Annotated in this window: 289 protein-coding genes and 3 pseudogenes; 129 read left to right on the plus strand and 163 right to left on the minus strand. The window is 41.4% G+C overall.

Going from position 1 to position 326,265, the window contains the following annotated elements; genetic code table 11:
* The 9 genes from AB0756_RS28800 to AB0756_RS28840 form a co-directional block, all read right to left on the minus strand.
* Positions 1-913: hypothetical protein (locus tag AB0756_RS28800; RefSeq protein ID WP_408104029.1), on the minus strand; the 913-nt coding region annotated here is incomplete at its 3' end.
* 137 nt (positions 914-1,050) lie between these two features.
* Positions 1,051-1,578 (minus strand): phage tail protein, encoded by a 528-nt coding sequence (locus AB0756_RS28805; RefSeq protein WP_167844774.1) that lies wholly within the window; start codon positions 1,576-1,578, stop codon positions 1,051-1,053.
* A complete protein-coding gene (locus tag AB0756_RS28810) occupies positions 1,578-1,754 on the minus strand; it encodes a hypothetical protein (RefSeq protein ID WP_162002209.1) in 177 nt (58 codons plus the stop codon). Before AB0756_RS28810 ends, AB0756_RS28805 begins: the two co-directional genes overlap by 1 nt.
* Before the next feature lie 41 nt (positions 1,755-1,795).
* Positions 1,796-2,569: an FHA domain-containing protein gene (locus tag AB0756_RS28815; RefSeq protein ID WP_063779569.1), complete on the minus strand. Its 774-nt coding sequence runs from the start codon at positions 2,567-2,569 to the stop codon at positions 1,796-1,798.
* On the minus strand, positions 2,556-4,685 hold the full coding sequence (locus tag AB0756_RS28820; RefSeq protein ID WP_038074149.1) for a substrate-binding domain-containing protein: 2,130 nt from the start codon (positions 4,683-4,685) through the stop codon (positions 2,556-2,558). Before AB0756_RS28820 ends, AB0756_RS28815 begins: the two co-directional genes overlap by 14 nt.
* A gap of 103 nt (positions 4,686-4,788) precedes the next feature.
* Positions 4,789-5,466 carry a response regulator gene (locus AB0756_RS28825; protein ID WP_038074150.1) on the minus strand — a complete coding sequence of 226 codons (678 nt, stop codon included), beginning with the start codon at positions 5,464-5,466 and terminating at the stop codon, positions 4,789-4,791.
* Positions 5,467-5,478: 12 nt separating this feature from the next.
* Positions 5,479-6,624: a sensor histidine kinase gene (locus AB0756_RS28830; RefSeq protein ID WP_038074154.1), complete on the minus strand. Its 1,146-nt coding sequence runs from the start codon at positions 6,622-6,624 to the stop codon at positions 5,479-5,481.
* Between the two features lie 295 nt (positions 6,625-6,919).
* Complete coding sequence (locus AB0756_RS28835; protein ID WP_050046724.1) at positions 6,920-7,348, minus strand: hypothetical protein; 429 nt, start codon at positions 7,346-7,348, stop codon at positions 6,920-6,922.
* Between the two features lie 21 nt (positions 7,349-7,369).
* Positions 7,370-7,936: a hypothetical protein gene (locus AB0756_RS28840; RefSeq protein ID WP_050046725.1), complete on the minus strand. Its 567-nt coding sequence runs from the start codon at positions 7,934-7,936 to the stop codon at positions 7,370-7,372.
* Positions 7,937-8,409: 473 nt separating this feature from the next.
* Here AB0756_RS28840 and AB0756_RS28845 point away from each other — a divergent pair, with 473 nt between their 5' ends.
* Together AB0756_RS28845 and AB0756_RS28850 are read left to right on the plus strand one after the other, a co-directional pair.
* The gene (locus AB0756_RS28845) at positions 8,410-9,087 is read left to right on the plus strand and encodes a response regulator transcription factor (RefSeq protein WP_038074157.1); all 678 of its coding nucleotides are present in this window, start codon (positions 8,410-8,412) and stop codon (positions 9,085-9,087) included.
* Between the two features lie 470 nt (positions 9,088-9,557).
* Complete coding sequence (locus AB0756_RS28850; protein ID WP_050046726.1) at positions 9,558-9,824, plus strand: peptidoglycan-binding domain-containing protein; 267 nt, start codon at positions 9,558-9,560, stop codon at positions 9,822-9,824.
* Between the two features lie 169 nt (positions 9,825-9,993).
* On the opposite strand, the gene AB0756_RS28855 is transcribed toward AB0756_RS28850, so the two are convergent.
* Together AB0756_RS28855 and AB0756_RS28860 are read right to left on the minus strand one after the other, a co-directional pair.
* Positions 9,994-10,401, minus strand: a complete 408-nt coding sequence (locus AB0756_RS28855; RefSeq protein ID WP_038074160.1) for a nuclear transport factor 2 family protein — start codon at positions 10,399-10,401, stop codon at positions 9,994-9,996.
* Between the two features lie 306 nt (positions 10,402-10,707).
* Entirely contained in the window at positions 10,708-11,682 is a 975-nt protein-coding gene (locus AB0756_RS28860; RefSeq protein WP_038074163.1) for a sigma-70 family RNA polymerase sigma factor, read from the minus strand.
* A gap of 240 nt (positions 11,683-11,922) precedes the next feature.
* Between AB0756_RS28860 and AB0756_RS28865 the strand changes: the two genes are divergently transcribed.
* The gene (locus AB0756_RS28865) at positions 11,923-12,243 is read left to right on the plus strand and encodes a hypothetical protein (protein WP_038074165.1); all 321 of its coding nucleotides are present in this window, start codon (positions 11,923-11,925) and stop codon (positions 12,241-12,243) included.
* A gap of 32 nt (positions 12,244-12,275) precedes the next feature.
* Here AB0756_RS28865 and trmFO read toward each other — a convergent pair whose 3' ends face one another.
* The 5 genes from trmFO to AB0756_RS28890 all read right to left on the minus strand — a co-directional run bounded on the left by trmFO (position 12,276) and on the right by AB0756_RS28890 (position 17,008).
* Positions 12,276-13,589 carry an FADH(2)-oxidizing methylenetetrahydrofolate--tRNA-(uracil(54)-C(5))-methyltransferase TrmFO gene (gene trmFO, locus AB0756_RS28870; RefSeq protein WP_038074167.1) on the minus strand — a complete coding sequence of 438 codons (1,314 nt, stop codon included), beginning with the start codon at positions 13,587-13,589 and terminating at the stop codon, positions 12,276-12,278.
* Positions 13,590-13,652: 63 nt separating this feature from the next.
* Complete coding sequence (locus tag AB0756_RS28875; protein ID WP_038074170.1) at positions 13,653-14,333, minus strand: glutathione S-transferase family protein; 681 nt, start codon at positions 14,331-14,333, stop codon at positions 13,653-13,655.
* Positions 14,334-14,444: 111 nt separating this feature from the next.
* A complete protein-coding gene (panB, locus tag AB0756_RS28880) occupies positions 14,445-15,248 on the minus strand; it encodes a 3-methyl-2-oxobutanoate hydroxymethyltransferase (RefSeq protein WP_038074172.1) in 804 nt (267 codons plus the stop codon).
* A gap of 73 nt (positions 15,249-15,321) precedes the next feature.
* Positions 15,322-15,915, minus strand: a complete 594-nt coding sequence (locus tag AB0756_RS28885; protein WP_038074174.1) for a TetR/AcrR family transcriptional regulator — start codon at positions 15,913-15,915, stop codon at positions 15,322-15,324.
* 184 nt (positions 15,916-16,099) lie between these two features.
* The gene (locus tag AB0756_RS28890) at positions 16,100-17,008 is read right to left on the minus strand and encodes a LysR family transcriptional regulator (RefSeq protein WP_038074177.1); all 909 of its coding nucleotides are present in this window, start codon (positions 17,006-17,008) and stop codon (positions 16,100-16,102) included.
* A gap of 123 nt (positions 17,009-17,131) precedes the next feature.
* Here AB0756_RS28890 and AB0756_RS28895 point away from each other — a divergent pair, with 123 nt between their 5' ends.
* Complete coding sequence (locus AB0756_RS28895; protein ID WP_272899927.1) at positions 17,132-18,049, plus strand: NAD(P)-dependent oxidoreductase; 918 nt, start codon at positions 17,132-17,134, stop codon at positions 18,047-18,049.
* 130 nt (positions 18,050-18,179) lie between these two features.
* On the opposite strand, the pseudogene AB0756_RS28900 reads toward AB0756_RS28895, so the two are convergent.
* The 3 genes and pseudogenes from AB0756_RS28900 to AB0756_RS28910 all read right to left on the minus strand — a co-directional run.
* Positions 18,180-18,290, minus strand: a pseudogene (locus AB0756_RS28900) (Uma2 family endonuclease); the annotation flags it as partial.
* A 57-nt stretch (positions 18,291-18,347) separates the two neighbouring features.
* On the minus strand, positions 18,348-19,469 hold the full coding sequence (locus AB0756_RS28905) for an iron-containing alcohol dehydrogenase (RefSeq protein ID WP_038074192.1): 1,122 nt from the start codon (positions 19,467-19,469) through the stop codon (positions 18,348-18,350).
* 133 nt (positions 19,470-19,602) lie between these two features.
* On the minus strand, positions 19,603-21,063 hold the full coding sequence (locus tag AB0756_RS28910; protein ID WP_202048672.1) for an RNA-guided endonuclease InsQ/TnpB family protein: 1,461 nt from the start codon (positions 21,061-21,063) through the stop codon (positions 19,603-19,605).
* Between the two features lie 127 nt (positions 21,064-21,190).
* On the opposite strand from AB0756_RS28910, the gene tnpA reads away from it, so the two are divergent.
* From tnpA to AB0756_RS28935, 5 genes are all read left to right on the plus strand, one after another.
* Positions 21,191-21,592 (plus strand): IS200/IS605 family transposase, encoded by a 402-nt coding sequence (gene tnpA / locus AB0756_RS28915; protein WP_408019898.1) that lies wholly within the window; start codon positions 21,191-21,193, stop codon positions 21,590-21,592.
* Between the two features lie 334 nt (positions 21,593-21,926).
* Positions 21,927-22,532, plus strand: coding sequence for a GNAT family N-acetyltransferase (locus AB0756_RS28920; RefSeq protein WP_038077037.1), 606 nt, complete (start codon positions 21,927-21,929; stop codon positions 22,530-22,532).
* Between the two features lie 16 nt (positions 22,533-22,548).
* Complete coding sequence (locus AB0756_RS28925) at positions 22,549-22,689, plus strand: hypothetical protein (protein ID WP_153021439.1); 141 nt, start codon at positions 22,549-22,551, stop codon at positions 22,687-22,689.
* A 48-nt stretch (positions 22,690-22,737) separates the two neighbouring features.
* Positions 22,738-23,772: a heme-dependent oxidative N-demethylase family protein gene (locus AB0756_RS28930; protein WP_082051895.1), complete on the plus strand. Its 1,035-nt coding sequence runs from the start codon at positions 22,738-22,740 to the stop codon at positions 23,770-23,772.
* Positions 23,773-23,849: 77 nt separating this feature from the next.
* Complete coding sequence (locus AB0756_RS28935) at positions 23,850-24,752, plus strand: alpha/beta fold hydrolase (RefSeq protein WP_038077034.1); 903 nt, start codon at positions 23,850-23,852, stop codon at positions 24,750-24,752.
* A 117-nt stretch (positions 24,753-24,869) separates the two neighbouring features.
* Here the strand turns inward: AB0756_RS28935 and AB0756_RS28940 are convergent, their stop codons facing one another.
* Entirely contained in the window at positions 24,870-25,598 is a 729-nt protein-coding gene (locus AB0756_RS28940; protein WP_038077030.1) for a Uma2 family endonuclease, read from the minus strand.
* A gap of 339 nt (positions 25,599-25,937) precedes the next feature.
* Between AB0756_RS28940 and AB0756_RS28945 the strand changes: the two genes are divergently transcribed.
* Together AB0756_RS28945 and uvrA are read left to right on the plus strand one after the other, a co-directional pair.
* Complete coding sequence (locus AB0756_RS28945; protein WP_038077028.1) at positions 25,938-26,972, plus strand: RRXRR domain-containing protein; 1,035 nt, start codon at positions 25,938-25,940, stop codon at positions 26,970-26,972.
* A gap of 100 nt (positions 26,973-27,072) precedes the next feature.
* Positions 27,073-29,967 (plus strand): excinuclease ABC subunit UvrA, encoded by a 2,895-nt coding sequence (gene uvrA / locus AB0756_RS28950; protein ID WP_050046728.1) that lies wholly within the window; start codon positions 27,073-27,075, stop codon positions 29,965-29,967.
* A 138-nt stretch (positions 29,968-30,105) separates the two neighbouring features.
* Here uvrA and AB0756_RS28955 read toward each other — a convergent pair whose 3' ends face one another.
* Together AB0756_RS28955 and AB0756_RS28960 are read right to left on the minus strand one after the other, a co-directional pair.
* Positions 30,106-30,396, minus strand: coding sequence for a hypothetical protein (locus AB0756_RS28955; RefSeq protein WP_038077025.1), 291 nt, complete (start codon positions 30,394-30,396; stop codon positions 30,106-30,108).
* The gene (locus AB0756_RS28960; protein ID WP_038077020.1) at positions 30,397-30,693 is read right to left on the minus strand and encodes a hypothetical protein; all 297 of its coding nucleotides are present in this window, start codon (positions 30,691-30,693) and stop codon (positions 30,397-30,399) included.
* Between the two features lie 41 nt (positions 30,694-30,734).
* On the opposite strand from AB0756_RS28960, the gene AB0756_RS28965 reads away from it, so the two are divergent.
* The gene (locus tag AB0756_RS28965; RefSeq protein WP_162002210.1) at positions 30,735-30,884 is read left to right on the plus strand and encodes a hypothetical protein; all 150 of its coding nucleotides are present in this window, start codon (positions 30,735-30,737) and stop codon (positions 30,882-30,884) included.
* Positions 30,885-31,012: 128 nt separating this feature from the next.
* Here the strand turns inward: AB0756_RS28965 and ruvA are convergent, their stop codons facing one another.
* Both ruvA and AB0756_RS28975 read right to left on the minus strand, forming a co-directional pair.
* Positions 31,013-31,648, minus strand: a complete 636-nt coding sequence (ruvA, locus tag AB0756_RS28970; protein ID WP_038077016.1) for a Holliday junction branch migration protein RuvA — start codon at positions 31,646-31,648, stop codon at positions 31,013-31,015.
* Positions 31,645-32,391, minus strand: coding sequence for a sucrose-phosphate phosphatase (locus tag AB0756_RS28975; protein ID WP_202048671.1), 747 nt, complete (start codon positions 32,389-32,391; stop codon positions 31,645-31,647). The genes ruvA and AB0756_RS28975 overlap by 4 nt, the downstream gene beginning before the upstream one ends.
* A gap of 176 nt (positions 32,392-32,567) precedes the next feature.
* Here AB0756_RS28975 and AB0756_RS28980 point away from each other — a divergent pair, with 176 nt between their 5' ends.
* The gene (locus tag AB0756_RS28980) at positions 32,568-34,889 is read left to right on the plus strand and encodes a sensor histidine kinase (protein WP_167844773.1); all 2,322 of its coding nucleotides are present in this window, start codon (positions 32,568-32,570) and stop codon (positions 34,887-34,889) included.
* A 58-nt stretch (positions 34,890-34,947) separates the two neighbouring features.
* Here the strand turns inward: AB0756_RS28980 and xseB are convergent, their stop codons facing one another.
* Together xseB and xseA are read right to left on the minus strand one after the other, a co-directional pair.
* Complete coding sequence (xseB, locus tag AB0756_RS28985) at positions 34,948-35,160, minus strand: exodeoxyribonuclease VII small subunit (RefSeq protein ID WP_038077009.1); 213 nt, start codon at positions 35,158-35,160, stop codon at positions 34,948-34,950.
* Between the two features lie 37 nt (positions 35,161-35,197).
* Positions 35,198-36,433, minus strand: coding sequence for an exodeoxyribonuclease VII large subunit (gene xseA / locus AB0756_RS28990; RefSeq protein ID WP_038077006.1), 1,236 nt, complete (start codon positions 36,431-36,433; stop codon positions 35,198-35,200).
* A 287-nt stretch (positions 36,434-36,720) separates the two neighbouring features.
* Between xseA and recA the strand changes: the two genes are divergently transcribed.
* Entirely contained in the window at positions 36,721-37,803 is a 1,083-nt protein-coding gene (recA, locus tag AB0756_RS28995) for a recombinase RecA (protein ID WP_038077003.1), read from the plus strand.
* A gap of 139 nt (positions 37,804-37,942) precedes the next feature.
* Here recA and AB0756_RS29000 read toward each other — a convergent pair whose 3' ends face one another.
* The 4 genes from AB0756_RS29000 to hemL form a co-directional block, all read right to left on the minus strand.
* Positions 37,943-38,125 (minus strand): DUF6887 family protein, encoded by a 183-nt coding sequence (locus tag AB0756_RS29000; RefSeq protein WP_050046729.1) that lies wholly within the window; start codon positions 38,123-38,125, stop codon positions 37,943-37,945.
* 4 nt (positions 38,126-38,129) lie between these two features.
* Positions 38,130-38,603, minus strand: coding sequence for a hypothetical protein (locus AB0756_RS29005; protein ID WP_408104030.1), 474 nt, complete (start codon positions 38,601-38,603; stop codon positions 38,130-38,132).
* A gap of 142 nt (positions 38,604-38,745) precedes the next feature.
* Entirely contained in the window at positions 38,746-40,359 is a 1,614-nt protein-coding gene (locus tag AB0756_RS29010; protein ID WP_038076996.1) for a serine/threonine-protein kinase, read from the minus strand.
* Positions 40,360-41,030: 671 nt separating this feature from the next.
* On the minus strand, positions 41,031-42,329 hold the full coding sequence (gene hemL / locus AB0756_RS29015; RefSeq protein ID WP_038076994.1) for a glutamate-1-semialdehyde 2,1-aminomutase: 1,299 nt from the start codon (positions 42,327-42,329) through the stop codon (positions 41,031-41,033).
* Between the two features lie 102 nt (positions 42,330-42,431).
* On the opposite strand from hemL, the gene AB0756_RS29020 reads away from it, so the two are divergent.
* Both AB0756_RS29020 and hisIE read left to right on the plus strand, forming a co-directional pair.
* Positions 42,432-42,617: a ChaB family protein gene (locus AB0756_RS29020; protein WP_038076990.1), complete on the plus strand. Its 186-nt coding sequence runs from the start codon at positions 42,432-42,434 to the stop codon at positions 42,615-42,617.
* 100 nt (positions 42,618-42,717) lie between these two features.
* A complete protein-coding gene (gene hisIE / locus AB0756_RS29025; protein ID WP_038076987.1) occupies positions 42,718-43,368 on the plus strand; it encodes a bifunctional phosphoribosyl-AMP cyclohydrolase/phosphoribosyl-ATP diphosphatase HisIE in 651 nt (216 codons plus the stop codon).
* Positions 43,369-43,374: 6 nt separating this feature from the next.
* On the opposite strand, the gene AB0756_RS29030 is transcribed toward hisIE, so the two are convergent.
* Positions 43,375-44,706: an MDR family MFS transporter gene (locus AB0756_RS29030; RefSeq protein ID WP_038076985.1), complete on the minus strand. Its 1,332-nt coding sequence runs from the start codon at positions 44,704-44,706 to the stop codon at positions 43,375-43,377.
* Positions 44,707-45,451: 745 nt separating this feature from the next.
* Between AB0756_RS29030 and AB0756_RS29035 the strand changes: the two genes are divergently transcribed.
* The gene (locus AB0756_RS29035; protein ID WP_038076983.1) at positions 45,452-45,649 is read left to right on the plus strand and encodes a DUF2811 domain-containing protein; all 198 of its coding nucleotides are present in this window, start codon (positions 45,452-45,454) and stop codon (positions 45,647-45,649) included.
* Between the two features lie 639 nt (positions 45,650-46,288).
* On the opposite strand, the gene AB0756_RS29040 is transcribed toward AB0756_RS29035, so the two are convergent.
* A complete protein-coding gene (locus AB0756_RS29040; RefSeq protein WP_038076980.1) occupies positions 46,289-46,990 on the minus strand; it encodes a response regulator transcription factor in 702 nt (233 codons plus the stop codon).
* 691 nt (positions 46,991-47,681) lie between these two features.
* On the opposite strand from AB0756_RS29040, the gene AB0756_RS29045 reads away from it, so the two are divergent.
* Entirely contained in the window at positions 47,682-48,311 is a 630-nt protein-coding gene (locus AB0756_RS29045) for a CPP1-like family protein (RefSeq protein WP_038076977.1), read from the plus strand.
* 67 nt (positions 48,312-48,378) lie between these two features.
* Here AB0756_RS29045 and AB0756_RS29050 read toward each other — a convergent pair whose 3' ends face one another.
* The 4 genes from AB0756_RS29050 to AB0756_RS29065 form a co-directional block, all read right to left on the minus strand.
* Positions 48,379-49,077, minus strand: coding sequence for an HAD family hydrolase (locus AB0756_RS29050; protein ID WP_038076972.1), 699 nt, complete (start codon positions 49,075-49,077; stop codon positions 48,379-48,381).
* Between the two features lie 117 nt (positions 49,078-49,194).
* Complete coding sequence (locus AB0756_RS29055; RefSeq protein WP_038076969.1) at positions 49,195-49,899, minus strand: SDR family oxidoreductase; 705 nt, start codon at positions 49,897-49,899, stop codon at positions 49,195-49,197.
* An 852-nt stretch (positions 49,900-50,751) separates the two neighbouring features.
* Positions 50,752-52,554 (minus strand): putative bifunctional diguanylate cyclase/phosphodiesterase, encoded by a 1,803-nt coding sequence (locus AB0756_RS29060; RefSeq protein WP_038076966.1) that lies wholly within the window; start codon positions 52,552-52,554, stop codon positions 50,752-50,754.
* Positions 52,555-52,621: 67 nt separating this feature from the next.
* Entirely contained in the window at positions 52,622-53,353 is a 732-nt protein-coding gene (locus AB0756_RS29065) for a response regulator (protein WP_038076963.1), read from the minus strand.
* Positions 53,354-53,633: 280 nt separating this feature from the next.
* On the opposite strand from AB0756_RS29065, the gene AB0756_RS29070 reads away from it, so the two are divergent.
* Both AB0756_RS29070 and AB0756_RS29075 read left to right on the plus strand, forming a co-directional pair.
* Entirely contained in the window at positions 53,634-53,921 is a 288-nt protein-coding gene (locus AB0756_RS29070; RefSeq protein ID WP_038076960.1) for a circadian clock KaiB family protein, read from the plus strand.
* A gap of 130 nt (positions 53,922-54,051) precedes the next feature.
* Entirely contained in the window at positions 54,052-56,025 is a 1,974-nt protein-coding gene (locus tag AB0756_RS29075) for an ATP-binding protein (protein ID WP_038076957.1), read from the plus strand.
* Between the two features lie 161 nt (positions 56,026-56,186).
* Here AB0756_RS29075 and AB0756_RS29080 read toward each other — a convergent pair whose 3' ends face one another.
* Both AB0756_RS29080 and AB0756_RS29085 read right to left on the minus strand, forming a co-directional pair.
* Entirely contained in the window at positions 56,187-56,435 is a 249-nt protein-coding gene (locus tag AB0756_RS29080) for a hypothetical protein (RefSeq protein WP_038076954.1), read from the minus strand.
* Positions 56,436-56,453: 18 nt separating this feature from the next.
* Positions 56,454-57,125, minus strand: a complete 672-nt coding sequence (locus AB0756_RS29085; protein WP_038076951.1) for a DUF416 family protein — start codon at positions 57,123-57,125, stop codon at positions 56,454-56,456.
* A 135-nt stretch (positions 57,126-57,260) separates the two neighbouring features.
* Here AB0756_RS29085 and AB0756_RS29090 point away from each other — a divergent pair, with 135 nt between their 5' ends.
* Positions 57,261-57,434, plus strand: a complete 174-nt coding sequence (locus AB0756_RS29090) for a hypothetical protein (protein WP_153021441.1) — start codon at positions 57,261-57,263, stop codon at positions 57,432-57,434.
* Between the two features lie 15 nt (positions 57,435-57,449).
* Here the strand turns inward: AB0756_RS29090 and AB0756_RS29095 are convergent, their stop codons facing one another.
* Positions 57,450-57,797 (minus strand): hypothetical protein, encoded by a 348-nt coding sequence (locus tag AB0756_RS29095; RefSeq protein WP_038076947.1) that lies wholly within the window; start codon positions 57,795-57,797, stop codon positions 57,450-57,452.
* A 279-nt stretch (positions 57,798-58,076) separates the two neighbouring features.
* Here AB0756_RS29095 and AB0756_RS29100 point away from each other — a divergent pair, with 279 nt between their 5' ends.
* Entirely contained in the window at positions 58,077-59,057 is a 981-nt protein-coding gene (locus AB0756_RS29100; protein WP_082051897.1) for a DMT family transporter, read from the plus strand.
* A gap of 3 nt (positions 59,058-59,060) precedes the next feature.
* On the opposite strand, the gene AB0756_RS29105 is transcribed toward AB0756_RS29100, so the two are convergent.
* Positions 59,061-59,948, minus strand: a complete 888-nt coding sequence (locus AB0756_RS29105) for a phytanoyl-CoA dioxygenase family protein (protein WP_038076944.1) — start codon at positions 59,946-59,948, stop codon at positions 59,061-59,063.
* Positions 59,949-60,566: 618 nt separating this feature from the next.
* Between AB0756_RS29105 and AB0756_RS29110 the strand changes: the two genes are divergently transcribed.
* The 3 genes from AB0756_RS29110 (at position 60,567) to AB0756_RS29120 (ending at position 63,453) form a co-directional block, all read left to right on the plus strand.
* Entirely contained in the window at positions 60,567-60,962 is a 396-nt protein-coding gene (locus AB0756_RS29110) for a hypothetical protein (RefSeq protein ID WP_038076941.1), read from the plus strand.
* 166 nt (positions 60,963-61,128) lie between these two features.
* Positions 61,129-61,902 carry a hypothetical protein gene (locus tag AB0756_RS29115; protein WP_038076937.1) on the plus strand — a complete coding sequence of 258 codons (774 nt, stop codon included), beginning with the start codon at positions 61,129-61,131 and terminating at the stop codon, positions 61,900-61,902.
* A gap of 195 nt (positions 61,903-62,097) precedes the next feature.
* Positions 62,098-63,453, plus strand: a complete 1,356-nt coding sequence (locus AB0756_RS29120; protein WP_050046731.1) for a cytochrome P450 — start codon at positions 62,098-62,100, stop codon at positions 63,451-63,453.
* Positions 63,454-63,529: 76 nt separating this feature from the next.
* Here the strand turns inward: AB0756_RS29120 and AB0756_RS29125 are convergent, their stop codons facing one another.
* Entirely contained in the window at positions 63,530-63,727 is a 198-nt protein-coding gene (locus AB0756_RS29125; protein ID WP_038076931.1) for a type II toxin-antitoxin system HicB family antitoxin, read from the minus strand.
* A 152-nt stretch (positions 63,728-63,879) separates the two neighbouring features.
* Here AB0756_RS29125 and AB0756_RS29130 point away from each other — a divergent pair, with 152 nt between their 5' ends.
* Together AB0756_RS29130 and AB0756_RS29135 are read left to right on the plus strand one after the other, a co-directional pair.
* Positions 63,880-64,131 (plus strand): type II toxin-antitoxin system Phd/YefM family antitoxin, encoded by a 252-nt coding sequence (locus AB0756_RS29130; RefSeq protein WP_038076927.1) that lies wholly within the window; start codon positions 63,880-63,882, stop codon positions 64,129-64,131.
* Complete coding sequence (locus AB0756_RS29135) at positions 64,128-64,553, plus strand: type II toxin-antitoxin system VapC family toxin (protein WP_038076924.1); 426 nt, start codon at positions 64,128-64,130, stop codon at positions 64,551-64,553. The genes AB0756_RS29130 and AB0756_RS29135 overlap by 4 nt, the downstream gene beginning before the upstream one ends.
* A gap of 11 nt (positions 64,554-64,564) precedes the next feature.
* Here AB0756_RS29135 and AB0756_RS29140 read toward each other — a convergent pair whose 3' ends face one another.
* The 6 genes from AB0756_RS29140 to tftA form a co-directional block, all read right to left on the minus strand.
* Complete coding sequence (locus AB0756_RS29140; RefSeq protein WP_038080764.1) at positions 64,565-65,776, minus strand: RNA-guided endonuclease InsQ/TnpB family protein; 1,212 nt, start codon at positions 65,774-65,776, stop codon at positions 64,565-64,567.
* 367 nt (positions 65,777-66,143) lie between these two features.
* The gene (locus AB0756_RS29145; protein ID WP_272899916.1) at positions 66,144-66,272 is read right to left on the minus strand and encodes a hypothetical protein; all 129 of its coding nucleotides are present in this window, start codon (positions 66,270-66,272) and stop codon (positions 66,144-66,146) included.
* A 59-nt stretch (positions 66,273-66,331) separates the two neighbouring features.
* Entirely contained in the window at positions 66,332-66,826 is a 495-nt protein-coding gene (locus AB0756_RS29150) for a hypothetical protein (protein WP_038081976.1), read from the minus strand.
* Between the two features lie 89 nt (positions 66,827-66,915).
* Positions 66,916-67,248, minus strand: a complete 333-nt coding sequence (locus AB0756_RS29155; protein ID WP_237265961.1) for a type II toxin-antitoxin system VapC family toxin — start codon at positions 67,246-67,248, stop codon at positions 66,916-66,918.
* Positions 67,236-67,454 carry a hypothetical protein gene (locus AB0756_RS29160; RefSeq protein WP_038081977.1) on the minus strand — a complete coding sequence of 73 codons (219 nt, stop codon included), beginning with the start codon at positions 67,452-67,454 and terminating at the stop codon, positions 67,236-67,238. The genes AB0756_RS29155 and AB0756_RS29160 overlap by 13 nt, the downstream gene beginning before the upstream one ends.
* Before the next feature lie 358 nt (positions 67,455-67,812).
* Positions 67,813-69,168 carry a hormogonium tapered terminus morphoprotein TftA gene (tftA, locus tag AB0756_RS29165; RefSeq protein ID WP_038081999.1) on the minus strand — a complete coding sequence of 452 codons (1,356 nt, stop codon included), beginning with the start codon at positions 69,166-69,168 and terminating at the stop codon, positions 67,813-67,815.
* A gap of 263 nt (positions 69,169-69,431) precedes the next feature.
* On the opposite strand from tftA, the gene dnaG reads away from it, so the two are divergent.
* Positions 69,432-71,390: a DNA primase gene (dnaG, locus tag AB0756_RS29170; protein ID WP_038081979.1), complete on the plus strand. Its 1,959-nt coding sequence runs from the start codon at positions 69,432-69,434 to the stop codon at positions 71,388-71,390.
* 61 nt (positions 71,391-71,451) lie between these two features.
* Here dnaG and AB0756_RS29175 read toward each other — a convergent pair whose 3' ends face one another.
* Both AB0756_RS29175 and AB0756_RS29180 read right to left on the minus strand, forming a co-directional pair.
* Positions 71,452-72,972, minus strand: coding sequence for a hybrid sensor histidine kinase/response regulator (locus AB0756_RS29175; RefSeq protein ID WP_038081981.1), 1,521 nt, complete (start codon positions 72,970-72,972; stop codon positions 71,452-71,454).
* On the minus strand, positions 72,969-74,336 hold the full coding sequence (locus AB0756_RS29180) for a sensor histidine kinase (protein ID WP_167844772.1): 1,368 nt from the start codon (positions 74,334-74,336) through the stop codon (positions 72,969-72,971). The genes AB0756_RS29175 and AB0756_RS29180 overlap by 4 nt, the downstream gene beginning before the upstream one ends.
* A gap of 247 nt (positions 74,337-74,583) precedes the next feature.
* Between AB0756_RS29180 and AB0756_RS29185 the strand changes: the two genes are divergently transcribed.
* Positions 74,584-75,414 (plus strand): hypothetical protein, encoded by an 831-nt coding sequence (locus AB0756_RS29185; protein ID WP_038081984.1) that lies wholly within the window; start codon positions 74,584-74,586, stop codon positions 75,412-75,414.
* A gap of 64 nt (positions 75,415-75,478) precedes the next feature.
* Here the strand turns inward: AB0756_RS29185 and AB0756_RS29190 are convergent, their stop codons facing one another.
* Positions 75,479-76,957: a multicopper oxidase family protein gene (locus AB0756_RS29190; protein ID WP_050046732.1), complete on the minus strand. Its 1,479-nt coding sequence runs from the start codon at positions 76,955-76,957 to the stop codon at positions 75,479-75,481.
* A 452-nt stretch (positions 76,958-77,409) separates the two neighbouring features.
* Here AB0756_RS29190 and AB0756_RS29195 point away from each other — a divergent pair, with 452 nt between their 5' ends.
* Positions 77,410-77,649: a hypothetical protein gene (locus AB0756_RS29195; RefSeq protein ID WP_408104031.1), complete on the plus strand. Its 240-nt coding sequence runs from the start codon at positions 77,410-77,412 to the stop codon at positions 77,647-77,649.
* A 343-nt stretch (positions 77,650-77,992) separates the two neighbouring features.
* Here the strand turns inward: AB0756_RS29195 and AB0756_RS29200 are convergent, their stop codons facing one another.
* On the minus strand, positions 77,993-78,766 hold the full coding sequence (locus AB0756_RS29200; protein ID WP_038081986.1) for a glucosamine-6-phosphate deaminase: 774 nt from the start codon (positions 78,764-78,766) through the stop codon (positions 77,993-77,995).
* Between the two features lie 215 nt (positions 78,767-78,981).
* Between AB0756_RS29200 and AB0756_RS29205 the strand changes: the two genes are divergently transcribed.
* Positions 78,982-79,668 (plus strand): HAD family hydrolase, encoded by a 687-nt coding sequence (locus AB0756_RS29205; RefSeq protein ID WP_038081987.1) that lies wholly within the window; start codon positions 78,982-78,984, stop codon positions 79,666-79,668.
* A 257-nt stretch (positions 79,669-79,925) separates the two neighbouring features.
* On the opposite strand, the gene AB0756_RS29210 is transcribed toward AB0756_RS29205, so the two are convergent.
* Both AB0756_RS29210 and AB0756_RS29215 read right to left on the minus strand, forming a co-directional pair.
* Positions 79,926-81,407, minus strand: coding sequence for an ABC transporter substrate-binding protein (locus AB0756_RS29210; protein ID WP_050046733.1), 1,482 nt, complete (start codon positions 81,405-81,407; stop codon positions 79,926-79,928).
* A gap of 82 nt (positions 81,408-81,489) precedes the next feature.
* Positions 81,490-82,863, minus strand: a complete 1,374-nt coding sequence (locus tag AB0756_RS29215) for a serine/threonine-protein kinase (RefSeq protein ID WP_050046734.1) — start codon at positions 82,861-82,863, stop codon at positions 81,490-81,492.
* Between the two features lie 179 nt (positions 82,864-83,042).
* Here AB0756_RS29215 and AB0756_RS29220 point away from each other — a divergent pair, with 179 nt between their 5' ends.
* Together AB0756_RS29220 and AB0756_RS29225 are read left to right on the plus strand one after the other, a co-directional pair.
* Entirely contained in the window at positions 83,043-84,056 is a 1,014-nt protein-coding gene (locus tag AB0756_RS29220; protein ID WP_038076894.1) for a glutathione S-transferase family protein, read from the plus strand.
* A gap of 424 nt (positions 84,057-84,480) precedes the next feature.
* Complete coding sequence (locus AB0756_RS29225; RefSeq protein ID WP_038076889.1) at positions 84,481-84,867, plus strand: response regulator; 387 nt, start codon at positions 84,481-84,483, stop codon at positions 84,865-84,867.
* 185 nt (positions 84,868-85,052) lie between these two features.
* On the opposite strand, the gene AB0756_RS29230 is transcribed toward AB0756_RS29225, so the two are convergent.
* The 3 genes from AB0756_RS29230 to AB0756_RS29240 form a co-directional block, all read right to left on the minus strand.
* On the minus strand, positions 85,053-85,679 hold the full coding sequence (locus tag AB0756_RS29230; RefSeq protein ID WP_038076886.1) for a hypothetical protein: 627 nt from the start codon (positions 85,677-85,679) through the stop codon (positions 85,053-85,055).
* A 53-nt stretch (positions 85,680-85,732) separates the two neighbouring features.
* Positions 85,733-86,695, minus strand: coding sequence for an ROK family protein (locus tag AB0756_RS29235; protein ID WP_038076883.1), 963 nt, complete (start codon positions 86,693-86,695; stop codon positions 85,733-85,735).
* Between the two features lie 128 nt (positions 86,696-86,823).
* Positions 86,824-87,567: a Mut7-C RNAse domain-containing protein gene (locus AB0756_RS29240; protein WP_038076881.1), complete on the minus strand. Its 744-nt coding sequence runs from the start codon at positions 87,565-87,567 to the stop codon at positions 86,824-86,826.
* Between the two features lie 975 nt (positions 87,568-88,542).
* Here AB0756_RS29240 and AB0756_RS29245 point away from each other — a divergent pair.
* Entirely contained in the window at positions 88,543-89,517 is a 975-nt protein-coding gene (locus AB0756_RS29245) for a sucrase ferredoxin (RefSeq protein WP_038076876.1), read from the plus strand.
* Here AB0756_RS29245 and AB0756_RS29250 read toward each other — a convergent pair whose 3' ends face one another.
* The 3 genes from AB0756_RS29250 to AB0756_RS29260 all read right to left on the minus strand — a co-directional run bounded on the left by AB0756_RS29250 (position 89,518) and on the right by AB0756_RS29260 (position 97,133).
* Positions 89,518-92,733, minus strand: a complete 3,216-nt coding sequence (locus tag AB0756_RS29250; RefSeq protein WP_038076873.1) for a hybrid sensor histidine kinase/response regulator — start codon at positions 92,731-92,733, stop codon at positions 89,518-89,520.
* Between the two features lie 231 nt (positions 92,734-92,964).
* On the minus strand, positions 92,965-95,124 hold the full coding sequence (locus AB0756_RS29255; RefSeq protein ID WP_038076871.1) for a tetratricopeptide repeat protein: 2,160 nt from the start codon (positions 95,122-95,124) through the stop codon (positions 92,965-92,967).
* Between the two features lie 134 nt (positions 95,125-95,258).
* Entirely contained in the window at positions 95,259-97,133 is a 1,875-nt protein-coding gene (locus tag AB0756_RS29260; protein ID WP_038076869.1) for an ABC transporter ATP-binding protein, read from the minus strand.
* Between the two features lie 79 nt (positions 97,134-97,212).
* Here AB0756_RS29260 and AB0756_RS29265 point away from each other — a divergent pair, with 79 nt between their 5' ends.
* Complete coding sequence (locus tag AB0756_RS29265) at positions 97,213-97,731, plus strand: GNAT family N-acetyltransferase (RefSeq protein WP_038076868.1); 519 nt, start codon at positions 97,213-97,215, stop codon at positions 97,729-97,731.
* A gap of 45 nt (positions 97,732-97,776) precedes the next feature.
* Here the strand turns inward: AB0756_RS29265 and AB0756_RS29270 are convergent, their stop codons facing one another.
* The 4 genes from AB0756_RS29270 to hisG all read right to left on the minus strand — a co-directional run bounded on the left by AB0756_RS29270 (position 97,777) and on the right by hisG (position 104,499).
* Positions 97,777-100,020 (minus strand): hybrid sensor histidine kinase/response regulator, encoded by a 2,244-nt coding sequence (locus AB0756_RS29270; RefSeq protein WP_202048670.1) that lies wholly within the window; start codon positions 100,018-100,020, stop codon positions 97,777-97,779.
* Positions 100,021-100,175: 155 nt separating this feature from the next.
* Complete coding sequence (locus AB0756_RS29275; protein WP_038076858.1) at positions 100,176-100,601, minus strand: response regulator; 426 nt, start codon at positions 100,599-100,601, stop codon at positions 100,176-100,178.
* Between the two features lie 14 nt (positions 100,602-100,615).
* Entirely contained in the window at positions 100,616-103,564 is a 2,949-nt protein-coding gene (locus tag AB0756_RS29280; RefSeq protein WP_038076852.1) for a PAS domain S-box protein, read from the minus strand.
* A 284-nt stretch (positions 103,565-103,848) separates the two neighbouring features.
* Entirely contained in the window at positions 103,849-104,499 is a 651-nt protein-coding gene (gene hisG / locus AB0756_RS29285) for an ATP phosphoribosyltransferase (protein WP_038076850.1), read from the minus strand.
* A 122-nt stretch (positions 104,500-104,621) separates the two neighbouring features.
* Between hisG and rppA the strand changes: the two genes are divergently transcribed.
* The gene (rppA, locus tag AB0756_RS29290; protein WP_038076846.1) at positions 104,622-105,323 is read left to right on the plus strand and encodes a two-component system response regulator RppA; all 702 of its coding nucleotides are present in this window, start codon (positions 104,622-104,624) and stop codon (positions 105,321-105,323) included.
* Between the two features lie 55 nt (positions 105,324-105,378).
* Here the strand turns inward: rppA and AB0756_RS29295 are convergent, their stop codons facing one another.
* Together AB0756_RS29295 and AB0756_RS29300 are read right to left on the minus strand one after the other, a co-directional pair.
* Positions 105,379-106,125, minus strand: coding sequence for an SDR family oxidoreductase (locus AB0756_RS29295; RefSeq protein WP_038076843.1), 747 nt, complete (start codon positions 106,123-106,125; stop codon positions 105,379-105,381).
* Between the two features lie 268 nt (positions 106,126-106,393).
* Positions 106,394-107,425 (minus strand): 1-acyl-sn-glycerol-3-phosphate acyltransferase, encoded by a 1,032-nt coding sequence (locus AB0756_RS29300; RefSeq protein ID WP_038076841.1) that lies wholly within the window; start codon positions 107,423-107,425, stop codon positions 106,394-106,396.
* Positions 107,426-107,586: 161 nt separating this feature from the next.
* On the opposite strand from AB0756_RS29300, the gene AB0756_RS29305 reads away from it, so the two are divergent.
* A complete protein-coding gene (locus AB0756_RS29305; protein ID WP_153021442.1) occupies positions 107,587-108,516 on the plus strand; it encodes a hypothetical protein in 930 nt (309 codons plus the stop codon).
* Between the two features lie 125 nt (positions 108,517-108,641).
* On the opposite strand, the gene AB0756_RS29310 is transcribed toward AB0756_RS29305, so the two are convergent.
* The 5 genes from AB0756_RS29310 to AB0756_RS29330 all read right to left on the minus strand — a co-directional run bounded on the left by AB0756_RS29310 (position 108,642) and on the right by AB0756_RS29330 (position 114,737).
* Positions 108,642-109,832 (minus strand): aspartate aminotransferase, encoded by a 1,191-nt coding sequence (locus AB0756_RS29310; protein WP_038076837.1) that lies wholly within the window; start codon positions 109,830-109,832, stop codon positions 108,642-108,644.
* Positions 109,833-109,937: 105 nt separating this feature from the next.
* The gene (locus tag AB0756_RS29315) at positions 109,938-111,143 is read right to left on the minus strand and encodes an iron-containing alcohol dehydrogenase family protein (protein ID WP_038076835.1); all 1,206 of its coding nucleotides are present in this window, start codon (positions 111,141-111,143) and stop codon (positions 109,938-109,940) included.
* A 429-nt stretch (positions 111,144-111,572) separates the two neighbouring features.
* Positions 111,573-112,097: a Ycf51 family protein gene (locus tag AB0756_RS29320; protein WP_038076833.1), complete on the minus strand. Its 525-nt coding sequence runs from the start codon at positions 112,095-112,097 to the stop codon at positions 111,573-111,575.
* A 445-nt stretch (positions 112,098-112,542) separates the two neighbouring features.
* Complete coding sequence (locus AB0756_RS29325) at positions 112,543-113,913, minus strand: O-antigen ligase family protein (RefSeq protein ID WP_038076831.1); 1,371 nt, start codon at positions 113,911-113,913, stop codon at positions 112,543-112,545.
* A complete protein-coding gene (locus AB0756_RS29330) occupies positions 113,895-114,737 on the minus strand; it encodes a YaaW family protein (protein WP_038076829.1) in 843 nt (280 codons plus the stop codon). Before AB0756_RS29330 ends, AB0756_RS29325 begins: the two co-directional genes overlap by 19 nt.
* A gap of 129 nt (positions 114,738-114,866) precedes the next feature.
* Here AB0756_RS29330 and AB0756_RS29335 point away from each other — a divergent pair, with 129 nt between their 5' ends.
* Both AB0756_RS29335 and AB0756_RS29340 read left to right on the plus strand, forming a co-directional pair.
* Positions 114,867-115,946: an NAD(P)/FAD-dependent oxidoreductase gene (locus tag AB0756_RS29335; RefSeq protein ID WP_038076827.1), complete on the plus strand. Its 1,080-nt coding sequence runs from the start codon at positions 114,867-114,869 to the stop codon at positions 115,944-115,946.
* Positions 115,947-116,629: 683 nt separating this feature from the next.
* Positions 116,630-116,983: a late competence development ComFB family protein gene (locus tag AB0756_RS29340; RefSeq protein ID WP_038076825.1), complete on the plus strand. Its 354-nt coding sequence runs from the start codon at positions 116,630-116,632 to the stop codon at positions 116,981-116,983.
* Between the two features lie 68 nt (positions 116,984-117,051).
* Here AB0756_RS29340 and AB0756_RS29345 read toward each other — a convergent pair whose 3' ends face one another.
* Both AB0756_RS29345 and AB0756_RS29350 read right to left on the minus strand, forming a co-directional pair.
* Complete coding sequence (locus tag AB0756_RS29345) at positions 117,052-117,381, minus strand: DUF3140 domain-containing protein (RefSeq protein ID WP_038076823.1); 330 nt, start codon at positions 117,379-117,381, stop codon at positions 117,052-117,054.
* A 9-nt stretch (positions 117,382-117,390) separates the two neighbouring features.
* Entirely contained in the window at positions 117,391-117,606 is a 216-nt protein-coding gene (locus AB0756_RS29350) for a hypervirulence associated TUDOR domain-containing protein (RefSeq protein WP_038076815.1), read from the minus strand.
* A gap of 429 nt (positions 117,607-118,035) precedes the next feature.
* Here AB0756_RS29350 and AB0756_RS29355 point away from each other — a divergent pair, with 429 nt between their 5' ends.
* A complete protein-coding gene (locus AB0756_RS29355) occupies positions 118,036-118,848 on the plus strand; it encodes a lecithin retinol acyltransferase family protein (protein WP_050046736.1) in 813 nt (270 codons plus the stop codon).
* 122 nt (positions 118,849-118,970) lie between these two features.
* Here the strand turns inward: AB0756_RS29355 and AB0756_RS29360 are convergent, their stop codons facing one another.
* Both AB0756_RS29360 and AB0756_RS29365 read right to left on the minus strand, forming a co-directional pair.
* Positions 118,971-119,270, minus strand: coding sequence for a hypothetical protein (locus tag AB0756_RS29360; RefSeq protein ID WP_336604388.1), 300 nt, complete (start codon positions 119,268-119,270; stop codon positions 118,971-118,973).
* A complete protein-coding gene (locus tag AB0756_RS29365) occupies positions 119,267-119,584 on the minus strand; it encodes a hypothetical protein (protein WP_038076813.1) in 318 nt (105 codons plus the stop codon). The genes AB0756_RS29360 and AB0756_RS29365 overlap by 4 nt, the downstream gene beginning before the upstream one ends.
* A 340-nt stretch (positions 119,585-119,924) precedes the next feature.
* Here AB0756_RS29365 and AB0756_RS29370 point away from each other — a divergent pair, with 340 nt between their 5' ends.
* A complete protein-coding gene (locus AB0756_RS29370; protein ID WP_082051898.1) occupies positions 119,925-120,929 on the plus strand; it encodes a bestrophin family protein in 1,005 nt (334 codons plus the stop codon).
* Positions 120,930-120,951: 22 nt separating this feature from the next.
* Here the strand turns inward: AB0756_RS29370 and AB0756_RS29375 are convergent, their stop codons facing one another.
* Complete coding sequence (locus AB0756_RS29375) at positions 120,952-121,797, minus strand: M28 family peptidase (RefSeq protein ID WP_038076902.1); 846 nt, start codon at positions 121,795-121,797, stop codon at positions 120,952-120,954.
* A gap of 265 nt (positions 121,798-122,062) precedes the next feature.
* Here AB0756_RS29375 and dnaK point away from each other — a divergent pair, with 265 nt between their 5' ends.
* The 4 genes from dnaK to AB0756_RS29395 all read left to right on the plus strand — a co-directional run bounded on the left by dnaK (position 122,063) and on the right by AB0756_RS29395 (position 126,436).
* Complete coding sequence (gene dnaK / locus AB0756_RS29380; RefSeq protein ID WP_038076808.1) at positions 122,063-124,237, plus strand: molecular chaperone DnaK; 2,175 nt, start codon at positions 122,063-122,065, stop codon at positions 124,235-124,237.
* Between the two features lie 195 nt (positions 124,238-124,432).
* Positions 124,433-125,419, plus strand: a complete 987-nt coding sequence (locus tag AB0756_RS29385) for a DnaJ C-terminal domain-containing protein (RefSeq protein WP_038076804.1) — start codon at positions 124,433-124,435, stop codon at positions 125,417-125,419.
* A gap of 143 nt (positions 125,420-125,562) precedes the next feature.
* Positions 125,563-126,000 carry a J domain-containing protein gene (locus tag AB0756_RS29390; RefSeq protein ID WP_038076898.1) on the plus strand — a complete coding sequence of 146 codons (438 nt, stop codon included), beginning with the start codon at positions 125,563-125,565 and terminating at the stop codon, positions 125,998-126,000.
* 163 nt (positions 126,001-126,163) lie between these two features.
* Entirely contained in the window at positions 126,164-126,436 is a 273-nt protein-coding gene (locus AB0756_RS29395) for a DUF3143 domain-containing protein (RefSeq protein WP_038076799.1), read from the plus strand.
* Between the two features lie 95 nt (positions 126,437-126,531).
* Here AB0756_RS29395 and uppS read toward each other — a convergent pair whose 3' ends face one another.
* The 3 genes from uppS to lysA form a co-directional block, all read right to left on the minus strand.
* On the minus strand, positions 126,532-127,281 hold the full coding sequence (gene uppS, locus AB0756_RS29400; RefSeq protein ID WP_038074933.1) for a polyprenyl diphosphate synthase: 750 nt from the start codon (positions 127,279-127,281) through the stop codon (positions 126,532-126,534).
* Positions 127,278-128,210 (minus strand): diadenylate cyclase CdaA, encoded by a 933-nt coding sequence (cdaA, locus tag AB0756_RS29405; RefSeq protein ID WP_038074931.1) that lies wholly within the window; start codon positions 128,208-128,210, stop codon positions 127,278-127,280. The genes uppS and cdaA overlap by 4 nt, the downstream gene beginning before the upstream one ends.
* A gap of 198 nt (positions 128,211-128,408) precedes the next feature.
* A complete protein-coding gene (gene lysA, locus AB0756_RS29410; protein ID WP_038074929.1) occupies positions 128,409-129,839 on the minus strand; it encodes a diaminopimelate decarboxylase in 1,431 nt (476 codons plus the stop codon).
* A 99-nt stretch (positions 129,840-129,938) separates the two neighbouring features.
* Between lysA and rimI the strand changes: the two genes are divergently transcribed.
* Both rimI and AB0756_RS29420 read left to right on the plus strand, forming a co-directional pair.
* Entirely contained in the window at positions 129,939-130,523 is a 585-nt protein-coding gene (gene rimI, locus AB0756_RS29415; RefSeq protein WP_050046737.1) for a ribosomal protein S18-alanine N-acetyltransferase, read from the plus strand.
* Between the two features lie 471 nt (positions 130,524-130,994).
* Complete coding sequence (locus AB0756_RS29420; protein ID WP_038074924.1) at positions 130,995-133,466, plus strand: ATP-dependent Clp protease ATP-binding subunit; 2,472 nt, start codon at positions 130,995-130,997, stop codon at positions 133,464-133,466.
* Between the two features lie 161 nt (positions 133,467-133,627).
* Here the strand turns inward: AB0756_RS29420 and AB0756_RS29425 are convergent, their stop codons facing one another.
* From AB0756_RS29425 to AB0756_RS29435, 3 genes are all read right to left on the minus strand, one after another.
* The gene (locus AB0756_RS29425) at positions 133,628-133,804 is read right to left on the minus strand and encodes a PIN domain-containing protein (protein WP_202048669.1); all 177 of its coding nucleotides are present in this window, start codon (positions 133,802-133,804) and stop codon (positions 133,628-133,630) included.
* A 152-nt stretch (positions 133,805-133,956) separates the two neighbouring features.
* Entirely contained in the window at positions 133,957-134,127 is a 171-nt protein-coding gene (locus AB0756_RS29430; RefSeq protein ID WP_137986581.1) for a type II toxin-antitoxin system VapC family toxin, read from the minus strand.
* The gene (locus AB0756_RS29435; protein ID WP_038074921.1) at positions 134,120-134,368 is read right to left on the minus strand and encodes an AbrB/MazE/SpoVT family DNA-binding domain-containing protein; all 249 of its coding nucleotides are present in this window, start codon (positions 134,366-134,368) and stop codon (positions 134,120-134,122) included. Before AB0756_RS29435 ends, AB0756_RS29430 begins: the two co-directional genes overlap by 8 nt.
* A gap of 468 nt (positions 134,369-134,836) precedes the next feature.
* On the opposite strand from AB0756_RS29435, the gene AB0756_RS29440 reads away from it, so the two are divergent.
* Complete coding sequence (locus AB0756_RS29440) at positions 134,837-135,493, plus strand: LabA-like NYN domain-containing protein (protein ID WP_038074915.1); 657 nt, start codon at positions 134,837-134,839, stop codon at positions 135,491-135,493.
* A 23-nt stretch (positions 135,494-135,516) separates the two neighbouring features.
* On the opposite strand, the gene AB0756_RS29445 is transcribed toward AB0756_RS29440, so the two are convergent.
* The 4 genes from AB0756_RS29445 to AB0756_RS29460 form a co-directional block, all read right to left on the minus strand.
* Positions 135,517-137,250: a hybrid sensor histidine kinase/response regulator gene (locus AB0756_RS29445; RefSeq protein WP_038074913.1), complete on the minus strand. Its 1,734-nt coding sequence runs from the start codon at positions 137,248-137,250 to the stop codon at positions 135,517-135,519.
* Between the two features lie 190 nt (positions 137,251-137,440).
* Positions 137,441-137,887, minus strand: a complete 447-nt coding sequence (locus AB0756_RS29450; protein WP_038074910.1) for a response regulator — start codon at positions 137,885-137,887, stop codon at positions 137,441-137,443.
* A 52-nt stretch (positions 137,888-137,939) separates the two neighbouring features.
* Positions 137,940-140,225, minus strand: coding sequence for an ATP-binding protein (locus tag AB0756_RS29455; protein WP_038074897.1), 2,286 nt, complete (start codon positions 140,223-140,225; stop codon positions 137,940-137,942).
* Positions 140,222-141,763, minus strand: coding sequence for a serine/threonine protein kinase (locus AB0756_RS29460; RefSeq protein ID WP_038074892.1), 1,542 nt, complete (start codon positions 141,761-141,763; stop codon positions 140,222-140,224). The genes AB0756_RS29455 and AB0756_RS29460 overlap by 4 nt, the downstream gene beginning before the upstream one ends.
* 104 nt (positions 141,764-141,867) lie before the next feature.
* On the opposite strand from AB0756_RS29460, the gene cbiT reads away from it, so the two are divergent.
* Positions 141,868-142,470: a precorrin-6Y C5,15-methyltransferase subunit CbiT gene (gene cbiT, locus AB0756_RS29465; protein WP_038074889.1), complete on the plus strand. Its 603-nt coding sequence runs from the start codon at positions 141,868-141,870 to the stop codon at positions 142,468-142,470.
* Positions 142,471-142,550: 80 nt separating this feature from the next.
* Entirely contained in the window at positions 142,551-143,447 is an 897-nt protein-coding gene (locus AB0756_RS29470) for a phosphatidate cytidylyltransferase (RefSeq protein WP_038074885.1), read from the plus strand.
* A 183-nt stretch (positions 143,448-143,630) separates the two neighbouring features.
* On the opposite strand, the gene AB0756_RS29475 is transcribed toward AB0756_RS29470, so the two are convergent.
* Positions 143,631-144,344: an LmeA family phospholipid-binding protein gene (locus tag AB0756_RS29475; protein ID WP_038074880.1), complete on the minus strand. Its 714-nt coding sequence runs from the start codon at positions 144,342-144,344 to the stop codon at positions 143,631-143,633.
* Positions 144,345-144,486: 142 nt separating this feature from the next.
* On the opposite strand from AB0756_RS29475, the gene AB0756_RS29480 reads away from it, so the two are divergent.
* The gene (locus AB0756_RS29480) at positions 144,487-145,275 is read left to right on the plus strand and encodes a pseudouridine synthase (protein WP_038074876.1); all 789 of its coding nucleotides are present in this window, start codon (positions 144,487-144,489) and stop codon (positions 145,273-145,275) included.
* Positions 145,276-145,322: 47 nt separating this feature from the next.
* The gene (locus AB0756_RS29485; RefSeq protein WP_038074875.1) at positions 145,323-146,120 is read left to right on the plus strand and encodes a helix-turn-helix domain-containing protein; all 798 of its coding nucleotides are present in this window, start codon (positions 145,323-145,325) and stop codon (positions 146,118-146,120) included.
* Positions 146,121-146,191: 71 nt separating this feature from the next.
* Here AB0756_RS29485 and malQ read toward each other — a convergent pair whose 3' ends face one another.
* Entirely contained in the window at positions 146,192-147,703 is a 1,512-nt protein-coding gene (gene malQ, locus AB0756_RS29490; protein ID WP_038074873.1) for a 4-alpha-glucanotransferase, read from the minus strand.
* Positions 147,704-147,842: 139 nt separating this feature from the next.
* Between malQ and AB0756_RS29495 the strand changes: the two genes are divergently transcribed.
* The gene (locus AB0756_RS29495; RefSeq protein WP_038074871.1) at positions 147,843-148,274 is read left to right on the plus strand and encodes an NUDIX domain-containing protein; all 432 of its coding nucleotides are present in this window, start codon (positions 147,843-147,845) and stop codon (positions 148,272-148,274) included.
* Between the two features lie 97 nt (positions 148,275-148,371).
* Complete coding sequence (locus AB0756_RS29500; protein WP_063779570.1) at positions 148,372-148,857, plus strand: GFA family protein; 486 nt, start codon at positions 148,372-148,374, stop codon at positions 148,855-148,857.
* A 26-nt stretch (positions 148,858-148,883) separates the two neighbouring features.
* On the opposite strand, the gene AB0756_RS29505 is transcribed toward AB0756_RS29500, so the two are convergent.
* Together AB0756_RS29505 and AB0756_RS29510 are read right to left on the minus strand one after the other, a co-directional pair.
* Positions 148,884-148,961: a type II toxin-antitoxin system RelE family toxin gene (locus AB0756_RS29505; protein ID WP_237266089.1), complete on the minus strand. Its 78-nt coding sequence runs from the start codon at positions 148,959-148,961 to the stop codon at positions 148,884-148,886.
* Entirely contained in the window at positions 148,958-149,092 is a 135-nt protein-coding gene (locus AB0756_RS29510) for a type II toxin-antitoxin system RelE family toxin (protein ID WP_272899903.1), read from the minus strand. Before AB0756_RS29510 ends, AB0756_RS29505 begins: the two co-directional genes overlap by 4 nt.
* A gap of 278 nt (positions 149,093-149,370) precedes the next feature.
* On the opposite strand from AB0756_RS29510, the pseudogene AB0756_RS29515 reads away from it, so the two are divergent.
* The 4 genes and pseudogenes from AB0756_RS29515 to phnE form a co-directional block, all read left to right on the plus strand.
* Positions 149,371-149,828: pseudogene (locus AB0756_RS29515) on the plus strand (RidA family protein); the annotation flags it as partial.
* Positions 149,829-150,089: 261 nt separating this feature from the next.
* Positions 150,090-151,064 (plus strand): phosphate/phosphite/phosphonate ABC transporter substrate-binding protein, encoded by a 975-nt coding sequence (locus AB0756_RS29520; protein WP_038074863.1) that lies wholly within the window; start codon positions 150,090-150,092, stop codon positions 151,062-151,064.
* 192 nt (positions 151,065-151,256) lie between these two features.
* The gene (locus AB0756_RS29525; protein WP_038078913.1) at positions 151,257-152,000 is read left to right on the plus strand and encodes a phosphonate ABC transporter ATP-binding protein; all 744 of its coding nucleotides are present in this window, start codon (positions 151,257-151,259) and stop codon (positions 151,998-152,000) included.
* Positions 152,001-152,068: 68 nt separating this feature from the next.
* Entirely contained in the window at positions 152,069-152,863 is a 795-nt protein-coding gene (phnE, locus tag AB0756_RS29530; RefSeq protein ID WP_038078925.1) for a phosphonate ABC transporter, permease protein PhnE, read from the plus strand.
* A 50-nt stretch (positions 152,864-152,913) separates the two neighbouring features.
* Here phnE and AB0756_RS29535 read toward each other — a convergent pair whose 3' ends face one another.
* A complete protein-coding gene (locus AB0756_RS29535; protein ID WP_038078911.1) occupies positions 152,914-153,195 on the minus strand; it encodes an HNH endonuclease in 282 nt (93 codons plus the stop codon).
* 28 nt (positions 153,196-153,223) lie between these two features.
* On the opposite strand from AB0756_RS29535, the pseudogene AB0756_RS29540 reads away from it, so the two are divergent.
* Together AB0756_RS29540 and AB0756_RS29545 are read left to right on the plus strand one after the other, a co-directional pair.
* A pseudogene (locus AB0756_RS29540) lies at positions 153,224-153,418 on the plus strand (Uma2 family endonuclease); the annotation flags it as partial.
* A 216-nt stretch (positions 153,419-153,634) separates the two neighbouring features.
* Entirely contained in the window at positions 153,635-156,007 is a 2,373-nt protein-coding gene (locus tag AB0756_RS29545) for a GAF domain-containing protein (protein ID WP_038078908.1), read from the plus strand.
* A 39-nt stretch (positions 156,008-156,046) separates the two neighbouring features.
* On the opposite strand, the gene AB0756_RS29550 is transcribed toward AB0756_RS29545, so the two are convergent.
* Positions 156,047-156,544 (minus strand): DUF427 domain-containing protein, encoded by a 498-nt coding sequence (locus AB0756_RS29550; protein WP_038078906.1) that lies wholly within the window; start codon positions 156,542-156,544, stop codon positions 156,047-156,049.
* A 239-nt stretch (positions 156,545-156,783) separates the two neighbouring features.
* Between AB0756_RS29550 and AB0756_RS29555 the strand changes: the two genes are divergently transcribed.
* Complete coding sequence (locus AB0756_RS29555) at positions 156,784-157,491, plus strand: pentapeptide repeat-containing protein (protein WP_038078904.1); 708 nt, start codon at positions 156,784-156,786, stop codon at positions 157,489-157,491.
* Between the two features lie 282 nt (positions 157,492-157,773).
* Positions 157,774-158,493 (plus strand): class I SAM-dependent methyltransferase, encoded by a 720-nt coding sequence (locus tag AB0756_RS29560; RefSeq protein WP_038078902.1) that lies wholly within the window; start codon positions 157,774-157,776, stop codon positions 158,491-158,493.
* A gap of 121 nt (positions 158,494-158,614) precedes the next feature.
* Here AB0756_RS29560 and AB0756_RS29565 read toward each other — a convergent pair whose 3' ends face one another.
* The 9 genes from AB0756_RS29565 to AB0756_RS29605 form a co-directional block, all read right to left on the minus strand.
* Positions 158,615-159,640 (minus strand): DUF6745 domain-containing protein, encoded by a 1,026-nt coding sequence (locus AB0756_RS29565; RefSeq protein WP_038078899.1) that lies wholly within the window; start codon positions 159,638-159,640, stop codon positions 158,615-158,617.
* Between the two features lie 79 nt (positions 159,641-159,719).
* A complete protein-coding gene (locus tag AB0756_RS29570; RefSeq protein WP_038078898.1) occupies positions 159,720-160,286 on the minus strand; it encodes a Uma2 family endonuclease in 567 nt (188 codons plus the stop codon).
* 787 nt (positions 160,287-161,073) lie between these two features.
* Entirely contained in the window at positions 161,074-162,666 is a 1,593-nt protein-coding gene (locus AB0756_RS29575) for an HlyD family efflux transporter periplasmic adaptor subunit (protein ID WP_038078896.1), read from the minus strand.
* An 85-nt stretch (positions 162,667-162,751) separates the two neighbouring features.
* Complete coding sequence (locus AB0756_RS29580) at positions 162,752-165,763, minus strand: peptidase domain-containing ABC transporter (protein ID WP_038078894.1); 3,012 nt, start codon at positions 165,761-165,763, stop codon at positions 162,752-162,754.
* A gap of 1,119 nt (positions 165,764-166,882) precedes the next feature.
* The gene (locus AB0756_RS29585; RefSeq protein WP_050046741.1) at positions 166,883-170,203 is read right to left on the minus strand and encodes a DUF4347 domain-containing protein; all 3,321 of its coding nucleotides are present in this window, start codon (positions 170,201-170,203) and stop codon (positions 166,883-166,885) included.
* Between the two features lie 748 nt (positions 170,204-170,951).
* On the minus strand, positions 170,952-171,140 hold the full coding sequence (locus AB0756_RS29590) for a helix-turn-helix domain-containing protein (protein ID WP_050046743.1): 189 nt from the start codon (positions 171,138-171,140) through the stop codon (positions 170,952-170,954).
* A 367-nt stretch (positions 171,141-171,507) separates the two neighbouring features.
* Positions 171,508-175,047: a phytase gene (locus AB0756_RS29595; RefSeq protein WP_050046744.1), complete on the minus strand. Its 3,540-nt coding sequence runs from the start codon at positions 175,045-175,047 to the stop codon at positions 171,508-171,510.
* A gap of 207 nt (positions 175,048-175,254) precedes the next feature.
* Positions 175,255-177,204: an endonuclease/exonuclease/phosphatase family protein gene (locus tag AB0756_RS29600; RefSeq protein ID WP_202048668.1), complete on the minus strand. Its 1,950-nt coding sequence runs from the start codon at positions 177,202-177,204 to the stop codon at positions 175,255-175,257.
* 319 nt (positions 177,205-177,523) lie between these two features.
* Entirely contained in the window at positions 177,524-178,066 is a 543-nt protein-coding gene (locus AB0756_RS29605) for a hypothetical protein (RefSeq protein ID WP_038078892.1), read from the minus strand.
* A gap of 634 nt (positions 178,067-178,700) precedes the next feature.
* Between AB0756_RS29605 and AB0756_RS29610 the strand changes: the two genes are divergently transcribed.
* The 6 genes from AB0756_RS29610 to AB0756_RS29635 all read left to right on the plus strand — a co-directional run bounded on the left by AB0756_RS29610 (position 178,701) and on the right by AB0756_RS29635 (position 182,365).
* A complete protein-coding gene (locus AB0756_RS29610; RefSeq protein WP_038078890.1) occupies positions 178,701-179,120 on the plus strand; it encodes a hypothetical protein in 420 nt (139 codons plus the stop codon).
* Positions 179,121-179,164: 44 nt separating this feature from the next.
* On the plus strand, positions 179,165-180,475 hold the full coding sequence (locus tag AB0756_RS29615; RefSeq protein WP_063779571.1) for an SAVED domain-containing protein: 1,311 nt from the start codon (positions 179,165-179,167) through the stop codon (positions 180,473-180,475).
* A 319-nt stretch (positions 180,476-180,794) separates the two neighbouring features.
* Complete coding sequence (locus AB0756_RS29620; protein WP_038078915.1) at positions 180,795-181,616, plus strand: hypothetical protein; 822 nt, start codon at positions 180,795-180,797, stop codon at positions 181,614-181,616.
* A 45-nt stretch (positions 181,617-181,661) separates the two neighbouring features.
* Complete coding sequence (locus AB0756_RS29625; protein WP_082051899.1) at positions 181,662-181,826, plus strand: DUF1016 N-terminal domain-containing protein; 165 nt, start codon at positions 181,662-181,664, stop codon at positions 181,824-181,826.
* A 202-nt stretch (positions 181,827-182,028) separates the two neighbouring features.
* Complete coding sequence (locus AB0756_RS29630; RefSeq protein WP_237265960.1) at positions 182,029-182,166, plus strand: hypothetical protein; 138 nt, start codon at positions 182,029-182,031, stop codon at positions 182,164-182,166.
* Between the two features lie 40 nt (positions 182,167-182,206).
* Positions 182,207-182,365, plus strand: coding sequence for a PIN domain-containing protein (locus AB0756_RS29635; RefSeq protein ID WP_408104032.1), 159 nt, complete (start codon positions 182,207-182,209; stop codon positions 182,363-182,365).
* 719 nt (positions 182,366-183,084) lie between these two features.
* On the opposite strand, the gene AB0756_RS29640 is transcribed toward AB0756_RS29635, so the two are convergent.
* The 9 genes from AB0756_RS29640 to cas10 form a co-directional block, all read right to left on the minus strand.
* Positions 183,085-183,783 (minus strand): hypothetical protein, encoded by a 699-nt coding sequence (locus tag AB0756_RS29640; protein ID WP_408104033.1) that lies wholly within the window; start codon positions 183,781-183,783, stop codon positions 183,085-183,087.
* Positions 183,784-183,951: 168 nt separating this feature from the next.
* Positions 183,952-185,019: an RAMP superfamily CRISPR-associated protein gene (locus tag AB0756_RS29645; protein ID WP_038076081.1), complete on the minus strand. Its 1,068-nt coding sequence runs from the start codon at positions 185,017-185,019 to the stop codon at positions 183,952-183,954.
* Between the two features lies 1 nt (position 185,020).
* Positions 185,021-185,548, minus strand: coding sequence for a hypothetical protein (locus tag AB0756_RS29650; protein WP_038076078.1), 528 nt, complete (start codon positions 185,546-185,548; stop codon positions 185,021-185,023).
* On the minus strand, positions 185,536-186,543 hold the full coding sequence (locus AB0756_RS29655) for an RAMP superfamily CRISPR-associated protein (protein WP_038076075.1): 1,008 nt from the start codon (positions 186,541-186,543) through the stop codon (positions 185,536-185,538). The genes AB0756_RS29650 and AB0756_RS29655 overlap by 13 nt, the downstream gene beginning before the upstream one ends.
* Before the next feature lie 9 nt (positions 186,544-186,552).
* Positions 186,553-187,455: a type III CRISPR-associated RAMP protein Csx7 gene (csx7, locus tag AB0756_RS29660; RefSeq protein ID WP_038076152.1), complete on the minus strand. Its 903-nt coding sequence runs from the start codon at positions 187,453-187,455 to the stop codon at positions 186,553-186,555.
* A 76-nt stretch (positions 187,456-187,531) separates the two neighbouring features.
* The gene (locus AB0756_RS29665) at positions 187,532-187,987 is read right to left on the minus strand and encodes a hypothetical protein (protein WP_038076073.1); all 456 of its coding nucleotides are present in this window, start codon (positions 187,985-187,987) and stop codon (positions 187,532-187,534) included.
* On the minus strand, positions 187,984-189,309 hold the full coding sequence (csx10, locus tag AB0756_RS29670; protein ID WP_050046749.1) for a type III-D CRISPR-associated RAMP protein Csx10: 1,326 nt from the start codon (positions 189,307-189,309) through the stop codon (positions 187,984-187,986). Before csx10 ends, AB0756_RS29665 begins: the two co-directional genes overlap by 4 nt.
* A complete protein-coding gene (locus tag AB0756_RS29675; RefSeq protein ID WP_063779572.1) occupies positions 189,306-190,169 on the minus strand; it encodes an RAMP superfamily CRISPR-associated protein in 864 nt (287 codons plus the stop codon). The genes csx10 and AB0756_RS29675 overlap by 4 nt, the downstream gene beginning before the upstream one ends.
* Positions 190,166-192,544: a type III-B CRISPR-associated protein Cas10/Cmr2 gene (cas10, locus tag AB0756_RS29680; protein WP_038076070.1), complete on the minus strand. Its 2,379-nt coding sequence runs from the start codon at positions 192,542-192,544 to the stop codon at positions 190,166-190,168. Before cas10 ends, AB0756_RS29675 begins: the two co-directional genes overlap by 4 nt.
* A gap of 825 nt (positions 192,545-193,369) precedes the next feature.
* Between cas10 and AB0756_RS29685 the strand changes: the two genes are divergently transcribed.
* Positions 193,370-193,681 (plus strand): DUF4278 domain-containing protein, encoded by a 312-nt coding sequence (locus AB0756_RS29685; RefSeq protein ID WP_038076067.1) that lies wholly within the window; start codon positions 193,370-193,372, stop codon positions 193,679-193,681.
* 118 nt (positions 193,682-193,799) lie between these two features.
* On the opposite strand, the gene AB0756_RS29690 is transcribed toward AB0756_RS29685, so the two are convergent.
* A complete protein-coding gene (locus AB0756_RS29690) occupies positions 193,800-194,321 on the minus strand; it encodes a MarR family winged helix-turn-helix transcriptional regulator (protein ID WP_038076064.1) in 522 nt (173 codons plus the stop codon).
* Between the two features lie 317 nt (positions 194,322-194,638).
* Here AB0756_RS29690 and AB0756_RS29695 point away from each other — a divergent pair, with 317 nt between their 5' ends.
* Complete coding sequence (locus AB0756_RS29695; RefSeq protein WP_038076060.1) at positions 194,639-195,094, plus strand: Spy/CpxP family protein refolding chaperone; 456 nt, start codon at positions 194,639-194,641, stop codon at positions 195,092-195,094.
* Between the two features lie 246 nt (positions 195,095-195,340).
* Here the strand turns inward: AB0756_RS29695 and AB0756_RS29700 are convergent, their stop codons facing one another.
* The 5 genes from AB0756_RS29700 to AB0756_RS29720 all read right to left on the minus strand — a co-directional run bounded on the left by AB0756_RS29700 (position 195,341) and on the right by AB0756_RS29720 (position 201,069).
* Positions 195,341-196,111: a COP23 domain-containing protein gene (locus AB0756_RS29700; RefSeq protein ID WP_038076057.1), complete on the minus strand. Its 771-nt coding sequence runs from the start codon at positions 196,109-196,111 to the stop codon at positions 195,341-195,343.
* A 52-nt stretch (positions 196,112-196,163) separates the two neighbouring features.
* On the minus strand, positions 196,164-197,909 hold the full coding sequence (locus AB0756_RS29705) for a M48 family metalloprotease (RefSeq protein WP_038076054.1): 1,746 nt from the start codon (positions 197,907-197,909) through the stop codon (positions 196,164-196,166).
* A 259-nt stretch (positions 197,910-198,168) separates the two neighbouring features.
* Complete coding sequence (locus AB0756_RS29710) at positions 198,169-198,987, minus strand: Rpn family recombination-promoting nuclease/putative transposase (protein ID WP_038076052.1); 819 nt, start codon at positions 198,985-198,987, stop codon at positions 198,169-198,171.
* Positions 198,988-198,989: 2 nt separating this feature from the next.
* On the minus strand, positions 198,990-200,033 hold the full coding sequence (locus AB0756_RS29715) for a DUF1611 domain-containing protein (protein ID WP_038076049.1): 1,044 nt from the start codon (positions 200,031-200,033) through the stop codon (positions 198,990-198,992).
* Positions 200,017-201,069, minus strand: a complete 1,053-nt coding sequence (locus tag AB0756_RS29720; RefSeq protein WP_038076046.1) for a dipeptide epimerase — start codon at positions 201,067-201,069, stop codon at positions 200,017-200,019. Before AB0756_RS29720 ends, AB0756_RS29715 begins: the two co-directional genes overlap by 17 nt.
* A 160-nt stretch (positions 201,070-201,229) precedes the next feature.
* Between AB0756_RS29720 and AB0756_RS29725 the strand changes: the two genes are divergently transcribed.
* On the plus strand, positions 201,230-201,781 hold the full coding sequence (locus AB0756_RS29725; RefSeq protein ID WP_038076043.1) for an NUDIX hydrolase: 552 nt from the start codon (positions 201,230-201,232) through the stop codon (positions 201,779-201,781).
* A gap of 271 nt (positions 201,782-202,052) precedes the next feature.
* On the opposite strand, the gene AB0756_RS29730 is transcribed toward AB0756_RS29725, so the two are convergent.
* From AB0756_RS29730 to AB0756_RS29745, 4 genes are all read right to left on the minus strand, one after another.
* The gene (locus AB0756_RS29730) at positions 202,053-202,976 is read right to left on the minus strand and encodes a nucleoside hydrolase (protein ID WP_038076041.1); all 924 of its coding nucleotides are present in this window, start codon (positions 202,974-202,976) and stop codon (positions 202,053-202,055) included.
* A 202-nt stretch (positions 202,977-203,178) separates the two neighbouring features.
* A complete protein-coding gene (rbsK, locus tag AB0756_RS29735; RefSeq protein WP_038076038.1) occupies positions 203,179-204,099 on the minus strand; it encodes a ribokinase in 921 nt (306 codons plus the stop codon).
* A gap of 211 nt (positions 204,100-204,310) precedes the next feature.
* Positions 204,311-209,830, minus strand: coding sequence for a trifunctional serine/threonine-protein kinase/ATP-binding protein/sensor histidine kinase (locus AB0756_RS29740; RefSeq protein ID WP_038076035.1), 5,520 nt, complete (start codon positions 209,828-209,830; stop codon positions 204,311-204,313).
* 589 nt (positions 209,831-210,419) lie between these two features.
* On the minus strand, positions 210,420-210,977 hold the full coding sequence (locus AB0756_RS29745; protein ID WP_038076032.1) for a sugar O-acetyltransferase: 558 nt from the start codon (positions 210,975-210,977) through the stop codon (positions 210,420-210,422).
* A gap of 369 nt (positions 210,978-211,346) precedes the next feature.
* On the opposite strand from AB0756_RS29745, the gene AB0756_RS29750 reads away from it, so the two are divergent.
* Positions 211,347-212,528, plus strand: a complete 1,182-nt coding sequence (locus AB0756_RS29750) for a patatin-like phospholipase family protein (RefSeq protein ID WP_038076029.1) — start codon at positions 211,347-211,349, stop codon at positions 212,526-212,528.
* Here the strand turns inward: AB0756_RS29750 and AB0756_RS29755 are convergent.
* Together AB0756_RS29755 and folB are read right to left on the minus strand one after the other, a co-directional pair.
* Positions 212,518-213,828: a diguanylate cyclase domain-containing protein gene (locus AB0756_RS29755; RefSeq protein WP_038076026.1), complete on the minus strand. Its 1,311-nt coding sequence runs from the start codon at positions 213,826-213,828 to the stop codon at positions 212,518-212,520. The two genes, AB0756_RS29750 and AB0756_RS29755, sit on opposite strands and share 11 nt — an antisense overlap.
* Before the next feature lie 340 nt (positions 213,829-214,168).
* Positions 214,169-214,528 (minus strand): dihydroneopterin aldolase, encoded by a 360-nt coding sequence (gene folB, locus AB0756_RS29760; RefSeq protein ID WP_038076023.1) that lies wholly within the window; start codon positions 214,526-214,528, stop codon positions 214,169-214,171.
* Between the two features lie 80 nt (positions 214,529-214,608).
* On the opposite strand from folB, the gene menD reads away from it, so the two are divergent.
* Complete coding sequence (menD, locus tag AB0756_RS29765) at positions 214,609-216,393, plus strand: 2-succinyl-5-enolpyruvyl-6-hydroxy-3-cyclohexene-1-carboxylic-acid synthase (RefSeq protein ID WP_050046751.1); 1,785 nt, start codon at positions 214,609-214,611, stop codon at positions 216,391-216,393.
* Between the two features lie 124 nt (positions 216,394-216,517).
* Positions 216,518-216,814: a DUF4058 family protein gene (locus AB0756_RS29770; RefSeq protein WP_038076020.1), complete on the plus strand. Its 297-nt coding sequence runs from the start codon at positions 216,518-216,520 to the stop codon at positions 216,812-216,814.
* 384 nt (positions 216,815-217,198) lie between these two features.
* Here AB0756_RS29770 and AB0756_RS29775 read toward each other — a convergent pair whose 3' ends face one another.
* Positions 217,199-218,965, minus strand: a complete 1,767-nt coding sequence (locus AB0756_RS29775; RefSeq protein ID WP_050046752.1) for a KAP family NTPase — start codon at positions 218,963-218,965, stop codon at positions 217,199-217,201.
* 98 nt (positions 218,966-219,063) lie between these two features.
* Between AB0756_RS29775 and menB the strand changes: the two genes are divergently transcribed.
* The gene (gene menB / locus AB0756_RS29780; RefSeq protein ID WP_038076017.1) at positions 219,064-219,897 is read left to right on the plus strand and encodes a 1,4-dihydroxy-2-naphthoyl-CoA synthase; all 834 of its coding nucleotides are present in this window, start codon (positions 219,064-219,066) and stop codon (positions 219,895-219,897) included.
* Between the two features lie 56 nt (positions 219,898-219,953).
* Here the strand turns inward: menB and AB0756_RS29785 are convergent, their stop codons facing one another.
* Together AB0756_RS29785 and AB0756_RS29790 are read right to left on the minus strand one after the other, a co-directional pair.
* A complete protein-coding gene (locus AB0756_RS29785; protein ID WP_038076014.1) occupies positions 219,954-220,259 on the minus strand; it encodes a hypothetical protein in 306 nt (101 codons plus the stop codon).
* 676 nt (positions 220,260-220,935) lie between these two features.
* Positions 220,936-221,478, minus strand: a complete 543-nt coding sequence (locus AB0756_RS29790; protein WP_038076012.1) for a DUF721 domain-containing protein — start codon at positions 221,476-221,478, stop codon at positions 220,936-220,938.
* 176 nt (positions 221,479-221,654) lie between these two features.
* Between AB0756_RS29790 and AB0756_RS29795 the strand changes: the two genes are divergently transcribed.
* The 8 genes from AB0756_RS29795 to AB0756_RS29830 all read left to right on the plus strand — a co-directional run bounded on the left by AB0756_RS29795 (position 221,655) and on the right by AB0756_RS29830 (position 229,698).
* A complete protein-coding gene (locus AB0756_RS29795) occupies positions 221,655-223,049 on the plus strand; it encodes a hypothetical protein (RefSeq protein ID WP_038076010.1) in 1,395 nt (464 codons plus the stop codon).
* Positions 223,050-223,199: 150 nt separating this feature from the next.
* The gene (locus tag AB0756_RS29800) at positions 223,200-223,871 is read left to right on the plus strand and encodes a PspA/IM30 family protein (protein ID WP_038076008.1); all 672 of its coding nucleotides are present in this window, start codon (positions 223,200-223,202) and stop codon (positions 223,869-223,871) included.
* Positions 223,872-224,202: 331 nt separating this feature from the next.
* Positions 224,203-224,988 (plus strand): PspA/IM30 family protein, encoded by a 786-nt coding sequence (locus AB0756_RS29805; RefSeq protein WP_038076006.1) that lies wholly within the window; start codon positions 224,203-224,205, stop codon positions 224,986-224,988.
* 184 nt (positions 224,989-225,172) lie between these two features.
* Entirely contained in the window at positions 225,173-225,508 is a 336-nt protein-coding gene (locus tag AB0756_RS29810) for a thioredoxin family protein (RefSeq protein ID WP_038076144.1), read from the plus strand.
* A gap of 99 nt (positions 225,509-225,607) precedes the next feature.
* On the plus strand, positions 225,608-226,837 hold the full coding sequence (locus AB0756_RS29815) for an LL-diaminopimelate aminotransferase (RefSeq protein ID WP_038076004.1): 1,230 nt from the start codon (positions 225,608-225,610) through the stop codon (positions 226,835-226,837).
* Between the two features lie 207 nt (positions 226,838-227,044).
* Positions 227,045-227,332, plus strand: a complete 288-nt coding sequence (locus AB0756_RS29820; RefSeq protein ID WP_162002212.1) for a PEP-CTERM sorting domain-containing protein — start codon at positions 227,045-227,047, stop codon at positions 227,330-227,332.
* 521 nt (positions 227,333-227,853) lie between these two features.
* A complete protein-coding gene (locus AB0756_RS29825) occupies positions 227,854-228,855 on the plus strand; it encodes an NF038130 family PEP-CTERM protein (RefSeq protein ID WP_038076000.1) in 1,002 nt (333 codons plus the stop codon).
* Positions 228,856-229,275: 420 nt separating this feature from the next.
* Positions 229,276-229,698: a response regulator gene (locus AB0756_RS29830; protein WP_038075998.1), complete on the plus strand. Its 423-nt coding sequence runs from the start codon at positions 229,276-229,278 to the stop codon at positions 229,696-229,698.
* A 21-nt stretch (positions 229,699-229,719) separates the two neighbouring features.
* Here the strand turns inward: AB0756_RS29830 and AB0756_RS29835 are convergent, their stop codons facing one another.
* Positions 229,720-229,899: a hypothetical protein gene (locus tag AB0756_RS29835; RefSeq protein WP_038075996.1), complete on the minus strand. Its 180-nt coding sequence runs from the start codon at positions 229,897-229,899 to the stop codon at positions 229,720-229,722.
* A gap of 572 nt (positions 229,900-230,471) precedes the next feature.
* Between AB0756_RS29835 and uvrC the strand changes: the two genes are divergently transcribed.
* Both uvrC and AB0756_RS29845 read left to right on the plus strand, forming a co-directional pair.
* On the plus strand, positions 230,472-232,421 hold the full coding sequence (gene uvrC, locus AB0756_RS29840; protein WP_038075994.1) for an excinuclease ABC subunit UvrC: 1,950 nt from the start codon (positions 230,472-230,474) through the stop codon (positions 232,419-232,421).
* 864 nt (positions 232,422-233,285) lie between these two features.
* Entirely contained in the window at positions 233,286-233,489 is a 204-nt protein-coding gene (locus AB0756_RS29845; protein ID WP_072040831.1) for a replication restart DNA helicase PriA, read from the plus strand.
* A gap of 32 nt (positions 233,490-233,521) precedes the next feature.
* Here the strand turns inward: AB0756_RS29845 and rlmN are convergent, their stop codons facing one another.
* The gene (gene rlmN / locus AB0756_RS29850; protein ID WP_038075991.1) at positions 233,522-234,673 is read right to left on the minus strand and encodes a 23S rRNA (adenine(2503)-C(2))-methyltransferase RlmN; all 1,152 of its coding nucleotides are present in this window, start codon (positions 234,671-234,673) and stop codon (positions 233,522-233,524) included.
* Between the two features lie 136 nt (positions 234,674-234,809).
* On the opposite strand from rlmN, the gene AB0756_RS29855 reads away from it, so the two are divergent.
* A complete protein-coding gene (locus AB0756_RS29855; protein WP_038075988.1) occupies positions 234,810-235,793 on the plus strand; it encodes a Uma2 family endonuclease in 984 nt (327 codons plus the stop codon).
* 55 nt (positions 235,794-235,848) lie between these two features.
* On the opposite strand, the gene AB0756_RS29860 is transcribed toward AB0756_RS29855, so the two are convergent.
* The 4 genes from AB0756_RS29860 to AB0756_RS29875 form a co-directional block, all read right to left on the minus strand.
* On the minus strand, positions 235,849-239,355 hold the full coding sequence (locus tag AB0756_RS29860) for a carboxypeptidase regulatory-like domain-containing protein (RefSeq protein ID WP_038075985.1): 3,507 nt from the start codon (positions 239,353-239,355) through the stop codon (positions 235,849-235,851).
* 149 nt (positions 239,356-239,504) lie between these two features.
* Positions 239,505-240,368, minus strand: coding sequence for a fimbrial biogenesis chaperone (locus AB0756_RS29865; RefSeq protein WP_038075981.1), 864 nt, complete (start codon positions 240,366-240,368; stop codon positions 239,505-239,507).
* 182 nt (positions 240,369-240,550) lie between these two features.
* Positions 240,551-241,060 carry a hypothetical protein gene (locus AB0756_RS29870; RefSeq protein ID WP_137986583.1) on the minus strand — a complete coding sequence of 170 codons (510 nt, stop codon included), beginning with the start codon at positions 241,058-241,060 and terminating at the stop codon, positions 240,551-240,553.
* 285 nt (positions 241,061-241,345) lie between these two features.
* Entirely contained in the window at positions 241,346-241,921 is a 576-nt protein-coding gene (locus tag AB0756_RS29875) for a hypothetical protein (protein WP_038075972.1), read from the minus strand.
* A 1,232-nt stretch (positions 241,922-243,153) separates the two neighbouring features.
* Between AB0756_RS29875 and AB0756_RS29880 the strand changes: the two genes are divergently transcribed.
* From AB0756_RS29880 to AB0756_RS29890, 3 genes are all read left to right on the plus strand, one after another.
* Complete coding sequence (locus tag AB0756_RS29880) at positions 243,154-244,611, plus strand: sensor histidine kinase (RefSeq protein ID WP_038075965.1); 1,458 nt, start codon at positions 243,154-243,156, stop codon at positions 244,609-244,611.
* Between the two features lie 690 nt (positions 244,612-245,301).
* A complete protein-coding gene (locus AB0756_RS29885) occupies positions 245,302-245,754 on the plus strand; it encodes a DUF2267 domain-containing protein (RefSeq protein ID WP_336604408.1) in 453 nt (150 codons plus the stop codon).
* Between the two features lie 632 nt (positions 245,755-246,386).
* On the plus strand, positions 246,387-247,112 hold the full coding sequence (locus tag AB0756_RS29890; RefSeq protein ID WP_038075962.1) for a hypothetical protein: 726 nt from the start codon (positions 246,387-246,389) through the stop codon (positions 247,110-247,112).
* A 56-nt stretch (positions 247,113-247,168) separates the two neighbouring features.
* Here AB0756_RS29890 and AB0756_RS29895 read toward each other — a convergent pair whose 3' ends face one another.
* Positions 247,169-248,224 (minus strand): tetratricopeptide repeat protein, encoded by a 1,056-nt coding sequence (locus AB0756_RS29895; RefSeq protein WP_038075959.1) that lies wholly within the window; start codon positions 248,222-248,224, stop codon positions 247,169-247,171.
* Between the two features lie 89 nt (positions 248,225-248,313).
* The gene (locus AB0756_RS29900; protein WP_038076141.1) at positions 248,314-248,952 is read right to left on the minus strand and encodes an RNA polymerase sigma factor; all 639 of its coding nucleotides are present in this window, start codon (positions 248,950-248,952) and stop codon (positions 248,314-248,316) included.
* 201 nt (positions 248,953-249,153) lie between these two features.
* On the opposite strand from AB0756_RS29900, the gene AB0756_RS29905 reads away from it, so the two are divergent.
* Complete coding sequence (locus tag AB0756_RS29905) at positions 249,154-249,750, plus strand: glyoxalase-like domain protein (protein ID WP_038075956.1); 597 nt, start codon at positions 249,154-249,156, stop codon at positions 249,748-249,750.
* 303 nt (positions 249,751-250,053) lie between these two features.
* Here the strand turns inward: AB0756_RS29905 and AB0756_RS29910 are convergent, their stop codons facing one another.
* The 5 genes from AB0756_RS29910 to lysS all read right to left on the minus strand — a co-directional run bounded on the left by AB0756_RS29910 (position 250,054) and on the right by lysS (position 255,350).
* Positions 250,054-250,554 carry a hypothetical protein gene (locus AB0756_RS29910; RefSeq protein ID WP_038075953.1) on the minus strand — a complete coding sequence of 167 codons (501 nt, stop codon included), beginning with the start codon at positions 250,552-250,554 and terminating at the stop codon, positions 250,054-250,056.
* Between the two features lie 62 nt (positions 250,555-250,616).
* Positions 250,617-251,312 carry a hypothetical protein gene (locus tag AB0756_RS29915; protein WP_038075949.1) on the minus strand — a complete coding sequence of 232 codons (696 nt, stop codon included), beginning with the start codon at positions 251,310-251,312 and terminating at the stop codon, positions 250,617-250,619.
* Between the two features lie 524 nt (positions 251,313-251,836).
* Positions 251,837-253,210: an RNA-guided endonuclease IscB gene (iscB, locus tag AB0756_RS29920; RefSeq protein ID WP_050046755.1), complete on the minus strand. Its 1,374-nt coding sequence runs from the start codon at positions 253,208-253,210 to the stop codon at positions 251,837-251,839.
* A gap of 235 nt (positions 253,211-253,445) precedes the next feature.
* Positions 253,446-253,652 carry a type II toxin-antitoxin system RelE/ParE family toxin gene (locus AB0756_RS29925; protein WP_038075943.1) on the minus strand — a complete coding sequence of 69 codons (207 nt, stop codon included), beginning with the start codon at positions 253,650-253,652 and terminating at the stop codon, positions 253,446-253,448.
* Between the two features lie 15 nt (positions 253,653-253,667).
* Positions 253,668-255,350, minus strand: coding sequence for a lysine--tRNA ligase (gene lysS / locus AB0756_RS29930; protein ID WP_038075940.1), 1,683 nt, complete (start codon positions 255,348-255,350; stop codon positions 253,668-253,670).
* A 248-nt stretch (positions 255,351-255,598) separates the two neighbouring features.
* Here lysS and AB0756_RS29935 point away from each other — a divergent pair, with 248 nt between their 5' ends.
* On the plus strand, positions 255,599-255,838 hold the full coding sequence (locus tag AB0756_RS29935) for a DUF2283 domain-containing protein (protein WP_038075938.1): 240 nt from the start codon (positions 255,599-255,601) through the stop codon (positions 255,836-255,838).
* A 117-nt stretch (positions 255,839-255,955) separates the two neighbouring features.
* Here the strand turns inward: AB0756_RS29935 and AB0756_RS29940 are convergent, their stop codons facing one another.
* Positions 255,956-256,933 (minus strand): M48 family metallopeptidase, encoded by a 978-nt coding sequence (locus AB0756_RS29940; RefSeq protein WP_038075935.1) that lies wholly within the window; start codon positions 256,931-256,933, stop codon positions 255,956-255,958.
* Positions 256,934-257,270: 337 nt separating this feature from the next.
* Here AB0756_RS29940 and AB0756_RS29945 point away from each other — a divergent pair, with 337 nt between their 5' ends.
* The 7 genes from AB0756_RS29945 (at position 257,271) to AB0756_RS29975 (ending at position 264,789) form a co-directional block, all read left to right on the plus strand.
* Positions 257,271-258,851, plus strand: coding sequence for an ATP-dependent DNA helicase (locus AB0756_RS29945; RefSeq protein WP_038075933.1), 1,581 nt, complete (start codon positions 257,271-257,273; stop codon positions 258,849-258,851).
* 185 nt (positions 258,852-259,036) lie between these two features.
* Positions 259,037-260,998, plus strand: coding sequence for a serine/threonine-protein kinase (locus AB0756_RS29950; protein ID WP_038075931.1), 1,962 nt, complete (start codon positions 259,037-259,039; stop codon positions 260,996-260,998).
* A gap of 22 nt (positions 260,999-261,020) precedes the next feature.
* Positions 261,021-262,085, plus strand: a complete 1,065-nt coding sequence (locus AB0756_RS29955; protein ID WP_050046757.1) for a WD40 repeat domain-containing protein — start codon at positions 261,021-261,023, stop codon at positions 262,083-262,085.
* Positions 262,086-262,173: 88 nt separating this feature from the next.
* Positions 262,174-262,389, plus strand: coding sequence for a DUF2839 domain-containing protein (locus AB0756_RS29960; protein WP_038075928.1), 216 nt, complete (start codon positions 262,174-262,176; stop codon positions 262,387-262,389).
* A gap of 248 nt (positions 262,390-262,637) precedes the next feature.
* Complete coding sequence (locus AB0756_RS29965; protein ID WP_153021444.1) at positions 262,638-262,793, plus strand: hypothetical protein; 156 nt, start codon at positions 262,638-262,640, stop codon at positions 262,791-262,793.
* Between the two features lie 519 nt (positions 262,794-263,312).
* Positions 263,313-263,657 (plus strand): DUF1815 family protein, encoded by a 345-nt coding sequence (locus tag AB0756_RS29970; RefSeq protein WP_038075925.1) that lies wholly within the window; start codon positions 263,313-263,315, stop codon positions 263,655-263,657.
* A gap of 634 nt (positions 263,658-264,291) precedes the next feature.
* Entirely contained in the window at positions 264,292-264,789 is a 498-nt protein-coding gene (locus tag AB0756_RS29975; RefSeq protein WP_038075922.1) for an acyl-CoA thioesterase, read from the plus strand.
* A 211-nt stretch (positions 264,790-265,000) separates the two neighbouring features.
* On the opposite strand, the gene AB0756_RS29980 is transcribed toward AB0756_RS29975, so the two are convergent.
* Positions 265,001-265,192 carry a hypothetical protein gene (locus AB0756_RS29980; RefSeq protein ID WP_038075919.1) on the minus strand — a complete coding sequence of 64 codons (192 nt, stop codon included), beginning with the start codon at positions 265,190-265,192 and terminating at the stop codon, positions 265,001-265,003.
* A 748-nt stretch (positions 265,193-265,940) separates the two neighbouring features.
* Positions 265,941-267,134 carry a 1-deoxy-D-xylulose-5-phosphate reductoisomerase gene (locus AB0756_RS29985; RefSeq protein ID WP_050046909.1) on the minus strand — a complete coding sequence of 398 codons (1,194 nt, stop codon included), beginning with the start codon at positions 267,132-267,134 and terminating at the stop codon, positions 265,941-265,943.
* A gap of 218 nt (positions 267,135-267,352) precedes the next feature.
* On the opposite strand from AB0756_RS29985, the gene AB0756_RS29990 reads away from it, so the two are divergent.
* From AB0756_RS29990 to vapC, 7 genes are all read left to right on the plus strand, one after another.
* The gene (locus AB0756_RS29990; protein ID WP_038075916.1) at positions 267,353-268,093 is read left to right on the plus strand and encodes a class I SAM-dependent methyltransferase; all 741 of its coding nucleotides are present in this window, start codon (positions 267,353-267,355) and stop codon (positions 268,091-268,093) included.
* A gap of 150 nt (positions 268,094-268,243) precedes the next feature.
* Positions 268,244-269,224, plus strand: coding sequence for a glycosyltransferase family 2 protein (locus AB0756_RS29995; RefSeq protein WP_038076131.1), 981 nt, complete (start codon positions 268,244-268,246; stop codon positions 269,222-269,224).
* Between the two features lie 15 nt (positions 269,225-269,239).
* On the plus strand, positions 269,240-270,634 hold the full coding sequence (locus tag AB0756_RS30000; protein WP_038075913.1) for a DUF2079 domain-containing protein: 1,395 nt from the start codon (positions 269,240-269,242) through the stop codon (positions 270,632-270,634).
* Entirely contained in the window at positions 270,631-271,890 is a 1,260-nt protein-coding gene (locus AB0756_RS30005; protein ID WP_202048667.1) for a hypothetical protein, read from the plus strand. Before AB0756_RS30000 ends, AB0756_RS30005 begins: the two co-directional genes overlap by 4 nt.
* Before the next feature lie 949 nt (positions 271,891-272,839).
* A complete protein-coding gene (locus tag AB0756_RS30010; RefSeq protein WP_038075910.1) occupies positions 272,840-273,799 on the plus strand; it encodes a polysaccharide deacetylase family protein in 960 nt (319 codons plus the stop codon).
* 815 nt (positions 273,800-274,614) lie between these two features.
* The gene (locus tag AB0756_RS30015) at positions 274,615-274,959 is read left to right on the plus strand and encodes a hypothetical protein (protein ID WP_063779573.1); all 345 of its coding nucleotides are present in this window, start codon (positions 274,615-274,617) and stop codon (positions 274,957-274,959) included.
* Complete coding sequence (gene vapC / locus AB0756_RS30020; RefSeq protein ID WP_038075907.1) at positions 274,956-275,363, plus strand: type II toxin-antitoxin system tRNA(fMet)-specific endonuclease VapC; 408 nt, start codon at positions 274,956-274,958, stop codon at positions 275,361-275,363. Before AB0756_RS30015 ends, vapC begins: the two co-directional genes overlap by 4 nt.
* Here the strand turns inward: vapC and AB0756_RS30025 are convergent.
* Positions 275,283-275,570 (minus strand): GNAT family N-acetyltransferase, encoded by a 288-nt coding sequence (locus AB0756_RS30025; RefSeq protein ID WP_408019899.1) that lies wholly within the window; start codon positions 275,568-275,570, stop codon positions 275,283-275,285. The two genes, vapC and AB0756_RS30025, sit on opposite strands and share 81 nt — an antisense overlap.
* Before the next feature lie 139 nt (positions 275,571-275,709).
* Here AB0756_RS30025 and AB0756_RS30030 point away from each other — a divergent pair, with 139 nt between their 5' ends.
* Together AB0756_RS30030 and AB0756_RS30035 are read left to right on the plus strand one after the other, a co-directional pair.
* Entirely contained in the window at positions 275,710-276,795 is a 1,086-nt protein-coding gene (locus AB0756_RS30030; protein ID WP_038075904.1) for an acyltransferase family protein, read from the plus strand.
* A 197-nt stretch (positions 276,796-276,992) separates the two neighbouring features.
* Positions 276,993-277,238 (plus strand): FitA-like ribbon-helix-helix domain-containing protein, encoded by a 246-nt coding sequence (locus AB0756_RS30035; RefSeq protein ID WP_038075900.1) that lies wholly within the window; start codon positions 276,993-276,995, stop codon positions 277,236-277,238.
* 140 nt (positions 277,239-277,378) lie between these two features.
* On the opposite strand, the gene gltB is transcribed toward AB0756_RS30035, so the two are convergent.
* Positions 277,379-282,055 carry a glutamate synthase large subunit gene (gltB, locus tag AB0756_RS30040; RefSeq protein WP_038075895.1) on the minus strand — a complete coding sequence of 1,559 codons (4,677 nt, stop codon included), beginning with the start codon at positions 282,053-282,055 and terminating at the stop codon, positions 277,379-277,381.
* An 841-nt stretch (positions 282,056-282,896) separates the two neighbouring features.
* On the opposite strand from gltB, the gene AB0756_RS30045 reads away from it, so the two are divergent.
* From AB0756_RS30045 to AB0756_RS30085, 9 genes are all read left to right on the plus strand, one after another.
* A complete protein-coding gene (locus tag AB0756_RS30045; protein ID WP_038075891.1) occupies positions 282,897-284,891 on the plus strand; it encodes a phosphodiester glycosidase family protein in 1,995 nt (664 codons plus the stop codon).
* Positions 284,892-285,152: 261 nt separating this feature from the next.
* Positions 285,153-285,584 (plus strand): phosphomannose isomerase type II C-terminal cupin domain, encoded by a 432-nt coding sequence (locus tag AB0756_RS30050; RefSeq protein WP_038075886.1) that lies wholly within the window; start codon positions 285,153-285,155, stop codon positions 285,582-285,584.
* 287 nt (positions 285,585-285,871) lie between these two features.
* Positions 285,872-286,204 (plus strand): HesB/IscA family protein, encoded by a 333-nt coding sequence (locus tag AB0756_RS30055; RefSeq protein ID WP_038075883.1) that lies wholly within the window; start codon positions 285,872-285,874, stop codon positions 286,202-286,204.
* Between the two features lie 188 nt (positions 286,205-286,392).
* The gene (gene rpsL / locus AB0756_RS30060) at positions 286,393-286,770 is read left to right on the plus strand and encodes a 30S ribosomal protein S12 (protein WP_017746068.1); all 378 of its coding nucleotides are present in this window, start codon (positions 286,393-286,395) and stop codon (positions 286,768-286,770) included.
* A 219-nt stretch (positions 286,771-286,989) separates the two neighbouring features.
* Positions 286,990-287,460 (plus strand): 30S ribosomal protein S7, encoded by a 471-nt coding sequence (gene rpsG / locus AB0756_RS30065; RefSeq protein ID WP_038075881.1) that lies wholly within the window; start codon positions 286,990-286,992, stop codon positions 287,458-287,460.
* Between the two features lie 169 nt (positions 287,461-287,629).
* Complete coding sequence (gene fusA / locus AB0756_RS30070) at positions 287,630-289,708, plus strand: elongation factor G (RefSeq protein ID WP_038075878.1); 2,079 nt, start codon at positions 287,630-287,632, stop codon at positions 289,706-289,708.
* Positions 289,709-289,730: 22 nt separating this feature from the next.
* Positions 289,731-290,960 carry an elongation factor Tu gene (gene tuf / locus AB0756_RS30075; protein WP_038075873.1) on the plus strand — a complete coding sequence of 410 codons (1,230 nt, stop codon included), beginning with the start codon at positions 289,731-289,733 and terminating at the stop codon, positions 290,958-290,960.
* 159 nt (positions 290,961-291,119) lie between these two features.
* Positions 291,120-291,437: a 30S ribosomal protein S10 gene (rpsJ, locus tag AB0756_RS30080; protein ID WP_008232935.1), complete on the plus strand. Its 318-nt coding sequence runs from the start codon at positions 291,120-291,122 to the stop codon at positions 291,435-291,437.
* A 226-nt stretch (positions 291,438-291,663) separates the two neighbouring features.
* Complete coding sequence (locus AB0756_RS30085) at positions 291,664-292,305, plus strand: LON peptidase substrate-binding domain-containing protein (protein WP_038075868.1); 642 nt, start codon at positions 291,664-291,666, stop codon at positions 292,303-292,305.
* Between the two features lie 51 nt (positions 292,306-292,356).
* Here AB0756_RS30085 and pheA read toward each other — a convergent pair whose 3' ends face one another.
* On the minus strand, positions 292,357-293,241 hold the full coding sequence (gene pheA / locus AB0756_RS30090; protein ID WP_038075865.1) for a prephenate dehydratase: 885 nt from the start codon (positions 293,239-293,241) through the stop codon (positions 292,357-292,359).
* Between the two features lie 257 nt (positions 293,242-293,498).
* Here pheA and AB0756_RS30095 point away from each other — a divergent pair, with 257 nt between their 5' ends.
* Positions 293,499-294,083 (plus strand): DUF1997 domain-containing protein, encoded by a 585-nt coding sequence (locus AB0756_RS30095; RefSeq protein WP_038075862.1) that lies wholly within the window; start codon positions 293,499-293,501, stop codon positions 294,081-294,083.
* A 7-nt stretch (positions 294,084-294,090) separates the two neighbouring features.
* On the opposite strand, the gene AB0756_RS30100 is transcribed toward AB0756_RS30095, so the two are convergent.
* The 4 genes from AB0756_RS30100 to AB0756_RS30115 form a co-directional block, all read right to left on the minus strand.
* Positions 294,091-294,759: a ribonuclease HII gene (locus AB0756_RS30100; protein WP_038075858.1), complete on the minus strand. Its 669-nt coding sequence runs from the start codon at positions 294,757-294,759 to the stop codon at positions 294,091-294,093.
* Between the two features lie 29 nt (positions 294,760-294,788).
* On the minus strand, positions 294,789-296,873 hold the full coding sequence (locus AB0756_RS30105) for an Rne/Rng family ribonuclease (RefSeq protein WP_038075856.1): 2,085 nt from the start codon (positions 296,871-296,873) through the stop codon (positions 294,789-294,791).
* A gap of 641 nt (positions 296,874-297,514) precedes the next feature.
* The gene (locus AB0756_RS30110; protein WP_038075853.1) at positions 297,515-300,286 is read right to left on the minus strand and encodes a TIGR03936 family radical SAM-associated protein; all 2,772 of its coding nucleotides are present in this window, start codon (positions 300,284-300,286) and stop codon (positions 297,515-297,517) included.
* Between the two features lie 99 nt (positions 300,287-300,385).
* Positions 300,386-300,784 (minus strand): STAS domain-containing protein, encoded by a 399-nt coding sequence (locus AB0756_RS30115; RefSeq protein WP_050046760.1) that lies wholly within the window; start codon positions 300,782-300,784, stop codon positions 300,386-300,388.
* Between the two features lie 468 nt (positions 300,785-301,252).
* On the opposite strand from AB0756_RS30115, the gene AB0756_RS30120 reads away from it, so the two are divergent.
* Positions 301,253-301,450, plus strand: a complete 198-nt coding sequence (locus AB0756_RS30120; protein ID WP_038076116.1) for a hypothetical protein — start codon at positions 301,253-301,255, stop codon at positions 301,448-301,450.
* A 316-nt stretch (positions 301,451-301,766) separates the two neighbouring features.
* Positions 301,767-302,942, plus strand: a complete 1,176-nt coding sequence (locus tag AB0756_RS30125; protein ID WP_038075852.1) for an LL-diaminopimelate aminotransferase — start codon at positions 301,767-301,769, stop codon at positions 302,940-302,942.
* A 46-nt stretch (positions 302,943-302,988) separates the two neighbouring features.
* On the opposite strand, the gene AB0756_RS30130 is transcribed toward AB0756_RS30125, so the two are convergent.
* Positions 302,989-303,345, minus strand: coding sequence for a hypothetical protein (locus tag AB0756_RS30130; protein ID WP_038075848.1), 357 nt, complete (start codon positions 303,343-303,345; stop codon positions 302,989-302,991).
* Between the two features lie 181 nt (positions 303,346-303,526).
* Here AB0756_RS30130 and clpS point away from each other — a divergent pair, with 181 nt between their 5' ends.
* Both clpS and AB0756_RS30140 read left to right on the plus strand, forming a co-directional pair.
* Positions 303,527-303,808 (plus strand): ATP-dependent Clp protease adapter ClpS, encoded by a 282-nt coding sequence (gene clpS, locus AB0756_RS30135; RefSeq protein ID WP_038075846.1) that lies wholly within the window; start codon positions 303,527-303,529, stop codon positions 303,806-303,808.
* A 10-nt stretch (positions 303,809-303,818) separates the two neighbouring features.
* Complete coding sequence (locus AB0756_RS30140; RefSeq protein ID WP_408019901.1) at positions 303,819-304,691, plus strand: CPBP family intramembrane glutamic endopeptidase; 873 nt, start codon at positions 303,819-303,821, stop codon at positions 304,689-304,691.
* A gap of 36 nt (positions 304,692-304,727) precedes the next feature.
* Here the strand turns inward: AB0756_RS30140 and AB0756_RS30145 are convergent, their stop codons facing one another.
* The 7 genes from AB0756_RS30145 to AB0756_RS30175 all read right to left on the minus strand — a co-directional run bounded on the left by AB0756_RS30145 (position 304,728) and on the right by AB0756_RS30175 (position 314,829).
* The gene (locus tag AB0756_RS30145) at positions 304,728-306,476 is read right to left on the minus strand and encodes an ATP-binding protein (RefSeq protein WP_237265959.1); all 1,749 of its coding nucleotides are present in this window, start codon (positions 306,474-306,476) and stop codon (positions 304,728-304,730) included.
* A 90-nt stretch (positions 306,477-306,566) separates the two neighbouring features.
* Positions 306,567-308,210 carry a sensor histidine kinase gene (locus AB0756_RS30150; RefSeq protein WP_202048666.1) on the minus strand — a complete coding sequence of 548 codons (1,644 nt, stop codon included), beginning with the start codon at positions 308,208-308,210 and terminating at the stop codon, positions 306,567-306,569.
* A 151-nt stretch (positions 308,211-308,361) separates the two neighbouring features.
* A complete protein-coding gene (locus AB0756_RS30155; protein ID WP_038075843.1) occupies positions 308,362-308,994 on the minus strand; it encodes a pentapeptide repeat-containing protein in 633 nt (210 codons plus the stop codon).
* Positions 308,995-309,094: 100 nt separating this feature from the next.
* Positions 309,095-310,429 carry a DUF2330 domain-containing protein gene (locus AB0756_RS30160; RefSeq protein ID WP_038076102.1) on the minus strand — a complete coding sequence of 445 codons (1,335 nt, stop codon included), beginning with the start codon at positions 310,427-310,429 and terminating at the stop codon, positions 309,095-309,097.
* A 298-nt stretch (positions 310,430-310,727) separates the two neighbouring features.
* Positions 310,728-311,552, minus strand: a complete 825-nt coding sequence (locus AB0756_RS30165; protein WP_038079272.1) for an RnfABCDGE type electron transport complex subunit D — start codon at positions 311,550-311,552, stop codon at positions 310,728-310,730.
* 174 nt (positions 311,553-311,726) lie between these two features.
* Entirely contained in the window at positions 311,727-313,139 is a 1,413-nt protein-coding gene (locus AB0756_RS30170; RefSeq protein ID WP_038079278.1) for a DICT sensory domain-containing protein, read from the minus strand.
* 97 nt (positions 313,140-313,236) lie between these two features.
* Positions 313,237-314,829 carry a photosystem II high light acclimation radical SAM protein gene (locus AB0756_RS30175; RefSeq protein WP_038079366.1) on the minus strand — a complete coding sequence of 531 codons (1,593 nt, stop codon included), beginning with the start codon at positions 314,827-314,829 and terminating at the stop codon, positions 313,237-313,239.
* Here AB0756_RS30175 and AB0756_RS30180 point away from each other — a divergent pair.
* From AB0756_RS30180 to AB0756_RS30200, 5 genes are all read left to right on the plus strand, one after another.
* Entirely contained in the window at positions 314,819-315,079 is a 261-nt protein-coding gene (locus tag AB0756_RS30180; RefSeq protein WP_167844770.1) for a hypothetical protein, read from the plus strand. The two genes, AB0756_RS30175 and AB0756_RS30180, sit on opposite strands and share 11 nt — an antisense overlap.
* Positions 315,080-315,849: 770 nt before the next feature.
* Positions 315,850-316,245, plus strand: coding sequence for a DUF1830 domain-containing protein (locus AB0756_RS30185; protein ID WP_038079280.1), 396 nt, complete (start codon positions 315,850-315,852; stop codon positions 316,243-316,245).
* A 127-nt stretch (positions 316,246-316,372) separates the two neighbouring features.
* Positions 316,373-316,834: a DUF4079 domain-containing protein gene (locus tag AB0756_RS30190; RefSeq protein WP_050046912.1), complete on the plus strand. Its 462-nt coding sequence runs from the start codon at positions 316,373-316,375 to the stop codon at positions 316,832-316,834.
* 103 nt (positions 316,835-316,937) lie between these two features.
* Positions 316,938-317,480: a hypothetical protein gene (locus AB0756_RS30195; RefSeq protein ID WP_050046764.1), complete on the plus strand. Its 543-nt coding sequence runs from the start codon at positions 316,938-316,940 to the stop codon at positions 317,478-317,480.
* A 187-nt stretch (positions 317,481-317,667) separates the two neighbouring features.
* Complete coding sequence (locus tag AB0756_RS30200; RefSeq protein ID WP_038079367.1) at positions 317,668-318,447, plus strand: ABC transporter ATP-binding protein; 780 nt, start codon at positions 317,668-317,670, stop codon at positions 318,445-318,447.
* Positions 318,448-318,487: 40 nt separating this feature from the next.
* On the opposite strand, the gene AB0756_RS30205 is transcribed toward AB0756_RS30200, so the two are convergent.
* On the minus strand, positions 318,488-319,249 hold the full coding sequence (locus AB0756_RS30205) for a response regulator transcription factor (RefSeq protein WP_038079368.1): 762 nt from the start codon (positions 319,247-319,249) through the stop codon (positions 318,488-318,490).
* A 139-nt stretch (positions 319,250-319,388) separates the two neighbouring features.
* Between AB0756_RS30205 and AB0756_RS30210 the strand changes: the two genes are divergently transcribed.
* Together AB0756_RS30210 and AB0756_RS30215 are read left to right on the plus strand one after the other, a co-directional pair.
* Entirely contained in the window at positions 319,389-319,547 is a 159-nt protein-coding gene (locus tag AB0756_RS30210; protein ID WP_167844769.1) for a hypothetical protein, read from the plus strand.
* Between the two features lie 219 nt (positions 319,548-319,766).
* Positions 319,767-320,015: a DUF6761 family protein gene (locus AB0756_RS30215; protein ID WP_038079370.1), complete on the plus strand. Its 249-nt coding sequence runs from the start codon at positions 319,767-319,769 to the stop codon at positions 320,013-320,015.
* A 169-nt stretch (positions 320,016-320,184) separates the two neighbouring features.
* Here AB0756_RS30215 and grxD read toward each other — a convergent pair whose 3' ends face one another.
* From grxD to grxC, 7 genes are all read right to left on the minus strand, one after another.
* Positions 320,185-320,508, minus strand: coding sequence for a Grx4 family monothiol glutaredoxin (grxD, locus tag AB0756_RS30220; protein WP_038079293.1), 324 nt, complete (start codon positions 320,506-320,508; stop codon positions 320,185-320,187).
* A gap of 247 nt (positions 320,509-320,755) precedes the next feature.
* A complete protein-coding gene (locus tag AB0756_RS30225; RefSeq protein ID WP_038079372.1) occupies positions 320,756-321,010 on the minus strand; it encodes a BolA family protein in 255 nt (84 codons plus the stop codon).
* 530 nt (positions 321,011-321,540) lie between these two features.
* Complete coding sequence (locus AB0756_RS30230; RefSeq protein ID WP_038079295.1) at positions 321,541-322,149, minus strand: hypothetical protein; 609 nt, start codon at positions 322,147-322,149, stop codon at positions 321,541-321,543.
* A gap of 185 nt (positions 322,150-322,334) precedes the next feature.
* Positions 322,335-323,168 (minus strand): lysophospholipid acyltransferase family protein, encoded by an 834-nt coding sequence (locus AB0756_RS30235; protein WP_038079299.1) that lies wholly within the window; start codon positions 323,166-323,168, stop codon positions 322,335-322,337.
* A gap of 112 nt (positions 323,169-323,280) precedes the next feature.
* Entirely contained in the window at positions 323,281-323,766 is a 486-nt protein-coding gene (tadA, locus tag AB0756_RS30240) for a tRNA adenosine(34) deaminase TadA (RefSeq protein ID WP_050046765.1), read from the minus strand.
* Between the two features lie 59 nt (positions 323,767-323,825).
* Positions 323,826-324,350, minus strand: coding sequence for a hypothetical protein (locus tag AB0756_RS30245; RefSeq protein WP_038079303.1), 525 nt, complete (start codon positions 324,348-324,350; stop codon positions 323,826-323,828).
* Between the two features lie 75 nt (positions 324,351-324,425).
* Positions 324,426-324,743, minus strand: coding sequence for a glutaredoxin 3 (gene grxC / locus AB0756_RS30250; RefSeq protein WP_038079307.1), 318 nt, complete (start codon positions 324,741-324,743; stop codon positions 324,426-324,428).
* A gap of 385 nt (positions 324,744-325,128) precedes the next feature.
* Between grxC and glpX the strand changes: the two genes are divergently transcribed.
* Complete coding sequence (gene glpX, locus AB0756_RS30255; protein ID WP_038079312.1) at positions 325,129-326,166, plus strand: class II fructose-bisphosphatase; 1,038 nt, start codon at positions 325,129-325,131, stop codon at positions 326,164-326,166.
* Positions 326,167-326,265 lie beyond the last annotated feature (99 nt).

Genomic DNA, 326,265 nt, shown 5'->3' on the forward strand with positions numbered 1-326,265 from the left:
GTTGTGCGATCGCTGTTTGTACAATTGGAGTATCGACAGTTCTATCGATTCTATCCACGTCAACTGTGGGATTGACTGAGTTGTTAGGAGTACTTTGAGAAGGTTGAATGCCCTGGTTATTGAAACTGGTATCTTGTGGAAATGAAGTTTGAGGAGAATCGAGAGTTGGTTGCCGAACAGATGTTACTGCCACAGGTGATGCTTGTTCGTTCTCAACGACTGTGTCAGCTGTGGAAACTGGATTTGGTGTCGTAAGTTGTGCGATCGCTGTTTGTACAATTGGAGTATCGACAGTTCTATCGATTCTATCCACGTCAACTTTGGGATTGACTGTGTGTACTGAAGTATCGACAGTTCTATCCGTTGGATTTGGTGTTGTTGATTTTGTTAGTGCTGCTTGCACAATTGGAGTATCATAAGTTCTCTCAACTTTTTGTTTAACAGTAGTCTTTTGGCCAGATTTTTTAGATATAAATTCTTTTTCACTAGTTTTAGACTTTACTTTTTTTTGATTATCTTGAGATACTTTTGTTGCCTTTGGCGATATTTTTTTAACAGATCGATTAATTTTTTTTGTATCAATTTTGTCTGCGGAATCAGTTTGTCGAACATCCGGGTTGTTTTTTATTTCATTTACTATATGCTCTGTTTCAGAGTTATTAAATGGAATTGCACTAGCCTCTTCCATCATTAAATTATTTACATCCAAATTAGGGAAATCTTCCCAAGACGTATTCAATTGCTTGGAGTCATATAAACTGATTTGTTGAATAAAAGACGGTGATTGCAATGTGCTGGATATTAAAGGTGGAAAATTAAATTTTCTCTGCAATAAAAAGTTAGGGGGAGATAAAGATTCTCCTATTGTAAGAAAAGGATTTGTCATTCCAAGTGAATGTTGAATAATTTTCATAGCAGCATTTGAGGATAATATTACTTATAGCGTTTTCTAGTCTGTTGAGGTACAAATTTATCTGCGTACACTGGCGTTCATGGGCAGTTAATTATTTCTTTCCGTACCTCACGCAAGTAGGAATTGCTATAGATAAGTCATGAACTAGAAAAATAACCTGTTGCCATACGTTGTGTTTTATTGCCTCCACCTCCTTGTTTACTAACTTTCAAGCCCTCAAATGCTAGAGTTAATTCCTCAATCACAACACCACTGCCATCGGCTTGCAAATCTGATGACTTCCAAGCTATGGGAATAGCACCAATCAGCGTCCAGCTTTTCATTATCTCACCCGCTTGATTGAACGTAATAATGTTAGCATTACGCCGACTAACTGGCTTATTTTCAAATAATTCATACAGCCATTTCCAAAAATTTAGATCATCTGTAGTCCCACGTTTGAGAGTTATGTCTGAAAAGGTTGAATGACCTAAAAAAACTCTTTGTTGTTCGTTCACTCCTCCCTCAAAATAAACTTCTTTCTCAATTTGAACGCTTAACCCAGAACATTCTGTAAATGATGCTGCTATGGAACCTCCTATTTCTACATAAAAACGATGAGTTGTAACATAATTCAGTTCATTTTTAATATTGCCGTTGACATCATTAGAAGAGTTAGCAACCATTACAACCACCTTTCCTTACCATAGTTTCTCATTCGATCTCGCTGACAGCGCATATCTTCTAGAAAAATTGCATACACGCGATCGCCCATCTGATTTAAAAGCAACGGATTGTCAAGACACTTTTTTGCTAGTGCAAGCATTGCAATGTATTCTGCTTCGTTAGCTAAATTACTCATACTCATACAGTGAACAGTAACCAGTAAATAGTGACCAATTATTAATTATTAGTTAATAAAACTGTGAAACAGACCAGTTTTTCTTGACCAAGTTGTAACACATCTTTGTCTTTCAGGGGATAGTGAATGCCGGGAGAAAGAAATTTTTCATTTAAATAAGTTCCATTTCGACTATTGTTGTCAACTAACATATATACATTTTGAGATTTATCCCAGTACACTCGTGCATGAGAACGAGAAACTATACCTTCATTAGAAATGCCAGATAAGTCTATTTCTGGTAAAACTGGATTGACTGGGCTTTGCCGACCAATGTAACCCTCTTCTCCGCGCAGGCGAAATTCTTTTCCAGAGGTATGAATTAGCTTTAGGGTGGGTTGAGCATTTGAATGCGGGGATGGAGTATGAATATGTGAGGAGCCTGTTGGTACTGGCTCGGCTGGTAAACTGACAACAGGCTGTGGTGGTGCTGGTGCTCGCTCGACTGGTGGGTTAAGGACAGGCTGTGGTGGTGCTGGTGCTCGCTCGACTGGTGGGTTGAGGACAGGCTGTGGTGGTGCTGGTGCTCGCTCGACTGGTGGATTGAGGACAGGCTGTGGTGCTGGTGCTGGTATTCGCTCGGCTGGTGAAGTAGCAGAAGATTTTGCATCAGGAGTTGCCTTAGCTAATTGCTTCTCTGATGCAAGAACCCGGTCGTCAGAAGGAGTTACTACATTGCCCAAAGGTGTACCGCACATGGGGCAGATTTTTGCATTATTCGGCAAAACACGGTTAAATAATTCGCAACTGGGGTTTGGACATCTATTTGCAGTCATATGAGTTTAGATATTTATCGGGTATGGGTTGTAAAGGAACAAGTCCTACTTTGGTGATGAGACATTGACCCTGACGAGTGGTTAACATCTCAGCAAATTTTTCTCCTGCTGGTGGAAGGCTGTTGTTATGGGGATATACAATTGCAAGGGGATAGCTTAATGGATAACTCCCACTCGTAAAAGTTTTAACGTCTAGGCGATTATCTTTATCACATATATTATCTGATGGAGTAATTGGCTGGTTGTTAAGTCGGAAAAGGGCTTGACTGGGAGACTTGTCGCCATCAACTATAGCTAAAGGATAACCCGCACACTGATTCCAAGTTTTACTCAGAATGCCATAACTAATAATGCCTGCTTTCCCTGTATCGAAGGCCGTAATAATTTGTTGCTGTGTCACTTCGGTTGGTTGTATTGTAACTATTGCTTTGTATTGAGCAATCTTTTGTGGGTCGTCTTGCAGCACAATTCTTTCAAATTCTCGCAATGCTTCAGGCTCAGTTGGAGCAAATGGTTTTATAGGAAGATTCGGTCCACCAAGTTGTTGCCAATTGGTAATTTGACCTGTATAAATTTGACGCAAGCGATCGAGAGTAATTTGTCCGTTAAGAACTCTAGGAAGATTTGCATCTTTCTTACTAAAAGCAACAAATACAAGTAATCCATCATATGCAATTTGTTTGTCAGCTAAATCATTTGGTAAATTATAAATTAAACTGGTCATTGCAAACTGTACCTGACCCTTTTGTACTTCTTCTATCGGTGTGCTACTAGTTTGTATATCAGCAGAAGATACGGGTTGATAGTTAAACTGTGCGTTTGCATCTGGTTTGGGTGTATTTAAGATTTGGGCGAAGGTTACTTCACTAGTCGGACGTACTTTTAAAACTGTACTCCATGTCCCGTCTGTTTCTCCGGTGTAAGTAAATACTCCTGAAGGCACTCCATTGACATCAGTAAAAGTCGGTACAAGTTGATTAAAGTCTGCAAAATAATCTTCTTTAACTCCTCCACGTCCTAAGAAATACCAAATGCTCCCGACAAATGATAATAGAGTGATGATACCTAGCAAGATAAGTAGGATGAGTGGTGTCCGAAAAGGTTTTTCTTTCTCTTCTTCAGGTACAACTTGAGTGAAACTGGTGATTTGATTTTCTAAAGGAAATTGGAGTAAAGCGAGACGAGCAGCTTCAGCACTCTCAAATGGGGTTTCTATACCCATTAAGCGATAGATAAACTGCTTTAAATTGGAACTAGATTTGAGCCATAACAGGTCATCTCTAGGATTGAGAGGTTGATTAGAGGTAGGATCGACTGATTTTCCTGCCAATAAATAAAAAGCAACTCTTCCCAATTCTTCTAAATCTTGTTGATAGTCAGGAGTTGAAGGTTGAGAGAAATTTGGTGGTTCAAATAAACGTTCCCAAATAGCTAAGTCACAAAAATATATAACAAAATATTGTTGATTATCTTGTACGATTAACAAACTATTTAAATTAATATTACCATGAACAATACCTTGTTGCACTTGACCTGAAGGAAAACGAAGTTTTTGCGTATGTAAGAATTGCAGAGTTTGTAAAGCTTGATTGAGGACTTCACGCACTTGAGAAGCACTCATTGCTCCTTTTTCTATCAGATATTGGCTTAAAGTTGGTGAAGTTTCTATGTTCCCCTGACTGATTGTGTAACAGCGTTTTTGTTGGGGATCGACAATGGCTTCCCAAAGACTAATGGAACGGAAATCTTGATTTCTGCCATCTGCTGGACTTACCCCCGCTACACGTAAAAATGTATCTTGACGTTGACGAGCTTCATCTGCATTAAAAGAACGAGAGGGTAATAAATATTCTTTGAGTACAATAGGTTGACTGTCAGTTATCTGTTTTCCTAAATACAAGCGCCCCATACCCCGAGAACCTAAGAAACGAGTGACTTGATAAATACCTCGACTCCCTTTAATTTCAGTTTTTTCTGGTAATAAGGCAGGAAAACCACATTCTAAACAAAACTTAGCCTGTGGGAATTCTTGCATTGTCATTTGAAGGCGATCGCAATTTAAGGGTGAATTGCGCGAACAAAAATATTCTTTATAATCAGGTTTGATTGATACCATTGTCTGTTTTGGATTTTCATGAGAAATTAGTACAGTAATTGTTTAAAATTATTTTTTGATTAAAAATATAATATCTATTACCTCCCTATATATAACCTTAATATCAAGCTTGAATTATGCCTAATTTTAAAGCAGCAAGAACGGCCTGAGTACGACTGGTAACTTGCATTTTTTCAAAAATATTTGTCAAATGAGCTTTTACAGTAGCTACTGTCACGTATAAACGTTTAGCCATTTCTTCATTAGAATATCCTTTTACTAAAAATTGTAAAACTTCTTGCTCTCGCTCTGATAAATTTAGGTTTTGACAAGTTAGCAAAAAAGCTTCTGAATAAGTATGAAATCGACGAAAAAAACCACTAGCAACTTCTGCTGGTAAGTAAATTTCAGAATTAAGTACAGTTGTTATTGCTTCATATAATTGAGTTGTAACATGGTTTTTAAAGACATAGCCTACAGCACCTGCTTGCATAGCACGAAAGATAAAATCATCTTCTTGATGGGCTGATAAAACTAAAACTTTCCCAACAAAAGATTTTTCTCGTAAGCGAATAAGAGTTGTAATTCCATCGCCTGTAGCTAATTCCAAATCAAGAAGGATAAGATCTGGTTGTTTTTGAACAGCAAGGCTTATAGCTTGCTCTGTAGATTCAGCTTCAGCGACGACTTCTAATGGCAATTGTCCGCTACTGCTATGAAAATCAAGGAAAGTATGCAAACCCTGACGAAACCGTGGATCGTCATCTACAAGAAGAACTGAAAGTTTGCGATCGCGAACCATATTAAAACCCTCCTAAAAAGAAGTAGATCGAGGTAAGCTTATAAAAAACTGTGCGCCACCTTCAGACGAATTTTGCGCCCAAAGACTTCCATAATGGTCAAGAACAATTTTTTTAGCAATAGTTAAACCAAGTCCAGTCCCTCCAGGACGACGAGAATAAAAAGGAGTAAATATTTTTTTGATATCTTCTGGAGATAAACCCTTTCCTCGATCGGAAATCCAAATCAGTACTTCATTTTGAAAAATTTGCCAATGACAGTTAATAACTCCAGACACGGGACTAAAGTACACGGCATTACTCAGCAGGTTGTCAAATACCTGCTTCATTTGCAAGCGATCGATTGCCAGAACAGCAGACGTTTCAGAATACTGAACTTTCAAGTTTTTCTGTTCGAGTAAAGGTTGTAAACCTTGAATACTTTCAGATATCAAACTTTTTAAGTCCTGAAGAGTTACTTTGATTTTTTCCTTTTGACCGCAATAAATCAATTCTGTGAGATTGGCATCTAAATCCTTTATACTTTCTCGAATAATTGCTGCTTGTTCTTGAGTAGAACCTTCAGGCAATTTTAGGTAAAGATTTTCTGCATAAAGACCAATCATTGCTAAGGGATGGCGTAATTGATGGCCAGCACGCTGAAGTATTTGTTCCAAAAGTTTGATTTCAGTTTTTTGTTGATAGCACTCAGAACAAATATCTAAATGCTTGCTCAGTATCGTGGCCGTTTGCTTAACATCTTGTTGCAAACTTAAAGAAAGTGGTTCGCGAGTAAATATCAAAATGTATTCAGGTTTTTGGTTTCTATATCCTATAGGGCAGATGTAACACTTTGATGATGTGTAATGAGAGAAATCTATCTCATGTAGAGTAAAACTATGATAAAAGTCTACTAACCATTCCTCTGAATTAATATAAGATAGAAAATTCCGTGTAAACTCTTGTTCTTGAGAACACTGAGTAATTGTTTGATGGATTAACGAAAATGGATCGTAATAAACAATTCTAGCCCAATCAATAGAAGCTCTTGATAACAAAAGTTCTATTTGGAGCTGACAAAAAATTTGTAGACTGGAAATTTGTGAAGATTGGAAATCAGTCCTGGAGTTTGAAAGAGAATGACCTAGAAATTGGGTTAAAGCTTCTGTTGTAACTTGCATAATGACGCCAACCAAAAAAATGCATAAACAGTTTGATTTTAAGCAATCTTTGCTTAACTTCTGTAAACTTATTCATATTGCAGTCAATATATTTATTTTGTATGTAATTGTCGGTTATAACCAGGCAAGATAAACCTTTTAAGTGCAAAATTATAAGAAATTAGGGAAGTGCGCTCGCTATGTTTAAAAAATTTTAAGGGTACAATCATTTGTACCCCCAGAATCTATACTAAATTGTTGTAAGGGCGCAATTCCTTGCACTCCTACCTATGTACAGCCTATTTATAAGGCTCTCTTAATAGATATAGATGGCTCCTGCTTTGTTAACATTAAAACTGCGCTCTCCAACTCCAACACGCTTTTGCCCAATTTGCACTGTTGCAATATTGTCCTTCACAAAGACCTTGTACTTTAATTGTGCCTCAGAAGGGTTAGCGGGATAGACTGTAAAGTTTGCAGGAAAAGAGAAATTGCTGATTTCAGTAATACCTGCAGGTGGCAATACTCTATCTTCAGATTGACCTAACACTCCGTAGTCCAAAGGTAATCCAGTCTCATTTTCAAGCTTTATTGCTATGGGAAGTTGAGGGTTAACCCTTGCTACAGGTTGGAAAAACCCAGAGTGATAAGTACGTGCAGATGTAATTTGTGCTGCAAAAGCTTGGCTGGGAATTAGAGTCATAACCCCAAGGATAGCAGTAGTTGCAAAGGCTTTAAGATTCATAATCGTTACCTATTTTGTAAGTTAAAAGTTGTAACCAACACCTACTTGAAAGCCCACGGCCTCCGCAGAACTATTGCGGTAAGCATCAAAAGCTAGATCCGTAGCAGCATAAGCATTCACACTTTTGCTGATTTTCGTTTCCACACCACCAGTAATAATAGGAGCATTTTTATTTCCGAGTGGAGTATCTTTACCTCTATCAGTTACAAAAGAATAGCCACCACCACCAAATAGGTTAGTATTTTTAGCGATAGGCAGATCGTAAGTAACCGTTGGCACAAGATCGGCACTGTGACGGCTGATGATTGCAGAAGGACGTACTGATAGTTGTGTCTTGGGAATGGCGATACGTGCAGTCACGTCGCCTCCTAAATCGGCTTTTTCATCACTGCGTCCACCACTAGTCACGCCAGGGTTAATACCAACCCCAATGTAATCACCTGTTAACCCCAGCTTTTTAGCAGTAGGAGTTTGTTGCACTGGTTGATATTGAGCAACTGTAAGCGCAGGTGCAGAAGCCACTGGCATTTGTGTACGTACTTCAGCTGCTGTTACTGTTGTTTGTGCAGGTACATAAGAAAAATACATAATTCTGACTCCTTCGGTATGAATGTAAATCTCATTAATTTTTCATTAAAGAACTCAATTAGCTCTTTAACATCGATGAGCAAGGTAATATATAAGAGCATTTAACCTTGCAAATCTTTGCTGTTGATTTCACTGTAAATAGGAAATGTCAAGAACTCGGGAAGAAATCCTCATTTATATTTACAGCCATTGTTAGATGCCCAAACACATAGATGTAGGGGTGCGGCGACCTTACACCCTGACTAACAGTGTGATTCTTTATCATCCTAAGCCCATATCTTAGATACATAATATCTTATTATGTTGTCAATTTAACATCCTTATAGGAAATGTTTATAACTCATATCTTAACTGGATTATCTTGACTGTTCAAAATTCTCATATAGTGAAAAACTAGTTATAAATTAGATGAACAAACAAGAATATCTCATAAAAATATTAACTTAATATCTGTATGACTCTCGGACGGCGATATGAAAATTTTGATAGTAGAAAGTGATAAATATACAGCCAAATTCCTAGCAGAAAATTTCAAACACGAACATTACATCGTAGACATAGCCTATGATGCTCTTAAGGGTTGGGAATATACACAAACAAGCCAATACGATCTCATTTTATTAGATAATATTCTTCCACAAGTAGATGGTATTAGCTTCTGTAAACGTTTGCGAAATGCTAAATATAATGCTCTTATATTAATGCTATCAGCAAGAAATAAAACTGTGGATAAAGTCATGGGATTAGATGCAGGGGCTGATGATTATTTAGTGAAACCGTTTGAATTAGAAGAATTAACAGCAAGAATTAGAGCTTTATCTCGTAGAAGCTCTGAAATTCGCCAACCAATCTTAGTTTACGGTGACTTACGGCTCGATCCTAGTAGCTATTGTGCTATGTATAGAGAGCGATCGCTTTCCCTAACACCTAAAGAATATATGTTATTAGAATGCTTATTAAGAAATCAAAACCAAGTTTTAACTCGCTCAACCTTAGCAGACAAATTGTGGAATTATGACAAATTAGCTGGTAAAGAAACAATCAAAACACATATTACCAATTTACGAAAAAAATTGAAAGCAGCAGGAACCTCTGACAGATTAATTGAAACAGTGTATGGAATTGGTTATCGCTTGAGTAGTTCAATGTAGAACATTTGTTGGGTTTCCCCACGGTCAGCCCAACCTACTACCGCATCCACCTAAAAATGTTGGGTTGAGGCTGCAGGGGCAGGGGGGAAAGAATCACAGACTCATTAACCGATTAATTTCTACCCAACAAATTAACCTAGACGCTCTACTACAAAAATTCTTATCCAAGCATTGAGAAAAATTTAAGCATTAGCACCCCGGTATTATCCAAATATCGGGTTTATTTTTATGATTCATATTTAATAATTATTGAAATACTAATGAATTTCTGAGAACCTCTATTTTGTCTTAAAAAAGATTTCCTCTTAAATCATAGCTTAACTGGATTATATTGGCTGGTACAAATCATAAAACTATTACACAATTAATTTATTCCTGAGTTAAGCAATTGCTGAGCGATTATTCCTCAACATAAGTTCTCAGGTAATTGTCTTTCTTTCAAATAAACTCAACATTTTTAGGAGAAAACTATGTCCGTTAATGTTCAAATATCCCAATCACTACCTACTTTAGAAAATGGCAGTCAAGGTGAAGACGTTAGATATTTGCAACGAATTTTAAACTGTCTGGAATACGGTTCTGTTGCTACTGATGGCAAATTCGGTCCACAAACCGAAAATGCAGTGAAACAGTTTCAAGGCAATTATCCACCATTAGCCGTAGATGGAATCGTAGGACAACAAACCTGGTGGCAAATTATACGAGCTTTCGCAGATTCTTCTTTATGTAACAAATAAAAATAGCTAAAAAAGGCTCATTCCCAGACTGCCTCTAGATCCCTTGGCTCCGCTTAGAAATACATACCTTGAAGCGGAGCCTTAATTTTAACTATACTTTTGAGTGTGTCACACCATTCTAAGTAAGCTAGAGATGCACTATCAAATTCAAGCAGCATTATGAACGAACTTAAAAAGGTTCATAACAGTCATATGTTCTTTGGTGAACTATTTTGTTACCTTCAAATTCAAGAAATTGAGCAATGTAAGCTTTCATCTGTCCCCCCAGTGGAGTTTGTCCAATAGAAACTGCTATTTTAGCTGTCCATATTATTTCTAAAATGACTGTGTTTCCCACAACATAAGAGTTTTTAATATCATAATTCTGGCTAATTATCACCTGCTTGCCTCTTAATGAAGCTTCTTTTAAGTCATCTAAGTTTCTTGTAGAGCCATTAGGTATGAGTCGATTGGGATATTCCACTTGTTCTACAGATTCAGAATAATAAATAGCAAGCTCTTCTGCTGTTTTACCTTCTTCTATAGCCTTCAAATATTTTTTTGCGATTGCTAAAATATCTTGTTGCTCTTTTGTCATAATATCAATATTAATTGTTACAAATTGATTTTGCGATTGTCACTACACCCAAAAGATTTTAGGATCTGGAAACATAACCGAGTCTTTCAATGTCTGAACCCCTTATTGTTGCGTTTTTGAATGATCGGTAAGTCCTAACATTGGAAGTATAACTTGTCCTTTGACTCAAAATGGAAGCATAAAGCTATGGGCGAGTTCCAAAATTTTGCATCCTTTAAACCCAATAAAAACCTTGGACAAACATTGAGTATAGTTTATACATCTTTAATCGGCTAAAGTGTGGGGCTTATAACCAATGTAAAAAAATCAACTAGCTACCCAAAATCCTTGAATATCTGCCTTATGTTTGCGGAGATTCCTGATAGCTATTTCTTCCAAGCGAGATACGCGATCGCGGCTGATATGCAAGCGTTCGCTCACTGCTTTTGGACTGAGCGATTGTCCATCCTGTAACCCATAGCGCAAAGTCAAAACCATTTGTTGTTCTTGAGTTAAGTTAGCAATTAACTGTCTTAGAGTATCATGTACAGAAGACTGGACAAGTTGTTCTTCTGGCAAATCGCTAGGATCTGGTAAAATATCAGATAGTTCTGTGTCTCGATCCTCGCCGATTTGCTGATTGAGAGAGAGGATCTGGCGTTCCCAGAGCAAATACTCTCTTAACTGTTGAGGGGTTAACTTTAAGGCGTATGCCAGTTCTTTTGCAGTTGCAGAGCGTCCTAACTTCTGAGACAATTCGCGCTGAAGAGCTTTAAATTTATTGAGCTTCTTGTTAATTTGGAGGGGTAAGCGAATACTGCGACTTTGCTCTGTAATAGCACGGGTAATTGCTTGACGAATCCACAGGTAAGCGTAAGTTGAGAACCGATAGCCCTTCGTCGGATCGAATTTTTCGATAGCTCTTTGCAGCCCAATAGTCCCTTCTTGAATGAGATCTAACAGTTCAACATTACGTTTTACATACTTCTTGGCAATAGAAACAACTAACCGCAAGTTAGCCTCCATCATTTTACGCTTGGCAGTTTCACCTGCGGCGATCGCCTGTTGTAGTTTTGCTACAGTTTTGGGATAGTCCTTCCCAAGAGAAGCAACTTGCTCAGCCCACTCTTGATAAGTTGGAGAACGACCCAAGCGATCGCATAAGCTAGATCCGACTTCATATAATGCGATCGCTAACTGCACTTGTTTGCCATATTCAATTTCAGATTCGCGAGTCAGCAAAGGAATCCGGCTAATTTGTTGCAAATATGCAGTTATGGTATTTGTGGAAGTCTGAGTCATAGTACTATAGTTCAATGAATGATTGTTTTTAGGTCTTGATGTTCTTAGTTTCCATCTACAGCACTACTTCTATGGGCGAAGAAGGATAAGTTAGAGTAAAGTTAAGAGGATTTTTTAAAAGTAATAGCTGAGGTATCTACTGATACTTTTAACCCATCATTTCCAATTTGTTCGCCAGATACTATCACAAAATGCCACTCATGTCAGCATTGAGTCAGAAATGTCGCCTGATGAGGTTTTATGAGCTTAGGCAGAGCAATTCTCTTAATTACTCTGGTGATTCCAGGTGTGTTGGTATCAGGTTCATCGCTTTACTCCTTCAACCTTGATTATCTAGCCATGCAAAGAACTGAAAGGTATGTAGAAAGGTTGGTTAGGGAAGGCAGAAACAATGAAAGACAATTGGATCTTGCCTATCATCGCAATCTCGTTCACCGCATAAATGCACTCTCCAATGGAACTTGGGGATTTATTGGCGCAGCGATCGCAGCGATAGGCATTCATGGAATTGCCACCACTAAAGACGAGACAATCCAAGACCAAAAGAAAGCATCAAAGTAGTTTGCAATTCGTAATTCCTAATTATTGAGTTACTAGTTATGAATTGCGAAGTTTTGGATGTCAGCAAGAGAGCGATCGCGATAACGCCCGTAACGCTCCTGTTTATTTTTTATTTTCTCTCCCAGGTCTGGCAGTATACCAAAGTTAGGTGGCATTGGCTGGAAATGCTTGGGTGAAGCCGAACTAATAAATTCAAACAGCGACCCCATCATTGTTGTATTGGGTAAAGTCAAAGGTTCTTTACCCAAAGCAACACGAGCTGCATTGGTTCCCGCCAACCAGCCGCCTGCTGCTGCTGCTGTGTAGCCTTCAGTTCCAATCAACTGTCCTGCAGCAAACAACGTCGGGCGCTGTTTAAACTGCAAATTGGGGAGCATCAACTCGGGAGCATTAATAAAAGTATTGCGGTGCATCACTCCCAATCTTACAAACTCTGCATTTTCCAAACTGGGAATTAATCGAAAAATGCGCTTTTGCTCGCCCCACCGCAAATTAGTTTGGAAACCCACCATATTCCAAAGCTGTCCGGCTTTGTCTTCTTGCCGCAACTGTACCACAGCATAAGGACGTTCTCCAGTACGACTATCTGACAATCCCACGGGTTTTAAGGGACCGTAGCGCATGGTATCTTCTCCCCGCCTTGCGAGTTCTTCGATTGGCAAACAACCTTCAAAAAATTTTGCTGTTTCCCTCTCAAAATCTTTTAATTCCACTTGTTCGGCTGCACAAAGTTCTTGCCAAAAGCGCAGGTACTGCTCTTTATTCATCGGACAGTTGAGATATGCTGCTTCACCTTTATCGTAACGAGAGGCAAGAAATGCAATATCGCGGTTAATCGATTCTCCCACAATAATCGGGCTAGCAGCATCAAAAAAGCTGAGGTATTCCATCCCAGTGAAGCGGCGCAAATCTTCTGCTAAGTCCGGGCTGGTTAAAGGACCCGTTGCTAAAACAACAATCCCTTCAGGAATAGCACGCAACTCTTCCCGACGCAGTTCAATTAAGGGATGGCGAGCAAGGGTTTCTGTTAAATCGGAGCTAAATTGTCCCCTATCGACAGCAAGTGCTCCACCTGCTGGGACTGAGTGTTCGTCCGCTTTTGAGATCACGATAGAACCAAGCCGACGCAACTCTTCATGCAACAAACCTGCAGCGCGATCGCTTGCCATTGCCCCAAATGAATTGCTACATACTAATTCTGCCAAATGTTCCGTGTGATGAGCACCACTCAATTGTTTTGGACGCATTTCCCACAGAATGACAGGTATCCCAGCTTGGGCTATTTGCCATGCTGCTTCTGTCCCGGCTAGTCCACCTCCAATAACTTGAATCGGTTGTTTTTCCATACTCATCTGAACGACAACAATTGGCGGAAGTTTATCACACATATACCCAGTATACTTGGCAAATTAGGTAACAGCTGTCGCAGGTTGAGAGCGAGTTTGGCTCAACTTACGTTTGCGTATTATGTTGAGAACCCGCTTAAATTGTTCAAACTCTTCCTGACTCAATTCTGTTTTGCTCCACGCTTCTCGTTGCATCAAGCGTTCATACCAATCATTTAATTTGGGGTAATTGTTAAGACTTATACCTACCTTTACCAGTAAAGATATGGTTCCTCCGACAACAATATCTCCAAAGGTTAAGCGATCGCTTCCAAAATAAGAATTTTCTCCTAAAATATCTGTTAAAAAGCTAAAAACTTTATTTACGTGTTCTGTAGCTTGCACAAATTGGGGAGAACTTGCATCTTTGTACATGAGTGTAATTATTTGGGGCAAAAGCTCGTTATTCGTTACCATTTGTACTGTTCTTACTGTCGCCAATGCTTGGGCTTCTTTAGGCAACATTTCTGGTGTGGGATACTTAGCTTCTAAATAATCCATAATGGCTAAAGATTCTATAACCCTAAACCCATTATCAATGATGACAGGAATGTGGTGAAAAGGGTTAATTCCTAAAAATTCTGGTTCCATTTGGTCACCATTTAAATTTAGCAAAATCGGCTCAAAAGAAATTTCTTTTTCTAATAAGGTTACCCATACACGACGTGCCATTGGTGACCGAGGATTGTAGTAAAACTTGAGCATGGAACATTCTTCCTATTAAGATTGTGTTGGTAAAAAGACCGATTGGTCTGTTTGTTGATATGCCAATACGTTTCGTTGTATCAATCACTTATAGAGATTGTAGGTGTGAAATTAGCGGAGATGTTTTAACTCTTCCTCTGCCATGTGCCAAACATTTTCTTCTGTAGGAAATAGATTTTGTTCAACATCTTCCTTATACTTTTGTATTGCTTGGGCAGTCAAAGTTTGATAGTCTTGATATGTTTTTGCAAGTTTTAGCTTGCGGGGTGTTATTCCTAATATGTCGTTTACGATAAGAACCTGTCCATCAGTAAACCGCCCCGAACCAATTCCAATGGTAGGAATGCTGAGTTTTTCAGTCACGATTTGACCGAGTTCTTCAGGAATCAGTTCCAAAACGAGCATTGATATACCAAGTTTTTCCAATGCGATCGCATCTTCAATAATTGTCTTCGCTTGTTCAAAAGTTTTTCCTTGTACCCTCTTCTGCTGCTGCGTTTGTGGTAGCAAACCAAGATGACCGCATACTTTTATATCATGGTCGATCAGATGCTTGATGACTTTTTCTCGTACACCTTCTAATTTAACAATATCTGCTCCATGTGCTAAAAGTTTTTTGGCATTATCGAGTGCTTGTTCGGGAGTTTCATAGGAATTATAAGGCAAATCGCCAAGAATATACGCTTGGGATACTCCTCGTCGAACAGCTTTCAGATGATGGGCAATATCATCTACCGTAACTTCTTGTTCGCTATCATATCCAAGTATATTTGTTCCTACACTGTCACCAACGAAAATGATATCAACTCCAGTCTTATCTTCCAACAGCGCTGTAGGATAATCATATGCTGTCAGGGCTACAATTTTTTGATGATTCTGCTTTTTTGCTAGCAAGTACGATAAGTCTTTTTTCATGGGGAACCTTGAGCATTTTCCGACCAATTGGTCTGATTTGAGATAAGAGTAATCTTAATACAGTTTAATTGCTCTAGATTTGCAAGTGGCTCCTTATATACTCGTTTAAATGCTGAGTGACTATATCTATGTGAATCAGATCTCCGTAGAGCTTGCTTAGCATAACAGCACCCTCAAGTGAAGAAATCATGATGGTAGCTGTTTCATCAATGTTAACCGTCGGGCGAATTTCGCCCCTTTCGATCCCCTTTTGGATAATTTGAGATACTATTTCCCGCCAAGAGTCCATTGCTTGTTTGGCTCGTTCTCGCAAAGCAGGGTGCGTGTCGTCACTCTCAATAGCTGTGTTCAGTATGGGACAACCTCCCTTGATAATTGGGTTATCTATGTTGCTGCGAAAGATATCTACAATCGCTTGCAACCTATCCACCGCACAATGCTTGCTACGCAATATAGTTCTGTAACGCTCTTTCATTTGAGCGATCGCAAAATCAAATGCTTGTAATGCGAGATCGTCTTTACTTTGAAAATGATTATATATGCCTCCTTTCTGCAATCCCGTGACACGCATAATATCTGCAATTGATGCACCAGCATAACCCTGTTGATTAAACAGTTCGGCTGCTTGTTGGAGAATTTTCTCTTTGGTTTCTTCGCCTTTAGACATTTTGATATTTCCGACCAATTGGTCTTATCCTATTTAAACCGATGAGTTATCCTCAGTCAAGTAGTCAATCGAGGAATATAGTTGCAGGAATGGAAGAAAACATGACTGGTTTGCCAGAGATGGTAATCGCGAAAGAGCTAAAATAAAAGTAAATTTTTATGCGTCTTTACTTACATCCCAACCTTTAGTCTATTGCTAACCCTAAAACAGATTTCTTGAAAAATTCTATGAATACATGAACTTTTAGTGGAATATAAGTACGAGTTGGATAGACAAACCAAGCGGCGGTGTTGAAATTCGTTGCTGTTACATCGTAATCTGGAAACAAGTTGACGAGGGAACCAACCCGTAAATCTTCGTCAATCAACCAGTTTGGGAGCAATGCTAAACCCATACCTGCGATTGCACACTGCTGAAGGGCAATCGCATTTGAAATTACAATGTGTCCACAGACAGAAACATCACTCAGTTCACCCTGGCGATCTTTGAAAATCCATCGTGAGCGAAACCCTGATAGCGGAAAAAGTAGACACTTATGTTGCTCCACATCGCTCGGTTTTTCCAACGGTGGCGAACACTTGAGATAACCTGGACTAGCACAAACCGAATAGTGAGTTCGCATTAATTGTTGGGCAATCAGAGTGGAGTCAGCCAGGAGTCCGAGACGCACTGCTAGGTCAATTTGTTCAGCCAACAAATCAACAACGGCATCAGTTAGTAACAGATCGACTGTAAGCGCGGGATATAACGAATTAAATTTAGGCAATAACGGCACAATGCACTTGAGCCCGAAAGAGACAGAAGCTGTGACGCGGAGAGTTCCCTTGGGCTGACCGGAAATGTCTGTGGCTATATCAATTGCTTGCTGTATCTCCTCAACCAATGGTTCAATGCGCTCAAAGTAGATCATCCCAGCCTCAGTTGCTGACAATTTGCGAGTCGTCCTCTGGAATAATCTGATTCCCAACTCTTCTTCTAATGAAGCGATCGCCCGTGAGACTGAAGAAGGATCTAGATTGCGCTCACGGGCAACAGATGCAAAACTACCCCGCCTCATGACTTCCACAAAAAGTTTTAGTACTGATAAGTCCATTACCGAATTACAAGAATTAATCTGCAGCAAACATGATTTTTATAGATATTATTTTGCACTAATAGACAGCAATTAATGTAAAAAATGCACGAGAGCCATTCATAAATTGATATTTATCACTGTTTGGACAGCAAATATAGTTTTGTCAATCAACAAATTATTGGAGGGGCGGGAATGAAACGGATTGCAGTTTTGGGAGCCGGAGCAATGGGATCTCGCATCGTGCAGAACTTGCTTAATGCAAAATATCAAGTTGTTGTATATAATCGTACAGCTTCTAAGGTAAAGCCCTTACTGGATCGTGGGGCTGTTTATGCCACAACACCCAAAGAAGCTGCCGAGCAAGCTGATATTGTGATTAGTATGGTCACTGATAATGACGTGTCACGAAGCATCTGGCTTGACCCGAAAATAGGTGCGGCACTGGGACTGAGCAAAGATGCAATCACGATTGAATCCAGCACTTTAACCGTAGATTGGACACGAGAATTGGCAGATGAAATCTTAAATCGTGGAGCTGCCTTTCTCGATGCTCCAGTGGTCGGGTCGCGGCAGCAGGCAGAAGCAAAGAAACTCATTTATCTGGTTGGGGGAAAAGCACAAACCTTGGCACAAGTTCAACCTGTTCTGTTGTCCGCAGGTGCTTCAAGCATCCATCATATCGGTTCAGTAGGTCAGGGAATGACGATGAAACTGGCTGTTAATGCACTATTTGGCATTCAGGTTGCGGCATTAGCAGAAATTATCGGAATGCTGGACAAGAACGGAATAACCAGTGTAAAAGCAATGCAGTATCTGGGTGATTTACCTGTAATCAGTCCAGCTGCATTGGGCGCAGGAAGTCTAATGGCCATAAATAATCATGCACCGATGTTTCCAATTGAATTAGTAGAGAAAGATTTCCGTTATTTCATCCAAACCGCACAAGCCTTTGGTGCTTTAATTCCCGCATCTACTGCCATTCATAACATTTATCAAGAAGCTATGGCATTTGGTTATGGCAATGACAACATTACAGGTGTTGTTCAAATTTTTATCTAATTGAATGAGCTTGACATCTCTCCTCTCTAGAAGCAAGGGGATTCTAAACTGATGTTGCTATGGCGGCTTCTAGCCGCACTTCGCAACGTTTACAATATGATTTATTAACCCTTGTTTCATGTCCCCCTCAAGGTTGCGCCATTTCAACAACGTTCCCATTATGTAGTTCGTAACGTCCGTTTTTTGGACGCCAAGCAGCAAATTCTTCAAAGGTGACTCGTTTACTTTGAGTCTGGGTCATAAGTTCTCATGTTTTCGATCGCAACTCTTAGGGCTCGTAAATCTTTCAGAAAAAATTTTAACCACAAAGTTGAAGAATCTCTTCAACGACTTGAGGATTGACATCCTGTTGTTCGCCCAATGCAACCTGTCTCCGTTTCTCCAAACGCTCAACAATGATTGGAATGGTTTCGCGCCCAATACCATAGTCTGAGAGACGAGTACGTACACCAACAGATTCAAAAAAGTTGCGAGTTGAAGCGATCGCCTCATTAACCCGTTCTTCCTCAGTACCATCCACAATACCCCAAACTCGTTCGGCATATTGTAAAAGTTTCTGCCATTTGCTACTGCGCCTAACTGACATAGTGCTAGGGAGTACAATAGCCAAAGTTTGAGCGTGATCCAATCCGTGTAACGCAGTCAGTTCGTGACCTATATCATGAGTAGACCAATCCTGAGGGACTCCTACACCAATCAGCCCATTGAGAGCCATAGTAGCGCACCACATGAAAATAGCACGTGCATCATAGTCCTTGGGATCGGCCAGAGTTTTTGGTCCTATTTCAATCAGCGTTTTTAAGATAGACTCTGCCATTCGATCTTGTAAAGGTGCATGAGCAGGATAAGTCAAATACTGTTCCATCACATGAGTAAAAGCATCAACGATCCCATTAGCAATTTGCTTTTGAGGTAGAGAGAAAGTTGTTTCTGGATCGAGAACCGAGAAACGGGGATATACCAAAGGGCTGCTGAAAGCTAATTTATCCTTAGTTTCCCACTTGGTTACCACTGAAAATGTATTCATTTCCGAACCAGTGGCAGGTATTGTCAGTACAACACCCAAGGGTAAAGCATCTTTCACAGGTGCTGTTTTTGCCAGAATGTCCCAAGGGTCGCCCGTAAAGGGAACAGCAGCTGCGATAAATTTTGTACCATCAATCACAGAGCCGCCACCAACAGCCAGTAAAAAGTCAATCCCTTCATTTCGCACTAGTTCCACCGCTTTCATCAGTGTTTCCAAACGGGGATTGGGTTCAATACCTCCAAACTCCATCACCTGACGTCCAGCCACCGCAGACATAACTTGGTCATAAACACCATTCGTCTTGATACTACCTCCACCATATGTGACAAGAATTTTGGCGCTTGCAGGAATTTCAGCTGTAATACTGGCGATTTGACCTTTGCCAAATAGGATTTTTACGGGATTTTGACACTCGCCCTGCTAAAGCAAGGGCGATTCTTAAGACATTGCTGCCTTAATATCCTGTTTGCACAGGTTCCCAGGCTCAACACGTTTGCCCATAGGGCGTGCTGATACGCCAGGTGCTTCAACCGGGGGAAAGAGAGGCAACGCACTGGCTCGTCTCCTTGCGTTGTTTCGGGCGTTTAGACGAACATTCACCAGACTTGCTGATATCGGCGTCAGGTTTCGCGGAGTCCCCACGTACCATACTTTGAATTACTTGTTTTGCTCTATCTCGAACTGTTTTTGCGGCTCCTAGATCGGCGTGTTCCATGTGTCCGCAACTCGTACAAATGAATCTTTCTTTATCACGATTCAATTTGTCTATATGTCCGCAATTCCTGCATTCACATGAAGAATTTCGAGGATTAACTTTAATCACAACCTTTCCTTGCTTCTCAGCGAGATACTCAATTTTTGAAGTTAACTCCGACCAACTAGCATCCGAGATAGACCTGTTTAAACCTTTTTTACGGCTTTGTCCGTTCTTTAAAAACCGTCCTGTTTTCTCATCCACTTTTACCTTACAACGACGTAACATACCAGATACATTTAAGTCTTCCAAACCAATACCGTCTACATTACGAGAGACGATTTTGTTAGCCACATACCATTGGTACGCTAAACGCTTGTCACTGACACGTTTGTGTAATCTTCCAACTTTTTTAGCTGCTTTTTTCCTGTTTTTACTGCCTTTAACTTTGCGGCTAACCCGTCTCTGTCTGACTTTTAGTAGGTGTTTAGTCTTTCGGTTAGTACTAAACTTAGGATTATCAATTTGATAACCGTCTGATAAATGCACGAGTTTAGTAATCCCTAAATCGCAACCAAGCACTTTTTCAACTTCTGTTAAAGGTTTTGAAATGTATTCAGGTACACTTTTGTCTTCCATTCGGACAGAAATATACCAACCATCTTGACGCTTACGGACAGTTACAGCTTTGATGGTAAAACCATCAGGTATTAAGCGAGAGTTGTGGAATCTCATCCAACCTACTTTAGGTAGGTAGATTTTATTCCCTTGTACTTTTATTCCTACTGTATAGGTAAAAGAAGTGAAGTTACTACGGTTTTTAAATTGTGGAAACCCTCTACCTTCAAAGAAGTTTTTGTATGCTACATCAAGACGTTTAACGTTTTGTTGCAATACTGTAGAATCAATCTCAGCGTACCAGGGTCTAGCTTTTTTAAGTATTGGCAAACTGGTTATCTGAATATCTCCGGCACTTCTTCTAGGATTTTTTAAGTTCCCGGAAAGCTCGCCGGACAGAAACTTCTGTCCGGCAGACTTTCCCTCTTTATCTAATTTATTGTCTTTCCAAGGTTCTCCTGTAGCTCCATTCTTGCTAACAAAACAAGTTATTGGGCAAGCCTCTGCCCTTGTTCTAATGTCGCAATAGTCGCCTTGAATGAATTGTTGATTGTATTGGGCAATTCTATCATTTAAACACCAGTTGTAATGACTCCTAAGCATATCAACCCAGGTGTCCATCTTTTCTGATTGAGAAACGTTAGGGCGTAGCTTGTATACATAGTTTGTTAGCAAGTTGTATCACCTCCTTAATTGTTGATATATTATCTATGTCTACAATAATATATCGTGAGCCAGCCCTGCTTTGAAGGTTTCCTTCTGTAGGGGACTGGCGAACCCTTTAGGGTAAGTTCCCGGAATTATGCAACAGTATCGAAGAAAAAATCATTCCGTTTTCTTGGTTAACTATCATCTAGTCTGGATACCAAAAAGACGGAAGAAGATTTTGATTGGAGATGTCGAAAACCGACTAAGAACAATTGTTTGGGAAGTTTGTCAAGAGAAAGAGTGGAAGATTATAGCACTAGAAATTATGCCAGACCACGTTCACCTATTTGTTAACGTTCCACCTGAAATAGCTCCACATCAAGTGGCTAACGCTATTAAAGGAAGAAGTTCTAGATTACTCAGACAAGAATTTCCACGTTTGCTAAAACTGCCTAGTTTGTGGACAAGTTCGTATTTTGTCTCTACTGCTGGCAATGTAAGTAGCGACACAGTTCGTAGGTATATTGAAGAGCAAAGACATCACGATACAACATGATGTCACTGTCCCTAAAGGGACTTGCCGCTCGCCTACATCCACCGCCTGAAGTATATATGAGACACGAAGTGTGACGTAGTGTCTCATATTCGGTGGTTTTGGCTCGCTTAATTTTTTATAAAAGCTAAAGTTGTCCATAAAGCACCTCTAGTAGAAAGTCATGAGACTGGGAAATTGACTATTGATACCAATATAGTAATGAAATTCAATGTCTGTTTCTCCTTCCCTGCTACAGAGGCAAGATTTTAATCAATCGTTAAATTTGCCATAATTCTGGAAATAAGCTCTCTAAAATCGTAGCTAGTTTAGCTGTATCCTCGTGCTTGGGATAGTCATGAAAGTCTTTTTAGAAACAGAACGATTGATTTTGCGCTTCTTCACAGCAGAAGATGCTGAAAACCTTTTTAAACTCGATAGCGACCCCAAAGTTATGCGTTTTATTAACGGGGGTCAGCCAACAGAATACAACACTATTAAAGAACAAGTACTGCCTAAATGGTTGGGATACTATCAGAAATACGATCGCTTTGGCTTTTGGGCAGCTGTAGAAAAATCAAGCAATGAATTTATCGGGTGGTGTCACTTCTACCCTGCTGTTGAACATCAATTTGCCGTTGAATTACAAATAGCTAGCAGCAATGAAATTGCTCTAGGTTACCGATTGTGCCAATCCACTTGGGGAAAAGGATATGCAACTGAAGCTTCCATGGCATTGATATGCAAGGGGTTTATGGAATGGAACGTTCAACGAGTTGTGGCATGGGCATTGACAGTCAACAAAGCATCGACTCGGGTTATGGAAAAAGTAGGATTGCAGTTGGAAAAAGAGTTTGTTTTCACGGAAAGTCAGCTACCAAACCTACAACCATCAGAGCGAAAAATAGCTTTTTATGCTTTAAATAAATTAAGAGTAGAGCAGGGCAAACAAACTATTTGTTAAAGTATAAGCCAAAATCGTGAGTGCAGCGCAACTAAAGACAATCGCTGAAGAGGTTTGTGTTGATGGGGGCGAGATGGTATCGTTAATGCGATCGCACGCTCGATCCCAAACACCCCTTGGTTCTATGGAGCATTGGTCAGTTGACCCTGCTTTATAATGGTGCATGGCGATCTATTCTGGACAACAAGCACTCACAAGCGTTTAAATGATGTACTCGCCTTCACCCGCTTTATTTCTAGAAGCCAAAACCGTGGAAGCATCAGAAAACAGTGCTTGCTACTTTCCCCTAGAAAACGGACGCTATGAGGTTAAACCTGGCTTTATTCCTCTGGGCAAATCTTTAGGTAACGGTGAGGCTGACAAATGCGTCTTTCAATTTGATAGCAACTTTCCTCATTACCGACAGGTTAAGCTTTTATCTCGTGCCGAACAATTGAGAAAATATTATCAAACCTACCATTATTCTGATGCGGTAGCAGGTGCGATCGCTTGTCTGATTATTGACCGTCTCTCTCAAGAATATCCCCAATACTTTTGCTGTCAACCAACAAGTCATGGTTTATCTTTTCACAACCGACTGACTGGAGAAACTCTTTATGTAGATGAAAACTGGCGGTTGCGACAAGTTGAAACTCAAAGTCAACCAGTTTTTCCTCCCTATGCTTCCACCCTGGATGCTTTAGCAAGCCAAATGCAGGAAGACATAACTGTGATGAGCTACAGTCCTGATGGTTGTAACTGGTTGAGCGCAGTTCATTTGTGCTATCCCAACCATTGGTCGGGTAAGGAAAAGATTGGTCAGGATTTCGCTACAATTCATGCACCCGTAGCAGGAATCGAGAAAATTAACCGACGGGCTAGTGCGATCGTTAACACAATGGTTCTTCGCGAACCAATGGTACGCTTTGCTTGGGGTTTGAGTACCGACACTCGCCTCAATCACCATCCCGAACCACCTCCAAGTGTGTCCCTTGATGAATGGCATGGTAGAAGTTTTAACCGGGACAACCCCAAATTATTCTTAAGAATAGAACGACAAGTCATTTGGGGTTTACCAGAACATAACGCAGTGCTGTTTACTATCCGCACTTATTTTAGAGATTGTATTGCTATCAAAAAAGATACAAATTTGCGATTAAAATTATTGGCTGCTCTTCAATCGATGACACCAGAGTCATTAATTTATAAAGGTTTAGCAGAAAGCCGGGACAGCATTTTAGCTTGGTTGGAAGATGTATAGCGATCCGGGAAAAGGCAGAGCGCAGAAGGCGGCTAAATAATATTAAGATATAAGAAAATACTCTACAAATCTTAATAATGACAGTTACTTCGCAGCAGGTAGTACAAAGTACCTTTGAAAAACACTTTTGGACATGGCAGGGTCATAAAATCCAGTATACTGTCATGGGAACGGGAAAACCCCTCGTACTCGTTCATGGCTTTGGCGCATCTATTGGACATTGGCGAAAAAATATTCCAGTTTTAGCAGCCGCAGGTTACCGAGTCTTTGCCCTCGACTTGTTAGGGTTTGGCGGTTCCGATAAACCACCGTTAAAATACACTGTAGAAATTTGGGTGGAACTCTTAAAAGATTTTTGGACAGTACACATACAACAACCAGCAGTCTTTATCGGCAATTCCATTGGCGCACTCATCGGTTTGATAACTGTAACAAAACATCCAGAAATATCCGCAGGTGGCATTTTGATTAACAGTGCGGGTGGTTTAAGTCACCGTCCCCACGAACTCAATCCACCATTACGCATTGTCATGGCAGCTTTCAACAAATTTGTGAGTTCCCCAATGACAGGAGCGTTCGTTTTCAATCGCATTCGCCAGAAAGCCCAAATTCGCCGCACGCTCTATCAGGTTTACCGCAATCGAGAAGCCGTCACTGATGAATTGGTAGACTTACTTTATACACCTTCATGCGCTCCCGGAGCACAACAAGTTTTTGCAGCCATCCTCACAGCACCTCCCGGTCCCTCGCCAGCGGAATTATTACCCAATGTTGAATGCCCGTTATTAGTTATTTGGGGAGCTGAAGACCCTTGGACCCCAATTACAGGAGCAAAACTTTACGAACAAGCACGGGATAATGGTAAAGATATCAAAATTGTTCCTATCCCTGGTGCCGGTCATTGTCCTCATGATGAAGTTCCAGATGTGGTCAATCAACAAATTATAAATTGGCTATCATCAGCGATCGCTGAACGGTGAGCGATCTTCTCGTTTCCCAGCTGAGCCTGAGATGTGTGTTCTGAGGCTCCGCCTCCTGAGTCAGACATTCCACAGCCAGAGGCGGGAAACGAGATCAATTGCCAATTGCTCTGTTGTTTACGCTTCCGGTTCTATCCCCAACGCACGCAATTGCGCTGCCAAGCGTTCTGCACGTTGTCGTTCTTGTTCTGCACGTTGTCGTTCTTGTTCTGCAAACTCAAAACCCCACAGCAACAGTTCTCTTTGTTCGTTCCACCAACGCAACCAGTAACTAGAACGGTTTTCTCTAGTCCCCAGCCACGTCCCTAAAAACAGGTTCATTTCTTTAATCCAGTAAAGGTTATTTTCATCTGGCGATTGCAACTGATAACGACCCGAATCATCTAATTGATAAACTTCCAGCAATCCTGTATCTGGTTCAAAAATGGCATAATTAGGAACTTTTAAAACTCGCTCGTAATAGTACCATTTACCAGGGGGATACGTAGGTTTGCTGGAGTACTCACTCCCTTCAGTATCTGAAAGGAATTCCATAACGATAACTGGAAAATCACCTTGAAGTTTTGGCGTATAACTGCGCTTAACTTCTTCTCGTGACACCTTAATAGAAGGAACAAATCCCCAATCGGGTGCTTTAACCACAATGCGATTGTTCAAAGTGGCACAAATAGCATAATTTGTTATGGTCAAAGAGTTGGCTGGCAATCTTCCAGCAACTTCTAAACTTTCTGTTAAAGCAGCTGCTAACAGTGGCTGATTAATGTTATCCACAGGCTCGTCATCTAAAACAAAATCATCCGGTAATTTTTCCCAAGTGATTTCATAAGTGGTTGCACTAGTTAGCATGGTAAGAGTGCCTCCTTAACGCTATCGATACACCTAGCTTAACTTCAGCAACCAGTAACCATGCTTATGAGCGGTCATTGGTCATTGGTCACTGTCAATGCAGTACTATTGTTCTATCATGATAGCGGAGACAGTCACTGACCTCCGGCTAAAGCGCGGAGGCTTGGAAGAGGAAGACTCACCACCTTCTGAATTCAGGACGAAACCAGTGTCTAGCCAATTGCTGAACTATCTGGGAGTGGTATCCCAAAAGACGTTAAGAATGCCTCCCTAGTTTTTCACCTCTGTGGTAGTCAGTGGCGAAGGGAAATATATACCTAGCAATAGGACTTATCGTAAATGTTTGTACCGGTTGTCAACAGTGAAAATAGACCTCGAATGCCGACGACTCCAAGCCGAGCCAAGCGTTGGATTAAGTCAGGTAAGGCAACACCATTTTGGAAAAAAGGAGTGTTTTGTGTCCGACTGAACGTAGAACCCTCAAACACAAATAGCCAACCGATAGCAGTAGGGATCGATCCTGGTTCCAAAAGGGAGGCGTTTACACTCAAGTCGCAAGCTCACACTTACCTAAATGTGCAAACCCATGCTGTTGATTGGGTGAAAGACCATATTGAGGTAAGACGCAATATGCGACGCTCGAGGCGCTTTCGCAACACTCCGTGTCGTCAAAATCGAACTAACAGGTTGGTCAACAAAAACCGTATTCCTCCATCGACTAAAGCGCGGTGGCAGTGGAAGTTGAGGATAGCTAACTGGCTAACCAAAATGTTTCCGGTATCAACTTTTGTGGTGGAGGATATCAAAGCCCGCACCTGGAAAAACGGATGTCAGTGGAATGCTTCGTTTAGTCCCCTAGAGGTAGGAAAACAATGGTTTTATTCCGAACTCAGAAAAATTGCTCATGTTGAGACTAAATCAGGCAACGAGACTTACCAACTGCGACAAAGTTTAGGGCTTCATAAGTCTCAACAAAAATTGTCAAACAAGTTTGAAGCTCATTGTGTTGATTCATGGGTGTTAGCTAATTGGTCTGTCCAAGGACACTCCCGCCCAGATAACACACAGTTGATTGAGGCTGTCCCACTTGAGTTTCACCGCAGACAGCTTCATCGATTGCAATATGCACGCCAACACATACGTTCTCGATATGGTGGCACCATGAGTGCTGGTTTTAAGCGTGGTTCAATCGTTAAACATCCGAAATACGGATTCTGTTTTGTTGGCGGTTGGCAAGAGTCACCAACAAAGAAAAACCCCGATAGAAAAACAATTAGCCTGCACAGTTTGAATACTGGTCAGCGATTGTGTCAAAACGCTGTGCCTACAGATTGTAAGTTTTTGTCTTACAACTCGTGGCGCGTAGTTAATTAATTTGTCAAGCCGTCCTAGAAGGACCGGGTTTCTAACCCATTTTTTTGATGATAATATTAAGAACTGTTTCGCACCTGCCTGTTTCTCTCACCCCGTTCATATGTTAAACACTCAGCGATCGCAATCCTTAAATGGGCACCTTCCTCAGACAAACCCAAACAGCCAAAACACTATCCGCATTCGGGGTGCCAGACAGCACAACCTGAAAAATATCGATCTGGAATTGCCTCGCGATCGCTTGATTGTCTTTACTGGCGTTTCTGGTTCTGGCAAATCTTCCTTGGCATTCGACACCATCTTTGCAGAAGGACAGCGCCGCTATGTGGAATCCCTTAGCGCTTATGCACGGCAATTCTTGGGACAAGTCGATAAACCTGATGTTGAGGCGATTGAGGGATTAAGCCCAGCGATTTCCATTGACCAAAAGTCAACATCTCATAACCCCCGTTCTACTGTAGGGACGGTGACAGAAATTTACGACTATCTGCGACTCCTGTTTGGACGCGCTGGCGAACCTCACTGTCCCATATGCGATCGCTGTATCGCCCCCCAAACCATAGATGAGATGTGCGATCGCATCATGGAACTACCAGATCGCACGCGCTTTCAAATTCTTGCGCCTGTTGTTCGGGGCAAAAAGGGGACGCATAGCAAACTGCTATCAAGTTTGGCATCCCAAGGTTTTGTCCGCGTTCGTGTAGATGGGGAAGTACGCGAACTTTCCGATGCCATTGAATTAGATAAAAATGTTATTCACACCATAGAAGTTGTTATTGACCGATTGGTAAAAAAACCGGATTTGCAAGAGCGATTGTTTGATTCCCTTTCTACCTGTTTGCGTCAATCTAATGGAATTGCAGTTATTCTCATTAGTTCTTCGTCATCGGGCGATAGTGATAAGAAACAACCAAAAGAGCAAGAACAAGAATTAGTCTTTTCAGAAAACTTTGCCTGTCCGGAACACGGGGCGGTGATGGAAGAATTATCCCCGCGCTTGTTTTCTTTTAACTCTCCTTATGGTGCGTGTCCGCACTGTCACGGAATTGGTAGTTTGAGAAGATTTTCGGCTGAGTTGGTTGTTCCCGATCCTGAAGCACCAGTATATTCTGCTATTGCGCCTTGGTCGGAAAAGGAAAATACGTATTATTTGGAGTTGTTGTATAAGTTAGGTCAAGAACATAGTTTTGAGTTGCAAACCTGTTGGAATGTGTTAACTGAGGAACAAAGGGAAATAATTCTCCATGGAGAGGAAAAAAACACGGACTCGCAGAGAAAACAGAAAGAGGGATTCAAAGGAGTTTTGCCAATTTTACAAAGGCAATATGACGGTGGTTCGGAGTTAATTAAGCAAAAATTAGAACAGTATTTAGTCGATCAACCGTGTCCCGTCTGTGAGGGAAAACGGTTGAAACCGGAGGCGTTAGCAGTACGGTTGGGACAGTACCGAATTATAGATTTAACGGGGGTTTCCATTCGGGAGTCTCGGAACAAAATTGACCAATTACAATTGAGTCAGCGTCAGTTACAAATTGCCGATCTGGTATTGAGAGAAATCAAAGCGAGATTGCAATTTTTGCTGGATGTAGGTTTAGATTACCTCACTCTCGACCGTCCGGCAATGACACTTTCCGGTGGAGAAGCACAACGAATTCGTCTGGCGACTCAAATTGGTTCTGGGTTGACTGGGGTTTTGTATGTTTTGGATGAACCCAGTATTGGTTTGCATCAACGAGATAATGGAAGATTGTTGCGAACTTTAATTAGGTTACGGGATTTAGGCAATACCCTAATTGTTGTGGAGCACGATGAAGAAACTATTCGTGCGGCTGACCATGTTGTTGATATTGGTCCTGCTGCTGGGGTTAATGGGGGTAGAATCGTTGCTCAAGGCGATTTACAAGCATTGCTCAATTCAGAAGAATCGCTGACAGGAGCTTATTTATCAGGACGTAGAGCGATCGCAACTCCCGCAACACGTAGGGAAGGAAACGGGCGAAGTTTGGTTATTCAAAATGCCCATCGCAATAATTTGAGAAACATTAATGTAGAAATACCATTAGGAAAACTTGTTTCTGTCACTGGTGTTTCAGGTTCTGGAAAATCTACCCTAATTAACGAATTACTCTACCCAGCGCTGCAACATCAACTGACGCGGAAAGTTCCTTTTCCTAAAGAGATAGATGGTATTCAAGGCTTAGATACCATTGATAAAGCCATAGTTATTGACCAATCTCCTATTGGAAGAACACCTCGTTCTAACCCTGCAACATATACGGGCGTTTTTGATATTATTCGAGAAGTTTTTTCAGAAACAATTGAAGCAAAAACTAGGGGATATAAACCAGGGCAATTTTCTTTCAACGTTAAAGGGGGACGTTGTGAAGCTTGTAGCGGACAAGGTGTAAATGTCATTGAAATGAACTTTTTACCTGATGTTTACGTCCAGTGTGAAGTTTGTAAAGGGGCAAGATATAACCGTGAAACTTTGCAAGTGAAGTACAAAGAGAAATCTATTTCTGATGTTCTTAGTATGACAGTAGAGGAAGCTTTAGAATTTTTCAAAAACATTCCCAAAGCTGTAAATAAGTTGCAAACTTTAGTGGATGTTGGATTGGGATATATTCAACTGGGACAACCTGCGACAACCTTATCTGGCGGTGAAGCACAGAGGGTGAAATTAGCAACAGAACTATCACGTCGCGCTACTGGTAAAACACTTTATTTGATAGATGAACCAACGACAGGCTTATCTTTTTATGATGTTCATAAATTATTAGATGTCCTGCAACGTTTAGTTGATAAAGGCAATTCCGTTTTGGTCATCGAACACAATTTAGATGTAATACGTTGTGCGGATTGGCTGATAGATCTAGGACCGGAAGGCGGTGACAAAGGAGGAGAAGTTATTGCAGTGGGAACACCAGAAGAAATCGCAGAAAATCCAAAATCATATACCGGACAGTATTTGAAGCAAGTATTAATATCTAACCAGTAACCAGTAAATCCGTGACCAGTAAACTGGTCAAGACCTCCCACCTCGATCCGGTGGCTCCGCTTGGGAATGCCTTACCGTGAGGCTCTGCCTCCTGTAAGCTTTACCTTAAATGTACTATGCTAGGTTTACTTCATAGGATTAAGGATGAGGAGTAATTGCCAATATTGTTATCACTCCCTGACCTAGACCGTAGTACCAAAACACTCGAAACGCGGCTGATGTTTTATTTTCCACATATGCTTCAAATACTTCTTCACCGTTAGGTCCAGATAAACCATCAAATTTGTGAGTTTGCAAACCAGGATGACGGAGATTAGTTTCCAGGAGCGCCAGTGTTTTTAAGACTTTTCGATATTTTTTGGAGTCGGTTTTCTCCAAATTAGCTAAAGTATCCCTGGCTTCAGTTGAGTATTGCAGCCTGAATTGCATTTAATCATCAATCTCCAAGTCTGCATACTGGGCAAAAGAACCTAAGTCATGAACTTCTCCAGAAGCTACTTGTTGCAAACCCCGTTGTACCATAGCCATCGCTTCTGAATTTTGCCACAGCCATCGTTGATTATCGGGAATACTTTCTAAATCTATGGGATCTAGCAAAATTTGTCCTGCATCATTAATTAAAACTCGATATACTTTTCCTTTAATAACTTCTCCTATCACTAATTCTCCTACTTCATTCGATGAAACTGCATTTTTAATCACTTGAAAATTTTGACCAGTAATCATAGATACAAATATAGTATGTTTTTATCGTTTAATACTGAGTGATGCTGGGGACAAGCATCGCCACGAATCCAGATCCTAACGTGCATTACACCATTATTGCAGGCGATCCCTCAATTCGTCCTGAAGCATTACAAATGGATTCCGAAGAAAAATCGAGTCCATTGGTAAAAGCACTCTGTGAAGAGGTTTAAGCTGTTGTGCTCTTATTTACATAGTCGTGCATCAATCTGATTCTTGTAGAATGGGCGTCCTCGCCCGTCCAAATTATGCAACCTATCAGCAGAACAGCTTAATATAAAGTACACGATCGGTTTGGAACTTACTGACTGTACTCGCTACTTAAGTGGGCGATCGCTTGTTTGATCCAATCTTCCACAAAAGCGTCTTTTGGCAACCCAATATTTTCGCTTACCACGTGTAAGGCATGGCTGACTTCACTAGCAGTGTAACCCAAAGCCAATAGAGTCATTTGCACTTCGTCCAAAATTCCAGGCGCAGGACCGCCTGTGGCGACAAAAAAGCCGGCGGACTTGCGCCACTCTATCAACTTGTTTTTGAGTTCCAAACACAATCGTTCGGCAGTTTTCTTACCAACTCCAGGAGCTTGGATCAAAATTTGAACATTCGCTGTGATAATTGCTTGAACGAGATCGGGTAATTCCAGGGTGTCGAGAAGTGCGATCGCTAAAGCCGCCCCCACACCACTTACACCCAATAAATGCCGAAACACGTCTCGTTCTCCTGGCGAACCAAAGCCATAGAGCATAGGAACTTCTTCCCGAATTTGGTAGTGGGTAAAAATTTGCACTTCACCACCAATTTCTGGCAATTGCTTTGCCAGTCTCGATGGAACTTGCAAATCATACCCCATACCATTGACTTCAAGAGTCAGGATATGACGATGAGCTCCTGTGTTTTGGATAGCAGCAACAATTCCTTTGAGGTAACTAATCATAAGAATCCAAAGTATTTCAATCCTTCTAGAATGCCACCCGCACAAAAGCTTTGTGCTAGGTAATGATAGTCAACGGGATTCTCATTGTGCCATTGAAGTAGCTCTCGACGAGCATTGCCAACAATAATTCCCCGTTCTTTGCCAGCCGCGAATAAAGCAATATCATTTCCCGAATCACCACAAACAACAGAGCGCTCCGGTACAAAGTTCCACTTTTGGCGGAGAAATTGTACTGCCTGACCTTTATCGCTGTGAGGAGGGACAATGTCCAAGTCTATACCACTGCTGTAAATTAATTTGATTATTAAACCACATTTTTTAAACTCTGACTCAAGTTGTGGTATAATTTTTCTTGCTTCTTCATCTTGAAGGAAAAAACTGACCTTAAAAGGGCGTTGTTCTGAGTCTGGTTGGGGAACTAAAGCCGGAAAATTGTCAGTCACAGATACTATAAGGTCGCGGTTCCATCCGGAAGATAAATGCTTCGACCACTCCGGATCGGGTGTATCATCACCATTAAGGTAGATTTCTGTTCCGACAGCTAACACTAAACCATCTGGTTCCAAAAGATTCTTTTCTTCTTTGAGTTCCTTATACAGAACTGGCGATCGCCCTGTGGCATAGACTATCTTTGTACCGTATTGCTTGCGGTGGTTTTGTAAAAGCTCCTTCAACTCAGCCAAAGCATTATCATCCCCTACAAAGGTATTGTCTAGATCGGTTACGAATAGAAATTTAGCCACAGCAACCTCTTTTGTCAGCTTTACCACAAAAAAGTTTATGCCTTTTTGGCATCAGTTTTATCTTTTTCACTCTAGACAAATTAGGCACTTGTACTTAAAAAAAGAGTAGATAAACTAAGAAGATACATGACTTGCTGAAATTTTGAATTGGTCTGTGGAGGTAGAAGCGTTGTATAGTGGTGAGTATTATTAGTTTGTCCCATCGCTTAAGTGCTAAGTTAAATCCCCACTGCAGCCTGAAAACCCGCTTGGGATTGACAATTAGCAGCATTGCTTTTGTACTGACAATTTTAGCCAGTCTCATTGTCGGACATTACGCTAGCGAACAGGTAAGATTCGACGTTGGTAGATCGCTAGCAGAATTAGCCTACCAAATGACAGACAAGTTAGACCGAGGAATGTTTGAGCGATACAAAGACATTCAGGTAATGAGTACTCTGGACACTATCCGCAGTCCACACTCTCCCGCGCTACAGCAACGTATCCTGTTAGAAAAACTTCAAAGTACTTACACTGATTATGCTTGGATAGGTTTGACTGACAACAAGGGTATAGTTCAAGCGAGTACGGGAAAATTATTGGAAGGTCAAGATGTCTCTCAAAGACCTTGGTACGTGTACGGGCAAAAAGTTCCTTACGTAGGTGATGTACATGAAGCAGTGAAATTAGCAAAATTACTTCCCAAACCAACAAGTGAACCATTGCGCTTTGTAGATATTGCAGTCCCTGTTATGGATGAACAAGGAAAAGTAAGGGGTGTATTGGGTGCTCATCTTAGCTGGACATGGTCTAAAGAGTTAGAAAAATCTCTGTTGGACTCTTTAGAAAATCGTCAAATACAAATGTTGGTTCTTCGTAGCAATGGAGATTTATTATTAACACCAACTGAGGTAAAAAATGCTAATTTACTAGCTCTTAAAAGTGTGAAAGCAGCGCAAAGCGGTAAAAATGGTTATTTGATTGAAACTTGGTCTGATGGTCATACTTACCTCACTGGCTTTGCTCGCAGTCTTGGTTATCGAAATTATTCGGGGTTGGGATGGCTGGTGTTGGTACGACAAAAAACTGATGAAGCTTTTATCCCAGTTTGGCATTTACAGCAGCAAATATTTATTTTGAACATGATATTGGGTACTGTTTTTACAGTTTTGGGTTGGTTGATAGCAACGGCAATTACCCACCCGATGTTAGCGATCGCAAAAGCTGCTAACTACATCCGCCGAGGTAACAGACAAATCAAAATTCCTGCTATTGAAGGCAAAGATGAAATTGCAAATTTATCACAATCTCTCAGTCAACTTGTGACTGCTTTAACTCAGCAAGAACAAAACTTAAAAGCCAGCAATACTCAGTTGCAGCTAGAACTGACATCCAAGCTTATGGCGCAGGAAATGTTGCGGCAAAGTGAGGAAAAATTCCGTCAATTAGCAGAAAACATTCAAGAAGTTTTTTGGATTAGAGATTTTCGCAGTTATGAAATTCTTTATATTAGCCCTGCTTACGAACAGGTATGGAAAAGGAGTTGCGAAAGTTTGTACGGCAATCCCGATTCTTGGTTAGATGCTATTCATCCAGAAGATAGAGAACACGTGACTGCCCTCATGAAGGAAAATACTCATAGTGCTTATCAAAATGAATATCGAATTGTACGACCAGATGGAACAATTCGTTGGATTTGGGATAGCAGTTTCCCGGTAAAAAACAATCACGGACAAGTCTATCGAAGAGTCGGGATAGCCCAGGATATCACCGAACGCAAGCAAGCAGAAGAAACTCGATTAGCTTTAGCAAAAGAAAGAGAAATCAGTCAACTCAAATCACACTTTATTGCGATCGCATCCCATGAATTTCGCACTCCATTAACCACTATTTTACTATCTTGCGAATTTCTGCAAAAGTACGGCGAACAATTAACTGAAGAAAAGAAACAGCGACACTTTGATAAAATTAAATCTAGTGTCAAACATCTCAATCAAATATTAGAAGATATTTTAGTATTTGGAAAAACAGAAGCAGGTAAACTAAAATTCGAGCCAGCGCCTATAGATTTAATTAGTTTTTGTCTGGATTTAGTAGAACAGTTACAACTGAGCGCTGGTGAACAATATCAGATTAATTTTGTAGAACAATGCGCTTATGGTTGTACAAGGGAAGAACTTCCCATTATGGATGAAAAACTCTTACGGCATATCTTTACAAATTTACTATCAAATGCTATCAAATACTCCCCACAAGGCGGTCATATAAATTTTGAATTAATATGCGATTGTACAAGTGCCATTTTCCGAGTTCAAGATGAAGGAATTGGCATTCCAGAAGAAGATATAGACAAACTCTTTACATCTTTTTTTAGGTGCAGCAACACGGGTCATCTTCCAGGAACAGGTCTGGGGTTAGCAATCGTTAAAAATGCAGTTGAATTACACAAAGGTCAAATTACTGTAGAAAGTCAACTGGGTGTGGGAACCACTTTTACCGTAATATTGCCAAGGGTTTAAGGAGAAGGAGCAGACAAGGGAGAAAGCTCTACTGTATCTTCCTTGTCCCCCTTTTCCGCTAATCGTGCAAAGTCTCAATCAACAACTCAACCTGCTGCTGTCGTTCTTGTAAAAACCCCTCACACTGACGCAAATACTCAACAGCAGACGTAAATTGCTCGAAAACCTCCTGCAACTCCAAATCACCCGACTCAATGCGAGCAATAATTCTTTCTACCTCAGCAACCTTAGCTTCGTAATTCCAACCTTCTTTATCAGTCACGTTAACCATTTCTATTTAACCTTCGTGTTCTTTGCGTCTTAGCGGTTCAAAAATCATTGACATCAACAACCTTTACTTTAACTTCACCCTGACCCAACTGAACCGACAAATCTTGTCCTACAGTTAGCTCAATCGCAGAACGAGCGATCGCACCATTTTCCAATCGCACCACTGCATAACCGCGCTGAAGGACCGCTTTTGGATCGAGAGTTGTCAACTTTTGCCGCAACATTTCTATATGCTGTACCGATCGCTGCAACCGCACGGTTGTCGCTCTTATTAACTGCTGGCGCTTCCAACTTAAAGCTTGAAAGTCCTGCTGAACTTGTCGATCTAACCGCAAGCGCCACAAACGGTTTTGCATTTGTTGTAATTTATTTTCCGCCCTTTGAAAAGAATAACGCACGCTTTCTTGTAAAGCGATAGCTCGTTGCTGATGTTCGGCGTACAATTGGGCTAGCGATGGTACAACCAATTCCGCCGCTGCAGTAGGAGTATGCACCGCAGCATCTGCAACCAAATCTACCAATGATTCATCTCTTTGATGCCCGATCCCCGTAATAACTGGTATCGAACAATTTGCCACTGCTCGTACTACCCGTTCGTCATTAAAGCATGCTAATTCCTCCACAGCACCCCCACCCCGTGATACAATCAGCACTTCTGCACGTCCATCTTTTTCCACCCTTCTAATGGCGTTGATAATAGATTGAGGTGCTTGGTCACCCTGTACGATTGCAGGAGAAAACAAAACTTGCAATCCCGGATATCGTTGTTTTAGGGTCTTTTGAATATCACCCCAAGCGGCAGCTGTCCCAGATGTGACCACACCAATAGTTTGGGGATGCGTAGGAAGCGATCGCTTTCTTTGTGGGTCAAATAATCCTTCTGCCTCCAAGCGTTGTCGTATTTGTTGGTAACGCAAGGCTTGCAAACCAACACCAGCAGGAAAAGCCTGCCAAACACTCAGTTGGTACTCTCCCCGTTCTCGGTAAAGTTTAAGACTTCCCAAAACAATTAACTGCTCCCCTGAGACAGGAAGTTGTGCCAATTTTGGCAATTGACCGTTCCAGACCACACACTTAATAGCTGCCGTAGCCTCTGGGTCTTGTAGCGTAAAAAATAAGCCACTGCGGTGCTTGTTAGTGCTAGAAACTTCTCCAGTCACCCAAACCCGGCGCAATTCCTCATCTTGCTCCAACAGGAAGCGAATGTAATCTGTTAATCCTGCTACTGTCAGTGCTGTTTCAGGAATGAGAGAGTCAGGGAGGTTAAAAGTCATTTTTAATTTTCGATTTTTGGATTCGTAACTGGTTGCTAGTTAGTGGTTAGTGGTCACTGCTTACTGATACTGATATTATACAATTTATTACTGAGTCATTTGTCTGTGTCAAACAAGGCAACGAGTGCGCTAGAATCTTGTCACCTGTTTCCACAAGGAGGCTCTTGCTGTAGTTTACGCTTCTTTACAGAGAAGTACTAAATTAGCAATTTGTGTTTAAAATAGTATATCTGTTCTATTTCGACTCCAAATCTACACTCCCTAGATCCATAATATAGAGGCTCCGAATGGCTGTTAACACGACTGATGCTGCTGGCAAGCAAAAAGCGCTCAACATGGTACTCAATCAGATTGAGCGTACCTTTGGCAAAGGAACTATCATGCGCCTGGGTGATGCTACCCGTATGCGGGTAGAAACTATTTCTAGTGGGGCGCTTACCCTGGATCTGGCATTAGGTGGCGGTATTCCCAAGGGAAGGGTCATTGAGATTTACGGTCCTGAAAGTTCTGGTAAAACGACGTTAGCACTACACGCAGTTGCTGAAGTACAAAGAAATGGCGGTATCGCTGCTTACGTTGATGCAGAACATGCCCTCGATCCTACCTACGCCGCTGCATTGGGTGTTGATATTGAAAATTTGTTAGTATCTCAACCCGATACAGGGGAAGCGGCTTTGGAGATTGTTGACCAATTGGTTCGTTCTGCTGCAGTTGATATTGTAGTCATCGACTCAGTAGCAGCATTGGTTCCTCGTGCTGAAATTGAAGGCGAAATGGGTGATGCACACGTCGGTCTTCAAGCGAGATTGATGAGCCAAGCGTTACGCAAAATCACTGGTAATATTGGAAAATCTGGTTGTACAGTTATTTTCCTCAACCAGTTGCGGCAAAAAATCGGTGTTACCTATGGAAACCCAGAAACAACAACTGGTGGTAATGCTCTCAAATACTACGCTTCAGTACGCCTAGATATTCGCCGGATTCAAACCTTGAAAAAAGGGACTGAAGAATTTGGTAACCGTGTCAAAGTCAAAGTTGCTAAAAATAAGGTCGCACCACCTTTTAGAGTGGCAGAATTTGACATTATCTTTGGCAAAGGTATTTCTACTATAGGTTGTCTGGTAGACTTGGCTGAAGAAACAGGAGTTCTTATCCGTAAGGGTGCTTGGTACAGTTATAGTGGTGAAAATATCTCCCAAGGTCGGGATAACGCTATTAAATACATGGAAGAGAAGCCTGAATTTACCGACAAGATTAAACAGTTAGTACGAGAAAAATTAGAAATGGGTGCTGTTGTTTCTGCTAATTCAGTCGGTAAGCCAAGTGACGATGATGAAGAAGATGCAGACGAGGACTTTGAAGAGGAGTAAGTGATTGTGGGACGGGCGAAATGCCCATCCTACAAGCTGCTCGAGCGATTTACAGACGCAGGCGTAGGGTGGTTATTGTCACCCTAGTTTGCCTTTTTCATGCTTGGCTGCGAGATTTTTTCATCGGTGCTGCTTCGATTTATTGTTGATTTTGTGTCAGTTTGTGTTTAACGTGTTCAATAAATTCGTCAACTGTTCCAGTCTTACCGTTTCTACGAATACGGAGTACCATCTCATGAACTGCATCGTCATCATTCCGATGCTCTAAAATATACTCTCGCAGTTCTTGAAGTGACATTGCTTCAAAATTAGGTTTTGTCATATTATTAAATCGCGCTAAAACGAAGTAAATCAGGGTCAATCGGAGTAAAACTGTATTCATAACCATCAGAGCGATGAATAAGCTTTAAGTGTTTTTGATTGACTCCGATGCGATGACCGTTAATGAGCACTTCTACTCCTTTGGGAGTTGGAGTTTTAACTCTAGCACGATAAATTCCCGCTAAAGTATGTTTACGGTTTTCTGATAAATGGCAAATCACGTAGTCACCTGCTGTGGCATGAGTATATTTCTGATTTTTACTCACTAACTTGACTTCTTTTTTACCTGTAATCGGATTCTTGTTTATGCTGGCTATGGCGGGAAAGCCTTTAGCATTAACTCTTTGTACCTGTTTGGTCCCGTGTCCCTTACAGCTAACACGTAATGGTTGACAGATACGCAATTTAACTATTTCTGATGTTCCTACACAAGCACTATCAATCCAATGAAGTTTTGGTAATCCACTTTTAATTGGCAAATTCTGTACATTTGTTTTAATTGTGCTGGTGTCGGCTCCATTTTGCGTTTTTATATCTAACCTTTTGACAGTGCAAAACCCAGTTTTTGAAAAACTGGGTGTTTGCCTGTGAAATATCGATCGAGAAATATAAAATTTAAAATCACAACAAGCCTCGCCGACCATTGGGACGCACTGTCATCCAGTTTGTTTTCGCTAATGCCAATTGCTCGTCAGAAATTTTAGCACCAGTTAAATTAGCTCCACACAAATTTGCTCCTCGAAGATTTGCACCGTTGAGGTATGCGAAGCTGAGATCTGCTCCTCGAAGATCGGCTCCTTCTAAATCAGCATTATTCAGATACGCTTTGGTTAAGTTGGAATCTTTAAGATTTGCGCGATTGAGGCTAGCGCGTCCAAAATCACTACTGTTAAGATTAGCTCCTTGAAAATTAACATTTTGTAATTGAGAGCTATGGAAATTAGTCCCAGATAAGTCAGCACCTTGCAAATTCAGCAGATTTAAATTGTATAGGGCAAAATCTCTTCTCCCTTTCATATACGCTGTGAGCAAACCCTGAGTATCCAATTTACGCTGTACTTGAGACTTATTATCCCCAGAAGAACCGCTATGACTGCCAGCGAGTGTGGTAGATTTCATTGTCATTACTCTTTGTGTTGCTACTCCACTCAGACCTGTACCTTCGGGCATTTTGGCTCTTCTAGCTCGAATAGCAGCTGCCATCTGTGCCACTCCTTGTCCGCTCGAAGTATGAGCAGAACGAACGTTAGAAAAAACTTTTTCGTCCTCTAAATGGTTTGAGGACCGCTCTTTTACACCACTTTGCCGCACCATCATACTTTGCGCCAAACTATCTAAGTAAGGTTCGAGTGCTAAGGCTCTCAGTACTTCCTCTGCTGTTTGGTATCTATTGCGAACTGATACTTCCAGCATCTTCCGTAGCACTTCCGTTAAGTGGTCGCTAATGCAGACAAGCCGTTCCCACTGCATTTCGCCTGTTGTGGGATTGTAATCTATATCTTTAGGAGATTTGCCAGTCAGCAAGTAAATACAGGTTACGCCTAGGGCGTAAATATCGCTAGCAAAGACGGGACGCATTGCCATTTGTTCTGGAGGAGCAAAACCAGGGGTGCCAATTGCATATGCCGTTAACGCAGTTTGCTCGGATTGGTTTGCCAATGTTTGTACTTGGTTTTTAACCGCACCAAAGTCGATCAGCACTAACCTGCAATCTTGAGAACGACGAATGATATTTGCCGGTTTAATATCGCGGTGAATCACTTTTCGTTCGTGGATGTATTGCAGTAACGGCAAAAGCTCGCTTAAAAACTGCTTAACTCCTGCTTCGCTATAAACTCCATTGCGTTTGATCTCCTGCTGTAAAGTCGGACCGTTGATATATTCTTGAACTAGATAGAATTGTTCGCGGTCTTCAAAATAGTCCAGCAAGCGGGGTACTTGGGGATGGTTACCAATCCGACCCAAAGTAACAGCTTCTCGCTCGAAAAGTTCCCGTGCCATTTGCAAGATATGGGGCGCTGTCCCTGAAGGACGCAGTTGCTTGATAACGCAACTTGGTTCTCCCGGTAAGGCTTCATCTTCAGCTAAAAAGGTTGCACCGAAACCACCCTGACCTAAGGCTTTAATGATGCGATAGCGATCGCGCATTAGCAGTCGCGAGCCGCAAGACTGACACCTGTCGCTATATGCTAAATTTTCAGGGTTGGGACACGTAGGATTTATGCAGTAGCTCATGTACAGTCAACTCGCTACACGAATAATAATGATGAGTGTTGAACTCTTATCTCATTATTAGGTTTAAAATTCATTTTTGCCAGGTCATTTTCTCTGGATTTCTATTGAAGAGTTGCTAAAGTTCGGCTTGTGTTGCATGAAGCAATCGTAAACTCACGAATATCTACTAGTTCTGACTAACAAGCTATATACAATCTGTCGTTAAAGAATATTTCTTCTAACTCTAAATGTCAAAATTCAGGACTGTTAAAACTGAATTATTCTTCTTCAAGAAAAGTTTTTGTTGCGATTGTAAAATCTCTTTTTGCTGTCTTTAAGACAGACCAGCTATTTCCTGATGTCTGGAAATTTTTCTACGAATTTGACTTCTTGTGGCAGTCCAACTTGTGAATTTGTTTTTTGAAACCACAGAAGGCGCAGAGGAAATAAAAGGAAGTTTTTTTACTCCATGCATTATGAGTATAATCTTTTACTATTTTTTTGGCAAGTCAACCGGATACGGATATCTGTTTTTATTAAAAAAACTATTCCTTTAGATAGTTGAAAATTAGCCATTTTGCGGTTGATTCTCTACGATGGTTAGATATTGGTAGGCATTGCCCACCAATATCTAAATGTAAAAAATTATGAATTACGAACGATAAAAAAGTTTACAATTCATAATTCAGAATTTACAGACCAGACATGACTTCACGGGCTGCTTGCAGTGTTCTCTCAATATCCTCTTCTGTGTGAGCGATGGAGGTAAACCCAGCCTCAAACTGAGATGGTGCTAAATAAACACCGCGCTCTAACATACCGCGATGGAAGCGTCCGAACTTGGCTGTGTCGGACTTTTTCGCGTCTTCGTAGCTGTGAACTGGTCCTGAAGTAAAGAACAAACCAAACATACCGCTGATTTGACCGCCGCAAGCTGCATGACCTGTTTCTCGGGCAACCTGAAGCAAACCATTTGCTAATTTTTGAGTAATTTGGTCAAGATACTCGTAAGTTCCTGGTTTTTGCAACAATTCCAGTGTTTTAATTCCTGCTGTCATTGCCAAAGGATTACCAGAGAGAGTTCCTGCTTGGTACATTGGACCAGCTGGAGCAACCATTGACATGATATCTCGACGACCGCCATAAGCTCCCACAGGCAATCCACCGCCGATAATTTTACCGAGTGTTGTCAAATCGGGGGTAATGCCAAACTTCTCTTGAGCACCGCCGTAAGCGATGCGGAAGCCTGTCATCACTTCGTCAAATACTAACAATGCCCCATGGTCGTGGGTAAGTTCCCGCAATCCTTCTAGAAAGCCAGCATCAGGGGTAATGAAACCAGCATTTCCAACAACTGGCTCCAATATCACACCAGCAATTTCGTCACGATTTTCCTCAAAGAGGGCTTTGACTGCTTCTAAATCGTTAAAAGGTGCTGTGAGGGTGTTACTTGTGACTGATTTGGGAACGCCTGGGGAGTCAGGTAAACCCAATGTTGCTACACCAGAGCCCGCTTTTACCAAAAACATATCGGCATGACCGTGGTAGCAACCTTCAAACTTGATAATTTTGTCACGTTTGGTAAAAGCTCGCATCAACCGCAGAACAGCCATACAAGCTTCTGTACCGGAGTTAACAAATCTTACCATTTCAATGCTCGGAACAGCGTCGATAACCATTTCAGCCAAGACGTTTTCCAATACGCTTGGCGCACCGAAGCTTGTACCCTTGTCTAATGCTTCATGAAGTGCTGCAATCACCTCAGGGTGAGCGTGTCCGCAAATGGCAGGTCCCCAGGTTCCTACGTAATCAATGTACTGATTGCCATCTACGTCCCAAATGTATGCGCCTTTAACACGGTCAAAAACGATAGGCTGTCCGCCCACGGATTTAAAAGCTCGGACGGGCGAACTTACCCCTCCTGGCATTAAATTTTGGGCAGATGCAAAGATTTCTTGTGATTTTGTAGTTTTAATTGTTGTATTTACCAAGGTTCTCACCTACATTAGGAAACAGACTCTATCTTACGATAGGGGTAAACACTGTCTAAAACTACTATTCTAGTAAATTAGCAGAACCAGGAAAATAACAATATGTTATACAAGTCCAATCAAGACTTGCCTTTAGAAATTCGCACTCGCTTTTCTGAGGCATACCAGGATCTGTACCGAGCTGCTTTTAACTCGGCAATCCATTGGTACGGTGAAGCACCAAAAGCTCACCAGGTCGCTTTAAGTGCAGTGAAAATGCAATCCGCAATGTACAGGAGCATCGTTTAAGATCGGGAAAAAAAGTAGTTGAGAAAAAACATACCAACTGCGCTGTTGAATGGTATGGTGAAGCCAGGAACTCTATTTACCGAAGAAAAAAGCAGTTGGTATGTTGTCTTCTGATGTCAAGTCATTACACAATGCCATTCCTTTAGAAAATATTCGCTACGATGAAAAAGGGCTAGTACCCGCTATTGTTCAGGACTATTTGGACGGGACTGTTCTGATGATGGCATGGATGAATCAGGGATCGCTACAGAAGACTTTGGAAAGTGGAGAAACTTGGTTTTGGAGCCGTTCCCGACAGGAGTTTTGGCATAAAGGGGAAACTTCTGGGTACATACAGAAGGTGAAAAGTATTCGATACGATTGTGATAGTGATGCATTACTAGTTGGTGTAGAGCAAATAGGAGATATTGCCTGTCACACTGGGGAACGCAGTTGCTTTCATCAAGTTCATGGGGAAATTGTCCAACCTCCAGGCAGTACACTGTCACAAATTTTTTCCGTAATTTGCGATCGCCGCGACAATCCACAGGAGGATTCTTATACCTGTAAGTTGCTGGCTGGTGGTGATAACAAGATTTTGAAAAAGATAGGTGAAGAAAGCGCTGAGGTGGTGATGGCTTTTAAGGATGACGAACCAGATGCGATCGCAGGTGAGGTTGCAGATCTGTTGTACCACACTCTTGTCGCGTTGGCTCATCATAATGTTGATATCAAAGCCGTTTATCGCAAGTTGCAAGAACGGCGGAAGTAAAGGATTTTAGATTTTGGATTTTGGGAAAATAGGTCTTTCTCCCTTATCCTCAGTCTCTATTTGGTTCCGAATTAGTTTATTGAGGCGCAGCAAAATCGCGATCGCAATACCAGTCGTTAGTGCTAATCCCAGCCAATAATACGTCACGATTATTTCAGCTTGGTCTAATACCCAACCTCCAAAAGAGGGACCAATAGCATATCCAATAGCCCAACACAGAGCCCCGATGGCAAAGTAAACACCGCGCTGGGATTCAGGAGCTAACTCCGTGATTAGAGAGGAAGAGGAAGGGGTATAAGAAACAATCGCAAGAGCAAAGATTCCTAACGCCAAAGCTGCCCAAACTAAATGATAAGACGTGACCGTGCAGGTCATCCAAATGAGAAGAAAACCAGTAGCCCACAATACCGCAGAAACAACAAGTGCTAGAGGATCGCTAAATCGTTTTAAGACACGGGCGATGGGTAACTGTCCCAAAATAACAATGCTTAAATGCCAAGCGAAAAGTGTACTGATAGTTGTTTCAGAAAATCCTTTTCCCGATGCTCCAGTGGATACAAAATTTTTAAAGTAAATGGGAAGGGTGCTATGTAATTGTGAAAAATATATTGTAAAAATTATGTTAACAATTATAAACACGCGGAAGTGGTTATCTTGTAATGAGGTTAACCAAGATACTAGCTGTTGATTCCTTGTGATATGTGACTTGGGTACTCGATTGTTTTCTTGAATGGCAAAATAAACAACTACAAAAAAGACTGCAAACGAAATGGCATCAATAATGAAAAGTAAGCGGTAGTTTCCTGTTGTTGCGACTAAAAATCCTCCCAATACAATTCCCATACCCAAACCCAGATTGTCTGAAAGTCGAGTTATGGCATAAGCTTCATGACGAGTTTCCGGTAGTGTAACATCAGCAACAATAGCCTCGTTAGCAGGCCAGTATAAACCCAAGCCCATCCCCGCGATCGTATTCCCGATTAACAGGGTAACAAGATCGTCAGTTGCAGCCAAGACCATAGAGCCAATTGCTGAAACGGCTGCAGCCAGCAACAAAGTGCGGCGTCGTCCAATATCGGGGGAGTCTGAAAAAGAACCGCTTAAAATTCGTCCGAGAATCCCAGATAATGAAGCGCTACCCAAAGCTATACCGACAGACGTTGCTGACAAACCAACTTTGTTCACGAAAAAGATTGGGGCGTAAAACAAAGTGAAGCCAGTGCCAAATTCTAAGAGAAATCTCCCAATAGCTAGAATCCAGATTTGGTAATTTAGCTTTGGTAGAAGCCGTAGTTTTTGTTTCTTCACGGGGAGCGGGATTCGAGTAAGAAATATCATTAGTTATACCGCCTCGATTGCTGTAGCAACTTCTACCTTACGGTCAAAGTGGGTTCGATGAAGTTAAAACAGAGCTTACCTTTGTTTAGATATCGGGTAGGAAACCTCTCCCAAATGCAACGATATTGGGAGCAACGAAATTGGGAAGGGTCCAATCCCCTTCCAATTAGTCCCTTCTGCCCTTCCGCAATTGCTCTACTTGGGCAAAGCCCAAGACCGCATTGCTCTCTGCCCTCAGCAAAGCTGCCTTCTTAAAAATTTGACAACCAACTATCAAATGTCACCGATGACTGGTCATCGGTCAATGTTTGTAATTCTTATCATTCGTCCAAATTTTCCTCAATCATTCCACAAGGTTTCCACAGGTATTGTGTTGTTTTCCACAGAGGCTTGATGATGTTACAAGCTTTAGCTACTCTATTGGGGATTTTTTACTGCTACCGTTATCTAGCTCGAAAGACTGAGTTAATATTACGAAGTATTACAAAAACATACCGAAAACCTTTGTACTTGCGTAAACGTTAATTTTTTATAAACGAATTCTTAACATTTCGCAGCATTGACAACCCTACCCCCTTTTAGAGCAAAATAGTGCGGCTTGCTCTTTTAGTCCTTTGAGTTGCTGTGTAAATTTACCTAAGCATCCATTGTTTGCTTTCAGAAGGCTCTTAAGTTTGTTTTCCCTCTGGTGGCTCTACTACAAGCAAGGTTATCCCATCGATGAACTTCAAAGGAGAAACATCTCATGAATACGACAGTTGGTATCTTTAGCGAAATTCCCGAAGCACTTCACGAATCCCTCAAAATTTATCTAGACACACATCCAGATTGGGATCAAAACCGCGTCCTGACAGCAGCTCTGTCCCTGTTTTTACTTCAAAATGGAGAAAGCGATCGCCGTGCGGCTCGTGTTTACTTAGAAACTTTATTTCACCATTGTTAAATAAAAATACCTTGCTCGGTTGGTTAGAAAGAGTGTAGAGATATCTTGGAGATAGTCTTACACGGAGTCCGTACTTGTCCAAAATGCGAACCCACAGACGACAAATGAGGTGGTAATAAAAGGTTGTTATGCCCGAACTGTAAATATACAGCACCAAGGGATTGGAACAACGCTCTCAATCTCATGGTTAGGTCGATACCGTGCAACCGCCTTCGTCTTTTGGGACGATGCTGTCGTTATCGAATCGGGCAGAAATAGTTGATTTGATTGGCTTAAACGTTGAAGGAATTCTCGCTCGTGCTTTAAATTTAGGGACATCGAAGAAATATAAAAACTTCGAGCGGTATAGTGTACCACTCGAAGTTTTTTCAAGCTATGTATTTTGGAGAAGTCAAAGAATGAATATCAAAAGCTCAGACACTTAGTCACAAGAAACACAGCTTTTTGTAAAAGATTGGCGAGTGGGGATTGGGAAACTTCCCCACTCGCCAGTCCCAAGTTTTTCTAGAGAGTGATAATTGTAGTTAGGAGAGATGAGCCCGTAGAGCTTTGTTATGTTTCCCAAGAAAGTAGTTTTCATTCACTTTGTTTTGCTGCAGCTAATAATGGACATGAATGAATGCTATTGTTTTTTTCACCCTACTGGGGTTGAGTGGGGCATTCAAACTTATACCCAACACCTCGTACCGTTTGAATTAAAGCGGGTTGACTGGCATCAGCTTCAATTTTTTTGCGAATTTGACCTATATGCACGTCTACAACCCGTTGGTCGCCGACGTATTCATAATCCCAAACCTCCTGAATAAGTTCCGCCCGCCGCCAAACTCGACCTGGATGGCTAGCTAAGAAATGTAATAAATCAAACTCTAGAGCAGTTAAGGGGACTGGTAGGCTGTTAAGTGTAACTTCTCGCCGCACGGGGTCGATCATTAACTTTTCAAACACCAGGCGTTTTTGTTCTGCAGTAGTTACGACACGCTGTCGCCTTAAAATGGCTGCAACCCTGACTTCTAGCTCTCCCAAGCCAAATGGTTTGGTAAGGTAGTCATCTGCGCCTTTTGAGAAACCACGAATTTTATCAGCTTCATCGGCGCGACTAGTGAGCATTAGCACAAAAACGCCATTTCGGCTTTGCATCTCTTGGCAGAGGTTAAACCCAATTACGTCTGGTAAATTGACATCCAATATTACCAAATCGGGGTTAAACTGCTCAAAGAGGGCCAGGGCGGTTTTACCATCTTCGGCAGCTTCTACCTGATAGCTCTGTTTGATCAGGAAGCGTTGGATTAAATTCCGAACCGCAGGATCGTCGTCAACAACAAGAATCTTGGCAGGAGCCATGACCATCACTTTGCACAAAAAAAAATTTATAGGATTAACAGACGGATTCCGTAGATGTTACGGTTTCCATTTTGAGAGTCATATGAATTTACAAGGCTAAGGCACTTATGCCCTGATTATTCAAATACTAGTGTAGTAATCAGGATTTTCAACAAAATAAAGCGCGAAGACTTTGGTAATGCCACCCTTGAACTGAAATTTAGGTTTTTGCGATCAACCTTGTGTCCTGCAAGCAGATGCTTTTCACCTTAGCCATGACAAGTGGGTAGTCCCGGACACTGTGCTACCCTGATGCAAGAAATTTAAAACAGTCTTAATTTTAAATCGATATGCGGCTTTATGGCACAAGGAATTAGGAGGTTAATTATTTAAAACAGTATTATGGTACAGCTAAGTTGCCAAATCTAAAAAAGAAAAGATAGTTTTTCATCAAAAATGCCTTGAATGTACTTTTTGCTCAAATTCTAGAGTAAAGCCACAGTGAAGGAACGGCATGAGGGGATACACGGAGTTCTTTTCATGTGTTAAAGTGTCTATAGTTAAAACTACTAGGTCAATGGAAGTTGCCCATGCTAATATCCAGGTAGGTTATACGAATTAATCAAAGCATTCGTTTCAACCAACTTCAACTTAAAGTAGTTTTTCTTTAACAAAAGATTGCCGCCGATTGAGGCTAAAGTTACAAACTTCCATGAGCGAGCAAAATCCTTACGAAAAACTTGGGGTATCTGAGGATGCTAGCTTCGATGAAATTCAGGATGTCCGCAGTCGTCTGCTGGAACAGTACAGTGGCGATGCTAAGCGTCTAGAAGTCATAGAGGCGGCATATGATGCAATTTTAATGGAACGCTTGAAAATGCGCCAGGAAGGCAAAATCAAAGTTCCAGAACGCATCAGGTTTCCAGAAAGGCTTGTACAAGCACCTCCCAAAGAAACTCAGAGCCCACGCGAGCAGTCGCCTTTGTGGCTGCAAACAGTATTAGATAAGCCAGCGCCTCAGGATATTTTACTACCAGGGGTTTGGTATCTCGGTTTAAGTACGATCGGCGTGTTTTATCAAGCTGGAGGCGATCCAGTGTTGCAAATGACACTGCTGTTAGGTATTGGTGTCTGTATTTATTTTCTCAGTCGCAAGGAAGGTAAATTTGGTCGTTCTGTTCTATTGACACTTCTCGGTTTAATTCTGGGTCTAATAGCAGGAGGACTTCTTGCAGCCTGGATAGTACCGCAAATACAGCAATTTATTAATCTAAATCAGAATCAGTTCTCTACAGTTGTAGCTTTCTTGTTGCTATGGCTTATTAGTAGTTTTTTAAAGTAGCTCATGGCTAATAGCTAATGGCTGACTACCATTAGCCATTAGCTATTAGCCGTTAGCAATCTCGCAATTAACCAACTGGCTGTAATGCTTGTTCTAGGACTAAATTCACGGCAGAACTGAAATCCTTAACAATTAAATCTGGTTGGTAAAGTTCTTGTTGGGAGCGATCGCGAATACCGCATTCCACTGCGATCGCCTTAATACCTTGCTTTTTGGCAGAAATGATATCGGCTTCTGTATCTCCCACCATCCAAGTGTCAAATGCAGGGGGAAGTTCTCTTATAGCCCTTGCCATTAACAAGGGTTTGTCGTCAGTATCGCGAGTTTTGATGTAGTCGTTGCTCAGACAGTAACAACGGTTTTCTGGAAAAAATCTCCCTAAATCGTATTTTTTGAAAGCATAATCTAGTTCCCGTTCCCGACGCATTGTCATGACAACCAAATCAATGCCAGCCTTTTGGACTTTTAACAGAGCCTCAACAGCACCAGGGGCTAAGGTATCGTACTCGAAATAAGGTTGGGTATGAACGGTTTGCTTTCGCAATTGCGAAAATTCCTGCGCTTGCGCTTCTTCCAAACCGGATATAACAGCAATTTGCTTTTCCGGAACACGCGATCGCTTCATTTGCCAAAATTCTGCTTTAGATAGTTCTCGTACCTCTTGTCCGGGGCGTTGGATTTTCTGCAAACAATATTGATAAACTTTGTAGTAACGTTCGGAAACATCAATGATGGGACCGTCAAAATCAGTAATAAGTCTTAACATTTCTTTTTAAAACTGAAAATTTACTTACAGACTATCCCAATTGATGCATAAGTGTGGTTTTAAATATCTAATGAATGTGTTTTGAATTACTTATCACTCTAGCCGGAGAGTCATCTTTTAAAAAAATAAATGACTATCGGGTTGGATATTAATTTCTAAAGGAACTGCTTGAGGTTCAGCGCATAGAGCAAAGAAAATGGCATTGGCTGCAGTTTCTGGGCTGAGCATTTTTTTCCGGTCTACCTTTAAGCTCACATTGTCCCAGAAAGGAGAATCCACTCCACCAAAATAGAATAACGTAAACTTGATGCCAAAGCGTTTCAGTTCCTCTGCCATACACTTGCTAAAGCCAACAACACCAAATTTAGAAGCAGAGTAAGCTGCAGCCATTGCCATTGAATGTTTGCCCAAAATGCCCACAACATTACAAATATGACCGGATTTGCGCTTTTGCATTTCTTGGGCTGCTTTTTGACAGGTGTAAAAACTGCCTTTAAGGTTGACTTCCAGCATCTTGTCCAAATCGTCAGGCTCCAAAGTGTTGTACGACTTGAGTATCCCAACACCAGCTGCATTGACCAAAACGTCAATTTGACCAAAACTGGCAAGCGTCTTGGACATCAGTGTATCTACTTGTTGAAGGTTAGTAATATCTGTAGGAACACTCAAAACTTGTCCTGGTAATTCAGCCGCCAGTGCCGTCAGGCGATCGGCATTCCTTGCTGCCAGTACCAATTTTGCGCCTGTAGGGGCTAGTTGTCGAGTCAGGGCTGAACCAATACCACCAGTGGCACCAACAATAACGATGACTTTATCCTGCATAGATTTTTTTACAATTATTTATAATTATTAACATAATACTTGATAAACTGCTTTGTTACAAAAGTCTTCGCTTTATTGAAAATAATTCTTTTTCTTGTGTTTTTTTTGCTTCTTGTGGTAAGGGCGTCGCGCTCGCCAGTTTGTTCACCCTAGGATACTCTTGAGTCCCCCTTTTTAAGAGGGATTCAGGGGGAGCTAAAAAATTAGGAGGCTCAACAAGTCAATTGAAAACGCTCCCTAGCCGTTTTGATGTTGGGTGGCAATGCCCACCTAGCCCATCTAGGCTAATTTGTTAAGTGAAATGCCCACTAACATCAAACGTGGGCTTTAGCCCTACCTACACATTTTCCAGGTTTCACGCCTTATCACTCTTTTATGACTCTAGATAGAGAATCATCGAGACGACTCGAAGTCGCAACTACAAAAACAAAGTCCGCCTAAGCAGACTTATACCAAGTTTTATTAGATTGTATTATTTGCTTGAAAGCCAGTTTAGTAGGAAGCTTAATTCCAAACAATCCTATCTTTAACAACTTTATATTGCGTCAAACTAGGGGATCAAAATTAATTTGGTAAGAGTCATAAAAGAGGCTTATTCTAGACAAGAGTAATTCGATAAAATTTTCAGTTTTATCTAATAGTAATAATTGTTTGACAAAGACACGCACTAATTTCTTGTAATAAACTAAAATCACAGCTAGTTGCTAAAAATGTCTCTGGCATATTTTCCTCTATAGAATAGAGTAAGCTATCTTGAAAGACCTATGCTACATCAGTTATACTGACTGCGAAAAAAATTGTACGAGATCGGTAAAATCGCATGAATATGTTAGTTAAGCTCGAGCAATTGCCTCACAACCACTGTGGAGGGGTTTGAAGTAGCCGCATTGCAGATTCAGCATTTAAAGGAGGAGAAAAGAAATACCCCTGTCCAAACGCACAACCCAATGTTCTCAAATGTTGTAACTGAGAAGACGTTTCTACACCTTCTGCGATCGCTTGTATTCCCAGGCTATCTGACAGAGCAATAATTGCTCGAATAATTTCAGTATTTTGCCCGTCATTTTGAATGCGACTGATAAAAGATCGATCTATCTTGAGCGTATTTACGGGTAAGCGCTGTAGGTAGCTCAAAGAAGAGTAGCCCGTACCAAAATCATCAATGCTTAAATGGATTTCTCGGTATTTTAATTGCTCTAAAATACTAGCAGCAATTTCAGCGTTTCCCATAATACCGCTTTCAGTAATCTCTAGCCTGAGATCCCGGCGATCTAACCGACTTTCTTGTAAAAGACTATCGATTTCTTGAATCAGATTGGTACGGGTAAGATGTTTGACTGAAAGATTAACACTCATTTTTATGGAATCTGCAATCAATCCTTCATTTTGCCAAAGACGAAGCTGACGGCATGCTTCCCGCATCACCCACAAATCGATTTTTATAATTAACTCTGACTGTTCTGCAATAAAGATAAACTGATTGGGAGAAAGCAGCCCTTGTTTTGGGTGTTGCCAGCGAACTAAAGCTTCAAAGCCTACTATCCTACCACTCGTTAAGGATACAATTGGCTGATAGTAAACAATAAGTTCATTCTGTTCTGTAGCTTGCCGCAAATCGGTTTCAATTTCCAAACAATTTAAGGCATGATGATGCATTGCCGGGTCAAAAACTTGATAGCAACCCTTGCCTATTCCTTTAGCTTGATACATGGCTGTATCAGCATCACGAAGTAAATGTTCTGGCTGTTCGTAGCTCTTATTGCCCAGTACGATTCCAATACTGACATTGCTAAAGATATCACTTTGACTGACTTTAAATGAAATTGTAAATTCTTGGAGGATGCGCTCTGCGACTGTCGTTACAGCCTGAACATTTTGAATATTTTCCAAAAGAATTGTGAACTCATCGCCTCCCAAACGAGCTAGAGTACTACCTGGAGGAAGGCACGATTCCAAGCGACGGGCGATCGCAATCAACAGTCGATCTCCTACGAGATGCCCAAGAGAATCATTGACTATTTTAAAGCGATCGCAATCCAAAAACAGAATAGCAAATAAAAAATTTGGATACTGCTGTGCATGTTCGAGTAACTGTTGCAACCGCTCCATAAGCCAAGCACGATTTAATAGTCCAGTCAAGCTATCGTGGAGTGCTATATGCAGTAATTTTTCCTGTAGTTTTTGGCGTTCCACAATCTCCCGTTCTAGTTGAATGGTACGCAAGCGAACTCTCTCCTCAAGTTCTACATTTAACTTCCGAATTTCTTGTCGCGCTGCTTGAAGACTGAGATGTGTATCAATGCGAGCAAGCAACTCTTCTAAATGGAATGGCTTAGTAACGTAATCTACACCTCCAACCTCAAATGCCCTCACCTTATCTATGACTTCATTGGCAGCACTTAAAAAAATCACGGGAATTTCACGCGTCTGTGTATCCATTTTTAGACGCTGGCAAACCTCATAACCATCTTCTTCTGGCATCCTAATATCCAACAAGATTAAATTGGGGAGCGCAGTTTGTGCCACAACAAGTGCCATGGCACCACTCGTAACGCTCCGTACTTTGTATCCCCTTTCTATCAACGTTGTTGACAAAAATCTTAAATTCTCTAGTGTATCGTCAACAATCAAAATGTCACCCTTACATACAGCCATAATGATTTGCAGTTCTAGATAAAAAGAAGTTTATGGTTCTGAGTTCTCCAAAAAGTAAACGCAATTGCTATTCGCGTTTTATAAGTTGTTGAGTTATATACATTATGCAGTCATACTGAAAGTCATTCACTAAAGTTTGGAGTGCATTTGATATCATACAATCTGATTCAGAAATTTCTTGAATCAAAGGAATCATCAGGTCTAAATCTGCAAGGGTGGCAGCTTGATGAAGTCGAACAATCCAAGATCTGGGCATTTTGGAAAGATGTGATTGAATCTCAGCAAAAGAAATATCTTTATTTGACTTTTTGTCATCTATCTGTTGATAGATGTATGAAATATGTAAATATTCTGCCAGTTTTTCAAAAATGACAGATTGCAGAAATGGTTTGCGAACAAAATCATCACACCCAGCCGAAAGCATAAGAGCTTTGTTTTCTTCGAGCGCACTTGATGTTAACGCAACAATAATTGTTGCCCGTCCTTTAAGATGTGCAGTGTATCCGCAAAACCGGGCAAAGCTATGATTGAGATCCAACTGCTTGAGTTCAATAGCAGTCGAGTTAATGTGATTGATAATGCGGGGAGCTTCTAGATAATTCTCTAATTTTTCATGGAGGCGATTGCTAATTTCTGTTTGCAATTGACTAACTGTACCATAAATAACTTCTTGCTCGCTTCGCCAAGATAACCATCTAGTAATGCTGACAGTTCCTATTAACAAAATTACAAACGGACTGATAACAATCGACCATAATGGCAGTTGCCATTTCTGAGTTTTAGAACGAATTTGCAGCATCTTCAATCAAATAATCGTGCCTACTTTATCTATAGCAATCCTATCTGTTTTATAGGAATTGAAAGGCTCAAAGTCTCAACTAATTTAAGAAGTTAGGTACCTTGTCTGTAACCATTTTGACGGAATTAAAATAACTCATTGGCATACTACAGAAGCTCCGCCTCCCTAACTATCGGTTAAGAGAAATACTTCGTTGGTTTGAATAAAAAAATATTACTCAAACTTATAATAACTCTGATGAAGAAAAGTAAATATACATAGGTTATGACTTAAAAGACTGATGAGTGATAAATATTTGCTCAAACTTTATATTACCGGGTATACACAGAGGTCTCGGCAAGCCATCTCCAATCTAATTCAGTTGTGTGAATTTTATCTGAAAAATAAACACGAGATAATTATTATTGATGTGCTGGAGCAGCCACTAGTTGCTGAAGGTGAAAAGATTTTATTAACCCCTACTTTAATCAAAGAATTTCCTTTGCCAAAAGTACGCATAGTCGGGGATTTATCAGACACTCAAACAGTTATCTTAGACCTAAATATTCCGCGAGAGCGATCGCCCTGAAATTTAGTAGGAGTTCTTCTCTTCCTATAGGAAGAGTTACAAACATAAGTCTTTGGGTAAGATGCTCTCGACTCAAAAAGTGATTATGATTTACTTATAATAAACAACTTACCAAAGTTAACCTAAAAAAGTGGATGCTAAATGTAATATATTGCTTCTATTGGTCTCGCCTGAAAAAACAAAGAATATCCCAGCTTTGTTAAGTCAGGGTAACTTGGCCAAGAATTATAAGTATACTTGTATCTCAACAAAAGCAGATTATATTTCTCATTTACATTTAGAATGGGACGTTATTGTGGTTGAAGATTGCCTAAAAGACATGGAGGCTTTAGAGGCATTGCGTTTGGCACAAGCACAAAAACAGAATGTTCCTTTTATCATTGTTAACAGTACAAATAGCGTCTCTATGGCTGTAAAATGCATGAAAAGAGGAGCTACAGACTACCTGTTACAAGAGGAATTGGCGCAACTTCCCCAAATTATAGAACAAATAATTGCTAAAAAAATACAATCGATAAAGAGTAAATCGCCAAAAATTGATTTAGAGCAAGAACTGCAAAAACAAACAACAGAACTCAGACAGCAAAAAGAGCACATTCAGCAAATAGAAGCAGCAGCGCAAAGAATTGAAGCACAGCTGCAAACACTGATAGCAAAGAACGCTGATGGGATTATAGTTGTTGACAAGCAAGGTATTGTACGGTTTATTAACCCTGCGGCTTTGGATCTCTTTGGTTGCAAACAGGAGGAACTATTAGGTGAATTGTTTGGTTTTCCTGTTGTATGTGGTGACAATACAGAAGTTGATATTTGTGGTTGCAATAAAGAAAATAGTGTAGCAAACTCTTGCTCGGACAAAATTGCTCAAATGCGTGTGGTAGAAATTGAGTGGTATGGAAAGATAGCATATCTTGTGTCTTTAAGAGATATTACCGAACGCAAACGGGCGGAGGAAGAGCGGACTAAACTTTTGGAACAAGCTCAAGCAGCCAACCGTATCAAAGATGAGTTTCTCTCCGTGCTTTCTCACGAACTGCGAACACCACTGAACCCTATATTAGGCTGGGTAAAACTTTTACAAAGTGGTAAGCTAGATCCTCTTAAAACCACTGAGGCTTTAGCAACGATTGAACGTAACGCTCGCTTGCAGATACAACTTGTGAATGACTTGCTGAGTGTTTCTAAAATTTTGAGCGGTAAATTAACCTTAAATCCGGTTGCTGTCGATTTGACAACCACTATTGCATCTGCCATTGAAAGCGTCCGTCTAGCCGCTCGAGCTAAATCAATTGAACTAGTCACTATACTCGATCGCAATGTAGGTTTGGTATTTGGCGATCCCAAGCGTTTGCGACAAGTGATTTGGAACTTACTTTCTAATGCTGTTAAATTTACACCATCTACAGGACGCGTCACAATTCGTTTAGAAAAGATTGATGTATATGCTCAAATTCAAGTAAGCGATACGGGCAAAGGTATTAAACAAGATTTTTTACCTTATATATTTGATTATTTTCGCCAGCAAGATAGCAGTTACTCAAGGAAGTTTGGCGGCTTGGGTTTGGGTCTCCCTATCGTTCGTCACTTAGTTGAACTACATGGTGGAACCGTTCAAGCAGAAAGCCTTGGTGATGGTAAGGGAGCTACTTTTACCGTGAGGCTGCCATTAATACATTCTTCCTCTTTAACGCAGTCAGAAAGTACTCAAAATAATGATGTCTTGGATTTAAGCGGAGTTCGCGTGCTGGTTGTGGATGATGAACAAGAAAATAGAGATTTTTTAGTAGTTCTGTTAGAAAGTTATGGTGCTTCTGTCCGTGCTGTTGCTTCTGCACATGAGGCACTGGTATCGTTGATCGAACAACCGCCACATTTGCTAGTTAGCGATATCGGATTGCCCGGTATGGATGGCTATACTCTCATCAAGGAAATCAGATCTTTACCACCCGAACGAGGTGGTAAAATACCCGCGATCGCTCTTACTGGATTTTCCGGTGAGGCGGCTCGAAAACAATTACTTGGAACTGGCTTTACGCTTCATTTATCTAAGCCGATTGAACCTAATATCTTGGCTACTGCTATTGCTCATCTAGTTAATATCTAACAATTGACCGTGATTCCTAGCTTCGAGCCGATGGCTGCGTCGGGGAATAATACATCTAATACCAATTCTATGTGAAGTTGCACATTATTGCCCTCACTCTAGAAGAGTGGGGCTATACAAACAAAGCCTGCCTTCGCAGGCTAATTGTATGCAGCTTTATATTAAATTGGTATAAGAGTAGGATAGCGAAACAGAAAAGATTCATATATGGGAACTACTGTCTCTACATCGTTTTTTTGTAATAAAAATTCTGCCACGAGAATAGCATAGGGATCTGATGTTTTTCGCCAGGGAAAGTCTCGCCTGTTTTGGTTTCCCCAGCTAAACATTTGTTGGCGAAACCAATGAATTTTTTCTGGAGTGAATCTTTCTGCCATCTTCTCTTCTGTCTGGATAATTTGACTTTTCATGTTGTTGCTAATTGGCTCTCAAGATAAATCTATAAGACTTTTTCCGTCGTTGTTAGAAGAAATTCGCAGCCATTGCAGAAATTCTTCGGTCAAGATAGGCGTTTCTTTGAGGCGCTGCAAGTCCTCATTTTCTTTTGTCATTTCTCTTACCGTAAAAGGGTGGTTAATGATAATTTTTTCTTGCTCTTCCAAAGATTTTTCTTCCCACTTTCCTTGTTTTTTTTGTTCTTGAGAAGCTTCATTTTCCCAATTATCATCTAAATATTCTCCTTGCCAATTCAAATATATCCAAAGAGTCTCATAAGCACAGTCAGCTACCATTCTGACAAGCTTTGAATTCCCTTCTAAACAAAGTTCTAAAGCATAGCAGACCGATGCTGCTGCATACCGAGCTTCAGAAACATATTCAGAAAAATTATTATCGTGGTCGTGGGGAATCGCCTGTTCGCAATCAATTATCAACTGACGCAACTTAACTTCATAAATGTATTTGCTTTCAAGAAGAAGCCATACTTCATCTAAAGCATTTCTCAGCAATGATGAAGTATTCCAGTCAGATTCTCTAGCAAAGATATAATAATTGGGCAACAATCTTTCACAAATCGAAGCAGCAAATGCAATTTTATGATAAGGAGAAAGCGTTTTTGCTTCTTCTTCCAAAATATCCAATTGAAGATATTCAAGTTTCATATTCAAGAATACTTTAGTTGCTAATATTTTTTTTATGGTTTTGGCAGGACAAACGCACCTTGTCAATAAAAATAGCACATTCTCAATAAACACCTAATTTTTCGCACTAAAACCTATTTATTGAGAATTAAAGCCATGATAATTTTTACCTTACGTCTAAGGAAAAAAAATAAAATTAACGAAAAACCTTATGCGTCAAGTACACAAACTAAGTTTTTTGTCCATTTAGTTTTGTTAATTTTAGATGTGTTTGCCCTGGTGGTTTTGGTCGATGTCATTGGAGGAGGACAAATCCCCGTACTGCGATAGTCGGGGAGGGTTACCTTATCCATCTTTTAGGAGAGAGTCAAACTCGGCTTGTAAAGCCTTAATGTCTGCAATTCTTGCAACCAGTAAATTATCACTTCCAGCATCTATTAAACGCGAGTTCCAATACCAAATACTCTCGGACCGATCCAGCCAAAAATTAATCACACTGTTTATAACCTCATCTTTCTCCCAACCCCATTTGGGAGGTACGGGTTCTACGGATTGAATAAGCGCATCAAGTGTGCATTTGTGGCTGCTAACATATTCCAAAGCTAATTCCTGAGATTTTTGCCAGATCTGTTGTTGGTGCGTGAAAAAATCCACAACTGAAGACACGCCTACAATATCAAATGCGTATTTCATTCTCATCCTCCCAATTTGTGAATGTTTTTATGCAGTCTTAAGTTTTAAAAATGTTGTACTCAAAAACAATTGTTTGTCTTCTGAAAGAAGTTAGTAAATTACTAAGAAGATTGGCACTAAAGCCTTGTGAGTGCTAATTTCCAGACCCTTGAAAATTAGCATTAAAGCTCTTAGAGTGCTAAAGTTTGTCTGGAAAAAATTTAGCAGTTTCGTACATTGAGTGCTAATGTTTATAAGGGTGTTTATCTTAAATTATTAAAGATTTATCTGGCTTGAAAAGTGATAGATAATAATTTTAATATTTTTTTAATATTTTCAGGGACAGATTTTAAGGGCGAAATAGCGGCTTTGTCTGCTGCGTGTCTGTGGGCTGTAGCATCAACGATTTACGGTCGATTGGGAGAGCGCATCCCGCCGTTACAACTGAATCTGCTTAAAGGGATTATCGCGATCGCATTTCTCTTACTAAGCATCCCAATAACTGGAGAATGGTTGCCTAATATAACTGTTTTGCCGTTGTGTTTGCTCTTAACAAGCGGCATTGTGGGTATTAGCTTGGGAGATACAGCCTTTTTAGCAGCCATAAATTACTTAGGAGCGCGTCGCGTTCTAGTTATAGGAACCCTTGCTCCACCAATTGCAGCCATACTCGCTCTAATTTTTTTACAAGAAAAAATAAATTTGAGCGCTTGGTGCGGAATTCTGCTAACTGTTCTGGGAGTTGCTTGGGTGATAACAGAACGCACTCCCGATGAAGGGACACGGACACGCGAAACTAAAGAGACAGGGAATGTAGCAGCACCTTTGTTTGCATCTCCTTTTTGGAAAGGAATCGGCTTTAGTTTGCTAGCAGTCATAACAAACGCTACAGGAATGGTGCTTTCACGAGCAGCATTTATCGATCGCAGTATAAACCCATTATGGGCAGCTTTACTGCGTTTAAGTGCTGCCGAGTTAGTTCTCCTGATCTGGTTTACCTTACGAAATAGGCAAGGTAACTATAAGGGAAAAACATTACACTCAAGACAATTTGTAATGACAGCGATCTTTGCTTCCTTCTGCGGTACTTTTTTAGGAATTTGGTTGCAACAGACTGCTGTCAAATTTACAGCAGCCGGAATTGCGACCACTCTAATGCAGACTAGCCCGCTATTTGTGATTCCTCTTGCCAAATTTATGGGAGAGCGAGTCAGCTTGAGAGCTATTGCAGGTGCTGTAGTTGCGATCGTTGGTGTTGGATGGCTGTTTTACCTCAAGTAAACTTTACACGCTACCCCGCCAAAAAACGCACTGCTGCTGTTGTTCGGAAAACTTTTTAGAAAGAAGAAGCAAATCTTCGTCTGGTAAAGAAGACTTGCAATAAAATGGGAACCTTGGCTGCCTGGAAGTATAGTCGTAAAATATGGCAAATCTATCTGAAGCTACAGGTACCTTCCCGCGATGGAAAACGCTTGCAGTGCCGGCAAAAACGACTGTTCCTGCTAACCCAGTGCAAGATTTGTGATTTAAGGGGGAGATGGCTCGACTCATGGTTGTGTGTCTGATATAGCCATGCTTGTACTTAAGAGCGCGGGTGGCTTCTGGAGTTAAAGACTGGGGAATATATTGAAAAGGACCGTTATCCTCATTAATATCATTCAGATAAACAATGATTTTGAGCAGTTTTCGATCTTCTGTGTCCATGTGCCACAACCTTGATTTCTTCTCAACGATGTTGGCTATATCTCTACGAAAATATGCACCGTGATAGGCTACTGGCAAACCAAGATAATTCTCAACAATATTTAGTAAACGCTGTTCTAGCCCCCAAAGAAAGATTTCTGGAGATGCCATTATTTGTTTGGAAGTGGCATGAACAACGTACTCATTTTTTTCTCCAGAGGTTATTGTTGGTATCTTTGGCATCAAGTTTTTTGCCGCCTCAAACATTTGTGGGCTTGAAGGAAGTGAGAGTGCCTCTAATGATGTAATGACAACTCCCTCTGTATTCAGAGTCTCTACTATTTCTCGGTCGGTATCAGATAAAGCAGGTAAACATTTGGTATGATTTTTTACAAAAATCTGATATTCTAAATCAGCACTATTTTTTACAAACGATATTTCATAGAGGTTTCTGAACAGTCGATTACGTACTTGCGTAGCAATAGTCATTGTTTTATTGGTAAATTATGAAACAATATTATTTCAGCCCTTACTAGGGATTTTACGCATTTTTTTGTCTGAAATGTTATATTTTTATCAAATTTTATAGTGATTTTATAAAACGGGTGATTCAGGGTTAATGTCCTACAGTATTCAAATATTCAGCTTTAAGGCTTGTTCTCCGGATATTTTTTTCTTGAAGATTTGTTACTTGAGTCAATAAGATTACTGAGAGGCAATACGGAGTTCTCTGTCTGTGCCCGTCAAATAAATAGCCTCAAGGATTTTGTATAAATCAGTTTTTGTAAAGCTTGAAAAACACCTTGTTTTACGTATTTTTTGTTAATTGACGGGGAATACACAATTTTTCAGTATTTGCGTACCCTCATAGTTTATCTTTACTACAGGTAATAAATCTTTAGATTTATCAAAAATTTATTTATTTAGATACATGAAAGTTTAAATACTTTATTATGAGAGCGTCAAAATTTTTACACTTCAACAAGAGAGCAGTTTTGTCCTATGCTGTTTATTAACGTGAGTTCGATAAAGTTTTTTATTAATTCAGTCAAAGCGGAACAATCAAACTTGACAGACAAACAAGAACACACAGGAGTCTGAGTAAAAATGAGGTTTATTGTCAGCCTAATCCTGTTGGGATTTCTGAGTGCGTGTACGACGAGTGTACTTGCACCAACCTCCCAATTGGTTCAAAAAGCACTTACGCTTGAGGTAGAGCAAACTCAGCAAAGACTCAACCAACAACTTGATTTAAATTTTCAAGGATTTGAAATTAACCGACTGTCAATTACTCAAGAACAACCCCTAACGATTCAAAACTTACTGACTTACCGCGTTCGAGGAACCTACGAACTTACGTTCAAGTTACAAAAACGGCAAATAAAGCAATCTCAAAAACCCTTTGAACTTTACCTACAACTTCAGAAAGAAGGTAAAACTTGGCGTTTACTGCTTCCTGAAAGTGGGGTTAAAGGTTCTTGGCGGAGTTATTTGGTTCGTTAGTTGTTAGTGGGAAACGGAGTCACCAAGAACACAACGTTCTGGATCGTTTTCATAGTGAGGATCTACCGATCGCAGGATTCAGTTGAAAAACCATCACAAGCATTTCTGCTTTACGTCCAATTCACGTCAAAGATAGAGGTGATACCGCGCTCGGAGATATAGCAAAATGTATTTCACCTTTTTTATCAGTTCCAGTATTGGTGTTTTGGTTTTCGTATTGCTGGTTTTTAGCTTGCTGCAATGGTTTCACGTACCGACTGGAAATTTCCTGGATTGGGTTATTGGTGGTGCAAGTTTTTGGTGGTTGCTCGCGATCGTCACTGTACCTTGGAACGTGCATTTTCAAGCAAAAGAAGTTTTGGCGGAAGCTGCACAATCTACTGAAAAAGGTATTCCAGTGGATGAAAAACAGTTAGATTATGTCAGGGTTTTGGCTAAGCGATCGCTTTTGGTTGCCATTGCGTTACACTTAATTTCAGCGATCGCTCTTTATGTTCTTGCTGCAGCTGGTATTAGTGCAGTCGGTTACATCGGTTCTGGTGCTGCTTTGTTATTGACTGGGTTGCGTCCGGCTGTCAGCGCTTACGAGTATCTCTATGCAAGGTTGACAATGATTCGCCAAGAATGGACGTATCCGCGTGAAGATATAGTGGAACTCCGTTCTCGTTTCCGTACTCTTGAAGATACTGTCAAGCGCCTAGAAGAACAACTGAATCCAGAACAACCCTACTCCCTAGCTGCGAATCAGCAAGTTTACACAGACGAAACTCGCAAAGACTTAGCCCGTCTTGCTGCTAATATTGAAGAGTTACGTGCTACCAATCAGACAGAACACGAACGTTTGGCAAGAGAAGCACGACAAGCAATAGCACAGCTTTCGACTGATGGGCAATTTTTAGACCACGTGCGCGAGATTATTCGTTTCTTCAAATCAGCCTGATAAGCAGTGAGGCATTTAAGTTTCTCATGCTGGCTGAGGGGAAGAAGGGGGGAGTGGGAGAGAGGGGGAGGGTTTTACTCAGTTTTGCCAAAATCTTAGAATATACAAGTTATATGCAAGGGCAGCTTAACTGTTTTTTACAGATAATGATAATCTAAGCAGTATTCTTTTGAAGAGCCAACTTTACATAATAAAATGACCCAAGCGCAAGGAAAACTCCCCAAAGGATCTCAAGCCCCTCAGTGGCTGCAGAAAATTCAGTGGATTACCAACCCCCTGGGTTACATGGATGCTGCGAAACAGCACTATGGTGATATTTTCAATGCACCAGTGATTGGGAACGACTCGTGTTTGTTATTCGTGAGCGACCCCCAAGCACTTCAGCAGATTTTTTCGGGTCATAACAATCAATTTATCGCTCCTCCTAACAGGCTTTTGCAACCCGTAGTAGGAGATCGCTCCATATTTGTGCTCGAAGGCGATCGCCATCGGAAAGAACGCAAACTTTTGATGCCACCTTTTCATGGCGATCGGATGTTCTCTTATGGAAAACGCATTTGCGAACTCACTGAGAAAGCAATGTGCAAATTGCTTCCCGGTCAGGTTTTCGTTGCACGGGCTCTTATGCAAGAAATCTCCCTAGAAGTTATTCTCAATGTTGTCTTCGGGATTTATGAAGGGGAGCGTTGTTTTCAAATCAAACAGTCCATCGTTGACTTACTAAATGAATTTCGATCGCCTTTTACATCGGGTTCGCTCTTCTTTCCATCTCTTCAAAAAGATTTCGGGACGTGGAGTCCTTGGGGTTCCTTCCTCAAAAAACAACAGCAAATCAATAAGCTCTTGTTTGCTGAAATTCAAGAGCGCCGTCAACAGCACGATCCTTCACGTACAGACGTTCTCACATTGCTTTTACAAGCACAAGATGAGGATGGCGAGGCAATGACAGATGAACAATTGCGGGACGAGTTGATGACGCTGTTAATAGCAGGTCATGAAACCACAGCTACGGCAGTTGCTTGGGCACTGTATTGGGTACATCGAACGCCAAGCGTCCAAAACCAACTGCTCCATGAGTTAGAAGCTCTAGGTACAAATCCAGATCCAATGGCAATTGTTCGTTTACCTTATCTGACAGCAATTTGTAACGAAGCTTTGCGGATTTACCCAATTGCAATGCTAACAGTACCTAGAGCCGTGAAAGAACCTGTCGAATTAATGGGCTACCAGTTACAACCAGGTACAAAGCTCTACGGATGTATTTACTTAACTCATCGTCGTGAAGATTTATATCCAGAACCAGAACAATTCAAGCCAGAGAGGTTTTTAGAAAGGCAGTTTACTCCCTATGAGTTTTACCCCTTTGGAGGTGGAATACGTCGTTGCATTGGCGAAGCTTTAGCATTGTTTGAGATGAAGCTAGTTCTCGCCACAATGATATCCCGCTATCAAATGACTTTAGCAAGCAACAAACCAGAGATTCCCCAACGGCGGGGAGTAACTTTAGCTCCCGGTACGGGTGTAAAGCTAGTTTTAAATGGTAAACGGTAACGATGTAAGCATTATTGGGAGAGAAAATTTATTTTGGTAAGTGTTTTTGATGTGATATATGTCATTTTTTAATCAACTAAGCCGCTTTGTTAACCTTTGGTTCTGGCAGTGGTTCACCTGTTGCTTCATAAGCCATAATTAGGGATTCTAGGGCTTCAATACCATTTGCAACTGCTTCCTCATAGCTATCCCCATGAGTCCGCCAACATTGTCCAGGGAAATCAGAAAATCCTACCAAGAAGCATCTGTCTTCTTCTGACCATTGAATCAACATTTAATACTTAAATTTACTCATCTCCTTGCTTCTCCTGCTGTTGCTTCTCCTCTACTTCTTTTTATTTAACTAGTCCTGACGCACCAGAACCCAGAGATTGCCATCGCTCCTAACTTTTGCTACTATCTAGACAGTCTAGCCAGTTAAAAATTATGAAGCAATGGCAACTTCAAGAAGCTAAAAACAAATTGAGCGAAGTGATTGAGGAAGCAATCCATCAAGGTCCCCAAGTAATAACCAAGCGAGGAGTGGAAGTAGCGATCGTTCTTTCTTATCGAGAGTATCAAAAAATGTTGTCTGCCCAGCAAAAGCTTTCTACGTTTTTTCAGACATCACCGCTAGCAGAAGTTGAGTTGGATTTGAGTCGGGACAAGAGCGATGCTAGAGAGGATGTGGCGTTGTGAGTTATTTGCTCGATACTTGCGTTATCTCCGAACTGATTGCGAAGCAACCAAATCAACAAGTGGTTGAATGGATTGATGAGCTTAATCCCGATCTCATCTACTTGAGTGTAATTACAATAGGTGAAATCTGTAAAGGTATTGAAAAATTGCCTCTCTCTAAACGCAAAACAGAATTACATACATGGTTAAACGATGAGTTACTGATTCGCTTTAGCAATAAAATTTTAACAATTGACATTGATGTCATGCGAACTTGGGGGACGTTGAATGGTAGATTAGAGCTGAATGGTCAGCGTATGGCAGCGATAGATTCATTGATTGCCGCTGTTGCATTAAATAAAGATTTTACTTTGGTAACACGCAATGAAGCAGATTTTCAACAGGCTGGGGTTAGGTTGATTAACCCTTGGAACGCTGTTTGACACTCTCCGCCCTATAAGGGCGAAGATTCTTCAATCACAGACCCAACTTGCTGATACAGGATTTCTCCAGTATGAGTAGAGGTCGAATCTCCTGAAGCGTTCGGATAGTAGATCCAAGTTCCCGTATGCCCTACGGTACTCAAGGCTAATTTCAGAATATTGATAGCGGCATTCGAGTCTCTATCTATTACAAAGCCGCATTCGCAAACATGGGTTCTTGTAGATAGAGATTTTTTGACTATTGCGCCACAACTGAAGCATTCTTGAGAAGTGTAGGCGGGGTTAACCGCAACAGTTATCCTGCCAAACTTCACCCCAAAATACTCCAACCATTTTCTGAATTTATACCAACCAGCATCATTAATAGATTTAGCGAGACAGTGATTTTTCACTAAATTTTTAATCCTCAAATCTTCATAGGATACCAAGTCGTGAGATTGGATTACGCAACGCGCCAGTCTCTTGGCGTGTTCTTCACGTTGCCTACTTATTTTGAGGTGTACTCGCCCTAATTTATTAATAGCTTTCTTACGGTTGGCAGAGCCTTTCTTTTTACGAGAAACGCGCTTTTGTCTAAATTTTAGACGTTTCTCTCCTGTGCGATAAAACCTTGGGTTAGGTTCACTATGTCCATTGCTGTCGGTATAGAATTCTTTAAGTCCTACATCCAAACCAATGGTTTTCCCTGTGGGTTGTGTTTCTAATTTGTTGTCTACACTAATCAGAAATTGAACATAATACCCATCAGCACGACGAACTAATCTAACTCGTTTTACCTGTTCTAATTGGTAGAAGTTTAAATCCCATGTTCCTTTCAGCTTGAGCGTACCAATACCTTTTTTGTCGGTGAAGGTTATTTGTTTCCTAGTCTCGGAAAGTGACCACCCAGAGGTTTTATACTCCACTGAGCGAGAATTTTTCTTGAACTTTGGATATCCCTTTTTACCCGGAACAGACTTTTTGCAGTTGTCGTAAAAACGAGCAATAGAACTATAAGCCCGTTCAATAGAAGCTTGGCAAGCACTAGAATTCAAAGCTTTTACAAACGGGAATTCGCTTCTCAATGACTTACTAAGGCGATACATTTGTTTTTGTCCCACGCCTCGATTATCCATCCAAAAACGGATACTCTTATTGCGAACAAATTGAGCCGTCCTAATCGCCTCATCAATGGCAGTATATTGAGTCGTTTTCCCTTTGGCTTTGAATTCTAAAACAATCATTTTCCGTGGAAAACTTCTACGCAAAATATTATAACACAAATAAAGTCGCCCTAGAAGGGCGAGGCTTTAGACCCATTCTCTTGGTAATAATTTCCCAGAGCCGTGTCTAGCACTTAATCAACCATGCAGCTGCTTATGAAATTTTGCGATCGCATCTGAATATTAAGTCCTGTTAATTAGTTACGATTAAATGGTCTATGCAAACCCCGGAAAACATGTCCCTATTCCCCCATCGCTCCCTGTAAGTAATTGCATTATCGTGCTATAAACTCTATTCTGTCAAAGCATCGAGTTTAACCTACTTTCTATTTCTAATGCGCTGAAGGTCTTACCAAAACTCTTCTATTGTTACTTTATCTAGCAATTCTTATCTTTCTTGTGTATAGTCACGGCTTCTCCATCCTACTTGTTGTAAAAACCGGATAGCATCAACTTGACCCAAATGTTCCACTAAAATTTGATAACCTTTTTTTCTCAGTTCTATTGGTGCCATCATTTGTTTCTCTCCTTGTTTTAAATATTATCCTCTTTTTGAATTTTTCAACCTAGTTATTATTAGAATATTTTAGGGATAGCCATAAAATCTATCTCATTTTCCTGAGGACAGTGAATAGCTCTACCAAAAGAATCGCCAGTTTCTGCATCGATGACTTCCACAATTTTAGCACGATCGGTGCAGATACTTCTACCTTTAGACATTCTCAACTCACCTTGGACAAAATAAGTCACTATCCACACCATTCGGTTGGTAGAAATCGATGATTTGTAAAGCCCCATTTTTGCTGCAAACTCCTGATATGTTGTAAGTTTTGCTTCGGTTATCTGTATATTCCTAAACTTTTTAGTAACACGGTCAAGCGGAATCAAGCGACTTTCTGGTAGGTTATTATTTGCAGGGTATATTCGCAATTCTGAATTTCTTGGTATTGCTTGATTCATTTGCTTTTTTGTTTGTAATTGTTTAGCTGTGACCGTCTGCAATACTAATAAAGTGGTGATGTTAGCAAATACAAAAGTAGATAATGAAATTTTTGTAAAAATGTTAATCATGTTCTTACTTTAATGAACCCTACTTGATTAAGAGTTTATCGAGTTATGGATACTGAGAAAACAAGCCGTCAATACTGGCTAGCTTCGCTTTATAATTTAGTGCTATAGCGATAATCAAGCGATCGCACATTGTCTTTGTGAACAGGAGATAAGCTGACTGCTAAGTAAGCAATTTCAGCAGTCAGTGGCAACAATGTAATGCCAGTTGGTTCCAAAGCCATCTGAAACCAGAGATCGGCTGTGCAAGGTAATTCCAGTCGTCCTCGTTGTTGCGCGAGAGCAACTTCGTAGCAGGATACTGGGGAAATACCCACTAAGTCAGCAGTTTCGATAATTTCTCGCCAGTGCGCTGGAAATCGCTCGAACTCTTGGTTGATAAACCAAATCCAGATATGGGTATCGAGAATAATTACTTGAGACATTCCCAATCCTGTTCTTCAATGATAGGGCTAACCAGATCGCCTAAGGTTCTACCTTTACCTGCGATGGAAGCAGGGGGAGTCCGACGCTTTATTGGTGTGGTATCCTCCAGAATTGTCACAATCACACGGGCAGATGATACTTTCGGCTCTGAAGTTAGCCATTTAATCTGACCGTTTTCAAAAATAGCTTCATAACTTTTAAGCATTTTTCCCTCCCGATTTCATAGTTTTAAGAATACTGACCTGCTGAAATCAGCCTTTCCTTTTCTTGTAACCGCTTTAATTCATTAAATCGTAGAATTTCAACAGTGCTGAGCTAGTACATAACTCATGGATTTTGACGTAATTGCGCGGCAGTAAATGTTTTCATAGTGTTTCTACCAACTTTATTAACTCACAAAGATTCATATTTATATTCTTATATCAATTCTTTATAAAGATGTGTATACCATTTTTGTATAAAGATGCATCGAATTAGCCCGCGTAGGCGGGCTTTGTTTGTATAGCCGCACATTTCTAATGTAAGGGTGTCGTAAGCGCAACTTCCGCAGCAACGCCCAACACTTACAGTAACCCTGCTGATTCATAAAGTCGTTTGAGCATAGCCACGATCTTATTCCCGTAGTCCAAATCGGCTGACCACCTTCCCGATAACTGGTCAACCGTTGAAGCAATACCCCTTGTCACAAATCGAAATCGCGGATCTACAACTTCTTGCACTAAGGGTTCCAAACTTGCGTAGGCTTTCAAATGTTGGATATGTGCCCGAACCCCAATTCTAGCACTCCCAAACGAAGCAGCTTCTGTACCTCCACCAATAGTACCCAACCCAGCAAAATTATTTTGTTCGGATCTTATATCCCCGCCAAATTGTAAAAACTCAGTTTCCAAACACATTTGGCAAAAAGCAATATCATAATTTACCCCTTCGATCGCAGCTTCTTCCCTGTAGAGTTTTGGTAAGTCGGGAAACTGCACTATGGCATTTTCATTGTTATTTCTTAAAAAGATTTGCAACTGCACTTCCGACGCATTACCATGTGACATAATTCTGTCAATTTGACCGGGGCAAATTTGTAAAATTGAGCGTAAGGATAAAGTGCGACTGGTGGCTTCCCAAGAAATTGCAATACTAAACTCGCGCAGTTCAACAGCTTTTACGTAAACAACCCGGCGATAAGTCACACGACGGACATTGGGTGCTTTAGACAAATCAATTCGCAAGCGATCTACTAAATCGACGGGAATGTAAGCATTCCCGTTGATGAGTATTCCTTGCTCTGAGTAATTTTGTCCATTGATATTGATATGGATTGCTTGATAAGTCGCTTGTTCAGGTTCCGTAGCTGTAGCGGAGTTGACTTCGCGACTCCAAGAAACTAGACCCTCAGCAATTCCTACAGCAAAATCACGACGGCGAGTTTGCAGCAAAGTGCGATCTTCAGGACTCGAGAGAAAACCAACTTGCATTAATAAGGAAGGAACGGATGTTTGCCGACAAAATGTTAAATTTCCCATTCCCGACGTTGCATCTGACTTCACTCCTCTATTAGGCAATTGAGGAACGCGACGCAGTAGCCCTACAAGCAGTAACTCAGCATGGCTCTTGCGATCTTCATTATTTGTAATGTAAAATACACTGGCACCACGTACAGAGGGATTGCTAGCTGCATCACAATGAATTTCCAAAGCAACATCTTTTTGACGAGCACGGGAGTTGATCCACGTTATGGTCTGCTGAGCACTCAAATCATCGGGAACTACCAAAATTTCAATATTACGCGCTCTCAGTTCTGAAACAATCAGATCTCGCAGGAGAATCATTTCTTTTGCTTCATTGGTACCTCCAGCGATTGAACCCGGATCGATACCAGATGCTTCTTTACCTCCATGAGCTGCTGACAGAAAAATACGTCCCATAATTAGTCCTGCTTCCTGTATAACGAGATTTTCTTCTTCGTACCAAGCGTACTTCCGCACCAATGAATATAATATTGCTAATGGCTAATGGCTAATAGCTAATTGTGAATTGCCGTTAGCCATGAGCCATTAGCCCTTTGGGTATCTCCTTACGGAGACGCTTCGCGTTGCGAAGCTATGCCCGCAGGGCTATACGCTAGTCCCCTACGGCGGGAGACCCGCCTCCAGGGCTAGTCTCACCATTAGCTATTAGCCGCTTCCAAATGCACATCCCCCGCTTGCACCCAGATACAATTGATGAAGTTAAGCACAGAGCTGATATATATGATGTCGTATCGGAACACGTTGTCCTACGCAAGCGCGGGAAAGACTATCTAGGTTTGTGTCCCTTCCACTCAGAAAAAAGCCCGAGCTTCACTGTCAGCCAAACCAAACAAATGTACTTTTGTTTTGGCTGTCAAGCGGGAGGAAATGCTATTAAGTTTCTGATGGACTTGGAAAAGCGCTCTTTTAGTGAAGTGGTTTTGGATTTAGCACGGCGTTACCAAGTTCCTGTCAAAACTCAAGAACCCGAACAATGGAAAGAATTGCAACGTCAGGTTTCTCTACGGGAGCAACTGTATGAAGTTCTTGCTGTAGCAGCACAATTCTATCAACACGCTCTCAAGCGCAGTGGCGAGAATGCAATGCAGTATTTGCAATCCAAACGCCACTTGAAAGAAGAAACAATTCAACATTTCGGTTTTGGATATGCTCCCCCCGGTTGGGAAACGCTTCACCGTTATTTGGTCAGCGATAAAAATTACCCCGTACAACTGGTAGAGAAAGCAGGTTTGATTAAACCTCGCAAGGAAGGAAATGGTTATTATGACGTGTTTCGCGATCGCATCATGATTCCGATTTGCGACGTACTCGGGCGCGTTATTGGTTTTGGTGGTAGAACGTTAGGAGATGACCAGCCAAAATATTTAAATTCCCCAGAAACAGAAGTCTTTCTCAAAGGGAAAACTTTATTTGCTCTGGACAAAGCTAAAGCAGCTATTTCCCAACAAGATCGTGTTGTAGTTGTGGAGGGATATTTTGATGCGATCGCTCTCCATGCTGCGGGTATTACCAATGCTGTTGCTTCCCTCGGGACAGCCCTAAGTTTAGAACAAGTCCGCGCCTGCTTGCGTTATACAGAATCCAAACAGTTAATACTGAATTTTGACGCTGATGCTGCGGGGACAAATGCTGCAGAAAAAGCCATAGGAGAAATTGCAGCACTTGCGTACAGTGGCGAAGTTCAGTTAAAAATTCTCAACATACCTGATGGCAAAGACGCCGATGAGTACTTGCTGAAAAACAGCCCGGAAAACTACAAACATCTCTTAGCCACGGCTCCTCTTTGGCTTGATTGGCAAATTCAGCAAATGACAAAAAACCGCGACTTAAAGAAAGCTACCGACTTTCAGCAAGTGTCGCAACAAATGGTGAAATTACTGAAAAACATTGGTAATTCTGATACACGCAATCATTATGTTTCTTCTTGTGCAGAAATTTTAGCTCAAGGGGATGCCAGATTAGTACCGCTAAGAGTAGAAAATTTGCTGTCTCAAATTCCTGCTTCATCCAGACAAGGAGTCTTACCGCCTAAGTTATACAAACCGCAAGAGAGAGAGATACGGCGATCGCATCAACAAGAAAGCACAAACACACCGGACAACACCTCCATTGCTCTCAGTCCCGAACAGATTCTTTTAGAACAAGCAGAAGCTTTATTACTGCGAATTTACTTGCATTATAAAGAATATCGTCAAGCTATAGTTGCAGCACTAGAAGAAAGGGATTTGCAATTTAGCCTTTCTCATCACCGATTTTTGTGGCAACAAATTTTGGAAATTCCAAATGAAATGGAAACCAATTTACTATCAACTGTACAAGATAGATGTCTGGAGTTTCCTGAAGAAACAGAATTAGTCGCTCACTTATTTCATTTAAATGAGAAAACTCAAAAAGAAATATTACTCCGCCATGAAAAACTGGTTCAAGCAGCAACTGCTTCAATGGAAGCTGTCATAAGAGAGAAGCGTTACCGCTATTTTCGCGAACTTTTCGATGGAACAGATCCTCAGGTAGAACCGGAAAAATGGCACTCATATTACCAAGCTTTCTATGCTGAAAAAATGCGGCTTCAAGAATTAGATCGCCAGCGCCAATTTTCCATATCAGATTTATTATGATTTGAAACTGGTTCAATCGCTTCCTGAAAATTATCATGCAACGCGTGGGCGGATTGCACGGTTATTGCTCATTGATGACTGCTAAATTGTTCAATGTTAAAGTAAATTTTGTCCATCCACCAACACTTTCAACTTCAATAGTCCCTAGCAATTGTTCGATCAGTTTTTGCGCCAAAGCTAGCCCCAAACCAGTACCTGGTTGTCTCTTAAATTGAGGGCTGCGAACCCGGTAGAATTTATCAAAGATTTTTGGTAAGGCTGTGGAGGGAATTTCTGTGGAATTACTAATAGTAATAATAGTACTGGACGTAGAAACATCGTTCCGAATGCTAACTGCAATCTCACCACCTATAGCAGTATATTTACAAGCATTATTTAACAATTCTCCTACAATTCGTGTTAAACACGCGTTATCAGAAATTAAGGGTGGTACTTCAGGGGGAATACTCAACAGTAACTTTTGCTGATGTTCCTGAATGCGGGCGGAGAAACCATCAACAATGTTTGTTACCCAAGTTTGTAATTCTAATGGCTCGGGATTTAAATGATGAGTTGTTCCTGATTCTGCTTTCTGCAAATCTAGCAAATCGTTGATCAAAGTCATCTCGCGATCGCACTCTGCTCTAAGAATGTTGATATACTGCTGACCGTGCTCGCCAATTCCCGTATTTTGTAGGAGTTGAATTGCCATTCTAATATTAGATAGAGGAGCGCGTAATTCGTGAGACACAATAGATAAAAATTCGTCTTTAAATTGATTGATTTCTGATAATTTTGCTAAGACTTGCTCTTGTTCTAGTTGCTTTTGGCTTGCTTCACTAGCTAAATTTCGCTCTGTCATATCTCGAAAAATGACAAGTGAGCCAATAATATTACCTAGATCGTTTTTTATTGATGCCGTACAATATTCAATTTGTACTTCTTGACTATCCTGAGAAATGAGAGTTGTTTCTTCCGATAAAAGAACTTTTTCTTCTTGAAGCGACTCTATTATATTATGGTTTTGGTCGCGATTTTTTGTAGGAACAATTTTAAATATTTCTGATAAATTTCTTCCAAATGCTTCTTCTTGTCGGTATCCCGTAATTTTCTCAGCCATAGGATTTATAAAAGTGACAGACTGTTGGCGATTGCAAACAATCACACCATCACTTATCCTAGTGACAGCAGTTACGAGTCCTTTTTGATTTTCCTTGAGTTGCCTTTCTTTCCGATGCTTGCTTAAAGCTATTTCAATTGTCGTATGTAATTCTTTTTCTTTAAAAGGTTTGAGGACATAACCAAATGGTTCTGTTAAACGCGCTCTTTCCAATGTATTATCATCTGCATACGCGGTTAAATAAATAATTGGAATATCAAGATGATTTTGAATTTCTTTAGCTGCCTCGATACCATCTATATTTCCTTTTAATCTAATATCCATTAATATAAGATCTGGATTGATTTTTTCAGCTATTTGGATGGCTTCTTCTCCTGAAGAGGCAATAGCAGGTACGTGATAGCTCAGTTTGAGCAGACGTTTTTGTAAATCTTTAGCAACTATTCCCTCATCTTCCACAACTAAAATTGTTTTCAGTGTCATTTTTTTCTCCAAGTTAAATTTTTCTCCAATACGGGAAATACAATTTCAACCTCAACTCCATCAGCAGACTTTATTTTTATATTGCCAGACAACTGATTTGTTAAAGCATCTACTAACTGCAATCCTAATGATGTTGTATTTTTTAAATCAAATTTTTTGGGTAAACCAATACCATTGTCACGAACTTTCAGGTTCAACACATTATTATTTTCTACCTGAAGCTCTATCGAAATTTCTCCTGTTTTACTTTTAGGGAAGGCGTATTTTAGGGAATTGGAAACAAGTTCCGTGATAATCAAGCCGCAAGGGATAGCTGCATCTAAGCTTAATAATACGCGCTCGACATTGACTGTAAGCGAAATCACGTTTGTGTTGACTTCGTAAGAACTAAATAAACTTGCTACTAAATCTCGAATATACTCACCAAAATCAATTCTTGCAAGATCTTGCGATTGGTACAATTTTTGATGGATCAAAGCCATAGATTCAATTCGCATTTGGCTTTGTTGGAATATTTCTAGGTCATCTTTGTCCTTAATATATTCTGACTGGAGATTCAGCAAACTAGAAATGACTTGTAAATTATTTTTAACTCTATGATAAATTTCCTTTAAAAGAACTTCTTTTTCGAGTAAAGATGCTTGGATCTGTTCTTCTGCTTGCTTGTGTTCGGTAATATCAACGCAAGAGCCAATATAGCCAGCAAAGGTATTATTCTCCGTATAGTGTGGCATACCTGTATCTAAGATCCAACGGTACTCACCATCCTTTCGTCTCAGTCGGTACTCCATTTTAAAGCTTTGCCGAGCATCAAAAGCTGTAGTACGGGTAAGAAAACAACGCTCTTTATCCTCAGGATGAATTGATTCCAACCAGCCATAACCGATTTCTTGTTGAATTGTTCTTCCAGTAAACTCCAGCCAAACTTTATTGAAGTAATTGCAAAGCCTTTCGATATCAGACACCCAAATCATCACGGGGGCTGTGTAAGCTATGAGGCGAAACCGCGCTTCACTCTCTTGCAAAAATGCTTCTCGCTGCTTGTATTCGGTAATTTCGGCTTGCAGCGATTTATTAAATTCTATTAAATCCCCTATCTGTTGTTGAAATCGTGCTTCTAGTTCCTCACGTGCTTTTTCTAGTTGAGATGGAACGGATGAAGTCTGGGGTTTAGGTAATAAAGCGACGAACTGTACAGCAATAACAACTGACACCATCGCCATCAAGATTTTGATAAAACTTGAGAGCCAGAAGTCAGAATGCCATAGTGTCCATACTTCTATCAAATAGAATCCACTAAAAGCGATCGCGAACATACACAATTCCACAGCCGAAAAAACTCTAACTAAATGTAAAAACAGCATTAAGCTTAGAAACTAAGTGCTATAAATAAATGTTCGGAATGGTAATCTATGAATTTTCATCTTTTCTTGGTCTGATGCAAAGCGTAAGAATACTGATGCCAACGCCTCGCCTTAAATCATAGCTGGGTCATAGCCTACGGATCTCTGATTTTTGGAGTGGGAAAAGGACGATAAAGCGACAAAGGAGACAAGAGGACAAGGGAGAATAATTCTTATCCACTAACAAAAGATAAAAGACAAATTTTTTATGAAATATTACTTAACGAGAGTTGTTGCGATCGCGGTTTTGTTCTTAACTTCTGCATGCGGTTCTTTTACCAAATCTGGAGCATCATCTCAGAACGGATATTCAACAGAACAAACGCACCGTGGAGACAGCTCCACAACTCAGGCAAAATTAACAGCTCCTAAAAATCTTGCTCGGAATCAGCCTACCTCATTAGTTATTGAGGTTCAAGACTCTCAAGGAAAATTCGTCACAAATTTTGACACTTTTCCAGAAAAGACCATGCACTTGATTGTCGTTAGGGATGACTTGCAATCATTCGATTTCATTCACCCTACATATAAAGGAAATGGACGCTTTGAGGTTAATACAACTTTTCCCACACCGGGTGAGTATAAAATTTTTAGCGATTACAAACCATCCGGACAAAAAGAACAAGTTTCCCTCATGTCACTGAAAATTCCAGGTTCAGTTCCGCTTCCCAAGGATTTAGAAAAGTTTAACACAACCAAGATATTAAATGATACTAAAGTCAATTTAAAAATATCTGAACCAGCTCTCAAGGCTGGTAAAGAAGTAACCTTAACGTTTGATGTTCGGGAAACTGCAAACAATCAACCAGCTAAGGGTTTGGAACCGTATTTGGGAGAAAAAGGGCATTTAGTCATTTTAAAAAGCTCATATCCACTTTCAACACCAGATTATATCCGTGCTCGTGCTCTCAAAGAGACTGGTAATGGACAAATAGCTTTTCAAACGAGTTTTCCGCAGCCAGGAACATATAAACTTTGGGTTCAGTTTAATCGCAATGGCAAAATTAATACTGCTGATTTTTGGGTAAACGTTTCATGAAGTGTCAAGGATAAAGAATGAAAGATTCATATTTCATCCTTTATCCTTGATACTTCATCCTTAATTAGAGCGGCTGTGCTGGCGCTGACCTTGGATTTATCCCACTTTGTCCTATTTCAAATTGGCTCATCATGTCGTGGTCTTCGTGAACCATGTTGTGGCAATGGTACATATATTTACCTAGTTGAGGTCTAAATCTGCCAATGATTCGTACTGTTTCGTTTTCACCAACATAGAACACATCCTTCAAACCACGTTCGTAAGGAAAAGGCGGTACTCCATTGCGATCGAGAATTTGAGCATCGATGAGGTGAAGGTGAACTGGATGAAACCAAAGACCAGAAGGATTGTGCAGGCTCCAAATTTCTACTTCTTCTAATTGTGGATTGGCATCTACTCGATTTGGATTCCAACCGTTACCGTTGATGACCCACACACCATTTATATGGTCAAATGTGAAGTTACGAGTTCGCACTGCTGAGGATTCCGTCAGAAATTGAATATTGCGTAGTGTATTGGGAATTGAACTGTTATCAACTTCAGAACGCACCACATCAAAGCGCATGATGACATTTGTGTTGCCAAAATTATCGTTGTTGGGAAGCCCAAGATTTTGCAGTACAACCTGAGACCCTACGGGATATTTAGAAAAATCGATGATTATGTCATATCTTTCTGCCATTCCAAGACGCATATTCTGAGTATTGGCTGGCGCACTCATCAATCCAGCATCTGTACCAATGACAATCAAGTCATCACCCGTACTCAAAGCAAGCCTGTAAGAGCGAGAAATAGATGCATTTAAAACTCGAAAACGATATTTACAGTTTGCAACCTCCATACGAGGCCAAGGAACACCGTTAACTGTAATGACTTCCCCCATTAAACTGTGCTGTCCTTGGTCGTCAAAAATTAATGACCCATCAGAACCGAATTGTTTATCATGAATAATCAGAGGAATATCGCGATCGCCTTTAGGGAGTGGCAAACTCAGCTCTTCATTATCTTGAACAAGATACATTCCAGCCAAACCCATATAGACATTTCGAGAAGTTTGACCGAGAGCGTGGTCGTGGTACCACAAAATAGCAGAAGTAGGATTGGGATAGACATAATCCTTGTAGTACCCCGGAGGAATCAAATCCTCAGCATAACCGTCATACTGGGGTAACGATGGCATACCGTGTAAATGAACTGAGGTATCTACGTCAAGATTGTTGATATACCTAACAATAGATTGTCGATTTCTACTTTGTCTGATTGTAGGACCGGGAAACGTACCGTTGTAACCCCAAATCTCAGTTGTTCTCCCAGGTAGGACTCCTACTTGAGCCTTTTGCATGACAATTTGGTAATAATCGGTGGTAGAATCACTGAGTACAGGATTTAATACGGGTGGTGTATGAAAGGGAAGCACGAACGGTTCAACTCTTTCATCAGTTCTTTGAGCATATCCCCGATACTGAAGCCCTACGGGAAGTAAAATAGAACCTCCTGCAAGCGCTGCAATCTTCAGCGCTTCACGCCTGCTTATTTTGTTCATTGCTAGATATTCCCTGGTTAATTAAGGTTGCACAGTTACGAGCGCTCGCTAGGAGGTGGTAACAATTTGCTCAACTAACAAGCGGTCAGAACTTTTATGTAGTGCAATTATTTCAGAAAAAATATAACGATACGCTTAAGTAAGTTTAAGTAATAGTACTAAATATTACGCCATACTGTAAGAAATAACAGATGGTAAATTTGAATAAAAGTTACATTTTTATGATTTTTATACTCTCAAGATTTTATACAAAAGATGAAATATGTAGTTTTGCAATCTCTCAGTCATGTTAAAAGCTGTTTATTGACAACATTTTTAATAGTTTTCATTAAAATTTATTGAAATAAAAAAGGGCTTTGAAGATTTATAAATAATTGTTCTAAATTTAACAAATATCAATTTTTACGTTTTATAAATTTTTGATTTTCTATAAAATATACGTAAAAATACTTATGAGTTATTTACGGCTCGCGATTTTACTCCTTTCCTACCAGAAGATTACCGACGAGTTATGCAAAAGAAAAAGAGATAGTAACTTCTGGTTGCGCTATTTTATTAACCACTCACCAACTGGCTATAGCGGAAGAACCGAGTATTTTTGGTCAATACAGCAATTTTTCAACCGTATCTACCTCTCAAAAATACGTATTTTGGGAGAACTAAAACCAGTAGCGCAAAACGTGAGATTTTAGAATAAAATAGCTCTGCCTTATAGTGTTTTTTAGATGAATAAACCACAATTCGTAACGTGGGGATTACCTTTCAAAAGGTTATTATAAAGGCATTTAATACTAAATCCGCGTCTTATACCCCCTTTATAATTTAGTCCGCGTAGGCGGTGAGACCAGTGCTGAAGGCGGGTTTCCCGCGCCCTGGCGACTGGCGAACCCGGAGGGACTTCGTTTGTATAGCCGTGATTTCTAATCACTAGGGCTTATTGGGGTTATAAAAAAGGATTTAGTATAAGATCAAGCCGTACCTACCTTACAGAAAATTGCTGTAAATTTAGTGTGATTTATGTTTTTAATGTCCCGATTAACGAAGTCGCCTAGCAGCATCGACATCCAAAAATAATGTTGCTGAATCGCACGTGCGAAGAATAGAAGCAGGACAATCAACTGTCACATCACCATACAACATCTGTTGTACGATTTTCTCTTTACGTTTTCCTTGTGCTAGACAGATAATTTTGCGAGCGGAACAAATCAAAGGGATAGTTACGGTAAAAGCATATTGGGGAACAGCTTCTAATTTTGAGAAGTAACCCGTACTGACTTGTTGTTGGCGGTTAACATCATCTAGCTTCACAAGTTTGACTGCATGGGGATCGTTAAAATCAGCGACAGCAGGATCGTTAAAAGCGAGATGTCCGTTTTCGCCAATACCAAGACAGCACAAATCTATAGGTTGTGCTTGCAGTAATTTAGTGTAGCGATCGCACTCTCTTAAAGGTTGCATTGTATCACCTTCAATGTAGTGAAATATTTTAGGATTCACTCGCTTTTCAACACGTTCTCGTAAATAGTGGCGGAAACTTGCAGAATGGTCAGATTCAATACCCAAGTATTCATCTAAATGAAACAAGATAATTCGCGACCAATCTATACCACCATTTGCGCTCAAAGCATCAAGAAATTTAAGTTGAGAGTTCCCTGTTGCTAATAATAAAACAGCCGTTTCTTTCTCTAGGAGGATGTTTTGTAAATACTGTTGTGTTGTTTCTGCAACATCCTGCGCCAGTTCGAGTTCGGAGTTGTAAACCTGTACCTGTAAAGCATCGACACGAAAAGACTTTTTTGCGGTTGGCATTGGACTATACAGAAAATCTTTGACTTTAACTCAAAAAAAGGAAACGAGTAAGGGTATACTTACCCGACACCCCCTACTCGCATCTTATAGGTTGTCACAATTTGGATAATTAATTATAGTTTTTTCTTCTCAATCAATGTTGTCAAATAACAAATTTGGAAAAAAGAGTGTAAACTATTTAAAGAAACTTTACAAGAGTTTACACGGTAGAAACCATGCTGGCAGCAATTCTTTTTGATCTTGATGGAACTATTGCCAATACTGACCCAATACACTACCAAGCGTGGCGGGAAATGCTAATGAATTATAGTATAGACATTGACGAAACATTTTATAAATCCCGAATAAGCGGGCGGACAAATCCACAAATTATAGAAGACTTGCTACCACAATTATCATCAGAAGCAGGTGCAAAATTTGCAGACGATAAAGAAGAACTTTTCCGGCAAAAAGCTAGAGAAATTCTCAAACCCATGAATGGATTTGCAGAACTCATTGCATGGACAGATACACACAAACTCAAACGTGCTTTAGTCACAAACGCGCCAAAACTAAACGTACAATTTATGTTAGAAGTTTTGGATATTCAGAACGTATTTGATACAGTTGTCTTAGGAGAAGATTGCATAGCAGGCAAACCAGACCCAGCCCCTTACCAAGTATCGCTGGAGCAGTTAAATATAACAGCAGAACAAGCGATCGCACTAGAAGACTCACCATCTGGAATTCGTTCTGCTGTGAGTGCTGGTATTCCCACCATTGGTGTAACCTCCACCCACGACCCAAATGTTCTCTTAGCAATTGGGGCATTTATGACCATTCCAGATTTCACCGATTTGCAATTGTGGACACAGTTGAATTCACTTATTTCGCAGGATTTTGTTAAAACGGCTAATAGCTAATGGCTAATAGCTAATGGCTAATAGCTAATAGTTTAGTATGAGAAAAATTAATCATTAGTACTGGTGGGCAATGCCTACCAGAGATTTTAGTGGGTATTACGCCACTCCTTTGGGCGCGAGGAAACTAATGCACGAGGGTTGCTTCCCTATATGTATTTCACAGATCAAATAGGATTGCCATAGCTAATAGTTTAACACTACAACCATTAGCAATTAGCAATTAGCTATTAGCCATTAGCCATTAGCAATTAGCCATATCAATTTTTTATTAAATTAAAACGCAGTTGAGAATCTTGGTCGCAACCCCTACCTGAAGAACAGGGTTCAACTCTGACAAGAAAAACTCCTCCCTCGCGATCGCGAACACCTGCAGGTGAAAACTTAATTCTTCCTGCTGCACCAAACGCTACAAAGTCTGGTTTAGAAAGTGTCTTTTGTAAACCCTCACGAGTACTGTCTTCTCTCAAGCCTGTAATAATTGCTTGAAGTGCGTCATATACGATCGCAGTACGGGGGCTAACTTCACCACCCCAAAGACGAGAAGCTTCTGTGGAGAAGGGATTGTCTGGATTTGCATCCCAATGCCATGGTACAGCTAAAACCATTTTGTTGAGGTTTTCTTTTCCATACTTCAACATTCTGCTGTTGTACATCATTTGAGAACCAAACAGTGGGAGTTCCCCTTGTATTTTATTTTCTCGTAACAACTCGAAAAACTTTGAGTTTGGATTGTTAATCGAGCGGTAACCGGGGAATAATAGCAAACCTTCAGCGCCATCTGTTCTGGCTCTTTTTAAAATATCACTGACCGGAGTGCTATCGCTAAAATCACAATTTGTATTGGTGACTTTACCGCTATATTTACTACTTTTAATAGAGTCTTGGTGTAGTTTTATGAGGGTCTCTCGGTTGACACTTGGCTCTCTGGATCTGTCTTGTGTTTGTTGTGATGATGAGTCTTTACAAATAGCTATATTTTTTATACCAGTTTTTTCCACGATATATTCAGCTAGCTTATCGCTAAAAATATCAGGGCTGGGAGTCGCGTAAAATACATACTGTTGTCCCTGAAATGATTGTCTGGAACTTAGATTGGCGGTTGAAACCATTACCAACTTGCGATCGTTATAAATAGACGGCTCGCGAGTAAACCCTACTACGGCTAAAATTCTTGGATCGTCAATTAACTGACGATTTAGACTTTCAATAGCCTGAGTGTCTCTAAAATTTGAAATTGCGGCAATTTGAAGTTGCAACCAAGCGCCATTAATTTTGTCACGGCTGTTATTAAGCGCGTCTTGAGCTTGAGCTACCCCGCGTAAAGTCTCTTCTGCTTGGTCTACTGTTCCGAGTGGCAAAATAACACCAACTTTTATAGGTGCTTTTGTCTGACTTTTATTTAATTCTGCATTAGCGTTATTTAAATAAATTAAAGTCTCGGGGTCGTTACGATTCTTGTTCAAAGCTGTGGTAAATTGCCGCACAGCAGTGGAAAAATCACCTTTGGCAAATGCTTTACTCCCTTCAGCTTTTTCAGTAGAATTGTTCTTAGTAATAAAAATTTCCTCACCCAAACTCATGTTATCATTTGAGGATGCATTGAGCGAGCCCGAATTTGGTATTTGATTGTTCGTTTGTTTTGGACTGACAACTCTACCTAGCAACCACAAAATGCCTGCTATGAGCGAACCAGCTATCAAAAAAGAAGCAAGCAACCTGATGTTTTCTTTCTCATTCATATAACGAACCTAAAATAAAATTTATATACTCGCTTGAAAATAGGGGAAGGAATAGGGATTGGGTAAGTTCCCTAACCGGAGTTTAAAAATAATTGGAAATCAATTTGTTTAAAAGTTGTGACAAATTGATAAGAGCAAAAGATAATAATCCAGCAAGAAGAACTAGCAGTACAAAAACGCCCAACCCATTTAGACCGGAGCGGAGCAGATTGGAAAACGACAGGCTTTGGTAAACCAGGAAAATGAATAATGTTGTAATTGCAGAAACAACAAACAAATAGGTTTTTTCGGAAATTGAGAGAGCTTGAAAAAAGATAATAGTTCCTAAAAGCAGTAACCAGATTCCAGAACTCATCCAAACTGTTTCTAAAAAACTCAGAAGGATAAGAGCCAAAAATGAGCTTCCCGATCCTGCAATCACTGCTGAGGGAAGTAGTTTCTTGAGATGCAAAGATGGGTCTGGTGGTTGAGTGTATGAGGGAATTGTTGAAGGTTGGTGCGGTGACAGGACTGTGGAAAACGAGCTGAGTTGTGATGTCCCAGAATATTGTTGCGGTAGTAGGTTAAAATTTAAATCTTGTAAAACAGCCCTTGCTGATTGATAGCGCTCTTCATGATGAACTTGCAACAACTTATCAATAATGTGCGCTAATTCCTGACTGATGGGTTGTTGTACGTATTGTCGCCATCTGGAAACCCAGCCATAGCCCTCTCTCAACCATATATCTATGGGATGAGCATTAGTGAGCAGATGAAAGCAAGTCCCTCCCAAACTATAAAGATCGCTAGATGGATAAGCCTCACCCTTTTGCATTTGCTCAAGCGGTGCATAACCAAAAGAACCAATATATGTTCCCGGTTGATGGTTTGTCACTACCGTGTTTGTCTTGTGCTTTGCTACTCCAAAATCAATAAGCACCAATCTCCCATCACTTTCCCGGCGAAGGATATTTTCTGGTTTGATATCTCGATGAATTACCTGTTGCTGATGGACTGCTGCAATAACGGGTAATAAATCATACAGAAAACCTCGAATTTTTACTTCATCAAATACCCCCTGCTGCTTTAACTCTTCCAACAAATTTTGCCCTTTGATAAATTGCTGCACTAAGTACAGATAGTCATCTTGCTTAAAATAGGCATATAAATGAGGAATTTGAGGATGCTCTCCTAAATGTTGCAGTCGTTTTGCTTCTTGCTGAAATAATTCTGTTGCTTTTTTCAGCGACCAGCTCCCTTGAACTTGTGGTGCTAGTTGTTTGACAACACAATGCTCATCCAACTTATCCATATCCTCTGCAAGATAAGTACGAGCAAATCCTCCCCCTCCCAATGGTTTAATAACGCGGTAACGATTTCTTAGTAAATAGACTAATTCTGCTCCGCAATTTACGCAGAACTTTGTTCCATCTGGATTTATAGGCTGAGAGCACTCAGGGTTTAGGCAGCAAAGCATACTATAATATTAATCTTTATTAAAGAATATACATTAGAGTGTCTTAGGTGTTAGCTAAGTAGATGTAACAAATAATTGAGTTTATAGAACGGTTATTCTATTATAGACTGGCAAAAAAAACAGTTTTTCTTCTTGAAATCAGTGTATAAAATAATATCAATACTTACTGAGATAGCTACATGAAAGTAGAGACCAATAGCAAAAGAAAGTCACTTCCACCAAAGCTTATAATCAAGTTAGGGAAGTTTGTTTGGGTCACTCTTTGGCATACGATGATGTCCAAGCTTGCTCCCCGCAATACCTCAGGAGAATACATTCGTCCGAGCAGTTATTTTCGGAACTTTGTAAGAGCAGAGACAGACAATCAATATTTACCCGCAGCAAATCGCTACAGCTTGATAGTAGGAATGAGCTGTCCCTGGGCGCACCGTACTCTTGTTGTGCGAGCACTCAAAGGTCTTGAACAAGTTCTACAAGTCACTATAGTTTATCCTTCTCCAATAGAAGGGGGTTGGATCTTCGAGCGGGAGTATGAAAACTGTCGCACGCTTGCTGAACTGTACCAGCTTGCTGAAACGGGCTATACCGGACGGTGTACGGTTCCGGTTTTATGGGATAACCAGACTAAAACTATCGTTAACAATGAGAGCGCAGAAATTATCGTAATGCTAAATTCAGAGTTCAACGAGTTGGCTCAAAATCCGACTTTGGATTTGTACCCGAAGGAACTCAAACAGAAAATTGATGACTGGAACGATCTGATATATACAAGTGTCAATAACGGTGTTTATCGTTGTGGATTTGCTCAAACTCAAGAAGCTTACGATCGCGCTTGCAATGAACTCTTTACAACTTTAGATAAGATTGAGGATGCACTGAGTTCAAATCGATACTTGTGTGGAGAAACTGTAACATTAGCGGATGTCCGTCTATTCACTACACTTTTTCGTTTTGATAGTGCATATTACGGGCTTTTTAAGTGCAACCGTAGAAGAATTAAAGACTATCAAAATCTTAGTGCTTACCTGCGTGATTTGTACCAACTTCCTGGTGTTGCTGACACTTGTGATGTGGAAAGTGTAAAGCAGGATTATTATGGCAATCTTTTTCCTCTCAATCCGGGCGGAATTATCCCCTCAGGTCCTGATATGGCTTATCTTTACGAACCACACGATCGCAATCGCTTCACGTAAACAGCGCGATCGTAGCTATTCCATACGTCTAACTTACAATAACGGGGTTAATAACTCATCGAGATAATTGAGCAGCAATTACAAAAAATAGATGAATTTCTAAGGAACCCTAAAAAGGAGTTGGAGCTTGAAAAATTGACAGATAATTTAAAACTAAGTGAGTCTAAAATTAATTCTAATATTGCAAATGCTTGCCCGTACCTAAAAGCTGCGCTACACGGGTAGGGATAGCTGAGTTTGATGCTCGCGCTTAACAGATCTATCGCACTTATGCTAGTGTCTAAGGTTCAAACCCTGAAGGCAGTACATCATACGCTAGAGAAATTTTATCACTTGGTAATTTTCTACAAAAAGTTTGATTGAAAAAATGCGATTTTTTTGAGTAAATCTAATGTTATCAGCTATTAATCCCCTAAGAAAACCAATGACCGCTGCTATTAAGCGTATACTAATTTGCGATGATATTGCCGACAACTGTCTGCTTCTCAAAACGATTTTAGAGGCAGAAAACTGTTATGTTGAGATTGCCGATTCTGGTCTGGCTGTACTTGCTCAAATCGAAACTGATGACGAGCCGCCAGACCTACTGATACTAGATGTGATGATGCCAGACATGGACGGCTATGAAGTTGTTCGACGCATCAGGAAATTGGATAAATTAAATTCTCTTCCTATTTTGCTAGTCACTGGTGTTGACAAAAACGATATTCAGGATAATTCCGATGTCAGAGTTGATGGATTGATACAGAAGCCTATTGATGTTGATGCAATCATCGCACAAGTGCAAGCCATTTTAGACCGCAGACCATAAAATTCTGAAAGAACGGCTTGCCAGCCTTAATTCATTCGGACGATGTCATTTTTTGTAGAATGAGTTATATGTTAATAACACTCATAACACCGTGCTAATCCTCTTCTCGCTTCTATCAGTTTCTTGCGAGATCTCCAGAATCTGGTTTTTTCCTTGAACCACAAGGCAAAGGAAACAGGAAATATTTAATTTTCTCTGAACCAAAGTGCCAAACCACCTCCACGACCACGGGCTGCAATGAAGTTTTCTGTAACTAAGAAGAAAGCAAAAAAGGGCAATTTAGCAATAGATTGGTTGTAAAAATTTTCAGCTTGAACTTTACCACCTCTGACATTTCCACTGTAAATGGTTCGACCAAAAAGTTGCAGTTGTATGCGAGTGAAATCAAATGCCAGCAAGTTCTTTTTTCCTAAGTACTGCACCAGTCCCTCAAATTTTAGGAAGATTGGGCTCAATTGAACGGAATTAGTAATTGCTCCTTTGCCTAAATTGCTATCTTCTGGAGAAGCCGTACAAAAGGAAATATGAGCGGGAGTTAACTTAGGCATATAAAAGCCTTTACCCAACACAATTCCCCCTCGCTTTCTCAATTTCTTAGTTCCAGTGGTAAAACACAGCCGCCATTTGCCTAAAAGCGGTTCAAACGCATAATTCAGTTTTTGTTGTTTGGCAGCTTTTTCTGCTTGCAGCAGTGCATCGACGACGGATGCAGGAGAAGGACGTTGGTTTGTTTGTCCTTGATAGAAAGCAACTGCTTGAGAAAGCACAGTTAGAAAATCAGGAGAGACTTTTGATGTTAAATCGGTAGTCATAAAAGTTTTTACTTCAAATAATTCTTCTCAGACATCTGGGGTATCTACTGAATCTACAACACCACTTTAGCAAGCGCCACCGCCCCCCACAAAGGCGCATCATCACCAAGCACAGCCGGAACAATTTCAAAATGTACCTCTGGTAAAGCAGTCTCCCGCGCTACCTTCTTTAACGCAGCCCAAAAATTTTCCCCTGCTTTCGTCACACCACCACCCAATACAAATCGCTGCGGATTCATCAAATTAGCCACATTCCCGATCCCTACACCCAAAGCCCAACTCGCCCTGTACAAAAGCTCAACAGCCAATTCATCCCCACCCGCTGCTGCTTCACTGACTACCTTCCCCGTAATCAACTCCAAATTATCTCCCACCAACTCCCTCAAAATCTCACCTCTGCGTCCTCCGCGTCTGTGTGGTTCATTCAATAAAGCCTCCCTTGCATCCTTTGCCATATAAGGTCCCGACGCCAACCTTTCCACACACCCCCGCTTCCCACACAAACAAAGCGGTCCCGACGGATCGACAACCACGTGTCCGATTTCACCCGCCATCCCTTCCGCACCCCGCCAGGGTAAACCATGAATTATCCAACCGCCCCCCACACCAGTACTGACAGTCATATAAAACAAACTATCGCACCCCTGACCCGCGCCAAAGCATTGCTCTCCCAAAGCTGCAACATTAGCATCATTATCTACACTGCACCGAACACCAAATTCTTCCTCTAACAACTTCTGCAAAGGTATATTCTCCCACCCAGGGACATGGTGAGACAGCCGCACTGTCCCAGTTGTTGCATCCACAGGTCCGCCAAAGCTAACACCGATCGCATCCGGTTTTTTCCCTTGTAGCACCAAAGCAATGAGCGATCGCATGATCTCCAAATCCGTATCAGCATTTGCATTTGTAGGTGACAGACAGCGTTCGTAACCCAACCATTCTCTCGAACCAGCGTTAACAGTTGCGGCTGCTAGCTTTGTACCACCAAAATCAAGGGCTAAGATTAATGTCATGAATGCTAATTGCTAATTGCTAATTGCTAATTGCTAATTGCTAATCTACCATTAACCATCAGCCACCAGCCATCAGCCACTAGCCATTAACCATTAACTACCAGCCATTAGCCATCAGCCATTAGCTATTAGCCATTAACCATTAGCAAATCAATAAACTGTTGCAACTTTTCATAATGCGACCCTTTCCAGTACACCTGTTTGCAGTTTTGACAGCGATAAAATTCGTTAACGTGCAAACGAACGCTTTCTGGTAATTGCTCTGCGATCGCTTCCTTGGGTACAGATTCAAGCAACCCATTACAGCGCAAACATCTTTGAAAGGGGGATGCTAATTGATACAAGTTAAAGCGTTGCATGACTTCCACAATTTGCAGTTGTGGATCGGTGTTTCTCACGTAATATCCATGTACTACAATGCTTCTCATTAACAAACCACGGTCGCGAGTTAACAAAATTCGTTCTTCGGTGCTAGAGATACGAGCTAATTCTTCATCTGCGTAATCATTGCGGTACAAAGTATCAAAACCCAATAAGCGTAAAGATGTTGCCAATTTGCCTAAATGAATATCTAAAACAAACCGAATCACACTTGGGAGTCGAGGTCTTGTTGAAATGTTTGCGCTTTGTGCAACTTTAGCAGAAATTGGATAAATGTTGATTTTATCTCTATCTCGAACAATGTAGGAAAAATCTACATAGTTACCGTTTACCTCAATACAATCAACTTCTGGATGGGGAACGCCTAAGGCTTCGATCGTATCTTTTATCGAAGCTCGTTCGGTAAAGTAATGTTCTATAATAACTTCTCTTTTCTGGGTAGACAAGAAATCGTTTAACTCTGCATAAAAGCGGAAAGAAGCTACAGCCATAAGCAATTTCAACTCATTATTTTAAAGTTACTGAGTTACCAACTTAAAGCACCAGCCACTCACGGGGAGTATTAACACCTTTTTTCTACGAATCGAGAATAATTCATATATTATATCCGGATGACAAAACTCTCTTTGAGAGGGCTTTTCAGCTAGTTAATGCCGGTTCACATTAGCTTAACTTGTATAATTTCATTTAAAACTTAAGTAAAGATTAGAAAAATTAGCAAATACTTGCTTTTGTTATTGACTTCAGTTAGAGTCGTACCATGAGCACTTATCTGGCTGTTGACGTAGTTTTCAGACAGTTTAGATAGTGTGGAAAAGTGACTGAGAGTGTCTGAGACAAAGTGTGTCTCAGGATATTGCAATGTCTGTCTAAAAGCATTAGAAAGGCAGAAGAGTTCGCGTTAAAATTAAGTCAATTATCCTGAAACCGCTGAGTAGAAGTACCTCTTAAGGTCTGAAATGCTAATGCTGAAGAAAGTGACATTAACGGTCAGTAGTTGCTAATATTTAGTATTAAGCATAGAAAACAGGAGTGTTAGCTGGGCAAGCAGCCAATTAACGCTCAAAGTTTAGGATTGGCATCTTTCTTTTTTTTGAGACACAATTGAGAATTTTTTGCAATATGTACCTATTAACAGACAAACTAAAATCATTTTTTCGCAAACGATTTCTTAAAGGAAATTGTACAAAAAAACTATTTTTGAGAATTGACAACTTGTTTTTTAGGAAGAGTAAGAGTAGTTTTTATAATTTCTCTGTTTAAAATCTTCCAATTGCATCTGAAAAAATCCTAAAAACCCCAAATTTAAAAGCCAGTACTAATCTCACTAAGGTAAGAAAAATTAGCATGGAAAGTGCATTTTTATAGCATGCGTTCGCGCTTAGAGGGGAGACTGTAGCTAAAGATGACCATCTCTGTTTGTAATATCCTTTTGTTCGTCAAAACACATTAACTAGTAAAGGTAGATGAATACTTTCTTTTGTTCTGACAATTCACGAGAAGCGGGAGAAGATATTATTGGTAGTGCTAGCAATTACCAAACTTACATATTGGTTGAATGTCCTCCTCCTTGGTCGCCAGAAGCAATACATTCCCGATGGGTTCCTGAGAATTTACAAATGTTGGTGAAGGAAATAAAACAAGAGAAACTCCCCATCTCGTTTCTTTTAATTAGCAATAACTCATCCCATAAAGTAGAACAAACAACTCTGTTGATTTATCAAAAAAAGGAGGGACTGAGCAATGGATATCACAAGCAAGAATTTTGCTTGAGAAATATCGAACAAGTTGCTACTGTTGTCAAAAAGTGGTTGCGTGGTGGGAGTGACAGTGAAGTAGAAACAAGTACAACCAGAGATATACTCATCTGTACCCATGGGAGTCGCGATCGCTGTTGTGCTCGGTATGGAAATCCCTTTTACTTCCATGCAACAACCTCGGTTTCGAGTTTGGGGTTGGACAACGTTCGGGTTTGGAAATCCAGCCACATAGGAGGACATCGGTTTGCGCCAACAGCTATAGATTTCCCAACAGGTAGATACTATGGTGGTTTAGACCAAGAATCATTTAAGTCAATTTTGACACGTAGTGGTGATATTGATTTCTTGACAAAAGTCTACCGAGGCTGGGGAATTCTACCAAACGCAATTCAGGTTTTAGAGAGAGAGCTGATCTTGCGCCACGGATGGGATTGGTTCGATTACAACGTGACAGGTAAAATTATCCAGCAAAATTTAGAAGAAAAAATGGTGCTGGGTGAAATAACTTTTGAAAAACCAGATAGCTCTGTGTACTGTTACCAAGCTAAGCTTGTAAAAGATGAAGCCAAAGCTTTGAAAATTAAAGCTTCTTGTAGCTCTACACAAGAATCAATGGTTGTCAACTATACAGTTGATAGTCTTTGGCTTGCTTCTACTAAGCTTGCAACTTGTAGTAAGTAGTTAGTGGCTAGTTGTTAGTGGTTGTACGGGAGTGACCATAAACTTGGCGATTGCGCTCGCCAATTCAGCTGGATCTACAGGTTTTGTCAGGTGTTGTTGGAAGCCAGCTGAGATGATCTTTTGATGATTCGCCTCCCCAGCAAAAGCAGTTAGAGCGATCGCAGGTAATTTCTCTTCTTGGAATACCTCCATCTCTCTAACTTTCTGGATGAGTTGATAACCATCCATCTCAGGCATAGCGATATCACTAAATAACAAATTGGGTTTTACCCGAGCAATTGCTTTTAGCGCTTCACTTGCTGAGTTGACGGACGTCACTTCAGCCCCATACTGCTTGAGGATAAAAACGAGCAATTCAAGAGAATCTATATCATCGTCTACAACCACGATCCGCAAGCCGTTAAGATTTGGAGAACAACTAGAGACAAGTTTGCGATCGCTTGTACTTGTTTGGGAGACAGTCGGTATTAAAGGAAGCAAAACTGTAAAGGTAGCTCCCATACCTTCTCCAAGACTCTCTACTCTGACAGTTCCGCCATGCAGTTCAACGAGGTGACGCACAATGGCTAACCCCAACCCCAATCCGCCAAATTTTCTAGTCGTCGCGTTATCTGCTTGTCGAAATCGATCGAAGACGTGAGGTAAAAAGTCCGGGCTAATTCCTTGTCCTGTATCGCTCACTTGAATCTGGGCTTGAGAACCAACTTTCTCTAAGGAAATTTTGATTTGTCCACCTTCAGGAGTGAATTTCACTGCATTTGTCAGTAAGTTCCAAACAACTTGCTGCAAGCGGTTGCAATCTCCTTCGACTTTGAGAGCGTCGGAAGAAAGCTGCAAAAGCAGCTTTATTGATTTAGCTTCTGCTGACAGACGTACCGTTTCTAAGGCTGCGTTGATTGCAGCTACTAAGTCAACCGGGCTGAGACTCAAACTGAGTTTACCGCGCAAAATCCGCGAAACATCCAACAAATCATCTATTAGCCTTGCTTGTAATTTGGCATTGCGTTCGATAATTTCTAAAGCTTGGGTGGTTTTTTTTGAATCCAAATTACCCATCCTCAGTAGTTTTGCCCAACCCAGTATGGGGTTGAGTGGCGAGCGCAACTCGTGAGAGACAATCGCTAAAAAATCATCCTTCATGTGATTGGCTTTTTCGAGTTCTATGCGAGCAGCCCGTTCTCTTTCCAAAGCCTGTGCGCGTTCTTCTATTGCTAATTTGCGATCGTGAATATCAGTACAGGAGCCAAACCATTTCACGATGCTACCGTCTTGCTCGCGCAGTGGAAATGCCCGCCCTAGATGCCATCGGTACTCTCCATCTAAAGCCCGTCGCAAACGATACTCAATATCATAGTGTTTTCCACTACGGAGACTGCTTTGCCAAATGTCCTTGGTACGTTCTACATCGTCTGGGTGTACAATGTGTTGCCATCCATTCCCTTGTGCTTGTTCTAATGTTGTTCCCGAATATTCCACCCAGCGTTGATTGAAGTACTCGTGATAACCATTGGGTTGCGTAATCCAGAACAATTGCGGCATTGTATCTGCTAGGGTGCGGAACATTAATTCGCTGCGTCTCAATGCTTCTTCAGCTTGTATGCGATCGCTAATGTCGATATTAACTCCTACCATCCGCCAGGGTTGACCTGCATCATCGTAGAAAATTCTGGCTCGTACCTGCAGCCAGCTAAGACTTCCATCCCCCTTAACAATGCGGAAGTCAGTAAAAAATTCGCTTGTGCGTGCGCTCCAGCATCGATCTAATTTTGCAACTGCTTTAGCTAAATCATCTGGATGAACCCATTTTGCCCAATCTTCGTAGGTACCACCAAACTCTCCCGGCTGCAAACCGTATATAGCTTCTAATTCCTTTGACCAAATATTGACATTGGTTTGCAAATTCCAGTCAAAACAACCTAATTTAGCGGCTGCATGCGCCAAATCCAGCCATTCTTGTTTCTGATGCAACAAAGACATTAACTGCTGGCGTTCAGCCTCTGCTTGCTTGCGATCTGTTACGTCTAAAAATGCCCCGATCGATCCTCGCACTGCACCAGAATCATTTCGCAATGGTACAGCTTTTCCGTAAATGTAGCGTATATCATTTTCATCAAAGATAAATTCAAATTCTGCCTCAACAGCCTGTCCCCTGCGACAGGCTTGCTGCATGGCTAACTCATTCAGTGGAATGTCTTGACCATTTTTCTGAATTTTACATGGAAAAGTATATTTGCCATCAGGAGGAGTCGCTGTCATCACAGAGCCCGGTGGGACTCTCATTAATTCATACGCGGCTCGGTTAGCTGTCATGTGATGACAGTGAGGATCGCGAGCAATCCAGACTGCAGCCGGAACCGTTTCCATAAATATTTCAAGTTCTTCGGCTCGTGCTTTTGCGATCGCTTCACTCTTGCGTAGGGTTGCTTCTACTTGTTTGCGATCGGTAATGTCTACATTCACTGCTACAGCATTAACAATAGTTCCTGTCTTATCTCGAATTGCTACCGAAGAATTAAGGATAGTTTTTCTCTGCCCGTCAAAGGTTTCAATATCAACCTCTTCAGCAATCACCGCCTCACCCGTAGCTAGGGTACGAGCTAATGCCCAATCTTGAGCAGCAAGGGGTTTTCCCGTATTTGCCCACCAACCCTTGTAATTTTGGTACTGATCGACCTCTTCTACGAGTGGAGCGCTATCACCCCAAATAGCTCTTGCGGCTGAATTATTTTCTAGAAGCTGTCCTTTAGAATCTGAAATAAACACACCAACAGGTAAAATATCGAGTACCGCACGAAGACGTTGGCGTTCGAGTTCGTGATTTGCTTGTTCTTGTGCTAGAACTTTATCTACCTGTTGTCTCTTTGTTAAATCCAGGACCGAAGCGTTCTCTTGTTTGCGTTTTGAAATTAACCAGTTAATCGATAGTGCCACCCCGCAAAATACCAATAGATTTGGTATGTTGGAAATATGACTGGTTCCCAGTAAGTTGATAGGTGATACAAAAAAGTAGATAGCAATTAATGATAGAACGATAGCAAATAGACCGGAAGTTAAACCCGAGTACCAGCTACTGAAGACAACAGCTACACAAAAAAGGAGTGAAATATCTACGTCTACATTTAGCGAGCGTAGCAACAATCCCGGTAGGAGCGCTAGTAGAACTGAGAAAATAGAAACTTTATAGCGCCACATCAGAGATCGTTGAACTTCTAACATATAACTTTTAGTCCTTACACTGGCTGCATTTATAAACAAAAATTATAAGCAATATAAACTTTTATTATATAAAAATAATCTTTGTAACACAATCTATTTAAAAATATACTTAATATATGGCTCTTAGTAGTGCTTTAGGGCATGCATTGCCACTAAAAATCAGCGTCCTTCCGGGTATGTCCTTGGGAACGCGTTGCGTGTTACCGCAGGCTTATTACCATGTTACAAATATTACATTGATTGCTGTAGTAAATTTTTGAAAAGCGGGTGTTCCCGAACCGTATCAAATACTGGATCGGTTTTAGCCTCGTTGAGAATCTCTTCTGGATTAAGACTAATTGCTTTTTGTAAATTTTGAATCGCTAGAGGAATATTACCCTCAAACAAGTAACAACAAGCTTTATTGTACCAAACATAATCGAGATCTGATTTTATTTCAAGAGCTTTATCATAAGCTGTATGAGCTTCCTCGTAGCGTTGTAAATTCATTAAAGCTATACCTTTGCCAGACCAGGCGTAGGGATAGTCTGATTTGAGTTCAATAGATTGGTCATAAGCGAAAAGTGCATCTTCATATTGTTGCAATTTCTCAAGAACAGCTCCGCGCCAAAACCAAAAATTATAAAATTCTCCGTAAATGGCAATTGCCTTGTTGAACGACTCGAAAGCTTCTTCATACTGGTTGTTTAATACTAACGCCCGTCCCTTTTGAAACCAAGAGTTGCAATCATCTGGTCTGATTTCCAAAACCTTCTCATAAGCTGCGATCGCTTCTTCATAACGCTGTAATTTTTCCAAAATTATGCCTTGGTTATACCAAGCTTGATAAAAATCTGGTTGAATTTCTACCACCTTAGCATAAGCAATGAGTGCCTCAGGATCGCGTTGTAATTTTTCTAATAAACACCCTTTTTCATACCAAGTATTAGCGTCTTTTGGCTGGCGTTTTAGCAGTCTTTTATAGCAATTTATCGTTTGCTCAAATGAAGCCAAAGCCTCATCTTGCCGTTGTAATTTTTCTAAAATTAAGCCCCGACGATACCAAATATTAACATCTTCTGGCTGGTATTTAATTTTTTCATTGTAGACAGCTAGAACCTGTTCGTACTGTTGCAATTTATTTTCTAAAACTCTAACTTTACTCATCCAAGTTGAAGAATTTGGTTGTAATTTCATGGCTTGGTCATAAGCACTAACAGCTTGTTCGTAGCGATGCAATTTGACTAATACATCACCTTTACCTACCCAAGCGGGTGCATAATTTTTCTGATATTGGAGCGCTGTATCAAAATCAGCCAGTGCTTCTTCAAAGCTATTTAAACCTGTTAAAATATAACCTCTATTACATAAAACTTCTGCAAAATCTGGTTTGAGTTGCAATGCTTCGGTGTAAACGGCTAAAGATTCTTCTACTTTTCCTAAATCCTGAAAAACAATTCCTTGGTAATACCTAACATTTGCATTGTCAGGTTGAATTGATGCTGCCTTATCATAGGAATCGAGGGCTTCTTCATATTTTTGCATGCAGTACAGTGCATATCCACGCAAAAACCAAGAATCAAAGTCCTTAGGTTGCTTTGCAATAGATTTATCAAATGCAGCCACCGCCTCTTGATAGCGATTGTTAGAAATAAACTGTTTCCCTTTGCGATAAAAATCTTTTTTCTTGTCTCGAAATAGCCACAATATAAAAATTAATCCTAAGACAATATAAACAGAATATTGGCTAAATATTTCTCCTCCTCTCCATGCCAAAGCTGGCGAAACACCAAGCAATTGACTAATTGTATGTGTGATATCCCATAAAAATTTATTAAACGGACGGGCAAACCAAAGCAATCCAATCAAAATCCAGATACCATATTTGCCTACTCTGTTCAGTTCGGCTTGAATGTTACGGGGTAACCAAGGCTCAATAATTCCATAACCATCAAGAGAGGGAATAGGTAATAAATTAATAAAAACCACATAGATATTCAGAACAATAACATAAGCCAAACAGGTCATAAGATAAAACCCAGACCTGTTGCCATTCTGTAGTAATTGAGTCTGCCACCCCAAGAGAAAAGGTAGCGATAGCAACAGCACAACTAACATATTAGCGATGGGACCAGCCGCCGACACGGCGCTCAGCCACCAACGATTGCGTAATCGATGGTGGTTAATGTAAACAGCACCTCCAGGGAGAGCAATTCCACCAAGAAGGAGGAAAAAGAGTGGCATGAGTAAGCTTAAACCCGGATCGGTATATTTAAGGGGATTAAGGGTGAGATATCCCTTTTCCTTAACTGAAGTATCTCCACCCCAATAGGCGACTATTGCATGACCAAACTCATGCAAACACAAAGACACCATCCAACAGAAACAGATGAAGACGGCAAACACCCACATTGATTTTTCTCCAAAAAGGATTGGTAGTTAGTTGTTAGTTGTTAACGATGGACTACTAACCCGTAAGGGCTATACGCCTGTCGCCTGTAGCGCTCGGCTCACCACTAACCACCAACCACTAACTATTAACTAACTCAAGTTCCTAACATTTGCAAATTATGAAGAGTCGCGTACATTCCTCCTTGACGCAATAACTCTTCATGGCTTCCTTGTTCTATGAGTTCTCCTTGCTTAAGTACAAAAATCCGATCGACATTGCGAATGGTAGACAGGCGGTGAGCAATGATAATGGCGGTACGTCCTGACAAAAGCTTGTCTAAAGCTTCCTGAACTAAAGCTTCTGTGACTACATCGAGACTCGCAGTGGCTTCGTCTAAAACCAAAACCTCTGGACTGCGAATAGCAGCACGAGCAAAAGCTAGAAGTTGTTTTTGACCGCTTGAAAGATTGGTTCCTCGTTCTCGCAGTTGGGTGTCATATCCTTGAGGCAATTGCTCGATAAAAGAGGCTACGTTTGTCTTCTCTGCTGCTTGCTGAATTTCCTCAAAACTGTAAATGTCTCCCAAGCTAATGTTGCTCTTGACATCACCGGCAAATAAAAAGCCGTCTTGCAAAATGACTGCCATGTAACGCCGCAAGTCTGCTTGGGGGATTTCTCGAATATCTATACCGTCCACAAATATACGCCCTTGGCTGGGTTCGTACAGACGGCACAAAAGCCGAATTATAGAACTTTTTCCCGCACCTGTCGGACCTACCAATGCAATTTTTTCTCCGGGATTGATGGTGAAGTCTAAATCTTTGATGACATACTCATCATCTTTGTAGGCAAACCAAACGTTTTCAAAGCGGATTTCGCCAAGTTTGGGTTGTAAATTGGAAGATGAAATTTGTTCTGTGATTTCGTCAATGTACCCCAATCTTGAATCTAAAATAGAAAATCTGGGATTTGCGCGATCGCGAATTTCTATCGGTTCATTTAAAACTTCGCTAACACGTTCAACAGCAGTAAAACCCGCTTGAATGACAGTAAATTTTTCCGCAAATTGTTGTAAGGGTTGGAACAACCGTTCGGCATACAAAACAAAAGCAGATAAAATTCCGAAAGTCAAGCTTTGCCGCAAGAGTAAATAACTTCCTACCCACAAAACAACCCCAACGGCAATCAATGCAACCCATTCTAATGTTGCTGAAACAGCAGAATCAAAAAAGATAGTTTTATCAACTTCACGAACGTAACGGTTGTTTGTGGCTCGAAATAATTCCGCGTTGAATTTTTCTCGCCGGAACAGTTGTACGACGTTGATACCAATAATATTTTCTTGTAGTTGAGAATTCAGTGCTGAAATTTCTTCTCTTGCTTTGTAATTTGCTTTTCGATATTGCTGCTGAAAATAAATAATGACTCCCGATACTGGTACGAGTATTAACAATAACAACAAAGCAAGTTGCCAGTTGATAGAAAACATAAAACCAATCACTATCAGCATGGAAAACAAATCTGACACAATACCAATTGCGCCAGTCGCAAATACGTCTCCTAACACTTCCACGTCGCTGGTAAGCCTGGTGATAATTTTACCTACAGGCGTTCTATCAAAAAAACGCACTGCTAACGATGTTACATGATGGAATAAGTCTTTTCGGATATCAGCTGTGATTCTTTGCCCTACGGTCTGTACCAAATAACCCTGAAAACCAGTTAACATCAGTCTGATAGCTACTGTTATCAGTAGTACAACTTCGATCGTTTGTAGCCCTTGTAACATCGGGCGATTTCTGAAAATCTCGTAGGTATTGGGTTCATTGCGAATGAGAGATATAGCCTGTCCGATCAGCAGGGGTTGCAAGGCGTTACTGAGGGCTATGGGTACGAGTAGCAGCATTGACAGCGCTAGCAATTTTCCATGACGGCGGGCATACGGTACTAAACGCAAAAATAACCGCCAGTCATTTTCACGCCGACGGTACTTTGTATCAGATTTTGTTAGAGTTGTAGAATTATTCATAATACAAAGATTATATTAATTTTTACATAACAAAGATAGCGCCTTACCAATGTAGTGTTTCTATTAGTACCTTGACACCATGCCGGAGATTGAGACAGCACGATTGCGACTCAGACACTTTAGTCAAAACGATTTTCAAGATTTGTATCGTCTTTATAGCGATGCTGAGGTCATGAAATATCTCTCTATGAGAACAAGGGAACAAACTCAAGCAAGCTTGTCCAAGCAGATCCAACATTGGCAGCAACATAACTTCGGGATGTGGGCTGTGGTCGAGCGAGAAAGTGGAAAAATTATCGGTCGTTGCGGGCTTGGTTTTTTGGACAATACTTCTGAAGTTGAGCTCGGCTACGTCTTTGATAAATCTTATTGGAATCGGGGAATTGCTACAGAAGCGTCAAAAGCAACTTTGAAATATGGATTTTTGGAAGCAAAGCTAGAGCGAATTGTAGCGATCGCAAAACCTGAAAACACCGCCTCAGTCAGGGTTATCCAAAAAGTCGGCATGACGTATCAAAAATCAACTCGCTACTACGGTCATGATGTGGTATACTACGCTATTACCAGAGATGAGTGGCAAGCAAATAATACTCTGTAGTCTTACAGAAGGCGGAGCCATCGGAGCGAGAGTAGAGTTTCTGACTCAACCAAGCACTGTCTGCAAAGCATACAATAATTCTTTAACAGTATAAGGCTTGGGCAAAAATTTCTGAACACCATTACCAGTAGCAGCTGCTAGCTTGCTGCTAGACATCAGCCCACTTGTAGCAATCACTTTCACGTGTGGGTTGATTTTTTGAATGGTACGGATAGCCGTTAAACCATCCAGTAAAGGTAACATCATATCCATCAACACGACACGGATTGTATCCTTATACTGGGCATAGAGGGCGATCGCTTCCACACCATCATTTGCTGTCAAAATCTTATAGTTGTATGCTTCTAAAGATGCTTTGGTAATTTCTTGAATCGACGGTTCATCGTCTACGACTAAAATGAGTTCTCCATGACCTGTTAATACCTCAACTTCCGGTGCTACCTCTGTTTCTATTTCCTCAACCGCAGGAAAGTATACCTTAAAGCGAGTTCCAGAGCCAACTTCACTATACACATTCACAAATCCACCGTGACTTTTCACAATACCAATGACCGTCGATAGCCCCAAACCAGTGCCTTTGCCTTGTTCCTTAGTCGTGAAAAATGGTTCAAAAATTCTGTCTATAATTTCAGAAGAAATACCAACCCCAGTATCCGAAACAGTAATGACTGTGTAAGGTCCGGTTTTTGCCTCTAGATGCATGCGAGCATAATTTTCATCGACAAACAAATTTTCGGCAGAGATACTTAAAGTACCACCGTTGGGCATGGCATCGCGGGCGTTAACACAAAGGTTCATGAGTACCTGATGCAGTTGCGTACTATCACCAGACACCATCCATAAATCTTGTTGTATATCTGTTCGGACTTCTACAGATTTGGGGAATGTTTCTTTGAGAATAGCGATCACTTCTTTAATTAAGTGTCTCAGCTGTAAAGTAATGCGCTTTCCTTCAACACCCCGTGCAAAAGACAAAACTTGTTTGACTAAATCGGCACCCCGTTTGGCACTATCTTCTAAGATTTCTAACAGGTGCATATCCTGCTCGTAAATATCGGGGTACTTTAGGGGTAATAGTTGCGCGACTGCTAGAATAGGTGTTAATATATTGTTTAAGTCGTGAGCAATACCGCTTGCTAAAGTTCCAATACTTTCCAAGCGTTGAGTACGAAATAATTGAGATTCCAAAAGCTTCTTTTCTGAAATATCCGTATCTACAGTAAGAATTGAATTGGGCTTGCCATAGCGATCGCAGACTAAAGTCCAACGGCTCTCTACAAGGATTTCCTTATTGTTCTTCGTCAATTTAGTCATTTCACCCTGCCACTTGCCTTTACGAGTGACGCTTGCAAAAGCGGCTTCCTCTTCTGGTGGCGTTTCATTGTACAAAAACTTGCTAGCATCTTCTCCACATGCTTCTTTAGAAAGCCAGCCATACAAATTTTCCGCACCTTTGTTCCAGAATAAAACACGATTGTCTAAATCTCTAACAAAAATTGCATCAGTTGTCACATCAAGTAAAGCAGCTTGTTGGCGAATCTTTTCTTCAGCCAATTTATGCTCGTTAATGTCAATGCAGGCACAAGTGATACCTACAATTTCATGGGACTCATTATACAATGGTTCGACAGTCAGATCGTAATACCGAGTTCCTTGGGTTGTTGCAATGGAAACTTCTTCCCTGATTCCCATTCCTGTAGCAATGACACCTAGTTTCATTTCTTTAAGACGTTCGCCATCGTCACCCCAAATAAAATCTGAGTCGCATTTGCCCAAAATTTCTTCAGCCGTCAACCCAAAAATTGGATTGTAAACCCAGGTGTAGCGCAGTTCTTTGTCTTGGTTAAATACAAAGATAGGAGAGTTCTTCAAAGCAACCCGAAATCGTTCTTCACTCTGTCTTAAAGCTTCTTCCGTGCGCTGACGTTCAATTGCATAGCGCATGGAACGGAACAGTAAATCGCCATTCACCTGTCCCTTGACCAAATAATCTTGGGCCCCTTGCTGCATTGCATTAATAGCCAGGTTTTCATCATTAAAACCTGTCAAAACAATCACGGGAATCGCAGGAGTTTGACAGTGGATTTTCACAAATGTTTCTAATCCCTGGCTATCTGGCAGTAATAAGTCTAGCAAAATGACATCAAAACTTTCTTCTTCCAGAGATTTGAGTGCTTCATCTAACTGTTGTACCTGTTTCAGCACAAATTCAACAGATGGAACTTCTAATAAAAATTCCTGCAACAGCCGAACATCTCCAGGGTTATCTTCAACTAATAAAACTTTCATTATGTTGGTTAGTGGTTAGTAGTCATTTTTAACTGCTTATACAAGAAGGAATGGAAAGGTAATTGGGGAAATGGTAATTAATTTCCCAATCCCCAATCGCTAGTCCCTATATCCCTATTTTCCCCCACTTTCCCACTTCCCCACTCCCCCCTTCCTCACTCTTGTGGTAATTTGACGACAGTAAACCAGAAACTTTCGATAGAATGTACGATTTTAACGAATTGGTCAAAGTCAACGGGTTTGGTAATGTAACAGTTTGCACAAAGATTGTAGGCTCTAAGTACATCTTCTTCCGAACCAGATGTGGTTAGAACGACCACTGGAATTCTTCTAAGAATTCTATCTTCTTTTATTTCTGCTAGCACTTCTCGCCCATCTTTTCTAGGCAAATTGAGATCGAGTAAAATAATATCGGGTGTAGGTACTATTTTATACTGACCTTCTTTGCGTAAAAATGCCATAGCTTCAACGCCATCGCGTGCTACATTTAAGTTCACGGAGATTTTGCTATCTTCCAGAGCAATCTGGGTCAATTGCACATCGCCGGGATTGTCTTCTACAAGCAAAACCTCAATAGGCATAACTATTTCTATACTCACAATCGATTTCCTGTTCTATCGGGGATAGTAAAGAAGAAAGTTGTACCCTGTTCTGGTTGTGACTCAACCCAGATGTTTCCACCGTGACGTTCCACAATTTTCTTACATATTGCCAGTCCAATACCAGTGCCGGGATACTTATCTCTAGTGTGCAATCTTTGGAAAATAATAAAAATTCGCTCGGCATACTGGGGTTCAATGCCAATTCCATTGTCTTTGACGGCAAATCGCCATTTTTCTTCTATACGTTCAACTCCAATATGAATTTGAGGTGTTTGCTTGCTGCGAAATTTGATGGCATTTCCAATCAGATTTTGAAACAGCTGTGTCAGTTGTGTGGGATCTGCCATAACTTCAGGTAATGAATCCTGGGTGATAACAGCACCACTTTCTTCTATGGCTATTTTGAGATTGGTAAGAGCGCTCTTGACAAGAGACTGACACTTAACTAATTTAAAAGGCTGGGCGCGAGTGCTGACACGGGAATAACTCAATAAATCCTGAATGAGTTTTTGCATTCGATGCGCCCCATCCACCGCATAAGCTATAAACTCATGAGCTTGACCGTCTAGTTTCTCTTTGTAGCGTCTCTCCAAAAGCTGTAGGTAACTCGTAACCATTCGCAATGGTTCTTGCAAATCGTGAGAAGCAACGTATGCAAATTGTTCTAGTTCGGCATTGGAACGAAGGAGTTCCTGACGTTGGTGGGTTTCTTGTTCCAATAGATGCGCTTGTGATAAAGCAATACCAATTTGATCGGCTAACTGCTTTAATAACTCAATCTCTACATTGCTCCAATTTCGCGGGCGATCGCATTGATGAGCAATTAGCAAACCCCATAAATTTTCCCGTTGCAGTATTGGTACAACAAGATTAGATTTTACACCAAATTGTGCGAGGAATTGTCTGTGGCAATCTTGGATACCTGCTGTTTCAATATCGCTAATTGCACTCACTCTTCCTTGAGAGTATGGTTCTTGATAGTCTTTACCAAAGCAGGGATCGTGAAGATTTTTTCCCAAAACTACAGGAAATCCGGGCAAAACAGCCTCTTGCATGACAGTCCCTGCACCCTCTGCCCAAAGACGGAAGACAAGAACTCGATCTGCTTTTAGCAGTTTTTGAACTTCCGTGACTGCTGTTTGCAGAATTTCCTCAATTTGTAATGATTGGCGAATCTTTAAGGTGATTTCCGCAAAAAGTTGCGATCGCCTGTTTTGGTGCTTTAATTCTTCTTCTGCTAGCTTTCGTTCTGTAATATCTGTGTGAGAACCTACCATTCGCAAGACATTACCAGCCTCATCCCAAAGTGCTTGACCTCTATCTAAAATCCATTTATAAGAACCGTCTTTGCACTGTATTCGATGTTCGCTGATATAGTAGGGCATCTTTTTTGCAAAGTGATTCTTTATCACTTCCATAACCCTGTTTAAATCATCAGGATGAATTCGTTTCTTCCACTCATCCAGATAATTGCCAACTTCACGATCTTCATACCCCAGCATTTCCTTCCAACGCTGAGAGAAAAACACTTCATTCGTTTTGATATTCCAGTCCCAAATCCCATCATTATTGCCCCTTAGAGCCAATTGCCACCGTTCTTCACTTTCTCGCAGCGCTATTTCAGCGTACTTGCGCTGAGTAATGTCTTGAAAATATACGGAAAGCCCTTCGCTAGTAGGATAAGCATGGACTTCAAACCAAGTATTTCGGGGTGGATAGAATGCTTCAAAAGAAACACTGACCTGTTGGGCTACTGCTTTGTGATATTCGTGATAAAAAGTAGAATCAACTGCTTCAGAAAACTTATCCCATACTGAATGACCGAGTAATTCTTCCCGCTTGCTTTGTAACAATCGTTCTGCTTGTCGATTGATATAAATAAAACGCCAATCTTTATCTAGGGCAAAGAAAGCATCAGTAATACTCTCCAATATTTTTATGCTCTGGTTTCGGGCGTCTTCTGCTTCGCGTTGAGCGACTTCACTTTGTTCCCGTGCTATTTGTTCTCGTTCTAGAAGTTTTTGACGTTCTTGTTCTGCTTGTTTGCGAGCGGTCGTATCGCGAGTAACTGCTAACAGCGAAATGATATCTCCCTCAGAATTACGCAAGGGAACGGCGTGAGTTTCCAACCAACAACGCTTTTCCTTCAAGCCAATAAGTTCAAATTCCAGTATCCCCGATTCACCTTGAAACACCTTATTTGTGAGATCGATAAATGCTTGACGGTGGTCGGGGGCAATTAGGGGATAGATACATTTTCCCACAACTTGATTGAGACAATCAGCCTCAATCATTGCCAGCCCTGCTGGGTTCATCTCCAGTAGAGTACCATCCTTGGCAAGTAATTTGACACACTCTGGTTCTGATTGAACAATTGTACGGAGAAGATTTTCACTGTGTGCTAGTTTTTCCTGCGTCAGTTGAAGTTCATCTGCAAAACGGCATACATCAGTTAGATTGCGTCTGAGTTCCAGTTGACTGATAACTTGGCGGCTTAAAGCTTTGAGAGCTTCTATCTGTTGCTGGTGCAGTTCTCTGGGAACGCGATCGATCACACAGAGAGTACCCACCATCTCTCCCTTAGGAGTCATTAAGGGAACTCCTGCATAAAACCTGGCATGAGGGTAGGATACAACAACTGGATTCTTTGCTAGCTCTTCATCCGCATGAGTGTCACAGACAACTACCACATCTTGGTTGTCTTGGCACAGGTAAGACAAACCTACGCTTCGAGGGACTTCTGTAAAGTCAATACCTATTTTTGCCTTAAACCATTGGCGATCCCTATCAATAAAATTGACCAAAACAATAGGAGCGTCACAAATGAAGGCAGCTAGCTTGGCAATATTGTCGTATGCTTCTTCGGGTTCGGTATCGAGAATTTGATATTGGCGCAGGGCTTCTAACCTCGCCGTTTCGTCATAACTTGTCTGGAGTTTCATAAATCTTTAAATAAATTTACAGAAATAACTCTGTAGTTTGCTCTATTTATAGCTTGCGAAAGTGGCCGATCTTTGTATTTTGAAAGTTATTTTAAGTTTTAACACTATTAGCGGATCTTTTTTACTCTTATTGTTAACGCAACATATATATATTGTAATAATTATTTTTATAAAAATACAGATACGTGCCCGACATTGTCTGGCTTAAAAGCGACAATGCCGAGCTAGCTTTACAATTTTCATTTGCCCCGATCTACCCACTGAGTTCAAAGAAAATGAATCATCTATACTGCGATCGTCGAGAGAACTGACAGGCGTAATTTCTCAACTAACTCAAGTAAATGACCTGTATTGAGGCGGTAACTCAAAGGATGGGCAATTAACCTAGCCGTACTTTCATACAGAGTTGCAATCTCAACCAACCCATTCTCGCGCAAAGTTCTTCCTGTAGAGACTAAATCGACGATCGCCTCAGACATTCCCGTAATCGGACCTAGTTCCACAGAACCGGATAACGGTACAATTTCTACAGGAAAATCCAAGCTGTAAAAATATTCACGAGCACAGTTGACATACTTTGAAGCGACTCGACCGTGAGGGGGTAACTCCAATGCCGAACGATAAGGGCTTGATTTTTTCACCGCCACCGACATTCGACAATGTCCGAACTGTAAATCAACTAGATGCGCGACTTGCGGTTTTTTCTCCCGCAATACGTCGTAACCAACAATACCCAACTGTGCCTGACCGTATTCTACATAAACCGGTACATCTTGTGCCCGTACCAGTAGCCCTTTGGCTTGTCCGCTAGAGTCAGTAATCTGAAGTTGGCGGTTACCTGAATCTAAAAAAGCACTAAAGTCCAATCCCACATCTTGCAGTATGTGGATGCTATTTTTAAGAAGTTCGCCTTTTGGCAGTGCAACAGTTAGCATATGGGGATTTTAGTTGAGGAGGTTACTATTTAGCGCTCAAATTTGTAGGATATCAGTTTCCCGAACATATTTTTCAACCCAAAATCCAAAATCGAAAATCCAAATCCAAAATAATACGTGATATGCGAATTTTGGTAGTTGATGATGAAATTGAACTCACAGACCCTTTGACTCGCGTGCTTACTCGTGAGGGATACAGTGTTGATGCTGTTTATGATGGAACAAGCGGTAGCCAATTGGTACAAGATGGTCACTACGATCTGCTGATTTTAGATTGGATGCTTCCGGGGAAGACAGGATTAGAGATTTGTCAGGAATTGCGACGCGAAGGGAAAACCACTCCCGTTCTGTTTCTGACTGCTAAGGATACTCTAGATGACCGAGTTCAAGGTTTAGATGTCGGTGCAGATGATTATTTGGTGAAACCGTTTGAATTGCGCGAATTATTGGCACGAGTTCGGGCTTTGTTGCGTCGTTCTAGTTCGCAGCCTTATAATGCAACCACTCAAAAGTTAACTGTTGCCGATTTGGAATTCGATAGCGATAACCAAGTTGCTTATCGTCAGGGAAGAGCCATCGAACTTTCTGAAAAGGAAAGCCAGCTTTTGCAGTATTTTATGGAAAATTCCGGGCAATTGCTGACTCACGCGCAGATTTTGCAACATTTGTGGGAGGATGGCGAACAACCTAGCAGTAATGTGATCGCTGCACTGATTCGTTTGCTACGGCGGAAGATTGAACAGACAGGTGAAACCCCTTTAATTCACACTGTTTATGGCAAAGGGTACCGCTTTGGAACGTCAATACCTGAAGCGCTCCCATAGTTTCTCATTGTTCTCGTTCCTAGGGGGAGCCTGAGAACGAGAACAATGAGAGCAACTAAACAATACCGCCATTTACACGGATAGTTTGACCGTTAATCCAACTTCCTGCAGGACTCACTAAGAAAGCAACAGCGTTAGCAATATCTTCTGGTTGTCCCAATCGCTCTAGCGGTGCTTGTTGAGCAAATTTCTGGATCAATTCCTCAGACTTACCCTGATAAAACAGATCCGTAGCGGTAGGTCCGGGTGCAACAGCATTGACAGTAATATTTCGTCCCCTGAGTTCCTTAGCCATAATGTTAGTAAAGATTTCAACAGCAGCCTTTGAGGCTGCATACACGCCATAACCGGGCATAGCTAGACCAACCGCACTGGTTGAAAAGTTAACGATATGTCCGCCTTCACGCAATCTCTTGGCAGCTTGTCGCAAAAGAAAGAATGTACCGCGAGTATTTGTATTGAAAATCCGGTCATACAATTCATCGTCAGTATCGGCAATATTAATAGCTGTTGGGGTTTGAATACCCGCGTTATTTACCAAGACATCAATGCCACCGAATTCCCGTTCGGCGGTATCAAATAAATAGGCAATATCTTTGGAGTTAGATACATCCCCTTGAACTGAGATTGCTTCTCCTCCCGTAGCTTTGATGGCATTCACAACTTCATCTGCTTTTTGCTTATTACCAGCGTAGTTAACCACCACAGCGAAACCATTGGAAGCAAGTTTTTTAGCAATCTCGGCTCCAATACCTCTGGAAGCGCCTGTAACAATCGCGACGATTTTGGCTTGAGCGGTCATATGCTTACTCCTTTAAGGTAAAAGCTACCTTAAATTTGGTAAAAATTACTCAAGGTCAGTTTAAGATATCCCAAGTCAAAAATCTTTCACATATTTGTCATGATTTTCAATATCTCATCGCAATATGTTGATAAGTCCAATTTATTTTGTGTTTCACAGGTAGCTCGATCGCTCCCAACACGGGTCAGAAAATCCCACGTCACGGCGAGCGCAGTATCCTGCACCAATATCTTAAGTTAGATAGCGATGGAACAGGGCTTTTCAATACTCATCTACAGACCCTTAATATTTGAATGATTTGAGCTTGTATCTTTTCTTTTAACTGTTGTGCTTTTTGATAAGCAACTGCTCTTTCTATACCATCACTATCGCCTTCTACTGCATACAAAGGCTGAATAAAATAACGCAAGCGACCCCTCATTGCCCAAACTCCCATTGAAGGAAAAAGAATAAATATTGGCATTAAAGGTGAGATAGGCAAAAAAGGCAAATTTAATAGCTTTTGTAGCTTTCTAATATTCCATGTCCAAGGGTGTAAGTTTTCATTACCAATGCATATTACAGGCAATATAGGAATTTCATAGCGCTGGCTGAGCCGAATAAAACTCAAATCAAACGTTTCCAATTGATAGCGTTTTCCCCAACCTTTTCTTGGTCCGCGCAATCCTTCTGGCGCATACAGGAGAATTTTTTGTTCTTGTACTGCAGCTTCAAAATCATCTAACTCTGCTCTGACAGCACCTAAAATCTTTGTCCATCCAGGTGGTAGCCACCAATGTATCCAAGCATGATCGAATAAAGATACCCCAGCTAACGGTTGTACCACCCATCCTCTTGTTTTACTTAAAAGGTAACCTAGCGTGACAATATCCCAAGGAAAACACATTCCTGCGTGATTCATTGCCACAATGACCGATCCCGTTTGCGGCAAATTTTCAATTTGTTGTAACTCACCCCGAAAATAATATTTCACGATGGGAGCAAGAATTTCATCTCGAAATGCTTGTTGATAAATGGGGTCAAATTCAACCGTCTCACTCTTTGGGGAACGACAACCAAGACGCAACCAACGAATAAATAATGCTATGTAGAACCCTCCAGGAATGAGAAACAAAATATATTCCAGCCAATTCCAACCTTCCGGATCTGCGTGATAGTGTTGCCAGTGTCGGTTAAATAGAATGAGCCAACCAGGAGGATACCACAGACAAAACCAATCGAACCAGGTAAATGAATAGCCCCGTTCTGATGTTTGTTCAAATGGCTCGTTAAGAATAGTTTCCGAGTGTTGGTGAATCACAACAACTAAGTAAGTTCCACAAAGACTGGGTTGATTTACTATACTAGCTTTCTACTCTTGTGACTGGCATCCCACGCGAGAATTAAATTTGGCATAAGGAAACTTCACCTTGATGGTTTGTGACTTCTCGTGTTGGCTGAGTATAATGAGCATTTATCAAAATGCAATGTATGAGCGATCGCGCTAATTATGCCTACCTCGACAAAAAGCAAAATCTGCGGACTTATGTAGATAGATGGTGTATTGGAAGAATTGGTACATGGTTGTTTTCCGGTCCTCCAGAAGCAATTTCCGATTTGCGCTCTATGCGTCCAGATCCGGGGTATCTTTTAGATGAGGTTTGGTGTGATAGCGCTGTGTTAGTGGATGAGTATAATAAGGTTTTAAAGTTCTTCATTGGACCAGAAGCAAAAGGATGGTCTTTCAATTATCCACTCATTCAAGCAACGGTCTTAATTGTACGAGAACATTGGGTAGATTGGACTGTAAATTGGGCATATCGTGGCATTGCTGAAATATCTGAATATATTGGACTTAATCCAAAGTTCGTGATTCCAAAACATTATTTAAACTTTGAAGCTATAAACATAAAAGAAGTTTCTTCATATATTGAGATCGATCCGCGAGAATTTGATTTTGATACAGGTGAACTCCTTTATATTGAAAGCAGGTGGATAGAATCTTTTATTACAGTTAAATATCTAGATAGTTCAATTCATGACTATTGCTTTCCTTGGAATATAGAAAATATTCTGCTTTTAGGTTCGCAATTATTGCAAATTCTTCAGGCAAAGCAATCAACTTTCGCTCTACCAAGCGAACCACCTAACTATAGGGGTGATGGTTCGCACGATCGTATTGAAAGCGGTGCCTGCATAGACGAAATTAACAAAAAAATAACTGTTTGGTGGCAAAAACCAAGAGAAAGACGCTACATTTTAGAAAAAATTTCTCGCATTTGGACTGGTTGGTCTGTAGAGCAGGTATTAGGCGGTTTACAACAACAATATGAGTTATCAAATCGAAACTTTCCCGATCTAACAATGAGTCCAGAACAAGCTAGGGAAATAATGAGAAACCACTTCAGATAGGAAATTTTTCCTCTTGACTCTGTATCCTCTGCACCCCCTGGAGTTCTTTAAAAAACTAATTTTGTGAAAGTTTAGATTGAGAGAAGGGCAAGTTAACAATCTTCCCTCACCCTCACCTTAACTTCTTACTTTTGAGAATAGTAAATCCCCGCTTGTTTAAATCTGTGTAAAGCCTCACCCAAGCGATCGCAATCTGCAATTAGACTAATCCTTACATACCCTTCCCCTGCGACCCCAAAAGCGTTACCGGGCGTCACTACAACACCCGTTTGCTGCAAGACACTTAAGGCAAAATCCGTAGAACTGACACCATTAGGACAAGGAACCCAGAGATACATTGTTGCCTTAGTTTTAGGAATATCCCAACCTAACTGCCCCAAACCTTGAATGACAAAATCACGGCGATTGCGATATCGTTCTTGCACCTCATACAAATACTCATCGGGTAGTTGTAAAGCTGCTTCCGCAGCAGTTTGCAATGCTGCAAAAATACCATAATCCAAGTTAGTTTTTAACGTTCGCAAACCCTGAATAATACGACGATTGCCTACAACAAAACCAACGCGCCAACCCGCCATATTATAAGTTTTAGACAGGGTATGAAACTCAACCCCAATTTCCTTTGCCCCTGGAATTTCTAACAAACTTGTTGGTTGATAACCATCAAAAGCTAATTCGGCGTAACACAGATCGTGTACCAATAAAATCTCGTACTTGCGAGCAAAAGCGACAATTTCTGTAAAAAATTCGCGTGGTGCAGTAGCCGCTGTAGGATTGCTGGGATAATTAAAGTAGAGAAGTTTTGCTTGTTCGGCTACAGAGTCGGGAATTGCAGCTAGATCGATCAGCCAATCATTCTCTGGCTTGAGAATTAAACTGTGGATCTTCCCGCCCGCTATGACAGGACCCCGGAAATGAGCGGGATAAGCAGGAGAGGGAACTAAAACCAAATCACCCGGATTGATATAAGCCATAGCAAGATGACCCAATCCTTCTTTAGAGCCAAGTAAGGGTAATGCTTCGCTATCTGGATCTAAATCCACGGCATAACGCCTTTGATACCAATTAGTAATAGCACGGCGAAAGCTGGCAGTTCCCTCAAAAGGAGGATAGCCGTGATTGGCAGGATTTTGCAAAGCTTTCATTGCCGCTTCTACCACTGGTTGAGGCGTTGCACCATCTGGGTTTCCCATGCCCAAATCAATTAAATCCAGCCCTTGTTCCCGTGCTTTTGCCTTGAGTTCATCTAGACGGGCAAATACGTAGGGAGGTAATTTCTGTACGCGTTCAGCTGGGACAATCCAATCTAAAGTCATCGAAACAATTATGAATTATGAATTATGAATTATATGACGAGACAGTGCGGTAAATGTGGGGAGTGCAAAGGAACCTTATCATTACCGACTCCTTTGCACTCGTGACTACTCAACTTTTTCCGCGCTTTGCGTCAAATTTATAGGAGTGCGATTTCCTTCTATCGGTGCGGTGGTAGAAACCATCGCTGCCATCAATTGTTCTAGGGAAACTTTGAACGGCAGTCTGTGGATATCGGAATTTGGAGCTAGTGCAATTTCTGCCGCAGTCTGTAATTGTGTCAGTGTAATATTCCCCAATCCCAAATCATTCAGTTTTTGGGGTAAACCAATCTCTGCATAAAACTTCAATAACTGTTGTCGTGCAGTCGTTGCTAGCTGATTGCCCTGGATCGTTTCTTCCAAACGCAGTTGCACCAAAATACCATAGGCAACCTTGTCACCGTGAATGCTACCGCTACCTTTGGAAATGTGAGTCAAACCGTTATGTACGGCATGAGCGGCTACAGTACGACATTGTGCGCCTCCAAGTCCCCCAATGACACCCGCAAGTAATACTGTAGCATCTACAACCTCCCGCCAAGCTTCGCTACCTGGATGTTTGATGGCAGTGATAGATTTTTGGAAGAGGATATCCCTTAACACTCGCGCTTGTTGCACCGCAGCAATAATCAAGGTTTGTTCTGAGTGTCCGCTACTTACAGAAGCTTCATACCACTTAGCGAGTGCATCTCCAATACCGGCTACAAGTGTACGTTGTGGGGCAGTTTGCACTAAATCGTAATCGAGTACCAGCAAATCGGGACACCGAGAAAGTGCTACATCGTAGAGAAAAGCACCTTCACGAGAATACACGTTGGATAGAGCTGTCCAAGCAGCACAGGTGGCGGCTGAGGTAGGGATGGTCACGACTGGTAAGTGCAATTGGTGGGCTAGTAATTTAGCTGTGTCTAATGCCTTACCACCACCAACACCAACAATGACATCAGCTTTATGTTCTTGTGCTGCTTTGTGCAAAGATTTTAAGCTCGCTTCACTACAATCAGGGGTATAATAAGCGAGTGCAGAATGTAAATGCTGGTGCTGCAAAAGTGGTTGCAAGTGGAGTTGAAGAGCAGCAGTACTTTGACCCGAAGCCGCTTGTCGTAAAGCATTGCCTCCCACAATTAAGGGACGACTTCCCAATGTGGCGATCGCATCCGTAGCTTGAGCCAAAATTTTAGACCCTCTCAGGACTTTTGCTGGGGCTACACAGAGGGTGAATAACGAGTAAGAGTTTGGAGTAGACAACTTTTCCGTCGCTTGATTAGACATATCACTAACTATGAAAGTAACACTTCTGGATACGTGAAGGAACTATACATAATTGAAGGGTAACTGTTTCAGTTCCCAACAGATCTTGAGTTTTAACTTTATGTAGGTTCGACAGACCTCACACTCACTCCCTTTTAAAAGAGGGAAGAACAACGTTACGATTGGGGTTTGAAGCCTTTTTCCTCCTAGGAGAGGGGTTTGGGGTGAGGTCTGTTTTGACTTCATCGAACTCACGTTAAATTTGCTCGTAATACTTTGAGTAATCTTGAGACTTATATCTTAACAAAAAATAATACTAGTATCTCTAAACACAAAAAATTTGCCTTGTGTAAAATCTCTTCTCTCTGGTTACCAAACTCAGGCTGAAAACGCAGTCCGTAAGACTTTACCTTGCGTAGCAGCCTGAATACACGGTTGATGTATCCTTAATTATGCAGTAGGTTGAGGTAACTGAGCCAATTTATCTTGGTAAATCTCGATCGCCATTTGTTGGTCTTCACGTTTAGCAAGAGATCTCCTAACCTGACCCAGATAAAGAGGAATAGAAACACCTTTTTCTGGGTGTATGATAGTTCGTGCTCGAACCGTCAACTGGTTATCGCTTAATGCACCCAAACGACCGTAAGAATATAAATCGCTTGCTGCTTGACGTAAAGTTGCTTCCAATTGCGATGGAGTCACTTCCGCAGGCGGAAGCGCAATGACTGCTTGCGGACCTCCGTTATCATAAACAAGGCTGTAACGTAAAGCATCTGGAATGATAGTACGAGTTAAAGGTGTTAACGAGAGAGCAAAGAGTCCCCCCGTAACCACAAGCATAAAACCGGTTGCACCTACAAGACGAAAGCGAATACCCCATTTAAAAACAAAACCCAAAATCACCAGACCGGCAAACGCTAATGTTGCGATACCCGACCATTGGGTGTATTGAAGAAAATCATCCGTTGTGAACATAGAAATTAGCTGAGTTGAAAAAAGGTAGAGGGCAGAAGGTATACAGGTTTTCTTATGCGTTATAGTGTAGCTCGTTGATGACTACCTAGATATCCTGTTAATTTTCCTCTCACACCTATCTTACAAGCACAACAACCACCAAAGACCAACCACTCACAACTAATACGGAGTTGCATTCAAAGATATTGCTTATTGATGGGACAAGGCAGAGGGGGGAGATGAGGGAGATGTATGAAAGCAACTTGGTATAACCAAATAAATAAAGGCATCTCCAAGAGATGCCTGTTATGCAGGAAAACATCAAAAGAAGTGTTCCTACATCTTCCCAACAATCAGCAACAATGACTAACGTGGAATTAGTCACATAGGCACAGACGTGCTTAAAGTTATATTATTAACTCTTGAATTTAGTAGCCTCAGTATTTGTGCTGAAATCTAAGGGCTGTTAATTCTTCTCAGTTGCAATCTTGTATTGCTGCTTGTAGTGATACACAACTCCAGCAAGAGCAGAAAATAGCAACCAAGAAATGACGTTCAGTCGAAAATCAAATAAACTAACATCTACAGTATTGAATAGTACCCAACCAATAAAAACAACAAGGTAACTGAAGAGAATTGTTTTGTCTTTTGCCTTTAGGTCCTTTGAATTTTGTAAAAGTTGGACACCTCCAACAAATATCCAGCCCAATAAACCACAGAAAACAAGAGTTGCAGGTAGACCGGTTTCGGCAAACAGCATTAAAAATAAGCTGTGAGGGTGCCCCAACCAAATTTGCATTTTTGCCTCGTAAAGTACTGTAAAGTTTCTCAAACCCCAACCAGTCCAGGGGCGCTCTTGAGCCATCGATACAGCAAATTGCCATTGCGTTTTGCGAAGTAAAGCCACGGGTCGATCGGGATAAAGTTCGTCATTCAACCGCGCCCAAAAGAAACGAGGAATAAACTGACGGAACAGCAGAGCAATAGGTGTTGGAGCAAAAGCAGCTAAAAGCACGCTCGCAGCCACACCTGTGACAGTGGCGACAAGAATGCGCCAGCCTTGATATAAGGCGTAGACCAAACAGACAAAAATCGCAATTGCCCAAGCGTTGCGCGAGTTAGTCAAAATAAGTGCGACAAGATTGAGAAGAATTGCCAGAGTGAGGAAGAGGAAGGGGAGAGGGGGTAGAAAAGGGAGAATTTCCTTTCTTGTCTCCCTTGTCTCCCTTATCTCCCCTGTCCCCCTAATCATCGATCGCCATTGTTCCAGCCACAATCCCAAACTCAGAATGAAAACTATTATGAGATAGCCAGCTAAGCTGTTGGCATACATAAATATAGAAGACATCCGACCTGGTGGTTCTCCTCCTGGTGCGATCGCCCAACCCAAAAAACCTATCCATCCTTGGGGGGGAGTCGCCCATCCTAAAAGCAACTGTCCCAAACCAACGACTATGACTGGCACAGAGGTTATTACCAACAGCCAAGACAGTTGCCGCAATTGAGCTATGGTTTGAATCAGAACACTCCAGCTGGCAAAAACGAGAAAGTATGGTATAAAATTAAACAATCCTATGAAAGCTTCCGTCTTATTGTAAGCAAAGCTAGCTGTAAGGATTAGCCAGACACTGAGAAGCATAAACCCCCTGTTGAGGGGGCGACTCACCACCGCACGATATTGTTGCATTAAGGTTCCCAATATAGCCCAACCCATACTTACAGCCCCAAATAGAGGAATGAGTGGGAAGATAGCTAGTCCCAGTAAGGTGTATTTCCAACGAGACTGCACGCTAAAGTTGAGATGGCGAAGGAGAATTTTCACGCAAACTCCCAACATTCAGTACGAGTAAGGCGAATCTGAGCAAGTGTGAAAATAGTGGGTATAATTCGACTGTAGTTGGTAGCAATTGCTCTCCATCCCAAATCTGCAAAAAACCAAGCCCACATCATCGGTCCTAAGAAAGCGAACATAGTGCGAGCTACACTGTAACGAGTGGCACTGACAGCCATACCCTGCTTTGCCATTTGCAAAGTGACATAGTGTTGAAATTGGTTGGCTGCTACCTCGGAACCTTGAACGACAGCTTGTTTGGTCACTTCATAAGTCGCAAAGTGCATTGCAAACTGACGGGCGATTTGTTTCAACATCAACGGTTGAATAATGGAAGTCACAGCCAAAGCACTTCCACCTTTAAAAAGAAGTCCAATGGGATCTCGCTGTAATGAAAGTGGCAGAGTTTGGTTTGGTTGTGATTGAGCGAGTTGATGCTGAACTTGAACTGTAAATTTTTGCTTATCTTTTTCTGGCAATTTTTTCCAAACGTGTCCGAGCAAAAATAGAAAAACTTCGGCTTCTAAATCAACAGTAGTCAGTTCGTGGGAATAAGGTATTTTTAAATACTTACATACTTGAATCAGCACTTGCCTGTAACTTACTTGACTAGTACGTCCTCGCAGTACTGTAACTCCATCGGCAGCTAAATAACGAAAGCGTTGCTCTAATGTATCGAGCCAAGCTTTGCGACCTTTACTTTGTACTTCTATAGGCTCAGGTGTATGAACGTAATCTAGAGGATTAAACTTACGACTAAAAAGGATTGCTGTCAAATCTTTCAATTCTTCTTCAGTTGCCAGTTCTAGAACCGCCCTTAGTTCATCCAATTTACCTTCCTCCCTTCCATGCAGCTTTGGTATGTACTTTATTCTACTATTAGCTTTTAAGACTCATAAATTGTCTTTTTATCCTTTGTCCTTTGATAATGACAAATGACCCGTAACTCATGATGACTAATGACTGATGTTGCAGTGATTGGTGCCGGTATGGCTGGTTTAGTTTGCGCCCAACAGTTGAAGCAAGCTGGATATTCAGTACTTGTTGTAGAAAAGTCTCGTGGTTTGGGGGGACGAGTCGCAACACGCCGTTTATTTAATACTTGTGCGGATCACGGGACTTGTTACCTCAAGCCAAAAGGTGAACTTTTAGAACGTTTTATTGAAGTGTTACTCCAGCACCATATTTTAGAGGTTTGGACACAGACAGTTCACGAACTCAAACCCCATTCCTCAGTCCCTACGCCCGAATCTTCAGTACCCAAGCCCCGATATACCGCGCCTGTAGGAATAAGTGCGATCGCAAAATTTCTTGCCCCTGGTTTGGACATTTTGCTGAACCAACGCGTAACAGCAATTACCCCCACTCCTGAAAAAAAATGGCGGCTGGCAATGGATGCCTCGAATGAAGAGATAACAGCAACATCGGTAGTCATTGCTATTCCTTCACCTCAAGCCTTAATGCTATTGGAACCTTTAGGAGAAAATATCTTGGGGGCAACATTTCTTAATAACCTGCGTTCTGTAGAATTTTCTCCTTGCTTGAGTGCGATCGCCGGATATCCATCCACATTAAAACCCCCAATAGACTGGAAAGCAGTCACTTTTATTGAAGATGAGCATTTGGCATGGATTGGTTTGGATAGTAGCAAACGTTCCAAACCCCAACAACCCGTTTTTGTTCTGCAAAGTAGCGCTGCTTTTGCCCAACACCACGAGCAAACCCAAGATTTAAAACCTGCCGGAGAATTTATGTTAGATCGTGCGGCTGAGTCGTTACAGATGTCGTGGCTAAAAACTCCAGAATGGATACAAGTTCATCGCTGGCGCTACGCCTTTCCCACCCGTCCTTTGCAAGCGACTTATTTAGCTGCTGACACTGCTGTACCTCTTATCTGTTGCGGCGATTGGTGTGGTGGCAATTTTGTAGAGGGTGCAATGCTTTCAGGTATTGCAGCAGCAGAAGCAACAAACAACTCCCTGCGTCATTTGACTCTACCAAAACTTAGTTTTTTAGAGGTTTTTAATAGCTCTATATAAAAGTCACTATAAATTGCACGTAGCAGAGCTAAAGCATTCGTGAAAAATTTTCAGTGCTGTAGGATGGGCAATGCCAACCAAAAGACATACGGAGTGGACAGCGCTCGCCCTACTGCTCTAATATCAGGTTCTTCGCCTAAGTAATGACGATAAGAATGACGCGGAGATTGGGAGAACCAGCGACACGCTTAATTTTTAATCAGAAGCCATTATCCAAACACAATATAAGATCCTCATACAAAAAGAAGAGCCAAATATTAACTAATGTAAAAATTATTAAAAATTAAATTTATAATTTATTTTGAAAAAGCACCTCTACGATTGACAAAATAAGCTTGCTTGGAGTTTGTACTGCGTTTTATGTATTTTTCTGCCCAAAAAGTAGAAATTTTCAAGAACTAGCACTATAAATAAAACAAAGACACATCACCATTTTATGAATTTTTTTAAAGAAACATTTCTTAAAAAGAATTCACTTTTATTCAAGTAGATGCAGGCAAATATTCAGTATTTTTGGGAGTCAAAGTTAGGCTAATGATTTTAGCAATTATTGCTTTAATTTCTTTTTAGCTAGCTGTGGAATAGTAAACCTAAGGGCTAAAGCCGTATTGCAACATGGCTTGCTAAAAATAACTGGTATTTTTCATCAATTTATGAAATACAGAAACAGGAGTTCAACATTTATGAAAACAGTTGTCAACCTAACAGAGCAATCCGTCATCAAAGAAATTGAAAGCATTTTAGACCATTATCCATATTATCCTTATCAACAGGCTTTTGCTATTCCAGATTTACGACAAGAACTCATAGCTTACGTTCTCAGCCGGATTCCTTGCCTTTACGGTGCAGTTGAACCAGAAAAAGCTTATTGGTCAAGCTATAAGTTGCGCCGTCAACCATTAGAGCAGCAACTCCATCTAGAGAATTTAATTCAACAAGGGATTTTTTCTATTTTTCAAGAAAAATCAGATTGGGTTAGCCATCATTTATGTGAAGAGATCAAACCCGATTGCGAACCATCTCACTGGTTTGGCTAAAAAATTATGAATTGTGAATTATGAATAATAAATTCTAATTCTTTTCATAATTCATAATTCATAATTTTCTAATTTAACGGATCGTGTCCCCAATTCATTAAAGAGTAACGCCAACGCGTGTGCTCAACATCTCCCTCAGGTTGTTGTGCTAAATGACGGTGAATATAGCTGATGACTTTTTTCATGTGAGATATATCGTCATCAGTATACTCATCATTTTTCTTTTGCAACATTTCAAGGATATGCTTGCCAGATTTATGTCCAATGGACTCATCGTCTTCTTTCTTCTGTCCAACGGATTGTGATTCCTCAGTTTCCAGCCAAACTGCTAGTTCTTTAGCTGTCATATTCACAGAGGAGTTAAATTCGTCAATTACTAGTTTGAGGCTTTGAGTCATATCGCTGCACTACTCCTCAACTTTTTCAAGAGCATTAGGTTTGTGAGCAGCTTCTTTTCCTGTTTTGTCACTTTTGACTAAATACTCAGGATTATCTTTGGAAGCAGCAACGTGATGTCCTTTTATCTCTGTAGGTGAAGTCAATTTTTTCTCTACCTCACCAGTAGTTTTACCTTGTGAGGTTTTCCATTCAACCTTATCGCCTCTCTTAAATTCCTCTGTCACGGGTTTTATCCTTTTTGCGTTTTATACCCGTTCATTATGTTGTGACTGTCAAAGGAATTCTTCAGTCTCTTGACAGAAAAGATGAAATATATGTACTACTTAACCGCATGAATTGTAAGCGTCTCCATGATTCTTGACATCTCCAACAAGTTGAGGAGCTGAGAAACTACGATAGCCCATTTTACTTCATAAAAATTAACAATAAAATTTTCTGAAATCACAGGCAGGATAGATGAATTTTTGCATATTTGTTTGTTTATTCCAGTGTTTCTCTATCAAAACTCATATTTTTTCTAAATTTTAAGCCTTAGTTCTTAATTACGGCCTTTTATACTTTTCCGTAATTCCACAATTGGATAATAAAATGTAATCCCCTTAATCTTTCTATAGAATAATCCGATATACGTATTTCTATAGAGAGATGTCATTATGGGTCGAGGAGATCATATATACGTTAGTTTTTTCTTTGATGGCTTTCCTGTCACTCATCATGGAATTGACTGCGGCGATGGTTACATCATTCATTACGATATGCAAAGAGTAGCTATCATTCCTAAAAATAGATTTGGAAAGGGCAGAAAAATTCATATAAAAGAGTACGGAAGTTGTAACGCCAATGACATGGTCGTGCAACGAGCAAAGAGTAAGTTATGTGAGAAGGCATACAACGTTTTTTTTAATAACTGCGAGCATTTTGCTTATTACTGTAAAACAGGTCAGCATAAAAGCGAGCAAGTGAAAAAGTTTGGTGCAATTAGTGGTGGTGTTGTAGCTGGAAGTATAGTTGGTTTGGGAACACAACTTGCCACTCAACAAGCAACTAAAGTTGCCATGCAAGCTGTTAATCCAATATCACAAACAATTATCAATACTGCTATTCAACAAACACCTACCGTAGCAGGTAGCACTGCAGGGAGTATTGCTGGCTTGGGAAGTTTTGTGAGTAGTGTCACAACCGATCTAGTCGTTAGAAAAGTACTGGAAGACGATGAAAATTTACCCAAACGCGAACGTGATGCCAGAAAAAATGCCAGACGTGCAGGAAGATTTGCATCAACGACAGCAGGGGTTGCAGGGACTCTTGCTGCTGCAGTAGTCGGTGGTAGTAGTGCTGTTGCTCTTGGCGTTGCTGCTCCAGCTATCCTAGGAATAGGAATCTGTTTCTTGACTTATTTCATAGTAAAAAGTCATCCCAATCGAACTGATGCTATTTCTCCAGAAAATCTTACTTTCTCTAATTGAAAGAGTGTCAATATGGTAGCAATTATAAAATCACAATCTATTAGCTTTTTATCTTTATTCCAAAGTTAGAATTCCTGCTGCAAAATTTACAGTTAATGGCAGAATTTTCAACCACTGTAAGCCTAATAAAGGTTCAAGAATTTCTGACGCTGATAGAACTGGAATAATATATTCTTGCTCATGAAGTACCACTCTTCCTTCATAGATGTCAAAAAACTCTTCCCACGTACCATCTGCATCGCTCGTTCACTTTCTATCTTTGACCAACCCAAGCTATAGATATCTTGGACATCCAGTACCAGCCAGCCTGTCAAGAAGCCAGTATCTAACAATACTTCAATAGGATATCTTTCTTCATCAGCCGCAATCAGTTCAATTTCAAAAATGAGTTCTCCAATTTCACCGAACCTACCTGAAATCACATTCTGCCACAGGTTCCAGTTTCGTTAAGACGCATAATGCCAACCATACCATTAGGATACTTCAGTCGGGCTTTGTGAACAGCTACCTCCTCCCCCGGATCGATAAAATAATCTCCACTCTGTGGATCGATCACAATAAACCAGTTGTAATGATCTTGTATCAGTTGAGAGCTAGCTTGTTCAAAAATCTCTCGATAACGCTTTACACGAGTATGCTTTTCAGCTTCTCTCTTGTCTAACTCTTCTGGTGGTATGGAATATTTCGGGAATATTCTGCCTTGACTGCGAAGGCGAGTTGGTTTTGTTTGAGTCATGATTTTAGAAACTATAAGTGGGTTTGTGCTGACAGTTCTCAACCTATTAAAAAAACTGTCTTTGTTTCGATTTTATCAAATACTCTATTCACTGTAGCAATTGTAATTTTTCCAAAACTACTTGTATGTAAGTAATAAAATTGTTGGTTGACTCCTCTCGGTGCTTCTAAAATCGCTATTAGCATAGGCGTAGGATGGGCATTGCTAACCGTTCGACGTTCAAAGTCCAACAGCTGACAAAAACTGGATTGTATGATATCAGTGTACTGATGTCCTAGATGCATGGCATTTTTCTATGGGACTATGATATGTGAAAGCTGTCTACCACTTCTCAAAGAATATGAAGGCTTCTAAGGTCAGAGGTTCATTGTATAACTTGATTGGATACCCTTTTAGAGGATTGACGAAGTTAGCAAAAAAATCGAAGTGGCTTCAAATAGCTTTTCAACTAGAGGGTTCAGTCATTCAATCAATTTTGAGACGCGTTATTGCCTGCGGATTTTTTAGTTTTATAATTTCTATTCTTTATCATTTTAAATTGCCTGTCTCCCAACCAATATTTGCCAATGTGATTCCCAGCATCGTTTTAGGTTTATTATTAGTTTTTCGTACCAATACAGCTTACGAACGGTTTTGGGAAGGAAGAAAAGTTTGGGGAAATATAGTCAATGACACCCGAAATTTAGCCAGACAAATTTGGGTGTCTGTCAATGAGATTGACACAGAAGATAAAGAGAAAAAAATAGGTATTTTACGACTAATAGTTGCTTTTGCGGTAGCAACAAAATTACATTTGCGCGGACAGGGTGTGAATGAAGAGTTGGAAGAGCTTATGCCAATCTCTAAATATCTCACATTAAAAACGATGAACAATCCACCGTTAGAGATAGCTTTTTGGATTGGGGATTACTTACAACTACAGTACAATCGTAATTGTTTAAATAGCTATCAGCTAACAGCATTACAGGAATTGTTGAATAGCTTGGTAGATAGTTTGGGAGCGAGCGAGCGTATTTTAAAAACTCCTATACCGCTAGCTTATGCGATTCATCTCAAGCAATTGCTGTTACTTTATTGTCTCTTATTACCTTTTCAACTCGTTGAAAGTTTGGGATGGTGGACGGGTATAATCGCTGCTTTAATTAGTTTTACGCTGTTCGGTATTGAAGCAATTGGTATAGAGATTGAAAATCCTTTTGGTCTCGATAAAAATGACTTACCTTTAGATGCTATTTGTACCACTATGAAAAAGAATATTGACGACTTAATTAGTCTAACTCCTAGCGTTCACTTAAGAGTAGAAACGGGTGGAGAAAGAGAGGGATTGCAAATAGGCAATAGCTAGCGTTGCGGCTCGGCGATCTTTGTTACAATCGCCGAATTCCCATTTCCAAACCCCGGCATACACCAGTTAAAAAATCTAAATCTAAAGTCGCAATAGTATCGCTGGGTTTGTGATAGTTAGGATTCCGCATAAATGCCGTGTCTGTTACCATAATTGCCGGGTAACCAGCATCCCAAAAAGGTGCATGATCGCTTTGTCTTGTTTGCGGAACGATTAAACCTTTGTTTGGTACTGGTAGCCACTGGCTGGGGACACCCGCTTTGCGAATACTGCGGCTGAGAGAAATGACATCGCGAATTGTCCGCCAATTGCCGATCAGAGCAATAAAATCACCCCGATTTGGGTAAAATTTTTCCAAAGGAGGTGGGTACGCTTGGGAACCTGGTGTTGGATCGCAGTAACCTAACATTTCTAGAGAAATCATCAGGCGTAGCGATCGCACCTCTTGCTTGAGCTTGGCTGCATAATCAGTGCTACCTAACAAGCCGTACTCTTCCATATCAAATGCAACCAGTTGCAAAGGATACTTCATTGGTTGGGTGGCGAACATTCTCGCCAGTTCTAACAGCACTGCGACACCCGTAGCATTATCATCAGCACCGGGAGTTCCCGGTACTGCGTCGTAATGAGCACCAATTAGAATTGGTGGCAAATCCTTAATGCCTGAATGCGTACCGGGAATATTTAATATGAAGTTTTTGCAGGTTTTTGCCCCGACGTTAAAGGTGTGGATTTCCACACTTCCCCAGAGAGCAAATTGTTGACAAATGTATTCTTGGACGAAGAAATGTCCGGCACTTGCCAGATAGGGATCGCGATCGCAGGCTATATAAGTGAGGTGGGTTTCCAGTTGATTCTTGAGATTCACATTCAAAGGTTCAAGTATCAAGGCTAAGGGATGAAAAACAGACTAAAACACAAAGACAGAGCAATTAAATCTCTGCTTGGAGACCGCAAAGGGTCGGAACTAGAGGTAAAAACCCTAAGTTTTACACCAAAAATTGACTTTATCCTTTATACTTCATCCTTTATCCTTTACATGACCGTGTAATTCAGAGCTTGCAAGATACAATAAATCAAGCATTAGTTACAAACAAATTAATTTATAAGACACTATAGGAGAACAAGAACGCATGGGCAAGGTAGTCGGCATTGACTTGGGTACAACCAACTCAGTAGTTGCCGTCATGGAGGGTGGCAAGCCGGTGGTGATTGCCAATGCAGAAGGAATGCGAACAACCCCCTCCGTCGTTGGCTTCACAAAAGAAGGAGAGAGAGTTGTCGGGCAAATGGCGCGACGGCAAACCCTCCTCAACCCGCAAAATACCTTTTTTGCCGTCAAACGTTACATTGGGCGTAGGTATGGTGAACTCAACCCAGAATCAAAGCGCATTCCCTACACCATCCGTAAGGACGAATTAGGTAACATTAAGATTGCCTGTCCCCGCATGAACAAGGACTATGCCCCAGAAGAAATTTCGGCAATGGTGCTGAAGAAACTGGCAGAAGACGCTAGTAAATACCTGGGCGAACCTGTGACCGGAGCAGTGATTACCGTACCTGCTTATTTTAATGACTCTCAACGCCAAGCAACACGAGATGCAGGAAGGATAGCAGGGTTAGAAGTTCTGCGAATTCTCAATGAACCCACGGCTGCATCCCTAGCTTATGGAATGGACCGCAACGACAACCAAACCATACTCGTTTTTGACCTAGGCGGTGGTACTTTTGACGTCTCAATTCTAGATGTTGGCGATGGAGTGTTTGAAGTCAAAGCTACCAGTGGAGATACACAACTTGGTGGCAATGATTTTGATAAAAGAATTGTCGATTGGTTGGCAGAAAAATTCTTAGAAGCAGAAGGGGTTGATTTAAGACGAGAGCGACAATCTTTGCAACGCCTGCTAGAAGCAGCCGAGAAAGCCAAAATAGAACTTTCAGCAGTGAGCGTTACAGACATCAATCTACCATTTATCGCTTCAACTGAAGATGGTCCCGTCCATTTAGAAACCCGCCTCAGCCGTTCTGAATTTGAAGGTTTGTGCGATGACTTGTTAGGGCGAGTGCGTATCCCCGTGAAACGAGCCATGAAAGATGCTGGTTTAACACCCGCAGACATTGATGAAGTAGTCCTGGTAGGTGGTTCAACCCGAATGCCAATGGTACAGCAACTTGTACGGGCAATTATTGGGAAAGAACCCAACCAAAATGTTAATCCTGATGAAGTTGTCGCAGTCGGTGCAGCAATACAAGCGGGTATTTTGGCAGGTGAATTTAAGGATGTTCTTCTCCTTGATGTGACTCCCCTGTCTCTGGGGTTGGAAACCATCGGTGGCGTGATGAAAAAACTGATTCCCCGCAACACCACTATACCGGTTCGTCGCTCTGATATTTTTTCAACATCTGAAAATAACCAAAACAGTGTAGAGATTCACGTCGTTCAGGGCGAACGAGAAATGGCATCTGATAACAAATCTTTAGGACGTTTCAAGTTGTATGGTATCCCGCCAGCACCGCGTGGAATACCTCAAATTCAAGTCTCTTTTGATATAGACGCTAACGGTATTTTACAGGTCACAGCCCTGGATCGAACCACAGGTCGAGAACAAAGCATCACAATACAAGGTGCTTCCACCCTAACTGAGTCAGAGATTAGGAAGGCAATTCAGGATGCAGAGAGATATGCGGAAGTTGACAGACAGCGTAAAGAACGGGTAGAAAAGCGGACTCGATCCGAAGCCTTAATATTACAGGCAGAACGACAACTCAGAGAAGTGGCTTTGGATTTTGGTATGCAATTTGCCCGCAACCGTCGCCAAAAAATTGATAACATTTGCCGAGAACTACGAGAGAGTTTACAAGCAGATGATGACCGAGGTATTGACCAAGCATACGCTGACTTACAAGACGCTCTGTACGATCTAAATCGCGAAGTTCGTCAGTACTACGCAGAAGATGAAGAGGATGATTTGTTTGGTACTATCCGCGAAATCTTTACTGGCGATAAAGAACGGGAACGCGATCGCGATTACTATGGCAGAGACTCCGGTAGTAGAGACTATGGTGGTCGGGACTACAGCAGTCGGGACTATGGTGGTCGGGACTCCGGTAGTCGGGACTACGGTAGTCGGGACTACGGTAGTAGAGACTACAGTAGTCGGGACTCCGGTGGTCGGGACTACAGCAGTCGGGACTCCGATCGCAGGGACTATGACAGAGGTGGTCGTTCGTCCTATGATGGTGGTTCTTCTCGCAGATCTCGTCCTAGCTACGAAGATAATTGGGATGATGATGACGATTGGTTGTAAAACCGTTGAGTGACTTCAAATAAAGGAGTTATCTTTATGGCGAGGTGTCTCGCCCGCTGACAGTAAGAGACTCCTTTTCATTGAAGGAAAAACCTATAGTTGAGTCAGCATGCGGATTTGACTATTGGGAATTTGTATTAGGTAAGTACAGTTCAATAATGAATAACCGTTAAAAATCTAAATTAAAATATTATTATGCAGAATTTGCAGAACTTTCGAGATTATTACGAAATTTTGGGAGTCACTAAAGATGCCTCCAATGAAGAAATTAAGAAAAATTACCGACGTCTAGCGCGACAGTACCATCCAGACCTGAATCCGGGAAACAAAGCAGCAGAAGAAAAATTTAAGGTCATCGGAGAGGCATATGAAGTTCTTTCCGATCCTACCAAACGAGCACAATACGATCAGTTTAGTCGCTTTTGGAAACAAAAAGGGTTTGACAAACAAGCACCACAAGATAAGCGTTGGGTGGATAGCCGCTCTAACGGTCGCTCGAGTGAAAAGGTAGACTTTGGTAATTATTCTGAGTTTGATAGTTTTATCAATCAAGTCATTGGTGTTGGCATTCGTAGAGACAGAAACGGTTCTTCAACCAACAATACTGACAGCGATCCATTCCGCAGCCCAAGAACAAAAGAATACGTTACAGTCAACTCCCGCTCCAGCCGTCGGGATATAGAAGCAAGATTGACCTTACCTTTAGAGAAAGCTTATAGGGGTGGAACTGAGAGAATTCGTTTGGAAGATGGGCGATCGCTAGAGGTGAGCATGCCATCAGGCATGGTGACGGGTCAAACAATTCGTCTGAAAAACCAAGGTATCAATGGAGGCGATTTATATTTAAAAATTACGGTTGACCCACATCCCCTGTTTAAGATAGAAGGCTCAAACATTCTCTGCCAAGTACCCGTGACTCCAACCGAAGCAGTTTTGGGAGGACAAGTAGAAGCACCCACTCTCGATGGACCGGTGAAAATGTCCATTCCTTCAGGAGTGCGATCCGGTCAGCGTTTTCGCCTTGCTCAAAAAGGATATCCCAAAGAAAACGGCGAACGTGGCGACCAACTTGTAGAAATTCAAATCGTGGCTCCCAAAAATATCACCCAACAAGAACGCGAACTCTACGAAAAGTTACGGCAACTAGAAAACTTTAAACCCCGTGCCGATTTACTAAAGTAGCCAGGGGAGAAGTTTGTACTGCAAAAATCATGAATATCGAAAATCTGAATGTTGAACGTTAGGGCTAAGTCAGTTTATCGGTTTAGAATAAAAAAAATGCATTGAATGCTAGAGACTCAAGAGCCGTGAATCAAAACGGGGTAATCGAACAAAGCAGCAAACAAACATATTACTCCCTGCTAGGACTGCATCCCTCAGCATCACCGATTGAAATCCGTCGTGCTTACCGGGAACTGAGTAAGCGCTATCACCCAGATACCACAAGTCTACCTGCAGCTTTAGCAACAGCTAAGTTTCAGCAACTGAACGAGGCTTATGCTACCCTCAGCAATCCAGAACGACGGTTTAGTTACGATCTCAAAATTGGGTACTCGCGCTTTGGAGTGATTCAATCGCCTACAGACTTAAACCGTCCTGTTTCCAAGTCTTACGACTGGTCTAAATCAGCTTATCTAGATGCAAGCGATCGCCCTCTTTCTGCAGGAGAAATTTTTGCTTTGTTTATTCTGGGTTTAACATTTATAGGTTGTTTGCTACTAGCAATTGCCGTTGGTTTAACTCGTGGCGAAACAGCTTTTTAAATTATGAATTATGAATTATGAATTATGAAATAAAAACATCATAAAATTATGAATTATGAATTATAAAATAAAAACATCATTCATCATTCATCATAAATTATGAAATAAAAACATCATTCATCGTTCATCATTCATCATTCATCATTCATCATTCATCATTCCTATGTCTTTTCCTACTCCCGATACTCCTTTATACAATCACCCTCTTCCTCAAATTGAGCATTGGTTGAAAGAACAAGGCTGTCAGCAAGATGAAACTCAACTGCATTGCTGGCACGTACAGCGACCTTCTTGGCAAGCTGAACTTTGGTTAGATATAGAACAAATCATAGTACGGTATATTGCTGCAGGAGAAGATGGGCAAGATATCCAACGTGCATTTAAGTATTCTCTCAGCCGACAAGATGTGGAACGGGCAGTTTTTTCAGGACCCTAAAAGGGTTATGAATTATGAATTATGAATTATGAATTATGAATTATGAATTATGAAAGACAATGAGCATTTATAATTCAGCATTCATAATTCATAATTTAGATTTTTCCAAATCTTCGTTCTCTTTGCTGATAGGCACAAAGAGCGCGATGAAATTCATCGCGGTTAAAATCAGGCCAAAGAGTTTCTGTTATATAAATTTCTGCATAAGCAATTTGCCAGAGAAGAAAATTGGAAACTCGCATCTCTCCACTGGTCCGAATCAACAAATCGGGATCGCAAATTCCGGTGGTGTAAAGGTGATGTTCAAATGTAGCTTCATCAATTTCATCTGGTTGCAGCAAACCTTGCTGTACTTTTTTAGCAATTGAACGACACGCCTGTATAATCTCTTGCCTCCCTCCGTAATTTGTCGCTATAGTAAATTTGATGCTGAAATTATCCTTTGTTTGTTCCACAGAACGGGAAATTTCTTCTTGGAGAGCTTTTGGTAAAACACTCAAATTGCCTACAAATCTAATTTGAACATTTTCCTCTAGCATTTCCCTCAGTTCTTGGCGCAAAACCCTTTGAAATAGGGTCATCAAGAAATCGACTTCTTCGGTAGGTCTTCCCCAATTTTCTGTTGAAAAAGCATAAGCTGTTAATGCTTGAATTCCCCAGTCTTTACAGCAACGAAGCAAATCTTTTAAAGCATCAACTCCCCGCTTGTGTCCCATAATACGGGGTAAACCTTGACGCTTTGCCCATCGACCATTGCCATCCATAATCACCGCAACGTGCTTGGGCAAAAATTCTTGTTTTAAATCAGAAGGCAAATTTCGCAGTTCAGTTTGTTGTGCTGTCATTTTTTATCTCGCGAAGCAGTCGATGGTAATCCGAGTAAACGTAAAACGGGTGATAGTGCTTTACTTTGAATCTGACGACTTATTTGACGACCTAAACTTAACAAACCAGGAGCAACAGCTTCCCGATCCACAGTGGGGGAAAATCGATCTTCTAATGACTCTTTCAGCTTTGTAATGGTCAGAGGTCTATTGAGAGTTCCCCGTTCCGCTAGCGAAATGGAACCCGTTTCTTCTGATACAACAACACAGATGCAATTTTCAACCCGTTCAGTAATTCCCATCGCTGCGCGGTGGCGTGTTCCCAGCTGGCGCGAGGCAGTACGTCCTGAAAGAGGTAGAATAATACCTGATGACACAATCCGCGAACCACGAATTAAGGTCGCTCCATCGTGCAGAAGAGTTTTTGGCTGAAAAATAGTCTGTATAAGTTCTTTAGAAACCTCCGCATTCAGCTTGACTCCCGGTACAGAAAAATCCCGTTCGTCAATTGGACCCGTGGTTTCCAAAATGAGCAAAGCTCCAATCCGGTTTTTCGATAGCTCTTTAACAGCATCGACAATTTCATCAATTACACTATCAGACTTCGGAACCGCCAGACGAGACGGTTGAAAAAGTTGCTTGAATTCGCCTCTTCCCAATTGTTCTAAAAAGCGGCGAAACTCTGACTGAAGAGCAACCGCCATTGCGACAGCACAGCCAATCACTAACTTTTCTAATACGAAATTCAACAAATGCAACTCTAATCTGCCACTGATAGCTGATGCCAACATCAAAACGATGAATCCCCGCACCATCCACAGTGTCCGACGCTCGCTAATAATAACTAGTATCATGTACGTCAGCGCCAGTACTAACAGAATATCTAGAGTCTGAACTAGCAAGGACTGTGTCCATAGAGTAGTCAGCCATTGCTTCCACCAATCTCCCATGACATCTGGCGTGAAAGTATCAAGTATGAAGTATAAAAGATAAAGTATGAAGTATTAAGTATCAAGTATGAAGTATGAAAGATAAAGTATGAAATATGAATTTAAGGTATAAAAAGATACACCTATCTCTTCATCTTTTTTTTCATCCTCGCTCCTTTATGCTTCATCCTTTATCTTTTATCCTTTATCCTTTATCTTTCATCCTTGTTTTACTCTTTCAGGTAGGCAATCTTGTCGAATTAAATCTTGATAGGTTTCGCGTCGCAAAATCAAATTTGCTTCGCCATTCGCCACTACAACAGCTGCAGGTCGAGGCAAGCGATTGTAGTTAGATGCCATACTGTAATTGTAAGCACCAGTTGCCATTACTACGAGAATATCCCCCGGTTGATTTTTTGGCAGCTGGGCATCCTTTATTACAATATCCCCAGATTCACAGTGTTTTCCGGCAATTGTCGCAATTTCTGTTAAAGGACTAGACATCCGATTGGCAACTACCGCACGATAGATGGATTGGTATGTAATTGGACGGGGATTATCAGACATACCTCCATCAACAGATACATAATTACGGATGTCGGGAACAATTTTAGATGAACCGATGGTGTAAGCTGTGATACATGACGAACCAATCAGAGAACGCCCTGGTTCGGCAATTAGCTTTGGCAAAGGTAAGTTTTCTGCAGCACAAGCTTCTTGAATAACTTCACAAATTGGTTGAACCCACTCTTCAATGCTGGGTGGATCGTCTGATTCGGTGTACTTAATTCCCAAACCACCGCCTACGTTTAACTCTTTGACAGCTAAACCATACCGGGTGGCTTTACTCATCCACTGCACCATGACAGCAGCCAAATCCTGATGGGGTTGGCGTTCAAAAATTTGAGATCCAATGTGAGCGTGTAAACCCACGCAGTTTAAAACGGGTTGTTGACTGACAAAGGTAAACAACTCTTCAATTTCATTGGGATCGAATCCAAATTTGCTATCCAAATGTCCTGTACGAATGTATTCGTGAGTATGGCATTCTATTCCCGGTGTCAGTCGAAGCATGATGGGAATTGGGGATTGGGGATTCAACCCAATTGCTAATTCAGAATCTCCTTTGCCTAACTCTACTAGGGTTTGCAACTCATACCAGTTATCTACAACAATGGTGCAGCTTGACTGAATGGCAAAAATTAATTCTTCGCGAGATTTATTATTACCATGAAAGTATATTTTGTCAGGGCTTACACCCGCAGTCAACGCGGTATAGAGTTCACCGCCTGAAACTACATCTATTCCCAAACCTTCTGAGGCGACGATCGCACAAACAGATATGCAACTCCACGCTTTTGATGCGTAAATCACTTGCGATTCACCTTTATAGTAACGCTTAAAACTGTCGCGGTATTGGCGACAAGCGGTGCGTAAGGTTTCTTCGTCTAAAATATATAATGGTGAACCAAACTGCTGAATAATAGTTGTAACATCACAACCGCCTATCTCCAGGCAATCGCGACTGTTAATTCTAGCGGTCAGCGGTAAGAGTTCCTGGTTTGGTGAAATTTTTGTGCTTTCACGATTTGCTTGTGGTAAATATTTACTACCAGAATCTTGAACCCCAGTAGACTGTGTCGATACCATAACTGTAAGAGTTGTCCTTATTTAATTTCAGGGCGTGAGTGAATCCTCCGTTTCTCAGTTTACAAGAAAGGTAGGAGGAACGCCCTGTTGCTTTGGCATATGAATAATGCGAGCTTTATTTTACCTGTGAACGAATCAAAATTAGAAATTAGAGCACTCACATCAGCAGACCTCAATGAAATGGTCGATTTAGATAGGCTCTGTTTCGGAGGTTTGTGGACTTTGGATGGCTATCAACGGGAATTAGATAGCCCCAACAGCGAACTCCTCGGTATATTTTCTCCAGTCTCTGTCGTGAAATTACTCGGAATGGGGTGCTTTTGGTCAATTTTAGATGAAGCGCACATTACTATCTTGGCCGTGCATCCCCAGCACCAGCGTCAGGGCTTGGGACAAGCTTTACTTTACTCTCTACTTAAATTGGCTCGCGATCGCGCTTTAGAGCGAGCCACATTAGAAGTTCGTGCTTCTAACTCAGCCGCCATCGCTTTGTACCAAAAATTTGGCTTCCAAACAGCCGGACTCAGACGGCGTTATTACAAGGATAACGATGAGGACGCTCTGATTCTTTGGTTGAAAGATTTACAACATCCTCAATTTGAGCAAATTTTAGAGAATTGGTATCGTGGGATCGGCGATCGTCTGAGAGAACATAACAACTGGCTGTTGGGAACTCGGGACTGAGAAAGAAATATTTTCATTCTAGCGAGTCATCGATCGCATGAGAGACTGGTAAGGTGGGTAGCACCCTACTACCCTCAAGCCTTAACCCTAACTTATTAAAAGCTTTAATAAAAGTTTAATATTCTACTGTAATATTTTGCCTATGAATATTTGTGTGAAAGTTCAACTCGTGCTTGACAGAGTTCTAAAAAAATGATAGATAATTCTATTTGGGATTGACTTAAAAAAACCATCCAAAGTTATTAATTTGTTTGATGTCAGTCCTTAGAACGATAAAAAAGACTAGCTCCTCAGCACGCTGACAACATCAAAGTAAATAAAACTAAATAAAAAGTAATAAATACTTAACAACTGCCCAAAAAATTTGGGTAGAAATATTCGGTTGTCTACACCTTTATACAGGCATCCGATTGTTTTGCCTGTGCTAAAATCAGCGTACCGGCACGACGCAGGTGATGGGATAAAGGCCATATGTTTGAACGCTTCACAGAAAAAGCCATTAAGGTTATCATGCTAGCCCAGGAAGAAGCTCGCCGCCTTGGGCACAATTTCGTGGGTACCGAGCAGATCCTCTTGGGTCTGATTGGAGAAGGTACCGGCGTGGCGGCTAAGGTACTGAAATCAATGGGCGTCAATCTCAAAGACGCTCGGATTGAAGTAGAAAAGATCATAGGCCGGGGTTCGGGTTTTGTGGCGGTGGAAATTCCGTTCACGCCACGAGCAAAACGAGTTCTGGAACTATCCTTGGAAGAAGCGCGCCAATTAGGGCATAACTACATTGGTACCGAGCATCTGCTGTTGGGCTTAATCCGAGAAGGAGAAGGTGTAGCAGCCAGAGTACTAGAAAATCTAGGCGTAGATCTATCTAAGGTTAGAACTCAAGTGATCCGAATGCTGGGAGAAACCGCTGAGGTGACTCCAGGCGGTCCATCTCGCGGGAACAAAACCCCGACTTTGGATGAGTTTGGCTCGAACTTGACCCAAATGGCAGCAGATGGAAAGCTCGATCCAGTTGTAGGAAGAGCTAAAGAAATTGAACGCGTGATCCAAATATTGGGTCGGCGGACAAAAAATAATCCAGTGCTGATTGGGGAACCAGGAGTTGGTAAAACAGCCATTGCTGAAGGTCTAGCTCAACGCATTGCTAATAAGGATGTCCCGGACATTCTAGAAGATAAGCGCGTTGTCACCCTAGATATCGGTCTGCTGGTCGCAGGTACCAAGTATCGAGGTGAGTTTGAAGAACGCTTGAAGAAAATCATGGATGAAATTCGTCAAGCGGGTAACGTCATTCTTGTCATAGACGAGGTACACACCCTAATCGGTGCGGGTGCAGCAGAAGGCGCTATCGATGCAGCAAATATTCTCAAACCAGCCTTGGCGCGAGGTGAATTGCAGTGTATCGGTGCAACAACTCTAGATGAATATCGCAAACACATTGAGCGTGATGCAGCCCTAGAACGTCGCTTCCAGCCAGTGATGGTAGGTGAACCGTCAGTAGAAGAAACTATTGAAATTCTATATGGTCTGCGAGATCGTTACGAACAGCACCACAAACTAAAAATCTCTGATGAAGCATTGGTAGCGGCGGCGAAATTATCCGACCGCTATATTAGTGACCGTTACTTACCAGACAAGGCGATCGACTTGATTGACGAAGCTGGTTCTCGGGTACGCTTGATCAACTCTCAATTGCCACCCGCAGCTAAAGAGTTAGACAGAGAACTGCGTCAGATTTTGAAAGAGAAAGACGATGCAGTCCGCGCTCAAGATTTTGACAGAGCAGGGGAATTGCGCGATCGCGAGATGGAAATCAAAGCGGAAATTCGCGCCATTGCTCAAAGTAAGACGAATTCAACTCGCAATGAAGGTGATGAACCTGTCGTAACAGAAGAGGACATCGCCCACATTGTTGCTTCTTGGACGGGAGTTCCTGTGAACAAACTCACAGAATCGGAATCCGAGAAGTTGTTGCACATGGAAGACACCCTGCACCAGCGCCTGATCGGACAAGAAGATGCTGTGAAAGCGGTTTCACGAGCCATTCGCCGTGCGCGTGTCGGTTTGAAGAACCCCAATCGACCAATAGCCAGCTTTATCTTCTCCGGTCCAACAGGTGTAGGTAAAACTGAGTTGGCAAAAGCCCTAGCTTCCTACTTCTTCGGTTCTGAAGAAGCAATGATCCGCTTGGATATGTCCGAATACATGGAACGCCACACCGTCAGCAAGCTGATTGGTTCGCCTCCAGGGTATGTCGGTTATAACGAAGGCGGTCAATTGACAGAAGCTGTGCGCCGCCGTCCTTACACAGTTGTGCTGTTTGACGAAATTGAAAAAGCGCACCCCGACGTCTTCAATATGCTGCTGCAAATTCTGGAAGATGGTCGCTTGACTGATGCTAAAGGTCGCACTGTAGACTTCAAGAACACCTTGCTGATTTTGACATCCAACATTGGTTCTAAGGTAATTGAGAAGAGCGGTAGCGGATTTGGTTTCGACGTTGCTGAAGATGTATCCGAAGCACAATACAACCGCATCAAGTCTTTGGTGAACGAAGAACTCAAACAGTACTTCCGTCCGGAATTCCTCAACCGTCTAGATGAAATCATTGTCTTCCGCCAGCTTTCCAAAGAAGAAGTGTCGCAAATCGCCGACATTATGCTCAAGGAAGTCTTTGGTCGCCTAGCCGAAAAAGGCATCACCATGGAAGTCACCCAAGGATTCAAAGACCGTCTCATCCAAGAAGGTTACAGCCCCAGTTATGGTGCAAGACCGTTACGTCGGGCTATTATGCGCTTGTTGGAAGACAGCCTTGCTGAAGAAATTCTCTCCGGTCGCATCAAGGAAGGCGATACCGCCATTGTTGATGTCGATGACACTGGCAATGTAACTGTCAGAGGCGAACAGGGACGGGAATTGTTGACCCCAGTCGCTGAATCCTAAGGGAAGAACTTGTGTTAGCACACAATTGAAAATACTCTCACGCGTTTAAGCGTGAGGGTATACAAAAAAAGTCCGCCCTACAGGCGGGCTTTTTTATGTGAGTTCAACAAACCTTACTCTTCTTTGCCCTACATATGCTCCGTCGCCCCGTGCTGTCAGTACTAACGAATCACCTGCACATTTATCCCCAGTTCTAAATCAGCCCAAGCGCGATCGGTAGTGAGTACTGGCAAACCCAAGAATTGACCGAGTGCTAAGCACGCTCGATCGCCCCTGGCGCAAGCTGTACCCAGCTTATCGCGAAGCGCAAGCTGTACCCAGCTTATCGCGAAGCGCAAGCTGTACCCAGCTTATCGCCCCTGGCGCAAGCTGTACCCAGCTTATCGCCAAATGATAATCCAGCCCGTCTTGTTAGCGGACGTAATATTCCCGCACGGTAACCCATTTTAGTATTAAAGTCTATAATCTCTAAACCTAAAGTACTGAGGACTTACCTAATTTCTGTCTCAGACATTCCACTATCAGCAAATCTAGCTATGACTTCGCTCAAATTCACACTACTCATAGCGGCTTCAGTCAGAACACTTATTACCTTTGCGCTACCTGGTTCATTGTTTAAAAGCGCCAAAATTGCAGAAGCATCCAGAATGTAATTACTCACCCCCACTCTCCTGACGGCGTTCTGCTATAAGTTCATCACTGAGCGATCGCCCTTCGGGAACATATCTACGTACTATTTCTTGTGCTCGTTTAATTGCCTGTTCTAGTGTAAAAATTCTCACTTCCCCATTCACTAAAGCGATCGTGACTTCATCGCCTACTTCCAATCCCAATTGTTTGCGATACTCTGATGGAATTACAATTCTACCACCTTCAGAAATTTTTGTCTTAATTGCTTGCATATGACATATTTTTATAACTTTGACATAAGCAAGAAAATTATATCCTATGTTTTTCACACTCAACTAGTACATGAAGGCAGAAGTAAGCTCGTCAGAGGGCAGAAGGCTCAAACACTTATGCATGAGGCTTTTATCTCAATACTAATGGTATGGTTATTTCTGCCACGCTGTACTAGTGTTATTCTCCCTTGTCCCCATGTCTCTGGGTCCCCCTGTCCGTCCCAACTACAGGTCTGTTGAGCAAACTTACCTTATAAATAAGAAGTTTGTATTAATGTTTGCCTGAAAATAATAACTTATGTGAAATAATTTAAATATTCTTATAATTTCTAAATACAGGCAGTGAAAACGGGGTAAAAAATAAAAAAAATCTTAAATTCTTTCAACTCCTAATTTCTTCTATCTTAAGTAAAGAATTTTTACCAATTTGTTTGATGTACAGAGAAACACTCTTGGAGTGGTAATATAATGCAAATGATTCCACGCTCGCAGTACGATCGAGAGCCACGCCTAAAATTGGAACCCAAGCAACGATTAAACCCACCACAACCCGCCTTTTTTGAGGAAACGGGTATCAGAAGTACGCGCCAGTGTAGTTGGGGCGATGTTTCAGGACTGGAGCAGAACCAACGCATTGCCATTTTTATAGATGGTGCAAATTTGTTTTATGCAGCAATGCAACTCAATCTTGAAATTGACTACACCAAACTCCTGCATTTTTTAATCAAGGGTCGTCAATTACTACGTGCTTATTTCTACACGGGTGTTGATTACACTAATGAAAAACAACAGGGGTTTCTGCTGTGGATGAGCCGTAATGGTTACCGCGTGGTGAAAAAAGAACTCACTCAACTTCCAAATGGTGCAAAAAAAGCGAATTTGGATGTGGAGATGGCTGTCGATATGATAACTTTGGCAAAGCATTGCGACACTTTAGTTCTTTTAAGTGGAGATGGAGACCTCGCTTATGCTGTTGATACTGTCGCTTACCGGGGTGTTCAAGTTGAGGTTGTCGGTTTGAGTTCTATGACGAGTGAATCTCTCATTAGAGTTGCAGATTGCTACACGGATTTGGACGATATCAAACAAGAGATACAAAAAACAAGATTTCAAAATACACGTTAAGTCATTTACCTACTCCCCACTCCCTATTTTCCTAGCTTTGGCAACGTGACAGTCACTTGAGTTCCTTGTCCTAACTGACTGTCTAAAACTATTTGACCGCCGTGTAATTCTACACACGCTTTGGCAATTGCCAATCCCAATCCCGTTCCAGGAATAGTCTCAACGTTACTACCACGACAAAAAGGTTGAAATAAGTTTTCTCGCTCTTCTATTGGTACCCCAACTCCCTCATCTTTGACGCAAACAATAACTTGTGAGTCCCTGTCAATGAGGGAAATTTCTATGTGACCTCCATCAGGAGAGTACTTAATTGCATTACATATTAAGCTTGCAAAAATTTGCCGCAAGAGGACTCCATCACCTAAAAATCCTTTAGGTTCACTCGTCTGATGAAAAATCAATTGATGGCGATCGCTTGCTTTATGTCGCTGTTCTGCTATTAAATCCGAAAAAAAGTGAACTAAATCTATTGTTTGCAGCTTAAACTTTGCCTGACTTAACTCAAATTTTTGAAACAGAAACAAGTCATCAACCAATTGTGTCATGTGACGTGCCTTCTGTTCAATAGTTTGGAGAAACTTCTGTTGCTTGAATTCATCAAGCCTATTCTTATACTGCTTTAAGGTTGATGCTGCAGCTAAGATCGCAGCCAAAGGTGTTCGATATTCGTAAGAAACGGTTGTGATAATTTGAGACTTAAATGCGTTGAGTTTCTTTTCTTTAGCAAGATCTGCTTCGGTTTGAGATAGCTTTTCAGCCTGCTGAATCGCAAGCGCTAAATGTACGGTTAATTCTTTCAGGATAGCTATTTCTGAGTTTTGCCACTGTTGTTTTCCCTTACAGTGATGGGTAACTAGCAAACCCCAAAGTTTTGGGCTTGGTTCTTCAGGAAAATTTAAAGTTATGGGAATCACCCAAGTTGAAGCATCATATCTGTTTTGAGAACTAACAGATCCCCCGGTTTCTGTCTCTTGATTTTGGAGCTTCAAGAAATTTTCCGTACAAGTTGATTGACTGTTGGAAGGTGAATCGAGAGTTTGGCAATTGAACAGGTGGCGACAGTTGAGGTTCGATCCTGTTTCACAAACCTTAGCGATCGCTTGTTGATATTCTAAATTCCCATTTTCAAAAAATTCTTGCCACAAGCAAGGTTCCTGCATGCACAACTCAACGAATTGCTCAACTTTAGTGCTATCTGTTTGTGGAAAAAACTGATAAATTGTGACGCGATCGCACTGAAAAAGCTGCTGCACTTCTGCTACGGTCGTTGTCAGAATCTGCTCTAAATTTAAAGATTGACGAATTCTTAAAGCTGTCGTCGCGACAAGACGCTGTCTTTCCCGTGTTTTATTCAGTTGAGATTGGGAATGCGATCGTTTGATTGCGTTGCGGACTGCTGATTGTAGAGCATCTGGTTTTAGACGTTGCTTTACCAAGTAATCTTGAGCACCTTTTTTAATTGCTTGTGCTGCGACTTCTTCACTCCCATGTCCGGAAAGCACGATTACAGATGGAGCAACTTCAAATTTCTCTTGCTTCAACTTATCCAATATTTCCAACCCACTCAGATCGGGCAAGCAAAAATCAAGCAAAATCACATCACAAAACATCGTTTGAGATAATGCCAATCCATCCCTTGCAGAATCCGCCTCTAAAATTTCGTATGATTGGTGGGGATCTTTTAATAGATATCGACGGTATATTCTCCGGTCTTCTGCACAATCATCAATAATCAGTAGCTTGCTTGAGTTTGGCATAAATCAAAAGTAAAGGAGATTTCCGCACTCCTTTATCTATTCTCTCAGAGTATTACACATACATGATAAGATACCCAAAATTTATAAATAAAGTCTTAAATTTTAATAGCGGGTGGGGGACATGAGAAAACACAAGCCTTGCCGATCGAGTCGTTCTTCTTACTCCCCTACCCCCTATTTTTAAGCGTTTTTAAGCGGGAGGCGTGTTTGCTTCAAGCCAATAATCTACAAATGCTTGAATTGTTTTTTGCAAATCGTGGAAATCCATTGGCTTAATCAGATAGCCATTCGCACCCTTTTGGTAGCACAATTCAATATCTGTAGGGTTAGAAGAGGTAGTAAAAACGACAACAGGAATTTCCCGCAAACTTCTATCCTGCTTGAGTCTTTCCAAAAGGTCACGACCGTCAATACCTGGTAAATTAAGATCTAGCAGGATAACAGAGGGTCGTGGTGCTATACCGGGATCTTGATAATCCCCTTCTTGGTAGAGAAAGTCTAAAACCTCGTCTCCATTTGTACAGCGATAAATTGGATTTTGAACAGCAAAGCGCCGCATCAGGCGTTGCAACATCTTAAAGTCCTCGTTGCTGTCCTCAACAACAAGTAGAGGGTCAATAAGTTTTGTCACCGTCATTCTTTTTTTTCAACAGTTGTAATATAATAAAGGATTTTTATAAAATATTAGCTTATCCAAACGTCAAATAGAACGTTGAGCCAACACCTACAGCAGACTCAACCCAGATGTGACCGCCGTGACGCTCAACGATCTTCTTGGCAATAGCTAAACCCGCACCTGTTCCCCCACCATATTTTTCTTGTGAGTGGAGACGTTTGAAGAGGCGGAAGATAGTTTGATAGTGGTGTTCTGGAATCCCTATGCCATTATCTCGGATATAGAACATTGGCGATGGGCGATCGGTAATTGGAGACTCGGAAGAAGATGGGGCGACTGTATCAACCATATTTCTTGTGTTCGGAGTTCCTATTTCCGAGTCTTGATTCTCTTCTTCCAAACAACCAATTTCAATCCATTTGTCGGCTTGATTATTGTATTTAAAAGCATTAATGATTAAGTTATTCAAAACCTCACCGACAAGAACCGGGTCGCATTCAATTGTCGGTAAATCTTTAGCTGTGCGAATTTCAATGTTAGCTTGGGGATAGCTTGCATAGAAGATAGCGATCGCCTCCTCAAGCAATGCGTTGAGATCGATCGCTTGTCGCTGAAGTTCTCCTTGACCCAATAGAGAGAGGCGTAACAAAGCATTAATCAGACTTTCCATTCGTTGGGATAAAAAAACCACTGTTTGCAAGTAGTCAATTCCATCCTTATCAAGTACGTGAGCGTAATCTTCGAGCAAAACATTTGAGTAATTATAAATCCCTCGCAGAGGTTCTTTTAAATCGTGGGATGCAGCGTAGGCGAAAGATGCTAGCTCGCGATTACTTTGCTCCAACTCATGGTTGATCTTGGCTAACTCATCTGCTTTAGAAATAACAATTCCGACAATCGCATTTCTTAAAGCAAGAGCGCTATCAAGTTCGCACGATTGCCAAGGTAAGGAAGTCAATCGAACTGTTTCTTGCCATTTTTCAAAAGATTTTCGCGGCGAAAGAGTCACGCTACCACGCGCATCAACCTTGACCGCTTCATTTGGATTCCCCGCCCAATTCACTGTTTGAATCACCTCAGGACGAAACCAAAGAATGTAATAGCGCCGCACTTTGGAAATTCGTAAGAGCAGCAACCCACTAGCAGTCTCTTTAAAGGTAAGAGCCTCCGGAAAAAGCTGTGGTAGAGAATTGGTGGAAAACAAATTGTCACTAATTTGAGTATCCGCCCATTCAATGAGAGTGCGAACTTCCTCAATACTTGGAGTTGTTCCCACAAGAGTGATGTCATTATCGAGACAAACAGCAGAGCCTTTTGCATTCACTAAATCTAGCAAGCGAGGTTCGGGAGAAATAAGGGCTTCTCTAAAATTATCTGCTTGGGAAATAGATTCTATAAATTCAGTTTGTAATGATTTAAGCTTTACTTCATAATCAAACTCTGACTGGCTGACTTTGTGAACTAACTCTGAAGACACGAGTTGTCCTAAAAACTCACAAATTCTCCGGACTTCCAAAGTCAAATATTTTACATTATAATGATGGCAGGAAATTAACCCCCAAAGAGTTCTTTCCTTAATAATCGGTACAACGAGCAGAGCTGAAACACCCATGTTTTGATGGTATTCAACACAACAAGGATGTACGCTTCTTAATGCAGCGCCGCTTAAATCTAATGGCTGTTGTGTTTGGGGATTGTTGAGCGGGATGAGAGTGACAGGTTGAGCGTGAAAACTGGGAATAAATCGCAGCAAAGAGCGCGTGTATAGTGCTCTTGCTTCAGTGGGAATATCTGTTGCAGGATAACGCAACCCGAGCAATGGTGATAAATCCTCTCGTTTATCTTCAGCGATAACGATCCCCGCTCCCGATGAATCAAACTGGTAGACCATCACTCGATCGAACTCTGTAATTTTTCTGACTTCGGATGCTACTAATTGTACAAAATCTATAAGTTTTGATGTTTTTTGCATCTTGGAAATCGCCCCACTTGTTAAAGCCTGGAAGCTCAAAAAACTCATTTGCGTGAGGGAGTCAATAGGTTCTAGCTCAAGAATCCATATTTGTTCTGTAAAGTTAACGCTACCGTCAAAGTACTTTTCTCCTTCATGAGTGAGAATTGACAGTTTGAAGGTATTAACCATACCTTCCTGTTGTTGCAGGAATTTTTGGATGCTTTCGAGTTGTGAAGCGTTGAGTAAGGTACTGAGAGGTTGACCGAGTAAATCTTCTGGGGTTTTACCCAAATACTCTTGAGTGTTATTGCTAACTTGCAAAATTTCGAGATGAGGACTCAATGCTAGCAAAACACCATGAGGTTGAATTGAACCGGGAATATGAAGTTGTTCGTAGTTCGTCATTCGCGAGTCAAAGGCAAACCCAACCAATTGCTTAATTCATATGCTAACCATTCAATTTCAGGTTCGGAATGAATCAAACCTTTTCTTCCACCAAGCTGATACTCGTGAACTCCTGCCCAAATTGTCAGTTTTGGTGGGATTTCTATTCTATTACCTTGAAAGTCGTTTGTATAGGTTTTTGGAGTGTAAATGATCTTGGTAATATCCCTTGTTGCTGCAGGAGGTATGCGATTGTATTTAACTCCTAACAATTCCCATGTAAAGCAAATTGAAAACCGATTTAACTTCAGTCGGCTGCGTCTTAACAACGGAAATAAAACAGACGACATCATCTGAAAACCAGCGCCCCAGAACGGGAGTGAAAAAATAACAGAAGGAATATTGATGGGAAAAGGAAGAAAGAGGGCGGTCAGTGTCCAAAAAAGAATAAATGAATTCCAGGCGATCGCAAACAAAGCCATAAAAATCATTGATGGCTGAAACCCGGTAGGGGGAACAAGAATTTCCAAAAAATCCTCATCTTTGTGCAGAATAATTTTGCTATTGGCTGGTTGAGAGATTGGGTAAATCAGAGCCCTACTGCGATCGCTCTCATCAGTGTTATGTAACTTTAACCGACTTGTTGTTGTTTGTTGTTGTGTATTGCTGACCCAATTATTGCCATCCCAATACCAATGCTCTTGAATCCACTCTATAAAAGATATTTCTGTTGGCTGTGACTGTTGTAAAAGCTGTGGGTGTTCTAAAGCAGCGCGTGCTGCTGGTGCGGAACTCAAACGTTTGTCTAAACTTGGTTGAATCATCCACGCCAACCACTTTGTCAAATTGGGACTGAGGGTGGCTGCTTGTTCAAATTGAATTCGCAAGTCTTTTTGAGGTAAATCCGCAGGATGAGACCCCGTGACTAAGTAAATTAAGGTAGCACCCAAACTGTAGAGGTCAGAAGCAGGAACCGTGCGTCCGCCAAACTGTTCTGGAGGCATATAGCCGTAAGTACCTACAATAGTTCTTGTTCCCTCTTCTCCTACCGCCGCCGTTTGCACCGAACCGAAATCAACTACGTATAACTGTCCTACATTGTTTCCCGAACGATTTGTCAACAAAATGTTACTGGGCTTAATATCGCGATGAATGGTAGGAGGCTTGCGATCGTGTAGGTAAATCAGAATGTCTAATAAAGCTTTAGCTATTTGTTTAACTTCGTTTTCCGTAAAAGTACGACCCGCTTTTATGTACTTTTCTAAAGATTGTGCTGGGATATAAGTTTGGACGAGAGCAAACCCTTTGATGGTAGGTAAATCTACCTCAAAATAATCTAGATAGCAAGGAATCGAGGGATGTGATAGGGTTTTTAGGGTTTCGGCTTCCCGCTCAAACAGCTTGAGATCGTCCCACTCAAAGTCACTGTTGAAAGACAGCAGTTTCACAACTACCAACTCTCCCGTCAGTAAATCTCGAGCCAACAGCGTTCGCCGTCCTGCTTTTTTACCCATCAGCTGCTGTACTTCATATCGATCGCCCAATACCTGACCGTTCATGGGAATGACTTACTAGTTTAAGAAGGAAATCTTTCGTATTAATTTTATTTACCTAAGTTAGGCAAACTTACTATCCTTACTATAGCTGTACTTTGACTTGAGAGATGCCCTCCCAACTTTGGCCTTACATCACTCCTGGTATTTCAGATGAACTGTTTGAGCGTTTGCCGGGAATTCCTTTAAGCAAGCGAGAAATTCGACTGCTGTTACTTTCCCAATTACGGCTCAAACCCGATACAGTTTTATGGGATATTGGTGCGGGAACAGGTACGATTCCAGTAGAAGCAGGTTTGCTCTGTCCTAGCGGACAAATTATTGCTGTAGAACGTGATGAAGATGTAGCAAATCTGATTCGACACAACTGCGATCGCTTTGAAGTTAAGAATGTCAAAGTTATTGAAGGCAATGCTCCGGAGTGCTTGCAAGATATTAATGTTGCTCCCGATCGCGTATGTATTGAGGGCGGTCGTCCCATCCAAGAAATCATGCAAACAGCATGGGAGTATTTGCTACCATCAGGTCGAGTTGTAGCCACCGCCGCCAATCTCGAAAGCCTGTATTCTATCTCTCAAAGCCTTTCTCAATTGCAAGCGAGAAATGTCGAAGTTGTGCAATCAGCCGTGACTCGATTGGAGACGAGAGGTTCCTCACAGACTTTTACTGCTGTTAACCCCATTTTTATCCTAAGTGGTGAGAAACTAGATTAGAACTGAATGATGAATTATGAATTATAAATTATGAATTCATCATTCAGCATTCATAATTCATAATTCATAATTTTTTATCTATGCCTTGGTCTCGTATTATTAGCGGAATTATTGCAATAGCCTTAGCAATGAGCGCCACTCTTCTGGGTGGATGGTACTTCACTAGCTTGTTTGCAATTATCATTTTTTTGGGTCAACGGGAATATTTTGATTTAGTACTCGCCAAAGGGATGGCTCCTGCTGCCAAAACCACTATCGTTGTCAGTCAAGTTTTGTTGGTCATCTGTACTATAGATGGTAATTTAGCAGATGCGGTCATGCCCGTAGCCGGAACTTTTATTTGCTTTTACTTGCTATTTCAACCCAAAATGGCGACAATTGCGGATATTTCGGCTTCTATTTTGGGGTTATTTTATACTAGTTATTTACCAAGTTACTGGGTACGATTGCGAGCGATTGACAATACAGGCATTACTTATCTACCTACGAGCGATTATTTATCTAAATTATTAGATATCGTACATAGGGGTGATTTAAGTTTACTTCCGCAAGGCTTGACAGCAACATTACTTACTTTTTTGTGTATTTGGGCATCTGACATTGGTGCTTATGTTGTGGGTAAATTTTTTGGCAAAACACCTTTGTCTGACATTAGCCCCAAAAAAACTGTTGAAGGTGCAGTTTTTGGTGTGTTTGCTAGCGTTGTCTTAGCCCTTTTAGGCTCTCACTACCTGAATTGGACGAAGTTTCCTTTCACAGGTATAGCTATAGGTCTGTTAATTGGCATAGCCGGTCTTTTAGGGGATCTCACTGAATCTATGCTGAAACGCGATGCTGGAGTTAAAGATTCCGGGCAGTTAATTCCCGGTCACGGAGGTATTTTAGATCGTACCGATAGTTATATTTTTACGGCTCCTTTAGTGTATTATTTCGTGACACTTCTGTTGCCGTTACTTAATAGAGGAATTGGGGGTTAGGGATTGGGAAGAGATCCCCGACTTTTTTAAAGACCTATCTAACGCATGAGGAGTGAAAAGCACGATTTGTCAACAGTATCCGCACGAGATGTCGGAGATCTTGCATATTTATCCCCAATCTCTTACTCGAGAAGATATAATCAAAATTAATAAACTATATTCTTTGATTTTAAATATCTAATTCTATGGATTGACGTTAATTCGTCCGCGACACACTAGCTTACCTGAGTGTATGGTTAATTCTTGGATGTCAACATCAGATCCTAGATCGAAATCTAGTTCGCGTTCGATCCCCTCAAGTGAGCTTGCTGTATTACTTTGAACTTGAATGTGTTGAAGTCGCAACTCATGGGAACTGAGTAATTCCACACCCATACCGATCTCTAAGTAAGTAGGTTGATTGTCTTGTGCTAAAGTAGCAGAAAGCACCACCTTACTGTTATCTAGGTTAATTTTTTGCCAAATAACTGACTTGGATTTTCGCTTCTGTTCTGGTAATAGTTGAACCAGAGCATCATTCAAACCACTCAATAATAAAGTAGACGAAAGAGAAGCATTCAAGTCTTCCTCTGTCTGGATCAGTTCGCCTACCACTGGTACTGTTTCTAACAGTTTCAGAGGTTGTCCCTTAAGGACTGAGCCGATGTTGACGCGAATATTTTCTGCGACCATGTGAATTCTAGTAAGATGGAGACCTTGATAAACAGCATGACTGCCAAAAATAGATACAAAAGGGATGCATCCGGAAAGGAGTTGGCGATCGCTGGCTTTAATTTCTACTTCAAGTTGCTCGACCTGGCTCACTTGTGCTTTCAACCAAAGCTTGAGTGCAGTTGTTAGTACTTTAGTGACTATGCGGATTTTTGGATTTTGAGTTTGGGAACTATTGTGTTGCATCTAACCGTTTTACCTATGGGTATTTTGTCAAAAAAAACAAGTTATGAAATAAATCTTAACTTTAACACCTATGGCAGGTTACCACAAAATGCAAATATATTATTTATTTATAGGAACAAGATGAAGCATACGTAATTTCTACATGGAGGTACGGTTACAAAAAATAATTTCTCAATGGGGTATAGCCTCCCGCCGTGAAGCTGAAGAAATGATCGAGCAATCACGAGTGCGGATCAATGGTGAAGTGGCACGTTTGGGTCAAAAAGCAGATCCAGAAAAGGATATTATCACTGTTGATGGTGAGCTTGTGTCTGTGATAGAACGTCCATCATTGGTGTATCTGTTATTGCACAAACCACTTGGTGTAGTCTCGACTTGCGACGATCCCCAGAGAAGAAAGACAGTCCTAGATTTGCTACCCAAAGAATTAAGTTCCGGTAAAGGTATTCATCCAGTTGGTCGTCTAGATGCTGACACAACAGGAGCATTAATACTTACAAACGATGGAGATTTAACATTTGGGCTAACTCATCCACGGCACAATGTTCCTAAAACATACCGTGTTTTAGTGGAGGGACATCCACCGCAAGAAGTGTTAAAAATGTGGCGTCAGGGTGTGCTGTTAGAAGGACGCAAAACACGGCCAGCACAAGTCAAAAAGATAGAAAGTCTTGCATACTCTACCTGGTTAGAAGTTGTGTTAAAGGAGGGGAGAAACCGTCAGATACGCCGTGTTGCCCGACAGTTAGGACACCCGGTAATCGGACTGCATCGCACAGCCATAGGTTCGATTCAATTGCAAGCACCCGGACAAGGTTTACTTGCCGTGGGTGAGTATCGTTACCTAGAAGATTTTGAAATCCGCTTTTTGAGAAAAGCAGTGGAAGAAGTCAAAAGTTTGGATAGCGGAAGCCATCGATCGAAGTTTTAGGAAGATACCTATTAATGATTCAGTGGGGTAAGGAGTGTAACAGGATTATGCAGTGGCTAAACAAAAAAAATCATCGAGAATCAACCCCTTCATTAGACCAGCAACGAGCTGAAGTCTTGGCAGAAATGGGTGCTCAGCTTTGGACGCGGCGTTTGGAAAAGGGTTTATCCCTAGAGGAAATGGTTGCGCTCACAAAGATTTCCCGAAGATTACTACAAGCGATCGAAGAAGCTAACCTATCAGAACTGCCAGAACCAGTGTATACTCAAGGTTTAATCCGGCAATATGCCGATGCTCTTGGTTTTCACGGAGTGCAGTTCTCCAGCAGTTACCCAATTGGTACAAATCGGGTAAATTTCAAGCCCATATGGAAAACATCATCAGATCAATTACGTCCCGTTCATCTCTACGTACTGTATATATTTGTCATTTTTGGTTCCATCAGTGGCTTGTCGCAATTTTTAAATACAGCGACTTTGCAAGCAAGTAGCGTTCAAAATAACCAAAGAGTACAAAAAGCACCTGCGATCGGATCGCAGATCGCACAAAATAAAAACGTACAACTTCAAGCTTTTAGCGAGTCTTCTAATAATGGGGAGCAAGTACAAATTGGTGTAACTTTGAAAGAGAAATCTTGGATTAAAGTTGTCGCCGATGGCAAAATTCAGTACGAGGGTGAGCTACCAGAGGGAACTCACCGTATTTGGAAAGCCCAAGCACAACTCACCGTTAAAGCCGGAAATGCTGGTGGCGTACTTGTGAGCGTGAACAAAGAGGAAGCCAAGCAATTGGGAGAACCAGGAACAGCGAAGGAAGTTACCATCGCTGCTGCAAATCGTTCTTGAAAAAGAGAGGGGGAGACAAGGGAGAGGGGGAGAAAATTCTACCTTGTCCTCCTTGTCCTCCTTGTCCCCTCTCAAGATTTACTTTGCGGGCTGCGTCCGGAAAGACGAGTGAGAGTTTGCAAGCGCTGAGTGGCTTCTTTTGTTAAACTATCTGATGTATAACGCCAGTCCCAATTTCCTTCAGCTTTACTTGGGAAATTCATCCGCGCTTCACCACCCAATCCCAAAACATCCTGTAATGGAATAATGGCTTGATTTGCCACAGAATTCATGGCTAATCGAATAAAGTCCCAGTGAATACCTTCAGGGCTGAGACAGCCTAAATAATCCAACACGTATTGCTTTTCGTACTCTGATGCTTGGTTGAACCAGCTAACAGTTGTGTCATTGTCGTGAGTCCCAGTGTAGACAATGCAATTGCGCGAGTAGTTGAATGGTAAAAATGGATTGCCCGCATCAGCACTAAAGGCAAACTGCAAAATCTTCATTCCTGGAAATTCAAACTTGTCTCGCAGCGCTTCCACTTCTGGTGTAATTAACCCCAAATCTTCTGCCATAATGGGGAGTCTACCCAACTTCTGTTTGATAGTTTCAAACAACTCTTCTCCAGGGGCTTTGATCCACTCTCCATTGACAGCGGTTTCTTGCCCTTTTGCCACAGCCCAGTAAGCCTCAAAACCTCGGAAGTGGTCAATACGAATCACATCGACATAGTCAAGCAATGCTTGAAAGCGCCCAACCCACCACTTATAGTCTTGTTTTTTCAATTCCTCCCAGTTATAGACTGGATTACCCCATAACTGTCCGGTTGCACTGAAATAATCGGGTGGAACTCCCGCCATCAGCGCCGCTTCTCCTGTCTCTTCATCCAGGCAAAAAATCTCGGGATGAGACCAGACATCAGCACTATCGTGAGCTACATAAATGGGAATATCGCCAATGATTTGAATTCCGCTCATGTTGGCATAGGTTTTTAATTCAGACCATTGGCGGAAAAATTCATACTGGGTGAATTTGTGGAAGAAAATTTCTCCCGTGAGTTCTCGCCCAACCCGATCTAATGCTTCTGGTTCGCGTTTGGCAAGTTCAGGCTCCCACTTATGCCAGCTGACTCCGCCGTTAGCCCCTTTGAGTGCCATAAATAGGGCATAATCATCAAGCCAATAGGCTTTGCTATCGCAAAAACCAGCAAATTCTTTTTGCTGTAAGGGCGTTGCTCTGTTTTTAAAATTCTCACAGGCTTTCCTTAATAGCTCGAGCTTAATTGGTATGACTTTTTCGTAGTCTACCTTAGAGCCCTCAAATCCTGGTAGATGAGCAAAGTCTTCTTCAGACACTAAGCCTTGCTCTACCATTTTTTCTAAGCTAATGAGGAAGGGGTTACCAGCTAATGCTGAGTAACAAGCATAAGGAGAATTCCCGTAACCGGTCGGTCCTAGAGGTAATACTTGCCAGAATTGCTGGCAGCTATCTCTAAGAAAATCGATGAATTGATAGGCTTCTAAGCCTAAATCCCCAATGCCAAATCGACCGGGAAAGGAGGTAGGGTGTAATAAAATACCACTTGATCTGGGAAAAGGCATACTTAACCTGTTGTTAACAAGAAAGCGATCGCATCGAATTTACCATGGAACAGAAGGTATCAGTGTGAGTGGTTAGTTGTTAGTTGTTAGTTGTTAGTTGATACCATTAACCACTAACCCCTAACGATTAACTACTGGCATGAATTACCGAAATCCTGCTCCAACAGTTGATATCATCATTGAATTGGTTGACCGTCCTCATCGACCAATAGTGTTAATTGAGCGACATAATCCACCTTTTGGCTGGGCTATCCCTGGTGGTTTTGTCGATTACGGCGAATCTGTTGAAACTGCGGCGCAACGCGAGGCTTTGGAAGAAACTGGTTTGCAGGTAAAGTTGATCGAACAATTTCACGTGTATTCCGATCCCAGCCGCGATCCCCGCAAGCACACTCTGAGTCTTGTGTTTTTGGCAACAGCGACTGGTGAACCGCAAGCAGGGGACGATGCCAAAGGTATAGACATTTTTGAGTCTTGGCGAATACCTGAAAACTTATGTTTTGACCACAATAAGATTTTGCACGACTATTGGCACTTTCGGCATTATGGAATACGTCCGAGGTTGGGGTAAGATCGATCTAAATTGAGACTGGGCGATGTTCGCCATCTCGTCCATACAAGCAAAATCTACCTTCGTAGGTTTTATAAGGAAAACCGAAAGAAAAGTTATGAGCGTCACTTATACGGGGGGTTGTCAGTGCGGGGAGATTCGTTATGAAATTCGTGCCGAACCTTTAACACTCTACTTGTGCCACTGCACTGAATGTCAAAAACAATCATCTAGCGCTTTTGGTATGTCTCTGACCGTCCCGCGAGATGCTGTTGTTATTGTGCAAGGACACCCGAAAGCTTGGACTCGTGGAGCCGATAGCGGGCGTGAGGTCAAATGCTTGTTTTGTGACAATTGTGGAACGCGATTGTTTCACCAGAGGAGTTACAACCAACAAACAATTAACGTTAAAGCCGGAACATTGGACGATACGAGTTGGTTGCGTCCTGTAGGTAACCTTTGGACTCGCAGTGCCCAACCCTGGGTAACCATTCCTGACTCCATGCTTAATTATGACGGTCAACCCTCAGATATAAGCCCTTTATGGGAAAAATGGTCACAACAGCACTCGCGCATCGTACAGTCGGATACAAGCTTTGAGTAGTTGGATGAAAACATCTGCTGTCGTTATCACTTGTAAATCTCTCGACGATGCCCAATTCGGTCAATAAAAATTATTTTTTCTTCACCATTAAATTCATAAATCACTCGGTAATCGCCAACTCCAACTTAAAGAAACCCGATAGATCGGATGTTAAAGGCTGCGGGTTAACTTGCTCGAAATTCTCTGCCAACCAATGAATCTTGCTAAGAACTCGCTCCCGGACAGCTTGAGTCAACTTTTCCAAATCAGCGAGAGCTTCTGGTTCATACTCAATGATGTAACATACTCAATGATATAACTCATTATCAACCCAAGCCAAGCCTGCTCGCAGCCTCTTGTGCTGAAATACCACGAGTTCCTGACTTTCTAAGTCTTTGAATTTCCACAAGCTCTTGCTTGAATTCCTCCTTAATCGTCATTTTATGGAAACTGGTAAGATGGCAGGCGATCTCGCTGGTGTAACAGGTGGCAATAAAGAGCTTTACTGCATACTCTTAAAAGAATAAAGGTGGTGCCGTGCTAACTGGTGCGATAATGCCAGATGGAAAAATTCCTAAAAAAACCTCAATCCCAAATTATCTATGACTCGTCAAGTAATTCGTACTGATAAAGCACCCGCACCAGTAGGACCATACAATCAAGCAATTATTGCCTCCGGTCAAATGATTTTTGTTGCGGGGCAAATTCCCATAGATCCCCAGTTGGGTGATGTTTTCTACAGAGATGATGTAGCAAAGCAAACCGAGCAGGTTATGGCTAATCTTGAAGCTATCCTTACAGCCGCAGGGGCTAGCTTCCAAAATGTTGTGAAAACAACTGTTTTTCTGTCCGATCTCAATAATTTTGCTGCAATGAATGCAGTTTATGCTAAATATTTCTCTGAAGACTCAGCTCCAGCCCGTGCTTGTGTTGAAGTGTCGCGTTTGCCCAAGGATGTTTTGGTAGAGATTGAGTGTATTGCGATAATTTAGGGCTGGGTTGGCAGATCCCCGACTTTTTTAAAGAAGTCGGGGATAATCACTGAAATCTTTATTAAAAACTATTCTCAATTTGCATAACTTGAGTAAATAGTCAAGTTACTTGTATAACTTATTCTTCAAGGAAGGGTATCAGAATTATTGATTGACTTTTTCCACAAAAAGCTGGAATCTTAATAATAGATTTTCTTAAGAAAACTCTTATTGAGATAGAATTTCAAAATTAATAAAAAATTTGTTGATGGAGAGCAGCAAATGAGTGTGAGGAAAAAGGGTTTGCTAGGAGTTGGTGCAGCATTCCTAGCTACAACTGGTCTAGTGGCAGGTAGCTTTGGCAGTTGGCAAGCAGTTGCTAACTCAAAGCCCGAGCGCAAGCAAGAAACTCTACTTGCTCAAACAGCACAAAAGTCTTTAACAGTTATATTTCCCAGTAGATCTGATTCCACAGACTTGCAAACTAAAGCGAATGCTGTGGCAGCATTTCTATCAAAAGAAGTAGGAATGCCTGTTGAGGCTCTTGTTGGAGATGATACTGCAGCAGTAGAAGCTTTGAGAGGAAACAAGGCAGATATCGCTTTCTTGAGCAGCCGTCCTGCTTTAAAAGCCGAGCAATTAGCAAATGCTCGCTTGTATCTAGCTGAGGTACGCCCGACTTATTCTGGAAAATACACTTATAACTCAGTATTCGTTGTTCCCAAAGATAGCTCTTTGAAAACTTTGACTTCAGGTAAAGCCACCCTAGAACAACTGCGCGGTAAGAAAATGGCTTTTACCTCACCCACTTCCGGTTCGGGTTTTATTTTCCCTGTGGGTGAGATGGTCAAGCAAAAACTAGTCCCGAATCGCGATCGCCTCGACACTTTCTTCAGTCAGGTTAGCTACGGTGGTAATTACAGCAAAGCCCTGCAAGCCGTTTTACGCGGTCAAGCTGATGTAGCCGCAGTATCAGAGTATGCTCTGAATGCTCCGTATATTACAGAGGCTGAAAAAAATCAACTTCGAGTTCTGTACAAAATTTCTGGAGTTCCAGCACACGGCGTAGCTATTGATGATGATGTTCCCGCACCTATAAGAGAAAAAATCATCACTGCTATGCTCAAACTGAACGAGCCACAGAACAACCAGATACTACGCAACCTCTACAACTCCACAGAATTAGTCAAAGTCAATCACGAAGCTCACTTAAAACCAATTCGTGAAGCCCTCAAGAATGCAGGAGTTGAACCATAGTAGCTAATGGCTAATGGCTAATGGCTAATGGTGAGTAAGCGTGCTGCGGGCGGGTTTCCCACGCCCTGGCAACTGGTGTAAGCCGTTGCGGGCATAGCTTCGCGATGCAAAGCTTCTCCGTAAGGAGATACAAGGGAGGGCTAAAAGTAATTAACAATTAGCCATTAGCCATTAGCACTTAGCAATTAGCATATGACTAAATCAATAATTCACTGTCAAAACGTAGAAACAGTCTATTCCACAACTTTGGAACGTCCCATTTTAAATCGGGTTAATTTTGAAATTAATCGCGGTGAATTTGTTGTGTTGTTGGGGCTGAATGGTGCAGGGAAATCGACTTTGTTGCGATCGCTAGTTGGGTTAGTTCCAATTTCACGGGGAACAATTCACGTCAATGGTGTGCCATTAAATTCTCGCACGTTGCCGACTATTCGACGGAACGTGGCGATGTTGTTTCAAGGTGGGGGATTAATTCGCCAGTTATCAGCAATTGAAAATGTACTGTGCGGACGTCTTGGCGTGAGGACAACTTGGCAAACTCTGTTTGGGTTTCCTAAAAGCGATCGCCGTCAAGCATTAGAACTGCTAGAACAGTTAGGGTTGAAGGAACAGGCTTATCAAAAAACTGGTCATTTAAGTGGTGGACAGCAGCAACGAGTCGCAATTGCCAGAGCTTTAATTCAATCGCCAGAGATTCTTTTAGCAGATGAACCAATTACGGGCTTGGATATTATGGCTTCCAAACAAGTTATGGAAACTCTAGCTCAACTCCATTCCAAGCAAGGTATGACAATTGTCACCGTTTTACACGATTTGGGAGTTGCTGCAGAATACGCACAACGAGCTATTATTTTGGATGCTGGACGTGTTATTTATGACGGGAGTTGCGATAACAGTTTGCAGGCTACATTTGCTCGAGGAAATATCGGAAACTAGGAACCGATTGCTGGGGAATGAGTGTTTAATTCTAACCTCCACTCTCCAGCACTGAATCGTTAATGAATATGAAAAATCTTTCTCGTTTTTGGAAACGCTTTTCTTGGGTAAGTCACTTACTCATGGCGTGTATTGTTATTATCGTTTATGGTTGGGCGTTGCAAGGTCTGAAAGTTGATTTCCAACTCCTAAAAGATAGCTGGTTCCACATCATTGATTTTGTTTCGCGGTTATTTCCCCCAAATACCAGTTGGGATATTTTATATAAAACAGCTAAAGCACTGGTAGAAACTGTACAGATGTCTGTTTTGGGAACTACGATTGGAGCATTACTTTCTTTACCCATTGCTGTTGCGAGTGCTCGTAATGTAGCTCCTGTATGGCTGCGATGGTTGGCTAATTTTCTACAAAATGCTGTTCGTTCTGTTCCTTCAATTATTCTTGGTTTGTTATTTGTAGCTGCAACCGGGCTAGGTCCACTTGCAGGAACTCTAGCTTTGGGAATTTATACTATTGGTTATTTGGCAAAATTTTATCAACAAGCAATTGAAGCTGTCGATCCCCGTTCTATAGAATCTTTACAAGTTGCAGGTGCGTCTCGGTTACAAGTTGCTCAATATGGTTTGTTACCTCAAGTGCTGCCTTTAATGTTAGGTTATACCTTATGGATGTTTGAGTATAATATCCGAGCAGCATCAGTTCTGGGTGCAGTTGGTGCAGGTGGTTTTGGTTTTGAATTAAAGAGTTATATTGACGGTTTTGAGTATACCAAGGCAACCACCATGATATTAATATTATGCGTTGTCGTTACTATAATCGACGCTCTTAGTAGCAAATTGCGTCAGCGATTGGATTCAATGTAGTTATCGTGTGCTAACAGTTGCTAGCACACTACTAGATTAGCGGTAGCCGCTCAATTTTTGAATGTCGTATTACAATATGGATGACTCAATTGTGCATTGTCTAAAGTACCTAAGCCACCATCTGCTTTTCTTTTTTTATGGTCTATAGAGATAAAGCGGCTGGGAAGGTAGGCATCACAGATTTTACATCGTGGAAAACCAGGTAAGACATCTCTGATATAAGCTGCTGATTTTGTTTCCCGTGAAAATTCTTTGCTTTGAGTTTCACTTACATCGTTTTTAGTTTTAGTTTTTAAAGAGCCAAAAGACTTTTCCGCAACTATCTCCTTCATGATATTTTTCTTGTCTGTTGCAGTATGACTGGTTTCTGAAACTGATGATGTAGAAGATACTAAAGCTAAGATGCAAGAATACTTGGCGAATGGCTTACAACTGGGTTGGTTAATTAATCCCAAAGATAAACAAGCAGTCTTTTATCATCTTGATAGAACACCTGAAGTTTGACAATCTCCTACAGGTTTATCTGAAGAAGATATTCTTCCTGGTTTTATTTAAAATTTCCGACCAATTTTTATATAAATCAATAATGATACTGATTGTCTTCTGGAAATTATTGACCAAATATTTTTATCCTGATGTCTCGGTAAATACGGTGTAGATCTTAACGGAGCATCAATTATTTTATCTCAGTATATAATTCTTTAATTCTCAAAACTCTCCATCGTCAGCATCTACTATCTACCTAGCCTATGAGATAATGGAACATCATTCATGACTCAAACCCCATCCTCTCAACCTCATACCAGTGAAACTATTGCCAAAAATTCTCGTGGCAACTCTACTCAGAATGGTAAGCCACCAGAGTTTCCTTCAGGAAACAAAAGGCAACAATGGAGTTTGAAGCAGAAAGCGATGGCTTTGGCACTTACTGTTAGTGTATTTCCAGTACTGGCAGTCGGTACAGCTAGTTATTTGGGCGCTCAGGTGGCTCACCAGCAAAGCTCCCAAGCAGGACAATCTCAAAATGCAAAATCCGAACTGGAGCGCCAAAGACAAATCTTGCTGATGAGTACTCTCGTAACAGCATTATCGGCAGGTGCGATCGCAACCTTCTTCATGAATCGTGCCGTGCGTCAGGTTCTCAATGCTGCGGTAACCTCTACGGCTGTGGTGAATCGGCTGTATCGAGAAGGGATGAGTATTCGCGATCGCGTAGGTGGAAAAGACGAACTGGTGGCATTAGAAGCCAATTTAAAATTAATAGAAGACCAACTTCCAGAATTACTGTGGAAACAGGAAGTGGCAACCGAACTCTCACAACTGTTACTTAGTGTCAGTCACCGCATTTGGGGAGCGCGTTCTGAAGAAGATGTTTTGAGAACTGCGGTTGAGGAAGTTCGCGAAGTTTTTAAAACTGACCGTGTCAGCGTCTTTCGCTTTGATACAAATTGGGATGGAACTTTTGTGGCAGAATCAGTCGGATCTGGTTTGCCAAAAGCTTTATGGTCAACAATACACGAACCCTGTTTTGCTGCAGGTTACGTAGAAAAATATCTTCAGGGTCGCGTTCGTGCAATTGACAATATTTACCAAGCAGGTCTAAATGATTGCCATATTGGTCTACTAGAACGATTTGCGGTGAAGGCAAATCTTATTGCTCCAATTATTACAAACAACCAATTATACGGTTTATTTATCGCCCATCAGTGTTCCGGTCCTCGTTCGTGGCAGCAGCCTGAGATTGATTTATTTACTCAGCTAGCGTCCCAGATTGGATTTGCGCTTGACCATGCTAGGTTGTTAGAGCAAGTGGATGAAAAAGCGGATCGGCGTCAAGTCTTTATCGACATTACCCGACGCATTCGTGCATCCTTGCATGAGGAAGATATTCTCAAAACTACCGTAGAAGAAACTCGCAAGGAACTGAGAAGCGATCGAGTGCTCGTGTTTGGTTTTGATGAAAACTGGTACGGAACTGTCCTTGCTGAATCAGTGCTTCCTGGGTTTCCAAAGGCATTGCGAGCGAATATTAAAGACCCTTGTTTTGCAGAGGGATACGTAGACCAATATCAAGCAGGACGGGTTCAAGCAACCAACAATGTTTATGAAGCGGGTTTGAGTCCCTGTCATATCGGTCAACTAGAACCATTTGCGGTGAAGGCAAATTTAGTAGCTCCTATTCTCAAAGACGATAAGTTATTTGGTTTATTGATTGCCCATCAATGCTCTGCACCCCGTAATTGGCGACAGGTAGAAATTGATTTATTTGCTCAAGTCGCTGCACAAGTAGGGTTTGCTCTCGATCATGCTCGATTGGTGAATCAGATAGAGCAAGCATACCAAGCAGTTGAAGCAAGCTCTGTTCAGCAGTATCACCAAAATGAAGTGCTTCAGCATCAGGTATCAGAACTGCTAAGAGAGCGACAAACAGCGATTCAGAGTATAGCAGAAGAAGCCTCAAAACAATTGAAGTGTGTCCAAGCTGCTTGCGATCGCATTCAGGTTGTGGCTAATTTAGTTCCCGCAGTTGATGCAACTATTCAACAACTGAAACTCGAAAGACAGGAAGTTGAACGTGTTGTACAAACGGGTCAAGAAACTATCGATCGCATGACCAGTAGTGTTATTACGATCCAACAAGCCATTGTAAAAGCTGCTGAAAAAATTGAACTTATAGATGAGTTATCGCAAAACCTATCCTCAACCGTGCTGTATGTCAGCAATACCATTTCCGAACTGAATCTTCAAGCTATGAATGTTGCACTTAAAGCAACTCGAAACAGTAGCGACCAAGAGAGTATTGCACTAGCAGATAAAGTTTTAGGTTCGATGCGACAGTTGAAAGGGAATATAGAAGAAACGGAATGCTTTGTGGCAAAAATTCAGGTAGAGATCCAAGAGGCATTTGAAGCTATTGGGATGGGAGCAGAGCAAGTCACAGCAGGAACTCAATGGGTAGAGGTCATTCAAGAAAAATTCGATGGGATTACAAATATCGATACTCAAATGAACTTGCTTGTAGAGGAAATTACTCAAGCTACAAACGAGCAAACACTAGCTATTAATGCTACCGAGCAAATGATTCTGGAAATTGCAAGTATTATTAATGATTTTAAAAATATTTATGGCAATAGTTTAAGTTAGGCGAAAGGCTTTCTGGCTTTTGCCTTCTTAAGAAAATAACTACCATCCCCAAGAACCAGGGCTACCTTTAAAAGGTCCAACAATATCACTTGTAATCCAACCGCCGTAAAAATTCCCTGGTTGAGGCTGTACTTTCTCTCCATTAACGTAACAAGCATCCATAAGATGCGCGTAAAAAGCTACATAGTCTTTGATTGATGCAAAACTAGGTGTAGGGTTGGGATAGAACCATGCAGCACTCTGAGCTTCTTTATCACCAACACGAACTGTATAATAACCTGCATTTCCCTTCCACTCACAAAAGCTGGATTGAGATAACGGCAATAAATATTCCATCTTAATGTCTGTAGGTGGGATGTAATACACAGGAGGGTGACTTGTTTCTAAAACGCGTTTGGCACCGCGAGTATCTACTATAGTGAGATCATTAAAAACAATCTGAATGTGTTTGTCTGTGTCCTCAAGGCGAGGTGGACGTGGATAATCCCATACTGATTCTTGTCCGGGGCTGGGTTCAATACGTTGAGGTCTAGGCATTTTTGATGCTTGGCTTTGGGAGACTAGTGGTTTATCGCATTAATTCTGATGAGTCAACCACTCAGACCTACTCTACAAAATTAATGCAATGCATGACTAGTATCATTCTAACGGTAGAGAAAGCAAAGGAAAATTTTCTCTCTCACAGATACGCCTTCTAGCTCACACGGTTATTAGTTTTAACAAGCAAGATAGATAGTAATCACTATACAAGCTTCATATAGAGGTTAACAAAAAGTATGCCCATAAATGCTGATGAAGTTCTCGAACGTTATGCTTCTGGAGAACGCAATTTTCATGGAGTTGACTTAAGTGGAGTAGATTTGAGTGGAAAAAGTTTACAAGGCATTCAATTGCGAAAAGCTAATTTGAGTGGGGTTGACTTAAGCGAGACAGACTTAAGTCGAGCCGATTTGAGCCAAACTGACTTAAATCATGCCAAAATGCAAGGTATTTATTTGAATGGCGCTATCTTGTGTGAAGCTAACCTGATTGAAGCAGATTTGAGTGCTGCCGTTCTAGATGGAGCAATGCTGGAGGGAGCAATCTTAGACAGGGCAATACTCACTCAAGCAAGCCTCAGTCACGCGGACTTAAGTCGATCTTCTTTGGCAGATGCAGATTTAAGTGGAGCAAATTTGAGTGAAGCAATTTTGGATGGAGCCGTTTTAGATGGGGCGATCTTGAATGACGCAAATCTCAACCAAGCGGACTTAGTCGTAGCAGAGTTACACCAAGCTTCTTTAAATGAAGCAACTCTGAAGGAAGCTAACTTAAGTGGTGCGGAGCTCGATGAGGCAGATTTATCTGGTGCAGAGCTTGTTGTAGCAAATCTGACTCATGCTTCTTTAAGTGAAGCAGACCTTCATGACGCTAACCTCAGTGGCGCTAATCTGGAGAAGGCTAATTTGGATAAAACAGTATTAAACGCAGAGGAAAATGACTAGTGGAGTGCGGCGGAAATAACCATACCACTAGTATTGAGACAAAAGCCTCATTCACAAGCGTTATACTAGTCGCGAAAAAATTCTATCTTGTGATACCGGAAATCACAAGATAGATATTTGTCAAGTTTTTTGTACTTGTTGTGCTAAGGTATAAAATTGACTTCCAGCATAATTTGCTGACGCTTACAGGCATAAAGCGTGAAGGTTATGATGGCTATAAAGCGATCGCTTTGTGAGCCTTTTAGGTTAAAACTGAGCATCACTGCGTGTCATGTAGAACCTATGGAAAAGAAACCGTCTAAATTTACTGAGCTTTCCCTAACAAAACATCAAGACTATACTGAAATCGAAACAATTGTTGCCACTCGCTTCAATCGACAATATCAAAATGAAGCTTCAGAACTCCCAGAAGAAGTCAAATCTATGCCGATTTATCAAGAATGGGTAACGGGAATTTTGAATGCAAAAATTGCTTCTCCTTTTTGGGAAATACAGCTTCCTCGCAAGAATCAGCGCTGTTTGGATATTGGTTGTGGTGTTAGCTTTTTAATTTATCCTTGGCGGGAGTGGGAAGCTCTTTTTTCCGGTCAAGAAATCAGCACGGTAGCACGAGATGTTTTGAATAGTCGCGGTCCTCAACTCAATTCCAAGCTATTTAAAGGTGTTGCTTTAGGAAGTGCTCGTCAATTGCAATACGATAACGCTCAATTTGACCTTGCGATCGCAACAGGTTGGAGTTGCTACTATCCCCTTGATTACTGGTTGGGCGTAATGGAGGAAGTTAAGAGAGTCTTGAAAGGGGGAGGATATTTTGTTTTTGATGTTCTCAATCCGGAAAAACCGTTAGCTTTGGATTGGGCTGTTCTAGAAACATATTTAGGTGCAGAGGTTTTTCTAGAATCAATGGAAGCTTGGAAAGGTGCGATCTCATCTGTCGGTGCTAAGGTCGATAAACAGTTGGAAGGGGAGTTGTTTGACTTATACAAAGTGCATTTTCCATAGCACTTACAAGCAGCAGTCAATCATATTACTTTTTGAAAGTTTTTAGGTTACCGGAAGACTGCTTCCATCCGGTCAGTATTTGTGCTGTGCAAGCGCATAGCACTTTTTTACAATAGCAAATTCAAGTCTGCACTCTTATATCTTCTGGATCGATTCCCCAATTTACCCAGCGAATGGCTTCCCGTGCTGATATTAGATTAGGTGGTACGCGTAATACGTGAATAAAGCTTGTACTCGGACAAGTCATCTTTAGTAAACAGATTGGCTCGATATCTACAGGATGATTTATCTGTAGTAAAGTGTATTGTTGATAGACATCTAACTCTGTCGCTTGCAATTCTAAGAGCAGGCGAGAGTAGCCGATACCTTGAATTAAAGCTCGTCGTAATTCAGCGTTCTTTTCTTCTAAAAGCCATTGAGCTTGCCATTCGTTTGGATGTATTTTGCCATATTTCTCTGGTAATGTTACGCCATGATAGGAATAAAGACTATATCCATCACTAAATTGAATGGCTGGTTCGCCTTCAGCATGAAGCCGTTGTTGTTGGTCGAAGGAGAGTTTGGTAGGGCGATCGCAAATTCCACACAGTCCTTCACTATGAAAAATCCAGCCACAATTTTGAGCTAACCTCTGACATACTGACCATTGATTTTGTGAAGGAGAAATATTTAAGACAGAATAACAAAAGTCAATAACACTTAAGTTATTAGCTAAATCTACAGGTGTAGTCCAGTTAAATTGCACACAAAAGTCGTCTCTTATATCTATATCCCAACACAGCTTGAAATCCATTTCCCTCCATAGATTTTGTAACTGTTGAGCAATCTCAGTGTATAGTTTACTTTCTACTTCATCTTCAAGCTGGTTTGTAACCTCTCTCAATAGAGCATCTGAATCTTCCAAATAGAATTTCTCAGATATGGCATACCAATTCCAAGGTTTTTTCCAAGCTTCGTTAGGACTATTATAAAAAATAATCTCAGGTGCCGATAGACCGATTAAAGCATAAGCTTCTTGTACTGCTGCTGCTGCTTTTTCTCGATCGATCCTTTCAGTTGAAAGTAAAATACTTCTCCACTTTTCCCGATAAACAGGAATCAAAGCTTCTTGCTCCGGAGTCAGTTTTTCAATTTTGTTTGGTGACATAACTCACTGGGCGCAAATAGCGATCGCTGGTTTGCAGTTGCGATGCATCCGTTCGCTGCTATGCGTTTTTTTATTGTTATTATCCGAACAAACGTTCAACAGTACAACTAAATCCTGGCAAAAGAGGACTGGTTAAATTATCGTCTTTATACATGGTTGCAGCAAGTTTCAAAATAGCATTTTCTCTACAGTAAATCTCCACCTTTTGCCTTTCGCGGTCAAATATCCAATATTCATGCACTCCTTGAACTGAGTACAGTTTTAACTTTAACTCACGGTCTCGCTTTTCCTGTTTTTCTCCAGGAGATAATACCTCAATGACCAATTCTGGCGCACCTGTCAAATATCCTGCTTCATCTAATAATTCTGTCAATCGTTCATGACTTACCCAAACCACATCAGGAATTACGTTGTCAGCATCGGTAAAAATGATACCTGGTGCAAAGGCAACTTTTCCCAATCCTGTCTGAGTTGACCAAATTTCTAATTGTGTACCTATTTTTACACATACCTCTTGATGTTTCCAGTGAGGCGCTCTAGTCACAAATAATTCTCCATCAATAATTTCATAACGTTTTCCGTCATCTGGAAATAGCTCTAGATCGGCAATTGTCCACCGTATTTTTTCAGTCGTTGTGCTTCTCATGCGCTCGTACCTCGATCTCTATGCCTTCAAATAGCTGTTTTAGAACTTCGTTGACGATAAGGATATGAAGCTTTCCGTCTTTGTCAACCAAATACTCTAAATCTGCTTGAAACACAGCTATGTGCTCGTGTTTAATTTTTTCCTCAGCATTTATGCAGTGTTCATGCTCATAATTTAAGTATACAGTAATGGTCTCTGATATGATAGAGATTGTTCTTGAATAAATAAGGCTTTAAGCTTCTCGAAGAATTCTCATAGATTCAACTTCTTAAAATTTTTTTAACAAATAATTAAGATTTTGAGAATCCGACTTGCTATCGACTTATTTCTGGTAGCTACTACACTAGAGAGTCGCCCCTATAGGAGGGTGTTGCAACTTAATACGGGAGTATCCCAATTTGGAAAAAACACGTTTGCGATTGAAATCGCACCGCAGGTGCTACAACGGGGGTAACCCAGAGCAGTTTGCGGCTTGGGGGTTTCCCCCAAGCCCTTACGGGTTCGCCAGTCCCCTCGTGCCGTAAACCTGCTTTCAGGGCTGGACTCACCGCAACTTCTCTGGGCACGGCGCTGCTCTGGGCAACGCACTGCCTCGACTATACAGGCTAAGTCCACGCAGGTGGACTTTGTTTACGTAGCCCCAGAATTCTATTCTGAGGGCAATTGGCGCTCTTCGGGATGCTCCCCTCAATACTGCAAAGGCTCTCGAATTTTTGTACGTTGGACAAACCCAACAAATACCTGTAAATGTTGGGTTTCGTTAGTACTTTGTTTGTGGGAAGTATCCTTAACGAACCTGTTTTAAACTTTCCACCTCATTAGTGAACATATCAGTTAACAAACTCATAACTGTGCGTTCTTCACGTACTTTGACATTAGCAGTCACAGACATACCCGATTGCAAGGAAATAGTCCTACCTTTAACATCTAAATTTTGTTTTGCCAAACGAATTTTAATGGGAAAACGATAGTATTGATGTGTTTCATCGGGAGGTAATGCATCTGAACCAACCCAAACCAATTCTCCCTTAATATCGCCAAACTCGTTGTATGGGAAGGAATCAAGCCTAACATCAACTTTCATCCCTTCTTTGACAAAACCAATATCTTTGTTAGTAATAAATGCCTCTGCTACAAAGCTATCATTTGGTACAATTGTCAGTAACTTTTGAGTTGTATTAGCTACAAAACCTGGATTTTTTGCTTGTAAGTCAAAAACAACTCCCGATACGGGCGCACGTAATTCTTGATATTTTATATTGGTTTGCGCTTGGAGAATTTTACTATTAATTTCAGCCAATTGCTTCTCATTGTCGAGCAACACTCTTGATAATTGACTATCAATTTCTGCAATCCGCTTTTTGTTTTCTGCTATCTTTTCTAAAACTGTTTTGCTAGAAACAGCAACTGTATTTCTTGTCTCTTGTTGCCCCTGAGCAATTTCATATTGCAGTCGTTGCTGTTCTTGAACAAGTTGTGCTATTTCTGCTTGTGAGTTTTGGACTTTTCTTTCTTGTTGGAGATATTGTAGCTGTGCGATCGCACCTTCTTCTGCCAAAATCTTGATCCTACTGTAAATTTGCTGTTCGATAGCCAAATTCCCTTTAGCATCTGCCAATTGAACTTGATTTTGAGCCAATTTTCTCCGGCTTTGCTCAACCTTCAATAACGCCGCAGATGCACGAGATTCTAATTCCCTTTTAGCAATATTTAAACGTTGCTGTTCTTCCGTTGTCATCCCCGCAACGCCACCCGTATTTTTAAACTCTTGTCGTAACAGTTCGTTTTCTGCTATTAAATTTGCCCGATTTTTCAATAGAAACGCTGTTTCTTTAGGCAAATTCCCTCGCAAAAATTCCATTTCTGCTGCCACACCAGAACCCATTTCTATTAAGCGGCGGTAAATCTGGTTTTCTTGAGTTAACGCCGCTCGAATTTTCTTTAATGAATTTAACTCACCATTGGAAGTCAAAGCATCAAACTGTAGTAGCAAATCCCCAGGATTAACTTTTTGTCCGTTTTTCACATAAACTGCCTTGACAACACCACTAACGGGGGCTTGAATTTCTTTGACAGTTCCTTCTGGTTTTAATTGACCTGTTGCAGGTACAACTTGCTCAATTTTAGCAACGCAAGCCCAACCAATTCCAAAGGCAGCTAATGTCATCAACGTTACCATAATGGTACGCGACCAAAATGGTGATTGGCGCAAGACAACTGATTGGTCAAATTCTTCAGTAATGTATCTTTTAGCATCTGTCTCAAATGCTTTCGAGCCTTGGCGGTCAGCTGTCTTTACCCGATTTCGAGAGTTAGTTCCATTCTTTGAGTGACCGTTACGGCTATTGCCATTTAAATGATTTTCATTGAGTTGAGTCATAGTGATTTTAAATTTGTTAGTGGTTAGTGGTTAGTGGTTAGTGGTTAGTAGAACAAATCACTACTAACTACTCACTACTAACCAATTAGAGTTTTACGTCTTGCTGATTGTAAAGGTAGAAATAATGACCCCGTGCAGCCATTAACTCTTCATGGGTACCCATTTCGATGACTTTGGCGCTATCCATTACAATAATAATGTCTGCATTCCTGACTGTGTTCAAACGGTGTGTAATAAAGAACACGGTACTTCCTTCAAATTCTTCTGCCAGATTGAGACAGACTTGACGTTCTGTGGGGTAATCTAGCGCACTTGTTGCTTCGTCAAGAACGAGTAATTTTGGTCTTTGTAAAACAGAACGTGCAATAGCAATCCTCTGTCTCTGTCCCCCGGATAGTCCTGCGCCTCTCTCTCCCACTCGCGTGTTGTAGCCGTTCGGTAAGTTCATAATAAAGTCGTGGGCGGCGGCGACTCTTGCTGCTTCAATGATTTCTTCGGTTGTGGCTTCAGGATTGGTTAGGGCAATATTTTCTTGCACCGTACCATCAAATAACAGTGTTTCTTGCGGCACAACACCGACTTGTCTCCGCAGGGAGTACAACTCCACTTTAGAAATATCGTAGCCATCAACTAAGATTCTGCCTGCTTCGGGTTCGTAGAGTCGCAGAAGTAACTTCATCATCGTACTTTTTCCCGAACCGCTCTGTCCTACAATGCCAACAAATTTCCCGGCTGGTATATCGAGATTGACGTTGCTAAGTTGCAATGGACCGTTGCTGGCAAACCGGAAGGACACATTGTCATATTTGACAGACCCTACTATCTGTGGTAAAGGAATGTTGTCGCGGTCTTCTTCTGCTTCTTGTGGTGTATCTACAATATCGCTCAAGCGTTCCAGTGACAAGGCTGTTTCTTGGAAGTTTTGCCACAGTTGTGCCAAACGCAATATAGGGCTGGTTACGTAACCTGAGATAATTCGGAAGGCAATCAATTCCCCTAGGGTTAATTCTCCTTGCAAAACTAAATAAGAGCCCACCCACAACACGAGTAAGCTGCTAAGTTTGTTGAGGAAATTACTTGTAGAACTTGCCAGGGTAGAGGTCACCACGGTTTTAAATCCGGCTGCTACGTATCGCGCATAGCGTTCTTGCCAGGAAAAACGAGCGCGTAACTCAATGTTTTGCGCTTTCACCGTTTGAATTCCTGACATAACCTCCACTAAATAAGATTGCGTATCGGAATTTCGTTCTGCTTTGGTACGGAGTTGTTTGCTGACTGTGGGTGATGCTATGAGTGTAATGATGACAAACACCGGGATTGTTCCCAAGCCAACTAATGTAAGTTGCCAGCTGTAGAACAACATTACGATGACATAAACTACTGAGAACAAAGCATCTAACCCTACTGTTAATGCTGTTCCTGTTAGGAATTGTCGAATATTCTCTAACTCGTTAATCCGGGTGGAAAGTTCCCCAACAGGTCGGCGTTCAAAATACCGTAAGGGCAAACGCAGCATGTGGTCGATAATTTCTGAGCCCAAACCCATGTCAATGCGGTTGGTTGTATCAACAAACAGGTAAGTCCGCAGTGTCCCAAGTACGGCTTCAAACAAACCGACAACTAACAGCAAAGCACCTAAAACGTGTAAGGTACTCATGCTATTTTGAGCGATGACTTTATCGATGATTAACTGAATAACCAATGGGTTTGCTAGCGCTGCTAGTTGTACGAAAAAGGACGCTAGGAACACTTCTATCAGGACTCGGCGGTAGCGTGACAGGTAGGGGGTAAACCAACTAATGCCAAACCGTTGTTGGGGTGTTGCTGTGGTACGCGAGAGTAATAATACTCTCACTTGTGGCGGGTAACTGCTTTCCTCTGTTTCCAATCGCTCGATCAGTTCGGCTGGTGTAAGGCGTACAATTCCTTTGGAGGGGACACCCAGAACTGCTGTGCGATCGCTAATTTCATACAAAATCGCATAGCTATCGTCATAACGAATCATTGTTGGTGTTGGAAGGCGCGTTACGGAAGCTGTGGGGACATCGACAAGTTGCGCCCTCAATCCAATCAGTTCTGAGAGATAAGCACACAGCTGAAATGAAATTGTCCCCCCACGTTTCATTTGGTCGGAAAGAACCCGGCGAACCACTTCTTTACGAAATGGCATTTCCAAATGTTTCGAGACCATTTGGAAACAGGCAATAGTAGAATTTAATTGTCCCTTCCCACCATAAAACTGGTATTTTTTATTACCTTTGGCTGCAGTCTGTGGAGTTGGGGGTTGTGATGGTGGTAAATCTTCGTTAGCTGCGTAGGGAATATCTAGCTCAGTATCGACATTTAGGCTGGAGATTGGTTCCGCTTGTGGTGTTGGTTCTTCATCTAAGAAAAACAAATCTTCCGCTTCCAAACCAATCAACCGCACGGGGTTGTTTCCCTGCACCTCGAGTCTGTCTAACCTATCACTGGGTTCCAATCGATTTGTTGGAAGAAAATCTTGAACAAGCCCACCGCCACTGACAAACCAAATTTTTTCGCTTTCTAACTGATTCAATGAATTTCTTCCTGGTGGAAGATAATGCACTTTTGCACGACTGTAAGCGTTGAGTGCTAGTTCTTTGAGACTTAACCCACCATGGGCTTGGACTTCTGGTTGAGCACCTATAACATCAAATATCTCGATAAGATGAGATTTTTCCTGACGCCTCTGGGCAAAACCTGGGTAATTTGCAAGTAACTTTAAATACTCTGCTACTTCTATTGTTAAGCAAATAACTTCATTGGATGCGATCGCTGTTTCGCAGGCAATATTGCGGAACAAACTGATTTCTCCTAGAATTATTCCCGGTTCTAGCAATTTCAGGGTGTTTGGCATTTGCGTGCGGGGGTCATACGCCAACAGCCTTGCTTTCCCTTCATAAAGAATGGCGATGCGATCCGGTATTTTCTCTTTCCCGACTATTTTCTGACCTATACGATAGCGTAAAGCTTGGACTTTTTGTGCGATCGCGGTTATGACCTCTTGTGGTAATTGGTCAAACCCTTCTATCTTTGTAAGAAATTCTAGAAATGCAGTGTTCTTTATATAAGTCATACTGATAGAGATTGTCAGTTAAGGTTACGTATTTGATTTTCTTTTTGTTGACTGTGACTTTTTTTTCGTTCTGTCGCCATCCCCCATTGACAAACGCCTTTCAATTGAATAGAACGAAAAGACTGTGAAAGGAGTAGAGAAAACACGTACTGTATAAATTAACACATTTTAATGAATTCTTCTTCCATAAACATTGTAGTCAATTACGGGATCTGAAACACAACACTGAGACACTTAATACTTATTTAACAAAAGAAATTTATTTTAACTGTGTATTAGTAATAACATTTTTAACCAGGAAGCCTTCAGAATTTGTGAAGTTTGTATGCAGAATTAAGCAAGAAAAGCAGGCTTTTCGTAAAAAACTTATCATATAGGTGTTGTTAGGAAAGTAGGAAAACGACACTTCATCCTATTTAGGAAATAAAAAAATAGTGTGATTTTTAAATTTTCTTAATAATTAAAGGTAAAATAATATAAAATTGAATCGTTCTGTAAGTTCACTTATAATTTACTCAGCCAGAATCGATTGGAACTTAAGTTTAGCTCTAGAGTCGTTTACACTTAAATAAGTAAAAGCACTGAATTTTTCACATAGGTGAATGAAGATAGCCCTCACCCTGACCCTCTCTCAAAGGCTAACGTGTACGCACAACTTGAATTTACCCCTCTGAATCACCCTGATGGATTGGAAGGGACTCGTGGTCTGGTTGGCTCTCTTGTAGCACTGGCTTCTCTGCATCTGTTACCGTTAATTGACACTCCCCACCCTACTTCGTGTAGACGGATGGGGTATTACGGCGTTTTGATAAAAAAATGAATTTTGTTAATGTTTTTTAAAAATTTAACATTCTATCTTGTTAATAATTCTTAAAAAGATCGGTAGAGATACTGATTTGTTGTCAATTTGAATACAGTTAGACTTGATATTGCCTAATGTATATCAGTTTGTGCTTTTAAAGTACACAAAATCCTCTCTAATCTCTCCCTTATTGTAATTGAGAGTTAGAGAGGAATTTCTTTGAGAAAACTTAGTTTTCACATGACAAGCAATCTTGCATTTTATCCTGTAGAGACGGAGTATGCTGCGTCTCTACATATTGTTGGAGTTTTCAAGAATTAAGCGGTTTTCAAATTCACCTTAACAACGATATCATTAAAGTCATTGTCACCACCACCTGGTAAATCTTCAAAACCAAAGCAGTTGCTGCCCAACAAGCGAATATGGTCTGTTTTATTTGGGTTAGCGCCTAAGAAAGGTAAGTACACAGCAGGATCGTTCTTAATGTCACTATCTAAAAGCATTTCTGCTGTACCATCAGCAATAATCATTGGCGCAAAGACAGAACCTTTTTGGAAAACGCCTGAGAAAGTTGCAGAACTTTGATTTTCTACTGATAGGTTAATTCCAGACACACGAGCATTCATTGCTGCTTTGATATAACCTTCATCACCAGGCATCAGGTCTGCCTTACCATCACCATTGATATCGATACCACCTTTTGCATCAGCCATCTGGTAGAAGCAGACAAAGTTCTTAAATGCTGCTTCTCTATGAATGGTAAACTCTGCTTTAACTTCCGTTTTTGCTTCTCGTAAATCAATGACTTCTCCACCTGATGTACCTTGCAAACCAGTTCCTAAAGGCATTTCTTCATTTGAGGCTTTAATCTTGATTTTCAACTTTTGGAAGTCAGCACCGCCACCCTCAAGTAACTCATCCCAATCTAGAGCAAACTCTCCATTTCCCAAGTCTGTGGTCTTTTGCGTTTTCGTATCAGCAAAGAGGACATTTTTAAAGGAAATCTTACCAGACATGACACCATCAAGGGTACCGTCTTTAATCATGAAGAATTTGAGCTTTGCACCAGCGCTAAATTCTAAAAGACGCGTCAGATCTGAACTAAACCCTTTAGGAGCATTGGCAATAGACGAGAAAATTACTTGTGCTCTTGATAATGCAGCTTGGGCGTAACCTTCTGTATCAGGAGCAATACCGTCAATTGTGCCTTTGTCATCATCAACAACGCATACTCCCAATTCATTTACCAGTTTGGATTTGTGTCCGTCAAGCTTAATATGGAGTTTGAGTTTGCCACCTTCAGAAGCATCACCTAAAAGGAAAAGATTGTTAGGTACTATCTTTAAACTCAGTTTGACGTTAACAGAACCACCAGTACTGCCAGAATCTGTACCATCACTCGCGTCTTTGACGGTAATTCCAGCTGTGTCAGTCGTAGTACTGAAAGCAGTTGCGTTCGTACTGCTTGTTATGTCAATATTGCTACCATTGGTGCCACTAGTTCGATCCCAAGCACGGAAGGTTAAAAGGTCGCTAATTTTTCCGGTAGTCTCGGCGTTGGGTTGAAAATAGATACGGGTATTGGTATCTGCGGCTAAGAGTAGAGCGTTAGAATCCGATACAGAACTCAAAGATGTCCACTTGCTACCGTTGTCGATGCTGTAGAACCAGCTGCCTTTGGTTGTATCAAGTTTAGTAATCGCAATACCTGTGAGTGCATCAGTGTCTGCATCTTTAACATTGCCTTCCAGTTTCACTAAAGAAGAAATTAAGGTACCAACTGCGCCTGTTGGTGCGCTTGCACCTTTGATAACAGCACTGAGAGTGACGTCAGTGTCACTGAGAACAGGTGCATCGTTAACGGGCTTAACATCAATTGTTGCCTTATACGCTACAGCGCTGTATTCCAAACCATCACTAACTTTAAACTTGAAGCTTGCGTAATTAGTACCACTAGCGTCTGCAATGGACTTAAATTTCAGCTTGGAGATATCAGCAAATGCGATCTTTTGGTCAACGGTAATAGCTTCGCCATCATTTTGGATACCATCTTCATTGGTATCTTTGAACAACTGACCGACTAGTGGCAGTTCCGTAATTTGTACTTCTTTTAAACTACTGCCGTCACTACCATCATCGCTATCAGTGAAGCCAAAGTCATCCATAACAAAGGCATAGACGGTGTCTTCATCAACGCTAATAGTTTTGTCAGCAGCAGTAGGAGGAGTATTGTTCAGCACAATTTCCAGCCCTGTAGAACCTCCAGCAATGTAAGCTTGGTTGTTTACGACAAACACACCTTTAGCCATACCAGTGGTTTGGTAAGTCCCAACAGATATGGGAGTCTCAGGAGCTGTCACATCAAGGACTTGCACGCCCATATTACCATCGGCAATGTAAGCTAAATTGCCTACAATGCTGACACCAAAGACATTATAAGAAGTATCAAAACTGCCTTTTAAAGTTGGCTTGGTCGCATCGCTGATATCAACAATTTGCATTCCCGAAAAGCCAGCAGCAATGTAAGCGTAGTTCCCTTCTATCTTGACTTCATAAGCTGTGCTTGAGGTATTGTAACTGCCTTTAAGAACGGGGCTATCGGGGTTGGTGATGTCGATAATTTGTAGGGTTGATGTGAATAAGCCTGACTCAGAAAGAACGTAAGCATAATTACCTTTTACAGTTACGTTTCTAATAGAGCCATTTGTCGGCTTGTATTGACCTTTAACAACGAGCTGGGTTGGGTCACTGATATCAAAAATTTTCAGACCGGAAATACCGCCAGCAACGAAAATATAGTTGTCTTTAATGGCTATATCTTCTGCCGTGTTACAAGAAGTCGAATCATTAAGTTTGGTAACGGGGTTTGCAGGATCGGTGAGATCGACAACTTGAAAACCCGAACTGAAGCTAGCAACATAGGCGTATTTTTCTTTAATAGCTACGCCTTTGACTTCACTATTATCTGAAAATTTGTATTTTCCTTTAAAGGTAGGTTTTTTAGAATCGGTAATGTCAATAATTTGTAAGCCCAATTCACTATCAACTGTATAGGCATAACTTCCTTCTACCGTAACTTTAGAAGTCATGCTAGAAGTAGTTGTGCTACTATAGCTACCTAGAGAAAACAAAGCCAGTACAGCAGGATATGCAGCCATTGCTTCTGCTGTAAATGCTAGTGGTGAATTAACAACACTACCTACATTAACTTTCAAATTCCAATTGCCACCTAAAGCAGCGTTTCCGGTAGGACGGGCTGTTGCTGCAATACTTGCTCCAGTAAGTTTGTGAAGTTTGGTAATAAATTCTTCTCCTACATCACCGGCTGCTACATTACAGCCATAAAGAAGCAGATTTGGGAGATGGGATGATGGCAAAAACCAATTCTGTAGTTCGTTAGAATACTTTGTTAAACTATGAAGGCTCAGTTCGCTATTTCCTAAATATAAGGTTCCAGGAGATCCGTGGGAGACAATATGAACGCTTTCGATTAGACTGTATTGGGATAATATTTGGGAAATTTGCTCGATTCCATCGCGATTCGGGTCAAGAATAACAGCTGTAATACCTGGTACTAGTCCTTCTAATAAAATCTTGTACTTATCTACAGCACTATCAATAAAGAGAATATTTTTCATTGTTATCTTTCCTGGAAACCACAATACAAGGTTATGTATTTAAGTTGCCCAAGAAATTTTAAAAACTATCAGATAAAAAGTTTTTTTTCTAAAATAAAATCGTAAATTTTTAAAACAAAAAATAAAAAATCTCTCATACATATTGAACAAAATTTCAATATGTATGAGAGCCTTCGCATTCATATATATTCTCTTTTAAAAAATAATTTTTAAAGGAAAATAAATTCCTTTAAGTTACATAATTGCTCCTACTAAATCGAAGGAGATCGGTAGGCACGAGGGTTATAAAATAACTAGCAAGCGATCGCTGTAAAACTTACTTTGCACTTGCCTAATTTGCTCAGACGGCAACTCCTTGAGTAAGTTCCCTACCTGTATAAAATAATTCAATTTTTTCAAAGCACATAACGTGTCTCGGAAGGACAGACCAGGAGTCGATCTACTACTAACCCCAGATCTACGGTGGTGTACAGATCTCTAGAAAAGAGATGAAACATCGTGAAAAGGGAGAATTGGAGCTCAGTTCCCCCCTTGTTAAGGGGGGTTAGGGGGGATCGAAACCTCAAGAATGCACTTTAGAAGACTTGTGTACACCACCGCATATCCTGGGGTATGCACTTTGGTGGGGTAAGCGTTCCAACTGACACTACAAGCCGCGTAGCAATAAGAAAGCACTTAGTCTGAGAAACCCATACACTAAGTGCTTAAGAATACTTGAAAACTCATTGATGCGATCGCCCAGAGATCTTTACAGCCTGTAAGGGTCGGTAGGGCGCTGTCTGACTTGATAATCTGTTAACGATCCTGGAAGAACTACAGTTCTCCCACCTCTTCTCAAGGTAGGGATTTGTCCTTTTTGCACAGCCACATACAAAGCGCTCTGACTCATGCCTAAACGTCTTGCTGCTTCTGCCAGTGAAACACCGTGCTTTTGCATATTCTGTTGCTTTCCTTGCAATCCTAATTAGATTGCGATCTAATTAGAGTATAGCAAATAATGAAGAAAAATTAAAAGAATTATCATTTCGTAGAAAAAACGATCGAAACTTTATCAATAATAAAGAAAATATTAAATTTAACAAAAAATAACTAATTCGATGAGAATCTAAATAGAAGCTTAAATTTTTCGTTCAAACGGGGTCAGCTCATATAAAGACCCTGAATATAAAACAAATTCGCACCTCCATGGCTTTTCGCTGTGGAGGTGTAAATTATAAGTTGGGTTGAGGTCAAGAAAACCACCCCTTAAAAAAGAGGTGGGAGTGTCAGGAAATGTTTGACTCGATCGCAGATTGGGTGCTCAATCAAGCAATATCTCCGAGAGGTGTAACCTCAAGTGGACTAGCAATGGTGCTGTTAGAATCGAACAAGTAGTCAGGGCTGGGATTGCGAGGATCGTAGCTAGTTGTATCTACGACTAAAGGAGTTGGGAATGAATAGGCGATATTTTCCCAAGGGACTAACTTAAAATTAGTATTGACATTCTCAAACTCTCCATCATCCTCAACTAATCGTGCAGGTAAATTATTACCATCTTGGGTAATAAACACACCATAGGGAAAGTTAGGTCCTAAAGGTACATTCAGAACATCTGCACCATCCGACTCTTGCACGCTGTCGATGGGTCCATTATTACCAACAGCAAAGCGTCCTAAAAAGTCATTGTTACCCTCACGAGTATAGGCAACAAAAGTGCTATCACCTTGACTCGATGTTAACAAGTAACCAGTACCTTGGTTGCCGTAGTAGATAGTTAATCCTTCAACATCATCTTCTAGATATTTCCCACCCAAATCTTTAACTTTGTCAATTAACACACCTGTTGTACCACCGTTAGGTTCTGCTTGGTACTTCCAGATACCTACATCTTCCTGACCAATATAAAGATAGCCAAGTTCTTGGTCTGCTACCATACCTTCAAGTTGCGGATCGCGTCCTGCCGTTGTGGGTACGGTAAAATTCCGCACTAACTCAGTGCCAATCTTACCATTACCTTTATCGACCAGCTTTAACTGTGTAACATCTCCAGTTTCTCTACGATTGGCGAAGACATAGTAATCGTTTGTTACCGGGCTGCGGTACAAAGCAACTCCGTAAGCACTTCGTTGTGATGGGGAGTAAGGAGGTTCATACGGTAATGATTGAAACAAACTACCAAGACCGTTATCAGTAATGTCTTCTAGGTATTGACCTGAAGCATTGGGATGGGCATTAATTTTGAAAATTGCCAGCTTGTCGTTATTCCTGTCTGTCGCTACGGCAATATCAACAGGCTGACCGCCTAAGTTAAAGCCATATTGCAGGTCAATATTATTGTAGCGAATATTGCCAGGGTTCACTTCCTCCAACAAATTACCTGACAAGTCATAAACTCGCAAACCTGCATTTTTAACCACTGTCAGTACCAGACTTTGTTCTGGATTAGTGGAATTGAGGTAAATTGCCGGGTCATCTGCATCAGCCCGTTGGTCGCGTGGTAATTTGGGGTCATCAAATAGGTCGGGACGGGTTTCAACTGTGGGTGCTGCGGTGGGAACTAAGTCTGCACCTAAAGCAATGATTTGGGTAAATTGCGTTTGGCTGAAGTTGTTGTCACTTACTAACACGATGGACTGACGACCATCCGCTAATTTCGGTCCAAAGGAGATCCCCTCAATATTATCCGTACCTGTGGGTAGCTTTAGTGAGTTGAGATCCAACAAAAGGCGTTTTTCAACGGGTTGAATGACTGTTAACTCTTCGGGACTTAAAGTGTTGAGAGAATCGTAGTACTTGATGTCAGTTGCGCCTTGCAAGCTGACTTCGTAGATTTTGATTGTGTTACCAACACCTTCAGAAAAAGAACGTTCCAAGGAAAGTAAAGTACCTCGGTTATCAATTGCTAACAAATCGACCAAACCATTGTCAGCAAACCCCGTCGCCGGGTTTGGAGGTGTAGCAATTGGATCGGTGATATAGAGGTATTCTTTTTCTGGTTGACCGGAAACCAAGTTGTATTGAAGAATCCGAGAACGGCTTCCTCCATTGAGACTGGCAATGGGACCATCCTGAAACAAGGAGGCTTCAGTTGCTGTATACAGGAATTTTTGGTCGGGTGCGATCGCTAAACTTTCAAATGCCAAATTATTGCGAATACCAGATACCTGAGTATCTCCTGTATCCACAATCCCGTTACCGTTGGTATCTTGCACAACGGGTAGGAACTTTGTTGGAACAGGTAAAGAGCGTATTTGCTGTCCTGTGGTTAGGGAGAATTCATTGATAAAGGGATTGGTGACACGACCTGCATTGATATTTGCCTCTCCTTCTGAGGAAATAAAAACTGTCCCTTTGTTGGTGAGTGCAATTCCTTCTGGATCTAAGCTATTGAGCGCGAACTCTTGACCGTTGGCGTCTTTTAGGGTGATAGCATTGGTGAAGGTTACACTTTCCAGAGACCCTGTTTTTTGAGAAAATTCGGCTTCTAAGGTGTAGAATCGGGCAGGCGCGAATTGAGAGCGATCGTCAGAGACAGCATAAAAGACATCATTTGCAGCATCATAGGTGATACCAGACAGTCCGCCCAGTGCAGTTATTCCAGCCGCACCATCAGGAATAAAGCCAGTAGGAAATACTGTTTGTCCCAAAAAGTCCGCATCGGGAACAGTTCTCCCTGCTTCTGTTGGTGGAACTTGCAAGTCTGCCCAAATCAATTTATGGTCAGAACTGGGATATCCACCAGGTAAAGTTGGATCGAATGTGCCTACCAATCGGAACAGGGGGTCTGTATTGAGAGGCCAAAAAACAGATGAATTGCTAATTTGCAAGTCAGCAGATGGCAGTACGTAGTCTACTCGTAAGTTTCCTGGGGCTGTATCAGCAAAGTCTGCAGTGTCAAAAGCAGGATTCCCTCGATGAGTCAGATTTGCCCCACCTTGTAAAATTGCTTGTTGAGCACCACCAAGGCTTGAAGGAATAAAATTCGTATTGATACCGGGATTGAGTAACAGTTGTCGGATAGCGTTGTTATAGCTGTCACCATCAAAGGGGTCTGCATTTTGGTCACCCATAATCACAAAGCGCGACCCAGCAACAAGACCGCCTTTATTCCCTGCATCATCATATATATAGTCGCCTTTTCCAGGTGTAATATAATCTGCCCAGAAGCGAATTTCGTCATAGTTGCGCTTACCGTTGCGGTCTTCAAGTCCGTCAAATGTAGGCGGTGTGGGATGGCTAACCAAAGCATGGATAGTCTCGCCATTCACTAAGATAGGAACATCCCAATGACTCTTAGAAGAAAGACGCAAGACCTCTTGTTCTTCTGGTGAATACCAAGACGTATTGGAATCGGGAAGCGCAATTGTAGGCAACAAAGATCCTGGCAGATCTTTCCATAAAAAAGTTTGGAAAGTCCGCAGATTTTCGGTATCAATAGGATATTTTGATAGCAGCAACATCCCATACTGACCGGGAAACTCACCAAACCCGAAAGCATCATCACCATATCCCCGCGTACCGGGATCTGTAACGACTGTACCATCGTTGTTTAAGTCAAATCCAGATGAGATACCAGTATTGGAAGGTGCGATGTAAGCGTAACGGTACTCAGTCGGATCTGCACCGTTTTGACTGACGGAAAGGTAATTTTTTTGAAAAAGTTCTACCGCTTTATATGGGTCTGGCTCGTAATAGTCAAACTCGTTAATCAGCAGTACATCTGGGTTAGTACGTTGAATAATTTCTGCAACGGATTTTGCTTGTGTATTTTCAGGGGTAGATAAATCCTGAATTAACTGACCCTCTGCACCACGGTTTAAAGAAGCATTGAATTGAGAAAAGCGAATCGTGTTGGTAGTCACCATGTTTTAGATTTTGGATTTTAGATTTTGGATTTAATCTCGTTCCTGGGCGAACGCCGAGCGCCAGTCACTGGTCATATAAGGTGTCAATTGGCTGCGAAATTATTTGCACGCTCGTTATTTGTGAGTTGCTAGTAGTTAGTTGTTATTGAAGAAACGGCAAATCACTGTACGGGTTGGCGGTCTTGCGCCCCTACTAACCGGCAACTACTAACTACTAACTTTTAAATTAAATTGAGCGACACTGGGGTCGTGGTCGCTATCTTGAGCAACAAACTCAGAATTGATGTGAACGACATCATAACCCTTTAATTTCTTAAAGAGATTTTGGCTAACTAAGATGTGGTCTAAAACTTGAGCATTGCCTTGAAAATTATAAGTGTATCGTTCGTTTGCGCTTATTGTTTCTACTAAATTTCTCAACACCGTCTTACCCGAACCACCTGACTTTCCTTTTAAAATATTGAGCGGTTCAGAAAACTCAAAATCATTCAAATCGCCTGCAACCACTATATTAGCCTTGGGATCTACTGCCAAAATCTTGTCTGCAAAGTCATTAATAACTTGTGCTTGTTGGCGGCGTTGGGTTTCTGTCGTTAAAACAGGAGGCTGATTTGGACCATACAGGGGTTGGTCTCCACCTTTAGAATTCCAGTGATTGGCAATAACAAACAGTTTTTGACCTTGAAAGATAAACTCGCCTACCAAAGATTTGCGGCTGTCATTGAAAGCGGGGTTAGTTGGATCGATTCTTCCGGGACTGACAGAAAGTTCTGGTTGACCGTTAATGTTGTTAACTGTCGTGTTAGTAGTCGATCCACCTCCAGCACGATCTACAAATTGTACTCGATTGGGGTTAAACAAAAAACCAACTCGAATATTACCACCCGGTTGACCTCCATCCTCTCTTTCTACTGGATTGATTTGGCGATAATCGTATACAGGACCACCTGAAACTGCGATCGCATTAATTAATTCTTCATAAGTCCGATCTGCCTCTACCACTCCATCATTGATTTCTGCTCCGGTGTTATCTTGAATTTCCTCTAGAGAAATAATGTCAGGAGAACGCAAGTTGTTAACAATGCGATCGGCAAGTGCGGTAAATTTACCACTCCCTAAATCATCATCAACATTACTTTGTTGCTGTGCGTTAACTTTGTCGAGAGCTTCTATTTTGGTATCAAGGTTCTCAACATTAAAAGTTGCAATAGTTAGATTGTTGCCTTGTGGGGTAAGATTTGTTGTTTCTTTAGTTAAAGAACTCGGAGCGTTAACAGTTATGGAAAATGGCAAAACTTCATAGGTATTGAAATTATAATCAACTATACCTGTTATTGTGCCTAACGTTGCACCGACATTCACCTCGGGAGACTTACCAGATATAGCAGGGGCGTCATCTATTTGAATGCGTTCGGGATTGAAATCTTTAGATGAAATGAGACTTCCACCGCGAATCGTGCGTCCCGTTGCATTAGAACCGTTGTCTGGAAGTACCCAAATTTCTCCAAATTCGTTAGTAGGGCTAATTGCTACGGGATTGTTAATTTGAACTAACATACCCTCGAGACTTTCATAAAAGTCTATTCCTTCTGATGCTGGTTCAAAATCACCCTCTGTTTCTACATTACCGCGATCGCCTGCTGTAAAATCATCGCTAATTGCAGTATTGGGTGGAATGCGACCTTCCACACCAATAATAGTGGGGTTAATCTTTCCTAAAGAATCGATAACTCGAACAGCACCACCCGTTCCGTTGGCAGAAATTTGAGTTGTTGTCAAATTACTAGTATTGTTTCCCGGTCGAAATTCACCTACCCTTCCCGTAACCGCTACCGATTGACCAATATTGGGATTGGGAATACTGGAATTGCCCAAGAAAACAAAAATCCCTTCCGATGTTGCATCGTCGTTATCCTGGTTTGGATCTTGTATATAGAAACCGCGACCGGAACCCGAACCAAGTACTAATGTAACTATTCCAGGGACATCTGTTACTGTTTCATCAACTAATTTAGAAGTATGACTTGCACCTTGAATATCGTGGATGCGTACAGTATCAGAGGCTTGTGCAATCGCATTTTCTAATCCATAGATAATGTTATTTGAATTAACAAGATCGCTAGAAAAAGGAACAATGTTTATCAGAGAAGTAAACATTAGAACCATCAACCAATGTAGCCAGCTTGACAAAGAAGAAATAAGCATAATTGATTTGTATTCCGCACCATTAAGTTATACTAGTTAGTTTAAGAATTCACTAGGAATAGGTTAAGACATAACTTAACTCTAGTAATAACAATTCTTCGCGAAGATAAAAAATGAATAGTACTAAGCTAATAAATATTCGTAATAAAGTTGTGAGAGATATTTTTAAGATCGTGCGTGGTGAAAGTGATGTAAAACCATAGCACGACCTTTTTGACTTCGCGCTCGCGATCGAGTTATTATTGCGCTGTGTTAATTTACCGTTCGGGGTTTAACTGTTTGAAGAAACTACTTCTTCGATGTCTTTTGATTGTTTGACTAGCCGTCTTCCCCAAGGTTTAACTATTGAAATTGCAACGATCGCTAACAAGCAAGCAGTTTGAATAGCACCGCCAATGATGACACCCTGTTGGTGAAATCTGTACAGTGGGTTGTGTAAAGCCTGTAGTCGTTCTGTTTCGGAAATAGCTGTCATGGTATTTAACCAGGGACCCAGCCAGATTGTTCCCGTGGTAATTAAGGTCACAGTCGCTACCCATTTCACAATAACCCAATAGTGTTTCGTAAATCCCCAAATAGTCAGCCAACAAAGCAATCCACCCGTGATGAGTGACAGATTAGCAGTTGGAATAATTACCCAATCATCCATAAACTTTAATACTGAGTTGATACCATAAAGCTCGTCTCCATTTGGTATGTTTTTTTTCGTAATGGCGACTACCACAATACAAAGTGCTGTCCCCAACCAAATCCCTCCAGAGGCTACATGGAAAGATACTAACCAGTTCTTAGGTTTGACACTCAACTTTTTCATCTAGTTCTCCTTTTGCGATCGGGTTATTCTTTAATGACAGTTCGTATTTGATTAGCTACCTGATAATTAGTTGCCTAATTATAAGATAACACAATGGGAAATCACGTCTACTTCGGCTTGTCAATTTAATATTGGGTATTGCGATCGTTTTCGGTGGTTGCTAGCTTAGACTGTGTAATTATCTCTGATTGTTCTGTGTCAGCAAGAATGAAAGTACGGGATATGCCTTTTTTAACATACTGTCTTACTGTTTACTTGAGAAATTGATTCAACGCTTCATTACCACCCAAACTATTACAAAAAATCACTAACCGAGTAGAGTATTGCATCCACATTCGTGCGCTCCCGAAGCACAAGCTGTACCCAGCTTATCACTCCCACTCACTCTCTCAACAGTACGGGCTTACTGCCATTCTTATATAAAAGTAACAGATAATCTTCAAAAATGATTATTGTCTCAGTAATTTTCCGGAATCATCCATTTTGCTGGGGAAGTAATTAATTGATTGATACAACAAAAATTCATTTCGATAACCTAAAAAATAACTTACATCCTGAAAAATCTTGTAGAAAACTACTTTAATCCTTATAACTATATACTCCAGCCATATGAATTTCTACCAACGTAAGTTATATGCACTACTACAATCACCAGAAGTACGTGAATGATGTTTTAGATCTTAATACAAAGATTTATCTTATCCCTTGTCTTCAGCCAGAGATGAAACATCTAGAAAAGATTAGTAACTGGTATCAAAATGACGACAAATTGGAGGTTATTGGCAAAGAGTTACAAAAACTTTACAGTAATGGTAGATACAAGGTTAAACGCAAAGTCAACGGACAAGATAAAGGAAATCCTCATGTATGTGGTGAGTTGGGAAGTCCTTCTTATGTAATTATCAAATCTAATTTCCCTGAATGTAATAATTCCTATCAAACTGTGATGATATTTGATGCAAATCACTCAGACCGTAATGAATTTGCTAAAGCCTTGGAAAAGGATGGGGCGATTCTAGTATCCCCTGCATCTGCTTATGGAAAATCTAAATGACTGCATCTCGTAATTAAAATTTTTAGCTCTGATAATATTAACCTATGACTAACAGTCCAAAACGTATCTTAATTCTCTCAGCTAACCCTACAAACATCACCCGTCTGCGCTTAGATGAAGAAGTCCGAGAAATCGAAACGGCAATAGAACGGGCTCAACAACGCGACCAATTTGAGTTAAGAGCGTGCGGTGCTATCACTCACAGAGAATTACGGCGGGCAATATTGAGAGAAAATCCCCAAATCGTTCACTTTTGTGGACATGGAATGGGAGAAGAAGGGCTAGTATTGAAAGATGACAATACAGGTGAAGTTAAATTTGTCAGCACCTATGCTTTGGCAGAACTATTTAAATTATTTGCAGACAAGGTAGAATGCGTGCTCCTAAATGCTTGTTATTCAGAAGTCCAAGCAAAAGCGATTGCACAGCACATTGATTATGTCATTGGAATGAAGCAATCCATTAACGATCTCACTGCTATTGAATTTGCTGCTGGCTTTTATGATGCCTTGGGAGCGGGTAGAGGCTATGAATTCGCTTATAATTTGGGTCGCAACAGCATTTCACTAGCAGGAATAGACCAAGCAGATATTCCTATTTTGAAAAAGCAGACTAGAGTCCGCCTTTGGATACATGGTTGGGTCAAGCAAATGTATGACAACTTACCCACTGTTGAACTGGACTGGACAGAATATTTTAGCCTTGAGAGTGCGTCTGGACCCCGTCGTATTGCTAACCAAGAAACTTGGAAAAACATTTTACTCCCTAATTTGGAACAAGTACGAGAACAAGTTTCCCAAGGACATACTGAATTAACTGTTGATATTCGAGGTAAGCTCCCTCTTTCAGCAGCCGTGGTCATTGGTCATGTTTTTCAAGATACTAGAGGATATACCTTGCAAGTAGAACAAAGAACCATAGGACAAAACGAATTGTGGCGATCGGATATTAGTGCGTCAACAGCAAAGTTTAAAATTGTCAAAGAAGATGGCGAAGCTGGAGAAGACATTTTAGTTGCATTGGGAATCACAGGTAATGCATCAAGAGATATAGAACAACTACGTCAAGATTCACCCATTCCACTTAGTGCTGTTGTTTATGCAGAACCAGAAGCTGGTATTGGAGAAAGAGCAATTAGTTCTAATGCAGATGCAACTGCACTCACAATTCATGCTAAAGAAATTATTCGCGAAACTCGCCAAAAATACCGTGCAAGCAGCACACACTTAGTTTTATTTGCTCCGATGAGTTTTTGTTTCTTCTTAGGTCAGCGATTACGATGTATTGGTGATGTCATTTGTTACGAGCGTGTTGCAGAAAAATACCAACCTTCAGTCAAACTTTGTACGGGTTAATAATTCAAAGGCACGTGCTTATACCTGTATCACAATCTATCACTGTATGAAGATTGGTACGGAGTGGTGATTTTCTACTCTTGCAGTCTAGAACCGCAAAAACCAATCTTCATCTCTCGCTCATTATTTGTGCTGGTGTAATTTGATTATGCCTTCACCAACTGATACGTGATTTTTTAATGCAATCGCTAAGAGGATGTTTGAAAAGTCCTCTTAATTGGTAGTAAAACCGACAATTGCGAATTACGGTGTCTCATCAAAGATTTACTCTCGTTAACCCATGAATGTATAATAAATGAAGTCGCTTGTAAAATCTATTATGGATTGGCTAGCCTCAATTGATATGTCTCACCTCTGGAATTTAATTATTGCTCAAACTCCAACACCAACGCCAACAGCTTCACCAATATTAAACCCTGCAAAAACTTCTAGTGAACTTGAATTGCTCAAAAGTCAGTTAGAGTTTTTAAAAGCGACAAATGGTCAACTAGGTGAAAGTTTTAACAGATTTGTCACTGCAATGCAACTTGTCTTAATAGCATTTACATTTTTAGGTGGATTTTTGGCTTATGCTGTAGGTAAGAATTTAGATGAGGCAAAAAAATTAGCTAGTCAATTAATTAATCGAGAAGTAGAGAATAAAATCACAGATTTAGTCCAGTCTGAAGTTGAGAGTGTCAAGCGTTCTTTGCAGCGTGAAAGAGTGATTGGTTCGACGATTGTAGATTATTATTCACCTAGCGATGATGCAATGGAACCGGAAGATTGTAAGCTATTGCGTACAAGAGGTTTTGATAAGGTTGAGTATTGGCATCAAAGGAAAAAACCTAAAAAGCCAGTCGGGGATATTTTTGTTTTAGATTTAATAAATTCTAAGTTATTAGAAGGGCAGGAATTCGTTGGATTATCAAAAGATGATGCCGATAATAAGCTAGAGGCTAAGGTAAAAGAACAAATTGACTTAGTATTGAATTGGTTGGATAAAAATACTGTTTTGGTAATTTATGTTAAGGGAAGATTTAGAGAAATAGATAATTTGTCAACACGGGTTAATTATTATTATATTCCTGTCAATTCACCAATAAGTTTGCTTGGAATTGTTGCAGATTCTGCTTACGTTGCTTATGGAAAAAGAGTATAGTTAACTAATCAATCGAAGAACCTTTCCACACGGAATCTTAAGTATATGCGGGCGTTTGCAGAAGTATACTCAGATGAACAATTCGTGCAACAGGTTGTTGTACAAATTCCTTGGAACTATAATGTCCGTATTTCAGACGCTGTTAAAGATATCAAAGAATGCCAATGGTATGGACAACAATTTACCGACTATCGAGAATTTAGAAGCTGAGTTAGATACAGTAACAGTAAAAACAGAGGATGAAGAGTAGAATATTCATCTTGTGATGAAATGACTTTTGTCTTAGCGATTGCAAGTAACTCAAGTCTATGAACTGGAAAATTGAGCAAGCCCAACAGCAGTTCTCTCAACTAATCGACGATGCTGTGAAGAGCCTCAACTAATTTACGATCGGGAGCGACTGGTTACAGCTGTGGTAGAGCCAGAACTATTCCAAGAATTACTGGAATGGAAAAACCAACATCATAAATACTCCCTAGCTAATGCCTTTGCCGAATTACGTCAGATCTGTGTAGAGGAAGACTACACCTTGGAAATTCCTGCTCGGTAAGATCGGTAAGAGCGGTTCAATCCATTGATCGATTAGCACCATGACCTTTCTATGTGACACCAATATCATCAGCGAACTGGTTCGCCCTCAACCAAATCCAGGAGTAATTGCTTGGAGTCAACAAAAAGGGGAAAACGGGGAACAGGAATGTCTGAATTGTCCTTTGTTTCCATCCCGTTTCGGGGCGGGGGAAGTGTAAAGAAAGTTCAATTAATGGTGGAGAAGCTAAAGTTAAGTTTCCATCCCCTTTTGGGGCGGGGGAAGTGTCAAGCCAACTGAGTAGATGCATTCGCAATGTACACAGTCCTGTTTCCATCCCCTTTCGGGGCGGGGGAAGTGTAAAGCGTCTCTGGTGTTTGAGGCACGCCTAGGGCGGCTCGTTTCCATCCCCTTTCGGGGCGGGGGAAGTGTAAAGATTTCACTCTTGGAAGCCTTACTGGAAGAGGGTTTCAGACCCCTCAATCGACACACCTCTTAAAACTTATCAAAAAATTTCCAAAAGTTGTCATTTTCGTAGCCTGAAAGCCTTGCACCGTATGCAATCGACACACTTTAACGAAGTTATAGGGTTTTCAAGGATCGAGTGAAGTGCGTAGATTTGGATTAGCACACTCACACTAAAGATACGATTTTTTGCTTTAGATTGTCAAGAATGTTACAATATATTATAAATATATGAGTATAAATCAGGAAAAAGGAAGTTGACAGAACAGACGTATAATAAACGAGGTTGCTTGTGAAATCTACTATGGATTGGCTACCCTTAATTAATGTGTCTCACTTCTAGAATTCATTATTGCTCAAACTCCAACACCAAAGCTAACAGCTTCACCAATATTAAACCCTGCAAAAACTTCAATAAGTTTACTTGGAATTGTTGCAGATTCCGCCTACGTTGCTTATGGAAAAGGAGTGTAGTTAACTAGAGATTTTCTTTGGAGGACGCTTGAAAGGATTTGAAGATTCTGATGCTTTTGGCTTTTCTAGTTTTGGACTTTCTACGGGTTTAGCGGGTTTTGGCGATATAGGACGTTTTAGTGGATTGTTTGTTTCTGTTTGTGTTGACTCTACGACTTGAGGAGGTATAGGTTTAGAAACTTGTAGTTTTTGAGGTAATGTTAAGGTTTTTGATGTTTGTGTTACTATCGGTTCTGTAATCTTGTTAATCTCTGATAACTTAGGAGTAAGTCCTAGCATTTCGTCTGTTGTCTCTATTTGTAAATTATTAATGTCTATATTTGATAAATCTAATTGTCTGTAATAATACATTAAGCGTTGCGACCATCCCAGTATTTGCATCATAATCACTGGCTTGTTTGCATAATCTTTAAGATAGTTTTTACAAGTTTCGTTTATGGCTTCATAATAAGCTATGGTTTTGTTACTATGTCCTATTGTCTGACTATGTTCGCTTAAAGAGTCAAGATAAATAAAAAATTTTATTTGTTTTCTTTCTTCTTTCTTTAAACTAATATTTTGTTTGATTTTGTAGTTCAGATAAGTGGTTAATTTTCCTACCTCAGTAATAATACCTTTTTCACCTGCTTCAATATTATCTTGTTCTCTAATTAAAGTGACAGCAATTTTGTGGGCTAACTGAAGATATTTATCAGTCATATTGTAAATAATGCGATCGCTATTACTTTTCATTTTAATTAAGTAGCTATGTACAAATAAATTGAACTATATTACAAAATGTAAACATTCCTAAAAATCTTTACCAACGACAAATGACTATTGATAAATAACGCTCCTCACTAGTTAACTTTAATTGTGCTGACTTACTTAATAGCTTTCATGAGGGGCAAAATGAGTGGAAGGATTGAGGATATTAGATAATTCTTCTAATTTTGATTTATCAATTAAGTTTTCATGAGCTTTTTGAACTGTATTTCCTATAAAGATTTTTAGAGATTCTCCAGTTAAAAATTGATTGGATAGTCTTTCAAAAGAGGAATAACGAGTACGTAAATCCGATTGGTTTTGTAAAAGATCAGCTTCTGTAATTTCTACTATCATGCTTCCCAGCCCGACTGGTTTACCAGCACCCAATTTCAAAATTATAGGATATTTGTTGTCTTGACCTAAAGCAATTAGCAATGCTCCTAATTCTTCTGATTTGAGATTTCTAAAATTTAATTGAGTTATAAATTCATCATTTTTAAACGCTACTTGGGCGGGAACACCATTACCTTCACCTTTATCAAGAGCATATTTCATATTGTAATAAAATTTCCACCCGACCGCTTTTTTCTTTCCAGATTTATCTTTAAAATAGTATATATCATTCTCTTCTGGTCTAGGTCGCCAAAGATTGGACATGAAACCAACTTCAAAACCAGTCATTTCACAATAAGCATCCTGAATTGAAACTAATCCTTGCCATCCCCATCTGTCACCAGACGCACCAAAAACTATACTTGCTGGACAAAGTTGATTTTTCTCTTTGGCTGGTAAACGTTCTTCTGGGTATTCACTCGGCTTTTTAGGCTTGACTCCTACGCGACTGTTAGTAATTGCCTCATAAATTGAACGAATGCAACCTTTTAGAGAACTACCTTGAATGATGAGTTCGTCGTCAATTCCTTGAACCATAGTTTTGATTAAAGGAATCTCTTCCCTGTTAATATCGCTTCCCATTAGCACTGTTCCAGTTGAAATATGCACCATGGTTTGGACTTTTAGGGTCAAAAATAAAGTACCGTGTATGCGCTCGTGTAAATATTTATGATGTCCGGGAGGTTTATTTACACTAGGTGATTTAGTAGAAAAATAGACAAAGTCGTATGGTCTGGGTCCGCGTTGTTGGTTGAAATTACTGGAATTAGTCGAACGATAAGAGTTATTAGCCATCTTAATTTTTCACCGTTAATGCAACAAAATGAACTGTAGCGGTATGACTATCTCGAAAATAGCGTTGAGCAATATTCAGTTGTTCGGTATTCAAGCCTTTAGGAAAACGAGTTTCAGTTGGAGAATGAGTCAGTGCATTTTGCTCTAAAATTTCCCAATTGCGTTGAATCGGCGTAAAATCAGCTTCTGTGTCTTTGGAACTAAGAACCAAGACTTGATATTCTCCTTTCTGTCTTTTCCAACGTATCTCTAGGATTGAGTTAAATAATTGTCCTTCTGGACTGGGAAAGGTTTCCGTGGGTTCTGGTGTGGGATTATTTTGGAGAGAATTTTTTGGGAGGTTATTTTTTAAGCGCTCGCGTATATCATCTTCTATGTTACCAAACTTTTCGTTACGTCGTTCCCAAAATCCCCCTACCCGATGTTTCCAGCGTAGAAAGTAATAGCTAGGTAGTGTTGAATGCTTGTCCAGCAACTCAAGTAATTTTTCTTTAGACAAAGGCTGCTGATTGAACCCTACGAAGCACATACAGCACCTCCCTGTTCTAACAACTTACTCCAAGCAGCAACGGAGTGCATAAATAATTCCTGAATCTCTGTTGGTTCTTCCCAAAGCATTTGCACGCCAAAACCATATTCCATTGATGTTGGTTTCACTATAGTAATTTCGTATTTATCGTCTTGCGGAAAACCATAAGGATTTTTTTTATTGCCTTTTAAAAATTCCCCCGCACCTAAAAGATAAACTTTATCCCAAGGTGTTTGACTACCAAATTTGTAAATCTTACCATCCTTTTTCTCTAAAATGCATCCAGGATATTGAACTACAGCGCTGTCATACTCCACCATCACCATACCCAAACCGCGAGTTTTTCCGTACCCAATTCCAAACCATCCTTCATTTAAATCGCGCAATACTAACGCAATCAAACCTAACTGTGCTAGAGAAAAGTTTTTCAAATGAATTTTGGTTTTAAATGCGCCACTTGTACAAACTTGATAATCAAAGGGACCATGTGCAACCGAACCAAATACCCTATCGATTGCAACACCATTTCGTTGTTCTATTCTCAAAGGTTGTGACTTGTTGGGATACGCATCTTCAATTCGCAAACGACTAGCAATGAATTTGTTCCCAAATATTTGGTCTGTAAATGATGATTCTTTATAAATACTCTGTGCTGGTAATTTCTTTTTTAGGTATTCTTTATCTTGTGGATTTTCATACAAGTAATCGTATTCGTCATCTAAAGGATTATTCGCCCAAATGAGTGAAGAGTTAATAGGTTTATCATAATCTGGATGACCTAAAGTTCTCACAATCCTTTCAGCATGAGCGCGAATCGCCCCCTTCAAGGAACTACCGGGAAGGTAAATAGTGGGGCTTCCTTGATGATACGTTTCTACAAAATTCATGTTTGGTTTTGTTGGATCTGCACTTTCCAAACCAGATTTTATTAAGATAGGGCTAGTAGGAATAATAGTAATATTGAGAATACATTGATTAACTAATTGTTTGTGCATAATTGGGTGTTAATTAGTAGCTACTGTATTTTTTACTTTTTCCATCTCTTCCCGTAATTTATGAATTAGCGCTTCACTCCATACGTATGGTAAAGGGATACTATCATCGCAAGGTAAATCTCCATGAGAATTTATTAATTTCTTGAGATATTCAATAACCTTATTTGGATCGACCTTACTTTTATCGTTAGCATCTCGTACATCAATCCACTTAACATCATTAATTTGGAGTTTAACTACTCCCAATCCTCTCGACTTACCACCACCTAAAGGAATTTGTTCTGTTTTAAATTGTTGTAACCCAATCGTCAATAAACCTAGTTCCCATTCCTCAGCATTTTCAACAATAGCATGGAAATCAAAAGGCGTTCCTGCTGGTACAATTTGGAAATCATAAAGTTTCCCATCTCCAGCAGTTTCAGTATCGCGATCGATAGCCACTCCATCTCGTTCTTGATATTGTCCAAACCAATTATCTTCTGGTTTATGTACAGTTAAATCGCGGATTTGTAATTTGCTGGATAACCAAGGAGAACCGAAAAGAAAGGAAATTAAATCTGTTTTATTTAAAATAAATTGATGTAATTTTTCCTCTTTTTCTTTTGGCTTATCTCTTGTGATGACTAGCTCGTGCTTAAATTTAGACATTGCTTCTTGAGTAATCGACCATTCCGTTTCTAATGCTGGATTGGCTGCAAAACTTTCATCAATTCCCCGCAAAAAACTTTCCAATCTCGATCTTAATGCGCCTTTAAAGCTAGAACCAGGTATTAATGGTCTACCTAAAGCATCTTTAATGACGGGTAAATCTGAACCAATAGCTTCAGTGGAACGTCCCGCACTAATTCGCAAAGCGGTTACTGTTTCTAAAATTCCTGTAATTTCTATGCGATTTTTAAAAATTTCAAACATGGTCATTTGTTATTTGTTATTGGTTGTTAGCAAGTCGCATATCTTTACATACTTTCTTAACTACCTACTTAGTCTTTTAATTAGTTTTACTAGGAGAAGTACTTTTACTAGGGTTAAGATATTTGAGATGACGCGAACCATAACTCAAGTAACGTCGAGTTAATTCCAACCACACTGGTTTGATTTTTTCTATTTTTTCAGTTTCATTACATCCAGATTTTTCGATAATTTCCAAAGCCTTTTGTTTGAGCTTATCATCAATATCATCAATAATTTTTTCAGCTAGTGATTCCTTTCCTTCGCCCCACTTTTTATCGCGTCCTAACTGGTAACGTAGAAAGTTCTTAATCACTGCAATGCTCCCAGTCGTATCAGCCACATGCATTAAATTTCGATATTGTGAGTCTTCCAACTTACCATAGGATTTTTGATTATTTAATCTTTCCTCAATTGCGATGACTAGATCGTCTTCAGCGTCACGAATCCCTTTCTGGATTTTAAACTCTTTCTGCTGTTCTTCCCAGTTTGTCATACTGCATCCTCACGAAATACTAAATGAAATTCATTGCAAATTTCTACTTGACCAAATCCTTCACTGACACGTTCTCCTACTCCAGTTAGCTCTAAATTAAATAAGGCTTTGTACCATGATTCCAAATTTTCTGTACTAAATAGATAAACTGCGCCTTTATTTGTTATCAATTCTACATCTTTCATGAGTCCCCAAGCATTGTTCCATCCAGAGCGATAATCGTAACTACTATAAGCAGTATGAAGCTTTAATGATTCATCTTTCTTAGTTAGAAATTGTTGGAGCGTATATTGGAGCATTTCAGTGGAGATAACTGTTGTTCGCTGCCAATTTTCTAGCAAAATAGCTTCAGAGTGTAAGTTAATAGTGAAATATTTACGATTCTTACTAAATGGATCGTGTTGGGGTTTTCCAAATACCTCAGACCATTCTTCCAAGCGGTTTTTTAATGCTTCATTAAATTTATCTATTCTTTTTTGAATATCATTGATGACTTGAACTTCTTTAGCTTCGATTCTTACTTTACCCAACCCTCGCGATATTGAACCACCAAGTCGGAATTGTTCTTTGTTATTATTAATAAACTTGTGTAATTTCTTAGCGATCGCATCATTTTTTATGAGAATATAACTGCGATAAACATAGTTCTCCCATTGATAATATTGAGAATTATTGGTTTGTGTATTTTTCTTAGTCTTAAATTCTTCATTTAGAACTTCAATACTATATAAAATGTCTTCCTCTGCTGTAGCGCGGCGACGGTTTATTCCTACCCTTGTTAACAGACGGCTAGTCACTGCATGACTGTAGTAGCTATTGCTGTCTTTGCTGTAGAAGCAGCTAAAAGTCTCCACTCGCGGATCTACCCTATCTTCTATAGCTTTCTTACTACTTGGATCGTAAGGATAATTGAATATATCTGCACAAAACAAGTCAATCAATGTGTCGAACACGCCGTGCTTATTGTCAGTTTTAAACCCTGGATTAGCCTTAGAACTGACTGCTGTTGCTGGTAAAACTCTGATAGGAGTATTCTCGACTTTTTTATAAATACTACCACTTTTTGCGATCGCAGGGTAAGCATTTTGAAAAATTGCTGATTTTTCATCTAAAAACAGCTTTTGGAAATGATTGTTCTCTACCGTAACATCGAGATTTTGCATTTCAATGTCTGGATAGCGAGACAAAATTTGTTTTGCAACTGCACCACGTATTACAGAACCCGGAATATATTTTTCCACCTCGCTAACGGAACCTCCGGGTTTTTCTCTACCGATTGCTAGGGGTGATTGGGCTGTAATTGTTAATTCAATACGTTTCATGGTTCCTCTCGATTCAATGTTGGATTTCGTTCCTCAACCCAACCTACCCTATTTTCACGTTTACCTTTAATCGTCTCTAAGAATTGTTTTGCTGCTAAATTCGACCAAGTACTTTCATCTATGGTAAATTTTGGTAAGTTTTGCCAATGCAACCAGCCCAAACCTGTAGATTTACTTCCTCCTAATGCATAAATATGATGCAAGCCAGAAAAGATTAAAAGCTTTGCTAAATCGGGACAAATAGATGAAAACTTAGGTAGTAAGTGGATTTTACCTTCAAATTTTAGTTGAGCATTTGCAGGAGAAGTTTCTAAGAGATAAAGTTTAGTTTCCTCAGCAGTGCGACGACGACGGTTAATTGTGACTCCCGGACGTAAAACTTCTGGTAATTCATCTGCGGGAACCGAACAGATAAAATCCTCAACAATAACGCGAGATGGTAAAATTGGGTTGCCGAAGATTTGCGATACAATACAGTGAAAGCCTTTATAACCAGTTACCGTGTATATTTCTTGAAAGAGATTCCATTCAAGGTTCTCATCTAAAGGTAAGTTTTCCAAACCATATATTTTCTGGAAACGCTTCTTTAGCTGTTCTTGATTGGGACAAAGCTCTGTTGCGACGGGTGCGTAAAAAATTTCCCATCCCAATGCACTCGCTAATTTTTCACATTCATGACGCAATCTACCTTTGATTTGGGAAGCTGGAATAATTAGCTGTCCTTGAGCATTGCGGACAATGGGTTTATCTGCTAGAGAACCAGAGGAACCACCCGCACCTACACACAAAGCTGTATCAATAATCGCGGTTATCTCCCAAGTGTCGGTTTGATTTGGAGGAATTCCATCAAGGCTAATCATTGTTCTACTCCTTGGATTTCCTCTGGTTCTGGATTGAGATTAGGTAATTCACTTTCCTCTTGTATCGCGACAAATGGATGTAAATCCACCAAGTCACGCCAAATTGTTTCATAAATAGTTTTCTCTGGTTCCGTGGTTGATCCATTGGAATTTTTTGACATCCAGGGTGCGAGGTTACCATTATTACTTTTCGCTTGACACCAAGTCTCTTCAAACATAGTTTTTAGATGCACCTGTTCTTTTTGTTGCAGCCGAACTCGAAAATAACGGTAATTCAGAATAGCCGTGCGCCTACCCCGTTCCAACAAACTACGAATTTGATAAAGTTGCGATTTGGGGAATTTAGCCTTTTTAAGTGCTGCAACAGTTTCCAATAAGCCTTCTAACTCGTAAAGAGTATAAGGTGCAGCATAGAATTTTAGATTTTCTTTTGTTAGTCCTTGTTCGCGAAAATCTTTGATAGTAGACGCAATCATTGTTACAGCTTTTAGTGCTAAGAAATCAACTGTTCCACCGTAATATTTATATTCTCGTTTTAGGTCTTTTGCTAATTTTTTTGATGATTTTAAGAGTTGATTTGTGAGAGATTCTCCGTAATAGATAGGAGTACTTTCAGCAGTAATGAGTACTCCGGCGGACATACTTAACTCACACTGACGATCGCATTTTGGCAGCTTGGTTCCTTGATAGCGGTGAACTTTTTTAGAATCGTAGGATACTTCTAATTGAAAGTCAGGTAACTGGTTTTCAAATTCCTCACTAAGAGTTTTAGCAACATCTAAGGCTTTATCTGCTGGTACAATCAACAGCACATCATCCCCACCAATAGTAATAATTTCAAACGGATAAATCCATTGTTTATTGCGATCGCTAATATCTGAATCTGTCAAATTTTGAAGCTGACGGGGTTGGAGATGTTTTTTTAATGCTATGTAAACAGCCTTTTGGGTTGCATTTAAAACTTGTTGACTAAATATACGATAATCTTGGGGCGTGCGAATTCTGTTGCGGATATAGCCACCCATATTATTACCATCGGCGTAAATATAACCAACAAATCCCTTAACTTTACTCACATTACCAATTTCCCGTAATGATAAAGCTTCTGTAACAGGATTACCATCGGCTGGTTGATAATATTTGTTTTGACATTCCTTATCTAATTCTTGCAAAGAATTTTGAAATCTAGTCACCCAACTAGAAAAATAACCAGGATTCCAGAGTTTCTCTTTACCCGATGATAGACGAACTCCAAAATATTCTCGCTTGTACCATGCGCGTCTTTGGACGGTATCATTTTTACTACGCTGACCAACTATGACTTTACGAGCTAAAGCTGCAGAAAAATTTGGTCTTCCCGGTAAATTCGTCTCTGCTACAGCTGCACGTCTCTCAGTTTCATCCCGTTGTAAATAGGGATGGGTTTCAAACATGGGAGGATAGCAGCGGCTCGGACGTGAATTACGATTAGTATCACCATCAGACGCATCAGAGTGAGTCAGCACAACACTTGGTGTCAAATTACCGTTACGACGGTGGGTAAATTGGTTTGCCAGTTTTCCTACCAGTTCGTTAAAATTCTTGCGTTGCCAAAATTTTATATTTAAATCGTGTTCGTCAGATTGGTCAAAATAAGCTTGGATGATGCGATCGTTATGCTTCTGTTTATATTCTCCCAACCAGAGAGTCTTTTCTATAGGATTTTGCAACAGCCCAAACCGGAATTCTAACAAGCGAAAAGTATCGCCAACTGCACAGGAATTAGCCGTTAAGGTTTCATCGGTATAACGTTTTTCAATAGCGTTAGCTAGTTTATCCACTAAAGCAGCAGGGCAAAAAGCAAGAACGCTACCACCTGTAGAATAAATAATAAGTTCGGGAATCAGTGCTGGAACTAAATCGGCAAAGCCGTTGTTCCGCAACCATTCCTGCATACGTATTGAACGTCTACCTTCACCAAAAAAACCTGGAACATCTTCAAGGTTAATGCGATCGAGTAGTGCAGAGGCTCCTCGTATTTCATGAAGTTTTGCTGCTTCAAAAACATATTGTTTAATTTTCGTTGCACCGCCATAAACCAAACCGATAGGCGTATCTTCTTTCCAAAGGTCTTGATACTTTTGTTCTAATTCTGATAATGTCTCAGGTTTATAGTCTTCATCAATATTATAAAGCTGCTCTGCTAGCATTACGAAATGTTGCATTGTATCCGGTATCACTTGCTTGCGAGCGCTCTCATCTTTCCTTTCATCAATTAATGTTTGTCGCATTTTTTTCATTGCACTGAGTTCGTCCTGACTCAACTTATGCTTTTTACCCCAAGCAAGACACCAGGCAAAAGCAGATACTGTGCGCGTGCGAGAGTCGTTTGTCATTAGGTCAAATCAAAGCTTTTAGTGATTAGTACTTACCTATCGGCAAATGGTTTTCTACCAACAGATCTTTAGGAAAGTACTGGCTTGCGCTCGTCAAGCTTACTAAATACTATTTCATACTGAGTTGCTAAAAAAAAGAAAATTTTTCAGTATTTTTGTGTTGGGCTGACTTGTGTACTTGTGTAAATGCGATCGTTGTGTTGTATCAAGGCAGTAAACAATTCAAAAAGAACAAATCGTCAAATCATGAAGATGTCAATGATGTCTGAAATTAAAATATTAGTATAAAAACATACTTAATTTGATGTTTTAAATAAGATAGATTTGACAACAAAATTGGATGATTGCCAATTATAAGAAATCAACACAAGACCTCTAACAACGAAACACCGTACCTATTAGTGGATGTAGCCAAATACTTTTTCTACTGAACTTTGCGGAATTGCATTAAAGAATTTTGTAGTCCTTAACAGTTATCAAACAATCACAGGTACAAACTTATGCAAGTTTTAAGTACTTCTAGTAATTCTTTAACTAACTCACAATTAACAATATTGTCAGATAAATTTATAAAAAAAATAAAATTGCTTAAACCTAAACTCCATATGCTGTAGATAAATAAATTCAATAAAAAGTGTAATCGATCGCTTGCACAATAGATTAAGGACTAGCTGATTTCAGTACTTAAACAAGAGTTAAAACTCATTTTTTTATGAAGTTAATTAGCTAAGTTAATTTTCATAATTTAACAAGAGTATGGAGTCTTAACTCTCGATCGATACTTTCATTACACAAATAACTACATTTTGATTCACGAGGCGAAATATGAAACTTTACTATCGCGGTCTCAGCTACGAATTAAATTCCTCAAAAATTGCCAGCAGAACAACAGAAAAACCTTTTCAACCAGCACCTATGGTTAGCTCAGCTTATAATTTGATTTATCGTGGTGTTACTTATCGTGTTAATCCCAATGCCAAGCCTGTAGAAGTTCCTTTACCACCAGCAACTTATAAATTGAGCTATCGAGGAATTAACTACTTGGTAAATAGAAATGCACGGGGAGAAGTTACCTTAATTAATCAATCGATAAATTCGTTACAAGTTGATACACAGTCGCCGCTGACTGAATTTTAGATTTGAAATTTTGAATCTTCAATCCAAAATTTCAAATCTAAACCAGTCTGTACCGTTAATTAAAATCTAAGCATATCTAGGCATTGCTTGATATTTAGTGGATTCAGGTTACAGTTAACTAAGGCTCAAGCATCGCTGAAGTACCAGCCTGTAATTTCTGTAAAAGCTGAATCAGAGTTTTCTTTTCGTCATTATTTAGATGTGCCATCAATCCAGTTGTGCGACAGAAGTGATCGGGTAGCATTTGAGCCATGAGCGTATGCCCTTTGTCTGTAAGGTGAACGCTTAACATCCTGCGGTCATTGGGACATGGTTGTCGTTCTACTAATCCGTCCCTTTCTAGTCCGTCTAACAGTCCTGTAATAGTAGCACGAGTGACTCCAGAACGTTCTGCACATTCAGAGGGTGTTAGTCCTTGTTCATTTGCCTGCAACAGTTGCATTAACAGCGTAAATTTGCCCATTGATAAACCATAGCGAGCAAAATGCGTCTCTAACGCCACTTGTACATCTACGGTTGCTCGCAAAAATGCCAAACACGCTTCCACAGAAGCAACATCTAGCTCAGAATAACGTTGGGCAAGATTTTGTAAGGTAGAAAGATCGACAACGCGATCGACAAAGGAACGCACAATAGCCACAATCTCAATTATTCCATTAGGCGACTAACTATAGAGTAGCGCATTCAGGGTTCTAAGCGGTCATTAACCAAAAGACTGGGGATATTAATTGTAAAGACGCGTCACGGCACGTCTCTACGCCTACAGTATCTCAAGCGAGTTACACTACTTTGAAAAACTAGATTTCGTACCTCTTCTTGAAGACAGTACCGAAGTTCTAGGACTAAAGCACCAGATAAAATTAGAGATACAGTACCATGTGAATTGAATGGGGATTTCATACGATGAAAATATGGAACACAAAAAGAGGTTCCTTGTAAAAATGTCCCAAAATACCCATGAAATTCAAGTTTCTATCGCTAATAATTCTTTCTACAGCAGTTATTATGACAACTGCGTCTGCAATACAGGCACAATTCCCCCCAAGCCAAGGACAATTTCCCGGAAGACAAGGTTTTCCCGCCAACGAACAAGGACCGCCAGAGTTTCAAGAGCTTAACCTTAGCGACGACCAAAAGGACAAATTGAAAGAAATTCAAGAAGATTCTCGCGCTCAAATCGAGGAAATTCTAACAGATGAACAACGCAATACCGTACAAAAAGCCGTTCAAGCAGGTAAAAAACCACCAGAAGCAATACGGTCAATAAATTTATCTGACGAGCAAAAACAAAAAATGCAGGAAGTCATGGAATCAGAAAAACAAAAAATCTCTGAAGTTCTGACTAGCGAACAACAAGAAAAACTACGCAATCGTATAGAAAAAATGCAAAATAACCGTTCTCCCAGAAGTTAAAAACCAAGAAGCATTCGATAGCTTTCCTCTCATTTATGCTTCAAGAACGTTGGAAAAATGAGTCAAATTCTCCCCCTCCACCCCTCAAGATTAAATGCCTCATCTCTTACATCTGTAAATAGCAAATATTGCTAAAATTATTAGCAAATAGGGCTTCTCAGACTTAAAAAGAGTTTAAAAAACTCAGATCCCCGATTCTTAAAAATTGGGGATCTTGTTCCTTAGAAAATGATTTATGACTGCTTTTTAACGAAGTTTGTTAGGATTCAAGCGAGTTCCATTTTGAGGTTTAGATTGTGAGTTAGGAAGCTTAACACCATTACTGAGTTTAGTTCCGGTACCTCCATCAGCAGGAGAGAGGAAAGGCTTTAGATTGATAGGTGCTTTTGATGAAGATGCAGTAGGTTTTTTAACACCAAAGATTTGACCTATATTGCTGAGATCGCCGCCACGACCTGTGAAGGTATTGACAGCAGTCGTTTGATTGCCGTTATCAGCAGTTAGGAGGTTCTGGAAGATGCCATTGCGGACAACATCGGGATCTTGACCGCGAGGTACTGTCAGTACAATTCGACAACTGGGTCTAGCATCGGTGGTCACACAAACAGTGTTTTCTCCGTTCTCTACTGCTGACTTAAGTTCTACCAAGCCATCAGGACGGTAAGATTCCAAACGTCTGGCAATTTCGTTGCAGCGCTGTTCTGCATTCCAACCGCCGCCTAAAGTTTTGGGAGTTGCCCAAGGAAAGTATTCACCAGGAAAAGCTTCTGGATTGTACATCACAGTATAATTACCGTTATGGTAGCGACAGCTAAAACGTACACCGCGATCGCTAGTTGTTGATGTACTTGTCGTTGAACTACCCGTTCCCGTGCTTGGTGTCACCGAACCATTACCCGGTTCTACTGGTACAACGACATCACCACTGCGGGATTGGGCAAATGCGGTTGAAGGGTTTAAGAGCAAAGATAAACCAAGACCGCTAAAAAATAAAATCTTTAGAGATTGGGATAACATATTACGTTGGTTCAGAGTAGGGACTTGATACTTTCATTGACGATCAAATGTGTCATTTTGATTCATCAATCCTGTCTTTTTTTTTCCGAAGACGTTCTTTTTTTTCTTTTTGCTCTTTGAGTATCTGTTTTGCCTTTTGCTGAATGTCCAGGTGATGCGCTACCCCCTCATAGGTGTAACGGTTATATTGATTTTGTGAAATCAGGTTTTCTAAATAGCGAACTCGCTCGTTACCGCCTGGGTGAGAAGATAACCACTGGGGAGGTTTGTATTTTTGCTCTTTATCCAGTGTCACCATTAAGTTCCTCAAACCATCAGCAGCATATCCTGATGCAACAATGAGACGCGTACCAAGAGTATCTGCTTGGCGTTCCATATCCCGACTGTAACTCATGGTAAATAGTTGCCCGAGAGTACCGCCATAGGGAATATATTGAGTTAAATTGCCAATGAGGTTTCCTTGAGTGGCAAGTTGAAAACCGTGGGAAAGAACAACATGGGAGAGTTCGTGACCGATCAATCCAGCTAATTCTGCTTCTGATTTGGTTTTAGCGATCGCACCTGCATGAATAAACACCTTACCACCAGGGAGTGCAAAAGCGTTCAAACTTTCTTCAGGTAAAACAAAAAACTCGTATTTAAAGTCATTCCGTCCGGAAACCTTGGCAAGCTTTTGACCGATTTCATCCACATATCCTAAAATTGCCGGATCTTTAACCAAATCCATTTGCTTTCGCGCCTGCTTTGCCACTGACTCGCCGACAGATTTTTCGCCGCGCATGAGCATGATGGTAGAATCAAGAGCAGTAAACGGACCGAGAAGACTACCCGTTACGGCATAACCCAAGGCTCCAGTGATGATATTGGCAATTGTGTTTCCTCTCACTTTTGCCCTAATATGTGATTTGTAACGCTTGAGATGTGTCTCCGCTAGTTCTGTAAACTCAGGCGCTTGGGGATTATTTGGATTCAACAGAGCAAATTGACGTGCGGCTAAGGAAGCTTCCATCCATTTTCTAGCTTCTGCAAGTGCAGCAACTCTTGCTCTAATCAAATCCGGTTGATTGGGATAGAGCGTCGCCGCACGTTCCAAGACATCCAATGCTTTTTTCTCTTGGTTGTCCTTTTTAAGGACTTCAGCATATTTGATGTGACCGGGAATAAATTCGGGATACTGCTGAACCAAAAGCTCCAACGGTACCATAGTTCTGGTGTACAACTGACTGGCAATTCCCGCTTCTGCTTCCCGCCAGTAAACTTTACCCCCAGGAGATAATTGTGCGGGGTCAACAATTGCTTCTTTGCGCTGTTGAGCCTCGGAGGATTTGGCAAAAGGTTCTTTTGCTTCACGATAAAGTTTTTCTGCAGCAGCAATTTGTCCCGATTGGTAAAGCTTATCCGCTTCTATCAGTTTTTGCTGACGCGCAACTTCTTCAGGGGTGGGTGCAGGTTCTGCGGCTGACTCAGACTTTTTGTCCTCTGAGGGTGTTGGTTCCTTGGAATCCGTTGGTTTCTTTGGATCGGTTGCTTCTGGCGAGGGCGTTGGTTGTGTTGGCTCAGTTGGCTTCTTCGTCTCCGTTGCTGTTGGGACAACGACAGGCTTATTTGTCTCCGTCCCCTCTGGAATGACGACTGGGGACTGATTTGGAGTAGGGGTCTTAGTCGTTTCAGTAGTAGACGCTGCGGGTTCTTTTGCAGGTGAGATTAGGGGATGGGTGAGGATAATGACAATAGATGTTCCTATGGAAAGTAGTACCCAACTAGCTGATAGTAGCAGTGACTTCCATCTGCGTTTCATGGTCGATCCAACCTATGCAAAAAGCTCTTTATTAACTGTATGAGCAATTGCTTAAATAAGCACAGGGTAATGCCGTTTCTTTTTCAAGGTTTATGGCGATCGCGCCTTTTTTTAACTAATCTTCATAATTGGGCAGTCTAGCTTATGAATTGCGATCGCTTGAGTTTGACAAGCTCCCCAACTTCTTGTGAGATAAATGCTGAAATTAGGACGCTTCGATCGAAAGCACCCTTCCTAAAACCTGACGATCGCTGGAATTTTACTGTTGAACGTGTTTTCTGACAGTTTCTACATCCAACTTTAAACGTTCAGCCGTCTGCTCAATCGTTAACCCCAGATCTAATAAGACTGGTATCATTTCTATCTTATTTTTCTGTATACCTTCTTGTATACCTTCTTGTATACCTTCTTGTATACCTTCTTGTTTTGCTTCTTGGTAAACTCTGGTATTTTTCAATGACTCTAAACCCAGCATAGCTGCTATTTCCTCCAGACTCAAGTTAGTAAACTTGTCAATAACCACTGTTTGAATAAATTCTAAAACTTTTTCCTTCAAGATGGCACTAGTTAACTCTTGTTCGGCTTGACTCATGAGTTGTCTGGCAAGTTCTCCAGTTTTTTCTGGAGTTTTCTTTTCCACTATTAACCGCATGACTCCCACAGCCAATGATTGATTGGGAGTTTTCGCCAACTCATCAAGATAGAAGCAAAGTAAGTGCTGTTTAAAAAAACTTAAATATTCTGGAAAGTTTCCTTCATGACTTTTCTTATTATAAATAATGACAGCGTACCATTGCTTATTAGGTGGTTGATATTGGGTTAAATAAAGAATGACTTTTGCAACAAACTGGTTGTAGAAATTATCATCTTTATAAGACTGTGCCTCAATAAAATAGATGGGTTCATCTGGATAAGTATCGGGAGTTGAAAGCAGCCCATCTAAACGAAATCCTCTTTGTTTAATTTCTTGGGCGCTAAATTTGTAAATACTTGGGTCTTTTTCCGAACTGCCAATTAATTCAAAAAATAACTCCGGAATTTCTTTAAAGATTTCATAGAAGAGTGGATCTGCTGTCATTTCTAAGCCTTCATCACTGCATCCAACAACTTACCAGCACCAAAACGAACGGGATCTGTACAGGGAAGATGAGTTTCTGCTTCCACAGATGCGATCGCGTCTTTAGCTGCGGGCTCATCCAAATGTCTAGTATTTAGGGCAATCCCTGCAACAGGTACGGCTGCAAAAGCGCCTCCTGCACGGGCGACAGTCTCATACAGCCGAACAACTTCTGGTAGGGGTGGAATAAACACGCCACCACTAGATACCTCAGTTTGTCCCGCACGATGGACTAATATCATTTGCGTCGGTTGCGAACCACGTATTAAGGGCAAAGTTGCTGTAGAACCAGGGTGCAGCAGCGAACCTTGTCCTTCAATATGTAAAATGTCGTAATTTTGACCGTAACGCACAACCATTTGTTCCACCGCACCAGCAGCATAATCCACCCTCACGGCATCTAGCGGTACCCCATCTCCTTCCAACATTAAACCTGTTTGCCCTGTTGCCAAAAATTTAGAACGCAATCCTCGCAGTCGTGACGCCCAGTTTAACTCCAAACTTGTTGACATCTTACCTACGGCCATATCGGTTCCCACAGTCAAGACCCGACGACAGGGTAAAGTTCGTGCTATTCCAGAAGCTACGCCCAGATTGGGTGGTTCTTTCCGTACATCCCAGATGACTTGTCCCGGTTTTAGCAATGCCTTTAACTCTGTCATTGTTGACAGTGGCGTGTGCAAACCGTTCACTATTGACATTCCAGCGATGACAGCATCTTTGATTTCATGCCAATAATCATCCGGTACAGTCCCTCCTTTAGGGGCGATACCAATAACCAAAACTTGCGGTTTGTACTCCAGCGATTCTGCTACCGATGAGACTATCGGTACATCACGCTTGATACCCGTTAACTCCAACAAAGATTTACCCGCACATTGGCGGTCAATCGCTGCTACTATCGAGGCTTCACTATAGCGTAAAAGTGCGAGCCCGGTTTTGCCTTGCCTTCCTTGGATTCCTTCGTGCAATAAAATTGCAACTCTTTGATTAAGCGCCAGACGCACTGCGTTGTACCCCCAACCCTGGTAAATCGTTTGGTAACACTCTCCCCCCTTGCAAGATTGCGCCTGTAAAGGGGTCATCTATAAGATTGAGATGACTGTCTAAGTCCAGATAGTCAGCCAATGGAGCAAGCTGTAGCGCTGCTGTATTGGCTAGCGTGCTGTCGGAATAGCAACCAAACATCACTTGCAACCCATGCGCCCGTGCTGTATGTACCATCCGCATTGCTTCTGTCAAGCCTCCAGACTTCATCAATTTGATATTAATTCCATCTACGTAGTTTGCTAATTTGGGAATATCCGAACTCGTGAAGCAACTTTCATCAACAAAGATAGGTAGAGAAGTTTGCTTCTTGAGGTTGCCTAACCTTTCTTCCTGACCTTTTTGCAGCGGTTGCTCTACATACTTTATACCCACTTCCGCCAACCAATTGCACATTTGTACTGCATCTTCCAAACTCCAACCCCCATTCGCATCAACGTACAATTCTCGATCTGGTGCTTCCTCTCGCACTGCTAATAACATTTTTCTATCTGCCGCAATACCATCCGGATTTCCCAACTTTACCTTAAAAACACGGACATCAGTAAATTGCAACCAATCTCGCGCCCTAGCCCTTGCGCCTTCAGGAGAGTTAATACCAATAGTGACTGATGTATGTACAATATAACTGCGATCGAGTCCCCATAATTGCCATAGAGGTAGCCCCACTTGTTTTCCCAACCAATCATGCATGGCTATATCTAACCCTGCTTTGGCAGATGAAGGAATGCGCGATTGATTCAACACCGCATCAATTGCTTGCTTTTGCAAGGGGCTAAATTTTTGTAAAACAGGTAAAACTTGCAGTAAAGCGTTCTTGATGATCTCTGTTGATTGTGGAGACGTCCCGACACCAAAAGGCGATGCTTCTCCCCACCCTTCTATACCATCGTGCAAAATCTTTACCCATAAATTTGTTGTCTTTGCCGTTGTACCGCGACTGATAGTTAAAGGAAAGCGCTTGTTTACAGTGAATGTCTCTACTTCTATTTGCATAATTTTATTAAGAAAGGCAGAGGGCAAATGACAGATGGCAGAAGGGAACACTGGCTTCTGAGCGATCGCATGACTGCCGTGTTCAATTGAAAGATAAAGTGTGAAGGATAAGGTATAAAATATTTCATGTTTTCTTCTTCATTCTTTATCCTGAATATCTATGACCAACTTACAAAAATGGAAAATTTTGCACTCAACAATGGTTTTAGACCATTATTGGTGTAAAGTCAGGCAAGATAAGCTACAGTTACCTAATGGTAAAATTATAGACGATTATTTTGTTAATTTGAAACAGGAAGTTGCTCTGATATTACCCATTACTAGCAACAGGGAAATTATTTTTGTCCGTCAATACAGGCATGCAGTGGGTGAGTTTTTCATTGAACTTCCTGCAGGAAGTTTTGACCCAGCACAAGAAAGTGCTGAAACAGCAGCCATCAGAGAACTTCAAGAAGAAACGGGTTATTTTGCCCAACGAGTCACCAAGATATCAACACTTTACGATAAACCTAGCAAAGATACCAATCAAATACATTTATTTTTAGCAGAAAATGTCACAAAAGTGGGAAGCCAAAATTTAGATATTACAGAAGAAATTGAAGTTCTTTTAATTCCTACAGAATCAGTCAGAGAAAAAATTATTCGAGGAGAAATTTGTGTTGCTGGAACTGTTGCGGCTTTGTGCTTGGGGTTAAATTTTTTGAAATACTAAATCCGCTTTTCTAACCCCTTCTTGCCTTAAAGGGTGTTTGAAAAATCCTGGGGTGTAAGCTAGCTGTGCTGACTTGAATTTTCTCATGTTGACCGAGCGGGAGAGAGGGGAACCAGAGAGTAGGTTTTGACTCATTTTTCCCAAGCCTGAGAATCGGCAAATTATATGCACAACAGCTTATAAAACTTGGATTTGGGAATAATTCTCCCGTCCCAAATCCAATCACTCATACATTATTTGCAAAATCAATGCAAAATCCAAAATCTAAAATTCATCTTGCCCACTGTTGCAAAATATAAGAGTAAAAAGCCTCTTTATCTACTTCATCCATTGCGTAAATCTTACGGCCTCCAGAAACTACCTTAGTACGTCCCTGACTCAAACCCACTGTCACAATTTCTGTTTCCCACTCCCGCAGTTCGTAAAATTCTGGGTGAGCCAGGTAAGCTGTGGCTAGCACATCCCAAAAATAATAATCCTGGGGAATGACGAGTGCGTAACATTGTCCCGCCAAATCGGATACGGGGTGTTGTCTTTGTTTCCCCATCTTGTAGACTATGTCCGATGTTACGGGTACGTCGTTGGTTAAATCTAGGGGACATATGATAATTTCAATTTGCGATCGCCACACTCTGGCAACAGAAATCGGGTCCCAGTAGGCATTCCATTCGGCAGAACCATCTTGTCCCGGTTCCCAATTTTTTTCCACATTTCCAGAAACATTCAGCGCACCTCCCATCCAAACAATACGTTGAATTTTTGCCTCCACTTCTGGTGCTGTATCGAGTGCATGAGCTACATTCGTTAAAGGACCAGTGACCATTAACGTGACAGGTTCGGAAGACTCTCGCAGCATCCGTATCATAAAATCTTGACCGGATTCTGCTAGTAAGGGTGTAGAAATAGTTTCGTTTTGATTGAGGATTGGAAAATGGTCAACAATAAATGAATCGCGGCGATAGAGACGGGGAAAAGGATTGATACCACGTACAGTGCTTTCAGCAACGGGAACGTGAGAGCATCCCATGAGATCTAGAATTTTACGCGTAGCACTGACAGCCGGTTCCGCGTAGCAATCGGCTGGAGTAACAACGATGCCAAGAGGCTGCACGTTATCCATCGTCATGAGCAACATAGTTGCTAAATAATCATCTACACCACCATCGTGATCCATTAATACGAGCATAATGTTAATTGCTAATTGCTAATGGCTAATTGCTAATTGCTAATTGTATTAACTATTAGCCATTAGCCATTAGCCCTTCGGGTATTTCCTTACGGAGACGCTGTGTGCAAGGCACACACTCCGCGTTGCCTTCTGCTATGCCCGCAAGAGCTGGACTCACCATCAGCCATCAGCCATCAGCCATCAGCCATTAGCCATTAGCCATCAGCCATTAGCTATTAGCCATTAAAAAAGTATCAAACGTTATTTTATCGGGAAGTGAAGGCTGTGCGCCCGGTTTTGTGGCGGCGATCGCACCTGCGGCTGCACCCCAAATCACTGCTTGATGTAAGGAAAGCCCTTGGTGAAGTGCTGCGGCTAAACCACCATTGAATGCATCCCCTGCAGCAGTTGTGTCAACGGTGCGGACTGGAAATGCAGGTACGAAAAAGGTTGTTTGTGCTGTTGCACAAACGACTCCCTTAGAACCTAGTTTCACAATGGCATTTTTGACTCCCCATTGTCGCAACACTGTAGCTGCTTTTCTTGCTGAGTCTTCCCCATCTACGGGAAAACCTACGAGTTGTCCTGCTTCGACTTCATTGGGTGTAATGATATCTACAAATGGATAAAGTTCTTTTGGTACATCTTTGTTCGCAGGTGCTGGATCGAGTATCACTGTCACTCCCGCCGCTTGTGCTGCTCGGGCGGCTAAAACAACAGTCGGTATGGGAATTTCAAATTGTAATAGCAGTGCTGTTGCTTCCGGTAACAAGTGCGATAACCGTTTTATATCTTCCTCATTTACGTGTCCGTTGGCACCGGGAATCACAATAATTTGATTTTCACCCCTTATATCTACAGCAATAATGGCAACCCCAGAACTGACCGTTTCATCAACGAATATATTCTCTGTTTGCACTCCAGATTCTTGCAAACTACTTACGAGTTCCTCACCAAAACTATCTCCTCCTACACGCCCTACCATATGAGTAGGAATTCCCAATCTTGCTAATGCAACGGCTTGATTTGCGCCTTTACCACCTGGTGCCTTAAAAAAATTCTGTCCCAACAGCGTTTCTCCGGCAACTGGTAAGCGAGGTGCTGTTGCGACTAAGTCTATATTGATGCTGCCAAGTACGATAATGCTCATAATTTCGATTTTTAGTGATTTTTGAGGAGTATCATGAATTTAAATGTTTTGCCTGTATACGGATAATTATTAATTTTTGTTAAATATAAAGTTTTTGGGAGTTTATTCTTCAAGATGAGTCTCTATGTATGCGTTGCGATTGGCACTTGGTCGCGATCGCCCTTTTTGACCGATCGCATTGAATCTACAGTCATGAATGCAACAGACTTTGCTAAGTCTTGGCATAAATAGGTAAGGTAATGACAAATTCAGTTCCCACACCTACTGTAGAATTCACAAAGATCGAACCGTGGTGTTTTTCGACAACAATTTGATGAGCGATCGCCAATCCCAATCCAGTCCCTTTACCAACAGCTTTTGTTGTAAATAAGCTGTCAAAAACTTTGGATTTGACTTGTTCATTCATACCGTTGCCATTATCAGCAATAGCAATATTCACATGGTTATCTTGAACAGAAGTGGTAATTTGAATGCGTTTCGGATGAGCTTTCATCTCCTCAAAAGTGCGTCCATTATTGGACTCTTCTAATGCATCAATAGCATTGGCGAGAATATTCATAAAGACCTGATTTAACTGACCGGGGAAACACTCGACCTGGGGTAATTTATCATACTTGGTTATCACCTCAATAGCTGGACGCGTTTCATTGGCTTTGAGGCGGTGTTTGAGAATAAGTATTGTACTGTCTATGCCTTCGTGGATATTAAAGAGCACTGGATAATCTTTGTCAGCACGGGAGAAAGTACGGAGACTGGTACTGATATTCGTCAGCCGAAGGCACGCCAGACCCATCGAATCAAGTATCTTGGGGAGGTCTTCCAAACTGTAATCCAAGTCGATTTCTGCAGCATGGTCTTTGATTTGCTCGCTCGCATTGGGCAGACTTTGTTGATAGAGTTTTAAATGTGCGACAAGATCGGCAACAGTGAGTTGAGCTTGTTTGAGACTGGCGGCGATAAAACCGAGGGGATTATTCATTTCGTGAGCGACACCAGCGACTAAGTTGCCCAGTGCTGACATTTTTTCACTTTGCACAATTTGTAATTGAGCGTTTTGCAAATCGTTTAATGCTTGTTGTAAATCGAGAGATTTTTGCTGTTCTCGAGCATAGAGTCGGGCGTTTTCTAAAGAGATGGCGACTTGAGCGCAAAGTAAGTTCAGCAGTTCGACGCGAGCGCGTGTAAACGCTCCAATAGCTAACTTGTTTTCCAAGTACAATACGCCCAGCAACTTACCCTGATGCAAAATCGGGCTGCACAAGAGACTTTTGGGCAGCTGTCGCTGAATATAGGGATCGTTGATTAATAGAGGATGCACTGTGGCATCATGAATGACCGCAGGTTGTAAACTGCGTTTGACCTGATGAATTAAGCAAACGGGTACATCTTGAGAGCTTTCTACAGGCTCTGGATTGAGCAACATTGGGGAAAAATTGATGTGAGTACTTCCTTTGTTTTGCAGCGATGTGACTGCAACCGAAAGCTCTGCGAGTGCCTGAATCACCAAACTACCGGACTCCAACAGCATGAACGCACACTTATCGGCTCCGGCATTTTCAATAACGATATGCAGCAATGCAAAGAGAAGTTTTTCGAGTTCGATTTCCCCAGAAAGAGTTTGGGAAGCTTTGAGAATGGTCGCTAAATCTAAAGCACCAGAGACACCACTACTAGTAGAAGTAGCAGAACTGGTTCCGGTGACACTCCCCAATGTGAAAATAGTTTCGTGAGCGGAGAGGGGAGAACGGGTTTGCTGTAATATGGGAGCGAGAAACTGGGGATAGCGTCGTTCCAGGTCGGCGACTTTGGCTTTAGCGCCCCAACGTGCATAGCCATAGTAGGCTTGGGTGATATATGACTGAGCAACGGGCTGTTTGCCCCAATCGAGGTAAAATTGAGCAGCCAGTTCATTGGCCAGCACTTCTTCTTGGATATAGCCGTGTTTTTGAGCCAGCGCAATGGCGAGATCGTAAGATTCTAAAGCTTCTGATTTGTGCCCTAAAACTCGGTGTCGCTCGGCTTCAACTAAATAAAATTTGTGCAGGTAATTTTCCAAAGCACGGTCAGCCGACTTTTTCATCTTTTCCTGATTTTTCGCCACCCGTTGAAGAATGTGTTGCTGTTGTGCTTCGCCAACCTGAGAATAGATTGCCAGGTGGGCTAGAGAATCATAGGTGTAGAACACTGGAACTATGAATAAGCCTGTCACACCACCTATATAATTTTCGGCGGCGAGGGCGGCTTCCACAGCCAAATCGAACTTGCCAAACAGATAACACAGACCCAGTTGGCTGGCGTAGAAATAGTACAGTGCAGTTTGAGCGCCCAAACGCTGGAGGACTGGCACAATTTTCTCTCGATTAAAGACATTTCCAGTAAGGTGCCAAGGTTCGGCACCATTGTCGATTGTATTCAAAATGGCTTGCTGAAAAACGCTCAGAGGACTGATAACACTTTCTTGGTTGAGGTGAGCGAACCGATCTCCGAATGCAGCGCTCTCAAGTGAGAGCACGCTGAGTTCCTTGCCCATAAACCAACAATACATAATGTAAAAGAGTCCGCACGTGGCAGCAGATTCTAAATCTCCTGTTTCCAATCCAACTTGGTAGCCTTCTCGGAGGTACGCTAAAGAGTTCTTAAGCGGCTCTTTCCAATGCCATACACTACAATGAATTGCGACATAGACTCTGGACTTGAGTTCTTTGGCATTAAAATGTTCGAGCAACAAAAGTGCGAGTTGAGCACACTCATAGCCAAAATCAATCTCTCCTAGCATCCCGCAAAGTATCATTCCATAGTAGGCATACCCAATTGCAGAAAATGAGGTATTGCCATATTGAACGGACAAATTGACCTGTTCGAGGACAATAAACGGTAACAGCGTTGGAGTCACAACAAAAGCCGCACCAGAGACAGCCGCAAGAATTCTTACAACTGCTGACTTATTAGGGTCTGTCATCTGAGGCAGAGTTATTAAGTCCAGTGGTTGCCTTCGGGCCAGAAGCGATTGAGTTGCTTCAAACGCCCGTGCAATATCTGATTGACTGGGGTGCTCCGGAAAACTCGTTCCCAAACGCTCTACAATCTTCAGGGCAATGTCCACGGCTTCTGTAAGTTGATGTTGGGCTTGAGCCGCTTGAATTTGAACTTCATAGACTTTAACCGTATCCAACAGATTTCTAGATTTTTCTGCAATGACTGTCGCCAATTGTTTCATCTGTTCAAACTGACCGCTTAGGTAAGCGGTTTCAGTTGCAGTTTCGTAAAGGGCTAAGGTTAACTCATACTGCGTTTGCCACATATCCTCAGCTAACAAGGCAATGCCTGTGGTACAATACTCAAATGCAGCTGTATAAGCTGTTGCGGCTCTGGCTTTTTGTCCGGCTTTAAGATTCAGTTGGGCGAGTTCTATTTGCTCGGATAAATTGACAATGAGGGCTCTGCCGATATTAAGTTGATTGACAATTTCAAACAATTTTTCGTCAAGTTTGGCAGCAGGCGTATAAGCAAGTAAGAGTTGTCCAATTTTTAAGTGAGCGACTTGTTTTTGTGCTTTTGGAATCAGGAAATAAGCTGCTTGCTGGACGCGATCGTGCAAGAATTTGTAACCACACGACTTAGGAGCGAGCAGCCACGACTCCGGAGTATGCCTTATCTGAAGTGAATTCTCAATTGTTAATTCTGATTCCTGATAAAACTTGTAAACCTCATTGATAGGAATGATAAATCCCTCTTGCAATGCTTTCCACAAGTCGGAAGCAGTTTCTATCTGCAATTTTTCCGACACGATCGCCAATGTCTCCAAATCAAACTGATTGCCAATACAGGCTGCCAGTTTTAATATCTCTTGAGTGTTGGGTGGCAATTTCTGAAGCTGTTGTGCCATAAATTCCACCACATCATCGGTGAGCGCAAGCGATCGTACCTGTGCTACATCACATTGCCAGCAACCCACCTCCCAATTAAAGGTTATCAGCCCATCCTCATGCAGCGCTTTGAGAAACTGCGTCGTGAAAAAGGGATTGCCTTTGGCTTTTTGATAAACTAACTCTGTCAAGGGGAGTGCCTGTTGTGTTGCACAACTGAGGGAATCGGCAATCAAATGATTGACATCTGCTTGAGTTAAGGCTGTTAGGGTGAGAGTATTGACGCGGGCAGATGCCTTTTCAATTTCATCAAGAGTTAACATGAGTGGATGCGCCGCAAACACTTCGTTATCGCGGTATGCGCCAATTACGAACAGATAACCCCCTCCCCGATCGCCGTGACCATCACTTGTCGCCATCAACAGCTTAAGCAAATTGAGCGATGCCGAATCCGCCCATTGCAAGTCATCAAGAAAGATCGTCAGCGGATGCTCTGCTGTTGTAAAGACTTGAATGAACTTTTGGAACAGTAGATAGAAACGGTTCTGTGCAGCACTCGCTGATAGTTCGGGGCCTTGGGGCTGTTTGCCGACGATCTGCTCGAGTTCGGGAATCACCTCAAGCAGGAGTTGCCCGTTCTCGCCAACGGCGTCTAATATCTTGTTCTGCCATTGCTGTAGTTGGGTATCGCTTTCACTGAGCAACTGTCGTATCAAATCGCGAAAGGCTTGCACAAAAGCAGATAGAGGAATATTGCGGTTGAACTGGTCGAACTTGCCCTTGATGAAATAGCCGTTCCACCTGACGATTGGTTTATGTACTTCATTGACGACTGCGGTTTTGCCAATGCCAGAGAAACCTGCTACCAGCATCAGTTCGGTGCCACCATTGGCAACATGACCAAATGCCTCTAGTAACGCATTTACTTCCGATTCCCGTCCGTAGAGTTTTTCTCTGATGAGAAAGCGATCGCTCAGATCGCGCTGTCCTAGCTCAAACCAATGATGTTTGCTCGTATTATCTCGCCACTGTTCCAAACACTTGACTAAGTCATGTTTGAGCCCGAGAGCACTCTGATAGCGGTCTTCAGCATTCTTCGCCATCAACTTGCAGACGATCTCTCCCAGCATCAAAGGGATTTGGAGATTGATGTTACAGATAGAGTCAGGATTTTTGGCGATATGGCAATGGACCAACTCCATCGGTTCGCGGGACTCAAAGGGCAGTTGTCCGCTCAGCAATTCAAAGAAAGTCACGCCTAATGAATAGAAGTCGCTGCGGTAGTCAATGCCTCGGTTCATCCGTCCGGTTTGCTCTGGCGAGAGATAAAACAGCGTTCCCTCGAGCCCGTTGATGCAATGAATTTCCTGGGTTTCTCGTGGGAGCAGCGAGGCAATACTGAAGTCAATGAGCTTAACTTCTCCGGTTTGAGGATGAATCAGGATATTGGCTGGCTTAATATCTTTGTGAATGACGCGCTGTTGATGGATCTGGTGTAAAGTGTCTGTGACTTGCAGCGCAATGGGGAAAAACTGCTCCAAACTCAGCGGTCGTCCTTTGCTCAATTCCCGCAAGGAAATGCCACCATAGTCCTCCATCACTAGGGCATAGCCATTTTGATAGGTTTCCAAGCTGTAGGGTTTGATGATGCCTGGAATATCTAGGTTTTTAGCAAGCGTATATTGGTTGCGAAACTGTACGAGTTCGCTGAAGGTAGGGTATTCTCGTTTTAAAAGTTTGATGACAACTGCTTGGCAAAGAGATTCTCTGATAGCCCGATACACTTGAGTCCGCAAACCTGAGTATATTTGCTCTTTGATTTGGTACCCAGTGATTTTTACAGTTCCATCAACTTTTGCGCTCATAACTTTTTACGACAACTACTTAAAGTTAAAATTCCCAGCACATCATCTTGTCTAACAAAAGCCTTGAGCCTATGAAATTGTCAAATTATACAAGTTGTCTGGAAAAGTATATCCTATCTGGCTTTCAGATATTCTTTAAAAATTGTGTACCGAGCATTCATAAATTTCCGCTTGATTACGCTTGATTATTTAATCAAACTTAGGTAGTCGAACTTTGTTAGTCTTTCTCATGCTCAATTTATTAAGCAATTAAAAGGCTGCATTATTCAGTATTATCGTTTTAATTCATGAATCATTTTATATCAGTGTTTCTAGCTCGATCGATTTAGACCTAATCCCTGTTTATAAAAAATCGAGCGAGCCAAATGGATTTCTCTTGAATTTATCGGGAAAGGCAGCCTTGCTGGAGGTAGCTATGAGTCATGGGAATTCTGGCTCCTGTTCTCTGAGAACGATCGTACAGCCCTTTGGGCATAGCAGAAGGCAACGCGAAGCGTGTCCTTTGGACATAGGAGATAGGGAACAAGGGTTTAAGACCCCTACTGAACGAGAGTGAGCGTGGCTACCGTTTAGGAGGGGTCACTTCAAATCATAACTGTCTGATAACCCTACAGGGATTGCCAACAGCGACAACATTGGCAGGTACATCTTTTGTCACGACACTCCCCGCACCAATAGTAGTATTATCACCAATAGTCACGCCGGGACAAATAATGGCATTACCTCCAATCCAAACATTGTTACCAATTCTAATTGGAGATGCCAGTTCTTTACCTGAAAGCCGAATGTCTGGTGCTGTCGGATGATGCGCTGTATAAATCTGAACATAGGGAGCGAATAAAACGTTGTTGCCAATATGAACTGTGTTGCAGTCTAAAATGACACAGCCAAAATTCATATAGACTTCGTTGCCAGCGTAAATATTTTTACCATAATCGCAGTAGAATGGCGGTGTAATTGCTATCCCTTGTCCTATTTCACCAAATAATTCTTGCAGGATTTGCGATCGCTCTTCCTCTTGTTCTTCTGTTGTTGAATTATACATTCTCAAAAGACGAGTTGCTCTTTTTCTCTCATTCAGGAGTTCTTGGTCTGAAGCAAGATATAGCTCGCCTGAAAGCATTTTCTGTTTTTCTGTCTTTGTCATTTGATAATCATTATATTTTAACAACTATAGGAAGCATAAACGATTTATGAATAATTTTAAAGACTTGTGAGAGAATGTCTGAGAAGTTTTTAGTGATGTATCAAATTTTTGCAGATTTCTCTAAATCAGATCGCGTACTATAAGTTAAGAAACTGTTCGCGCAAGCGTAGCGTTAGCCATAGTGCAAATCCCAACCTATTAAAACTAATAACACGTGTCACTAGGAGGGATATAAATAACATCTGATACGGTGAGAGACATCCTTCGAGCAACAAGATCCCCAAGTTCTAAAAAAATCAGAAATCTGAGTCTTTTAAGTCTTCTAATTTATTAGAATAAATTTATCTATAGTTTGTAAAAGGAAAGAGTATGACTTTTCGGATTTTGAGCTTAGATGGAGGGGGAATTCGAGGAATTGTAGCAGCAACAATACTAGCAGCTATTGAGAAACAAATTTCTCAACCTTTGAATACTTACTTTAACTTAATTGCTGGAACTTCCACAGGCTCAATTTTAGCAGCAGCGATTGCCAAAGGAAGGAAAAGTGAAGAAATTATTGATATGTATAAGTATAAAAGCCCAAAAATTTTTCCTTATCGAAGCTTATTTTCAATAAAAAGAATTCCCTTAATACTTAAGTATGGTTTATCTGCACCTAAATTTTCCAATGAAGGATTGATAGCAGTTTTGAAAGAAGTTTTTGGAGAGACAAAACTATTTGAAATTGACTCGCCATTGTTATTGATTGTATCCTACGACACTATTGAAAGAGAACCAATTATTTTCAAAAGTTGGCGGCAAGACAAAGGTTATGGAAACCCTCCCTTATGGGAAGTTTGCACGTGTTCTGCATCAGCACCTACCTATTTTCCAGCATATAAGCTTGACAAAAGTATACATGGCAAAGTTCAACAAGGAGATTTACAAAGTCTTGTTTTAGATGAGAACATATCTTCAACAGAAGGCTTATACAACAAGCAAGTTGTAAGAATTACCCATGGTACAGGAGAAGGTCAATCTCGTATTATAGAAAGATATAGAGGAGTGACAAAGCAAGCCTTTTTAGATGCACCTTGGAGTGTAATACCTGACAATACCTCTACCTATTCAATTAAAACTATATACTCTGCTATTGATGGTGGTGTAGCAGCAAATAATCCATCGAGTTGTGCTGTTGCTGAGGCTCTAAGGTTAGGTTATTCACTAGATGAAATTACTGTTCTTTCTATAGGGACAGGTGACGCTACACGAATCATTCCATATGAATCCGCTCACCAGTGGGGTCTGATACAATGGGCTCAACCGCTTGTTAATGTTTTGTTTGATGCAACCTCAGACGTTTATGAATATATTACCTATCAAGTTATTCAAAATCGTTTTTTACGGTTGCAGTTCAAACTAGATAGACATTTAACAGGTAAGCGGTTGAGCGACGATCTTGATGATGTGAGTGAAGAGAATATCAGTAATTTAATTGAAGCGACAGAGACTTATATGCAACAGAATGACGTACAAGAAGGATTAAAAGCGTTTTTACAGCTTAATCATTAGCGACTAATAACTGCGGGAAATTAAACACAGCATATTGAGCTTTTCCTTGGGCTTTTGCACGGTACATAGCGATATCGGCGTCTCTTAGCAAACTAGAAGGTTCTTTATACGCACAGCAATTTATAGCAATACCTATACTTACTCCTATATAAAGTTGTTGTGCGTTGATAGCAACTGGTAGTTTTAAAGAATTTTGTATGCGATGAGCAACGTTAATGGCATCAGCAATCTCTTTAATATCCTCTACAAGGACAACAAACTCATCTCCACCAAATCGTCCTACAGTGTCGCCACTACGCAAACAGGACTCCAAGCGTCGGGCTGTTTCTATCAATAGGCGATCGCCAGTCAAATGCCCGTAGTTATCATTTACGGCTTTGAAGCCATCTAAATCTAAAAATAACACGGCAAATTGATAACCGTTAATTCTCTGACTGCGTTCAAATGCCTGCCCCAGTCGTTCGAGAAACAAAGCTCGATTTGGCAATCCCGTGAGTGTATCATAAAAAGCATTGCGAATGAGGTCTGCTTCTACCTGTTTGCGTTGAGTAATATCTTGAAAAACTAAAACAGAACCTTTGATATGACCGTTATCATCGCGAATAGGTGTGATACTACCTTCGATATGTATTTCTCTACTGTCTTTAGCGTAGAGGATACAGTTTTTTGGTAAGTTAAGAGATACACCTTCTTGTAAAACTTGTATTGTTAAATTCTCTATTCCTTCCCTTATCTCTTTGTCAGCCGCTCTTAAGATATTTGCTAATTTCTTGTTCATTGCTTCATGTTGAGCGCAAGCAGTCAGCACTTCTGCGAGTGGATTCATCATTTGGATATGACCGTAATTATCTGTGATAATCACAGCACAACCCATGCTTCTTAAAATAGCTGTAAACTTTTGCTGTTCTGCTTTTAGCGTTCTTTCAGCATAATGCTTGCGAAGCGCTATTTCGATCGCAATATGAAGTTCTCTTTCAGCAAGTTTTTTAACAATAGAGTTCCAAGGTTTGTTGCGGCGATTTTTCTGGACTTTGATTCTTTCTGAGTACTTTGTTAAATGCAGTACAGGTACTTGAAAAGTGTTGGTAATAGTATCGGCAAAATGGACTCCATCAGTTGTTTCAGCCCAGCGAGTACCAATTAATACCAAGTTTGGATGAGTCTCTGCTATTGTTTTGATTGCTTCTTCTCCTGAGTTCGTAATTTCTGAAACCGTGTATCCCAATTCTTGTAATTTTTTTCTGAGATCCAATGCAAAAATTTCCTCATCCTCAATAACTAAAATTTTAGGACTGAACATGCTAAGATAATCCGTTGGCTAAGATTCAAATTTTATGGACTGCGGTTCACTCAATGTCCGATTGAGAGATCATACCATCATAAATCGTCGCGATCGCTGTAGACTATACTTTACCGAATACTTAATGTCTGAGTACTTATTTTTGAGAATTTATAAACTTGTCCGGTTTAAATAACTGCCTTGAATGTACTTAAGAGCGCATGTGAATATCATTAATGGCTCGAACATACAATCAGTGAAATAAATGTTATTGGCTAACTATTTACAGGTATAAAAGGCATCTTATTAAGAAATATATTGAAAAGTAGTTAATAGAAATGAAGTCTTCGGATTTTATCCTTCATCTTTTTTTTGTGAGATCGATACTAATTTTGCCACCAAAGTCGGGGATGGGCGCAGCAGGTTTACTTAAAATGACTTGAACTTGCGTCACGCGATCGCTCGATGCCAAAATAGAATCAGCAATAGACGCCGTTAATCGTTCCACCAAAGCAAACTTTGATGTCTTCACTGTATTTTGCACTAAGCTGATAATACTGCGGTAATCTATAGTATCTTCTATAGCATCGGTTTGACCCGCTTTTGCGAGATCTAACCATAACCTCACGTCCACCTCAAACCATTGTCCCAGAACTTGTTCTTCAGCTAAGTAACCCGTGTAGCCGTAACTCCGAATTCCTGTTAGATGAATGCAGTCCATATAGGTAATGTACCCTCAATAGCAAACATGAGATTATCATCTCATACTGACAGTCTTGCACTCGTAACTCCTAACCCCTAATGACAATAGATTTTAGAAACATAAATTCTGTATGGGCATCGATTTTTGCTGAGACATTGAAGCGATTGGGATTAGCCTGTGTTGTCATTTGTCCGGGTTCGCGTTCCACACCCCTAGCAATTGCTTTTGCCCGACAATCACCCAGCCTTGAAGTCATTTCTATTTTAGATGAACGTTCTGCTGCCTTTTTTGCCTTAGGACGCGCCAAAGCCACAGGAAGACCCGCAGCCATTGTTTGTACCTCTGGAACAGCAGGAGCTAATTTTTATCCTGCTGTCATTGAAGCAAAAGAAAGCTGCGTACCACTGTTATTGCTGACTGCTGACCGACCACCAGAGTTAAGAAATTGCCATTCAGGGCAAACTGTAGATCAGTTAAAATTATACGGCACTTACCCCAACTGGCAAGCAGAACTCGCCATTCCTTCTCCAGATATGGCAATGCTAGCCTACTTGCGGCAAACAATTATTCATGCATGGGAAAAAACTCTTCATCCCGTACCCGGAGCAGTTCACCTGAATGTACCCTTGCGCGATCCTCTTGCTCCCCTTCAGGAAGTAGAACCATTACACGCAGCATCACTACAATTTTTACAGTCTCAATTTCAATCAGAACGCTTTTTTACTCACGTACCAATTCAGCGGCTCACTTCAGACACCACTCACCACCCGTACTCCTTTCTTCTTAATGAATGGCTAAACTCCAGTCAAGGAATTATTATTGCTGGTGTTGCTCAACCGCAAAAACCACGAGAGTATTGCCATGCGATCGCCCACCTTTCTCAAACCTTAAAATTTCCCGTTTTAGCAGAAGGGCTATCTCCAGTCAGAAACCACGCCGATTTCAACCCCAACATTATTTCTACCTATGACCTTATTTTGCGCGATCGCTCTTTAGCAAAACAGCTAGCACCTGAGGTTGTCATTCAAATCGGCGAAATGCCCACTAGTAAGGAACTACGCAATTGGTTAACTGACACCCTCGGGCAAAAATGGGTTGTCGATCCAAGCGATCGCAATCTCGACCCCTTGCACGGTAGAACAACTCACCTGCGAGTCAGTATTGAGGAATTAGGGAGATGGAGCGCTCCGAGTGGGAGAGAGTGGAAAAAACTGGAAAATTCCCCGTACCTTGAATTGTGGTTGACAGCAGAAGCAAAAGTTAGGGCAAATGTTAACCAAACTTTAGCCCCAATGGAAGAGTTATTTGAGGGAAAAACAGCCTGGTTGCTTTCTCAAACATTACCATCAAAGACACCCATATTTATTGCTAACAGTATGCCAGTGCGGGATGTTGAATTTTTTTGGCAACCCAATTCTCTGGGCTTGCAACCCTTCTTCAATCGAGGTGCAAATGGTATTGATGGTACATTATCTACTGCTTTAGGAATTGCCCACCGCCATCAAAGTAGTGTCATGTTAACAGGAGATTTAGCCCTACTACACGATACCAATGGATTTTTAATAAGAAATAAGTTTGTCGGACATTTAACAATTGTGTTAATTAACAACAATGGAGGTGGTATTTTTGAAATGTTACCTGTAGCCCAATTTGAACCCCCCTTTGAAGAATTTTTTGCCACGCCTCAAGATATTGATTTTGCTCAATTGTGTGCTACTTACAGTATTGAACACGAATTGATAAGTTCGTGGAAGCAATTACAAGACAAACTAAACCCTTTACCGACTCAGGGAATTCGGGTTTTAGAATTGCGGACAAATCGTAAAGCAGACGCTAAGTGGCGCAAAGAAAATTTGGGTAAATTTATAGTATTTGAAGCTTAGATCGAGCACCAAGAAAATACCCTCATACCATCTTCGGTAAAATAATAAGCAATCGTCCAAAGATGATATGTTAATTTGAGTTTTTCTAACCCCTTTTAGCCCTGTGAGTCGATAGCTGACGTACTTGCAACGGCTCGCTCTGCTCAAGATAATTGAAGTCCTCTCGCCCACCAATAAACGTCCGGGAAAAGGAAGGAATATATACGAACAAAAGCGCCAAGAAGTGTTGGGAAGCCAGACTCATTTTAATCAGTTAAGCGGAGACCATTTAGAAAATTTACTTTGTATTTACAAAGATGTGTTAGCTAATTCTTCAGCCGAAGTAGGTAGAACTTGCATGATTCCAGACACAGACTTTTCTGACAGCAGGACAAAGGGTTGCTCTTCCAAATACAACGAAACCCATAGCAATTCTATTTGATTTGTAAAACACGCCCTAGGGTGGGCATTGCTAGCCAAGACGACTCTAAAATTTTAATTCAGGTGGCAATTCCTCATCTCTTTTCTCTGCGCTCTCAGCGCCTCTGCGGTTCAAAAGTAAATTCTTTAACCGTCAAGACGCAGAGTATGCAGAGGGAAGAGGAGACAGAGCTATGAATTTCCTAAAGTTTTTATTTCTGACGATCCCCCCTAACCCCCATAAAAAACGGGGGAATTGGAATCAACTTCCCCTGTTTTCAGGATGTTTCATATCTTTTCTAGAGATTTGTGTACTGCATTCAGTCAGCGCAAGCGGACTTCATTTGTATAGCCGTGAATTCCATTCGCCAGGTATTTTTAGATTTCATCTACATCTATATTGAGGTTAACTATTTATTGATTCCACATCCTTCTCCTGTGTTCTTTTAGCTACAACATCTTGAAGTACTTTTAAATGTTGTGCGCTAATCAGACATTTCTCTTCAGGAGTAGATAGCTGCTGGTTAGTCAAAGTTTCTATTTCTATCTCTATAATCGATAATGCTTTTCCTTGGCTCATTGCCGTTTTCAACACATCGAACCTTGTAGGTTCATCAAGGCGGAACAATAATTGGGTGAGCAAACGATGAATTATAACTTCATTACTAAAATCAAACATAGTATCCGCTCCATCTTCTGGAGAAAGTAGTTCTTCACCGACATCAAATAAAGCTTCTATAACTAGAGAAATGCAGTGATTGGGGATGACTTTCTCAGCATAATCTTCAAGTTTTTCTAGAAAGGCTCTAACTTGAGTAGTTCCATCCTGACGTTTTTGATGGGAAAGTTCTATTAGTTTTTGCCCAAAGGCTTTTGCATTGCAAGCCGATGAAAGAATAGCTTCGATCTGAGTGTGAGATAACTCGGATGTCGATAAATTTAAACAAAAGTATATAGGAAAATTTTCCGGGCAGCAAATACGCCGTTTTTCCTGCCATTCTAACTTTTGTTGTTCGCTATAAACGCTATAATCTCCCCAAATGACTTCTAACTTGGGGAAAAGAAACATCAGTAAATTTTTAACTGGCTGCTTATCTTCTTCTGGTAATTGGGCAAGCCAAAAATTATAAAAATTTGTTAAGTTTTCTAACGCAAGATCGCTCTTGATAAAAGCATCTCTGTTTTTTAAAATAATTTCGTAAGCTAACGGACAAAAAACTCGCAGTGATTCTAAGGCTATAAAGTCAACTGGGTTAACTTCACCTTCTACTACAGGAAAACTCACTGTTAGGGTATCAGTTAGACGAACAATATCACGAAGATTTGTAATGAAGTAATCTATCCCTTGAAAGTAAATCTGACTCCATCGAGTTGGCTCAAACAGGGGTTTTGCCGTATCACCAATAATATTATTAAGTTTTTCAAAAAGTAATTTGCGGAGTGAAGTTTTATCCGGGCTGGGTATCTCAAAAGCCATTTGAATAATTCTATCGAGATATTCTTCGCCTGATGGTCCTCGCTCATCTGCAAGCGATTTGATAATACTTTTTTTATCGCAAACTAGGAGATAGACAACATTTGTAAAATTGGGAATGGCTTTTAAAAGACGAAATAATTGTTGAATATCTTCTGCACAAAGGCGATCGATATCATCAATTGTGATGACAATTCGCCGATGCTGCTGCGTGAGGGTATCTTCAACGTCTTCTTTTAACTCAGGAGCTTCCTTTTGCTTATCGTCAACTAAGCTTGCAACTGCTTTACCTGCTTGAGCGTAAGGTAGTGGAATTTCCGCAATTGCTTTGGCTACATCAGCAATTCTTTCTCTTAAACCTTTAGGTACAGCGGTCACTGCGCTTAACACGTCTTGTAATTGGTCAAAAAACCGTCTTGTAATATCTTGGTGTCCGGAAAACAACCAGGGATTAAAGGGAACAATAATTGGTTGCTCGTCTTCTGGCTTTTGTTTGAGATAATGAACGACAAAGTTCAACAGTGTGGACTTACCTGAATTCCATGAACCGTAGACTGCGATCGCAAACCCTTCTGGAAAATCCATTTTGCAAATACTATCTGCCAAATGCTTGGCAAAGCTTGCATATCCAAGCCGATCTTCCTCTGGCTTAATCAAAGGAGTATCTTGCGATAAGTCATTAACCTCAGTCTGCGCCATACCAAATCAACTTTTTATACAAATCGTGTCACAGAAAGTGAGTTGGGTAATGCCACCTGCGATAGAATTTCCACACTGCTAAAGTTGTACTCTACCTTATGGCTCTAAACTGGCAAACAGCAAAAACTTACGAAGACGTTCTTTATTACAAAGCTGAGGGCATTGCAAAAATCGCCATTAACCGCCCTCAAAAACGCAATGCCTTTCGTCCAAAAACCATATCTGAACTGTGCGATGCTTTCTGCGATGCACGAGAAGATACTACAATTGGTGTTGTATTGTTTACTGGCGCAGGTCCACATACGGATGGCAGATACGCTTTTTGTTCTGGAGGTGACCAAAGTGTCCGGGGACATGGAGGTTACTTAGATGATGCTGGTATCCCCCGTTTAAACGTGCTGGACTTGCAACGCCTGATTCGTTCCATGCCAAAAGTGGTTATTGCCCTTGTTGCTGGTTATGCAATTGGTGGCGGACACGTCTTACACTTAATTTGCGATCTCACCATTGCTGCTGAAAATGCTATTTTTGGGCAAAGTGGTCCTAAAGTGGGCAGTTTCGACGGTGGTTTTGGTGCTAGCTATCTCGCTCGTGTTGTTGGACAAAAAAAAGCCCGAGAAATTTGGTTTCTCTGTCGGCAGTACAATGCCCAGCAAGCCTTAGATATGGGTTTAGTGAATACTGTTGTTCCAATAGAACAATTGGAAGCTGAAGGTGTTCAATGGGCGCAAGAGATTTTAGAAAAAAGCCCAACAGCAATTCGCTGTCTGAAAGCAGCATTTAACGCTGACTGCGACGGACAAGCTGGTTTGCAAGAACTTGCTGGCAATGCTACCTTACTTTATTACATGACAGAAGAAGGTAAAGAAGGTAAACAAGCTTTTTTAGAAAAACGGCCACCTAATTTTCGAGACTTTCCTTGGCTACCTTAATCTCAATAAACGATAAAGTATAAAGGATAAATTTTTCATCCTTTATACTTTATCGTTTATACTTTTAACGCTTCCCGTGCATATGTTTTCACTGGTTCGGGAGAGCTAGGAATGGTTTCTTCCACAGGAGGGATCGCTCCTTGATTTAAACCTGAAGCTAACACTATTTTTGCATCTGGCAAACTCCAAACATCTTTCAAATTTTCCCAAGAAGGTGCAAATGGTGGGAGTGCTAAAGAACAAGCTTTCCAATCCCCTCGAACTGGTGCCCCCAGCTGTTGGCATACACCGCCGCGACGCCCCTCTGGCTGGTAATGACGACAATATCGACACGCAGAAGTCAAGAATTTAATGTTTTTCATAAAACCTTGTGGGAAATATTGTATTGATAAGTTGGAGAAAATCAGAGGGCTTACTACTTTTCAAGTGAAAATTACTCTCCACCTAAGGAGAGAGTCGGGGAATTTATTTACCCTTTCAGAGCTTTTTTCACCTTTTTATTGTGGTCTATCTGCCTGGGAGGGTAAAAGCTGAAACCAGTGAATATATCTAGGTTTCAGCGATCCCAATGAAAAAGTTAATTTTATGATCTTTTTATCTTTGTGTTATATTTTTCAATTTTCGTGTTAACAAAGTGATACATTAGTTGCATTAAGTAAAGCATAGAGAATTCAGTCAAAAAATCATAGGGATCAAAGCTAATATTTACTTTAACGATTCCATTCGCTTTTTAACTTCAGTCTTAAGAAGCACTTATTACGTACTCTAATGTTTATCTCTTGGCATATTGAGTTGAAATTAACAGTTTCTAACTATATTTACTAAAGTCGTAGCTCGTTACCCGTCTTTGGGAAGAAGATTTTTTCTCAAAAACATTTAACGGGCAGTCTTTAAATAAATTTTTTCACGGTAATTTTACGGTTGAAAAAAGTAAGATATGTAGTTTTCCCAGGAAATCTAAGTATTTGCGTCAAAGGTTGACACAAATCAAGGGGAGCAGTGCTCCCCCATTTGACTACCGATCGCCAACCCTTATTGTTAGAATTGCTTAGCAGCACAAATAGAACAAACTTGCCAGCGCTGAAGTTCGCCAAGGGGGGTGGGACACTGACACGCAGGACAAAGGGGTAAGCCGTGCGATCGCTCTTGTACCTTCTTAGCCCAGTGCTCGAAGGTAGCATTTGCATCGAAAGGACGAGAAGTTAACTTGGAACAAGAGTCTGCGCCATCCACATAACTCGGGTGTTCCCGTAGTGAAATAATTTGCTCTTTGGCTGACTTATCTTGAGGGCGTTGCCATCCTGCTGTGGAAAAATGAATATCAATCAGAGAAACAGACAGCCGCTCGTTCAACTTTAAAAGCAAGCGCTTGCGCTCAAAAGTTAAGTTTTGCGACCAAGCAGCACTAGAAGTTGCCACTCGCAACACACCACGTTGAACGGACACTGGTTGAGTGTGAGCGGCTACAGTGGCTCCTACGATTTCAGACCAACACTTGAGTAATTGCTGAAATGGTTGTTCTTGCCACTTAGATTGTGTTTCCAGAACACTTAAAATATTATTAATTGATTTCAACGACATCCTGCCAACCTTGGCAAAAATAGGATTCTTATATATATAAGATAATTTTCGCTAAGATTGGCACAATTGTATTTTTCAATTTGTCACCCATTAATACAGTGATCCGCAACCAAAATTTGGATAATCGGTCACTAACTATTGTGATTACGGAAGTCTAGGATTGAGGCAGACAGGCAATGAGTCAAAACTCTTTAGTAGATTCGGGTGCTCAATCTTCCAAACCCTATAGGTTAAAGCCAGGACTAGCAGCAGCCCTTGCTAGTCTAGAAGTGCAACTAGATCAAGAGTTAACCCGATACAGACGCTCAAAAACAGGATACAGAACATTGAGCCAAACCCACGTTGGTAAAGTGATGGTCAGTCAACCTCAACCATTGTCAGCCATTGCTACGACAGTAGGTCAATCTCAATTACCAGCAGAAGATAATCTTGGAGATGAGTTAGAGAAGTTTGGTTTGATAGCAACTCCATCTGCAACCACAGGAATGGAGAAAGAGGACATTGCTGTTCCTGCTACGACCATCAACACGCCACTTACATTTGTGGAAGAACCTCTTCAGAAGGTATCTTCCTCAAGTAAAGCTGAAGATATATTGCAACGAGAAACACTGCAGAGCTTGGCTGCATCAGTTTCTTCAACAATAGAGGAACTTGAAAGCTCGCTCGCTGCTGACCATGCTAAAACAAAAAACCCCAACGTATCTAGTTCCGTTAGCATAGTTCCTACAAATCTCAAAGAACAGGTAAGCCCCACAAATATAGCAGCAGTAGGTAATAACAATGATGATAGCCGAACACATCCAAACGACTACTTAGAATCTTCTGAGGCACTTTTGCGAAGTTTAACAGAAGAACAATCTAAGGAGAAAAAGCAACCAAGTTCTGGTAATGATAGTTTGCTATCACCATTGGGTATAGGCTCAATGTTATTATTATTAGTAGCAAGTATGACACTGGGTTACGTAATTTTTAACCCCAAAAGTTTGCCACAAATAAATTTAGGTGGACTGTTTAAAAACGATACACAACAAACTACAGAAACTTTGGAAGGAAGTGCAAAATCAGCAGCTACAAATATCCCCGAACCAACATTGACACCCCTACGTAAGTATCCCAATCTTGCCAATCAAGAGTTTCCAGAAGTGAGAGATCCAAACGACGTTGTTGGTTTAAAACCCAAACCCAAACCAGTACCTCAAGCGATCGCACCCAACCCAGTTCCTCCACCATTTCCCGTCAATCCCCCAATACAGAGAGTGGAAACCTTACCACCTACCACCGCGACTCTACCATCTCCAATAGTCCCAGCCTCTCCAAAACCAAAACCAGTAACTGTCAAACCAAAGCCGAATTCGGAAATAAAACCGTCAGCAGATGGGCTTTATCACGTTATTACGGATAATAAAGGTAGTAATGCTCTTGCCTCTGCAAGAAAAATTATTCCCGATGCTTACTTGTCAGATGATGGTGCATTTATTTATCTTGGGGCTCTCAAGAACAAAGAAAAAGCACAACTTCTGCTGCAACAACTTCAAAGCAAAGGTATTAAAGCCAGAATCGAGAATCAGTGAGAAGTCCGCAAAACGAAGCAATTCGTAATAAATCGGAGTCATTAATCTGATGGTTATGAATACAGTTTTACTACGATTCACCCTGATGTATTACGTTTTAACGCTATTTGATAACTTGACCACCTGACCAGTAAGGAAAAGTTAGTTGATATGGAACTGATGAACCGGATATTACGGGTGATTCGTGCAAACCTCAACAGTCTGGTTGCGGACGCGGAAGATCCAGAAAAGATTCTGGAGCAAACCGTGATGGAAATGCAGGCAAATTTAGTCCAGTTGCGACAGGCGGTGGCTCAAGCAATTGCTATCCAAAAACGTACCGAACGACAGATAGCAAGCGCTCAATCCACAGCAGAAGAATGGTATCGTCGTGCTCAATTAGCTTTGCAACAAGAGAATGAATCTTTAGCGAGGGAAGCGCTGACAAAACGCCAATTCTATCAGGAAACCGCAACAGCGCTGTTAGCTCAGATGGAACAGCAAAATGCTGTTGTGGTTCAGCTCAAACAGGATATGCGGACGCTAGAGATGAAAATGACTGAAGCAAAGAATAAAAAAGATTTGTATATTGCTCGCGCCCGTTCGGCTGAAGCCTCCTATAAACTTCAAGAAATGTTAAGCATGACTTCCAACGCCAAAAGCATGAAAGCTTTTGAACGGATGGAAGAAAAAGTTTTACAGCTAGAAGCTCAAGCTGAAACTATTTCTGCAACTGCAGCAGACCCTCTAAATTCAGCGTTTGTTACTTTAGAAGAAAGTCATAAGGTAGATGCGGAACTAGAAGCCATGAAAAATCAACTTTCTCATGACTCAGGGAAATGACTCGAAGAAAGAGCCGATGGGGCAGAGGGCAGAGGGCAGCTGTGAAAGATAGTAAGATCTATAGAGTGCGAACTTTATTAAATTCCCTTTTTAAATGCGAGCACAACTCTCTGCCTCCTCCCTGCGTCCTTCTACCTTCTTATATCGGAAATCCCCACACGTAAAAGATTGGGCAAAGACCGAATTTCAAGAATATCCTTATTATTAGGGGCTTGTTGAGCGGTACCAATTTAAACCGGAAAGATTACATTGAAATAGGTAGCTATAAATTAGTTAAAAAAGCATACCAGCCCAACCAAGCGCGTAAATCACTCATAGGAACAAGGAAGTTATGGGATTATTCGATCGCATTAAGCGAGTCGTCAGTGCCAACCTCAACGACATGGTGAGTAAAGCAGAAGACCCTGAAAAGATGCTGGAACAAGCCATCCTAGAAATGCAGGAAGACTTGGTACAGCTGCGCCAGGGCGTTGCTCAAGCTATTGCTGCCCAAAAACGCACTGAAAAGCAGTATAATGATGCTCAAAACGAAGTGAACAAGTGGCAGCGTAATGCCCAACTTGCTTTGCAAAAAGGTGATGAAAACCTTGCAAGGCAAGCACTCGAGCGGAAAAAGACTTTTAACGAATCGTCAGGAGCACTCAAAGCTAGCTTAGAGCAACAAACTGCCCAAGTAGAGTCACTCAAGCGTAACCTAATCCAGCTAGAAAGCAAAATTTCTGAGGCAAAAACCAAGAAAGAAATGCTCAAAGCACGGATTACTGCTGCCAAAGCTCAAGAACAACTCCAAGGCATGGTGCGCGGTATGAATACCAGCAGTGCAATGGCTGCTTTTGAGCGTATGGAAGAAAAAGTTTTGATGCAAGAAGCCCGCGCCCAGTCAGCAGCTGAGTTAGCTGGAGCTGATTTAGAAACTCAGTTTGCCAAATTAGAAGCCAGCAGCGATGTTGATGATGAATTAGCAGCACTGAAGGCACAAATGACCCTTCCTGGTGCTTCACCCGCTCAACCAGCACTCCCACAACAGTCAACAACTCCCAATGCAAATACTGGGAATAATAATGAGGTTGTAGATGCTGAGTTGGATTCGCTACGCAAGCAGTTAGACAATTTGTAAAATTTTGTCAAATTTATTTGAGAGAGTCCCACGCCTGTTGGTTGTGGGATTTTGCGTTGAAGGGGTGATAGGTGAGGAGCTATCCATTATTTCTCAATATGCCTCATACCCCATGCTCTATTCCCTATTTTGGTAAAGTATTTTTTGTGCAAACGTTTAACAATGCCACTGGATGGAGACAGCAATGAATAAGGGTGTTATAACCATCACTGATGCTGAATTTGAAACTGAAGTGTTGCAAGCCGAACAGCCGGTATTGATTTACTTTTGGGCTTCTTGGTGCGGACCTTGTCAATTGATGTCACCACTGATAAATTTAGCAGCTACTACTTATAGCGATCGCTTGAAAGTCGTCAAAATAGAAGTCGATCCAAACCCAAAGAGTGTTAAGCAGTACCAAGTAGAAGGCGTCCCCGCACTTCGGTTAATTCAAGGAGACAAATTGCTAACATCTATTGAAGGAGTTATCGGTAAAGAAAAGCTCCTGCAAATCTTAAATGAGCACTTAGTGAGTAGTTAGTAGTTAGTAGTAGTTAGTAGTTAGTAGCTATTCATAACCACTAACCACTAACTACCAACCACTAATCACTAACCATGAACCACTCATCACTCACCAAATATGGAATTTGCTAAACGGTTACAACCCTTACAATTTAATGTATTTGCTGATATGGACAGAGCAAAAGCAAAAGCTTTCGCTTCTGGACAACACTTAATTGATTTATCACTGGGGTCTTCTGACTTACCAGCAGAACCACATATCATACAAGCAATTACCCAATCCCTACACGATCCAAGCACTCACGGCTACTTGCTTTTTCGCGGAACCCAAGAGTTTCGCCAAGCAGCTGCAAACTGGTACGAACAAAGATTCGGTATCCCCGTCAATCCAGAAACTGAAGTCTTACCCCTCATTGGTTCCCAAGAAGGAACAGCTCATTTTCCTTTAGCAGTTCTCAACCCAGGAGATTTTGCCTTACTGCTCGATCCGGGTTACCCATCACATATGGGAGGCGTTCACCTCGCCAACGGTCAAATCTATACAATGCCATTGCGGGAAGAAAACGGTTTTTTACCCGTATTTGCGGATATTCCCACTCCTGTTTTGGAACAGTCACGACTCATGGTGTTGAGCTATCCTCACAATCCCACAACGGCGATCGCACCTCTGTCTTTCTTTAAAGAAGCTGTTGCATTCTGTCAGCAGCACAACTTGGTTTTGGTTCACGATTTCCCTTACGTAGATTTGGTGTTTGAGGAGAATGAGGACAAGGGAGACAAGGTAGAATCTTCTTCCTTGTCTACCCCCTCTCCCTTATCCACCCAATCCCCAACTCCATCAATTTTCCAAGCCGACACAGACAAAAGCGTTTCGATAGAATTTTTTACCCTTTCCAAGTCATACAATATGGGCGGCTTCCGTATTGGTTTTGCTATTGGTAATACTGAATTAATCGGAGCTTTGCGTCGAATAAAAGCTGCAATTGATTTTAACCAGTATCAAGGCATTTTGAATGGTGCTATAGCAGCTCTGACCGGTCCTCAAACTGGAGTCAAAGCAACTGTTGAAACCTTTCGCAAACGCCGCGATGGCTTTATCAGTGCTTTACACCAAATTGGTTGGGATGTTCCTACTCCCAATGCCACTATGTATATTTGGGCTAAGTTACCAGAAGCTTGGAGAAAAAATTCTGTAGAGTTTTGTACCCAATTAGTGCAAAAAACAGGAGTAGCCGTTGCACCTGGTGCGGGCTTTGGTAAATCTGGAGAAGGGTATGTTCGTTTTGCTTTGGTGCATGATGTACCTGTTTTACAAACTGCTGTTCAAAGAATTTCTCATTTTCTGTAGTAAATTTATTAAGACTTTACTGGGAATTAATGATAAGTTTACGAAATCTCTTCCTTATTTTCCGTGAAGTCAAGTTAAATTACTGAAATACTACTTAAGTAATCTGTTGCTTTCATACCTGAGTCGAATGCTAGTTGTTAAACACCCAATTAGCATTTGATTGCAGCAGCCTGTTTACGAAGAGTAGAAGGAACGACTTACATGAGTATGGCAAACAGCATTAGAAAATTTGCTAGCTACGCGTCAATAACATTATTCTTTTTCGGGCTTGCGACCTCCTCGGTACAAGCTCAAGTCAACGATCCATATACATTTACATACACCACAACTTTAGTACCGTTGATCGATCGAGCCGAGAATCAGAGAAGAAGAGTACCGGAACCTTCCGCACTGCTGGGGCTAGTGACAGTCTTTGGTTTGTTTGCAACTCAACGCAAATTTATAAAAAGAGAGCAAAACAACTCAAACTTCAAATTTGACAAGGAAGAAAATTAGTACTTAGGGACTTCCAAATTAAAAAAATCTCCCAAAATGTTTTGTGGTTTCCGCAATCGCCTTCTGCGGTGAATCCAGAGAAAGTAGTTGGTGAGACTAGTGGTGATAGCGTCTATCCCTTGCGGACAAGCGTAGCGTGTGCTTTGCACGTAGCGTGTCTGTAAGGTCTCATCTCAATCTGGTAGCTGTAGTAAAAGCACTTGAAATACCGTACAGGAGCAGTATTCGTCAAATCAAGAACATTTAAATGTAAATAGCCAAGGAAATATACGTAAATTAACAACCAATAAACACGTTATATTTTTAGCTAGAGTTTATATAGACTCTACAGTAACTTAACCTATTAAGTCTCCCAGTTTCGTAGACTAAATGTGTGCTGTAGGTGATGACCAGGGCAACCTAAACTGTCGTGTTTGGAAAAAAGACGGTAGTAAAGAAAACTTTAACCTGTAGTCAAGCCAGCCAAACTTTAAACCGGGGTAGTGTATAAAAATCAACCCTATAACTGATGGAGACAAACAATGAAAACGCTTATTAACAAATTTTTGATTGGTGCATCAATCGCTGCAGGTGTAAGTGCGATCGTCGCCTCCCCAGCATCAGCCGGAAGCCTAACTAATGCTAGCATTGGTGGAACAGCTGCTAGTGACTACTATGTTTACGGTGTTAAGGACGGTAAAACAACCCAAATTACAAGCAACCTTAGCAATGTTACAAAAGTTTTAGATGGTGATGCTACAAGCCCCACAGGAAACGTGGAGTTAAGAGCTAGCAGTGAAAAAGCAGGTTTTGACTTTACAAAGAATACTGAGTTAAAAGGGATAATTGGTGGTAGAGACATAACTCTGAGCAGCTTAACAAAGTCTGATTGGGAAAGCAAAGATGCTCAAGGTGTAACTTTAGCTAAAAGATGGTTTGATGGCGCGTTAGGAGCAAATGGATTTGGCTCTCTTCTGAATTTGTCAGCACCAGTGGCTCCGACAAAGCCAGCGGGTATGTCACAGTCTCAATATATTAATAGTACTCCTTACAAAGCATACGTTAAGGCAAAATTGGCATACGACACATACAGTGGTGTATATAATGCTGCTTGGGGTATGTTTAATACCGACTCAGGTCTTGCAAGATTTAGTGACCCCAATATCTCTTACGTCAACCAAGATGCTACCGGTTTAATTAAGATTGGTCTAGCAGGTCACTATGATGCTACCTCTTTATTATTTAGTGGTGTCGATCAAACACTTATCAATAGCTTGCGCGATCCAAACAAAGTAGGTACGCCTATCCAAGCCAGTGAAATTGTCAAGTACACCTATGACGGAAAGACGGACTATCTGTACAGCTTCAATGCCACAAACTCTGGTCTAGTTTCCGATGATAGCACTAAATCCCATAACGGCAACTACGAAGTGAGCATCCAAGGTAAGCCCCCTGTAAAATCCACCCCAGAACCTTCTGTCATGTTAGGTATGTTAGTTGTCGGTGGAATGTTTGCCACACAACGTAAGTTGAAAAAAGCGTAATCATCCTCAAGATTGCGATTGCAAACTAAGAATTAAATAGGGGAGCGATTATGCTCCTTTTGATTTTCCGTATTTTTTCCGTCTCCCCTATTTCTCTACACCTCTACTCGATCATCGCACTAGATTAAAGCATTGATTATTTACATTAAGTAGATCGATAAAGTAATTCCAAGAACTTAGAGAACAACCATAAATATACAAACTTTTTTAGAAAAGTTCACCAAAACTTGATGCTTTTGTGAATTTTCCATGATAAGATGATGCTAACAACATCATCTTTATTTTTGATTCAAAATTAGAATTTTTAAGTGAGTAACATAAATAAAAATTTTGTCATCCGTTTGAATACGTAGATTACGATCTTCAATATCTGAAAATTCGGTAATTATTCTTGGCTAATAACCTAAAAGATAGGTAGAAATGGCGGCAAAGTTATTTTATGCAAAGCAGAAACGGCAATCTCAACAAGCTCGACGAATTTTACTTATTGAAGACAATGACGTTAATAGGATGTTGCTGAGTGATTATCTGAGCTACCACAGGTATTACGTCAGAAGCTTGGCTGGAGCCTCTAATTTTTTTTCAACCGTAGCTGAATTTCGACCAGAGTTAATTTTATTAGACTTAAAATTACCAGATATTGATGGTTATGCGCTGCTAGAACAAATCCAGCAGCAACCACAGCTTGTCAATATACCTATTATCGTAGTTTCAGCTTTTGCTTTTCGAGCCGATTGCGAAAAAGCAATGAAACTGGGAGCGCGTCGTTATTTTGTTAAACCTATTAATCTTTCACTTCTCATACAAGAAATTCAAGAAGAATTTGCTTGTCTAAGTCTATAAATTTATATGCTTGTTTCATCTTTACTCTGACTTTTGCTCAGTAATAAACTCTTCAACGCTTTGACTGAGATTTTGTACAGAACTGCCAATCTGAGAAATTTTATTTTGCACTTGTTCTAAGAGCAAAATTGCTGTTTGCAGTTCATTTAATGTTTGCTCCATAGTAACTCGATATTGATATTCAAATTCTTGTATGTTCACTTTTTATTTTTTGCTCCATTTTTTGGATGTTCTAAAATTTATTATACCTGGAATCTTATACATCTAAATCCGTCGATATTCTTAATATTGAATGCTCTATTTTTAATCCGAAGTATTCCTTATTTTGATAATTTTTATATAATAATTTTACATGAAAATAATATTGTAGAATGGGCAATGTCGATGACCTGAGGCTCGTGCTTGACAAGACTCACCCTACTAGCGCTGAGGTTGATGATTCTTAGATGAGAATTTCATATGAAAAAGAATATTATATAGGAACCAAAGCTCAAGGAAAGCTCCTTGTGGCGTGCATTGCCTACCCAAAGTAGATTTCAATTGAAAAAGGATTCCTATGACTTATTAAAACAAACTTCAATAATAGAAAAATTAAAAATTCAGAAATATATTCCAGTAATCTTACTTAAAATAGAGATAAGTAGGTCGGCAAGAAAAAATAGATGTTTGGATTCTGCTCCTAGTTATGCTTTAGCACTCAAGTGCAACTACAAACTAGTAACGCGCCGATTGTACTTAGGTAGATTTGTATAAATACTAGAAACTATTAAGTTGTGACAGCATCCGCTCAAACAGTACCACTTGTTAAAAATCCAGAACGTCTGGAAAACCGTCTACAAGAAATTCCTCCAGAACCGGGAGTCTATTTGATGCGGGACGGTAGCGATCGCATTATATATATAGGAAAATCGCGAAAGTTGCGATCGCGAGTTCGTTCCTACTTTCGAGAATCACAAAGATTGAGCGAACGTATAGCGACGATGGTAAAACAGGTGACAGAGATTGAATTCATTGTCACCGATACAGAAGCTGAAGCCTTAGCTTTAGAAGCTAACCTTATCAAGCAGCACCAGCCGTACTTTAACGTTCTGCTTAAAGATGATAAAAAATATCCCTATGTTTGTATCACCTGGTCAGAAGACTATCCGCGTATCTTCATTACCCGCAAACGCCAACTAGGTAAAGAAAAAGATAAATTTTACGGACCTTATACAGATTCTCGCCTACTGCGGGAAATCCTGCGCTTGTGCAAGCGAATTTTTCCTCTCAGACAACGCCCCCAACCGCTATTTAAAGATCGTCCCTGCTTGAACTACGATTTGGGTCGCTGTCCGGGGGTGTGTCAGCAGATGATTTCACCAGAGGAATACCGCAAAACCGTTCAAAAAGTTGCCATGGTATTTCAGGGTCGGTCGAGCGAACTCATAGATACCCTGACAGAACAAATGCATAAAGCCTCAGAAGCGCTGAATTTTGAGTCAGCAGCACGTATCCGCGATCAAATCTCTGGGTTAAAGTCACTGACTGCAGATCAAAAAGTATCTTTACCAGATGATACTGTGTCACGGGATGCCATTGCGTTGGCTGCAGACGCACAACACGCTTGTATTCAATTATTCCAGATTCGTGCCGGACAGTTGGTGGGACGGTTAGCATTTGTTGCGGAAGTTTCTTCCCTTCCTCTTGGGGACACGGGGGACAAGGTAGAATCTTCTTCCTCTTCTCCCCCCTCCCCCCCCTCTCCCCAATTTGAACCGGGAGCAATATTGCAACGAGTTCTTGAGGAGCACTATCAAACGGCTGACTCAGTAGAAATCCCTATAGAAATTTTGGTACAATACGATTTGCCAGACAGCGAGATACTGGCAGATGTGTTGACTCAAAAAAAAGGACGAAAGGTAACAATTCTGACTCCTCAGCGCCAAGTTAAAGCAGAGTTAATTGAGATGGTAGAGCGAAATGCTCAATATGAATTGCAAAGAATGCAAAAATTGAGCGATCGCAACAATGAAGCAATGCAGGATCTGGCGACTGTTCTCGATCTACCGGAGTTACCCCATCGAATAGAAGGTTACGATATTTCCCACATCCAAGGGTCTAATGCTGTTGCTTCCCAAGTTGTTTTTATCGATGGATTACCAGCAAAGCAGCACTATCGCCATTACAAGATTAAAAATCCGACAGTTACAGTAGGACATTCAGATGATTTTGCCAGTCTCGCTGAAGTTATTCAACGTCGGTTCCGCAAGTACGGCGAAGATCCGCAATTACCTCGCGAGGGAAATCCGGATTGGCCCGATCTTATTATGATAGATGGCGGTAAAGGTCAATTGTCTTCTGTTGTTGCTGTTTTGCAAGAGATGAATTTATTGGAAGACTTGCGAGTGGTTAGTTTGGCAAAACGTCGGGAAGAGATTTTTTTACCGGGTGAGTCGCAACCTTTAGAAACCGATCCGGAGCAATCTGGAGTGCAACTCTTACGACGGTTGCGGGATGAGGCGCACAGGTTTGCTGTGAGCTTTCACCGACAGCAGCGTAGCGATAAGTTGAAGCGATCGCGTTTAGATGAAATTCCCGGTTTGGGTCATCACCGACAAAAGCAACTGTTGGGACATTTTCGCTCGGTGGATTACATTCGCCAAGCGACTCCCGCACAAATTGCTGAAGTTCCAGGTATTGGTCCGCGTTTAGCTCAAGAAATTTATGATTATTTCCATCCTTAACTGCAAGCCGCGATCGATGACTGGCGACCTATAAGCAGTTAACAACCTAAAAAAAAGTGATGGGTAATTGATAATTGAGAAAATCTCACTACCTAATTACCCATTACCCATTACCCATTACCCATTACTTACCATCAGATTAGCAAACATAACTAGTCTGCTTAATACGTCTAATTGGAATTTTTTCTTAAATTTTATCTAAATAAATTTATTCTGGACTCCAATTGTCTGTTATCTCCCTGTTTCATGTTTATGTAACCAAATGTTAATAAAAAGTAAAATTAACCTTTAGTTAGTAAAACTAAAGATAGAGTACGTTATTAACTCATACTTTTTAAATATGTCAACAAGCTGAGTGTCTGTTCAATTTTGTTTTGAATGGCAAGTTTGTTTGTGTGAACCCCTTGAAACTAAGATTTTTCCTCCTGACAGGGCTGCTGTACCTTGTCATCCAACTTCTTGAGGCTTTAGCAGACATATACCCACGGGCGATCGTCCATAATGATGGAATGAAAACTTCTTCCCCCTATTTCCTACTCCAGCTAGCTTTTGTAACGACGAGCTTATATTAACAAATGCAAATAGAACTGACTGCAAATACATGAATCTCAAAGTATAAGCCATTGGGATCGCTGCTTTCTATGAAATACTTTTCTTTACAGATTTAATTTATATATCTTAAGTTGGATAGCAGTTAAATTAAAGATAAGGATAATAAATAAATATGAAAGAGAGTAATTACTCATTTTTGTGTTAAATTTAACAATGAATTACTTCGCTTTTTGAATTTCTGTAAATCTCTTCGATTTCTCAGATTTAGTGGGCATTTTTTATCAAAATTTATGATAATCAGGGGTTATTAAGATGCAACTGATAGAAAGAACGCTACAAAAAACGGTACAAAAAATTCGCTGCCCAAATTGTGGTAGTGAAGGAGAAAGACACTATATCTATCACAGCCAACAAACTCGAACCCAATGCCCAATTTGTGACTATCTGTTAGTAAGTTGCACGCTTACTGGCAAAGTCATTGAGGCTTATGCTCCTGGCATTCTTGCTAGAAGTTAATTGGTGAGTTGTTGGTGGTGAGTTGTTAGTTGTTAGCGATCGCTGTTTACTGTTCTTCGCAACTGTCCGCACGCAGCATCGGCTTCGAGACCACGGGAGTAACGAACACTTACGGCGATTCGTTGCTGCTTAAGGACGTTGACAAAAGCTTGAATTCGCTTTTCACTGGGGCGTTTGTAATCGGCTTCTTGAATGGGATTGTAAGGAATTAAGTTGACATGGCTTTGGAATCCGCGCAGGTGTTGTGCTAGTTCCATTGCGTGTTCTGGCAAATCATTGACTCCAGCCAGGAGAATGTATTCAAAGGTGACGCGCCGTCCGGTAATTTTTACGTATTCCCGACATTCTGCCAGCAAATCATCTATAGAATAAGAATGAGCGCTAGGAATCAGTTGTTCCCTGAGTGCTTGGTTGGAAGCGTGAAGACTCACTGCAAGCGTTACTTGCAATTGGTGTTGGGCAAATTGATGAATGCGCGAGCGAATGCCAACTGTTGAGACAGTGAGGTTCCGCTGTCCGATACCCACATCCTGGTTTAAGGATTTGACGGCTCCGATAACATTATCGGTATTGAGTAAAGGTTCACCCATACCCATGAATACCACATGGCTCACTCGTTGCTGGAAATCTTCCTGAACTGTCAGCACCTGGTCTACGATTTCATGACGTGCTAAATTGCGCTTATATCCACCTTTACCAGTAGCGCAGAAATCACACGCCATTGGGCAACCGACTTGGCTGGAAACACATACGGTCAAGCGTTCTAGGGGTTTGGGATTTTGGCTCTTATCTCCCCATCTCCCCATCTCCCCATCTCCCCCTCGCCGCAAAGTGGGGATACCAACACATTCTATAATTTGACCATCTGTCAGTTTTAAAAGATATTTGACTGTACCGTCAGGAGCAACAGAACGGTAGTGTATTGTTGAGCGTCCGATAGGGGTTTCAGCTACTTCTGCACGCCATTGCTTGGGAAAGACAGAAATATCATTGAGCGATCGCGCTCCCTTGTTATAGATCCAATCGTACAGTTGCTTTCCCCGATAAGTTGGTTGTCCCTGCTGTTGTACCCAAGCAGTCAACTCCTCCAAATTTGCTCCAAGAAGTGGTGGAACGGGGATGGAGGGTTGTTGCTCAATAGAGATTGTGGAGGAAGGAACTACACCAGACGACTTAGCAGACATGATAATTACAAATGTGTCTTGAATCTCTATACTAGGCGATCGCTGTGACTGTTGAGTGGATTTGTTATGGCGGTTTACCTCACATCCTTCGTTAATATGGAAGCAGGGCAAGTTCCAACACTGCTGTATCCAGCCTATGACCCGCTTTTCCTTTCCCATCACGCAATCAGATCCACCCCTGCCACCAGCGCAAGTTCTCCCAACGATGTACGATCTTCCTAGTGAAGATCCACAGGAACCAGGCTTGCCAGATGAATTTCATGACCTTCAACCCCAGCTACTGAGTTTAACTGTCCGTTTGTTGAACCATAATCGGGATGAGTTCTTTACAGGTACGGATTTAAATTTATACTATGATGTGAAGCATCCCCTATGGCACAAACGCCCGGATTGGTTTTTAGCTGTGGGAGTACCACGGTTATACCCAGGAGGGGATTTGAGACGTAGCTATGTAACATGGATTGAGGGCAAAAACCCCTTTATTGTTGTTGAACTCCTGTCGCCGGGTACGGAAAAAGAAGACCTGGGTCCCTATGCTGAAGAAGAAGCAGAGGCGCTAGAATCACCTCAACCACAGGCAAGTGCAGAATTGCCATCCCCAGAAGAAAATCAGACTGAGGTAACGAAAAATACGCCGCCAACCAAATGGTTTGTGTACGAGCAACAGTTGCGAGTGCCATACTACATAATTTTTAGTCGCTACACAAATCGTGTGCGGTTCTTTCAACTAGAGGGAGCGCATTACCAAGAACAACCCCTAGATGTGGAAAATCCCCGCATCTGGATTCCGGAGTTGGAAATAGGGTTGGGGTTGTGGTTTGGAGAGTGCTTTGGAATTCCGCGCATTTGGCTGCGGTGGTATGATGCTCAAGGAAATTGGATACCAACTGATGCGGAACAAGAACGAGTAGAGAAAGAGCTAGCGCAAAAGCAACTTGAACAAGAACGAGTAGAGAAAGAGCTAGTGCAAAAGCAACTTGAACAAGAACAAAAAAGGGCTGAGCAAGGACGAAAGCAAGTGTTACAGATAGCGAGCAATTTACTCTCCTCAGGGATGTCAATTGCACAAGTCAGCCAAGTGACTGGATTATCCGAAACCGAGGTGCAAACGTTGCTTTAACCGCGAACCCGATACTTTAAGCGGTCAACTGAAAACCGCTATATTTCAAGTCTTTCTATTGCTTTTTCTTAGCTGCAGCAGAAATTGGTAACTGCAAATTCCGATCGTAGACGAACTGGTTGCGAATTTGTATTTCCAGTTTGGGTAGAGAATCATTAGGATTGAGTGAATCTTGGGGAGAAACTCGCAATGTATACACACCAACAGGAACTCCATCAAGACGATAAAGACCAAATTCATCCGTCACACCAGTGATGACACGTGCGCCTGCACCGTTGATCAGTTCCAATCTTACTTTTCCTAAGGGCTGACCTGAAATATTGGTGATGCGACCAGCGATACCAAATTCGGGTCTAACGGGAAAATCTACACTCGTGACTGCAGAGGTTGCTACCTCCGCTACAGCAGAAGACTTCATAATCGAAAGTTCTACAGGTAATTCCTCAGGTTCTAGTTGAACAACGTAGGTACCCTCCCGCAGATTGCCCACAAAGAAGTTACCTTTGGAATCAGTTTTTGCCACACCAGCTTCTTGGTTCTGGTTATCGTAGACTCGAACAATCGATCCGCCTAAGTCAAAGTCTTTAGTTTTTCCTTCTATGACAAGTCGCCCAGCAATTCCTCCCCTTTCCTTACTGATACCAAAAGATTCAGCAGGGGCAATTCTTCCACTTAAAAAAGATAAATCTGATACTAGGGACACCGTCAGGCGATCGTCGCCCAATCCCCCGTAACCTTTACTTCTAGAGGGAATACCTTGATAATCAACTCTAGCTAAGAGACCTGGAAGTACGTGCATACTAGCACCAGCAATCGGTCCTACTTGTCCATCGCTATAGGCTAGACCTAGATTCCAACTGAGTTTGCTAAGACTATTAGGTTGATGACCGATACTAACAGAATAGCGAGGAGCCAAGCTATCCCCAAATTCTGTCCCGAAAGACATCCGATAATTACGGCTGAGGTTATAGCTCAAATCAGAAATGTATGCATCGCCATAAGTGCTAAAAGACACTCTTGTTGCACTATTTGGTTGATAGAAAGCATTAAACAAATATCGCCCATCAATATCAGGTCTGCCGTTTAAAGATACGTTAGAGAAAGGTCGTGCATAAAAAGTAGGCAAAATGTAATTAGTAGCATCGTTACTATCATCTTTTTGGCTGCGGGCAACAAATCCCACATTTAAAAAATTACCAACGCGATAGTTCAATTCCAGACTATGGTTATATCGCTCTGTATTATTTTTTCCCGTATATCCTTCCGGAAGAGACCGAGAATTGGCTCTGATATCCAATCGGTTTAGCTGTACATCTAAATCTGCTGAGTAGCCGAGCTTACCATAAGAACTACCAACGCTTCCAGATAAAATAACTGGATTAGCTAAACGCCAAATCAAACCTGCTTGGGTTTGAAGTGTATCAGGTGCAGCTTGAAATGAACCTTCTAAAGTTAAATTATTTGAAAGCCCTTGTCTCACTTGGTAAAATCCAACCAGTTGATTATCGTTAGAGGAATCGGAATTACTAAGTAGATTTTGGGCTAAATTTCCACTTAGTCCTACCCCAGCTAGCTGTACATTACCGCCTGCGGGTAATAACAAATCAGACGTATTAATTCTGGCTGAGCGAATTTCAATAGGTACGCGCAAATTATTGCGATCGAAAATGACAACCTCAACTTCACTGCTTTGAGCTACAGGCAAATTGACATCAATAAATTCGTATCTGCCATTAAATCCAACTTGCTGTTGTGCAACTACAATTCCTCCAACTCTCAGTTGTACAAAGCTTACTGGGGGAGCTTGGCCCCGGAATGTTTGTCTGGGGTTAGAACTTCTAGGTAAGATCTCATTGGCACTGGAATTTGAACCAAACGTTTCAGGAGGTAAATTGGTATAACCTACTTGAAATCCTGTCAGGTCTAATCCACTAAATAGGTTATTTAAACCGAGTTGCTGGCGACCTAATTGATAGCGAAATTGTCCGCTACGTTTGTATATATAATATTCACTAATATCGGGAGTATCTTCAAAATTATTCTCCATCCGAAAGCGATAAGCAAAACCTAAAAGTCTACCCCCTAAAGTGGTAGAAGTTCGGAATTCCGAATCTCCATTACTGTTAGAAAAATTTAACTCTTGTTGGAAATTTGAAATTAAGTTGCTAGGAGGTAAAAAGTCTGGTTTGAGGTCATTTGCTGAAGCGCTGCGCTGTCTGAGATTTCCTTGCCAGGGTAATTCAGTCAATAAAGTTACATCTGCAGTATTTAACTCTATCTTTATTTTTAATTCTTCTTGCAGCTTGGCATTAGTAATATAACTAACACCGTTGATTTGCTTAAGAGAATCAGGTTGTAACTTGACAGACCCTAAAGGAGTACTTAATTGCACAACGCTGTCAGATATTTCAACGCTAAATCCAGCAATATCAGCAAATTTTTCTAGAGGAATGAGAAGAGTTCTTCCTTCAGAAATAATATCTAAAGTACCAACTTCACGACCGTTAATAACTACCCCTACTAAAAAAGGTTCTCCTGCTACTCTTGCTAACTCAATACCACCGTTAATAGAATCTTTTCCTTGAGTAGGACTATCAATAGTAGATATTGGCTGTGTTGATGTGGCGAGTTGCTGAGAATTTTGACTGTCGGCTTGAACAATATCGCTAGTAGGATTTTTGAGGGAGCCAGTGAGAGAAAAATTTATCAAACCTTGTACGGCTGCCAAAATTTGACCAACTGCATTTTTTCGGGTAAATCTATCTAATGCGCCAATCAGTTTCTGGTGATTGAGTTTCTCAGCAGGATTATTAGCAGGCTTTAGCTTGTCTGTTATGCTCAGGGGTGCAGTGGCTACTGTCTCGCGATCGCCAACAGAATCTATAGGAATCGATGTTTGCTCTAGCGTTGAATTAGCGATTTGCTGAGAATTTTGATTGTGGGCTTCGACAGCATCACTAATAGGATTTTTCAGAGAGCCAGTTAAAGAAATATTAATAAGTTCTTGTACGGCTGCCAAAATTTGACCCATCGCATTTTTTTGGGAAAACCGATCCAAAGCGCTAGTAAACTTCTGGTTATTAAGTTGTCCATCAGAATTAGCATCGACAGGATTGATTTTATCGGTTGTAGTCAAAGGCGCAGAGGCAGTTGTTCCTTCTTCAAGTGCTAAATTGTTAGCTGTCGGTGAACTGTTTTGAACTGAAGTTGATGCTGAAGTAACTGGTGAAAAACCTATTGCAGGCTTTTGTTTCCGAAGGTGTGCCTGCGAAATAAAAATGTCAGATTTCTTTTGAGAGATACAATTTACAGTTTTTCCTTCAGACTTAGTCAACACTTGCCTAAGTCTGTCGCCGAGTCGATCTGATGCTTGAGGCTGCTGTGATATACAAACCAACGATTGTGCTGTTGTTACGCTCGTAAGACCACTGTTTTCAATTGAAGGTTTTGTTGGCTTCTTCACAGCCGGAGTTTTTTCTGTAGATTGTTCGCTCCTCACGTCTTGAGGTGGTAAGGTAATAACTATTGGTGGGGGTACAGATGGTAGAGCTAGGTACAGCATAAGCACAAAGGTTCCAATATCCAGCGCATATATAGGAAATGAACTGTAGTAAATAAAAGCTCAGGAGCTATAGAATTTTTTGGTAGCAAATTGACTCAGGATTGCAGTAAAAGCACCCTGATAATGAGAGATATTTGCAAGAGTAAAAGTTATTTTTGAGTAGCAGATGAAGCCGGAATCGTAAAGGGAATACCTTGATCGATGCGGGTTCCACTCAAATCACCGTTAATATCTAAAACATATTTACCTGGAGGTAATTTTTTGCTTATAGGTAATAGAAGCTGACGGCGAGTCCCAGGCAACACAGCAGAAAAATCCAATAATCCGGCATTTAAAACATTCTCTGGAAGTTTTGCTTGGGGATTTTCTACATCAGGCAAGGCTTTTGTTGCTGCAGCCCCAGGGTATTTTGCTGCAGACCAAATGGCATATTGACCTTTTACGCGCACATGAGCATTTCCCGTACTGGAAATATCAAATACTGCTGTTGCGCCATTCGGTTTAGTGTCCACTCTCACAGAGTTTAACGCACCAACTCTTTTGATTTCTCCCGAATAGCCGTAGATCACAACACCTAAACGACCAATGGCAACTACAGCCTGCGAGTCTTCACCTCCTGGCGGAACTTCTTCTAAATAAAGCACAGCACGGTGTTCGCCAGGACTAGGCTTGACTTTAGGACGAATTTCAAAGCGTATAGTCTGAGAACTACGGGGAGGGATTGTAAATCTAGAGGGAGTAAAAACAATCCACCGATCCAGAGATTGCTCTGTAGATTGAGCTTCTTGAAATTTATTATCTTCTGTAGTCGTCCAAGTCCGAACGTAAGCTTTCATTTCCACTGGCTTGGAAGACAAGTTTGTCACATTAAGTGATTGAGTACGTGTTTTGTTATTAAATTCTATTTCAAACCGGGGTGGGCTCACGCCTACTTCCATCGCAGTAGCAATTGGTATCCCTAAGGCTAATGCCCCAATTAAACTTAGCGCTATACATCTAGGTGTTTTAAACATCGCTCTTTTCACTTTCTCACACAGTAAATATAAAAAACTTAATTTACTTCAAACTTAGTAGTCCAGCGCGGCGTAAATAAGGCAACCATTAGTAACAGCTAAAAAGTTTATAAGAAAACCTTTTGCGCCTGCTCTGCCCTCTGATGGGCATACTTTTGCCTTCATGTACTAGTCCCATATCCCTACATACAGCTACTGTTTCTATCTTGCAGGCATACAGATAGCTGTCCAGAATAGGTATCTGCAATTCCAATATTGTTAAGATTAAGGAATTGCAGGGTCACTCTTCCCTGCACAATCGCTGTATTGGTTTTTGAATCGGTAGAGATTATTTCAACCGAATTATCTAGAAATTGCACGTTATTAAAAGGATTATTCTGTTGCCCCTGCTGAAGTATCAGTTTATAAGTTGCTTTGAGAGGCAACTGCAATTCGTCTAGACGCACCCGCATCTTCCATAGAAATTGGCGGGGAATGCTCTCACTAAAGTTGGGAGGATTTAGTAACTCTGTTTGATTATTTACCGTTGCGCTTGCTTTTCCATTGGGGAAAAATTCGGCAGACTTTAAGAGAGAAAATACTACTGTTTGAGGTGAAATATTGTTGAATTCGATTGGATCTTTTGGTTGAGGCGTCTGTTGTGCCAAGGCTTGAAGTTGTGGTATGGCAAACAGCGCCAAAATTATACTCAAGCATTTTCTCATATTGCGTTGCCAGCTCGTTTTCTTAAAACTGACCCTTGTGCAAATTGTATTTGCAAAAAGTTGACTGTGGCTGATATTGATTTTGGATTTTAGATAGGGATTGAAAATATGTTACTGATTATCCAGTTACTTAAAAATCCAATCCCTCAATTTCTGGCTGTAGGTTAGTTTGCGTTAGCTAATTTCTTTTTTTAGTATCAATTCGTGCCTACTTGATTCTGGAAGCAGGCATAACACCTGCACCAGAATTTGCCGTCTCTATAACGACGGTAATTAGAATTTAGGTAACGCTTCGACGCGGATTTTAGCTCCTACATATTTGCCTGCTGCAGTAGAGGTCAAATCGAATGACAGTTCAGCACCTCCGACTAAAGGTTTTGCTGTCGTAGGTTTTGTTGTATCTGTAATCACAGCTTTAGCATCTGACAAAGTTGCTGTTGCAAATCTACCATTTGGTGAAGCAATTGTATTTGTGAGTGTCGTTGAACCTGTAACAGGTGTAACAGTAACATCAACACCGTTAGAACTGTTAGACCAAACGGCAAATAACTCCTTCACTGGCTTCTTAATAGTTCCAGCTGCTATTTCACCAATACCTACAGGTGTTGTTCTGTCAATTGATGTTGTACCATCTGTAATTCTGTTTATAGTATCGACATCCTTGTCTAGTGAACCCAAATCCTGGTTGGTAATCTGCAAGCTAACAGTCTCGAAAGTACGCAAGAATAGGACTGGGGATACAGTGATTTCAACATTTACATCTTGCTGAACGGCTTGAGCAGGTGCTGCAAACAGAGAGCTACCTAAAGCGGTAGCAGCAGCTAAAATAGCAACAATTTTGTTTTTCACGATCGAATTTGCTCCTCGCTGTAAGTTTTGTCAATTGTGGAAATTTGATGGACTCTCGTTTCCTTACGCATCCAAATAAATTGGATTTTAATAATGACTGTTTGATAGAATTTTCCTGGTAAGCCCGAGAGTAGATTTAAAAATGAAATTCAAAAATTTTTTATAAAAGCTCTACACTTCACCTCCCAATGTAAGAAATAAAATTCTGTCAATTCGTTTCGTACACGCGTTTAAGAACAACTTGCTAAGGTTAGCAATGCCCATCTTATTTTTCGCAGGGGCTGTATCGTTGTTGTTCCAAAAATCCCTAATATTTTTACTTTTTGAAGCGGTACAATACAGGAAATCGCTGTGAACGAAACAATATAAAATACTTTTTGATGTATCTTGAAAGATGCTAGAAAGACAACTAAAAGCAATATTGTATTGTTTGTGTAATTCATTCAAATTACTGTTTTTTGTATGAAAGGATTTTACAAACTTTGCCATATTGGTTGACTCACTTCTAAGAAAATGCACCTTTAAGAAACATCTTTTCTTATTCCTAACTTTGTAGTTTTGCAAAGTTAAGTTATTGTTATATGATACGTTCTGGAATTGAATTAGAAACTTTGTGTTTTTAGTAAGTTTCTGTTGTTTAGATTACCCAGATTTGACAAGAACATATCATAATTGAAAAATTAATTTATCAATTTTTCAGCTTAGTGCTGGAATGCCCTCGTATCAGCTTTACAAAAAGACTTTAACCCTTTCAACTCAAATATAACTTCAGTAATAATATGGAATTCTGCGGGGTGCAGTGCTCAAATAAATCAGTAATGGCACTTAAGTAATATATAATGAAGTTTTACTAGAAAAACTGGGGAACATTAGGATTCTTTCAAAAGTCTGCCAAACCCCTTCAATTTAATGTTTTAGAGGGCGTGGGAAAGAAGATATTTATCAGTCAAGTAATTCCACGCAAGCCTGTTTTTGCGGATGCAATGACTGAATTTCTCTTGAGTCAGCATATTGAGGAGATCTATTAATGCTAAGTAATTGGTAATTAAATAGCTCGGTCAAATTAACAGATCTGGATAATCGTCCTTACTGGTTAGTGGTTAGTAGTACAAAACAAGAACTTCATATTTATTCATAGAGTAGAGTTGATTTTTACCAACATACTTAATTGCTAGCCACTATCCATTAACTACTAATCACTAACTACTAACCACTAACAATCCTCCTACCTCATGTTTCAAATTACCCGTCGCCGTCTTGCCCTTTGGTATACCGCCATCACAGCTGTACTTCTGCTGCTGTTTGCAAGTGGAGTGTATTTGTATGTCCGCAATACCTTAATTGAACGGATGGACGATACCCTAAATCATGTGGTGGAAGTTGTAGAGCGATCGCTTGTCATTGAACCAGTCAACTCAGACTCAGGTCAATTTCGCGTTAATATAGAAGCCAGTTTTCGGAACAACGCTGACACAGTAGAAGACGATCGCATTGACCTAGAGTGGTTTAGTCCTACAGGCGAACTGCTGTGGTCTACTTTATCGCAACCCCTAAATATTCCGCTACATCCAAATATGACAGGTGAAACTGTCAAAGTTATTAGAAATGAAGACAAGGAGAACAAGGTAGCCATTTCTCCCTTGTCTCCCCCCTCCCCCTCTTCCACTTCCCCACCCCTTCTCCTGCGACAAGTCACAGAGCGAGTACAAATAGGTCGGCAAGTTTTGGGATATTTGCGAGTGAGTCACCCCTGGTTTGAAGTCACCAAACCCAGCCGCCAGTTGATTTTTGACCTAGCACTGGGGACTGGATTAATGGTTATTTCTGTTGCAGCCAGTGGTTGGTTTCTTTCAGGTAAAGCTATGGAACCAGTGCGTGAGTCCTATCAACGTCTCAAACAGTTTACGGCTGATGCTTCTCACGAACTTAGAAGCCCAATTACCTTAATTCAAACTAACGTGCAAGTTGCTCTTGCCGATTTAGAGTTAGCAGAAACAGAAGGTGTAACTCCCCTTTACTACAAACAACAATTAAAGGTTGTAGAACGACTCACACAACGTCTGGGTAAGTTAGTGAATGACTTACTGTTCTTAGCAAGGCAAGATAGCGGTATCAGTAAAGAAATTTTTACCTCTTGTCCTCTTGATGCTTTGTTGATGGAAGTCGTTGAGGAACAACAACTGTTAGCTACAGAAAAAAATATCACTTTAACTTTAGAATTAATCGATCCACCCGCTTCACAAACAAATCATGAATTAATAGATAATTGGTTCGTCATGGTTGGAAATTGGGATCAATTAATACGGTTATTTACAAATTTAATTGGTAACGCCTTGCAGTATACTCTACCTAGCGGACAAGTGAATGTTACCCTAGCACGTATAGAAGCAACAAATCGTGTTTCTGGGCTGCGTCACAGTAATGGCTATCTGCAAATTAAAGTAAGCGATACAGGAGTTGGAATTCCTTCAGAAGCAATACCCCGCTTGTTTGACCGATTTTATCGAGTCGATCCGGCGCGTACCCACAAAACAGGAAACACGCGATCGCAAAGTTCAACAGGTTCTGGTTTGGGGCTAGCTATTGCTCAAGCAATTGTCCAAAACCATCAAGGTTACATTCAAGTGGACAGCACACAAGGTGTAGGTACCACGATCGCAGTTACTTTCCCCATAACTCTTGAAAGTTAGTGGTTAGTTGTTTTTCTACTAACTACCAACTAGCATACAATGTTACCTATGACAGAGAAACAGGTGTTTCCTGTGACAGATGTAAAGTGCTCGTATTACCTACTAATTTAATGGCAATGCTTGATGAAGTGAGCCATAAATTTAACATCTAGCAGTTTCGTACAACTACTTTTAGATTCTCTCTATTTTCCAAGTAGTTTTGCAAGCTGCTAGTTTACTTTTGGCAAAATGACTTCAAATTCAATGCATTAAAGACAATGCATGAAGGAGGGTTAGATGACAATACCCATTAGAGAAGATGTTGCTTATATTATACTAAAAAAAATACAAGAAACCGGGCAGGGAATGCACAAAGTTGAATTCACTGAAACGGACTTGGCAGGAAGACAAATGACCCCAACAGATCTTTTAGGTCATTTGGATTACCTGAATCAAATGCAGTATATCAATGCTGAATTTACAGGCAATGCTTACGGTAACCAGGAAGACGTTCCCGAGGTTGCCAACCCCAAAGAAGTTGATTTCAGAATTGCCAATACTTTTGGCGCAGCAGATGGTCCTCTGCCACATTTAATCACCTTTAAAAAGGCAGAACTGACACAGAAAGGTCAGAAAATGCTGGAAAAAATGGAGGCAAATCCTCCTAAAGCATTAAGAGAAGGACCAGCAGTTCCTATTGCCACTAAAGATATGCCTTTTTTGGAAAAGGTTAGGCTTAGAGGCAACCTTGAAGATATCTTTGATGCTAGAGACGTAACAGAAGTTGTTTATCGAGTCATGCGTGACTTGATGACAACAGAAGCTGCTGACCGAGTTGCAGAAGAACTACACAAACCAGCTGAAATCACTGAAGATAAATCTCTGCAAATGGAAATTGCAGATCTGTGGAAAGATACCAATCCCCTTGTAGGGTTCCTCAGTCGGGTTCGTCCACCTTGGCAAGGTCCTGGCATTTTCAAAATTGACTCCGATCGCTTTTTATTCAGAGTGGCAAATGAAGGGGGATTACAAGCTAATGTAGACCGCGAACTAGTTGTCAAAGCTGTCTTTTCTGCCACAAAAGACGAATTATCACAAGAAAGAATTCAGGAAATTGCCAGTTGGTTACCCGAGCATGTTCGCGAGCTTTGGGAAAAGGCTTAATGGGTAATGGCTAATGGCTGATGGCTGATGGCTGATGGCTAATGGTGCGGTTCCTTCGTTTTTAGGTTTACCTGGGAATATATTCTTTTCTATCCCTCGTTCCCAGGTTCTACCTGGGAATGCTTTCTTCGAGGCTCTGCCTCATGTGTCTGCTTTCCTCGTTTCTAGGTTTACCTGGGAATATATTCTTTTCTATCCCTCGTTCCCAGGTTCTACCTGGGAATGTTTTATTTGAGGCTCTGCCTCATGTGTCAGTTTGTATTGAAAATATTCTAACTTTTGATATAAAGACTATTTAAGCTAATAATTCTTTTCATGACTATAGTAAGAGTTCTAAATAATTAGAAATTGTTATTATGGTTGTATCGAATTTAGAAATATTCAAGACCTTATGTAAAGAGGCAATATATATGCTATCTCATCACATAATAAGGTTCTGATAAGGTTGAAGTGCCAAGGTGAAGACAGGGTGAGTCAATGGTCTTTATTAAAATGCTGCTGTAGGGAGGCTTTTTACCATCTCTGTAGACATAAAATTCATTACGTTGAATAAACCATGTTGTCTTATTATTTAAGGCAATTTTTATAAAAATTTTCGTGCAATTTTAGTCAATATTTATTGGGAGGTAAGCATGAATAAGCCATATCAAGTATTTAACAAATCGGTTGTTTTTTTTGGTGCTATTTGCGGAGGATTGCTCTTTGGTTTGTCCTCTATTCCCCAAGGCGCGGTAGCTCAGCAACTCCAGCAACCTCAACCAAGATTAGATTCCAAAGTTAACCCATGTCCCAGAATTTTCTATGAAGAACCTCACAATAATAGAGTTTTGGTTCCTCAGGGATGTCCACCCAATGCTTTAACTCGACAACAGTCGTCTCAAGGTGGTATTCCCACAGGCGCTGTCCCAGCTAACCCAACTGAAGAACAAGTAAGGTTGGGCGTTGGCGGTGAGGCTCCTGATAACGCAAATCAAAATTATTCTGGTAGACAACAGGGACAAGTTTCTGTTATTGCACCGCCATCACCCAACCAGCAACAATCTCCTATCGCTTCAGTCACACCTACAAACGGACAAGTTTCTGTCAAAATCAAGAACGACACAAACGCTGCTATTAACTATGAAGTCATTGGACACACAGAACGGCGCGTTCTTGCTGGAGGACAAGAAGTTGTTCTGCAAAACTTGCCAGTACCCGTAACTATTACTACCGTTCGTCAAGATAACGGTTTTGTCCGAGTGATTCCAGTCTCTACTAAATCTGGAATGATTGAGTTTTCTTTAGATGAACAAGCAAATCCCGGTAACGAACAGGGTGTTATCAGAATTCAACAAAGCGGACAAGTTTACTTGAATTAATGCTAATGGCTAATGGCTAATGGCTAATAGTGCAATTAGCTATTAGCCATTAGCCATTATCTTTTCTTTTTCGATCTAGCGGCGACTTTACCTTGAATCTGTCTCATTTTATCTAGCAGTTGCACTTCTAATTTGTTTTCATCAAGGTTTCTTGCTAAAATAACTGCTCTTTCATAAAAATTGCGAGCAGTTGGAAGGTCTCCCATTTGCTCGTATAACTGAGCGTATACCTCAAAGGATCTTAATTCTTCTCGCCGACTGTTTAATTCTTTTGCTAGTGTCAATCTCTTTTCTAGTAAGTCTAGGGCGCGTTCGTAACGTCCAACACTACCATGGGCAATGACCAAACCGTCGATCGCCCGTAATTGATTGGTGCGATCGCTTGCTATTTTAGCTAACCCGAGTGCTTCGCCGTAAGCGCCAATTGTCCCTCGGTAATCATTGGCTGCTGAGTAAGCATCACCGAGATTATTTAGGGTATTGGCTTGACCGAGGACATCATTGAGCTGACGGCGGTAAGTCAAAGCTTTTTCGTAGAGTTTAATGGCTTTGTTGTACTCTCCCAATCTTGCAGTTGCCAAACCCAAACTGTTTAATGACAGCCCTTGACCTTCAATGTTCTTTAATTTAGTGGCAATTTCTACCGCTTCTATCAAGGTTTGGAAAGCAGCTTTATTTTCTCCTTTCTGTAGAAGTAAACTGCCAATGTTATTTAAGCCAAAAATCTGACCCTGGAAGTCTTTTAGATCGCGGGCGATGGCCAAACGTCGGCGCATGGCATCTTCTGCTTCTTTATAAAGACCCAATTTGACGTAACCCCTGCTAAGAGCATCGTAAGTCAGACCTTGTGCTTTGAGGTCTCTAATTGAGTGATAAAGCTCTAGTGCTTTTAACCACGACTGAACTGCTTTGTCCGAACTTCCTTGCTGGTACTGTTGTTCTCCCTGACGCTGCAACTCATCTGCTCGAGCTGTTGTTTCTCTGACCATTGAGCGATCGACAGGACGGTGCAGTTGTTCGGTAATGTCGCCCGCACTTGCAGCAAATGGATATAGCAAAACAACCAACAGCAAAATATAATTTGCTCCTGGCAATAAATACCCTCTTTTCATAAAAATTTTCCGTGCTATTACGGTTTTAAGTAAACGGTTTAAACAAAAATTAAAAATTTACCAACCCAATAACACGTTATACCGTAAATTTACGCTACTCCAGGTTGAAGAAAATTTTCGCCTAAGTAGATAGCGCGTATATCTGTTGGTAATTTTTCCTCTAACATACGATAACCTTCTTGGAGAAAATTTGCTACCTCAATAGGGGCGATCGCTTCGCCTTCGGCTTGCAGGTAAGCAGCAATTCTTGTTTCGCTCCAGTGGAACGTTTGAGCCATCACCACGATCAATCGCAACATGGGAGGTAACCGATCTAAAGCTTGTTCCACATAACACCAAAGTGGCGGAGAAGTGGTTTTCAGAGAATAATGAATCGCTTCGGTGGGAGGTAATTGAATTTCGTTAATACACAAGGCAGTCATATTAATCAGCCAGTTCTGTAAGGTCAGACCTTCCCTAGCAGACAGACCGCTGTTTAAATCCAAGCCCCGAAGTTCGTGATAAATGTGTCGCCAAGTGAGAGCGAACAAATAATCCGCTTGCACGGGCGATCGGGCGGAGTGCCGAATCAAGGTATAAACTATAGGAGTGTACCGACAAAAAACTGCTGTAAAGAATCTCCCCGCATCCGGGTTTTGTTGAAACTGAGTCAGCAGTTCTTGGTCGCTTTGATGAAAGAGCGACTTGACCAATGGATGATTGGCTTCAGTAAAATGAGGTATTTGTATCATTGAGATAAGAGTATGTTGCTAGAATTAGTGTAAAAGTGGCAATCTTGTTGTTAACCGAAATATTATCCTGCTGTCAGCCCACCAAGGCTGAACAGTTAGAATGTATCTTAATTGATACACTAGAGATACAAATTTAACCAAAATCTTACATCTACAAACCTTAAAAAGCGGATATCCTTATACAGATCAAACGTATTCATGATTATAATTGCCAACGTGTTACAATCCCTGTCTATTCCTCACATCATCGGATCGTTTTTGCCCTCCCTACCCTTAGACAGCATATTTTCTACCCAGGGCATCATGGTGATGCTACTAGCCGCATATGCTGGTGCTATGTGGATGTTTCTGACCAGCGCCCCAAAAGTGCATACTGTGATGGTGTCCGATCTAGAAATAGCAAGGCAGTTGTACGAAGGGCTGCTCGATTTACCAGCAGCAGAAGTTCCCTTGCACTATTACTACAACTACGAGCAAACCATTGGTGCAACAGGAGTCGATCCGTTGTACCTGTCTAGCAGCCCTTCCCTAGCTGGTAGTAGAATGACCAACGCCAGTGACGGGCTTTGGTATCAGCTCAAGAAAAATACTCAGTTACATGTCATTACGGGAGCGAGTATAGGCACTAAAAATCAGCAACGCCATGTTTGCTTCGATCGCGACTGCTTGGAAATGATTTTAATGCGAGTCGAAACCCGTGGTTTGAAATTTAAAATTCGCAACCAAAAACCCCTCAACTTTTTAGTTAAAGATTACGAAGGGCGAATTATCGAGATGGCTGAAGTAGCAAATTGAGGGATAATGGCTAATGGCTAATGGCTGACAGCTAATGGCTAATGGTTCACGTAGCTATAAAAGGCATTGCCTAACAAATATTTCATACGGTGGGCAATATGCCCACCTAACTCTATCAATTATTACCATTAACTGTATGCCTTCGGTACCTACGCAATGCCATGCTACACCCCCAAGGCTATACAGCTATCGCATCCCAAACGCGAAGCGTTTCCCAAGGCGTGGTAAACCCACCTAGAGAGCTAGTCTCACCATTAGCTATTAGCCATTAGCCATTAGCCATTAGCCATTAGCTATTAGCCATTAATTCGACCTATACACCCAACAAAAATTTTCTGCTAATTTTTCCAGCAATTCCTCTGCCAGATCCAGTAACTCGAAATCGTTACATTTAGCACTTGTAAGAGCTTCACTATCTGTAGTTGTGATACCATCAGCTAGAACTTTCTTGACAGCAAAAAGTCTTTCATGAAATTCGAGAATACTTAAACATTTCTCTAGCTCATTCGCAATTTCTTCTAAAGGCTTAGATTCGTTATTGAAGTGCTTGCGTATTCTAATGGCTACCCAATCATTGCTTTCTAGAAATCCAGTTATAGCCGCCACAATTTTCTGGCGCTGTACTTCTTCGTCTTCACCCTCTCCCCAGTTTTCCAACCAATCTCCATCTACATCATCAACATACAAGTCTACAGAGTCAATACCATATGTCATCCAGTCAATCTGTAATTTTCTTGCTTCTTCTAAGTGTTTCAGAAACGTTGTGAAACTCGCGTGACCGTCAGAAGATGTTTCTTTCACCATAATGACAATATTTTAGTTAATAATGCTTTTTTTAAAAAAGAGTAAATGTCACAAACCTGCAACTATAAATTTAATTTTAAATAAACGCTTATTCTCAAATGATCGCTGTTGTACAGCACTACGTTAACTATCTGATTTATGCCATCTATTGTATTGGGGTTGTAACTTAAGAAAATACCTCTATCCATACCCCAATTTTGTAGGGTATTTTTCCACTCATCATATTTTCCTTGCAAGAATTCATCAGAGAGACTGGTGATTTGGCTGCAAAGTGGCTTTTGCTGCTTGTTACTTACAATTATATCAGTTGCCATTGACAAATCTGCAATATAGCACTGCCAAAAAGTTCCTTCACGTCGGACGACTTCAGTAGCTATGGAGCGCAAAAGCATGGTATCTGCTTGACTAAACTCACCGGACATTAATTTTTGTTTCCAAATTAAGAATTTTGAATCATTCTGTTCCAGCCATTTGGGAAATAGATAACCGTACCAATATCTTTCTGTTGCAGTCATTTGCTGATAATACAGTTGTCGTTCTTCTTCTGAGGTTTGCGCTTTGATGTCTAACCAAATTTGAGCATCCCTAATAATTTGTTGAAGAAAGAACATGACAAATTTCTTAGATGTCAGCGACCCCAGCTTTACATCTTTAACCCAACGATTTACCTCGTCTAATCTTTTCGCTAAATTAGAGTCGATGGAAGATGCTTCTTTCAGGAGTGCTTTTAGTCTATCTTTTATCTCTTTTGCTTGCAACAGATGTTCTACCTCAAACCATGTTATATTCTATATCCCGTAATATGACTCGTACTTAATATAAAATATACAGGTTTGTTGGGTACAAATTGTCAATTGTAACAGACCCTTTTACATTGTCTTATGGCGACAGCAGTTTTTAGGTAATTTAATACAGCACTTTCTTATAGAAATGTAACGCACCTCTTTCTAGTGGAACGGGCGTCCCCGCCCGTTCATACCGGGGAAAGCGGGCGTCTCGCCCGCCCCACAAGATTTTTATTGAAAATTTAGGTGTGCAAATTAAAATATTTTTAGCTTACCTGAGTCAGTTCTGTTGTCGTCTTTTACTTGTACCTAATAAAATCCCTACATAATAAAAAATATGTAATGCTAGTACTTCTTTTGGGATTAGCTCCTCTTGATGTAGGATATTTGTAGCCCAAGCCTTTAAGAATTGAGGAAATTTGTTATCAAGTTTGTCATAGTGTTTCTCTCTGCTGCAATTCCCGCAGTCTAATCCGTGCAGGTTCTTTATCATACCATTAGATAGGCTTTAAACGTAGTAAATCAGGGTCAATCGTAGTAAAACTGTATTCATAACCATCGGAGCGATGAATCAGCTTGAAGTATTTTTGATTGACTCCGATCCGATGACCGTTAATTAGCACTTCTACTCCTTTAGGAGTTGGAGTTTTAACTCTAGCACGATAAATTCCCGCTTTAATATGTTTACGGTTTTCTGACAAAGTGCAAATCACATAATCACCTGCTGTCGCATGAGTATATTTCTGATTTTTACTCACTAACTTAACTTCTTTTTTACCAGTCATGGGATTCTTTTTGATACTAGCAATTGCAGGAAAGCCCTTAGCATTTACTCTTTGAACCTGTCTTGTCCCATGACCAGTACAAGTAACAAGCAGTGGTTGGCATACACGCAATTTCACAATTTGGTCAGTTCCCACGCATGCACTATCGAGCCAGTGAGCCTTTGGCAATTGACTTTGAATCCGAATCATCTTGGTAGACGCACCATCACCTGAGATAACTGGTAACTCAAATTGGTGTGCCATTTCAAATATTGCTTTACGAGTTGAGTTAACTGCGGCGGCGTCTGACAATGATTTTTTCTGATGTGCTTTAATTTTTTTCAATATTTCTGGTTGATTTTTCAGAAATTGCTCTACTGGTTTACTACCTTTTTTCTGATTACATTTTTCACACGATAAGGTGAAATTTGAAAAGCGCTCGCTACCACCTTTACTTCGCGGATTGATGTGTTCTATTTGTAAGGGGACATCCGTCAGACCACAATAAACACACTCTCTTCCCCAATGCTCTAGAAGTGCTTCGCGTAGCGTATATCCAAACAGCGTACCCTGCTGATATTCAATCCCCTCAATATTTGGTGCTTCTATTTTTTGCAAGTCAAATTTAACAGATTCAATTGCAATTGATTTAATGGGAGCGACCTTAAGCAACCGTTTAATCCAAGTCTGGGTAGTTAACAAACGATGTTTCAAAGATGGTGGTAACCAACCATAGGGCTTTTTGCGGTCAAATCTCTTTTGACGATAACGAAGTCTTCTTGACCTTCTAGAACGACGAACACTGGCCCTTTTGATTAAATCCATTTTAATGGCTAATCCCCGATGCTCTAATTCCATTGCCCAGACTACTTCATTCTTATTTAAGTCTACTAACGAAAACCCGCTATACTTAGAACCTGGGTCAATTCGTAATTCTAATAATGGTTCTACATTTTCATCAACCTCCTTATCTAGAATTAGAGTAAATGGAAATAACTTCAATTTCTTAGCTTGACCCTGTGCTTGAAGAATTCTAGCTCTAGCTGGCGTTGTTGGTTTTAATATTTTACCGTTCTTGCTTAAAACGAATACAGAGTTGGTAATCATTTGATTAACTCCCTGTGCGGGGTCTAGTTTGCCTCAACACTGCTTTTAAACTTCACGGGGTAAGGTTCGGTGTTGCACTGTCGCAAAGCAGCCATGTTCCTCCCTCGACGCTTGAGACTGGCTAATCTCATTAAGTCATCATTTAAAAGCGGACTAAAACTCTTGCGAGTAATACAGAATAAACAGTTCTGTACTGAGTTATGGTGAAGTCAGTTAACCGAATTACTCCGGTTTACTACGAATTAATCCGTTTTGCGAACTTCTCCTTCTCCCGAATAGCACCGTCATATTTCTTCATAAAAGCGTGGAGAACTACGAAACACTGAGGAGTAGCGGTTGTCAAGATAAATCGAGGGTTATGCTCGCTCTTCGTCATGCGTAACTCATACAAGTCATCCTCACTAATTGAGTCCTCTAAGGTACATGATGGCTTGACCATCATGTACCTTAGACCTGCTTAACTCAACTGTTCGTGCTTAAACTTTCCTTTAATAGACTCGTTAAAGTATTTGCCATCGGAAGGAGCGTTCTCTAAAGCTTCCTTGACTTCAGGAGGCACTTTGTAATATTCATAAACGCTACCACTACTGAATTCAATTGTCAGTGTTTGAGTTGCTGAGTTGTAGTCAAATCCCTTAATAACGCTACTAGAAGGTTTTAGCAATGGAAATGCGATCGCATCCCGAATGCTAGCACAGTCTGTTAACACCATCACCAAGCGGTCAATTCCAATTCCCAAACCACCTGTAGGGGGCATACCGTATTCCAGCGCCGTCAAGAAATCTTCATCAACCCCATGCGCTTCGAGATCGCCAGCCGCTTTGCGTGCTGCTTGAGCTTCCAAACGCTGTCTTTGGTCGATAGGATCGGTCAACTCGGAGAAACTATTGGCAGTTTCCCTTCCGACGATGAATAACTCAAAACGTTCTACAATACCGGGCTTGGAACGATGGGGTTTTGCCAGTGGCGAAATTTCCACAGGATAATCGATAACAAAAGTCGGCTGAATTAAGTTTTCCTCTACCTTTTGCTCAAAGGCTTCATTCAAAAGCTTACCTATTGAGGAGCAATCTTCTATACCTTCAAGACCAGCATTCTTGCTTGCTTCTTTTGCCTCTTCCAAAGTCCCGAACGAGTTAAAATCCAATCCCGTATATTCCTTCACCAAGTCATGCATAGTCGCACGCCGCCAAGGTGGAGTCAGATTCACTGGTGTACCTTGGTAGCTAATTTCGAGCGTGCCGAGCACTTCTTTAGTAACGGTAGTCACAATATCTTCCGTTAATGCCATCATGTCGTTGTAATCGGCATACGCTTGGTAAATTTCAATCGTGGTAAATTCAGGATTGTGACGGGTAGAAACTCCTTCATTGCGAAAAATCCGGCCCAGTTCAAAGACTTTTTCAAAACCGCCAACAATCAAACGCTTGAGATGGAGTTCCGTAGCAATTCGCAGGTACAGTTCTATCTCTAAAGTGTTGTGGTAAGTGATGAACGGACGCGCATCTGCACCCCCTGCTTCCGATTGCAAAACGGGAGTTTCAATTTCAATAAAATCACGCTGTTCTAAGTAGCGACGAATACCAGATGTAATCAGAGCACGGCGGCGAAATGTTTGGCGAACTTCAGGATTAACAATCAAATCGACATAACGCTGACGGTAGCGTTTGGCAACATCCGTCAACCCATGCCATTTATCAGGTAAGGGGAGAAGGGATTTAGTAAGAATAGTGTATTTTTTTACGTATACAGATAACTCGCCCTTTTCAGTTCGTTTGATTGTTCCCTTCGCTCCCAGAATATCACCGACATCTGTGAGTTGCTTCAAATTATCGAAAGCACCAGCAACCTCTGCCATGCCTTCCTCTATGCGCTTTTTCTCCAAGTAAAGCTGAATTGTGCCGGTTTCATCTTGCAAGGTAAAGAAAGCCAGTTTGCCAAAAACACGACGCGCCATAATGCGTCCCGCTACAGCAACTTCAACGTCAATTTCTTCACCGCTAGGCAGATCGGCAAATTTCTCCTGTAGTTCAGCAGCATGATGAGTTAATTCCCCATGATAGGCATAGGGATTCATGCCTAGCTGTCTCAGTTGTTCTACTTTCTCCAGTCGCGTGGCACGAATATCTTCTTCCGACATGATTAACGAACTAATTAGGGCAAGATTTAATTATAATTATGTTCATCTTAAAAAGAACGAACGGGAAACAACTCGCTTCAAACCAAAAAACAGTTGTTGACTAACTGCACCCGTGGAATGTAAAGGTTACTGTTTGTTAAGTGAGAGTAGACAGTTGCATCACTGGCCACTACAGGAAATAAAAGAAAAGCACTCTTGTTGCTTGCCAATCGCTGTCTTCATCTTAAAAATTAACAAAGAGACACTCTATGCAAGGGAAATTACGATTTGAATACGATAGTTCTGGCGACGTCTTGTACATTAGCAAGCGCCCTCCTTACCCAGAACAGGAACCAGCTGAAATTGATTATGGTGTACTTGCTCGTCTTAACCCTACGACTGGTGAGATTGAGAATTTAGAAATTCTCTCTTTCTCGCAAAGACTATCGCAGCATCCTCTTGTTGAACTGCCACTGATAGCAGATTTCCACTTTTCAGCAACTGCATAATCATTTGTGCCATACTCGTTCCTCTACTGGGGAATGTGTAGAGCGAGGCTGTGCTTCGCATTCTCTTGACTGTTGGGTGAGCGATGCCCACCCAACAACAATCCTTGGGAGTTAACCTTAGCGATCGCTAGAATCAGATCTTCTCATTCTGTCTATTTCTCTTTGCAATTCTTCAATTTGCCGACGCAATGTATCTGCCTCTGCTTGTTGGGCGGCTTGTGCTTCTACGTTGACTGCACCCGATGCAGCAGAACGTTGATAGTTTCCCCTCTTAATTTGCCGATATTCTTCCGATTCTAACCACTGTCGCAAATAATGCACGCGTTCGACAGCGAAGGGATGACTTAAAAATGCACCTTGACCCCCATTGTAAATTAAAAATTTATAAATTTGATTTAATCCGTCTGCGTCAAGTGCTTGATAATCCTCTGACTGAAGAATAAACTCTTGTAAGCTGCATTCGTTAGCATATTTAAGACTGCCCCCAGAAACTTTCATCATTGAAGTCATCACTGGGTTCAAGTCATCCATGACTAACAAAGCAGCTCGGTCTGCTGATAACTCGGCTTTACGCCGCCATTCATAAAAGGCGTAAATCAACCCTTGACTCAACAAGTTACCTATGCCTAAAGTTAATTCTCCAATGACAGATGCAGCACCCATCGCCCATATCGCCATTTGAATTAAAATAGTATGACCACATTTAATATGCCCCAGTTCATGGGCTAACACTGCCCTGATTTCGGCTTCGCTTAGCAAGTCTAAGATCCCTGTATTGATGACTATATAAGGATGCTCTTGCCCCAGCGCATAGCTATTCGCGCTTGGATTTTGTTCGACAAACAGTGTAGGTTCTGGATAAATATCCAAATCCCGCACGCATTCTCGAAACATATGGTAAATAGTGGAATATTGACGAGGCCCAACTTGGATGGTGTTACCCATTAGATAAATTAACTGAGGGCGCTCAACAAAAAATTCCATGAATTTCCGGGCGATAAAATCAAACCCCGGTAAACTACGTAGGGCTTCCTCGGCTTCACGGTCCAGGGGGTGTTTAAAGGCTTCACTAGAGATTCCTGTATAAGTTGGCATAACTTAGGGTACCGGCTAATGGTTAATTGCTAATAGCTAATGGTAATGAACAATTAGCTATTAGGCCTTCGTCTTCGCCCTCCCTTGTTCGCCAGTCGCCAGGGCGCGGGAAACCCGCCTGCAGCGCTGGACTCACCAGTCGCCTGCGGCGCGGGAAACCCACCTGCAGCGCTGGACTCACCAGTTGCCTGCGGACGGAAACCCTCCTATGGCAATGAGCATGCCACGCACAAGGGAACGCACTAGTCTCACCATTAGCCATTAGCAACTAACAACATAATGGATTTTTATGGGGCTATTACAAGTAAAAAATGAATTTGTAGGGGATTGAAAGCCAGTGATTGAGGCAGAAGTTCATTTATCACTACATAACTTCCTGCGATCGCAGGCGGGGTTCCCTTCGTGGCCTCATCATTTGACGATGGCACGGTTGGTAGCACGCGCCTTGCGTCTCGGACGGAGTGCTCTTATTCAAGTGGGGGCAGTGAGTGGCTATCAAGGGCGATATCGCACGAGTTTTGTTGCTTCGGCTTTGATGTGGCCCGGTGCGGTAATTATTGTTGCCACCCAATCCGTACAGCAACGCTTGTTGCGGGTGGAAATACCCCGATTGCAGCAGTGGTTGCAAGTCAACAAGCCAATCAGAACGGGGGACTCTTGGCCCGGTCACGACTTCCAAGGGCTACTCCTAATTTCACCCGAGGCTTGGTTAAAAGGGCAACTCATCTCAGATAATAGTTTTCCTGCTGGCATTCCCACAATTATTGATGGGGTAGATGATTTAGAAGATTGGGCGCGTCAACAAATGTCAGTCAGTTTGGAAGCACATGACTGGGATGAACTCATGCTTGCTTACCCAAGCCAAGCAGACACAATTCGTGCTTCTCGGGTACAACTTACCCACGAACTATTTCAACATCCAACCAACCCTTACGAGTGTTATCTCCTAACCTTAGCTGAAGAAGAAGTTTTAAGTCGGTTGTTTGGAGCGTTGGATATAACAAAGACACCAAATGCTTGGCAAAATTTCTGGCATCAATTTAAAGAACGTCACGAAAATCTCCCTCTTCCCCTCTCCCCCTCTCCCCCTCTCCCTCCCTCCCCTCCCCTCCTTTGGGCAACTATTGCTCGCCGTCCGGGTTTGTTTTCTTTACACTGCGCCCCCATTCAATTAGGCAAGAGACTGGAGACCATTTGGCAACGCCAACCTGTTGTACTCGTTGGGACTGCCTTAGAACCAGAAACGGAAGCGCCTTTATTCCGGACTCGGTTGGGTTTGGGCGATCTGACGTGTTTGAAGTTTTCATCGGATAGCCAAACAGAAGCCATTCAATTGTACGTACCTTACCAGTTCCCCTTACCTAACACGCCAGAATTTCAGACAGCATTTATTCATAAAGTACGAACTTTAGTGTGTCTGGGCGCTACAGCTCCCGGTTTGACGGTTGTTATTGTGGGAGATGTACCACTAAAAGCTCAAGTGGGTGCTATTCTCGCAGCTGAGTTCGGTTCGCGAGTGCAGGTAGAAAAAACTTGTTTGGATGAGAAAGGTATTTTGGTGACGGGCTGGGAATTTTGGCGCGAACATCAAAAAGTTTTGCCAGCCCCCCAACTCCTGGTTATTTCCACTTTGCCCCTGCCATCCCTAGAACATCCTTTAGTGGCAGGAAGAGTCTCATACTACAAGCGATCGCATCAGGATTGGTTCCGTCTGTACTTGTTACCAACGGCGTTGAATGAATTGCAACGGGCTATTGCCCCCGTGCGAGAAAGCAAAGGTGTTGTTGCCCTGCTAGATACTCGTGTCATTCTCAGAAGTTACGGCGCTCAAGTTCTGGCAGCCCTTAGCCCTTTGGCACGGATCAATTATCTCGACCCCAGCCTGTTCTCCCCCACCCAAGAAGAAGACTCGGCTTGAGGAGTGTTAGTTGTTAGTGGTACGTAGGGGTGCAAGACCGTTGCGCCCCTACAAGAATTAGTAGGTACAATGCTTGTAAATTCAGTTCACACTAGTAACCAGTGACCATTAACCACTAACTACTAACCACTAATCCCTAACAATCTTCACGCCAAGTCTGTAAATTCAGTGCGTAACAACAGCTTATGAACGGTCAACTTTTGGGTGGTCGCTATCAAATTATTCAAGTTCTTGCACAAGGAGGATTTGGGCAAACTTATCTTGCTAACGACGCCCACCGTCCCGGTCATCCTGTTTGCGTCGTCAAGCAATTACGACCAACAAAACAAAACCCAGAATTAATGCCAAAAATTCAGCTTTGGTTTAAAAACGAAGCGGAAATTTTAGAAAAATTGGGTTTGCATGACCGCATTCCACAATTACTTGCTTATTTTGAAGAAAACAAGGAATTTTATCTCGTTCAGGAGTACATAGCCGGACATACTCTCACTCACGAGCTAATTCTGGGACACCCCTGGGACTCAAAACGGGTTACCGATTTATTAACTGGTATTTTAGAAATCTTACAATTTGTTCACAGTTATGGAGTTATTCACCGCGATGTGAAACCTTCTAACTTAATTAGAAGACAAACAGATAGTAAATTAGTCTTAATTGACTTTGGTACAGTTAAACAAATTCCTCCCCTAGATGGGCAAAGTGTACCTAATTTAACAATGGCAGTGGGGACTCCTGCTTATATGCCCCCAGAACAGGTTTACGGTTACCCTCAACTTAATAGCGATATTTATGCCGTGGGTGTCATTGGCATACAAGCAGCAAGTGGATTATCTGCTCAAGAAGTCAAAACTCTTATCGATCCCAACAGCCCATATGCGGGTATAAAAAATTGGCGCGATAGTAGCGCAATCAGCCAAGAACTGGCTGAGATCCTTGAAAAAATGGTGGAGTCGGATCGCCGCCTGCGCTATCAAACAGCAGAAGAGGTCTTAAAAGGGTTACAAAAAATCGATCCGCCGAGTCAAACTCTTGCTATTGAATCTCGCTCGCCACTATTCAGTAATTCTACAGTTTCAAATGTCACAAAGATAGAATCAACACCACAGGAGCAATTTTTGACGAAATGGCTGCCTGTAGGGCTCGGAGTCATCGCCCTGGCGATCGCAACAGCAGCAGGGCTTTACTTTTTCCTAGTACCCAAATCCCCGTTATCCAAAGAAGACAATCCCGAACCGAGCCAAGAACAACCCACCCCTAGCAGGAAAGAAGGATACACTCTTGCAAGAGTTGTTGCTGCCCATGACAGTTTTGTTTGGTCAGTTGCCTTAAGCGCCGATGGACAAACTCTCGCAAGTGGTAGCGAGGACAAAACCATTAAAATCTGGCAAGCCGGTACGGGAAAACTCTTACACACGCTAAAATCTCACTCCGAGAATGTGAGGGCAGTTACTCTCAGTGCAGATGGACAAACACTCGTGAGTGGAAGTGGGGATAATACTATCAAAATTTGGCAGACTCGAACGGGTCAATTGCTGAATACCCTTAGGGGTCACCTTCAACCCGTTTGGTCGGTGACCTTAAGCCGTGACGGTCAAACCCTTGTTAGTGGAAGTGAAGATAAAACTATTAAAATTTGGAATGTCCGCACCGGAGAACTGTTAAAAACTCTGAACGGACATAAAAGTGCTGTTTTTTCCCTGGCTTTGACACCTGATGGTTTAACTCTTATCAGTAGTAGCCAAGATAAAACTATTAAGATCTGGAATCTACAAACCGGAAAATTAATTCGCACTCTTGAAGATCATACTGATGCTGTCAGATCTGTGGCTATTAGTCCAGATGGGCAAAAGTTTGCTAGTGGCAGTTGGGACAAGACAATCAAGGTTTGGGATATCGCAACTGGCAAATTACTCCGCACAATCCCAGGACATAGCGATCGCGTTGTTGCTGTCGCTTTTGGCTTTGATGGCACAACACTCGCGAGTGCAAGTGTTGATAAAACCGTTAAGATTTGGGACTTACAAACGGGAAATTTGTATCAAACCCTTTCCGGACATTCAGACTGGGTATTGTCTATGACGATGAGTTCTTGGGGACACATTTTAGTAAGTGGTAGTCGCGATCGAACCATGAGGATATGGAAATAACATAAAAAGTTAGAGGTCTCCCATGCTAGATAATAAAACAACTCAAAAGCAAGCTCCTGTTCGCAAATCTCCGAAACTGCTTGTTGGGAGTATTGCGGCTGTGGTAGTGCTTTCTGGTGCAGCCTTCGGGGTCTATCAGTGGCAAATCAATAATTCTTCCATTGAAGTAAAAGCCATAAACTGGCAGAAGATTCAGCTCGCACACACCTTTACAGGTCATCAAGGCAGGGTTTGGTCGGTGGCAGTGAGCCCTCACCCCGTGTCCGAGGGTAGCATACCTTTACTTGCTACGGCTAGTGAGGACAAAACCGTTAAACTTTGGGATTTACAAACCGGGAAAAACCTTAAGACTTTGGAAGGTCATGCTCAAGGAGTTTTGTCAGTTGTCTTCAGTCCCAACGGACAGATGTTAGCAAGTAGTGGGAAGGACGCAACTATCAAACTTTGGGATGTGCCATCGGGAAAACTTATTCGGACTTTGGCAGAGCATCCTAAAAACGTCAGGTCAGTTGTTTTCAGCCCTGATGGACAAACACTAGTTAGCAGCAGTTGGGATAACACGATTAAAGTCTGGAACGTACAAACTGGTAAATCCCTCCATACTCTTAAAGGTCATACAGAAGGAGTCTTTGCTGTTGCTATTAGCCCTGACGGTCAAACCATTGCCAGTGCTAGCAAAGACAAAACCATTAAGCTTTGGAACCTAACAAAAGGTATACTCAATCGTACCATCACCGGGCATCAAGATTCAGTGCGATCGCTAGCGTTTAGCCCTGATGGTCAAACTCTAGCTAGTGGTAGCAACGATAAAACCATCAAATTGTGGAATGTGAGTACCGGAGAACTCAATCGGACGCTTGCAGGTCACACCAGTTTGATTAACTCTGTTGCTTTCAATCGAGACGGACAAACCTTAGTCAGTGGCAGCGAGGATAAAACCATCAAACTCTGGAATGGAAATACGGGAGAACAAATCCGTACATTTACATCATATTCCGATGTGGTCACGTCTGTAGTCTTTTATCCAGATGGTCAAGGCTTTGTCAGTGGGAGTGGAGATAAGATTGCCAAAGCCTTTTCTTTTTAGGCAAGAACTCTAAAACTTATAACTTTTTCTCCTTATTGCTGCAACCAAGCGCTATCATCAGCCATAGAATTGATTCTTTTTTAACATTATGGGTGAAGCAAAGCGTCGTAAAGAATTAATAGGAGAGAAATACGGTCAAGAAACCCGTATCCTACCTTGGGTACCCGTTACCAAATCTCAAGCAGAATTTTTTGTTAAATGGGCAAATCGCCTAACTTGGTTTGGAATTGGCGGTTTGGTTGTTGCTTGGTTGACCATTCGTTTTATCGGTCCGGCTTTTGGTTGGTGGCAAATTGTTGGGTAATGGTTAGTGGTTAGTGGTTAGTCGTTTTTTCTACTAACCACTAACCACTAACTATTCACTCAGTATAAAATTTCTGCCGAAATGGCAACATTGGTTTTCAGATTTTCGGTATCTTCACTGTTAGGTCAAACAATTAGGGTTTTTCACTTGAGATTGTAGAAAGGACAAATTTGTATAAATAATCACCTTCTGGTTTGCAGTTGCCTGCGGAGGGAAAGGACTACTTGCTTCAAATCTAGGTTTTAGAAATGCACGTGCTGCTTTGGAACATCAAGCAACGCAAAGCAGTAGTATATAGCGATCGCTCAGTTGCATCCAATATCGTTCTTGTGTTTGCCTTGCATCTTGCCTCTAAGACGGGTAAGATTCATCTTCTACAAGATATTGCCTATCTACACCCCTGAGCCTCAAGTGTTCGGGGTCATCTACCAATTTTTCTTGATTCTTAAGATATGTGAAGCAGATAGTTGAAATATTGTGTCATACTAATTGCTGTGAGATAACTGCTAACACAGCTTGCCATCTCTTACAATTTAAAGGGTATAAAGATGCACTTGTAGCATCAGGGGTAGCATTTTTAGTGCAATGTAACCGATTTCGAGAAAATATCGGTATTTTCTTCAGTTGACTTGTACCAAATTTGAGTTAATCTAATAGCGAATTACTCCTGCTTTCCGTCTACCCTGATAGAACTGTCTAAAAACAATATAAATTTTTGCCGTTCTATCCGAAATTATGGAATAGCAAACTGAATATTTTGATACGACAGTCCAGAAATATATAGATTAACCTAATCTAGGTAGCAATTAAGGATTCTGTTTACACCTATAAATTGTAATGGATAGTTTACAATACCAGTTGGAGAGAGAATCTAAAGAAAATATAAAAGAGACCCAAATGATAGTGGTGTTAGGAGGAAAGACGTGTTTCTCAGATTAGCACAACAACATCGGCAATTCGTTCAGGACTTAGTGATGAACCTGCAAGCTTTGGCAATCGTGCTAGAGAAGCGGGGATATCCAGCATCCTGCTATACTTGTGGCGACCAAATGAACAGTGCTTCGTTTATGGTCAGCTTGGGAGAAAATCACCTCATTCGATTTTTGGTCTCCGACTACGGGATCACATGGACTGAGATGCGGGACGATCGCGAATTGATGAAATTAGAAGGCGCAGAAGCGGTAAATCAATTACAGGAACTTGCCAATATTGTCAAGCATCCCGTGCAACCACCTGTAGCCACTAAAACTCTAGCTAAGCGTTATTAAATTTAACATTGCTAAAAAGCTCATTGCTGATTGCTAATTGCTGTTCCTGAAAAACGGTCAGCTCTCGATCATTAACTATTAGCCATTAGCGATTAGCTCTTAGCCATTCAGATGAGGCTACCTTTCAAAGGGTTGGCACTCATGTTGTTTTTGACTTGCTATTGTTAAATTTGTTTGGGCAAAAAAATCAGTGCAATAACACGCACTTATTAACAACAAGGTGCCACCATTGTTGGTATCTCGTATTGGATCGCTCGTAGATTTAGCAACTATTTTCACAATTTAGCAACTACAATCGGCAGTTTCCTCTGCATTACCTCTATCACACGCTGACTTGCAGAACTCAGAAGGTGTAAGGTAGTGTAAAAAATTAATATTCCTGTTTATGTTCGCCTGTATTGCTTGCTCCATAAGTGAAAGTTGGCAGTAATCTCTGCAATTCCTTTCCAAACAGGACTTGTTATCAACGTTCGATCCCTTTGCATTTCAAATATTTTACTGCAACTTGGGGAGCGCTCTATATTATGGCTCACAGCGATATTCCAGTCAATAGACCGTACTTCAAAAAATAATAATGCACAATTTGCACAAATTTTGTGTTATGTCAGATGAGGCAGTCTCTTGAGTTTTGAAAATGTCAGAAGAAACGCTAAATCAGCCACAACTTCCTCCCACAAGTGCTCTTGACAAATTATCAAATCAAGAGTTGGAAAATTGGTTTGAATATCCTGTGAGGGTACAACCGCACCATACTGACTATGCGGGTATTGTTTGGCATGGTACTTACATAGCTTGGATGGAAGAAGCACGTGTAGAATGCTTGCGAGCAATTGGGGTTGATTACGCAGAGCTTGTCGTCTTGGGTTGTGATTTACCTGTTGTAGAACTGTCAGTACGCTATCACCGTTCTCTTCAATTAGGTATGGCAGCAGTTGTGAGAACGCGCATGGCTGAGGTTACAGGAATTCGTATTAACTGGGATTATGCAATTGAATCACTAGATAGGCAAGAATTATACGTAACTGCAAAAGTGACTTTAGTAGCGGTGGATCGTGAAAGAGGTAAAGCCTTGCGTCAATTGCCTGCCAAAGTCCAGGACGTTTTGGCACGGCTTTCTGCATCAATCAAGTGAATCACCTAACAGGTAACCCTATCCTAGAGCCTACGGTGGTGTACAGATCTCTAGAAAAGAGATGAAACATCGTCAAAAGGGAGAATTGGAATTAAGTTCCCCCCTTTTTTAAGGGGGGTTAGGGGGATCGAAACTGCTTTTAATGCACTATATAAGACTTGTGTACGCCACCGTAGATCCTAGAGCGAAGATAGGGTTACCTGTCAGGTGGTCATTGATTGCTGGTTTGCGTGGATTTGGGCAAACTCATGACAGAGTTCCAGATATCTGGAGGACTGATACCAAAACCCGCTTCTAATAAAACAATGCTGACAGCAACAATAAATGCAGTATTCGCCGTTGTTTTCATAGCTTTAACGAGGATTGTAAAGACAATCCAAGCTACAAGCAGTGTAGCAATCATAGACACACTACTCCTTTTTTTAGATTAACCCTGATGAACAATTGTGTGAATTGACAAAGAAAATCCGGACTTTCGTAACAATTACAAATGTAATACTCTCATATCCTTTATAAGGATTGTTAGCGGTTAGCAGTTAGTAGCTACAGTAATTAGAGACTTAAAGTGGGACGGTAACTGTTAACCAATAAATACCAACAACCCTCACGCCAAATATGTATATTTAACGCGTTATAGGTTTATTTTGAGTTTTGTAATTGTTCTCCGATTAATATACAACAAAACAATCAGAAATTGGGTAAGTTATAGATACTTTTTTCAAAAAATTATAGTTAATTTTATTGACTTTCTTAAATGGATGCTATAGAAGTTATGATAGTTTGGGGATAGTGTTTTCTATAATTGTCATAGCAAAATTCAGTATTTTTCAGGATGGCACTATTTAAGAAATGGCTGTAAAACGGTATTATTCAGTACCAAATATATAAATTTCTAACAGAATACGTGTTGTTATTGTTGGTTGATTTATAGAGGTATTGCCTTTCTTTTGAATTAAGAAAGCGAAAGACTGTAACAGTCTATATCCATACAAAATCTATGTATCGCATTCCTTTTTCAAATGGGCATGATTGAGAAGCACAACCTTAGGTACTGTATCTCCAGGTAAAAGCTAATTAAAGTCAGCATTCAAAAGTCAAAAGTTAAAGATTTTTAACTTTTGACTTTTAATTTATCTAATTTGGTAAAGTTCTCATGCAGAAATAATCTGAGAACGAGACGTCAACTTTTCTGTTGCTGTTAAAACTTCCTGTCTTGCCCATCGATCGGCTGCCACAATATCATCTAAAGAAGGATTTGAACGGTTATCCTTTGTGTGACGATCGCACACCCATTCAATGCACCAAGGAATATCTAAAAACCGGATTTTTTCTTCTAGAAATAAAGCCACAGCTTGCTCATTGGCTGCATTTAAGACAGCTGGCATGGAACCACCAGCACGACCTGCAGCGTATGCTAATTTCATACAAGGGTACTTCTGGTGATCGGGTTCGCGGAAGGTTAAATTACCAACTTTAACTAAATCCAAGCGTTCCCAATTGGTGTAGATGCGATCGGGCCAAGACAAAGCATAAAGTAGGGGTAAGCGCATATCAGGCCAACCCAATTGCGCTAAGACAGAAGTATCTTGCAGTTCGATCAGTGAATGAATGATACTTTGAGGATGAATTACAATTTCAATGTCCTTGTAATCCAATCCAAAGAGGAAATGCGCTTCAATAACTTCCAACCCTTTATTCATTAAAGTGGCAGAATCTACAGTAATTTTGCGCCCCATTGTCCAATTGGGGTGCTTGAGAGCATCAGCAACCGTCACCGCTGCTAACCTTTCCACTTCCCAATCGCGGAAAGCACCACCAGAAGCAGTCAGTAAAATTTTCTTTAAACCGCCTTTAGGAACGCCTTGCAAACACTGAAAAATAGCTGAATGTTCTGAATCTGCAGGTAGCAGTTTTACACCATGTTTTTCAATTAGGGGTAAAACGACAGGACCACCAGCAATCAGTGTTTCTTTATTTGCCAAGGCAATATCTTTGCCAGCTTCAATGGCAGCAATTGTGGGTAGCAAACCCGCACAACCAACAATACCCGTAACGACTGTTTCAGCTTCACCATATCGGGCAACCTCAATAACTCCAGCCTCCCCCGCAAGTAAAATGGGTTGGGGATCGATATCTTTGATTGCTTCTTTCAGTGCTGGTAATTTCTCTACCGCGCACAGAGCGACTATGCTTGGTCGAAATTGCCGGATTTGAGAAGCTAATAGTTCTACATTATTCCCAGCAGCGAGTCCAACAATCCGAAAGCGATCGCTTGACTGAGCTACTATATCTAGAGTCTGGGTACCGATCGAGCCAGTGGAACCAAGAAGTGTTATTGCTTTCACAATTATTTCGGGATCGACAAACAACAATACTATAGAGTGACCGCCTGACCGGTGACTAGTAACAGGAAGTTTTCTCGTTCCCACGCAGACCACGGGAATGCCTTCTAAGACGCTCCGCCTCTATGTTCTAATTTAAATAATAAGCTCAGCAGAAATACACAGAACTATATTACAAAATGTAAATTTGCTTGAAACTCTAAAATAATGGCTAATTAGATATGGACAAAAATTTTTATCTCCAGTACGCCTCTGTTGAAGAAAAGCATTGGTGGTTTGTTGGTCGCCGTGCGATCGTAGATATGATGATTGGCAAACTCTCTTTGCCAAAAAATCCCAAAATTTTAGAAGCTGGGTGCGGTACGGGTGGCAACTTGAATATGCTGGCTCGACACGGTCAAGTGTCAGCAATGGAGTTAGACGAAGTTGCTTGTGCGATCGCCAACAAGCAAGAAGTCACGCAAGTTCAGTTGGGAAGTTTGCCGAATCATATTCCTTTTACAGAGAAATACGATCTGATTGTGATACTTGATGTCTTAGAACATATAGATGATGATAAAGCAGCTTTATTAGCCTTGCGTTCGAGACTGAAGCCTGGTGGTTGGTTGTTAGTGACAGTTCCCGCTTACCAATTTTTATGGAGCCAGCATGATGAAATTAACCATCACAAACGTCGTTACGTTTTAACAGCTTTGAAGCAACTTGTCAGGAAAGCTGGTTTTACAGTGCGTTACAGCAGCTATTTTAATTCTTTTTTATTTCCTATTGTTGCTCTTGTTCGTGGTCTGCGGAAGTTGTTTCGCTTGGAGAGCAATTCCGTTGCTAGCAGCGATCTAGCTTTGCCATCGAAACCTGTGAATCGGTTTTTGAGTCTTTTGTTTGCAAGCGAACGCTATTTACTCAATCGGTTTAGCATACCCTTTGGTGTATCTATTGTGCTTTTAGCACAGAAAACAGACTAGAGCTTGGGGACAGGGGATGACTTTTCTTTTTACGGTTTACCATCTTATGATTTTGCTTGCAATATACCCTGTATGATGCTTAGTTATTTAATAAGTATTTACTGCTAGCCGATCCCCAATACCCAATCTCATAGGAGAACTGATATGGCTTTGATTAAGCCAACCTACTCTATAGTTATACCGATATATAACGAAGAAGAAAATATTTCGGAAATGTACCGTCGTCTTTGTCAGGTGATGAAGCAGTTGGACGGGGAAACAGAGGCAATCTTAGTAGATGACGGGAGTCGAGACCGATCGCTGTTTCTAATGCGCGATCTCCACATGCACGATAGTCGGATAAGATACTTGAGTTTGGCGCGTAATTTCGGTCATCAAATCGCAGTGACTGCAGGTTTGAACTTCGTTCAAGGTAGGGTTGCGATCGTTATGGATGCGGATTTACAAGATCCACCAGAACTGATTTTGTCCCTGATTGAAAAATGGCGACAAGGTTACCAAGTTGTTTACGCTCAACGGGTATCTCGCAAACAAGAAAGCTGGCTAAAGCGCTTTACGGCTTTTGCTTTTTATCGCATTCTCCAAAGGTTATCTGATGTAGACATACCATCGGATACGGGGGATTTTTGCTTGATGGACAGGCAAGTTGTTGATGTCCTCAACTCCATGCCAGAACGCAATCGCTACATTCGCGGTTTAAGGGCTTGGGTAGGGTTTCGCCAAACTGCTGTTTACTTTGAAAGAGAACCTCGTTATGCGGGGAAAGTCAAATATACCTTTGGTAAATCTTGGGCGTTAGCACTGAACGGAATTATTTCTCTGTCACGAGTTCCCCTGCGGTTGGCAACCTATTTGGGGTTAGTGTCAGCTGCCGCCGCTATACTGATGATATTTCTCGTACTTTACTGGCGCTTATTCGATCGAGCGACTCCATTAATGGGCTTTACCCTAATTACCATTGCTCTATTCTTTATCGGTTCTGTTCAATTATTCTGCATTGGTATTCTTGGGGAATACATTGGTCGTATCTATGAAGAAGTGAAAGGGCGTCCTATTTATACGTTGAAAGAAACTGGGGGGGTTTCTCAACCATCGGTACTTCAAGCACAAACAGTGAGTAATACACACTAATCATCAACCACTAACATGAAAACAAAAGTAATAATTCCCAGTACAGTTGTTTGGATGATTGGTGTTAGTGCCGTTATTCTCTTTGTGTCTAGCAGTTTACGACACATCCTCTTTCAATCAACTGCTTTTGATTTAGGAATCTTTGACCAAGCCGTTTACTTGATCGGTCAAGGTCAACCGCCCATTTCTTCTTTCATGGGCTATCACATTCTTGGGGATCATGCTGCTTTTGTTTTCTATCCCTTAGCTTTGCTATACAAAATTTATCCCAGCGTTTACTGGTTATTCGCCATACAGGCAATAGCTTTAGCGATTGGTGCTTTGCCGACTTGGTATTTGGCACAAGAAGCTAAATTGACAGATCGGCAATCGATAGCAATGGTAGCTGTGTATTTACTGTACCCACTCGTTTACAATATCAATTTATTTGATTTCCACCCAGAAGTCATGGCTCTTCCCTTGATATTAGCGGCAGTATGGTGGGCAAAACAGGGTAAGATTGGCTGGTTTTGTTTCGCCATTGTGTTTATTTTGGGATGCAAAGCCGTCTTATCACTTACAGTAGCAGCTATGGGTGTTTGGCTACTGCTAATTGAGAAGCGGCGTTTCTGCGGTGCTTTTGCTATTAGTACTGGTATTGCCTGGTTTTTCATCAGTTCTCAAATTGTGATTCCTTTTTTTAGTGGTAGGGAAGCAGCCGCAGTTGGGCGTTACAGTTATTTAGGAAACTCAGTTGTAGAAATTGCTCAAAATTTGGTATTGAAACCAGGAGTTGTGTTGGGAAAAGTCTTTTCTTTAGAGAACTTAGGATATTTAATTTTGCTTTTAGTACCTGTTGCTTGGGGTCTGTCTTGGCAAAGTCTCAAACCTTTAATAGGAGCCGTTCCGTGTGTAGCCCTCAACCTAATAGCTGATTACCAACCACAAAAAGATTTAGTCCATCAATATTCTCTACCAGCACTTCCATTTTTATTGTTAGCTGTTATTGCCAGCCTCGCTGCAAATCGAGGATGGTTGCGGAACCAAAAAGCAATTATTATATGGTCTGCAATTACATTTTTAAGTTTAGCTAAATTTACCCATTTTGGCGGCAAATATTTAGAATCTGTGGATAATTGGCAAGCTACATGGGAAGCTGTTGCTCGAGTTCCATCAAAAGAAAGTCTTTATACGACAGCTTCAATTTCTCCACATTTGTCACAACGACAGTTTATTCAATTGACCAATGCTGATGTGCCTCCAAAGGATTTAGCTCAGTTTCAACACGTCTTGCTTAACGTTCGCCACCCAGGTTGGGCTAGCAATCAACAGTTTGCTTCTAGTTTGGTTAATCAACTGAAAAGTCATCCAAAATTTCAATTAAATTACGATCGCGATGAGGTTTATTTGTTTTCTCAAAAACAACCATGAAGATCCCAAAAATCTTTATTCAAGGATTCTTTTTTGCAATAACCATGTGGCTGACGAGTCGGTTATTTATTGCAGTGTTCATGCTGTCGATCGCTCCTTTATTACCATCTCCACCTGGGGGTACTGCAGCCACATTTAGCTGGGACGTTTTTTATGCTTGGGATAGCGGAAACTATAAGGCGATCGCAATTGATGGTTACACTGATTCTCAAAATGGAAAGCCATCTGTAATTGTTGCTTTTTTTCCATTATTTCCTTTAATTGTTCGAGCAATAATGAGCGTTGGCTTGCCTTTTCAAATAGCAGCCGTGCTGGTGAACAATCTAGCATTTTTAGGAGCGCTCATAGTGTTATACGCTTGGATAAACGAGCGTTACGGGGTCAATGTAGCAAGGTGGACAACGGCTGTTTTGGCATGGTTTCCCCTGTCTTTGTTTGGTACAGTTATTTACACTGAAGGCTTGTATCTTCTTTTTAGCACGGCTGCTTTACGGGCTTTTGATAATAAAAAATACGGTGAGACTGCCCTTTGGGGTTCTCTAGCCACAGCAACGCGTCCCACCGGCATTGCACTATGGATATCATTTTTGCTGGTTGCAATACTCGAGCGCAGAGGGATCAAAGCTTTTTTTGCCAGTTTAGCCACTGGTGGCGGTCTACTTTTGTTTAGCCTCTACTGCCAAATAAAATACAATGACCCCTTGGCATTTCTCCACGCACAAAAAGCATGGCGTTCTTCATGGGGATTTGAGTGGGTGGGTTGGTTAAAGATGTTTATGCAAATTATTGTTGGTTCAACCAATTGGAAGTACGGCTATATAAAAGACCTCTGGCATCCATTGCTATTTGTAATGGTTATCATTATTGGATACTTGTTATGGCGTTTTCGCAAACAATTAGCTGCTAGCAAGGTCAGATACGGCTTTGTTTTCTTGGGGCTACTCCTTTGGCTGCTAGCTGGAGATCCCCTAACTAACGTTGTCATGATTTTCGGAGGAATCTATCTACTGTGGCTTTTGCGGACTGAACTCAGAACGATCGCACTGGTTTATGGATTGTGTGCGATTGCCATGCTACTGGCTTCTGGAAGTACAATTTCCCTAAACCGTCTGGCTTACGGCGTTGTATCGCTGTCAATAGCACTTGGTATGCTGCTCAGCCGTTATCCTCGTTGGGGATATATTGTTCTATCCTCCCTTTCCATTCCACTGGCTAGCTTTGCTGTACGATTTGCTCAGGAATTATGGGTAGCATAAGACAATAACACATATAATGCAGATTAAAGCACAATTTCTCTTGAATTCATAGAAATTTTAAATACAATAGACTTGCTTTAAATAAGCTTTAATTCTTTGTATAGGATTTCACTCTGTTGTTAGATAGTAAAATCCTGCAAGAATACCACTATAAATATGTAGAGAGTCTAATTTATGAAACTTATAGTTAATTCAGTATTTATACTGAAAACATATATGTCAAGTTTAGAATATTAATGAGGTAATAGTCGTCATAAACTTGTGATTGTAAGTTTTCTATTAAGGCGACTGCTTTACACTTACTTTAGTACAGGCTGAGGAGTACCAGAACTGGAGTCATTGAGAGTACAAAAGTCAAATTAATTCAAGCACACCTTGTAAAGATAGGTTGATGACGTTTGCATTAACCGGAGATTGTAATTCTCAAGAAGAAACATATTAAGTCAGTCCGCGTCTAGCTTCTTATCAAAAAAATGAGAAGATGTTAAATATGTTCAAACTTTAACTTTTTTTTCTAGAAAAGCACAATATTCAGCAGTAGAATATACTGGGTTATACAGTTTTGAATTTTGGCGTTGAGATTTTAGATAGACCGATCTGATGTGACTTGGCTGATAGCCTATAACGTGTCGCAAAGATTTTTCCAATCTGTTTTTATATGCCAACAATCCTTAGTACTTATGAAATACAAAATTTATGTCCGAACATACAATCACTTTTATCTTTGCTGACTGTTCGTAGCAATATAACTGCTAAGTCACATTGTATTTGCTAGCATCGAAACCTTATAATTTATTGGCTTAATATCTATAATTTGTTGTTAAGCCCGTATTTTAGTTTTCCATATTTTCGGAGACCTTCTGGAAATATCTAAGTATTTAAAGAAAGATGTGCTATAACATACCGTCATACCGTAGCTGACGGTTCCACAAGTGAAGGAGCGCTTGAAGTGGAAAGCAATAAATCATATGTTTGGTCTCAAGGAATATTTATAGCATTAGTTGCTTTATGCGGTAGTTTTAGTCTTGGTTTGATGATGCCTATCAACCCAAATGCTTCTAAAGCTCAGATTGAACAACCTGTAAATTTAAAAGAAATAGCAGCCAGCACGGGAAATCAACAGCGAGTTGAGAAATTCAAGACAGCCATGATAACAACTTGGCAGCAAGAAGCAAGCATAAAGGGTCTTTCCTATGCCATCCCATCACGCTTTCAAGGTGTCACTATTAAAAGTGCAAACCAGATAACAGGTGAAAAAGCTATTGCGTTAACTTTTGATGATGGTCCTTGGTCTGGAGGAACCGTACAGATACTAGATATTCTTAAGAAAAATAATATAAAGGCTACCTTCTTTGTCGTGGGACAGATGCTGAAGGAACACCCAGAATTAGCCAGAAGAATAGTAGCAGAAGGTCACATTATAGGTAATCATACGTGGCATCACTGGTATCACCAATTTAGTCCTCAAGCCGCAGCGTATGAAATCGAAACGACATCAGACCTAATTTATAAAACGACAGGTGTAAAAACAACTTTATTCAGACCACCAGGTGGAATGATGCACAACGGCTTGGTGAATTATGCTAAAAATCAAAAATATACAGTCGTTATGTGGTCTGCTGACTCCGTTGATTACAGCCGTCCTGCTGTACCCAGGCTGGTTAGGAATGTTATGAAAGATTCTAAATCAGGTGGAATTGTACTGATGCACGATGGTGGTGGAAATCGCACAAAAACTATCCAAGCATTACCGCAAATTATTAATAACTTTAAAGAGCGGGGCTATCGTTTTGTAACTGTTCCAGAACTTCTAGAAATGGAAGACAATGGCATCAAGTTAGCAGAAGCTAAGAAAGGTACTGTAACAGCAGTTAAAAAGAACAAGCGATCGGCGAACAGTGACCGATAACCGTAACATCTCATTCTTCCTCGATCCGAGGCGGAGCCTGGGAATGCCTTTAAGGAGGCTCCGCCTCCCCCAATAGGAAAAACCCTTGCCCGATGAGAAAAGGGGTGAGGGTTTTTTAAATCGGTGTAATACTAAATCCGGTTTTATAACCCCTTTTAGCCTAACGATTGGAAATCGCGGCTATACAAACGAAGTCCCTTCGGGTTCGCCAGTTCCCTACGGCGGGAAACCCGCCTGCAGGACTGGACTCACCGCCTACGCGGACTAAATTATAAACGGGGTACAAGACGAGGATTCAGTATAACTCCTTCTTTAGAAAAAAGCGGCTGTGACCCTGTGGAAAGTTTGGTAACTCACCAAATACGACATATCCACGTTTCTGATAAAACTTTGGAGCCTGAAAACTGAACGTGTCCAAATAGGCAGTTTGTAACTTCTTGAGTACGGAAGGCGGAGCCTTTGCTAAGGCATTCTCAGACAGAGCCACCGGAATCGAGGGAGGTGTCTAATTCGCAATGACAGAGGTTTAAAAACATATCTTTTCATGTTTTTTAGCCTTTGTTTCAAAGAATCACTTCACGAAGCTGACTCAACTGCTGCTTCGGGATCGTATCTTTGTAACCAGTTAAAAATTCTCTCTAAGGCTTCTGTAAGTACTGACTATCTTCAGCTAATACTAAAGCAATTCCGACTAGGCTGTGAATTTTTCTAGAGATGGCTATACGCGAGCGCTCTCATTTGCTTATTTTCCTGTACTTAGCGTTCTTGTTCAGTAGAACTATAATGAAATGATATTCTCCCCTGTAAACCTTATTATGGCTATCTCAGAACTCGAAAAACAGCTGCTTCAGCTTTCCCCCAAAGATAAACTATACCTTATCCAACTCCTTGCTCAAAGACTGAACTCACACAATTCTTACCCCGATCGATCTACCAAACTTGCTGAATTTTTCCATCAATCTCCCTTAGCTGAACTTACTAAAGAATTCGATCTTAGCCAAGGCTGGACATTGCTCAAAACTCTTATCGAGTCCTTACAACCAGAAATCCAAACTGAAACCTCAGAATATCCGCTTCCTCAATTCTACGGTTGTATCCAAGATGAAACATTCTTTCGCCATCCTCAAGAACAACAACCAGAAAGAGAATCTATCCTGTGAAATTCTTGTTAGATACTAACACTTGCATTATCTATATGCGTGGTAAAAATCTCGCCTTAAAGCAGAAACTAGAATCTACTACTACCAAAGATATTGCTGTTTGCTCAATCGTCAAAGCCGAATTATTTTATGGAGCAATCAAAAGTGTTAACCCAGAACGTAATCTAACCTTACAGCAAGAATTTTTAGCTCAATTTATATCGCTACCCTTTGACGATTTCTCTGCAATGACATTTGGAATGATTCGCTCTGAGTTAGAAGCATTAGGTACTCCAATCGGAGCGTATGATTTACAAATTGCTGCGATCGCACTGACAAATAATTTAACTCTTATTACCCATAATACTAGAGAATTCAAGCGCGTTAATAACTTGCTGATTGAAGATTGGGAGATAGATAATTGACAATGAAACAAGCAGCAAAGTTATGCGATTCGCATGGCTCCTTTCTCGGTGTAAAATCCTTCCCTGTTTCCGGTAAAACTCCGGAGCTTGAAAACTGAATGTATCCAAATACACATATTGGCAACCTCGCTTCACGGCTTCTTGTTCCGCAGTAGCTAGAAGAGCATCCCCGTAACCTTCTCCGCGAAAAGACTCATAGGACAACAACCAGAACGCGAACCCATCTTGTAGAATTCCTACTAGATACTAACACTTGAATTATCTATAAGTTACGCGATCGCATTCGTATTACCTTTTTCTTTATTTGTAGTGCAAAGTTGGGTTTGGTAAGGTTCAACATAGTTTCATGTTACTTTTACAAAATTTTTGGGAATCATATAGCCATCGCCCTAAAAAGCATATTTATAAAGAAACATTTATGAAACCAGAAAGAAATAATAGTTTGGACAGATTAAAAGCATTAAGTATTATTTTTGTTTTGATATGGCATTTACAACCTATTAAATTTATTATAGATAGCAACTCTCATACACTTTTAGTTGTTATTGCAAGAATTTTTCTAGATTTACAACTTCAATTATGTTTAATAGCAGTTCCTTTATTTTATATAATTTCTCTTTATCTATTTTTTCAAAAACCCGAGCTTCAATCTTTAAAGAAAAGACTTATTAGATTGATAAAAATATATTTAGTTTGGTCGATTTTTCAAAATATTTTTTATATGATAATTTCACAAGAACTTCCTACTTGGTCTTGGGATATTATTACAGGTATACAACCAAGCTTACCATTAGTTGGAGATTCTGTGTTCTATTTCCTGTTTAATTTAATCATTTTATTAATCTTTGCTTTTTTATATCAAATACAATCAAAAAAGTTAAAACTGATTGTATCGCTTACACTTGTAGGGTTTTCTTTATTTTATTTTGAAGCACTTTACTTTTTCAATTCCAATCTTCCTTACCATTGGTTATTAAATTTTCTCATTTATATTCCTATTGCTTTTTATTTGGTAAACCATCCAGAGAAAATATTAAAGTTTAAAGGCTGCTATTTAATCGCATACGTACTGTTTTCTCTTCATGATATTTATTTGCGTATATATAACCAGATTCCCAGTATTTATGGTAGAGTTTCTATTGTTTGTGGAGCTTTGAGTATTTTTTGTTATATTTATTCACCTCAAAATAATCAAAAAAATTTGTTAGTAGAAAAAATAGCTAAATACTCTCTTGGTCTATTCGCATTACATAAGTACTGGCAATATTTATTTGTGTTATTACTTCAAAAGTATAAAATAGCTATGATGATTGGTATCTTTGGAATACCTTTAAACATAATTTTCCTGGTAGAAAGTATTTTTGTAATATTCTTTACTACTCTATCAATTTATTTGTTAAAATCGACTCCTTTTAAACAGCTTGTTACTTAGGTTCTCGGTCTATTATTCTAGCGAATTTCAATTGAGTTACCAAGTAGGTAATAAATTCTGGAAAAAAACGCTTGAAACCAGACCGAATAAGTTTTTCCTAAGCCAGAGTACATAATTAAGGCTCGTGAATCAATGCCTAATTAAACTAAAATATAATTACTAAATATCTGAATACATCACAACCTAATTCGCTCACTATGACAAGCATTACCATTTTTAACGTTGACGGCAACATTAAAAATCTTTTGCAACAACGTGCTGCAAAAAATGACCGTTCGATAGAAGAAGAAGTAAAAGAGATTCTCCCTCAGGCTTTAATAGAAAATCAAAAACCTCCTGTAAATCTTGTGAATATGATTGAAAAACGTTTTGCTCACTTGGGAGATTTTGAACTCGGAGAAGTGACTGGGGAACCTATGCGGACTGCACCCACTTTTGAATGATTATTCTTGATACTAATGTATTTTTTTAAAAAAATGACTCAATCTTGTGGGACGGGAGGCGGAGCCTCTGTTAAGGCATTCCCAGGCGGGAGCCTGGGAACGAGGGAGGGGTCTAATTTAAGCAGTAATACTCAACGAACCTACACGGAACTTAACTGCTTCTCGGTTGTGAGTTGAGAATTTGCTTCGGGGCTATCCGCTTCAGAAGGTGGAACTAATTGCCAGAACTTGGGCAAATACTCTTGCCAATTTTCTAGAATCATCTTTGCTTTGCGCGAACCAGTGCGTTCCGCATGGGCTTTAATTAACTCTTGCAATTGCTTCTCACCCGCAGGAGTCATAACTCGCTGAAGTTTAACAATTTCTCGGTTAACTAACTCAGGGAACATTCCGTCTTCATCTAGGAAGTAACCCAAACCTCCTGTCATACCAGCCGCTACGTTACGCCCTACTTTTCCAAGGACGACAACAACACCGCCAGTCATGTACTCGCAGCAGTGATCCCCTGCACCTTCAATCACGGCTGTTCCTTTGGAATTCCTCACTGCAAAACGTTCTCCTGCTAAACCGTTTGCAAATAGGAATCCTCCAGTCGCACCGTAAAGACAGGTATTGCCAACAATGACGTTTTGTGCTGGGTTATAGGTGGCTTCTACGGGCGGTTTAATAATAATCTCACCACCATTCATCCCCTTACCAACGTAGTCGTTAGCCTCTCCCTCTAATGTCAAAATCATACCGGGAAGATTGAAAGCACCAAAACTTTGCCCGACACTTCCTTTGAAGTTGAGGTTGATTTGTCCTTCAAAACCACTGTCACCGTACTGTGATGCGATCGCACCCGCCAACCGCGCACCGACTGTTCTGTCAGTATTCACGATCGCCATAGTTTTGCTGACCGTTGATTGGTTGTGAATAGCCGCCTGAATATCCGGATCGCGCAACAATTGGTCATCCAAAACAACACCATTGCTGTGAACTTCTTCATGCACCAGCCAGCTGCGATTTTCCCGAGAATCGGGTAACTGAAGCAAGCAATTGAGATTCAGCGCTTGCGTCTTTGTCGTGCGTACATCCTCACGCACTCTCAACAGATCGGCGCGTCCAACAATATCTAGCAAGGAACGGTAACCGAGTTTGGCTAACAGACTGCGAACTTCCTCTGCAATAAAGTAGAAGAAATTCACTACGTGTTCTGGCGTACCGGGGAAGCGTTTCCGCAGTTCCTCTTTCTGAGAAGCAACACCTACAGGACAATTGTTGGTGTGGCAGATTCTTGCCATGATACAGCCTTCAGCAATCATGGCGATGGAACCAAAGCCAAATTCTTCTGCTCCCATCAATGCGCCCATCAGCACGTCCCAACCTGTCTTCAGCCCGCCGTCAACACGTAAAACTACGCGATCGCGCAAGCTATTTTGCATCAACACGCGATGCACTTCCGTTAACCCCAATTCCCACGGTGAACCAGCGTGCTTAATAGAACTCAGTGGTGAGGCTCCCGTACCGCCATCGTGACCGGAAATCTGAATAATATCAGCATTTGCCTTCGCTACCCCTGCAGCAATGGTACCAATACCGACTTCTGCAACCAACTTCACCGAAACTTGAGCTTTGGGATTGATTTGGTGCAAGTCGAAAATGAGTTGCGCCAAATCCTCAATAGAATAGATATCGTGGTGCGGTGGGGGTGAAATCAGCGTCACTCCCGGTTTGGAACGCCGCAACATGGCAATATAAGGGCTAACCTTTTTCCCAGGAAGCTGTCCGCCTTCACCCGGTTTTGCACCTTGAGCGATTTTAATCTCAATTTGTTTGGCGCTGACCAAATACTCTGGTGTAACACCAAAGCGTCCCGAAGCAACTTGCTTGATTGCACTAGAAGCTCTGTCTCCATTCCGCAGACCTTTCAAATGAGGTAAGGTAGCTGAGTTACCAGAACCATCCACATCATCCAAGATTTTGTATCTAACGGGATCTTCCCCACCTTCTCCAGAATTGGATTTACCCCCGAGGCGGTTCATGGCAATTGCCAAAGTTTCATGTGCTTCTCGTGACAGTGCGCCTAAAGACATACCACCAGTACAGAAGCGCTTGACAATCTCGCTCACTGGCTCTACTTCTTCAAGAGAAATGGGAGAGCGATCGCTTTGGAAATCAAGCAAGTCGCGCAAAGCTGTAAGCGTTCTTCCTTGCAAGTATTTCTTGTAAACTTCGTAGTGATCGTACTTCTTCCCGTCTACGGCTTTATGCAACGCTTTTGCCAGTTCCGGGCTGTTCATATGGTACTCGCCACCGGGACGGTAGTTGACAAAGCCTAGGTTTTCTAACTTCTTGGCGATCAATTCTGGGAAAGCCTTGCAGTGAAAAGCCAGAACTTCTTGTGCTAATTCACTAACACTCAAACCCCCTACGCGAGAAGCTGTTCCATAAAATCCCAGTTCCAGTAAATCCTGACCGATACCAATTGCTTCAAAGATTTGTGCGGCTTGGTAACTCGAGAGCAAAGAAATCCCCATCTTCGAGAGAATCTTTAACAACCCGCTTTCTACTGCTTTACGGTAGTTAGCAAGGGCTTGCTCCAAACTCATGGCAGTAATTTTGCCCCGTTCCATAAACTGTTGGGTTTTGGGGTCAAACCACCAACTGCGGACGGTGTCCAAAGCCATGTACGGACAAACGGCTGCTGCACCATAACCGATCAAGCAGGCAAAATGATGGGTACTCCAGCATTGTGCGGTATCCACAATCAAAGATGTTTTCATCCGCAGTCCTTCGCGGATCAGGTGATGGTGGACTGCACCTATTGCCAGCAAGGGAGGAATGTAGGTGTACTCTGTCCCAATTCCCAGTTCATTGTCTGCTTGAATGCGATCGCTCAATATCAAAATTTTTGCACCTGCCCGCACCGATTCAGCAGCTTGCGCTTGTAAGGTTTTGACTGCGGCTTTCAACCCTTCTGGACCTTTCTCAATTTCAAACAGGGTTGATAATTCAGCTGTTACAAATCCCGACAGTTTGATAGCCTCCAACTCTGCCTCTTGCACAACTGGTGAATCTAGCATCAATCTGCGGGCATATTCTGGCTTCGGCTCCAGCAAATTGCCCCGTTCTCCCAGTTCTACTTTTAGAGACATCACCAGACTTTCGCGCAAAGGATCGATCGCTGGATTGGTGACCTGAGCAAAGCGCTGTTTGAAATAGTCGTACAGCAAGTGTGGTTTTTCTGACAATACTGCTAGAGGAATATCGTCTCCCATGCAGAAAGTTGCTTCCTTACCATCTATCGCCATTGGCTGAATCACCATTTCCACATCTTCTGTGGTGTAGCCAAAAGCCATCTGTTGCTGGAGGAGAGTTTGTTTATCTGGGGGAGCGGATGAAGATCCATGTCCATTTCCATTGCCGTTCCCCAGTCCCCAGTTCCCAGTTCCCAATTTCTGACGATACTGGCGCAACCATTCTCCATAGGGATGTTGCTTGGCTATGCGCTGCTTAATTTCCCAGTTCTTCAAAACTTCGTGGCTTTCCAAATCCACCGCAATCATTTGTCCCGGTCCGAGTCTGCCTTTCTCAATAATGTCAGATTCGGGAAAGCTCACCACACCTGCTTCTGACGCGACTACGATGTAGTCATCTTTAGTAATGCAGTAACGCGCTGGTCTTAAGCCATTGCGGTCAAGTGTTGCTCCTACTTTCCGCCCATCGCTAAACACCAACAGTGCGGGACCGTCCCAGGCTTCTTGCAAACCACTATAGTATTCGTAAAAGTCAACTATCTCAGGATAGGTTCGCAATTCTGGCTGATTTTGGTAAGCCTCTGGAACCATTATCATGATGGCTTCTAACGGGCTGCGTCCGGAATGCACTAGCAACTCAAACACGTTGTCTAAATTTGCTGAGTCGCTGCTGTCAATATTGACAAATGGCTTAAGTTCGTTAATCAAATCACCCCAAACGGGATGATTTAAACTTGCTTCTCTAGCCATCATCCAGTTGATATTTCCCAACAGGGTGTTAATCTCTCCATTGTGACCCAAAAGCCGCATGGGTTGAGCCAGAGGCCACTTGGGCATGGTATTGGTACTAAAGCGGCGGTGATAGACTGCGAAGGGGCTTGTGTAGGATGAATTTTTTAAATCTTGATAAAAATCTCCCAATACAGCCGAACGCACCATACCTTTATATATAATTGTGCGGCTCGAAAGCGAGCAAACGTAAAAGTCGTCTGACCACCTGTTATCGTTTTGGCGAACGGCTTTATGAATTCGACGACGCGTGATATACAGCGATCGCTCTAATTCATCACCTTTTTTCTCTTCTGATGCTACAAAAAGTTGTTCGATTCTGGGTTGATTTTCTCTTGCTTGTACCCCCAATAATTGAGGTCGTACTGGAACCACTCGCCAGCCCAATACAGTTAAATTCTCCTCAATGGCTATTTGCTCCACAAGCGCCCTTGCTTTTTGGGCTGATTCTTCATCTTGCGGTAAAAATATCATTCCTACAGCCATGTGAGCCGTAGCAAAACCTTGTTTCCCCCATGCTTCGAGATCCTGTTGGAACAACTCCCACGGCAGAGCCGTCAATATTCCCGCACCATCACCCGAATCTTGGTCTGCACTACAACCACCCCTATGTTCCAAACAACTTAAAGCACCTAAAGCTTTTTCTACGACTTCATGGCTAGCTTGATTTTGGCGGTGGGCAATAAAACCCACACCACAAGCATCTCGCTCTTCCACTAACCATCTTTGACCTGGATAGATATACCCGTTAGTAATATCAGAATGTGTCATGTTTTGTTGTTGATTCATCCTTTTGTTATCCCTGACAACGTGAGTTACGAATTTTGCTACTTCTGGTTGGGAAAATTTCTAAATTGCAAGATGGAAAATACAGAGTGACTGATTTTTAGGGAAAAAAAATTTTAACTTCGGGCTTTTATTTTTGTTTGACCCGTGTTAAAATCTTTGGGATATTTTTTTATGTCTTTATCCTGAGTAAATTAAACTACTTCCGAACTTATAAGTTTTTACTTAAGTACGCTCACTAAGTAAATTGCCCAGTCCTTTTCCAATCTTCTACTTAATAAGCGAGGTTTACCCGAAACAGATGTGAAATACGATCTCACGACTCTTAACGGGAATATTATTCGGATTTAGCAACAAAATCAGCGTATTACACTATATACCCATTTGACAATTCCTATCCTACAGATCTCTTGTGTTTTCTGACTTTTTATTTGTTATTCTTTGCTACTTGTATTGCCACTTGCTTGACTTCTGAATAAGAATAAAGGATAAAGGGCAAAAGCTTCATCTGTTGAATGGATACAAATTTCTAAATTTATCTGCGAAAAAAATATTTAACACGCAGTGTCTGCATCCCTAGCCCCTACTTCATCTGTGAGGTACACTTTATCCTTCATACTTTATACTTCATCCTTCTTTTTACAGCAATCCAATACGTCTGCGATTATCAAAAATTGCATAGCACTCTTGTAACAATCGCATTCTTAAAAAAAATCTTGTTTTCAGAGATAAAAAGCCCATATATACAATATCACATTCCAATCACAACAAAACTCTTGTCATCATTTTTTGATGTTTCAAGAAGTGAGTTGCCCAAATTGTTTTCATAAATACATTGGTAACTATGGTAAGAATACTGAGGTGTGTCCTAACACGAGATTGCTGTTTTGCACTCAATAAAAGTAGCGATCGTTTTCTTAAGGTTGTAATACCATCAGTACTTTCAACTCTACTTTGCCTGGTAGATATATATGATAGTGCCAAAGCACAACCTTCAACATCAAGCGCACCAAATCCAAAAACAATACCACAACCTTTGGCACCTGCATTACCGGGAGTAGTTTCCTATGGCGATCGAGTTGCTCTTAACGGGCGCATTTTACCTGGGGCTTGGTTGCAACAAAAGTCTCGGACTGGTAAGCTTAACACCCATCTGAATGATGGGGCTATCAAGCAATTACTAGGAGTCGATTTATTAAACAATAACAACCCTACCCAACAACCAGTACAGTGGTTTTCACCATCCACCAACCCTGTTGTTTTAACCAGTGTAATAACAACAGGATATCGCTATCTAGACATAACAAACTTTGCTAATACTGCCGGATGGAAGATACAAGCGAATGGTAACACTCTGGTAATTTCTACGCCAAATGCCCAGGTATTGAATATTCGTCAGGATAGACAAACTTTAGGTGATACCATCATTATAAATTTAAATCGTCCAACTCCCTGGCAAATTTCACAGGGATTACCCGTACCAAAGTCTCCAACTTCAACACTTGACGCTGACACCGCACCGCCCAAGCCCACCTCGCCACCAAATCGAGAATGGGTAGTGACTGTAGAAGGGATAGCCGATCCTAGTTTATTGGCAGTGAGAGAGGGAGAGAGTGAGAGAGGGAGGGAAGAAAGGACTTCATTATCAGATCGAGTTCCAACACCAGACTCGTTAATTCAAAAAGTAGAAGTTGCGAACAACCAAACAATAGTTAGACTTAGCGTTCCCTTTGGTTTTGCTCCTCGGGTTAATACTTTAGCCAACCCCAATCGCTTAAGCATAGAAATTCGACCCGATGCAATGCCAGAGCGTCGCATTGTATGGGCGACAGGATTGACATGGAGACAGCAGTACTTGAGTTTAGGTCAAGATAGCTTTCCAGTCACGTGGTTGGAAATTAATCCCCGTACAAGCGGGATAAAGTTGAAACCAATTTGGACAAATTCTGACACGATGATTGGAACCGCGCCTCTGGTTCAATTCGCACAACAACAAACAGCAGTTGCAGCTATTAATGGTGGATATTTTAACCGTAATAATCGATTGCCTTTAGGCGCACTTCGCCGGGATAGTTTGTGGTTGTCAGGACCGATTCTCAATCGAGGTGCGATCGCTTGGAATGATTCCGGACAGTTTTACATCGATCGCCTCACCTTACAAGAAAGCATAATTGTACCAAACAAGGTAGAGTTACCGATTCTCTATTTAAATAGTGGCTACGTTCAGAGTGGCATTGCTCGTTACACTCCTGCATGGGGAGCAACCTACACCCCCCTTACCGATAACGAAGTCATCCTGGTTGTACAACAAAATAAAATCCTCAATCAAATAACAGCAGGTAAAGCCGGAGAAACAGCTATTCCCATTCCTCAAGATGGGTACCTACTCACTTTTCGCGGGTTAGCTACAGCTAACGCCTTACAATTAACAGTAAATTCCACAATCCAGATTAAGAGTTCTACCATCTCCACTGAGTTTAACCGCTATTCCCACATAGTAGGGGCAGGTCCATTATTGTTGCGGAACCGTCAGATTGTGCTTGATGCCAAAGGGGAAAAATTTAGTGATGCTTTCATCGCAGAAAAAGCTGTTCGTAGTGGAATTTGTACGACAGCAACAGGAAATTTAGCGATCGCTGCAGTACACAATCGTGCAGGTGGTGCTGGGCCTACCTTAGCAGAACACGCGCAGTTAATGCAGCTTTTGGGGTGTGTAAATGCTCTCAATTTAGATGGTGGTAGTTCTACGAGTCTTTACTTGGGGGGTCAACTCCTCGATCGTTCCCCCAATACAGCAGCTCGCGTTCATAACGGAATTGGGGTATTTTTGGGGAAGTAGGGAGTGGGGAGCACCCCCTATCCCCCCTTGTCCCCAAACACTTTAAAGCTTTTAATAAGTCGCCATGTTCTTTAATGAAGAATTCGTGTAGAGATGTGACTTTGCGGAAATCATTGATTACACTTCCAGAGTTGATTTGCTATGGTTGGCAAAGTGGCATGAATCGGTCACTGCCAGAGATCTGAAACATCGATTGCGTTTTTTTCATCAATATTCTACAGGTACTGACGGTTTGTTCTGTCAAAAAATAATGAGGTAACTATGGTTCAAATTCAAGAGGCAACACAAGCTAATACATTGCCCCTTCCCCCAGCTGTGAGTGCTAGAGGCGTTGCTGCTACAGAACTTCGTCCTTGGGGTTCTTTTACCGTTCTCGAAGAAGGACGTGGATACAAGATTAAACGTATTGAAGTTAAGCCCGGACACCGCCTCAGCTTACAAATGCACCACCATCGCAGCGAACACTGGATTGTTGTCTCCGGTACAGCTAAGGTTGTTTGTGGCGATCGCGAAGTGCTTCTGAGAAATAACGAGTCTACTTACGTACCTCAGTGTACCGCTCATCGCTTGGAAAATCCTGGTGTTATTCCCTTGGTATTAATTGAAGTCCAAAATGGCGAGTATTTAGGTGAAGATGATATTGTTCGATACCAAGACGACTACGCTCGTACTCCAGATTCCAATCAAAAATAGCGCTGGCCGAGCGGCAGCACCGTTTATCTTATCGTAACGGCTGAAAGTTTTTATCCATAAATTCCAAACCAAATACGTTAGTTCACCTTGAGTGGTTAAGGACGGGTTAAAGGCTGTATGCCACAAGCCAATTTTGGTTTTGTGGGTCAGTGCTTTGCCTGTCCTTTTAGTATGTTGAATGCTACGGTTGGTGGGTATTGCTTGCCAAACTAAATATTGTGAAGAAATCAGCGCTAAATTTTTGATATAATATCGTAGCATGAGTTTTAATTGCATTGCGGAGCGCGATGATTCAACTGAGTTCAGCAGCTGCTAATGAAATTGAGCGACTCAAATCAAAGCAGCAGCCGTCATACACATTTTTTCGCCTAGCAGTTAAATCCGGTGGTTGTTCCGGGTTTTACTATGATATGTCTTTTGATGAGGCAGCGAAGCTTGGCGATCGCGTTGTTACCACTAGTGGTCTTCAAGTGGTTATAGATGCTGAGAGCCAAAAATATGTTGACGGTTTAACTGTAGATTACTCAGAAGATTTGATGGGTGGGGGCTTTCGCTTCCAAAACCCTCAAGCAAGCGCTAGCTGCGGTTGTGGTAATTCTTTCTCAATAGTGAAGGAATAGGGCTTGCGATCGAGAGTCCTAAGTGAAACAAAAATTGCCATTCGTCATTTGTCATTTGCTATTGATTGAGGCAAAGGACAAAGGGCGAATGACAAATGACAAAAAAACTTGACACAAAACCCAAAAGAAAAGCTATAATCAGGATTTGTTGTTACTTAGAATAAAAGCAGCTTTTCGCGCTGTAACTCATGCCAACAATACAGCAACTTATACGTACTGAACGCGAAAAAGCGCGTCAGAAAACCAAGTCCCCAGCTCTGAAGGAATGCCCTCAGCGCCGAGGTGTGTGTACTAGAGTATACACTACCACACCCAAAAAGCCTAACTCAGCTTTACGCAAAGTCGCGAGGGTAAGATTAACATCTGGATTTGAGGTCACAGCCTACATTCCAGGAATTGGTCACAACCTGCAAGAACACTCAGTGGTTATGATTCGTGGCGGTAGGGTTAAGGACTTACCAGGCGTGAGATACCACATTATTCGTGGAACCTTAGATACAGCCGGAGTCAAAGACCGCAAACAAGGTCGTTCTAAGTATGGAACGAAACGTCCTAAAAAAGCATAAAGTAGTGCTGAGTATTGAGTGCTGAGCAACACGCGTTTTCCTCAGCACTTGGCACTTTATGTAGAGATTGAATGAAGTAGCGGACTGGGGATTGGGGACAGAGGATTGGGAACTGGGGAGTAGGAATGAAGCGATTTTTAACCCCTGACCCCAACCCCCTAACTCCGACCTCATAAACCCTACTCCCTATTGCAAGATCGAAACTAAAGGTTACTAAGTATGTCTCGTAGAGGTGTAATTCAAAGGCGTCCAGTTCCTTCTGACTCTGTATACAATAGCCGTCTTATCAGTATGATGATTAGACGTATTATGCGTCATGGCAAAAAATCGTTAGCCGCACGCATTGTTTATGATGCTATGAAAACGATTCAAGAACGGACTGGAGGCGATCCATTAGAAGTTTTTGAAAGAGCAGTAAGAAACGCCACTCCATTGGTAGAGGTGAAAGCCCGACGTGTAGGTGGTGCTACCTATCAAGTTCCAATGGAAGTCCGTTCTGAAAGAGGTACAACTCTTGCGTTACGTTGGCTGGTTCAGTTCTCAAGATCTAGACCGGGTCGAACGATGGCAGGTAGACTGGCAAACGAGTTGATGGATGCAGCAAACGAAACCGGGAACGCCATTCGCAAGCGGGAAGAAACGCACCGCATGGCAGAAGCGAATAAAGCATTTGCACATTATCGCTACTAAAGAATTATGAATTATGAATGATGAATGGTGAAAAAGGCTGAATGACTCAAAATTTCATAATTCACAATTCATAATTCATAATTCAAAAGACGGTTTTCCGTAGAAGTATACTATCTTAACAAAGTGTAATATACAAGATATCATGAGGCGAAAACTATAGGAGGCAGCTGTGGCACGTAACCACCCGCTAGAGAAGGTACGCAACATAGGTATTGCGGCGCATATAGATGCGGGCAAAACCACAACAACAGAGAGAATATTATTTTACTCTGGGATAATTCATAAGATTGGTGAAGTTCACGAAGGAACCGCTGTAACCGACTGGATGGAACAGGAGAGAGAGCGGGGAATTACTATTACTGCTGCTGCTATCAGTACCAGTTGGAAAAACCATCAAATTAACATTATTGATACTCCCGGACACGTAGACTTCACTATAGAAGTAGAGCGGTCCATGCGGGTGCTAGATGGTGTTATTACAGTGCTATGTTCTGTAGGTGGCGTACAACCCCAAACAGAAACTGTATGGCGTCAAGCAGACCGCTACAAAGTGCCTCGCATCGTGTTTGTTAACAAGATGGATCGCACGGGCGCAAGCTTCTATAAAGTTTACGATCAAGTACGCGATCGCCTGCGGGCAAATGCTATTGCCATTCAGTTACCCATAGGCAGTGAAAGCGATTTCAAAGGAATCGTTGACTTGGTGAAGATGAGCGCATACATCTACAACAACGACCAAGGAACCGATATTCAGGAAACAGCGATTCCCGAAGATATGGCGGCTCAAGTAGAAGAGTACCGCACCAAGTTGATTGAAGCAGTCGCAGAAACTGACGACGCGCTGATGAACAAGTACTTCGAGGGCGAAGAACTGACCGAAGAAGAAATTCGCATAGCACTGCGGAAAGGAACAAATGCAGGTACGATCGTGCCCATGCTTTGTGGTTCCGCATTCAAAAACAAAGGCGTACAGTTGCTGTTGGATGCAGTGGTAGACTACCTACCCGCGCCAATTGATGTACCGCCAATCCAAGGTACAGTATCTTCTGGTGAAACTGTTGAACGCCGTGCTGACGACAATGAACCTCTATCAGCGCTGGCTTTCAAGATTATGGCAGACCCATACGGTCGTCTAACATTCGTTCGCGTATATTCTGGTGTTCTGAAGAAGGGCAGTTACGTTCTCAATGCTACCAAAGGAAAGAAAGAACGGATTTCCCGGTTGGTGGTATTAAAAGCAGACGACCGATTGGATGTTGACGAACTCAGAGCCGGCGATTTGGGAGCTGCATTGGGATTGAAAGATACCTTGACAGGTGACACGCTATGTGATGAAGGTTCGCCAGTCATTCTCGAATCCCTATACATTCCCGAGCCTGTTATCTCGGTGGCGGTTGAACCCAAAACCAAGAACGACATGGACAAATTGTCCAAGGCTCTACAATCTCTCTCGGAAGAAGACCCCACCTTCCGCGTGAGCGTGAATCCGGAAACCAACCAAACCGTGATTGCAGGGATGGGCGAGCTTCACCTCGAAATTCTGGTAGACAGGATGTTACGCGAATTCAAAGTGGAAGCAAACGTTGGTGCGCCACAGGTTGCTTACCGCGAAACCATTCGCAAACCCGTAACCAGAGTAGAAGGTAAATTCATCCGGCAAAGTGGTGGTAAAGGTCAGTACGGTCACGTTGTGATTGACTTGGAGCCAGGGGAACCCGGAAGCGGTTTTGAATTTGTCTCCAAGATTGTAGGTGGTTCCGTACCTAAAGAGTACGTATCCCCTGTAGAAGCAGGTATCAAAGAAACCTGCGAATCTGGCATATTAGCTGGATACCCACTCATCGATATCAAGGCAACCTTAGTCGATGGGTCTTATCACGAAGTAGACTCTTCAGAAATGGCTTTCAAAATTGCTGGTTCAATGGCAGTGAAAGAAGCAGCCATGAAGGCTACACCCATTCTGTTAGAGCCTATGATGAAAGTTGAGGTAGAAGTTCCCGAAAACTTCCTTGGGGATGTAATGGGCGACCTCAATTCCCGTCGCGGACAAATTGAGGGCATGGGATCTGAAGCAGGGCTTGCTAAAGTCACTGCCAAAGTACCACTGTCAGAGATGTTTGGCTACGCTACTGACATCCGGTCTAAGACTCAAGGTCGGGGCATCTTCTCAATGGAATTTAGCAACTATGAAGAAGTACCTCGCAACGTAGCTGAGGCAATCATCGCTAAAAGCAAAGGGAACGCTTAATTAGTAAAGGAAATTAGCATTCATGGCACGCGCAAAGTTTGAAAGGAATAAACCCCACGTCAACATCGGTACTATCGGTCACGTTGACCACGGTAAAACCACTTTAACAGCAGCTATCACCATGACCTTGTCAGCTCTGGGTCAGGCACAAGCAAGAAAGTACGATGAAATTGATGCTGCTCCAGAAGAAAAGGCACGGGGTATTACCATCAACACCGCTCACGTAGAGTATGAAACCGCAAATCGGCACTATGCTCACGTAGACTGTCCCGGACACGCTGACTATGTGAAAAACATGATCACCGGTGCTGCTCAGATGGATGGTGCCATTCTAGTGGTTTCCGCAGCTGACGGACCCATGCCTCAAACCCGCGAACACATCCTCTTGGCAAGACAGGTGGGTGTACCCAGCTTGGTTGTTTTCTTGAATAAAGAAGACATGGTGGACGACGCAGAACTTTTGGAACTGGTAGAATTGGAAGTCCGCGAACTTCTCTCTAGCTACCAATTCCCTGGCGATGATATTCCCGTTGTCATCGGTTCTGGCTTGCAAGCGCTGGAAAAAATGACTGCTAACCCCAAAACACAACGGGGCGATGACAAGTGGGTAGATAAAATATACTCACTGATGGATGCTGTAGACTCCTACATCCCCACCCCAGAGCGCGATGTTGATAAGCCCTTCCTGATGGCAGTAGAAGACGTGTTCTCCATCACGGGTCGCGGTACAGTAGCTACCGGACGTATTGAACGGGGTAAAGTCAAAATCGGCGATAACGTGGAACTTGTTGGTATCAAACCAACTCGCAGCACCACCGTTACCGGTATCGAGATGTTCAAGAAGAGTCTTGAAGAAGGTATGGCTGGGGATAACGCCGGAATACTACTGCGCGGTATCCAAAAAAATGATATTGAACGGGGAATGGTAATTGCTAAGCCCGGTTCTATCACTCCACACACCCAATTTGAAGGTGAAGTGTACGTATTGACAGAAAAAGAAGGTGGTCGCAAAACACCCTTCTTCGCTGGCTACCGCCCTCAGTTCTACGTGCGGACAACAGACGTAACCGGCACCATCAAAGCTTTCACCAGTGATGATGGCAGTGAAGCAGAAATGGTTATGCCCGGTGACCGTATCAAAGTGAGTGTAGAACTCATCAACGCCATCGCGATCGAGCAAGGAATGCGCTTCGCTATTCGTGAAGGTGGTCGTACCATCGGTGCTGGTGTTGTTTCTAAGATCCTCAAATAGTACCTTTGCACCTTAACTAAAAAAGGAGCAGAGATGGTATAATACATCTCTGCTTTTTTCACGCTTTATTGTTAGTGGTTAGTTGTTAGTTGTGAATTGTTCTACTAACCACTAACCACCAACCACTAACCAACCCAATCAGAACCTGGACAATTAAAAATGGCAACACTACAGCAGCAAAAGATTAGAATTCGTTTACAAGCTTTTGACCGTCGCTTGCTGGACACATCTTGCGAGAAGATTGTAGACACAGCTAACCGCACCAATGCGACAGCTATCGGACCGATTCCTCTTCCTACAAAACGCCGTATCTACTGTGTGTTGCGTTCTCCCCACGTAGATAAAGATTCACGCGAACATTTTGAAACCCGCACCCATCGCCGAATCATTGACATTTATCAGCCTTCTTCCAAGACTATCGATGCTTTGATGAAACTGGATCTTCCTTCTGGTGTGGATATTGAAGTGAAATTATAGTTATTAGTTAGTTGTTAGTTGGTAGGCACAGCTCACCCACTTGTATTTCTAACCACTAACTACCAACTACTAACTCGCAATCATGTATAAAAAATAACAAAGCCCTGAGAAAGATTTTTTCAGGGTTTTTTATTTGCTTTAAGGTCGAAATGATAGAATATGAGAAAGTAGGGGAAAAGTAAAGAAAAATAAATATTTAAGACTGAAAAATTTATACATAGGAAACATGACATCAACTTCTAAAATTGCTGTTTGCGAACTACCTCTGTTCCCGTTGCCAGAAGTAGTTTTGTTCCCTACTAGACCATTACCCCTGCATATCTTTGAATTTCGCTACAGAATTATGATGAACACGATTCTGGAGAGCGATCGCAGGTTTGGTGTTTTGATGGTCGATCCGGTAAGAGGTACGATCGCTAATGTTGGTTGCTGTGCGGAAATCATTCACTATCAGCGCATGCCTGACGATCGGATGAAGATGTTAACGTTAGGGCAACAGAGGTTTCGTCTTCTCAAGTATGTCAGAGAAAAGCCCTACCGGGTAGGTTTGGTCGAGTGGATTGAAGACAAACCCCCTGTAAAAGATTTAAGACCTTTAGCAACTGACGTAGAACAACTGCTGCGAGATGTAGTCAGGTTGTCAGCAAAACTGACAGACCAAAACATCGAGTTACCTGATGATTTGCCAGACTTACCTATAGAGCTATCTTACTGGATTGCAAGCAACCTTTATGGTGTTGCCGCCGAGCAGCAAGCATTGTTAGAGCTTCAAGATACGGCAGAGCGTTTGCAAAGAGAATCAGAAATTTTGACTTCCACTCGCAATCATTTAGCAGCCCGTACTGTTCTCAAAGATACTTTTAATTAATAGTTATTGGTTGGTTGTTAGTGGTTAGTAGCTAGTAGTGATAATAAACAACTAACAGCTAACCACTAACTCTTGAATTGGCAAAACATTATAGCTGCCAAAGATTTTTAAGATCTCTGTATAAGACGCTATCTCTGCCAAGGCAGACTCGACTTGAGGTTCGGATAAATCTGCTTCTAAGTCGATAAAAAATAAATATTCTCCTAACGATCGCTTTGTAGGACGAGATTCAATTTTGCTTAAGTTAATTCCTATACTGGCAAACACTTGTAGTGGTTTTGCTAGTGCGCCGGGTACATTTGCAGGAGTACTAAAAGCAAGCGAGGTGTGACTGGCTCGTTCTAAATGAGAAGGGCGGGCAAATGGGATGTAATTTTTGCCGATCACCCAAAATCGAGTGCAATTTTCCGGGTAATCATTAATCCCAGTTGCTAGCACGGGTAAATTATAGAGTTGTGCTGCACGTTGAGAAGAAATGGCGGCGGCTGTTGTGTCTCGATCGAGTTGCAGTAATGCTTCTGTTGTAGAATTTGTTGGAATTAATTGTACTTTTGGTAGAACTCTATCCAACCATCTCTGACATTGTGCTAGGGCTTGTGGATGAGAGTAAACGGTTTTAAGATCTTCCATACTTTGAGCACAAGAAATTAATGTATGGACTATTGGCATGACTAAAGCTAGCTGAACTTGCAGACCATCAAGTTGCCATAGTGCATCTAACGTCATAGTCACACTACCTTCGATAGAATTTTCCACCGGGACCACAGCCAGTTTTGTCTGTCCTTGTGCAACAGCTCGCAATGTTTGGGCAATACTGGGATACGGACATAGAATGGCTTTCTGGGCTGAGATTTGAGTCAGCCAGTTGTAATAAAGAATTGCTGCTTGTTCCGCATAAGTGCCAGGAGGTCCTAAATGTGCGATCGATAAGGTCATGAAGTTTTTTGTAGCGCAATGAGATACATTTATAGGTTCTTAATAATACATCAGAACCTTTTCCTTATACAGGTCTTTATATCCCATTTCTATCAAAGCTGCCATAAATTTTATATTTGGCTCTCCATTACTACTTTTATCTTGTTTTCTGATGACCGAAAGTCCTACAATTAAGGACATCTCTCAGTTTTTTTGCACAAAAACACAAAGAAAGTTAAAAACTATTACAATTAATTAACAAGTTTTTAAATACTCTCATGCCTACTCGGTTTACTGCATCTCAATTGGTTGCGATCGCAATTCCGGCTCAGCCTATTCCGATTCAACACTATTTGCGCCAGCCCCAACGATTAGTTAGGGCATTGTTTGACCCCAATCGCATTCAGCAGCTGTCTGAGGAAGTCTTTCGTCTGAAATTGCGTCCTCTAAGTTTTATGACACTAAGCATTCAGCCCACTGTGGACTTAAAAGTCACGGCGGAATCAAATGGAACAATTTGCGTGCGATCGGTAGGTTGTGAAATTCTCGGTATTGAATATATCAACCAACGGTTTTCTTTAAACTTAAAAGGATATTTAGCACCAGAACAACTAAATACTGGCACCTACCTCCAAGGAAGAGCCGATTTAGAAGTCCAAGTGGAATTACCACCTCCATTTTCCTTTACACCTAAAGCCATCCTAGAAGCAACGGGCAATGGATTGTTGAAGAGTGTTTTGCTAACTATAAAGCAAAGATTGCAGTATCAGTTACTAGCCGATTACCGCCAATGGGCTTTATCACAAACACGGCAAACACCCCTGACAACCGAAAGCGCAGACTTACCGATGGTGACAGAATAATTACGAATTACGAATTATTCTGGCAGGGACGGAAAGACTTGCGGTGTAAAAGCGAAGGACCATACTGGCGCAATGCCATTAAATGCTTTTGGCTACCGTATCCCTTGTTGCGTTCTAAATCGTACATGGGATATTTAGAAGCAAGTCGTAACACCAAGTCGTCGCGCCAAACTTTGGCAACAATGCTGGCAGAAGCTATAGCTAAAGAGCACTCATCACCTTTAACTATTGTTTGTTGTGGCAGTGGTAAATCATTCACTAACTGATTGCCATCAATCAAGCATAAAGCAGGCTGTATTTTCAATTTCAGCACAGCCCGCTTCATCGCCAACAGTGTTGCCTGCAAAATGTTTATCCGGTCAATTTCTGCGGTGGATGCAAATCCTATTTTCCAGTCTACTGCCAACTCACAGATCTGTTGGGCGAGCAATCGTCTTTGATTACCAGACAGCTTTTTACTGTCCTTAATATTAGCAGCCACAAGATGAGGCAAAGCCAAATTGGGTAATATCACAGCTGCTGCTACCACAGGACCAAATAGAGCACCTCGACCTACTTCATCTACGCCTGCAATAGGTTTTTGAACATTTAACAGCGTGGAAAACTCCAACCACCTTGTTTCTTGTAAAGGCGCTGGCAATTTGGAAGAAGCGGCATTTTGCTCTATGTCTATCATAAGTTGGTCGATCGAGCCAGGTAGATGAATCAATCGGAGTCTACAGAAGAGGAACGGCGACGACGGCGACGCCCGCTTATGCTACCACTTGCTTCAGAGTTATCTACTGCTTCAGAAACGACTGGCTCATCAACCGTTGTTTCTGCTTCTACAGGTTTGCGAATTACCACTGGCTCAACTATGGTTTGAGTGATTGTTGGTGGTTCGCTAATAGGTAACGGGGTTGATTCTTCTTCTTCATCTACAGAACTTGATTCCGTAACTGTTGCTGTTGAATTTTGACCGGGAAGGGTAACGTTAATAATAACTGCCTTGGGATTTTTGACTTCACGATTCAATTTCAGCAGTGGAGACGCACCCGTGTAAGCAAAAACTTCCTGTTCTGGAGAAGACATTTCTACTGTGACAATCTCAGGTGGTTCTACCACTGGTTTGACAGGTTCTATCCTGGTAATTTTAGTCCGTTCGGGTCTGTCGCCCCATGCTCCTTTAGGAACGGGTAAGGGAATTTCTGATACGCTTCCAATTTCCGGTTCGTCATCAAGATCGAAGTCTTGATCGAAAGAAAGTGATGGGCTACCGATTGTCCGGTTTTCTTCTTTGCCATTTCCTCCATTCAGCCCTTGCTGGCGGTTGCGACGGATACGGCGCTTGATTCTATCTTCACCTATTTCCCGGTAGCTGGGATGATGATCTAAATTGAGAGAAGACAACTCGCCACTTGTTTCATAGGATGATGGTTCTCCATACCCGTCGTAATTACTTTCTCGGGGTTCGGGGACTCTGGTTGTTTGCGCCAATCGGGGTTGCTCTCTATTAGACAGAGGAGCAAATCGGTCTGGTAATTCTGCTGGTGATGTTGGTAAACGGCTTTCAGTTTCGCCAGGGAGATGGACAACATGTCCCAAACCGCCACAAGTTGGACAGGTTTTGCCAAACAATTCGTAAATGTTTTGACCTTGGCGCTTGCGAGTCAGTTCCACCAAGCCCAATTCGGTGAGTTGGGCAATTTGGGGACGGGCTTTGTCTGCTTTGAGTGCTTTGTTGAAGTGTTCCAAAACTTGTAGTTGGTCGCGTCGCGATTCCATATCAATAAAATCAACGACTATCACGCCAGCAACGTTTCGCAAGCGGAGTTGGCGAGCAATTTCTGCTGCTGCTTCACAGTTAGTCCACAAAACGGTTTCTCTAGCTGTTGCCGATCGCGTGAACGATCCGGAGTTGACATCTATCACCGTTAATGCTTCTGTTGGTTCAATAATAATATATCCGCCAGAAGGTAGATCTACTCTAGGTTTGAGGGCTTCTTTAATAGCAGCATTAATGCGGAAGTACTCTAATATAGCAGTGCGATCGCGGTGATGGTCGATTAACAACCCTTGTGGAGTTTGTCCGCCACTCCAGTTTTGCAAGTACTGCTTCACTCGCTTTAAACCCGTGCTCGAATCAACCACAATCCGGTTGACATCCGCACCGTACATATCGCGCAGTACGCGTTGGATAAAGTCATCATCTCTATTTAGCAGTGCTGGCGCACGAGTTGATTGCGCTTCTTGCTGAATGGCTTCCCACTGCTTTTGCAGTAATTCTAAATCTTCTATGATTGCTTCTTCCGGCTTACCTTCTGCTTCGGTACGAACGAGCAGACCCATACCTGCGGGCTTAATTAAAATTGCTAAAGCACGCAAGCGGTTGCGTTCGGTTTCGCTCTTTATTCGCCGTGATAAATTTACACCCCGCCCGTAGGGCATCAGCACTACATAACGTCCGGGTAAGGTAATATTTCCCGTCAGTCTCGGTCCTTTGGTTCCTGTTGGTTCTTTCATCACTTGAACCAACACTTTTTGCTGTGGCACTAACAATTCTGTGATTGCTGCGGCTGTACGCTTGAGCCGTAGGGGTCCCAAGTCAGTTACGTGAATAAAACCGTTCCGTTCCGGATCTCCTATATTGACAAACGCAGCATCTATCCCAGGTAATACATTTTCAACTACACCCAAATATATATCACCAATTTGGTGATGACCTGTAGCTACAACAAGTTCTTGTATTTGATCTTCAGAAAATACAGCAGCAATCTGATGCTGTTCTGCTATGATAATTTGTTTTGGCATTCAATTATGTTCCTCAATTCTCGGCGGCACAAACAGACTTTGGGGTTTATTGTTCTTGAAAAGCCCCAGCAAGCCTGAGTCAGTGCAGCTTGTAATAAAAATTGCGATTCTTTGCTCAAACTTCCGCTTCCAATAAGCGCTAGTTGCTTCAAGTTGGGAAACTCAATGGCACTATATTCAAGGGAGCATTGCCGCCCGATGACGCGCCTTCCCAACGCACTTGGCTTTTTTGATTATTCTAGAACGGCTGCATACTATTTAAGCAAATTTAAGCACCCGTCCCCGGTTAATTTTTGATGCAGGTCTCTTACCACTTAAGGCTCGAGCACTCAAAGTAGTTTTAAAAATTATAGAGTTAGAGAAGCCTACGGTGCTTGTTGTTGATTGCTGGATCGAGATTCTAGCTATCAAGGAGAGTGTTTCATGAATCAGATAGCGGTTTTTCACGCCCATAAAATCCTAAATATCGCACTCTAACATCTTTGCTCTTACGCCCTGAACAGTACCAGGGTAGTGAACCAGATCCCTCAATGCAGCGCCAGAAAATTTCTCTTCCTCTAATTCTAACGCAACCTTGTCAAAAATCAATTCCCAAGATATGCATTTAGAGGGCAACCACTAGCAAATTGCCCTCTCCAAGATTATACCGCTAAAACCAGCCGATTGCGGTGAACGTGAAGCAGATGAAATTCTGCACCTGCTACTTGTTCTAGGATAGACAGAATTTGCTCCGGACGCAACACTGTTCCATCTTGGCGACAACTGCCTACATAACGTAGAACGACTGCGGATTGTTCTTGATGTTTAAAACAGCTTTGGACATTAGTTGAGGTCAGACTTGATGGCTCTACTATTTCCAACTCTCTCAAGCGATCGCGCAGATTTACTAACTGTGTCTTACCAGACTTGGTTGTGTGTTCCCACAAAATTTCATCTTTTGCTTTTATTGTATCAATCCAACCTTGCCATTGTACAGGAACCACTTCTCCATTGGAACAAGCTACAGTCATCAAATACTCTGCTGCTTCCAACAGTTGACTGGCTGCTGGTGCTTTTAAATCCAGTTGTTCCACCTTATATAAAGGAGTATCTGGTGGCAAGGCTGCGGCTAGCTTTTGCCGGAAATCCTCCAATTCGATTGGTGTAGTTAGATCGAAATCCACAATTTCACCGCTGCTAGTTGCTCCTAAAGATAAAGCACTGGCAATAGCGATACGAGGATGTGGGTGGAATCCACCTGTAAAAGAAATTGGTAATCCCGCTCTTCGCAAAGCCCGATCGAACAAGCGCAATAGATCCAAATGACTGACTAAAGCCATGTTACCCAGTTTACCAAACCAAACACGCAATCTTTGTGCTTTTGTTTTGTTGGGTACAAACTCCCCAGCAAATTTAGGAATCTCTGGTGGCGAAATCACTATATTGTGACCAAAATCAGTACTGCAAACCCCACAATGAGAACAGCCTTCAAAAGAGCAATCCGGTACTGTAGCTGCTTGTAGAGCGCGTTGTAAATCTTCCTTGAGCCATTTTTTATCGATACCTGTATCGAGATGGTCCCAAGGGAGGGGTCGGTCTAGAGCATGGGACAAGGTAGACAAAGGAGAAAGTTCTACCGGATCTTCCTTGTCCTCCTTGTCTCCTTCTTCCCCTGTGTGTTCAACTCCAAACAAATTCCATTCACCGTTTTCAACCAGGCGGTATTTCCAATCCAAACCTGCTTCTGCGATCGCAGTTCCCCATGCGCTGTATGCTTTTTCTATATTCTCGTACCAAGAGTCCATTCCAGCACCTAGTTCCCAAGCACGACGGACCACACGAGCAAGGGTGCGATCGCCTCGTCCTACAAAATCTTCCATTGCTGAAATCCGGACATCGGTGAAATTCACCTTCACTCCTTTCATACGGCGAAATGCTTGCCGCAATAAGCCTTGCTTGCGTTTAAACTCTGCTGTTGAAACTGAGTGCCACTGAAAAGGAGTATGGGGTTTGGGCGTAAAATTAGAAATTGTTAAGTTTAACGACAGAGGTTTTCTCCGATTTGCCCGACACTCTTGTTGCAACCAGCTTACTGTTTCCGCAATACCCAAAACATCAGCATCAGTTTCTCCGGGTAAGCCAATCATAAAGTACAGCTTAATTTTGTCCCAACCTTTTTCCCAAGCCGTTTTTACACCTCGCAACAGTTCTTCATTTGTCAATCCTTTATTGACAATATCGCGCATCCGTTGCGTACCAGCTTCTGGTGCAAAAGTCAATCCCCCTTGTCTTGTACCACCCAAGATATTGGCAATATTTTCATCAAATCTGTCTACTCGTTGGCTTGGTAAAGAAAGAGTTATGTTCTCATTTTTGAGACGGTTCTTAATTTCCATCCCTACAGCTGGCAGAGACAAATAATCAGAACAACTGAGAGATAGCAAGGAAAATTCATTATAACCCGTCTGCCGCATTCCTTGCTCAATTGCTTCAACCACGCGCTCCGGTTCTACATCTCGCGCCGGTCTAGTCAGCATTCCCGGTTGACAAAAGCGACAGCCACGGGTACAACCGCGACGTATTTCAATTGTCAGGCGATCGTGGACTGGTTGGATGTAGGGAACCAAGCCAATGGAGTAGGCGGGTATGGGAGTTGCGACTCGGCGCAAGATTTTTTTGGGAACATCCGGGCGGTTGGGATGAACCGAACCGTCCTCCGCCATATCGTAAAACTGAGGAACGTACACGCCCGGTATTTGTGCTAACTCCAGCAATAACTCTGTACGATTGAGCCCTGCTTTCTTACCTTCTTCCAAAATCAAACCAATTTCTGGTAGAAGTTCTTCACCATCCCCCAATGCAACAAAATCAAAGAAATCAGCATAGGGTTCGGGATTGGACGTCGCCGTTTGTCCACCCGCGAAGATTAAAGGATAAGACAAGGGAGAGGGGGGAGATAAGGTATAACTGTCTTCCTTGTCCCCCTTGTCTTCCTTGTCCCCTAGTCCCCTATCCCCAGTCCCTTCCATACGTTCCCGCCAAGTTAAAGGAATACCAGCTAAATCCAACATCTCCAAAATGTTGGTTACCCCTAACTCATAACTGAGGCTAAATCCTAAAATGTCAAATTCGCTCAACGCTCGCTTGGATTCCACCGCAAACAACGGTGTGTTTGTTGCTCTTAACTTCGCCGCTAAGTCCGTTCCTGGTAGATACGAACGATCGCATAACTGGCGCGGCTGGGTATTAAGAATGTTATAGAGAATAACATGCCCTAGATTTGCGGCACCAACTTCATAGACTTCTGGGTAGGTAAGTACCCAGCGTACTACTGCGGAGTCCCAAGGCTTATGAACTGCTAAGAGCTCGTTACCTAGGTAACGAGCTGGCTTTAATATATCCGGTGAGATTAACTTTTCAAATGCAACAGCCACTGTGCTATCTTCGAGCTACCTTATAATACAGATACTCCCCTCCAACCTTAGCATTGATTCGGTGTTTGGTGGCGAGCCGCTCGTTTTATTTTCCTAATTTCAGGCACACAACAGTGCTGGTTCCCCTACAGACTCGCAAGTGGCTTCAAATTCTGCCTCGCGTACAGATTCACAAGTGGCTTCAAATTCTGCCTCGCAATCAAACATTTCAAAAACTGTATCGAGTTGTGTCAGTTCAAAAATCATTCTTAATGGAGCAGGGACGCAGCAGAGGCTAAAACGCTTTCTCTTGGTTTGAGCCAATTTCAGTGCAGACACCAATGCCATCAACCCAGAGCAATCTAAAGATTCTACATATTGTAAATCTAACAGTAAGACAGAAATATCTTCTTTTACTAGGGTAGTCCTCAGGTCTTTATCTAACTCTAGAGCTTTTGAGCCGCTTAAACTACCTTGTGGGCGAATAACTGCAATTTTTGGATAATCTATTAACAACATTGTGACATCCTATGTTTGGTTCATGAAATTTTAAAGATAGATGTATTTGACCATAATCTTTTTTTCCTCACATCGACCATTTGTCCTACGCCTCTTTGCTGAATCTTTATTGCCACAGCCGTTCTCTTTAAAGATTGTCTCAAATTCACAAAAAACTGTATTTAAATATACATTCAAGGGAACTCATTCTAAGATTCTGGATATAAGTTTAATAAAGAAAAAATGGTTTTACTTGCTTTGTAGAGAAAGACTCATGTAAGCTATGATTCTAAGACCATTTCGAGATTTAAAATGAGAAAACTTATAAGTTTTGTATACATTTTTTTCACTATGTCTTTTGGCTTTCCAGCAAACTCAATGTTAAAAAAAGCTGTGATCTAGGTCACAAAAAAGCGGGGTTTGCGATCGCTTTTTATACAAAATCTTCTCGTGGAGAATAACAATTTAGGATATTACGCTTATTTTTGTATGAAAACCAGATATTCTATTCGTCTCTTGGTAGAAAAAGCTCTTGATATCAAAAAACTAACTCCTGAAATAGAAAACGAAATTAACTGGGAGTTAACGCAGACGGGATATATTTCCGATATAGACTATGAAGCATTAGAATTACTTATGGCAGAGATGGATGCTGGGCGCATTCAGTTAGTTCCAAGCATTTCTTAACAGCGATTGAGAACCAGTCTTCGATCGATAAAAATTGGGACGGGTAACAATTTATATTTCTTTGCCTGCTGACTTTATATTAGCTTCAACCTACTTATTACCTTTATTAAAAAATATTCCTAAAGTCCCCCTTAAAACGGGGGATTTGGGTGTCTCTGCAAAACTTTGATACAGCACTAAAAATATTTCACATACCCTCTAAGACTATTACTATCGATCGAAAAGAAAATATATTTCTGATTAACTACTGACTGTAATGGCGTAAACTGTGAGAACAATGCTTTTCCAGTTCATAAAGTAGTCCGTAACAGTTGCCATGCAGCTTGCCAAACGCTTAGAAAAAATTCCCCATTACCTATTTGCCCAGATCGATCGCAAGGAAGCGAAACTTGTTTCCCAGGGTATTGACGTCATCAATTTAGCAAAAGGCGATCCAGATAAACCCACACTTGCTCGCGTTGTTAGGGCAATGCATGATGCAATCGATAACCCTTCTAGCCACGCCTATCCACCTTATCAAGGAACCAAAGATTTTCGTGAAGCAGCCGCTCGGTGGATGGAACGTAGATTCAAAGTGGAAGATCTAGATCCCAACTCGGAAATAATATCTTCTGTTGGTTCCAAGGAATCCATCCACAATCTGTTCTTAGCATTCGTAGAAGAAGGAGACCACACCCTGATTCCTGACCCAGGCTATCCAGTATATCGGACATCTACAATTTTCGTGGGTGGCGAACCATATGCCATGCCTCTAAAGGCAGAAAATAATTTTTTACCCGATTTAACTTCTATCCCGGAAGAAATAGCCCATAAGAGTAAGCTGTTATGGGTAAATTACCCTAACAATCCCACAGGTGCGATCGCGACTTTAGAATTTTTCGAGGAACTAGTTACATTTTGTAAACAGTACGATATTTTGTTATGTCACGACCACGCATACTCAGAAATTGCCTACGACAATTACAAACCGCCAAGCGTACTGCAAATTCCTGGAGCAAAAGATATAGCAATTGAGTTTCACAGTTTGTCTAAGTCTTACAACATGGCTGGTTGGCGCATTGGATTTGTAGCAGGAAACGCTAAAGCTGTTGGTGCTTTAAAACAGGTCAAGAGTAATATCGATTCTGGAGTGTTTAGAGCAATTCAAATGAGTGCGATCGCAGCTTTTTGTGCGAGTGAAGAAGAACTCAAGTCTGTTTCAGCAGTTTATCAAAACCGACGCGAAATTCTCGTTCAAGGATTGCGATCGTTAGGTTGGTCTATTGAAGCACCCAAAGCAACCCTGTATTTTTGGGTTCCCGTTCCTCAAGGATATTCCTCTACAGAATTTGTCACACTACTCCTTGACAAATGCGGCATTATTGTTGCGCCTGGTATAGGTTATGGCGAATCGGGAGAAGGTTTTTTCCGCATAGCCCTGACTCTCCCTGAAGAACGCATCGAAGAAGCCCTTCAACGGATGCGTGATGCGGGAATCAGGTATGAATTATAAATTATGAATTATGAATTATGAATAAGAAAATTTCATAATTCATAATTTATAATTCATAATTCCTTTGCGATCGCCAAATTTGGTGAAGAAATTGATTGAGTTGGTGTTTGGCGACGGTTTCATGTCCGGGTTTGGGTTCCTTAGCCAAAACCTGACTTAACAAACCAATAACTTCTACGTCCAAAGCAGGTTGAAATAAACCCACAGACCAGAGTAAGTCAGATGCATCCCGCAAGTCAGCGATCGCAGGGGAGTCTTCTTGGGTAAAGGTAACCAACAGTAAAGGACGCACCCAACATAACTGACGAGAGGTTACCACTTGAATAACTTCTGCGTACAACTTCTTGTTACCGTGCTCTAAAGACACAATTTGACCGGGTTGAAAGTTCGGGCGATCGTCCATGTTTCAGCTTGGGCGGGAAAAACTGACCCCTAGCCCCTATTTTCATACATACCAAAAAATTCAAAATGCAAAAAATTAAACACTTGTTGCATAGCTATGTTATAGAATAGATTAACAAGTGTTAAGTCATCATTTCAATAACTTTCGTTGTACTAATCCTGTAAAAGAAGAGCAAAGAGCCGTGTCTGTCGAAACCCTAGAAAAGCGTTCAACATCGCGCAAGCTAGCGCCTCGATATAAAGTTTTGCTCCATAACGACGAATACAACCCTATGGAGTATGTAGTCCAAGTTCTACTGACTACTGTGCCGAATCTGACTCAGCCTCAGGCTGTTAGTATCATGATGGAAGCACATACAAATGGTCTTGCTTTGGTCATTACCTGCGCCCAAGAACATGCGGAGTTCTATTGTGAAACGTTGAAAAATCATGGTTTAACCAGCACAATAGAACCTGAAGAGTAGAAGACAACAGTTGTTGAAAACAGAAATTCACCGTTTGTCTCAACGCCCCGCCCCTATTAGGCTGGGTTGTTTTGTGCTGTGTTTGCTAATCCTGTGGTTGCCTCTAGCTGCTCCATTTTATTTGTATGTACGCGACACTAACCTAGTCAGCATTGTGACAATGGTGTTGCTGTATGTCGAATTTATGATTTTAACCAAGCTATGGGGCAAGCACGTTTACAATGAGTCTCAGGTACTGCGGCGCTATGGCTTGGAGTTTACACGCCAGAATGGTGTAGAACTGTTGCGTGGATTGGCTATCGGTTTTATTTGTGTTTTAGTTTTATTTGGAATAGAAGGCATTTTAGGTTGGCTGGTTTGGCAACAACCCGAAGTTTTTTTATTGAAAATTGTTTTAGAAGGTTTAATTGTAGGCTTGGCGGTAGGGTTCGCTGAAGAACTCCTGTTTCGAGGCTGGTTGCTTGATGAGTTGCAACGGAACTACAGCCCAAACGTAAGTCTTTGGGTAAATGCAGTTTTATTTGCTGTATCGCATTTTATTAAACCTTTGGAAGCAATTATTCACTCATTTCCTCAATTTCCTGCTTTAGTTCTCTTAGGGTTAACGCAGGTATGGAGTAAGCGCTGGTGTAGGGGACGCCTTGGTCTAGCAATGGGTTTGCATGGGGGTTTGGCTTGGGGGTACTACATTATTAATGTTGGGAATTTAATGACTTATTCCGGACAAGTACCGGACTGGGTAACTGGTGTGAATAGGAATCCTTTGGCTGGAATCATGGGGTTGTTATTTATGGCTGTTCTGGCATTATTTATACGGGGACGCGCTGGTAAGTTGGGTGAAGCGTCAAAGCTCTCAACCAGGAGCGTTAAAAACCAAAATTAAGACAAGGGAGTAGAACGGGGAAGAAGATCGTTTCCCCTAACCCCTAATCCCTATTTTCAAAGGAATCTCAATAATAAACTCTGTACCCTGACCTACTGTTGAAATACAGCGCAATTCACCTTGGTGTTTCTCAATAATTTGATGACTAATGGCTAAGCCCAACCCCGTACCTTTACCAACAGGTTTAGTGGTGAAGAAGGGATCGAAGATCCGTGGCTTGAATGTTTCCGGAATGCCAACCCCATTGTCAGCAATATAAATTGCGACTTTTTCACCCTCTCGTAATTCAGTACGAATTTGAATCTGAGGTAAGAAATTTTCACTTGCTTGTTTTGCTCTTTCAATTTTTTGTTCTACAGCATCTATAGCATTGACAAGCAAGTTCATAAATACCTGATTTAATTGACTGGCATAACATCTAATAGGAGGTAAGCGATCGTAAATTTTAATCAGTTGAATTTCCTTGCGTTGTGATGTTTGTTGCAGTCGGTGTTGCAATATGAAGAGCGTGCTATCTAAACCTTGATGAATATTGACAGTTTTGATAATAGCTTCATCTAATCGGGAAAAAGTTCTTAGAGAAACAACAATATCATGAATGCGCTCAATTCCAAATTTCATTGAAGACATGACTTTTGGTAAGTCCTGTTTGATAAAATCTAAATCGAATTTTTCTAACAAATCTTCAATTTCTGGGTTTGGTTTGAGATTATAATATTGTTGATACTTCTCAATAAGACTCAGCAAATTTTTACTATACTCATTTACGTAATTAAGATTACCACAAAGAAAATTAACAGGGTTGTTAATTTCATGAGCAATACCTGCCACTAATTGCCCCAAGCTAGACATTTTCTCTGTTTGAACCAATTGGCTTTGGGTACGTTTTAGCTGTTCTATCGCTTCTTGGAGTTCTACCGCTTTTTGACGTTCTCTCGCTTCACTTTCACGCAATGCATTTTCTACTTGTTTGCGTTCAACTACTTCTTGTAATAATTGATCGAGTACCTGTTGAAGTTCGATTGTCCGCCGAAGTAATGCGGATTCTGCTTGCTGTCGGCGTTTGTCATTGCGGTGGGCGGCTATGACGTTGCTACAGGTTAGCAAAAATGGTTCTAAGTAGGTTATCAAAGATTTACCGTAACCACCGGGACGGTTAGCGATTCCCACCATACCCAGTAATTGCTTTTCTTTCATGAAAAAGGGCAAGCCTAAAAACGCCTTTAAAGGTGGATGCTCTTCCAGTGTTCCTCCCCTATTGGGGTCGGTAGTGAGATGGTTGGCAATCACGGGTTGACCCGTAACCAAGATTTCTCCAAAGAAGGTTTTGAGATTGTAAAATTCCATCCCCTTTGGGGTATTTTCTTCATAAAAAGCTCTTGTTTCATCATTCCCAGTATTGTTGGTAATGGTGTAAGTCCTGAGATAGGGCTGACCTCGGACTTTCATGTGTGCTTCCAACTCAGGTTGACCGTTATCTGTATAAACAACTTCTCCAATAAAGCCGTATTCACTTTCTGTGAGTTCTAAAAGATTGTCTAGTAAATTGTCAAACAGAATGCGTGGATTGGCGTCAACTATAAACTGAGACTGAGCGACAGTTAGGGCTTTTAGCAAGTTATGGCTTGCTTCTAGCTGTTCTAGTGTATCTTCTGGCGATCGCAGAGCATATTTTGTGCCCGATTCTGCTTCACACAGTCCGCCAGTTTCACTCTCCAAGCCGCTTTCAGCGTCACTTCGCGAACAAAATCCCCGAATTTGATTTGAATTTTCTGAGGATATCATTTTTTTTGATAGATGCTTAAGTATTATTTGTGTTATGTTGGATTGATAACATTATATTTGAGAATTTAATACAGTATTATCACGTAGAAATCATGAAGTCTTCTTAGAGATTTCAATGTCACTAAGCGTGGAGCACGGGTTGTTGTTAATCGGTAACACGACGGTAAATTGAGTTCCTTGACCGGGTAAGGAATTCACCTCAACTTCCCCGCCGTGTCTTTCTACAACGATTTCACGGACAAGCGCCAACCCCAGCCCAGTTCCCTTACCTACAGCTTTAGTTGTATAAAGGTAGTCGAAGATACGCTGTTTAACTTCCTCAGTCATACCAATACCGTTATCGGTAATACGGATTCTCACGCGATCGCTATCTAACTGCAAGGTTTGAATCGCAATACGATTGGGATTGGCTGAAATATCGGCAAAACTGCGCCCTTGATTTGATTCTTCCAAGGCGTCGATCGCATTTGCTAGAAGATTCATAAAAACCTGATTAAGTTGTCCTGGGAAACAATGAATTACTGGTAATTCGCTATACTCAGTAATAACTTCAATTATCGGGCGATCGTCGTTAGCTTTTAATCGATGTTTGAGAATCAGCAGCGTACTCTCAAGCCCTTCATGGATATTAAAGGGGACTTTGTAATCCTTATCAGCGCGGGAGAAGGTGCGTAAGCTGGTGCTAATACTGTGAAGGCGCTTGATACCAATTTGCATGGAACTTAACAGTTTGGGCAGATCTTCCCGTAAATACTGGAGGTCAACAGCCTTAATTTCAGACTCGATGGAGACGTTGGGATGGGGATATTCTTGCTGATAAAGGTCAAGCAACCTCAACAAATCCTTCACATAGTCTTGTGCTGGCTGTAGATTCCCCAATAAAAAACCAACAGGATTGTTAATTTCGTGAGCAACACCCGTGACAAGGTTACCTAAAGCTGACATTTTTTCCTTTTGCACGAGTTGCATCTGGGTTTGCTGGAGGTTCTTTAAAGCTTGCTCTAATTTTTCTGCTTGGTGTCTGAGAGTAATTTCTACTAAATGCCGTTCAATTGCAATTCGTGCTAAATATGTTGCTTTTTCAAGGAGTGCGCGATCGTGGTTAGTTGGTTTGTAGCGGAAGGGATGGTACATTGCAAAAGTTGCCAGCACGTGTCCGTCTGCTGAGAGAATGGGTGTAGACCAACACGCTTTCAAACCATAGTCCAAAGCAATTTGAAATTTTGCCCACAACGGATCTGTGGCAATGTCTTCTACAATGACCGAAGCTTTATGGTAAGCAGCAGTACCGCAGGAACCTACCATTGGTCCAATTTCGATACCATCAATCTTTGCATTATATTCTGCGGGCAAACTGGGTGCTGCACCGTGGCGCAACCGTTTGCCATCTTCAACAAATAAAAAGGAACAAAAGACTGTCTGTTTTGAGCGCGATTCAATTAACAGGGCTAACTCCTCTAAAACAGTTCCCAATGGCTTTCCCTGAGCAATGGATGCTAGGATTTGATGCTGTCCATCGGATAAGGCTAGTGTCTCTTCTAATTGTTGGGCATATTCTTGTAACTCTTGGTAACGCTCGAGAACAGTTTTAAAATCCAACGTGTCTGAAGCACCACCGTCAAAGCTTGTTGCTTTATAGTCCCCAGAAGAAGTATTGGTAAGACTCTCTGTTTCAGCCAATTTAAAAGGCAATTGTTCTGTGATGGTTACATCTACTGCTACATTCACGTTCATACTGACTTCTTCTCCAAACATTGGCTTATAACAGTCAGTATGCCTTGTACGTGTAAGACATAACACAGTATAATTACTTGATAGTGTTAAGCAACAAATTTTTATTAGGTGGGCAGTGCCCACTGATATCTCACTGCGAACACTGCCTACCTTACTCTTCTGTCACTGTTCCTGCCAAACACGCCCTGTCTAAATTAATACCACTCAAATTAGCACCATCTAATTCAGCACAGAGTAAGTTTGCGCCTGTGAGATTTGCCCCCGCAAGATTTGCCCCTCGCAAATCAGCTTCTTCTAAATTTGCCTCACTTAACAAAGCTCCTTGTAAATCTGCACGGCTTAAATCTGCGCCTTTAAGATTTGCCCCAGTTAAATTCGCACCACGCAAATCGGCACCGCGAAAGTCAACACCTTGTAAGTTAACATTCATTAAATTAGCCCCACTTAAAAAAGCACCAGCACAAGATACCTCACTCAATCTCGCGCCCATTAAGTTAGCACCCCGGAAGTTACCACCTCGCAAGTCAGCTTCTGTTAAATCTGCTTGCATTAAATTTGCTCCCATAAGGTTTGCTCGCAAGTCAGCTTGTACCAGAATTGCGCCCATCAAATTAGCGCCTTCTAAATGTCCGCCCTCAAGTTTGGAACTTGTGAAATTTACGCCAACAAGGTTTGCACCAGCAAGATTAATGCGGTTTAAATCGAGATTTGATAAATCTTCGTCTTCTAAAGAAGCACCAGGCAAGTGTTTGAGTTGTCCCAATCGAATTTCTTCTATGTTCATAGAGATGATTGCAAAAAAGAAGATGAAGAATCAGTTGCTAAATGGATGAAGCCTCCTCAATGAATTAAGGAGGTTAACTTCATACTTTATACTTTATACTTCACACTTTAGCCCCTAGCTTGATTTTTTTGCGAATTTCCTGAATGTTCCAGTTGGTCAATTTTGCAAGAGTTTGGGCTTCCCTTTCAAAACGTTTCGGCAAAGACTGTTTGTATTGTCTACCACTTTCACAGTTCATTTCCCCTGTAAAAGGATGCTGCAAAATGTATCGTCCTTGGAAAGATTCGCGGTTCGAGGTTTCTTGAAACATTAAGTCTTCTGGGAATTTATTTCGGGTATAACGCACGTGCAGACGGGTTATAAAAACATTATCGGACACAATCGGAGGGCGCACCACTCTAGGACGGGGTACCGGTCTGTTCTCTGGAGAGACATCATCGAGCCAAAATACGCCTGCTTGCTTGAGTTCTTCACGGTTGAGAGGATCGGCAGAACAAGGATCGCAATTGCTCATGTCCCAAGCATATTCTAAAAAAGCGACTTTTTTATCTTCTCGCGTGTAGGCAGTTTGGAACATGGATTGGTAAAACTTACCAAATTCTTGTTTCACAAATAGAGGGATATTTGCATCCGAGGGGATTTTCACAGTTCGGTAATTTGTAACTTCAGCTTGTCCTTTAGGCGATAAAATATAGACAATTAAATCTTGCTCGTTGGTTGAATTAATCATTCCCAACCGAATGGGCAGCATAAATTTAGGCGATTGGTAAGAAATTTGCAACGGACGCAAAAACTGATATCCTGTTTCTTCAAATTTATCTAGGTTGACTTTGGCAACAAAAAACTTCATTTTTTGACGGATGTAAGGTTGAAGTAATTGTTTTGCTCCTTTAGGGATTTTGTAGCCGTTACGATTCAACCAAGTTTCCAATCCGCCTGATTCTTTAGCACTCAGAATCACAATGTCGTATTCACCAACATTAAAGCGGGCTTCGACAGTTACACCCAAACTGTCATTCCGCTCTCTCCTTGCAGAACCTGCACTTCTAGCTATTGGTGCTGGTAAAGCATCCATAGCTTCTGGGTAATTTTGCTCGCAAGGGTTAGAGTCAAAATACTCTACCAATCGCGGCGCACTAAAAGCATCCAAACGTTCGAGAATTTTGGGGAGAGCAACTCGAACTTGGTCTTTTTTAACTACAGTAGGTACGGGTACGACAACTGCAAAATCTTTGACTTCCCCTTGATAGTCATTTGCCATCGTGAGAACAGTCCGATCGCCACTTCGAGCGATCGCAACTTGTGAAGCTTTGTTATACAGTTTACTATCAGCCTTAGCAACATAAAATCCACAAAAAGCCCAAGCGGGAGATACAAAGCAAATAGCAAGTGTAACTGTTAGTAGTAATGAAATGATGAATTGATATAGTTTCATGTATTTGGTCAGTTATTAGTTGTTAGTTCTTACTAGCAATTAGCCATTAGCAATTAGCCATTAGCAATTAGCCATTAGCCCTTCGGGTTCGCCCTTCGGGTTCGCCCTTCGGGTTCGCCAGTCCCCTACGGCGGGAAACCCGCCTGCAGGGCTGGTCTCACCAGTCCCCTACGGCGGGAAACCCGCCTACAGGGCTGGTCTCACCAGTCCCCTACGGCGGGAAACCCGCCTACAGGGCTGGTCTCACCATTAGCAATTAGCCATTAGCAATTAGCCATTAGCAATTAGCAATTAGCAATTAGCCATTAACTTTTCTTTCCATCAACCAAGAAAAACGCGGTGCTGACCACAATATGTCTGTTAGGATAGTCAGTGGAGCAATTGCAAATAATGCCCAAAAAACTGCTGTAGAAATGTAGAAGTAATTCCTGAGAAGAAAAGTCAATAACGCAATACACACAGCCCAAATTATGCGCCCGGTTTTTGCATTGGGAATTGAGCGAGGGTCTGTTATCATAAACAGGGCAAAAAGAAGCAACGAGCCGCTCGTGAGTCGGTGCAAAAAAACATCCCAAGTCCAGCCCAGCCAAATATTGCGAATCGCTTCTAACCCAGCGTAGGTACCTAGAAAAGCTGTTGTCGTATCCCAACGTCCAACTCGCTTGAGAATCATGCCTCCGGTTCCAGCAAATAGCAGCCCATACCACCAGTCTTCCCCCCACTGTCCTGGCGAAACCCATGCATCAGGAGTTAATGCTAAGGCAGAGATGATACCAAAGTTAGCGGGGTTAAAGAAATGTTTGCCGTCAACTTTAAAAACAAATTTGCTAGCAATAGCGCTTGCTGCAGCGAAAGCCATTGTTGTCCAATGGTCAGCCCTTAACAACAGGCTAAGCCCGAGGGAAGTAATGACAGCACTGCGAAGACTTATGGTTTGTTCTTTGTCCCGAACTATTGACAAATGATTAACAATCGATGACAACAGCCATTGTATGGATATACAAGTGACGATTGCTACTAGAATTAACTGAGGTTGTAATGTCCAGTCTCTTGCTCCAATTCCAAGAATTAAGAACAAGGTGAGAAAAAGAATTTGATAATCGCGTATATCTTTAAACAGCATTACCCGCTATAACCGGGATTTCTCTTAGATGGCTGTTCTAGATATAAACTGAAATTTAGTGAAATGGTGCCAATGTTACAGAATTTGTTACAGAGTCGTGAGACAGAGCCTTCATGCGGTCATTCCCAGGTTTTGCCTGGGAATGAGAGTGAAGATGCTTGAAACAGCAAGCCTCTACAGGCTGTCGGAGCGCGATCGCGGGTCACTAGTTACTCTTAACTGATTGCTGGTTACCGTTAGTTTGCTGTCTAACAACCACATACCACTGCTCACTTTTGGTAGCACCTGTGGTAAGTCAAGTCCTTGTTGCAAACCCATCACTAGTAAAGTTAAGGTTTCTACAAGTTTAGGATCGAAGCGGTGCGATTGGAGCGTTCTACATTCTTCTAGCGCTTGCACAAAGATTTCTTCTCGGTTAACTTGAGTGCTTCTTTTCTTGTTCACCCGCCATTGAAAATCGGCAACTAGTGATAGGATTCTTGATTCCAGAGGAATTTCATCTCCTACCAATCCAGCAGGTTCTCCTGTTCCATCCCACCACTCGGTTTGATGTGTAATAATTTGTGCGATCGCTCTCAATCTTGGCATTCTTCGCAAGACTTGCGTACCGGGTACAAGGGGACAAGTCAGGGGACAACTGGGGGCATCTTGTTGGTATCCAGTATAAGTCCCTGGAGGCAGAACACTTTCTGCTTTTTGTAATGGGTCTATACGATGCAGCCAACCGGCAAGCCGCAGGCGTTTGATTTGCCATGCAGGAAGATCGAGAAGTTGTCCCATTGTTTCCGCAAGTGCCACAACTTCTGATGCTGCCTTTGGGTTTTTGATATCTGATGCATCAAGAATTTGTGCCATCCGCAAGAAGGCTTGGATTTCGTTGGATACTAAATTGCGATCTAATGCTTGATGCCGGGTTGCCGTGTATTCTGGTAGGTTGAATTGACCCGTTTGGAGATAATCTACAACACGGGCAGTGACTTCACTTAAGTTTTCTAATGTGGCAAAAGTGGGCTGAATGGTTTGCGTGTATGACTTGAGTTTTGTCGCTAATTCTGAATTGTATTGTTCAACGTGAGCGATCGCCAATTCTACCGTCTCCCGTACCAATTCAGGCTCGAACGTCCACAAACCGTAGAATTTTCGTTCTATATCTGATGCAGGTTGCTCGTTAGGACCATAATCAGCTTCCATCAACTCTTGACAAATAACCATTGCCGTGTATCCGGGCGACATGATAATGAGATGCCATTCTTGAGCGACTGGATCTGTTGTATCTAATGGCACCAAACTAATGTTAGGTAACTGGCTGGTAGCGTGTTCGGCGAATACGCTATCAGCAGCTGCCATAATGGTAATATGACTGGCTTTTTTGGCTATATCTGCGTATCTTTCTGCTTCTTGTAAATACCACTTCCCCTGTTGAAAGGCTGTGATGACTAGCGGCTTACCCTCGTCTTTGAGAATATGGTCTTCTAAGGCATGGCACAACGAGACTAAAGTATTCTTGTAGTAAACACCGAATTGGATTGGTCTAGTACTGTATCGATGAGCTGTTTCTAGTTTTTGTAAAATTGAGCCTTGTAACATGGGATTTTATAGGATGAATCGCAGAGGGGGTGGGAGAGTGGGAAGTTGGGAGTGGGGGAGTGGGGGCAATTTTACCCCATCACCCCTTCCTCGTAATCTAAGCGACACCAACGAGTTGTTTGTCTTTACTCTCAACGGGTGCGGAAAGCGCTTCTTCTAGATCGGCACAGCCGAACTTTTCTTCTAGGATTTTCATGACTTCCCGTCCAAAATCATTTGGATTGCGTTGCCATGCTTCCAAACAAACCTTACCAAAGAAGGAACCAAGAGGTTCGGGATTCCACAGAAGTTTTCTGAAGTTCCATGGCATAAGGCTCATGGGATTCCAGCCGGGTTGAATGATTCCCTCTTTAAAACCATACTCTTCTAAATGAGTGTGAGGTTGCAGCCCAATAAAAAAGATAGCAGGTTCGACTTTATCAGCACCAAAAATCCTTTCGAGTTCCCGATGGTAAGCGATGGTTTGGCGAATCGTTTCCGGACGTTCATCAATAACGTTAAAGGAGTAGTTGACGGAAACTAAGTCGTTGAATCCTGCTGCTTTTAAGTCCCGGCAATTCTGTAGAACCGTTCGCAAGTTGTACCCCATTCGCATTTTGCGAACTAGTTCCTGAGAGCCACTGGTAATACCAATTTCAAAGTAGTTCATTCCAGTTTTCACCATCAACTCAGACATTTTGGGTGTCAAGTTGTCAGCGCGGATGTAAGCTGCCCAATGAATATCCGTCATGCCAGAATCAATGATTTTCTGTAGAAGTTCCTCAGCATCATCGATAAATTTTCTAGCTGGAATAAATTGAGCATCCGTAAACCAAAAGTTCCGTATACCGCGATTGTAAAGTTGGCGCATCTCCGCCACCACTTCATCAGATGGATTGATGCGAACCTGTTTTCCTTCAACAACAGTGTAAACACAATAGCAGCAATTGTGGGGGCAACCCCGTTTGGTTTGTACACCGATGTAAAAGTCAGCTTCTTCGAGATAGTAACTGAACTCCGGCCAAATACTTTCTATATAATCATAGTTACAAGCCGTTTTCTCTAATGGAGTAGGTTGTTCGTGGATCAGACGCGGGCGTGGTTGTGTCTCTCCTACTACATAACAACGTTCATCTTGAAAATCTCTACCACTTAAAAGTTTTGCAAGTAGAGTTTCGCCCTCCCCTACAGAAACAATAGTTCCCTCGGGCAGGCTTGTTTTCAGCTGTTCGTAAAATACACTGACTGCACCACCACCAACCACCAGACGTGTATCTTTATTGTACTGTCGGGCACGTTTTAATCCGCGTTTGATGAGATCTAAGTTACGCCATAGTTCTGTGTAATAACTGACAAGCATCCGCAAGCTGCCTATTGCCCCATGTAATTTTACAAAGGGATTCTTTGAATAAAAGAACTCAAAGGAATACTGCAATGGGTTACCCCCACGCCCACCAACAGGAGCATAAATTTGGATATCTCTCCAAGAAAATACGAGCAGTGTTGGCTTAAATTCATCAATACAGCGATCTAGGGCAGTGGCATAATCGATGGGTGGTACTGTTCCTAAATCAAAAATCCTCTGCCCGACGCTGGGGAACAGCTTGTGGACGTGGTCTGAAAGATAGACAACCCCAATAGGAAAGATAGGGTTACAAGGAAGGCGGACGTAAAGAATTCGGTTTTCCATCACAGGTGTCTTGACTTCCATTTTGCCTTTGTTCGGAGAGACAGCACTAGTACAAAAACGCAGAACTACTCTCGTTAGAGGAGTCACTGCAGTGGTGAGGCAACGCGATCTTGGGGATTTGCCCCACGAGCGATCGCCGTGCGTGGTTTCACTAGCTACAGCAAGTTGCGTGGCAGAAGGCGCAAAAGCATACAATACAAGCTTTTTGTCTGTTACTCATGGTTGCCTTATTTTCGCACCTCGTGTACTGGCAATAACTGCTTTTATATGAGTTTTGTTATGTTTTGTGTCCTCTCTCTAATTTTACTTGACATTTTCACTTCTCTTCTCAACTTGTTTAATGGTTTTGTTTTTATAGGGGCTTGGAGGGGAGTTAAGAATGGTTTTCAAACTTTATGGTGAAATTTTGGAACTCCAGGAACCCTGTTTGAGGTATGAAATCTAAGTAGGTAGGGCTTTAGCCCACAAAATAGGACACGTGGTTGGCTTTAGTCCTACCTATAGCAGTTTCAATTTTTTAGGAATGATTTAGAACTGCTGTACCTCCTAAATAAATTTAGGGAAAAAATCAATCGATTCATTATTCAAATTTCCTACTTTATAAGTCTGGGGATTTAACGATCTCCGGTAACAGGTGAGCGATCGCCAATTACGGGTTACTGATTATTGGATACATATCCTTTAGAGATAGAAGATATGAAAAAAATATTTTCATATCTTTACAATACCATTCTGGTTCATTTAAGAAATACTACGATCCACAGTGGTTACTTATAGAGTTCAGCTGCAAAACAGACAATGGCAGTATAGCTATATTTAATTTTTAAGAGGTACGGAGAGCGTATTTGCTTGCGTGTAATGTGTAATTGCGTAAAAGGCATAAATTTTTACAAAATTTTCATATCTCTGGCATACCTTAAGATAGAGATCGTGTGTAAAAGTTCATATGGTAGTCGCAGTTACAGCATGTGGGGATCGATCGGTGTTAGCTTTATCTGATGTAATATAAAATAGTGGCGTAAATAAAGCTCCTCAGCAGTTATGGCTCAAATACTAGATCCTCTACCACCCGAGCAATCGGCTACACTTTTCTGCTGCTACGTGAATGCCACAAGTAAAATACAAGTGGCACGCATATCAAACATTCCTAATTGGTACTTTGAAAGGGTTGTTTTTCCCGGACAACGGTTAGTGTTTGAAGCACCTAGAGAAGCTCACCTAGAGATTCACACGGGTATGATGGCAAGTGCAATTTTATCGGATAGAATTCCGTGCAATCGCCTTGTCGTTAATGAAGCTAGCAATTACGAGTTAGCAACAACCTCTCAGTCAGAAATAGATCCTTTTCATAAAAAACCAATTGTTCAAGCCATTCATACAAAAACCGGAGATTCTATAAAATCTTTAAATGTCACTGGTTTAGTATCTGTTGATTAAGAAAACAAATTTGCTTAGTTTGAGGGTTGCTGTACTCAGCAGCCCTTTTATTTTGGATTTTGGGTATTGTTATAAAAATTCTCCTTTGTCCTCCTTGTCTCCCTTGTCCCCTTTTTCCCCATTAAATATGGATCTACCTTCTTTTGTCTGGTTGTGGAAAATAGCAGCATGGTCGATGGGCTTGTCGTTGCTGGCTTACGTGGTGCTAGCATTTACGGGAGTTTGGATGTTTTTTAGCAGAACATCGGAACGTCTTCCTTTTTTCTTTCAGGGTTCTACAGACAATACGGATATACGCGCTCTTCACTTGCTTATCGGCAGTTGTATGGTAAGTTTAGTTTTGCTGCTGTTGCTGATTGGCATTATTGGGACTCTCGGTCACTTCGGTTCTTTAGGTCATTCTTCACATCTTTATGCAGGCGCGATCGTTGTTTTACTTGTTTTAGTTTCTGCAGGAAGTGCTTTGCTGGTTCATTCCACACGTCCTTGGGCTAAGCGCGTCCATGTCGGAACCAACATCGTTCTGTTATTTGCTTTTATCTGGGTGTCGCTGACAGGATGGAGTGTCGTACAAAAGTATTTGCCTTAGTCAATGTTGGTCTTGGATGGTTTTTTGGAACCAGATTACGAAAGCGATCGTTTTTAGCTAGTGTGGGATTAGGCGTGTTAAACTAACCAACCCAAGTTCAAAAATGGAATCATCCTCTACTTTTCGTCTCTCGCCCTTAATTAGAATTACTCTTTTATCTTTATATGTAGCACTGACTACACCATTGCCTTTCTTAGCGCAAGTTACACAAGCGCCCGTACCACCAACACTTCTGTGGGTAGGTATTGCTATTGGGTTGATAGCCTTATACGCAGCATTAAGTGAACGCGTGATTGTGGATGACCGAGAAATTCAGGTTACTTATCCTAAATGGGTACCGCGTTTTTTTCGCAAGGGATGGTCTTTACCTTGGGTAGAAATTAAAAGCTTAAAACCCCGTACCACAGGACAAGGCGGGCTAGTTTACTATTTTCTCTCTCAGGATGGTAAAGCGTACTTACTACCAATGCGGATCGTGGGGTTTGCTCGTTTAGTTCAAATTGTTCAAGAAAAAACAGGGATAGACACAGCAGATGTATATCCTTTAGCTCAACCTTGGATGTATGTGATTTTATTAGGATTTACATTTCTGCTGTTATTAGTCGATGTCTGGACGATCGCAACAGCTGTTGCTGGAGTCACTTAAAATAACGTGAGTTCGATGCAGTTAAAACAGACTTCGCCCCAAACTCCTCTCCTGCAAGGAGAGGGGCTTCAAAAGCGCTCTCAGAATGTTGTTCTCCACGCTCCTTCAAGAAGAGGGTGAGGTCTGTCGAATTCACGTTAATTTTAAAGCGGAAAGGTTAAAATTGGAAATTCAGCAAGACTCGCAAATGGGACAACCTACTCCCAAAGCATTACTGCGCTTAGAACAAGTCAGCTTGTTTGCTAGTTTGAAAACTCAGAAAAAAGGCGAACAGTTAGGATACCCCATACTACAGGATATTTCTTTTGAGGTATTTGAGGGCGATCGCATAGCTATTACTGGATCTTCTGGTGCAGGCAAAAGTTATCTGTTACGGGTGTTAAACCGTTTAAGCGAATATTCAAATGGCAAAATCTATCTGGAGAATCAAGAGTACCGTCAAATTCCCGCATTGCAACTTCGTTCATCCGTCACATTAGTACCACAAGAATCCAAACTCTTGGGGATGTCAGTGAAAGAAGCTTTGGCGTATCCCCTAGTTCTACGAGGCTTATCGAAACAGATCGTCCAACAACGTGTCACTTATTGGATAGAACAGTTACAAATTCCAGATGATTGGTTGGGACGGGCTGAGGTACAACTTTCTGCAGGACAAAGACAGCTGGTGGCAATTGCCCGTGCTTTAGTCATTCAACCAAAAATTCTGCTACTGGACGAACCAACATCAGCCCTAGATGCGGGGAAGGCAGAACATTTGATACAGATACTGTGCCAGCTTGCTCAAAACCAGCAAACAACTGTTCTTATGGTCAATCACCAACTCGATCTGTGCCAGGAGTTTTGTACGTGCTTGTTATATTTACAGCAAGGTCGTTTAATAAGCAATCAAAAAGTCCCTCATATAAATTGGGCTAACGTAAAAGAGAATTTAATAAAAGCTAAAGCTCAAGATGAATTTGAATTTTAATCAGTGGTTATTGGTTATTAATTCTCCTAGCAACTAATAACTAACCACTAACCGTTGAACGTTGATTGTGAAATCTTTCCTTCGGGATTTTTGTTGTTGATTGTGGGTTGTTAGCGTTGAGAACTTCCATGTTAAATCTATAACCAACATTACGGATAGTTTGAATTAAACTTGGTTGGCGTGGATCTAATTCCACTTTTTTCCTCAAAGATAAAACGTGTGTATCAATAGTGCGGGGATTATCAATAGCATCTGGCCAAGCACGACGCAAAAGTTCTGACCGACTCAAAGGGACTCCTCCAGCTTGTGCTAAAACATAAAGCAAACTAAATTCTTGTGGTGTTAGGTCAATGAACTCTCCCTGGTAACGAACTCGACGCTGTACCAGGTCGATTTGCAAAGCACCATAATCCAAATAAGCAGGTGCAACAGGCGTGCGTTTTCGACGAATGAGTGCTTCCACTCGTGCTAAAAATTCCTGCATCCCAAAAGGTTTGCTGAGATAATCATCTGCCCCTGCTTTTAACCCAGCAACGATGTCAGCCTCATTACTTCGTGCAGATAGCATGAGAATTAGAGGCTGCTGCTGACGGTGCAACCAACGACAAAACTCAATGCCATCACCATCAGGTAAATCGGCATCAAGAATGACTAATGTTGGCTGATTGCTTAAAAAGACTTCCCTAGCTTGATATATACTTGCAGCTTGATGCACCCGATAGTCCAGTTGTTGCAAGTGCCAGCCTAGCAATGACCTCAGATGGGGATTTCCCTCAACGATTTCAATACAAACCGAACCCACGGTGGCAAGACCCCTCATTATGTATGACCTTCAAGGTAACAAAGCATATGTCCTATGTTTTGTAATCCTTGTTACTTCAATTGCTATTAGCTTCAAATTTACCAATACTTATACGGGCAAGGTGTTTAATCAATGCCTTATGCCAAGCCAAATTAGTAATATTCTTAAATTTTTGTTAGACTTATCAAAACTACTTTCTGTTAAATACCCTGCTATGGATAGAGTGCTGCTTACCAATCCTGCGATCGCAACAAATAGCAAAGACTCTCCTACTAATGTACTCTACCCCCCAAAATGACTTATGCCATTCTTCCCTTGAATTATAACAATAACTTACCAGTCAACCCTATTCCCTAATTTATGGAATAGGATCTAAATAATTTGTAGCTAGCTCTTGGGGTTTCCCCAAAGAGGAAGATATCAATACCCATTCGTCAATGCAAAACTAGATGTGGGACTTCACATCTGGTTTCAAATCGACTACAATCTTTTTTCCAAACAGATTTCAACAGCCGTTATGCTCCAAGACACACAAACCATCCGCTATTACCAAAGACTAACCGACGCCTTCGTCGAGCTATGGAATCGCGGTTATCGCATGGATGATATGCGGATGTATTTGGATGGCTATTTAGCCGCGCTGCGTCACGGTAATGCCATTGAGCCGTATCTGATTCATCGCTTAGAGGAGGAAGCAAGCCGCTACTTACACGATGTTTCAAACTTTACAATGACACAAACACAACCCCAACCAGATTACTACTAATGCCTGGTGCAGGTAGTCGCAGCCATCTAGAAATCAACGCAGATGATTATAGCATAATTATCTGCTTTGTCACCACGTAGCAGCGATCGAAATTTTTGGAGACAGTTTTTAGCTCAATTTATTCCCTCAGCAAACCCCAGGTTTCAAAATCTGCTGAGGGTTTTTGCTTTTACGACGCTAAAGCGACTTCTACCATTTGCTGTAACTCGCCTTTTTGGTAGAGTTCAATTAAGATGTCCGAACCACCTACAAACTGACCATTGATATAAACTTGAGGGATAGTAGGCCAATTAGAGTATTCCTTAATACCTTGGCGAATATCGGGCTCGTCAAGTACATTAATTGTTTCAAAAGGAACACCCAATGTATTCAGTATTTGAACAACATTGTTAGAGAAGCCACACATGGGCATCAGTTTGGTGCCTTTCATGAACACTAAAATTTTGTTTTGCTTTACTAAACTATCGAGTCGCTCTTTAAGTTCTGGAGTCATTGTCTCGTTATTTCCTAACTTATTTTTGGTTTAATTGTTAATTGCTAATTGCTAATTGCTAATTGTCAGTTTTCCATTAGCCACTAGCCATTAGCCCTCCCTTGTATCTCAGGAACGGAGACGCTATGTGCAAGGCACACGCTCCGCAATGCCGCAGGCTATGCCCGGAAGGGCTATACGCAAACGCCAGTCCCTAGGGCGCGGGAAACCCGTCTACAAGGCTGGTCTCACCATTAGCCATCAGCCATCAGCCATTAGCCGTTTGCCAACTATCTGGAGTATAGGTTTTGAGGGCTAGGGCGTGGATAGCTTCAGTAGACATAGCTTGCCGTACTGCACTGTAAACTAACTGGTGTTGTTGTACCAATCCCTTACCTGCAAAGTGCGATGACACAACAGTGACTTGATAATGGTCACCGCCTCCAGTCAAGTCTTGCACTTGAACTACGGCATCTGGCAGTTCAGCCTTAATCATTTCCTCAACTTGCTGCGGACTAATCATCGCGATTTTTGAGAACCTTACTTTATTTAGTCTTCCTATTACGGATTTTAACTGTTGCAACTAAAATTTTTTGGAAGCTTGGCAACTAATGTAAGGTGAGTTTGATGAAATGAGGGTGCTAAGCCGCCCTTGCATATAATTTGCACACTTCTGACTTGGGAAAAATTAGTCAAGCCCTCCCTCGCGACCGACAAGAGAGAATTAAAGGTAGCACAGCTAAGCTCCCATTGGGGACTCTGTTTCCTTAAGAAAGAAGGAGTGAGTATGAGGTTTGTCAAACTCAAATTAAGGTATAATCGCAGTCCTCTCGTTACCCGGCAGACAGAATTCGCGACCATACAGATAAAACCCACATAGGTGGGTTTCAGAACCTTGATTTTTTTGCTGCTCCGTGTAGGCGGACGAGAGGTTGTAAGGTAGCGAATTATATTCGCCCAAACTTTTCAAAAATCCTCTAGTGACAAACGGACATAACAGATAACTTTATCTGATAGAGATGTTAAAGAACACATCCATAAGTGGGAATTAGATTATTTTTTGGGAGGGGAAGAGGTAGAAGAAGTTGTACCACCACCTCGTGCTGGAGTATCCACAAAACCCAACTCCAATAACTGCTGATAAGCTTTTTTGCCTAAATCCCTTGTAGGGTTTTGACTTTTCACAATTTGAATCAGTAACGGTACAGCTAATTCTGGTTTATTTTGTGCTCGATGTACGAGTGCTAGCTGGTAAGTTGCTTCATCTCTCATTTGAGCTGTTTCCAGTGCTTTTTTGCGCTGAGCATCAGCAACTCTGTTGTCAATTCCTGAGAAGCTAGAGTTCAAATCCTGATAAAAATTGGATAGCTGATTAAAAACAATTCTGGCTTCTTGAAGTTTCTTAGCTGCCGTGTCGTAGTTTTGAGAAGAGACTGCGTTGCTTGCCTCTGTCATCAGACGTTTTCCTCCGTCAATGCTCAACAAGCTGTTATTTTGCCCTGTTGGACGAAGGGTATTGGGATCGTTAGGATCGATCGGCTGAACTTGGTTAGAGTTCCCAGGAAGTTCTACTTGGGCAGCAACAGGTGATAGCAAGCAAAAAGCTAGCACCCCCGCTAGAGAAGTGAGGCGAATTAAAGGAACATGGAGAAAAAATTTCATGGGGTAAAGTGGAGTACTAACTCAATAAAACACGTATTGAAACTTCGGGTATCTTAACTCTGTTTTGTACTTTCACAAAGTAAAGCTATATGTTAAGTCTCTTGGTTTTAGACTGAAAATCAATAAAATCAAGTTCCCACAGTACTAGTACTACCATTTACCAGCCTTCCATTAGCCATTAGCCATTAGCCATTAGCAATTTCCGCAAATGCGTGTTGGGTAAGTTCTGCTTCTTGATGATTTAATTTTTGAAGTGCCTTTGTTAAATCAGATGTAAGGCGTTTTGCTTCTTGTTTAACAGAATTGCCAGTATAATCCGCTACTTCTATTGGACAGCCAATGTGAATAGTTACATCTGTACCCCATGTGGGATAAGGTTGGCTGTATTGAATGGCAATAGGTACAATTTTGACACCGAGACCGCGTTCGCTCTTAGCGCTAGCTGTACCCAGTTTATCGCATGGCAGCGCCGCCTCCCCCGGCTTATCGCTAGATTCAGCACTTAAAGCCAAACGAGAAATACCTGGTTTTAGAGGGTGAACCTCGTCATCGCGGAAAATACCACCTTCTGGGAAAATCACCACAGTTTCGCCATTCCGAAGAAGGTCTACTCCATGACGGAGAGTGGAAATCGATGGGCGTTGAGGATCGACAGGAAAACCGCCCATACGGCGAACGAACCAACCCTGGAGACCTTGGCATTCGCTAATAGTGACCATAAAGCGTAAATCTCGACCTGTCACACAACGACCTGCAACATAAGGTATGAGTAAAGCATCCCACCGCGCCCGATGCGTAGGAGCAAGGATAACAGGACCTGTTTTAGGAAGATTTTCTTGTCCGGTAATTTTTATCCTTCCAAAGAAAAGTGGCATGAGAAAATGCCGCCCTAGTAAATACATCAGTGGGCTTAGCCAAGGACAAACCCGCGAGGTAGTAGAATGAGCCACCTGAGGGTTTGCTGGCATAGTAGCTGATACGTTGCGGGATGAATCGAAGGAAGATTGTTGCTCAATCATGACGGTGGCTGCTAACTGTTAGGTAAAATGCGCTTGAAACTCGTATTAGATACACCGTAGATTTTCTTCCGTGACTTGAGTAGTACCAATTGGACAGTTTCACCTCTGTCCTTTAGTTAGAATCTCGTCGCCGATTAGCAAACCAAGCTTGCAATTGTTGACGACAGCTAGATTCCAGAACACCTCCAATAACGCGCAATCGGTGATTGGAAACTGCGCTATCGGGTATGTTACTAACAGTACGAATTGCCCCAGTTTTTGGATCGTCAACTCCGTACACTAAAAGACCTATACGTGCCTGCACAATTGCACCGGCACACATAGCACAAGGTTCTAAAGTCACGTATAGAGTACATTGGTTCAGACGCCAAGTTTGTAACCTGTGGGATGCTTCCCTAATCGCAAGAATTTCCGCATGAGCTGTCGGGTCTTTGTCACGCTCCTTTCTGTTTTCACCTTCTGCAATTAAATTTTCTGATGAATCAATAATAACAGCACCTACTGGGATTTCATCTGCATCACCGGCTACCTGTGCTAAATCTAAAGCACGGCTCATCCACTTTTGGTGTGTCAGATAATCTAAATATTTAATTAACATTTTCGTTAGTTGTCAGTAGAACTAATAACAACTAACCACTAACAACTAACCACTAACAACTAACTACTTACTAAATTAAACTCAAACTTTCCTACTTGACGGTTATTGACAAAAACTTCTATAGTATGCGTCCCAGGAGGATCGCCTGGTGACACAGTCCAAGTATTTCCTATAACACCATCTTTTGTGTAGACAGTACGTTGCGTTGTTGCTTGTGTTTTGTCTCTCGATACTGAAAATTCAGCACTAGCAGGAGCCCCCCAATTTTTTGCTGCTTTTGGCAATTGATAAATCTCGCGCCACGTCACTTGACCTTGATAGCCCTTCAGCCGAATGCGCCATCCATAAGCTGTTTCATTTTTTAATGGCACTTTATTAGTGGGCGTAAAAGAAACTTTGTAATCTTGGGGGTCGATTCTCACAATACCAAATTCTGCTTTTGCAACACTCAAGGAATTAGATTGAGAGCCTTGTTGAATTGCCTGCTGTGTTCCAGTAAAAATTTGAGAAGGATCTTCAGCACAGGCTGGTATCAAAAGCGATACTGCAACGAAAAATGCAATTTTTAATACTTTTACTTGCATAATTTTTTCTGCTTAAATCTACTGTAAGAACATCTGTAATTCTACGTGTATCACAACGATCGCAGTTTCTTTGCTTTATAATGTTACGGGTTGAGCGAGCAAAGAATCCAATTGACCCTTTGTATCCAATTCGTAAATATCATCACAACCCCCAATATGTTGGTTGTTAATAAAAATTTGTGGTACCGTGCGGCGTCCGTTAGCACGTTCTGCCATTTTCGCTCTAGCAGTTTCATCCCCATCGATTTTGTACTCGGTAAAATTTACACCCTTCCACCACAAAAGCAATTTGGCACGGATACAATACGGGCAAGTTAGCCAAGTATAAATTTCTACATTTGCTTTGATAGATTCTGGATGACGACCCAACACAGAGTTAATAAAGTTTACCATTGTTCGTTGACTTCACTGTTTTTCAAGTATGGTATCACCAGAGAACAGCGACCAGTAATATGTTAAAAATTTTACTGCTTTTGATAAAAGAAAATTTTATTGGAATAGATGAAATCACTTCAATGTTATTGATAGGCAATAACCTCAGACATACTGAAATTTTATATCTATTCAGTAAAAATACTTATAAAATAAGAAGAACCTAACTATTCAAAAATTACCACGAACGACTAACAACTAACGACTTACTCCACTTTAGAAGCAAAACTTAACATAGACGCAAGTTGATACTATTTTCCACAGGTATCCGCCGTTTGGTAGACTTGAAAACTGAAATAGATTTCACAGAACAACGTAATACCAAGCAATTGAGAGGGCAGAGTTTGTGGAAAATACACTTGGGTTAGAAATTATTGAGGTTGTTGAGCAAGCCGCCATTGCCTCTTCCCGTTGGATGGGCAAAGGTGAGAAGAACACTGCTGACCAAGTGGCTGTGGAAGCTATGCGGGAACGGATGAATAAAATTTATATGCGCGGTCGCATCGTAATTGGTGAAGGCGAACGCGATGAAGCTCCCATGCTTTATATTGGGGAAGAAGTTGGTATCTGTACCCGTTCAGATGCCAAAGATTTCTGCAACCCCGATGAATTAATTGAAATTGACATTGCTGTTGACCCCTGCGAAGGCACCAACCTAGTTGCTTACGGTCAAAACGGCTCAATGGCAGTATTGGCAATTTCCGAAAAAGGCGGTCTATTTGCTGCACCAGACTTCTACATGAAGAAATTAGCAGCACCACCTCAAGCTCGCGGTCATGTTGATATTAACAAGTCTGCCACTGAAAACCTCAAAATTTTATCCGAGTGCTTAAACCGTTCCGTAGATGAATTGGTAGTGGTCGTTATGGATCGTCCCCGCCACAAGGAACTTATTCAAGAAATCCGACAAGCAGGGGCTAGAGTCAGGCTAATTAGCGATGGTGACGTTTCTGCTGCCATTTCCTGCGCCTTCGCCGGTACTAACATTCATGCGCTCATGGGTATTGGTGCTGCACCTGAAGGTGTGATTTCCGCAGCTGCTTTACGTTGTTTGGGTGGGCATTTCCAAGGACAACTGATTTACGATCCAGAAGTCGTAAAAACTGGGTTAATTGGAGAGAGCAGAGAAGGTAACATTGCACGACTCAAAGAAATGAACATTACAGACCCAGATCGGGTTTACAACGCTGATGAATTGGCTTCTGGTGAAACCGTACTGTTTGCGGCTTGCGGTATTACCCCAGGAACGCTTATGGATGGTGTTCGCTTCTTCCACGGCGGCGCTAGGACTCAAAGTTTGGTTATTTCCAGCCAGTCCCGCACTGCTCGATTTGTCGATACAATTCATTTGTTTGATGAGCCAAAAACTCTACAGTTGAGATAGTTATTGGCTGATGGCTAATAGCTAATAGCTAATAGCTAATGGCTGATGGCTAATGGTGAGACCAGCCCTGTAGGCGGGTTTCCCGCCGTAGGGGACTGG

This window comes from Tolypothrix campylonemoides VB511288_2 (genome assembly GCF_045999855.1).
Lineage (GTDB): Bacteria > Cyanobacteriota > Cyanobacteriia > Cyanobacteriales > Nostocaceae > Scytonema > Scytonema bouteillei_A.

Bases quoted from the DNA above. Each gene is read 5' to 3' on its own strand.
- AB0756_RS29435 (WP_038074921.1), bottom strand. From the start codon at position 134,368: ATGCAAGCAATTAAGACAAAAATTTCTGAAGGTGGTAGAATTGTAATT.
- AB0756_RS30030 (WP_038075904.1), top strand. From the start codon at position 275,710: ATGTTACTTTTACAAAATTTTTGGGAATCATATAGCCATCGCCCTAAA.
- AB0756_RS29395 (WP_038076799.1), top strand. From the start codon at position 126,164: ATGTCTTTTCCTACTCCCGATACTCCTTTATACAATCACCCTCTTCCT.
- AB0756_RS29555 (WP_038078904.1), top strand. From the start codon at position 156,784: ATGCCCATAAATGCTGATGAAGTTCTCGAACGTTATGCTTCTGGAGAA.
- AB0756_RS29475 (WP_038074880.1), bottom strand. From the start codon at position 144,344: ATGCAACACAATAGTTCCCAAACTCAAAATCCAAAAATCCGCATAGTC.
- AB0756_RS29810 (WP_038076144.1), top strand. From the start codon at position 225,173: ATGAATAAGGGTGTTATAACCATCACTGATGCTGAATTTGAAACTGAA.
- AB0756_RS28860 (WP_038074163.1), bottom strand. From the start codon at position 11,682: ATGACTCAGACTTCCACAAATACCATAACTGCATATTTGCAACAAATT.
- AB0756_RS29820 (WP_162002212.1), top strand. From the start codon at position 227,045: ATGGCAAACAGCATTAGAAAATTTGCTAGCTACGCGTCAATAACATTA.
- xseA (WP_038077006.1), bottom strand. From the start codon at position 36,433: ATGACTTTTAACCTCCCTGACTCTCTCATTCCTGAAACAGCACTGACA.
- folB (WP_038076023.1), bottom strand. From the start codon at position 214,528: ATGGACTGCATTCATCTAACAGGAATTCGGAGTTACGGCTACACGGGT.
- AB0756_RS30175 (WP_038079366.1), bottom strand. From the start codon at position 314,829: ATGGAAGTCAAGACACCTGTGATGGAAAACCGAATTCTTTACGTCCGC.
- AB0756_RS29095 (WP_038076947.1), bottom strand. From the start codon at position 57,797: ATGAAATACGCATTTGATATTGTAGGCGTGTCTTCAGTTGTGGATTTT.
- rlmN (WP_038075991.1), bottom strand. From the start codon at position 234,673: ATGTCTGCTAAGTCGTCTGGTGTAGTTCCTTCCTCCACAATCTCTATT.
- AB0756_RS30055 (WP_038075883.1), top strand. From the start codon at position 285,872: ATGATTCAACTGAGTTCAGCAGCTGCTAATGAAATTGAGCGACTCAAA.
- recA (WP_038077003.1), top strand. From the start codon at position 36,721: ATGGCTGTTAACACGACTGATGCTGCTGGCAAGCAAAAAGCGCTCAAC.
- AB0756_RS29485 (WP_038074875.1), top strand. From the start codon at position 145,323: ATGCAGTGGCTAAACAAAAAAAATCATCGAGAATCAACCCCTTCATTA.
- malQ (WP_038074873.1), bottom strand. From the start codon at position 147,703: ATGCCTTTTCCCAGATCAAGTGGTATTTTATTACACCCTACCTCCTTT.
- AB0756_RS29585 (WP_050046741.1), bottom strand. From the start codon at position 170,203: ATGAAAAATATTCTCTTTATTGATAGTGCTGTAGATAAGTACAAGATT.
- AB0756_RS29385 (WP_038076804.1), top strand. From the start codon at position 124,433: ATGCAGAATTTGCAGAACTTTCGAGATTATTACGAAATTTTGGGAGTC.
- AB0756_RS30005 (WP_202048667.1), top strand. From the start codon at position 270,631: ATGAAGATCCCAAAAATCTTTATTCAAGGATTCTTTTTTGCAATAACC.
- AB0756_RS29115 (WP_038076937.1), top strand. From the start codon at position 61,129: ATGTATTTCACCTTTTTTATCAGTTCCAGTATTGGTGTTTTGGTTTTC.
- AB0756_RS28820 (WP_038074149.1), bottom strand. From the start codon at position 4,685: ATGGTATCAATCAAACCTGATTATAAAGAATATTTTTGTTCGCGCAAT.
- pheA (WP_038075865.1), bottom strand. From the start codon at position 293,241: ATGACCTTATCGATCGCACATTTAGGACCTCCTGGCACTTATGCGGAA.
- AB0756_RS29280 (WP_038076852.1), bottom strand. From the start codon at position 103,564: ATGAAACTCCAGACAAGTTATGACGAAACGGCGAGGTTAGAAGCCCTG.
- AB0756_RS29560 (WP_038078902.1), top strand. From the start codon at position 157,774: ATGGAAAAGAAACCGTCTAAATTTACTGAGCTTTCCCTAACAAAACAT.
- AB0756_RS30155 (WP_038075843.1), bottom strand. From the start codon at position 308,994: ATGAACATAGAAGAAATTCGATTGGGACAACTCAAACACTTGCCTGGT.
- AB0756_RS30130 (WP_038075848.1), bottom strand. From the start codon at position 303,345: ATGGACGATCGCCCGAACTTTCAACCCGGTCAAATTGTGTCTTTAGAG.
- AB0756_RS29000 (WP_050046729.1), bottom strand. From the start codon at position 38,125: ATGACAAAACCTAATTTTGAAGCAATGTCACTTCAAGAACTGCGAGAG.
- AB0756_RS30245 (WP_038079303.1), bottom strand. From the start codon at position 324,350: ATGCAAGTAAAAGTATTAAAAATTGCATTTTTCGTTGCAGTATCGCTT.
- AB0756_RS29085 (WP_038076951.1), bottom strand. From the start codon at position 57,125: ATGAAACTTGAATATCTTCAATTGGATATTTTGGAAGAAGAAGCAAAA.
- grxC (WP_038079307.1), bottom strand. From the start codon at position 324,743: ATGGTAAACTTTATTAACTCTGTGTTGGGTCGTCATCCAGAATCTATC.
- AB0756_RS29605 (WP_038078892.1), bottom strand. From the start codon at position 178,066: ATGAAAAAGTTGAGTGTCAAACCTAAGAACTGGTTAGTATCTTTCCAT.
- AB0756_RS29220 (WP_038076894.1), top strand. From the start codon at position 83,043: ATGAAAGTAGAGACCAATAGCAAAAGAAAGTCACTTCCACCAAAGCTT.
- AB0756_RS29255 (WP_038076871.1), bottom strand. From the start codon at position 95,124: ATGTGGGTGTTTGCCGTCTTCATCTGTTTCTGTTGGATGGTGTCTTTG.
- AB0756_RS29140 (WP_038080764.1), bottom strand. From the start codon at position 65,776: ATGATTGTTTTAGAATTCAAAGCCAAAGGGAAAACGACTCAATATACT.
- AB0756_RS29525 (WP_038078913.1), top strand. From the start codon at position 151,257: ATGACTAAATCAATAATTCACTGTCAAAACGTAGAAACAGTCTATTCC.
- iscB (WP_050046755.1), bottom strand. From the start codon at position 253,210: ATGATTACCAACTCTGTATTCGTTTTAAGCAAGAACGGTAAAATATTA.
- AB0756_RS28965 (WP_162002210.1), top strand. From the start codon at position 30,735: ATGCTGGGGACAAGCATCGCCACGAATCCAGATCCTAACGTGCATTAC.
- AB0756_RS29500 (WP_063779570.1), top strand. From the start codon at position 148,372: ATGAGCGTCACTTATACGGGGGGTTGTCAGTGCGGGGAGATTCGTTAT.
- AB0756_RS30170 (WP_038079278.1), bottom strand. From the start codon at position 313,139: ATGTTACAAGGCTCAATTTTACAAAAACTAGAAACAGCTCATCGATAC.
- AB0756_RS30000 (WP_038075913.1), top strand. From the start codon at position 269,240: ATGAAAACAAAAGTAATAATTCCCAGTACAGTTGTTTGGATGATTGGT.
- AB0756_RS29635 (WP_408104032.1), top strand. From the start codon at position 182,207: ATGACCTTTCTATGTGACACCAATATCATCAGCGAACTGGTTCGCCCT.
- AB0756_RS29040 (WP_038076980.1), bottom strand. From the start codon at position 46,990: ATGGCTCCTGCCAAGATTCTTGTTGTTGACGACGATCCTGCGGTTCGG.
- AB0756_RS30160 (WP_038076102.1), bottom strand. From the start codon at position 310,429: ATGAAACTATATCAATTCATCATTTCATTACTACTAACAGTTACACTT.
- AB0756_RS30120 (WP_038076116.1), top strand. From the start codon at position 301,253: ATGAAAACCAGATATTCTATTCGTCTCTTGGTAGAAAAAGCTCTTGAT.
- AB0756_RS29310 (WP_038076837.1), bottom strand. From the start codon at position 109,832: ATGACTTTAGATTGGATTGTCCCAGCTGAACGCGTACAGAAATTACCT.
- AB0756_RS29705 (WP_038076054.1), bottom strand. From the start codon at position 197,909: ATGAAACGCAGATGGAAGTCACTGCTACTATCAGCTAGTTGGGTACTA.
- AB0756_RS29795 (WP_038076010.1), top strand. From the start codon at position 221,655: ATGAGTCAAAACTCTTTAGTAGATTCGGGTGCTCAATCTTCCAAACCC.
- AB0756_RS29205 (WP_038081987.1), top strand. From the start codon at position 78,982: ATGCTGGCAGCAATTCTTTTTGATCTTGATGGAACTATTGCCAATACT.
- AB0756_RS29655 (WP_038076075.1), bottom strand. From the start codon at position 186,543: ATGCACAAACAATTAGTTAATCAATGTATTCTCAATATTACTATTATT.
- AB0756_RS29905 (WP_038075956.1), top strand. From the start codon at position 249,154: ATGATTATAATTGCCAACGTGTTACAATCCCTGTCTATTCCTCACATC.
- AB0756_RS29750 (WP_038076029.1), top strand. From the start codon at position 211,347: ATGACTTTTCGGATTTTGAGCTTAGATGGAGGGGGAATTCGAGGAATT.
- AB0756_RS30165 (WP_038079272.1), bottom strand. From the start codon at position 311,552: ATGCTGTTTAAAGATATACGCGATTATCAAATTCTTTTTCTCACCTTG.
- AB0756_RS30015 (WP_063779573.1), top strand. From the start codon at position 274,615: ATGGCTATCTCAGAACTCGAAAAACAGCTGCTTCAGCTTTCCCCCAAA.
- AB0756_RS30200 (WP_038079367.1), top strand. From the start codon at position 317,668: ATGGGACAACCTACTCCCAAAGCATTACTGCGCTTAGAACAAGTCAGC.
- AB0756_RS28810 (WP_162002209.1), bottom strand. From the start codon at position 1,754: ATGAGTAATTTAGCTAACGAAGCAGAATACATTGCAATGCTTGCACTA.
- AB0756_RS29975 (WP_038075922.1), top strand. From the start codon at position 264,292: ATGTCAGAAGAAACGCTAAATCAGCCACAACTTCCTCCCACAAGTGCT.
- AB0756_RS29230 (WP_038076886.1), bottom strand. From the start codon at position 85,679: ATGACTACCGATTTAACATCAAAAGTCTCTCCTGATTTTCTAACTGTG.
- AB0756_RS29610 (WP_038078890.1), top strand. From the start codon at position 178,701: ATGCACTACTACAATCACCAGAAGTACGTGAATGATGTTTTAGATCTT.
- AB0756_RS29265 (WP_038076868.1), top strand. From the start codon at position 97,213: ATGCCGGAGATTGAGACAGCACGATTGCGACTCAGACACTTTAGTCAA.
- AB0756_RS28845 (WP_038074157.1), top strand. From the start codon at position 8,410: ATGAAAATTTTGATAGTAGAAAGTGATAAATATACAGCCAAATTCCTA.
- AB0756_RS29865 (WP_038075981.1), bottom strand. From the start codon at position 240,368: ATGTTTAAAACACCTAGATGTATAGCGCTAAGTTTAATTGGGGCATTA.
- AB0756_RS29990 (WP_038075916.1), top strand. From the start codon at position 267,353: ATGGACAAAAATTTTTATCTCCAGTACGCCTCTGTTGAAGAAAAGCAT.
- AB0756_RS29550 (WP_038078906.1), bottom strand. From the start codon at position 156,544: ATGCCTAGACCTCAACGTATTGAACCCAGCCCCGGACAAGAATCAGTA.
- cbiT (WP_038074889.1), top strand. From the start codon at position 141,868: ATGCCCTCCCAACTTTGGCCTTACATCACTCCTGGTATTTCAGATGAA.
- AB0756_RS29950 (WP_038075931.1), top strand. From the start codon at position 259,037: ATGAACGGTCAACTTTTGGGTGGTCGCTATCAAATTATTCAAGTTCTT.
- AB0756_RS29740 (WP_038076035.1), bottom strand. From the start codon at position 209,830: ATGAGCGCAAAAGTTGATGGAACTGTAAAAATCACTGGGTACCAAATC.
- AB0756_RS29565 (WP_038078899.1), bottom strand. From the start codon at position 159,640: ATGTCACCAAACAAAATTGAAAAACTGACTCCGGAGCAAGAAGCTTTG.
- AB0756_RS29625 (WP_082051899.1), top strand. From the start codon at position 181,662: ATGCGGGCGTTTGCAGAAGTATACTCAGATGAACAATTCGTGCAACAG.
- AB0756_RS29455 (WP_038074897.1), bottom strand. From the start codon at position 140,225: ATGACGAACTACGAACAACTTCATATTCCCGGTTCAATTCAACCTCAT.
- AB0756_RS29355 (WP_050046736.1), top strand. From the start codon at position 118,036: ATGGGTCGAGGAGATCATATATACGTTAGTTTTTTCTTTGATGGCTTT.
- AB0756_RS29445 (WP_038074913.1), bottom strand. From the start codon at position 137,250: ATGCCAAACTCAAGCAAGCTACTGATTATTGATGATTGTGCAGAAGAC.
- grxD (WP_038079293.1), bottom strand. From the start codon at position 320,508: ATGACTCCAGAACTTAAAGAGCGACTCGATAGTTTAGTAAAGCAAAAC.
- AB0756_RS29590 (WP_050046743.1), bottom strand. From the start codon at position 171,140: ATGCAAAAGCACGGTGTTTCACTGGCAGAAGCAGCAAGACGTTTAGGC.
- lysS (WP_038075940.1), bottom strand. From the start codon at position 255,350: ATGTCGGAAGAAGATATTCGTGCCACGCGACTGGAGAAAGTAGAACAA.
- AB0756_RS28960 (WP_038077020.1), bottom strand. From the start codon at position 30,693: ATGATTACTGGTCAAAATTTTCAAGTGATTAAAAATGCAGTTTCATCG.
- AB0756_RS29925 (WP_038075943.1), bottom strand. From the start codon at position 253,652: ATGATGGTCAAGCCATCATGTACCTTAGAGGACTCAATTAGTGAGGAT.
- AB0756_RS29295 (WP_038076843.1), bottom strand. From the start codon at position 106,125: ATGACCGCTCAAGCCAAAATCGTCGCGATTGTTACAGGCGCTTCCAGA.
- AB0756_RS30225 (WP_038079372.1), bottom strand. From the start codon at position 321,010: ATGATTAGTCCGCAGCAAGTTGAGGAAATGATTAAGGCTGAACTGCCA.
- AB0756_RS29830 (WP_038075998.1), top strand. From the start codon at position 229,276: ATGGCGGCAAAGTTATTTTATGCAAAGCAGAAACGGCAATCTCAACAA.
- AB0756_RS29815 (WP_038076004.1), top strand. From the start codon at position 225,608: ATGGAATTTGCTAAACGGTTACAACCCTTACAATTTAATGTATTTGCT.
- AB0756_RS28865 (WP_038074165.1), top strand. From the start codon at position 11,923: ATGAGCTTAGGCAGAGCAATTCTCTTAATTACTCTGGTGATTCCAGGT.
- AB0756_RS29545 (WP_038078908.1), top strand. From the start codon at position 153,635: ATGACTCAAACCCCATCCTCTCAACCTCATACCAGTGAAACTATTGCC.
- AB0756_RS28815 (WP_063779569.1), bottom strand. From the start codon at position 2,569: ATGACTGCAAATAGATGTCCAAACCCCAGTTGCGAATTATTTAACCGT.
- AB0756_RS30210 (WP_167844769.1), top strand. From the start codon at position 319,389: ATGCCAAGCCAAATTAGTAATATTCTTAAATTTTTGTTAGACTTATCA.
- AB0756_RS29225 (WP_038076889.1), top strand. From the start codon at position 84,481: ATGACCGCTGCTATTAAGCGTATACTAATTTGCGATGATATTGCCGAC.
- AB0756_RS29615 (WP_063779571.1), top strand. From the start codon at position 179,165: ATGACTAACAGTCCAAAACGTATCTTAATTCTCTCAGCTAACCCTACA.
- AB0756_RS30085 (WP_038075868.1), top strand. From the start codon at position 291,664: ATGACATCAACTTCTAAAATTGCTGTTTGCGAACTACCTCTGTTCCCG.
- AB0756_RS29030 (WP_038076985.1), bottom strand. From the start codon at position 44,706: ATGATATTTCTTACTCGAATCCCGCTCCCCGTGAAGAAACAAAAACTA.
- rbsK (WP_038076038.1), bottom strand. From the start codon at position 204,099: ATGAGCATTATCGTACTTGGCAGCATCAATATAGACTTAGTCGCAACA.
- AB0756_RS29370 (WP_082051898.1), top strand. From the start codon at position 119,925: ATGAAGGCTTCTAAGGTCAGAGGTTCATTGTATAACTTGATTGGATAC.
- AB0756_RS29320 (WP_038076833.1), bottom strand. From the start codon at position 112,097: ATGTTCACAACGGATGATTTTCTTCAATACACCCAATGGTCGGGTATC.
- AB0756_RS29595 (WP_050046744.1), bottom strand. From the start codon at position 175,047: ATGGTGACTACCAACACGATTCGCTTTTCTCAATTCAATGCTTCTTTA.
- dnaK (WP_038076808.1), top strand. From the start codon at position 122,063: ATGGGCAAGGTAGTCGGCATTGACTTGGGTACAACCAACTCAGTAGTT.
- AB0756_RS29960 (WP_038075928.1), top strand. From the start codon at position 262,174: ATGGGTGAAGCAAAGCGTCGTAAAGAATTAATAGGAGAGAAATACGGT.
- AB0756_RS30045 (WP_038075891.1), top strand. From the start codon at position 282,897: ATGGTAAGAATACTGAGGTGTGTCCTAACACGAGATTGCTGTTTTGCA.
- AB0756_RS29520 (WP_038074863.1), top strand. From the start codon at position 150,090: ATGAGTGTGAGGAAAAAGGGTTTGCTAGGAGTTGGTGCAGCATTCCTA.
- AB0756_RS29620 (WP_038078915.1), top strand. From the start codon at position 180,795: ATGGATTGGCTAGCCTCAATTGATATGTCTCACCTCTGGAATTTAATT.
- AB0756_RS29145 (WP_272899916.1), bottom strand. From the start codon at position 66,272: ATGATGGCACCAATAGAACTGAGAAAAAAAGGTTATCAAATTTTAGTG.
- AB0756_RS28945 (WP_038077028.1), top strand. From the start codon at position 25,938: ATGTTTGTACCGGTTGTCAACAGTGAAAATAGACCTCGAATGCCGACG.
- AB0756_RS29825 (WP_038076000.1), top strand. From the start codon at position 227,854: ATGAAAACGCTTATTAACAAATTTTTGATTGGTGCATCAATCGCTGCA.
- AB0756_RS30235 (WP_038079299.1), bottom strand. From the start codon at position 323,168: ATGATTGAGCAACAATCTTCCTTCGATTCATCCCGCAACGTATCAGCT.
- AB0756_RS29775 (WP_050046752.1), bottom strand. From the start codon at position 218,965: ATGGCGCAGACTGAGGTTAATGACTTATCGCAAGATACTCCTTTGATT.
- AB0756_RS29240 (WP_038076881.1), bottom strand. From the start codon at position 87,567: ATGGCTGTAGCTTCTTTCCGCTTTTATGCAGAGTTAAACGATTTCTTG.
- AB0756_RS30125 (WP_038075852.1), top strand. From the start codon at position 301,767: ATGCAGCTTGCCAAACGCTTAGAAAAAATTCCCCATTACCTATTTGCC.
- menD (WP_050046751.1), top strand. From the start codon at position 214,609: ATGACAATAGATTTTAGAAACATAAATTCTGTATGGGCATCGATTTTT.
- AB0756_RS29890 (WP_038075962.1), top strand. From the start codon at position 246,387: ATGAATAAGCCATATCAAGTATTTAACAAATCGGTTGTTTTTTTTGGT.
- AB0756_RS29785 (WP_038076014.1), bottom strand. From the start codon at position 220,259: ATGAAAAACATTAAATTCTTGACTTCTGCGTGTCGATATTGTCGTCAT.
- rpsJ (WP_008232935.1), top strand. From the start codon at position 291,120: ATGGCAACACTACAGCAGCAAAAGATTAGAATTCGTTTACAAGCTTTT.
- AB0756_RS28940 (WP_038077030.1), bottom strand. From the start codon at position 25,598: ATGCTAACTAGTGCAACCACTTATGAAATCACTTGGGAAAAATTACCG.
- AB0756_RS29275 (WP_038076858.1), bottom strand. From the start codon at position 100,601: ATGCCTATTGAGGTTTTGCTTGTAGAAGACAATCCCGGCGATGTGCAA.
- hisIE (WP_038076987.1), top strand. From the start codon at position 42,718: ATGTTGTCTTCTGATGTCAAGTCATTACACAATGCCATTCCTTTAGAA.
- AB0756_RS29180 (WP_167844772.1), bottom strand. From the start codon at position 74,336: ATGCTGTTTTTACATTTAGTTAGAGTTTTTTCGGCTGTGGAATTGTGT.
- AB0756_RS30195 (WP_050046764.1), top strand. From the start codon at position 316,938: ATGGAATCATCCTCTACTTTTCGTCTCTCGCCCTTAATTAGAATTACT.
- AB0756_RS30095 (WP_038075862.1), top strand. From the start codon at position 293,499: ATGCCTACTCGGTTTACTGCATCTCAATTGGTTGCGATCGCAATTCCG.
- AB0756_RS30215 (WP_038079370.1), top strand. From the start codon at position 319,767: ATGCTCCAAGACACACAAACCATCCGCTATTACCAAAGACTAACCGAC.
- AB0756_RS29055 (WP_038076969.1), bottom strand. From the start codon at position 49,899: ATGCAGGATAAAGTCATCGTTATTGTTGGTGCCACTGGTGGTATTGGT.
- AB0756_RS29450 (WP_038074910.1), bottom strand. From the start codon at position 137,887: ATGACGGTGACAAAACTTATTGACCCTCTACTTGTTGTTGAGGACAGC.
- AB0756_RS29260 (WP_038076869.1), bottom strand. From the start codon at position 97,133: ATGAATAATTCTACAACTCTAACAAAATCTGATACAAAGTACCGTCGG.
- AB0756_RS29650 (WP_038076078.1), bottom strand. From the start codon at position 185,548: ATGTGCTTCGTAGGGTTCAATCAGCAGCCTTTGTCTAAAGAAAAATTA.
- AB0756_RS29535 (WP_038078911.1), bottom strand. From the start codon at position 153,195: ATGAAGGAGATAGTTGCGGAAAAGTCTTTTGGCTCTTTAAAAACTAAA.
- AB0756_RS28875 (WP_038074170.1), bottom strand. From the start codon at position 14,333: ATGCTCAAGTTTTACTACAATCCTCGGTCACCAATGGCACGTCGTGTA.
- AB0756_RS30230 (WP_038079295.1), bottom strand. From the start codon at position 322,149: ATGAAATTTTTTCTCCATGTTCCTTTAATTCGCCTCACTTCTCTAGCG.
- AB0756_RS29860 (WP_038075985.1), bottom strand. From the start codon at position 239,355: ATGCTGTACCTAGCTCTACCATCTGTACCCCCACCAATAGTTATTACC.
- csx10 (WP_050046749.1), bottom strand. From the start codon at position 189,309: ATGAAACGTATTGAATTAACAATTACAGCCCAATCACCCCTAGCAATC.
- AB0756_RS28885 (WP_038074174.1), bottom strand. From the start codon at position 15,915: ATGTCTAAAGGCGAAGAAACCAAAGAGAAAATTCTCCAACAAGCAGCC.
- AB0756_RS29065 (WP_038076963.1), bottom strand. From the start codon at position 53,353: ATGCTGCAAATTCGTTCTAAAACTCAGAAATGGCAACTGCCATTATGG.
- hisG (WP_038076850.1), bottom strand. From the start codon at position 104,499: ATGCTAACTGTTGCACTGCCAAAAGGCGAACTTCTTAAAAATAGCATC.
- AB0756_RS29640 (WP_408104033.1), bottom strand. From the start codon at position 183,783: ATGACTGATAAATATCTTCAGTTAGCCCACAAAATTGCTGTCACTTTA.
- cas10 (WP_038076070.1), bottom strand. From the start codon at position 192,544: ATGACAAACGACTCTCGCACGCGCACAGTATCTGCTTTTGCCTGGTGT.
- AB0756_RS28855 (WP_038074160.1), bottom strand. From the start codon at position 10,401: ATGACAAAAGAGCAACAAGATATTTTAGCAATCGCAAAAAAATATTTG.
- AB0756_RS29755 (WP_038076026.1), bottom strand. From the start codon at position 213,828: ATGTTCAGTCCTAAAATTTTAGTTATTGAGGATGAGGAAATTTTTGCA.
- AB0756_RS29090 (WP_153021441.1), top strand. From the start codon at position 57,261: ATGATAATTTTTACCTTACGTCTAAGGAAAAAAAATAAAATTAACGAA.
- AB0756_RS29965 (WP_153021444.1), top strand. From the start codon at position 262,638: ATGCACGTGCTGCTTTGGAACATCAAGCAACGCAAAGCAGTAGTATAT.
- tftA (WP_038081999.1), bottom strand. From the start codon at position 69,168: ATGGGACGTATTTTTCTGTCAGCAGCTCATGGAGGTAAAGAAGCATCT.
- AB0756_RS29580 (WP_038078894.1), bottom strand. From the start codon at position 165,763: ATGACTTATATAAAGAACACTGCATTTCTAGAATTTCTTACAAAGATA.
- AB0756_RS30035 (WP_038075900.1), top strand. From the start codon at position 276,993: ATGACAAGCATTACCATTTTTAACGTTGACGGCAACATTAAAAATCTT.
- AB0756_RS28840 (WP_050046725.1), bottom strand. From the start codon at position 7,936: ATGTATTTTTCTTATGTACCTGCACAAACAACAGTAACAGCAGCTGAA.
- AB0756_RS29600 (WP_202048668.1), bottom strand. From the start codon at position 177,204: ATGTTTACTTCTCTGATAAACATTGTTCCTTTTTCTAGCGATCTTGTT.
- AB0756_RS29800 (WP_038076008.1), top strand. From the start codon at position 223,200: ATGGAACTGATGAACCGGATATTACGGGTGATTCGTGCAAACCTCAAC.
- trmFO (WP_038074167.1), bottom strand. From the start codon at position 13,589: ATGGAAAAACAACCGATTCAAGTTATTGGAGGTGGACTAGCCGGGACA.
- AB0756_RS29270 (WP_202048670.1), bottom strand. From the start codon at position 100,020: ATGAAAGTTTTATTAGTTGAAGATAACCCTGGAGATGTTCGGCTGTTG.
- AB0756_RS29335 (WP_038076827.1), top strand. From the start codon at position 114,867: ATGACTGATGTTGCAGTGATTGGTGCCGGTATGGCTGGTTTAGTTTGC.
- AB0756_RS29315 (WP_038076835.1), bottom strand. From the start codon at position 111,143: ATGTCTAATCAAGCGACGGAAAAGTTGTCTACTCCAAACTCTTACTCG.
- uppS (WP_038074933.1), bottom strand. From the start codon at position 127,281: ATGACAGCACAACAAACTGAACTGCGAAATTTGCCTTCTGATTTAAAA.
- AB0756_RS29460 (WP_038074892.1), bottom strand. From the start codon at position 141,763: ATGAACGGTCAGGTATTGGGCGATCGATATGAAGTACAGCAGCTGATG.
- AB0756_RS29070 (WP_038076960.1), top strand. From the start codon at position 53,634: ATGAGTGATAAATATTTGCTCAAACTTTATATTACCGGGTATACACAG.
- AB0756_RS29345 (WP_038076823.1), bottom strand. From the start codon at position 117,381: ATGACTCAAAGCCTCAAACTAGTAATTGACGAATTTAACTCCTCTGTG.
- AB0756_RS30190 (WP_050046912.1), top strand. From the start codon at position 316,373: ATGGATCTACCTTCTTTTGTCTGGTTGTGGAAAATAGCAGCATGGTCG.
- AB0756_RS29935 (WP_038075938.1), top strand. From the start codon at position 255,599: ATGCAAGGGAAATTACGATTTGAATACGATAGTTCTGGCGACGTCTTG.
- AB0756_RS29010 (WP_038076996.1), bottom strand. From the start codon at position 40,359: ATGAGCTACTGCATAAATCCTACGTGTCCCAACCCTGAAAATTTAGCA.
- AB0756_RS29020 (WP_038076990.1), top strand. From the start codon at position 42,432: ATGTTATACAAGTCCAATCAAGACTTGCCTTTAGAAATTCGCACTCGC.
- AB0756_RS29725 (WP_038076043.1), top strand. From the start codon at position 201,230: ATGACCAACTTACAAAAATGGAAAATTTTGCACTCAACAATGGTTTTA.
- uvrA (WP_050046728.1), top strand. From the start codon at position 27,073: ATGTTAAACACTCAGCGATCGCAATCCTTAAATGGGCACCTTCCTCAG.
- AB0756_RS29200 (WP_038081986.1), bottom strand. From the start codon at position 78,766: ATGCCAACCGCAAAAAAGTCTTTTCGTGTCGATGCTTTACAGGTACAG.
- AB0756_RS29695 (WP_038076060.1), top strand. From the start codon at position 194,639: ATGAAATTCAAGTTTCTATCGCTAATAATTCTTTCTACAGCAGTTATT.
- AB0756_RS28835 (WP_050046724.1), bottom strand. From the start codon at position 7,348: ATGAATCTTAAAGCCTTTGCAACTACTGCTATCCTTGGGGTTATGACT.
- AB0756_RS29645 (WP_038076081.1), bottom strand. From the start codon at position 185,019: ATGGCTAATAACTCTTATCGTTCGACTAATTCCAGTAATTTCAACCAA.
- AB0756_RS29160 (WP_038081977.1), bottom strand. From the start codon at position 67,454: ATGCTTAAAAGTTATGAAGCTATTTTTGAAAACGGTCAGATTAAATGG.
- AB0756_RS29185 (WP_038081984.1), top strand. From the start codon at position 74,584: ATGAAATATTACTTAACGAGAGTTGTTGCGATCGCGGTTTTGTTCTTA.
- AB0756_RS29045 (WP_038076977.1), top strand. From the start codon at position 47,682: ATGAGCGAGCAAAATCCTTACGAAAAACTTGGGGTATCTGAGGATGCT.
- AB0756_RS28825 (WP_038074150.1), bottom strand. From the start codon at position 5,466: ATGGTTCGCGATCGCAAACTTTCAGTTCTTCTTGTAGATGACGATCCA.
- AB0756_RS29675 (WP_063779572.1), bottom strand. From the start codon at position 190,169: ATGATTAGCCTTGATGGAATTCCTCCAAATCAAACCGACACTTGGGAG.
- phnE (WP_038078925.1), top strand. From the start codon at position 152,069: ATGAAAAATCTTTCTCGTTTTTGGAAACGCTTTTCTTGGGTAAGTCAC.
- tnpA (WP_408019898.1), top strand. From the start codon at position 21,191: ATGCAACAGTATCGAAGAAAAAATCATTCCGTTTTCTTGGTTAACTAT.
- rppA (WP_038076846.1), top strand. From the start codon at position 104,622: ATGCGAATTTTGGTAGTTGATGATGAAATTGAACTCACAGACCCTTTG.
- AB0756_RS29130 (WP_038076927.1), top strand. From the start codon at position 63,880: ATGAAGCAATGGCAACTTCAAGAAGCTAAAAACAAATTGAGCGAAGTG.
- AB0756_RS28920 (WP_038077037.1), top strand. From the start codon at position 21,927: ATGAAAGTCTTTTTAGAAACAGAACGATTGATTTTGCGCTTCTTCACA.
- panB (WP_038074172.1), bottom strand. From the start codon at position 15,248: ATGAAAAAAGACTTATCGTACTTGCTAGCAAAAAAGCAGAATCATCAA.
- AB0756_RS29325 (WP_038076831.1), bottom strand. From the start codon at position 113,913: ATGTTGGGAGTTTGCGTGAAAATTCTCCTTCGCCATCTCAACTTTAGC.
- AB0756_RS29745 (WP_038076032.1), bottom strand. From the start codon at position 210,977: ATGACAAAGACAGAAAAACAGAAAATGCTTTCAGGCGAGCTATATCTT.
- rpsG (WP_038075881.1), top strand. From the start codon at position 286,990: ATGTCTCGTAGAGGTGTAATTCAAAGGCGTCCAGTTCCTTCTGACTCT.
- AB0756_RS29420 (WP_038074924.1), top strand. From the start codon at position 130,995: ATGTTTGAACGCTTCACAGAAAAAGCCATTAAGGTTATCATGCTAGCC.
- AB0756_RS29495 (WP_038074871.1), top strand. From the start codon at position 147,843: ATGAATTACCGAAATCCTGCTCCAACAGTTGATATCATCATTGAATTG.
- AB0756_RS30105 (WP_038075856.1), bottom strand. From the start codon at position 296,873: ATGCCAAAACAAATTATCATAGCAGAACAGCATCAGATTGCTGCTGTA.
- menB (WP_038076017.1), top strand. From the start codon at position 219,064: ATGGCTCTAAACTGGCAAACAGCAAAAACTTACGAAGACGTTCTTTAT.
- tuf (WP_038075873.1), top strand. From the start codon at position 289,731: ATGGCACGCGCAAAGTTTGAAAGGAATAAACCCCACGTCAACATCGGT.
- AB0756_RS29305 (WP_153021442.1), top strand. From the start codon at position 107,587: ATGCAATGTATGAGCGATCGCGCTAATTATGCCTACCTCGACAAAAAG.
- cdaA (WP_038074931.1), bottom strand. From the start codon at position 128,210: ATGGGAGATTGGTGGAAGCAATGGCTGACTACTCTATGGACACAGTCC.
- AB0756_RS28850 (WP_050046726.1), top strand. From the start codon at position 9,558: ATGTCCGTTAATGTTCAAATATCCCAATCACTACCTACTTTAGAAAAT.
- AB0756_RS29195 (WP_408104031.1), top strand. From the start codon at position 77,410: ATGAGTTATTTACGGCTCGCGATTTTACTCCTTTCCTACCAGAAGATT.
- AB0756_RS29955 (WP_050046757.1), top strand. From the start codon at position 261,021: ATGCTAGATAATAAAACAACTCAAAAGCAAGCTCCTGTTCGCAAATCT.
- AB0756_RS29440 (WP_038074915.1), top strand. From the start codon at position 134,837: ATGCAAATGATTCCACGCTCGCAGTACGATCGAGAGCCACGCCTAAAA.
- AB0756_RS29060 (WP_038076966.1), bottom strand. From the start codon at position 52,554: ATGGCTGTATGTAAGGGTGACATTTTGATTGTTGACGATACACTAGAG.
- AB0756_RS29340 (WP_038076825.1), top strand. From the start codon at position 116,630: ATGAAAACAGTTGTCAACCTAACAGAGCAATCCGTCATCAAAGAAATT.
- AB0756_RS29235 (WP_038076883.1), bottom strand. From the start codon at position 86,695: ATGACATTAATCTTAGCCCTTGATTTTGGTGGTACAAAGCTAGCAGCC.
- AB0756_RS29245 (WP_038076876.1), top strand. From the start codon at position 88,543: ATGAATACTTTCTTTTGTTCTGACAATTCACGAGAAGCGGGAGAAGAT.
- AB0756_RS29080 (WP_038076954.1), bottom strand. From the start codon at position 56,435: ATGAAAAGTCAAATTATCCAGACAGAAGAGAAGATGGCAGAAAGATTC.
- AB0756_RS29150 (WP_038081976.1), bottom strand. From the start codon at position 66,826: ATGATTAACATTTTTACAAAAATTTCATTATCTACTTTTGTATTTGCT.
- AB0756_RS29250 (WP_038076873.1), bottom strand. From the start codon at position 92,733: ATGTTAGAAGTTCAACGATCTCTGATGTGGCGCTATAAAGTTTCTATT.
- AB0756_RS29845 (WP_072040831.1), top strand. From the start codon at position 233,286: ATGCAACTGATAGAAAGAACGCTACAAAAAACGGTACAAAAAATTCGC.
- AB0756_RS29480 (WP_038074876.1), top strand. From the start codon at position 144,487: ATGGAGGTACGGTTACAAAAAATAATTTCTCAATGGGGTATAGCCTCC.
- AB0756_RS29980 (WP_038075919.1), bottom strand. From the start codon at position 265,192: ATGATTGCTACACTGCTTGTAGCTTGGATTGTCTTTACAATCCTCGTT.
- lysA (WP_038074929.1), bottom strand. From the start codon at position 129,839: ATGGTATCGACACAGTCTACTGGGGTTCAAGATTCTGGTAGTAAATAT.
- AB0756_RS29710 (WP_038076052.1), bottom strand. From the start codon at position 198,987: ATGACAGCAGATCCACTCTTCTATGAAATCTTTAAAGAAATTCCGGAG.
- AB0756_RS29210 (WP_050046733.1), bottom strand. From the start codon at position 81,407: ATGAATGAGAAAGAAAACATCAGGTTGCTTGCTTCTTTTTTGATAGCT.
- AB0756_RS29215 (WP_050046734.1), bottom strand. From the start codon at position 82,863: ATGCTTTGCTGCCTAAACCCTGAGTGCTCTCAGCCTATAAATCCAGAT.
- AB0756_RS29470 (WP_038074885.1), top strand. From the start codon at position 142,551: ATGCCTTGGTCTCGTATTATTAGCGGAATTATTGCAATAGCCTTAGCA.
- AB0756_RS29700 (WP_038076057.1), bottom strand. From the start codon at position 196,111: ATGTTATCCCAATCTCTAAAGATTTTATTTTTTAGCGGTCTTGGTTTA.
- AB0756_RS29665 (WP_038076073.1), bottom strand. From the start codon at position 187,987: ATGACAAACTGGGAAGAACAGCAGAAAGAGTTTAAAATCCAGAAAGGG.
- AB0756_RS29885 (WP_336604408.1), top strand. From the start codon at position 245,302: ATGCCTTTTTTGGAAAAGGTTAGGCTTAGAGGCAACCTTGAAGATATC.
- AB0756_RS28890 (WP_038074177.1), bottom strand. From the start codon at position 17,008: ATGGACTTATCAGTACTAAAACTTTTTGTGGAAGTCATGAGGCGGGGT.
- AB0756_RS29035 (WP_038076983.1), top strand. From the start codon at position 45,452: ATGAATACGACAGTTGGTATCTTTAGCGAAATTCCCGAAGCACTTCAC.
- AB0756_RS29940 (WP_038075935.1), bottom strand. From the start codon at position 256,933: ATGCCAACTTATACAGGAATCTCTAGTGAAGCCTTTAAACACCCCCTG.
- AB0756_RS29110 (WP_038076941.1), top strand. From the start codon at position 60,567: ATGAGGTTTATTGTCAGCCTAATCCTGTTGGGATTTCTGAGTGCGTGT.
- csx7 (WP_038076152.1), bottom strand. From the start codon at position 187,455: ATGTTTGAAATTTTTAAAAATCGCATAGAAATTACAGGAATTTTAGAA.
- gltB (WP_038075895.1), bottom strand. From the start codon at position 282,055: ATGAATCAACAACAAAACATGACACATTCTGATATTACTAACGGGTAT.
- AB0756_RS29895 (WP_038075959.1), bottom strand. From the start codon at position 248,224: ATGAAAAGAGGGTATTTATTGCCAGGAGCAAATTATATTTTGCTGTTG.
- AB0756_RS29125 (WP_038076931.1), bottom strand. From the start codon at position 63,727: ATGTTGATTCAATGGTCAGAAGAAGACAGATGCTTCTTGGTAGGATTT.
- AB0756_RS29790 (WP_038076012.1), bottom strand. From the start codon at position 221,478: ATGTCGTTGAAATCAATTAATAATATTTTAAGTGTTCTGGAAACACAA.
- AB0756_RS29720 (WP_038076046.1), bottom strand. From the start codon at position 201,069: ATGCAAATAGAAGTAGAGACATTCACTGTAAACAAGCGCTTTCCTTTA.
- AB0756_RS28955 (WP_038077025.1), bottom strand. From the start codon at position 30,396: ATGCAATTCAGGCTGCAATACTCAACTGAAGCCAGGGATACTTTAGCT.
- AB0756_RS30150 (WP_202048666.1), bottom strand. From the start codon at position 308,210: ATGAACGTGAATGTAGCAGTAGATGTAACCATCACAGAACAATTGCCT.
- AB0756_RS29910 (WP_038075953.1), bottom strand. From the start codon at position 250,554: ATGGTGAAAGAAACATCTTCTGACGGTCACGCGAGTTTCACAACGTTT.
- AB0756_RS29805 (WP_038076006.1), top strand. From the start codon at position 224,203: ATGGGATTATTCGATCGCATTAAGCGAGTCGTCAGTGCCAACCTCAAC.
- AB0756_RS28805 (WP_167844774.1), bottom strand. From the start codon at position 1,578: ATGGTTGCTAACTCTTCTAATGATGTCAACGGCAATATTAAAAATGAA.
- AB0756_RS29155 (WP_237265961.1), bottom strand. From the start codon at position 67,248: ATGTCTCAAGTAATTATTCTCGATACCCATATCTGGATTTGGTTTATC.
- AB0756_RS28830 (WP_038074154.1), bottom strand. From the start codon at position 6,624: ATGCAAGTTACAACAGAAGCTTTAACCCAATTTCTAGGTCATTCTCTT.
- AB0756_RS29175 (WP_038081981.1), bottom strand. From the start codon at position 72,972: ATGACACTGAAAACAATTTTAGTTGTGGAAGATGAGGGAATAGTTGCT.
- AB0756_RS29190 (WP_050046732.1), bottom strand. From the start codon at position 76,957: ATGAACAAAATAAGCAGGCGTGAAGCGCTGAAGATTGCAGCGCTTGCA.
- AB0756_RS29570 (WP_038078898.1), bottom strand. From the start codon at position 160,286: ATGAGAAGCACAACGACTGAAAAAATACGGTGGACAATTGCCGATCTA.
- AB0756_RS29880 (WP_038075965.1), top strand. From the start codon at position 243,154: ATGTTTCAAATTACCCGTCGCCGTCTTGCCCTTTGGTATACCGCCATC.
- ruvA (WP_038077016.1), bottom strand. From the start codon at position 31,648: ATGATTAGTTACCTCAAAGGAATTGTTGCTGCTATCCAAAACACAGGA.
- AB0756_RS29120 (WP_050046731.1), top strand. From the start codon at position 62,098: ATGACCCAAGCGCAAGGAAAACTCCCCAAAGGATCTCAAGCCCCTCAG.
- tadA (WP_050046765.1), bottom strand. From the start codon at position 323,766: ATGTTAATTAAATATTTAGATTATCTGACACACCAAAAGTGGATGAGC.
- AB0756_RS29685 (WP_038076067.1), top strand. From the start codon at position 193,370: ATGAAACTTTACTATCGCGGTCTCAGCTACGAATTAAATTCCTCAAAA.
- AB0756_RS30100 (WP_038075858.1), bottom strand. From the start codon at position 294,759: ATGATAGACATAGAGCAAAATGCCGCTTCTTCCAAATTGCCAGCGCCT.
- dnaG (WP_038081979.1), top strand. From the start codon at position 69,432: ATGCACATCCCCCGCTTGCACCCAGATACAATTGATGAAGTTAAGCAC.
- AB0756_RS29855 (WP_038075988.1), top strand. From the start codon at position 234,810: ATGACCCGCTTTTCCTTTCCCATCACGCAATCAGATCCACCCCTGCCA.
- AB0756_RS29105 (WP_038076944.1), bottom strand. From the start codon at position 59,948: ATGACTATTGCTACGCAAGTACGTAATCGACTGTTCAGAAACCTCTAT.
- AB0756_RS30145 (WP_237265959.1), bottom strand. From the start codon at position 306,476: ATGATATCCTCAGAAAATTCAAATCAAATTCGGGGATTTTGTTCGCGA.
- AB0756_RS30115 (WP_050046760.1), bottom strand. From the start codon at position 300,784: ATGTTGTTAATAGATTATCCAAAAATTGCAGTTATTCGCCCACAAGGT.
- rpsL (WP_017746068.1), top strand. From the start codon at position 286,393: ATGCCAACAATACAGCAACTTATACGTACTGAACGCGAAAAAGCGCGT.
- AB0756_RS29050 (WP_038076972.1), bottom strand. From the start codon at position 49,077: ATGTTAAGACTTATTACTGATTTTGACGGTCCCATCATTGATGTTTCC.
- AB0756_RS29365 (WP_038076813.1), bottom strand. From the start codon at position 119,584: ATGACTCAAACAAAACCAACTCGCCTTCGCAGTCAAGGCAGAATATTC.
- xseB (WP_038077009.1), bottom strand. From the start codon at position 35,160: ATGGTTAACGTGACTGATAAAGAAGGTTGGAATTACGAAGCTAAGGTT.
- AB0756_RS30185 (WP_038079280.1), top strand. From the start codon at position 315,850: ATGGCTCAAATACTAGATCCTCTACCACCCGAGCAATCGGCTACACTT.
- AB0756_RS29575 (WP_038078896.1), bottom strand. From the start codon at position 162,666: ATGACTCAACTCAATGAAAATCATTTAAATGGCAATAGCCGTAACGGT.
- AB0756_RS30050 (WP_038075886.1), top strand. From the start codon at position 285,153: ATGGTTCAAATTCAAGAGGCAACACAAGCTAATACATTGCCCCTTCCC.
- AB0756_RS28935 (WP_038077034.1), top strand. From the start codon at position 23,850: ATGACAGTTACTTCGCAGCAGGTAGTACAAAGTACCTTTGAAAAACAC.
- rimI (WP_050046737.1), top strand. From the start codon at position 129,939: ATGAATAATGCGAGCTTTATTTTACCTGTGAACGAATCAAAATTAGAA.
- AB0756_RS28930 (WP_082051895.1), top strand. From the start codon at position 22,738: ATGATGTACTCGCCTTCACCCGCTTTATTTCTAGAAGCCAAAACCGTG.